The organism is Aureibaculum sp. 2308TA14-22, assembly GCF_040538665.1.
Lineage (GTDB): Bacteria > Bacteroidota > Bacteroidia > Flavobacteriales > Flavobacteriaceae > Aureibaculum.
In genome coordinates, this window is sequence record NZ_JBEWXT010000001.1 from 1,293,872 (window position 1) to 1,755,244 (window position 461,373).

General features: G+C 32.4%; 405 protein-coding genes, 5 tRNA genes and 1 other RNA gene (2 of these 411 only partly in view). 193 read left to right on the forward strand and 218 right to left on the reverse strand.

Features of this window, described 5'->3' with window-relative positions:
• From U5A88_RS05680 to U5A88_RS05720, 9 genes are all read right to left on the reverse strand, one after another.
• Nucleotides 1-684: the 5' portion of a M28 family metallopeptidase gene (locus U5A88_RS05680; protein WP_354204559.1), read on the reverse strand. It extends 402 nt beyond the left edge of the window; the window shows 684 of its 1,086 coding nt (coding positions 1-684); it begins with the start codon at nucleotides 682-684; the stop codon falls past the left edge of the window.
• Nucleotides 685-724: 40 nt separating this feature from the next.
• Entirely contained in the window at nucleotides 725-1,522 is a 798-nt protein-coding gene (locus U5A88_RS05685; protein ID WP_354204561.1) for an ABC transporter ATP-binding protein, read from the reverse strand.
• Nucleotides 1,519-2,547, reverse strand: coding sequence for an iron ABC transporter permease (locus tag U5A88_RS05690; protein ID WP_354204563.1), 1,029 nt, complete (start codon nucleotides 2,545-2,547; stop codon nucleotides 1,519-1,521). The genes U5A88_RS05685 and U5A88_RS05690 overlap by 4 nt, the downstream gene beginning before the upstream one ends.
• On the reverse strand, nucleotides 2,544-3,641 hold the full coding sequence (locus U5A88_RS05695; RefSeq protein WP_354204565.1) for an ABC transporter substrate-binding protein: 1,098 nt from the start codon (nucleotides 3,639-3,641) through the stop codon (nucleotides 2,544-2,546). The genes U5A88_RS05690 and U5A88_RS05695 overlap by 4 nt, the downstream gene beginning before the upstream one ends.
• Nucleotides 3,642-3,709: 68 nt before the next feature.
• Nucleotides 3,710-5,095 carry a c-type cytochrome domain-containing protein gene (locus U5A88_RS05700; RefSeq protein WP_354204567.1) on the reverse strand — a complete coding sequence of 462 codons (1,386 nt, stop codon included), beginning with the start codon at nucleotides 5,093-5,095 and terminating at the stop codon, nucleotides 3,710-3,712.
• A complete protein-coding gene (locus U5A88_RS05705) occupies nucleotides 5,095-5,973 on the reverse strand; it encodes a sugar phosphate isomerase/epimerase family protein (protein ID WP_354204568.1) in 879 nt (292 codons plus the stop codon). The genes U5A88_RS05700 and U5A88_RS05705 overlap by 1 nt, the downstream gene beginning before the upstream one ends.
• A gap of 4 nt (nucleotides 5,974-5,977) precedes the next feature.
• Nucleotides 5,978-7,486 carry a DUF1501 domain-containing protein gene (locus U5A88_RS05710; RefSeq protein WP_354204570.1) on the reverse strand — a complete coding sequence of 503 codons (1,509 nt, stop codon included), beginning with the start codon at nucleotides 7,484-7,486 and terminating at the stop codon, nucleotides 5,978-5,980.
• Nucleotide 7,487: 1 nt separating this feature from the next.
• Nucleotides 7,488-10,223, reverse strand: a complete 2,736-nt coding sequence (locus tag U5A88_RS05715) for a PSD1 and planctomycete cytochrome C domain-containing protein (RefSeq protein ID WP_354204572.1) — start codon at nucleotides 10,221-10,223, stop codon at nucleotides 7,488-7,490.
• Between the two features lie 61 nt (nucleotides 10,224-10,284).
• Nucleotides 10,285-11,061: an O-methyltransferase gene (locus U5A88_RS05720; protein WP_354204574.1), complete on the reverse strand. Its 777-nt coding sequence runs from the start codon at nucleotides 11,059-11,061 to the stop codon at nucleotides 10,285-10,287.
• Nucleotides 11,062-11,136: 75 nt separating this feature from the next.
• On the opposite strand from U5A88_RS05720, the gene U5A88_RS05725 reads away from it, so the two are divergent.
• The 29 genes from U5A88_RS05725 (at nucleotide 11,137) to U5A88_RS05865 (ending at nucleotide 46,059) form a co-directional block, all read left to right on the forward strand.
• The gene (locus tag U5A88_RS05725; RefSeq protein WP_354204576.1) at nucleotides 11,137-11,928 is read left to right on the forward strand and encodes a polysaccharide biosynthesis/export family protein; all 792 of its coding nucleotides are present in this window, start codon (nucleotides 11,137-11,139) and stop codon (nucleotides 11,926-11,928) included.
• Nucleotides 11,929-11,934: 6 nt separating this feature from the next.
• Nucleotides 11,935-14,379: a GumC family protein gene (locus U5A88_RS05730; RefSeq protein ID WP_354204578.1), complete on the forward strand. Its 2,445-nt coding sequence runs from the start codon at nucleotides 11,935-11,937 to the stop codon at nucleotides 14,377-14,379.
• Between the two features lie 162 nt (nucleotides 14,380-14,541).
• Complete coding sequence (locus tag U5A88_RS05735) at nucleotides 14,542-15,843, forward strand: nucleotide sugar dehydrogenase (RefSeq protein WP_354204580.1); 1,302 nt, start codon at nucleotides 14,542-14,544, stop codon at nucleotides 15,841-15,843.
• Nucleotides 15,844-15,852: 9 nt separating this feature from the next.
• Nucleotides 15,853-16,893 (forward strand): NAD-dependent epimerase/dehydratase family protein, encoded by a 1,041-nt coding sequence (locus tag U5A88_RS05740; RefSeq protein ID WP_354204582.1) that lies wholly within the window; start codon nucleotides 15,853-15,855, stop codon nucleotides 16,891-16,893.
• Nucleotides 16,894-17,185: 292 nt separating this feature from the next.
• Nucleotides 17,186-18,238: a glycosyltransferase family protein gene (locus U5A88_RS05745; protein WP_354204584.1), complete on the forward strand. Its 1,053-nt coding sequence runs from the start codon at nucleotides 17,186-17,188 to the stop codon at nucleotides 18,236-18,238.
• Nucleotides 18,239-19,984: a nucleotide sugar dehydrogenase gene (locus tag U5A88_RS05750; RefSeq protein ID WP_354204586.1), complete on the forward strand. Its 1,746-nt coding sequence runs from the start codon at nucleotides 18,239-18,241 to the stop codon at nucleotides 19,982-19,984.
• 6 nt (nucleotides 19,985-19,990) lie between these two features.
• The gene (locus U5A88_RS05755; protein ID WP_354204588.1) at nucleotides 19,991-20,689 is read left to right on the forward strand and encodes an acylneuraminate cytidylyltransferase family protein; all 699 of its coding nucleotides are present in this window, start codon (nucleotides 19,991-19,993) and stop codon (nucleotides 20,687-20,689) included.
• Complete coding sequence (locus tag U5A88_RS05760) at nucleotides 20,682-21,644, forward strand: 2-hydroxyacid dehydrogenase (protein ID WP_354204590.1); 963 nt, start codon at nucleotides 20,682-20,684, stop codon at nucleotides 21,642-21,644. Before U5A88_RS05755 ends, U5A88_RS05760 begins: the two co-directional genes overlap by 8 nt.
• A gap of 20 nt (nucleotides 21,645-21,664) precedes the next feature.
• The gene (locus tag U5A88_RS05765; RefSeq protein ID WP_354204591.1) at nucleotides 21,665-22,612 is read left to right on the forward strand and encodes an N-acetylneuraminate synthase family protein; all 948 of its coding nucleotides are present in this window, start codon (nucleotides 21,665-21,667) and stop codon (nucleotides 22,610-22,612) included.
• Nucleotides 22,613-22,646: 34 nt separating this feature from the next.
• Nucleotides 22,647-24,146 (forward strand): lipopolysaccharide biosynthesis protein, encoded by a 1,500-nt coding sequence (locus U5A88_RS05770; protein WP_354204593.1) that lies wholly within the window; start codon nucleotides 22,647-22,649, stop codon nucleotides 24,144-24,146.
• 8 nt (nucleotides 24,147-24,154) lie between these two features.
• Nucleotides 24,155-24,718, forward strand: coding sequence for an acyltransferase (locus U5A88_RS05775; RefSeq protein ID WP_354204594.1), 564 nt, complete (start codon nucleotides 24,155-24,157; stop codon nucleotides 24,716-24,718).
• Between the two features lie 18 nt (nucleotides 24,719-24,736).
• Nucleotides 24,737-26,173 (forward strand): glycosyltransferase family protein, encoded by a 1,437-nt coding sequence (locus U5A88_RS05780; protein ID WP_354204595.1) that lies wholly within the window; start codon nucleotides 24,737-24,739, stop codon nucleotides 26,171-26,173.
• Entirely contained in the window at nucleotides 26,170-26,703 is a 534-nt protein-coding gene (locus U5A88_RS05785) for an acyltransferase (protein ID WP_354204596.1), read from the forward strand. Before U5A88_RS05780 ends, U5A88_RS05785 begins: the two co-directional genes overlap by 4 nt.
• Nucleotides 26,703-27,527 (forward strand): glycosyltransferase family 2 protein, encoded by an 825-nt coding sequence (locus U5A88_RS05790; protein WP_354204597.1) that lies wholly within the window; start codon nucleotides 26,703-26,705, stop codon nucleotides 27,525-27,527. Before U5A88_RS05785 ends, U5A88_RS05790 begins: the two co-directional genes overlap by 1 nt.
• Nucleotides 27,528-27,534: 7 nt before the next feature.
• The gene (locus U5A88_RS05795; protein WP_354204598.1) at nucleotides 27,535-28,818 is read left to right on the forward strand and encodes a protoporphyrinogen/coproporphyrinogen oxidase; all 1,284 of its coding nucleotides are present in this window, start codon (nucleotides 27,535-27,537) and stop codon (nucleotides 28,816-28,818) included.
• 9 nt (nucleotides 28,819-28,827) lie between these two features.
• Entirely contained in the window at nucleotides 28,828-29,985 is a 1,158-nt protein-coding gene (locus U5A88_RS05800) for a glycosyltransferase family 4 protein (RefSeq protein ID WP_354204599.1), read from the forward strand.
• Nucleotides 29,986-29,988: 3 nt separating this feature from the next.
• The gene (asnB, locus tag U5A88_RS05805; RefSeq protein WP_354204600.1) at nucleotides 29,989-31,860 is read left to right on the forward strand and encodes an asparagine synthase (glutamine-hydrolyzing); all 1,872 of its coding nucleotides are present in this window, start codon (nucleotides 29,989-29,991) and stop codon (nucleotides 31,858-31,860) included.
• A 3-nt stretch (nucleotides 31,861-31,863) separates the two neighbouring features.
• Complete coding sequence (locus U5A88_RS05810; RefSeq protein ID WP_354204601.1) at nucleotides 31,864-33,105, forward strand: O-antigen ligase family protein; 1,242 nt, start codon at nucleotides 31,864-31,866, stop codon at nucleotides 33,103-33,105.
• 86 nt (nucleotides 33,106-33,191) lie between these two features.
• On the forward strand, nucleotides 33,192-34,286 hold the full coding sequence (locus U5A88_RS05815) for a glycosyltransferase family 4 protein (RefSeq protein WP_354204602.1): 1,095 nt from the start codon (nucleotides 33,192-33,194) through the stop codon (nucleotides 34,284-34,286).
• A gap of 202 nt (nucleotides 34,287-34,488) precedes the next feature.
• Nucleotides 34,489-35,703, forward strand: a complete 1,215-nt coding sequence (locus U5A88_RS05820; RefSeq protein WP_354204603.1) for a glycosyltransferase family 4 protein — start codon at nucleotides 34,489-34,491, stop codon at nucleotides 35,701-35,703.
• Nucleotides 35,704-35,722: 19 nt separating this feature from the next.
• The gene (locus U5A88_RS05825; protein WP_354204604.1) at nucleotides 35,723-36,628 is read left to right on the forward strand and encodes an NAD-dependent epimerase/dehydratase family protein; all 906 of its coding nucleotides are present in this window, start codon (nucleotides 35,723-35,725) and stop codon (nucleotides 36,626-36,628) included.
• Nucleotides 36,629-36,672: 44 nt separating this feature from the next.
• Nucleotides 36,673-37,842 carry an acyltransferase family protein gene (locus U5A88_RS05830; RefSeq protein WP_354204605.1) on the forward strand — a complete coding sequence of 390 codons (1,170 nt, stop codon included), beginning with the start codon at nucleotides 36,673-36,675 and terminating at the stop codon, nucleotides 37,840-37,842.
• A 196-nt stretch (nucleotides 37,843-38,038) separates the two neighbouring features.
• Nucleotides 38,039-39,064 (forward strand): glycosyltransferase family 4 protein, encoded by a 1,026-nt coding sequence (locus U5A88_RS05835; RefSeq protein WP_354204606.1) that lies wholly within the window; start codon nucleotides 38,039-38,041, stop codon nucleotides 39,062-39,064.
• A 4-nt stretch (nucleotides 39,065-39,068) separates the two neighbouring features.
• Entirely contained in the window at nucleotides 39,069-40,391 is a 1,323-nt protein-coding gene (locus tag U5A88_RS05840; RefSeq protein WP_354204607.1) for a phenylacetate--CoA ligase family protein, read from the forward strand.
• 167 nt (nucleotides 40,392-40,558) lie between these two features.
• Nucleotides 40,559-41,236: a UDP-N-acetyl glucosamine 2-epimerase gene (locus U5A88_RS05845; RefSeq protein ID WP_354204608.1), complete on the forward strand. Its 678-nt coding sequence runs from the start codon at nucleotides 40,559-40,561 to the stop codon at nucleotides 41,234-41,236.
• Complete coding sequence (locus tag U5A88_RS05850; RefSeq protein WP_354208150.1) at nucleotides 41,229-41,639, forward strand: UDP-N-acetylglucosamine 2-epimerase; 411 nt, start codon at nucleotides 41,229-41,231, stop codon at nucleotides 41,637-41,639. The genes U5A88_RS05845 and U5A88_RS05850 overlap by 8 nt, the downstream gene beginning before the upstream one ends.
• Nucleotides 41,640-41,934: 295 nt before the next feature.
• Nucleotides 41,935-42,906 carry an MraY family glycosyltransferase gene (locus U5A88_RS05855; RefSeq protein ID WP_354204609.1) on the forward strand — a complete coding sequence of 324 codons (972 nt, stop codon included), beginning with the start codon at nucleotides 41,935-41,937 and terminating at the stop codon, nucleotides 42,904-42,906.
• Between the two features lie 33 nt (nucleotides 42,907-42,939).
• The gene (locus U5A88_RS05860) at nucleotides 42,940-44,052 is read left to right on the forward strand and encodes an aminotransferase class I/II-fold pyridoxal phosphate-dependent enzyme (RefSeq protein ID WP_354204610.1); all 1,113 of its coding nucleotides are present in this window, start codon (nucleotides 42,940-42,942) and stop codon (nucleotides 44,050-44,052) included.
• Nucleotides 44,053-44,139: 87 nt separating this feature from the next.
• Nucleotides 44,140-46,059, forward strand: a complete 1,920-nt coding sequence (locus U5A88_RS05865) for a polysaccharide biosynthesis protein (RefSeq protein WP_354204611.1) — start codon at nucleotides 44,140-44,142, stop codon at nucleotides 46,057-46,059.
• 8 nt (nucleotides 46,060-46,067) lie between these two features.
• On the opposite strand, the gene U5A88_RS05870 is transcribed toward U5A88_RS05865, so the two are convergent.
• The 4 genes from U5A88_RS05870 to U5A88_RS05885 form a co-directional block, all read right to left on the reverse strand.
• Nucleotides 46,068-47,237, reverse strand: coding sequence for a lipoprotein N-acyltransferase Lnb domain-containing protein (locus U5A88_RS05870; RefSeq protein WP_354204612.1), 1,170 nt, complete (start codon nucleotides 47,235-47,237; stop codon nucleotides 46,068-46,070).
• An 89-nt stretch (nucleotides 47,238-47,326) separates the two neighbouring features.
• The gene (locus tag U5A88_RS05875) at nucleotides 47,327-48,454 is read right to left on the reverse strand and encodes a putative type IX sorting system protein PorV2 (protein ID WP_354204614.1); all 1,128 of its coding nucleotides are present in this window, start codon (nucleotides 48,452-48,454) and stop codon (nucleotides 47,327-47,329) included.
• A gap of 22 nt (nucleotides 48,455-48,476) precedes the next feature.
• Nucleotides 48,477-49,136 (reverse strand): ABC transporter ATP-binding protein, encoded by a 660-nt coding sequence (locus U5A88_RS05880; protein ID WP_354204615.1) that lies wholly within the window; start codon nucleotides 49,134-49,136, stop codon nucleotides 48,477-48,479.
• A 111-nt stretch (nucleotides 49,137-49,247) separates the two neighbouring features.
• On the reverse strand, nucleotides 49,248-51,653 hold the full coding sequence (locus tag U5A88_RS05885; RefSeq protein ID WP_354204617.1) for a DUF5916 domain-containing protein: 2,406 nt from the start codon (nucleotides 51,651-51,653) through the stop codon (nucleotides 49,248-49,250).
• A gap of 175 nt (nucleotides 51,654-51,828) precedes the next feature.
• On the opposite strand from U5A88_RS05885, the gene sucC reads away from it, so the two are divergent.
• Together sucC and U5A88_RS05895 are read left to right on the forward strand one after the other, a co-directional pair.
• The gene (gene sucC / locus U5A88_RS05890) at nucleotides 51,829-53,022 is read left to right on the forward strand and encodes an ADP-forming succinate--CoA ligase subunit beta (RefSeq protein WP_354204619.1); all 1,194 of its coding nucleotides are present in this window, start codon (nucleotides 51,829-51,831) and stop codon (nucleotides 53,020-53,022) included.
• A 29-nt stretch (nucleotides 53,023-53,051) separates the two neighbouring features.
• Nucleotides 53,052-54,356, forward strand: coding sequence for a serine hydrolase domain-containing protein (locus U5A88_RS05895; protein WP_354204621.1), 1,305 nt, complete (start codon nucleotides 53,052-53,054; stop codon nucleotides 54,354-54,356).
• Nucleotides 54,357-54,362: 6 nt separating this feature from the next.
• On the opposite strand, the gene U5A88_RS05900 is transcribed toward U5A88_RS05895, so the two are convergent.
• The 14 genes from U5A88_RS05900 to U5A88_RS05965 all read right to left on the reverse strand — a co-directional run bounded on the left by U5A88_RS05900 (nucleotide 54,363) and on the right by U5A88_RS05965 (nucleotide 70,627).
• Nucleotides 54,363-57,176, reverse strand: a complete 2,814-nt coding sequence (locus U5A88_RS05900) for a TonB-dependent receptor (RefSeq protein ID WP_354204623.1) — start codon at nucleotides 57,174-57,176, stop codon at nucleotides 54,363-54,365.
• A 27-nt stretch (nucleotides 57,177-57,203) separates the two neighbouring features.
• Nucleotides 57,204-57,578, reverse strand: coding sequence for a hypothetical protein (locus U5A88_RS05905; RefSeq protein WP_354204625.1), 375 nt, complete (start codon nucleotides 57,576-57,578; stop codon nucleotides 57,204-57,206).
• 15 nt (nucleotides 57,579-57,593) lie between these two features.
• On the reverse strand, nucleotides 57,594-58,793 hold the full coding sequence (locus tag U5A88_RS05910; RefSeq protein WP_354204627.1) for an alanine dehydrogenase: 1,200 nt from the start codon (nucleotides 58,791-58,793) through the stop codon (nucleotides 57,594-57,596).
• A gap of 45 nt (nucleotides 58,794-58,838) precedes the next feature.
• A complete protein-coding gene (gene tsaE, locus U5A88_RS05915) occupies nucleotides 58,839-59,249 on the reverse strand; it encodes a tRNA (adenosine(37)-N6)-threonylcarbamoyltransferase complex ATPase subunit type 1 TsaE (protein WP_354204629.1) in 411 nt (136 codons plus the stop codon).
• 2 nt (nucleotides 59,250-59,251) lie between these two features.
• A complete protein-coding gene (locus tag U5A88_RS05920) occupies nucleotides 59,252-59,968 on the reverse strand; it encodes a YebC/PmpR family DNA-binding transcriptional regulator (protein ID WP_354204631.1) in 717 nt (238 codons plus the stop codon).
• A 111-nt stretch (nucleotides 59,969-60,079) separates the two neighbouring features.
• Nucleotides 60,080-60,682: a hypothetical protein gene (locus U5A88_RS05925; protein ID WP_354204633.1), complete on the reverse strand. Its 603-nt coding sequence runs from the start codon at nucleotides 60,680-60,682 to the stop codon at nucleotides 60,080-60,082.
• Nucleotides 60,683-60,691: 9 nt separating this feature from the next.
• Nucleotides 60,692-61,747 carry a hypothetical protein gene (locus tag U5A88_RS05930; RefSeq protein ID WP_354204635.1) on the reverse strand — a complete coding sequence of 352 codons (1,056 nt, stop codon included), beginning with the start codon at nucleotides 61,745-61,747 and terminating at the stop codon, nucleotides 60,692-60,694.
• Between the two features lie 204 nt (nucleotides 61,748-61,951).
• Entirely contained in the window at nucleotides 61,952-62,911 is a 960-nt protein-coding gene (locus U5A88_RS05935) for an alpha/beta hydrolase family esterase (protein WP_354204637.1), read from the reverse strand.
• A 46-nt stretch (nucleotides 62,912-62,957) separates the two neighbouring features.
• Nucleotides 62,958-63,953, reverse strand: a complete 996-nt coding sequence (locus U5A88_RS05940) for an alpha/beta hydrolase family esterase (protein WP_354204639.1) — start codon at nucleotides 63,951-63,953, stop codon at nucleotides 62,958-62,960.
• Nucleotides 63,954-63,968: 15 nt separating this feature from the next.
• Complete coding sequence (locus tag U5A88_RS05945) at nucleotides 63,969-64,931, reverse strand: alpha/beta hydrolase family esterase (protein ID WP_354204641.1); 963 nt, start codon at nucleotides 64,929-64,931, stop codon at nucleotides 63,969-63,971.
• A gap of 45 nt (nucleotides 64,932-64,976) precedes the next feature.
• The gene (locus U5A88_RS05950; protein WP_354204643.1) at nucleotides 64,977-66,224 is read right to left on the reverse strand and encodes an OmpA family protein; all 1,248 of its coding nucleotides are present in this window, start codon (nucleotides 66,222-66,224) and stop codon (nucleotides 64,977-64,979) included.
• 131 nt (nucleotides 66,225-66,355) lie between these two features.
• Entirely contained in the window at nucleotides 66,356-67,099 is a 744-nt protein-coding gene (locus U5A88_RS05955) for a LytR/AlgR family response regulator transcription factor (protein WP_354204645.1), read from the reverse strand.
• Nucleotides 67,100-68,959 carry a tetratricopeptide repeat-containing sensor histidine kinase gene (locus tag U5A88_RS05960; protein WP_354204647.1) on the reverse strand — a complete coding sequence of 620 codons (1,860 nt, stop codon included), beginning with the start codon at nucleotides 68,957-68,959 and terminating at the stop codon, nucleotides 67,100-67,102.
• Nucleotides 68,960-68,998: 39 nt separating this feature from the next.
• Nucleotides 68,999-70,627 (reverse strand): acyl-CoA carboxylase subunit beta, encoded by a 1,629-nt coding sequence (locus U5A88_RS05965; protein ID WP_354204649.1) that lies wholly within the window; start codon nucleotides 70,625-70,627, stop codon nucleotides 68,999-69,001.
• Nucleotides 70,628-70,726: 99 nt separating this feature from the next.
• Here U5A88_RS05965 and U5A88_RS05970 point away from each other — a divergent pair, with 99 nt between their 5' ends.
• From U5A88_RS05970 to U5A88_RS06000, 7 genes are all read left to right on the forward strand, one after another.
• The gene (locus tag U5A88_RS05970; RefSeq protein WP_354204650.1) at nucleotides 70,727-71,263 is read left to right on the forward strand and encodes an NADPH-dependent FMN reductase; all 537 of its coding nucleotides are present in this window, start codon (nucleotides 70,727-70,729) and stop codon (nucleotides 71,261-71,263) included.
• Nucleotide 71,264: 1 nt separating this feature from the next.
• Nucleotides 71,265-71,693, forward strand: a complete 429-nt coding sequence (locus U5A88_RS05975; RefSeq protein ID WP_354204652.1) for a (4Fe-4S)-binding protein — start codon at nucleotides 71,265-71,267, stop codon at nucleotides 71,691-71,693.
• Between the two features lie 4 nt (nucleotides 71,694-71,697).
• Nucleotides 71,698-71,946, forward strand: coding sequence for a glutaredoxin family protein (locus U5A88_RS05980; protein WP_354204654.1), 249 nt, complete (start codon nucleotides 71,698-71,700; stop codon nucleotides 71,944-71,946).
• A gap of 1 nt (nucleotide 71,947) precedes the next feature.
• Nucleotides 71,948-72,817 (forward strand): pirin family protein, encoded by an 870-nt coding sequence (locus U5A88_RS05985; RefSeq protein WP_354204656.1) that lies wholly within the window; start codon nucleotides 71,948-71,950, stop codon nucleotides 72,815-72,817.
• Between the two features lie 47 nt (nucleotides 72,818-72,864).
• The gene (locus U5A88_RS05990; protein ID WP_354204658.1) at nucleotides 72,865-73,047 is read left to right on the forward strand and encodes a CAL67264 family membrane protein; all 183 of its coding nucleotides are present in this window, start codon (nucleotides 72,865-72,867) and stop codon (nucleotides 73,045-73,047) included.
• Between the two features lie 54 nt (nucleotides 73,048-73,101).
• Complete coding sequence (gene ettA / locus U5A88_RS05995; RefSeq protein WP_354204660.1) at nucleotides 73,102-74,793, forward strand: energy-dependent translational throttle protein EttA; 1,692 nt, start codon at nucleotides 73,102-73,104, stop codon at nucleotides 74,791-74,793.
• A 64-nt stretch (nucleotides 74,794-74,857) separates the two neighbouring features.
• On the forward strand, nucleotides 74,858-75,586 hold the full coding sequence (locus tag U5A88_RS06000; protein ID WP_354204662.1) for an SGNH/GDSL hydrolase family protein: 729 nt from the start codon (nucleotides 74,858-74,860) through the stop codon (nucleotides 75,584-75,586).
• A gap of 14 nt (nucleotides 75,587-75,600) precedes the next feature.
• Here the strand turns inward: U5A88_RS06000 and U5A88_RS06005 are convergent, their stop codons facing one another.
• From U5A88_RS06005 to U5A88_RS06025, 5 genes are read right to left on the reverse strand one after another with little or no spacing between them, the layout of a single operon-like run.
• A complete protein-coding gene (locus U5A88_RS06005) occupies nucleotides 75,601-75,948 on the reverse strand; it encodes a VOC family protein (protein ID WP_354204664.1) in 348 nt (115 codons plus the stop codon).
• 36 nt (nucleotides 75,949-75,984) lie between these two features.
• Nucleotides 75,985-76,476 (reverse strand): YdcF family protein, encoded by a 492-nt coding sequence (locus U5A88_RS06010; RefSeq protein ID WP_354204666.1) that lies wholly within the window; start codon nucleotides 76,474-76,476, stop codon nucleotides 75,985-75,987.
• An 11-nt stretch (nucleotides 76,477-76,487) separates the two neighbouring features.
• Complete coding sequence (locus U5A88_RS06015) at nucleotides 76,488-77,510, reverse strand: glycosyl hydrolase family 18 protein (protein WP_354204668.1); 1,023 nt, start codon at nucleotides 77,508-77,510, stop codon at nucleotides 76,488-76,490.
• A gap of 14 nt (nucleotides 77,511-77,524) precedes the next feature.
• Nucleotides 77,525-78,283 carry an MBL fold metallo-hydrolase gene (locus tag U5A88_RS06020; protein WP_354204670.1) on the reverse strand — a complete coding sequence of 253 codons (759 nt, stop codon included), beginning with the start codon at nucleotides 78,281-78,283 and terminating at the stop codon, nucleotides 77,525-77,527.
• Nucleotides 78,284-78,292: 9 nt separating this feature from the next.
• Complete coding sequence (locus tag U5A88_RS06025) at nucleotides 78,293-78,814, reverse strand: DUF7935 family protein (protein WP_354204672.1); 522 nt, start codon at nucleotides 78,812-78,814, stop codon at nucleotides 78,293-78,295.
• A 209-nt stretch (nucleotides 78,815-79,023) separates the two neighbouring features.
• Between U5A88_RS06025 and U5A88_RS06030 the strand changes: the two genes are divergently transcribed.
• Both U5A88_RS06030 and U5A88_RS06035 read left to right on the forward strand, forming a co-directional pair.
• Nucleotides 79,024-80,628, forward strand: coding sequence for a hypothetical protein (locus U5A88_RS06030; RefSeq protein ID WP_354204674.1), 1,605 nt, complete (start codon nucleotides 79,024-79,026; stop codon nucleotides 80,626-80,628).
• A gap of 28 nt (nucleotides 80,629-80,656) precedes the next feature.
• Nucleotides 80,657-81,481 (forward strand): T9SS type A sorting domain-containing protein, encoded by an 825-nt coding sequence (locus U5A88_RS06035; protein WP_354204675.1) that lies wholly within the window; start codon nucleotides 80,657-80,659, stop codon nucleotides 81,479-81,481.
• Nucleotides 81,482-81,579: 98 nt separating this feature from the next.
• Here the strand turns inward: U5A88_RS06035 and U5A88_RS06040 are convergent, their stop codons facing one another.
• From U5A88_RS06040 to U5A88_RS06065, 6 genes are all read right to left on the reverse strand, one after another.
• Nucleotides 81,580-83,166, reverse strand: a complete 1,587-nt coding sequence (locus U5A88_RS06040; protein WP_354204677.1) for a peptide chain release factor 3 — start codon at nucleotides 83,164-83,166, stop codon at nucleotides 81,580-81,582.
• A gap of 110 nt (nucleotides 83,167-83,276) precedes the next feature.
• Complete coding sequence (locus tag U5A88_RS06045; protein ID WP_354204679.1) at nucleotides 83,277-83,495, reverse strand: hypothetical protein; 219 nt, start codon at nucleotides 83,493-83,495, stop codon at nucleotides 83,277-83,279.
• 8 nt (nucleotides 83,496-83,503) lie between these two features.
• Nucleotides 83,504-83,917: a hypothetical protein gene (locus U5A88_RS06050; RefSeq protein ID WP_354204680.1), complete on the reverse strand. Its 414-nt coding sequence runs from the start codon at nucleotides 83,915-83,917 to the stop codon at nucleotides 83,504-83,506.
• 2 nt (nucleotides 83,918-83,919) lie between these two features.
• Entirely contained in the window at nucleotides 83,920-84,462 is a 543-nt protein-coding gene (locus tag U5A88_RS06055; protein WP_354204682.1) for an RNA polymerase sigma factor, read from the reverse strand.
• Between the two features lie 334 nt (nucleotides 84,463-84,796).
• Nucleotides 84,797-85,264, reverse strand: coding sequence for a hypothetical protein (locus tag U5A88_RS06060; protein WP_354204684.1), 468 nt, complete (start codon nucleotides 85,262-85,264; stop codon nucleotides 84,797-84,799).
• A gap of 95 nt (nucleotides 85,265-85,359) precedes the next feature.
• Nucleotides 85,360-86,070, reverse strand: a complete 711-nt coding sequence (locus U5A88_RS06065; protein WP_354204685.1) for a peptidylprolyl isomerase — start codon at nucleotides 86,068-86,070, stop codon at nucleotides 85,360-85,362.
• A 62-nt stretch (nucleotides 86,071-86,132) separates the two neighbouring features.
• On the opposite strand from U5A88_RS06065, the gene U5A88_RS06070 reads away from it, so the two are divergent.
• Genes U5A88_RS06070 through U5A88_RS06085 form a run of 4 tightly spaced genes read left to right on the forward strand, consistent with a single transcriptional unit; the run spans nucleotide 86,133 to nucleotide 88,778 of the window.
• The gene (locus tag U5A88_RS06070) at nucleotides 86,133-86,600 is read left to right on the forward strand and encodes a TlpA family protein disulfide reductase (RefSeq protein ID WP_354204686.1); all 468 of its coding nucleotides are present in this window, start codon (nucleotides 86,133-86,135) and stop codon (nucleotides 86,598-86,600) included.
• The gene (locus tag U5A88_RS06075) at nucleotides 86,597-87,817 is read left to right on the forward strand and encodes a hypothetical protein (RefSeq protein ID WP_354204687.1); all 1,221 of its coding nucleotides are present in this window, start codon (nucleotides 86,597-86,599) and stop codon (nucleotides 87,815-87,817) included. The genes U5A88_RS06070 and U5A88_RS06075 overlap by 4 nt, the downstream gene beginning before the upstream one ends.
• 17 nt (nucleotides 87,818-87,834) lie before the next feature.
• Nucleotides 87,835-88,362: an isopentenyl-diphosphate Delta-isomerase gene (idi, locus tag U5A88_RS06080; protein ID WP_354204688.1), complete on the forward strand. Its 528-nt coding sequence runs from the start codon at nucleotides 87,835-87,837 to the stop codon at nucleotides 88,360-88,362.
• Nucleotides 88,359-88,778, forward strand: a complete 420-nt coding sequence (locus tag U5A88_RS06085; protein ID WP_354204689.1) for a 6-pyruvoyl trahydropterin synthase family protein — start codon at nucleotides 88,359-88,361, stop codon at nucleotides 88,776-88,778. Before idi ends, U5A88_RS06085 begins: the two co-directional genes overlap by 4 nt.
• Here the strand turns inward: U5A88_RS06085 and U5A88_RS06090 are convergent.
• A complete protein-coding gene (locus U5A88_RS06090) occupies nucleotides 88,763-90,022 on the reverse strand; it encodes a cystathionine gamma-synthase family protein (protein ID WP_354204690.1) in 1,260 nt (419 codons plus the stop codon). The two genes, U5A88_RS06085 and U5A88_RS06090, sit on opposite strands and share 16 nt — an antisense overlap.
• Before the next feature lie 157 nt (nucleotides 90,023-90,179).
• Between U5A88_RS06090 and U5A88_RS06095 the strand changes: the two genes are divergently transcribed.
• The gene (locus U5A88_RS06095) at nucleotides 90,180-90,638 is read left to right on the forward strand and encodes an Lrp/AsnC family transcriptional regulator (RefSeq protein ID WP_354204692.1); all 459 of its coding nucleotides are present in this window, start codon (nucleotides 90,180-90,182) and stop codon (nucleotides 90,636-90,638) included.
• Here the strand turns inward: U5A88_RS06095 and U5A88_RS06100 are convergent.
• The 9 genes from U5A88_RS06100 to ppgK all read right to left on the reverse strand — a co-directional run bounded on the left by U5A88_RS06100 (nucleotide 90,635) and on the right by ppgK (nucleotide 98,865).
• A complete protein-coding gene (locus U5A88_RS06100) occupies nucleotides 90,635-91,261 on the reverse strand; it encodes a sugar O-acetyltransferase (protein WP_354204694.1) in 627 nt (208 codons plus the stop codon). The two genes, U5A88_RS06095 and U5A88_RS06100, sit on opposite strands and share 4 nt — an antisense overlap.
• Nucleotides 91,262-91,290: 29 nt before the next feature.
• The gene (locus U5A88_RS06105; RefSeq protein ID WP_354204696.1) at nucleotides 91,291-92,133 is read right to left on the reverse strand and encodes a hypothetical protein; all 843 of its coding nucleotides are present in this window, start codon (nucleotides 92,131-92,133) and stop codon (nucleotides 91,291-91,293) included.
• A gap of 71 nt (nucleotides 92,134-92,204) precedes the next feature.
• On the reverse strand, nucleotides 92,205-93,395 hold the full coding sequence (locus U5A88_RS06110; protein ID WP_354204697.1) for a Gfo/Idh/MocA family protein: 1,191 nt from the start codon (nucleotides 93,393-93,395) through the stop codon (nucleotides 92,205-92,207).
• Between the two features lie 3 nt (nucleotides 93,396-93,398).
• Entirely contained in the window at nucleotides 93,399-94,727 is a 1,329-nt protein-coding gene (locus U5A88_RS06115) for a Gfo/Idh/MocA family oxidoreductase (protein WP_354204699.1), read from the reverse strand.
• A 77-nt stretch (nucleotides 94,728-94,804) separates the two neighbouring features.
• On the reverse strand, nucleotides 94,805-96,175 hold the full coding sequence (locus tag U5A88_RS06120) for a 3-keto-disaccharide hydrolase (RefSeq protein ID WP_354204701.1): 1,371 nt from the start codon (nucleotides 96,173-96,175) through the stop codon (nucleotides 94,805-94,807).
• 98 nt (nucleotides 96,176-96,273) lie between these two features.
• Complete coding sequence (locus tag U5A88_RS06125; RefSeq protein ID WP_354204703.1) at nucleotides 96,274-96,465, reverse strand: cold-shock protein; 192 nt, start codon at nucleotides 96,463-96,465, stop codon at nucleotides 96,274-96,276.
• A gap of 109 nt (nucleotides 96,466-96,574) precedes the next feature.
• Nucleotides 96,575-96,907, reverse strand: a complete 333-nt coding sequence (locus U5A88_RS06130) for a hypothetical protein (protein WP_354204705.1) — start codon at nucleotides 96,905-96,907, stop codon at nucleotides 96,575-96,577.
• Between the two features lie 3 nt (nucleotides 96,908-96,910).
• Nucleotides 96,911-98,113, reverse strand: a complete 1,203-nt coding sequence (locus U5A88_RS06135; RefSeq protein WP_354204706.1) for a C40 family peptidase — start codon at nucleotides 98,111-98,113, stop codon at nucleotides 96,911-96,913.
• Nucleotides 98,114-98,124: 11 nt separating this feature from the next.
• Nucleotides 98,125-98,865, reverse strand: a complete 741-nt coding sequence (gene ppgK, locus U5A88_RS06140; protein WP_354204708.1) for a polyphosphate--glucose phosphotransferase — start codon at nucleotides 98,863-98,865, stop codon at nucleotides 98,125-98,127.
• A 92-nt stretch (nucleotides 98,866-98,957) separates the two neighbouring features.
• On the opposite strand from ppgK, the gene U5A88_RS06145 reads away from it, so the two are divergent.
• A complete protein-coding gene (locus U5A88_RS06145; RefSeq protein ID WP_354204710.1) occupies nucleotides 98,958-99,527 on the forward strand; it encodes a non-canonical purine NTP diphosphatase in 570 nt (189 codons plus the stop codon).
• Between the two features lie 25 nt (nucleotides 99,528-99,552).
• On the opposite strand, the gene U5A88_RS06150 is transcribed toward U5A88_RS06145, so the two are convergent.
• Both U5A88_RS06150 and U5A88_RS06155 read right to left on the reverse strand, forming a co-directional pair.
• Complete coding sequence (locus tag U5A88_RS06150; protein ID WP_354204712.1) at nucleotides 99,553-100,104, reverse strand: hypothetical protein; 552 nt, start codon at nucleotides 100,102-100,104, stop codon at nucleotides 99,553-99,555.
• A 43-nt stretch (nucleotides 100,105-100,147) separates the two neighbouring features.
• Nucleotides 100,148-102,223 carry a S9 family peptidase gene (locus tag U5A88_RS06155; RefSeq protein WP_354204714.1) on the reverse strand — a complete coding sequence of 692 codons (2,076 nt, stop codon included), beginning with the start codon at nucleotides 102,221-102,223 and terminating at the stop codon, nucleotides 100,148-100,150.
• 138 nt (nucleotides 102,224-102,361) lie between these two features.
• On the opposite strand from U5A88_RS06155, the gene U5A88_RS06160 reads away from it, so the two are divergent.
• The 4 genes from U5A88_RS06160 (at nucleotide 102,362) to U5A88_RS06175 (ending at nucleotide 107,116) form a co-directional block, all read left to right on the forward strand.
• Nucleotides 102,362-104,260 (forward strand): CocE/NonD family hydrolase, encoded by a 1,899-nt coding sequence (locus U5A88_RS06160; protein ID WP_354204716.1) that lies wholly within the window; start codon nucleotides 102,362-102,364, stop codon nucleotides 104,258-104,260.
• A gap of 19 nt (nucleotides 104,261-104,279) precedes the next feature.
• Nucleotides 104,280-105,548 carry an MFS transporter gene (locus U5A88_RS06165; RefSeq protein WP_354204718.1) on the forward strand — a complete coding sequence of 423 codons (1,269 nt, stop codon included), beginning with the start codon at nucleotides 104,280-104,282 and terminating at the stop codon, nucleotides 105,546-105,548.
• A 55-nt stretch (nucleotides 105,549-105,603) separates the two neighbouring features.
• Complete coding sequence (lpxD, locus tag U5A88_RS06170) at nucleotides 105,604-106,593, forward strand: UDP-3-O-(3-hydroxymyristoyl)glucosamine N-acyltransferase (protein WP_354204720.1); 990 nt, start codon at nucleotides 105,604-105,606, stop codon at nucleotides 106,591-106,593.
• Nucleotides 106,594-106,678: 85 nt separating this feature from the next.
• Nucleotides 106,679-107,116, forward strand: coding sequence for a cold-shock protein (locus U5A88_RS06175; protein WP_354204722.1), 438 nt, complete (start codon nucleotides 106,679-106,681; stop codon nucleotides 107,114-107,116).
• Nucleotides 107,117-107,199: 83 nt separating this feature from the next.
• Here the strand turns inward: U5A88_RS06175 and U5A88_RS06180 are convergent, their stop codons facing one another.
• Nucleotides 107,200-108,033 carry an OmpA/MotB family protein gene (locus tag U5A88_RS06180; RefSeq protein ID WP_354204724.1) on the reverse strand — a complete coding sequence of 278 codons (834 nt, stop codon included), beginning with the start codon at nucleotides 108,031-108,033 and terminating at the stop codon, nucleotides 107,200-107,202.
• Between the two features lie 268 nt (nucleotides 108,034-108,301).
• On the opposite strand from U5A88_RS06180, the gene U5A88_RS06185 reads away from it, so the two are divergent.
• A complete protein-coding gene (locus U5A88_RS06185; RefSeq protein ID WP_354204725.1) occupies nucleotides 108,302-109,219 on the forward strand; it encodes an EamA family transporter in 918 nt (305 codons plus the stop codon).
• An 18-nt stretch (nucleotides 109,220-109,237) separates the two neighbouring features.
• On the opposite strand, the gene U5A88_RS06190 is transcribed toward U5A88_RS06185, so the two are convergent.
• Together U5A88_RS06190 and U5A88_RS06195 are read right to left on the reverse strand one after the other, a co-directional pair.
• Entirely contained in the window at nucleotides 109,238-109,456 is a 219-nt protein-coding gene (locus U5A88_RS06190; protein WP_354204727.1) for an RNA-binding S4 domain-containing protein, read from the reverse strand.
• Nucleotides 109,457-109,477: 21 nt separating this feature from the next.
• Nucleotides 109,478-110,401, reverse strand: a complete 924-nt coding sequence (locus U5A88_RS06195) for a M23 family metallopeptidase (protein WP_354204729.1) — start codon at nucleotides 110,399-110,401, stop codon at nucleotides 109,478-109,480.
• 280 nt (nucleotides 110,402-110,681) lie between these two features.
• Here U5A88_RS06195 and U5A88_RS06200 point away from each other — a divergent pair, with 280 nt between their 5' ends.
• The gene (locus U5A88_RS06200) at nucleotides 110,682-111,224 is read left to right on the forward strand and encodes a DUF4251 domain-containing protein (RefSeq protein ID WP_354204731.1); all 543 of its coding nucleotides are present in this window, start codon (nucleotides 110,682-110,684) and stop codon (nucleotides 111,222-111,224) included.
• Between the two features lie 60 nt (nucleotides 111,225-111,284).
• Nucleotides 111,285-114,290 (forward strand): hypothetical protein, encoded by a 3,006-nt coding sequence (locus U5A88_RS06205; RefSeq protein WP_354204733.1) that lies wholly within the window; start codon nucleotides 111,285-111,287, stop codon nucleotides 114,288-114,290.
• 24 nt (nucleotides 114,291-114,314) lie between these two features.
• On the opposite strand, the gene U5A88_RS06210 is transcribed toward U5A88_RS06205, so the two are convergent.
• The gene (locus tag U5A88_RS06210) at nucleotides 114,315-116,507 is read right to left on the reverse strand and encodes an amino acid permease (protein WP_354204735.1); all 2,193 of its coding nucleotides are present in this window, start codon (nucleotides 116,505-116,507) and stop codon (nucleotides 114,315-114,317) included.
• Between the two features lie 180 nt (nucleotides 116,508-116,687).
• Here U5A88_RS06210 and U5A88_RS06215 point away from each other — a divergent pair, with 180 nt between their 5' ends.
• On the forward strand, nucleotides 116,688-117,965 hold the full coding sequence (locus U5A88_RS06215) for an aminotransferase class V-fold PLP-dependent enzyme (RefSeq protein WP_354204736.1): 1,278 nt from the start codon (nucleotides 116,688-116,690) through the stop codon (nucleotides 117,963-117,965).
• Between the two features lie 2 nt (nucleotides 117,966-117,967).
• Here the strand turns inward: U5A88_RS06215 and U5A88_RS06220 are convergent, their stop codons facing one another.
• Nucleotides 117,968-118,786 (reverse strand): DUF1853 family protein, encoded by an 819-nt coding sequence (locus tag U5A88_RS06220; protein ID WP_354204738.1) that lies wholly within the window; start codon nucleotides 118,784-118,786, stop codon nucleotides 117,968-117,970.
• Between the two features lie 135 nt (nucleotides 118,787-118,921).
• Nucleotides 118,922-121,216: a type IA DNA topoisomerase gene (locus tag U5A88_RS06225; RefSeq protein ID WP_354204740.1), complete on the reverse strand. Its 2,295-nt coding sequence runs from the start codon at nucleotides 121,214-121,216 to the stop codon at nucleotides 118,922-118,924.
• A 124-nt stretch (nucleotides 121,217-121,340) separates the two neighbouring features.
• Here U5A88_RS06225 and U5A88_RS06230 point away from each other — a divergent pair, with 124 nt between their 5' ends.
• The 7 genes from U5A88_RS06230 (at nucleotide 121,341) to U5A88_RS06260 (ending at nucleotide 130,793) form a co-directional block, all read left to right on the forward strand.
• A complete protein-coding gene (locus U5A88_RS06230; protein ID WP_354204742.1) occupies nucleotides 121,341-122,390 on the forward strand; it encodes a helix-turn-helix domain-containing protein in 1,050 nt (349 codons plus the stop codon).
• A gap of 102 nt (nucleotides 122,391-122,492) precedes the next feature.
• Nucleotides 122,493-123,608, forward strand: coding sequence for a nuclear transport factor 2 family protein (locus U5A88_RS06235; protein ID WP_354204744.1), 1,116 nt, complete (start codon nucleotides 122,493-122,495; stop codon nucleotides 123,606-123,608).
• Nucleotides 123,609-123,625: 17 nt separating this feature from the next.
• On the forward strand, nucleotides 123,626-125,794 hold the full coding sequence (locus U5A88_RS06240) for a DUF5916 domain-containing protein (protein WP_354204745.1): 2,169 nt from the start codon (nucleotides 123,626-123,628) through the stop codon (nucleotides 125,792-125,794).
• Nucleotides 125,795-125,917: 123 nt separating this feature from the next.
• Entirely contained in the window at nucleotides 125,918-126,814 is an 897-nt protein-coding gene (locus U5A88_RS06245; RefSeq protein ID WP_354204747.1) for a hypothetical protein, read from the forward strand.
• A gap of 165 nt (nucleotides 126,815-126,979) precedes the next feature.
• Complete coding sequence (locus tag U5A88_RS06250) at nucleotides 126,980-128,086, forward strand: MBL fold metallo-hydrolase (RefSeq protein ID WP_354204749.1); 1,107 nt, start codon at nucleotides 126,980-126,982, stop codon at nucleotides 128,084-128,086.
• Between the two features lie 240 nt (nucleotides 128,087-128,326).
• Entirely contained in the window at nucleotides 128,327-130,354 is a 2,028-nt protein-coding gene (locus U5A88_RS06255) for a M13 family metallopeptidase (RefSeq protein ID WP_354204751.1), read from the forward strand.
• Nucleotides 130,355-130,382: 28 nt separating this feature from the next.
• The gene (locus U5A88_RS06260) at nucleotides 130,383-130,793 is read left to right on the forward strand and encodes a nuclear transport factor 2 family protein (protein ID WP_354204752.1); all 411 of its coding nucleotides are present in this window, start codon (nucleotides 130,383-130,385) and stop codon (nucleotides 130,791-130,793) included.
• Nucleotides 130,794-130,874: 81 nt separating this feature from the next.
• On the opposite strand, the gene U5A88_RS06265 is transcribed toward U5A88_RS06260, so the two are convergent.
• Complete coding sequence (locus U5A88_RS06265; protein ID WP_354204754.1) at nucleotides 130,875-131,594, reverse strand: arylesterase; 720 nt, start codon at nucleotides 131,592-131,594, stop codon at nucleotides 130,875-130,877.
• A 48-nt stretch (nucleotides 131,595-131,642) separates the two neighbouring features.
• Between U5A88_RS06265 and U5A88_RS06270 the strand changes: the two genes are divergently transcribed.
• The 3 genes from U5A88_RS06270 to U5A88_RS06280 all read left to right on the forward strand — a co-directional run bounded on the left by U5A88_RS06270 (nucleotide 131,643) and on the right by U5A88_RS06280 (nucleotide 135,221).
• The gene (locus tag U5A88_RS06270) at nucleotides 131,643-132,335 is read left to right on the forward strand and encodes an ABC transporter ATP-binding protein (protein WP_354204756.1); all 693 of its coding nucleotides are present in this window, start codon (nucleotides 131,643-131,645) and stop codon (nucleotides 132,333-132,335) included.
• A gap of 44 nt (nucleotides 132,336-132,379) precedes the next feature.
• Nucleotides 132,380-134,875 (forward strand): ABC transporter permease, encoded by a 2,496-nt coding sequence (locus tag U5A88_RS06275; protein WP_354208151.1) that lies wholly within the window; start codon nucleotides 132,380-132,382, stop codon nucleotides 134,873-134,875.
• A 154-nt stretch (nucleotides 134,876-135,029) separates the two neighbouring features.
• On the forward strand, nucleotides 135,030-135,221 hold the full coding sequence (locus U5A88_RS06280; RefSeq protein ID WP_354204758.1) for a cold-shock protein: 192 nt from the start codon (nucleotides 135,030-135,032) through the stop codon (nucleotides 135,219-135,221).
• A 155-nt stretch (nucleotides 135,222-135,376) separates the two neighbouring features.
• Here the strand turns inward: U5A88_RS06280 and U5A88_RS06285 are convergent, their stop codons facing one another.
• The 6 genes from U5A88_RS06285 to U5A88_RS06310 all read right to left on the reverse strand — a co-directional run bounded on the left by U5A88_RS06285 (nucleotide 135,377) and on the right by U5A88_RS06310 (nucleotide 139,292).
• Complete coding sequence (locus U5A88_RS06285; RefSeq protein ID WP_354204760.1) at nucleotides 135,377-136,105, reverse strand: head GIN domain-containing protein; 729 nt, start codon at nucleotides 136,103-136,105, stop codon at nucleotides 135,377-135,379.
• A 64-nt stretch (nucleotides 136,106-136,169) separates the two neighbouring features.
• Nucleotides 136,170-136,337, reverse strand: coding sequence for a hypothetical protein (locus U5A88_RS06290; RefSeq protein ID WP_354204762.1), 168 nt, complete (start codon nucleotides 136,335-136,337; stop codon nucleotides 136,170-136,172).
• Nucleotides 136,334-136,987, reverse strand: coding sequence for a hypothetical protein (locus tag U5A88_RS06295; protein WP_354204764.1), 654 nt, complete (start codon nucleotides 136,985-136,987; stop codon nucleotides 136,334-136,336). Before U5A88_RS06295 ends, U5A88_RS06290 begins: the two co-directional genes overlap by 4 nt.
• Nucleotides 136,988-137,135: 148 nt before the next feature.
• The gene (locus U5A88_RS06300; RefSeq protein WP_354204766.1) at nucleotides 137,136-138,221 is read right to left on the reverse strand and encodes a DUF4097 family beta strand repeat-containing protein; all 1,086 of its coding nucleotides are present in this window, start codon (nucleotides 138,219-138,221) and stop codon (nucleotides 137,136-137,138) included.
• A complete protein-coding gene (locus tag U5A88_RS06305) occupies nucleotides 138,205-138,753 on the reverse strand; it encodes a hypothetical protein (RefSeq protein WP_354204768.1) in 549 nt (182 codons plus the stop codon). Before U5A88_RS06305 ends, U5A88_RS06300 begins: the two co-directional genes overlap by 17 nt.
• Entirely contained in the window at nucleotides 138,753-139,292 is a 540-nt protein-coding gene (locus tag U5A88_RS06310) for an RNA polymerase sigma factor (RefSeq protein WP_354204769.1), read from the reverse strand. Before U5A88_RS06310 ends, U5A88_RS06305 begins: the two co-directional genes overlap by 1 nt.
• 234 nt (nucleotides 139,293-139,526) lie before the next feature.
• On the opposite strand from U5A88_RS06310, the gene U5A88_RS06315 reads away from it, so the two are divergent.
• The 3 genes from U5A88_RS06315 (at nucleotide 139,527) to U5A88_RS06325 (ending at nucleotide 141,392) form a co-directional block, all read left to right on the forward strand.
• Entirely contained in the window at nucleotides 139,527-139,955 is a 429-nt protein-coding gene (locus tag U5A88_RS06315) for a nuclear transport factor 2 family protein (protein ID WP_354204771.1), read from the forward strand.
• A gap of 323 nt (nucleotides 139,956-140,278) precedes the next feature.
• Nucleotides 140,279-140,635: a hypothetical protein gene (locus U5A88_RS06320; protein WP_354204773.1), complete on the forward strand. Its 357-nt coding sequence runs from the start codon at nucleotides 140,279-140,281 to the stop codon at nucleotides 140,633-140,635.
• A gap of 115 nt (nucleotides 140,636-140,750) precedes the next feature.
• On the forward strand, nucleotides 140,751-141,392 hold the full coding sequence (locus U5A88_RS06325) for a 7-cyano-7-deazaguanine synthase (protein ID WP_354204774.1): 642 nt from the start codon (nucleotides 140,751-140,753) through the stop codon (nucleotides 141,390-141,392).
• Between the two features lie 47 nt (nucleotides 141,393-141,439).
• Here the strand turns inward: U5A88_RS06325 and U5A88_RS06330 are convergent, their stop codons facing one another.
• Nucleotides 141,440-142,267: a hypothetical protein gene (locus U5A88_RS06330; protein ID WP_354204776.1), complete on the reverse strand. Its 828-nt coding sequence runs from the start codon at nucleotides 142,265-142,267 to the stop codon at nucleotides 141,440-141,442.
• Nucleotides 142,264-142,599, reverse strand: a complete 336-nt coding sequence (locus U5A88_RS06335; RefSeq protein ID WP_354204777.1) for a hypothetical protein — start codon at nucleotides 142,597-142,599, stop codon at nucleotides 142,264-142,266. Before U5A88_RS06335 ends, U5A88_RS06330 begins: the two co-directional genes overlap by 4 nt.
• A 198-nt stretch (nucleotides 142,600-142,797) precedes the next feature.
• Here U5A88_RS06335 and U5A88_RS06340 point away from each other — a divergent pair, with 198 nt between their 5' ends.
• The 6 genes from U5A88_RS06340 to U5A88_RS06365 all read left to right on the forward strand — a co-directional run bounded on the left by U5A88_RS06340 (nucleotide 142,798) and on the right by U5A88_RS06365 (nucleotide 149,134).
• Nucleotides 142,798-143,643 (forward strand): DNA adenine methylase, encoded by an 846-nt coding sequence (locus U5A88_RS06340; protein ID WP_354204779.1) that lies wholly within the window; start codon nucleotides 142,798-142,800, stop codon nucleotides 143,641-143,643.
• A 6-nt stretch (nucleotides 143,644-143,649) separates the two neighbouring features.
• Nucleotides 143,650-144,819: a metallophosphoesterase family protein gene (locus U5A88_RS06345; protein ID WP_354204781.1), complete on the forward strand. Its 1,170-nt coding sequence runs from the start codon at nucleotides 143,650-143,652 to the stop codon at nucleotides 144,817-144,819.
• A gap of 2 nt (nucleotides 144,820-144,821) precedes the next feature.
• On the forward strand, nucleotides 144,822-146,597 hold the full coding sequence (locus U5A88_RS06350) for an ORC-CDC6 family AAA ATPase (protein WP_354204783.1): 1,776 nt from the start codon (nucleotides 144,822-144,824) through the stop codon (nucleotides 146,595-146,597).
• A gap of 8 nt (nucleotides 146,598-146,605) precedes the next feature.
• Entirely contained in the window at nucleotides 146,606-147,520 is a 915-nt protein-coding gene (locus U5A88_RS06355; protein ID WP_354204785.1) for a hypothetical protein, read from the forward strand.
• Between the two features lie 41 nt (nucleotides 147,521-147,561).
• Nucleotides 147,562-147,795 carry a hypothetical protein gene (locus U5A88_RS06360; protein WP_354204787.1) on the forward strand — a complete coding sequence of 78 codons (234 nt, stop codon included), beginning with the start codon at nucleotides 147,562-147,564 and terminating at the stop codon, nucleotides 147,793-147,795.
• 337 nt (nucleotides 147,796-148,132) lie between these two features.
• Nucleotides 148,133-149,134, forward strand: a complete 1,002-nt coding sequence (locus U5A88_RS06365) for a DUF4097 family beta strand repeat-containing protein (protein WP_354204789.1) — start codon at nucleotides 148,133-148,135, stop codon at nucleotides 149,132-149,134.
• A 4-nt stretch (nucleotides 149,135-149,138) separates the two neighbouring features.
• On the opposite strand, the gene U5A88_RS06370 is transcribed toward U5A88_RS06365, so the two are convergent.
• Together U5A88_RS06370 and U5A88_RS06375 are read right to left on the reverse strand one after the other, a co-directional pair.
• Nucleotides 149,139-150,254, reverse strand: coding sequence for an ABC transporter permease (locus tag U5A88_RS06370; RefSeq protein ID WP_354204791.1), 1,116 nt, complete (start codon nucleotides 150,252-150,254; stop codon nucleotides 149,139-149,141).
• Between the two features lie 31 nt (nucleotides 150,255-150,285).
• Nucleotides 150,286-151,206, reverse strand: coding sequence for an ABC transporter ATP-binding protein (locus U5A88_RS06375; protein WP_354204793.1), 921 nt, complete (start codon nucleotides 151,204-151,206; stop codon nucleotides 150,286-150,288).
• Nucleotides 151,207-151,618: 412 nt separating this feature from the next.
• On the opposite strand from U5A88_RS06375, the gene U5A88_RS06380 reads away from it, so the two are divergent.
• Both U5A88_RS06380 and U5A88_RS06385 read left to right on the forward strand, forming a co-directional pair.
• Nucleotides 151,619-152,734, forward strand: coding sequence for a hypothetical protein (locus U5A88_RS06380; protein WP_354204795.1), 1,116 nt, complete (start codon nucleotides 151,619-151,621; stop codon nucleotides 152,732-152,734).
• The gene (locus U5A88_RS06385) at nucleotides 152,725-153,807 is read left to right on the forward strand and encodes an Ig-like domain-containing protein (protein WP_354204796.1); all 1,083 of its coding nucleotides are present in this window, start codon (nucleotides 152,725-152,727) and stop codon (nucleotides 153,805-153,807) included. The genes U5A88_RS06380 and U5A88_RS06385 overlap by 10 nt, the downstream gene beginning before the upstream one ends.
• Nucleotides 153,808-153,985: 178 nt before the next feature.
• Here the strand turns inward: U5A88_RS06385 and U5A88_RS06390 are convergent, their stop codons facing one another.
• The 4 genes from U5A88_RS06390 to U5A88_RS06405 form a co-directional block, all read right to left on the reverse strand.
• Nucleotides 153,986-154,810 (reverse strand): 3'(2'),5'-bisphosphate nucleotidase CysQ family protein, encoded by an 825-nt coding sequence (locus U5A88_RS06390; protein WP_354204798.1) that lies wholly within the window; start codon nucleotides 154,808-154,810, stop codon nucleotides 153,986-153,988.
• A 4-nt stretch (nucleotides 154,811-154,814) separates the two neighbouring features.
• Entirely contained in the window at nucleotides 154,815-155,762 is a 948-nt protein-coding gene (locus U5A88_RS06395) for a phosphotransferase (RefSeq protein WP_354204799.1), read from the reverse strand.
• A 300-nt stretch (nucleotides 155,763-156,062) separates the two neighbouring features.
• Nucleotides 156,063-156,752: a LytR/AlgR family response regulator transcription factor gene (locus U5A88_RS06400; protein ID WP_354204801.1), complete on the reverse strand. Its 690-nt coding sequence runs from the start codon at nucleotides 156,750-156,752 to the stop codon at nucleotides 156,063-156,065.
• Nucleotides 156,749-157,720 carry a sensor histidine kinase gene (locus U5A88_RS06405; RefSeq protein ID WP_354204803.1) on the reverse strand — a complete coding sequence of 324 codons (972 nt, stop codon included), beginning with the start codon at nucleotides 157,718-157,720 and terminating at the stop codon, nucleotides 156,749-156,751. Before U5A88_RS06405 ends, U5A88_RS06400 begins: the two co-directional genes overlap by 4 nt.
• A 204-nt stretch (nucleotides 157,721-157,924) precedes the next feature.
• Here U5A88_RS06405 and U5A88_RS06410 point away from each other — a divergent pair, with 204 nt between their 5' ends.
• Together U5A88_RS06410 and U5A88_RS06415 are read left to right on the forward strand one after the other, a co-directional pair.
• Entirely contained in the window at nucleotides 157,925-158,485 is a 561-nt protein-coding gene (locus U5A88_RS06410) for a thioredoxin family protein (RefSeq protein WP_354204805.1), read from the forward strand.
• Nucleotides 158,486-158,781: 296 nt separating this feature from the next.
• Nucleotides 158,782-160,503, forward strand: a complete 1,722-nt coding sequence (locus tag U5A88_RS06415; RefSeq protein ID WP_354204807.1) for an amidohydrolase — start codon at nucleotides 158,782-158,784, stop codon at nucleotides 160,501-160,503.
• A gap of 252 nt (nucleotides 160,504-160,755) precedes the next feature.
• Here the strand turns inward: U5A88_RS06415 and U5A88_RS06420 are convergent, their stop codons facing one another.
• Nucleotides 160,756-160,932, reverse strand: coding sequence for a hypothetical protein (locus U5A88_RS06420; RefSeq protein ID WP_354204809.1), 177 nt, complete (start codon nucleotides 160,930-160,932; stop codon nucleotides 160,756-160,758).
• Nucleotides 160,933-161,310: 378 nt separating this feature from the next.
• On the opposite strand from U5A88_RS06420, the gene U5A88_RS06425 reads away from it, so the two are divergent.
• The 6 genes from U5A88_RS06425 to U5A88_RS06450 all read left to right on the forward strand — a co-directional run bounded on the left by U5A88_RS06425 (nucleotide 161,311) and on the right by U5A88_RS06450 (nucleotide 168,499).
• Nucleotides 161,311-162,564, forward strand: coding sequence for an AAA family ATPase (locus tag U5A88_RS06425; protein ID WP_354204810.1), 1,254 nt, complete (start codon nucleotides 161,311-161,313; stop codon nucleotides 162,562-162,564).
• Between the two features lie 7 nt (nucleotides 162,565-162,571).
• On the forward strand, nucleotides 162,572-163,201 hold the full coding sequence (locus U5A88_RS06430) for a DUF4276 family protein (protein ID WP_354204811.1): 630 nt from the start codon (nucleotides 162,572-162,574) through the stop codon (nucleotides 163,199-163,201).
• A gap of 1,307 nt (nucleotides 163,202-164,508) precedes the next feature.
• Nucleotides 164,509-165,378, forward strand: a complete 870-nt coding sequence (locus U5A88_RS06435; RefSeq protein ID WP_354204813.1) for a DUF4238 domain-containing protein — start codon at nucleotides 164,509-164,511, stop codon at nucleotides 165,376-165,378.
• A gap of 243 nt (nucleotides 165,379-165,621) precedes the next feature.
• Nucleotides 165,622-165,975: a hypothetical protein gene (locus U5A88_RS06440; RefSeq protein WP_354204815.1), complete on the forward strand. Its 354-nt coding sequence runs from the start codon at nucleotides 165,622-165,624 to the stop codon at nucleotides 165,973-165,975.
• 37 nt (nucleotides 165,976-166,012) lie between these two features.
• Nucleotides 166,013-168,049 carry a DUF3883 domain-containing protein gene (locus U5A88_RS06445; protein WP_354204817.1) on the forward strand — a complete coding sequence of 679 codons (2,037 nt, stop codon included), beginning with the start codon at nucleotides 166,013-166,015 and terminating at the stop codon, nucleotides 168,047-168,049.
• An 18-nt stretch (nucleotides 168,050-168,067) separates the two neighbouring features.
• The gene (locus tag U5A88_RS06450; RefSeq protein ID WP_354204819.1) at nucleotides 168,068-168,499 is read left to right on the forward strand and encodes a hypothetical protein; all 432 of its coding nucleotides are present in this window, start codon (nucleotides 168,068-168,070) and stop codon (nucleotides 168,497-168,499) included.
• 974 nt (nucleotides 168,500-169,473) lie between these two features.
• Here the strand turns inward: U5A88_RS06450 and U5A88_RS06455 are convergent.
• Complete coding sequence (locus U5A88_RS06455) at nucleotides 169,474-169,656, reverse strand: CPXCG motif-containing cysteine-rich protein (RefSeq protein WP_354204821.1); 183 nt, start codon at nucleotides 169,654-169,656, stop codon at nucleotides 169,474-169,476.
• A gap of 214 nt (nucleotides 169,657-169,870) precedes the next feature.
• Between U5A88_RS06455 and U5A88_RS06460 the strand changes: the two genes are divergently transcribed.
• A complete protein-coding gene (locus tag U5A88_RS06460) occupies nucleotides 169,871-170,935 on the forward strand; it encodes a DUF3179 domain-containing protein (RefSeq protein ID WP_354204823.1) in 1,065 nt (354 codons plus the stop codon).
• A 73-nt stretch (nucleotides 170,936-171,008) separates the two neighbouring features.
• Here U5A88_RS06460 and U5A88_RS06465 read toward each other — a convergent pair whose 3' ends face one another.
• The 8 genes from U5A88_RS06465 to U5A88_RS06500 all read right to left on the reverse strand — a co-directional run bounded on the left by U5A88_RS06465 (nucleotide 171,009) and on the right by U5A88_RS06500 (nucleotide 179,232).
• Entirely contained in the window at nucleotides 171,009-171,389 is a 381-nt protein-coding gene (locus U5A88_RS06465) for a hypothetical protein (RefSeq protein ID WP_354204825.1), read from the reverse strand.
• 13 nt (nucleotides 171,390-171,402) lie between these two features.
• Nucleotides 171,403-173,511: an elongation factor G gene (locus tag U5A88_RS06470; protein ID WP_354204826.1), complete on the reverse strand. Its 2,109-nt coding sequence runs from the start codon at nucleotides 173,509-173,511 to the stop codon at nucleotides 171,403-171,405.
• 215 nt (nucleotides 173,512-173,726) lie between these two features.
• The gene (locus tag U5A88_RS06475) at nucleotides 173,727-174,050 is read right to left on the reverse strand and encodes a Dabb family protein (RefSeq protein ID WP_354204828.1); all 324 of its coding nucleotides are present in this window, start codon (nucleotides 174,048-174,050) and stop codon (nucleotides 173,727-173,729) included.
• A gap of 9 nt (nucleotides 174,051-174,059) precedes the next feature.
• Nucleotides 174,060-174,602: a PepSY-associated TM helix domain-containing protein gene (locus U5A88_RS06480; RefSeq protein WP_354204830.1), complete on the reverse strand. Its 543-nt coding sequence runs from the start codon at nucleotides 174,600-174,602 to the stop codon at nucleotides 174,060-174,062.
• A gap of 15 nt (nucleotides 174,603-174,617) precedes the next feature.
• Entirely contained in the window at nucleotides 174,618-175,520 is a 903-nt protein-coding gene (locus tag U5A88_RS06485) for a metallophosphoesterase (protein ID WP_354204832.1), read from the reverse strand.
• A 1-nt stretch (nucleotide 175,521) separates the two neighbouring features.
• On the reverse strand, nucleotides 175,522-177,492 hold the full coding sequence (locus tag U5A88_RS06490; protein WP_354204834.1) for an alpha-ketoacid dehydrogenase subunit alpha/beta: 1,971 nt from the start codon (nucleotides 177,490-177,492) through the stop codon (nucleotides 175,522-175,524).
• 86 nt (nucleotides 177,493-177,578) lie between these two features.
• Entirely contained in the window at nucleotides 177,579-178,064 is a 486-nt protein-coding gene (locus tag U5A88_RS06495; protein WP_354204836.1) for an Lrp/AsnC family transcriptional regulator, read from the reverse strand.
• 67 nt (nucleotides 178,065-178,131) lie between these two features.
• Nucleotides 178,132-179,232 (reverse strand): M14 family zinc carboxypeptidase, encoded by a 1,101-nt coding sequence (locus U5A88_RS06500; protein WP_354204838.1) that lies wholly within the window; start codon nucleotides 179,230-179,232, stop codon nucleotides 178,132-178,134.
• Nucleotides 179,233-179,474: 242 nt separating this feature from the next.
• Between U5A88_RS06500 and U5A88_RS06505 the strand changes: the two genes are divergently transcribed.
• A complete protein-coding gene (locus U5A88_RS06505) occupies nucleotides 179,475-179,831 on the forward strand; it encodes a helix-turn-helix domain-containing protein (protein ID WP_354208153.1) in 357 nt (118 codons plus the stop codon).
• A gap of 60 nt (nucleotides 179,832-179,891) precedes the next feature.
• Here the strand turns inward: U5A88_RS06505 and U5A88_RS06510 are convergent, their stop codons facing one another.
• From U5A88_RS06510 to U5A88_RS06530, 5 genes are all read right to left on the reverse strand, one after another.
• A complete protein-coding gene (locus tag U5A88_RS06510) occupies nucleotides 179,892-182,351 on the reverse strand; it encodes a M1 family metallopeptidase (RefSeq protein WP_354204840.1) in 2,460 nt (819 codons plus the stop codon).
• 128 nt (nucleotides 182,352-182,479) lie between these two features.
• Nucleotides 182,480-183,025 carry a DUF4252 domain-containing protein gene (locus tag U5A88_RS06515; RefSeq protein ID WP_354204842.1) on the reverse strand — a complete coding sequence of 182 codons (546 nt, stop codon included), beginning with the start codon at nucleotides 183,023-183,025 and terminating at the stop codon, nucleotides 182,480-182,482.
• 19 nt (nucleotides 183,026-183,044) lie between these two features.
• Nucleotides 183,045-183,620: a DUF4252 domain-containing protein gene (locus tag U5A88_RS06520; protein WP_354204843.1), complete on the reverse strand. Its 576-nt coding sequence runs from the start codon at nucleotides 183,618-183,620 to the stop codon at nucleotides 183,045-183,047.
• Nucleotides 183,621-183,634: 14 nt separating this feature from the next.
• Nucleotides 183,635-184,072, reverse strand: a complete 438-nt coding sequence (locus U5A88_RS06525; protein WP_354204845.1) for a hypothetical protein — start codon at nucleotides 184,070-184,072, stop codon at nucleotides 183,635-183,637.
• Nucleotides 184,059-184,568 carry an RNA polymerase sigma factor gene (locus U5A88_RS06530; protein WP_354204846.1) on the reverse strand — a complete coding sequence of 170 codons (510 nt, stop codon included), beginning with the start codon at nucleotides 184,566-184,568 and terminating at the stop codon, nucleotides 184,059-184,061. The genes U5A88_RS06525 and U5A88_RS06530 overlap by 14 nt, the downstream gene beginning before the upstream one ends.
• 134 nt (nucleotides 184,569-184,702) lie before the next feature.
• Between U5A88_RS06530 and U5A88_RS06535 the strand changes: the two genes are divergently transcribed.
• From U5A88_RS06535 to U5A88_RS06575, 9 genes are all read left to right on the forward strand, one after another.
• Entirely contained in the window at nucleotides 184,703-186,181 is a 1,479-nt protein-coding gene (locus U5A88_RS06535; protein WP_354204848.1) for a S41 family peptidase, read from the forward strand.
• 60 nt (nucleotides 186,182-186,241) lie between these two features.
• On the forward strand, nucleotides 186,242-186,610 hold the full coding sequence (locus U5A88_RS06540; protein ID WP_354204850.1) for an RNA-binding S4 domain-containing protein: 369 nt from the start codon (nucleotides 186,242-186,244) through the stop codon (nucleotides 186,608-186,610).
• 136 nt (nucleotides 186,611-186,746) lie between these two features.
• A tRNA-Ser gene (locus U5A88_RS06545) sits at nucleotides 186,747-186,833 on the forward strand.
• Between the two features lie 210 nt (nucleotides 186,834-187,043).
• Nucleotides 187,044-187,118, forward strand: a tRNA-Pro gene (locus U5A88_RS06550).
• Nucleotides 187,119-187,334: 216 nt separating this feature from the next.
• Complete coding sequence (locus tag U5A88_RS06555) at nucleotides 187,335-188,603, forward strand: site-specific integrase (RefSeq protein ID WP_354204852.1); 1,269 nt, start codon at nucleotides 187,335-187,337, stop codon at nucleotides 188,601-188,603.
• Nucleotides 188,604-189,237: 634 nt separating this feature from the next.
• The gene (locus U5A88_RS06560) at nucleotides 189,238-190,170 is read left to right on the forward strand and encodes a hypothetical protein (protein ID WP_354204854.1); all 933 of its coding nucleotides are present in this window, start codon (nucleotides 189,238-189,240) and stop codon (nucleotides 190,168-190,170) included.
• A gap of 23 nt (nucleotides 190,171-190,193) precedes the next feature.
• Nucleotides 190,194-191,738, forward strand: a complete 1,545-nt coding sequence (locus U5A88_RS06565; protein ID WP_354204855.1) for a hypothetical protein — start codon at nucleotides 190,194-190,196, stop codon at nucleotides 191,736-191,738.
• Nucleotides 191,739-192,806: 1,068 nt separating this feature from the next.
• Nucleotides 192,807-193,148, forward strand: a complete 342-nt coding sequence (locus U5A88_RS06570) for a hypothetical protein (RefSeq protein WP_354204857.1) — start codon at nucleotides 192,807-192,809, stop codon at nucleotides 193,146-193,148.
• 58 nt (nucleotides 193,149-193,206) lie between these two features.
• Nucleotides 193,207-195,435 (forward strand): T9SS type A sorting domain-containing protein, encoded by a 2,229-nt coding sequence (locus U5A88_RS06575; RefSeq protein WP_354204859.1) that lies wholly within the window; start codon nucleotides 193,207-193,209, stop codon nucleotides 195,433-195,435.
• 454 nt (nucleotides 195,436-195,889) lie between these two features.
• On the opposite strand, the gene U5A88_RS06580 is transcribed toward U5A88_RS06575, so the two are convergent.
• The 19 genes from U5A88_RS06580 to U5A88_RS06670 all read right to left on the reverse strand — a co-directional run bounded on the left by U5A88_RS06580 (nucleotide 195,890) and on the right by U5A88_RS06670 (nucleotide 214,777).
• Nucleotides 195,890-197,194 (reverse strand): TRAP transporter large permease, encoded by a 1,305-nt coding sequence (locus U5A88_RS06580; RefSeq protein WP_354204861.1) that lies wholly within the window; start codon nucleotides 197,192-197,194, stop codon nucleotides 195,890-195,892.
• Nucleotides 197,195-197,196: 2 nt separating this feature from the next.
• Nucleotides 197,197-197,688: a TRAP transporter small permease gene (locus U5A88_RS06585; RefSeq protein WP_354204863.1), complete on the reverse strand. Its 492-nt coding sequence runs from the start codon at nucleotides 197,686-197,688 to the stop codon at nucleotides 197,197-197,199.
• Between the two features lie 5 nt (nucleotides 197,689-197,693).
• Nucleotides 197,694-198,665, reverse strand: a complete 972-nt coding sequence (locus U5A88_RS06590; protein ID WP_354204864.1) for a TRAP transporter substrate-binding protein — start codon at nucleotides 198,663-198,665, stop codon at nucleotides 197,694-197,696.
• Between the two features lie 66 nt (nucleotides 198,666-198,731).
• Nucleotides 198,732-199,400, reverse strand: coding sequence for a bifunctional 4-hydroxy-2-oxoglutarate aldolase/2-dehydro-3-deoxy-phosphogluconate aldolase (locus tag U5A88_RS06595; RefSeq protein WP_354204866.1), 669 nt, complete (start codon nucleotides 199,398-199,400; stop codon nucleotides 198,732-198,734).
• Between the two features lie 14 nt (nucleotides 199,401-199,414).
• Entirely contained in the window at nucleotides 199,415-200,461 is a 1,047-nt protein-coding gene (locus U5A88_RS06600) for a sugar kinase (RefSeq protein WP_354204868.1), read from the reverse strand.
• A gap of 19 nt (nucleotides 200,462-200,480) precedes the next feature.
• Nucleotides 200,481-201,878, reverse strand: coding sequence for a glucuronate isomerase (uxaC, locus tag U5A88_RS06605; protein WP_354204870.1), 1,398 nt, complete (start codon nucleotides 201,876-201,878; stop codon nucleotides 200,481-200,483).
• 9 nt (nucleotides 201,879-201,887) lie between these two features.
• Entirely contained in the window at nucleotides 201,888-203,060 is a 1,173-nt protein-coding gene (locus U5A88_RS06610) for a DUF4861 family protein (protein ID WP_354204871.1), read from the reverse strand.
• A gap of 2 nt (nucleotides 203,061-203,062) precedes the next feature.
• The gene (locus tag U5A88_RS06615) at nucleotides 203,063-203,857 is read right to left on the reverse strand and encodes a gluconate 5-dehydrogenase (RefSeq protein ID WP_354204872.1); all 795 of its coding nucleotides are present in this window, start codon (nucleotides 203,855-203,857) and stop codon (nucleotides 203,063-203,065) included.
• Between the two features lie 3 nt (nucleotides 203,858-203,860).
• Entirely contained in the window at nucleotides 203,861-204,703 is an 843-nt protein-coding gene (gene kduI / locus U5A88_RS06620) for a 5-dehydro-4-deoxy-D-glucuronate isomerase (RefSeq protein WP_354204874.1), read from the reverse strand.
• Between the two features lie 20 nt (nucleotides 204,704-204,723).
• Nucleotides 204,724-205,899: a mannonate dehydratase gene (uxuA, locus tag U5A88_RS06625; protein ID WP_354204876.1), complete on the reverse strand. Its 1,176-nt coding sequence runs from the start codon at nucleotides 205,897-205,899 to the stop codon at nucleotides 204,724-204,726.
• 8 nt (nucleotides 205,900-205,907) lie between these two features.
• On the reverse strand, nucleotides 205,908-206,876 hold the full coding sequence (locus tag U5A88_RS06630) for a Gfo/Idh/MocA family protein (RefSeq protein ID WP_354204878.1): 969 nt from the start codon (nucleotides 206,874-206,876) through the stop codon (nucleotides 205,908-205,910).
• Between the two features lie 17 nt (nucleotides 206,877-206,893).
• Entirely contained in the window at nucleotides 206,894-207,736 is an 843-nt protein-coding gene (locus tag U5A88_RS06635) for an SDR family oxidoreductase (protein WP_354204880.1), read from the reverse strand.
• 179 nt (nucleotides 207,737-207,915) lie between these two features.
• On the reverse strand, nucleotides 207,916-208,095 hold the full coding sequence (locus U5A88_RS06640; RefSeq protein WP_354204882.1) for a hypothetical protein: 180 nt from the start codon (nucleotides 208,093-208,095) through the stop codon (nucleotides 207,916-207,918).
• On the reverse strand, nucleotides 208,088-208,276 hold the full coding sequence (locus tag U5A88_RS06645; protein ID WP_354204883.1) for a hypothetical protein: 189 nt from the start codon (nucleotides 208,274-208,276) through the stop codon (nucleotides 208,088-208,090). Before U5A88_RS06645 ends, U5A88_RS06640 begins: the two co-directional genes overlap by 8 nt.
• A gap of 13 nt (nucleotides 208,277-208,289) precedes the next feature.
• Nucleotides 208,290-209,615: a xylose isomerase gene (gene xylA, locus U5A88_RS06650; protein ID WP_354204885.1), complete on the reverse strand. Its 1,326-nt coding sequence runs from the start codon at nucleotides 209,613-209,615 to the stop codon at nucleotides 208,290-208,292.
• Between the two features lie 19 nt (nucleotides 209,616-209,634).
• Nucleotides 209,635-211,119, reverse strand: coding sequence for a xylulokinase (locus U5A88_RS06655; RefSeq protein ID WP_354204887.1), 1,485 nt, complete (start codon nucleotides 211,117-211,119; stop codon nucleotides 209,635-209,637).
• A 396-nt stretch (nucleotides 211,120-211,515) separates the two neighbouring features.
• Nucleotides 211,516-212,634, reverse strand: coding sequence for a ThuA domain-containing protein (locus U5A88_RS06660; protein WP_354204889.1), 1,119 nt, complete (start codon nucleotides 212,632-212,634; stop codon nucleotides 211,516-211,518).
• 23 nt (nucleotides 212,635-212,657) lie between these two features.
• On the reverse strand, nucleotides 212,658-213,503 hold the full coding sequence (locus U5A88_RS06665; protein ID WP_354204890.1) for a sugar phosphate isomerase/epimerase family protein: 846 nt from the start codon (nucleotides 213,501-213,503) through the stop codon (nucleotides 212,658-212,660).
• 32 nt (nucleotides 213,504-213,535) lie between these two features.
• Entirely contained in the window at nucleotides 213,536-214,777 is a 1,242-nt protein-coding gene (locus U5A88_RS06670; RefSeq protein ID WP_354204892.1) for an MFS transporter, read from the reverse strand.
• A 191-nt stretch (nucleotides 214,778-214,968) separates the two neighbouring features.
• Here U5A88_RS06670 and U5A88_RS06675 point away from each other — a divergent pair, with 191 nt between their 5' ends.
• The 6 genes from U5A88_RS06675 to U5A88_RS06700 all read left to right on the forward strand — a co-directional run bounded on the left by U5A88_RS06675 (nucleotide 214,969) and on the right by U5A88_RS06700 (nucleotide 223,580).
• Nucleotides 214,969-216,015 (forward strand): sugar phosphate isomerase/epimerase family protein, encoded by a 1,047-nt coding sequence (locus U5A88_RS06675; RefSeq protein ID WP_354204893.1) that lies wholly within the window; start codon nucleotides 214,969-214,971, stop codon nucleotides 216,013-216,015.
• A gap of 25 nt (nucleotides 216,016-216,040) precedes the next feature.
• Nucleotides 216,041-217,201: a Gfo/Idh/MocA family protein gene (locus U5A88_RS06680; protein WP_354204895.1), complete on the forward strand. Its 1,161-nt coding sequence runs from the start codon at nucleotides 216,041-216,043 to the stop codon at nucleotides 217,199-217,201.
• A gap of 14 nt (nucleotides 217,202-217,215) precedes the next feature.
• The gene (locus tag U5A88_RS06685) at nucleotides 217,216-218,319 is read left to right on the forward strand and encodes a zinc-dependent alcohol dehydrogenase (RefSeq protein WP_354204896.1); all 1,104 of its coding nucleotides are present in this window, start codon (nucleotides 217,216-217,218) and stop codon (nucleotides 218,317-218,319) included.
• Between the two features lie 81 nt (nucleotides 218,320-218,400).
• Nucleotides 218,401-219,414 carry an NAD-dependent epimerase/dehydratase family protein gene (locus tag U5A88_RS06690; RefSeq protein WP_354204898.1) on the forward strand — a complete coding sequence of 338 codons (1,014 nt, stop codon included), beginning with the start codon at nucleotides 218,401-218,403 and terminating at the stop codon, nucleotides 219,412-219,414.
• A gap of 1 nt (nucleotide 219,415) precedes the next feature.
• Nucleotides 219,416-220,387, forward strand: a complete 972-nt coding sequence (locus U5A88_RS06695; RefSeq protein ID WP_354204900.1) for a Gfo/Idh/MocA family protein — start codon at nucleotides 219,416-219,418, stop codon at nucleotides 220,385-220,387.
• Nucleotides 220,388-220,406: 19 nt separating this feature from the next.
• Nucleotides 220,407-223,580 carry a PVC-type heme-binding CxxCH protein gene (locus U5A88_RS06700; RefSeq protein ID WP_354204902.1) on the forward strand — a complete coding sequence of 1,058 codons (3,174 nt, stop codon included), beginning with the start codon at nucleotides 220,407-220,409 and terminating at the stop codon, nucleotides 223,578-223,580.
• Between the two features lie 83 nt (nucleotides 223,581-223,663).
• On the opposite strand, the gene U5A88_RS06705 is transcribed toward U5A88_RS06700, so the two are convergent.
• Nucleotides 223,664-223,737 (reverse strand) — tRNA-Arg (locus U5A88_RS06705).
• 138 nt (nucleotides 223,738-223,875) lie between these two features.
• Here U5A88_RS06705 and U5A88_RS06710 point away from each other — a divergent pair.
• From U5A88_RS06710 to rmuC, 3 genes are all read left to right on the forward strand, one after another.
• On the forward strand, nucleotides 223,876-224,157 hold the full coding sequence (locus U5A88_RS06710; protein WP_354204904.1) for a 4a-hydroxytetrahydrobiopterin dehydratase: 282 nt from the start codon (nucleotides 223,876-223,878) through the stop codon (nucleotides 224,155-224,157).
• A 41-nt stretch (nucleotides 224,158-224,198) separates the two neighbouring features.
• A complete protein-coding gene (locus U5A88_RS06715; RefSeq protein WP_354204906.1) occupies nucleotides 224,199-225,134 on the forward strand; it encodes a sterol desaturase family protein in 936 nt (311 codons plus the stop codon).
• A 118-nt stretch (nucleotides 225,135-225,252) separates the two neighbouring features.
• The gene (gene rmuC / locus U5A88_RS06720) at nucleotides 225,253-226,581 is read left to right on the forward strand and encodes a DNA recombination protein RmuC (protein ID WP_354204908.1); all 1,329 of its coding nucleotides are present in this window, start codon (nucleotides 225,253-225,255) and stop codon (nucleotides 226,579-226,581) included.
• Nucleotides 226,582-226,603: 22 nt separating this feature from the next.
• Here the strand turns inward: rmuC and U5A88_RS06725 are convergent, their stop codons facing one another.
• From U5A88_RS06725 to glyA, 3 genes are all read right to left on the reverse strand, one after another.
• Nucleotides 226,604-227,797: a succinylglutamate desuccinylase/aspartoacylase domain-containing protein gene (locus U5A88_RS06725; RefSeq protein WP_354204910.1), complete on the reverse strand. Its 1,194-nt coding sequence runs from the start codon at nucleotides 227,795-227,797 to the stop codon at nucleotides 226,604-226,606.
• On the reverse strand, nucleotides 227,781-229,661 hold the full coding sequence (locus tag U5A88_RS06730; RefSeq protein ID WP_354204912.1) for a CBS domain-containing protein: 1,881 nt from the start codon (nucleotides 229,659-229,661) through the stop codon (nucleotides 227,781-227,783). Before U5A88_RS06730 ends, U5A88_RS06725 begins: the two co-directional genes overlap by 17 nt.
• A gap of 109 nt (nucleotides 229,662-229,770) precedes the next feature.
• Nucleotides 229,771-231,042, reverse strand: coding sequence for a serine hydroxymethyltransferase (glyA, locus tag U5A88_RS06735; protein WP_354204914.1), 1,272 nt, complete (start codon nucleotides 231,040-231,042; stop codon nucleotides 229,771-229,773).
• Between the two features lie 105 nt (nucleotides 231,043-231,147).
• Here glyA and fahA point away from each other — a divergent pair, with 105 nt between their 5' ends.
• Both fahA and U5A88_RS06745 read left to right on the forward strand, forming a co-directional pair.
• The gene (fahA, locus tag U5A88_RS06740) at nucleotides 231,148-232,425 is read left to right on the forward strand and encodes a fumarylacetoacetase (RefSeq protein WP_354204915.1); all 1,278 of its coding nucleotides are present in this window, start codon (nucleotides 231,148-231,150) and stop codon (nucleotides 232,423-232,425) included.
• A 91-nt stretch (nucleotides 232,426-232,516) separates the two neighbouring features.
• On the forward strand, nucleotides 232,517-233,701 hold the full coding sequence (locus U5A88_RS06745) for a hypothetical protein (protein WP_354204917.1): 1,185 nt from the start codon (nucleotides 232,517-232,519) through the stop codon (nucleotides 233,699-233,701).
• 17 nt (nucleotides 233,702-233,718) lie between these two features.
• Here the strand turns inward: U5A88_RS06745 and U5A88_RS06750 are convergent, their stop codons facing one another.
• From U5A88_RS06750 to U5A88_RS06905, 32 genes are all read right to left on the reverse strand, one after another.
• The gene (locus tag U5A88_RS06750) at nucleotides 233,719-234,348 is read right to left on the reverse strand and encodes an LbetaH domain-containing protein (protein WP_354204918.1); all 630 of its coding nucleotides are present in this window, start codon (nucleotides 234,346-234,348) and stop codon (nucleotides 233,719-233,721) included.
• Between the two features lie 99 nt (nucleotides 234,349-234,447).
• The gene (locus U5A88_RS06755; RefSeq protein ID WP_354204920.1) at nucleotides 234,448-235,839 is read right to left on the reverse strand and encodes a sugar transferase; all 1,392 of its coding nucleotides are present in this window, start codon (nucleotides 235,837-235,839) and stop codon (nucleotides 234,448-234,450) included.
• A 397-nt stretch (nucleotides 235,840-236,236) separates the two neighbouring features.
• A complete protein-coding gene (locus U5A88_RS06760; protein WP_354204922.1) occupies nucleotides 236,237-237,166 on the reverse strand; it encodes a polysaccharide deacetylase family protein in 930 nt (309 codons plus the stop codon).
• 11 nt (nucleotides 237,167-237,177) lie between these two features.
• Nucleotides 237,178-237,975 (reverse strand): polysaccharide deacetylase family protein, encoded by a 798-nt coding sequence (locus U5A88_RS06765; RefSeq protein ID WP_354204924.1) that lies wholly within the window; start codon nucleotides 237,973-237,975, stop codon nucleotides 237,178-237,180.
• Nucleotides 237,975-239,018: a glycosyltransferase family 4 protein gene (locus U5A88_RS06770; RefSeq protein ID WP_354204925.1), complete on the reverse strand. Its 1,044-nt coding sequence runs from the start codon at nucleotides 239,016-239,018 to the stop codon at nucleotides 237,975-237,977. Before U5A88_RS06770 ends, U5A88_RS06765 begins: the two co-directional genes overlap by 1 nt.
• 5 nt (nucleotides 239,019-239,023) lie before the next feature.
• Nucleotides 239,024-239,728: a hypothetical protein gene (locus tag U5A88_RS06775; RefSeq protein ID WP_354204927.1), complete on the reverse strand. Its 705-nt coding sequence runs from the start codon at nucleotides 239,726-239,728 to the stop codon at nucleotides 239,024-239,026.
• The gene (locus U5A88_RS06780; protein ID WP_354204928.1) at nucleotides 239,712-240,359 is read right to left on the reverse strand and encodes a hypothetical protein; all 648 of its coding nucleotides are present in this window, start codon (nucleotides 240,357-240,359) and stop codon (nucleotides 239,712-239,714) included. Before U5A88_RS06780 ends, U5A88_RS06775 begins: the two co-directional genes overlap by 17 nt.
• Nucleotides 240,360-240,366: 7 nt before the next feature.
• Complete coding sequence (locus U5A88_RS06785) at nucleotides 240,367-241,482, reverse strand: glycosyltransferase family 4 protein (RefSeq protein ID WP_354204930.1); 1,116 nt, start codon at nucleotides 241,480-241,482, stop codon at nucleotides 240,367-240,369.
• Nucleotides 241,469-242,482 carry a DUF354 domain-containing protein gene (locus U5A88_RS06790; RefSeq protein WP_354204932.1) on the reverse strand — a complete coding sequence of 338 codons (1,014 nt, stop codon included), beginning with the start codon at nucleotides 242,480-242,482 and terminating at the stop codon, nucleotides 241,469-241,471. The genes U5A88_RS06785 and U5A88_RS06790 overlap by 14 nt, the downstream gene beginning before the upstream one ends.
• Nucleotides 242,483-242,540: 58 nt before the next feature.
• Nucleotides 242,541-243,533 (reverse strand): peptidoglycan bridge formation glycyltransferase FemA/FemB family protein, encoded by a 993-nt coding sequence (locus U5A88_RS06795; protein ID WP_354204934.1) that lies wholly within the window; start codon nucleotides 243,531-243,533, stop codon nucleotides 242,541-242,543.
• Between the two features lie 56 nt (nucleotides 243,534-243,589).
• Nucleotides 243,590-244,648, reverse strand: coding sequence for a glycosyltransferase family A protein (locus tag U5A88_RS06800; RefSeq protein ID WP_354204936.1), 1,059 nt, complete (start codon nucleotides 244,646-244,648; stop codon nucleotides 243,590-243,592).
• Nucleotides 244,649-244,731: 83 nt separating this feature from the next.
• Nucleotides 244,732-245,838 carry a glycosyltransferase gene (locus U5A88_RS06805; protein WP_354204938.1) on the reverse strand — a complete coding sequence of 369 codons (1,107 nt, stop codon included), beginning with the start codon at nucleotides 245,836-245,838 and terminating at the stop codon, nucleotides 244,732-244,734.
• Between the two features lie 141 nt (nucleotides 245,839-245,979).
• Nucleotides 245,980-247,092 (reverse strand): ATP-grasp domain-containing protein, encoded by a 1,113-nt coding sequence (locus tag U5A88_RS06810; RefSeq protein ID WP_354204940.1) that lies wholly within the window; start codon nucleotides 247,090-247,092, stop codon nucleotides 245,980-245,982.
• 4 nt (nucleotides 247,093-247,096) lie between these two features.
• Nucleotides 247,097-248,005 carry a hypothetical protein gene (locus tag U5A88_RS06815; RefSeq protein WP_354204942.1) on the reverse strand — a complete coding sequence of 303 codons (909 nt, stop codon included), beginning with the start codon at nucleotides 248,003-248,005 and terminating at the stop codon, nucleotides 247,097-247,099.
• Nucleotides 248,005-249,297 (reverse strand): MBOAT family O-acyltransferase, encoded by a 1,293-nt coding sequence (locus tag U5A88_RS06820; protein ID WP_354204944.1) that lies wholly within the window; start codon nucleotides 249,295-249,297, stop codon nucleotides 248,005-248,007. The genes U5A88_RS06815 and U5A88_RS06820 overlap by 1 nt, the downstream gene beginning before the upstream one ends.
• 215 nt (nucleotides 249,298-249,512) lie before the next feature.
• The gene (locus U5A88_RS06825) at nucleotides 249,513-250,727 is read right to left on the reverse strand and encodes a glycosyltransferase family 4 protein (protein WP_354204946.1); all 1,215 of its coding nucleotides are present in this window, start codon (nucleotides 250,725-250,727) and stop codon (nucleotides 249,513-249,515) included.
• A gap of 21 nt (nucleotides 250,728-250,748) precedes the next feature.
• Nucleotides 250,749-251,843: a GDP-L-fucose synthase family protein gene (locus tag U5A88_RS06830; protein ID WP_354204948.1), complete on the reverse strand. Its 1,095-nt coding sequence runs from the start codon at nucleotides 251,841-251,843 to the stop codon at nucleotides 250,749-250,751.
• A gap of 15 nt (nucleotides 251,844-251,858) precedes the next feature.
• A complete protein-coding gene (gmd, locus tag U5A88_RS06835; RefSeq protein ID WP_354204950.1) occupies nucleotides 251,859-252,977 on the reverse strand; it encodes a GDP-mannose 4,6-dehydratase in 1,119 nt (372 codons plus the stop codon).
• A 78-nt stretch (nucleotides 252,978-253,055) separates the two neighbouring features.
• The gene (rffA, locus tag U5A88_RS06840; protein ID WP_354204952.1) at nucleotides 253,056-254,189 is read right to left on the reverse strand and encodes a dTDP-4-amino-4,6-dideoxygalactose transaminase; all 1,134 of its coding nucleotides are present in this window, start codon (nucleotides 254,187-254,189) and stop codon (nucleotides 253,056-253,058) included.
• Nucleotides 254,190-254,264: 75 nt separating this feature from the next.
• Entirely contained in the window at nucleotides 254,265-255,533 is a 1,269-nt protein-coding gene (locus tag U5A88_RS06845; RefSeq protein WP_354204953.1) for a glycosyltransferase, read from the reverse strand.
• Between the two features lie 6 nt (nucleotides 255,534-255,539).
• The gene (locus U5A88_RS06850) at nucleotides 255,540-256,904 is read right to left on the reverse strand and encodes a lipopolysaccharide biosynthesis protein (RefSeq protein WP_354204955.1); all 1,365 of its coding nucleotides are present in this window, start codon (nucleotides 256,902-256,904) and stop codon (nucleotides 255,540-255,542) included.
• Nucleotides 256,904-257,926, reverse strand: coding sequence for an O-antigen ligase family protein (locus tag U5A88_RS06855; protein ID WP_354204957.1), 1,023 nt, complete (start codon nucleotides 257,924-257,926; stop codon nucleotides 256,904-256,906). Before U5A88_RS06855 ends, U5A88_RS06850 begins: the two co-directional genes overlap by 1 nt.
• Nucleotides 257,927-258,209: 283 nt before the next feature.
• Nucleotides 258,210-258,746 carry a dTDP-4-dehydrorhamnose 3,5-epimerase gene (gene rfbC, locus U5A88_RS06860; protein WP_354204958.1) on the reverse strand — a complete coding sequence of 179 codons (537 nt, stop codon included), beginning with the start codon at nucleotides 258,744-258,746 and terminating at the stop codon, nucleotides 258,210-258,212.
• 3 nt (nucleotides 258,747-258,749) lie between these two features.
• Nucleotides 258,750-260,000: a UDP-glucose dehydrogenase family protein gene (locus U5A88_RS06865; protein ID WP_354204960.1), complete on the reverse strand. Its 1,251-nt coding sequence runs from the start codon at nucleotides 259,998-260,000 to the stop codon at nucleotides 258,750-258,752.
• Nucleotides 259,997-261,085, reverse strand: a complete 1,089-nt coding sequence (locus U5A88_RS06870) for an NAD-dependent epimerase/dehydratase family protein (RefSeq protein WP_354204962.1) — start codon at nucleotides 261,083-261,085, stop codon at nucleotides 259,997-259,999. Before U5A88_RS06870 ends, U5A88_RS06865 begins: the two co-directional genes overlap by 4 nt.
• 88 nt (nucleotides 261,086-261,173) lie before the next feature.
• Complete coding sequence (gene rfbF, locus U5A88_RS06875; protein WP_354204964.1) at nucleotides 261,174-261,956, reverse strand: glucose-1-phosphate cytidylyltransferase; 783 nt, start codon at nucleotides 261,954-261,956, stop codon at nucleotides 261,174-261,176.
• A gap of 24 nt (nucleotides 261,957-261,980) precedes the next feature.
• On the reverse strand, nucleotides 261,981-263,300 hold the full coding sequence (locus U5A88_RS06880; RefSeq protein ID WP_354204965.1) for a protoporphyrinogen/coproporphyrinogen oxidase: 1,320 nt from the start codon (nucleotides 263,298-263,300) through the stop codon (nucleotides 261,981-261,983).
• A gap of 4 nt (nucleotides 263,301-263,304) precedes the next feature.
• Nucleotides 263,305-264,201: an NAD-dependent epimerase/dehydratase family protein gene (locus U5A88_RS06885; RefSeq protein ID WP_354204967.1), complete on the reverse strand. Its 897-nt coding sequence runs from the start codon at nucleotides 264,199-264,201 to the stop codon at nucleotides 263,305-263,307.
• Between the two features lie 282 nt (nucleotides 264,202-264,483).
• A complete protein-coding gene (locus tag U5A88_RS06890; RefSeq protein ID WP_354204969.1) occupies nucleotides 264,484-265,575 on the reverse strand; it encodes an acyltransferase family protein in 1,092 nt (363 codons plus the stop codon).
• A gap of 32 nt (nucleotides 265,576-265,607) precedes the next feature.
• On the reverse strand, nucleotides 265,608-266,582 hold the full coding sequence (locus tag U5A88_RS06895) for a Gfo/Idh/MocA family protein (RefSeq protein WP_354204971.1): 975 nt from the start codon (nucleotides 266,580-266,582) through the stop codon (nucleotides 265,608-265,610).
• 35 nt (nucleotides 266,583-266,617) lie between these two features.
• The gene (locus U5A88_RS06900; RefSeq protein WP_354204973.1) at nucleotides 266,618-267,133 is read right to left on the reverse strand and encodes a UpxY family transcription antiterminator; all 516 of its coding nucleotides are present in this window, start codon (nucleotides 267,131-267,133) and stop codon (nucleotides 266,618-266,620) included.
• Between the two features lie 148 nt (nucleotides 267,134-267,281).
• The gene (locus tag U5A88_RS06905; RefSeq protein WP_354204975.1) at nucleotides 267,282-272,558 is read right to left on the reverse strand and encodes a T9SS type A sorting domain-containing protein; all 5,277 of its coding nucleotides are present in this window, start codon (nucleotides 272,556-272,558) and stop codon (nucleotides 267,282-267,284) included.
• 387 nt (nucleotides 272,559-272,945) lie between these two features.
• Between U5A88_RS06905 and U5A88_RS06910 the strand changes: the two genes are divergently transcribed.
• A complete protein-coding gene (locus U5A88_RS06910; RefSeq protein WP_354204977.1) occupies nucleotides 272,946-273,665 on the forward strand; it encodes a DUF4369 domain-containing protein in 720 nt (239 codons plus the stop codon).
• Here the strand turns inward: U5A88_RS06910 and pepE are convergent.
• Complete coding sequence (gene pepE / locus U5A88_RS06915) at nucleotides 273,662-274,363, reverse strand: dipeptidase PepE (protein WP_354204978.1); 702 nt, start codon at nucleotides 274,361-274,363, stop codon at nucleotides 273,662-273,664. The two genes, U5A88_RS06910 and pepE, sit on opposite strands and share 4 nt — an antisense overlap.
• Before the next feature lie 102 nt (nucleotides 274,364-274,465).
• Here pepE and U5A88_RS06920 point away from each other — a divergent pair, with 102 nt between their 5' ends.
• Genes U5A88_RS06920 through U5A88_RS06940 form a run of 5 tightly spaced genes read left to right on the forward strand, consistent with a single transcriptional unit; the run spans nucleotide 274,466 to nucleotide 278,751 of the window.
• On the forward strand, nucleotides 274,466-275,245 hold the full coding sequence (locus tag U5A88_RS06920) for a carboxypeptidase-like regulatory domain-containing protein (protein WP_354204980.1): 780 nt from the start codon (nucleotides 274,466-274,468) through the stop codon (nucleotides 275,243-275,245).
• Nucleotides 275,235-276,056 (forward strand): carboxypeptidase-like regulatory domain-containing protein, encoded by an 822-nt coding sequence (locus U5A88_RS06925; RefSeq protein WP_354204982.1) that lies wholly within the window; start codon nucleotides 275,235-275,237, stop codon nucleotides 276,054-276,056. The genes U5A88_RS06920 and U5A88_RS06925 overlap by 11 nt, the downstream gene beginning before the upstream one ends.
• 9 nt (nucleotides 276,057-276,065) lie before the next feature.
• Nucleotides 276,066-276,818, forward strand: a complete 753-nt coding sequence (locus U5A88_RS06930) for a peptidase associated/transthyretin-like domain-containing protein (RefSeq protein WP_354204983.1) — start codon at nucleotides 276,066-276,068, stop codon at nucleotides 276,816-276,818.
• Between the two features lie 57 nt (nucleotides 276,819-276,875).
• Nucleotides 276,876-277,373, forward strand: coding sequence for a DUF6702 family protein (locus tag U5A88_RS06935; protein WP_354204984.1), 498 nt, complete (start codon nucleotides 276,876-276,878; stop codon nucleotides 277,371-277,373).
• A gap of 55 nt (nucleotides 277,374-277,428) precedes the next feature.
• Nucleotides 277,429-278,751: a hypothetical protein gene (locus tag U5A88_RS06940; RefSeq protein WP_354204986.1), complete on the forward strand. Its 1,323-nt coding sequence runs from the start codon at nucleotides 277,429-277,431 to the stop codon at nucleotides 278,749-278,751.
• Between the two features lie 381 nt (nucleotides 278,752-279,132).
• Here the strand turns inward: U5A88_RS06940 and U5A88_RS06945 are convergent, their stop codons facing one another.
• From U5A88_RS06945 to U5A88_RS06955, 3 genes are all read right to left on the reverse strand, one after another.
• Nucleotides 279,133-280,758, reverse strand: coding sequence for a phosphoethanolamine transferase (locus U5A88_RS06945; protein WP_354204987.1), 1,626 nt, complete (start codon nucleotides 280,756-280,758; stop codon nucleotides 279,133-279,135).
• Nucleotides 280,759-280,843: 85 nt separating this feature from the next.
• Nucleotides 280,844-281,812, reverse strand: coding sequence for a phosphoribosylaminoimidazolesuccinocarboxamide synthase (locus tag U5A88_RS06950; protein WP_354204988.1), 969 nt, complete (start codon nucleotides 281,810-281,812; stop codon nucleotides 280,844-280,846).
• A gap of 59 nt (nucleotides 281,813-281,871) precedes the next feature.
• Nucleotides 281,872-282,819, reverse strand: coding sequence for a PhoH family protein (locus U5A88_RS06955; protein WP_354204989.1), 948 nt, complete (start codon nucleotides 282,817-282,819; stop codon nucleotides 281,872-281,874).
• A 136-nt stretch (nucleotides 282,820-282,955) separates the two neighbouring features.
• Between U5A88_RS06955 and U5A88_RS06960 the strand changes: the two genes are divergently transcribed.
• The 6 genes from U5A88_RS06960 (at nucleotide 282,956) to U5A88_RS06985 (ending at nucleotide 287,883) form a co-directional block, all read left to right on the forward strand.
• Nucleotides 282,956-283,774 carry an SAM hydrolase/SAM-dependent halogenase family protein gene (locus U5A88_RS06960; RefSeq protein WP_354204990.1) on the forward strand — a complete coding sequence of 273 codons (819 nt, stop codon included), beginning with the start codon at nucleotides 282,956-282,958 and terminating at the stop codon, nucleotides 283,772-283,774.
• A gap of 1 nt (nucleotide 283,775) precedes the next feature.
• Nucleotides 283,776-284,072: a putative quinol monooxygenase gene (locus tag U5A88_RS06965; RefSeq protein WP_354204991.1), complete on the forward strand. Its 297-nt coding sequence runs from the start codon at nucleotides 283,776-283,778 to the stop codon at nucleotides 284,070-284,072.
• 3 nt (nucleotides 284,073-284,075) lie between these two features.
• Nucleotides 284,076-284,789, forward strand: coding sequence for a gliding motility-associated ABC transporter permease subunit GldF (gene gldF, locus U5A88_RS06970; protein WP_354204992.1), 714 nt, complete (start codon nucleotides 284,076-284,078; stop codon nucleotides 284,787-284,789).
• On the forward strand, nucleotides 284,786-286,426 hold the full coding sequence (gene gldG, locus U5A88_RS06975; protein ID WP_354204994.1) for a gliding motility-associated ABC transporter substrate-binding protein GldG: 1,641 nt from the start codon (nucleotides 284,786-284,788) through the stop codon (nucleotides 286,424-286,426). The genes gldF and gldG overlap by 4 nt, the downstream gene beginning before the upstream one ends.
• Nucleotides 286,427-286,506: 80 nt before the next feature.
• Entirely contained in the window at nucleotides 286,507-287,349 is an 843-nt protein-coding gene (locus U5A88_RS06980) for a DUF2911 domain-containing protein (protein ID WP_354204995.1), read from the forward strand.
• Between the two features lie 36 nt (nucleotides 287,350-287,385).
• Nucleotides 287,386-287,883, forward strand: coding sequence for a DUF2911 domain-containing protein (locus U5A88_RS06985; RefSeq protein WP_354204996.1), 498 nt, complete (start codon nucleotides 287,386-287,388; stop codon nucleotides 287,881-287,883).
• Nucleotides 287,884-287,962: 79 nt separating this feature from the next.
• Here U5A88_RS06985 and U5A88_RS06990 read toward each other — a convergent pair whose 3' ends face one another.
• Nucleotides 287,963-288,793, reverse strand: a complete 831-nt coding sequence (locus tag U5A88_RS06990; protein WP_354204997.1) for an alpha/beta hydrolase — start codon at nucleotides 288,791-288,793, stop codon at nucleotides 287,963-287,965.
• Between the two features lie 135 nt (nucleotides 288,794-288,928).
• On the opposite strand from U5A88_RS06990, the gene U5A88_RS06995 reads away from it, so the two are divergent.
• The 5 genes from U5A88_RS06995 to U5A88_RS07015 all read left to right on the forward strand — a co-directional run bounded on the left by U5A88_RS06995 (nucleotide 288,929) and on the right by U5A88_RS07015 (nucleotide 294,355).
• Nucleotides 288,929-289,642, forward strand: a complete 714-nt coding sequence (locus U5A88_RS06995) for an alpha/beta hydrolase-fold protein (RefSeq protein ID WP_354204998.1) — start codon at nucleotides 288,929-288,931, stop codon at nucleotides 289,640-289,642.
• A 167-nt stretch (nucleotides 289,643-289,809) separates the two neighbouring features.
• Nucleotides 289,810-291,078 carry an ATP-grasp domain-containing protein gene (locus U5A88_RS07000; RefSeq protein ID WP_354205000.1) on the forward strand — a complete coding sequence of 423 codons (1,269 nt, stop codon included), beginning with the start codon at nucleotides 289,810-289,812 and terminating at the stop codon, nucleotides 291,076-291,078.
• Between the two features lie 85 nt (nucleotides 291,079-291,163).
• Nucleotides 291,164-292,261: a carboxylate-amine ligase gene (locus U5A88_RS07005; protein WP_354205001.1), complete on the forward strand. Its 1,098-nt coding sequence runs from the start codon at nucleotides 291,164-291,166 to the stop codon at nucleotides 292,259-292,261.
• Nucleotides 292,262-292,331: 70 nt separating this feature from the next.
• A complete protein-coding gene (locus U5A88_RS07010) occupies nucleotides 292,332-293,162 on the forward strand; it encodes a type 1 glutamine amidotransferase (protein ID WP_354205003.1) in 831 nt (276 codons plus the stop codon).
• A complete protein-coding gene (locus U5A88_RS07015) occupies nucleotides 293,159-294,355 on the forward strand; it encodes a hypothetical protein (protein WP_354205005.1) in 1,197 nt (398 codons plus the stop codon). Before U5A88_RS07010 ends, U5A88_RS07015 begins: the two co-directional genes overlap by 4 nt.
• 194 nt (nucleotides 294,356-294,549) lie before the next feature.
• On the opposite strand, the gene U5A88_RS07020 is transcribed toward U5A88_RS07015, so the two are convergent.
• A complete protein-coding gene (locus U5A88_RS07020; protein ID WP_354205007.1) occupies nucleotides 294,550-294,894 on the reverse strand; it encodes a single-stranded DNA-binding protein in 345 nt (114 codons plus the stop codon).
• Between the two features lie 416 nt (nucleotides 294,895-295,310).
• Between U5A88_RS07020 and U5A88_RS07025 the strand changes: the two genes are divergently transcribed.
• The 8 genes from U5A88_RS07025 (at nucleotide 295,311) to U5A88_RS07060 (ending at nucleotide 302,301) form a co-directional block, all read left to right on the forward strand.
• Complete coding sequence (locus U5A88_RS07025) at nucleotides 295,311-295,820, forward strand: hypothetical protein (RefSeq protein ID WP_354205008.1); 510 nt, start codon at nucleotides 295,311-295,313, stop codon at nucleotides 295,818-295,820.
• A gap of 307 nt (nucleotides 295,821-296,127) precedes the next feature.
• Nucleotides 296,128-296,862, forward strand: a complete 735-nt coding sequence (locus U5A88_RS07030) for a DUF6090 family protein (protein ID WP_354205009.1) — start codon at nucleotides 296,128-296,130, stop codon at nucleotides 296,860-296,862.
• Nucleotides 296,863-297,012: 150 nt separating this feature from the next.
• A complete protein-coding gene (locus tag U5A88_RS07035) occupies nucleotides 297,013-297,477 on the forward strand; it encodes a hypothetical protein (protein ID WP_354205011.1) in 465 nt (154 codons plus the stop codon).
• A gap of 109 nt (nucleotides 297,478-297,586) precedes the next feature.
• Nucleotides 297,587-297,994: a GNAT family N-acetyltransferase gene (locus U5A88_RS07040; RefSeq protein ID WP_354205013.1), complete on the forward strand. Its 408-nt coding sequence runs from the start codon at nucleotides 297,587-297,589 to the stop codon at nucleotides 297,992-297,994.
• Between the two features lie 9 nt (nucleotides 297,995-298,003).
• Nucleotides 298,004-298,306 (forward strand): antibiotic biosynthesis monooxygenase, encoded by a 303-nt coding sequence (locus U5A88_RS07045; RefSeq protein ID WP_354205015.1) that lies wholly within the window; start codon nucleotides 298,004-298,006, stop codon nucleotides 298,304-298,306.
• Between the two features lie 44 nt (nucleotides 298,307-298,350).
• A complete protein-coding gene (locus U5A88_RS07050) occupies nucleotides 298,351-298,899 on the forward strand; it encodes a hypothetical protein (protein ID WP_354205016.1) in 549 nt (182 codons plus the stop codon).
• Nucleotides 298,900-299,012: 113 nt separating this feature from the next.
• On the forward strand, nucleotides 299,013-301,106 hold the full coding sequence (gene pta, locus U5A88_RS07055; RefSeq protein ID WP_354205018.1) for a phosphate acetyltransferase: 2,094 nt from the start codon (nucleotides 299,013-299,015) through the stop codon (nucleotides 301,104-301,106).
• A 10-nt stretch (nucleotides 301,107-301,116) separates the two neighbouring features.
• The gene (locus U5A88_RS07060; RefSeq protein ID WP_354205020.1) at nucleotides 301,117-302,301 is read left to right on the forward strand and encodes an acetate/propionate family kinase; all 1,185 of its coding nucleotides are present in this window, start codon (nucleotides 301,117-301,119) and stop codon (nucleotides 302,299-302,301) included.
• 95 nt (nucleotides 302,302-302,396) lie between these two features.
• Here U5A88_RS07060 and cls read toward each other — a convergent pair whose 3' ends face one another.
• Both cls and U5A88_RS07070 read right to left on the reverse strand, forming a co-directional pair.
• Complete coding sequence (gene cls, locus U5A88_RS07065) at nucleotides 302,397-303,818, reverse strand: cardiolipin synthase (RefSeq protein ID WP_354205021.1); 1,422 nt, start codon at nucleotides 303,816-303,818, stop codon at nucleotides 302,397-302,399.
• 42 nt (nucleotides 303,819-303,860) lie between these two features.
• Nucleotides 303,861-305,933 (reverse strand): HD family phosphohydrolase, encoded by a 2,073-nt coding sequence (locus U5A88_RS07070; protein WP_354205023.1) that lies wholly within the window; start codon nucleotides 305,931-305,933, stop codon nucleotides 303,861-303,863.
• 198 nt (nucleotides 305,934-306,131) lie between these two features.
• On the opposite strand from U5A88_RS07070, the gene U5A88_RS07075 reads away from it, so the two are divergent.
• Nucleotides 306,132-307,307 (forward strand): acetyl-CoA C-acyltransferase, encoded by a 1,176-nt coding sequence (locus U5A88_RS07075; protein ID WP_354205024.1) that lies wholly within the window; start codon nucleotides 306,132-306,134, stop codon nucleotides 307,305-307,307.
• 11 nt (nucleotides 307,308-307,318) lie between these two features.
• The gene (locus U5A88_RS07080) at nucleotides 307,319-308,089 is read left to right on the forward strand and encodes a C40 family peptidase (protein WP_354205026.1); all 771 of its coding nucleotides are present in this window, start codon (nucleotides 307,319-307,321) and stop codon (nucleotides 308,087-308,089) included.
• A gap of 73 nt (nucleotides 308,090-308,162) precedes the next feature.
• Here the strand turns inward: U5A88_RS07080 and U5A88_RS07085 are convergent, their stop codons facing one another.
• Together U5A88_RS07085 and gyrA are read right to left on the reverse strand one after the other, a co-directional pair.
• The gene (locus U5A88_RS07085) at nucleotides 308,163-309,434 is read right to left on the reverse strand and encodes a tetratricopeptide repeat protein (protein ID WP_354205028.1); all 1,272 of its coding nucleotides are present in this window, start codon (nucleotides 309,432-309,434) and stop codon (nucleotides 308,163-308,165) included.
• A gap of 33 nt (nucleotides 309,435-309,467) precedes the next feature.
• Entirely contained in the window at nucleotides 309,468-311,984 is a 2,517-nt protein-coding gene (gyrA, locus tag U5A88_RS07090; RefSeq protein ID WP_354205030.1) for a DNA gyrase subunit A, read from the reverse strand.
• 221 nt (nucleotides 311,985-312,205) lie between these two features.
• Here gyrA and U5A88_RS07095 point away from each other — a divergent pair, with 221 nt between their 5' ends.
• The 3 genes from U5A88_RS07095 to U5A88_RS07105 all read left to right on the forward strand — a co-directional run bounded on the left by U5A88_RS07095 (nucleotide 312,206) and on the right by U5A88_RS07105 (nucleotide 315,823).
• Nucleotides 312,206-314,767, forward strand: a complete 2,562-nt coding sequence (locus U5A88_RS07095) for an ATP-dependent Clp protease ATP-binding subunit (protein WP_354205031.1) — start codon at nucleotides 312,206-312,208, stop codon at nucleotides 314,765-314,767.
• A gap of 146 nt (nucleotides 314,768-314,913) precedes the next feature.
• Nucleotides 314,914-315,390: a YybH family protein gene (locus U5A88_RS07100; protein WP_354205033.1), complete on the forward strand. Its 477-nt coding sequence runs from the start codon at nucleotides 314,914-314,916 to the stop codon at nucleotides 315,388-315,390.
• Between the two features lie 43 nt (nucleotides 315,391-315,433).
• Nucleotides 315,434-315,823, forward strand: a complete 390-nt coding sequence (locus U5A88_RS07105) for a PLDc N-terminal domain-containing protein (protein ID WP_354205035.1) — start codon at nucleotides 315,434-315,436, stop codon at nucleotides 315,821-315,823.
• An 11-nt stretch (nucleotides 315,824-315,834) separates the two neighbouring features.
• Here U5A88_RS07105 and hutH read toward each other — a convergent pair whose 3' ends face one another.
• Nucleotides 315,835-317,346 (reverse strand): histidine ammonia-lyase, encoded by a 1,512-nt coding sequence (gene hutH / locus U5A88_RS07110; protein ID WP_354205037.1) that lies wholly within the window; start codon nucleotides 317,344-317,346, stop codon nucleotides 315,835-315,837.
• 148 nt (nucleotides 317,347-317,494) lie between these two features.
• Between hutH and U5A88_RS07115 the strand changes: the two genes are divergently transcribed.
• Nucleotides 317,495-318,514: a TlpA family protein disulfide reductase gene (locus U5A88_RS07115; protein WP_354205039.1), complete on the forward strand. Its 1,020-nt coding sequence runs from the start codon at nucleotides 317,495-317,497 to the stop codon at nucleotides 318,512-318,514.
• A gap of 167 nt (nucleotides 318,515-318,681) precedes the next feature.
• Here the strand turns inward: U5A88_RS07115 and U5A88_RS07120 are convergent, their stop codons facing one another.
• Nucleotides 318,682-320,298, reverse strand: coding sequence for an alanine/glycine:cation symporter family protein (locus U5A88_RS07120; RefSeq protein WP_354205041.1), 1,617 nt, complete (start codon nucleotides 320,296-320,298; stop codon nucleotides 318,682-318,684).
• A 120-nt stretch (nucleotides 320,299-320,418) separates the two neighbouring features.
• Complete coding sequence (locus U5A88_RS07125) at nucleotides 320,419-321,369, reverse strand: hypothetical protein (protein WP_354205043.1); 951 nt, start codon at nucleotides 321,367-321,369, stop codon at nucleotides 320,419-320,421.
• A gap of 214 nt (nucleotides 321,370-321,583) precedes the next feature.
• On the opposite strand from U5A88_RS07125, the gene U5A88_RS07130 reads away from it, so the two are divergent.
• The 5 genes from U5A88_RS07130 (at nucleotide 321,584) to fdhD (ending at nucleotide 329,097) form a co-directional block, all read left to right on the forward strand.
• Nucleotides 321,584-322,666, forward strand: coding sequence for an AI-2E family transporter (locus tag U5A88_RS07130; protein WP_354205045.1), 1,083 nt, complete (start codon nucleotides 321,584-321,586; stop codon nucleotides 322,664-322,666).
• Between the two features lie 37 nt (nucleotides 322,667-322,703).
• The gene (locus U5A88_RS07135) at nucleotides 322,704-323,882 is read left to right on the forward strand and encodes a THUMP-like domain-containing protein (RefSeq protein WP_354205047.1); all 1,179 of its coding nucleotides are present in this window, start codon (nucleotides 322,704-322,706) and stop codon (nucleotides 323,880-323,882) included.
• A 61-nt stretch (nucleotides 323,883-323,943) separates the two neighbouring features.
• Nucleotides 323,944-325,581 carry an NADH-ubiquinone oxidoreductase-F iron-sulfur binding region domain-containing protein gene (locus U5A88_RS07140; protein ID WP_354205049.1) on the forward strand — a complete coding sequence of 546 codons (1,638 nt, stop codon included), beginning with the start codon at nucleotides 323,944-323,946 and terminating at the stop codon, nucleotides 325,579-325,581.
• Nucleotides 325,582-325,601: 20 nt separating this feature from the next.
• Entirely contained in the window at nucleotides 325,602-328,313 is a 2,712-nt protein-coding gene (gene fdhF / locus U5A88_RS07145) for a formate dehydrogenase subunit alpha (protein WP_354205051.1), read from the forward strand.
• Nucleotides 328,314-328,323: 10 nt separating this feature from the next.
• Nucleotides 328,324-329,097 carry a formate dehydrogenase accessory sulfurtransferase FdhD gene (gene fdhD, locus U5A88_RS07150; RefSeq protein WP_354205052.1) on the forward strand — a complete coding sequence of 258 codons (774 nt, stop codon included), beginning with the start codon at nucleotides 328,324-328,326 and terminating at the stop codon, nucleotides 329,095-329,097.
• Nucleotides 329,098-329,111: 14 nt separating this feature from the next.
• Here fdhD and U5A88_RS07155 read toward each other — a convergent pair whose 3' ends face one another.
• On the reverse strand, nucleotides 329,112-330,065 hold the full coding sequence (locus tag U5A88_RS07155) for an acetyl-CoA carboxylase carboxyltransferase subunit alpha (protein ID WP_354205053.1): 954 nt from the start codon (nucleotides 330,063-330,065) through the stop codon (nucleotides 329,112-329,114).
• Nucleotides 330,066-330,205: 140 nt separating this feature from the next.
• Here U5A88_RS07155 and U5A88_RS07160 point away from each other — a divergent pair, with 140 nt between their 5' ends.
• Nucleotides 330,206-330,703: a phosphoribosyltransferase domain-containing protein gene (locus tag U5A88_RS07160; protein WP_354205055.1), complete on the forward strand. Its 498-nt coding sequence runs from the start codon at nucleotides 330,206-330,208 to the stop codon at nucleotides 330,701-330,703.
• 3 nt (nucleotides 330,704-330,706) lie between these two features.
• Here the strand turns inward: U5A88_RS07160 and U5A88_RS07165 are convergent, their stop codons facing one another.
• Nucleotides 330,707-331,225 (reverse strand): shikimate kinase, encoded by a 519-nt coding sequence (locus U5A88_RS07165; RefSeq protein WP_354205057.1) that lies wholly within the window; start codon nucleotides 331,223-331,225, stop codon nucleotides 330,707-330,709.
• 109 nt (nucleotides 331,226-331,334) lie between these two features.
• On the opposite strand from U5A88_RS07165, the gene U5A88_RS07170 reads away from it, so the two are divergent.
• The 3 genes from U5A88_RS07170 (at nucleotide 331,335) to U5A88_RS07180 (ending at nucleotide 332,472) form a co-directional block, all read left to right on the forward strand.
• Nucleotides 331,335-331,407 (forward strand) — tRNA-Lys (locus tag U5A88_RS07170).
• Nucleotides 331,408-331,457: 50 nt separating this feature from the next.
• Nucleotides 331,458-331,541: transfer RNA gene (locus U5A88_RS07175), tRNA-Leu, on the forward strand.
• Nucleotides 331,542-331,635: 94 nt separating this feature from the next.
• Nucleotides 331,636-332,472 (forward strand): carboxypeptidase-like regulatory domain-containing protein, encoded by an 837-nt coding sequence (locus U5A88_RS07180; RefSeq protein WP_354205058.1) that lies wholly within the window; start codon nucleotides 331,636-331,638, stop codon nucleotides 332,470-332,472.
• 51 nt (nucleotides 332,473-332,523) lie between these two features.
• Here the strand turns inward: U5A88_RS07180 and U5A88_RS07185 are convergent, their stop codons facing one another.
• The 11 genes from U5A88_RS07185 to U5A88_RS07235 form a co-directional block, all read right to left on the reverse strand.
• Entirely contained in the window at nucleotides 332,524-333,351 is an 828-nt protein-coding gene (locus U5A88_RS07185; RefSeq protein WP_354205061.1) for a prohibitin family protein, read from the reverse strand.
• Nucleotides 333,352-333,414: 63 nt separating this feature from the next.
• Nucleotides 333,415-334,305, reverse strand: coding sequence for a cation diffusion facilitator family transporter (locus tag U5A88_RS07190; protein ID WP_354205063.1), 891 nt, complete (start codon nucleotides 334,303-334,305; stop codon nucleotides 333,415-333,417).
• Nucleotides 334,306-334,391: 86 nt separating this feature from the next.
• On the reverse strand, nucleotides 334,392-336,419 hold the full coding sequence (locus tag U5A88_RS07195; protein ID WP_354205065.1) for a VWA domain-containing protein: 2,028 nt from the start codon (nucleotides 336,417-336,419) through the stop codon (nucleotides 334,392-334,394).
• Nucleotides 336,420-336,440: 21 nt separating this feature from the next.
• Entirely contained in the window at nucleotides 336,441-337,187 is a 747-nt protein-coding gene (gene fabG, locus U5A88_RS07200; protein WP_354205067.1) for a 3-oxoacyl-[acyl-carrier-protein] reductase, read from the reverse strand.
• Nucleotides 337,188-337,305: 118 nt separating this feature from the next.
• On the reverse strand, nucleotides 337,306-338,178 hold the full coding sequence (gene sucD, locus U5A88_RS07205) for a succinate--CoA ligase subunit alpha (protein ID WP_354205069.1): 873 nt from the start codon (nucleotides 338,176-338,178) through the stop codon (nucleotides 337,306-337,308).
• 91 nt (nucleotides 338,179-338,269) lie between these two features.
• Nucleotides 338,270-339,205, reverse strand: a complete 936-nt coding sequence (locus U5A88_RS07210; RefSeq protein WP_354205071.1) for a UDP-3-O-(3-hydroxymyristoyl)glucosamine N-acyltransferase — start codon at nucleotides 339,203-339,205, stop codon at nucleotides 338,270-338,272.
• Between the two features lie 5 nt (nucleotides 339,206-339,210).
• The gene (efp, locus tag U5A88_RS07215; RefSeq protein ID WP_354205073.1) at nucleotides 339,211-339,780 is read right to left on the reverse strand and encodes an elongation factor P; all 570 of its coding nucleotides are present in this window, start codon (nucleotides 339,778-339,780) and stop codon (nucleotides 339,211-339,213) included.
• Between the two features lie 8 nt (nucleotides 339,781-339,788).
• Nucleotides 339,789-340,574: an acyl-ACP--UDP-N-acetylglucosamine O-acyltransferase gene (gene lpxA / locus U5A88_RS07220; RefSeq protein WP_354205075.1), complete on the reverse strand. Its 786-nt coding sequence runs from the start codon at nucleotides 340,572-340,574 to the stop codon at nucleotides 339,789-339,791.
• A 2-nt stretch (nucleotides 340,575-340,576) separates the two neighbouring features.
• Nucleotides 340,577-341,971 carry a bifunctional UDP-3-O-[3-hydroxymyristoyl] N-acetylglucosamine deacetylase/3-hydroxyacyl-ACP dehydratase gene (locus U5A88_RS07225; protein WP_354205077.1) on the reverse strand — a complete coding sequence of 465 codons (1,395 nt, stop codon included), beginning with the start codon at nucleotides 341,969-341,971 and terminating at the stop codon, nucleotides 340,577-340,579.
• The gene (gene lpxD, locus U5A88_RS07230; protein WP_354205079.1) at nucleotides 341,961-343,004 is read right to left on the reverse strand and encodes a UDP-3-O-(3-hydroxymyristoyl)glucosamine N-acyltransferase; all 1,044 of its coding nucleotides are present in this window, start codon (nucleotides 343,002-343,004) and stop codon (nucleotides 341,961-341,963) included. The genes U5A88_RS07225 and lpxD (U5A88_RS07230) overlap by 11 nt, the downstream gene beginning before the upstream one ends.
• A gap of 69 nt (nucleotides 343,005-343,073) precedes the next feature.
• Nucleotides 343,074-344,285 (reverse strand): HD domain-containing protein, encoded by a 1,212-nt coding sequence (locus U5A88_RS07235; protein ID WP_354205081.1) that lies wholly within the window; start codon nucleotides 344,283-344,285, stop codon nucleotides 343,074-343,076.
• Between the two features lie 64 nt (nucleotides 344,286-344,349).
• Here U5A88_RS07235 and porX point away from each other — a divergent pair, with 64 nt between their 5' ends.
• From porX to U5A88_RS07285, 10 genes are all read left to right on the forward strand, one after another.
• Nucleotides 344,350-345,894, forward strand: a complete 1,545-nt coding sequence (gene porX / locus U5A88_RS07240; RefSeq protein ID WP_354205083.1) for a T9SS response regulator signal transducer PorX — start codon at nucleotides 344,350-344,352, stop codon at nucleotides 345,892-345,894.
• 229 nt (nucleotides 345,895-346,123) lie between these two features.
• Nucleotides 346,124-347,191 carry a 3-phosphoserine/phosphohydroxythreonine transaminase gene (serC, locus tag U5A88_RS07245; protein ID WP_354205085.1) on the forward strand — a complete coding sequence of 356 codons (1,068 nt, stop codon included), beginning with the start codon at nucleotides 346,124-346,126 and terminating at the stop codon, nucleotides 347,189-347,191.
• Nucleotides 347,192-347,202: 11 nt separating this feature from the next.
• On the forward strand, nucleotides 347,203-348,153 hold the full coding sequence (locus U5A88_RS07250; protein WP_354205087.1) for a D-2-hydroxyacid dehydrogenase: 951 nt from the start codon (nucleotides 347,203-347,205) through the stop codon (nucleotides 348,151-348,153).
• Between the two features lie 27 nt (nucleotides 348,154-348,180).
• On the forward strand, nucleotides 348,181-348,831 hold the full coding sequence (locus U5A88_RS07255; RefSeq protein WP_354205089.1) for a YggS family pyridoxal phosphate-dependent enzyme: 651 nt from the start codon (nucleotides 348,181-348,183) through the stop codon (nucleotides 348,829-348,831).
• A 100-nt stretch (nucleotides 348,832-348,931) separates the two neighbouring features.
• On the forward strand, nucleotides 348,932-349,675 hold the full coding sequence (locus U5A88_RS07260) for a DUF6090 family protein (protein ID WP_354205091.1): 744 nt from the start codon (nucleotides 348,932-348,934) through the stop codon (nucleotides 349,673-349,675).
• Nucleotides 349,676-349,841: 166 nt separating this feature from the next.
• Nucleotides 349,842-350,915, forward strand: coding sequence for a hypothetical protein (locus U5A88_RS07265; protein ID WP_354205093.1), 1,074 nt, complete (start codon nucleotides 349,842-349,844; stop codon nucleotides 350,913-350,915).
• A gap of 508 nt (nucleotides 350,916-351,423) precedes the next feature.
• Entirely contained in the window at nucleotides 351,424-352,245 is an 822-nt protein-coding gene (locus U5A88_RS07270; protein ID WP_354205095.1) for a hypothetical protein, read from the forward strand.
• Nucleotides 352,246-352,397: 152 nt separating this feature from the next.
• Nucleotides 352,398-352,925: a hypothetical protein gene (locus U5A88_RS07275; protein ID WP_354205097.1), complete on the forward strand. Its 528-nt coding sequence runs from the start codon at nucleotides 352,398-352,400 to the stop codon at nucleotides 352,923-352,925.
• Between the two features lie 63 nt (nucleotides 352,926-352,988).
• Nucleotides 352,989-353,552 (forward strand): PepSY-associated TM helix domain-containing protein, encoded by a 564-nt coding sequence (locus tag U5A88_RS07280; protein WP_354205099.1) that lies wholly within the window; start codon nucleotides 352,989-352,991, stop codon nucleotides 353,550-353,552.
• A 281-nt stretch (nucleotides 353,553-353,833) separates the two neighbouring features.
• Nucleotides 353,834-354,883 (forward strand): T9SS type A sorting domain-containing protein, encoded by a 1,050-nt coding sequence (locus U5A88_RS07285; protein ID WP_354205100.1) that lies wholly within the window; start codon nucleotides 353,834-353,836, stop codon nucleotides 354,881-354,883.
• Nucleotides 354,884-354,892: 9 nt separating this feature from the next.
• Here U5A88_RS07285 and holA read toward each other — a convergent pair whose 3' ends face one another.
• Nucleotides 354,893-355,897 (reverse strand): DNA polymerase III subunit delta, encoded by a 1,005-nt coding sequence (holA, locus tag U5A88_RS07290; RefSeq protein WP_354205102.1) that lies wholly within the window; start codon nucleotides 355,895-355,897, stop codon nucleotides 354,893-354,895.
• Between the two features lie 29 nt (nucleotides 355,898-355,926).
• Here holA and U5A88_RS07295 point away from each other — a divergent pair, with 29 nt between their 5' ends.
• Nucleotides 355,927-356,373, forward strand: a complete 447-nt coding sequence (locus tag U5A88_RS07295) for a type I restriction enzyme HsdR N-terminal domain-containing protein (RefSeq protein ID WP_354205104.1) — start codon at nucleotides 355,927-355,929, stop codon at nucleotides 356,371-356,373.
• A gap of 87 nt (nucleotides 356,374-356,460) precedes the next feature.
• Entirely contained in the window at nucleotides 356,461-357,462 is a 1,002-nt protein-coding gene (locus U5A88_RS07300; RefSeq protein ID WP_354205106.1) for a glycosyltransferase family 2 protein, read from the forward strand.
• Nucleotides 357,463-357,585: 123 nt separating this feature from the next.
• Here U5A88_RS07300 and U5A88_RS07305 read toward each other — a convergent pair whose 3' ends face one another.
• The 10 genes from U5A88_RS07305 to U5A88_RS07350 all read right to left on the reverse strand — a co-directional run bounded on the left by U5A88_RS07305 (nucleotide 357,586) and on the right by U5A88_RS07350 (nucleotide 366,783).
• Nucleotides 357,586-358,917, reverse strand: coding sequence for a DUF58 domain-containing protein (locus U5A88_RS07305; RefSeq protein ID WP_354208155.1), 1,332 nt, complete (start codon nucleotides 358,915-358,917; stop codon nucleotides 357,586-357,588).
• Nucleotides 358,918-358,987: 70 nt separating this feature from the next.
• Nucleotides 358,988-359,386 (reverse strand): RDD family protein, encoded by a 399-nt coding sequence (locus U5A88_RS07310; protein WP_354205108.1) that lies wholly within the window; start codon nucleotides 359,384-359,386, stop codon nucleotides 358,988-358,990.
• Between the two features lie 80 nt (nucleotides 359,387-359,466).
• Nucleotides 359,467-359,931, reverse strand: coding sequence for a hypothetical protein (locus U5A88_RS07315; RefSeq protein ID WP_354205110.1), 465 nt, complete (start codon nucleotides 359,929-359,931; stop codon nucleotides 359,467-359,469).
• 62 nt (nucleotides 359,932-359,993) lie between these two features.
• Complete coding sequence (hisH, locus tag U5A88_RS07320; RefSeq protein WP_354208157.1) at nucleotides 359,994-360,578, reverse strand: imidazole glycerol phosphate synthase subunit HisH; 585 nt, start codon at nucleotides 360,576-360,578, stop codon at nucleotides 359,994-359,996.
• Between the two features lie 194 nt (nucleotides 360,579-360,772).
• Complete coding sequence (gene hisB / locus U5A88_RS07325; RefSeq protein ID WP_354205112.1) at nucleotides 360,773-361,969, reverse strand: bifunctional histidinol-phosphatase/imidazoleglycerol-phosphate dehydratase HisB; 1,197 nt, start codon at nucleotides 361,967-361,969, stop codon at nucleotides 360,773-360,775.
• A 1-nt stretch (nucleotide 361,970) separates the two neighbouring features.
• Entirely contained in the window at nucleotides 361,971-363,014 is a 1,044-nt protein-coding gene (gene hisC / locus U5A88_RS07330) for a histidinol-phosphate transaminase (RefSeq protein ID WP_354205113.1), read from the reverse strand.
• Complete coding sequence (gene hisD / locus U5A88_RS07335) at nucleotides 363,007-364,296, reverse strand: histidinol dehydrogenase (RefSeq protein ID WP_354205115.1); 1,290 nt, start codon at nucleotides 364,294-364,296, stop codon at nucleotides 363,007-363,009. Before hisD ends, hisC begins: the two co-directional genes overlap by 8 nt.
• Nucleotides 364,289-364,720: a GNAT family N-acetyltransferase gene (locus tag U5A88_RS07340; protein ID WP_354205117.1), complete on the reverse strand. Its 432-nt coding sequence runs from the start codon at nucleotides 364,718-364,720 to the stop codon at nucleotides 364,289-364,291. The genes hisD and U5A88_RS07340 overlap by 8 nt, the downstream gene beginning before the upstream one ends.
• Nucleotides 364,721-364,722: 2 nt before the next feature.
• Nucleotides 364,723-365,580: an ATP phosphoribosyltransferase gene (gene hisG / locus U5A88_RS07345; RefSeq protein WP_354205119.1), complete on the reverse strand. Its 858-nt coding sequence runs from the start codon at nucleotides 365,578-365,580 to the stop codon at nucleotides 364,723-364,725.
• Between the two features lie 294 nt (nucleotides 365,581-365,874).
• Nucleotides 365,875-366,783: a patatin-like phospholipase family protein gene (locus U5A88_RS07350; RefSeq protein WP_354205121.1), complete on the reverse strand. Its 909-nt coding sequence runs from the start codon at nucleotides 366,781-366,783 to the stop codon at nucleotides 365,875-365,877.
• A gap of 68 nt (nucleotides 366,784-366,851) precedes the next feature.
• Between U5A88_RS07350 and U5A88_RS07355 the strand changes: the two genes are divergently transcribed.
• The 4 genes from U5A88_RS07355 (at nucleotide 366,852) to lysA (ending at nucleotide 371,061) form a co-directional block, all read left to right on the forward strand.
• On the forward strand, nucleotides 366,852-367,895 hold the full coding sequence (locus tag U5A88_RS07355; protein WP_354205123.1) for a WD40/YVTN/BNR-like repeat-containing protein: 1,044 nt from the start codon (nucleotides 366,852-366,854) through the stop codon (nucleotides 367,893-367,895).
• 75 nt (nucleotides 367,896-367,970) lie between these two features.
• Nucleotides 367,971-368,528 carry a hypothetical protein gene (locus U5A88_RS07360; RefSeq protein WP_354205125.1) on the forward strand — a complete coding sequence of 186 codons (558 nt, stop codon included), beginning with the start codon at nucleotides 367,971-367,973 and terminating at the stop codon, nucleotides 368,526-368,528.
• Between the two features lie 6 nt (nucleotides 368,529-368,534).
• Nucleotides 368,535-369,773 carry a peptidase T gene (gene pepT, locus U5A88_RS07365; protein WP_354205127.1) on the forward strand — a complete coding sequence of 413 codons (1,239 nt, stop codon included), beginning with the start codon at nucleotides 368,535-368,537 and terminating at the stop codon, nucleotides 369,771-369,773.
• Between the two features lie 79 nt (nucleotides 369,774-369,852).
• On the forward strand, nucleotides 369,853-371,061 hold the full coding sequence (lysA, locus tag U5A88_RS07370; RefSeq protein WP_354205128.1) for a diaminopimelate decarboxylase: 1,209 nt from the start codon (nucleotides 369,853-369,855) through the stop codon (nucleotides 371,059-371,061).
• 28 nt (nucleotides 371,062-371,089) lie between these two features.
• On the opposite strand, the gene U5A88_RS07375 is transcribed toward lysA, so the two are convergent.
• Entirely contained in the window at nucleotides 371,090-371,461 is a 372-nt protein-coding gene (locus U5A88_RS07375; RefSeq protein ID WP_354205130.1) for a VOC family protein, read from the reverse strand.
• 177 nt (nucleotides 371,462-371,638) lie between these two features.
• Between U5A88_RS07375 and U5A88_RS07380 the strand changes: the two genes are divergently transcribed.
• Nucleotides 371,639-374,284: a DUF7133 domain-containing protein gene (locus tag U5A88_RS07380; protein ID WP_354205132.1), complete on the forward strand. Its 2,646-nt coding sequence runs from the start codon at nucleotides 371,639-371,641 to the stop codon at nucleotides 374,282-374,284.
• An 86-nt stretch (nucleotides 374,285-374,370) separates the two neighbouring features.
• Here U5A88_RS07380 and U5A88_RS07385 read toward each other — a convergent pair whose 3' ends face one another.
• Entirely contained in the window at nucleotides 374,371-376,008 is a 1,638-nt protein-coding gene (locus tag U5A88_RS07385; protein WP_354205134.1) for an aminopeptidase P N-terminal domain-containing protein, read from the reverse strand.
• Between the two features lie 344 nt (nucleotides 376,009-376,352).
• On the opposite strand from U5A88_RS07385, the gene thrA reads away from it, so the two are divergent.
• The 3 genes from thrA to U5A88_RS07400 all read left to right on the forward strand — a co-directional run bounded on the left by thrA (nucleotide 376,353) and on the right by U5A88_RS07400 (nucleotide 381,723).
• On the forward strand, nucleotides 376,353-378,797 hold the full coding sequence (gene thrA / locus U5A88_RS07390) for a bifunctional aspartate kinase/homoserine dehydrogenase I (RefSeq protein ID WP_354205136.1): 2,445 nt from the start codon (nucleotides 376,353-376,355) through the stop codon (nucleotides 378,795-378,797).
• Between the two features lies 1 nt (nucleotide 378,798).
• Nucleotides 378,799-379,722: a homoserine kinase gene (locus tag U5A88_RS07395; protein WP_354205138.1), complete on the forward strand. Its 924-nt coding sequence runs from the start codon at nucleotides 378,799-378,801 to the stop codon at nucleotides 379,720-379,722.
• Nucleotides 379,723-379,806: 84 nt separating this feature from the next.
• On the forward strand, nucleotides 379,807-381,723 hold the full coding sequence (locus tag U5A88_RS07400; protein ID WP_354205140.1) for a S9 family peptidase: 1,917 nt from the start codon (nucleotides 379,807-379,809) through the stop codon (nucleotides 381,721-381,723).
• Nucleotides 381,724-381,774: 51 nt separating this feature from the next.
• Here U5A88_RS07400 and U5A88_RS07405 read toward each other — a convergent pair whose 3' ends face one another.
• From U5A88_RS07405 to U5A88_RS07435, 7 genes are all read right to left on the reverse strand, one after another.
• Nucleotides 381,775-382,530: a LytR/AlgR family response regulator transcription factor gene (locus U5A88_RS07405; RefSeq protein WP_354205141.1), complete on the reverse strand. Its 756-nt coding sequence runs from the start codon at nucleotides 382,528-382,530 to the stop codon at nucleotides 381,775-381,777.
• Between the two features lie 52 nt (nucleotides 382,531-382,582).
• Nucleotides 382,583-382,918: a 2TM domain-containing protein gene (locus tag U5A88_RS07410; protein ID WP_354205143.1), complete on the reverse strand. Its 336-nt coding sequence runs from the start codon at nucleotides 382,916-382,918 to the stop codon at nucleotides 382,583-382,585.
• A gap of 10 nt (nucleotides 382,919-382,928) precedes the next feature.
• Entirely contained in the window at nucleotides 382,929-383,261 is a 333-nt protein-coding gene (locus tag U5A88_RS07415) for a 2TM domain-containing protein (protein WP_354205145.1), read from the reverse strand.
• 49 nt (nucleotides 383,262-383,310) lie between these two features.
• Nucleotides 383,311-383,625, reverse strand: coding sequence for a 2TM domain-containing protein (locus tag U5A88_RS07420; protein ID WP_354205147.1), 315 nt, complete (start codon nucleotides 383,623-383,625; stop codon nucleotides 383,311-383,313).
• A 95-nt stretch (nucleotides 383,626-383,720) separates the two neighbouring features.
• The gene (locus U5A88_RS07425; protein ID WP_354205148.1) at nucleotides 383,721-385,049 is read right to left on the reverse strand and encodes a 2TM domain-containing protein; all 1,329 of its coding nucleotides are present in this window, start codon (nucleotides 385,047-385,049) and stop codon (nucleotides 383,721-383,723) included.
• Nucleotide 385,050: 1 nt separating this feature from the next.
• On the reverse strand, nucleotides 385,051-385,476 hold the full coding sequence (locus tag U5A88_RS07430; protein WP_354205150.1) for a DUF2141 domain-containing protein: 426 nt from the start codon (nucleotides 385,474-385,476) through the stop codon (nucleotides 385,051-385,053).
• 3 nt (nucleotides 385,477-385,479) lie between these two features.
• Entirely contained in the window at nucleotides 385,480-386,478 is a 999-nt protein-coding gene (locus tag U5A88_RS07435) for a DUF2141 domain-containing protein (protein ID WP_354205152.1), read from the reverse strand.
• A gap of 126 nt (nucleotides 386,479-386,604) precedes the next feature.
• Between U5A88_RS07435 and U5A88_RS07440 the strand changes: the two genes are divergently transcribed.
• The 3 genes from U5A88_RS07440 (at nucleotide 386,605) to U5A88_RS07450 (ending at nucleotide 389,546) form a co-directional block, all read left to right on the forward strand.
• The gene (locus U5A88_RS07440; RefSeq protein ID WP_354205154.1) at nucleotides 386,605-387,102 is read left to right on the forward strand and encodes a GNAT family N-acetyltransferase; all 498 of its coding nucleotides are present in this window, start codon (nucleotides 386,605-386,607) and stop codon (nucleotides 387,100-387,102) included.
• Between the two features lie 49 nt (nucleotides 387,103-387,151).
• Complete coding sequence (locus U5A88_RS07445; RefSeq protein ID WP_354205156.1) at nucleotides 387,152-388,471, forward strand: sulfatase-like hydrolase/transferase; 1,320 nt, start codon at nucleotides 387,152-387,154, stop codon at nucleotides 388,469-388,471.
• 154 nt (nucleotides 388,472-388,625) lie between these two features.
• Nucleotides 388,626-389,546, forward strand: a complete 921-nt coding sequence (locus U5A88_RS07450; protein ID WP_354205157.1) for a toll/interleukin-1 receptor domain-containing protein — start codon at nucleotides 388,626-388,628, stop codon at nucleotides 389,544-389,546.
• Between the two features lie 131 nt (nucleotides 389,547-389,677).
• Here the strand turns inward: U5A88_RS07450 and U5A88_RS07455 are convergent, their stop codons facing one another.
• The 5 genes from U5A88_RS07455 to U5A88_RS07475 all read right to left on the reverse strand — a co-directional run bounded on the left by U5A88_RS07455 (nucleotide 389,678) and on the right by U5A88_RS07475 (nucleotide 397,150).
• A complete protein-coding gene (locus tag U5A88_RS07455) occupies nucleotides 389,678-391,840 on the reverse strand; it encodes a TonB-dependent receptor (protein WP_354205159.1) in 2,163 nt (720 codons plus the stop codon).
• 244 nt (nucleotides 391,841-392,084) lie between these two features.
• Nucleotides 392,085-394,607 carry a M14 metallopeptidase family protein gene (locus U5A88_RS07460; RefSeq protein WP_354205161.1) on the reverse strand — a complete coding sequence of 841 codons (2,523 nt, stop codon included), beginning with the start codon at nucleotides 394,605-394,607 and terminating at the stop codon, nucleotides 392,085-392,087.
• Between the two features lie 46 nt (nucleotides 394,608-394,653).
• Nucleotides 394,654-394,791, reverse strand: a complete 138-nt coding sequence (locus tag U5A88_RS07465) for a hypothetical protein (protein WP_354205163.1) — start codon at nucleotides 394,789-394,791, stop codon at nucleotides 394,654-394,656.
• A 121-nt stretch (nucleotides 394,792-394,912) separates the two neighbouring features.
• Nucleotides 394,913-395,293, reverse strand: a complete 381-nt coding sequence (locus U5A88_RS07470) for a PUR family DNA/RNA-binding protein (RefSeq protein WP_354205165.1) — start codon at nucleotides 395,291-395,293, stop codon at nucleotides 394,913-394,915.
• A 99-nt stretch (nucleotides 395,294-395,392) separates the two neighbouring features.
• Nucleotides 395,393-397,150: an ABC transporter ATP-binding protein gene (locus tag U5A88_RS07475; protein WP_354205167.1), complete on the reverse strand. Its 1,758-nt coding sequence runs from the start codon at nucleotides 397,148-397,150 to the stop codon at nucleotides 395,393-395,395.
• Nucleotides 397,151-397,289: 139 nt separating this feature from the next.
• Here U5A88_RS07475 and nusB point away from each other — a divergent pair, with 139 nt between their 5' ends.
• From nusB to U5A88_RS07510, 7 genes are all read left to right on the forward strand, one after another.
• Nucleotides 397,290-398,231: a transcription antitermination factor NusB gene (gene nusB / locus U5A88_RS07480; RefSeq protein ID WP_354205168.1), complete on the forward strand. Its 942-nt coding sequence runs from the start codon at nucleotides 397,290-397,292 to the stop codon at nucleotides 398,229-398,231.
• Between the two features lie 89 nt (nucleotides 398,232-398,320).
• Nucleotides 398,321-398,782: a DUF1573 domain-containing protein gene (locus U5A88_RS07485; RefSeq protein ID WP_354205170.1), complete on the forward strand. Its 462-nt coding sequence runs from the start codon at nucleotides 398,321-398,323 to the stop codon at nucleotides 398,780-398,782.
• A 14-nt stretch (nucleotides 398,783-398,796) separates the two neighbouring features.
• The gene (gene yajC / locus U5A88_RS07490) at nucleotides 398,797-399,111 is read left to right on the forward strand and encodes a preprotein translocase subunit YajC (RefSeq protein ID WP_354205172.1); all 315 of its coding nucleotides are present in this window, start codon (nucleotides 398,797-398,799) and stop codon (nucleotides 399,109-399,111) included.
• A 73-nt stretch (nucleotides 399,112-399,184) separates the two neighbouring features.
• Nucleotides 399,185-400,150, forward strand: coding sequence for a YbbR-like domain-containing protein (locus U5A88_RS07495; RefSeq protein WP_354205174.1), 966 nt, complete (start codon nucleotides 399,185-399,187; stop codon nucleotides 400,148-400,150).
• Complete coding sequence (gene coaE, locus U5A88_RS07500; protein WP_354205176.1) at nucleotides 400,147-400,749, forward strand: dephospho-CoA kinase; 603 nt, start codon at nucleotides 400,147-400,149, stop codon at nucleotides 400,747-400,749. The genes U5A88_RS07495 and coaE overlap by 4 nt, the downstream gene beginning before the upstream one ends.
• A gap of 82 nt (nucleotides 400,750-400,831) precedes the next feature.
• Nucleotides 400,832-402,403: a sensor histidine kinase gene (locus tag U5A88_RS07505; protein WP_354205177.1), complete on the forward strand. Its 1,572-nt coding sequence runs from the start codon at nucleotides 400,832-400,834 to the stop codon at nucleotides 402,401-402,403.
• 10 nt (nucleotides 402,404-402,413) lie between these two features.
• Nucleotides 402,414-403,118 carry a response regulator transcription factor gene (locus U5A88_RS07510; protein WP_354205178.1) on the forward strand — a complete coding sequence of 235 codons (705 nt, stop codon included), beginning with the start codon at nucleotides 402,414-402,416 and terminating at the stop codon, nucleotides 403,116-403,118.
• A gap of 71 nt (nucleotides 403,119-403,189) precedes the next feature.
• On the opposite strand, the gene U5A88_RS07515 is transcribed toward U5A88_RS07510, so the two are convergent.
• The 4 genes from U5A88_RS07515 to U5A88_RS07530 all read right to left on the reverse strand — a co-directional run bounded on the left by U5A88_RS07515 (nucleotide 403,190) and on the right by U5A88_RS07530 (nucleotide 408,836).
• A complete protein-coding gene (locus U5A88_RS07515; protein WP_354205180.1) occupies nucleotides 403,190-403,507 on the reverse strand; it encodes a hypothetical protein in 318 nt (105 codons plus the stop codon).
• A gap of 21 nt (nucleotides 403,508-403,528) precedes the next feature.
• Nucleotides 403,529-404,491 carry a PorP/SprF family type IX secretion system membrane protein gene (locus U5A88_RS07520; protein ID WP_354205182.1) on the reverse strand — a complete coding sequence of 321 codons (963 nt, stop codon included), beginning with the start codon at nucleotides 404,489-404,491 and terminating at the stop codon, nucleotides 403,529-403,531.
• Nucleotides 404,492-404,512: 21 nt separating this feature from the next.
• Nucleotides 404,513-407,800, reverse strand: coding sequence for a T9SS type B sorting domain-containing protein (locus tag U5A88_RS07525; RefSeq protein WP_354205184.1), 3,288 nt, complete (start codon nucleotides 407,798-407,800; stop codon nucleotides 404,513-404,515).
• A gap of 226 nt (nucleotides 407,801-408,026) precedes the next feature.
• The gene (locus U5A88_RS07530) at nucleotides 408,027-408,836 is read right to left on the reverse strand and encodes a CDP-alcohol phosphatidyltransferase family protein (protein WP_354208159.1); all 810 of its coding nucleotides are present in this window, start codon (nucleotides 408,834-408,836) and stop codon (nucleotides 408,027-408,029) included.
• Between the two features lie 130 nt (nucleotides 408,837-408,966).
• On the opposite strand from U5A88_RS07530, the gene U5A88_RS07535 reads away from it, so the two are divergent.
• From U5A88_RS07535 to U5A88_RS07550, 4 genes are all read left to right on the forward strand, one after another.
• Nucleotides 408,967-410,823: a DNA topoisomerase IV subunit B gene (locus tag U5A88_RS07535; protein ID WP_354205186.1), complete on the forward strand. Its 1,857-nt coding sequence runs from the start codon at nucleotides 408,967-408,969 to the stop codon at nucleotides 410,821-410,823.
• The gene (locus tag U5A88_RS07540; RefSeq protein WP_354205188.1) at nucleotides 410,823-413,498 is read left to right on the forward strand and encodes a DNA gyrase/topoisomerase IV subunit A; all 2,676 of its coding nucleotides are present in this window, start codon (nucleotides 410,823-410,825) and stop codon (nucleotides 413,496-413,498) included. Before U5A88_RS07535 ends, U5A88_RS07540 begins: the two co-directional genes overlap by 1 nt.
• A gap of 133 nt (nucleotides 413,499-413,631) precedes the next feature.
• On the forward strand, nucleotides 413,632-414,030 hold the full coding sequence (locus tag U5A88_RS07545; RefSeq protein ID WP_354205190.1) for a hypothetical protein: 399 nt from the start codon (nucleotides 413,632-413,634) through the stop codon (nucleotides 414,028-414,030).
• 63 nt (nucleotides 414,031-414,093) lie between these two features.
• A complete protein-coding gene (locus U5A88_RS07550) occupies nucleotides 414,094-414,498 on the forward strand; it encodes a hypothetical protein (protein ID WP_354205191.1) in 405 nt (134 codons plus the stop codon).
• A gap of 2 nt (nucleotides 414,499-414,500) precedes the next feature.
• Here U5A88_RS07550 and U5A88_RS07555 read toward each other — a convergent pair whose 3' ends face one another.
• Nucleotides 414,501-415,058, reverse strand: a complete 558-nt coding sequence (locus U5A88_RS07555; protein ID WP_354205193.1) for a thioredoxin family protein — start codon at nucleotides 415,056-415,058, stop codon at nucleotides 414,501-414,503.
• Between the two features lie 209 nt (nucleotides 415,059-415,267).
• Between U5A88_RS07555 and U5A88_RS07560 the strand changes: the two genes are divergently transcribed.
• From U5A88_RS07560 to U5A88_RS07570, 3 genes are all read left to right on the forward strand, one after another.
• On the forward strand, nucleotides 415,268-415,606 hold the full coding sequence (locus tag U5A88_RS07560; RefSeq protein ID WP_354205195.1) for a tRNA-binding protein: 339 nt from the start codon (nucleotides 415,268-415,270) through the stop codon (nucleotides 415,604-415,606).
• Nucleotides 415,607-415,659: 53 nt separating this feature from the next.
• Nucleotides 415,660-418,587, forward strand: a complete 2,928-nt coding sequence (locus tag U5A88_RS07565) for an FAD-binding and (Fe-S)-binding domain-containing protein (RefSeq protein ID WP_354205197.1) — start codon at nucleotides 415,660-415,662, stop codon at nucleotides 418,585-418,587.
• 177 nt (nucleotides 418,588-418,764) lie between these two features.
• The gene (locus tag U5A88_RS07570) at nucleotides 418,765-419,016 is read left to right on the forward strand and encodes a hypothetical protein (protein WP_354205198.1); all 252 of its coding nucleotides are present in this window, start codon (nucleotides 418,765-418,767) and stop codon (nucleotides 419,014-419,016) included.
• Here the strand turns inward: U5A88_RS07570 and U5A88_RS07575 are convergent.
• The 9 genes from U5A88_RS07575 to U5A88_RS07615 form a co-directional block, all read right to left on the reverse strand.
• Nucleotides 419,013-419,336, reverse strand: a complete 324-nt coding sequence (locus U5A88_RS07575) for a DUF6122 family protein (RefSeq protein WP_354205200.1) — start codon at nucleotides 419,334-419,336, stop codon at nucleotides 419,013-419,015. The genes U5A88_RS07570 and U5A88_RS07575 overlap by 4 nt on opposite strands.
• Nucleotides 419,327-419,941, reverse strand: a complete 615-nt coding sequence (locus tag U5A88_RS07580) for a WbqC family protein (protein ID WP_354205203.1) — start codon at nucleotides 419,939-419,941, stop codon at nucleotides 419,327-419,329. The genes U5A88_RS07575 and U5A88_RS07580 overlap by 10 nt, the downstream gene beginning before the upstream one ends.
• A 124-nt stretch (nucleotides 419,942-420,065) precedes the next feature.
• The gene (lepB, locus tag U5A88_RS07585; RefSeq protein ID WP_354205205.1) at nucleotides 420,066-421,631 is read right to left on the reverse strand and encodes a signal peptidase I; all 1,566 of its coding nucleotides are present in this window, start codon (nucleotides 421,629-421,631) and stop codon (nucleotides 420,066-420,068) included.
• A gap of 34 nt (nucleotides 421,632-421,665) precedes the next feature.
• Nucleotides 421,666-422,367 carry a 4-hydroxy-tetrahydrodipicolinate reductase gene (gene dapB / locus U5A88_RS07590; RefSeq protein ID WP_354205207.1) on the reverse strand — a complete coding sequence of 234 codons (702 nt, stop codon included), beginning with the start codon at nucleotides 422,365-422,367 and terminating at the stop codon, nucleotides 421,666-421,668.
• A gap of 9 nt (nucleotides 422,368-422,376) precedes the next feature.
• Nucleotides 422,377-422,958, reverse strand: coding sequence for a DUF5683 domain-containing protein (locus U5A88_RS07595; protein ID WP_354205209.1), 582 nt, complete (start codon nucleotides 422,956-422,958; stop codon nucleotides 422,377-422,379).
• On the reverse strand, nucleotides 422,959-423,852 hold the full coding sequence (locus U5A88_RS07600; RefSeq protein ID WP_354205211.1) for a ParB/RepB/Spo0J family partition protein: 894 nt from the start codon (nucleotides 423,850-423,852) through the stop codon (nucleotides 422,959-422,961).
• Complete coding sequence (locus U5A88_RS07605; RefSeq protein WP_354205213.1) at nucleotides 423,845-424,615, reverse strand: ParA family protein; 771 nt, start codon at nucleotides 424,613-424,615, stop codon at nucleotides 423,845-423,847. The genes U5A88_RS07600 and U5A88_RS07605 overlap by 8 nt, the downstream gene beginning before the upstream one ends.
• Before the next feature lie 139 nt (nucleotides 424,616-424,754).
• Complete coding sequence (locus tag U5A88_RS07610; RefSeq protein WP_354205215.1) at nucleotides 424,755-427,568, reverse strand: M16 family metallopeptidase; 2,814 nt, start codon at nucleotides 427,566-427,568, stop codon at nucleotides 424,755-424,757.
• A 29-nt stretch (nucleotides 427,569-427,597) separates the two neighbouring features.
• Nucleotides 427,598-428,485, reverse strand: coding sequence for an SDR family oxidoreductase (locus U5A88_RS07615; protein WP_354205217.1), 888 nt, complete (start codon nucleotides 428,483-428,485; stop codon nucleotides 427,598-427,600).
• A gap of 184 nt (nucleotides 428,486-428,669) precedes the next feature.
• On the opposite strand from U5A88_RS07615, the gene rpmH reads away from it, so the two are divergent.
• The 8 genes from rpmH (at nucleotide 428,670) to U5A88_RS07655 (ending at nucleotide 439,510) form a co-directional block, all read left to right on the forward strand.
• Nucleotides 428,670-428,831: a 50S ribosomal protein L34 gene (gene rpmH / locus U5A88_RS07620; RefSeq protein WP_321976354.1), complete on the forward strand. Its 162-nt coding sequence runs from the start codon at nucleotides 428,670-428,672 to the stop codon at nucleotides 428,829-428,831.
• A gap of 145 nt (nucleotides 428,832-428,976) precedes the next feature.
• Entirely contained in the window at nucleotides 428,977-431,826 is a 2,850-nt protein-coding gene (gene carB, locus U5A88_RS07625) for a carbamoyl-phosphate synthase large subunit (protein ID WP_354205219.1), read from the forward strand.
• A 79-nt stretch (nucleotides 431,827-431,905) separates the two neighbouring features.
• A complete protein-coding gene (locus U5A88_RS07630; RefSeq protein ID WP_354205221.1) occupies nucleotides 431,906-433,666 on the forward strand; it encodes an arylsulfatase in 1,761 nt (586 codons plus the stop codon).
• A gap of 70 nt (nucleotides 433,667-433,736) precedes the next feature.
• On the forward strand, nucleotides 433,737-435,410 hold the full coding sequence (locus U5A88_RS07635) for an AAA family ATPase (protein WP_354205223.1): 1,674 nt from the start codon (nucleotides 433,737-433,739) through the stop codon (nucleotides 435,408-435,410).
• Nucleotides 435,411-435,664: 254 nt separating this feature from the next.
• The gene (locus tag U5A88_RS07640; protein WP_354205225.1) at nucleotides 435,665-436,252 is read left to right on the forward strand and encodes a DapH/DapD/GlmU-related protein; all 588 of its coding nucleotides are present in this window, start codon (nucleotides 435,665-435,667) and stop codon (nucleotides 436,250-436,252) included.
• A 45-nt stretch (nucleotides 436,253-436,297) separates the two neighbouring features.
• Nucleotides 436,298-436,618 (forward strand): hypothetical protein, encoded by a 321-nt coding sequence (locus U5A88_RS07645; protein ID WP_354205227.1) that lies wholly within the window; start codon nucleotides 436,298-436,300, stop codon nucleotides 436,616-436,618.
• Nucleotides 436,619-436,707: 89 nt separating this feature from the next.
• Nucleotides 436,708-438,276, forward strand: a complete 1,569-nt coding sequence (locus tag U5A88_RS07650; RefSeq protein ID WP_354205229.1) for an OstA-like protein — start codon at nucleotides 436,708-436,710, stop codon at nucleotides 438,274-438,276.
• Nucleotides 438,277-438,322: 46 nt separating this feature from the next.
• Entirely contained in the window at nucleotides 438,323-439,510 is a 1,188-nt protein-coding gene (locus tag U5A88_RS07655; RefSeq protein ID WP_354205230.1) for an aspartate aminotransferase family protein, read from the forward strand.
• On the opposite strand, the gene U5A88_RS07660 is transcribed toward U5A88_RS07655, so the two are convergent.
• Nucleotides 439,507-440,841, reverse strand: a complete 1,335-nt coding sequence (locus U5A88_RS07660) for a cation:proton antiporter domain-containing protein (protein ID WP_354205232.1) — start codon at nucleotides 440,839-440,841, stop codon at nucleotides 439,507-439,509. The two genes, U5A88_RS07655 and U5A88_RS07660, sit on opposite strands and share 4 nt — an antisense overlap.
• Nucleotides 440,842-441,077: 236 nt before the next feature.
• Between U5A88_RS07660 and U5A88_RS07665 the strand changes: the two genes are divergently transcribed.
• A complete protein-coding gene (locus U5A88_RS07665; RefSeq protein ID WP_354205234.1) occupies nucleotides 441,078-441,431 on the forward strand; it encodes a hypothetical protein in 354 nt (117 codons plus the stop codon).
• Between the two features lie 61 nt (nucleotides 441,432-441,492).
• Here the strand turns inward: U5A88_RS07665 and U5A88_RS07670 are convergent, their stop codons facing one another.
• From U5A88_RS07670 to U5A88_RS07710, 9 genes are all read right to left on the reverse strand, one after another.
• Nucleotides 441,493-442,074: a TlpA family protein disulfide reductase gene (locus tag U5A88_RS07670; protein WP_354205236.1), complete on the reverse strand. Its 582-nt coding sequence runs from the start codon at nucleotides 442,072-442,074 to the stop codon at nucleotides 441,493-441,495.
• 108 nt (nucleotides 442,075-442,182) lie between these two features.
• A complete protein-coding gene (locus U5A88_RS07675) occupies nucleotides 442,183-443,079 on the reverse strand; it encodes an anti-sigma factor (RefSeq protein WP_354205238.1) in 897 nt (298 codons plus the stop codon).
• Between the two features lie 130 nt (nucleotides 443,080-443,209).
• Nucleotides 443,210-443,884: a Crp/Fnr family transcriptional regulator gene (locus U5A88_RS07680; protein WP_354205240.1), complete on the reverse strand. Its 675-nt coding sequence runs from the start codon at nucleotides 443,882-443,884 to the stop codon at nucleotides 443,210-443,212.
• Between the two features lie 63 nt (nucleotides 443,885-443,947).
• An RNA gene (gene rnpB / locus U5A88_RS07685) (RNase P RNA component class A) lies at nucleotides 443,948-444,265 on the reverse strand.
• A 387-nt stretch (nucleotides 444,266-444,652) separates the two neighbouring features.
• Nucleotides 444,653-445,783, reverse strand: coding sequence for a molecular chaperone DnaJ (dnaJ, locus tag U5A88_RS07690; protein ID WP_354205242.1), 1,131 nt, complete (start codon nucleotides 445,781-445,783; stop codon nucleotides 444,653-444,655).
• A gap of 9 nt (nucleotides 445,784-445,792) precedes the next feature.
• Nucleotides 445,793-446,341, reverse strand: a complete 549-nt coding sequence (locus tag U5A88_RS07695; RefSeq protein WP_354205244.1) for a nucleotide exchange factor GrpE — start codon at nucleotides 446,339-446,341, stop codon at nucleotides 445,793-445,795.
• Nucleotides 446,342-446,603: 262 nt separating this feature from the next.
• The gene (gene murA / locus U5A88_RS07700) at nucleotides 446,604-447,914 is read right to left on the reverse strand and encodes a UDP-N-acetylglucosamine 1-carboxyvinyltransferase (RefSeq protein WP_354205246.1); all 1,311 of its coding nucleotides are present in this window, start codon (nucleotides 447,912-447,914) and stop codon (nucleotides 446,604-446,606) included.
• Between the two features lie 112 nt (nucleotides 447,915-448,026).
• Complete coding sequence (locus tag U5A88_RS07705) at nucleotides 448,027-448,659, reverse strand: DUF4290 domain-containing protein (protein ID WP_354205248.1); 633 nt, start codon at nucleotides 448,657-448,659, stop codon at nucleotides 448,027-448,029.
• 87 nt (nucleotides 448,660-448,746) lie between these two features.
• Nucleotides 448,747-451,098, reverse strand: coding sequence for an ATP-dependent helicase (locus tag U5A88_RS07710; protein ID WP_354205250.1), 2,352 nt, complete (start codon nucleotides 451,096-451,098; stop codon nucleotides 448,747-448,749).
• 160 nt (nucleotides 451,099-451,258) lie between these two features.
• Between U5A88_RS07710 and U5A88_RS07715 the strand changes: the two genes are divergently transcribed.
• Together U5A88_RS07715 and U5A88_RS07720 are read left to right on the forward strand one after the other, a co-directional pair.
• Nucleotides 451,259-454,618: a TonB-dependent receptor gene (locus U5A88_RS07715; RefSeq protein ID WP_354205252.1), complete on the forward strand. Its 3,360-nt coding sequence runs from the start codon at nucleotides 451,259-451,261 to the stop codon at nucleotides 454,616-454,618.
• A gap of 39 nt (nucleotides 454,619-454,657) precedes the next feature.
• A complete protein-coding gene (locus U5A88_RS07720; protein ID WP_354205253.1) occupies nucleotides 454,658-458,248 on the forward strand; it encodes a carboxypeptidase-like regulatory domain-containing protein in 3,591 nt (1,196 codons plus the stop codon).
• Nucleotides 458,249-458,270: 22 nt separating this feature from the next.
• Here the strand turns inward: U5A88_RS07720 and U5A88_RS07725 are convergent, their stop codons facing one another.
• Both U5A88_RS07725 and U5A88_RS07730 read right to left on the reverse strand, forming a co-directional pair.
• Entirely contained in the window at nucleotides 458,271-459,758 is a 1,488-nt protein-coding gene (locus U5A88_RS07725) for an alpha-L-fucosidase (protein ID WP_354205255.1), read from the reverse strand.
• Nucleotides 459,759-459,783: 25 nt separating this feature from the next.
• Nucleotides 459,784-461,373 carry the 3' portion of a GH92 family glycosyl hydrolase gene (locus U5A88_RS07730; RefSeq protein ID WP_354205257.1) on the reverse strand. The gene runs 735 nt beyond the window's last position, so 1,590 of the gene's 2,325 nt are visible here — the last part of the coding sequence; its start codon lies beyond the right edge, outside the window — the gene reads right to left on this strand; it ends in the stop codon at nucleotides 459,784-459,786.

A 461,373-nucleotide genomic window follows, 5' to 3' on the forward strand; every position in this document is an offset into this window, starting at 1 on the left:
GTTCTCTAGAGGAAATATAGGATTTTCAGTGTAATATTTAGAGCCGTAAAGCCCAATTTCCTCTCCAGTAACATGTAAAAATACAATAGAACGCTTGGGTCCGTTGCCTTCTTTTACCGCTTTTTGAAAAGTTTTTGCAATTTCTAATATAGCTGTGTTTCCGGATGCATCGTCATCGGCACCATTGTAAATCTTTCCTCTTTTTATGCCTACGTGATCGTAATGAGCGGACAGCACAATATATTCATCTGGTTTTTCAGAGCCTTTAATATAAGCAACTACATTTTCAGAATCATTTTTAGCACTTCCTTTAAAATAAGAAGCAGGAATGGACTGTAAATAATTACCGTCGGTATTGGCTGCCGGTATACCAAGTTCTTTGTAGTAATTTGCAATGTAGGCTGCAGCTTTTTTTTGGCCTTCTTCGCCGGTAAACCTTCCTTCAAACTCATCAGATGCCAGAGTGTACAATACTTTCTTTAAATCTTCTTGGGTGATGGTTTCGGCATAATTCTTTGCGAAATCACTTATTAAATTGATTTCAGAGGGTTTTTTAACTTTGTTTTTTACAGGATCAATACTTGTGATTCTTTCGGTGGTTGTGGATTCGGAATTTGAACTCGTTTGTGAAGCTCCGCAAGAAAGTATTAGCGAAAAAACAATGGTAATAAAACTAATCTTCATACAACAGTTTGTTAAAAAATTAAAAATCAAATGTAATTAATTAATCAGTATTAATTACGAATTGTTTAGATTTCACATCAAATGTTACTAAATCAGAGGTGAATAAAGAGGAAACGCTTCCGTTAGCAATCAAATTTTCAGTTTTACCAGAAATGATACCGTTATCGTTCATCAACCATAATTCGTCTGCTAATAGTAAACCCAACTGAATTTCATGTGAAGAGATTAAAATGGTCTTTTGATGTTGTTTGCTAAGTGTTTTTAATAATTTATAAATCTCAACCTTGTTCTGAATATCTAAATGAGCTGTGGGTTCATCTAAAATTATAATGTCTGTATTCTGAGCCAATGTTCTTGCAATCATTACTTTTTGCAATTGCCCATCACTTAATTCATTATATTTTTTATGGGCAATTTCCTCAATATGTGTCTGTGTAATAGCAATATCTATATGATTTTTATCAATATCAGTTAAACTACCAATCCAATTGGTATAAGGCTGTCTGCCCAGAGCAATGAGTTCATAAACTGTTAAGTTGCTTTCTGGAATTTTTTCCGTCAGCACTAAACTCATTTTTTTTGCTAGATCAATATTTTCAATAGCTTCTAACTCTCGTTCTTCAATAAAGATATCTCCTTCTAATTTAGGCTGCACCTTAGTTAACGTTCTTAGTAATGTTGACTTTCCAACACCATTTTTACCAAGTAAACAAGTAAATTGACCCCTCGCTAAGCAGATATTAATTTTGTCAGCTACAGAATGTAGCTGCTTTTTGTTTTGATAACCAATTTTTAAGTTAATCGTTTTAATGATATTATGTGAATTTTTATCTATCAATAGGTGTTTCTTTTTCTGATGAGCAACCAAATTACGACAGGAGCTCCAAATAATGAAGTTATGGCGTTAATAGGTAGTAAATATTCGCTGTTGGGCAATTGAGCAATAGTATCACTTATCAACATTACAATCGCACCTAAAATTGCTACTGCTGGTAAAATAATTTTATGGTCAGATGTTTTTATAATCAATTTTGCCAAATGTGGAACTGCTAACCCAACAAAAGCAATAGGCCCAGAAAAAGCTGTAATTACACCAGTTAACAATCCTGTTACTATCATGGTTACATTACGAGTTTTCTTCAGGTTTACACCCAAACTCACAGCATAATTTTCACCTAATAATAAGCTGTTTAAGGGCTTAATGATGCTTGTTACAATGATCAAGCTCAACATGGTTACTGTAAAAAGAATAAGTATCTCATTCCAAGCTAAACTTCCTAAACTTCCAAAAGTCCAAAATACATATCGTTGCAAACTTTCGGCACTACTAAAATAAGCTAAAATACTAATGATAGCAGCTGTAAAGCTCCCGAACATCAATCCAATAATAAGGATTGACATTGTGTTTTTAATATTTTTGGCAACCAACATTACAATAGCTAAGACTAAAAATGCACCTAAACTTGCGGCAAAAGCAATACTTAAATTTGAAATAGACAATGTTGCCGAAGCACCTACAAATGCTGATGTACCCAGTATTAGCAATGCAACGCCTAAGCTGGCTCCAGAACTTACACCTAAAACGAAAGGGCCTGCAAGCGGATTTCTAAACAAAGTTTGCATTAATAAACCACAAATAGACAGACCTGAACCTACTAATATAGCCGTGATGGCTTTGGGTAATCGAAAATCAAGCACAATATTTTGCCAAGATTCTTTAATAGTTTCATTGCCAAAAAGTGCCTTTATGATATCTTTTACTGGGATATCAACTGAACCTAAACTTAGATTTACCAAAAAGGCTAACAATAGCAAACCAAAAAACAGTAAAAACTTTAGCGAATATGTATTGTTGATCTTCAATTTAATTGTTGCAAGTAAAATGGTTTATAGTCGGTAAGTAATTCAGGATGTGTAACTTTTATGATGTCTTTTAATACAATGTGTGGCTGTATTGGAGCAAGTTCGTAGTACAAAGCACCACCAGTTTCTCCTTTTTTTTGTGTGAAAGAAAAAATATTTTTGGTTGCAAAAGCATCAAATTTAGAGTAGTGTTCATTAGCATTTTCTAATTGTTCTAAACTATTATAATGTCCTGGTGCAATCCAAAAATCGGCATGCTGACCCTTGTCATAAACAGATTCAAAACTCAATGACAAACTACCTTTACCTTTGGTATCTGACCATAAATAATCGGTATTGGCATCTTTTAAAAATTTTGCCACAAAACTTTCCCCAGCAGGTAGGTTCCATACATCTTTAAATAATACCCCAGATAAAACTGTAGGTTTTGAGGCAGCGTTTTTAGCTATCAAAACTGCGTCGTTATATTCCTTTTCAATAGTATCAAAAATACGAACTGCTGCTGCTTCCTTATCAAAAAATAGGGCAAAAAATTTAATCCATTCCGCCCTTCCCAAAGGGGTTTCTTCTAACCAATCACCATTTAAAACCACTGGAATCCCAGCTTTTTCAATAGTATTAAACATTTTGTTGTTGTTACGCATTGAAAAGCCTACTAATAGTTCAGGTGCTATATCCAATAAAATTTCTGTATTGATGCTTTCTTCGTTCCCTAATTCTCTAATTAGTTTTTTATCAATTCTTGATCGAGTTTTAAATGAGGAAATATATTTTAAATGAGGAAACCCAACCAAAGTATGCTCAGCTTCCAATAATTCTAGCATAGGAATATGTGTAGTAGATGTAACCACCAATTTTTCAATAGGTATTCTGATAATTTTTTTATTTTTTAGACTGTCGGGAATACTTTGATCTTTAGGAAAAACTATATATTCCAATGCCTGTTCAGCATTGGGGTAAGGTGATTTAATTATTAGTTTTTTATAACTACTAAATATTTGTATATCAAAGCCTTTAGCGTATTTTATTGAAGTGTTAGTATTATTGGAGTTAATAGATTTTTTTCCTTGGTTGCACCCAATAAAAAAAAACATTATGAAGAGAATTAATAATGATTTAAAAAGTTTCATTTGTAGTTTTTCTAATGACAAATGTATTCATTTTAATACACAATTGTGTCATTGGCAATGGTTGGAAGTTTATAATTTCCATAATCAATTGTAACCTTACCATTGTTCAAACTTTTTACAGCATCCGATTCAACATTAGTATTAAAGAGATACACTTTTTCTAAACTTTTAAAATCTGCTAAATCATTTAAATAATTACTATTGAATTCTGTATGAGTTAGATTAATTGATTTTAAATGCTCTAAGCTGGATAATTTGTTGAGCGTTGCTCCCGTAATTTTTGTATTGTCCAATTTTAAAACGGTTAAATGTTTTAGAGTAGTCAATTTCTCAATAATGGCATCTGTTATTTGAGTGTTCCCCAAATCCAATACGGCAATTTGATTACTGATTTTTGATATAGTTTCAAAATCTTTATCAGTAAAATCAGGTTTATTGATGCAAGTTACACTTAGAAAGCTAGTGATTTTGCTAAGTTTTTCAATATGTACGCCTATATTTTCAATTTCAATAATATCCTCACTGGAAACTGCAGGAACCTCAATATCAGGATAGGTATTATTTAAAATTTTTGGGAAAAATGATAAAAATAGATTTTTGTCCAATTGCAGTTCCTTTATTGTTTTTTCTGTCGGATTTCCAATTTGTATCCACTTCTCTATTAGTTTTATTTCATCTTTAGTAAGTTGTGTTTTATCTTTTGGCGGCATTCTGTCATCATCATCTTCGGGTAAAACCAATCGTCTGTGTAATTCGCTCTTTTCAGTATTGTTAGAAACAATAACCTCCCCGTTTTCGCCACCCAATAGAATAGCATCAAAGGTATTAAGAGCTAAGTCTCCTTTAGATTTTTTGGGATTATGACAACTTACACACTTATTATTGATTATGGGATGAATAACGTCTTCATAAAGTTCTTTTTCTTGCCAGTTTTCTTCAGTTAATGCTATTTTTTTCTCTTCAAAAATTTCAAATCCTAATGCTTTTTTGATTGTGTTAGGCAATGGTTCAACCAAATAATCTTCACCATGCGTTATACTGCCTCCTAAATGCCCTGTATAGGAAATCAAAAAAAGCATTACTACGACGGTCGGCTTTAGTGGCAGTTTTTTAAAATTTGATTTATTTTTTAAACGAAAATAAACCACAAAACAAAAAATAGCGGTGATAATTCCAAACCATAAATGCCATTTAATTGAATCGTAGCTATAGCCTTCTGATTGATAACCTAAGTATCCAGTTAGGCAAGCTAATGCAGCGGTAATTCCTCCCAAAAGAAAAATTAGAGGAATTACATTTTTAAATTCTGCTTTTTTTCTGTCCAAATAATAGAGTAGAAGTCCAAGTATTATAAAACCTATGGGCAAATGCACTATAACGGGATGCAACCTACCAAGCAATTGTGTTAAAACTTCCATTATTCTGTTTGCATTCTTTTTTTTATGGCGTTCATAATATATACATTGACTTTCCATTGATTGGCAACGGGAACTCTAGTATATGGTAAGGTTTGCATATAATCTGCGGGTCCAAATTCTGTGGTAATAGTAAAGGATTTGTTACTATTTTTCCAACGCTTTTTTATCACTTTCTCCCAGATGTCTAGATGCCTGTCAACTGCTTTTTTCCATTCAGGAGCTTCAGGATCATTTACCTGCGGCCCTTCGGCATAGCCCACTCTGGCATGTATATGATTGGTTTTATCAATAACCTTTTCCAATTCTTTATCTTGATTTTGTAATAAAGACTCGTGTACCACCATCCAATGGCTAATATCCAATGTTAGTTTTAACTCGGGGATTTTTTCTAAATAGTTATTGGTATCGGGTAAATTATAACTAAACCGTCCCCGATGTGTTTCATGATAAATTGGGATATTATGTTTTTTACTTATGCTATTAGAAGCATCAATAATAGCTTTATTTTGCTCAAAGGTAAAAAAATCATTACCAGTATGGCAATTAATAGCAACTGGATTCCAAGCAATAATTTTTTCTAAATTTGATGTAAACTTAGCTAAACCTTCTTTAAAAGGTAACGACCTATTAGTGCCATTTAAAAATATAACTGCTAAATTGTGTTTTTCTAAAGCAGTCTTCAATTCATCTTGATTTTTTTTATCATTAGGAAACCAAACTTCAATACCATCATAACCAGATGATTTTGCCCTTTCGCAAAAAGCATCCCAGGATAAGGTATTGCCCCAATTGGTTTGGAAAAACAAGAGCTTTTCTTGAGCAACTAACTGCAATGAAAAAATGAATAGTACAACTGAGAGTAATTTTTTTATTTGCATACTTTTAAGCTAGTATTTCATTAATAATGTTTCCTTCAACATCTGTTAGTCTGAATGGTCTCCCTTGAAAATCAAATGTAAATTCTTCATGGTTAAAGCCCAATAAATGTAAAATTGTAGCGTGTACATCATGTACAGAAACTTTTCCGTTGACAGCATTAAAGCCTATCTCGTCAGTTTCACCATGTACAGCTCCATTTTTAATACCACCACCGGCCATCCACATGGTAAAGGCATCTCCGTGATGATCCCTGCCCTTAAATCCCATTTCTTTACCTTCTCTGTTTTCTTGCATAGGTGTTCTACCAAATTCACCACCCCAAACAATTAAAGTTTCGTCTAAAAGTCCCCGCTGTTTTAAATCGAGAATTAATGCGGTCATGGGTCTGTCAATATCCTTACATTTATTTCTGAGTCCTAAGTCCACTGCGGTTTGATGATTTGTACCATGACTGTCCCATCCCCAATCAAATAACTGAACAAAACGTACGCCGTCTTCCACTAACTTTCTGGCTAATAGACAATTGTTTGCAAATGATTCTTTACCCGGCTGTACACCATACATTTCCTTAATGTTTTCAGGTTCGTTTTCAATATTCATAACTTCGGGTACAGCAATTTGCATTCTGTAAGCCATTTCATATTGATTGATTCTAGCCAGTATTTCAGGATCACCATATTTTGAATATTCTTCTTTGTTTATGGTGTTAATAGCATCAATAGTTTCTTTTTTAAGATTTCTGGAAATTCCTTTAGGGTCTTCAATATACAACACCGGATCTCCTTTTGATCTACATTGAACACCTTGATATACCGAAGGTAAAAAACCGCTTCCCCAAACACTTTTTCCAGCACTGGGTTGTTTTCCGCCAGAGGTTAATACAACAAATCCTGGTAAATTTTGGTTCTCAGAACCCAAGCCATAAGTTACCCAAGAACCCAAACTTGGTCTTCCTAATCGTGGTCCACCCGTATGCATAAACAATTGAGCGGGTCCGTGATTGAACTGATCGGTATGGACGGCTTTTAAAAAGGCAACATCATCCACAACATTTTTAAAATGGGGTAAAAAATCAGAGACCCAGTTGCCCGATTCACCTTCTAGCTTGAAATTTGCTTGTGGCCCCAATAATTTTGGTTTCCCTCTAATAAAGGCAAATTTTTTGCCTTGAAGTAAGGAGTCTGGACATAATTGATTATGTAATTTAGCCAAGGTAGGTTTGTAATCGAACATTTCCAATTGTGACGGAGAACCTGCCATATGTAAATAAATAATAGACTTTACTTTTGGAGCGAAAGGAGGCGGTAAAGTAGCCAACGGATTTAAGTCTCTTTCAGAAAATGCGGTTGTTGTTGTATTTGTTTTTTTTGCAAATGGATCACATCCCATAAAAATAGAACTCAATGCCAAACCACCGATACCCGTAGCACATTGTTTTATAAAATGCCTACGAGTCTTCGCTTGTACATTGCGTTCAAGCTTTTCTTTTATTAATCGTTCTAGCTTATCCATTTTATGCTTTAGTTAAAAATTCATCTAAATTCATAATAGCATTGGCAACCAATGTTAAGGCCGCTAAATTGGCTGACGGTTTTTCTTCTAAATGCAAAAATGATTTTATGGAATTTTCATCTTTATTAAATTCAGAAAATGCAGTTTGATATAGTTGTATTAAGGTTTCTAGTTTTTCTTCAGTAATTTCAGAATAGGTAGCTTTTTTATAACCAAAAGCAATGTTTTCTTCAATAGTATTATCGGTTTGTTGCATTTTTTTTGCGAAATAATAAGCAGCTTCTAGATAAACAGGATCATTTAAGGTGACCAAAGCTTGTAAGGGCGTATTGGTTACCGTTCTTCTGATTGTACAAACCTCTCTACTTCCTGCATCAAAAGTCAAAAAAGAAGGGTAGGGGCTAGTGCGTTTTATATAGGTGTAAACTCCTCTACGGTACTTGTCTTCTCCGTCACTTTCTCGCCATGTTTGACCACTATATACGGTCTGCCAAACACCATCTGGCTGTGGTGGCATTACACTTGGTCCATACATTTTGTTACTCAACAGACCAGATACAAACAATGCTTGATCGCGAATTTGCTCTGCACTTAAACGTTGTCTTGGTCCGCGAGCATAAAATTCATTTTCTGGATCTAATTGGTATTGCTCACTAGTTGTTTCAGAACTTTGTCTGTAGGTACCAGACATCACAATTTCTTTAATTAAAGATTTTATGCTCCAATTGTGTTCATTCATAAAACGTAATGCCAACCAATCCAATAATTTTGGATGCGATGGAGGTTCAGATTGCGAACCAATATCCTCAACCGTAGAGACCAATCCTCTACCAAAAAGTTGATGCCAAACCCTATTTACTAAAGTTCTGGCGGTTAACGGATTTTTTTTATCAACAATCCATTTAGATAATCCCAATCTGTTATTTTCCCAAGTATTGTTCCAAGCATTTAACGAAGCGGGTACGCCAGTTTCGACCGTATCTCCTTTTAAGAGCCAGTTCCCCCTTTCAAAAACCTGCGTAGTTCGTTTCATGTAATCAGGGTTTTCAATAGTAATTGGCAGGATTTCGGTATTAGTATTGAGCAATTCCAAAAAATCTGCTTCAATAGCTTTATATCCAATCTTGTTTTCGCCTGGAATGTCCGGAATAAAAGCTAACCATCGTATAAAACTTGTGTTGACTTGTTTGGCAATACCATTATTAGTGGCTTCAAAATACAGACTTACTTTTCCATCTACTTTTTTAAATGGAATTTTTCTAATACTATTACCATTGGTTTTGTTAATTTTAAATTCAGATAATATTTCTCCATTTTTATTGTCTTTTCGTATCCGCATTGTAGTTCCGTCAATACCCGACCAATAGTTTAAATACGTAAAACTCGCATTTTGCGTGTAGATGTTTTCCATTTTACAAGAACCGCCGTCCCACAAGGCAAGCCATTTGGTATCTGCCAGTTCGCCATTGTTAAAATCTTTTGCTAAATGAGCTTGATAGATGGGTTGATTGTACAATAAGAAATTATTATAAAGCTCAGCAAGCTCTTCATTTCCATTAGTTTTAACCCAATTGATAATTTTTTCTATCTTTTGTTGTTGTTCGTCATTGTAAAACTTTAATGTGGGTTCTTCCCCAGGCGTATCGGCATCCATAGTATTGTCAAAAAATGCCATTAGCTGATAGTATTCTTTGTGCTTAAAGGGATCGTAAGGATGGCTATGGCATTGTACACAGCCCATGGTAGTACTTTGCCAAACTTCAAAAGTAGTATTTACACGGTCAATAACGGATGCTACCCTAAATTCTTCATCTTCAGTCCCACCCTCGTCATTATTCATTGTGTTTCTATGAAAAGCTGTTGCTATTAGTTGATCTGTAGATGGTTCTGGCAATAAATCGCCTGCTAATTGTTCAATGGTAAATTGATTATAAGGCATATCATTATTAAAGGCTTTTATAACCCAATCTCTATATTTATGCATGGTCCTGCCGTTGTCTTTTTCATAACCTTTAGAGTCGGCAAAACGAGCCATATCCAACCACCAACTAGCCCATTTTTCACCAAAAGCAGGTTTGGCAAGTAAACTATCTACAATGGTTTCATAAGAAATAGTGCCTTTTATAAATTGTTCAACATGATTATCTGAAGGAGGCAAACCAATAAGGTCTAAAGCCACTCTACGAGCGATGGTATTTTTCTCGGCAAAACCATTAGGTTGTAGATTTTCACTTTTTAGTTTGTTAAGAATAAAATTGTCAATGCTATTAATAGCAAATGAGTTGTTGTTGGATGAAAGTCCGGCGTTGTGCACTATATTAGGGACTTCTACTTTTTCAGGCAATGAATAAGCCCAATGTTCTCCCCAATTAGCTCCTTCATTTATCCATTGGGTAAGCAATTCAATTTCTTTGTCCGTCAGTTTAGGTTTTTTATAAGGCATCCTTAATTCAGGATTATCCTCATGTAATCTTTTAATCAGCTCACTACCAGAAGCATTGCCTTTGATAATAGCTGGCCTACCAGATTCCGTATTAGCAAATGCTTCTTCTTCAAATAAAAGACTAAAACCTGCATTTTTTTTAACGCCGCCATGACAAGTAATACAGTTTTTGTTTAAAATAGGTTTTATATCTCTACTAAAATCTACTGTTTTGGTGGATTTTGAACAACTTATAAAAAAGATAACTAAAAAAGTTAATCCAACTTTTAATAATGAAGAAAGTTTCTTTAACATAAAAAATTGTATTGCATACCTACTGTGAAGCTATAAAACTACAATTTTTTTAGAAATGATGTTAAATCCTGATGATAAAATGCTCTTTTTCCTGTTCTTCTCTAAAAAAAACGATTCCCCAATAAAATGTATCTATGCTAACGGTAACTTTAGGGTGATTTTTTATGAATTGCCATGCTTCTTGCATCCCTTTGCTCCAATAAATATCATCAAATATAAAAATAGAACCATTACTTATATGGTTTAAGCATTGCTCAAAATAATCAATCGTAGCCTGTTTTTGATGATTGCCATCAAAATAGATTAAATCAAAAGTTTGATTTTTTAAAACTTCAGATAAAGTTTCATTAAAATTACCAACAATTACATGAATATTGTTTAACTCAAATTTTTCAAAACTATCTTTAGCAATCTTGGCCGTATTTGGGCATCCCTCTAAAGTAGTAATCGTATTTTTTAGATTACCAAGACGCATTGCGGCAGTTGATATGCCCAAAGAGGTTCCAATTTCTAAACTATTTTTTACATTAAAATAGGAAACTATTCTTCCCAATAATTTTGCTCTCTTGTTGGTGATTCCAGCATTTTTGGCAATAGCAGCAACTTTTCGTTTCTTTGGTTGTAACGATTTTGAACCCGCACCAAAATCTTCTACTGAAATAATACTATTATTTTTAAACAATGAAAGCCTGTAATTTTCTAATTTTTGATACCAATTATTATTATTTTTATCATAAAAACACTCCGTTACAAGCCTATACACAAAAGGGGAGTGTACACCATGCTGATTTGTTGATTCTTTTAAAAATTTTAAATAAGATTTAATTTGGAATAGCATGTTTATATTTTAAAGTGCAAAATTAAGGATAATAGAGATTTTAAAATTATATTTGCCGACAAGTTAAAAATTATAATGTTGCGTAAAGTTTTAATAATAATAAGTTTAGGTTTACTTATAAGTTCTTGTATCCCTAAAAAAGAATTGACCTATTTTCAAGGCAACCCTTCTTCTAACAAAGAAATCTATAAAATACTAAATGAGCCTTACAAACTTCAGGTTAACGATATTCTGGATATAAAAATTAAAGCACATGATGAAACTTTGGTATCCTTGTTTAATCAATCGGAAAACCAAAATAATGGAAATAACAATCAAATTAGTTCTGAACAGTTTTATATTAATGGATATACCATTAATCGTCATGGTAATATTAGAATACCCTATGTTGGAGAATTAAATGTGTTAGGATATACGGAAAAAGAGGTGCGCGAAAAAATTGAAGTAGAATTGGGTAAGTTCTTTCAGAAGATGGATGATATATTTATTACAGTTAAATTGGCGGGAATTCGATTTACAGTCATAGGTGAAGTTGGTAATCCAGGTACATTGGCATTATTTCAAAATCAAGTAAACATAGTTGAGGCTATTGCAAATGCGGGCGATATACTTATAACTGGGAATAGAAAAAATGTACGTATTATAAGAAAACATATTGACGGAACTAAAAAACTGACCATTGATTTAACCAACGTTTCTGCTTTTAATTCGGATGCTTTTTATATCCAATCCAATGATATTATTTATGTAGAACCGCTAAAGCAAAAATCATGGGGAACTGGTACCACTGGTGCCCAAACCTTTGCCACTTTAGTTTCAGTATTATCTTTAATCACTACTACCATCTTATTAGTTAGAAATTTGTAATTGAGAATGAAACAACTTGACAAGTTTGATATTAACGAGTTAAAAAGCTTTGATATTAAGGAGTATATCTTCAAAGTACTTTCGCATTGGAAGCTGTTTTTAACTATATTGTTTTTAGGATTATTGGTTGCTTTTTATGTTAATATGAGAAAGCAACGTATTTACAGCTTAGATAGTATTATAACTGTCAAAGAAGAACAAAATCCGTTGTTTACTTCAAGTACCAGCTTAACATTTAATTGGGGCGGCCCAAGTGATAAAGTAGAGAATATTATAACCATTTTGCAATCACGAACCCACAATGAAAAAGTGGTTAAAAAACTGGAATACTATATCAATTATTTAAAAGATGGTAGGTTCAGAAAAGAAGATGTTTATGGAAAAGTACCATTTTCAATTTCAATAGATTCGCTGAGCTATCAAATCTTAAATACCCCGATAAAATTAGAGTTTTTAGAAAATAAAGAAGTAATTGTTTCAGCTGATTTTGAAGATGAAGATTTAACATTGATAAATTACCATAACAACACTAAAGAGATTTATAATACGGATAAAACCTCTTTTTCTAAAACCTTTGAAACAAATGATTTAATAAAAACTCCTTTTTCTGAATTTAAAATAATACCTAAAAGATTAACTTCTGATTTATCCAACTCAACATATTACATTCTATTTTCTGATTTTAATGCCACGGTAAAGAGTTATCAAAGCTTAAAGGTTGATAGTAAAAAGGAAGGTACTTCGATCATAGAATTGGCATTGACTGGAGCTAATAAAAAGAAAATTGAAGACTATATAAATGCCTCGGTAGATGTTTTAAAAGAAGATCAGAAAAGGCAAAAAATTGAATATGCTACCAAAACCAAAAAATATATTGATACCGTTTTTAATGATGCAGCTCTAAATCTAAAGAAAATTGAAGAAGACCTTGGGAACTTCAAACAAAAAAGTGGTGTTTATGATTTGAGTTCTCAAGGACAAACACTCTTAGAAGGAGTTACCGAACTGGATAAGCAACAACAAGAGGTCAACGAAAGATTAGAGTATTATGAGAGCTTAGAAAACTATATTACTACTAACGAAAACATAGGGCAAGACATTCCCGCACCATTAAATGTAGGTATTGAGGATGGAAATATTGCCAAAAACATTGTGGAGTTGGTAGAATTGTCTAAGCAAAAGAAGAGTTTGGAGCAAACGGTTACTCCCGATTATCCTCCTTTAAAAAATATTAATGATAATATTGATATTACCAGAAAAGTAGTATTAGAAAATCTCTCCAACTTAAAAAGTCAAACAATTATCAATTTAAATAATATTAAAAGAAGGATTGGTACTTATAGTTCTAGATTAAATACATTACCCAAAAAAGAACAGGGCTTAATTAAATTTCAGCGAAATTACAATTTAACAGCTGCTAATTACGAATATTTAAAACAAAAACAATACGAAGCTGGTACAGCCATTGCAGCAAATGTTTCAGATGTTAAAGTGTTAGATAAGGCAAAAGATGTGGGACAAGGACCAATTAGCCCAAATACAATGTTTAATTATTTGATTGGAGCTATTTTAGGTTTAGGTTTACCGTTTATTTATATTTTAATTAAAGAAGCCCTTAATAATAGAATAATTACTGTTGAAGAGATTGAAAAAGCATATAAAATTCCTGTATTAGGCGTTGTTGGTAGTGGAAAAATAAAAAGTTATTTAGCGGTTTTTGATAAACCAAAATCCTCTTTAGCTGAGTCTTTTAGAGCATTGCGATCAAACGTTCAGTTCTTGTTTAAAAAAGGAAGTAAATCTAAGACTATAGTAGTTACCTCTTCCATAAGCGGAGAAGGTAAGACATTATGTTCTATTAATATGGCTTCTGTTTTTGCAATGAGCGATAAAAAAACCATTTTAATCGGATTGGACTTAAGAAAACCTAAACTGCATGACGATTTTAATGTAAGCAACGAAATAGGTGTTGTTAATTATTTGATTGGTCAAAAAGAACTTGGCCAAGTTATACAAACTACTCGAATACCCAATTTAGATATTATTACTTCAGGACCTATTCCCCCAAACCCATCGGAGCTGTTGATAAGTGATCAAACAGAGGATATGATGTTGTATTTAAAAGAAAACTATGATTATATAATTATTGATACCCCTCCAGTTGGCTTAGTTGCCGATGCAATAGAGCTATTTAAGTATTCTGATGCTATCATGTATATTATCAGACAGGATTATACTCAACGGGGCATGCCTAAAATGATAGATGAAAAATACAAGAATGGAGAAGTTAAAAATATTAGTTATGTACTTAACGATTTTAAAATAAAAGACAGATATGGCTATGGCTATGGCTATGGTTATGGTTATGGTTATGGGGGTTACGGAAAGTATAATAATGGATATCACACAAATGAAAAGCTTCCTTGGCTGAAAAGGTTGTTTAAAAAGTAATTTTTAACAATCATAAACGTTAGGTTTCTAAAATAAATTATAAATTGAAATACAGGAGTACTATTTTAAAAGATTACCATGTCAGCTTAAAATAATAATTTTTAACTATTCATGCATATTGTCTTATCCTCCTTGTAATGAAAACTGAGAATAAAAAAATATATGAGAGAAACAAAAATAGCAATTATAGGTTTAGGTTATGTGGGTTTGCCGTTAGCCGTTGAGTTTGCTAAGAAATATCAGGTAGTAGGTTTTGATATCAACAACAAAAGAATAAAAGAGCTAAGAGAGAATAATGATTTTACATTAGAAACCTCTTCAGAAGAATTGGAAGACGTAAATGTTTCTTCATTAGGAGATTTGAAAAGTTCGGATACAGGACTTTGGCTGACGGACAAATTATCGGATATTGAATTAGCCAATTTTTATGTAGTTACTGTTCCCACTCCTGTAGATAAAAGTAATAGACCAGATTTGACACCATTATATAAAGCAAGTGAAACTGTTGGTAATGTCCTGTCTAAAGGTGATGTAGTAGTTTACGAATCTACAGTATTCCCTGGTGCCACTGAAGACGAATGTATTCCTATTTTAGAAAAAGTGTCAGGTTTAACCTATAATGAAGACTTTTATGCAGGTTATTCTCCCGAAAGAATAAACCCAGGAGATAAATTGCACACGGTAACCAAAATCTTAAAGGTTACTTCAGGTTCAACACCAGAAATTGCCGAATATATTGATGAAGTGTACCAATCGGTTATTGTGGCAGGAACTCACTTGGCACCTTCTATAAAGGTAGCTGAGGCTGCTAAGGTTATTGAAAACTCGCAGCGTGATATCAATATTGCATTTGTTAATGAATTGTCAAAAATATTCCGGTTGATGGGTATAGACACTTTAGAGGTTTTAGAAGCAGCTGGAACAAAATGGAATTTTTTACCGTTTAGACCAGGATTAGTAGGTGGGCATTGTATAGGTGTTGATCCTTATTATTTAGCTCAAAAAGCGATGGAATTGGGCTACAATCCTGAAATTATATTGGCTGGTAGAAGGTTAAATGACAGTATGGGACCCTTTGTAGCTCAAGAGTCCGTTAAAATGATGATAAAAGAAGGAATACCGATTAAAGGCTCAAACGTTTTGGTATTGGGTATTACGTTTAAAGAAGATTGCCCAGATATTAGAAATTCTAGAGCTATAGACATTGTTAGAGAATTGGAATCTTTTGAAGTTAATATAGATGTTTATGACGCTTGGGCAACTGCTGAAGAAGTAAAACACGAATATGGAATCGATTTAATTTGTAATGAAAGTGATATTAAGAAAAAATATGACGGTGTGGTTATTGCTGTTTCTCATAAAGAATTTAAAACTTTAAATATTAAAGAGTTATGTGCTGATAATCATATTATTTTTGATGTAAAAGCAACATTACCAAAAGAAAAATCACATAGTAGATTGTAAATAAAATTTATGGAAAAGGTACTAGTAACAGGAGCGGCGGGATTCATTGGTTACCACTTATCAAAATTACTAACTAAAAATAATTATCAAGTTATTGGTATTGATAATATTAACGATTATTACGATCAAAATTTAAAATACGCTAGGTTAGCCGATTTAGGAATAGAAAAGTCCAAAATTTCAGACAACAACCCTGTTGAGGGTGATATTACTTTTATAAAATTAGATTTACAAGACAAACAAAACTTATTACAACTTTTTAAAGAAGAACAGTTTGACTATGTTGTAAACTTAGCTGCACAAGCGGGTGTACGGTATTCTATAGAAAATCCGCAAACATATATTGATAATAATATCACAGGCTTTTTAAATATTTTAGAAGGATGTAGAAATTATCCGGTCAAGCATTTAGTATATGCTTCGTCTAGTTCAGTGTATGGATTGAGCGAGGAAATTCCTTTTTCCGTTGATAGTCATACTGATCACCCCATAGCCATTTATGCTGCAAGTAAAAAAGCGAATGAAATGATGGCTCATTCTTATTCACATTTATTTGGTATTCCTAGTACCGGATTACGTTTTTTTACTGTTTATGGACCTATGGGAAGACCCGATATGGCGTTATATCTATTTACCAAAGCGATTGTAAATGATGAGGAATTTGATGTTTACAACTATGGTGATATGAGCAGAGACTTTACTTATGTTGCAGATATTGTAGAGAGTATAAAGAGGTTAATCCCTTTGGCACCACAAAAAAATAACCCTAATTTTGATCCTAAAAAACCAATACCATCTTCAAGCACGGCACCGTATCAACTCTTTAATATTGGAAATAATAGCCCTGTTCAGTTGATGGACTTTGTTAGAGGAATTGAAAAATCATTGAATAAAAAAGGTAAGATTAATTTAAAACCCATTCAACCTGGTGATGTACCCGCTACATATGCAGATGTGCAGAGCCTGTTTGATTATATTGATTTTAAACCGGCTACACCAATACAAGTAGGAATTGATGCTTTTGTGACAAAGTATTTGGAAATGAATTAGGATTAAATAGTTTAATATTGTTAATATATTGTTAATTACGTATTTGTAATTGCCCAATATTCTTTCATAATTTCAACTTTAATCATTTATCTTTATTTTTTGATAACTTTACTAACATTTTCATTTTAAAGTTGGTATTGCTTTGATTTTCAGTAAATTATAATTATCTCAGTTCTTAACTATTAATGTGTATTGATAGTAACTGGTCTAATTTTTGTTCTTTTTTTTGGGACTTACAGTAGCGGACCGTAAAATAGATGTTATAATTACTGATAGGGATATAAATTAACTAATGAAAACAGTATCATTTTTTATTTGCAGTAATGGCTTTGGACATTTTAAGCGATGTGCTCGAATTGCCTCTCATTTAGTCAGCCAGAATGATAAGGTAAAAATAAATTTTATTTGTCCGTCTAAACCATTGATAATTTTGGCGAAATGGAATGTTGTAACCTTTATTTTAAACCATCCAAGAATATGCATAATAGAAGGTGCTAGAAATATTGAACTATTAAAAGATGGTAAGTTTTATATAGAAAAGAACTATTTTAAAAATATAAATAATGAGATTACTAATTTATCTAATGTTATTATTTCAGACAATTTAAGTTCTATTTTGGAAATTAAGAATAATGCCATTTTAATGGGATCTTTCCTATGGTCAGAAATTTTAAAACACCAGTTTCCTAAAGACAGAAATATAGAGAAATTTCATGATAGCGAATTGGAAGTATTGAAGCGATATAATCCTGTTATGATAGGACTTAATGATATGGCGATGCCTTATGTAAAAAAATATACTGATTTTATAGGAACCTCGTGGATAGTTGATAAAAAACTAATGACGCCTAAAAGAGCTTCCGTAAAGAACATTTTGATAATGGGAGGGGGAACCGGCATAATTGATGACACCTTATTAAAAATGATTAATAAATTGCGTAAAAGTACCAATTATAGCATATTTGTTTCCAATCAATTATATAGAAATTTGGATGCAAAAAATGATAATTGTATACTTTTCGACTTTGATGAACATAGTTTTTTAACAATTGATTTGATGATTTGCAGACCAGGAATAGGATCTTTGACAGATGCTATAACATACGGAATTCCTGTTTTTGGAATTGGAGAGCCATCTAATTTTGAAATGGAATTTAATTTAAAGAAAATAGAAGAATTAAATTTCGGAATGGATATTTCCAATTTTAATAATGGTATAGATGAGCTTATTGAAAGTATTATTTTAAATGGTACTTATGCTTCATTTTGTAAATCGCTAGGACAAACAAATAAAAATGGAATACAAGAAATAATAGATTTCTTAACTTTAAAATACAATTTATAAATGAATTATGATGTAAGCCAATATTTGATTTATGAAAATCAAACAATTAAAGATGTTTTGAAAATTTTTCAAAATACAGCAGACAGTGGTTTGCCAGCTGGAATTGCAATTTTATCGGACAAAAGTAATAAAGTCATAGGTTGCGTTACTGAAGGTGACGTAAGGAGAGGTTTAATTCAAGGTAAAAACCTAAATGATAAAATAGATGAAATTGCGGTAAAAAACCCAATTTGCTTTAATGAAAATTATTCGTATAAAGATATTATAGAAAAAATACCACAAGAATTAAGTTTACGGGGAAGAAAAAGTAAAAAGTATTTAGATAAAATCATTGTAACTAATAATGACAATGAACTGGTCAAGATTATTGGATACCATGAGTTATGGGAACAGAAAGTGGCCACACATAGACATGTGGTCGTTTTAGGATTAGGATATGTGGGCTTAACCTTAGCCTTGGTATTGGCAGAAGAAGGCTTTTTTATAACGGGTGTGGATACGGATACTAACAAAATTAAAAAACTCAACAAAAAAGACTCTTATGTTATTGAAAAAGGACTTCCAGAAATTTTAAAGGAACAATTGGGCAAAAATTTCCATCCTTCCGTTACTATTCCAGAAGAGGGTGATGTATATGTTATCTCCGTGGGTACTCCTGTAGTGGTTGTGGGCTCAGATAAAAATCCAACACCAATTTTAGATTTTATAGAAACTATTTCAAAAGAAGTTGGTAAAAAATTAAAGCCAGGAAATCTTGTCATTTTAAGATCAACAGTTCCTACGGGAACTTCAAGAAATGTTGTGGGACCCCTTTTAGAAAAACATTCTGGTTTAATTTGCGGTAAAGATTTTCATTTGGCTTTTGCACCTGAAAGAACTGCAGAAGGTAAAGCACTTAAAGAATTAAGAGAATTGCCACAAATTATTGGAGGTGTTAATGAAGAATCAGTAGAGTCAACTGCCGCATTGTTTAGAGAATTAACCCCGACAATAATAAGGGTAAGTTCATTGGAAACGGCAGAAATGGCAAAATTGATTAACAATAGCTTCCGTGATCTAGTTTTTGCCTATTCAAACTACGTAACCCAAATTGCCTCACATTTTAATATTGATATTGTTGAGATTATTAAGGCGGCAAATCAAGGATATCCTAGAGATACCGTACCTTTACCAAGCCCTGGGGTTGGCGGACCTTGCTTAACCAAAGATCCATATATTTTTTCAACAGTAGCTGAAAAGGTATTAAACGGAAACACATCATTATTCAATGAAGGTCGCTATATCAATGAAAACATGCACGAACATATTGCCATTAGAGTAATTAATGAATTGAAAAATCTTAAGAAAGATATAAAAAAGTGTAAAATTTTGGTATGTGGATTGGCGTTTAAGGGAAAACCCGAAACAGGCGATGTTAGAAATTCTTCGGCAGTAGAAATCTATAATTTATTGAGTAAATTGAGCACTAATATTTCAGGACATGACCCGGTTGCCTTAACCGATGAAATTAAAGAGGTTGGCGTAAACCCAATAGATTTTGAAAAAGGTATAAATGATGCCGATGTTGTTTTGTTTTTAAATAATAACGATTTTTACGAAAAGCTGAATATTTTTAACGTTGTAAGAAAAATGAACAAGAATCCGATTATTGTGGATGGTTGGAGTCTTTATCGGGCAGACGAAATTATTAGTGTTAAACCAAGTGTTTATATGAGTTTAAGCCAGATTAAAAGTTCAATAATATAGTAGTTTATGAAAATACTAGGTATAATACCGGCAAGAGGTGGCTCTAAAGGAGTTAAAAAAAAGAATATAAAACATTTAGGTAATAAACCACTATTGGTATATACCATTGAGGTTGCTGAGGCATCAGCATTGACGGATGTTATTGTCTCAACGGACGATGAGGAAATTGCAAAAGTGGCAAAAGAGTATGGAGGAAAAGTACCTTTTTTAAGACCTGAGGAGTTAGCAACGGATAATGCCAAGGCTATTCCCGTTATTCAACATGCATTGGTCGAAGCTGAAAAATTATACGGTAAAGAATATGATGCGGTAATGATGTTGCAACCTACAACGCCATTTAAAATCGTTGAAGATATTAACAATGCCATAGCGATTATGCAAAATTCAAATTGTGATAGCGTTATCAGTGTTGTAGATGTAGAAGGCCATCATCCAGCACGTATGAAGTTTATCGAAGATGACCGATTAATAGATCCACCGTATTGTGAAGCCTATGAAAATCAGCCAAGGCAAGAATTAGAACCTATGTATATTAGAAACGGAGCTGTTTATCTAACACGTAAAGAAATTTTAATGAATGATTCGTTTAAAGGAGAAGATTCGCGTGCGTTGATAATGCCCAATATCCGATCCGTAAATATTGATACCGAATTAGAATTTAAATATGCTGAATGGATTTTAAAAGAAAAGTTGATTAATGCTTAATATATTACATTTAGAAAAAGATTGTTATTCTCAAAGAACTTTGCAAAAAATTGAAGAGGTGGGACTTGTAAACTATTTGAATACAGAATCTCAAGTAGAATTTATAAATCATCTTGAAAATAACAAATACGATGTAATTTTTGCAAAACTGGGTTTGGCTATAAATAAGCAGGTAATAGATTTGTTACCAAGTTTAAAATGTATAGTTACACCAACTACGGGGCTCAATCATATAGATTTAAAAACGGCAGAAAAAAATAATATAGCCGTTATCAGCTTAAAAGGAGAAGTTGAGATTTTAAAAGAGGTAAGAAGTACCGCAGAGCATACATGGATGTTATTGTTGAGCTTAATACGAAATCTACCAAGTGCCTTAGAAGACGTAAAACAAGGTGGATGGCAACGAAAGCCATTTTTGGCAGATGAACTTGACGGAAAAACAATAGGAATTATAGGGTTTGGCAGATTAGGAAAAATTATAGCTTCTTATGCCTTGCCCTTCAACATGAAAGTATTGGCCACCGATACCGATAAAATGGCTTTTAATGACAAACCAGTACATATAAAAGAAGTGGGGTTAAAACAATTGCTTATAGAAAGTGATATTGTTAGCTTACATATTCCATCAAACGAAACCAACAAAAATTTTCTTGATAGTGATAAATTCGAGTTAATGAAACAGGGTACGGTATTGATAAATACCGCTAGAGGTGAAGTAATAGATGAAAAAGCGTTGCTCTCGTCTTTAAAAAACAACAAGATAAAAGCCGCAGCTGTTGATGTATTAGACGACGATAGTATTTGGGAAGAAAAATCGCCCAAAAACCATGCTTTGATCCAATATGCCCAGCAAAATTCTAATTTAATAATAACGCCACACATGGGCGGTTACGGACAAGTTTCTATAGAAAAAACTAGAGATTTTATTACAGATAAATTTATAAATAATATTTAATTGATTTAAAAAATATTTAAATGAAACCAATATTAATTGCAGAATGTTGTCAAAACCATAATGGCGACCAAGAAATATTAAAAACAATGATTCATAAGGCTGCTGAAAATGGAGCGGATTATGTAAAAATTCAAGCGATTCGTTCAAAGGATTTAGCCTATAGAGAAAGATTTGAAGAGGGAAGTGTTGATAAAGACGGAACTATTACAACCATTAAAAGAGCCTATCAACCAGAATTAGAACGTTTGGCTAAACTAGACCTTACTTTAGAACAAGAATTATGGTTTGTTGAGGAGTGTAAAAAAGCGGGAGTTAAGCCCATGACCACCGTTTTTACACGTACAGCCATAGATGAAGTTAAAAATATGGGTTATGAAGCTATAAAAATTGCGAGTTACGATTGTGCTTCTTATCCGTTACTCGAAGATGTTAAAAAATTATGGAATAAGATTTTTGTTTCCACAGGATCTACTTATGACGATGAGATTCAAAAAGCTGCACAAATATTAAAAGGTACTGATTTTGAATTTTTACATTGCGTAACCATTTATCCAACACCATTAGAAGAATTACATTTAAACAGAATAAAATTTTTACAACAATTTACACCAAAAATTGGGTATAGTGATCATTCAAAGCCCGCTACTACAGATTTATGGGCATGTAAAGTAGCATTGGCATTAGGTGCAACCAATATTGAAAGACATTACACTGTTTTAGGCGTTACTGAAACAAAAGATGGTCCAGTTTCTATTACGCCACAAATGTTAAAAGAATTAAGGACTTTTGCAGATTACGACAATGAAAAACAATGGGATTTAATAAAAAGTGGGTTTCCAGAATGGGAAATGACCTTGGGTAATTCCCAAAGGCAATTATCGCATACCGAAATATTAAACAGAGATTATTACAGAGGGCGTTTTGCCAATAAAATTGATGGAAAAACCATTTATAATTGGGAAGATTAAATTCAGTTCAATGAATTGATGTAACGAAGTTAAAATGAAAAAAGCCTTAAAAGACCTAACCAAAGATACTTTTACGTATGGTTTTGCCAGTTTCCTAGGGCAGATTATAGGCTTTTTATTGTTACCTATTTATACAACACATCTTTCAACCAAAGACTATGGAATAATGGCTATGCTTACCTTTATTAGTCTTTTTTTTGCTCCTTTAGCCAATATGGGGGTAACCAATGCTATTTTTAGACGTTTTAATTTGCATAAAGATGAGTTTTTACAAATTAAATCACTGTCTGTTGGTAGTATTTTTGTAGTATTTACTTCCTTAGCATGGTTTATAGCCGGTTTCATGTTTTCGAAAGAACTTACATTGCTTTTGGTTGACGAAATTAAATATGAACCACTTGTTAAACTCTGCTTAGTGACCTCATTTTTTGTAAGTGTAGGGCAAATATTTACGGTGGTTTTGAGGGCACAACGTAGGGTAATGCAAATTTCCATTGTTAAAGTAATTCAATTATTGATAACCGTTGGGTGTACTATTTATTTTGTAGTAGTGTTGTTAAAAGGAGTAGAAGGTATTATATTAGGTACTCTAATAGGTAGTGTATTTGCTTTTTTAATTCAATACATATTATGTTTTAAATGGTTTAAGTTTAGTACAGATTTTATGGAACTCAAAGCTTTATTAAAATATGGATTACCGTTTTTACCGCATAGACTGATGGCATTTGGCTCAGGCTTTTTAAGTCAATTCTTTATTAAGGAATTTATTGGTTTGTCAGAAACAGGATTGTACAATATAGCATTGCGGTTTGCCCTGCCCTTAGCTTTTATCATTGGTTCCATACAATCTGCATGGGTACCCATAAAGTTTCAAGTACATAGAGAGGAAGGCGAAAACAGTGCTTTGATATTTAGGCAATTAATTTCGTTTTACTTTATAATACTATTATTACTATTTGCTGGGAGTATAACTTTTGGTCCTGAATTATTAAGGGTTATGACCGCCTCTGAATATCATGCTGCGGTTTATTTAGTACCTTTTGTGTTGTTAATACCTGTGAGTCAAGGTATTTATTTTATGTTGGGTACAGGTTTTGAATTTACAGAAAACACAAAGCCAATGCCTCTTGTTAGTGGCTCTGGCTTATTGGTATTGTCAGTACTGGGTTATTTTCTGATTGATGTAGTAGGTATTTACGGGGTTGTTTTCGGATTAATAGCATCTTGGTTAACTATGGCAATTTTAATTCGGTACTTCTCAAATCAACGCTTTTATGTACCTATCAATTTTAAACTTATTTTAAAAATAGTAATTCTGTTTTTACTACTAGTTGGTGTTATATTTTCAATTCAATCACTATCATTGATACCTAGATTATCAATTGAAAGTTTAACAATATTAGCAATATTAGCAATATTTGTTTATTTTATTGTTTTTAATGAAGACCTAAGAACATTAAATATTCAAAAGTACCCCTTATTTAACAAACTAAATAAGTTCATACTACCCATTAGAAATCTGGTAAAAAAATAAATTATATCATGAAGTTGAATTTTTTAGAAACTTTATATTGTAAATATAAATTTGGGTTAGTACCAAAATTTAGAATAAATAGATATTTTAATCTTAAAAATATTTATACCCATCTGGCATATAAAAGTTGTGGTAAAGTGGGTAAACGTTTAAAAGTAAATGGCTTAGTTCAAGGTCTGGGTAAAAATGTAATTTTAAAAGATTATGTAAATATTAACCCAGGAGCTAGATTTTTAGGAAAAGGAAAAATTGAAATTGGGAACTATTTCCATACTGGTCAAAAGCTTACTATTATAAGCACTAATCACAACTATGATAATGCTGAAGCTATCCCTTATGATAAAGTTAAAATTCATAAACCAGTAATTATAAAAGATTTTGTTTGGTTAGGTGATAGTGTCATAATAATTCCAGGAATTACAATTGGAAAAGGTGTAATAGCGGCCGCGGGAGCAGTTATAACCAAGGATGTTCCCGACTTTGCTATCATCGGTGGTAATCCTGCAAAAGTAATTAAGTATAGAGATATTGATGCATTTAAAGATTTAGAAAGTAAAAATAAATTTTTATAATACTATCTGTTTAGAACTATGAGAATTGATTTACAAAATTGGATTGACCATTGCATAAACACTTTAATAGCCAATTTTAAAGATAATGATGATGCAACAATGCTCATTAAGTGTTTTGTAACCCAGTATGAACTCAATGCCCTAAGAATAATTGAAAATAAAGCTAAATTTAACGAGAATTATAATTTACATTATTACAAGCAAAAGATTAAAAATAGTGTTATAAAAAAAGAGGTGAAAGAAGTAGCGTTTTCTGGATTTGATGATAAATTGGACATATTGTTTTGGCCATTTCAAAAATCACATTTCGATGTTCAGATAAAAATTTATAATCAATTACAAAATATCAAATTGTCAACAGCCATAGTTTCTCATAACCATCCAGTTAATAGTTTAATAAATTCTCAGATTGTAAATGGTGGTATAGTTATAAATAACTTAGACCATGTTTGGGTCGATTATAAAAAAATAGCATGTTATAAAGAATTAATCAGCTCTATAAATAACCTTCCTAATTTTGCATATAACAATAAATCAATTCGTTTTAAAACGCTTTTTTTGAGAAGTTTAAACGCTTGGTATTGGCTTTATGTACAGACCACAGCCATTTTTAACAAAATGGTAAGCACCTATAAACCAAGGGTAATATTTGTAGGAAACAGTATTTCATTAGTGGGTAATTTAATAGGTCATTTAGCCCAAAAAAAACAAATAAAAGCATGCTGTATTATGCACGGCAGAATGAACGATTATGTGCAATTTGGCTGTTTTGATTATTTTTATGTGTTTGGTAAAAATGATAAAAACAATATGATCAACAATGGCATTTCAGAAGAAAAAATTATAATATCTGGATCGCCTAAAATTGATGAGTTTTTAAAAACAAACAAAAATTCACCAAAAAAATCATCTAAATATGTTTTAATTGCCTTGTCAGGCTCTGGTCATTCAATAACTGAAAAGCACCATATAGCAATCTTAGAAATGATTTATCAAGTGGCCGCACAATTGGACGCTATAAATTTTAAATTCAAATTACATAGAAAAGATAAAATTGAATATTATAAAAAACTAGACACGTTAAAGAATACTTCAATTTATAAGTACGGAGATGCTTCGGTTTCTTCAAATATTTATGATTGGATAAAAGATGCCAATATGCTAATTACCGGAGCTTCAACTACGGCGTTAGATGCAATGTTATTAAATTGTGCCGTAATAACCATTGATTTATTTGAACACTTAAAAAATGTTGATTTTATAGAACAAAACGTATCTTTGCATTCCACCAACATTGAGCAATTATTAGTTAATATTAATATTGTTTTGGAACAGGGCGAGATACTTAAAAATCATATAGAAACCATAAACGGTTTTATAAAAGGATATTATGCTCAACCCGAAGTGGGAAGCTTAACGCTAATAGAAAACCATATTAAGTCTATTTTAAAGTGAAAAAAAAATCATTCTTTTCAAAAATATTATGGATTATCTATAACCAGTTTAAATATGGATATGGTGAAAAATTTAGGGTGTATTTAAAAATATTCTTTTGGAAAAGGTTTCTAAAAAATGTGGGTGCCAATTTATTTATACATCCAAGTGTCCTTATTAGAAGGGCAGAGGGTATTTCTATTGGAGATAATGTGAACATAAATCATGGTTCGGAATTGTATGGCGGCGGCGGATTAACTATTGGTAACGGAAGTATGATTGCCTATAATGTAATGGTTTTTACAGATTCTAGACAGTTTAAAAGCAATCAAAATTTAAAATCTTTAAAAGGAAGGGTAGCGAAACCAGTAATTATTGGCAGCGATGTTTGGATAGGTGCTGGCTCAATAATAGTACCGGGAGTTGTAATTTCTGACCATGCCATAGTAGCAGCTGGATCAGTTGTTACCAAGAACGTTAATGAGTGGGACATTGTAGCTGGCAACCCAGCAATTAAAGTTGGAAGTAGAATAGAAAATAAAATTGATTAATGAATCAAAATCAACCTTTGGTTAGTGTTATCATAACAGTTTACAATGGCATGCCCTATATTATTGATGCCATTGAACATCTACAAAATCAAACCTATACCAATATAGAAATTATAGTTGTTGATGATGGTTCGTCAGATGAAACCAAAAAAGCAGTAGAGCAAATTTCAAAAACGGATAATAAGGTTAGATTAATCAAATCTTCTCGCATTGGTCGAGGCAAGGCTCTAAATAAAGCAATTGAAGTTTCAAAAGGCGAGTTTTTAGCGATTAATGATGCTGACGATTTTTCGCATAAAACCAGAATTCAAAAGCAAGTTGATTTTTTAGAGGCAAATCATGACTATGTATTGGTTGGTAGTAAATCTAATTTAAGAAATTTGCAGACTGGAGAAGTTACGAATCACTCAATTGAAAGACCAAGTTCTAATGTTGAAATAAGAAAATATTTTTTAAAAGGTCAACCAATTCAACATGTTTGCGTTTTAATGCGTGCCGAAGCTATCGAAAAAATTGGGGGTTATAGTGAAAAAATAAATTTTCTCTATGATAGAGATTTGTTTATTAGATTAGCATCTAATGGAGGAAAGCTACATAATTTGGATGAAATTCTTGTTGATGTAGGCCATCATCCAACTAGATTCTTTTATAATACTTTTACAGGAAAAGAAAGGATTAAGTTAGATTTTCATTATAGATTTGAAGCCGCAAAAATGCTTAACGAGCCATTTAAAACAAGGTTTAAACTTTGGTCGTTGTTACGTTGGAGTTTATTACCAGAAGGAATTAGAAAAACGATTAAAAAAATATTAAAGAGAAAATAAAATTATTATGAGTAGGAATATTGTTATAGGAGCAGGGCCAGCAGGAATAGGCGTTGGGTTAAGTTTAGGAAAAGATTGTAAAATTTTAGAACGTGCAAATACTGTTGGTGGTTTTTCAAGAAGTATTGAAATAAAAGGTGCTATTTTTGATTTTGGGGGGCACTCTTTCCACACCCCACATCCCGAAGTACGCGATTTGGTGTATAATTCGTTGGAAATGTACCAACAAACCAGAAATGCCAAATGTTTTTCTAAAGGACAGGTTATACCTTACCCTTTTCAGAAGAATTTTAGAGCATTGAACGACCAATCCATTGTAAAAGATTGCTTAGAAGGTCTAGATAACTTACCTACTTCTGTAAATAAAAAAGATTTTGACAATTTTGAGGATTTTATTTTTAAAAGTTTTGGTCCTGGCATTTCTAAACACTTTATGTTGCCCTACAATAAAAAATTATGGGGTAGAGACCTTACGCGTATGGCTGCTGATTGGACCAGCGAACGTGTTGCTGCACCGGAAGGGATCAAGGAAAAATTTGACTTAACGGGTGGTAAAAGAAAACCCTTACAAGCAGATACCAAAGTAGGATATCCCGCTAAAGGTGGTTTTGGAGAGATTTATAAAGCCATTGGTAAAAAATTAGATAACGTTGAATACAATACGAGCGTTACAAAAGTAGATAGTAACGCAAAAAAGGTTTATGCTAGTGATGGTAAAAGCCATTCGTATGAAAATCTAATAAGTTCTATAGCCATTTTAGATTTTTTAAAGATGATGGACAATGTACCACAACGCATCTGGGATTTAACAGAGCGTTTAGACTATTTGTCAATGGTATTGGGCTTGGTGGTAATCAATCACCCAGTTGATACTGACATTCAGCGTTTTTATTCTGCTGAAAGAGAAATTATATCGCATAAAACCGCGATAAACCATAATTCATCCGATTATTTACGTTCCTTACCACATCATGGTATTATGATGGAAATTTCTGAAGGACCAGAAAAAACCTTGCACCGTTCAGATACAAAACAATGGATAGTTGATAGTTTACTTACCCTTGGTGCCATTAAACACCCACACGAAATTGAAGAAATTCAAATTCAGAATGTAAAGTACTCATATCCCGTACCCACCAAAGATAGAAATGAAATTATGAAAGAAATTAAAGATTGGCTGCAAGAAAACGATATTTATACGGTAGGTAGATTTGGAGAATGGGCTTATATAAATTCTGATAAAGCTATTTTTAGAGGTCTAGAGTTAGGCAAGTATGTAGCGAGTTTATAATTAATTTTAATGGAAAATAAAAAAAAAGTTTGGATTGTTACTAATAATTTTGGTTCTGTAAAAGCAGGACCAGCTATACGTTTTTTAAGGTATGCACCTTATTTTTTAGAAAATGATTGTGATATTCGTTTCGTAACCGTTGATCGAGGTGAGGCAAATACTGAAAATGTTGAGGTAGATTTTATAATCGCAAATTCTCGAAAATCTTTTTTTAAGAAAACATATAACAAAGCGGCTAGAGAAAAACCAGATTCCATTGTATTTTTAAGTACTAACATATTCTCTACCTTGAATAATTATAGAATGAGGTTATTAGGTATTAAGGTTATTTATGTAAATACAATGAAACTTTCTTATACACACCGTGAAAATGGGGAAAAAAGAGATTTTGCCAGAATAGCTTCTTTAAAAATATTGAGCTATTTTTTATACAATTCGTTCTCTTATGTAGTTAACAGCACGTCGGCATTAGCAGAAAATTTAAATGTAAATAAAAGCAAACTAAGAAAAATTTATAATGGTGTTGATACTGAAAAATATAAGCCTATACCTAATAATGAAAAAAACAAATTAAAAGATACATTAGGCTTGCCACAGAATACTCAGATTTTTTTATTTGTTGGTCTGTTTGTACAACGTAAAGGAATACTCGATTTAGTGGAAGGGTGGATTCAATATAAAAAGCAGTTTGATACAAATACAACATTATTGTTGGTAGGTAATGAAATGGAAAATGCACCAGAAAATGATTCTAATTTTGTAGAGAATTGGAATTCCCTAAAAAATAAGGCTGAAGCACATGAAAATAATTATGATATAATCAGAAAGCCATTTGCCAAAAATGTAGATGAATTTTATAAAGTTGCCGACACTTTCGTTTTCTTATCTTATTTAGAGGGTATGCCAAATGTATTACTAGAATCTATGTCGACTGGTTTAGCGGTTTTAACCTCACAATTTAATGGGTTTTCTGATGATTATGGTGATAGTGAAAAAGAGTTAATCATTCTAAATGACAGGAAACCTGAAACACTTATAAATTACTTTAATAAATTGTATAACAATAAGGAGTATAAGGAGAATCTTAGTACAAATGCAAGAGAACATGCCCTAAACTATTTTGCCTTAAATAAAAGTATAACTGCCTATTTAAAATTATTTTCTTAAAATATGTGCGGAATTGCTGGAATTATAGATTTTAAGGAAAATGTTGAACTAACAACATTAGAAGAAATGACTAATGATATTAGTCATAGAGGATCTGACGGTAAAGGAAGTATTATAAGAAAGATAAAACATAGCTCTATTGGTTTTGGTCATAGAAGACTATCAATTATAGATTTATCACCATTAGGACATCAACCAATGTCCTTTGAGAATTACGAGATAGTATTCAATGGTGAAATATATAATTATTCAGAAATTAAAGAAGAACTCAAAATACTAGGTCATTCTTTTGCTTCAAATTCTGACACGGAGGTAATTTTACATGCTTATGCACAGTGGAGTGATAAATGCGTAGATAAATTTATTGGAATGTTTGCTTTTGCAATTTTAGATAAAACGGCAAACGAAGTTTTTTTAGCCAGAGATAGGGCAGGTGTAAAACCTTTATTTTACTATAAGAATGAAGATTTATTTTTATTTGGTTCTGAATTAAAGAGTTTTCATTGTCATAATAAATTTAAAAAAGAGATCAATTCAAGTGCGTTAGTACCATATATGAAATATGGATATATAACAACACCGAATACAATTTTTAAGAACACCTTTAAGTTGCCACCTGGTCATTTTCTTAAAATAAACCTTGAATCTAAAAAAATTAAAATTAAAGAATATTGGAGTGTTTTGGATTGTTATAGAAAACCTAAACTAGATATTTCTTATGATGATGCCAAGACAAAATTACATAATTTATTAAAATCTGCTTTTAAATATAGATTGGTATCAGATGTACCTGTTGGAATTTTTCTGAGTGGTGGAATTGACAGCTCTGCTGTTGCATCAATACTACAGAGTGAATTAGATGAGAAAATCAACACATTCACTATTGGATTTGAAAATGAGAGTTATAATGAAGCTCCTGTTGCCAAAGAGATAGCAAGTATTTTGGGGACAAATCATACAGAAATAATATGTAGATCAGATGATGCTAAAGATTATATAGAAAGAATACCTTTTTACTATGACGAGCCATTTGCTGATTCATCAGCAATACCAACGTTATTAATAAGTAAGAAATCTGCAGTTGAAGTAAAAGTTGTGTTATCTGCTGATGCTGGAGATGAAATATTTGCTGGATATTATAAATATGTTGCTGGTCTTAAGTATTTAGAAAAAATTGAAATAATACCTAAATTCTTAAGATTTTTAATTTCTAAGGGTTTAACATTATTCAAGTTAAAAAGTAGAAGGATGATTTTACTAAAAAACCTATTAATTTTAGATAAAAAAAAATGGGCATCATTTATTCTACAGGGTATGAGCAGTATATTTTCTGATGATGAAATAAAGAATATCCTTATCACAACAAATACTAGTTTTGACAATTTTAAAAATACTGAATATTATAACGATTGGTTATCTACTATGCAGGCAATTGACTACCAAACATACTTAGTTGATGATATTTTGGTTAAAGTAGATAGAGCCACCATGCATAGCTCTATAGAGGGTAGAGAACCGTTTTTGGATCATAGAATCATTGAATATGTAGCACAATTGCCTTCAGAATATAAATATGATGGAAGAGTTTCAAAAAAAATACTAAAAGACATTGTATATGAGTATGTTCCGAAAGAATTGATAGACCTACCGAAGTCAGGATTTTCAATTCCAATATATGATTGGTTAAGAACTGATTTAGCGTATTTAATACCGAAATATATTAATGAGAACGAAATATTGAAACAAGGTTTGTTTAATTTAGATGAATTAAACAAAAGATTAAAATCATTCCGTCAAGGAGATAATATTTCTTCAGAGTACATCTGGCGTATTCTTGTTTTTCAAATGTGGTACAATAAATGGATGAAGATTTAAACTATGCATAAATATATTTTTTATTTATTAGTTTTTATTATAACGTCAGATATAAATGGTTTCTTGAGTAAAACTTTCGAGACGGTAGGATTTTTATCAATTTTTATTCTTTTGCTTGCAAGTTATTTATTTGTAATTGTAATTGGCAATAGATTGAGAATTTCTTCAATGGCTAGATTTATGATATTCTTTATTTTTTTTTGGCTGATATATGGAGCTTTAATTTATTATACCAAGGGTATAGATTATGGAGACCCTATCTTTAGGATAAGATCTTATTTGCCATCGATTTTAATATTGTACGTGTTACATGCACTTTTTTTAAATTACTTATATAATAATAGACTTGATAGTATTATTAAATTAATAACAATTTCCTTAATATTTAATGCTTTAGCTATTGTTTTTACTAATGATAGCTCATTTTTAATTCTTACGGGGGATAGAGCTTCAGGTTTTATTGCCAGCGTAAATCAGGCCGGTTATATCGCTGTTACTGGGCAAATATTTACTTTATTTTGTTATCTAAATTACCCAAATATTAGAAATAGATACAAAATTTTATTGATTTTATGTTATTTTTTGACTCTTAGAGCTGGCTTTATGACTTTTTCTAAAGGAGCCATAGTAAATAGTGTTATAGTATTTATAATATTTTTATTTTTTATTAATAGAAACCATTTTAAAACTTTAAAAGAAGCTATAAAATGGAAGTCAAATAAAATTATTTTCAGAATAATATTATTACTAGCTATTATAATTGGTCCTATTTACTGGAGTTCTTTACTTCTTGAATTAACTAAAGACCAGATTGCTCGTTTAAATCAAGTTGGTATTTTATTTCTTGGACAAATAGATAGCGAAACGACAACAGGTAGAATTGAATTAGTGGACATTGCAATCGATTTTATTCAATCAGATTCTTTTTTAGGCAGAGGCCTTGATACTTTTCACAGACTAGGTTCTGGAGAGCTACCTGGACCACATAATGAGTTTCTATTAATTTTAGGTGAAATAGGAATTATTGGATTATTATTATACATCAGTTTTTATGTGGTAGTATTATTTAATATTTTTCGACTGGATTCTGGTCGATCAAAATTTTTAATACTGTCGCTGACCGTTGTGTTAATTCTTGATAATATGGTATCCCATAACGTGTTTTTTAATAAGTTCGCAATCTTAATTATTGCTTTTATTTGTGCCTTTGTTCAATATAAGAAAATACCAAAAGTTACTGTATAAGATATTATATTGGGCTTATATTTATAAAGCTAAAAGTTTTTAACATTCAGAAATAATCTTAAAAAGTATAATAAAATATCATAATTTTGCTTGATAGTAAAAAAATTAAAAACATTTCATTTGTAGTTGGTCAACTTGGCCCAGGTGGTTTAGAACGTCAACTTTTCTTATTGTTAAATGAACTAAAAAAAGACAATATAAATATTAACTGTATTGTTTGGAATTTTGATAGAGATGACTTTTATACAAAAGAATTTGAACAATTATTAGGTAATCATTTAATTGAACTAAAACCTACAGATTCATTTTTTAAAAAAATGTTTCAGCTTCGTAAATATGTAAAATCAATTAAACCCGATATAATAATTTCATTTTCAACATTTACTAATTTTACAACTTGGGTTAGTACTTTATTTAGAAAGCCCATTGCAATTGGTTCTGTTAGAACGTCTGGGAAAAGGTTGATTAAAGAAATTTCAATTACATCTCTGCCTAATTTGTTATTTCCTTACAGATTATTGGTCAATAGCAATATAGCAATTTCCGAACTACAAAAATATCTATTTTTTAAATATTTTAAAAAAATAACATTCATAAGAAATCACCTGAACTTAAATACTTACAAAGTAAATTGTAAATCAAAAGATTTCTTTTCTGCTTCAGTTGGAAATTTTACAGAATCCAAACGTGTAGATAGATTTGTAAAATTATTTTATGAATTAAAATTAAAAGATGTTACTCATGTGCACAAGCATATAGGTGATGGAAATTTGCGTTCTAAAATTGAAAAGGAAAAAGATGAGAAAGAACTAAAGAATCTGCAATTTTTAGGATATAAAGCAAATATAATTGATGTAATTTCCTCCGCAAGTGTTTTTATCCATCTTTCTGAATATGAAGGCACACCTAATGCTGTAATTGAAGCGTTGGCCATGGGAATCCCAGTTATAACAACTAATTGTGGAGATGTAAAAGATCTGGTAATTCAAGGTAAATCTGGGTATGTTGTAGAAAATTTTAACACAATCGAAATCACTAATATATATTTAGAACTTGTAAGCAATAGAGAAAAGCTGGAAAAAATGTCGGAATTTGCAGCTAATTCTGTAGAAAAATTGGATTTAAAATATTTAAAAGAAAATTTTTATAAAAGTCTTGAAAAACTAAATATAAATTTATAATCACAATTTTATGCGGTATTCAAGAGAATAATTAAAGCTCAGATTGTATTAAGTATTCATCGTTTATTGAAAAAAAAATTGATATTATAAAAAATGAGACGAAAGCTACTTTTTATTAAATTTATACAGTCAAAAATTAGAAATAAATTATGAATTTAATTTTTTACTTTAAACATTTTTTGCATCACATTCATTAAACTTTATGGTAAAAACAATTTGGGTAATTAATCAGTTTGCGGGGAAACAAGATTCTGGTTGGGGTGAGCGACATTACTATTTTGCTCGATATTGGGTTAAAAAAGGTTATGACGTTAATATAATTTCAGGGTCCTTTAATCATTTATTCAAAGTCCAACCACAAGTATCTAATAAAACTTTTACCACCGAAACTATTGAAAAAAATATTACTTTTTGCTGGGTTAAGATAGCCAAATATAATCCAGAAAGTGTATTTAAACTTTGGAGCATGATGGTATTTGCCTTCAAAATTTTATTTTTATCAAAAAAAGTCTTAAACAAACCTGATGTAGTTTTAATATCATCAATGCCAATATTTTCAGTTTTACCAGCTTATCTTTTAGCTAAAAAATATAAGGCAAAATTTCTTTTTGAAGTTCGCGATTTATGGCCGCAAACACCAATACATCTTAAAGGTTATAAAAAATGGCATCCCATTATATTATTGATGGCCTCCTTTGAAAAATTAGGATATAGAAAAGCAGAATATATCATTTCGGTATTACCAAACTCATCAAATTATATTAATAAAATATCAAAAAAACCAGAAAAATGGGTATATATACCCAACGGTATTGATAAAAATATGGTAGGCAATGAAAGTGTTGATGTTGAGATTAAAAATCAAATACCGCCAGATAAGTTTGTTATTGGTTATGCAGGTACAATTGGATTGGCAAATGCGATGGACGATTTTATACAGGCTTCAATTTTATTAAAGAATAATGATAAAATTCATTTTGTTATGGTAGGTGATGGGTATAAGAAAGAAGATTATATAAAAAAAACGCTTGGAAATAATAACATTACTTACATTCCAAAAATAGACAAAGCTAAAGTTCAAGATTTACTTAAATTATTTAATGTCTGTTATGTAGGGCGATTTGATTCGCCTTTATATAAACATGGGGTTTCTTATAATAAATATTTTGATTATATGTTGGCTAAAAAACCTATTTTAGAATCTTCATCGTTTATTAAAGATCCAGTGGAACTTTCTGGATGTGGACTTATTGTAAAACCTGAAAGTGCAGAAGCAATTGTTGATGGTATTAATGAATTATATAACATGGAATACGTAGGAATAGATAAATTAGGAAATGTGGGGTATAATTATGTTATTAAACATCATAATTTTAAATTTCTAAGTGATAAATACACTCAATTATTTGAATCTTAATTACGAATTTTTTTCTTTAATGTTAAATAAACAAAGTAAAATACTATTAACGGGAGCGTCAGGATTTTTAGGAAGTTATATCTATAATTATTTAAACTCAAAATATAATGTTACTACTTTGGGACGCAGTAAAGCTTCATCTATTGTTTGTAATATCAGTGAAGCTAAGGTAAATTTAGCTGATAATTATCAAATGGTCATTCATTGTGCTGGTAAAGCCCATAGTATCCCAAAATCAAAACAAGAAGAAAAAATATTTTATGATGTTAATCATAAAGGAACTATTAACTTATGTGAATCATTAAAACCAAAACTTCCTTCAACTTTTGTCTTTATTAGCACTATAGCAGTTTATGGTTTGGATAAAGGTAGTAATATAAGAGAAGAAGAACCTCTTAATGGTGCGACTCCTTATGCTAAAAGTAAAATAATGGCAGAGAAATTTCTGCAAGGTTGGTGTAAACAAAAAGATATAAATTTGGTTATTTTAAGGTTGCCATTGGTAGCAGGTATCAATCCAAAAGGTAATTTAGAGGCTATGATAAATGGTATTAAAAAAGGATATTATTTTAATATATCGGGTAATGATGCCAAGAAGAGTATTGTGTTAGCTGATGATGTAGCAAAATTAATACCCAATTTATACAATAAGCATGGAGTATATAATTTATCTGGTGATAGAGATTATACATTTAAACAAATTTCAGAAATTATTAGAAAGCAATTAGGTAAGAAAAGGATTATAACGTTATCCCATTTTTTGGTCAAAATTAGCTCTTATGTAGGTAATGTTATTCCCTTCTTTCCTCTTAACGGTGATACAGTTAAAAAAATGACCAGTACTCTAACGGTAAGTGCTAATAAGGCAATTTCTGAATTAAGTTGGAAGCCAAAAGCATTGGAAGATCATTTTAAAATTTCTTAACTATTTTTTTATGATAAAAATATAAACCTTATTAAATTGAGAAAATGCTAAGTTCATTACGAGATTCATTTAAAAGAAACACTTATTCAACAAAGTTCATTCCCGAAATTGATGGCATGCGTTTTTTTGCAATAATGACCGTGGTTATTTTTCATTTAAATACTGCATATTCTAGAGAGATGGGGTTAGACCTAAAGGCAGTAAATACTATGCTTGGTGATGCAAGTTTTTTTGGATTAGGTTGGTGGATTAAGCGTTTTGATATAGGTGTAAAAGTGTTTTTTGCTATTAGCGGATTTATTTTGGCTGTACCATTTATAAAATATTATGTTGCTGATGGAAATAAAATAAATATAAAAAATTATTTTATACGAAGGTTATTGCGATTAGAACCACCATTTATAATTTCTATGATCTTATTTTTTTTTGTACACTTATTGGTTTTAAAGGCAGATGTAAACGAACTATTAAAAAGTTTTGGAGTAGGAATTCTATATCTGCATACAACGGTTTTTGGAGTTTATAATCCAATAAATCCTGTTTCTTGGAGTCTGGAGACCGAGGCTCAATTTTATATCTTAGTACCTTTATTAATGACCTTTATATTTATATCGAAAAAGAAGATATGGATATATGTGCTATTTTTAATTTTATTTATGTTTTCCGTTTTATCCAAAAATTATATTATGACACGCGGTAATGGTCATTTTAATTTAGGAATTTTAGCATTTTTAGTAAACTTTATGGTAGGAATATTTACGGCCTTTCTTTATGTGATGAATAAAAACATTTTTCAGGTCAAAAACTATATTTGGGATGTAATATATTTGCTGTCAATTTTTATTATGTTCAGTTTTTATAAACCACAAGACGAAATTTTTAATATAATACTTATGAATTTTGGTTTGTTTATATTTATTATTTCTGTTTTTAAATCAAAAGTCATCAATTGGTTTTTTACACGTCCCATAATATATACTATTGGAGGTATGTGCTATTCAATATATTTATTGCATTATGCGTTTTATCATTTGAGTGTGAAATTCACTTCTAAAATTATGATTTTTAATGAGTATCCATCAAATTTTGTAGTTCAAATTTTAATAAATGTTCCTATAGTATTGCTGGTATCGTCCATATTTTTTCTTTTATTTGAAAAACCATTTATGAATAATAACTGGATCAAAAAGATGAACTTTAAAAAATTACGTTAATTTTAGAAATAGTCGGTAACAACTAGAAATTACTAAGGAAAATTTTCAATAACGTTAGCACAAGGATATATAATAGTACTTTTTTTGTTAAAAATAGTTTAGAATTACTTTATAATAGGTTAGAATAGTTTAAAATAGAGATTGAAATTGGATACAAGAATGTAATTAATTTATTACCATAATATACTTTATTAAAATGATTAATAAACCACTAAATATTTTATACATAGGGAATAACTTAACCAGTAAAACAAAATATAACTCTAGCTTAACTACACTTTCGAATTTGTTGAAATCTGATGGGCATAAAGTTTATTTATCTTCAAATAAATCAAACAAAATTTTTAGATTACTAGATATGTGCTTTTCACTAATCAAGTTACATAAAAAAGTAGATTTTGTTCTCATTGATACTTTTAGTACTTCAAATTTTTATTACGCTTTGGTAACTTCACAAGTGGCAAGAATTTATGGAATAAAATATGTTCCAATCTTACGTGGTGGTAATTTACCTTATAGATTAGATAATTCAAAAAAAATGTCCAAGCTCATTTTTAATTATTCTTTTACGAATATAGCTCCATCTAACTATTTGAAACATGAATTTGAAAAAAGAGGTTTAAAGGCAAAGTTTATTCCTAATATTTTGGAAATTGACAGCTACAATTTTAAACAGCGAGAGGTAATTAAACCGAACCTTTTATATGTTAGAGCCTTCGCAGAATTGTACAATCCTACCATGGCAATTTATGTTTTTGATAAAATAAAAAAAGACTTTCCAGATGCCAAACTTTGCATGGTTGGTCCTGATAAAGATAATTCTTTAATTAAATCAAAACTATTGGCAAAAGAACTTGATTTACAAAATGATGTTGAGTTTACAGGTGTCTTAGTCAAAGAAAAATGGCATAAAAAGTCTGAAGATTTTGATTTATTCATTAATACAACTAATTTTGACAACACACCTGTTAGTGTTATGGAAGCCATGGCTTTGGGCTTGCCAATTGTATCAACTAATGCAGGAGGGTTACCATATTTAATTGAAGATGGGGTAGATGGAATGTTGGTTGAAAAAAATGATGTTAACGAAATGTATAAATCTATATTAAGTTTGATGAAAGACTCAGTTAAAGTAAAAAAGATGACAATGAAAGCACGTAATAAGGTTGAACAATTTGATTGGGTATATGTAAAAGAAAAATGGAATAGTGTTCTAAATTAATTCTATGAATTATAGTAAATTTTTGCAAAATATTATTTTGCCTTTTGGAGATGTAATTAACAAATCATCTTTTATAAAAAGCCTTAAATATTGGAGACAAGTTGACAATTATTCTGCTGAAGAGTTGTCAAATTTACAAAAGGAAAATTTAAAGAAAATACTCGTTAACGCAATAGAAAATGTTCCATTTTATAAAAACATAGATCTTGTTGGGCATAATCCAGAGAATTGGTTAAAACAATTTCCTATTTTAACAAAGAAAATTTTAAATAATAATACTAAGAGCTTAATAAACAAAAAGTCCAAAGGTTTAATAGAGTATAGAAGTAGTGGTTCGTCTGGAGTTCAAAGTACTATTTATATGAATAAAGAAGAACAAGCGATAACGCGTTCAATATTAATTCGTTGGTGGGAATGGGCAGGTTACAATATTGGAGATCATTTGATTCAGACTGGAATTACTCCAAAGAGAGGTTTTTTAAAAAGCATTAAAGATATTGTTTTTAATACATTGTATATCAATGCTTTCTCATTATCTGATAATGATGTTATTAAGGTTCTAGAAAAAATAAATAATTCAAAATATAGCTTCACAATTGCGGGCTATGCATCTTCTTTAAACGTTTTTGCCGAAGTTGCCATAAAATACAATTATAAAATAGAGTTAAAAATAGCAATTAGTTTCGGAGATAAATTATTTTCACATTATAGAAAAAATGTTCAAGAAGCTTTTAAATGTAAAGTATTCGACACCTATGGATGTAGCGAAGGACTCTTAATTGCAAGTGAGAAAGATTTGAAATATAAGTATATATTTAGTCCTCATGTTTACTTAGAAATCTTAGATGATAATAATGAACCAGTTCCTGATGGAATTATGGGTAATGTGGTTTGTACAAGATTAGACGGCTTTTCAATGCCTTTAATTCGATATAGAATTGGAGATTTAGCTATAAAATTACCAAAAGAAAAGTATCCACCGCAAAGAGATTTGAACTATCCTTTATTGCAGCAGGTTGTGGGAAGAGAAACAGATACAGTAAAAACTATAAATGGCAAAACGCTAATAGTACATTCTTTTACCGGAATTTTTGAATATATCTCCGAAATCAGACAGTTTAAAGTATATCAGTATAATAAAGAGGGAATTGTAATTCACTTTATTAAATCTAAAGGTTTTTCAAATAAGGTTTTAAAAAATATTACTTTAGAACTGCAAAAAATCATTGAGGATAGTTCATTTACAATTGATTATAAAGAGGTGGATTATATTAAACCTTCAAAATCAGGAAAACCTCAAATGATTGAATCTCGATTGAAAGAATAAAAGAGCCGTTGAATCATATTCAGAATATTATAGCATACCAATGTTGTTTAAGTGATTACCTAATTAAGATGATTAATTATTTAACGTATAAAAGTTCGGTTGTTTATATTGAGATAACATAATTATTTTATTTAAATTGTAATAAGGTCAATTAAAATGAACATTGAATGAAATTAGACATTATAGCTGGTGCAAGACCCAATTTTATGAAAATTGCACCCATAATTGAGCAACTAGAAAAAGTAAAAAGCAGGATACAATATAGGCTAATCCATACAGGACAACATTATGATAAAAAAATGTCGGGCAGCTTTTTTGAAGAATTAGGAATACCTGATCCGGATGTGAATTTGGAAATAGGTTCGGGTACGCAGACTGAACAAACGGCCCGAATAATGGAACGCTACGAAGCCTTATTGCTAAAGGATATGACTGATTTCAGTTTAGTAGTAGGAGATGTTACTTCTACGATGGCTTGTGCTATAGCGGCAAAGAAATTAGGAGTTAAAATAATACATGTAGAAGGTGGTATCCGTTCAAATGATATAACTATGCCCGAAGAAATTAATAGAATGGTTACCGATTCTATAACCGATATTTTCTATACTACTTCTGAAGTAGCCAATAAGAATTTACGTCAATTGGGACATGACGAAAGCAAAATAAGGTATGTAGGTAATACAATGATAGATACTTTATTGAAAAGCATGCCTCGTTTTAAACAACCTGAAGTTTTTTCAGAGTTAGACTTAAAAGAAAAAGGTTATTTTGTAATGACTTTACACCGACCGGCAAAATGTAGATCAAGAGCAGAAGTTAAAATCTCTAATTGGCGAAATTGTTAAAGGAGCAAAAGGAATGCCGCTTGTTTTTCCCGTACATCCACGAACAGCGAAAATATTACAGCAAATCGGGATTCAACCAGACAATTTACATATGATTGGTCCATTAGGGTATTTGGAATTCAATTATTTGGTAAAACATGCTTTTGCGGTGGTTACAGACTCCGGCGGAATAACAGAGGAAACTACGGTTATGAAAGTACCTTGTATGACTTTACGTGATAATACTGAACGCCCAGAAACGATTACAATTGGCACAAACGAATTAGTCGGTACGGACCCTAAAAATGTTGCTCCCTATATGGAAAAATTGCATAATGGGGATTGGAAATCTGGTAAAATTCCCCATCTATGGGATGGTAAAACGGCAAAGCGCATTGTTGAAGATTTATTAAAAGAGCTTTAGTTTATATATTTTATTTAAACTATTTTTGAAAATCCTTAATTTTTAAAAATATTAAGGTTTTTTTAATATGTATGTCCGTTTTATGCCATAAAGTACTCGTCACCCAGAATATGTTTCAGGATCACATTCAACAAATCGTTATAAGTCAAATAGTAATGAGATGCTGAAATCGAATATTCATGAATTCTGTTGAAAAAGAATTGAAAACCTTATGAATAAAAGAGTTCAGCATGACGTTCTGATTAATTATGACAAATTACGGACAATCATTTTTTTAATTTAGTAAAATAGTATAATGATAGTTTATTTAATCATTTTTATTAGTCTCTTTTTTCTTGCCTTTATATACCTAAAAGTAGGAGATTACTTTAATATTATTGATAAACCCAATCAAAGAAGTTCACATAAAGAAGCCACTATCAGAGGGGGTGGTATTATTTTTTATCTTGCTATTGTTTTATTTTACATAGGCTCTAATTTTCAATACATTCCTTTTTTCTTAGCGGTAACACTAATTGCTTTTGTAAGTTTTATTGATGATTTAATCATGCTAAGCCCTAAAGTAAGGTTGATAGCCCATTTTTCTACAGCTTTTTTATTGATATGGCAGCTCGGATTATTAACAAGCCCTATATGGTTATTGATTTTGGTCTCCGTAATTATAGTTGGTTTTTTTAACCTTTATAACTTTATGGATGGAATAAATGGAATGACCGGTATATATTCAATAATAGTTTTAAGCGGGTTTTTATTTGTAAATCTAATGGAAAAAATATTAGATAATAATTTAATGATTTTTGTTTTATTGGCCCTATTAGTATTCGGATTTTTTAACTTCAGGAAAAAAGCTGCATGGTTTGCCGGTGATATTGGCAGTATGTCTTTAGCCACGTTAATATTTTTTCTTGGAGCAAAATTTATTATTACTTTAAATGCTCCAATCTTTATATTAATTATTGTAGTATATGGTATTGATGCTTGTTTAACCATATTTTTGCGTATATATAGAAAGGAAAATATTTCAGAAGCACATAGGCATCATTTGTATCAAAAATTAGTAGATAAAAAAAAATGGAGCCATATAAAAGTGGCACTTGTATACGCCTTAATTCAACTACTAATTAATATAATGATATATTATACTTATAACCATTCATTTAATTTACAAGTTGTATTGGTTATATGCACAATACTCGTTATGATTGTTTTATATTACCTTATTAATATGTCTTTTAAAAATTTTGATAAACAAGCTAATTCAATCTGACAGTTAGATAAAAATGATAACTTTGAACTATATATGAATTATAGAATTCCATTATCGCCATCACATTTTTCAGGTGCTGAAATAAAATATATTGATAATGCTTTTGCCGAAAATATGGTTTCGTCTTCTTCAGGGGCTAATATCAATCAATTTGAATCACAAATTTGCGAGTATATCAATGTAAAGGCATGTACCGCATTATCGTCCGGAACGGCAGCTATTCATTTAGGATTGATACTATTAGGGGTAAAAGAAAATGATGAAGTTATATGTTCAACATTTACCTTTTCTGCCACGGTAAACCCGATAAGATATTTAAAAGCGACACCTGTTTTTGTAGATTCTGAAAACGACACCTGGAATATGTGCCCTCAATTGTTAGAGGAAGCTATTTTAGATAGAATAAAACTAGGTAAAAAACCTAAAGTAATACTATTAGTCCATTTATACGGAATGCCTTCCAAAATGGATGAGATAATAATGATATCCAAAAAATACAATATTCCTATATTAGAAGATGCCGCTGAAGCCATTGGATCTAGCTATAAAGGCAAAAAGATGGGCGGTTTTGGTGAGATTGGAATTTTTTCATTTAATGGGAATAAAATCATAACTGCTTCTGGAGGCGGTGCTTTAGTATCCGAGAGTTCTAAGTATTGCAAAAAAGCTCTCTTTTTGGCAACTCAGGCTCGTGATAATGCCCCACATTATCAACATTCAGAAATCGGCTACAATTACCGTATTACAAATATTTCTGCTGGAATTGGTCTTGGACAGTTGCAAGTTGTTCATAATCGTATAAAAGCGAGAAGAGACAACTTTAATTTCTATAAAAAAGAATTAGCAGATATTAACAAAGTTTTCTTTCTAGATGAACCTAAAGGTTTTTTTTCAAACAGATGGTTAACTACACTTTTGACGGATAGTTTTAAATTTAGAGAACAATTAAGAATTAAATTAGGTGCTAATAGGATAGAGTCTAGACCATTGTGGAAACCCATGCACTTACAGCCTATTTTTAAAGATTTTCCTAATTATTTAAATGGTAATTCTTTAACATTTTTTGAAAAAGGTTTGTGTTTACCTAGTGGTTCTAATTTAACTAAAGAAAATAAACAAGAAATAGTACGTTTGATTAAAGAATAATCGAATAGTAATTATTTAACTAAGATTTACGACCTTTGTAAAAAGGAAAAGTAACTCACAGGTATTCATCTGATTCAATTTTTTAAAATGCTAAAATCATTTTTTTTAAAAGGTGCTAATGCTACTGTCTCTAGATGGGTAGTACTAATGATTGACGTATCAATTGTTTTACAAACTTTTTTTCTTGCCTATCTTATCCGCTTTAACTTTGTACTAAGTTTTCAGAAATACGGATTTTTGTCACAAATACTACTTGTTGCTATTCTTGCGATGTTGAGTTTTCTATTTGTTGGTTCTCACAAAGGTACGGTAAGATATACTGGTATAAAGGATGCGGTTAATGTATTTTACGGGACATTGATTTTGTTTGTAATTATGGCCTTCATTGTTCTCATTCATAGAGAGTTTGACATGTTTGATCGATTTGCAGCACCGTTATCAGTAATTATTACACATTTCCTTCTAAATATAATTGTATTAATTGCTGGGCGATTTATTTTTAAACAACTAATCCAAAGGATAATAACCGAATATAAACCGCCAAAAAAGACATTGATCTATGGAGCAGGAGACTCGGGAATGCTTACCTATGCAGCCATTAGTAACAACTTAAACAATAGTGCTAATATTGTAGGTTTTATTGATGACGATAAAAAGAAAAAAGGTAAAAAATACAATAGGGTTAAAGTTTACCCTTCGGATGAAGTTACGAAAGAGTTTATCTTAGAAAATAATATCAAAGAAATAATTGTTTCTATACATAATATTAAACCCTTTGAGTTATTTGAAATAGTTGATCGACTGATACCTTTACCAGCCAAGGTAAAAGTAGTACCACCAGTTGAACAATGGATTGATGGTGATTTAAACGTTGGGCAACTTACAGAAGTTAAAATTGAAGACTTGCTCAATAGAACACCAATAAAAATAAACAACCCTATACTTCAAAAAGAGTTGGATAATAAAGTGATTTTAATTACGGGTGCAGCAGGTTCAATTGGTAGTGAAATTGCTCATCAAGTTGGTAATTATAATTATAAACATCTTATTTTATTAGATCAGGCTGAATCTGATCTTTATAATGTTCAGCAGAGTTTTTACAGAAAGAAATTTAAAAACTTCTCGGTTGAAGTAGCCGATATTAGTAACCAGAATAGAATGGAAAGCATTTTCAATAAATATGATATTGAGATGGTTTTTCATGCAGCTGCGTACAAACACGTTCCGCTAATGGAGAACAATCCATATGAAGCGGTTAGAGTCAATGTGTTTGGAGCACGAACCATTATGGATTTAGCTTTGGAACATAACGTAGAAAAATTTGTTATGGTTTCTACGGACAAAGCGGTTAACCCAACCAATGTAATGGGAGCAACAAAGCGTGTTGCTGAAGTGTATGCCAATTGCCTCAATTTTGAAGGTAAAACTAAATTTATTACCACACGATTTGGAAATGTTTTAGGGTCTAATGGTTCAGTAATTCCTTTATTCAAAAAACAAATTGCTGAAGGTGGACCAATTCAAGTCACACACAAAGAAATTACACGGTATTTTATGACCATAAGTGAAGCCTGTAGTTTGGTGTTAGAAGCGGGAGTAATGGGTAAAGGCGGTGAAATATATGTTTTTGATATGGGCGAATCCGTTAAGATATATGATTTGGCCAAAAAAATGATTCACCTTTCGGGATTAAAATACCCAGAAGATATTGATATTAAAATTATTGGTTTGCGGCCAGGAGAAAAATTGTACGAAGAATTATTAAGCAACGAAGAGAACACCATACCAACTTACAATGAAAAAATTATGATTGCTAAGGTAGACCCTGTGGATTATAAAGTGGTCAAAGACAAAATTGTTGCACTCTCCCAATTGGATAATATGGATAATTTTGAAATTGTATCGAGAATGAAAGAGATCGTAAAAGAATATATATCTAACAATTCGGAATACGAACAATTGGATGGAGAAAAGTCTTCAGTAGATGATGAAAAAGTTCGGGGTTAAGATAAATTCTATGATTCAGTATATCTGAACAAAAACCAATATCTAATGCCTAGCACTATTAATAGTGGAAGTATTCCAATAGCAAATACCTGAATTTTTAATATCCATAATAGTACTGTTAAAACCAAGAGCATCAATAGCAATAAAACATACTTTTTCACCCAATTTGATAATTTATTTTTTAACAACACAAAAGCAACAAACAAATTTGGCATAAAGGCCCATAGTGCATTATAGTTGTCTTTTGTTGCCGAATGATCAGTGGCAAACCATAATAGAAAAACGACCGTGCCTATTAACCCAGTTAACAAGAACAGAAAAAAATCTAACCATTTGCTGCGTTTTTTCCTTTTAAGGTCTCTATATGTAATCCAGAAAACGAATAAGGCGAATATTGAAAATAGGGTAGTAGGAGTAAAAATTTGAAACTCAATAATGCCTTTATCTCTTGTATTATATAAAATTTTTGTTTCCTTTACAAGAGGTTGGTCGTTAATTGTACTTTCGGCATAAGTATTAAAAATATTATCGGGTAAAAAAAGATAATCTTTGGGGGTTGCTTTTTTGTCGATTACAGAACCTAAGGCCAAATCAATTCCAAAAGTACCCCAAGGATGTTTTTTATTGGCATATTTATGAATTAAACTACGAAGTGTCTCATCCTTACCTTCAATGAAAGAAGTTGAAAATTCAACTTTTTCCTTTAGTACATTTTTTGCTACATCCTTTAATCTCGTTGCACAATTATCATAAAAAAAATCGTATAAATAAGATTTGTTTTCTGGTTTGGCATTGTTCTGCAAAAAGTTGAAAAATGCTTGTTTTTCAGATAATGATAAATTTAAAATTTGTTCTCTTATTCCTCTATTTTCTTCCTTGTAACTTTTATAAAAATATGAGAAAGGATAAGCCCCTAAATCGTACAATAATTTTCCTTGTGCAAATTTTCCATAGAAATTGGGAGTGTTAAAATCAAACATTCCATAATTATATGCTAGATCCATATTCAGCACTTTATCTTTTACCCTAAATGCACTGTGACCAAAAGCATCATATAAATTATGACCAGGGTCAACGGTAATTACACTTATTTCAGCTTGGTCAGATAAAGTTATCTGCTGGGCAAATCCATTAACTACTAAAAACAGACAGGAAATATAAAATAGACTTCTTTTCAATGTTCTATATTTTTAATTTTTGGTACTGTCATTCCCGCGTAAACTGGAATCTTATAAATATTACCGGAGAATTTCAATCGAAACATTTTTTATTCTAAAGTTACAGGTCTAAACGCACTAATATCAACTTTTATAGAAAATACATTGGAAAACAAAGAGCCACTTGCACCTCCAATATTGGTCAAGGCATAATCAACGGATATACCTTTGTAGTTAAAACCAACACCAAAATTAGGTTCCAAGGTCAACGATTTATTGTTGTCAAAGTCGGTTTCGTTCTGGAAATTATTGACACCACCCCTTAAATAAACCAAATTGATATAATCCAGTTGAAACCCAAAAGAGGGACTTAGACTTACAACCGAGCTCGAAACAACATCATTGGTCTTTGCAAAACGCATATTTAAGTCAAGTGCGGTCAGCAGGTTAAAATCTCTGGCAACCTTAAATTTTCTAGCCACGCCCAACTGTGCTTTAGGCTTAGTAAGTTCAATTTTTTCGGGAGTAACCGTAGGGATTATTTCATCATCATTATCAGGATTGCCATCATTTAAAATACTCTGATTTAAGTTATTATAAATTTCTAAAATGTTATTCAATTCATCATCATCAAAAGACCATGCATTAAAGGTGGTAGTGATATCGCGTAGCATTAATCCGAATTGCCAATTGTTGCGTTTAAATTGTAATCCAGCATCTAAACCAAAACCAATGGAAGTAGCAAAACCACCAATTTTACGTCTTACAATCTTAGCATTTACGCCTACATTTAAATCTTTTGTAATCAGCTTTTTTGCATAAGCCACATTAACTGCCCAATCAGCGGCTGAAAATAGGCTTACCCTATCATAATTAATTTGCCCGTCTTGAATAAGTTGAGTGGTATTCAAAATATCATCAACACCAAAACGCATAATAGCAATGGCAACTGTACTTTCATTGTTAATAGGCTTGGCAAAGCCTACATAATCGTAATTAGCAATACCCTGAAAATATTCGGCATGCATCAAAGATCCTTGGTAATCTTTTAAGCCTACCAAACCTGCTGGATTCCAATAAATGGCATTGACATCATTACTAAAAGCCGTTACCGCTTTACCCATACCAAATGCCGCAGCATCAACACCAATGTTTAAAAATTCATTAGAGAAGTTTCTGATGGTTTGCCCATAAGTTGTCTGAGCTAAGAATAATATGAGCACTAATATTTTTTTCAATTAATCTATTTACTTTGATTCTTTAAACTATTTTACCATCCAACATTTCCAATTTTCTATCGGCCATATCGGCCAATTCTGTATTATGGGTCACAATGACAAAGGTTTGATTAAATTCGTCACGTAAGCTAAAAAATAATTCATGCAAATTCTTAGCGGAAGCCGTGTCTAAATTACCACTAGGCTCGTCTGCAAAAATAACCTTTGGATTGTTAATTAAAGCTCTGGCAACGGCTACACGTTGTTGTTCTCCACCAGAAAGTTCATTAGGCTTATGGTCAACTCTGTCAGATAAGCCCAAAAAATCTAATACTTTTTTAGCTTCAGTTTCAACCTTTTTTTTTGGTTTATTAGCAATAAATGCCGGAATACAAACATTTTCTAAAGCAGTGAACTCAGGCAATAATTGATGAAATTGAAAAATGAAACCAATATGCTCATTTCTAAATTTTGATAAGTTTTTATCTTTTAAGTTTAAAACATTTTGTTGGTTTAAACTCAATAAAGCATCGTTGGTATTAGTCGGTTTGTCTAAAGTTCCTAATATTTGTAACAACGTGGTTTTTCCTGCACCAGAAGGACCAACAATAGCTACTATTTCTCCTTGCTTTATCGTTAGATCTACCCCTTTTAACACTTCTAAATCACCATAAAATTTATGAATATTCTTCGCTACAATCATAATTAAAAAAATCTTAGTGTAAAACTACATAATTAATTGGAAAAATGTAGTTTGAAGGAGTTTATCTAACAAAATAAGAATTGCAAATAGCCAAAGCAGAACATATAGTGGTTATAGCCATGTCTTAATTTTATTGTAATCTAAGAAATAAATAAATTTTAAAGAGAAATTATTGACAATAGGTTCTTCAAATAAATTTTCTAAATTTCTATTGAAGTTTAAATACGAAAGATCATCAGAATTAAAAATTGAATTTCTGTACAAAGCAACTAGTTGACTTCCGGGAGCAAATTCCCACGCGTAGCTTAAGTCTAAATTCCAAATATTATAATTTATATCATGGTTGCCGATATAAGTACTGCTATCTAAAGTTCCCTCAGTATTCAGTTCATAAAAATTATTGTCATAGGTTACTGGCGACCAATAATGCCTAAATGCAAGGGATAGTGAAGATTTTACGCTAAAACTATATTTTCCAGAAAGGGCATTGGTCACGGTTTTTACATCTCTATTTCCAAAAATAATATCACCATTATTTTGCCTTGCTACCCATCCGTTTGCATTTTTTAATTTTGAATATTCAAAATTATAAATTATTTGAAATTTATTGCTAAAACGAAAGCGAGGCTCAAAATTTATGGCAACAAAGTCTTCGCTAGTGCCGTATCTACTTCCATAAGTGCCTCTAAGGTCATAGGCAAAGTTCTTTCTATAATCCGTAGAAACCCAAGCACCTAATTCTAGAATACCATTTTGTTTAAAATAACGCCCTGCTACCCTAGGTTCAAAATAGTCAAATTGTTTGCCAATATTAGTTTCTATACCTCCACCAAAGGCCAATCTAGATTTCGTGATAAAAAAGGCGTCAAATTCAAACTCATTACCTGTATAAACATTAGGGTTGTTCAGATAATCGATACTAGACTCAAAACTAATCCTATAATCATTAAAATGTTTGGTAGGCTTAAAAATTTGATACGATATTTCTCCAAAATAGGTCGAAATATTATTTCTTCTTTGAAACCCTAAATCATTAACTTCATAAGTATCATTATTTCTGTAGTGACCTGCACCATATTGTACATTACCAAAAATTTTAGAAACTTCAACAAAACCTGAAAAGCCGTCAGTTATTTCACCATTTTCTTTGACGTTACTCATCTTAAAATTACCTTTGATATTGTATTTATTACTTTTATTAGTAATATCATAAAGCAATCCAGTAACATTGGCATCCCTAAAACTACCACTTCTGGTAACATTTGTATTGATTAGAGTTACAGAAGAATTTTTATTGAATTGTTGATCAAAAACCAAAACGTTATAATTGGCCAAAGGTTCCGTAACTACTTTTCTAGTTTTATTTGTCATTGAGTTTTTTACAGTAGCTGATGTTTTTTCTGTAATGGCATTAAAAATACCAATACCCAAGCCTTTCTTTGTACGACCCGATAATTTAATTGCATTGAGCATATTTACCTTTTCGGGATTGTTGATTATTTCTTCATCGGTACCAAGCTGATCGTCAACAGCATTATAACCAACTGCACGATTACCTATTCTTCGAGAATAGAACAATCTTCCTTTATCGAATAATTCTGTTCCTTCAGTAAAAAAATCGCGTTGTTCATCAAAGCGTTGCTCAAAAGGACCTAAATTAAGTTCCAAATCATCAAATCCAGTTTGACCAAAATCTGGTATTAATGTAACATCAAGTGTAAAACTTTCGTTTATTCCATACTTTAAATCTAGTCCAATGCTCTTATCAAACTCGGTATTACCATCATAATTTGTAATTGCTGCAGATGCATATGGAGAAAAGCTTAGTCGTGTTGGTGCTTCAATATTTTTTAAACCTGTCAATAGTCCTGAGTATTGTGTAATCTCTCCTTTACTTTTATCGATATAATTCCAAACATACTGTTCGTTTATATAATGAATTCTTCTGTGGAAATTAATTCCCCAAGTTTCAACATTTGTAGAAAAGCGTAATGCGGAGTAGGGAATTTTTATTTCAACCACCCAACTGTTTTTATTAAACTTTACTTTACTAAACCACACAGCATTCCATGTAAAGTCTTCATTACCATTGGAAACTTTGGCATCTCCTTGAGCTCCCGTACTTTGAACCGCAAACTCAGTATCGTTTTGCCCATCATTATTAGGGTTTATAGAAATGAGAAAGAAATCGGTATTGCCGAATTCATCTCTGTTTCCAAACTCCATAGGTACTTTGTCAGGAGTGTCATCATAAAGTGTTGCTCCAAAATAAATGGCCTCATCATCATATGCAACCCTTACCGTAGTTTTTTTGTTGTTTCGTTCAGCATCTCCATCACCAGGCTGAAACATCACAAAATCTTTTGCTATATCTGTATTTTGCCAAAAAGGTTCATCTAAAACCCCATTGATAACTGGCGGTTTATCAATTTTTAACGCTTTAATTTGTTTTTTAGCCAGTTGCGAAAAGGAAAGCGTAGATAAAAAAATAAGTAAAATGAATGGGTTAAATTTCATTTAGATGGGTTAAGTTATTTTAGTTTCATGCGAAAGTATTTATTTGCAAAGAATAAATCCTTAAAAAAATGTTAAAGAAATATGTATTTAGGCAAAATGGTAATTTATTTTAAAAGTTAATTGTATTAACAAATGGTTTGTTATTTTTGTAAAACTTATTTTCAAAATATACAGAATGAATTTACACGAATATCAAGGAAAAGAAATATTAAATAGTTTTGGAGTTAGAATACAAAGAGGTAGAGTTGCTCATAACCATAAAGAAGCTGTTGAAGTTGCAAAACAGTTAGCCACTGAAACCGGAACAGGTTGGTGGGTAATTAAAGCTCAGATACATGCTGGAGGTAGAGGTAAAGGAGGTGGTGTTAAATTGGCCAAAAATCTGTCAGAAGTTGAGTCAATATCACAAGATATAATTGGCATGATGTTAAAGACGCCACAAACTCCACCAGAAGGTAAAAAAGTAAATCAGGTACTAATTGCCGAAGATGTCTATTACCCTGGAGATAACGAGCCAGAAGAGTATTATATGTCGGTACTGTTAAACCGTGAAAGTGGTAGAAATATGATTATGTACTCTACGGAGGGCGGTATGGATATTGAAACTGTAGCGGAAGAAACTCCTCACTTAATATTTACTGAAGAAGTTGACCCCGCAGTTGGTTTATTGCCCTTTCAAGCTAGAAAAGTTGCGTTTAACTTAGGTTTGTCTGGTGTTGCTTTGAAAGAAATGGTAAAATTTGTTACCTCTTTATACACGGCATACATAAAATCAGATTCCTCGATGTTTGAAATTAATCCAGTATTAAAAACGTCTGATGATAAAATTATGGCTGTCGATGCTAAGGTATCTTTGGATGACAATGCATTATTCAGGCATAAAGATTATGCAGAAATGCGTGATTTGCGTGAAGAGAACCCAATTGAAGTTGAAGCCAGAGCCGCAGGATTAAACTATGTTGACCTTGACGGAAACGTTGGCTGTATGGTAAATGGTGCAGGATTGGCAATGGGTACTATGGATTTAATAAAACAAGCAGGTGGAGAACCGGCTAACTTTTTAGATGTCGGTGGAACAGCTGATGCTAAGCGAGTGGAAACAGCTTTTAGAATTATTTTAAAAGATTCTAACGTGAAAGCGATTTTGGTAAATATTTTTGGAGGTATTGTACGTTGCGATAGGGTAGCACAAGGTGTTGTAGATGCCTATACCAATATGGGCGATGCCATTAATGTACCCATTATTGTCCGTTTACAGGGTACAAATGCCAAAGAGGCTAAAGAACTTATTGATAATAGCGGTATGGAAATTATTTCTGCTACCGAATTTAAAGAAGCTGCTGATAAAGTACAAGAAGTTTTAGCTTAAGGGAAAAATAATAAAATTTCTTAAACAATATGAAACCGATACTACATTCAAAAATTATAACTTTTTGTATGTATTTATCGGTTTTTTGTAGTTATGCCCAAGATAAACTCACGTATGCTAATCCATCTGATGTTGGTTTAGATTCAACTTTTATTTACCACAAAGTTGACTCAATTATAACATTGGGAATCCAAAACCATGCTTTCCCAGGTGCCCAAGTCTTAGTCGCTAAGGAAAGTAAAATTATTTTTCACCAAGCTTATGGTTTTCATACCTATGATTCTATCCAAAAAGTAGGATTGGACGATATTTATGATTTGGCATCAGTTACCAAAATTACGGCAGCATTACCTGCTTTGATGAAGTTAGTTGATGAAGGCAAATTGGACTTAGACGAGCCATTTAGTAACTATTGGAAACGCTGGAGGCATGTTAAAGACAAAAAAGAACTGACTTTACGCGAAATTTTGGCTCATCAGGCTGGACTCAAACCTTACATTGTTTTTCTTAATGAAGTCATTAAGAAAAATGGTAAAATTAAAAAGCGATTTGTAAAACAAAAGCCAACTAAACATTTTAGTAATCAAGCATATAAGGGATTATATATTAAAAATAAGTTTAATAGAAAAATGTACCGAATGGCAAATCGGTCAAAAGTTACAAAAGAAAAAAAATATAGGTATTCGGGGTTGACTTTTCTTATTTATCCTGAATTGATTCAACAAATTTCGGGGCAATCTTTTGAAAATTACTTAACGGATAATTTTTACAAACCTTTGGGAGCTAATACTATGGGTTTTACTCCAAAGAAGAAGAATTACAAAAATAAGATTGTTCCCACAGAGTATGATTCCATCTTTAGAAAAGAGTTAACGCATGGTTGGGTTCATGACGAAAATGCTTCGTTATTGGGTGGGGTTTCGGGTAATGCAGGCTTGTTTGCAACAGCAACCGATTTAGCCAAAATGATGCAAATGTATATGAATTATGGTGTTTATAATGGTAAGCGATATTTTTCCGAAGCTACGGTTAAAGAATTTATAAAAATCCAATATCCGAATAATGACAATAGAAGGGGATTGGGATTTGACAAACCGTCTATTGGAAATGATACATTGAGTTTAAAAGATGCTTATCCTTCTCCTGAAGTAAGTGCTGAAAGCTTTGGACATTCGGGTTTTACAGGAACTTTTGTATGGGCAGACCCCAAAGAGAAATTAGTATATATTTTCTTATCAAATAGAGTACACCCTACAAGAAATAATAGAGGTATCTACACTTTTAATATTAGAAGTGCCATACAACAAGTCTTTTATCAAGCAAAGAAAGAATAACCAAGGTTAAAAACTATAATTTAGTTTTAGCAATGCTCTTCTTCTCAATACAGGAAAAACTATAAAGCTCTGATCTGGATTCGCATTAATATATTCTTTAGTTGCCCCATTTGCACTAGCACCAAAACTATTTGCTCCGTAAAAGTTTGCCAATCCTTTGGAATTAAAGAGGTTTGATATCAAAAGATTTACTGATAGCTGCTTATTTATCTGATAACCGGTTCCAGCATTAAATACGCTATATGCTGGTAGTTGGAATCCATTAGCAACATTCCCTTCACGTTCACCCATAAATTTCCATTTTAAAAAAGCTGATAGTTTATTTTTTTGAAATTCACTGCTTAAATTAAACATCAGTTTTGGATTAAATGAAAGTGTGTTACCCGAATAATCAATAATAAGATCATCTGAAGTATCAACAGAGCCAGAAGCATCATAAATTTTCCAATCGGTAGCTTTGGCGTCTTGAATGACTCCATTAAACCTAAAAGTGAAATTTTGTATGGGTGTATAAACACTTTCCCACTCTAGTCCCAGAGTATTTGAAGTATTAAACTGAATAGGAGTATAGAAAATACTATTGTCATCTGAATCAAATTCAAAATTGCTAGTACCTATATTTTTAAGTTGACTCCAAAAAACTGTGCTGGTAAACGAGAAGTTGTTAATGCTAAATTTAGCACCAATTTCCATTTGACTTATTTTTTGAACTTCACCTTTTTTATTTATAGGCACATTAGAAAAATTATTAAAATAATAATTCAATTCAGGAGCCTTATTACCTTGTGAAAATCTTGCAAATAATGAAGCATTGCCATCAATTTTATAATTGATTCCAGCGGAAAATGAGAGGTAATTATAGTTATAATTAAAGTTGTCTTTTTCTCCCGTAGGGGCTAAAACTCCACTATCATAAACCGTATTATTATTTCCATCAATACCACCATCTTGAGAAAACGGTGCAAAACGATCTTTACTGCCTTTGTGTTTAATGGTTTCGTAACGTAAACCCAAATCTAAATTGATTTTGTCTGAAATTTTCCAAAGGTCATTTACAAAAGCAGCTACTTGACTTATGTTGGCCCTTGCATTTACAAAGAACAATCCGCCATAATTACTAATTCCGCTGTTATCTGACAAATCAATTATAGGCTGGTTAGGATTTTCAAGAGTAACGTGTAGCATTCTTGGATTTGGTTCATAAGTTACATACCCAAAACTTCCTTGCGTAAATTGAGAGGTATTAGAAAAGCCCAATGCAAAACCAGTCGTAATGTCATGGTTTTCTAACTTTTTTCTTACTATAAATTGGTTCATCCATTCGTCAGCTTCATTTTCTTTGTACCATGCTGATGTGCCCATAATTGCATCATTTGGTAATGTGCCATCTCCTAAATACTCAATAGCTTGACCAGCTAGGATACCACTGTTGTTAATGCGAGCAACTTCTGAACCTGATTTAGCATCCTTAAAAACTACTTGGCCAATTGGGAAATCGGCTCCACTAATAAAATATGCCAAAGGATTATTTAAAGAGACAAAAGCATTACTTATTGAGGTTTGCCAATTTGCATCTTTGCTCGAAAATTTCAGGTTATTTCTTACAGACCAATTATTACCTAAATCTTGTGAAATATCAACTCCAAAAGCAAAATCTTTAGCATGTACTCCTTTAGAAGGATTAAAACTGTTTCTTTTATCTTGACTCAAATTTCTTCCATCGGGAATAGTAGCATTATAACTTGGCATCAGTAAAGATGTAGAACTAAAATTTTGTCCAAATGCAGGAGTAGGATCGTTCCAATTTCCTGCTGCTACACCAGTATATCTATTGGTGAAATCATCTAAAATTTTTGCATAAAATTTAAAATAGCCCCTGTCGTTCTGTTTCATCACATTAAATTTAAACTGCCCACCTTTACTGAAAGTAAAATCGGTATTTCTTGCCCCATCGTCAACTCTATAATGCCCACCAGCGTTTAAAAACCAATTGTTGCCCAATGGACTACCAATATTGGCATCAATTTTATACAAATAATTGTTTTCACCTTGAAAGCCACTTGCTACCTGAACATCACCGCCAAACTCATTTCTAACGCTTCTTGAGATAAAATTATAAATACCTCCTGGGGCATTCATTGCTGTAATAGCAGCACTTCCTCCTCTAATAGCTTCTACTTTATTTGTTGTTAAATCCGAACGGTGAAAAAGATCTGGACTGTAATAAGAATGTTGCACAAGACTAACGGGCAACCCGTCCTCTTGTAATGAAACATAATACCAACCCATATCATCTTCTGCAGAAGCCGAAATACCGCGAGTATAAACTCTGGTAAACACTTCACCTGCAGATGCATCTACAAATGTTCCAGTAACGTTTTGAAGTAAATCTGCAGTACCTTGTGGATAAACTTGTTGTAGCATTTTAGAATTTAATGTACTTACAGAAGTACTAGACTCAAGCTGAATTCTTGGGTCAAACGAACCTGTTACAACAACGTTTTGTAAGTTGAGCAAATCGTCTTCTAAAATAAAATTTAGTGTAATATCATTATCTGAAACTTTAATAGCCTCTTTGATTGTCTTATAACCTATAAAAGATAAAGTCAATGTATAACTGCCAGAAGAAATATTTTGAAACTTAAATTGACCATTAGCATCTGTTACTGTACCAATAAAAGATGGGCTTAGAACAATATTTACGTTTTCTAGAGGATTACCTTCAGTATTCTTTACTTCTCCCGTAATAGTATTTTGAGCATTTATAGTCTGATAATACAAACCCGTTATAAGCAAGATGAAAAATAGTTTAATTTTCATTTTATTGATTTTTATAATTGAATTTTTTTACTTGGAAAAACTTAATCGTTGAATGGTTACAATGGTATCACAATTTTCAACATAAATAGTTGCTTCCTTTTCTTTAATAAAACCATCAATCCAATAATAGCGACAAGGTTCTTGGCGGACTTTACTTTTTGAAAAATCAATATCGCCTTTAAGCAATAGTTCTGCAACTTCGGTAGAATCTATATTTTCATCTTTAATCAGTTGAATGACCTCAGCATCATAAACTCTATGTTTACTCCTTAAAATTTCTAACATTCTTGCATTGGGTAGGTAATTACAAGAGGCATCTTTACCGTTTAAAAAAAATAGTAGTAATAAAATCCCTAATGCAAATCCAAAACCAAAAAAGACAAAGCGACGTTTAATATCCATTAAATGGTTTTAAAATTAAAAAATAAGTAAGTTAATGTCGTTATAAGGTAAGCTAAACCAGTCGGCAACAGCTCTGTTGGTTAGAATGCCATGATAAAAATACATACCTCTTTGTAAACTCTTATCAAATCTTGCTGCATTTTCTATTCCACCTTCATCTCCAATTTCTAACAAATATGGAGTAAAGATATTACTGATGGATAAAGAGGCAGTTCTTGAATACCGTGAAGGAATATTAGGTACGGCGTAATGAATTACGCCATGTTTTACAAAAGTAGGTTTGTTATGCGTAGTAATTTCAGAAGTTTCAAAACAGCCACCGCTATCTATACTTACGTCAACAATAACGGCTCCATTTTTCATGGTCTGTACCATATCATCACTTACTAAAACTGGGGTTCTTGTTCTACCTCTAACTGCACCAATAGCTACATCACATCGCATTAAGGCTTTTTGTAACGTCTTGGGCTGAATTGTTGATGTATAAATCGGTTTCCCTAAATTATGTTGTAACCTTCTTAATTTAGTGACTGAACTATCAAATACTTTTACTTGGGCTCCTAAGCCAATTGCTGAGCGAGCGGCAAATTCGCCAACAGTACCCGCACCTAAAATAACAACATCAGGCGGTGCTACACCACCAATATTCCCCAATAGTAATCCATTACCAACGCTACTGTTATTCATAAGCTCTGCGGCGATCAAAATAGAAGATGTTCCGGCAATTTCGCTTAATGATTTTACAACGGGAAATACACCATGCTCATCAGAAATGAAATCAAATGCAATGGCGGTTATTCTCTTTTTGGCTAAAGCCTCAAAATATTTTTTATGTTGTGTTTTTAATTGTAATGCAGAAAACAGTACACTTTGAGGATTTATATATTCAATTTCTTTAAGTGATGGTGGTTCAACTTTTAAAATAAGGTTACAGCCAAAAACCTCTTCAGCATCATAAGAAATTTTTGCTCCTGCCTCAGAGTATTCTGTATCTGTATAATTTGCACCTTCACCAGCAGTGGACTCAATTATTATTCTATGCCCTTGATTTGTTAACGCGGCAACTGCATCAGGTGTTAAACAAATACGTTTTTCTTGTAAATGTGTTTCTTTGGGAAGACCAATAAACAATTCACCTTTTTGCTTTTTAATTTCAAGCATTTCAGGTTTTGGTAGTAATTGTTCTTTGCTAAATGGCGAAAATTGTTTACTCATTTTTTTGGTTATTTGCCCTCCGAAGCTTAAGCTTAGACTGGTTGGTTATGGGTCAATTACTATTTTTCTACTTCCATCTTCATTCATTGACAATTGAATTTTTACAGCATTGAAAGGTAGTAAATTTTTAATATTCTCAGGCCATTCTACCAAGCACCAATTATTGCTGTCAAAATATTCCTCTACACCCATATCTAAAGCTTCTTCCTCTTCTGTAATCCTATAAAAATCAAAATGATATATAGTTTCACCTTCTAGAGATTTATATTCATTAACTAAGGAGAATGTAGGAGAACTTACCACATCATTAACTTCTAGCTGTCTCACAATCTCCTTAATCAAGGTAGTTTTGCCCACTCCCATATCTCCATAAAAAAGGAGAACTTTATTAGTATGCGTTTTTATAATAGCAGTAGCTATTTCTGACAATTCAGCTAAGAAATAATTTTTATTCATCACTATTCTTCCATAGAATGATACACGTTTTGTACATCATCATCTTCCTCTAAACGTTCTAATAATTTTTCGACATCGGCTTTTTCTTCCTCACTTAATTTTTTGGTAGTAGTTGGTATACGCTCAAAGTCAGATGATAAAATTTCAATATTGTGTTCATCTAAGTATGCCTGAATAGCACCAAATTGTTCAAAAGGAGCGTAGATCATCAGTCCGTCATCGTCTTCAAATATTTCTTCCACTTCAAAATCGATAAGTTCCAATTCCAATTCTTCCAAATCCATTTTTAAATCTTCCGTTGAAATTCTAAAATTACAGGTATGGTCGAACATAAAAACCACAGAACCCGATGTGCCCAAATTACCATCGTATTTGGTAAATGCAGCACGGACATTGGCTACCGTTCTGTTATTATTATCGGTTGCAGTTTCTACTAAAACCGCAATACCATGTGGGGCATAACCTTCGAACAACACTTCTTTATAATCTGCCGTGTTTTTATCAGATGCTTTTTTTATAGCACGCTCCACGTTGTCTTTTGGCATATTAGCGGCCTTGGCATTCTGAATGACCACGCGTAAACGCGAATTCGATTCAGGGTTTGGACCACCTTCTTTTACTGCCATTACAATATCCTTACCAATACGCGTAAAGGTTTTGGCCATGGCTGACCAACGTTTCATTTTCCGTGCTTTTCTAAATTCAAATGCTCTTCCCATGTTTTTGTAAAAAGTTTAATCTTCGATTTGTTTAATTGTAAATATGTTTGTGGTTTTTTCTGTCATTCCCGCGAAGGCGAGAATCTGTTCGAGCCTTCTTCAAGGTTAATATTACTCACACTCACGGTTATAGAAGTTTACTACCTCCTCAATATCTCTTCTTTTAAATTCTTTGTTCTCGATTTTCTTTACCAATTCAGGACAGTCCTTAAAATATTCTGATGCTCCTTTTTTAAAGTTTTTTTTAAATAAACTGCCTTGACCACCTAAACGTGTAACAAATTCGTCACCTGCTCTACTAACGTAATAATGACTAATGGAAGGATTTACTGCTGGCGATATACCGTTGGACCCAATCACAAAGACCTTATTGTATTCGTTATAATCCAAATATAAATTAGCCTTACCATCCTCCATTAATTTCAGCAAACGGGGTAAAGTGTTCTTTTTGGTTTTTTTAAAATAGTAATGTGAATAGACTGTTGTTGAAAATGATTCTTTTTCATAAATTTCAATAGATTCAACATCATCAGGGGTATAAACTTTATATTTCGACTTTTTATCTTTTCTAAATTTTATTCTAGCTCCTGACGTAATAATTTTAGCTAAACCCGTTATCTTACTACCATCCTTAAAGTGTAAAATTGCTTTTTCTTTTTGTGCCGTCATTGGCAAAACGAACAGAAATGCTGTAATTATTAATAGTTTTTTCATTTAAAAAAATTATTCTTGATGAATGAATGAGTGCTTATTGCCCTTTCTTAATGACTCTTTAGCCCGTTTATGCTGATCTTCAAACTTTTCTAAATCTGTTCCCTTACAAATGCCGTACGAGTAATGATATTTTAAAAGTTTCAAGTCTAAATCTCCAAATTTTATTTTTTGACCATTACAATTTGAAAAAACACTTTCGCAAGGAACTTTGGAAGTATTATAAAATTGTCCCAATGATCGAATAAAGGCTTTCATTAAATATATTTTATTAATTTTTACATTTTTGAACTTAGCCACATTAATTTCTAATTTTGTATCAAAAATTTTACTATCATTCCAAAAGGCTGAGTAATGAATATAGGTGTTTTTATTAAGATTTGGAGAATATCTGTACCTATGATCTTTATCAATTTGATAAACCAAATAATTCGATTCTTCTAGTCTTGAGACGATCGAAATGCTGAGGGAATCAATTTCTTTAGTTAATTTTTTAGATAGTTTTTTTATTACCTCTTTATATTCTTTATCTACAGATTTTGTAAAATATAGTTTTATTGGTTTTTTCCAATAAATCATATAATCCTTTCGTTTATTTTTTTTAGATTGATGTTTGCGATAAACAATATCTTTGTAAATTTCCAATAATGTAGAATCTATTTCTTCATAGGGCACAGAAACGCCTTTTGGCTTATATCCTTTGACTAAAACTAGGGTGTCGTTTTTATTAAATTTAAAAGTTAATGAATCTGCTTTGGTTAAAGGTCTTTTAAAATGCTCCTTAAATGATTTTAAAGTCATGTAAGTTCTAGACTCACTTTTAAAGTTACTTGATTTAGACATCTTACTTTTAAATTTTTCAAAATCTTCTACTAATATTAAGGTGTCTTGACCATTAATTTTTAATTTATCATAGTCCTTTTTAGTTATATGTCTTTTATAAACACTTTCATACAATCTCAATGGGACATAGGCAGACCCGTCGGCATTATTTTTAATATGTCTTTGAGAAAAGCAATTAGGAATTGTTGTTAATAGAGTGATAGTAAAGTAAATGTATTTTTTCATATAGTAATTTTTATAGTCTCCTTATGTCAAAAAAGAAATTTAACCTGACAAACTTCATACCTGCAACACCCCCAAATTAAACTGTTTTTCAACTGTAGGTTACTCATTTGCATTTGAAAAACTACAAATGTATAAATTTACCATGAGCCGTAAAAGCAAAAAAGCATCTGGTTTACAGATGCTCATAGACTCAATTAATTAGCATTACTTTTTCTTATCTTTAAAAAAATCCCATAATTCATAAGCCATTTCAATATCAGTATTTTGATTGCCAACAATGGATTTAAAAAATTTACGATATTTTTCCTTTTTGCTAGGTTCTGTATGACCTCCATTAATTATCCTGCATAAAGTTACTTCTGTATTGTTGGTACCTTTTTTATAGAGTAGTTTGGTTGCAGTACTTTTATCTTTTTTATCAATATCATCCATGCTATTTTCGATTGGGTTTTCAAAAATCCCGTTTCTTTTCACCCAATAGGCTATACTTTCTTCTGTCGATTTTACGAGACCCCTGCTAGAAGCCATTTGCCCACCTTCATAGGGTAGGATTGGATCAGCCGTACCGTTCATAAATAAAGCTGAAATAGGTATATTTGAATCCTTGCACTTTGAATTTTCTGGCATAGATGCTATTATTGCAGCAAAAGCGGTTATTTTTTCCGGTATTTCCATTGCCAACCGCATTGCCATTTGTCCACCATTGGATACTCCAGCTACAAATACTTTATCTTCATTATGATTGTATTCTGTTTTAATTTTATCCAACAGTTGGCTAATGAACAGGACATCATTGGATTCTGGGTTTCCTTCAACGTCATTTCTACAATCATTCCAGCCTCTTTTGTTATTAGTGCCTAAGTTTCCATTAGGCACGACTACTATAAAATTATGTTGTTTTGCCAAATCAAGCCAGACTTTTTGAGGTGATTTTATACGTCTTTTCCCAATAACTTGATTATAACTTCCACGATTGCCGTGTAACAAAATAACAAGTGGCTTGTTAGGTTGTTTATTCGGCATATACATATGATATTCTCGTTTAGTTCCGTCAACGACTATCTTTTGATTTAAAATCAGGTTTTCGTTATTGGTTTGTGAAAGTGCTTTTTCACTGCAAAAAGCAATAAAAAGAACTAATAGGATAAGAGAATATTTTTTCATAGAATTGTAATTATTTTAAAGTCTATAACCTATCATTATTTCCTTATCATTTTGAATGGCTCAAGAAAAAATCAAGAATTAACTGACTTGCATTAATTTCCCTACTTACTTTACCAACGATAATAGGTGGTAGATATTCAGCTCCACCTGGCCATGTATGTCCACCACCAACTACCTTTACCAAGACAACTTCAGTTCGCTGTTCACAGTTATTATACCTAGTGATTTCTATACTAGTTCCATCTCTAGGAAGATTATCTATTGACGGTTCAATTTCGGCTGGATTGGTGCATTGATTGAAAGCATTGAATTTTTCTATAGTTTCATCAGTCGATAATATTTCACCTCTATTTTCTGTAATACCAGGAACTTGAATATAGCCTCCATCATAAGGAACTAATGGATCTGCTGTGCCGTTAATTATCATAATAGAAATGGGAGTATCAGGAACAATTGACTCAAGAGCTTTAGTTATTTGTGCGGTGACAGGGGCTGCAGCTGCAATTTTATTTGAAAGCTCTAAGGCCAATCGAACGGACATTAAACCTCCGTTTGAAATACCTGTAACGTATACTTTATTAGCATTTACACCATAATTCTGAATCATCTCATCAATTATGACAGAAATAAATCCAACATCATCATACATTCTATCTCCATTAAAAATTTCTGGACGCCCGTCATTCCAACGTTTGTCAATTCCTTCAGGCATTACGAGAATTACTCCTCTTGAATCGGCGGCAATTGTTAACGTACCGTCTGACACATCTCTTTCAAATCTTTTTCCACTGCCACTACCTCCATGAAGAGCTAATACCATCGGAGTAGGATTATCTTTATTAAAATTAGTAGGCAGGTAAACGTGAAAGGTACGTTCAATATCTTCGTGTTGAATGGTTTTAGTGTTGTAGGCTCCTAAATTATCTGAAGGAGGATTCTCGTTATCTGGTGAACACCCAATAGCAATTAAAGTTACAAATGCAATAAATAAAATCAGCATTGAACGACAACTTAATGAACTTAAAAGTTTTTTCGTATTCATAATATTTTTTTTAACTTATTTTGTCTTAAAGAAATTCCAAACTTCAATTGCCATCTCAATATCGCTATTTTGATTGCCTAAGGTGCTCAAAAAGTCATCGGAATATCTCTCTGCAATGCTGGGTTCCGCATGTCCTCCATTATCTACCTTATAAAAGGTAACTTCAGTATTATTTGTACCATTGCCATAAACATATTTTGTAACAGTGCAATTATCTGTTGTATTTGTATTGGCAAACTCTGTTTTTATTGGGGTTGTATCAGTTTCATTTCTATTGACCCAATAATCGATAGTTTCCTGAGCAGAAAAAACGTTGCCTCGCCTGCCTTCCATCGAACCACCTTCATAGGGAAGTATATCGTCTTCTGTACCATTCATGAATAGAGCAGAAACAGGCATCCTTGAATTTGTACATTGAGAATCTTTAGGATTTGCAGCAACTATTGCTGCAAAAGCTTTGAGTTTATTTGGTATTTCTTGAGCTAAACGCATTGCCATATGACCTCCATTTGAGGTTCCAACCACAAAAACTTTGGAGGAATTCGCTTGATATTTATTGATTACAAAATCCATTAATTTTTCAGTAAAAAGAACATCATCTGAATTGGGGTTTCCCGTGGCATCATTTCTACAATCATTCCATCCTCTATCTATACCATTAGGAACAACAAGAACGATATTCTCTTGCTGAGCAATGTTAATCCATGTTTTATAAGGAGCTTTTATTTCTCGATTCGCTGTTAATCCTATCCCTAAAAGTAAATTATAATTACTTCTATTGGCATGAAAAAGAAATACAATCGGGGCATTAGTAGGGTTATTTGGAACATACAAATGATAGTCTCTATTTGTTCCAGAAATAGTTATACTTTGATTTTCTAGTAAACCTTTTTCAAAGTCTGATTCGTCAACTTCATCATCACTTTTGCTGCATCCAATTAATAAGATTAATATAGTGAACAATGAAATTAGCTTCATGTTCTTTGATTTAGAATTTATTTTTAAGCGTGTTTTCATAATGTCCTATTTTTGTATTATAAATTCAACCCTTCTATTATTGGCCTTTTCTTCAGAGGTACTATTTTTATTCAAAGGTTCTGATTCTCCTTTGCCTAATGTTGTCAGTCTAGTTCCGTCAATGCCTTTATTTATTAACGCTTGTTTTACAGCTTTCGCTCTTTTTTTTGATAATATTAAATTTAATTCTGTTTCACCATCAGTATCGGTATGACCGATAATTTCAAATTTCCAGTCCGGTTTTTCTTCCAAAATGGTAACAATTTTATTTATTATTCCTATGGATTGTGGTTTAATTATTGATTTACCAGAATCAAATAAAATACCGTTAGTTACATACTTGCCGTCAGTGACAATTCGATTATACATTTGTCCACCTCCATGTGCAATTCGAATGTTTTTTATTGGAGCATTTAGTTTTTGTTTTCCACTGGCATGACCTCTAAAACTTATTGAAAATTCAGTGGGTTCTATATTTAATTTTGGCAGATTAGCAATACGTTTATCATCATAATACAATTTAAATTTTCCTTTGTTATATGACATTGCAATATGATGCCATGTATTCATTTTACCAAGTGGAACTTCTTCTAAAGAAAAATTTGTATTTCCAGCATATCCTTTGGTTTTTTTACCGTTACTTAACATTAAACGTATTTTGTTAGAAGATTTCGGATTCAAATAAATGAAAATCTCTGTCCAAAAATTGCTCGCTGTTGACTTTTCTACGTAAACGTCAAATTCTATAGTGAATTCATCTGAAAGATAATTCTTACCTTCAAATAAAGGCGTAATTGTATTATCATATTTAGCAGTTGGAATAATTACTTTTTCACCATTAAATTGTGCAATTTCAGCACCACCTTTTATCAAATCCCATCGAGAAGGAAATTCGCCTACTTCCTCAGATTTTAAATCATCATAAAAAATTACCTTTTCACCTGGTATAAATTTATAGTTACGCCATATTTCTACTTCTTGGTTATTAGAATTCGTATTGTTTTCAATTGAATATTTATCTGATTCTTCTTTTGAATGTTCTTTATGCTGTTTTTTGTTTTTGTTTTTATTGCCGAGTAGCGTATCCATTTTTTTGGAAGTTTCATTATAAACTTTTTTCTCCGTCTTACGAAGTATTGCCTTTTCAGCGGCTCTTTCTGTTCTTTTTTGGAGCTTTTTTAAGAGTTGTGCTTCAGCGGACTCTATACCCACAATAAATACTAAAAATAGCGTAATTGTTAGTGTTTTTTTCATTATCTAGTTTTTTAGTTACTCCTTTAATAGAGCAATTATCATACTAAAATTACACTATAATGGCATACACTATGGAGTTAAAGAGAATTTAAATGGAAGTAATTAGAATTGGAAGGACTTTAATTAGAATTTTAGTTTAATTTATTTAAAAAATCGAGTAAAATAGGCTTTCTACTTTGAGATACAGGTAGTTTTTCATCATTTGATAAGACTAAAACATCACTTTTTTTATCATACGTTTGTAAGAAACTTAAATTAACAAGATAACTTTGATGAGCTCTAAAAAAATTTAATCCTCTTAACTTTTCATCATAATATTTCAAGGTTTTGGAGATAACAATTTGACTATTGTTATCTAAATAAAATGTAGAGTAATTATTATCCGATTTTATATAAACAATGGTATCGGTATCCACTACATGAATCTCATCAAGATTCTTTAACACTAATTTTTTATTATTTGTGTTATTAAAATTATGAAAGAAGGCGTTAATTTTTTCATTATAAACTTCGTTGTCATAGGCAATGGTCACTTTTTTTACTGCTTCCAACACATCATTGGTGGTAAATGGTTTTAATATAAAATCCAAGGCACTGAATTTAAAAGCCTCAACAGCATATTTACTAAATGAAGTTATGAATATTACCTTGAAATCAGGGTTAGGGAATTCCTTTAAAATATCAAAACTAAGCCCATCTTCTAAATTTACATCTAAAAAGATAAAATCAGGCTTATTTGCCTTTAAAAGCTCAACACCGGTATTAATTGTAGAAGCGGAACCGGAAAAGATGATATCTGGCGAATTATCAGCAACAATTTCTTTAAGCATATTTACTGTGCCCTTATCGTCTTCTATAATTATATAGGATTTCATCTATTTGGTTAATTTTTTAGGGAATTCTATAACAATTTGTGTGCCTTTGTCACTTTGCTTCGTAAATATATTGATTTTGTAATTATAAACCTGTTTTAAATTTTGAATGCGTTGTTGTATAATTTCGGTACTCATAGAACGATGTAATTCATTATTACCTTTGTTAGTGGACAGTCCTTTACCGTTATCAGAAATTATAACTTGTACTTTGGTTGTTAGATCTTTATATAAAATACATACAACTCCTTTTTCAATCGAATTGATACCGTGAATTAAAGCATTTTCCACATAAGGTTGTACAAACATGGGTGGAATTTTACAATCGCCTATAAGGTCGTCAGATTCTACCGCAATTTGTACATCATCCGGAAGATTAAGTCGTTGTAATTTCACATATTCTTCAATGGCGGCAATGTCTTCATCGACAGAAATAAAATCTTGATCCGAGCTTTCCAATATAGTACGCATGAGTTTACTATAACTCACCAAGTACGACGAAGATTCTTCCTTTTTATTCTGATGGATAAAAGATTGAATACTATTTAACGAATGAAATAAAAAATGAGGGTTCAACTGTGTTTGAAGTAATTTATGTTTCATCGCTTCTTGTTGCAATGATTGTTTTGTTTTTTGATTTTGAAACCATAAATAGGCTAGCAGTATCGACAGTAAACCCAAAATACCAAATCCTATGAATAAATTCCGTTGGCTTTCTAATTTTGCTTGTTGCAGTTCATTTTCAACATTTAAAACATCTATTAGTCGTTGTTTTTTCTCAGATTCATAACTTTCAATAATTTCTGTAACTTTTTCCTGTTGTTTCGCCGCGGTTAATGAATCCTTGTGTTGTATTAATTGATCTGAATAGTTTAACGCAAGCTGATTGTTTCCTAATTTTGCATAAATATTTTTTAAATTATTTAAAACAGCCGTTTTTAAATCGCCAGTTGAGTTTTGTATTGCTTCTTTTAGATATATACTTGCTTTAGAATAATCTCCTTCTTTTAAATAAGCTTGGCCAATGTTATTCAATGTTTCACCATATACTGGGATATTTCCAACCTCTTTTTTAATTTTTAAGGCTAGTAAACCATAATCTATAGCTTTTTTAGTATTTTTTAAAGAATCTGAATTGCTATAGATTTTACATAAATTTGTGTAGATACTCGCTAAACCTCTATTAAAGTTATTTTTTTTTGCCAATTCTTCAGCTAAGTATGCTAATTCTAAACCTTCTAAATACTTATTCTGATCAATATACAAACTAGATAAATTGATTTGATATTGAATCTTTAGTATTTCATTCTGATCAGCATTTTTGATTGCCTTATTTAAATAGTTCACGGCTTTATCAAAATTTTTGTTTTTGGCATTTAAAACACCAATATTTCCATAAATCTGTGCTAAACGAATTTTGTTTTTTTGCTCTTCAAAGATTTCAGATGCTTTTAAGTAGTTGGTAATGGCTTCATCGAATCGTTTTTGAAATTGAAAGGAGTTTGCTAAGTTTATATAATTTAAACCTAATGTGGTACTATCAATTGGGCGTTCAAAATTGATATTCAAAATGCTATCACCATTTTTAAAATCACCTTTTAGTGTTAAAAAGGTTCCCTTATGCAGTAAGGATTTTGTGAGCAATTTATCATCATAATCAGTTGCAATATTTATAGCTTCATCTGCATAGAACAATGCACTATCTAAATTTGATCTTGCAAAAATTGCTGATATTTTTAATGTATTATTAATTCTATTAACCGCTGAAGTATCTTGCTCAATGACCAGCTTTAATTCATCAATAGATTGAGAATTTACCGTACTATAGAAAACCAATAATATAAAGAATAACAGTTGTCTCATAGATGGTAAATATACTATAAGATAGTAAACAGTAACTAATTATACCTGAATCACCCCCAAATTAAATTTTTTCTCAATAGGAGCGTGGTTGGCAGCTTCAATACCTATACTAATCCATGTTCTGGTATCAAGTGGGTCTATGACTGCATCTGTCCAAATTCGTGATGCCGCATAATAGGGCGACACCTGATTATCGTACCTGTCTTTTATCTTATTAAAAAGTTCATCTTCTTTTTCTTTGGTAATTTTTTCACCTTTTTTCTCTAACGAAGCTTTTTCAATTTGTAGTAATACCTTAGCTGCGGAGTTACCACTCATTACAGCCAATTCAGCACTTGGCCAGGCAACAATCAATCTAGGGTCATACGCTTTTCCGCACATGGCGTAATTGCCAGCTCCATAACTGTTACCGATGATTACGGTAAATTTTGGAACAACTGAATTGCTAACGGCATTTACCATTTTTGCCCCATCTTTTATAATACCACCGTGTTCCGATTTACTACCCACCATAAACCCGGTAACATCTTGTAAAAAGACCAATGGAATCTTCTTTTGATTGCAATTGGCAATAAAACGTGTGGCTTTATCCGCAGAATCGGAATAAATAACACCGCCAAATTGCATTTCGCCTTTTTTAGTCTTAACCACTTTACGCTGATTGGCAACAATACCTACAGCCCAACCATCAACACGGGCGTAAGCCGTAATTAGGGTCTTTCCATAGCCCGCTTTATACTCGTCGAACTCAGAATTATCAACCAAACGTTTTATGATCTCGTACATATCGTACTGATCTGAACGCGATTTTGGAACTAGTCCATAAATTTCTTCGGGGTTTTCTTTCGGTTTGATAGATTTAATACGGTTAAATCCGGCTTTATCAAAATCGCCAATTTTATCGACTATATTTTTTATTGTATTTAAAGCGTCCTTATCATCTTTAGCTTTATAATCAGTTACTCCCGAAATTTCGCAATGTGTAGTTGCACCTCCAAGCGTTTCATTATCTATACTTTCACCAATAGCTGCTTTTACCAAATAGCTTCCCGCTAAGAAAATACTCCCTGTTTTATCCACAATCAAGGCTTCATCACTCATAATGGGCAAATAGGCACCACCAGCAACACAACTGCCCATAACGGCAGCAATCTGAGTAATACCCATACTGCTCATAATTGCATTATTTCTAAAAATACGTCCAAAATGTTCTTTATCAGGAAAAATTTCATCTTGCATTGGTAGATATACCCCGGCAGAATCTACCAAATAAATAATAGGAAGCCTGTTTTCAATAGCAATTTCTTGAGCTCTTAAATTCTTTTTTCCCGTAATAGGAAACCAAGCTCCAGCTTTCACAGTAGCATCATTAGCCACTACAACACATTGTTTTCCTTTTACGTAACCAATTTTAACAACTACACCACCAGATGGGCAACCACCATGCTCAGCATACATGTCTTCTCCCGCAAATGCGGCAATTTCTATACGATCAGATTTATCATCTAATAAATAATCAATACGCTCTCTTGCTGTTAGTTTGCCTTTAGCATGAAGTTTTTCAATACGCTTTTTGCCACCGCCATTATAAACATTTCGTAATTTATTTCTAAGAGCCGCAACTTGCAATTTGTTGTGATCTTCGTTTTTATTAAAGTTTATGTCCATAAAATTGATTTCGGTAATGATGGCTAAAATACAAAAATAAACGATTTTTAATTTTGTATCTTTGAGAAAATGAAATCATTTTAAAAGCGAATTTAATAAATGGCAAAAAAGAAAATAATTGCTTTTGCAGGAAGTAGTAGCAAGAATTCCATAAATAAAAAATTGGTTGCTTTGGCAGCAGCACACTTTAAAGATATAGAAGTTAATTTGTTAGATTTAAATGATTTTGAAGTGCCTATTTATGGTATTGACGAAGAAAATGAAAACGGGTATCCTGAAGATGCAATAAAATTTAATGAATTGATAACCAATTCAGATGGGATTTTGCTTTCATTAGCAGAGCATAACGGGGCCTATACTGTCGCTTTTAAGAATATATTTGATTGGGTATCAAGAATTGATAAACTAGTTTGGAAAAATAAACCAATGTTATTAATGTCAACCTCTCCGGGTAGTAGAGGTGGAGCAACGGTTATGGAAATAGCTTTGGATAAGTTCCCAAGAATGGGAGCTAATATTATTGCAAATTTTTCATTACCATCATTTAATTCAAATTACAGTGAAACTGGAATTTTGGACAACCAACTAAATACCGAATTTTTAAAATCCATTGAAAAATTTAATAAAGCATTATAAAATGGAATCAAAAAAAGAAATTGTAAAAGAGTACAGTAATAATGACCTTACCGTGGTCTGGAAACCAAATACTTGCATTCATGCCAAGAATTGCTGGAAAGGGCTATTACAAGTATTCAATCCTCAAAACAGACCATGGGTAAACATGGACGGTGCTTCATCAGATAGAATTGAAAAGCAAGTTAATGCCTGCCCTTCTGGAGCACTATCAATTAAAAAATCATTAAAAAATAAAAATATGGAAGATAACAATGTTAAGATAAATGTAGCAGAAAATGGTCCTCTGTTGGTTAATGGTACATGCGAAATTGCTAAGGCTGATGGCTCTGTAGAAATAAAAGAAAAAGTAACAGCTTTTTGTAGATGTGGTGCTTCTGCCAACAAGCCTTATTGTGATGGGCAACATAAAAAAATTAATTTTATAGGATAAAATTATGGAGATAATAATATATGGTAAAAAAGGAGATGCACATACAGTAGCTTTTAAAAATTTTTTAAGAATGGCAGAAATAGATTTTACCTATAAAAACTTGGCTGAAGATGAAGATGCAAAGGCTCATACTAAAAAATTGTATGATGGTGCTGTTAAGTACCCAACCTTAATTGTGGATGGAGAAGTACATTTAACACCAACTTCAGATACTTTTAATAAGGTGATGAAAGAATTAAAACTCAGGGGATAGCATGAAAAAAAATAGTGTTAAAAATATTGGCAAAAGCGATTTTGTAAATATGGGGCCTGTTAGATTACGCCAGCCTATACCAACGGAGCAAATACCTATGATTGATCCATATATTCTATTGCATCATTATGGTCCCTATCATATTGACGAAGAAAATAATCCGTTTGATCTTGGGCCACATCCACATCGTGGATTTGAACCCATAACTTTTTTAATCCAAGGCGAGCAATTGCACAGAGATTCTTTAGGTAATGAAAGTCTTGTTAAGGCAGGTGATGTACAATGGACTACTGCCGGAATGGGTATAATACATGCTGAAGGCCCTACCAAGGAATTTGTTCAAAAAGGAGGAACTCTTGAGGGGATACAACTGTGGTTAAATTTACCTGCGGATAAGAAAATGATTCCAGCTAATTATCAACACATTAAAAGTGATGACTTCGAAATAATAACTAATGATGAAAAAAGTATTCAAATTAAAGTTATTGCTGGTCAATTGGATGGTGTAAAAGGAAAAATAAAAACCCAGACTGCCATAAATATTTACATGATAGATTTACATGAAGGTTCTTCTACAATGATTAAAACAGATAAAGAACATCAGACTGTACTTTATCTATTGGATGGAAATGTTTCAGTTAATGGTGATGTTGAACTTATTGAAAAAGAAAATCAACTTATTGAATTTAATCAAGATGGAGAAGGGTTTTTTCTAAAAGCAAATACAGAAAGTAAGTTATTATTTTTATCAGGTGTGCCTTTTAATGAACCCGTTGCAAGCTGGGGGCCTTATGTTATGAATACACAAACTGAAATTTTAGAAGCTATGCGTGACTATCAAAAAGGTAAAATGGGGTTTTTGCCCAATTGATAAAATAATTACGATATTTGCTTTACTAACTAAAACTTCAAAAAATTATGTCAATGAATAAAAATACCGTTTTGGGCTATGCCACATTAATAATGATTATTGTTGGAATAGTTTTAATAGCATTGGGAGCTTTTAGGTATGATGATGTTGCTGGATGGGGCTTTGCTGCTGTAGGTATTGGGTTTTTTTCTATTGCATGGGTATTTAATGCACTTAAGGGTAGAGTGTAAATTACTATTATCACTTTATTTATTTCAAATTCCAAAAAATTATTTAATTTAAAAATGAGCGACGATAAAAAAGTCATCTTTTCGATGAACAAGGTTTCTAAAACCTATCAAAACACTAACAAACAAGTACTAAAAGATATTTACCTAAGCTTCTTTTATGGAGCAAAAATTGGTATTCTTGGTCTAAACGGTTCGGGTAAATCTACCTTGCTAAAAATTATTGCAGGTGTTGAAAAAAACTATCAAGGTGATGTAGTTTTTGCTCCTGGCTATAAAGTAGGTTATTTAGAACAGGAACCAAAATTGGATGAAAGCAAAACCGTAATTGATATTGTTAAAGAAGGTGTAGCAGAGACAGTTGCTATTCTTGACGAATATAATAAAATCAACGATATGTTTGGTTTAGAAGAAGTATATTCAGATGCTGACAAGATGGAAAAGCTTATGGCTCAACAGGCCGAGCTTCAGGATAAAATCGATGCTTCAAACGCTTGGGAGTTAGACACCAAATTGGAAATTGCAATGGATGCTTTGAGAACTCCTGAAGGTGATACACCTATAAAGAATTTGTCCGGTGGAGAAAGACGTCGTGTTGCACTTTGTAGATTGCTTTTGCAAGAACCCGAAGTTTTATTGTTAGATGAACCAACCAATCATTTAGATGCAGAATCTGTACATTGGCTAGAACATCATTTGGCACAATATAAAGGAACAGTAATAGCCGTTACACATGATAGATACTTTTTAGATAATATAGCGGGATGGATTTTAGAATTGGATAGAGGAGAGGGCATACCTTGGAAAGGGAATTATTCTTCATGGTTAGATCAGAAATCCAAGCGATTAGCACAAGAAAGCAAAACAGCTTCCAAACGTCAAAAAACTTTAGAACGTGAATTAGAATGGGTACGTCAAGGTGCAAAAGGTCGACAGACCAAACAAAAAGCTAGGTTAAAGAACTATGATAAGCTATTAAGTCAAGACCAAAAACAATTGGATGAAAAATTAGAGATTTATATCCCCAACGGTCCACGTTTAGGTACAAATGTTATTGAAGCAAATGGTGTTAGCAAAGCTTTTGGTGATAAATTATTATATGAAAACCTGAATTTTAATTTGCCACAAGCAGGTATTGTTGGTATTATTGGCCCTAATGGTGCAGGTAAAACGACCATATTCAAAATGATAATGGGCGAGGAACAACCGGACAAAGGCGAGTTTATTGTTGGAGATACTGCAAAAATAGCTTACGTAGATCAAAGTCATTCAAATATCGACCCTGAAAAGACCATTTGGCAAAATTTTTCTGATGAGCAGGAACTGATTTTAATGGGAGGAAAACAGGTAAATTCTCGTGCCTATTTAAGTCGCTTTAACTTTTCTGGAAGTGAGCAGAATAAAAAAGTAAATACACTTTCAGGTGGAGAACGTAATCGCCTACATTTGGCAATGACATTGAAAGAAGAAGGTAATGTTTTACTTTTAGATGAACCTACTAATGATTTAGATGTTAATACTTTACGTGCTTTGGAAGAGGGTTTAGAAAACTTTGCTGGCTGTGCCGTGGTTATCAGCCACGACCGTTGGTTTTTAGATAGAATTTGTACACATATTTTAGCTTTTGAAGGTAATAGCGAGGTTTATTTCTTTGAAGGTGGGTTTACAGATTATGAAGAAAATAAAAAGAAACGTTTGGGTGGTGATTTAATGCCAAAGCGTATAAAGTATAAAAAGTTGATTCGCTGATTTTTTATGTAATAAAAAAATAAAACCAAAATCTATACCTTTACGTATATAATACAAAAACAATATGCGTTTAATTATATTACTATTTTGTTTATCTACGCTAACTAATTGTGATGCTAATAATATTATCACTGATATAAATTCAAATTCTACTAACATTAACAACGATACTACAAGTATAACATCAGACTCCATAAAACATTATTTAGCATTAGGTGATAGCTATACCATTGCACAGAGTGTTGCATCAAATAGGAGTTTTCCAGCACAATTAAGAGATTGTCTTATAGAAACGCCAAAAATAGATTTAGAATTAGAAATAATTGCAGCCACTGGTTGGACTACAGGAGATTTAATTGCTGCGATAGAAAAAGGACCTAAAAGAGCTACGTATAACCTTGTTACATTATTAATTGGCGTTAATAATCAATATCAAGGGAAACCATTTACTGTTTATAAAAGAGAGTTTACCGATTTATTAGAACAATCTATAAAGTTAGCAAACAATAACAAGAATAATGTTGTTGTAGTTTCTATTCCAGATTATGCATACACACCATTTGGGCAAAATAGTAATCCAAAAAAAATATCTAAAGAAATTGATAAGTACAATACCTATGCCGAGGCCACTGCAAACACATTTGGTGTAACCTTTGTAAACATTACTGATATTACCCGAGAAGGTTTAAAAGATCCGGAATTGGTAGCTAATGATAATCTACATCCGTCAGGCAAGGCCTATAAAAAGTTTGCCGAGAAAATTTGTCCTACAGCTAGTTCAATTCTTAAGTAATTATTAAAAATAAATTACTTATCTGACCATACTGCTAATTCGTTTCCTGAAGGGTCTAAAAATTGAAACCTTTTGCCGCCTGGAAAAGAAAAAGTATCTACCGAAATCTTTCCGCCACAATCAATTACCTTATTTTTTATTAGGTCAAGATTTTGATGATACAATACTACTAACACTCCATTTACAATTTTATCATTTGTTATTTCGAATCCACCTTCAAGACCACTTTCAGAAAATGCGGTGTAAGATTCACCATAATCTGTAAATGACCAGCCAAAGGCTTTACTGTAAAAGGTTTTTATTTTTTCAAGGTCAATAGCCCTAAATTCAACATAATTAATGTGATTATCTTTGTTTTCCATTTTAGGAATTGTAAAAGTTTAAAAATGATATACATATCAGTAATATAAACCATTTTTTAGAATTGCTTGTATAGCATTTTTCTCATGCAGAACAAGTGCATCAAATTCGTCTGAACTAAAATTGCTTATCACTCCCACATAAGTGATTTCATATCCTTCTAAAATTTCATTAAAAATCAATTTCACTCTATCTAAATGATAATCGGATGTAATTATCTTTAAATTGGCATGTTCAAATTTTGATATAATCGGTTTTATTTTTACCGCATCATCAACGGTATTCGATGATAAAGCAAAATCCAAAAAATGATTTTCAGGTATTCCGTTTTTAATCAAGTACTTTTTAGCGAAAGCGGCATGTGGCTTTTCCGCAATATTAAAATGTGCTCCCCATCCGCCCGTACAAAGCACTAAATTCCCTTTGCGATAGTTGCCAACGCACCAGTTCAATCTGGTTTTAGAGATTTCACTTAAAATCCCTTTGGGAGAATTTGGAGAACCTAAAATAATAAAAACATCTTGCTGCATACGATTAAGAACTAATGATTACCGCATAGTTTCGAAGTTTTTACACCCAATTCTGTAAATTTATTGTGAATTGTACTTAATAAAGAATACTGATCAAACGAATCTTGACCAATCTCCCAAATCATAATTCCAGCTACATCTTTTGCCGCCATTTCTACTTTTGCCTCTATAGTTGGCCGACCGTTATAATACCTTAGACCATTCTGGTCAAGATCTGCTAAGTTGGAATCATTTTTAACTAATTGCCCATAAGTAAAACTAGTAACTGGACTTGTGGAAAAATCATAACCATAAAAAGGTACACCTAGTGTTAGCTTATCAGATGGAATATCTACCGTATTTTTCCAAAAATTAATACCAGATTTGGCGAATTGATATGAACTATGAGGACCAACGACTTCTGGCATCCAAGGACCTGTAGCATCATAAGCCATAATATTAATAAAGTCAAACGCGGCCAAAGCAGCATCTGTAGCATTTGAATATCTAGTAGTAGCTGGTAATGCTGCGGTAAGAATTTTATTATGGGCATCAAGAGCTGTATTTAGTTCTAATACAAAACCACTATAACCGCTGGTTACCAAATCCCATTCTAAATCAACATCCACACCGTCTAAATCATTTTGCAAAACAAAATCAACAATTTTAGCAATAAAATCAGGTCTATTACCTGGAATATCGATTAAATCACTCCAAATTTGCTTAAGTTCAGGACTAATAGCACCACCAGCTATTGAAATACAAATTACAATATCGGGGTTATCAGCACGTGCATCATCTATTACAGTGCTGAAATCATCAATTATTAAATTTCCATCCGCATCAGGATTGGCAAAAGCTAAATTTAAATGTGTGAGTTTACAATATTCTATTTTAGTGATTAAATCAAAACGGTAATAGGGTAAATACCCAACTACTTTGGCTTCACCGCCTAATAATACCGGTGGAGTTACAGAGTCATCATCAGAACAATTTATGAGAAGTAATACAATTACAAGAAGAATAGTAAACCTGGAAGTTAATCGCCTGTTCATATATAGTTGTGAATCTAATTTGAATACCAATCCTTTAGCCTAACCTCAATTTCAGTATTTTTATCATTGACTAACTTCTTAAAAGCCTTTGTGTCACTCATATTAGGTTTTCCTCTATAATGGTATGGATATACAATCTTGGGCTTAAACTCTAGAACAGCATCAGCCGCCTGATTAATGTCCATTGTATAAGGTAAATTCATACATACAAAAGCAATATCAATATCCTTTAATGTCCTCATTTCTTTTATATCCTCGGTATCTCCGCTGATATAAATTGCTTTGCCGCCAAGGTTTAAAAAATAACCATTTCCACGACCCTTAGGATGCCTTGAAGTTTCGTCTTCTGGTAAATTGTACATGGGCAAGGCATTGATAAAAATATCGCCTTGAACAGACATTTCACCATTTCTTATAATTTCTAATTGGTTACCGTAATCATCCTTTAGCATTTCTGCCACCGCAGAAGGAACAATAAATTTTGCCTTTTTGGTATCTAAACCTTTTAACGTTTCTAAATTGGTATGATCGCCATGAATGTCGGTAATTAAAATCAGGTCCGGAGCAGCTATTCCCTTAAATAGTGCTGCCCCGCCGTAAGGATCTACATAAATGGTAGTATTATTCCATTGTAACACTAAAGTGCCATGTATTATGGGCTGAATTATAATATCACCTTTATTAGATTTAATAGTATCTGCTGGTGTATTCTGACCAAATGCTATACTATAGTTTAGCAGCAAATAGGTAATCAATAGAATATTCTTTTTCATATTTTATTATCAAATGATTTTTTTAACTTCCATTTTTACATACTCAAGAGCTACTTGAGTTGGTGTTTCTTCATTTAAAAGTTTTTGCAAAACAGCTTCTCTCATGGCATTGGCAGTTTTTACTTCACCCTCTAACATGGTTTCTTTTAATATATTTAACGTACTGTTTTTTGCAGTGCTGATAGTCTTCCAGCAATCACTGCTGATATAAATTTGTTGAGCCAAATTATGTTCATATTCTTGTTCAACATTGGCTATTAATTTTTTAAAATATTTTGTTTTATCCTCACTAGACGGTACAACCCTTACCAATAAATTATTTGGAGAAATTCGTTCTAAAAAAAGAGCCATTCGTTCATAAGCCTGTAAACGTAAAGGCAGTGCTGTTTTTTGATTTTCTTTTAAAAGATTATAATTCCTTCTATTAGATTCATTTTTACTCAGTTGCTTAAAGAAAAAAATGGCTACCAATCCAGTAATAATTGCAGGAAGTGTATAGCTTAATAATTCAATAATTTTTGTTGTATCCATTCGTTAGATTAAAATTGAGTTCCAAATTTATGTATTTTTTTGAGTTTTTAAGCTAAAAAATTACAATTAAAAGGTGCATAAAAGTTGAATTTATTTAAAAAAATAAAAAAAATCGACATATAGGGGTAGGAATTTTTTATAGTTAGTTGTTTAATTAATAATAGGAGTAAAAAAAGCGATTTTTTCGCTAGTCTAATTAAACGCTAAACATGATGAAAAAAAATTACGTAACACAATTGGTTGTGATGGTTTTATTACTATCTCAACTTACGGCATTTTCAAAGGAAAATCCAAAACCAACTTCAAAAAAAATACCGATTAAATCAAATTCTTTTACGAGTTCAACCGATCCAGGATGGTCTTATAGCTGTGATGACGGTATTGAAGTAGAATTATTTAGCTTAGGCTTAAAAAACAATGTGCCAGCAACTTTGAGTATTGGTGATATTACCAATATGGATAGGGTAGTTGTAGAAATAGTATATAAAGGGAATAACCCTGGAAATACTATTGAAATTAAGGATGATTCAGGAAATACGTATGCCGCAACCAGAGTAGTGCCCACTGGTGGTAGCTCTAATGTATGGTATTACAGAACTGAATTACCAGCTACAACTGAAATTAGCTACTCAAATACCAAAGAAGCAAAACATGCACAGTCAATGTTAGCTTATGTATTCAGAAAAAAGAACAACGGAACTGCCACTTCCGGAGTTTTTACTGCTTTAAGTGGATTCAATAATATTGAAACGACTACAATTCCCATTCAAACAGATTCGGGACCAAGAACGGTAACGGTAGAATTACCCATTTCTGAATTAACACCAGACGGAAGATATATTCATATTGAAGTTTCAGCCGCTGATGGAAGTTTTGCAGAGTTAACAGAAACCATAGATAGTTTTCCTTCAGGTGAGTGTTGTATTAAAATTTTTGAACTTACTATGACTGAAGTTGCAGGTACAGTAGATGAAATAGAAATAAAAATTGATACTCGTAAAAATAAGAATGGTCAAACTGTATATGGCCAATCGTGGGTTATGGGAGGTGCAGTTAAAACAAATGTAAGATGTAGTTGTGTAGAGAATGATACCGAATTACCTACAGCGAACAATTTTGTAGATTATATACTTATTGAGGATATGTCTCAACTACCTGAGGTTACTTTCTCTGATAATTGTTCAGAGGTTACAATTGAGTACAAACAATATAAAAGTAGAGAATCTTGCGATATCGATCTAACAAATTCCAATATTAAGTTTAACGGAGTGCAGTCAAATAATGAATTTACCTATAACAAAGGTTATTACGTTCAGGTGTTAGATGGTTCTGCCAAGATTTTTGGAAAATTAAGGAATGATACAGATACTAATTCTGGATTTGACACTGATTTATACTTTGAAAAAGTAATGGGCTATGCCTTATGGATACAAGCAGGTGGTGAAGTTGACAATGCTGCGGATATTGACCGCCATAAATTTGCAAATGTAGATTTTACAAAGCCTAACCGTTTCAGTGGTTTCGGAGCAAATAAAAATGACAATGTCGAATTGGTAAACAGTAACCCTCATTATTTAGATATTGGTCCAAGAGATAGATACGGTTATCCGAATGTTTCTTTCTTATTATCTAATACGGGTACAGTTAATGGACAAACAATTCCAAGCGGGCAACATATAGAAATGAATGCTGCTTTTACTAAATGTGTTAGAGCTAGAGATGGTGCAGATTTATGGGTAAGAGAGTGGACAGTAACCGATGCTGCAGGTAATGTAGCGGTATTTGTTCAACGCGTAGAAATTGAAATTTATTAAGTCAATGTTAAATCAAAAATTTAGAAAGATGAAAAAATTAAATTTACTTTATATATTATTTTGTGTTGGCTTTATAGCAAATGCACAGTTACAGCACGAAGATTTTAATGCAGCTGGTATTCCAGAAGGATGGTCAGTTACAAATGCAGAAAACGGACATTCTTGGATGTTCGGTTATAAAAACGATTTAAAAGGAAGTGGAATTCATAATCCAGCTTCATTTCAATCAGGCGGTGTGGTTTTTAACGACTACAATGCTGGTGATTTTAACCATAATGTGGTTGGCTTAACAAGCCCTTCAATCAATTTGGTCGAAAAGAATATTATCGAGGCAAACATTGAAATTACTTATAACCTAAGATCTTTTGCTAACGACGGAAGCTTTAAAATAAATGTTTGGGATGGAGAGGTATGGCAAAATATTTTAACAACATCTGATGATTCAGGTGCTAAAGACAGTGGAGAACATACCACAAACATGTTTGATGTAACAGAATATATCAATAGCGATTTTAAAGTGCAATTTGTATATGATGATGAAAATTCACGTACATGGGGTCTAGGAATAGATGATTATAAGTTATCGGGTATAGAAGCATCAAAAATTGACGGCCTTGAAAGCATTGGTTTTAAATATTACCCAAATCCTGTAATTGGTGGTGAGTTGACATTGTTGTCTAGTAAAGATATTTCATCTATCAATGTTTATAATAGCATAGGACAACGAATAATGTTCAAAGAATCGTTAAACTTAGAATCTAAACTGAACATGAAACATTTGGCTTCTGGGGCTTATGTTGTAAAAGTAAACATAGGTGAGAACACAGGTGTGTTTAAAGTTATAAAACCATAAAGATTAGTGATTGTTGGTTAATTGAAAGAGGCTCTGTAATGGGGCCTTTTTTGTTTTTATCGCTTTGAATCACAATATCGCTGCCACTTCGAGCATTATTAAAATTCACTCGTAAAGTGCAGTTTCACGCTCGGGTATTTACTTTGCGTCATTTGAATAGTAAAAGCGGAATCAGCTAAAAACACCAATTGACCTTGTTTGTCTTTGGCCAAGTAACGTTGTTTGACACGCTTAAAATCAGCAAACTCATTGTTTTTAGAATCAGCAGGTTCTACCCAACAGGCTTTATGAACGTTTAGATTTTCATAAGTACATTTGGCTCCATATTCATGCTCTAATCTATATTGGATAACTTCATATTGTAACGCACCAACCGTTCCAATCACTTTTCTACCGTTCATTTCTAAGGTAAATAATTGGGCAACTCCTTCATCCATCAACTGATCCAAACCTTTATGCAACTGTTTGGATTTCATTGGGTCAGCATTGTTCACATAACGAAAATGTTCAGGTGAAAAGCTGGGTATTCCCTTAAAGTTTAACGCTTCACCTTCAGTTAGTGTATCGCCTATTTTAAAATTTCCAGTATCATGTAAACCAACAATATCACCTGGAAAAGATTCTTCAACGATTTCCTTTTTCTCGGCAAAAAACGCGTTGGGGCTTGAAAATTTTAGCTTTTTATTGTGCCGAACGTGCAAATATGGGGCATTTCGTTTAAAAATGCCAGATACAATTTTTACAAACGCTAAACGATCTCTATGTTTCGGATCCATATTGGCATGGATTTTAAATACAAATCCCGTCAATTCCTTTTCTTTAGAATCCACCAAACGCTCTTCAGCTTTTTTTGGTTGTGGAGAAGGGGCTATTTCAATAAAGCAATCCAACAATTCTTTTACTCCAAAATTATTTAAGGCCGAACCGAAAAAAACAGGTTGTTGCTTTCCGTTTCTATAGGCTTCCAAATCAAAATCAGGATACACCTCAATGGCCAATTCCAATTCTTCTCGTAATTGATTAGCGGCTTTTTCACCAATCATTTCATCCAATTCAGGGTTATTAACATCACTAAATTCAACACCTTCAGAAACTACTTGTTTTTTATCTCCAGAAAATAAATTCAGTTTTTTACCCCAAATATTATAAATTCCTTTAAAATCATAGCCCATTCCAATTGGGAAGCTTAAAGGCGTTACTGTTAAACCTAATTTTTGCTCTACTTCATCCAACAAATCAAAAGCATCTTTACCCTCACGGTCTAATTTATTGATAAAAACAATAATTGGAATATTTCGCATTCGGCAGACTTCCACTAGTTTTTCCGTTTGCTCTTCAACTCCTTTGGCAACATCAATCACCACAATAACACTATCTACAGCAGTTAAGGTTCTAAAAGTGTCTTCAGCAAAATCTTTATGCCCAGGTGTATCTAAAATATTGATTTTTTTATCCTTGTAGATAAAAGCTAGCACTGATGTAGCTACAGAAATACCACGTTGGCGTTCAATTTCCATAAAGTCAGATGTAGCCCCTTTTTTGATTTTGTTATTTTTTACGGCTCCTGCCTCTTGGATAGCACCACCAAACAACAATAATTTTTCTGTTAACGTAGTTTTACCAGCATCAGGGTGCGATATAATACCAAACGTTCTTCGGCGTTGTATTTCTTCTAAAAAGGACATGTTTATTTTTTATGGACGGCAAAGATAATGAACTTATCTTGACTTTTTCCTTTTCTCGAAAAATGACGTTAACCTAACCCTTTTCCCTGCTTTTTTGTGAAAGAGTAGTTTTAATCAGGTAAAGTTTTAATATAAAAACCATTCGTTTGTACCAAACCGATTACATCTTGCTCCGAAAGGTTTTTTGTAGATTCAATCCTAAGTACATTGTCAATATCTTCAAGGTCAATAGACCAGTTAATAATATCCTTATTGCCATTAAATACTGGTTTTAAAGATTTTACCTTCTTTTTTGATTTAATATCTGTCTTAAATATAAGTAGTTCCATAATTAATATTATTCTGATTCTGATGTATCGTCTTTGGTAGGATCAGCTTGTTTCTCTACAAATTGTTTATAATATTGGTCACCTTCCTCTTTCCAAAATTTATCATAGTATTTCCATTTAGAGAAATCGGTCTTTGAATCGTTTTTACAATCATCGCTCGAACTTTTTGACGATTTTCCACTACTGCCACCCGTACCACAACCTCCAAGAAGTATTTTAAACAATATAAATAAACCAGCAGCTTGCCAAAATGTAATTGTGGGCAAACCAAAAATTAATGGCATCAACCAGTTCCATAACCACATGACTACAAAGCCAAATAAAATGGCCAGTCCGGTTATGGCGATAGCACCAAAAATGATAATTCCAACAATTTCTATGGGTGATCTTTCTCTAAACTTATGAGTGAAAAAATTTTTCATGATTATTTAATTTTTTGATTATTAATTTCTAATTCTATTTTTTTATATAATATTCCAATTGCTCTATGTCTTCTGGACATTAGTGTTCCTATGGGAATCCCTGTTTCTTTTGAAATCTCTTTGTAAGTATATCCTTCAAAGTCTACCGCAATAATAATATCTCTATAGGCTGGTTTTAAGTGTTCAATGCATTTTTTCAACACCGAAATCATTAGATCTGGTGTATGGTCTTCTTCAGATGGATTTAATACTTCTGCTAATTCCAATAAATTGTTATCAATATCCGTTGAAGGTGATGATTTACCCGATCGCATTACATCAATAATTTTATTTTTGATGGATCGATACACAAAACCAGCTACATTATTTATAGGTGCATACCTATCGGCTCCTGTAAATAACTTTAAGGCGACATCTTGAATAATATCTTCTGCATCTCTATTGGCGGTATCACTTATTCGAGTGCTCACATACCTTTTGAGCGATTGGTATTCTCTTCCAAAAAAATCCTTAAGTTTTTTATTGTTATCTGATTCCAAGTTCATTTAAAACCTTTTATAAAGGGTCTTTGATTAAAAAGACGATACTTTTTTAATCTATTGCATTTTTTTCAATATTTTTTTAGGAAGTTAGTGAAGATTATGCTATTAATATAATAGCATTTCTTTTGGGGTGGGAGTGCGTAACACGGAGCAACAAAAGTTAGTTTTCTTGCTGAATGTGCTCCAACGGTCTAGTGTATGATTTCATTGTGTGTTTCAGCAACTAAATTAGTAAATACAAACCGAATATAAAATCCGCGAGGATTTTCGTAAGTAGGCTATAACCTGCAATTTATTTTATACAGTGTTGTGTGTTCGTTTTTTATTCAGTTTATTTTCAATCACAATCATTTCTTTCATTCATTATTGCTCTTTCGTTTAGGTACTTTTGAATAAATTGCTTTGATTTTCCTTCACGATTATAAGATGTACTCCCAATTAGAAAATGATATTTTTTTAAATTTCTTTCTATATAAATAGTATCAGAACATTTATTTTTAATTACTCGGTCATTTTCTTTTAAAAAATCATATAGAAAAGCAGGTTCATAATCATAATTCCGGCTATTTTCGATTCTATATCTATTATTCATGTTTGTAAGTAATAAGTATGTGTTCCCTTTTTCTTCAAAAATGTCTACAACCCTTTCGTCAAAAGTTGTACTCAAGAAAATATACTCGAAATTTCCTTTTTTCACAATAGTATAAATTGCAAATCCAATTAAAAATATGAATATAAAAATTACTGGCAGATATTCTTTCAAAGTATATTTCTTTCCGTCATGTTTTTCAATTAATTGTCTCAATTTCTTCTACAATTTTAAATTTAGATGCTCAAATTGCACATAACATTTGTACAACACTATTATGATTATTACCCTTAGATCTACTAGTTATTTTTTTACTTAATCACCTCAATCTCCATATATACATCTTCCAAGGGCCATTCGTCACGTCCGGTTTTAACTTTGGCAATTTTATTTAGTACATCAAAGCCACTAACTACCTCACCAAAAACGGTATGTTCACCGTTTATATGATGTGCACCGTTCTTGTTCTGAATAAAATAAAATTCAAACGGATTCGATTTTTTACTGATGTTATTTTCCCATTCTCGTGCTGCAGCTAAGGCTCCGAATTTGTGTTTATGATGTTTTCTAAATTCTGGCGGTATAGTATAATTTTCGTACTTATTTTTTTGGTTTAAGGTTTTATACCCTTCAGAATTTCCGCCTTGTACAATAAAATCGGGTACGACCCTATGAAAACAGGTAGTATTAAAGTATCCTGCATTGACTAAAAACAGAAAACTGGCTCGGTGCAATGGCGTATCTTCATATAACTTTACGGTCATAGTCCCCAAACGGGTCTTAATGCGTACTTTGTTTTCTTCGTGCAATTTTCCATAAGCAATTAAAAAATCTATGGCATTTTTATGGTTAATGGAATCCCAAGCTTTTGGTTCAACTGTTTTAACTTCTTTGGGTGCAGTTTTTTCTGTTTTCTCAACAGGTTTGGGTTTTACGGTTTCTTGTTGTGCTTCTTTTTTACAACTAAAAATAAAACTGGCTAAACCGAATAGAAAAAGTATATTTAAAAATGTTCTTTTCATCACTACAAATATAAAAGTATTAAACCAAAAGGTTGTAAATTTGAAGTGTATAAAAAATCTATATGTCGTTAAAGCATTTTATTTTTTCTTTACTGCTATTAATAGTTATAAGTTGTGGCAAAACTACTAAATCAGAAAATACAGCAACCTATACTGATTTGGAAGGAAATGCTGTTGCTATTTCTTATTTTAAAGGAAAAAGGGTGTTATTAAATTTTTGGGCTACGTGGTGTTTGCCATGTTTGGAAGAAATGCCTTCTATGGAAAAAGCCCAACAAGTATTAGCATCGGAGAATTATGTGTTTTTATTTGCAACAACTGATAAGCTCAATAAAATTAATAGTTTTAAAGAAAAGCACAACTATCCTTTTCAATTTTTACGCTATCAAGAGTCGTTAGATAAATTAAATATCCATGCTTTACCAGTTACTTTTGTTTATAACACAGAGGGTAAATTGGTTAAGCGAATTGATGGTGCTACGGAATGGGATGCTGAAGAAATGCTAAATCTGTTAAGAGCTATACAATGAAAAAGTTAGTAGTTTTTTGTACAGTTTTAATTGGAGTATTGGCTTCTTGTAAAAAGAATAAGGCTGATATTACGATAAATGATATACCAGTTCCTGTAGCAAAAAGCAGTATGCAACCGTTTTTATTTGCTAATGGTGATGAATTATTACTCTCTTGGACGGAAAAAATAAATGATTCTTTAGCATCAATTCATTATGCAGAATATTTGAACGAAAAATGGTCTGCACCCATAAAAGTGGCTGAAGAATATAATTTGTTTGTCAATTGGGCTGATTTTCCTGCAATTGCAAAAAACAATGAGAATATATTGATCCATTATTTACAAAAATCTGCACCAACTACCTATGCTTATGATGTCCATTTATTGGTGTCTAGTACTAACGGTAACACCTTTAATACTGACTTTTTATTACATAATGACAATACCAAAACTGAGCATGGTTTTGTTACCATGCTGCCCTATAAAGACAACTTTTTTGTTACTTGGCTAGATGGTAGAAACATGACTGGAAACGAGCATGGTGAAGAGCATGGCAGTAATGGAGCTATGAATATTAGAGCGGCTACGGTTTTATCCACCGGAGATGTAATTGATGATGTACTACTAGATGCTAAAACTTGCGAATGCTGCCAAACCAGTGCAGCGATTACGGCCAAAGGCCCAATAGTTGTGTATAGAGATAGAACGGAGAACGAAGTGAGAGATATTTCCATTTCAAGATTCATTGATGGTAGTTGGACAATTCCAAAATCTATTCATAATGATAATTGGGTAATTAAAGGTTGTCCGGTTAACGGACCCAAAGCTACTGCATTTAATGCTACATTGGCTGTGGCTTGGTTCACCGCTGCTGATAATGTTCCGAAAGTAAATCTTATTTTTTCTGATGACAGTGGCAGCACTTTTAACAAACCGATCCAAATTGATGATGGTAAACCCATTGGTAGAGTAGATGTGGCCTTGTTAGATGAAGATAATGCATTGGTAAGCTGGATGGAATCGACCAAGAAAAACGCAGAAATTAAAATTTTAAAAGTAAATAAAGATGGAACAACATCTAAACCAATAGTAATAACTGAAATTTCAGCATCAAGGGCTAGTGGATTCCCTCAATTGGAATTGGTGAATGGTACAATTTATGTGGCTTGGAATGCTATAGAAGATGATACTACAACTATTAAAATGAAAAGTGTTGATACAACAATTTTTAATTAGTAAATTGCAACTTAATTATGGCAGAAGAACAAGTAATTTTAGTGAACAAAAACGATGAGCAAATTGGTACGATGGCCAAGATGGAAGCTCATGAAAAGGCCTTGTTGCATAGAGCATTTTCAGTATTTGTATTTAATGATAATGACGAGTTATTATTGCAACAACGTGCGGTCAGCAAGTATCATTCCCCTTTGCTTTGGACAAATACCTGTTGCAGCCACCAACGTGTTGGTGAAACTAATATTAAAGCCGGTAAAAGACGTTTGTTTGAGGAAATGGGTTTTGAAACCGAATTAAAAAATGTTTTCTCTTTTATTTATAAAGCTCCTTTTGATAATGGATTAACAGAACATGAATTAGACCATGTAATGGTCGGTAATTATAATCAAGAACCTAATATTAATACAGAGGAAGTACAAGCCTATAAATGGATGACTTTGAAAGCTGTAAAAAATGATATCGCCAATAATCCAAAAATTTACACCGAGTGGTTTAAGATAATTTTCGATAAATTTTATTCGCATATAAAAGAAGCAAAAGCATGAGAGTAACCGTGAATAGAAAAGCACATTTTAATGCGGCACACCGTTTGTTTAGAACAGATTGGTCCGATGAAAAAAATTTAGCGGTGTTTGGTAAATGTAGCAATCCAAAATTTCATGGACATAATTATGATTTGACGGTTTCGGTTACTGGTGAGGTTGATCCAAAAACAGGATTTGTGATGGATATGAAGATATTAAAAAACCTTATTAGAACTGAAATTGAAGAGGCTTTTGACCATAAAAATCTAAATGAAGAGGTTATTGAATTTAACGATGTTGATGGACTGAACCCAACCGCTGAAAATATTGTTATTGTTATTTGGAACAAATTACGCCCGCATATCTACGCAAAACACGATCTATCTGTTACGTTGTACGAAACCCCAAGGAATTTTGTGAGCTATAGCGGTAGTTGAAATTTTAATGCCTGCTTTATGTCTTTAATTAGGTCTTCTGAATTTTCTACACCAATAGAAAGTCGAATCAATTTGTCCGTAATTCCCATTCTTTCTCTGTGTTCTGGGTCAACGCCAGCATGAGTCATTGTTATTGGGTGTTCCGCTAGACTTTCTGTGCCGCCTAAACTAACGGCAAGCTTTATGAGTTTTAAGTTATTTAAAAACTGAAAAGCTTCTTTTTCTCCCCCTTTTATATCAAAAGAAATCATAGCTCCAGGAGCTTCACATTGTTTGGCATAAGTTACATAAGCTTCAGAACCTTTTTCTAATAATCCTAAATAGTTTACATTCTCTATGCTCGGGTGTTGATTTAAATAGTCAGCTATTCGTTGAGCATTTTTAGTTTGTTGATCCATTCTTACTTTTAAGGTCTCTAAACTTCGTAGTAATAACCAAGCCGTATTGGGGCTTAGCATATTTCCTAAAAAGGTACGTAGCGTTTTTACACGGATCATTAATTCAGTACTGCCCAAAACGGCACCTGCAATTAAATCACTATGTCCGCCAATATATTTTGTGGCAGAATATATCACCAAATCTGCACCAAATTTTAAAGGATGCTGCCATAATGGCCCCATATAGGTATTGTCTACAGCTAAAAGTACTTCTTTATCACTCGTACTAAAATGTTTGGCAATACCGCTATAAGTTTCAATATCCACTATTTCATTCGTAGGATTGGCAGGAGTTTCTAAATAGATTAATGCCAATTTATCTGCTTTTCCCGAAGCATTTATTAATTCAATAATATCCTGTTTAGATTCATCAGGATGAACTCCTAAAGTGTGAACACCTATCTTTGGTAAAAAGGTCTCAATAAAATGATCGGTACCTCCATATAAGGGATTGCTATGCACAAGCAAATCCCCCGGTTTTAAAAACTCTAATAACACAGTACTTATGGCGGACATACCACTTTCAAACACAGCACAATCGTCGGCTTTGTCCCATAAACACAATCTGTTTTCTAAAATTTCTAAATTTGGATTGTTAATACGGCTATAGATTAGCCCCAATTCTTCTTTAGGTGATTTATCTCGTAAACCATAGGCAACTTCAAAATAGGCTTTTCCCTCTTCAGCTGTTTTAAAAACAAAAGTTGAAGTTTGGAATATTGGGCATTTAACGGCTCCTTCTGATAGTTCTGGTTTATAACCATAACTCATCATTAAACTTTCGGGGTGCATATTTGATGTATCCATAATCATTGAATATATACCTCAAAGTTAACTCAATAAGATATAATATCTAATAGAAATATAAATAATAGAAAAATATTCTATACATTTGAATTTTAACATTAATTAATTCTAAACTACAGTGATTTAAGTTAATAATTTAGAATAAAACACTACAAAAATGCTGGACAAAATTGATAAATCGATACTAAAATTATTACAAAACAACGCCAAATTTACCATTAAGGAAATAGGGCAGCGGTTAAATTTAAGTGCTACACCAATTTTTGAACGTATTAAACGATTGGAAAAAACAAATTATATACACTCATATAGAGCTACAATCAATCGAAAAAAGATAGGATTATCATTGATGGTATTCTGCGATATTTCTTTAAATCAGCACGAAGCGTCCTATATTTCTAAATTTGAAGAAGACATAAAACAATTTACTGAAGTTATAGAATGCTATCATATTGGTGGTAATTTTGATTATTTAATAAAGGTAGTAGCTAAGGATATGGACGATTATCAATACTTTATAGCTAATAAATTAGCTTCGCTTGATAATATTAGAAAAGTACAAAGTTCATTTGTTATGAATGAAATTAAATCTACCGCCAGTTTACCAATAACTTAATTGTCAATTTCTTTAATAATTTTAGCAGGGTTACCACCCACTACAACATTATCAGGTACATCTTTGGTAACCACGGCTCCGGCAGCAATTACCGCACCATTGCCTATATTTACCCCAGGACAAATAATAGCCCCACCACCAATCCAAACATCATTGCCAATAGTTATGGGTTTGGCAAATTCCAGCCAGGTTGCCCTGGTTTTGGCGTCTAGTGGATGGTTTACCGTATAGAGCTGTACATTAGGACCGAACATAACGCGGTCACCAATAGTTACTTCAGCGGCATCTAAAATACAACAGTTGTAATTCATAAAAACCTGATTGCCCAATTTTATATTATAGCCGTAATCACAATAAAATGGAGGCTCTATAAATAAACCTTTACCTGTTTGTCCAAAAAGATCTCGAAATAAATTGTTTATTAACTTAGTATCGTTATTTGAAATTTGATTGATTTTCCGAAATACTAAACGTGTGTGGTGTCTCTCTTTGATAAGCTCTTTGTCGTTGGGATTGTAGAGTTCTCCCGATAACATTTTTTCTTTTTGAGTTTTCAATTGTAAGTATTTTCTAAAAATTATTTCGATATAAAAATAGCCATATTGTTGAAACAATATGGCCATTTATTAAATCTACGGGGTATACTACTTATTTAATTGCAATCTTCGTCTTCTCCTTCACTATTCCAGCAGTGCCAATCGTTATCACCAAAATGATAAGATGCCATTACGCGACCATTATTATTAGTTCGGTTCCATTCAATATCAACATCTACAAAAGTATCTTCGTCATCATTATATACATGAACATCATAAAAAGTATCAAAATCTCCAGTTTGTAAACCGTAAATAATATAGCTACCATTAAATTCGTCATCTTTACGTTCATCATTCAAGTCTCTTATGTAAGTATATTTAATATTCCCTATTTCATCGTTTTCTACTTTCCAATCTATACGCAACATGTTTTCTGGAAAAGCCGCACTGTTGTTTAATAACCAATAACCGCTTTTACCATCTGTATTAGAGACTCCAGAGAACCACATAAATTCATCAAAAGCACCTATACCACTTTTGGCAACATACATTTCCCAATGGACTTCGTTACCAGTTAATTCTCCAGTTAAACGAGCTGTATATTGACTTGTAAATCCATCAACCGTATATGTCCATTGCCATTTTGAATTACCTAGGTAAACCGCCTTATGATTAAAAGCTGTTTTGAATGAAGCTACTGGAACCGCTAATGTTGTAAATAGAGCAGTATTCCAGACTCCTACAACAGCAGCAGAATAAAACCAATTTCCAATATCTGCTTGTTTGGCATTATAGTCTGCAAGAGATTTTGTTTTAGTATTATTAAAATCTTCAAAATCCATTACCATTGAACCTTCAGGGGGCAAATTTGGTGCATCTGTATTTTCACTAGTATCATCGCATGATGTATAAACGAGAAGTGTTGCGAAAAAAATTAAAACTGAGAACCTTACTTTCATTATATTATAATTTAGTTATATCTATTGTAATATAATAACGAATGAAGTATAAATATATTTTGAATTATTATTTATAAACCAATCTCAGTGTGCCAATCAACAATTTTTTCATTATGCATCGCATCTAACCCCATTTGTACGCAAATAGCTGCTTTTGCACCAGTTTCAATGTTAGAAATAGGTTTTGTATTGTTAATAACACTATTTCTAAAATCAATTAATGCCTGTTTGCTCGGATTGGCATGTTCTACTTCTATAGGATAACCTTTGCCTTCAATAAAACTGGCTGTAGCTCCTGATACTCCATCAACATCGCCCATTTTCTTTTTAATTTTACCTTCTGGATAATACCAAGCGTTCGCAGCACCAAGTATTATAGTTCCTTTATCACCCATCACTTTTATTTGATAACCATCTTTAGCATTGCTAGTTAAGCTAGTAAATGATGCTTTTACGCCTTTTGGATAAGTGTAAATTAAATGCACATTATCATAAGTTTCTCTACCATCCTTCCAATAATCTATACCACCAACACCCATAACTTTATTGGGTGTTGCATCTAATATCCAATTTACAAAATCTATTTGATGAGAGCATAATTCGGCGACTAATCCCCCAGAAAATTCCCTATACATTCTCCAGTTAACGGCTTTTTCTAATTCAGGGCTTGGTACAGGTCTTCGCCAATTACCATTTCTGTTCCATTTACATTCTACGGTGGCAATTTTACCTACTTGTCCATTTTTTATTAAATCTACAACATGGGTATATAACTTAGAGCTATGGTATTGATGTCCAGTCTGAAATATATTTTTTGAGTTTTTGACCTTTTGCACTAAATCATTAATACTGTCAAAACCTTTAGCTAATGTTTTCTCGCAATAGACATGTTTACCCGCATCTATAGCGTCAATTGCAATTTTTGAGTGCGTACTAAAAGTAGTGGCAATTACTACGGCATCAATAGTCTTATCATCTAGTAAAGCCCTATAATCTTTATATCCCTTGGCTTTTCCTTCGGTCTTTTTCAACCCATTTTCTAGTCTAAAAGATAAAACATCGCAACAAGCCGATACATTTAGATTTTCTATTTGATTGATAAGCGGCGTAAGCCCCAGACCTCTATCGCCTGTACCAATAACACCAATATTTATGGTGCTATTGACATTTTTATTATGCAATATGTTCGCAGCAATAGATGTTGAAGAAGCAATTGCGACCGTAGCCAAGCCACTTTTAATTACAAACTCTCTTCTTTTCATTAATCATAATTTTGGTTCCCAACCCTTTTGGTAATTACGTTTCCAGCTTTTCATAGCCTCAGCATCATTTTTGATTTTGCCTGTTACTGTATCAACATTTATGGTGCGTTTTACATCTTGAGCAATGTTGCCATAGTGGCAAAGCATTGTTGAAATTGCGGCATCGGAAATCGGAGCATTTTGTTTTTCATTTTTTCTAATCGCATCAAAAAAGTTGGCTATGTGGGTTTTGTCTAAGTCGCCTTCACCCATAGTATTGGTTGTAGCACTTGTGCTTCTCTCATTGTGCAACTTGATTAGTTTACCGTCCAATCCGTATAATTCATAAGAGTTTCTGCTTAACGTAATAACGCCTTTACTACCATAAATTGTAGCTCCTCTACCTGGTTGTTTAGGCTGAATTAATCCACGACTATGTCCAGTCCATGTAATAAATTTATCATTTTTAAACTTGTAAGTAACTTGTTGATTGTCAGGAAATTCAAAATCATCATCGTAAGTAAATTTTCCACCAAATGAAGTTACACTTTCTGGCAAGTCAACACCTAATGCCCAACGGCAAATATCAATTTCATGGGTACCATTATTGTGTACTTCTCCAGTTCCCCAATTCTTGAACCAATGCCAGTTGTAGGGATGGATATTATCCCTGTAATTTTCTCTTGGTGCGGGTCCTTGCCAAAGTTCCCAATCCAATGTTTTTGGTACGGGAACTTCTTTACCAACACCAATTGACCCTCTATTATTTGAGTAATAGGCTTCACCTTTAAATACATTACCAATTATACCTTCATTAATTTCTTTGACCGCCAACATAGAAGTTTGAGCTGACCGTTGTTGGTTACCCATTTGCACTACTTTATTGTATTTTTTTTGAGCGACAACTAACAATTCATTTTCATGTGGATTATGACTACATGGCTTTTCAACATATACGTGTTTGCCAGCTTGCATAGCCATAATAGACATTGGGGCATGCCAATGTTCAGGAGTGGCAATAAAAACGGCATCAACATCCTTGTCTTCTAAAATTTTTCTAAAATCCTTTTCAACTTTCGGGATGTACCCTATATTCTCTTGACACCATTTATTGTGTTCTTCAATAATAATATCATCAACATCACAATTGTATAAAATCTTAGCATTTTCGTATTTGTGTATTGCTTTGCAATGTGCTTTTGCCCTACTTCTTACACCAATTACAGCGACATTGATACGTTCGTTAGAACCTATAATATCTGCATAGCTCATTTTTGGAAGTAACATACCACCCATAGCAAGTGCTGCACCACCAGTCGCAGTTTTTTTAATAAAATTTCTTCTTGATGTCATTTGGGTATTTTTATAAGTTATTACTATTATTTATTCTTAGTTCTTACTGCAACTGCCACTACCGACTGAGTACTTCTCTACAAGGGTTTAATTTTTATATTTTTAAAAGAAACGCGGTCACCATGATCTTGTAATAAGATATGTCCAGTTTCGGCTTCACCAAAGTTTTTCCAATCTACATATTTACTTTCAGAAACTAACTTTCTGTAAGCATCGCTTTTACGTTCATATTCTAACACTTTAGTACCATTGAGCCAATGCTCAACATGATTATTTTTAGAAATAATTCTGGCATTATTCCATTCGCCAATGAGGTTTACGTGCTTATTAGGATCGGCTTGTATTAAATCGTATAACGAAGCTACTGTACGGCTACCTTCATGATTTCCTAACTTGGCATCAGGATGTTTAGCATCGTCTAAAATTTGATATTCTAGTCCAATTGAAGAACCAGCACCTTTATTTAATTCAGTATCTACGTAGTATTTGATTCCACTATTAGCACCCTCCGTAAGTTTGAAATCGAGCTGCAATTCAAAATCACTATATTTTTCGGTGGTAACTATGTCACCGCCTGCTTCTGATTCTCCACCTCCAGAGGCCAAAACAGTAAGTTCTCCATTTTCTATAACCCATCCTTTTTCAGGAAAAGTTTTGAGCTTGGCACCACGCCAGCCGTTGGTAGTTTTACCATCCCATAAAAGTTTCCATCCATCTTTTGCTTGGTTTCCAATTAAGTTATTTTCAGTAATGATAGGCTTTAAAGGTGATTTTTTACTGTATTTTGCAAGACTATCTGTTAAGATTTTTATATTTTTCCACTGTATTTCTGTTCCTTCTTTATGGTCTTTTCCAATACTATGAACTTGAAGCCCTATAAATCCGCTATCGGTTGCGTCATCAATTAAATAGGCAGCTGGAACATTGTTTATCCATGTTTTTAACGTGTCTCCAATAGCTTCAATACGATAATGATTCCACTCATTTTGCTTAAAGGCTTGTTGTGCTTTAGGATTATCGGATAAAGGATTTAACCATCCGCGACGACCTTCATCATAAATACCAGCACTCCAGGCTCTTTTCGAAGGATCAATTTCAATTTGATAACCGTGTACCCGACCATTTTTATAATATGGAAAACTATTGCTGCGAATCTGAATACCAGAATTCATTGTAGAATCAACTTTATATTCCAATTCCAAAATAAAATCACCATACATTTTATTAGTAGTCATAAAAGAGTTAGGTGTATTGTGTACTGTAGTACCAACAATAATCCGATCTCTGATAGAATATTTTGCTTCTCCGCCTTTTTGAGTCCAACCCTCAAAAGTCTTACCGTCAAATAACGAAACCCATGGCGTATTATCCTTTTCGTTTTTGGTACAGTTGGTTTGAAATAGTCCGATTACAATGACAAATAGTAGGTGGTAAGGCTTTAGCTTCATAAATAGTAAGTTTTTGTAAAGCCCTAAAGTTAGGGAATAAAAAAAAGCCTATCAAATTTTGATAGGCTTTTGTAAGTAAAAAAATTAAAAGGTATATATTAAATCACTTTTACATTTACTGCGTTTAGTCCTTTTCTACCTTCTGTTAATTCGAATTCAACTTCATCACCTTCACGTATTTCGTCGATTAATCCAGAAATGTGTACAAAATGTTCTTTGTTAGAGCCTTCTTCAGTTATAAAACCGAATCCTTTAGATTCATTGAAGAATTTTACTGTTCCTTTACTCATGTTTAAAAATTATAAATTAATATTAACTGCAAATATACTGTTTTTTATTGAATTATAAGGTTTTAACTTTTTATTTTACTTTTGGCAATACTATTCTTTGGACGATTTATTATAAACCCTCTATTTTTTTATTCGCTTCTTTATAAGTGGGGCATTTTTCGGTAAGTTCTTTGTGCAACATTTCTACCAAATAGCCTTGAGCATCTTGTCTTGTAGCGTTGGGATTTTCCTTTAAATATATTTCAATTTCCTTATTAGCCAACTTAGTATAATTGACGAAATGATCTTGAAGACAATCGGCAATTTCAGATTTTAATTCGATTTTGTCAGTAGTTTCAATGGCATTGATACATTCACAAGATTGGCTAAGATATTCTTCTTTAGTTATTGTTTTACAACCGATAAGTATCAATAAAACTACCAGGCAAATATAATTTTTCACTATTTAATCTTTAAAAATACGTGTTTTAGTTAAATCAATAATCTTTGAATCGTTTTGATTAAGCACTCTTTTAGTTCTTAAATACCTGTTGTAATTGTATTCATCAAAATCTGGTGAATTTTTATCAAAAGTACTGATATGAACACGACCTGCCGAGTGAATAAACTCATTATTACCTATCCACATTCCTACATGAATTACCCTTTCTTGGGTAGTTTCCGTAGCGGGCTTACCAAAGTATAACAAGTCTCCGGGCTGCATATTGTCAAAACTTTTATCATCATCCACCAATTCACCTGTATGTATTTGTTGTGAGGCATCACGGGGCAATACCAATCCGTTTAAAAAGAAAATGGTTTTGGTAAATCCGCTACAATCGACACCTTTTGGTGATGTTCCGCCCCATAAATAGGGGAGTCCCATTAAAGATTTGGAAGTTTCAACTAATGATTCTTGCGTTGGATTTAAACTCGCTAACCAATCATTATAATTCATTGCCTTACTTTTTTCAAGAAAAGCAATTCTACCATCTGGAAATTTCACTTGATAATACGCTTTTATTTCATCAACTACCTCCAAAACATTACCTGCAACTAAATCTGAAGCAATTTGTCCTTCTTCATTGATTTTTGACAACGCTTGGCCATAAGTATCTAAAAAGATTATTTTGTCGGCCAATTTCCAAGTAGCAAATTCATCAGCGTTCATTAATTGAATTCCTCCACTATCAACCCACGCTAAATAATTGTCAGGTGTTTGAACCAAATACCAATTGTCTTCTTTGGTATATACATTTAAAGGTGTGCCTAATGTAGCCTGTGTTGAAAGCTCCGCAGAATGTTTAGGCTTGCTACGCAAGTTGGCTACTGAAATTTTTACAACAGCTTTTGTTTTCCCCTCTAATTGCTTGTCAGGATACATTTGTATACTATCAACAAATACAATGTCCTCTTTTTTTAAATTTTCCTTCAATGTTTCAACCGCATCAGGAAGGTTTGAAACACCTTTTAAAATAATCTTATCATTATTTTTAGCAGAACTTACATCAAATAGTGCTACACGTTTATCTGGTGCGAATTCATCTTTTACAATTGCAATTTCCTTTTCTAAGGGATTATCCGCCACTTGTTGTTCTTCATTTGTACATGAAGAAATGACAAACAAAATAAGCATAGACAATGCAAAAATAGAATTGAAAAATCTCATAAACACTAATTTTATAATTTTCTAGAAGCTGCAATGGCCGCACCAACAATACCTGCCTCATTTTCAAATTCTGAAGGCACTACGGGAACGTTAACGGTTATTTGATCTTTGAATTTTGCTATTTTTTTGCTTGCACCACCGCCTAAAATAATGAGTTCTGGCGAGGCTAAAAATTCAACGAATTTTAAAAATTCATTAAAACGTTTGCCCCACTTTTTGTAGGATAAATCCTCACGTTTACGGGCAGAATCCGCGGCATAATGCTCAAAATACTTATATTTTTTGTAGGGTACGGTACCTAATTCTACATTTGGCACAAGCGTACCGTTATAAAACATGCCCGAGCCTAAACCTGTACCAATGGTAATCATAATGACCGTTCCTTTTTTGCCTTTTCCGGCACCAAAAGTCATGGCGGCCAGCCCAGCGGCATCGGCATCATTTACAATATGGAACTCCAACCCCGTTTTTTTAGAGAACAGTTCATCTGCTTGTAGCCCTTTCCAACTTTGGTCGATATTACTGGCAGATAAAACCTTACCGCGAATTACAATTGACGGAAAACCACAGCCTACTGCACCTTTCCAATTAAAATGGGTAACCATTTGGGCAATTACATCGGCTACATCGTCAGGTTTAGCACCTTTTGGAGTGGGAATACGGTGTTTTTCAGAAACAAGCTCCCCGTTTTCAATATTTACGATGGCTCCTTTAATTCCCGTACCACCTACATCAATACCTAATATTTCCATTATTGTTGTTTTGGTTTTTAAAAGGTTATAAAATTGCTAATAATTGTTGGAATACACAAACCTTGCATCAATTGGTTTTATTAAATTTGAACATGGAAATCGTTTTTGCCACACATAACCTCAATAAATTAAAAGAAGTACAACAGTTAATGCCCCGTAACATAAAGTTGTTAAGTCTTGCGAATATTAACTGTAACGAAGAAATTTTAGAGACTGCTGACACTTTGTTGGGTAATGCACAAATCAAAGCCAACCATGTAACGCAAACCTATGGCTATGATTGCTTTGCCGACGATACCGGATTGGAAGTTAATGCCTTAGGCGGCGAACCTGGAGTATATTCCGCACGATATGCAGGCCCGGATAATAATGCCATTGCGAATATGACCAAGTTGTTAGAAAACTTAAAAGGTAAAAAAGACAGAACCGCTCAGTTTAAAACGGTTATCGTACTAAATTTAAACGGAAAGCAACAAGTTTTTGAAGGTATTTGTAAAGGTGAAATTCTAACAACCCAACAGGGTAATGCGGGATTTGGCTATGACCCCATTTTTAAACCTGAGGGATTTGACAAATCGTTTGCCGAAATGACCTTGGAAGAAAAAGGTGCAATTAGCCATAGGGGTAAGGCGATAACCCAATTAGTAAGGTTTTTGGAGTAACATTATAAGTCAACTTTTGTTGGAACTAGTACTTTATTTTCGTTTTTGCTTTCATTTCTGGAATAGTATTTTCAATTAATAGTTTTCTGTGAGCGTCTGAATCCGCAACAAATTGATATTTAAATTGTTTATTACGATATAAGAATTCCACGAAGTTATCTCCCCCATAACTTCGGTTGGGGTCTCCATCAGATATTAGGTTAATTGACTTTCCCTTATAGTCATAAACATTAAATTTTAGATTTTTAATTTCAGAAAGGTCATATCTTCTTGCATTATTTATAGTTATTTCGTCCTTGCTAAAAGTTATAAATCCTTTTATGATTCGATTATTCCCGTTGTAATCAACTAGACCATAAACATAGCCAATTCCAACGCATATAAAAAGTCCGAAAATTACATAATTGACCAATTGTAAATCCTCAAGATTTATGTCCGTATAATTTTTAAAAATCAAACTAATAATTAGGAAAATACCTAGTCCACCCATCCCAATCCAGTAGAATTTTTCAGAAATAGCAATGTCAAACTTATTTGTTTTTTCGTCTAAAACTAAGTCAAATGCTACTTTCTTCATATTGAGGCCTACTAATATAACGAATTGGGTATATTTTTAATATTTACTTATATATCACCAAATGCTCAATAAAAAACTCCATCATTCTATCCGTATTTACGCGGGTATGGCCCTTGTCTGGGCCAATTTGCACTTCATGGCTTTTTCCCGCTTTTTGTAGAGCCTGGATCAATTGTAATGAATTTGAAGGGTGCACATTGTTGTCGCTTGTCCCAAAAAAGATCATCAATTCGCCTTTTAGGTTAGGGGCATAGGTCATTAAACTGGCAGCATCGTAACCTGCTTTGTTGTCTTCAAGTGTATTCATAAAACGTTCGGTGTAAATATTGTCATAATTACGCCAGTCCGTTACCGCTGAGTTGGCTACCGCCGCGTGATAAACATCAGGGAAACGTAATAAACTTGCAGCTGCCGTAGTACCTCCATATGAAGTACCAAAAACGCCAACATTGTTCTTGTCAAAATAAGGTCTGTCGTATAATGACTTTATGCCTTCGGCAAAATCATCTTGTTCTACAATGGTCAGGTTACCATATAATTGATCTAGCAATCTTTTACCGCGACCTCGTACATTTCTACCATCTATATTGGCAACTAAAAATCCGTATTCAGTCAAAGGATCTGGTGTTCTAAACGTTTCACGGAATGCATTGGTAGCTGGGCCACCGTAATTACTCAACAGTAATGGGTATTTTTTGTTAGGATCAAAGTTTGATGGAAAGTGTAGCATGCCATGTAATTGGGTTTTGCCGTCGGCAGAAGTAAAGGTAAATACTTCTACTTTTTTAAGTCCCAGTTCCTCAAATTTGGTCATATCGCTTTCGTACAATTTCTTAATCACTTTCCCTCTTGAATTTAACAAATTGGTAACAGGTGGACTATTATGTGTTTGAGCAACATCAACAATATATTTACCATTGGGCGAAATACTAACTTTGTGATTATAAGCAGGGTCGGTCAATCGCACATCGCCTTTTCCATTTAATTTTACCTTGTGTAATTGTATTTTCATATGATTATCGCCGCTTCTTGCCATATAATACAAGATCCCTTTCTTTTCATTTACATCAACAATATTTGCAACTTCAAAATTATGGTTAGTCAAGGTTTTTAAAAGTTTTCCGCTAAAATCATAGAGATAATAGTTGTTAAATCCGCTACGTTCAGACGCCCAAATAAATCGCTTTCCATCTTCTAAAATTTTCATTTCAGGAGAATTTTTCGTAAAACTAGGCAACCATTGTTCACGTACTATGGTACGGCTTTTACCCGTAATAGGATCTGCCGCTCTTAGTTCCATTGTGTTTTGCTTTCTATTGGTACTGTGGTAAATAAGCTCCTTACCATTGGGCGACCAAAAGATATTATATAAATACGTGCCTAAATCACCATCGTTATAGGGTTTTCCTTCACGGGTATCAAGTGTAATCATTTTTTTGGTGGCTAAATCGTATAACATCAAATCAACTGGTAAATTTTTCGCACCTACTTTAGGATAGGCTTCTATTTCGACAGAATCTTGAATTTTAGTTTGATTATACAACACATAATACTTTTTAGCTTCTTTTTCATCAAATCTATAAAACGCTATTTTTTTACTATCAGGAGACCACCACATAGCAGTGTTTTGGCCTAGTTCCTCACCATAAACCCAAGTGGCAATTCCATATTTAATCTGATTTTCATCATTACCTTCTGTAGTTATGGCTAAGACATTATTTCCATCAGCATCACTTAAATACATATTTCTGTCTTTGGTAAATGCCTTTAATTTTCCATCAGGAGAATCTGCCGAAGCATATTGTCTACCGCGTTGTGGTCTGTTTGCTCGCATTGCTCGATAGTCTGGGTAAACGGCATCACCAATTTCATTTTTTTCATAGATCAGTACATCATATAAAAATCGTTTACCATCTCTATTATACTCAAAAGAGTTACTGTTTGGGTGCCATTTTGCTTGTATAGCACCACTTTTTACTGAACCTCTAATTTGAGGTGCAATTTCAGTATACCGCTCATAGCCAGGCATTTTTTTGAGTTTATCTTGAGCAAAAGAAAAGCTAATGCTTAAGACTAGTACAACCGATAATAGATTTTTGAAAGATGCTGATGAATTCATAAAAGAAAAGATTATTCGAATTAAACTTAATGAATGTAAAAATAACCAAATTTTTATTGCAGTTCCGTAAAATAAATACAAAAATCATTTCCATATATTTTTAGTATTTTTACCATTACTAACCTAAAAACCAACCAAATGATGAAAAAACGAGTTCACTATTTATTTTTTTTAACTTTCTGCATACTGGGAAGTATTTCTTTACAAGCACAAGAAAAAGAAGACACTACACTTAAAGAATTACAAGAAATCGCCTTAATCGATCAAAAGGTAATGATGCCCATGCGTGATGGTATTCGTTTGGCAACAGATATTTATCGTCCAAAGGGGGATGGAAAATACCCCATCATTTTTTCTAGAACTCCGTATAACTTTAACTCATGGGGTGATGGAAAAGAGAGAACAGGTACTGCACGAAGAGCTTTACAAGCTGTAAAAAAGGGTTATGCCTATGTAGTTCAAAATGAAAGAGGAAGGTACTTTTCTGAAGGTGAATGGGATATTTTAGGTGTACCCTTAACCGATGGTTATGATGCTTTTAGTTGGATGAAAGATCAAGAATGGTCAAATGGTAAAATAGGCACCTTGGGCTGTTCTTCAACCGCAGAATGGCAAATGGCAGTTGCGGCGTTAGATCACCCTTCGCATGCTGCTATGGTACCACAAGGTTATGGGGCTGGTGTTGGTAAAGTTGGACCATTTAATGAACAAGGAAACTGGTACAGAGGCGGAGCGGAACAAATGCTATTTTTCTCTTGGTTATATGGTGTAGAACATGATAAGTTTAAACCTAGAATTCCGGCAGGAGCTACGCAAGAGGATTTAATTCGGATTTCTCGTTTTTACGATTTGGCACCAGAAAACCCTAGAGTTGATATGGCTGAAGCCTTAAAACATTTACCTATTCAAGATATTCTTAAAAATATAAATGGCAAAAAAGAGATTTATGATAAAATGATTAGGAGAACACCTAATCATCCAGATTGGGCCAAGGGCGGTATCTATCAAGCCGATGATAAATTTGGTGTACCCAGTTTTTGGTTTGCCTCTTGGTATGATGTTTCAATTGGACCAAACGTAGCATTATTTAACCATGTAAGAGAACACGGAAAGGATGCTGAAGTTAGAGATAATCAATATTTGGTAATAGCACCGACTTTACATTGTGGCTACACTAGAGCTAAAGAAAATACAATCGTTGGTGAACGTTCTGTAGGCGATGCTCGATTAAACTACGAAGAGCAAATTTATGCTTGGTTTGATTTATGGTTAAAAGGAGAAAAAAATGATTTCAAAGAAAAAACACCTCGCGTACAATATTATACTATGGGAAGCAACAAATGGCAGTCTTCTGAATCATTTCCTCCAAAAGGAGCCAAGATGTTTACTTATTACCTAAATAGTGGCGGTAAGGCGAATACATTGAATGGTGATGGAGTTTTGTCCACAAGAAGACCAAAGTCTAAAGACAACCCTGATGCTTTTACTTACGACCCAATGAATCCTGTTACTTCATATGGTGGCAATGTATGTTGTACTGGTAATGCTATTAAAGGCGGTGCTTTTGACCAACGTGAAATGGAAAAAAGAGATGATATTTTAGTCTATACTTCGGAGCCACTAAAAAAAGGAATAGAGGTTAGTGGGTTTATTGAATCAACGCTATATGTATCTTCTGATGCTAAGGATACTGATTTCACCATTAAAATTATTGATGTTTACCCAGATGGTACAGCTTATAATTTGGATGAAACCATTCAACGAGCTAGGTATAGAGAAGGTTATGACAAAGAGGTCTTTATGGAAGATGGAAAAGTATATAAAGTGAAATTAAGCCCCATGACTACAAGTAATTATTTTGAAAAAGGACACAGAATCAGAATTGAAGTTTCTAGTAGTAATTTTCCACGTTTTGCACGAAATTTAAATACTGGAGGAAAAAATTATGACGAAAGCGAAGGTGTTGTTGCACATAATAAAATTCATCATTCAAGACAATATCCATCACATATTAAAATACCAATAGTCTTAAAATAGTATTTGCTGTAATCAATTTATGCAAAAAAACGATCCTTACGCGGCATTACGATTTAAAGAATTTAATATTTTCCTCGTAATGCGGTTTGCAATGGTTTTTGCATGGTCCATGCAATTTGTGGTTATAGAATGGCAAGTATATAGTATAACAAAAGATCCGTTATCACTTGGAATTATTGGGTTAATGGAGGTAATACCCGCAGTATCGTTAGCCTTATTTGCAGGACATGTTGTAGATCAAAAGGAGAAAAAAGGATTACTGATTAAATGTTTATTGGCATTTTCCGTAATCAGTTTTGGATTATTTTTATTGACTTGGCCAGAAATGATTGCAGATTGGTCACAGCATAAAATTTTGTATTCCATTTACATTCTTGTGTTTTTAGGAGGAATAATCCGTGCATTTCTTGGCCCAACTGTCTTTTCATTATTTGCTTTAATTGTTCCTAAAAAAGTATATCCCAATGCAGCTACATGGAGCAGTTCCGTGTGGCAAATGGGCGTTGTGTTGGGTCCTGCATTGGCTGGATTTGCCATCAATTGGATTGGCGTACATTGGTCATTATGTTTGGTTTTTGCATTTTCGCTAATGGCATTGATTAGTTTGTCGTTCATTTCCAAGAAACCAATATTGAATCCCAAAATAGGAGAGAACGTATTTAAAAGTTTAAAGGAAGGCGTAAAGTTTGTCTATAAAACCAAGGTGATTTTAGGGGCAATAACCTTAGACATGATTGCTGTATTGTTTGGAGGTGCTGTAGCATTATTGCCTATTTACGCCCAAGATATTTTAAATGTGGGCTCTGAAGGGTTTGGAATTCTAAGGGCTTCGCCCGCAGTTGGTGCATTGCTGATTATGTTTACTTCGGCTTATTTTCCGTTGAATAAAAATGCAGGAATGAAATTATTAGCTGCCATTTTTGGATTTGGGGTATGTATTATCATTTTTGGTTTGTCTTCTTGGTTTTGGATTTCGGTGATAGCCCTATTTTTTAGTGGTGTTACCGATGGTATCTCTATGATTATTAGACAGACCATATTACAATTAAAAACACCCGACGAAATGCGGGGCAGAGTAGCCTCGGTAAATTCTATGTTCGTAGGATCTTCTAATGAGTTGGGGGCTTTTGAAAGTGGATTGACGGCAAAGCTTATGGGAACGGTTACCGCCGTCGTTTTTGGAGGCGGAATGACTTTGCTAACTGTTATTATGACCGGAGCATTCTTCCCTAAATTAAGAAAACTGGATTTACGAAAAGATATTGAAGCACATGAAAAAGATGATTAGACATTTTTCATAATTAAAACTTATATTTATACACAAACCAAAAAATATTAATACTATGCAATCATATTCGATTCAAGAAATAAATGAAATACTGAACGGAGAACTTGTTGGTAACACAACAGCTAAAATTAGCGGCCCAGAACAATTGGATAAAGCGGAATCCAATCATATTAGTTTTATCGGAAGTACAAAATACATTAAACATTGGTACACTTCTAAAGCTTCTGCTGCGGTAGTTAACGAAAAATTTACAGTAGAACCTGGAGAAAATCGTGCATTGATTAAAGTTAAAAATGCAGATTTGGCTATGGCAAAAATTTTGGAAGTTTTTAATCCCCCACCTCCCGTTTTTGATAATGAAATTCATCCTACTGCCGTAATACATGATAGTGCAACAGTAGGTAAAGGGTGCAAGATAGGAGCTGGGTGTTATGTTGGTAAGGATGTTGAATTGGCAGAAGGTGTAGTTTTATACCCTAATGTTACCGTAATGGACGAAACCAAAATCGGGCAAAACACCGTGGTATGGTCGGGTACAGTTATTAGAGAGCGTACAGAAATAGGTGCATATTGTATTTTTCATACCAACGTAAGCATTGGGGCGGACGGATTTGGATATAGACCAAGTGAAGATGGTAGAGGATTGGTCAAAATTCCACAAATTGGTAATGTGATTATAGGGAATGGTGTAGAAATTGGTGCTAATAGTTGTGTAGATAGAGGTAAATTTAGCTCAACCATAATTGGTGATGGATGTAAAATAGATAACTTAGTTCAAATAGCCCACAATTGCGTAATGGGTAGATCTTGCATTATGGCGGGTCATAGTGGTCTTGCGGGTTCTGTTACACTAGGTGATGGTGTAATTATTGGCGGAAGTGCTTCTATTAAAGATCATACTACTATCCAATCTGGAGCCACTGTTGGTGCTGGTTCTGGAGTAATGAATGATGTTGCTGCAGGCAAGACGGTATTGGGCTATCCTGCGACCGATTCAAGAGAAATGCTTAAGCAATGGGTAGCCTTAAGAAGATTGGGCAAATAGTAGGTCAACAATAAAGTGCCGTAAAATCACTATCTTTGTAAAATAACAGCTATAAATTAGCATTAAAATACGTTTAAAATAAATAATGGCAAGAGCACAAGAAACCTTTGGTAAAAAAGAAAGAGAAAAAAAGAGATTAAAGAAACGCGAGGAAAAGAAAAAGCGTAAAGAAGCACGTAAGGCCGGTGAAAAGAATGATACATTTATATATGTAGATGAGTTTGGACAACTTACTGATACGCCACCAGATCCGTCAAAAAAGATAAAAGTGGATGCTGAAGATATTGTTGTTGGTGTGCCAAAAAAAGAAGAGCAAGAAGAGGAAGATCCGATAAGAAATGGAAAAGTTAACTTCTATGATGATAAAAAAGGTTTTGGTTTTATAGTAGACACTGAGAATAATGAAAAATACTTTGTTCACGTAAGTGGACTGCTTGATGATATTCAAGAAAATGATAAAGTAATTTTTGAATTAGAAAAAGGACAGAAAGGTTTAAATGCTGTTCGTGTAAAAAAACAGTAATTTTACATTACCACTATAAAAAAATGCCTGATGATTATTTCATCAGGCATTTTTTATGCTTTTATTATTATATAATTGGCTAATTATTTTTCAGCCATTAAAGCAAAGAATTTATCGATATTTGGCATAATAACAATACGAGTTCTTCTGTTTTTTGCTCTATTTTCTCTTGAATCATTTTTAGCTAAAGGTTGGTGACTACTTCTACCTGAAGCAATTAATCTTGCTGGATCAACATCAAATTTATCTTGCATTCTTCTTACAATTGATGTAGCACGCAATACACTTAAGTCCCAATTATCTTTAATTGCACCTGTATTAATAGTTCTAGAATCTGTGTGACCTTCAACCATTAAGTCTAAGCTAGGCTCAGATTTTAACAAATCAGCAATTTTTTGCAAAACTCCATCAGCTTTGTTGCTCATTCTGTAGCTTGCAGTTCTAAATAATAAATTGTCAGCGATAGTAATCATCACTACAGTCTCATTGATATTAATATCAACTTCACCGTTAGCATCTTCACTCAATTCGCTGCCTGCCATAGTTTTCTTCAAATTGTAAGCAACAGCCAAGTTCATTGAATCTTTCAATGTTTTTGCACCTTTAACTGCTTCTGAATCCATTTTGGCGATAGTCGCTCTCATTGATTTTTTAGCATCATTAGAGATAACACTTCCGTCAGACGTGGTTAATTTTGCATCATTATCTGCTTTTAGAGCATTAATTTTTGCATTGTAAGCGTCAACTTTTGCCTCAATTGCAGCAAACTTTGCTTCTAATTCTTCTTTAGCAACTGCCGTTTTATGCAATTCACCTTTAATTTGGTCTCTGTCCTGTTCAAGTGCAACATATTTCTTTTTAGATACACATGCAGACAATAAAACCATTGTCAATACTAATACTGATAATTTTCTCATAATTTAGTGTTTTTAGTTTAATTTAGAGTTTAAAATGTGTTTTTTGTAGGTGCAAATTTATAATATTCAATGAATTAAACAATTATATTTTTTAACATTTATCAAAAACATATTAAAATTCAATATTCTGATATACAATATGTTATTACTTATAAAGTTGATAACAGGCCATTTCTCTTATTTTTTTGTCTTTTTTAAATCTTTTAATCCTTACAAATTGAGGATTGGTTGCAAATAATACATAATTTTACCTTGAATTATTTAATCCATGACCAAACCAAATAAAACCATTCTTATTGTATTGGCATTTTTTTCTATTTATGTCATTTGGGGCTCAACATATCTTTTAAATAAAATTGCTGTAACCGAACTTCCTCCTTTTAAATTGGCAGCTATTCGATTTTTAAGTGCCAGTTTGCTTATATTTTTAATAGCCAAGCTAATGGGGATAAGTCTTACTATTAGTAGAAAGCAGTTTTTAAATACTGCCATTGCCGGTTTTTTATTTTTAACATTTGGCAATGGAGTAGTGGTGTGGGCCTTAAAATATGTTGATAGTGGTTTTGCAGCTTTAGAAATTTCTGCACAGCCACTTGTAGTATTATTACTAATGCTAATAATACAAAAGAAAAAAATTCAACCCATGTCAATCGTTGGTATTGTGTTGGGTATGATTGGAATGTACTTACTGGTAAGTCAAAAACAAATCATCAGTAATGAAAATACAATTATAGGGTTAATAATGATTTTTTCCTGTATGATAAGTTGGGGCTATGGAAGTATATTTGTTGGTAAAGCAGATTTGCCTACCAATTTTTTTGTAAACACAGGTTACCAGATGTTTACGGGCGGAATTATGCTATTGATTATGAGCTTGTTTTTTGGAGAACAATGGTCAAATCCATTAGAGTGGAGCGGTAAGGTTCAACTTTCAATGCTGATATTAATTACTTTTGGAAGTATTATCGCTTTTACTTCATTTAATTATCTATTAAAACATGTCTCACCAGAAAAAGTGGCGACCTCTACCTATGTAAATCCAATAATTGCGTTAGCATTAGGCTGGTATTTTTTAGAAGAGCAAATTACCGTACAATCTATTATCGCGGCTGTTATACTTTTAACCGGAGTTTATTTTATTAATACTGCTAAAAAGTTAAAGGTTTATTCCAGATTTAGGAAATAAATATGGCCATTAGTATTATTATACAATACTTATGGTAGTGCCACTGGTTTGGACAATATCTCCTTTTATAAGTTTGTTTCTGACTCTAGTTTCTATAAGGCCATTGACCATAACCTCTTCATTCAGAATCATAATTTTTGCATGTCCACCAGTTTGGGCAATCCCTAATACTTGGAGTAATTTATTTAAAGTAATATAAGGCTGATCAATTCTTAATTTGAAAGTTTTTTCTTTCATAATAACGTAGTGAAACAATTTTTACAATCCAATAATTAGTCTTTTACCAATTCTTAATGTAGTGGTTCTTTTAATACCATTTGCCCTACATAAGGCAAAAATTGATACGCCATATTTTTTTGCAATTCTAGAAAGAGAATCCCCTCTCCTTATTTTATGAGTCTTTGTTTTAACTGCTTTTAGTGATGTGGCAGCTTTAAACGTAGTAGCTACATTTATTTTACTTTTTCTTTTGGAATTGTGTAGGTGGGGGCTAGTCCATTTATTGGTAACCCAAAACTCGTTGCTTCTTATCTTATTTTTTTTGCTAAAATCAAACAAATATTCCGGGTTTATATAGTTCCCTTTATATATAGTTTCTAAATGCAAATGACTTCCTCTAGCATTACCGGTGATACCACCAAGTCCAAGAACCTCTCCTTTATTTATCACATCGTTTACTTTTACTAATTGCTTGGATAAATGTGCATAAAGTAACTCTAAACCATTGGAATGCCTGACTATGACCGTTCTTCCATAACCTCGATTGTAACCAACATAGCGTACCTTTCCGTCTAATATTGCTCTTAATGTATCTCCTGTGACCAAATCGATGTCAATACCTTTATGCGGCCTTCTGTTTCTCCATCCATAACGAGATGTTACCACTTTATCAAATAAAACGGGGGATGTAAATGTACTATCGCTAAACAGTAACTGAAAGGGGACATTTTTAATAGGTATAGGGTAGGGATTAATACGCTTAGTATTCCAATTTTCAGAAATAAAAGAGTTTACACTTGAATAATCTACTATTAATTTTAGTTCAGTTTCAGTTAAAAAATCAAGATGTGTATCTATCTTTTCTTTTAAACTTGGAATGTGTATGGGGTCTATAGCTCTGTCTTGACCATAAACATTTGCTAAAGAAACAAAAATGAGGAGTAAAGGAAGTAATTTCTTCATAAAATGAATTCTTTTAAAAACAATTGGTCATAAATTGTTTTCAAGTAACAAAAATAACCTTTTTAATTAAAAATCATGAACTTATTTTGTTATGTGGAATGCTAACTTTTTTTAACTATCACAATCTAAATGTTTTACATTAACATTTTAACGTATGTTTAACTGGTTATTTGTAAAATTTTATTTAAGTTAATGCCATAAATTTACTATTTAATAATAAAATCTTTGCACGAAGTTTGGCGTATTTATTGATATAAATGAATCATAAATTTATCAAAAAATGAAATCAATTTATCTTTACTTATTCATAGCGATTCTATTACTAAGTGGTTGTGCCACTACCAAAAATATAGATGCAACCCAAATTAAAGCTGTAGTTGAAGCTCAAAATTTCAGTATAGAGTCAAACATGGCACAACCCATGGTAACTGTGGGAATGTCTCAATTACAAAATTCGGGGTTATTGGGGCCTGAAAATTCCGCAAGCAACATAAGCCTCATTGGCAATAGTAATTTTCTAAAAATTAATGGCGACTCTATCACGTCGCACTTGCCTTACTTTGGTGAGCGTCGCTCTAGTGCCGGATATGGTGGAGATAATGCCATTGAGTTTGAAGGAGAACTTAGTGAATATAGTGCGGTTTGGGATGATAATAAACAACGTTACACTATTACATTTAGTACTAAGAGCAATAGCGAACAGTTTGATGTACGAATGTTGCTGTATCCTAGTTTAAAAAGTTATGTAACGTTAACCAGCCCAACGAGAACTAGTATAACCTATATTGGAAAAGTGAATCAGATTAAAAATGAAGATATTTAGTTAAAAAAATTAGTTATAATTTTTATTAACTTTGAAATCTAACCAATCATCTAATCACCAATGAAGTTTCGATTACATTTCTCTGCTATTTTTATATCGTTTTTTTTCTCAACTATTTTAATTGCCCAAGACTTTAAAGCTTTACAGTATAGAACCGTTGGACCAGAAAGAGGCGGACGTGTAACTACAGTAACTGGAACAGCTATGTTACCTGGCACATTTTACTTAGGAGCATCTGGTGGCGGGGTATGGAAAACCGATGATTATGGAACTACATGGAACAATATTTCCGATGGATTTTTTGACACACCATCAATCGGTGCGATTCAAGTAGCTGTTAACGACCCAAACATTGTATATGCAGGTACTGGTTCTGACGGATTGCGAAGCAACGTTATTTCTGGTAAAGGAGTTTATAAATCTATTGATGCAGGAAAAAACTGGGAGCATATTGGTCTTAGAAAAGCTGGGCAAATAGGAGCAGTTGAGATAGACCCAACTAATAACCAAATTGTTTGGGTTGCGGCCATTGGCAATGCTTTTGGTTCTAATTCTGAACGTGGAATCTATAAAACTTTGGATGGCGGACAACACTGGAAAAAAGTATTATTTATTTCAGATAAAGTAGGTTTTGCAGATTTAGAATTATTACCAGGAAATCCGAATATAGTCTATGCCGCTGCTTGGAAAGCAGAACGGAAACCTTGGACTATTATCTCTGGTGGAAATAAAGAAGAAGGTGGAATTTACAAATCTATTAACGGTGGTAAAGATTGGATAAAACTAGAAAATGGATTACCTAAAAACATTATAGGTAAAATTGACTTGGCGGTAAGCCCCGTTAATTCAAGTATTTTGTATGCGGTTATTGAAGCTCCGGGTAAGGAGGGTGGTCTATACAAATCTGTCAACCAAGGAAAATCATTCAAACAAGTTTCTGATAATATTGGTTTGGTAAATAGACCTTTTTACTATACCAACATTGAATTGGATCCAACAAATCCTGATATTGTGTATTCTAATGCCAATCCACTTTTAAAATCAGTTGATGGCGGTAAATCATGGAAACGAATGAGCGTTCCCCATGGCGATAATCACGATATTTGGTTAAACCCTAACAATCCTGACTTATTAATCCAATGTAATGATGGTGGTGCAAATGTTTCTCATAATGGCGGTAAAACATGGTCAACACAATTCAACCAACCAACTGCGGAACTCTATCAAGTAGAAGTGGACGACCAATATCCATATTGGCTTTATGCAGGCATGCAAGACAATTCATCAACCATTGGTGTCCCAAGTTTTCCTCCAAGTGCCATCCAAAACCCCGGTACAGGATGGATTATCAATTCTGGAGGATGCGAAACCGGCCCTGGTGTACCAAAACCTGGCAACCATAATATTGTATATGCCAATTGCAAAGGAAGATTTAGTGTATTTGATAAACGCACGGGTACAGAGAAAAGTTATTATGTGGGTGCGGCAAATATTTATGGACATAACCCCAAAGACTTGAAGTACAGGTTTCAACGTGTAGCTCCAATTCATGTCTCTCCGCACAATCCAGATGTGGTTTATCATGGTTCGCAATTTTTGCATAAAACAGTTACTGATGGATTGAAATGGGAAACCATTTCACCTGATTTAACAGCCTTTGAAGCTGATAAACAAGTCATTTCTGGAAGCCCGATTACCCGTGATATTACTGGTGAGGAATATTACAGCACATTATATTCCATTAGAGAATCGAAATTGAAAGAAGGCCTAATTTGGACAGGTTCAAATGACGGTATAATCTCTGTTACACAGGATGGAGGTAAAACTTGGAAAAATGTAACTCCTAAAAAAATGCCGAAAGGCGGTAGGGTAGAATCGGTTGAACCCTCTCAATTTAATCCCGCTAAAGCATATATTGCCGTAGATAGACATTTATTAGGTGATTCAAAACCATATCTTTATAAGACAGATAACTACGGCCAAAGTTGGGAGTTAATTTCAACGGAAGCTAATGGGATTCCTTCAGATTTTACCACACGCGTTTTGCGAGAAGATCCAGTTCGTGAAGGCTTATTGTATGCTGGTACGGAATTCGGAATGTTCGTTTCATTTAATGATGGCAAATCTTGGCAAAAATTCCAGCAAAATCTGCCAGTTACTCCTATAACTGACTTAAAGATTTTTAGAGGTGATTTAGTGTTAAGTACAATGGGACGTGGTTTTTGGATATTAGACAATATTACTGCATTAAGACAGCAGGCCATTAACAATTTAAAAGATACACCAGTTTTATTTAAACCAGATAATACGATTCGTTATCGTTATCCAAAGGTAAGCAGTAGAGCTTTTCCGCATTATCCACGGACAAGTGTAATTATTGACTATTATATTCCAAAAGGAACTAAAGGAGGCACACAACTAGAAATTTTAAATGATAAGAATGAGTCTGTTGTTATAATAGTAAGTGATAAATCACAATTAAAATCAACAGTTACAGAGGTAGAAGATATGAATTTAAGCCAGACTTTTAGGTATGTTGATACAAAATTAGAAGATAAGGAAGGGTTAAATCGATTTCGATGGAATTTACGCCAAAAAGGAGCATGGTCAGCTAATGAGAATAGAAGTTATAAAAACGGACCTATGGTTGCTCCAGGCACGTATACCGCTAAATTAACCGTAAATGGTAAAACCTATGAGCAATCGTTTGAAATTGTTATGGATCCAAGAGTGATAAAACAGGGCATGACCAAAGCCGATATTGAGCAACAAATTGCAATGCAACAAAAAGTAATCAATTTATTATCAGAGTCTAATAAACTTCAATCTGAACTAGAAAGTGAAGTTAAAAAAGCAAAAGGAAATCGTTTAGAGAAACTCAAATCTACATTGAAACAATTAAAAAACGACAAAGGTGCTTACCCACAACAAATGCTGGTCTCTCAAATATCATATTTGTATTATATGATAAGTGGTGCTGACCAATTACCGGGACAAGAGGCAGAAAATCGTTATGCAGAATTGGTTAAACGAGTCGATACACTTAAAGCTGAAGTTGAAAATTAGTATAGAATAGCTTATTGAAATTTATCAAGCCAAAATACTTTCATGACCAGAGTCCTTAACGAAAAGACATGAACTATTGGTTTTAGCTGATATTTCTTTCACAAATTCAAACTTTAGGTTTTCATCCATTCCAAAAATATTCAAATCTGCTGGAGGAACTTTATTTACTATTGTTTTAAAATCGCCAATATGAACTTCGGTCAACGTATGTGGTAATCTTGCCAAATTTATGAGATTGGCTAAAAATTCCTTGGCATTGACTTCCTCGTTTGGGTCATCTATCACGGTAATTAACCGAATTCTAGCACCCCAATTCATTTTTAATTTATAAGCAACTAATAAAGAAAGGTCTAAGTTGCCAATGTCCCAACCCAAATTCCAATTGCCTTTTCTATCACTTACCCAAACATTGATGGAGTTACGTTGTCCCAATAACGCCGTTGGATGCGATAAATACAACAATACTCCAATTTCAAGTCGAATACACTCTTTAATTACAGGCCTTAGTTCGGTTTCATAATCGTCATGGTCCTGCATATTCAAAAAAACGATATTTGGTTTAAAGAAAGCACCTTGCAGGGCTTGGCTCCCGTAATTGATGCCATTGGCAATCTCTGCAGTATGAATAACAGAATAGGATGAAAACACATCTTTTTCTCTAAAAGAAGCGGAAATGCCGTCTAACTCCTTGGCCAATGTACTGGTTTCAGAATAGGGCTCAACACCCAATAATTTAATAGAACCCTTTGGTTTGGCAATATTACGTAAGAATTGAAAAGTACCTTTTAATCCGTTAACATCTCTAACGGGTACCATTAAATTAGCTTTCCACGCACGTTGTTGCATTTTTTTCATGCCCCAGGTATGTTTTGCTGCCCATTCTGCAAAGGATACAAAGAGGCCTGAACGCACATCTTCAAATTGGGCTTCTAAATTTTGTCGAGACAAATACCAATACACTCCTAAAACGATTACAATTGATAATAAACTAACCGCTGGATTTATAATAAACATAGCAAAGACGGACGAAACAAGTCCAAACCACGGCACCCATTTGCTAATTTTAAATATAGGTCTATAGCTTATTAATCCTAATCTTTGTTCAATAATTACTACAATATTAATCATGGCATAGGTAATCAAAAAGAATAGCGTTACTAAAGGTGCTACCGCGTTTAGGTTTCTTAACAGTAAGGTTAGGAATATCAATGCCCCGGTAACCAGCATGGCATTTCTAGGTTGGCCATTTGCACTTTGACCCGACAGGAATCCCGAAAACGGAATTACCTTATGCTCTCCCATAGCGAATAATATACGCGAAGAACCTACAATTGAGGCTAAAGCCGATGAAAATGTTGCACCTAATATGCCTGCAATGATAAAAGGACCAGAAAATGCCTTTTCTACCATAATATAATAATTGCTGACCAATTCTGCTTCGGTAGCACTTCTGGCAATCCAAAAAGCAAGTACCATATAAATTACAAAACTGACTCCTATGGCCCATAGAGTACCGGTTGGAATACTGCTTTTAGGATCTTTTAATTCACCACTCATATTCGCACCTGCCATAATACCTGTGGCCGCGGGAAAAAAAACGGCAAAAACTACCCAAAAACTACTACCACTAAAATCATTTTCCGGCGATCCTTTAAAAGAACCCCAGCTTAAGGCATCACTAACTGGGTTTGTCATAGAACCTTCATAGGCAGCTATCACTATGGAAACCAAAGAGAGCACAATAATACCCATAATAATAAATTGTGTTTTGATGGCCAGGTTGGCACTGATATAAGCAATGGAGAATAGCACTCCAAATACGATTACATCAACCAAAAACGCATTATGTTCGGGAAAAATACCTAACCAACCTTCCCTAAAACCAAATATGTACATGGTTACGGCCAATCCTTGCGAGACATATCTAGGGATTCCCAAACTGCCACCTACCTCAAGCCCCAATGCCTGTGAGACCAGTGCATAAGCACCGCCAGCACCGATACGAATATTTGTAGTAATGGCCGACATTGAAAGAGCTGTACATAGAGTAATTAAAAAAGAAATAATAATAATTAACCATGCTCCTAAAAGCCCTGCATTACCAACTACCCAACCTAGGCGTAAATACATAATTACACCCAAAATGGTAAGTAAAGTAGGGGTAAAGACACCTCCAAACGTGCCAAATTTCTTCATTTTTGTGGTTGGGTTTTCCATGGATAAAGGTCAGTTGAATTTGTGTATTAAATTACAAATTATCTGATAATAATGTTTTTATTTTTTTAAAATTTTATTAATTAAAAAATAATCAAAACATAATGTTCGTGAGATTTTCTTTTATTATTTGCTTCATGACATTAGAATATTAGTTAAATTTAAAAATTAAATTGAAAAACGATGACGGATTATTCTAAACGTAGAGAATTTATAAAATCAATGGCAACCGTAATGGCAGGCTTTACAGTTGTACCCACATTTGCAACAACTACTGTTGAAGATGAAAAAGCGGGTAAAAGTAACTTAAAAAATAGTGATACAAATTCAGAAGTCTATTGGGAAAAGGTAAAGCAAGAATTCATTTTTGCAGATAAGCTAAGGTATTTTAATAATGCTTCCTTAGGTTCTTCACCAATTACAGTTCAAAGAGCCACTAGAGATTTTAGAGAAACATTAGATAGTTTTCCATCAAAATATATGTGGGGTGGATGGGAAGATGAAAAAGAAAAAACAAGGCAGTCAGTAGCCGATTTTTTTTCAGTATCTAATGAGGAAATTGCCCTAACCCACAATACTACTGAGGGTATGAATATGATTGCCAGAAGTATGGATTTACAAAAAGGCGATGAAATTATTATCGTAAACCATGACCATACTAGTGGTACTGTACCATGGGAGGTATGGCAAGAAGCGAAAGGTATTAAATTGATTAGACCTGAAGTACCCATTTTACCTAAAAATAAGAAAGAACTTGTTGATATTTATAGAAAAGCCATTACTCCCAAAACCAAGGTAATATCGATGTGCCATATTGTAAATACTAATGGTATGATACTACCTGTAAGAGAAGTTTCGAAAATGGCACATAAAAAAGGGATATTGGTGGCAGTTGATGGAGCCCAAGCTGCGGGAATGTTTAATATTGATTTGCATGATTTAGCATGTGATTTTTATACAGCCAGTGCTCATAAATGGTTGTTTTCTCCCAAGGGTGTAGGCGTATTTTATGCTAAAAAAGAGAGTCAACATCATCTTAAACCTTTAATAGTTTGTAAAGGACATAATGATAAATCAATCAGACGTTTAGAAAATTACAATACCCGTAACTTACCTGAAGTTTTAGGCTTAGGAGCGAGTATTCATTTTTTAAATACTATAGGTATAGAGAAAATTCATAATCGGACTTATGAATTAAAGAAATACTTTCGTGAAAAAGTGGAAGCCAATCCGAACTTAAGATTGAAAACACCAGCCAATGATGACCTTTCCGCTGCAATTCAGGTAATAGAAGTTATGGGCAAGCCTGTTTCACGAGTAAAAACACGACTTTTTGAAAAATATGGTATTGATTCGAGACCTATGAGTAAATTTGGTTTAAATGCTGTAAGGCTATCATTTGCTATTTATATTACTAAAAAAGATATAGATTATTTGGTCAATGCTTTAGAAAGTATGTAGACCTAGTGCCACCAAACCACAAAAAACTTCTGCATGTTTCCATTTGGGAATTTCACCCAACACAATGGAGAAGTTTTACTATTTATAATAGGGGTCATTTTTTTAGAAAATACTTCAAAATTTAACCAATTAACTTGAGTTTGTATCTCTAAAAGCCAATTCACTTTTGATGGGATATAAAACTTACAATTCTCAAATTGCCCTATTTTAGAGTAATGAATATAAAACCCGTTTATACAATCGCTGTTTAATAATTTAAATTGAGGGACTTCTGCCTTATAGGGAATAAATAATTGTGCCTTAAAACAGACCTTTTGTGTAATATATTCTACATTTAGTCCCAAATCATCCAATAATGGCTTTGAATATTCAGAATAGAGAAGTGGAAGTTGTTTTTCTTTGAGCTTAGTTAATTTTTTAAGTAAAGTATCGTTGCGGTTAGGCCCAATCCAATGTTCAATTTCTGTTGTGCCAACACGCTCGTCAAACAGATAAAATTTATAAATTATTTCTAGGTGGATTGGAACTCCATCACATTTTAAAATACAATCAAGTTCACCAATTGTTCTTTTATCGTGTTGTACTTGTGTATTTTCTAGTAGAATTTTTATAGTTGAATGTTGTTTAAGTTCAGAACTCACAAAACGTTCTACGCGTTTCCCTAGTCGTAAGTTTTCTGGAAGTTGTTCATTAAATGCTATATCATTTTGTTGTATAAGTTCAAATTGTCGTAACCCAAGTACTGAATTATTTTCCCATAGTAATGGAGTGTTTTTATAGCCTTGATATTGGCTTTGGATTTCTTTTGATTTGGGATTCAAAATTAATATTTGTTGTGAAAAAAAGTTAATGTTTTTTCACGCAAAGACCGCAGAGAAAAAAACGCTAAGCTCGCTAAGAAAAAGTTATTCTTTTGCGGCCTCTGCGTTAACCTTTGCGAACTTTGCGTGAGACGTTTATTTACCGCTCAATATCGCATACACCAATTCCTTAGTCAATGGTTTATCACCCGCTTTTGTTCTAATGTCTTTAAAAGAAAACAAAAACTTACAACCAGACTTGTAATCACTGCAACCGTAGGCTTCTTTACCTTTGAGGATTGTTCCTTTTTTACATTTTGGACAAATCAGTTTGCTACTTTTAGACGGTTGTACGGTTATCTTTTCTTCAAGTACCAAGTTAAATTGTTCATCAAATCGAACAAGTCCTTCTACTGAACCGTTATCGGTTTTAAAACCTTTTAAATTTACAGTCGATTCTTTTTGCAGCAAACGAATAAATTGCTTTTCCGAAATTTTTTTGCCCATAAAGGTAAAGGGCAATATAAAATCACATCCGTTTTTATAATTACTGCATCCATAAGCATTTTTACCTTTTAAAAGTTTACCCTGTTTACATTTTGGACACGTTTCTGCGGTAATTCCTGATACTTTTTTTACCTTTTTTTCTTTCGCTATATTTTGTAACACTGTGTTTTGCGAAATATTGGCACGTTTGGTTTCACTACGGACTTCATAGACCAGTTGATCTACCATCCGCTTCATGTTTTTAATAAACGTACCGGCATGGAATTCACCCTTTTCAATATCTTTGAGCTGCTTTTCCCATTTACCGGTTAGTTCAGCGGATTTTAACAATTTATTTTGGATGGTTTCAATCAATTTAATTCCCGTAATGGTAGGAAGCAATTGTTTTTTGTTTCGCTTAATGTACTGTCTTCTAAACAATGTTTCAATAATATTTGCCCTCGTGGACGGACGACCAATACCGTTATCTTTCATTAAATCTCGTAATTCTTCGTCATCAACTTGCTTGCCAGCGGTTTCCATGGCACGTAGGAGGGAAGCTTCCGTAAACTGATTGGGTGCTTTGGTTTGTTTTTCCAAAAAAGAAGGTTCGTGCGGTCCTTTTTCTCCTTTTACAAAATTGGGCAACATGCCTTTTTCTTTGGGTGTTTTATCATCATTTTTATCCTCAAAAACAACTCGCCATCCTTTTTTTAGGATTTCTTTTCCAGTTGTTTTAAAATTGACATCTGCTACTTTACCGATTACCGTTGTATTGGATACTTGGCAATCCTCATAAAAAACGGCTATAAAACGTTTGGTAATGATATCATAGACCTGTTGTTGGTTGTACTGTAAATTTATTTCCACGCCAGTGGGAATAATAGCATGATGATCTGTAACCTTTTTATCGTTAAAGACCTTACTCGATTTTTTTATCTTTTTACCTAATAATGGCTGTGTTAATTCAGCATACTTAGTCAGATTTTTAAGAATGCCTGCCACTTTTGGATATACATCGTTTGGTAAAAAAGTAGTATCCACACGAGGATAGGTAACTACCTTTTGTTCATAGAGTTTTTGAACAATTTTTAAGGTTTCATCCGCAGAAAAGCCAAACTTTTTATTGCAATACACCTGTAATCCTGTTAAATCAAACAGTTTTGGTGCATAATCCTTGCCTTTCTTTTTGGTTACCGATACAATTTCAAAATCATCTTCTTTAACTTTATCAGCTAAGACTTGCCCATCTTCCATTTTCAGAAAGCGACCTTCTTCATAACTAAACAAGATTTCTCTATACATAGTTTGTAGTTCCCAATAGGGTTGGGGCTTAAAGTTTTCAATTTCTTTAAATCGGTTAACTACCATCGCAAGTGTAGGCGTTTGTACTCGACCAACGGACAGCACTTGTTTATACCCTCCATGTTTTACCGTATATAATCTGGTAGCATTCATACCAAGTAGCCAATCACCTATAGCACGCGAAAATCCCGCATAATATAAATTGTCGTAATCTTCTGCTGGTTTTAGGTTTTGGAAGCCTTCTTTTATGGCTTCTGTAGTTAAAGATGAAATCCAAAGTCGCTGAACCTTGCCTTTGTAATTCGCTTGATCTAAAACCCAACGTTGTATCAATTCTCCTTCTTGGCCAGCATCACCACAGTTGATAACCACTTCTGCTTTATCAAATAAACCCTTTACAATATTGAACTGTTTTTGAATGCCAGAATCATCCACCACTTTGGTCTTGAATTTTTTGGGCAACATGGGGAGATTGTTCAAATCCCAACTTTTCCAGTGCGGTTTGTAATCATTAGGTTCCATTAAAGTGCACAGATGCCCAAAAGTATAGGTAACCGCATAGCCGTTACCCTCGTAATAGCCATCATGTCGGGTTTTTGCACCCAAAACGGTGGCAATTTCACGGGCAACGCTAGGTTTTTCGGCTATACATACTTTCATTTGCTAAATGAGTTTGAGGGATGCAAAATAGTGATAAAAAATAGTTGGGCAAGGATATTTTTATAGAAACAACAACTAAATAGTACCCATAATTATTCCTATATTTGATTTTTAATCGTTACCTATGACCTTTAACAATCCAATACTGTTTTTTCTCTGTTCTATTGGTGTTTTTAATGGATTTTTAGCTAGTTTTTACTTTTTGTTTTTTTCGAAACAAAAACGTGTTCAAAATTTCTTTTTTGGGTTTTTACTACTGATGCTAAGCATAAGGATTGGTAAGTCTGTTTATGTCATTTTTACTGAACCGGGCGATCGTAATTTGTCTATTTTACAAGTTGGTCTTTCTGCTTGTTTTTTAATAGGGGTGAGCTTATTTTACTTTATAAAATCCTCTGTAGAAAACACCAAAAAAATTCCCAATACTTGGAAGATACATATTGCAGTATTGGCATTAATCATTGTTCTTGTAGGATTCATAAAACCGTATCCAACGCATAGAGCCATATGGGTGCAATATGTAGTTCATTTCATTTATGCTACTTGGGGTGTTTACATCCTATTATCCGCCTTTGTTTTAAAAGATGTTTTTCTAAAACTATTTAATAAGAGTATAACTTGCACAACTTCTGAATTATGGCTCATCGCTGTTTTTATTGGTAATGTGTTGATTTATTCAGCATATATTATAGGTTATTTTTACCTTTATTTAGTCGGAACTATTACCTTTTCGGTCGTTTTTTATGGTTTACTTGTCTTTTTATTATTTAAAAATAATCGTGAAAATGTATTTCAAGATATTCCAGAAAAGTATGCTGCAAAGAAAATAGAAGATACGGAAGCAGAGTCTTTGGCAAAAGCATTACATCAGGTAATGTTGAAAAAGCAATTTCATAAAAACACAAATATTAAATTAAAAGATATTGCTACTGAATTGGATATTTCTTCTCATAAATTATCCCAATTATTGAATGACAATTTAGGCAAGAGCTTCGCATTATTTATTAATGAATATAGAATAGAGGAAGCCAAACAACTGTTGTTAGAAAACAAACATTATACCCTTGAAGCTATTGGGTTTGAAGCAGGGTTCTCTTCAAAATCCACGTTTTACGCCACCTTTAAGAAGATTATGGGTCAAACCCCTGCTGAATTTAAAAAGCAATTTTCGTAGTCTTATTTATCCGATTTTATAATTCTGGACACCTCATTTATAATTTCTCACTATATTTTTCTGATGATTATAGAGATTTGACCAAATCTTTAAAAATGTACAATGAAAAATTACTTAATACTACTTACCGCGTTAATTGCATTTCAATTAACTAATTCCCAATCAGAATCGGCAGCTGTTGAAAAACCACTTCAAAATTATATGGAAGGTAGCTCTTATAACAAACCAGCACTATTAGAAAGTGCCTTTACGGAAGATGCCACTTTATATTTGACGGGTAGAGATGGTGTTTTTAAACGTTATACCCCTAAAGAATATATTGGGTTTTTTAAGAATGCAAAAAAGGGAAAATTTAATGGTCGCGACGCAAAAATTTTGGCTGTTGAAGTTACCAAAGATATCGCGACGGCTAAGGTAGAAATTGCAGGTCCAGAAAGAAAATGGGTTTATATAGACTCGTTTTTATTAAAGAAATTTGATGGCGGTTGGAAAATTATTAGTAAAACGGCAACTAGAGTTGATGACCCTAAACAGAATTCCGTTTTATTTATAGTCTCAAATGCTCATTTTTATGGAGATACAAAACTAACAACCGGTAATAGTTTTTCAGAAATTGTAAATGCTTATGATGTTTTTAAAAATGCTGGTTATACTGTTGACTTTTTGAGTCCTAAAGGCGGGGCCGTTCCGTTAGCATATATTAATACTTCCGACGATATTAGTAAAAAGTATTTATACGATACTCATTTTATGAATAAGTTGAAAAACACAAAATTGCCTTCAGAAATTGATCCTTCTAAATATAAAGCAGTTCAATACATAGGTGGTGGTGCAGCTATGTTTGGAATTCCAGAAAATAAAGAAATTCAAAAAATAGCAATGGACGTTTACGAGAAACATAATGGTATCATTTCTTCCGTTTGTCATGGCACAGCAGGTATTGTCAATTTAAAAACCAAAGACGGAAAATATTTGGTTGATGGTAAAAGGGTAAGTGGTTACCCAGATGATTATGAAAATAAATCGGAACCGTATTTTAAAACATTTCCTTTTTTAATCCAAAAAACAATTGAAGAGCGGGGAGGAAGTTTTAGATTTTCAGAAAGAGGAAAGTTTACTTTAGAAGTTGATGGGCGTTTAGTTACAGGGCAGAATTTTCAATCTTCAAAACCAGTCTCTTTGAAAATTTTAGAGTTGATAAACTCAAATAAGGAATAATAGAAATCCTGCAAAAAATGAATCGGTTTAAGCTATTAATATTATGCACTCTTTGTTGCTATACGAGTTACTTATTTTCTCAAACAAAAACGATTAAGTACATAGACACTAAAGTTTCAATAGACGGAAAATTAGAAGAGCCTGTTTGGCAACAAGTATCAGAATATACAGACTTCTATAATTATGCCCCAAATGATGAAGGTCTTGCAGAACAACAAACAGAAGTAAAGTTATTTCATAATGGCGAAAATCTTTTTGTGAGTTTAGTATACCATGATACTGAAGAAAAATCTCAAGTTGGTTCTTTAAAAAGAGATGTCCCTATAGGTTTAAGCGATGGCTTTGCAATGATTTTAGATACGCAAAACCAAGAACAAAATGCATATTATTTTTCCGTCAATGCTCATGGAACGATAATAGATGGTTTGATTGAAAGAGTTAACGGAGGATATGATTTATCAACTAGTTGGAATGCCGTTTGGAATGCTAAAACCAGCATTAGAGGTAATAATAAAATATATGAAGTTGCCATACCACTTAAGTTTTTAAACTTTAATAAAGAAAATGCTGTTTTTGGTGTTCAATTTTATGTGCGAGATATTAAAAAAAATTCTTGGACTATTCTTAAAAATGTAAAGCGTAATTATAGATTGTTCGACTTACGTTTTACAGAAAAATTTAAAGTAGAAAACTTACCAGAAAAGTCAAGTTCAAAATTTACAGTAACACCTTCAATAACGGCTAATTACCAAAATGATGTTTCCAATGAAATTGAAGACACCAATTTTAAGCCTAGTTTAGATTTGCAATATAATGTAACCTCTTCTTTAAAACTTGACGCAACTATTAATCCCGATTTCTCTCAGATTGATGTAGATCAACAAGTCACCAATCTTACTCGATTTGAAGTCAATTTTCCAGAACAGCGTAACTTTTTCTTAGAGAACTCCGATTTATTTTCAAACTTGGGCGTGGAAGGTATAAATCCATTTTATTCAAGACGAGTAGGAGCCAATAACCCTATTCAGTTTGGATTAAAACTATCGGGTAATGTTTCCCCAAAAACAAGAATTGGGGTCTTAGATGTACAAACGGATTCAGAAAATGACAATCCCTCTCAAAATTTTGGGGTAATAGTGGCAGAACATCAACTCACCAAAAATTTTACCACCACTGGTTTTCTTATTAACCGACAAGAAACTGAGGGTTTTGAATTTATAGATGATTATAATCGCGTAGCAGGAATTAATGTAAACTACAAATCAGATAATAATAAATGGTTGGGTTTGGCTAATGTTGGTAAAAGTTTTAATGATGGCATTTCAAAAGATAATAGTTTCTATAATGCCGGCTTATGGTTTAACAAACGTGGCCTAAGTGCCAATGCCGCTGTAAAAAATGTAGGTAAAAACTATATTACAGATGTTGGCTTTACACCTAGGTTGTATAACTATGATGCTATCAATGATATAGTGGTTAGAGAAGGTTATACCGAAGTAAGTACGGGATTAGAATATGAAAAGTTCTATGAGAATTCTGAGACCATAAACAACATACGTGTACTCAATTTTAGCAACAATACCTATTATGATGAAAGTGGCCAATTAAATCAATCAAAATTCTTTTTAAATTCAGCCATATTTTTTAAAGACCTATCTGCAGTTTACTATGTTATTAATTACGATTATGTAGATTTAAAATATGGTTTTGATCCACTAAGAAATGGAAATTCCTTAACGCCGGGCGAATATCGCTTCGGTATTCTAAAAGTGGGCTATAACTCCGCTAACAATCAAAAATTAAGATATCGAGCAAATGTACAAAGAGGAAATTATTATGGCGGAAAAAGAACTGTAGCGGGAGCTTACTTAAACTATCAGTTATTGCCATTTGCCAATTTGGAATTGTCTTATGATATTAACAACATTGATTTGGATGCCTTAGGCAAAGAAACCTTCCATTTAACTCGTTTTACAGGCGAAGTGTTTTTTAACAACCGACTCAATTGGACAACTTATTTGCAATACAATACCCAACGCGATAACTTTAATATTAACAGCCGTTTGCAATGGGAGTACAAACCGCTATCTTATATTTATTTGGTAGTTTCTGACAATTATAACCAAGATATTCACCGTCAAAACTGGGGTATCGCTTTTAAAATGAACTATCGATTTGATTTTTAAATTTTAAAAAAAACCTTTCGAACATAATCACATGTTTTAATCCAAGAAATATATTTTCTGTAAACTTTTGAGAGTCAGATTAATAAATTTATTTATCTTTGATTGTCATTATAAGTCACTCCTATGGAAGCTAATATTATAGTCTCAGGTGTTCCCCGTATTCCAGATGAAAAAGAAAATACTGAAAGAATCAATCAGGCGTTTAGAGCATTTCTTCAAAAATACCCAAATTCAATAATTGAAGGACCTACATTAGAAGCAGTAGGAAAGTCTTCTCAGACTATTTTCTTTGCCGTAACTGCAGCTCATGTTGATATAACTAGAGCTATGCAAACCTATTTTGAAGGACAGCTTGTAAGTAATGGATTCTACCCTACCAGTAATAAGGAAGATCTGGGAGCACAGGTTGATGATTTGTATGGAAAAATTGCGAATTCAGGTTCTAAGGTTACTTATGTTAAAGACACTTCAGCAATCTCAGCAGCAGAGGCTAATATCGACGAAGAGAATACTTTGGTGCACAACGATTTAGTTTCAAAATATGGAAAAGGCGGCGATTTTATCGCAAATGTAGCTTTTGGCGGTGCTAGCTTACCTTCAAACGATATTCTTGAAACCATGGCCAATAATGAAGCATATATTAAGAGTATATTATCTTTCTTTAGTTCGGCAGGTCTTGGAAAGGTAAAGGCAAAGTTGCTTAAAAAATTGAAGAATACACCCCCCGTTTTTAAGCAAAAAGTAATTGACTACCTTGAGCCAAGATGGGGTAATAAGAACCCCGTTATTATTCGTATTTCAAAATTTGCATATGGTATATTAACTTTTGGTTTGTTGGTTTTAGCCTTTATTATTTATACTGCAGTAAAGGGAAAAACACCGGGGTTATTCATGTGGATATTTATGTCATTAGTTGCAGGCATTTGTATTCTCATGGGCGGGACTAGCATATATGACGAACTTACACGTTCAAAAAGACGTAAATGGTTTAACCAGCAATTGGAAAATTTTAAAAATTGATTTAAAAACCTTTTTCTACTGAGGTTGGTACTTTTCGACAACAATAATGAAAACGTTTATCGTCAAATTATTACTTTTGTATTGTAATATTTTCGCTACTCTTGTAATATACCGCATACTTAAGCAAACTTTATTTTGAAACGATTCTTAAAAATTTTAAAACGAATGCTATTATCAATAATTACTCTTATTATTATACTTATTGTAGCCTATTTATTATTTGTAAATTTCTATCCCACTTTTGGTGGAGATGTTTCGAAAGAACTACAAGCCGAGTATGCTACTTCTCCACAATACGACAAGGACCAATTTGTAAACACAAACCGTGTAAATATGGACTTGAGTTTTTTAGAAACGGTATCATTGGCCAGAAAATTTTTCTTTACCAAAGTTAAAAATGGTCGCCCTAAGCAAGATATTTCAGTTACCAAAATAGATTCTTCAAACATTGCCAATTATGGCAGTCCAACACGTTTTGTATGGTTTGGACATTCGTCATTTTTAATTCAGATGAATCATAAAAACATTTTGATAGACCCTATGTTTAGCGATGTTCCAGCACCACATTCGCTATTAGGAGCTAAGCGTTTTAATGCCGAATTACCCATTGAGCTTCAAAAGCTCCCAAAAATAGATGCGGTACTGCTCTCACACGATCACTATGACCATTTAGATTATGAATCTATACAACTGTTAAAAGATAAAGTGGGTATGTTTTATACTCCATTAGGTGTAGGCGTTCACTTAGAAGCTTGGGGTGTTTCAAAAGAAAAAATAATTGAATTGGACTGGTGGCAAGAAATAATGTTTGACGATTTAAAATTTGTATGTACACCTGCAAGACATTTTTCAGGTAGAAAATTCACCAACAGACAAAGTACACTGTGGAGTTCTTGGGTGATACAGTCTGATACCGAAAACATATTCTTTAGTGGTGATAGTGGTTATGACACGCATTTTAAAGAAATTGGAACCAAATATGGCCCTTTTGATTTTGCCATGCTAGAATGTGGGCAGTACAACGAAATGTGGCCAGATATTCATATGTATCCAGAAGAAACTGCCCAAGTGGGAATTGATGTACAGGCTAAAATAATAATGCCTATTCATTGGGGTGCCTTTAAACTAGCCATGCATTCTTGGACAGACCCTGTAGAACGCGTTACTAAAAAAGCGAATGAGCTAAATATACCGCTAATTACCCCTAAAATCGGTGAAGCTTTTTTATTGAATGATGAAAATGTGGAGTACCAAGACTGGTGGCAACTGTAGTAAGAGCATACAACTATTGATGAAAATTTCGCAACAGCATGGAAAGCGTATCAAGAGAAGTAACTATTTATTCTTAAGTAGACTCATTATTTTTAAAATAGCATTAATAATAAATAATATATCTTTGAGAAAACTAAACGCAAGCTACCATGACACGAGCATGCTAAAACTATTATTGCCTAACGGAATGATTAATAGCGAACTGCATGTGTCCATTAAAAAACAATAAATATAAAACACATGAAACAGCTATGCTACTTCTCATTGATTCTATTTGTATTCCTTTCTTGTAAAAACGATACGAACAGTGATAAACAAAAGGCACAAAAAATTGAACCTATAGTTTTTAACGATATTGACAGCACTATAAGACCTGGAGATGATTTCTTTAATCACGTCAATAAAAATTGGATGGAAAAAGCTGTAATTGCTGATGACCAAGTTGGAGTGGGAGCGTACCGTTTTTTAAATATTCCACAACAAGAATTGCTTAAAAATATTTTAGAAGAAGTATCGCAACAAGAACATCCCAAAGGTAGTATTGAACAACTGGTTGGTGACTTTTATGCCTCTGGTATGGACACCATTAGCATAAACGAACGTGGTAGCAAACCCATACAACCAATTTTAGATAGAATAGACGCCATTGATAATGTAGCATCCCTTACTGAATTTGTAGCTACGCAAATAAAGTCTGGAGATTATTCAATGTTTAGTCCCTATATTTCTCCGGATCAGGAGAATAGTGCTCTAAATATTTTACATTTCTCTCAAACGGGATTGGGGTTACCAGATCGTGATTATTATTTTAAAGATGATGTTTCCGTTAAACGGATTCAAGATGCCTATAAAACGTATTTAACCGCATTGTTTGAATTGGTAGGTGATGCAAATGCCAAAATGCAAGCTGATGTGGTTTATGAAATTGAAAAACAACTAGCACAATCACACAAAACGCGAATAGAACGAAGAGTAATCAAAGAGAATTACCATAAAATGGCGGTTTCCGAATTAAATAAGAAACAGCCAAATATCGGTTGGACTGCGATGCTAAAAAATTTAGGTACTGATGTAGATTCTGTAGATGTGAGACAGCCAGTCTATTACGAGAGACTAAACACCATGTTGACCGCTGTTCCTTTAGAACAATGGAAGTTGTATCTAAAAGCAAATTCAATCGGAAGTCATGACAATATTCTCAGTAAACCTTTTCAAGATGCAGCTTTTGAATATTCTAAAGTAATATCTGGTCAGTCTGTGCAACAATCACGTTCAAAACGAATGGTACGCCGCGTAGACCAGCAAATAGGCTTTGCTCTAGGACAATTATATGTAAAACGATATTTTAATGAAGATGCTAAAAAACGTGCTTTAGATTTGGTTAATAATTTTCAAAAAACATTAGAAAAACGTATTGATAATTTAGATTGGATGAGCGATAGCACAAAGGTAAAAGCAAAAGACAAACTTTATGCCATTAGCAAAAAAATTGGCTATCCTGATGTATGGAGAACCTATGATGCTTCTATAGCAAGAGATCAGTTTTTTGAAAATGTAGTTTCCTTAAGACAAGATAGTTATCTATACAGACTGAAACAATTAAATAAAGCACCAAACAGAGATGAATGGCATACCACACCCTCTACGGTGACGGCATATTACAACCCGTCATTAAATGAAATAGTTTTTCCAGCTGGTATTTTACAACCCCCTTATTTTGATTTGTACGCTGATGATGCTCTAAACTATGGAGGTATTGGTATGGTAATAGGTCATGAGTTTACACATGCTTTTGATGATCAAGGAGCACAATATGATAAAAATGGCAACGTGACTAATTGGTGGACAGAAGCTGATTACACGAAATTTAAAGCGAAAACACAGCAAATTGTTGATCAGTACAGTGCCTTTACCGTATTAGATAGCGTACATTTAAAGGGTGCATTAACGGTTGGTGAAAACACCGCTGACAATGGTGGTATCGCAATTGCCTATGATGCTTTTCAGTTAACAGAACAAGCCAAAGACACTACTAAAATTGGTGGCCATACACCAGATCAACGTTTCTTTTTGTCAATTGCCAATATTTGGCGTGTTAAAACCCGCGATGAATATTTACGGAACTATGTAGCTACTGATTCACATTCACCACCAATTTGGCGTGTAAATGGACCGTTAATGAATTTTACACCGTTTTATGAAGCTTTTGATGTTAAACCTGGTGAAGCCAATTATAAACCAGAAGAGGAGCGTATAAAAATTTGGTAAAAAGAAAGTTAAATTTAAAACTTATAAAATGAAAAAAGCAATTCTAGTTATCCTTGTCTTGTCAGGTATTCAAAACATAACGGCACAATCTGAAGATGCATTAATACGAGAAACCTTAACTAAATATATTGATGGTTCCACTGGAGGCCAACCCAAGTTGTTAAAAGAAGCTTTTCATCCTGATTTAAACTTGTATTATGTAAAAAATGATACTGTACGTACTTGGTCTGGCAATGCGTATATAGCCGATACCAAAGAAGGTAAGCCAACAGGAGAAACGGGTAAAATTCTTTCTATAGACTATACTAACGACGCCGCTATGGCTAAAGTTGAAATAGCATACCCCGGTAAGACACCCTATATCGACTATTTTATGCTATTGAAGACCAATGATAAGTGGACTATTGTTCATAAAATGTTTACCAAAAAAACCAAATAGCGTTCAAAAATGATTAAATAATAATTTTAAAATGTCATGCATTTCTGCGTGGAGGCTGAGCTAAATTTATTGGACACTTTTTTAATTAATTACCTTTTTCAGTAACTCCCAAACCGTATTCGCCACAATTTGATGACCCTCAGCGGTAGGGTGAATACCATCTTCTAAATTTAATTCAGATATACCACCCACATCTTTTAAAATAAATGGGATAAAGGGTAATTCATTATTCATAGCCAAATCTGAAAAAATAGTACGAAACTCAGCAGTATATTCCGGCCCCATATTCGGCGGAAGTTCCATTCCCGCCAAAATAATAGTAGCATCGGGTGCTTTTTTACGAACAGTATTTATAATATCCTGAAGGTTAGCCTTGGTTTCCTTTAAGGGAATGCCACGTAACCCGTCATTAGCACCTAACTCTAATACAAAAACATCAATATCTTGTTTTAATACCCATTCTATACGACTTTTACCACCCGCACTGGTTTCTCCACTTACGCCAGAATTAATAACCGTATAATTAAGCCCTAAAGAATCTATTGTAGATTGAATGATGCCGGGAAAAGCATCATTAACATCATCTAGTCCATAACCAGCGGTAAGGCTATCACCAAAAAACAGAATGGTCTTAGTATCCGTTACTGTAGCCTCATCGGTTTTAGTATTGGTGACTTCTTCCTGTTTAGTATCCTCTTTTTTTTCACCATCTCCGCGACAAGAGATAAGCAGTATTACAATAATAAAATAACAAAACTTTAAGAAAATTGGACTTAAGTAGCTATAAAAATTTGAAATCATTTGCTTATTTTGCGACTTATGCATTATGCTAGAATTTAATTAAAAAACATGTCAAAGATATTAAAGATAAACGAGCTTGAAAAAACATATACTAGCGGTTCTAAGAAAATAACTGTTTTACAGAATATCTCTTTTGAAATAGAAAAAGGAGACACTTTTTCAATTGTTGGCCCCTCGGGAAGTGGAAAAACTACATTGTTGGGCTTGTGTGCTGGTTTAGACCGTCCGGATGGAGGAACTGTAGAATTATGTGGTCAAAATATAACTGATTTAAATGAAGATGAACGGGCACAATTACGTAATAAAGAGGTAGGATTTATTTTTCAAAATTTTCAACTGTTACCCACTTTAACTGCCTTAGAGAATGTTATTGTTCCGTTAGAATTGCAAGGCATTAAGAATGCAGTAAAAATTGGAATGGAATTATTGGACAAAGTAGGGCTTTCTGATCGGTTTCATCATTACCCTTCGCAATTATCAGGTGGTGAACAACAGCGTGTAGCCTTGGCTAGGGCTTTTTCAAATAGGCCTTCTATCTTATTTGCAGATGAACCTACGGGTAACCTAGATGATGAAACGGGTGAAAAGGTGATACAGTTATTGTTTGAATTAAATAAGGATGCAGGTACAACCTTGGTGATTATCTCTCACGATTTGGAGCTGGCTAATAGAACGCAACAAATTTTAAGATTAAAAGGTGGAAAAGTTGTATCTAACGAAAGGGTAGTCGCAGTTAAATGAATAAATCTTCAACTTCAAAAGTAGGGTGGTCTTGGCTATTTAAAATGGCATGGAGAGATGGTAAGGCAAGTAGTTCAAGGCTGTTGCTTTTTATGGCTTCCATTGTTTTAGGTATCGCTGCGGTAGTTTCAATTCAACTATTTAGTCAAAATTTAAAAGATAATATAAAGTCGCAGTCTAAGACTATTATGGGTGCGGATTTTATTATTGATAGTAGACAAAAACCAAACGCCAAAGTACAATCTATTATTGACTCTTTCGACCCAGTTGCCTCTGAAGTGAATTTTTCTTCAATGGCTGCATTCCCCAAAAATGGTGAAAGTAAATTAGTGAAAGTACGAGGTATTGATGGAGAGTTTCCTCTTTACGGTGTTATTGAAACAGAGCCACTTGGTGCTGCTGCTACCTATCAGGTATCTGGAGGAGCATTGGTCGACGCTACCTTAATGTTACAATTTGATTTAACACCTGGTGATTCAATTAAATTAGGTAAACTGAGTTTACCTATTGTGGGTGCCTTAAATTCTATTCCTGGAGGCACGGCCATTTCATCTTCTGTAGCACCAACAATACTCATTCCATATCGGTTTATTGAAGCCACTGAATTGTTACAATTTGGAAGTCGTAAAGAATACCAATATTTTTTTATTGCTCCTCCCAATATGGATTTAGAACAACTAAATAAAAAACTCGATCCGATTTTAGATGCTGAAAATGCCGATTTAGATACACACACAGACACTAGCCAACGCATAGGACGTAGTTCAGATAACGTGAGTAAATTTTTGAATTTGGCAGCCTTTATTGCGTTGTTGCTCGGTTGTATTGGTATTGCCAGTTCTGTTCATATTTATATCAAAGAGAAATTGAGCAGTGTTGCCGTATTGAAATGTTTGGGAGCCTCGAGAAAACAGACTTTTTTAATCTTTTTACTACAAATTACTGGTATTGGGTTTTTAGGCGGACTATTGGGGACAGCTATTGGCATAGTGCTTCAACAGGCATTCCCATTGATTTTACAAGAGTTTTTGCCTTTTAAAGTAGAAATTTCAATAACGCCTCAGCCACTTATTATGGGCGTTTTACTTGGCATATTAATGTCCGTTTTATTCGCTTTATTACCATTACTTGGTACATGGTATGTTTCTCCGTTAGAAGTATTACGTGTAAGTCAAAAAAACGATAGTAAGCCTATAAAAGCAAGGGCAATTACCTTTGTGGGTATCATCCTATTTATCTATTTGTTTTCTTTTTGGTTGTTGAAAGACCCCGTCTTTGCTCTGGCATTTGTGTTAGGTATTGCCGTCACTTTTTCAATTTTGGCAGGTATTTCCGTTCTGTTTATGAAGGCCATAAAAAAGTATTTTCCTAAAACTTGGGGATTTACAGCTCGTCAAAGTCTGTTGAATCTTTATCGCCCTAATAATCAAACCATGGTATTAATTTTGGCTATTGGTTTAGGTACATTCTTAATCAGTACCTTATATTTTACCAAAGATATTTTATTGGCAAAAACCGCGTTGGAAAAAAGTGAAGAGAATCCTAATATTATTTTGTTAGATGTTCAACCCAACCAGAGAGAGGCGGTTGCTAATAATGTAATGCAAAAAGAGTTGAAGGTACTTGACAATATCTCACTTATTACCATGCGAATGCATAGTATTAAAGGAAAATTGGCCAATGATATCAGGAAAGATAGTACTTCAAAAGTTAGTGAATGGGTATTGAATCATGAGTTTAGAACTACCTATCGAGATTCTCTGATTGCATCAGAAGAACTCTTAAGAGGTGAGTGGGTACCTGAATTAAAGTCGGGTGACCCTATAGTGATTTCGCTCTCTGAAGACCTAGCTCAAAGGGCACAAGTAGATGTTGGCGATCAAATTGTTTTTAATGTACAGGGCGTTTTGATGGAAACCACGGTGGGGAGCATTCGGAAAGTAGATTGGGCACGTATGCAAATGAATTTTACTGTAGTTTTCCCAAAAGGGGTATTGGAAAATGCTCCACAATTCCATGTCTTAACCACACATGTACCTGATGATGCCAGTGCAGCGTTGTTACAACGCGATTTGGTGAAAAAATTTCCAACAATTTCAGTGGTAGATTTGCGACAATTGTACTCAGTAGTGGAAAACATTCTGGATAAAATTTCTTGGGTAATCAATTTTATGGCCTTCTTTAGCATCCTTACTGGTATTATTGTGCTTATTGGTTCTGTACGAACCAGTAAACAACAACGCATTAAAGAGAGTGTACTATTGAGGACCATGGGAGCCAAGAGCAAACAGATTTTACAAATAACGGCATTTGAATATTTATATTTAGGCATACTCGGCAGCCTGATCGGAATTTTATTATCTTTACTTGGCAGTCAAATCTTAGCCACGTTGTTATTTAAGGAGCCTTTTGTGCCTTCGGCTATTCCATTTTTAGTGTTTTTACCTGGTATTACTGGGTTGGTTTTATTGATTGGCTTAAGCAATATTAGAAGTGTTCTAAATAGTCCGCCATTGGAGGTGTTACGGAAGGAAAGCTAGTCTATTTTCAACATAAGAAAAAATGTATGCTTGTGAGCAGAATTATCGTCCTTTATGTACGATATATGAAAAGAAGTCAATTAATATATTGTAAGTCAAAAATATAGCACCATCTTTGTAGCTCAACATATTATTATAATTTAATTACATTACAATGAGTAAAGGTACAGTAAAGTTTTTCAATGAGTCTAAAGGATTTGGATTTATAACAGAAGAAGGAGTAGAAAAAGATCATTTTGTCCATGTTTCTGGATTAATAGACGAAATTAACGAAGGCGACAACGTTGAGTTTGAATTACAAGAAGGCAACAAAGGATTAAATGCGGTTAACGTAAAGGTCATCTAAAAAATAAACTTCAAGTTATCTAAAAGCCCATCTATGTAGATGGGCTTTTTTTTTGCTCAAATTTTGAAAGTTATTTTTGTCATTGAATTGGATAAAGTTGAGTATTTAGTTTTGGATACTAAATTCGCTAAATGAGTTTTAGTTTAAATTTGTAATTAATCAGTTTTTATAATTCTTGAATCTGAAATTAGACGTTGACGTGTAATTGAGGCATTACCTTTGTAATATAAGTCGCAATCTGCCACAGCATCCACGTCTATAGTCCCAGTTACCGTTAAATATGCATCACAATCTGCTGCCATTTTTATTTTTAAATTTGTTACCTCCAAATCATAATTTAGAAGTTTAGAATCTGCTGATAGATTGGCATCCAAATTCTTGACTGTACCAAATAAATCTATTCTGGTATCTGCGGCCCCTCTAAGGTCCATATCTTCAACATTTACTTCACCTGAAAAGTCACTATCTGCTGATAGCTTTATACTTACATCTTCAGCAACCAAAGGATTTTCCAATGTAATCTTAGAATCTGCGGAAGCAGAAAAACTGGTTATAGATTTTGTAGTAATATAAACATTCAAGGTTTCTTTTCCCTTTATGTTAATATTATTTTTAAGCTTAATAATTAATGTATTATCGCTCTTTTTAGCAATAATATGTTGGTGCAATTTATCGTTGGCTTCAATTTCAATACGCTCTTCGGTATCAGAAAAAGTGACATAAGCATTAAAATCATGTGAAATTTCAATTTCAGAATAATCCGATAAACTAATGCTTTTAGTGGTGACCTCATCATCTACCGTAATTCCTATGGTTTCCACGGTGCATGATGTTAATATGAGGCTTAAAAGAGCTAGTATTAAAAATGATCTATTTGTTTTCATGGTAATAGTGTTTATAAGTGAAGTTTTTGATTTTAAAAAATTTGTTTTAGTAATGAACAATTGCCTATTTATTCATGTCATGTTTTAGTTCTAAGATTGGAACCCATTGAAAATTTATAGGATACCATTTGTCAATATTTTTATCAATTTTAATTGAGACTTGATTGTTATAAGAAAATACATATTGTGTATTCAGAATTTTGCTTCTTTCTTCTAGACTCTTTTTTCTCATGATTTTCGTTTTTTATATCTATTTCTACCCATATTAAAAACTCCAATTTTAACTCCTATACCAGCTGAAAATCCATTAATTCTAGATAATGAATATTCAGGTTTAAAATTCACTCTACTAGAAAAGCGATACTTAACTCCTGCTTCAAGTTGAATATACCTATTGATATTATAAAGTATATTTGCACCAGGCTCTACAACAAAAACAGGATCCCAATCATCATCATTTATAGTACTATCGTCATCTATATCACCTTCTAATAATCCGACGGCCCCACCACCAATAAGCAAAGGAAACGAGATATTCACCTTTGATTTGCTAAACACTATAGGCTCTAAGTGTAAGCCTCCATAGGCACCAACCAAATCCCTATCATTAATAGAAAGTCCTTGTTTATTGGTGTCAGAATAAAATCCAGTACCTACAAAACCAATTTCGAATTGTTGATTAGCTACATAAGCCACTTTAAAACTAGATAAATAGGTATCTGCTTTTTTTAGTTGGCCATAATGAAAGCCTAATCCCATATAGACACCATGCACAGTATTGTTACGATCGTTAAACTCTATATAATCATCAGACTCTTGTGCGTTTATACTATATGAAGCACTAAAAAGTAGTAGAAGAAAAGTAATTTTAATTTGTTTCATGATATTTTATGTTAATTAAGTTATTATAAAGACAAGCTAAAAAATGATAGGTTGCATTAAATTATTTTATTTTAAAAAAATAGTTGGGCAGTTACTCATTAGAAAATAGGAAAGTCTTACACAGTATGACGCTATTTCTATGCTGAGGCTAAAATTCTTTTAAAAGAATGGCACCTTTTTTTCCGGTAAAAGAAAATGTTCCGTTACGCAATTTTCCATAAGATGCATTAATCTTCCGAATCTTTTTACCTTTATCAATAACATTAGATTTAATATTAGAAAATGACTTTGGTAACCGTAGTAAACCTTCTTCTAAAGTAGCATCAAAATTAAAAGAGAGATTGGTTATATTCATGGTGACATCAGATGATTCTTGATGAATGGTCACTAAAGCATCTGCTTTATTTATTTTAGAAACCTTGAGGTCCGCAATTTTCAAGAATAAATCAATGTTACTATCAACAGTATCTAGCTGTACGTTAGAAAATTTAATAGTACCATGTATATTTTCAACATTTTCAATGGTAATTTCATCTTTACTAGAAATGAGTTCTAATGCATTTACTTTATTAAGTTCTATAGTTGCACCACTAGTTGTCAATGACAAATCTTGAGAATTCTCAATATCAATAGCACCATTTTTTAAGCTTATATTTCCATAAGCAATCGATTTTGTTCTCAGTTTTCCGAACTTCATATCAATATTGGCATTTGCAATAGATTGGTTTACCCATAAATCACCATGTTCTGTGTTGGCCTTTAATTTGCCTGTCCAGTTATCAATAATAATATCTCCAAATTTATTGGTAATATCAATTTCTGCTTTGCTCGGTAAATAAATGGTATAATTAATTTCAATATTACTTTTATCAAAGTCAAAAGGGTTTACTTTATTAAAATACCTTGAAAAGAGACTGGTGTTCTTTTTATTAATTTCAGAAACAACACTTACAAAATTATCAGCAGTTCTAAATTTAGGAACAATACGATTAATAAGATCTTGTGTATTTTCTTTTTTCTTGCTACTCGCCTTTATATCTATAGAGATAGCTATATTATTTTCTTCCCAGCCGGTAATAGTTACGTTACCGTATTTATTCTCTATGTGCAATTCACCAGCGTTAGTCATTTCAAAAGTTTTCTCAACTTCCTTGGTGATAGTTTCCTGAGAAAACAGCTGATAACTTGCTATCAGTAGTATAAGCAGCAGCTTATTTTTATAATGTATACCCATAATCGTCATTTATTTTTTCAGCGTTATTAATTTGCTCTAATAAGTTTTCTATAATTTCAATTCTCTTTTTATAATTAATTACAATGGCCTCTAATATGCGTTCTGAGTCCAAGTTTTTTTGAAGTTCTAACTTTAATACGTCATACTCTTGGTCTAACTCATCCATAAACAGTAAAAACTCATGCTTATCTTCTTCTGATAATTTCGAATTAGTATTAATAAGCTTTACCTGATGTGCCACTAATGCCTTATAATGCATATCTATATCGTTAAGCTCTTGCGAGGTAACGCTATTTTGTTGATTGTCAATTTTATCATTTGAAAAAAAGTTAATCACTGAAAACAATCCAATAGCAATCACAATGCTAGCCGCCACTTTTAGTATTCGTGAATTCCACAACTTTATAGTTTTGGGCTTTTTATCTAAATCGTCAAGCCTAGACTCAATAGTTGCCCAAAGTTTTGCTTTGTCTGCTTTATGCTCATCAAAGAAGTGCTTATTTTCTTTTATGTGTTTTTCGAAATTATCCATTATATTGTTTTTACAATTTCAATTAATTTTTTCTTAGCTCTATGGTATTGCGATTTTGAGGTTGATACTGAAATCTCTAATATTTCCGAAATTTCTATGTGGTCATATCCTTCAATCAAATAGAGGTTAATTATTTGTTGGTAACCCGGAGGTAACAACCGTATTCCTTTACTAATTTTTTTTATATCGGTTACAGGTGCATCTTCATTGGTTTCTTCTGTTATGCGATACATTTCATTTTCAATAGGCAATACTGGTATTCTTTTTAGCTTTAAATGATTAATACTTTTATTAACCACAATTCTTTTTAACCACGAACCAAAAGTACTTTCATATCTAAAAGACGATAGGTTCTTAAAGGCATCAACAAAACTATCTTGAACAACATCTTCAGCATCTTCTTTTATACGTACCATACGTAATCCCACATTGTACATAGCATCTACATATAGTTGGTATAACTTATATTGCGAGTTTCTATCTCCAATCTTGCTTTTTTCAACAAGTTCTTTATGGGTATATAAGATGTTGGTCTTCAATTAATTTTATTAGCTGTAATTCTATTTAAAATAGTTTTTATTTTTAAGCTACTACTATAGACAGCCTAAAATGGTAAGGGTTGCATTTAAATGACTAAAAAATAAAAGTATTGTTACAAAATGCTGGTTATTTAGATAACTAATTTATTATCAAATACTTTTCTATATTTGCTTCACTTCCTTTATCAGATTTAGGATATAACAATTTCTATTACTAATTTAAATACCTATAACATGAAAATCAACAAAATTTTAATGCTAGCGTTTCTCTTTTTTGTTACGCAACTAACTACTGCTCAAACAGAGTTACAAGAAATTACTTCAACCTTAATGGATTATATAGAAGGTACTGCCAACGGTGAACCTGACCGGGTAAAAAAGGCATTTCACCCTGACCTGAATCTTTATACGGTTGCTGGTGATAGTCTAAGGGTTTGGCATGGGCAAAATTATACAGGTGGTATAAAAAAAGGAAGAATAAGCAACCGTATTGGAAGAATAGTAGCTATTGATTATGAAAACAATGCCGCTAGTGCTAAGATTGAAATACTAATGCCTGATGCAAAAAGAAGATATACAGACTATTTGTTATTGCTAAAATACCAAGGTAGTTGGAAGATTATACATAAGTCATATACTTTTGTGAAGTATCCTGACGAATAACGTTTGAGTATTTAAACTAAAATATAGTTCAAAAGTTTGCAATAATAGCTTAAGCATATAATTCACTTTACATAAAAACCTATTTGAGATTTCTACAATCTTAAATAGGTTTTTTTAATGCTACAGTTTAAAAACTTACAATTTCAGTCTAAACCAACCTTAAATGTATTCTTTTCTCTTCTCAAAATCAATTTTCAATTGAAAATAAGGGAAAAATCCTCAAGAAAGTTCAGGAAAAACACCCTTAAAAAAAGGGGGAAAATCCTGTTGATTATTTGAAATTTTATTAGAAAACTTAATCATCAACTTAAAAATGTAACCTTATGCCTGAAGAAAAAGAAGAAAGTCAGATAATCCCTTGTAATGGAACAAAAACAAAAGATTGGTATTCTTGGATTAATCGTATGCCACCAAAACCAGATGATTTTCACGTAGTTGGCGAGGTCTTGGTTTCAAACCCAGGAGTCGAACCTATGCTCGTTCCCAAAGAGCCTCAAGGTACAAATCCTCAAACTTTATTACTTGATCTTTTTTTACATCAAAAACCTGGTGTCTGGCCTAGAATTATGGTTTGGAAACCAGTGAGATACGACAAGATGAGTAACGTGAATTATTCTAATGTAGAAGTTTTTTGTGATAATTCTATTCTTGCCAAAATGGAAGTTGAAGAAGTTCACTAAGTAAACGAAAGCTTATGAAATTATAAATGGAATACCTAAATAAAGGAAACTCTTTTATGTGAAGTATTTCCTAGTCAGAAATACTTAAAGAAGAAATTATACTAAATATTAAAAAATGGGAAAAGAATTTATATTAATGTCTGGGGGGTTGGATAGTACAACATTGGCATATCATTTAAAAAATGAAAAAAAAATTAATATCGAAGGGCTTTTTATGGATTATGGACAGCCAACTTCTTCGGAAGAATTAAAAACTGTAAGAGATATTGGAAATGATTTGCAAATAAATATAAGAAGGGTTGATTTAAGTACCATATGGAGTAATTTTGAGAACGAAGGTTTAGATCCATATGCTGCTGCATGCACTGAGACAGCAAATATTTTTGCTCCTATTTTGTTGGCTGCAACATTTGCATATGCCGCAGGTAGCACAAAACTTTATTCTGCATTTCATGCTACAGATGTCCAACTTTTTTCATCAACAGTTCCTGTATTAAAGTCTCAAGAAAAGATAATGGAAGAGGTTTCTAAAAAGAAAGGAGTTAATTTTCAATATGCTTTACCATTCATTAATTATTCTAAGGCTCAAGTAATTGAGATCGGACATTCGTTAAAAGTTCCTTTTGAAAAAACATTAACTTGCCTAAATAATGATAAAACAAGCGAAGGGCATTGCGGTGAATGTAATCCTTGTAAAACAAGGAGGAAAGCTTTTAAAGAGGCTAATATATTTGATAAAACTAATTATGCAAAATAATCTTAGTGATTAGCTAAGTTAAAAGATATTTATAATTTGATTGATAATTATTTAATAATATCCAATGCAATCACTAAACCATGCCATAATTTATTCTGGTAAACCCATTTCGAAGAGTCATTTCCAATAGCATTATCCCATCCAATGGCATAGCCCAAATTAAAATTATTAACTCCAACCATTATAAATGTGCCATAAGTAAAAGTTGCAGCTTTTCTATCAACTGATATACCAGGTGCACTTGATGCCGCTTTCAAATCAGTAGCACCTAAATTAAGTAAAAGCCCTCCGTTAATCGAATATTGATTTGTGTTCTTGCCCATAGTCTTTTCAGAAGGGTTAAACACATTTAAACTCAATTTAGCTACTGGTGCTAAACCGATATTAACACCGGTCTCTACTTGATTTGGAATCATGCTTCCGTTATCAACCCTTTTTCGAAATTTAAGTGGGATACTCAAAGTTTGCAAGGCTACTTGAAATTGAGAATATTTAAAACTTTCTTGATATTCAGAAAAATCCGTAATGGAACTTTCAGAAGTATAAATTGCATTATTCAGAGCAATTTTCTTAGCTTCCGATTTAACAACTTTAACAGTCTTTATTAATACTGAATTTTCACTTTTTAAAATATCTTTATTTTTGATTATCAGGTAATCCGTTTTATCACCTATTTTTGTTTTTATAGTTTTTAACACTTTATAAACGCGATACTCATCTTGGGGTCTAGGTTTAGTAATATCTATTGGTCCAGAATCTTGATTATCTACATATTGAAATACATAATTATCTTTTAATACTTTTTTTGTTGGAGAGCAACTGATAAAAAGTGAAGCTACAAATAACAATATTGTTTTTAGAAAAAATTTATTCATTTGATATTGGTGTTTAGTAAGAATTCATTGTTTAGAGTATCAAATTTTAACCTTTGTTTTGAAAGGATAGAGAGTAAAGCAGAAGTCCGTTCTGGACTTAATCTACTAGCCTTATATTCCGCTTCATTGCTTAATGAAATGATTATATATGCATTTGCTTGTGGATTAAAACGCATTTTGTATGCGACTACATCTTGAATATCAGAAAGGCCTTGGATATTACTAGGTTTGATTTGTTCAAAATGTATTTTTTCCTCACAACTTGTAGCTAGAAAAAGAATAACAATAAATAGAATAAAAGAAATTAATTTTTGAGGATTGCTGTTTTTCATAATAGAGTAAGGGGTTAATTAATTGTTCTACAAGTTATTACGATAATTTAGTGTAAGTCAACAGGGTTTTTCCCCTTTTTTGACGGGATTTTGCCTTAGATAATTTGGGTGTTTTTCCCTATTGACTTTTAGCTTTAAAAAGACTACATTTGTAAATTGTCGTTATAGGATTGTCGCTCTTTAACCCTTATTCTTTAAATGTCACAACCAAATCTCCAGTTAAAAGAAGAAAAAGTAGTATGTAAGCCTTTTTTAAGATGGACTGGGTCTAAGTCTTGGTTCGTTAAAAGTCTTTTGAAAGAATATTTACCAAAAAATTTCAATAATTACCACGAATGTTTCCTTGGAGGAGCTTCTGTTTTCTTTTCTCTACAACCTCAAAAAAAAGCTTATTTGTACGATACAAATACTGAATTGATAGAAACTTATATTCAACTAAGGGACAATTTAGATTTAGTAATTAAATCTTTGAAAAGATTAAAAAATACTGAAGAAGAATATTATAGAATTAGAAAAACTAATTCATTAACTCCTCATACACGTGCAGCTAAGTTTATTTATTTGAATAGATGTTCTTTTAATGGGATTTATAGAGTAAATAGGAGAGGTGAATATAATGTACCCTATGGTAAACGAAAAAATGTTGATATTGTTACTGAGGAAAATTTAAAATTAGTTAGCGAATCCTTGAAGGGAATTGAAATAATTAATCATGACTTTTCTTTGGTTTTAGAAAACTTGAAACCAAAGGATTTGGTTTTTCTTGACCCACCGTATACAGTTGCACATGAGCATAATGGTTTCATTGAATATAATCAAAACTTATTCTCTTTGGATGATCAAAAACGATTGGCAGAATTAACCAAAGAAATAGATAAAAAAGGAGCTTATTTTATATTAACTAATGCAGCTCATAAAACCATTCGAAATATTTATCATGGAGTAGGTAAAATTAGAAAAGTTGAAAGATATAGTAAAGTAGGCGGTAGAGCAAAAACTAGAGGAATGTTCAATGAATTTATAATTACTAATATTTTTAATTAATTTCGATTGGAAAATTTAAGTATAACAGTAATTAGTGATTTGCATTGTCATCCTACGGAAGACGGAATTGATGATACTTATCTAAAAACAGACTTACTAAGAACACCATCCGCAGAACATCCTGTTGAAAGTGTTGTTCAGCTCATAAAAGAAAATAATATCACTAGTGATTTGACTTTATGCCCTGGAGATTTTACGAATAAATCGAATAAGCAAGGTTTTATATCTGGTTGGGAATTTTCACTTGAAATACACAAGGCATTAAATGGAAAAGAAATAATAGCAACCTTAGGTAATCATGACATTGATTCTTTTGGGGTTATTTCAGATTATTGTTTTGAAGTTGCTAGAGGTATAAAGAAAGGCTTTCCTATTAAAGATGAAAATCTTCTTGATACTTTCTGGTCGAAGGGTAGTGTTTTTATTGAAGGTGAGAATTATAGAGTATTAGCGATAAATAGTTCTCATTTTCACTACACCAAGAGTACCTCTGAATATGGTAAGGTTGGTGATGAGACTTTGGAATATATTGAATCATATCTTTCAAAAATAGAAGATTCAAAAATTACAATTGCACTATCACATCATCATCCTGTAGATCATTCAAGGCTAAAACTGGGAGAAAAGGATAAAATAGTTAATGGTAACGAATTATTGGAAATAATAGGAAAGTATAAATTTGATTTATTTATTCATGGTCATAAACATGACCCTTTACTGAGATACCATACATGTTATAGTAATAATCATAAAATACCCATATTATCAGCTGGAAGTTTTTCCGCAACATCTAATATTACTTTTTCTGGACAAAGAAATACTTTCCATAAAATAGATATAATTAAAGATAATGGTATTGTAAAGGGAACAATTCAAACGTGGACATTTCTACCTAGAAGTGGATGGAAAGTAAGGTATGACGATGAAGGTTTTCATTCACATACCGGGTTCGGTTTTAGTGGGAAGGTTGAAGAGTTAGCTCTTAAAATTATTAATGAAGTTGGTTCTAGTCATTTAATGAAATGGATAGATATTATTCAAAAATTTCCTGAGGTTAAATATTTAATACCAACGGAAGCTATCGAATTTTCAAAAATAATTAATGAGAAGGGATTGAGATTGGATGAAAAGATTTGGCAAAATCCTGAAGTTATTAGTAATACAAATTTAATCTAAAGATGTCAGATATATTCTATAGCACATACAATGCAAGACATTTAGCACCTAGTGAAGTTGCTGAAACTTTTATTTGGTCGGAAAATTTTGAAAAACTAATACAGAATAATCATTCCATAGTATTAGGTGCTAGGGGCTGTGGGAAAACGACTTTGATGAAGATGTTGACTCTTCCAGCTTTGCATAATTGGAAGATAGATAGTCGTGCAGAATACGTAAAAAACAATATTCCTTTTTACGCTATTTATGTTTCAACTGATATTTATTGGAATGTGAAAAATTTAACTTATGGATCTCAATTAGAAAAATATGGTAAATTTTCAGAAAAGTTATCTCATTTTGCGGTTAGTAGTAATGTATTCACTTCATTATGTGATACGTTTATGAATATTATTTCTTTTGATTTATTAAATAAAGATGAAAATAAAGAAATAGAATTAAGCTTAGAGTTAATCAGGACTTGGAAGTTACACAATGTAATCCCAAAGTTAAAATTTGTAAAAGAAGCCTTAAATGAAAGAATAGATGAAGTTAACCAATTCATTCAAGAGGTAATATTTAATTATTCAGTAGATGATAAAATAGATTATCCAGAATATTATAATCTATCATTTGAAAGTTCTTTAGAGTCGATAATTCCAAAATTTCAACGCATTTATAATATCCCTAAAAATAAAAAATGGGCATTGTGCTTTGACGAGCTTGAATTTGCACCTTTATGGCTTCAAATGAGACTTTTCGCCTCTTTAAGAAGTCGAACTCAGTACATTTTATATAAATTAAGTGCAAGCCCAATATTACCTTCTGAACTTAAAAAAAATATTCTAACTCAATATGGGCCAACTGCAGGTAACGATGTCCGAATGATAAAAATGTGGAAATCCAAAGATGCGGAACAATTTTCAAAAAAAATAATAAGGTCATTATTATCAGATGACAGTGATTTAGCTCAGTTTTTTGGGTCTAACGAGATTTATAATAAAACTTCAAACACTTATGTAAAAGGAAGTAAATTTTACAATGAGATTATGGAGCTTACCAAAAAAGATCAATCATTTACGGATTTCTTAATTGATAAAGGCATTGATTTAGACAATATAGAATTTGATGATGAAGCTAAAAGAGATCAATTATTTAGAAAAATTAAACCAATTGTTTTTTTTAGAAATACTTTCATCAAAAGCAATAAAGATTCCATAATTTTAAATCGAAGTAGAAAAAGTGTTCCAGAACTTTATTTCGGAATTGAGGTACTTTCAAAAGTTTGTGAAGGCAATCCAAGATGGCTTAAAGGTATAATAACACAAATGTTGTCCCGAACTCAATATGAAAGGCCATCTAAAGCAATACAGTATGATGAATTATTTGAAGCTTCAGAAAGATTTAAGAATGTCATTTCTAATATCCCGGTAGGAGAAAATAAATTGACAATTTTTGATCTGATTGATAGAATAGGCAAATATTTTAATAATCAGATTCTTGGAAGTAAATTTTATATGGATCCTAAGGGAACAATTGAAGTAGATGATGAAATAACAAAAATATACCCAAAAATAATTGAGTTAATTGAGAAAGCTGTATCGCAAGGAGCATTGATATTGTTGGACACAAACGACGATTCTTTTGATTTTAAAATTGAAGGGCAAAGATTCAAACTATCATATTTATTTTCTATTCTTTATTCGTTACCTATAAGGAAATATAACAAAGTAAATCTTAATGAATGTATGAGTGGAATAGAGGGAGATAATTATAAACAATATTTATTATTCAAATAGTATCAGAGATGAATATTAAATACGGCAAACAGATTAATATAAATGAACTTACAAATAAGACTATTTCATTATACTTATTTGCTAGAAACCATGAAAGAAGAGTTTATACGGCTTATGAAAGGGTAAATAATTTAAATAAAATTTCGAAAGCAATTGGTTTTTGTTATAATGATTCTTTAAAGAAAAAAGGAAAGTATAAAGAAAGTATAGAGTATATTGAAATTTCTAACCATCAAGAAATCACAAATATCTTAGACATCGAACTATCTAAAATTGAGAGAAAGTCGACAATGCTCATAGTGGATTATTCCTGCATGACAAAGTCTTGGTATTATACTATTATCTTATACTTAAAGAAAAAAAGGTTAATCTGTGAAAATGTAATTGTAACTTTTATTTATACCCCTTCAAAATATAGTAAGCCTTTAGAGCCAAAACCAAATAAAGAAATAGCTCCATTACCAGGGAAATATATTGTACCTACTGATAAACCTAAGGCATTAATAGTTTGTCTTGGGTATGAACAGAGAAAAGCTGAAGGCATTATAGAGCATTTAGACCCCAAGGATTACTATATACTTTATACAAAACCAGCTCTAGACGATAGATTCGTATCTAAGATAGAAAAAAATAACTCGATAATTCTGAAAAAAAGTAAGAAAGTAATAACTTTCCCAATGGACAATTTGTTACTCTTAGAAAGAGAGTTAACATCTCTTTATTATCTTTTAAAAGACGAGTATAGTATAATTATTGCTCCATTAGGCCCTAAACCATTTACATTTATATCTATGTTAATGGCAATAAGGTATAAAGATATTGATATTTGGAGAGTAGGATCAGGTTCGGATATTAACGAGTACAGAAGAGAACCTTTGAGTAAAGATATGTTTATTATTAGTGAAGTAGTTTTCGAAAAATAAGATAAAACATGGTAGGGGAAAATTCTAGAATTTCATAAATTATGAATAAAAGGTATGAATACGATTCATCAATTTCTAAACTATTAGAAAGTGCAGAAATAGCCAAAGATGCTTTGTTAAAACATTTGCAGACTAAGGATAAGAAGGAAATTATTAATGAGGTGTTAAATATGGATAAAAATTCCTTAAAAAAATTAAATCAATGGGCCTTAGAGGGTGAAATATATGAGGTATGTGCTGCTTTAAAAGAAATTTTAAATAAAAAAGACGCATAAAAAGTTTAATATCTATGCAAAATTGACCTAATAGAATTTAAGTAAAAAATCTTCCTCCGTTGTGCTTCGGGGGACAAGTAGGAGAGAAGAGCATAATATTTTGTTTTTTTACCTTTAAAACCCTTTACAGACCAATACACCCCGTTTACAGATATAATTTAGTATTGCCATAGAAATGTGTACATTTAGTTTACACTATACTGTCCAAAAATTTTACACATTATACATTGCTAATATTTAAAAAAAGCGTAAGTTTTTGATTTTAAATGTATTGTATTTATGGCACATAATTAGATGCTACTAGATCAAATCAATAAAAACTCTAACAATTAGTATTATGAAAACTCAAATTAAACTAAAAGCATTTACAATGATTGCCATGCTAGTCATTTTACTTTCGTGCCAAGGCTTTGCACAAGATAACAAAGTACCTACCCTAACAAAAACTTTTGACCTCAATGAACCTGGTACATTGAATTCTAAATCATCCGGTGGTGGAATAGTAGTTAAAACCCACAATGAAAGTAGCGTAGTAGTTAAGGCATTCGTTCGAAAGAACGGAAAGGTTTTATCTTCAACTGACCCATTAGTAGATGATATCCTCGAAAAGTTTGACTTAGAAATTGAAAAAAATGGCTCCGTAATTAATGCGAATGCGGTTCGTAAATCAAATTTCAGTCGATTGAGAAATGTGGGTATTTACTTTACCATTATTGTCCCACGTGAAATGTCTTGTAATGTAACATCAAGTGGTGGTGGATTAAACATTGAGGGAGTGGAAGGAACACATAATTTTGTAAGTAGCGGTGGCTCTGTATTTTTAGAAAACACTTCAGGAACTACCAAGGCAAAGTCATCTGGTGGTAAGGTCGGAGCGAAAAATCACGATGGTGATATTCGCTTAACTTCTAGTGGCGGTAGTGTTACTTTAGATGAAGCTAATGGTAGTATTTACGCACGCAGTTCTGGCGGCGGCGTACGCCTTAAGAATATTCAAGGCGATGTGGATGCTAGTAGTAGTGGAGGCGGAGTTACTGTTTTGGGAGAATGTAATTCTGTGAAAGCAAAATCGAGTGGGGGATCGGTGCGTGTTAACATTAGCAATTTGAGTAAAGAATTGCACCTACAATCTAGTGGAGGTGGAGTTGATGCAATACTACAAAACGGTGATGAACTTGGACTTGACCTAGACTTGAGTTCGAGCTACGTTACTATTGAGTTAAAGAATTTCTCTGGCCAATCTAAAAAAAATCGTGTAAAAGGAACTATGAATGATGGCGGAATTCCTGTTTATATGAGAGCATCTGGTGGAAATGTTAAGGTGCGATACGAAAACTAGTAAATTACTCTATTGCAATGATATTCTTCTTAAATAATACTGTTGAAATCAACGTCATTCCCAAACCAATGGCTAATAGAATAGCCATTTTAGGAAGAATATCTAGCATAGGTAATTGTCTCCAAAAAATATCAAAGAATCCTTCAATTCCCCAATAGTTTACACTAATTACGGCAATTTTTTGCATAAATGCTGGCATCATGCTAATCGGAATCATACTTCCTCCAATTGCTGACATTAAAATGATAATAATGGTACTCATTCCTTGCAATTGTTGACGTGTTTTTACCGTAGATACTAAGAAAACTCCGAAACTGGACACTGCAAACGAGATACATAAAATCAATGCTATCAATGAGAATACATCCATAAAAATAGGTAACCCAAATGCCAACCAAGCAAAAACAAACATGGCAGTTAATTGTAAAATAGAAACCACCATGGCTGTTCCCATTTTTGCTAATAAAATGTGCAGTGGTTTTACTGGTGCAATTAACAAACGTTTTAAAGTTCCTGCTTCTTTTTCATCTAATAATCCGCCGCCAATGGCGGCAATACTGAACAGCAACATCATAATTGCTGTTCCTCCTACAGCTTGGACCAAACCAGGATGTGCTTTGGTAGAATTTTCTTTAATTATCGAAGTAGTTTTTAACTTCACAGTGTTCTGTACATCTCCTTTTCCTAAATGATGTTTGAACCCTTCTTTTAATACGGTATAAACAATTTGCATTTGTAAATCTCTAGCAGCGTCATATTTTAATTCTATAGGCAAATCTGTATCGGCCGTAACGGCGTCTGAAAACCCTTTTTCAAAAATTAAAACGGCTACATTTTTTCCCTTTCTAACAAGGTCTACCGCTTTCTCTTCTTCTGAAGCAATCAAACGAATGGTTTGCATGGCATTCAAATTTGCAATCAAATCTTTAGAAGCTGTTGTAGCATCTTTATCTACAACCAATACTCCTAATGGCTTAGGAGCACTTTTCTTTTTTCCAACACCACCAAAGGCAAAGGCAAACAGCGTAATCATAATAATTGGTAATAAAAAGGTAACGAGGATTCCTTTTTTGTCTGAGAAATATAATTTTAGGTCTTTTTTTAAAATAGAAATTATCATGGTTGTTGAATTTGGTTGTTTTTGTTGTTTATTAATCTCTTAGTTGTTTTCCTGTTAAGCTTAAAAAGATTGCTTCTAAGTTTACTTTGTTTAGTTGTATGTCTTTGATGGGTAATTGTAATTCATTACACGCGGTAATTACTTTTGAAAGTTCTTTTACTGTACTTTCAACCAATAATTTGTTGTTGGTTTGTGTCATTTTATTAGAAAGTAATTTTTTCAGTTGATTTACATTGCTTTCAGAAAGAAACTCAAACTCAAGTTGAATGCTTTCTTTTGTCTGCACCAATTCTTTCAATTCAGATTGTGTTCCCTGTGCGATAATTCTCCCGGAGTCCATAATTGCTATACGGTCACACAAACGCTCTACTTCTTCCATATAATGTGTGGTATAAACAATGGTCATCCCTTGTTTGTTCAAGGTTTCGATAACTTCAAAAATGTGATTTCTACTTTGAGGATCAATTCCTACAGTGGGTTCGTCCATAAACAAAACCTTCGGCTTGTGTAATAATGCTGCTGCAATATTTATTCTACGTTTCATGCCCCCAGAATACGTTTTAATTAAATCATTCTTTCGATCTGACAATCCAATTAAGGCTAAGGTATTGTGTATTCTTTCTTTTAATGTTTTGGAAGAAATTCCATATATCTCTCCCCAGAAGAGTAAATTCTGATACGCAGAAAGGTCTTCGTATAACGAGATTTCCTGGGGAACAACACCAATCAAATGTTTACATTCTTTTCTATTTTGCCTAGTATTTTTACCATCAATTTGAATAGTTCCAGCATCACTTTTTAAAATGGTACTCATCATATTCAGTGTGGTAGATTTTCCAGCTCCATTGGGACCTAAGAGTCCAAAAATTTCTCCTTTTTTAATAGTAAAACTGACATCACTTACTGCTTGTATGTTTTGAAACGATTTGGAAAGATTTTGTACTTGAATCATAATTGGTTTTTCATTTATTCTTCAAATGTCATGAAAGCATTGCCATTTATAAAAATGATTGTACTGAATTGTATTTTTTTAAGGATGAATTGTGTGTTACATGAAAATTATCGAGTTTTATCATCATTCATTTCAAAAATGTGAAAAGAATTATTCCATTAAATAAAAGTTAATTCGTTGTTAAATATTTGAAATCTATTGATTTAAGTAATACTTTTAAAAAAAATAACTAATCATGAAATGAGCATAAACAAATTTCATCATTGTATACCAACCAACATGATTAAATTTTTTATGCGAAATCAAAGATTCACGAACACAAAATAAATGATTTAAAAATTCGTGAGTAATTCCTGAATGTGCAGAAATTTTTAGTTTCTTCATTTTCAGCAAACTATAAAATTTTAAACAGATGAAAAAAATATTGTATCGTTTAATGCTCTGTGGTGTTGCCGTATTGACACTTTCAGCAATTAAAAAAACAGACAACTCCCTTACCGCAAATTTTATTGAAGGTGATACGCAAATCGCTTCAATTAATGCCTTAAGTTTTGGACCAGAAGGCATATTGTTTATTGGCGATTCTAAAAACGCTGCTATTTATGCTATTGATACCAAAGATGTTACAGCTAAGGAAAAGGCAGATGAAATAAATATGGGTGATTTTGATACTAAAATTGCTGCTTCATTAGGAACAACCGTTGATAATATCAAAATTACGGATATGGCTGTAAATCCTATTTCTAGAGCAATTTATTTTTCAGTTAATATAACTGACGGAACACCGGTTGTATTAAAATTAGATGGAGAAACTTTCGAAAATGTCTCACTAAAGAAAGCAAGTTATTCAAAAATTGAACTGAATGACGCCGTTGGAGTTGACGATAAAGACAATAGGGGTAGGGCATTACGGCATTGGGCTATTTCTGATATGATGTACCACAAAGGTAAAGTGATGATTTCTGGGTTATCTAACAAAGAATTTCGCTCTACGTTTAGAAGTATTCCATTTCCATTTACAGAAACTCAAGATTTTGCCTCCTTAGAAATTTGGCATGCCGCTCATGGTCGATTTGAAACCTATGCACCCATAAAAGCATTTAATGTTATTAATATAGAAGGTGAAGATCATTTGATAGCTGGTTATACTTGTACACCATTGGTATTGTTTCCCATAAAGGATTTAACAGGAAAAAAGCATATAAAAGGAAGAACAGTTGCTGAGCTTGGTGGCGGAAATTCTCCTTTAGATATGATTGTATTTGAAAAGGATGGAAAACCAAAGTTTTTTATGTCTAATTCCAGTCGGCCAATAATGCGTATAGATTATGACGATATTGTTAACTTTAAAGAATCGCTTACTGAAGAAGTTAAAGAATTTGCAGCAACAGATGGTGTAACCTATGATAATTTACCCTTTGTCTATGTAAAGCAAATGGACAATTTAGATAATGAAAATGTGGTTTTTCTTCATATTGATGGTCAAGGCGATTTGGTATTAAGAAGCAGATCAAAAAAATGGATGTAAACCGTTTTAACTATAATAAAAAGACCAAGTATAGCTTGGTCTTTTTTTGTTTTCTACTGGTTTTTGCTTGTGAACAACAACCAGAAATAACTAACCTTAACGTGAATTATAACGATGATAAGGCTATTGGAGTTTCCTTTGTCGCTGACAACAACCAAAAAAAATTTTCAATTCATTTAAAAGACAATGTAACACCAGTTTTAGGTAACTTTTCTTCAGAAAATAATACGCAAACATTCACACCAATTGTTCCGTTTTCAAATGGCGAAACGTATACCATTTTACGTGAAGAACATATACTTTCAAGTTTTACCATAAAACCTAAAAATAGGTCTACCTCGCCAGAAGTAGTAGCCATTTATCCAACAACAGGCGTAGTACCTGAAAACTTATTAAAAATGTATGTTGATTTTTCCAAACCCATGCAAGAAGTTGGAAACGTACTAGATTTTATAACCGTTTTTAATAAAACCACAAACAAAAAAGTGGATGTGTTTTTAGAATTAGAAACGGAATTATGGAATGCCAATCACACTCTGTTAACTTTATGGCTAGATCCGGGGCGAATTAAAAAAGAGTTGATTCCAAATAAAGAAAAAGGACTGCCCATTATGAATGGACATGTTTATGAAATTTCAGTCAATAAAAACTTTAGAGATGCTGACGGAAACGAGTTGAAACAAAGCTATACTAAAACGGTTACGGTTACGAACCGAGATGAAAACAAACCAAAAGTTGATGATTTTGAGATTCAAATCCCTACAACTAAAACTTCTCCTTTAATTATTCAATTTAACGAACCATTGGATGCTATGTTGCTGACAGAAGTGTTTACTATTTATAATAATAAGGATGAAAAGATAGAGGGCAACTATCAACTCCAAAACGAAGAAACTTCTGTAGCATTTACACCAACAAGAAACTGGAAATCCGATACATATAAGATTGAAATACAATCGAGGTTAGAAGATTTAGCAGGTAATAACCTCAATCGGCTGTTTGATGAGGACTTGTTAAATAAAGATAAATTAGAAGATTCACCTTTTAAGGAAATTTATTTTGTTATAAAATAGCGAATACAAAAAAATTGTATTCAGCCACTGGCTAAACCAACAATTCAAAATGTCCTATACTATTCTGCATGGAGCCTGACCCGAGTTTATCGAGGAGTTATTTTACTTTACTCACTGTTCTAATAATAATAAGATGATATGAGTACAATAGCCACAGCTCAGCAGCTAGTCCCAACAATTAGTACTTGAAATTTGAATAAAACACACCTCTATGATTCATAAAAGAATTCTTTTTTTTATTTAAATCCAATCTGCCGCCGTTAAAATCGGTAGCAGGAAGTCCCAATTCATTAAATAGACAAGCCGTAGCGGCATAGTCCCAGATACTTCCACCACCGTTTTCTTTTTTAGGCAGTTTTAACATACAAGCGGGTCCGTTTTCTAATACATAAATGGCATTTAAAACAGAGCCTGCTCCAGCAATTTCTTTGATACCATTCAGCTTTAATGCTGCTGCTTTTTTATGCAATATCTTTTCAATTTCGGCTGCACGTGGTGTGTCACTTAATTTTTTGTCGGAAACATAGGTTAGATGCGTGTTTATTGTGTTGATTACAAATGGTTTATTGTTTTTAAAGACACCTTTTCCTTTAATAGCATGATACACCGTATTTGTACTGGGATTATACACAACGCCAATGTATGGTGTACCGTCTTTTGCTATTAACGCAATGGACACAGAAAAACCGGGATGTTTGTTTATAAAAGCTAGGGTACCATCGATAGGGTCAATGCACCAAAAAAAATCTTTTTCAAACCGACCACCATCATCTTCGGTCTCTTCCGATAGCAGTGCGATATTAAACTGTTTACATGTAGGTAAAAGATGAGCAAGAATTTCTTTTTCGCATTTTAGATCTACTTCAGTGACCACTTGCGAGGCATAATTCGTCGTTGAATCTTTTAGTTGAACCGCAACATCATCATTCAGATGCTTAAGAATGATTTTACCTGCCGAAAGTGCTGCTTTTATGGCGATGGTACTCAGATGTGAAAAATCCATGGTGCTATACATTTTTTATTACTGCTGCAGTTATACGTTCACTATAACTATTAATTTTCCAATGGCCGGGACTCCATCCTTTTAAGAAGCGGTGAAAATCCGCCCAGGCAACGTGATATAAAGATCGCCATTCTTTTTCAAGAGCAGCATTGCTCGCTTTCATTTCGTTTTGCAAATGCATAAAATAAGTATCTAAAAGTTGCTCTTCCAATCGCTCACAGTCATTTTCATGTAAACAACTACCTATAAAATAGGCAACATCTTTCATTCCGCAAGCGCCACCTACATATTGAAAATCTACGCCAGCAACGGGTCCTTCTTCAGAAAAACAGAAGTTTGCCAGTTTGGCATCTCCATGCACCAATGTCTTATAGGTACAGCTATTCAGTTTTTTATCAATTCTAGAGGCGGCGTTTTTCAATTTTTTATCTTCCAATGCGGCCAATTCATCGGGTCTTGTTTCCAGATGCCAATAGGTTCCTGATTGCCATAATCCTTCAGGTACTTTGCCAAGGTAACTTGCGTGAAATTGTGCCAACCATTTTAAACATTGGGTAATTTCTTCCCAGTTCACTGAGGCTTTACGAATGGCGTAGCCAGCAGCATCTAAATCCTCTAAGACCATCAAAACTTCGCCATTCAGCGTTTCAATGGCTAAACATGTTGGTAATCGAGCGGCACTATGCTTACTATAGGAGGTATACCAATTGGTTTCAACTTGATATGACTTTAATTTTCTTTGATGTCCTACATTCGTATTCCATCCTCGGGGATGCTGGTTAGAGCGTGGTAATTGAACATGTTTTACGATTACACTAGCCATAGGAGCATGCTCTAGGCCAATTCTCATAATTTTTCCATAGCCACTCCATAATTCCTGAATTACTTCTTTTTCAACTAATGAAGAAGCACCGGTGCATTGCAGAATGATCGATTTAAAATGGGGATGCATAAGACCTCAAATATAATAAAGTATTAACATTATAGTGAACTCAATGAGCCGTTAATTACTTTAACGTATTTCATAAATAAGTAAGGTCAAGTAGGCCATTTTTTTTGAGAAAGCTCATTCGGTTTGGAATTTCTGCATGGAACGTGTCCCGAGTTTATCTAGGGATTATTTTGCTTTGCTCACAGTTATAATGTTGTTTTAGTGATTCATGAGTTCCAATTTTAAGTAAGGAGAAAAAACATAAAGGTTTCAAAAAATAGTAGAAGTAAATAGAGTAATCATCTATAATCTACTCCTTTTCTATGCTTTTATTTTTTGCAATAGACTGTTTTTATACTTCCGGCCAATTGGTATTTTTTGATTGCCTATTGACACAATATTACCGCTAATCTTTACTATTTCTGCACAATTTATAATAAAGGACTTATGAACTTGTATAAAGTCCGACAACGGTAATTTTTGCTTCCATTTTTTTAATGAGTCAATGTAGGTGTGTTTGCCATTCTTGGTGACAATACTTACATAATTTCGATCAGATTCAATATAAATAATATCATTTACAAAAAGGCGATGTAGTGTTTTATCAATTTTTAAAATAATAACATCTTCATTGGTTTTCACAGCAGATTCAACTGCTTTAGATGACATTTCAACTTTGTTTATCGCTTTTAAAAAACGTTCAAAAGAGAATGGTTTCACAAGATAATCTTGTATTGTCCAATGTTCAAAGCTCTCAGCTGCATAATTGGAATAAGCAGTTGTCATTATAATTGCTGGCGGATTTGGAAGTGTTGCAATAAACGCCATTCCATTAATATCGGGCAGGTTTATGTCTAGAAAAAGTAAGTCTATTTGATCTGTACTTAAAGCTAAATTTGCTTCTAAAGCAGTTTGATATACTGCCACTAATTCTAACTGTTTTAATTTAGAAATATAACTTTTTAGGATGCGTTGTGCCGGAAGTTCATCCTCTATTATAATGCACTTCATTGCAGCTTAATTTTTAAGTTAGCTATAAAATATTCGTTTTCTATAAAAACTAAACTATGCTTCTTTGGATAAAGTAAAGACAATCTTTTTTTAAGATTCTGAAGGCCTATTACAGTATTATTTTCCTTTGATTTTGGTGTTGCAATTGCATTTTTGCAATGACAGTATAATTCACCTTCATTCATTTTTATATGAATGTCAATTGTAGTTTTTGCCGCACTGTGTTTAAAAGCATTTTCAATGATACCTATTAATAATAAGGGTGCAATCTCATAGTTTAGACTGTCTATTTCTTTGGTGTAATTTATTATTTTAACTCCCTCAGTCCGTATTTTCTGAAAATCGATATAATTGTCCAAATATTCAATCTCTTTTTGCAAGGAAACAAATTGAGAATTGCTACCGTGCAGAACATGTTTTAAATTGTCCGATAGCTTTAAAATCATCTTAGGGGTTTCATCTAGCTTTTCCAAAGAATACGCATAAATAGTATTTAAGTTGTTGAATAAAACATGTGGATTTATCTGCGACTTTAAAAATTGCAGTTCCATAGCCGTGTTTTCGAGTTTAATTTGTTCAAATTCTTCTTGTTTATCAATAAACCTGAAAAGCACCCAAACAAAGGAAAAGAAAACGATAGGTACTAAAGTCTGCCAAAGATAATCAGACAAACACTTCATTATAGAACAGCCACATTGTGCAAAATAATTACAATAGACCTGTGTTGCCAAAACAGCAATTAAGCCAATAATAATAGCATATAAAAAATACCATTTTTTTTTGATAAAATACGGAAGCAATAATTGATTGTTGATATAAACAATAGCAATAAGAATAAAAAAGTATTGAAGAAAGGGATTCTCTTTCCAATAATAATTTGAAAAAACAAACAAGGATATAAACACGAACAATGCCCAAAAGAGCAAGTGGATCAAAATTTTGGAAGCCTTGTTACGTATAAAGTCCATAAGATAAATTGACTGCTAATGTAGCATTTACAACTTGAATTATCAATTTTTAGGTACAAACGGGATGTTAAGCTGTACTAACGACATAAATGCACAATGTAAGCCCATTGCTGTTGTTCGCATTATTTACATTGTACATGCTACACCAAAATTGTTCTACTGCTTAGAGTACGATATGTTTGACACAACATTAAAACAAAACATATGTTAAAATTAGTCACCACAATTGTCTTTTCAATAATTTTTTCAATTGCAATCCATACACAATCAATCAATCAGAAATCAACGGACCATAATGGTCGCGAAATATTATTAGGTAAGATTGATAAAAGCGGACTCACGGAAAACTCATTCAATACTTGGTTTACCCCAAACTATGATGCCTATAAAGTTGATACCAAAACCCTAAAATTGATTAAAAAAGAGTTAAACAACTATACAATTACTGCTTTTATGGGTACTTGGTGTGGCGATAGTAAGCGTGAGGTGCCTAAGTTTTATAAAATACTTGAAGCGGCAGATTACCCTATGGAACAACTGACTTTCATTGCTGTAGGTAATTCTAAAACCAACTACAAAAAAAGCCCAACAGGTGAAGAAAAAGGATTAAACATTGTACGTGTACCTACTTTTATATTTTATAAAAACGGTAAAGAAGTAAACCGAATTATAGAAGATCCTGTTGTTTCTTTTGAAAAGGATATCGAGGCAATAATTACAGGTAAAACGTACGTTCCTAATTATGCAGAGATGAAAGTTAAGTAATCAATTTGTTATTATAATCAGTATGCCTAAAGCATCAACTTTCTTGATTGTTCGTTCAGCCACTGGCTAAACCAAACAATGCAAAATTAATGTTCTTCATAGAGCCTCATTTTACCTAGACACATTATTTAAATTTTTCTTCTACAGAACATCTTTTACTAGATTTTGAGATTAGATTGTGCACAACTAAATGTGTATCGCGTCATAATTAGTTTTTACATATAAATTGATATATTGGTAATTATTTATTCTTAATGAAGAAATAGTTCATTAAAACTCTTTTTAGACTTAGTATGATGAAAAAAATAATTCGTTGCACCGCTTTAATTTTATTATTTTCTTGTGGAAATCAACAAGAAAAAATTGCCGATTTGGTAATTACAAACGCTAATGTATATACATTAAATTGGGATAATCCATCACTTGACGGAACTCCAGCAACCAATGCACCGTTTAAAAATGGAATATGGAATTTCGATGCCGAAGCCATAGCAATTAAAAATAAGTTGATTCTGTTTGTTGGCTCTAATGATGATATTAATAAATATATAGGTAAGAATACTCAAGTTATAGATGCGAACAATGCCGTCGTCATTCCTGGATTAATTGAATCTCACGGACATCTTCAAGAATTGGGCGAAAAAAAGGAAAGTATAAACTTAGAAAACTTAAACAAAAAAGAAATCATTGATTTAATAGAAGAACGTGCAAAAGAAGTTCCAACAGGAGAATGGATAATTGCTTCAGGTTGGGATGAGGCGATTTTTGCAAATGACTATCCAGATATGACGGAGTTAACAAGAAAAGTTTCAAACCATCCGGTTGTTTTAATAGGGTTGAGAGGATTCGGAGCAATGGGGAATAAAATGGCTTTTGAAAAAGCTGGAATCACACAGCATACAAAAGCTACCGATGGTGGAGAAATATTAAAAGATAAAGAAGGAAACTTGAGCTATATTCTTTTGAATAGTGCTAAAAATTTATTGCTCGATAAAATTCCAAAAAGTTCTTTAGAAAAAAGAACACGGATTATGAAATATGGGTTTAATGAGTTGTTAAAGCTTGGTTTTACAACCACACATAATCTTGGCGTTGTAAAAGAACACATAGAGGTATATGAAGATATGCTTCAGAAAAAAGAGTTACCCATGCGTGTTCATGCTTTTATAGCAGCAAGAAAATTCAATCTTCCGTTAGTAAATGAATGGATTGCAAAAGGACCAACTACGAATGATACTTCCTTTTTACAAGTCAGAGCGTTTAAAGCCTATTATGATGGTTCATTAGGTTCTCGCGGAGCAAAATTTTTAGAAGATTATGCCGATAAAGAAGGGCATACAGGAGTAGGAGGAGAAGCCTACGGATTTCATGAAGAGATGATTCGAAAAGCATTAGATGCTGGTTTTCAATTGGCCATTCATGCCATTGGAGATAAAGCGAATAGAGATGTATTAGATTTATATGAAAATTACTTTAAAGAAAATCCGGCTTCTAAAGCGTTACGTCACAGAATTGAACATGCACAAATTGTCCATCCAGATGATTTTTCAAGATTTGCATCATTAAATATTATCGCCTCAATGGAACCAGCTCATGCAGTTGAAGATGTTCCTTGGGCAATTGATAGAATTGGTGAAGATAGAATGAAAGGTGCGTATGCATGGAGAACCTTAAGAAAACAAAATGCCACAGTAATTTTTAATTCAGACTTTACAGGATCTGATCCTAGTTTTTTCTACGGAATGCATAGTGCAATGACCAAGAAAAAAAGAAAAGGAGAAACAGCATGGTATCCAGAACAAGCATTTACTGCAGAAGAATCTTTACGAGCATATACCATTTGGGCAGCGTATGCATCAAAACAAGAAAGTTTAACAGGTACAATTGAAAAAGGGAAATGGGCTGATTTAACTTTTATGAATGTAGATGTGCTCAATGCAACGCCTACAGCAATTTTAAATGGAACTATTTTAAAAACAATGGTAAATGGAGCGTTTTTATATGAAAAAGAGAAGTAAATTAGACGCATCAACTTTCTTGATTGTTGCTTCAGCCATTGGTTAAACCAAACAATACAAAATGTCCTATACTATTCTGCATGGAGCCAGTCCCGAGTGTATCGAGGGGTTACTTTGCTTTGGAAAAGCAATACTATTTACACTTTTTTTAAAGTTTTAACTACAAGGTTTTTCTTACGAATGCAATGAAATACTTATTAGCAGACCGACGTAGGAGGGAAGCTAATGTGTGTGGAATGAGATGGAAAAGAATCAATATTTATTTTCTTTACTCTTAGTAATTGCATTCATAAATTTTGTTATAGGGAAAACCCCAAGCACTTTCTTTAAAAAATTACCAAAGGCATTTAACCTTCTGATAGGAATTTGCGTCAAATAAACCACCAGAGCCACCAAAGAAATCGATATGATCAACAAGTCTGTATTCATTTACTTATTATTTAATGTAATTTTAATTATTAATATCACTCAACTATCAAGCTAATTTTATTTTCTAGATTAGAAAAGGACATCGCCAGATTTCAATTAAAAAAGCAAGTTAATTAATAGGTTCCTAAATAAATAGGACAGAAAAAAAACTTAACTGAAGCAAAGAAATAATATAAAAAATTAAAAAGTAGTTGGAATAGGTAATGCAAACTTTTCATGCTCTACGGAGGAAAGAAGAATAATGAGTGGAATATGAATGTTAATTAAATATTAATTCTAAATAAAAAAACGTAATTATGTGTTTTTTTATGTCTATTATATAATAAAATACATATATTTACGCTATAAAGTAATTAATTAACCTATTTTTAATACACAATGATAAAATTAGATAGTTACAACTTAATGGGTTACAAGAATATTTTAGAAGCAAAATTGTCTTTTAATGATATCAATGTTATCATAGGGCCTAATAACTCTGGAAAATCTAATTTCATTCAATCCATTTCCTTTATTAATTTTATAATTAATTCTGCATCAACCGATGATTTAGAGAGATTTTTTAGGGATGGTTTTTATGGAGCTTATTTTAAAGAAATTATACCAATGTCCGATTTATTTCTTGAAGATTCAAATGAATTTGACATATCATTTTCTTTAAAGTTTAGTAATACGGATACTAATCGTGTTTTTAATTATAATTTAGAAATTCAAGCAGAGGAAGATTTATTTGATGTTTCTTATAAAATTAATAATGAATCTTTAGATGCTAAAGAGATTAATAAACCAGGTAAAGCTGAATCTGTTTTTAAGAGAGAGGGGCAAAAAGTAACTTTTGGAGCAAAATTATCTAAAACGTCTTTGTTAGAGGATGTTCCTGATTTTTTTAGCGTTGTTAGAGTATTGAAATTAGTGCTAAAAGCTGAAAGCGATAGCGATTCTGCATATCTAGATGCAATTAATAGCTTGAATTCTATTGTAAAAACTCCTATTTTTTATTTTTCAAATTTAGAACTTTTAAAATCTGATAGTGCGGATAGACTTAATCATTATAATGGAAGAGTTGTTGCTTTCGAGTTAGAGGAAGAAATTATTAATCTAGAAAGTACGAATAATTGGGGTATTTTTAAAGAGGCTCTAAATAACATATTGAATATTGATGAAGTTGTTGTTAGGGAGTATCGATATGCTAACGAAGATAATAAGAGCAAGAGAAGACGACGTAAATTTTTAAATTTTAATCATTTTGGGACTAGAAAAGCGATTAGAAATTTTTCTGATGGAACGGTATTAATTATTGCACTTATAACTAAAGTCTTATCGAGCGATAATGACCTTTTTTTTATTGAAGAACCAGAAAATTCTACTCATCCAAAGGCACTGATTGATTTATTCTCCTTTATTAAAAGTTTTTCAACACACAAACAGTTTGTTTTAACTTCTCATTCAATTGCAATCCTGAATAAGACAAAAACTGAAAATATAATAGTTAGTAGTGTCGATGAAAGGGGTAAAAGTACCTTATATAATATTTCTAACAGAAAAGAGTTAAGAAAACGATTAAAACAAGGTCAAATTAATTTCAGTGATGAATTGTTCTTTGGTAATATAGATGAAGATGAATTTGAATAAATAGATTATGAGTAGTTTAAAAAATCCAAAATCTATGCTTTTTCTTTATGAAGGAGAAACAGAAAAAGAATTCTATACTCTATTCTTGAATAAATATATTGAGCGTAGAAAAATTAGGACCAATTTCGGTAATCTCAACGGTGTTTATGACATAAACAATAAAGTAGAAAGTAAAATTAAAGCATACTTAGCCAATTCCTCATTTACTGATTGCAGTGAAATAAATGTTTTTATAGCTTATGATAGAGAAGGTGATAGAAACACGGAAACTCTTCTCAATGTAGACCAACTCAGGAAGAATTTTAGTTCAGGAAAAAGAAAATCAAGAATAAGTTCAATTAATGAAATTGTTGCTACTCAAGATCTTGAAAGCTGGTTTTTTCATGATATTGAGAATATTTACAAGTTTTTAAGAGTTCCTAAAGGGCGTAGGAATTTAAAAGCCTATCCTAATTGTGAAGCAGTTAATAATAAAATCCTGTCAACACTTTTTCATAAATACGGCAAACATTATCAAAAAGGGAAAAGAGTTAGAAACTTTGTTTCTTCACTTGATTTAGATAAAATTTATGCTAACGTAGTTGAACTTCAAGATACTGTCAACATTATGCGTTCATTGTATGTGTCGGCCTCATAGAATTTTGGCTAAAACAATAGGTGAGTGGTACGTACATATTATGAGCTACAGTTCTTAATTTCAAATTTTAATATACTATTTATCATATAGTTACGGCGTATTTTAATATTTACAACGCTTCTTATAATATAGTAAAACGAACCGTAATTGTTTCCAAAATTATATGCAGCCTTGATTTTTTGTTTTATGTATTTATCTAAAAAGGTCTACTAGACCTTTTCTTAACGCTAAATAGTGTTTCAAGACAAAAGAAAGTGAAGAATTGGCTGAAGTCTTGGAAAGAAAAGACCAATTTAAAGTCTAAAGTCAGCAAGTGTATAGATTTTTTGTTTTAAAAATTATACTCTTGCGACAACCTCACGTGAAGCTTATGAAAACTTTTTTTACGAATGCATTATTAAATAAACGAATTATAATACAACCTAAAAGGTTAGCTTTTTTTTGGTGGCTGCAAGCGATGGAAATTTGTGTATAAAATAAATTGTGATAACAATTTGATTTTATAAAGCAATCTAGTGGTTGTAGGCGGCAACTGCGAAGCACATCACGAGGACTTATTTATAAAATAAGTTATAACCCGAGTAATTTTACATAATGGACAAATGCCAATTTTTCATTGGCATTGGCTACGCCGAATCTTGATTTATTTACAAATCTTCGATTTCATGAACTCCAAAACAAATATAAAAGTCGTGAGTAAATTATGGGACATTTGTGTAACGGAATGTTAATCGCTGAGAAATGCTTTTGCATTCATGAGCTCAACAAAAAAATATTAAACTCGCGAATAATCGTGTATTTGAAATTTTAATGACCCAAGTACAAAGGTTAATTTTAAAAACAGAACTTGCTGGGATATTTTAAATTTCATAAAATTAAATGGTCTGGTAGACCATTTTGTTTTTGAGACAGTTGATGCGGCTGGGGATTATAGGATCTAATTTAGAACCAATTATAATTCTGTTTAGAGAACCGTAATTTACTTTAACATAATTATGGTTGATATAAAACACTACGTGTTTTTATATCTTTAATTATGTCAAATAGCCTGAAATACGGCTATGCGTAAATTACTGTTATTTGTCCTATAATGTTCTGCATTATGTTATTTTGCTTTGGTAAAAAGCAAAACTATCTACATGTTTATTAAAAGTTTTCTTGACAAAAGTTCATTTTAGAAAGATAATGAACACTCTTTTTGCGGTAGGGCAGAGAAGAGGAGCAAAATGTGTGTGGAATGGTTAGTATTACCATCAATCGCTCATTAATATTTGTTGTAAATTTGTGTCTCATTAATTTTGAGTGAAATGAATAACACTTCTTGGAGACATCATTATTTACCTGTGTTTTACTTAAAAGGATTTACAAAAGAATCTAATAAGTTCAAAATTTATAATGTTCAAGAAAAACGATTTATTAAGAATGGTAAAGAATTTTCTCCGCAGTCGTATTTTTTTGAAGAAAATGCAAATACAATATATTTTAAAGGGCAGAAAAGTGATTTCTTAGAAACGGAACACTATGCTTATTTTGATAATAACATTTCAGACCTAATCGATAAGATTAATTCTTCAGACAATACTAGTCGATTTAATGTGGATGAGGATGATATGCCGGCTTTAAATCATTTTGTAAGTCTAATGTATTGGCGTTTGCCTCATCGAGAAGATGAATTAAAGTTGCTTATTAATAATAATGATTTAAATAGTTTAGGCTTAGCAATAAAAAATTCAAGTGGTAGTAGAGATAAAAAAAGAGAAGAAGAATTCAAAAATAGCGAACCTTTTATAAAAAGTTATAAATATTATAATTCTATAATGGATTCAATTAGAGGTTTAAATTGTAGAACTCCATATACAATTTTGGAAAACACAAACATGTTTCCGTATCTCTGTTCTGACAATCCAGTAATATTCGAAAAAGAATCTAGTCTAAAAGTTTATGAAGATGATTATATATTTCCTTTGTCTGGTACTCGACTATTTATAAGGTCAAACAAAAGAGACAATTTCCCTATATTTTTGAGACTCATGGTTGACACTTTAGTTTTTAAACAAGCAGTTAAATACGTTAGCTGTACAGATGAAAAGTATATTGAAATGTTGGACAATAATTTTGAGAAGTATAATGTATCTATAGAGGAATTCAAAAATTACATTTTTAATAAGCTTAGATAAAATGTAAAGTTAATAAGAACACAGTTTAGAGCAAAACAATGCACTTCTTTTCTGTGAGTTGTTTATAAAAATTATCCTAGAATGAATTTTTACTGCAAATTTCAATATAGTCGCAAAAGCTATAATCTATCAATGAAGTTTTATGTAGATTTGGGAATAAAATAAAATCTAGAAATAAACATTGAAAATCCTTGTAAACTCTTTTAAACTAATTAATTTTATAGGGTCAATAATATTTCAAAAATGAATAAAATTTTAGCAAAATCTCTATTGAGTAAAATAGAAAGATTAGAAGCCTTTGAAGAAAGAGCGTCCATTACTTTCGAAAATATTTCTATAAAAGTTCAAGATTGGGGTGGAATTATAATTTTTTTTGAAATCCACCCAAAAACTGGATCTTCCATTCCTATTGAAAATGGAAGAATAAACATTGAATGTATTCTTTATGGTCAAGAAAATTCAATTCTTGAAACAGACTATAAAAGTTTGTATCCAGAAGATTTCTTCGGTTTTGAATTAATTAGGTTTACTTTTAATGATAAGAACATAGCCGATGAAATTAAGAAAATAAGAATTTATCCCAAAATTAGTTCGTGATATTAGAAAATAATAATATTTACTAAAAAAACAATAGATGTTTTTAAATGAAGTACGTCAAGATTTATTGGATGAAGCAATTTCATCTCCTAATCTTTTATCCGACTTAGCGGGATTGGAAAGTTATATTTCAGAAAGCTATAACAACAGGTCTTTTATTGAATTATTGCAAAATGCAGATGATTCAAAGTCAACTAAATTTAAAATTATTAAAAAAGATGAATTTCTTTTTGTGGCTAATAATGGAAGAATATTTGATAAACAAGACTTAGAAAGTTTATGTCGAAGTGCTTCTTCAAATAAGGTTAGAGGAGAAACAATAGGCTATAGAGGTATAGGTTTTAAGTCTGTTGTTGGTTTTACTAAAGAAGTGCATATCTTAAGCGGGGAATTGGCAGTTACTTATTCCAAAGAATTGACTGAAAAAGAAATACCTAAAGCCCAACGCGTTCCGTTAATTAGGATTCCTCATAATTTAAAAATTCAAGGATTAGAGGATGTTCAACCTATTATAAATGAACTTAAATCAGCCGAATATTCAACGATTTTTATTTTTACTGGAGTTACAGCACGTGAAATTGAATTAGAGTTTGAGGCATTTGATGCATCATCATTATTGTTTTTAAAAAATATTAATGAAACAGAATTTCAAATTTCGAATAAAAATCTAACTGTCAAAAAATCTAAACATTATATATCTGAAACAGAAGATAGGTTGACGTTTGAAATCAATGGTGAAACGAATAATTGGATTTTGTCCTCAGACAAGGATATAACGTTAGGGTATTTATTGGAAAATAATAAAGTAAAAAAAATACATGAGGCTGATTCACATATTTACTCGTTTCTTCCAACCGAAGATATCTCTGGGTTAGGCGTTTTAATAAATGGTGATTTTAGTACAGACCCTTCAAGAAAACATGTAATTTTTGATGATAGAACAATCAGGTCAATTAAATCAACCAGTAAGTTCATTTTAAATGTAATTGAGCAAAATATATTAAATTCAAACAACGATTTAGTTAATTCTCTCACACCATACATTGACCCGAGAATGGTACAATTTAAAAAGCCATCAGTCGAGAAGTATTTGATGGAGGAGCTTAAAAAACATAGTTCTTATTTTTTTAAAACAATGTTACTTTGCCCAAACTGGTTGAATACAAAGGATTATAACGTCTTGACCAAACATAATAATAATCAACCCATAAGTAGCAAATTATACGAGGCAGAAGGTTTTATTCGTTTTGTAAAACATCTAGGAGCAAATGAAGATACTTTTGATAATTTAACCGAAACCATAAATGCGTCAAAGTTATCTGCTTTAGGTTGTTCTCAATTTTCTATTCAAATAATCAAAGGGTTAATAACTAGAAATAATCAAGATGAATCACTTGTAAAGAGTCTAAAAATATTTTTGAGTAATAAAGAAAGGGTTTCACTCAATGAGATTAAAAATAATGAATTGGTAGTTGATGAATCATTTATAACTTTATTAATTGAAAACGGGCTGACCGAATTTGATATAAAGCAAGTTTTCAAATCACATGTATCTTCTAATTATTCAAATAATATCTTTGCTAATTCAAAAAGTAATGAAAATACTTTAAATGATGTTAATCAATCAAGTTCAGAAACTAATTGGTTAAATAAATTTCAGAAAAATTCATATTCGCCAACAAAATCTAACGTTCAACGTTGGAGAAGTGCTGAAGAACAAACTCTGGAAGTTCTAAATAAAAATGGTTTTAAGCTTGAAGATGTAAGTAAGCAAAATATCGGTTATGATTTAGAAGGACTTGACCCGAATGGAAATGAAATTCAAATTGAAATTAAATCAATTACATTGCCTGGTCAAAAATTCAAACTGACCAATAATGAAATCGCAGTCGCACAGGAAAAACAAGAAAGTTATTATATTGGTGTAGTTAGGCAATTAGATTCATTTATAGAAATCGGGTTAATTTCAAATCCAGTTGAGAATCTGATATTAGATAGACAATGTGTTCAATGGGTATGGGAATGCTCTAATTATCAATATAATCCAATTAGATTTGAAATATTAAAGGAATAATGATGTATCTTAATAACTATGAATTCAATTAATGAAAAAGTATTCAAATTCATAAAATCAGAGCTTTTAAATTCTCAACTTGAATTTTTACCAAATGAAAGTGGGAGGGAAGGGGTTGATTTTGTAATCAAAGCTAATACTGAAAATTTTCATGAAGTTTATTTGCAACCCATCAATTTAGACACAGAAAGAAAGGTAAAGATTCCAAAACAAAGATTAGGAGAGCCAAAAGACAAGCTGTGGGTGGCATTGGTACTTATTATGGATAGTGAACCTTTTAATTTTTATTTAATCCCTTCAAAAACAGTAACAACTCCAGATAATTATATTTTTTTAGAGAATGAGGTAAGTGGTTTTCCACATCTGTCAAATTGGGAAATTAAAGTATTTACTAAGGCTATTCCTGAATTGAGTAAGTTTTCTTTAGATAATATGATAGCTAGACTATGATATTATGTTATAATCCCTTCAAAAACAGTAACAACTCCAGATAATTATATTTTTTTAGAGAATGAGGTAAGTGGTTTTCCACATCTGTCAAATTGGGAAATTAAAGTATTTACTAAGGCTATTCCTGAATTGAGTAAGTTTTCTTTAGATAATATGATAGCTAGACTATGATATTATGTTAAATAGAAGTAGAGCCCTTTTTTGATGGCCTCAGATAATTTTGGTAAAACAATAGGTGAAAATAAGCGTTAAATGTTTTAAATCGATACTTCGTAACATCTATAAACACTGCGAATAACAAGGTTATTACAATTTGACTTAGAAGTCCAGACCATCTTTAAAATATAGCGTTTTGAACCGTAATTGTTTCCAAAAGTATGTGAAGCCTTGAATTTTTGTTTCTTTTGTTTCAAGACAAAAGAAAATGAAAAAAACGGCTGAAGCCATGGAAAGAAAAGGTTAATTGAAAGTCTAAAGTTAGCAAGTGTATAGATTTTTTTGTTTAAAAAAATTATACTCTTGCGAAAATCCCACGAGAAGCTCGTGAAAACTTTTTTAGACAAAATATTCTTAATTACATGAATTTTAATACTACCAAAAAGGTGAGCTTTTTTTGGCGGTTGCAAGCGGTTGGAAATTGTGTATAAAATAAATTGTGATAACAATTTGATTTTATTAAACAATAGAGCGTTTGCAGACGGCAATTTTACATAATGACAAATTATGGGACAAATATCTAACGGAATGTCAATAGATGAGAATTGAGTATTTGAAATTTTTATGACCCAAGGTACCGAATACTGTATTTATACAATAAACATAATGGGATATTTTACATAATATAATTATAAGATCTAATGTAAGAACCTGAAATATGGCTATAACGGAATTACCATATATTTGTCTTATAATTTATATTATGTTAAATAGAATATATTAGCCTATACACCAATGTACTAATGTTTATAATAAATTTATTGTGCTATAGGGTTTATCATTACTTCCACTATTTGATTATAAGTACAATCAATAATCATTTCTAGTGGATTTTTACATTCTATACAATCTTCTATAAATTGCTGTTTGTCTTTATCAGTTTCAACTAATGTTGAAACTTCATTTCTGCAGTATGGACAGTTAAATTCATATTCAAGCATAGCGAAAATCAATTTTTGATAAGGTCTTAGCTTAAAACGACATAGCGGAAAAAATAGTATAATTGTTTATAGTGTTAATATCAATTCAAACAATTTAACCATACTATCAACTACTTTGCTAATGGTAAAAAATTAAGAAGTAAGGAAATTACTATTTATCCGACTCTTTAATCTAATGACCATTTAACGTTTTGATCAACTAACTAAATAGATTATGAAAAAATTGCATCTTCTACTCTTTGCTTTTATAATTATTATTTCGTGTAGCAAGTCTAATGATGATTTTGAAAATCTTGGTAATGGTGGTTCAATTGAACTTCAAGAAGAATGGCTAATTGCACGTCGTGAAATTAAAGATGGCGGACCTGGTAGAGATGGAATTCCATCTATAGATGATCCAAAATTCATTAATGATTCCAGCGATGATTTTGAAGGCCTTTCAGATGATGATTTGGTGATAGGAATGTACTTTGAAGGTGAAGCTAGGGCCTACCCTCATTACATATTAGATTGGCATGAATTGGTTAATTATAAAATGGGAGTAACTCCAATTACCATTTCCTACTGCCCGTTAACTGGAACCGCATTTGCTTGGGGTAGAGAATCTGAATTTGGCACCTCTGGCCTCTTGTACAATAATAATTTAATCATGTATGATAGAGAAACCGGAAGCTTATGGTCGCAATTAAAATTGCAGTGCGTAAATGGAGATTTAGTTGGCCAACGACCAACTAATTATAACATAGTTGAAACAGATTGGAAAACCTGGAAAACCCTTTATCCAAACACATTGGTATTAAGTGAAGACACTGGATTTTCACGAACTTATGGTGAATACCCTTATAGTGAAGATTATAAAACAAATCATAATTTGTTTTACTTTCGCCCTGCCCCTTATGATAAAAGGTTACCTAGCAAGCAACGAGTATACGCAATTATTGATGTTGATAAAGAAATTTCTAAAGTATACAAATACCAAGATTTTACTGGCGGCAAAGCGATAATAGATACTTTTAACGACAAAAAATACTTACTAGTAGGAAATGAAGACATTATCAATTCATTTGTTTTAAGTGAAGCTAATGAACTACTTACTTTTCAATATGAATTAAGTACATCAGGAGGTTTTTTTAAAGATAATACAGGTACAATAAGAAATGTTTTTGGGGAAACACTTTCTGGAAATATTGGAGATTATTTAACACCTGCTGTTTCTGTTGTTAGTTATTGGTTTGCCATTGGAGCTTTTTATCCAGAAGCTGAAATATATGTTCCATAAAAAACGCCTTGATTTTTACACCAAGACGTTTAATAAAATAAGCTGAGAAAGTTTGTTATTAAATCAAAAGACTTTAAAGCCATTCTAAAAAATAATCCATCATTTCTTCTTTTAAATCATAATGTAATTTTATATACGTACGCATGTCCTCTCGTAAGGTATGTTGTTCAAATTGTAACCTACCATCAATATCTTCATTATAATCAGCGGCTTGTATATTTTTAATTTTGGCTTTACATCTGTGCTGTAATTTAGAAATAACATCCCTTTCTATCATTATTCTGTTCTGAAAGCTTTCTAACGGCACTAATGCTTTGTCACTAAACTCTCTACTTGCAATTTCTTCAAGTTTTTCTTCAAAAGTATCCATTTCGTTGGCATGAAACTTTAACTCTCTTCTCCAAGTTTCTAAATTGAATTTTAAATCGCTTAAATACAATACTTTAGTCTGCATAATAAATTATATTTTATAAATTTTGTTTAATTAATTCTTGCTGTACATTACTAGGCACTGGCTGATAGGCAGAAAATTTGGAGCTAAACGTTGCTCTCCCTTGTGTTAATGAACGTAAATTGGTAGAATATCCGAACAGTTCTGCCGCTGGTGTAATACATTTCAATATTTGATAGTGTCCGTTACTCTCTACCCCTTGTATAATGGAACGTCGTGATTGTAAATCGGTCATTACATTACCCACCATTTCTTCCGGCACCCTAACCGTTAATTCGTTTGCAGGCTCTAACAATTTAGGATTCGCATTTAAAAACGCTTCTTTAAAGGCATGTGCTCCGGCAATCTTAAATGAAATATCATTAGAATCTACAGAGTGCATTTTACCATCATAAACCATAACACGTACATCTCTCACAAACGAATTGGTCAAAGGACCTGTTTCCATGACTTCCAAAACCCCTTTCATTACTGAAGGTAAATAACGCGTGTCAATTACACCACCAACTATACAATTATAGAATATGAGTTTCCCACCCCAAGGTAAATCGACTTCTTCTTTGCCCCTAATATTGAACCCTTCAGGGTCTGGCATACCTTCTTCCCACGGCTCTATTTTCATGTGTACTTGTGCAAATTGACCTGCACCACCTGATTGTTTTTTGTGTTTGTAATTTGCTGTTGATGAACGTTGTATGGTTTCTCTATAGGTAATTTTAGGTTTTTCAAATTTTACGTTAATACCATATTCGTTTTCCAGTAACCAGTTGACAATGGCCAAATGTAATTCCCCTTGACAACCAATAATTAGTTGTTTAGATTCCTTAGCGTAGTTGATAGTAACCGTAGGATCTTGTGTGTGGATTTTCTTTAAGGCCTCGCTTAATTTTTCTTCGTCCTTTTTATTTACGGCAACTATAGATTTTCTAATTCTTGGCTCAGGGTATTGAATGGGTTTAATAGTTGTCGATTTACCAGCTTCATGTAAGGTATCATTAGTTTCGGTATATTTTAATTTTAATGTGGCTCCTATATCACCAACCGTTAATTTAGAAACAGATTCTCGTTTTTTGCCATCCATTATAAATAGCTGATTGATGGTTTCCGTTTCTCCGTTACGAGAGTTGACCAACTTATCGTTTACCTTAATTTCTCCTGATTTAACTTTAAAGTAGGTAATCTGCCCTAAATTGGGTTCGTTTAATGTTTTAAATACAAACAAGCTTGTAGGAGCTTCTTTTGTACGAACTATATCATTGCCTTCTAAGGTTTGCTCAGGTTTTAGATCCGCTGCTGCAGGAGCTACATTATCAATAAAGCCCATTAAGCGTCCAGTACCCATATCGTTTAGAGCAGATACACAAAATACCGGGAACAATTCGTGATTTAGCATACCTGCTTTTATACCTTTACGCATTTCATCTTCGTTTAAGGTGCCTTTTTCAAAAAACAATTCTAATAACTCCTCATCGTTTTCTGCTGCTTTTTCAACCAATTCGTTATGTAATTTATTGGCCAATTCTTTTTGGTCATCGGGTATGGCCAATTTTTCTGGCTTCCCTCCCGTTGGCGGAAATTTATACACCTTCATTTTAAGAACATCTAAAATACATTGTGCTCCATCAATTTTTAAAGGATATTGAATTTTGACAACATTTTTACCAACTAAGGATGAAATACTCTTAAAACTTTCTTCAAAATTAGCATTTAAATGATCTATCTGATTGATAACAAATATGGTTGGTTTACTGTATTTATTTACATAATTCCAGATGATTTCTGTTCCTATTTCAACACCATGTTGTGCGTTTAATACTGTTACAATGGTATCTGCAACTCTAATTGACGAAATAATTTCACCAATAAAATCATCTAGGCCCGGGGTGTCAATAATGTTTATCTTATAGTTTCGCCATTCTGTATGCAAGGGCGTAGCAAAAATGGAATTACCTCGCTCCTGCTCTACTTCATGAAAATCGGAAACGGTATTTTTAGTTTCTACTGCTCCTCTCCTATTTATAAGTCCCGCTTCAAAAAGCATGGTTTCTGAAAGTGTGGTCTTACCACTGTCATGAGCCCCAACAAAGACTACATTTTTAATGTGTTTGTCATCGTATATCTGCATAATTATAGATTTAGTAAGTATTTTAGAAGTATAAAGCTACGCACAAAAAGATACCAAAAACATGATATTTATTAGCTTTTTAAAAAACTGAACAGAAAACCCTATAGTCAATTAAGTAGTTAAAAATCAGTTACTAAATGTAGTAATTTTAGGGGACAAACTGAAATTTTTAACTTTTTTAGAAAAAGTTATCGCCAAATTAATACTATTTTTCGCTAATCTATAATAGCATTAGCATCATAAACTACTACTTTTTCCCATAAATCAGCACATTCTTTAATAAATCGTTTGTGATTAGCCTCTTCCTGATACTTATCATGATTCGCTTTATCATCAAAGGTCAGTAGTAAACTATAGGTATAAGAACTATCGATAACCGCTCTATCGGTATTGGCGGGTATGCCAATATGCTTTGTTTTAATATAAACAGATTGGTTTATAAAATTGAATAATGATTTTTCAAATACATCTCGTTCTACAATATTCTCAGGGTTTTTGAGCCAAAAAAATACCGAGTGTGCAAATTTACCTTGCTTCATTTTTTTGTTTTATGATAATAAAAATAAGAAAATTAACGGAAATAAAATTCCAGCTAAGGCCAATTTCCAACCGCGTTTCCAGAACGTATTTTTACCAGCTGAGATAAACATTCCAGTAAATGCAATAACAAGCATGGCTACTCCAAATATATCAGAATACCAAATCCAGAATTTGTTGGTAGATTTATGCAAATACATTGTATGACCTAAAAATGGAACTTTTCGCTTAAATTCTAGAGTCCCTTTCCCAGTTTTTGCATCGGCATCTAAAATGACATTATCTTTAAAATAAACCCTTAATTCTCCATCTCTAACTCTATGTCCATCATAATCAACTTCTAAATCTTTGGTAGATTCAATTAAAAACTCTTTGGTTATTTTTTTACTATCTTCAGGTAAAGTTAAAGTCACCTCTTCACTTTCATAAGTATAATCCATAGGGTACCAGTCTTGACGATGGTTTAAAATGATTCCAGAAAAAGAAAAAGCAATAATTAATCCCACATAAAAGTAAGCAATATCTCTGTGTAAAAATCTATTTGTTATTTTCATAGTTAATATTTATTTCTAAAGTTTTAATTTAAGTATTTTACTATTTTCTCTTCCAAAGCCCACTATTTCTAATTGATCTTTTGACAAATTTATAACAGCATACGCTGTTTCTTCAGTATCGACCATTCCCTTCATCGTTATAAAATGTACTCCGTTTTTAATTCCATAATTACCTTCATGATTATGTCCGTTAATATAGGCTTTAACTACACTATACTTTTCAATTATTGCAAGTACTTCATTGGCATTCCATAAATTATGTACATTTTCTGGAAATATTGGAAAATGACTATAGAGTATTACTTTTTCATTATTTGCTGTTGCTGTTTTTAAAACAGATGCTAACCATTCCATTTGAGTCTTACCCACTGCCCCATTCCATTTAGGGGAAGTTATATTATTTTCAGAATAATAGGTCTCAGCTATTTTATATTCTTCAGAATCTTTAGGATACGCATGAAAACTAATATCATTGCCATTCAATACAATAAATCGCCAACCTTTTACGCTGAAATCGTAATATTCAGATGGCAACCCCATTTTTTTAACCACTGCTGATTTCTTATCGTCAATAACAGAAAAATCATGATTACCCAACACGTGATATTTCGGCATTTTTAGCTTATCATAAATTGGCCCTACAACATCAAAACTTTCCCAATCTCTATCAATGAAATCACCTAAATGTATCGTAAATGCAAGATCTAATGTGTTTAAATGATGTACGCATTTTTTAAGCTTAGCATCTGAAATGCTATAGTTTCTAACGCCAGCATTTTCAGCATTGCAATATTGACAGTCTGCAATAACTCCAAATGAAAAACTTTCGCCTATCTTATCGGTTTTTGATTTTTTCATAGCACATGAGGATAGTATTATAAAAAGAAGAAGTATTGATATAATTTTAATAGTATTCATTTTAATAGTTTAAAAGCTCATTAATAGCCTCTTCCAGTCTATTTTTACCTAAATATTGAGCTTCCAATTGTGGTTCAAAAGGAATTGGGGTTTCTAAACTTGCCACTCGCCTTACAGAAGCATCTAAATGTTCAAAACAATTTTCATGAATTAAAGATGAAATGTCACTTGCTACCCCACCAAATAAGGAATCTTCTTGAACTATTATGGCTTTTCCTGTTTTCTTGACAGAATTAAAAATAGTATCGGTATCTAAAGGTTGCAACGTGCGTAAATCGATAACATCGGCGGAAAGGGAAGCATCTTTTAAATAGTCTAACACCCAGTGTAACGCATACCCAAAGGAAATAATGGTAATATCTTTTCCTTCGTTAAGCAAAGCGGCTTTACCAAATGGCAGATTAAAGTAATCCGTTGGCACATCTTGGCGAATGCTTCTGTACAAGGCTTTATGCTCAAAAAACAAAACCGGATTAGGATCTTCAATAGCTGTAGCCAATAAACCTTTGGCATCATAAGGAAATGCAGGATAAACTACTTTCAGCCCTGGTGTTTTAGTAAACCAAGCCTCATTGGTTTGACTATGAAAAGGACCGGCCCCTACTCCTGCTCCACAGGGCATTCTAATAACCACATCAGCATTTTGATTCCATCTATAATTCGATTTTGCCAATAAATTTACAATGGGATTAAACCCTGAACTCACAAAATCAGCAAATTGCATTTCCACTATCGATTTGAAACCGTTAATTGACAATCCGTAAGCTGCAGATACAATGGCCGATTCGCATATAGGTGTATTTCTTACTCTTTCTTTCCCAAACTCTTCCACAAAACCCTCAGTAATTTTAAAAACACCGCCGTATTCAGCAATGTCTTGACCCATGATTACGGAATTATCATGCCGCTGCATGCTTTGTTTTAACCCTTGGGAAATGGCATCAACAAAACGAATATTTTCATTTTCAGAATTATTTTTAATTTCTTGATAATTAAATGATTGAAATACATCATTTAATTCATTTTCTAAATTAGGAACAATGACTTCTTCATTAAATGCTAGCTCTAAATTCTCATTTATTTCATGAACAATTTCTTTTTTAAATTCTACCTCCATTTCTTCAGTCAAAATTTCTTTATTTTTTAGAAACTCTTGATAATTTTCCAAAGGATCTTTAGCTCCCCAAGTATCTAACAACTCTTGCGGAACATATTTGGTACCACTAGCCTCTTCGTGTCCTCGCATTCTAAAAGTTATGAATTCAATAAATATGGGTCTAGGGTTTTTACGCACACTTTTGGCAATACCGAGTACTTTTTGATAAACATCCAGTATATTATTACCATCAACAACATGGCTTTCCATTCCGTATCCCTTGGCCCTATCAGCAAGTTGCTCACAATTAAATTGTTCACAACTGGGCGTAGAAAGACCATAACCGTTATTTTCAATACAAAAAAGTACTGGTAAGCTCCATACTGAAGCAACATTTAGTGCTTCGTGTATATCGCCTTCACTTGTCCCTCCCTCACCAGTAAATACAGAACAAACTTTATTATTTTCTTTAAGCAAATTCCCTAGAGCTATACCATCTGCAACTCCAAATTGAGGACCTAAATGCGATATCATTCCTATAATATTATATTCTTGAGTTCCAAAATGAAAACTTCGATCTCTTCCATTGGTAAAACCATTGGCTTTCCCCTGCCATTGTGAAAACAACCGATTCAAAGGAACACCCCTGGTTGTAAAAACGCCTAAGTTTCTGTGCATCGGCAAAATATATTCATCATTTTCTAAGGCAGAAGTAACACCAACAGCAATAGCTTCTTGACCAATACCGCTAAACCATTTGGATATTTTACCTTGACGCAATAAAATGAGCATTTTCTCTTCTATTAATCGAGGCAAAAGCAAAGCTTTGTATAATTCTAGTAGCTTTTTATTGGAAAGATTTTTTTTAAAAAACATGTTTAGGAGATGGTGAATTTACATTAATAAAAAAAAACGCTCTCAAATGTATTGAAAGCGTTTTATAAATTAAAATTACGAGTCAATTAAATTTTGTAAGCATCAAAAATTGCATGCATTAATCTCTTTTTATCATTAATTACCTCTTCTAAAGATATTGATGTTTCGGTCCTTAGCACTCCTTTTATTGCGTCAATTCTAAAAATAACATCTTTGGCATGCTTGGTGTCTATTGCTCTTATTTTACAAAAAACAGCAAATTTACCTGTTGTTAAATGTGCAACTGTTACTTCAGGAATATTATGCAATTCATCTATAACAGATTGTGTGTAAGAAGATTTCTCGATAAACAGACCAATGTAAGCAATAAAAGTGTAATTCATCTTATCATAATCTACGGTCAAAGTAGATCCTTTAATAACTCCTTCTTCCTCCATTTTTTTCACCCTTACGTGTATAGTACCTGCAGAAACTAATAACTTTTTTGCTATATCCGTAAATGGAGTTCTGGCATTTTCTATAAGAACATCAAGTATTTGATGATCAATTTCGTCTAATTTGAATTTTGACATGTTACTGTATTTTCAATTAAATCACTAAATTCTTAAATTTTCTCTAAAAAAACTAATAAAAAGCGAATTAATTATCAAAAAGTTTAGTTAATGACTCTTTTGTTTTGAATACTTCACCCTTTTTATTAACAATGGTATTCGCGTTATAATCAGATAAATCTTCTGTTAGAATAATAGTAGGTTTAAAAATAATTTTATTTTTTTCGAGTATTTCTTTGAACAATACGCCAACGTCTATTATTTTATTTTCGTCCTGCAACACAACATTTTTGTAAATTATATCTAAATACCTTTTTTCATTATTAGGTATTTCAAAGTAAGATTCATAATTGGAATACTCTTTTTGATTCGCGATACAATGAACCCCACTAACTAAACTAATAAAATTGAATTTTCGGACTTCTTCTCTGTCGTAATCATCTTGATAATGACCAGCTTCAATAAGAATAGTATTGTGTCCCGCTTTTTGAAAATTATCGCCTGTAGCGGTTGGATAAAACTCATCAGTATATCTACCTATTTGATCGGGAATTAATTGTTTTAGTACTGAGTACATAGCACTAATTACCGACATGGTGATCTTTCTCCCTTCAGTTACTTGTCGCGATTCTTCTTCTGATGGAGCTAAAAAAGAAATAGTAGCAGGCTTGTCTCCTATGTTAAAAATCGTTCGCTGATCATGCAGATTAAAACAAAATTCAGGGTTAACTTCTTTTAAAACTTCATGCAATATGTTGCTTTCTGGAGCAATCCTATCTACCGCATCACGGTTTAAATCAATATCCTGAGCATTTACACGAGTATAAGCTTCTGCACCATCAGGATTTAACATAGGTAAAAACACAATTGTACATTTTTCCAAAATAGTTTTTGCAGTAAAGTCATCTTCATTTAACCATTTAAAAAAATCGAACAATGCTTTAGTTCCTGTACTCTCATTACCATGCATTTGTGACCAAAGTAAAATTTTAGTTTGGCCATTTCCTGCAGTAATTTTATAAATAGGAATTCCCTTATAGGAATGACCAATAATTTCTTTGGAAAATTTAAGTGATAAATTTTTTATAATTGGTTCAATAGTAGCAAATGTAATATACCTACCAAACAGCTTTTTTTCTTTATGGAAATTAGCCCAAGAAACTAATTTTTTTATTTCCTCATTATTCATTTTACAAATGTAAATAAAGAAATGTTTACAAATGTAAAATGTATTGATTGAATTTTAGAATTGTTTTTAAGTTAATTTTTACAAATGTAAAATGAAAAATATATATTACTTAAATTACTTGTAAATCAATATTTTAAATGTATTTATATTATTTTTTAATTTAATTGTATAAGTAATAAATGGTTATAATATGTTTGGTTTAATATTCAAATTGTTTACATTTGTTACTCAATAATTGCATGTTGATTAACAACTTAGATTTTTCAAAACGTTTACAATTGGTAATGGACTATTATCAGCTTTCTGCCGCAGCTTTTGCAGACAGAATCGAAGTGCAGCGTTCTAGTATTTCCCATCTTTTATCTGGCAGAAATAAGCCCAGTTTGGATTTTGTACTAAAAGTATTGGATAATTTTAAAGAAGTCGAACTCTACTGGTTGTTAAATGGTAAAGGAGAGTTTCCAGCAAAAGATACTTTAAGCTCCTTTCCTACCAAAACGAATACTGTTGGTTTGAAAAATAACAATCAGCAAAAAGAAATAGACAAGATTATTATTTTTTATAAAGACGGTACTTTTAGTGATTACAAACCCAATTAATAGTAATCAAAAAAGCCTCAACTATTAATAGTTGAGGCTTTTTGAATTGTAAATTTTCAATTATTTTATATCGGCTATTCCTTTTTTAACAATAGCTACCAATTCTTCCTTATTTGATGAATTTAATTGTTCTTTTCCAGCCTGTACCTGTTGTAACATCTGTTTTATAATTGCATCTGCTCCATATTGTTTGTACTGATTGGCTTTTGCAACAAAATCATCAACCATAATCTTGGTAGCTTTTAAGTTATCGCTAGTAGCAATCCATTGAAATGCCTGGCCATATAGGGTCTGTACCTTTGGATCTTGATTAAAAAACAACCCAGCTATAATTTTATCGGCAATAAAAGGCATTTCTTGGCTCAATCTTTCATTTACATATACTTCTAGCAAACCATTTAGCATTCCTTTCTTATCAAGCGGATTAGTAATAGCAACCGTCTTGTCAATAGCGGTTCTCTTATCAATTTTATAAAGTGCCGCTATAGCATTGGACTTAACGGAATAGGATTTGCTTTCCGTTGCACTTTTAAAAAGATTAGAATACTTAGTATCACTTAAACCAGCCAAAATCTTAATTGCTTTTGCTCTTACCAATGTTTTTTCATCAGAAGTGGCCAATTTCTCAATACTTTTTAAAACATTATTATCTTTACTGACATCAATTTTGTCTAAAGCTAGTATTCGTAAACCATAGAATTTATCGTTCAATGCTTTCTTTAAGGTTTTGTAGGCTTCTTTATTATCTTGATCTGCCGCCAATATTTCAATGGCGTTCCTCCTATCCAAATAATTCGCTTTTTTATTGTTGTATTGATAAATATAATTATCAATAGATTTTTCGTCTTTTATTTCTGCCAATAGTATGTTGTCGGCATCAATAGTTATCAATTGAGGTTTAGTAGCGTATTTAATGGTAAACTTTTCTTCTTTGTCTTTTATATTGATTTTGTAGCGTTGGGCTTTATCGTTTTCATAGACATCAATATCCAATGGGAATTCAAACGTTTTGTCGGTTGTTTGTTTTATTAAAACGGTAACCGATTTTCCTTCTTCGTTGTAAATATAACTTACGTTCAGTTTAGGGTGTCCCGCACCGAAAAACCACTGGTTAAAGAAGGGGTTCAAATCCTTACCGCTAACTTCTTCCATCGCTAACCGGAACTGATGTGCTTCTCCGGTTTGATATTTATTAGAAGTTAAATATTCGTTCAGCCCAGCAAAGAAAGCCTTGTCTCCCAAATAATTTCTCAACATGTGCAAAACCTCACCACCTTTATTGTAAGAAACGGCATCAAACATGTCTTCTCTGTTTCCATAATGGAAGCGGACCAATTTTTTTGATTCGTTACCGCCCATGAAATAGCCTTGCAAATTATCATAGCGATGTGCATCAGCGTATTCTTTACCATATTTGTATTCCTGCCACAGGTATTCGCTATAATTGGCAAAAGATTCGTTCATACTTAAGTTGCTCCAACTTTCTGCCGTAACCAAATTGCCAAACCAATGGTGAATCATTTCATGGGCTATAGTATTTTCCCAAATGTTCTCATCAATTAATTGTCCCGATGTCTGATTTGCGTTTTCCGCATGGATAACGGCCGTAGTATTTTCCATAGCCCCACTTACATAATCCCTGCAGATAATTTGTGCATATTTTTGCCATGGGTATTCAATGCCCAACAGTTCTGAAAAAAAGGTCATCATTTCGGGCGTATTTCCAAAAATTTCCTTGGCATAAGGTTCAAAGTCTTTTTCAACATAGTAATCGACATCAATATCTTTCCATTTATCTTTTACTATGGCAAAGTCGCCCACTCCCATAAAAAACAAATAAGGGGCATGAGGTTTGTCAAAATTCCAATAATCCGTTCTGGTCCCGTCACTATTTTCGGTTTGACTTTCCATCAGCCCGTTAGATAACGTCACATATTTATTGGGAACCGTCATGTAAATTTCTTGTGTAGTTTTTTGGTTTGGACTATCAATAGTTGGAAACCAACAGCTACTTGCCTCGGTTTCACCTTGCGTCCAAATTTGAGTAGGCTTATCAGGATCAGTCTCTAGTGGATCTATAAAATACAAACCTTTTGCACTGGTAATAGCGGCACTACCCTCTTGTGTTACTTCTTCAGGTCTTGCTGTATAGGTTATGTGCAATGTATATTCTTCATCTTTAACAAATATATTGTCCAGCTTAATAGTTAACTTGTTGCCGTCATAATCGTATTTCAGGCCTTTTCCATCTCTTGTAACTTTGTGAATTAACATTCCCTTAGCGTCTAGTGTTACAGTTTGCACAGGATAAAAATGTGGCTTTAGAGTGATCCAAGCTTCTCCAGCCATCTGACTTTTTGAATAATCAAAAGATACTTTAAGTTTTGTATGTACTAAAGCATTAATTTTTTCCCTTTCGGCTCTGTAGATAGGCTCAACTTTTGTAGTGTCTTGTTGTTGAGCTAGAGAAAAATTGAAGATTGAAATTATAATTAAAATACTTAATAACAGTTTTTTCATTGTAGATATTTTTGTTTTAAGCGACAAATATAAACTTTTATAGAAATTAAATGAATTGACATTTTGCAAAATAAAAAATCCTGAGTACAAAACGTACTCAGGATTTTAAAAAGTAATTTGAATTACCGCTATTTTATATTCTTTGCTAAATCTTTTAGGCCTTTAAAGCTATCACCATCAATATCTCCAATTTCATTTACCATTTTTAGAATTTTACCAGGCTCCATTTTGTCACCTAATACTCTAACAAGTGCAAAACCTTGTGATTTATCATTGGCATATACTATAAGCTCATCGATAGAATTATCATCTTCATCACCTTCATATTTTATAACAATATTTCTACCCTTATCTTTAACTCGAAGTAATTCAATATATTTATTATCCTTTATAATAGTTTTAACCTTGTTACTCTCCAAAGCATATTCTGCTTCATTCTTTTTATCTTTTACAAAGGCCAATATATTCAACTTTTTTATTGACTCCAGTGTTTCTTGAGCTTCAGGTGAAGCATTATCTTTTAAACTTACCAAACTGGCTGGCACATCTAAAGAAACAAAGTTTTTATCATCTTGGTTGTCTATGTAATACTTTTGCAAAGATGGGCTACTAGCACATGAGGCAAACAAAAGTATTACAATAAAAATTGATAGTATTTTAGTTATAGTTTTCATACCGCTTAGTTTTAAACAATTAGTTCTTCTTTTTCACATCTTTAAGATGCTTACCACCTTGAATATTCATTTGATCTGTCAATTCAGATATTTTGTTCAAATCAATATCTCCAGTTATCGAAACTATTACAGCTTCAGGTTTACGATCTTCATCTTTCATATGTGCACTAATACCATCAATAAACATAAAAAGTTCTTTTACATGGTCTTCATCTTTACCTTCTCTAATGTAAATTTTTACATTACCTTCTTTATCCTTAACACTCATTAATTCAGATAAGTTAGATGATTTTAAATAACTCTTAACTTTAGCTTTCATTTGAGCTGCAATAGAAGCATTTTCAGTAGCTAATACCCTAAGGTTATCAAGACCGCTAATAAGGCTAACATATTCTTTAGCGTCATCTGTTCCACTTGCTACACCTTTCATCAGTTCAAACATTTTTTTATTAACCTTTACTACAGATACATCATCCATATCGGCAAAATTGTCAAATGCTGATTGTGCAAATGTGAATAATGGTGTTAGTACTAATGCTAATGCGATAATTAAATTTTTTGTCTTCATTTTGTTGTTGTATATAATTGTTTTCATGATTTCTATATTATTTACTTGTTTTTAAATACTTTGTTTTGTGTTTTTTGAAACTCTTGTAACCCCGCAATAGCAACGCTTTCTCCTTTATTTAGGTTCTGAGAAATTAATTGGAATGCTTTCTGAGTTTCTTGATAAGCTAATTCAGCTTCTCTTTTCTCCTGATCATTAAAATCACCAGGCCTATTAATGGAATAAATACTAACTAATAAGACTGCTGCAGCGGCTACTGATGCCCATTTCCAATACGGTTTCTTAGTTTTTAAAGGAATGGTCTTTGTAAAACGCTCTGCACTACTCTCATTAAAATAGCTGAACATTGCTTTATACTCTAGCAACTGGACAGGTATATTATCTTGTTGAAAATAATCCTTTAATGCTTGTTCTTCTTGCAATGAAGTTTCCGCATTTTCATATTTTTCAATCAGTTTTTCTATGTTAGCTAATTCCATAGTTGTGTTGTTTTATTAATTGTTGTCTTATTGTTTTTCTTGCTCTAGACAATGCTACTCGCACTGCTGTTGGTTGTAAGTCAAGAATCTTGCCAATTTCCTCAAATTCAAAATTCTCAATATCTCTTAACTGAATAATCATTTTTTGTTTTTCAGGTAACTTTTCAATCAGTTCATGTACTTTAGAAACACTATCTCTAATTTCAACGCTACGCTGTAAAGAAACAGATTCATCTTTATAATTACTGTGTACTAATTTTAAGTTGTTTGATCGTTTAGCTTTCAACTGATCTAAACAATAATTTTTGGTCATGGTCATTGCAAAAGCCTCCACGCTACTATAATTACCTAATTTATTCTTATTCTTCCACAATTTTAAAAATAGCTCTTGTGTAGCATCTTCTGCTTCGTCTATAGATACTAACAATCTCTTAGCTAGTCTAAAAACTTTATCTTTTAAAGGTAAAACTGTATTTAAAAATTCAGTTTGTTGCATTTTGGTTTGGTTATTGATAGTTATTTTAATGCTATACAAACTTAAGACGAACTACTTGTAGTTTTGTTACACAGTACTAATCTTTTGTAATTATTTTCATTAAATTGCGACAAAAATTTTAAAAAAACACTAGTATGAAGAAAATTGTATTAACTGTGGTGTCACTGCTCACCCTACTATTTATAAGTTGTGATAAAAATGCTGATGATCCTAAAGAGCCAACAGTTGAATTAAATAATAAAATCAACGATTTTGTTTGGAGAGGAATGAACAAACACTATTATTGGCAAGAGGATATGGCCAACTTGGCGGATACTAAAAATGACAATACCAATGAATATAACACTTACCTAAATGGGTATAACGATCCGGAGGGCTTATTTGAGTCACTTTTATTTGGAAAAGGTACTACTGACCGTTTTTCTTGGTTTATTGATGATTACAGAGCATCTGATGAAGCCCGTAGAGGAATAAATGATGCTTTTGGATTTGAGTTTGGGTTGTCCAGAGTGAGTAATACAAGTAATGATGTAATAGGTTTTGTGACCTATGTAGTACCAAATACACCTGCATCTGAAGCGGGGTTAAAGCGAGGTGATGTATTTAATGTTTTTAATGGTGTTACTTTAAATTTAGACAATTATTCAGTTGTCAATAAATATTATAGTGACAATAACATCTCTATGAAGTTTGCTACCATTAACAGTGATGGATCAATAGTTCCGAATGGTAATGAAGCTAGTTTAACCATTAGACAGGTTGTAGAGAACCCTGTACACTATTCTAGTATAATAAATGCAGGAGGAAAAAAAGTAGGTTATTTGGTATATAATGGTTTTAAATATACCTTCCATAACGAATTAAATGATGTTTTTGGAACTTTTAAGTCAGAAGGTATTCAAGAATTGGTCCTGGATTTAAGATATAATGGCGGAGGTGCTGTGTTGACATCGGCATATTTATCAAGTATGATATACGGTGGTGCTTCCGAAAATGAAATTTTCGCCAAATTAATCTATAATGATAAAAATAGTAATGAAAATTCTGCATATCCGTTTTTTGATAATGGAAGAATTTATGATATTGACGGTAATGCAACAGGAGATATAGCCTTAAATAGATTATCGACATTGAGTAGACTCTATGTAATTATCTCGGATGACACTGCATCTGCTAGTGAAATGGTTATAAATGGTTTAAGAGCTTATATGGGAGAATCGAATGTTATTTTAGTGGGTACAACTACCTATGGTAAAAATGTAGGGTCGTTCACCGTTTATGATTCTCCAGATTTTACCAGTAGCAATATAAATACAGCTCATACCAATGCTATTCAGCCTATTACCTTTAAAATATTTAATAAGTTAGATCAAAGCGAGTATACTTTAGGATTTGATCCAAATATAGAGGAAGTTGAATATGTTTCTGATATGAAACCTTTTGGCGATGTAAATGAACCTTTATTAAAAAGAGCTTTAGATAATATTTCAGGAGCTGTTAGTAGAACAAAAAGCATAAAAGAGCCAAAATTGAAAAGTGAAAAGGTATTTAGTTCTTTTGATAAAAGACAATTTTCAAGAGAAATGTATATTCTCCCTGAAGAACTAAATTAATAGATAACTTCATAAAAAGCTCATTTTAAGTTATAAATGAGCTTTTTTTATTTATAAATAATGCGAATAGATAAATTTTTATGGACTACACGTTATTATAAAACGCGAAGTAAAGCAACTGAGGCTTGTAAGAAAGGACACATAAAAATAAATAATACTAACTGTAAGCCATCTAAAGAAGTTTTTATAGGTGAAAAAATAGTTGTCCGTAAAAATCAAATAAATTATGAGTTAGAAGTGTTAGACTTACCACCTAACCGTGTTGGTGCTAAACTGGTTGATCTTTACCGCAGGGACATTACACCCAAAGAAGCTTTTGAGAATATGGAAGTATTGAAGTATTCAAAAGATTATTACCGAAAAAAAGGAACGGGACGCCCTACTAAAAAAGATAGACGAGATATTGAGGGCTATACAAGTGACAATTAGACTCTTATTTCATTCATTTACATAATTTTTACATTGATTTAAAAATTTGATAATTTCTATTAAAATATTAGGTTTTAAATTATCAAATTTTATTACATTTGCACCCGCACTTTAGATAGTGTAGTTCATTAATTTTGGAGAGGTGCCGGAGTGGTCGATCGGGGCTCCCTGCTAAGGAGTTGTACTCGCAAGGGTACCGGGGGTTCGAATCCCTTCCTCTCCGCAATCAAATAAATCTATGGAAAAGAGATTTAAACGGAACAACGTTGTCAAGCTCGCTTGTAAAACGTTGAGGCGTTTAAAGCTTAAAGAGCCAAAGGCTCTTTTCTAGATTTAATTTGCAAAATGTGGTAAAAGGGATCAACATAGTTAATCCAAATAACCATCAATTGAATATCAATTAATTATTTATATTGATATTAGATAACCATTTCGGGGTGTAGCGTAGCCCGGTTATCGCGCCGCGTTTGGGACGCGGAGGTCGCAGGTTCGAATCCTGCCACCCCGACGAACCCTTTTTAAGGGAAATCAAAACACTGTTAATCGTATGATTATCAGTGTTTTTTGTTTTTAATGATGTCAATTGATTTCATTTAAAACCAACTAATAGGTGTGCAATTCGGTGTGCAGTTCTATCCTGATTTTTCTCTATCTTTAAAGAACTTTAGAAGCGATTTGACTTTCGTCTTTACAAACAAATAATGTTTAACTAAAGACTTATAACATGCAGAAAAACAGCACTTTCGGAGTAATTTTCTTTACAAGAAAATCACGTAGTAACCCTAAAGAATTATCTATTTACGCACGTATTACCGTTGACGGAATACGTGCAGAAATCAGTCTGAAAAGGTGTATAGAGGTGTGCAATTGGGACAATTCTAAGTCCCGAGCAAGGGGAACAGCATCAAATTCTCGAAACCTGAACAAGTATTTAGACCAAGTTTATGGTCAATTGTTGGACTGTCACAGACAGCTTTTAGAGGAGTTCAAAATCATCTCTGCTAAATCTATCAAAGCTCGATATTTGGGTGAAGACGACCAGCTTAAAACACTTAACGAGCTTATAAAGTATCATAACACCAATATGGTTTCGGTCTTAAAGTCTGGTACGATGAAAAATTATTATACTACCGAAAGATATTTGAACAAATTTCTAGTCCAAAAATTAAAATCGGATGATATTTATTTAAAGCAACTGAATTATCGATTTATCATTGACTTTGAGCAGTTCCTTAGAAATTATAATCCCACAGCAAAAAGGAAAACATTGACCAATAATGGTGTAATGAAACATTTGGAACGGTTTAAAAAAATGATAAACTTGGCTATTAAATTGGAATGGTTGGTAAAAAATCCATTTAGTCGATTTCAAATGAAGTTTGATAAGTATGACAGGCAATATCTTTCTCAAAGAGAACTAGAGCTTATTGAGAATACTTATTTTAAGAGTGAACGATTAGAAAGGATAAAAGATATATTTATTTTTTCTTGTTATACAGGCTTGTCTTATATCGATGTAAAGCAATTATCGGTTCATCAGATTGTCAAAGGTATTGATACTAACTATTGGATTTATACAAAGCGTGAAAAAACAAATGAAACTGTTAAAATACCTATTTTACCAAAAGCCTTGGTTATTGTTGAGAAGTACAAAGTTATTTCTAAAGAGGTTGGTTCTGAATTATTGCTTCCACTCTACTCCAATCAGAAAACGAATAGTTATTTAAAAGAAATAGCAAAAGCCTGTGGTATTCGTAAAAACATTTCTTTTCATATCGCTCGGCACACCTTTGCGACTACGTTACTTTTATCTAATGGTGTTCCTATTGAAACCGTATCCAAATTATTAGGGCATACTAAATTATCGACTACACAAATTTATGCCAGAGTATTGGAACATAAAATTAGTGAGGACATTCAAAATTTAATGATACGTTTTGAAAATAAAAAAAGAAACACAATTGAATCGAAACGTTCTCTAAGTATTAGTTAAATTTAGATTTTTATATTTTTCTTTTCAAAAGCAACTGTTTTTTTTGAAAGTTAGAAAATAATTTCATATAATCTAGTTTTAAAAATCACTTCAATTCTTAAGGCATTGCGATAAGTGCAAGATGTGTTTTTGTTGCCACAAAAACCACTTGTCTGCTCCCGATGGTCGCAGAGTTAAAAAAGTATTTTAAGGCAAAAATATAAACGTTTTTAAACTTGTGGATTTAGAGGCTGGCATTTGCGGATGAGAATCCACCAGTTTAAAAATGAACCAAATCCTCCCGAGAGGATGCGGTAGTTTTCTCCGCTACAAAAGAATAAATTTTACAAACTCTTACATTTTACAGCAAAAAATAACCTATTTATTGGGTGTTCGGAACGTTTTACAGCAAAAATGTTAAAACAGGATCCTTCAAACATAACTAAAACCCTGTTAAACAAATAATTAGAGAAAAGTAACATCGCGTAGGGTGTTACCCTCTTGCTCTTCCCCTTTCCCGTTTGCAAAAGCAAACCGAAAACTATTTGATTTTAAAATATCTTCTGTACACAAATAAAAATTCCATTAAATTTGTAAGTATTATAAAATATGTGTAGATGTGAAACATATACAATTGTTGTACCTAATTTGAAAAATGAAACAGGATAATCTAATCCATATCGCAATCGATATTTTATATGGTAAGGCTGAAATTCATTTTTCAATGTTTGAAAAATTGATGGATATTCTTCTCTGTTTATTCGCAGACAGAATAGAAAAAGAAAAGACTCAATTTGACAAAGAGCGTTTATTTTATATAAACCTTTTGACTCAAAAATTCCTTGTTCATGGTTTTTCAATCAAAAAATTAATTGACGGAATAACACTTGACTCGCCGAGTAAAAATTTGAGCATCAAAATGCTAGACCCTTTTTCGATTCATTGCTTAGTTAGAACGGTAGTAGAAAATTATTTAGTTCAAAACTATTTATCCAACTCGGGTTTGGAAGATGATTTGTTACAGCTACGATTTGAAATTTGGATGAGATATGGATTAATTCAGAGAAATATAGAACCTGAAAATGACGAAGAAAAAAGAGTTCTTGAATTAGATAAGAAAAGTATAGAAAATTTTACAAAATCTATAAAAACAAGAAAAGCATATTTAGAGCTTTCAGAAAACAAAAAAGCATCATTCTTTAAGACTATAGAAAAAGAATGGAAAATCATTTTTGATAAAGAAAAATTTTATCCTGTGAGCTGGAAAAGACTTATGAAAGAGGCTGGAATTAATGATGGAATTAATGACAATATTTACAATTTTCTATCTTGGCACTCTCATTCTCAAAGTATTTCTTTACTGCAATTAAAAAATATGTGGGATAATGACTCTGACAAAGAAACAGTTCTAATTTCCATTAAAAAATTAAATATGTTTGTTGGTTTTATAATTTCGGACATAATAAAATCGGACAAAGACTTTAGGAACTCTTATGAAAGTTTAAGTGATGAATATAAAGAGTTAATCAATTTTTATAATCTATCATACAGAGGAGCTGAATATATGATTAAACAATTAAAAAATTAAGTGTCTTAACTTACGGGCAAAATATGAATAACCTATCAGACAAAGAAAAAGCCTTGAAAAAGTTATCCTTAGAAATAGATAAGGATATTCAAAAACTAATAATCGGAACTCAGAAATGTGGACTTCGTGAGTTACTATATTTTCTGTATTATTTACATTGGTTAAGATTACTTCACTTATTTCCTCGTGCACAAAATGAAGACAAGACCAAACTAAAATTAATAACAAACTCAACCGAAGAATCATTTAGATATCTAATTTCACTTATTTCAAAATTCGGTCAACCAAATTTTTTAACCAAGAAAAATGGGGAAGTTGAATTACTTAATGATGAATTAGTCCAAGCTCTGCTTAATTATGCAAAGCTTATTAATTCAAAATTCGAAACATTCTCTCTCATAAAACTTTTTGATGTACAAGTTTCTGGGGAACGAAATCAACACCTTAGAATCGATATGTCGAAGTTAGAAACTGACCCTAAAATAAAAAGTATATTCAATTATTTCCTTCGAACGGAAATTGATAATGGCATTAAAAAAAGTACGAACACTCATCATAATATTTTAATTGAAAATTTTAAAAAAGAATACCAGCCATTAAATGATTTATTTGAAATAGAATTGGGAGTGACTGTCAATGAATTCTGTGATTTGATAGATAAACTGTTGCTATTGGTTACAAATAGACTAAAATTATTAGAAGATGAATTACCAAAATTGGAGAATGGAAATGTTAATATTCAACATCCATTAACTTTTGTAAAATTCTCGAACTGTTATTTGTTTGAAAAAAAATCCTTTTTTAAAAATTTTGATAAAAAATTCCACAAGGTAATAGATAGGTTACTTTTTGAACCAAGTGAATTTGATGAAAAAGAACTTAGATTCCATTCAGTAACAAGAAAACCTCTAATATCATTGAATGAAATGATAATAATTTCACCTGAGTTACTTTTAGACGGTTTATTTACCAATATTCATTATAGTTTAATTGAATCCAAAAATATCAAGCAGGAATATATTAAGAAAAAATCAGATGCTTTTATTGATGAAATTTTAGAAGTCGCAAAGGAATTTGGATTTGAGGAAGTTGTCAGAGAGCTAGATCTTTATGAAGGAAAAAACCAAATAGGCGACCTAGATTTAATATTGAAAGGTGCTAATGGAGATTATCTCATTATAGAGGCAAAAAATCACGCATTACCTTTGGAGGTTTATTTTAATGACTTTGATGCCACGTTACGACATTTAGAATATTTAAAGGAAAAATGGGAAAGTAAAGTGATTAAGAGAATTAAACATTTAGAACTAAAATATTCTAACTATTCAATTACTAAAAATCATTTGTATATAGTAGTTTCTTTATTTCCAGAGGTAATATCACACTTCTCTGACTTAATGATTCTAAGCATAGCCGAATTTAAAATGTGGCTAGATAGAACGGATTATCCAACTGATTTCAATTCATTCTATAGCGATTATAGCAAAAAACGTTCTAAATTCTCCAAAGAAGAAGTGGACTCTTTAACAAAGGAAAATTTATTTTTTGGAGAATTCCGAAAGGAATAATGCCCAGCTAGTAAGTTATGTATTGTTAACTGATAGGTTCAAGCCTGCTTTCTAAAATTCTTTTAGATTTTCTATTCGTGTTGTTTTTACTAAATTTATTGCTCAAACCACTCTACTCATAATATAATTACTTTAACAATGGTCAGTGAAACCAAAAACAATTATACAAATAAGCAAATATCATTAATTTCAATAGGAATTTTTGGTTTTATTGCATGGCATTTTATTAACTATCTAATACGTTATTTCGTTGGAGAAAACTTTTGCTTTGACTATCCGACTTGGCAAGTTTTTACAAATGTTGGGTTATGTCTTTCGGCAATTTGGTTAAGTATTAGATTATCTCAAGGAAAACTAAACCTTTTAAAGTCAGTATTATCATTAGTTTCTATAGGCTTTATTATGTGGATTGTTATTAGTGGTCTACTTAATTTCTAAAATATGCCAAGCGATTCATTTCAATAAATTTCAGGAAAAATCAAAAATAGATTCGATTAATTTATAGACGCCTAAGCAATATGAATTGTGACAATTGTTTCTAATGTTTTCAGGGCTTCGCAAAGAATTTGACACAATCTTGACAAACTCTTAAATCCCTAACATTTTTAAAAACCCTTTAAACATAGAGCTTTGCGAAGCAAATTGCACCCGTAGCGTTGCTTTAGCACGCTACCCTCTTGCTTCTCTTTCCTGTTTGCAAAAGCAAACCGAAAATGAAAACAGCTAACTACTTTATAAAGTTATTTTTTTTGGAACAAATTTAAAAGGGGAAAAACACCCTGTTATCTTTGGGGATTTTCCCCTTTTTTATGTTAATTTATTTGTCAAAATAAATAAAATTAAGTAAATTTACAACTATCATCGAGCTAAACTCTTATAACCAATGAAAACCTTAAATCCCTATTTCCTAAAGTTTTTTATTACACGTTTAGAAATTGAGAAAGCATTTAATATTAGATATAGAAGCTTTCGCCATACAGGTTTTTTTTGTTAACAAACAAATTGGATAAATTTAAATATTAAAGGAGTTTCTCTAACTATTTTTCACAAAACAATAAAATCTCAATTATGAAAACAAAATTTATTTTTTTAATAGCAATGTTCATTATATATACAAATTGTACTTCTAATGATGATAATTCTATTGATCAATTTTATTGGAATCAGACAGCGTGTTCAGATCCGTGGGGAACTGGAAACAGTAATTCAGAAAACGAAACCAAATTAGCATTAATAGATTTTTTAGAAACAAAAGAAGTTTCTATAATCAAAACTCGATTCGAGAATTACTTTAAAGATGGAGAATTACCTTGTCTCGCTTGTCATTGTAAAACCGGAATACGAATTTTTATAACTGTAGATAAAAAATATACTGCCAAAATGATAGAACTAGCTTTTACCAAACTATGATTCATCTTCTACAATAACCATTAAAGAAAAATTCTAACCTTCATTTAAAAATAATATTATGAAAAAAGTAACTCTACTCATCACAGCATTTTTAAGTTTCTTAATCTCGAACGGACAAATAGAAACTAGATATTTCCCAAATGGTAACTCACATGAACAGTTTGGAATTAATAAAAGTGAATTTAAAGCAAATAATGTAAAGTCATTCTCTCCGTTTAATATTGAGCGAATGGTGGAAGAAGATAATAAAAGAAAAGATGTGGCTGCACCATTTCGTTTCGGAAAGGCGTTTGATACTAACATTTCCTTAGATGATGGTGAGTGGATTGATTTTGGAGGAGGAAAACTTTGGTCAATGGAGTTTTATTCTAAAAAGGCTTATTCACTTAATTTCGTTTTTAATGATTTTTATCTTTCGGAAAATGCAGAACTCTACATTGCGAATGATGATGGCACTATGCTTTATGGTCCTGTAACAAACAAAAATAACCCGAAAAATGGTTTTTTCTTAACAGATCTAATTGGTGGAGACAAAGCAACAGTTTATCTTTTTGAACCTAATGATTCCAAAAAAGAATCAAAACTAACAATAACAAGGGTTGTTCATGCCTACAAAAAAGTATTACCAACAACTAGTGCTACTGGTTTTGATACATCCTTAGAATGTAACAACGACATTAATTGCTATCCAAGTTGGGATACTCATTCTGACGCGGTTGGTCTTATACTATTATCTAATGGTAACGAATGGTGCAGTGGCTCCCTGCTAATGTCAACAGATCAAAGTTTTCGCCCATATTTCTTAACTGCGTTTCATTGTATTGACACATCAAATAATGGAGTTATATCATCATCCGAAGAATCAAATGCCGAGAACTGGCTTTTTAAATTCCAATATAAAATGACATCCTGTAATGGTAATTCCGCAAATTATGGCTATACTTATAACGGAGCTGAACTTAGGGCTGCGTGGCAAAATACTGATTTTGCCTTGATGGAAATGGATCAATCTCCGGTTGGAAATAATCAGATTTCTTGGGCAGGATGGGATAAAAGAAGTAACACTCCGACATCTGGAACAAATATTCATCATCCAAATGGTGATGTAATGAAAATTTCTTTTGATAATGATAATTTAACATCTAATAGTTCAGTACTGTCATGGGCTGGAGGAACATCATCTGCCATAAATACGCATTGGGTAGCTGATATTGATAATGGAGCAGTTCAAGGCGGTTCTTCGGGTTCACCCATTTTCAATCAAAATAATAGAGTAGTAGGTCAATTACATGGTGGTTTTCCTGGTTGCGAACCCGTCATGCGTTACGGTAAATTTAATTTAGCATGGACTGGAGGTGGTACAAATTCAACTAGACTTAGTAATTGGCTCGACCCTTGTAATACAGGCTCATCAACGACTAATACTACTAGATCGCCTTCTCTTTCTGGAAATGATTTTTTATGTTCATCAAATACTTATACTGTATTCGATTTACCTAGCGGATCAACAATAAATTGGACTAGTAGCTCAAATATCACACGTAACTCATCTCAAGGTGCTAACCCGTGTACTTTTTCCGCCATCGGAAATGGCAATGGTTGGATAAAGGCAACAATTACAAATCCGAGTATGTGTGGCGGAACAACAGTAATTGAGAAAATTGTTTCGGTAGGTAAGCCAGACATTAATGACTATACCCTTGTTTGGTCAGGACCGAGCTGTATAAATTATAATTGGACAAATATTAGTTTTGGAGTTCAAAAAAACAGTAGCAATGGTTGCTCACTACAAAATTTGCCTGAAAACATAACAGAAGTGGATTGGCAAATTATTCCATCACAACCCATAAATACCACGATGAATGCTGGTATTTATAGTTGTGTAACGAATAGTGTTATTGATGCTGGAGTTAGAGTTGCTTTTTCCTCGCAAAACAACCCTTATGTAACTACGTTTCGTTTTAGGGTCAAAGGAAATTGTGGCTGGAGCGACTGGAGTATTGGCCATTATTATTTGGCCCAGAGTTGTAACTATTACAGTTATTCGGTATATCCAAATCCAACTTCCGAGACCTTAAATTTAGAAAAGAAACAAAATAAAGAAAACACCAAGGAAGAAGAGACTATCGATTCTTACGAACTTTACGATCTATACTCAAACCTAATTTCTAAAGGTAGTATAAGTAACAAAATGAATATTGACGTATCTAATTATAAAAAAGGCATTTATGTCTTAAAAATTATTTTAAAAGATAAACCAGAAATACATCAAGTTATAATTGAATAAAAATCAAATAAATTTTATACTACTTCAATGTAAATTGTATATTTGTAACTCTAAAGATGAATAATATTTGTTTTTAAATAGTTCTTTTTGACTTTAGTGTGCAATTAGGTGTACATATATGGTTAAGAGTGTTTTAAAAATTTGATATACAGGGTTTTATGATTTTTTAGATAAGTCTGCCACCCCGACAAGCAAAAGCAGAAAGTTCTCTGAGAAAATTTATTTTTTTAAGAGAACTTTTTTGTTTTAAATTAAATTAAAGCATTGCTTTAATTTGGAACAAATCTTAATCAGGAAGAACGAAGTTACTCCTGCCACCTCGACAGTTAGGGTATTAAAATAAAATATTTACTGCCTAAATCAAAAGAAGTCAGTAAAATTAATTTTACTGACTTCTTTTTTTATTTGAAAATATCTCACTTAGTGTCCCATTTTTTCAGCTAATAAATACCTATTATAGGTTAAATAACCTTGGTAAAAACATTGATATTTCTGGAACAAAACTAATTAGCATTAAAACAATTATCATTATTAACAGAAATGGTAGTAAAGGCTTTATAACCTGAGTTACCGAAACTTTAGCCACTCCACTGCCCACAAAGAGTAAAGTACCCACTGGCGGTGTGCAAATTCCAATACATAAGTTTAGTACGATTACAATCCCAAAATGCACTGGATCCATACCCAATGTTGTTACCACTGGTAAAAAAATTGGAGTAAAAATTAAAACCGCTGGCGTCATATCCATAAAGGTTCCAATAATTAATAAAATAATATTAATAGCCAAAAAGATGGCAATTTTATTATTTAACGATTCTAATAGAAAAGCACTAATCATTTCAGGGATGCCTTCAAAAGAAAACAACCAAGACATGGCCATAGAGGTACAAATTAAAAACATAACTACTGCGGTCGTTTTTCCACTCGTTAATAGTATCTCTGGAAAATCTTTCATCTTCATATCTCCATAAACTAATGCTAAAATTGCTGCATATAAAACCGCAATTACAGACGCCTCCGTTGCGGTAAAAATCCCCGCCACGATACCTCCAACTACAATAACAAGTAGTAATAAACTAAAAAAGGCTTTTCTAAAAAATGTCCATACTTCCAAAAAAGTGGCTCGTTTTCCCCTTTTAAAGTTCTTACTAATAGCGATAAAAGCAACATAGCCCATAATTGCTAAACCCAATAAAATACCTGGCAAATACCCTGCAATAAATAAGGCTGCTACAGAAGCCGTTCCTCCACTTGCTAAGGCATATACAATTAATATATTACTTGGTGGAATTAACAGTCCGGTTGTTGAAGCCGTAATATTTACAGAGGCACTTAGCGTTCTTGGGTAGCCTTCCTCTTCCATTCTATCGGTCATTATAGATCCTATTGCAGAAGCCGCTGCAAGAGCAGAACCTGAAATAGCCCCAAAAAGCATAGATGCCAAAACGTTTACATAGGCCAATCCACCAGGAAGACTTGCCACTAAAGATTTTGCAAAATTGATAAGCCTGTTAGCAATACCTCCACGCTTCATAATTTCACCAGCCAGTATAAAAAACGGTATGGCCAATAACGCAAAACTGTCTATACCTGTAGTCATTCGCTGGGCAATGGTGGTTAAACCCGGTAATTTATCAATATTCAATAATAAACTTAGTGTGGTTGAAATACCTATACTATAGGCTACCGGGACTTTAAGCATTAAAAGAATAAAAAAGCTAACAAACAAAACAATAATACTTATAACTTCTATGCTCATAATTAATTTTTGATTTTGTTTGAATAAATAGTTGAAATATGATAGATGGAAAAGCACATAATTAATAATCCACTTAAAGGCATTATCGCATAAACATAACCCAATGGAATTCTTAGTGTTCCAGAAAGTTGTTCTAAATGTAAGGTAGTATAAACCAAATTTAATCCACCAATAACCATAACAATCAGTGCAAAAAGAAATATAAACACTTCGATGAGGATTGACGCTTTTCTTTTATTAGTTGTCGATAATTTTTCATATAAAAAGTCCATGGACAGATGCTCCCTTTTAGCATTTAGATAAGCCGCTCCTAAAATGGTCAACCATATTAAAGAAAATCGTGCAAATTCTTCCGTCCAAGTAAAAGATGTTCCTATAATATATCTTGAAAATACCTGAAACAAAACATCTAACACTAAAAGTGCAAAAATGATGATCATAGACCATTCCAACAATTTATTTACTTTATTAAAAATAGTTTTAGCTGTACCCATGGAAATTAATTTTTAATTTGATTTACTATCTTTTCCATCTCTGGATTTTCCTTAACAAATTCTTCTAAAACTGATTTTGATTCTTCAGCAAATAGTGATTTATCCGGAATGATAATTTCTACACCAGCTTCTTTTGCAATTTTCATAGATTCTTCAACGGAGTCGTTCCAAAATTTCTTTTGAGCTTGAGCAGATTCATCCGCTGCTTCCTGAACCCAAACTTTCTCTTTATCTGATAATTTTTCCCAATATTTTGTTCCAATTAAAAGTACATCTGGTACAGCAGAATGTTGGTCTAAAGTATAATATTTACTTATTTCGTAATGATTAGAAGTAACAAAAGATGGCGGATTATTTTCAGCACCATCCACAACACCCTGTTGAATAGCAGTATAGAGTTCTCCGTATGCCAATGGCGTGGCTGAACCACCCATAGCGTTTACCATATTAATTGCCATTTGATTATTCATTACTCTAATTTTAAGTCCTTTTAAATCGTCAGGAGTTCTAATGGCTTTATTACTTGTATAAAAACTTCTGCTTCCCGCATCATAATAACAGAGGCCCCGAAGCCAAAACTTAGATCCCTTTTCTAATATAGATTTACCAATTGGTCCTTCTAAAACCTCAAATTGATGTTCTTTATCTCTAAATAAATAAGGAATACCTAAAATATGGTATTCAGGTACAAAATTAGATAAGGTTGCCGCACTTACTTTGGTAGCGGCAACACTGCCTATCTGAAGTAATTCTAATACTTCTCTTTCTGAACCCAATTGAGCATCAGGAAAAATCTTAACTTTTAAGGTTCCATTAGACTTGACTTCCAATGCCTTCTGAAATTCTAATATCCCTAAATGTACTGGATGCGATTGTGGTAAACTATGAGCTAAATAAAGCATTTTTGTACCATCGTCTTTTTTACATGAACTTAAACTTATAAAAAATATAGCTAAAAAAAATAATTTATATCTCATTATTACGCTCTATTAAATTGACTTAAACACTTTTATAAGGAACAAAATCCTATTTTTTAATTAGTATTATTTTCTAACATTTTTAATAATCTTCAATGCTTTTTTTACTTTATTTTCTAATCCTTTAAAGTCATTATTTGTTAATATGTCTTTTGAGATTAATTTTGATCCCATACCCACACAGGTAACACCAGCATCAAACCATCCCTTGAGGTTTTCTTCTGTGGGTGAAACACCTCCAGTTGGCATAATATTGGTCCAAGGTTGAGGGCCTTTAATCCCTTTGACAAAGTTTGGTCCATAGATGTCTCCCGGGAATAGCTTAACAATTTCACAACCTAACTCTTCTGCTCTTGCTATCTCTGTTAAGGTACCACAACCGGGTGACCATAATACTTTTCTTCGGTTACAAACAATTGCGATGTCTTCTCTCAATACGGGGGTTACTATAAAATTAGCTCCTAATTGCATATACAATGAAGCAGCCGCAGCATCGGTTACTGAGCCTATGCCCATTATCATTCCTGGTAATTCTTCTATCGCATATTTGGTCAGCTCACCAAATACTTCATGTGCGAAATCACCTCTTGATGTAAACTCCATTAATCTTGCACCGCCATCATAACAAGCCTTTAATACTTTTTTGCTAAGTTCGATATCGTTGTGAAAGAACAAAGGAATCATCCCAGTTTCTTTCATTGCTTGTGCAACTTCTATTCTTGTAAATTGTGCCATGTTTTAAATCTTAATTATCGTGCAACTCTGCCTGATGCATCACCGCCCATTAATTTTTCTACCTCAGTTACAGTGACTAAATTGGCATCTCCTTTTATAGTATGCTTTAAAGCAGATGCCGCAACTGCAAAGTCCAATGCATTCTGATCATCTTCAGGGTATTTTAACAATCCATAGATCAATCCACCCATAAATGAATCACCTCCGCCAACTCTATCAACAATGTCGGTGATTTGATACTGACGGGTCTCGTACATTTTTTTTCCATCGTAGAGTACACCTGCCCATGTATTATGAGATGCTGATATAGAACCTCTAAGTGTGGTAATTACTTTTTTGGCTTTAGGAAACTTTTTCATCATTTGTTTACAGACAGAGAGAAAGGCTTCGGCTTTTACCTCATGTCCGTGTTTATGAACATCAAGCCCTTCAGGATGAATACCAAAGTGTTTCTCTGCATCTTCTTCATTACCTAAAACAATGTCACAATATGCCGTCAACTCTGTCATTATCTTTTCTCTTGCCCTATCATCACAGTAAGTCCATAATTTAGCTCTATAATTTAAATCTGTAGAAATGGTAATTCCTTTTGCATTTGCTACTTTTACAGCTTCCAAACATACGTCAGCAGCTCCTTGTGAGATGGCTGGAGTAATACCGGTCCAATGAAACCATTCTACATCTTCAAAAACAGCATCCCAATCTATCATTCCCGATTTTATCTCTGCAATTGCGGAATGGGCTCTGTCATATACTACTTTACTACCTCTACTTACTGCTCCAGTTTCTAAAAAATAGATTCCTAAACGATCTCCACCCCAAACTATTTTATCTACTCCTACACCACGTTTACGCATTTCCATCATGGCACATTGTCCAATATCATTTTTAGGCAAACGTGTTACAAAATCCACATCCACGCCATAATTGGCCAACGAAACGGCCACATTGGATTCGCCACCGCCATAAACCACATCAAAACTGTTGGCTTGCGAAAACCTTAAAAAACCGGGAGGAGCCAACCGAAGCATAATCTCTCCAAAAGTTACTACTTTACTCATTATTAGTTATTTTGTTAATTTAAATTTTGAAATACCTCTTGGCATTATAATAACAGATATCTTGAATCATTTTTCCGATAAACAGAATATCATTTGGCACTAAACCTTTTTTAATATCTTCGGCCATTAAATTACATAAAATTCTTCTGAAATACTCATGCCTTGGAAAAGATAAAAAACTACGGCTGTCCGTTAACATACCAACAAACCGACTTAAAAGACCCATGTTTGATAGTGTATTTAGTTGCTTTTCCATACCCTCTTTTTGATCTAAAAACCACCATCCGGATCCATATTGCATTTTTCCCGGTATCCCGGCTTCACTATAATTGCCCATCATTGTCGCAAATACTTCATTTTGTGACGGATTTAAATTATAAACAATGGTTTTACTCAAATACCCTTGAAAATCCAACCTATTGAATAATTTTGACATAGACTCTGCCTGACTAAAATCTCCAATGGAATCGCAACCAACATCCGCTCCAACCTCTTTTAGTAAACGACTGTTATTATTGCGTAATGCCCCTAAGTGAAATTGTTGTACCCAACCTTTGCTATGGTACATTTTGCACAATTTAAATAAAATACATGAAGCATACAGGTTTGCCTCATGCTTCGTAGTTGTGTCACCATTGATGCGTTTTTTTAATATACTATCCGCTTCTTTTTCGGTAAAATCATAGGCAAAAACTTGTGCCAGTCCATAATCTGATAAACGACAACCATTATCATTAAAATATTCTATCCTACTTTCAATTGCATCCAATAAATTATCCAGATTGTCTATAGAAAACCCAACACCCCTTTCTAGTTTTTTTAGATAGTTATAAAAAGAATCATTTTCAATTAATAGCAATGCATCTGGTCTAAAAGTAGGCAATACTTTAGTAAAAATGTTCTTATTGGCAATGGTTTTATGATATTCTAAATTATCTAAAGGGTCATCAGTAGTACAAATGACTTCAACATTCATCTCTTCCAACAACTTTGCCGGGGTTTTTTTAGCTAAAACAGCATTCGATTTCTCATAAATAGCTGTAGCTGTGCTCGGTTGCAAAATTTCATCAATATCAAAGTACCTTTTCAGTTCCAGTTGTGTCCAATGGAACAAAGGGTTCCTCAATGTATGAGGTGCCGTTACTGCCCATTTGTCAAATTTATCTGCTTTTGAAGAATCTCCGGTAATGAATTTTTCTTCAATACCATTTGCTCTCATAGCACGCCATTTGTAATGATCGCCACTTAACCAAGCATCTGTAATATTCCCGATAGGTAAATCTTCGGCTATCTGTTTTGGTGACAGGTGGTTGTGATAGTCTATTATGGGCATGTCCTTTGCATAACCATGGTACAATGTTTCTGCCTCTTTTGAGTAGAGCAGGAAATTATCTTTTATGAAATGGGTTGTATTCATTTATAAAGTCTAATTAAAAGTCACAACTAACGGATTATTAATTTTTAAAGCAAATGCTTCTAAATAGGTTTCCCAAGATTCCTGCGAAGTAAATTCTTTTGCTTTTTTCCATCCAAAACCGGAATAATATATAGCTTTTCCATTATTAACCTTAACCTTAGCAAATAAGTTACTCCAGTCTTTTTTAGGCGAATCAAATAATTCGCTCGATATCATGTTTTTATTAGGAACGATAATAGCTGTCCCAAGCTCTGAATCGTCATGAGGTTGCCAATACGAAACCCAACCTGACTCTTTATTCTGAGTTGACTTTCCATCTTTTTCATGTAATGTTAAACCTACATAAATAGCATCTGTACCGGAGATATCAATTTCAAATTTTGATAGATTACTTCCATAATCCAAAGAAATGTGTTTGGTCTCAGAAATAGTGTTGCCATCAGCATCCCAATCTGCATATTCTAAAACGAAACTGGTTCTAATAGGTCCAGTAGTAATTGTTTTCCAATTGGTAAAATTTCTTGAAATATAAAACGCAGTATCTATTTTCACAGCAATTCCACCAACACCACGTGAAACACCTACATGAAAATTATCTAAACCTTCACCATTGTCCTTGTGGTAACTGCCATCAGTTTCGAGCTCTTTTTTATACCATTTGTTAATTATAGGATAATCAACACGTTTTAACCATGCATCAATTCCACTGGAGAGTGTACCTCCCTTTACTTTATCTTCAACCATTTTTTGAGCCGTTGGACCAAAAGTTCTAAAGGCAACTTTGTTATTTTCCCAAGCATAATCATCAGTTCTTTCTGGAACAAATCTGGAATAGCAATACTCTATAATTTCAGGCTTTTCAGAGGCATCAACTGTAACCAATTCATAATGATTTGTTGAATTTGCTTCTATTTCTGGTTGAAATAATAGCACATCTGCTTTACCGTCTTGATTATTATCGACAAATTGAGATATTAAAATTTCATTGGTTTTCAAATCCTTAACTGAAAAACCCTCAAAATTTTCATTAAGTTTTAAATCTGTTTTCTTGATTTCAACTGTTTCAAATGAACGTGCTAAATCTAAAGTATTTTTAACCGTAACAACATGGGCATTCTCTTTCTTGCACCCTAATAGACTCAAAAAAACAAATACCGTTGAAAATAAAATTACTTTTTTCATAATTACTTCTCGTTTGATGGTTTACCAATGGTTGCTAAAATTCCTCCATCAACATACACAACATGTCCGTTAACAAAATCACTTGCTTTTGATGATAAAAATATGGCTACACCTGCTAAATCCTTTGGATCTCCCCATTTAGCCGCTGGCGTTCTGTTGACTATAAAATCATTAAACGGATGCCCTTCAACCCTAATAGGAGCAGTTTGCGATGTTGCAAAATACCCAGGGCCTATACCATTAACTTGAATGTTATGCTTCGCCCATTCTGTAGCCATATTTTGAGTTAACATTTTTAGACCACCTTTTGCAGCTGCATAAGCACCAACACTATTACGGCCTAACTCACTCATCATGGAGCAAATATTAATCACTTTGCCGGCCTTACGTGCAATCATTCCAGGAACAACATGTTTTGATACGATAAATGGACTTACCAAATCTACATCAATAACTTGCTTAAAATCATCAACTTCCATATCAATAAGCGGTGTACGTTTAATAATACCTGCATTATTGATTAAAATATCTATTTGACCAACTTGAACTTCTATTTTTGAGATAGCAGCAATCACTTCTTCCTCATTTGTTACATTAAATTTAAAACCAACGGCATTTATGCCTTCACTTTTGTATTCAGCAACCGCCTTATCAATCTTTTCTTGAGAAGAATTACCGTTTACAACAATAGTTGCTCCAGCTAGCCCTAAACCTCTTGCCATAGCCATTCCCAGACCATGAGTACTACCTGTTACTAAGGCGTTTTTTCCTTTTATATCGAATAATGACATACTCATAGCTTATCTTAATTCGTTTATTTTAGCAACGTCCATGTCACCATAATCTAAATTCTCACCTGCCATTCCCCAAATAAAAGAATAACTTGCTGTTCCTGAACCTGAATGAATTGACCATGGTGGAGAAATAACAGCTTGATTATTTTGCATCCAGATATGGCGAGTTTCTTGAGGTTGCCCCATAAAATGACATACTGCTTGATCTTCTGGTACTTCAAAATAGAAATAAACTTCCATTCTACGATCGTGAACATGAGCTGGCATCGTGTTCCAACTACTACCGGATTTTAAAGTAGTCATCCCCATTTGTAATTGACATACATCAACAACGCTATTTACAATATACTTTCTTAACGTTCTAGCATTTGCTGTTTCTGGAGATCCTAACTCTATAACTTCAACATCATCTGTTCCTATTTTTTTAGTGGGATATGCTTTGTGTGCAGGCGTAGAGTTTAAATAAAACTTAGCTGGATTTTTTTCAGATGCACTTGAAAAAACTACTTTTTTATTTCCTTGACCAACATACATTGCTTCTCTATGATTTAAAACATAATCTTCACCATCAACAGATACAGTACCAGTTTCTCCTATATTTATTATACCTAGTTCTCTTCTTTCTAAAAAATAAGGTGCTTTCAAAGGATCTATAGTTTCTAATTCAACTGATTTAGCAAGTGGCATAACTCCACCTGTAATAAACCTGTCATAATGTGAATAGACGAGATTGATTTTATCGGCTTCAAATAAATTTTCAATTAAAAACTCTTCTCTTAATTGATTTGTATCATATTGTTTTACTCCTTTCGGACTTGATGCGTAACGTGTTTCATAATTTGTACTCATGATTAACTAATGCTTTTAATTTATATATTTTGCTTTAAACCGTATTCTAAACCACGTAATTCTGCTAAACCACGTAATCTTCCAATTCCTGAATAACCAGGATTTGTTTTCTTATTTAAATCATCCAACATCTGGTGCCCATGATCTGGCCTTACTGGAATCTTGGAATCTTTATATCCTTTTGCTATACGTCCTTTTTCTTCTTCAAGAATGGCTTTTACAACATTATACATGTCTACATCGCCATCTAAATGATTGGCTTCATAGAAATTACCATGCTCATCGCGTTTTGTACTTCTTAAATGAAGGAAATGTGCTCTATCAGCAAAACGCTTAAAAATTTGAACTAAGTTATTATCATCTCTAACGCCTAAAGATCCTGTACAAAATGTAATACCATTAGCTCTTTCAGGAACATTATCGAATAAATAAGCATAATCAGCCTCGGTACTTACCACTCTAGGCAAGCCTAATATTGGGTAAGGTGGGTCGTCTGGGTGAATACACATTAACACATCGTTTTGAGATGCTACAGGTATAATTTCTTTTAAGAAAGACACTAAGTTTTCTCGTAATACTGATGCATCAATATGCTTGTAAGTATCTAAAATAGTTTGAAATTGCTCTAAAGTATAACCTTCTTCTGCTCCAGGTAATCCTGCAATAATATTATTAACAAGTTGTTGTTTTTGCGATTCATCAAGACCTTCAAAATAAACTTTGGCAGCTGCTTTTTGAGTATCATTATAACTATCTTCAGCTCCCGGGCGTTTTAATAAAAACAACTCGAAAGCAGCAAAAGCAATTACATCAAAACGCAAAGCTCTAGAACCATCTTCTACCTCAAAATTTAAATCGGTACGTGTCCAATCCAATACTGGCATGAAATTATAACATACTATGTTTACCCCACATTTAGCTAAATTGACTATACTTTTCTTGTAATGCTCAATATAAGTTTTAAATTCACCCGAACGTGTTTTTATATTTTCATGTACTGGAATACTTTCTACAACACTCCAAGTTAACCCAGACCGTTCGATGGTATCCTTCCGTTTCTTTATTTCTGCAATAGTCCAAATTTCACCATTAGGGATATGGTGCAATGCTGACACCACCCCTGTTGCACCCGCTTGTTTTATATCTGATAAAGATACGGGATCATTTGGCCCGTACCATCTCCATGTTTGTTCCATTTATTGTATTATACTTTTGTAAATTCTTCCATTATATTAATTACCAATTCACCATCTTCTACAGGGCAAGGATTGTCTCTTTTTCCTAAAAAATAATTAACCGTTTCTTGTATCATTGGTTCTTGAATGTTTATTGGGTTTTTAAATTCCAAATTTCTAGATTCTTTTTTAGTATTTAGTTTTAGTTTTTCTTTGTAAAACGAAAACTCAATAGTACCATGTTCTCCATAAATCGTACAGCGGTCTTCTTTTAAATGTTCTGGAATAGCAAAAGACCAAATACCTCTGAACTGAACACCATTTTTAAAATCGATAATACCGTTTACAGTATCAGCTACCACATTTATTTTTGATTGATTTACAGCAATTCCTTTTGCTGCATTATACTTACCAAAAAAATGATACATCAAATCTATTTGATGCGGAGCAATATCATGAAAATAACCACCTCCTGATACTTTTTCATCAAGCCGCCATGTAACTTTAGAAGTAAAGTCGAAAGGTTGTAAAAACTTTAAATCTACAAATTTTATGGCTCCAATCCTATTTTCTTCAACCAGGTCTTTAACTTTTAAATACATAGATAAAAACCTTCTATAATGAGCTATTACTAACTTTTGACTACTCTCCTGTACTGCATTCTTAAGTTCTGAAGCTTCTTTATTCGAAATCACCATAGGTTTTTCCAAATATACATCTTTCCCTGATTTCAGTGCTTTTAAAGCATAATCAAAATGAGTGGATGGAGGAGTAGCTATGTAAACCGCATTTATGTCGGGATTTTCTAAAAGGTTATCAACATTATCATACCAGAATGGAACATTATGCCTTTTAGCAAAATCTTCCGCTAAGTCTGCATTTCTTCGCATCACTGCCAATAATTCAGAATTATCACACTTTTGAAACGCAGGACCGCTTTTTACTTCAGCGACATCACCACATCCAATAATTCCCCAAACTATTGCATCATTTGCCACTTAACATTTTTTATTGATTAAACACCACTATAAGCACTAAAACCACCATCAATTGGTATAACCACTCCCGTTACAAACGAAGCACCTTCACCACATAACCAAAGGGTTGTTCCTACTAAATGTTCTGGTTCACCAAATTTGCCCATTGGTGTCTGTTCTATAATTTGATTTCCACGCGGTGTTAAACTCCCATCACTATTGGTTAATAATGCTCTATTTTGTTCGGTTAAGAAAAATCCGGGAGCTAAAGCGTTTACACGTATATTAACTTTTGAAAAATGAACTGCCAACCATTGCGTAAAGTTAGAAACTGCTGCTTTGGCACCACTATAAGCTGGAATTTTAGTAAGCGGCGTAAAAGCATTCATTGAAGACACATTTAAAATGCTACAACCATCTCGACCAACCATGTCCTCAGCAAAAATTTGTGTAGGCAATAGGGTTCCAATAAAATTCAAATTAAATACGAATTGAATTCCTGTAGGGTCTAAATCAAAAAATGTCTTGTAACCTTCTGTTTTATTGAGCAAATCTTCAGCTTGTAAAAACGGGTTACTGGTTGTTCCTAAAGGATGATTACCTCCTGCTCCATTTATTAGAATATCGCATTTGCCGAGAGCTTTATTGACCTCTTCTTTTGCTAAGATTAGTGAGTCCTTTTCCAAAACATTTGCTTCAACTCCAATGGCTTTACCCCCATCAACATTAATTTCATCAGCCACTTCACTCGCCGCTTCTTTTCTTAAATCCAATACTGCTATTTTATGACCCTCTTTGGCTAGAGCCTTGGCTAAAGTACTACACAAAACACCTCCTGCACCTGTTAAAACCACTACTTTACTCATATTTGACCTATTCATTTGATAAGGATTTTCTTTTCACTACAAAAATACAAAATCAATGAATCATTAGCTTCCTGTACTGTCATGGTTTTATGGTTATGTATAATTCAGTAGATTCCTCTAAATTTAATTCCAATATTATTCCTAGCAAAGAGCATCGTGAAAAATCTTGAATACTCTTCTAGAGTTTATAAGGATTAATAAATTTTTCTTTGATGATTATCATTGGATGGAATTTTCGAACCATATAAACTGTGGATGGAAGTCCACTTTTCATTAGAAAGCCAAAGCATAGATTTTTTGTATGGATTCTCGGTAAAGCCTTCTATAGAATTACAACCCGTTTCTTTATTGAAGCCAAAGAATCCTTCATTCAAAAATCGATTTTACCTCATCATGAATTTTTAAAAAATTTGCATCCAAATCATCATTGCTAATTTCTTTAACTTCAGGTAAACTTTTCGTGATTTTGGGAGTTTTAAATTGTACCCTTTTATCTTTACCATCAACAAATACAACGAACTCCCCTTGTTTTATTCCATAATGGGCATCCACCATTGTAACTTGAAGATTAAATGTATTGATTAATTATATTTTCAAACAGTTCTTGTTTACCACTTTTTAAAGTTAGTTCACCATTCTCTTGGGCAATTTTGTACAAGTCTTGAAGATTTAATTTACCTTGTTCAAAGTCTTTTCCTTTGCCCGTATCAAAAGAACTATACCTTTCTTTTCTCATTTTTTCATAAGGTGAAGAAGAGATAATCTTATCGGCTATTAGCAAAGCCCTAGCAAACGTATCCGCTCCACCAATATGAGCGTGGAACACATCTTCTAAATCCGTTGAATTTCTTCTAATTTTTGCATCAAAATTGATTCCACCACCTTGCAGGCCTCCTGCTTTTAAAAACACTAACATGGCTTCTGTGGTTTCTTGAATATTATTGGGAAACTGATCCGTATCCCATCCATTTTGGTAATCACCTCTATTGGCATCCATGCTACCTAACATTCCTGCTTTTGCGGCCACTTCTATTTCATGCTGAAACGTATGTTGAGCCAACGTAGCATGGTTTACTTCTATATTAATTTTAAAATCGTTGTCCAGTCCATATTCTTTTAAAAACCCAATTGCCGTTGCAGTATCAAAATCGTACTGATGTTTCATAGGTTCCATGGGTTTTGGTTCTATAAAGAAGTTTCCCTTAAAACCATTGCTTCTAGCATAATCTCTCGCTATGGTTAAAAATTGACCCATATGATCTAATTCACGCCCCATATCTGTATTTAACAAAGACATATACCCTTCTCTACCTCCCCAAAAAACATAATTTTCACCATCCAATTTGATAGTGGCATCTAATGCCAATTTTATCTGACCTCCTGCCCTTGCCAATACGTTAAATTCGGGATTAGTAGCCGCACCGTTCATATATCTTGGGTTTGAAAAACAATTTGCAGTACCCCAAAGTAGCTTAACACCAGATTCTCTCTGTTTGGTTTTTATATAATCGGTAATCTGCTCCAAACGTTTTTCAGATTCAACAAAAGTAGATGCCTCTTGAACCAAATCATAATCATGAAAACAGAAATAATCAAATCCCATTTTTGTAATAAATTCAAATGCGGCGTCAGCTTTATCTTTGGCAGCCTGTATGGGGTCAGGTGATTTATCCCATTCAAAACTTTGAGTCCCTGGTCCAAAAGGATCCGAGCCCTGACCGCAGAATGTATGCCAGTAGGCTATCGCAAATTTAAAATGCTCACGCATGGTTTTGCCAGCTACAATCTGTTCAGGATTATAATATTTAAAAGCCAAAGGATTATCGGATTCCTTACCTTCAAACTTTATCTCACCAATACCTTCGTAGTATTCTTTATTACCGATTAATACCATAATTGTATTTTTATAAAATTTATTTATTCAAAATTAATTCCAGTTCTTTTTTCCAATTGTTGTAAGCTATTTGATATGCTTCTTTGTCTTCAAAAGGCATAATGGTTTTTACATGGTCATTATCTATAATAATTCTTCCAAATTTATGATAATCACCTTTATGTAATCCTGCTGCTCTAGCAGCACCAATTGCACCAGTAGTATTATATATTTCAATATCTTGGTCAATTAATGTTGCTACGGTATTTGCAAAAATTTCAGAGCGGAATAAGTTGTCATTACCAACTCGCATTACGCTTATTTCTATCCCATCTGATTTTAGTATTTCCATACCATAAACAAATGAAAAAGCAATACCTTCAAGAGCCGCTCTACAAAGATGCCCTTTATCGTGGTTGTTTAAATTTACGTTTAACAACCTTGTCCCCAGGTTTTTATTATTCAGCATTCTTTCTGCTCCATTACCAAAAGGCAAGATAAAAACACCATCTGAACCAACAGTAACTTCTGAAGCTATTTTATTCATTTCCTCATAAGAATTTACATCTAAATTATTTAGTAACCATCTGTATTGAATCCCTGCTCCGTTGATACATAGTAATTTACCAATCTTCGGATCTGTTCCCTTAGTATAATTTACGTGAGCAAAATTGTTTACTCTTGAACTTTCCTTTACTGATAAACTATTTGTAACGGCGTATACTACTCCAGAAGTACCTCCTGTAGCAGCAACTTCTCCAGGATTAAAAACATTCAATGATAAAGCATTATTCGGTTGATCTCCAGCTCTATAATAGATTGGAGTCCCTGCTGCCAAACCGCTTTCTTTTGCTCCTTTTTCATCAAGAATAGATTGTAATCCGAAAGTATTAACTATGGTTGGTATTTTATCTTTCTCAATACCGTAGGTATCCAATAAAAAATCGGCCACTTTATCATTTCTAAAGTCCCAAAAAACTCCTTCAGATAAACCTGAAATCGTTGTGTTTATTTTGTTCGAAAATCTATAGGCAATGTAATCTCCAGGCAACATAAATTTATCAACTTTGTTGTAAAGTTCAGGTTCGTTGTCTTTTACCCATTTAAGTTTTGAAGCTGTAAAATTAGCTGGTGAATTTAATAAATGAGAAGTGCATTTTACTTCCCCAATTTCCGTAAAAGCTGTATTACCTATTTCAACAGCTCTACTATCGCACCAAATGATTGATTTTCTTAGTAGCTCACCATTAGCATCAACTAAAACGAGTCCGTGCATTTGATAGGAAATACCTATCCCCTTTATTTGAGTTTCGGAAATATTATAGTTCTTTTTAAGTTCTTTTATAGCATTGCAGACATGCTTCCACCAAATATCAGGGTCTTGCTCTGCCCAACCATTTTCTACGGCCAAAATATCCATTTCGGTCTCTGGTTCTTGAACAACACCCAGACTTTTACCTGTTTCTATTTCTACCAATGCAGCCTTTATGGATGAACTGCCAATATCTAATCCTAAATAATACAAGTTATTTTTTTTAAATTTATTATTATCTCTTTCAAATATAAACTTTTCTAAGGTATTTAATTCAGGTTTACCACCTCTTTTTCCAATTCCGCAAACTATGTAAATATTACTTTTATAAAGTATAACTTGAGTCCTATATCTACCTCTATTTAAATGTTGAAGCTTTCGCCATGTTTATATTTGCATAGTCAATTAATACTGTTAATTTTGTTTTACCTCGAATAGCATCAAAAGGGTTGAACATGTTTTGTAGATGTAACTCCACTTAAAACCGTTCCCACTGCATTTTAAGTCGAATCATACAATAACACAATAGATTTGGATTTCACATCCTGCCACCTCGACAAAAGAAAAGTTTTTCGTTTTTAGTGAGGTAGTAGTAATAAACACATATATCTACTCCAGATCAGCAACCTTTAATTGCTTCTCTGTCCAGTATTCATTTTTTCGAAATTCATATTTAGTTGGCTTATAATCACCAACTATTGTTACATCAGCCTTTCCAGGGACATCTAAACTCATAGCCCAAAACATTCCATTTACGAACAACCTTCGGGTTCCTTCTATTAAAAGATCTGTTGATGCACCTAAGGTGGAAGTAAACACTTTACCTTTTTTACCATCAGCTAATTGGTACGTTTTTGTCCATGCCACAGGCATCATTGGGTCATTTAATTTTAGTCCTTTGTCATTTGCAGTAGCAATTTCGTCATCAGTAGGTTTCATTCCAAAGAAAATATCACCTTCATCAAATTCTCCTTTGCGATTAATTACTTGTCCTAAAATAATTGGATTTACATCAGTTAGCATGGGCAATCTAACCCCGTAAACATCTGTTGAGCCCCAAACATCACCATCATTAATACCGTTTGTGATTACATGGTCTTCTGCACCATCAGCAATAATTCCCTTTGTACTCTGATGTTTGTGTTTTCCATGATGGTTTATCCATTTTTCTCCTAAAATAAATCGTCCAAAACCGTCTTTCCATTCTGTTTTATCTCCACTATAGTAATTTCCGTAATGTGAATAATTAGAAATAGAATCTTGGTTAAATTTAAAAGCATGGGTTGATGTTCGCATACCAACTACTGGTTTTCCAGATTTCAAATAATCGTCTATATGTTTCATTTGACCATCAGGTAATGCTCTAAATCGAGTGAAAATTACCATTAGATCTGCCAAAGCTAAGGCTTCTAAACCAGGAATGTTCTTACCATAATTTGCATTGACAATACCAGGACTATTCGGATCCTGAGCAAATAAAACAGTGCATTTGAATCCGTGATTTTTAGACATAATTTTAGCTAGCATAGGCAGTGCTTCTTCTGACCTGTACTCTTCATCACCTGAAACAAAAACTATGTGTTTGGCAGCACTATCTTTACCATCAAATGTTAGCCATTCCTTAGTAGCAGGAGTATCAATCTTTTCAGAAGTATCCTTTTCTTTATCTCGTTTTGTACCACAAGCAATAATAAGCAAACAAACAAAACAGTAAAACAATTTTTTCATGGTGTGATGAGATATTTTATTAATTAGAGATTATTTTTTAATCCTTCCTTTATGAAAGCTAGTCCATTTTTATAAATTTCTTCGGATGGAGAATAATCTCTCCAAACATTAATGGCATTGGCAAACTCAGGAATAATTGTACTAAAGGCTTCAATGGTTAACCATCCGTCATAATTAATTTGGTTTAAAGTAGAGAAAACCTCACTCCAATTAACTTGTCCACCACCTGGTGTCCCTCGGTCATTTTCACTTATATGAACATGCTTTAGATACGGTGCAATTTCTTTTAATGCACTTGCCTGACTTTTTTCTTCAATGTTTGAATGGTGCGTATCATACATAGCACCAAGGTTTGGATGACCCACCTCTTGAACCATTATACTCAAATCGGCCATTGTATTATACAAATAACATTCAAATCGATTTAAAGCTTCAGGGGCAAGTACTATATTGGCTTGTTGGGCATATTCTGCCGCTTTTCTGAGCATTTCAATACTCCATTGTCTTTCAGCTGTAGTAGGTGGTTGTCGCGTAAAATAGGCAAAACTAGAATGAAACGGACCGCATACAACCTCTACATTTGCAACTTGAGCCACGTCTATTGACCATTTTAATTTATCCAAACCTGCTGCTCTGATTTTAGCATCTGGACTAGCTATATTTTCATCAGGTGCTAAAGAAGCCACAGCAGTAACTCCCATATCTATTGAAGAAAAATGAGATCCAAGCTTAGTATAATGGTTAATATCGCCTTCACCTAAAAACAATTCAATACCGTCGTATCCAGTTTCTTTTAAATTATCAACTATCGTATAATGCTCCTCTGTGACATGATTAGTCCAAAGTAGCATATTCATGCCTATTTTCATTTTTGATGATTTAAATTATAAATGGTTATTGACTAAGCCGTGACTTCTTCTGGTTTGTTTCTATTTTTAACCCAAAAGTAAAGTATAGTAAATAGAACAATCAATACACCAGGAAAGAGAATCATTGTTTTTAATGTTTCTTGCCCTGCGGCTAGTTCAAGCTCATTACCTGTCAATCCTAAAGCTGTGGCTCTTTCCCTAGCATTATCAATCCATCCTCCAAATATGGGTTGCATATTAGCGGTCATAAACATACCAATTGCACCAATAACGGACATTCCTAAAGCACCACTCCTTGGTATTTTTTCAGCAACAAAACCAATCATGTTTGGCCAAAAATAACAAATACCCAAACCAAACACTATTGCTGCTACATAAGTCATATTACCAGTAGTCGAACTCAATAAAAAGATACCAATAGCAGTAACAATAGCAGAACCTAATAGAACACCAGTCTGATCGAACTTGTGTACAATATCTCCCCCAAAATAACGCCCAATTGCCATAACTCCAAAAGTAAGAGCCATTATAATCATTGGTGCTGCTCCACTACCCTCTAATACTAATCTAACCCATTGATTAGGTACAAATTCAGATATTGCTGTCATAGCCATACAAACCGCTATAAATATAAAAATTGGCGTTGCCATGCCTTTTAAATTCCCAGCTAATGTTTTCGCTTCCTGTAATCTTGGTTTAGGGAATTTTTGACCAAAAAACAAATAGGCATAAATAATTGTTGGGATTAAAATAATCGCCATTTGTGCCTGCCAACCTAATTCCAATTCTGTCATTCCATAACTGAGTAAACTTGCTAAAACTATTCCACCTGGAAACCACATATGGAATCTATTCATAAGGGTGTTCATTTTTTTTCCAGTAGCACTATCTGCAATCATGGGATTACATGCAGCTTCGGTACAACCATTACCTAAACCGATAAGAAATGTCGCAATGATTAGCCCCATATAGCCTCCTGCAAAAATAGTTAACAGAATACCAAGCGTATGTGCTATGAAAGCAAATTGCATAATTTTTTTTGGTCCTACCGTATGGTAAATTAAACCGCCCACAATCATAGCCAATGGAAAACCATAAAACCACATAGAATTAATAGTTCCTAATTGTCCTGCTGATAAGCCGAATGCTTCTTGTAGTTGGGGCAAAATACCTGCTCTAAAGCTAAAAGAAAAGGCGGTAGTAATAAGTGCAAAACAACTCGCATAAAAAAGTCGATTTGTATTAATTTGGGATTCCAGATTTGTAGTTGACATAGATTGATTTTTTGGGTTTTAACAATTCATAAGAAGTGCTGTTGTTTTTTAATATTTGTGTATAATAGTAATCAAAATTATAAAAATAATCCAATTTTTAGTGATTTATAAAAAATATTTATAATTTACAGCTTTAAATTTACATTAATATTTCGTTTGAATTTCCAAATTAGTTTATAAAAAATAAAATTATGCAAGAAAATAATTTTCCCAAGCTACACAACGCCTCATGGCCAGGTGTAGTAGGTAAAGGGCCAGATTCTGAACCGCCTATTTCCATCGACACAATGATTGATTTAACCGCCAACGCAGAAGTTGATGGTGTAAAATTTGACGGTTTTGATCTTTTTTTAGCAGATCCTCATTTAGATATCGACTCCTCAGATGATGGAATAAAAAAAATGGCTGACATGGCAAGGTCAAAAAATCTAGAAATAGGAAGTTTAGTAGCACCTATTTGGGCCGGAACTGGTGGTGGGTCAGCTATGGGCTCTAAAGAAGAACGTAATATGTTCGTTACACAAGTAAAAAAAGCAAGTAAAATTGGAAAAAAATTAAGGGATTTAGGTATTCGCCCTCACGGAATTATTAGAATAGATTCTTCGGTTGACCCAGAAACTTGGGCAAAAAATCCTGTTGAAAACACCAAACTTATTGCCCATACTTTTAGAGAGGCTTGTGATGTTGCAGCAGACTATGGAGAATCATTAGCTGCTGAAGGAGAAATTTGTTGGGGTGGCATGCATGGATGGAAAACAATGGTAAATACTTTAGAAGCTGTGGATAGGCCAAATATTGGATTTCAAGCAGATATGGCTCACACCCTACTTTATTTACTTGGATATAATAAACCTGATGAAAGAATATTACCAGAAAATTTTGATTGGAATGATAGAGCAACCTTAACAGAAGGCTTAAAAACAGTTACAAAGGCACTACGCCCTTGGACTATAGATTTTCATGTTGCTCAGAATGATGGTACCGTCTTTGGTGCGGGTTCTCATGATAAAACAGGAAGGCATTGCCAAGCAAACGACCCTAATGGTAAATTGGATATTCCAGTTGATGCTGGACACTGGCTCAGAGACGAAAATGGAATTTTAACAAAGAAGTTTAAGCATATTTGTTGGGATGGTTGTATGTTTCCTAATGATGTAATGATGCAACCTCAAACGTGGAATGATGTACTTGGAGCTATGATCAAAGTACGCCAACAGCATGGTTGGTACGAAGCTTAAAATAATTAAAACATTTATTTAAAATATGTCAACTAAAAAAGAACTAAGAATAGGATTGGTAGGTTATGGTTTTATGGGGAGAACTCATTCTAATGCCTATAAAAGAGTTGGGGATTTTTTCCCAGATTTAAAATTTCGTCCTGTATTAAAAGTCGTTTGTGCAAGAAATGAAGAAAGAGTTCGTGCTTTTGCAGACCAATGGGGCTATGAATCAATTGAAACAGACTGGCGGAAATTGGTTGCAAGAGATGATATTGATGCTATTGATATTTGTACACCAAATAATATGCATGCTGAGATAGCCATTGCGGCTGCAGAAGCGGGTAAAATGGTTCTCTGTGAAAAGCCTTTGGCAAGAACTGTTGCCGAAGCTCAACCAATGGTAGATGCCATTGAAAAAGCCGGAGTGCCTAATACCGTATATTTTAATTATCGAAGACTTCCGTCCGTAACACTTGCAAAACAGTTAATTGATGCTGGTAAGTTGGGTAAAATATTTCACTATAGAGCTAATTTTTTACAAGACTGGACTATAAGTCCTGAATTACCTCAAGGTGGTGAAGGCTTATGGCGTTTAGATAATGCAGCTGCAGGTTCTGGTGTTACTGGAGATCTATTGGCTCATTGTATTGATACAGCTATGTGGTTAAACGGAGGCATAAAAGATGTATCTGCCATGACCGAAACGTTTATCAAAGAAAGAGTACATACGATTACTGGAGAAAAGCAAAAAGTAGACATTGATGATGCCTGCCTATTTCATTGTCACTTTGATAATGGTTCTTTGGGATTGTTTGAATCAACGCGATATGCACGTGGACATAAGGCCCTTTATACTTTTGAAATTAACGGAGAACATGCATCCATTAAATGGAATTTACATGATCTAACAAGATTAGAGTATTTTGACCATCGCGACGAATCTATGGAAAGAGGTTGGCGTTCCATACATGTAACAGATGGAGACCATCCCTATATGGACAAATGGTGGGTTCCAGGATTATCCATTGGTTACGAACATAGTTTTGTACATCAAATCGCAGATTTTTTGCAAAGTTTGGAAGAAGGTAAGCCCTGTTCTCCAACCTTCAAAGAAGCTCAAGAAACTCAAAAGGTATGTGAAGCGGTTTTGGAATCTGCTAAATCTAAACAGTGGAAAGATACTGGTGTAGATTGGAATTTTTAAAATAAAATACAGAAATGATTAAAGGATTCTGCCTTCATGCCAAGGAAAAAATAAAACCAACGGCCGATTTGGTAACGACGAATACTTCCATAGTAGAAATGGACCCACCCATTCTTAAGGAGGGAGAAATCAGAGCCAAAACGCTGTTTACGGGTATTTGTGGCTCAGATAATAGTGCTGCACTCGGTAAGTCCAATTTTGATTGGGTGGAACGACCGCGAGTTATTGGACATGAATTTAGTGCTGAGATTATTGAACTAGGACCTGGTAATCATGGAGATATTAAAGTTGGAGACATCTTTGCACCATTGGCCATGTTAGGCTGTCAAGAAGCGGACTGCCCAGCCTGTAGTGTCTCTAAGTGGAACTTATGTCCTTCTAAGGAAATCATTGGGTTTCATAAAAACGGAGGTTTCGGACAAGAAGTTGTTTTAGAATCTGATAGAGTAGTTATTTTAAGTGAAGGTTTAAGTTCTAAACAAGGAGCATTAGTAGAACCTTTATCCGTTGTTGTGAATGCTTTAAATAGTGCAGCGAACATTAAACCGGGAGATGATGTAATTGTTACGGGTTGCGGTATTATTGGATTAATGTCCGCTGAATTGGCAAGAGCATCTGGTGCTAGGGTTGCTATTACAGGCATAGCCCATGATCGAAATCAGCGATTAAAAAAGGCAAGAGAGCAAGATTTTATTACTATAGAAGTGTCACCAGATAATACACTAACTTCACAATTAAAAAATGGAATAAATGATAAAAATGGAATACGTTTTGGAACAACTTCGGGTCAAGTTGATTTGGTGATTGAATGCTCTGGAGTGCCACCTGTACTTTCGGAAGCGTTTGGCATAGTAAAACCCGAAGGAGATATTTGTGTTATCGCTACCTATCCAGAAGAAGTATCAATTAATGCAACCCATTTAACACGAACCTCTTTAAGTATGAGAGGTTCTATGGGGTCTTGTCGTGAACATTATGTGATAGCCATGAAACTAATGTTGACAGGAATCTTTCCCGCGGAAGCTTATATCAATCATTATGATTTTTCTGATATTACAAAAGCTTTTGAAGATTCAATCAAAACAAACAATATCAAAGCGGTGGTAAAAATGAATTAATATAACTCATCCTAGAAGAAATAAAAAACAATTATAAATAAGCTAAAAGTATGGCTTAAAACCTAAGGTTAATAACATTAAATGCATACAATCTTTATAACAGGCGGTACCGGATGTATTGGTGCAGTTACAATTTACAAATTATTACAATCTAAAGAAGTAGATAAAATTGTTGTTACTTCAAGATCGAACAATTCAGAAACATTGAAACTGTGGTTGGGAGATACTTTAGATTCAAAGTTAGAATTTATAAACTTAGATATTGCAGACTATGATGCTATTCCGTCTATTCTAGCAAAGGTAAATCCAACCCACATTATCCATTTAGGGGCTTATCAAAGTCCAGATTGTTCTAAATACCATATCCAAGGTATGGAAATTAATACAGGTGGTACAATGGCACTTTTTGATACGGCCGAAAAGCTACCTAATCTTAAACGTTTTGTCTTTGCTAGTTCTGCAGCTGTTTACGGAATGCGTGCTATGTATCCTGAGCCTGGTATAACCGAAGACGCTCAACTTTCACCACCTAATCATTATGGAATCTGGAAATTGGCTGGTGAACATCTGGCTAGGTTGTTTTATGATACAACGAAGGTTCCTACAGTTTGTTTGCGAATAAATACAACTTACGGTCTAGGTAGAGATAAAGGAAAAACATCTGCACCTACCAATGCACTAAAGGCAATTGCTCTAGGTGCTTTTACAGAAAAGAGAATTCCTTTTGAAATGCCATATAACGGACGGGAAAATTATCACTTTGTTGAAGATGTAGGTGCACACTTTGCTACCTGTACCTTATCTCCATATAATGGTTTTGGTGCATTTAACATAAAAGGGGAAACCATAGCTATCAACGATTTTTTAAATATAGTAAAAGAGCAAGCAAGGGTTTTAAGCATGGACGAATTTGTAGAATTGACCATAGCAGAAAATGCAGAACCTAATTTATTCGTATCCGACTTGAGTCACGATAAAATTAATACTACATTTAAAAACTTACCTTTAACTAGTATTTCAGAAGGGGTTAAAAAATCATTACTAGCATTTATGAATTTAGCGGAAAAAGGAAAATTGAACTATTCAAAACCATAATATGAAACCCATAAATATTGCTTTTATTGGAGCTGGAGATATTGCTAATTTACATGCAGAGGCCATTCAAAACCTAGAAGGTGCTGAACTTGTTGGACTTTGGAACAGAACGCTAGAAAAAGGCAAAAAAAAAGCTGAAAAGTTTAATTGTAAAGTATATGCTACGGTCGATGAATTACTAAATGATCCTTTAATAGATGCGGTTTTTATATTGACTAATATGGAAACTCATTGTGAATACACCATAAAAGCTGCTAAAGCAGGTAAGCACATACTTGTTGAAAAACCAGCTGCCTCAAGCATTGATGAACTTTTAGCTATGCAAAATGCAATCGAGGAAGCAGGAGTAAAATGTATGCCAGTACATAATTACATTTATGAGGACGGAATAAAACGTACACAAGAAATGATACAAAATGGCAAACTAGGTAAAATTACTCAGTTTTATATGATGTACAACATTCACCATGCTGATGAAATCAGAACAAGATACCCTGGCGTAATTGGTCAAATATTAACGCATCATAGTTATACTATGCTATACTTGGCTGGTCAACCGAAAACCGTTTCTTGTTTTAAACATACGGTAAATACCGAAATTGCACCTCAAGAAAATTTGGCCATGGCCAACATACAAATGCAAAATGGCTCATTAAGTCATTTGTGTGCTAGTTTTGCTAATGATGACCATGCAGGTGATCCATGGACTTGCATGATCAAAGTCATAGGTACTGACGGAAGTACTCGCTATAGTTATAGAGATTGGGTCATTAATGATAGAAACGGAGCTCACTCTCAGACCTATCAAGCTTATCCAGAATCAATAAAAAATACAGCTACTCATTTTATAAATGAAGTGATTCGTAATGACAAAGCACCATTATCTTCTATCGAAGATGCCATTACATGTCAGAAAATAATAGAAGCTTGTGAGTTATCTGTAAAAGAAGGTAAACACATCAACATTAATTGAACAACTTTAAACTAATATTATGTATAACAAAATAAAAAAATCATTTTCTACCCTCCTATTCATAATAAGTATATCGATCATCTACAGTTGTTCAGAATCGAAAAAAGAAAACCTTACTCCTATTAAAAAAGATAGCCATATTGTACTTATAGGTAACAATTTAGCTTCAAGAATGATTAATTATGGGCATTTTGAAACTGAAATGCAAATGAGATACCCTGATAGCCTACTGTATATAAGAAATATGGCAGATGGTGGTAATACACCAGGCTTTAGACCTCATTCTTCTAGAAATTCGCCATGGGCTTTTCCAGGAGCAGAAGTTTTTCAGTCTGAACTGGCAAACAAGTCTGGTAGTACTGGACATTTTGAAACTCCAGATCAGTGGTTAACAAGACTTAAGGCTGATATAATTCTTGCATTTTTTGGATACAATGAATCTTTTCAAGGTCCAGATGGATTGGATAATTACAAAGCCGAACTTCAGGCATTTATAACCCACACTAAAAAGCAAAATTATAATGGAGAAAATCCTCCTGAATTGGTATTGATTTCTCCTATTGCTTTTGAAGATTTATCTGAAAAGATGGATTTACCTAATGGAGAAAAAGAGAATGTTAACTTAGCTCTTTACACTAAAGCTATGCAAGAAGTAGCTAAAGCAAATAATTTATTATTTGTAGATGCATTTGCCGCTACTGAAAAATGGTACACTAATGAAAGTGAAGATTTAACCGCAGATGGTTTTCAACTTAACAATAAAGGATATAAGGTTTTCTCCAACTTCTTAGCTAATGAAGTATTTGGCTCCGTAAAGCTGAGAAATGAAACGAATAGAAAGTTGGTGCATGATGCGGTTATGGAAAAAAACTGGATTTGGCATAATGATTATAAAATACCAAATGGCGTTCATGCCTATGGTAGACGCTATGACCCATTTGGTCCAGACAATTATCCTTTTGAAGTAGAGAAATTGAGAGAAATGACGGATATCCGTGATCAAGCCATTTGGAAAGCTATTAAAGGAGAAAAAATGGATTTAGCTGCGGCTGATGCCAACACAAAAAAATTACCTGAAGTAGAAACCAATTATAAGCCCAGTAATAAAAATGGCGATCCCCAATATCTTTATGGTGAAGATGCTGAAGCCACATTAACAACGGCCAACGGTTATAAAGTAGAATTATTTGCTTCGGAGAAAGAATTTGGTAATTTGGCCAATCCCGTTCAAATGTCCTTTGATAATAAGGGTAGATTATGGGTTGGCGTAATGCCCAGTTATCCACATTACAAACCAGGAGATAGTAAGCCAGATGATAAACTTATTATTTTAGAAGATACCGATAATGATGGTAAAGCTGACAAAGAAACTGTCTTTGCTGATGGATTACATTTAACTATTGGGTTTGAATTTGCACCTGAAGGTGTTTATGTTTCCCAAGGAACTAATTTGGTGTTGTTAAAAGATACAGACGGTGATGACAAAGCAGATGAAACTGAAGTTATTTTAAGTGGTTTTGATGATCACGACACTCATCATGCCATTAGTGCATTTGCTGCTGATCCTTCGGGGGCAATTTATATGGGAGAAGGTGTATTTCTGCATACCAATGTAGAAACGGCTTATGGCCCAGTAAGAGGAACTAATGGCGGATTTTACAGATATAGCCCGCAAAGGCATCATTTAGAGCGTACCGCTCAACTATCAATTCCTAATCCATGGGGAATAGCTTTTGATGAGTGGGGACAAAATTTCTTTGCTCATACATCTGGTCCAGATATGACATGGATGATGCCTGGAACAATTAAAAATAGATATGGAAGAGCCAATCCTAGACCTGCAAATTTGATTGAAGATGCTCATAGGGTAAGACCTACTTCAGGACTGGAATTTGTTTCAAGTAGTCACTTTCCAGATGAAGTTCAAGGAGATATTTTAATCAACAATACCATCGGTTTCTTAGGAACTAAACAACATTCCATGAAAGATCAAGTTGATTCAGCCGGGTATGTTAGCAAACATAGATTAGATTTGGTTAAATCAACAGATAAGAATTTCCGTCCCGTTGATATGGAGTTTGCTCCAGACGGGTCTTTATATTTTATCGATTGGCATAATGTACTTATTGGACATATGCAGCATAATGCACGTGATCCTTTAAGAGACCACTCACATGGTAGAGTCTATAGAATTACTTATCCATCAAGACCTCTTTTAAAGCCAGCAAAGGTTTCAGGAGCAACAATTGATGAGTTGTTGGATAATTTAAAACTTCCAGAATTTAGAACACGCTATCGCACAAGAAGAGAGTTAAGAGCTAGAGATACCGATGAAGTTTTATCAAAAATAAAAACTTGGGTCAGTAACTTGGATAAAGCAAATCCAAGATATGAACATCATGTTTTAGAGGCATTATGGGTAAGCTGGGGTTTAAATAAAATTGATGCTGAGTTATTGAATCAAATGTTAAATGCAAATGATTTTAGAGCTAGAGCGGCAGCGGTTAAAGTTTTACGCTATGGAGGGCACCAGATAAATAACCAAGCTGAATTATTGATTAAAGCCGTTCAAGATAAGCATCCTCGTGTAAGATTAGAAGCGTTAGTTGCAGCTTCATGGCTTGAACCTTCTGTTGGAAATCCGATTCTGGATGAAGCAGGAAAAATGCCTATGGATAGTTGGATGAAAGCTCCATATAAGGCCGCTATAGCACATTTAAATGGTCATAATATGGGTGAAGACCCTGATAAATTAAAGATAAAGACTACTCTAAAAGGGGCTGAAAAAGCTTTATATGTTCAAGGAGCTGAAATATATAATAGAGAAGGATTTTGTGTTACCTGTCATCAAACAGATGGTAAAGGGTTGGAAGCATCTGGCTTCCCTCCCATTGCTGGAACCAAATGGATTTTGGGTAGCGAAGAACGATTGATTAAGCTAACATTAAAAGGAATGATGGGTCCTATTGAAGTGTTAGGGAAAAGCTACCCTGGTCAAGTGCCAATGACACCATTTGAGGGCATGTTAAATGATGAAGAATTGGCTGCTGTGTTAACCTATGTAAGAAATTCTTTTGGTAATAGTGCTTCAGCTATTTCACCTGAAAAAGTTAAAGAAGTAAGAGCGAGCGTAAAAGATAAAAAAGGTTTTTACAGTCCTGAAGAATTGTTAAAAGAGCATCCAGATAATTAATTTTTAATACAAAAATTTATGCTGTAAACATTTTGTGGAATTCTATAAACTAAAAAGACCTTACTTCTGTAAGGTCTTTTTAGTGATGGCACTAGGATTCGAACCTAGGACCGCCTGCTTAGAAGGCAGGTGCTCTATCCAGCTGAGCTATGCCACCATTTGCTAAAATAGCGGTGCAAATATAAAACTTACGATTAAAATAACAATGATTTATTATATTATTTGTAATTTAAATTTCAATATCTAAAATTGAAGTATATTGCCTTTTAAAATCGCACTAGTATAAAATTTAATTATGAAAAAACTTTTACAACCAGAAATAGAAAATAATTTAGAAAAACTACCCAATTGGAAATATAGAGACAATGGCATTGAAACCATTTTAGAGTTTGAAAATTTCAGAGATTGTTTTACAATAATGACTCGTATTGCCTTTGAGATTGAGGCACAGAACCATCACCCTGAATGGTTAAATATTTATAACACATTGTCTATTAGGTTATCTACCCACGATGCCAACGGTGTTACAAATAAAGATTTCAAATTAGCAGAAACTATTGAAAATCTGATTGCTTAAACTTAGTTTAATTAAGTATATTTACCGAAATTTTTTAAACATTGGATTTAACCAACCCTTTGGTCTATGGTGGACCTGCATTTATAGCATTTATTTTATTGGAACTAGTATATAGTAAAACTCATGATAACGACGAGTTGTACGAGTGGAAAGACCTGTTTGCAAGTGGTGCTATGGGCATTGGTTCAGCTATAATAGCTCCTTTGGTAAAAATTGTCTTTGCCATTGTATTGTTCAGTTTTGTGTATGAGCTATTTAATCCAATGATTGATGGTGTCCGCACTAATATTATGGGTTACGAATCTTTCGGCTGGGCATGGTACATTTGGTTAATTTGTCAGTTACTAGATGATTTTTCTTATTATTGGTTTCACCGAGCTAATCACGAAATTAGGTTTTTGTGGGCAGCACATGTAGTACATCATTCTTCAGATAATTTTAATTTAGGGACTGCTGTACGTAATGGTTGGTTCACCGTTTTATACAAACCTTTCTTTTATATGTGGATTCCTGCAATCGGCTTTCATTACGAAATGCTAATAGTCTGTATGGGTATTGAAGCGTTATGGCAATTCCAGTTACATACCAAATATATTCCTAAACTCGGATTTTTAGAAAAATTCTTAAACCTACACACACAACACCAAGTACATCATTCCAAAAATATTGAATATATGGATAAAAATCATGGAGGGTATTTGAATATATTCGATAAAATGTTCGGTACCTGGAAAGAATTGGATGAGACTATTGATATTGAATATGGTGTAACAAAGCCACCACAATCTTACAATCCGTTAGTTATACTTACCCATGAATATGGTGATATATGGAGAGATGTAAAAAAAGCTAAAACCTTTAAAGAAGGTTTTATGTTCATTTTTGGCCCACCTGGATGGAGCCCTGATGGTAGTTCTCTTACTGTAAAGCAACAACAAAAGCTGTTAAAACAATCAACTGCTGTTGCTGATAAATAAAATTACTTCCACTTTCTACGGTGATTTTTTGGTAACAACTCATGTATAAGAAATACTGATCGTACACAAAATATTTCTATAATTTTTGTAATATTATCGCTTACTATTCAATCTATTAATGGAACAGTATTTTATATTCATTATCATCTTTATTATTTCTTTGCTCATAGGTGCTTTTATTGGTAAATTATTGACCAAAGTAGCTTCTGAAAAGGAAAAATCTGCCCTTAAAGAACGAAATAACATTCTCAACACTATTAAGGATAATGCTGAAAAAACCATTTCCGAACTTCAATTAGAGTATAAACAAATTCAATCTGAAAAAGAAGATATTGTAAGAATTAACATTCAGCAAGATGCTGCAATTAATAATTTAAACGAAAAGCTATCAGAGCAAAAAAAAGAACTAGAAAACATTCAAGAAAAATTCACCAAAGAATTTGAAAATTTGGCCAATAAAATATTAGAAGAAAAATCAACCAAATTTACTGAACAAAACAAAGAAAATTTAAAGACTATTTTAAATCCATTAAACGAAAAAATAAAGTTATTTGAAGATAAAGTAGACAAAACCCACAAAGAAAGTATTGACTACCATGCCGCTTTACGTCAACAGATTATTGGCTTAAAAGAGTTGAATGAACAAATGAGCAAAGAAGCCGTAAACCTGACCAAAGCATTAAAAGGTGATAGTAAAACCCAAGGAAATTGGGGTGAACTGATTTTAGAACGCGTGTTAGAAAAATCTGGTTTAGAGAAAGATAGGGAATATTTCTTAGAAAAAAGCTTTAGTACTGATGAAGCAAACAAAACTCGGCTAAGGCCAGATGTTATTATCAATCTTCCTGATAATAAGAAAATGATTATTGACTCAAAAGTTTCACTAACAGATTATGAGCGTTATGCAAATGCTGAAGATGAATCAGAAAAAGCACGATTTTTAAAAGATCATATTAATTCACTTAACAGGCATGTATCACAACTTTCTGAAAAGAAATATGAAGATATTTATGAAATTGAATCACCAGATTTTGTTTTACTATTTGTTCCCATAGATCCTGCTTTTGCTATTGCAATAAATACTGATAACCAACTGTATAATAAGGCTTTTGAAAAAAACATAGTAATAGTAACCCCCTCTACGCTATTGGCAACATTAAGAACCATTGATAGCATGTGGCAGAACGAAAAACAACAACGAAACGCCATTGAAATTGCCCGTCAAGCAGGAGCATTATACGATAAATTTGAAGGATTGGTAAATGATTTGACTAAAGTTGGAAAAAAAATGGATGAAGCCAAAAATGAATATAAAGGAGCAATGAACAAACTTGTAGAAGGAAGAGGTAACTTAATTACAAGTGTAGAAAAAATCAAAAAATTGGGAGCAAAAGCAAAAAAATCATTGCCCGAAAATATTATTGAAAGAGCATATGATGAAAAATAAAAACTTGATTTAATCTTCTTTTTTATGAAAACCGACTAACTTCCCTATCACGTTTAATAAAATACCACTTATCTTCTTTTTTAACCTTTTTTCTATATCCAAATAAATGAAAAATTTCATCAGCTAGAAACCTTGCTGTTTTTGGATTAACTATCAAAACATATCTATTGGTTTTGTCTTGTTTAATGCCAGGTAAAATCCGTAATAGTTGATATAGTTTTAATTTTCTGACACTTTTGGATAGGTTTAACCAAAATTTTGATATGGGCTTAATAATAAAAAAACCATCATTACCTTGCTTTTGATATAAAGGCATAAACACTTTCCCATTTAAGGTTGATTTTATTTTTTGTGAATTACTATATGCCAACAATTGATTTTTAGTAATTTTTTGAAAGTTTTCAAAACCATCTACCATATTAAAATTTTCGCCCTTATCAATACCGTACTTGAATTTTATTTCGTAAAAATCTTGGTCACCCTTGTTTTTACTGAGTAAGTGCTGATAATGCTTATAATTTTTAATCTGATTTTTCTTTACACATTTTGAAATTACCAACGATAGCCAAATAAAAGCTTCGCAATTGGTAATTGATAACCTATCTTCATGCTGACCAGCTTCAAAACCCAATGATATATGACCATATTCATTTATATAGGTAAGTAAAGGTCCCTCTAGATATTCCTCAATTCCTAAAATGATGGGTATTGAAAAGTTTGAAGTAAACTTTCTGTTATTCAAAGAATCACTTATAGTAATAAACGGTTCTGTAGCTGCAGAAGTAGTATGTAAATCAATAAAATAAAATGGTCCTTTGTTTTGTGATAATATATTCTTAATAGTATTGTAAATCTCAATTTGCTCGTTTACATCTGAGTTAAATCCATTTACGGAAGTATTGATATATTCAATTTGACTTTCGGTCCATACCCTATTTAAATCAACTGTATCATAACGAATTCCTTTTTTTAGAGCATTAATGTTACCAGATATGGCATAAAAATTTCCTTCAAAGGAAATTGAATTGTCTTTTATCTTTCGTATTACATTATTTAATGCTATTATACCAGCTTTTTCATTACCATGGATACCAGCAATAATTACAACAGTTGGAGTTTCCTTTTTTCCATTTATATGAGCTAAAACTCTTTTAACCGAAACTTCTTTTTCAAAATCTTCAACCATTATTTTATTTTCACTAATCAACATATTCATCAATCCTTTTTAAATCATTTTTTGTAAAAATACCTACTAATGTATGGTTATCGACAACAGGTAAGCACCCAATATTATTTTTAATCATAATTGCTTTAGCTTCAGAAATTGAAATTTCAGGATGTACGGTAATAACATCTTTAATCATAAAGTCCTTAGCCACAATTAAATTTTCATTGGTTCTTTTTTCATAGTTCAATAAATTAGTTTTGGTAATTAATCCAGTTATTTTATTAGATTTATTTATAACAGGTAAATGACGTATTTTTTTCCATTCCATAACTTTGGCGACTAATTCCACCAAATCATTTTCATTGACTACAAAAAGTTCTGTGGTCATAGCTTTATAAATTTTATCATATCTATGGCTAAAATCTAAAACCTTTGTATTGGGCATTTTCCATTGGTGTACAGGTTTATTGGTGCGTTGGTTTTTATACATTTTATAGGTTAATAACATTGTACTTTCATCTTTAGAAACCCTTTTTCTAAGTTTTCTATAACTCCGCACTTGCCATTTACTACCAGTAATATTATTTGTAACTCGCTTTTCTATAATATTCAAATAGGTATCTATTTCTACAGGGTCAATATTAGATTTTAACAAACCGTTTCTAGCCATTGGAATTAATACATCTAAAGCCAATTTTTTTGCGGATATACCTTCATTAAACCAATTAAAATATGTATCCATACCCGTTCTAGCAGCATTAATAAAATTACCCCGAGCATCTTTGAAATGCATTTTCTTCCAAATGTTCTTATACCTATCTGGCATGCCTTGCATTACGCCTACCCATAATAAAGTATTTGCAATTTCGTCTTTTACACTTGGTCCGGATGGAATATATCTATTCTCAATACGTAAATGTGCTACGTTTTTATGTACACCATAGCACAACCTGTTCCATTTATATAAAGTGCCATTATGCAGATTTAATGCCTTTAGTTTGGGCATAACACCATTATCCAACAATTCAAGTGAATTCTTTTTAAAATTAGAAGTTACTAACGGAGCGTATCTAGAAATATCATCTGTAAATAATTCAATAATAGAGTTATAAACCCAATCATTTCCAAAAGAAACTCTGGGTTTTTGCTCTCTTAAAAGGTGTGAAGTTGTACGTAAGTCAACACTTTGCTTAAAAAGTGCTATTCTGGTTTCAGCCCATAATTCTCTATTTAACAAAAGAGGAGAGTTAGTCATCACTGACAATATTGGGCCAGCTATAGCTTGAGCCCAATTATATTTATCTACTATTTCATCCAAGTCTACTTGTAAATGCACTTGAAAACTTGTGTTACAAGCTTCAAAAAGAATAGAATCATGCTTTATAATTAATTCATCAACTCCACGTATTCGTAATTTAAAATCATCTCCCCTAATGTTTTTCATAACGGTATTTAGCGTTTGATAACGTTGTAGAGGTGTCATATTTTCAAATACTAAATCCTTTTTCTTTAAAGTAGGCAAAATACCGGTTAACAGTATCTTATTGTTATTTACTTCTTCAGCCGCTTTATGTGCTTTTTCTAATAGGGCTGTCAACTGATTTTCAATGTTGGAAAAACAGTTATTGGTAAGTTCTTCTGGATCTAAGTTTATTTCAAGGTTAAATAGGGCCAGTTCAGTTGTAAAATGTTTATCGTTAATTTTTTTTAAAATTTCTAATGCATTTTTTGAGGGGCGAAAATTTTTTTTGGTTATACAGAGTTCTTGCTCTGCACCAACACGTTGAATTCCCTTTTCAAAAAGGTCATCATTTATCATTTTCTCAAGTGCTTTTACATCATTGAGTAAATGATAGACAAACTTTTTTCGCTGTTTTTGAGACGTTATGGCTTTAACAGATTGAGAACCCATATTATTAGTTTTAGGTAATATCTGCTAAATAAATAAAATATTTAGAAAATTAAAATGATTTTTATCATGAATTCTATTGAATCACAATACTTATAAACTGGTATAACCCTTATACAAATAAAGGCCTATGACTCATCATTTCATTTACTTTTTTGGCAACAGATTCCAATACTTCTTCATTTTGATGATTATTTATCACTTCATCAATAAAATCAACAATAGTTGCCATATCGCTTTCTTTAAGTCCACGTGTAGTAACAGCAGCAGCACCAATTCTAATTCCTGAGGTTACAAAAGGTGATTGTGTATCAAAAGGTACCATGTTCTTGTTTACCGTAATATCGGCTTTTACCAAAGCATTTTCTGCTTCTTTTCCAGTAATATTTTTATTGCGAAGATCAATTAACATCATGTGATTATCTGTTCCGCCAGAAATCAAATGGTATTCTTTGCCTACAAATGCTTTTGCCAAAGCAGCAGCATTTTTCTTTACTTGCAATTGATAGTGCAAAAATTCATCGGTAAGAGCTTCTCCAAAAGCTATGGCTTTAGCAGCAATTATGTGTTCTAATGGCCCACCTTGGTTTCCAGGAAAAACAGCTGAATTTAAAAATGAAGACATCATTTTTGGCTTACCGCTTTTAAAAGTCTTGCCCCACGGGTTTTCAAAATCTTTGCCCATCATAATCATCCCTCCTCTTGGCCCACGTAATGTTTTATGAGTTGTGGTAGTAACCACGTGGCAATGCGGCATAGGGTCATTTAAAATTCCTTTTGCTATTAAACCCGCTGGATGCGAAATATCAGCAACCAAAAATGCTTCAACGCTATCCGCTATTTCTCTAAACTTTTTAAAATCAATATCTCTTGAATAGGCTGAAGCACCCGCAATTATTAATTTGGGATTTTCTTTATTAGCTGTTTCTTGAATTTTATCATAATTTAAAACTCCTGTTTCTTTTTCAACACCATAAAAAGAAGTTTTGTATAAAGTTCCAGAAAAGTTTACAGGCGAACCATGAGTTAAATGACCTCCATGAGATAAGTCGAAACCCAATATCTTATCTCCCGGCTTTAACAATGCAAAAAATACGGCCGAATTTGCTTGAGAACCAGAGTGTGGTTGCACATTTACATATTCAGCACCAAAAAGTGCTTTAGCTCTATCTATTGCAATTTGTTCAACAATGTCAACAACTTCACATCCACCATAATAGCGTTTACCTGGATAGCCTTCTGCATATTTATTGGTTAAAACAGAACCTGCTGCTTCCATAACCTGTTCACTTACAAAGTTTTCCGAAGCAATTAATTCCAACCCATTAAGTTGTCTTTGTTTTTCTTCTTGTATTAAATCAAAAATCTGTTGATCACGTTGCATTGTAAAAATATTAAGTTTGTTAAAGTGATGCCAAAAATACTAATTTCATTTTGCAAAAACATATAATCTTATATATTTGAATAAAAATAAATCAACAATCAAAATATGAAAATTAAAGCTAACGATCCGAATAGAAAATCATGGTTAACTGTAAAAGAAAACTCCGATTTTCCCATACAAAATATACCCTTTGGTGTCTTTTTAACTAGGGATGATATCATCACAATTGGTACGAGAATTGGTGATTATGCTATTGATTTAGGAGCTTTACATCAATTGGGCTATTTTGATGGTATTCCATTAACTGATGATATATTTTTACAAGACACCTTGAATGATTTTATTGCAGATGGTCGAATTACCTGGCGTTTGGTAAGAAACAGAATAGCCGAAATATTTGATGCGAACAATTCTATTTTAAAAGATAATGCTGAGCATAGTGAGCGAATAATTTTTACCATGGATGAAATTGAAATGAAATTACCAGTGACTATTGGTGATTATACCGATTTCTATGCTAGTAAAGAGCATGCTACAAATGTTGGAAGTATTTTTAGAGATCCTGAAAATGCATTGATGCCAAATTGGTTACATATTCCTATTGGATATCATGGCAGAAGTTCGTCAATTGTTACTTCTGGCACACCAATAAAAAGACCCATTGGGCAGACAAAACCAAAAGACGCTGAAAAACCACTATTTGGCCCTTCCAAACGCTTGGATTTTGAATTGGAAATGGCATTTATAACTACTGACGTAAACAAATTAGGCGAAACCATTAAATTGGAAGAAGCCGAAGATTATATTTTTGGAATGGTACTTTTTAATGATTGGAGTGCTAGAGACATTCAAGGATGGGAATATGCTCCTCTTGGTCCGTTTTTAGGAAAAAGCTTTGCTTCTACAATTTCACCTTGGATTGTAACTATGGATGCTTTAGAACCATTTAGAACAGAAAGCCCTAAACAAGACCCTGCACCACTACCCTATTTACAACAGTCTGGAAAAAGGAGTTATGATATTAATTTGCAGGCTTTTATTCAACCAGAAAATGAACAAGAAACATTGGTTTCTGAATCTAATTTCAAATACATGTATTGGACAATGGCTCAACAACTAACGCATCATACAAGTAATGGCTGTAATGTTAGAGCTGGTGACATGATGGGGTCTGGTACTATTTCTGGACCAACTAAAGAAAGTTATGGTTCCATGCTTGAATTGACTTGGGCTGGTAAAAACCCTATCCAATTAAATGATGGATCCGAACGTAAATTTATAAATGATAATGATACTGTTATTTTAAAAGGTTATTGTAAAAATAATTCTGTAAGAATTGGTTTTGGAGATTGTAGAGGGAAACTATTACCATCTATCAACTAAATAGAAATAGCAGTACTATTTTGATAAAACCATATTTATAATAGGTATTAATAAAATAGTTAACTTTGTAGTAAACCAACTAACGTTTACTATGAAGAATTCATTTTTAAAATTATTATTTACTTTATTTTTTGGAGTGTTATTACTTTCCTGTGGTGGTACACAAAAAACTACGAATCATTTACAATCAGGTAATTATACAGGAGCATTTAATACAGCTGTTGCTCAGTTAAGTAAAGATAAAACTAAAAAATCCAATCAGAAACAGATACCTTTGTTAAAGGAAGCTTATACTAAAGCAGCTGCATCTGACTTGGCACAAATCAAATCACTACAAAAAAATAAAACCCCAGAAAATCTTAAAAAAGTTTATGGAAACTATTTAAACCTTGATATTCGTCAAGATGAAGTTAGGGTTTTACAACCTTTATATTACGAAGGCTCTGAAGTAGAATTTATTTTTGATGATTATACCAAAGACATAGCCTCTGCAAAGAAAAATTATTCTGAAAGTTTATATAGCTCTGCTCAAAAGTTGTTAAAAGGCACTACGCTAGATGCTCGTCAAGCATTTAAGTATTTAAATGATCTACAATACGTTAATCCAAGTTATAAAACTAATCTAAACGATTTGATTGAAAAATCTAAAAACAAAGGGAGTAGTTTTGTTTTGGTTAATTTAAAAAATAACATCCGAGAAATTTCTAAGGATAGTGTAAGTCATTTAAATAAAATAAATGCTTCAAATTTTGATAATCAGTGGATAATTTATCACGATAAAAAGGATAGAAAGACAAGTTACGATTATCAAGTTGATATTTCTTTGGACAAATTAACTTTTGAGCCCGAAAAAACTTTAGAAGAAAAGGTACCTCAAGAAAGAAAAGTACAAGATGGTTGGCAATATAAATTAGACGGAAATGGCAATGTAATGAAAGATGAAAAAGGCAATGACATTAAGACTCCAAAGTACAAAGCCGTTCGTGCTGAAGTTATGCTGTACCAACAGAACAAAGCCTCTAAAATAGATGGAAGAATTACGATTAAAGATTTAAAAAAGAAAACCGATATTGTAAGTAAACCAGAATTTGGAGAAGCCAAATTTCAGCATACTTACGGCAAATACAGAGGTGATCAAAGAGCTATAGAACAAAAATATTATGAGGCATTAAAATCGAAAGCAGTTGCCTACCCAAAAGATTACGAGTTTATAAAATATTCAATAAGTAATTTTAAACAGAAGGTAGATGCTTTGTTGAGCCAGCAAAAAATATAGTCATTTCTATAAATTGTTTAAAGATTCAAACTTAATCTAAGTTTTTCTATTGCTTCAATCTTAGGCATATATTGATCTTTATCTCTTTCGGTATTATACCAAGCTGGTAAAGAAGTCTTTTTAATAATGACTGGTGATCCTGTAAGTAGTAAATTTGATTCTGAGAAAGATTTATTTACTAAAGAATTTGTGGCAACAGAAATACTATCACCCAATTTTAAATCTGACCCCATAATAAATGACCCTGAAGATAAATATAGAGCATTACCAATCACTTTACCACTACCGCCAATGCAAGTAGAGGTATGTAAAACGCAATAATTTCCTGCTCTTGTATTTCCATTAATTACAATTGTACCATAGTGAGGAATTAACAATCCATATCCAAATGAATTGTACCCAATAGAAAAACCCAGTTTTACTCCTAGCTTATTGAACATATACTTATGATAAAAAATCTTTAAGCCTATTTTTTTATTTACATTATTGTAGTATGCAACGTATCTCATCGATTTTAAATACAATGAAATATAATCTGGTCTAATAATATTACGTAATCTTTCTTTAAAACTACCAATAGGCGATTTACCAGATATTATTCTATCCGCTGAAATATAAAATTTTAATTCTTTTTTAGATAAAATCATTTTCAGTGTTTATGCATTCGTTGAAGAATTTAGTTTTTACAACAAAACCATCTAAAATTAATTAAATGGCTTTATTATTTACAATATTCTTTTTTTAAATTAAGCACTCCGTTTGTGCTTAAAAACAATATTATAAATTGCTTTAAAGAAGTATTTAATATCTGTTGTATAAGGATTTCTTATTTTTTCTTCCAGATATTCTTTTTCGGCCTGCAAAACACTATCAACAGCACCTTTTCTATCTAAAGCTACATAAGGTGGTACACAGCCTGGCTTCTGAGTTAATCTTAATTTTTGCAAATCTTCAGGTATATCTTGAAAATAGCGTTGAGAAACTGGTCTAGCTCCAACAAGTTTTAACTCCCCTTTAAAAACATTAATTAACTGAGGTAACTCATCAATCCAATAGCGTCTTAACACTTTTCCCCAAGGTACTAATCTAAAATCGTCGGCAGGTTTACCTGTTTCAGCATATCCGTTTTGTTTTAATACATAATCTTGAAGATATTCGGAATATGGATGCATTGTTCTTAACTTATACACACCAATAATTTTACCGTTTTTACCTACACGCTTCATTTTAAATAAAGGTCCATAGCTAGGATTCATATCATAAACAGGTTCCTTTACTTTTTTAGCAGCAAAATAGTGAATACCTTCTATAACCTTTACATCTACAATGTCGAATCCGCACGAAACTAATCTTCCTAATGCCTCAGCTTTAGATAGCAATCTGTTTTTACCTTTGGTAGTAAAGAAATACAATTTCTTAAAAACCGGCATTTTAGGCATAACTCTTTTAAACAAAAATTCAAACCCAAAATATATACGACTTAAAAAAGGTATTTTGTTTATTGGATGCTTCTCAGCTCTTGCATTAAAAGTTTCAAAATTTCCTAATAAAATTCCATTAATAGGCAATTTAGCATTTACTTCTTCAAACTGTTTATTTATCAATCTGAAATTATTTACTTTATTTAAAAGTACAATATTTTCAACGCCATTAAAGTCGCTGAATGCAGATAAGACTTTATTTTTTGATATTACTAAATTTCTAATGGAAGATAAATTAATAAATTCTTTATAGAAATCATAAGCTCCTTCACCAATTTCTTCAACAATATATTCTTTATTATTAGAATTTAATGCCTTTTGAAGTACTTCAATTTCAGAATACTTGTTAAAAGCTTCTAAAAATTCTGACTTCCATTCTGAAAACACTTTAACAGAGACGCCTTCTTTCTTACAAACATCTTTTTCACTAACATCTCCAATAAAGCTATCAACAACAATTCTAATTTTTTCAAGTGAAGAAAAATCTGAAGATTTTTTGTTTCCAGCTAACTTATTGGTTAATAAACGGAGTTTAGAAGCATCTTCTTTAGAATCGGATTGAAAAGTTTGACTCAGAATTATATCATTCTTTAAACTGATATAATCATCAAGGAATTTTTCGGATTCAAGTGTTTTGGTTGAGTAATTTTTAATCATAGCAAATTTGTTTTTTTAAAACTTTAATCTTTAAAATAATGAATAGGAAAAAACCTAACTGATATAGCAAAAGATATACCATATATTAATTTAGTTAAAGAAAAATAGTTGAAAGAAAAACTCTCTATGAAAAGATTTAAATAATTATTAAAAACATCTTTTTTATTAAAATTTGATGCTTTTGGATAACCATTAACTATATACTTATAAGTTGTAAGTATCATTTTATAGGGGTTTCTTTTTATAGCTGATGCAAATATATGTAAATTATTTCAAATACACTAGGGTTTTGTTAAATAATGTTAAAATTTAGTTGTAAAAGTACTAATATTCTAATTCCATTGTGTGAGAGTAAAATAATTATAAGATTGTGTTTTAAATAAAAGTAAAGAAAAATTTATTTTAAAAGCCCTGTTTGCTTACAATAGTTTTTTATGGTAGAAAACTTGAATTTATGCTCATCAAAATATTTTATTTCACGTTCATAAATAGGTATTCCCTTTGGACCTAAATTCTTCATTTTTAGCTTAGATCTAAGCGTGTCTTGCAAAAACGCCGAAACCACATTTTTTGATCTTTTATTAATTTGGCGTTCCTCATCCATTTCGTCAATAAACTCGTTTGGGTGCGTTATAAATACGATAGGTTTTCCATTTTTTGAGGTTTCATAAGCCAGTACCTTTCTTTGAAAAGCTGTAAAATTTGGAAAAATTCTCATAGTTGTGCTCAAATAGGGTATTAAAGAGGCACTTAAAGGTATTTCAATTATTGACCCTTCCCCTTTTTTAAATAATGTATTTTTACTTGTTCTATAGGGTAACCTTGGAGCAGTTAACCAATTTAATTTTTTTAAACCTCCAAAGGACATAAACATATCAAAACGTTGAGATGCAACAGAACTATCTATTTTATAACCTGTTTTTTCTAATGCAAGTGCGGTGTCATTGCTTACACGAAGAGCCGGAGCTCTGAATGATATAATTTCCTCTCCAATAATATTTTCTAGAATATCTTTAGATTCTTTTAAATGATTTATTTGCTTTTCTAACGACATCACGTCAAATCCATGTTCTTTTGTGTGTAATAGTCCATGACTACCTACCTCATGACCGTAAGGAATTACCATTTTTACAACTTCTGGGTATAATTTTGCCATATAGCCCGTAAAGAAAAAAGTAGATTTAACATTGTACTTAGCGTATAAATCTAAAAGTAATGGCATACCTTCTTTTAATACCTTGTACCCGCTTTCATCACGTAAGGTATTATGCCATAGCGATGTAGTTTCTACGTCATTAGATAATAAACAATATTTTTCGTTTTTCATTTAATAAATATTTATGAGGTTCTTTTATAGTCACTTACTTTAATATTTTTTGAACCTCTGACCTTAATCAATATTGCTTTTATTATATTTTTAAAATTTTGCCAAGATAATATCCAAATCCATAACAGTCCAAAATTAGACCAGTTATGTGGATGTGTGTTAATCATCAATTTGTCTGGAAGCGTGTCGTTTTTTACCAATTTTATAATATCATCAGTAGTTTTTAACGGAAAATTGTACTTTGTAGTTACTTTATCCCTAACACTAACTTTTGTATTGTTCCATCTTCTACCTGCATCGGTTATATAAAAAACTTCATCAAAATCAATATCAAAATAGGGTTCGCCGATGATATCAAAATCTCTGTAATTATATTTTTTCCAAATGTCACGATTGTCGATACTGTTTGCAGGACTTCCGTGCATACATATAGTTGAAACTGGATAAAACTTCCTAAAATAATCCAAATTCTTTTTATAGCTTTCATAGGCTTTTTCATAATTACCTCTTGCCATACCTAAATCCTCATAATGATATGCAAGTTCATGCCCCATATCAACAATTGCTTTCATTACTTTAGGTTGGTTACTCTCAGGTACTATTCTGAAAAAATAAGTTCCAACTGCACCTACGTCAATTTCATCTTTACCTTGGTCTAAAGAATGTGGGGATCTTCTATCTACATCATGCCGTAAAACCACAACTTTTTTATTGGGGCTTTTTATAAAGTCTTCAAATGTTTGAAAGGTATAGCCTTGATCTTTTAAAGCTTGTACCAATTCTTTATATTTTTTAAATGTAAAATCCATTATTGATTAATTTGTTTGTGTATAGAGCTAAAAAATAAATCGTTCAGTTCAGAAACTTTGGTTTTTATTAAATTTTGGCTTATTTCTGGTCTTATTTTATTAAATGTTTCAAGAAAATTTTCTGGGTCAGAATAAAATATTCCACCATGATCATTATCTAAATAATGCTTTAAACTACCATAATCTGAAGTTAAAACAGGTGTACCGCAAGCTCTGGCTTCAAGCACGGATAATGGCATACCAATCGAACTATTTTTTTTGACCACAGGGAATATATACAAATCACTTAATTGATATATTTCTTGAATCTTATCTATATATTTATCAACGATAATTATATTTTCAGACAATAATTCGTCCTTTAAAGATTGTTTACCTTGTGCGTCCGTTGGTGTTGAACTGCTGCCAACAATTACTACTTGTAGCCCAGCCTTTTGCAAAGGAACCAGTGATTTTAAATTTCTACCTTCGTTCAAATGCCCCATGTGGGATACAATAAAAGCATCTTCGGGCAAACTATACTTTTTACGTAACTTTAACTTATCTTCTTCATTTTTTAGAGGTTTAAAAATAGTAAGATCGGTTAACAATGGAATTAACTCATTTTTGATATTTAATGTATTCCAATATTCATGTAAGGCTGGTGAAGGTGTAAACGCTTTATCTGGCTTTAAAAATTTAACAGCTACTTTTTGCCAGGTTTTTAATGGTTTTGGCTGTAATGCAACAAATGCTATATTCGATTTTTTAGAAAAACTTGAAAACATTCTTAACCTTAGATAACTAGCAAAAGTACTTGATTGAAATGGCAAATAGACTATTGCTTCTGGTCTAAAATTCTTTATAATTGTTTTGATTTCTTTTGAGTAGAACAGCACATTAGTATATACTATATGAATGTTCTCTTTTTTAAAACCATGTCTACAAATTACTTGCAATTCAAAATTCTTATCTAAATTTAAAAAAAGGTTATAGACTGTTTTTTTTATTCCTTCGTCATACGGAGGATTTAGGTATTCAGATATAAACAGGACTCTCTTCAAATCTATTATTTATTTTTTAAAGGTCTTTCGCCATTTAAAATCATAGCTTCTTCTATACTTATACTCAATTTCTCGGGATAGTAAGTATCGACCTCATTTTCATGATCTAACATTACGATCGGGTTTTTTTGATACTTGGATCTAACGATACAATTCTCTGGACTATCACAAATGAAAATATCTAGGGGAACGCCCTTCAAATCGGCATATTTTTTCTCTTTTACATAGAATATGATTGCTTTAACCATATTTTTAAATCCAGGTTTTCTAATCAATGAAACGTCTATATCAGAGTGTTCACTTAAAGTACCTTTACAAATACCACCTAAAGATACACTATATAGCAACCAACCTTTACTGGATTCTTGCTCTAATCTTTCCTGTATATCGTATAATTGATTAAAAAGATCTTTTTTAGTGGTTTTAAACCATTTTATTCTGTGAACTATCAGAACAAATAAATTATTATTTACAAACCAATTTAATGTATGGGCAATCATAAACCCAAAAATTAAACTTTTTACAATAGTAATATTAAATCCGTAGAATAATATTAAGAATAGAATTGCCCAAAAAACAACGGTAAAAAGTATTTTATATAATTTTTCGCTTTTATCGGCATGAAAGATACCCTGCATTAACCAATTGCTGGGAAACTGTAAAAAACTAAAGTTTTTACTGTATAAAATATTTTCAATTATTTTTTTCATCAAGCAAGTAGTTTATTACTTTATCTTTAACAAGTTTATATTCTGTATTGTTTTTGATCAATTTAATATTTAAATCGTTACTTAACAACTCAAAAACTTTAATTTTATCTCCTAAGTGTTCGTCATGTAAAGTATCCAGTTTACGGACTCTAACAATTTCCTCATCTACTTTTAAAATAACTATTTTAGAATTTTTAGGTATCAATTCTAAAAACTTCTTACCTATCCACGTTTTATGTAAATCCATCCTTTTAGTATCAACCATTAAGTCTGCCAAGGTGTCTATAACAAAACGGTCCAATAGAAGTGTTTGATCGGAATTTAGTTTTCTTTTATGTAAATACCATTTTATGTTGAAATCAATTAACTGAAGCATTGGAAATGTATAAGAAACGAACTTTGATTTATACAAGTTTCTTTTGCAATATTCTACACCGTTAATAGTAGTGTATTTCGTCAACCCAATCAAACGACAGTACGCCATTAAAGGTTTGGACAAAATTTTTGGGGAACGTATCCAAACTTTCGTAATCTTATCCGATTTTTTTAAAAGTTCTTTTTCTAAATCCAATAAAAAAGTGGTTTTACCACTACCATCGGATCCCGCAATGTAAAATACATTATCGAACATGTTCTTATTATTTACTATATACGGTCAACGTTTTTTCGCCCATTAAATTGTAGCTAAATAGGGTTGATGCATTCTTAACCTGATACTCTTTTTTTGACAATAACTTGTTGACAGCCTTTAAAAAACTTTCAACGGTATTGTCAATTATTTCTCCACCCTCAACAGATTTTATAACTTCTTTAACATCACCTACATCCGTTGATATTACTGGAACACCACAACATAAAGATTCTTTAACTACCGTTGGGCTTCCTTCAAAAAACGAAGCGAGAATCATCGCATCGGCACAGTTTATAAGGTCTGGTATTAAGCTATTGTCTAACTCGCCTAAAAAAAGAATTTGTTGCTTATGTGTTTCTGCAAGTTTAACTAAATCTTGATATAACGAACCTGAGCCCACAATAACCAGTTTAATGTTACTTTTATTGATCTGTTTAAAACTGTTTATTATAAATTCTACATTCTTTTCATACTCAAGCCTACCGATAAATAGTATAATTTTTTCGTTTTGCGGTAAATTGAATTTTGTTCTTGCTTCCGCTTTATCCTTAGTAAAAAACCTATTGGTATCCACAGAGATGGGTATTAATTCTATCTTGTGTTTTATCCAAGGATATTTTTTTACATATCTATCCAAGTTTTTTTGATCAACAGCAATTAGTCTATCAGCTAATTTAAATGCGAAATATTGTAAAAAAGCATAGAACGAGCCCATTACTTTCCCTTTCTTTTTTATTACGGCAATATCTTGCCCACCGTGTAATGTGCAAATAATTTTATTTCGTTTTCTAAGGGCTAAGGGAATGACCATTTCCGGTCTTTGAACATGAACAATATCTCCCTTTTTAATCTTTTTTAGCGTTTTTGTTGTAAATAATTTCAAGAAAAATTTAAAATTACCCAAAGAAGATTTTTTAGCTATCGAGTAAAATTCAGAAAAAATTTTACTTTGAGCATCAGTGCCTTTCAAACTTCCACAACCAATTAAAACTGTTTTACGATCGTTTTCAATGAAATACTTGGATAAATTAAGAATATAACTCATAACACCACCAGAAGAATCCCTGGTTATGTCTTCGTTCTCTATAAAAACAATATATGATTGTAATTTATTCAAAGTCATTGATATGTTTTAATATAACAGAAGTGGTATCGTCCCATTTGCTTTCGATAAGATTTATACTTTTTCCCCTAGCTTTTTTCTTGGTATCCATTGTTATCGAATCGATATACTCTTTAATATCGGTAAGGTCAATAGATTCGTAAAGTAACCCAGATTCAACTAGGGCTTGATTAACTACCATTTCCCTTCCTCCGGTATAAATTGTAGGCACCCCGAGTAATGCTGTTTCTCTTGAAACCGTATCTCCTGAGGAGATGGCGAATTGGGCATAATACAATAATGAATAAATATCGGAAACGGGTTCTTCTAAAATTATACAATCATCCTTGTAGATATCGGTTAATGATTTATCTTCAATTGATAAAACAATTTTTAAGCCTTTCGATTTAATTTGATTAATTAATTCTATAAGTATGGAGTTTTTTTCTTTATAGTTTAAACTAATATGTGCAATCTCCCTTATAAAAACATATTGCTCGGGTTTAATGGAATACTCTTTAAGTACATTTTCAGAAACATTCAAGTATTTTGGATTTAGATAGGCCAGTTCTTTAAAACCATGGTATTTATGTGTTTTAGAATTTGAAAATTCAATAAAATCCGGAAAAATGTGTCTTGTCGAAAACCAGTTGGCATGATAGAACGGTATTTTATACTCAAAATCATCGTCAAATGCCAGATAAGGTACGCCACAGAGTTTTGCAGCAATAGCAGAAGTTGCTCCAAAACAAACAACTAGATCAATTTTGTTCTTTTTTAAAAATGATTTTATTTCTAAATCTCTTTTTAATTGAAACATTATTTTTTTTAGAAAGCCTTTTTTATGATTACCAATTTTCGTGATTTTAAATCCGTCAAGTTCAAATCTTAGAATTTTTTCTAATTTCCCCCTCGATCTAAAAATAATATCGATATCATGACCAGCATCTTTACGCTCTAGAATTGCATTTTTGAAAAAATTTATATCAACCGGATGGTTTATATCAAATAATATGTTCATTAGATCAGGTTTAAATTTATAAATAGAATAGGAAATTAAATATCGTTTTAATTGTTGATTATTTAATTTTTGCTAAAACTTTTACGCCTATAGATCCAATTTTAAATAAGAAAGGGTTTATAATTTTCATAAATCTACCATGCTCAACTTGTTCTCCACCAAAACGAGACTTAAACTCTCTTACACCATAATCTTCATCTGGACTCCCAGCACCCATAAAATCAAAAAGGGCAATGTTATTTTGCACCGCATATTCCATAGCCGCCCATGTTGCCATAGAACTAGGGTACAAATGTTTATATTCTTGGTCTAGGCCACATACGTACATTTCATAAATAATTTTATTTTTAAGTATAGGGCAAATTATACCTCCAATTACTGTATTGCCTTTATAAACCAGAAGACATTTCCCTACATTTTTTCTGAAAAATTCTATAAAAAACTCTTCTGGGAACAATGGTTTTTTCACTTTGTTCTTATATAAATCTGATAGTATTGCATAAAAATATTTAATCTCCTTTTCAGATTTGGCCTCTGCCCAATGAGCTCCATTTTTAATGGATTTTTTTATTTGACGTAATTTTGATGAACTCATCACTTTTTTCATAGAAGCCAACTCCTTTGTGTTTAAATGAAAATTTAACCATGGCACATAATTAAAACCTAATTTGCCAAAATGGTTTTTAAAGGCTGAATAATCAAAATTATTTCTAGATTCTATGTATATTAATTTTTTACGATAATAGTTAAAAACACCTTTTAATAATGCCGTTGATGTGGATTCAGAATTATTAGTAAAAACTGGCCCTGCATAAATAATACCTCTTCTTGAGAAATATCCCTTAACACCTAATTCTTTTTGTATAGTTACTACCACTAAAGCTGTATATTGATCGTTTTCTTCTAAAGCAAAGACATCAGCACTAAATTCTTCAATAGAATTATAAAAATTATAAAAACTTTCTGTGTGAAATGGATTCGAATATTGACTATTTTCTAATAAATTAGTCCATTTATCTCTCCGCACTCCTTCGTTTATTAGCAGTTTCATTATTTTAAAAAAATTACAATGAGTTCAATAGTAGGCTTATAAAATAATTATCATTATTAGAGGTCAAGTTTTCTGTGAAACATTGATCCTAAGTTAAAAACATGTACTAAATATGTTGGCAACAATGTGAAAAACGCAACTATTTTACTTTTTGGGCTTTCTAACTTTTTAAAAACCTCAAAAATTGAAGTACCAGATCTAAATGTTGTTAACCATAGGTATCCAAACTTGCCTAAATATTCCTTCATTGGTAAATACTTACCTACTCTAGAAAATTGATAGTTAATTTGAAATAAGGTATAAAAATTTTTCATTCTCATTTCCTCCTTGGAATGATATTTCTGTTTTGTGATCTGATCGCCGGCGTCTTGAAAATAGGTTCTGAAAACTTCATTTACAAAAACTGTTTTGTAATTGAATCCAATTTGATCCCAAATATATTGATCAGGAAAATACCTAACACCGAAATTAGTGGGATAAGGATATTTTTTTAAAACATCAACTCTAATACAGCCCCATTTTTCACCGCCAATACGTTGTTTGTAAAAAATCTCTTCAATAGTAGAGACGCCTTCTTTAAATGGAAATTCGTCACCAACAACTTCACCATTTTCATATTTACATAACCCAGTAATGCCAGATATATCTTCAGCTTTATATTTAGCCCAAACTTCGGTCATTCTTTCAATAAGGTTTGGCTCAAAAGTATCATCAGAGTCAGCGGGAAATAACAATTCACCTTTGGCTATATGTACTACTCTATTTAATGCAAGGTATTTTCCTGAATCTTTCTGATAAATAACTTTCATAGGAAAAGTAGCCTTTGACTGATACTCTTCTAATAGTTCTTCTATTCCGTCGTTTGAACCATTATCAATTACAATCCATTCGAAATTTTGATTGGTTTGGGCCAATAGACTTTCCCAAACCCTATGAATTAAACGTTTTCTGTTGTAAATCGGAGTGAAAATCGTGAAAAAAGTTTGCTCCATCTCATCTTTATTTTTGGTTGATAAATTTTCTTTTCTTGAACTTAGAATCGAAGTGTGTGTTTTATTAATGGACTTTTCTTTATTCAATTCTTCTTTTTCTAATTGTAATTCTTTCTTTTTCATACTATGCAAATTTGTTAAATGTTAAATTTAATATTATTTTAAAAACGAAATAATAGCTGTTAAATTGTAGCTTTCTTATTTTACTAGACTATGCATTTTTTATAAAGATCATAAAATTCATTTATCATTCTATCAATTGTAAAGTGAGTTTTAATTCTTTCATTACCCATAATGCCCATTTGTATTGCAGTTTTCGGTTTTTTTAATAAGTATTCTATTTTCTCTGCCATATCATCAGCTTTTTTAGGTTTAACCAAAAAGCCTGTTTCATTGTTAAGAATTAGTTCTGGCGTACCACCTCCATTGGTTGCTACAACAGGTTTTTTAAAGGCCATATATTCCATTATTGAGTTTGAAATACCTTCACCATGGCAATCCATATTGGTTGATAACACACCAATATTAAATATATTCACAATTGATTCTACATCATGTTGTCTGCCAACAAACTTAAAGTGATCGCAATACTTTTTATCAATGCTATTTTTTATTGTATTCAAATTTGGACCGTCTCCAATGGCTAAAAATGTTACATCTTTTCTGTTTCTCAACACTAATTGTCCAGCTTCTACAAAAGTTTTATAGTCTTTTCTCGGATTAAAACCTCCAGACATTCCTACGACATATTTGGTTGTTACATTAAATTTTTTTCTAACCTCATTTTCAGACAACTTAACGGTTGCTCTACTAAAGTCAAAACCATTATAAATACACTTTCTTTTACTTATAGGTACCCTAAATGAATCTAAACCTGCCTTGCAATTTGCTAAAATAACATCACTAAATGGGTATGATAAATAGTTATACATAAACCTTTTTGAAAAAATTTTAAGTAATTTTCTAGGAGGAGCAGTTGATATCATAGAATTTAAAAAGGGAATTTTTTTAAATTTACATATAGGAGCAAACTGAAGTGCAGAAATATCATCCCAACAATGTACTAAGTTGGGTTTAAATTCTTTTAATACTTTATTAAACTTAGAGAGTATTTTAATATCTTTTTTTATATTTCTTTTAAATGAATGAACTTTAATATTAAAATCATAAATTTCCTTATAATGTATATCTTCAGATAAAATAATAATTTCAATTTCAATATTCTTTTTTATCACTAATTCCTTTATTAAGGAAATCAATCTTCTTTCCTTACCACCAGCACCTAATGATTCGATTATATATAATATTTTCATTTAGTTTTATTTTTTCTCATATTATCAATACTTAAGAATTAGTTCTTTTAATAATTCTTCTTAATTTTAGATGTAATACTTTAAAAATTGTTCAATCAAAACATCAATAAAAAAATGATTCAATAATCTTCAATAAATTTATTACGTTATTTTAAAGTTTGATTGATATATAAAATAACCTGACCTATCTGCACTTTGCTTTAATTCATCATTTGGCTTATCCTCAAAATCACATTCTACTACATATTCTTTATTCATTATACATTTTTCTTTTACATGTTTAGATTTTGAAGAATAAAAATATACACCCGCATAACTTTGTATACTATTATCTTGTTTTTTGTTACTTCCAAATGCAATATCGATAACAGCTTTTAAGTAATCGAATCCAGTTGAAAGTTGTACAAGATCTGAGCCAATAAAATCGCCACCCATTCTTGCTCCAATCTCAGTTATATAAACTTTGTTGTCTTTTGTTATAATTAGTTCCGAGTGGGAAGCTCCATTTCTTATTTTTAAAGCATTCAACCCATTGAGTACTGTTTTTTCAATTTCATTTCTTAATTCTGTGCTATAAAATTTTGATGGCTGATGGTGTTCTAACTCGACAAAATGTGGAAAACCAGAGGTAACTTTATCTGTAAATGTTATAATTTTATGTTTCCCATTAAAAGAAATTCCTTCCACGCTTATTTCCTCGCCACTAATAAATTCTTCAACAATTACTTTTTTTATAAACGAAACTTTCAAAGCATAATCAATAGCTTTTGATAAATTACTTTTAGTATTTAAAACCGTAATACCTTTACTGCCAGATCTATCTACTGGTTTAATGATTATTGGATAATTTAAGCTTTCAATTTCATGCAGTTGATAATCTGTTCCTACCTCAATAAAATTGGGTATGTTAATATTACCATTTTTAAATGCGGTTCTCATTAAGTATTTATTGGTACTTATTTCTGCACTTTGAATTGAATTGCCTGCTAAGTTTAAGTTGACAGCAACATAGTTAATCGTTGTTACTGCTACATCAGACCCTATGGAGGTTATACCGTCTATTTTTAATTCCCTACAAACTTCTAATATTTTCTCTTTTTCAATAATGGATATAGGATAAAATTCATGGCAAATTTCCTTACAAACAGCACCATCTTCCCAAGCAAAGCAAATTGTATAAAATCCTAATCTTTTTGCTTTTAGCACTAATGGTTTTTGTAAATAACTTGCTCCTATAATTGCCAATTTCTTCATTAGATTAATTTATCAATTCAGTTCTTATCACTTTTGCTATAGATTTTGAAAAAAGATTAGCTCCTTCTTTGTTTAAATGTAATTGGTCTTTAAAGAAAATTTGTTTTTTATAAAACTCAGGATAATCTGAAAAATCATATAATTTAACGTCATTAGTTTTCAGAATACTATCAAGTTTATTAATAATTGTGTTTGACCTATCAAATTTTAAGTATGTTGGTGATATTACACTAACTAATTTAATTTTATTCTCTTTACAAAGTGCTATAATTTTTAATAAATATTTAGTTTTGTTATCACCCATCTTTTCATTTTCTAAATGATATGGTGCAAAATTATTTACGTCAATAATACCTTCCAATGGTTTATAACCTAATTCATTGTCAATACTATCAATCTTATTAATGCTTCTTAAAATATGATATATTGTAGAGTTATATATATAGAGATTGGATATCAGTTCTAATTTAGAGAATTTAGGGTTTAATTCTATTATCTCTTTAAATGCATCATTGTTACTATAATAGGGTAAAAACAGATTTAACTTTGTATAAGACTTTTCATCAATAATAACATTAGGTGATAAGTCAAGAACAACAGCTTTAGGGGGTGTATTTTTTATGATCTCTTTTAAAATTGCATAATTATAGAAAACTCCATTTCCACCTAGCCCTAAATTATAACAACTATTATCTAAAATTTTAGATAATTCATGTGGATTATAATGATGTTGAGCTCTAGAGCTACCTAAAACAACAACTTCAGCATTAACTTTTAAATTTTTATTAATAGTACCATAATCGCTAAAATTAATTTTTTTAAATTCTTTTTCCATTAAAATACCGCAACCGTAATCAATAAAAAATATAATTATAATAAAAGTTAATAGATATTTTAGAAATGATTTTTTCATTAAAATTGAAAATAAATAAATTGACCTCCGTTAAATACGCCAATATATAATATTAGGCACACTAAAAAAGCAAAATATATAGTAACCTTATAATTTATTTTAGAATTTTCTAAAATACTGTTTTGATTACTTTCTACTACCAAATCATTTATAAATAAGATTATTAAACCAATTGTGGCGTAAAAAAATACTTTAATATCATAAAATACTTCTCCACTAAAACTAAAAATACTTTTTATTACATAAAAAGCTTCTGTCACATTATTTGCTCGAAAAAAAACCCAAGCCAAATCAACTAATATAAAAACAACTGTAGTTCTAAAAATCCTACTTAAAAATGATATTTTTTTATCTTTATTAACCTGTAGTTTAAAATAGTTTTCAATAACAATATAGATACCGTGCAATGCTCCCCAAATTATAAAAGTCCAATTTGCACCATGCCATAGTCCACTTACCAGAAAGGTTAAAAACAAGTTTAAGTACCACCGGGACACCCCTACTCTATTACCGCCCATTGGGATATAAAAATAATCTCTAAACCAAGTTGATAATGAAATATGCCATCGCCTCCAAAAATCAGTAATGGATGTAGCAAAATATGGACGCTTGAAGTTTGTCATTAAATCAAACCCCATAATTCTTGCAACACCAATGGCAATACTAGAATACCCAGCAAAATCCCCAAAAATCTGAAACGCAAAGAAAAATGTTGCTACTATAAATGTTAGGCCATCGTGCTGATAAACATTATTATATACAGAATCTACGTAAATTGATAACCTATCTGCAATAACCAGTTTCATAAAGAACCCGAAGATTACCCATTTTAATCCTTTTATAACATTATCAGATGTTAATTTGTGCTTTTCTCTAAATTGTGGTAATAATCTGGTGCTTCTCTCTATTGGACCTGCCACTAATTGTGGAAAAAAGGATACATAAAGGGCATAGATTCCAAAATGTTTTTCTGTCTCTATCTCTCCTCTATAAACATCAATTGTATAACTTAGTGTTTGAAACGTATAAAATGATATACCAACAGGTAATAATAAATTCAAATAAGGAATTTCTATTGAACTACTGAAAACATTTAACACATCATTTAACGACGAGCTTAAAAAATTAAAATATTTATAAAAGAACAACACCCCTAGACTTGCGGTTACGGATGTGGCAAGATATATTTTCTTTTGCCTTTGCGTCTTTGACCTTTGTATCATAATTGCCGCCCCGTAAGAAATAATAGTAGTAAATAATATCAAAAATACATAATCTATATTCCAACTCATATAAAAATAGTAACTGCAAATTAACAATACCAGCCATTTCCACTTATTTGGAGAAAGAAAATATAGCAATAATACAATTGGGAAAAAGTATATAAATTGAATTGAATTGAATAACATATATATAAACTCCGTTATTTATTAATTAAGCTTGTTTTCTTAAATTGGCCCAGTTAACAAAGTCAGTATTCGTTTTTAAAAACAGATTTAAAATTAAATTATCGAGATTCGATCAACTTTCTTAAATCTTCACTATATGATTTATAATTAAACACGGTTTTACCGAACTCATAACCTGTATTACCTACTTTAACTGCCAATTCAGGTTGCCCAATTACAATATTTAGTTTGTTTGTAAAATCATCAACATTATCAGATACCGCAATAAATGCATTTACATTGTCTTCAAAATACTCTGTAATTGCACCTGCATCTGAAGTAATTATTGGGTTAGATGATGCTACGTATTCACAAATTTTAAAAGGAAACCTAGCAGCATCTTGTAAATTGTTGCTAATTGGTATCAACAAAGCAGTTGCCGATTTATATAAACCTATTAAATCTAAATAAGGTAATTTGGTTAAAAGCTCAATTTTTTTCCCATTTTTTTCAATAAAATCATTCAGTTTACCTAGTTGTTCAGAATTACCGTTAATTACTAATTTTAAGCCATAACCATTATTGATTGCTATTGATTTTGAATATGAATTAATAATAAATTCTATAATATCCATATAGGCCGCAGATCCACAAAACAAAAAAAAAGGTTTCCGTGTTCTTTTAAATTCAATTTTTTTGAAATAATCAAAATCAATAATAGGTGGAATCTTAATGACTGGTACATCAGCATTTAATTTCATAATATGATTGTCTAAAAAAACACTGATTACTATCACCTTGTCTAAATATTTAGTTAGATTAAAATCAAAACTATTTTTTGTGTTTTTATAGGTTACAATATCTCGATTGCTAATAGAATCATAAAACTCAACATAGTCATAGATTAGTTCTAGTTTTAAAACCCGAGTGATAAAATAATAGTATTTTAATGTTTTAAGCTTATGTGCTCTTAATAAAATATGATTTGTCCTTTTAAAAACTTTAAAATAGAGTAATGTTAAAACCTCAATAACATTACCTGTTAAGCGTGCTGCTTTTCTGACAAAAATATTTTTCGGCCTATATGTAAACAATGAAGAATAGAAATATTGTATTCCTTGATAACGACCTAAGATTTTTAAACTTTCCCTTCTTGCTATTTTTTTGTCATGAGTACTTCTATTGTTAACTACTGTAACTTCATACCCTGCATGAATTAATGATTTAGCCAATTGTATTTGCCTTTGTACAGCAGCGGACCCAAACGGGAACCCTCCAGAACCCAAGTATAAAATTCTTGTTTTTTCATTGGTTATGGAATCTTTTTTGCTCATCTATTAAAATACATTAGCTATCTAACTTAAATTACGACTAACATAGTTTTTATAAACATCATTCAAACCTGAGTCCAAATCAATTTTAGCTTTCCAGCCCAAGCTATTTAGTTTATTTACATCTAGTAGTTTTCTAAAAGTGCCGTCCGGCATTTTGGAATCCCATATAAATTCCCCTTTAAAACCTATAATTTTTTTAATTTTTTCGGCTAGTCCATTAATGGTTATATCAACACCGCATCCAATATTTATATGCGTATTCTTAATTTCTGAGGAATCTTTTATTAAGTCACTGAAATTAACTTTTTCAATTAGATAGCAACAAGCATCAGCCATATCATCAGCATGCAAAAATTCCCTCATTGGTTTTCCTGAGCCCCATAAGGTTATACTGACATTATTGGAATTGTCTAACTTTATACCATACTTGTTAAATATTTTTAGAATTGAATCCTTGTCGGAATTGCCGCTTACATTCTCAATAGGTAATTTTTCTAAATTCTTTTTTATGGCATTCCATTCATTATTTTCTAAGCATTTACTTAAGTATATTTTTCGTGTTAAAGCGGGCAGCACATGTGATTTTTCTAAATCGTAGTTATCATTTGGACCGTATAAATTTGTAGGCATTACAGAAATAAAATTAGTACCGTACTGAATATTGTACGATTCGCACATTTTTATACCTGCAATTTTGGCAATAGCATAGGGTTCATTGGTATATTCTAAACCAGATGTTAACAAATATTCTTCCTTAAGTGGCTGATCGGCATTTTTAGGATAGATACAAGAGCTGCCTAAAAAAAGTAATTTTTTTACATTGTTCAAATAGGCATTATGAATTACATTATTCTGGATTTGAGTATTTTCATAAATAAATTGTGCTCTGTAAGTGTTGTTAGCCACTATTCCCCCAACTTTTGCAGCTGCAAGGATTACATATTCAGGTTTTTCATTTTTAAAAAAAGCGTTGACCTCACTTTGGTCTGTTAAATCTAATTCTTTAGATGTTCTGCCAATTAAATTTTTAAATCCTCTACTTTCTAAATTTCTCCAAATTGCCGAACCAACCATACCTCTGTGCCCAGCTATATATATTTTTGAACTTTTATTCATTATTGTTAAAAATTTTTATTCAAAATAATTCAAAGTTTGATACCCTCCTTTTTTTAGGTATTGGTCTTTTTGCATTAATTTAATATCACTAATCATCATATCTTTAACAAGAGCCTGTAAGTCATATTCTGGTTTCCAGCCTAATTCTTTAAATGCTTTTGAGGGATCACCTATAAGCAATTCTACCTCTGTAGGTCTAAAATATCTTGAATCCACTGCAACAACTTCTTTGCCTATTTCTATCTGATAATCCGTATTTTCACATGCTTTTATATAGCCTTTCTCATAAACGCCTTCTCCACGAAACTCGAGTTCTATTCCTACTTCGTTAAAAGCTAATTTCACAAAGTCTCTAACCGAAGTTGTTATGCCTGTAGCAATTACCCAATCTTGAGGTTCATCGGCCTGCAATAGCATCCACATCATACGCACGTAGTCTTTGGCATGCCCCCAATCTCTTTTTGCATCTAAATTGCCCAAAAATATTTGGTCTTGAAGACCCAATGCTATTCTAGCTGTAGCTCTGGTAATTTTTCTTGTAACAAAAGTTTCTCCTCTAATTGGAGATTCATGATTAAACAAAATACCGTTACATGCGTACATTCCATAGGCTTCTCTATAATTTACAGTAATCCAATACGCATACATTTTGGCTACGGCATAGGGCGAACGCGGATAGAAGGGTGTCTTTTCTGATTGCGGTACTTCTTGTACCAATCCGTAAAGTTCAGATGTAGATGCCTGATATATTTTGGTTTTTTTCTCCATGCCTAAAATACGTACCGCTTCTAAAACTCTTAAGGTCCCGATACCATCTGCGTTTGCAGTATATTCAGGTGTATCAAAACTCACTTTAACATGAGACATTGCTGCCAAATTATAAATTTCATCAGGTTGTACTTCTTGAATAATTCGTATTAAATTGGTGCTGTCTGTCATGTCGCCATAATGAAGTATAAAATTAGCATTATCTACATGAGGGTCTTGGTATAAATGATCAATTCTATCAGTATTGAAAAGTGATGATCTACGCTTTAACCCATGTACTATATATCCTTTTTTTAGTAAAAACTCACTTAGATAAGCCCCATCTTGTCCCGTAACTCCAGTTATTAATGCTACTTTTTTATTCATTTTCTTTAATTTTATTGTTCTTAAGCTATTTCAAAAAATAACGTGTTTTTTGGTTTTATATTTTTAGAATTATTTTTATTACTTTATATTATTATAGAATTCTATTACTGTTTCTATAACTTTAATGACTTCATCATCTGTTAATTCAAAATAAAAGGGCAATCGCAATAAATGGTCGGTATAATAATCGCTCATTGATAATTCTGGCACGACATTGCTTTTTGAATAGAATTCGCTTTTGTGAAGACTTAAATAATGAAATACGCTTAATATATTTCTTTCCTTTAAAAAAGAGATCAGTTTAGTTCTTTCATTTAATGATTTACAAATAATATAAAACATGTGCCCATTGTTAGTTGAGTGTTCTGGTACAATCGGTAATTTTATTTTTCCTTGTTTTTCTAATTCGGATAATCCGTCATTATAAAGATTCCATATCGAAACTCTATTTCGTTGGATCATATCCATTTTTTCTAACTGAGCATATAAAAAGGCAGCGGTTATTTCAGACGGAAGAAATGATGATCCTGTGTCTACCCAACCGTATTTATTTACTTCTCCTCTAAAAAAAGAGGCTCTGTTTGTTCCCTTTTCCCATAAAACTTCAGCACGATCAGCCATAGACTTATCATTAATAATCAGCATTCCACCTTCACCAGATATTATATTTTTCGTTTCATGAAATGAATATGCTCCTAAGTGACCTATGCCTCCCAAAGGTTTATCTTTATAGAAAGTGTTAATGGCTTGTGCAGCATCTTCAACAACATAAATACCATATTTATTGGCAATTTTCATTAGCTTATCCATTTCAACGGCCATACTTGCATAATGTACGGGTACTATTGCTTTGGTTTTTTCGGTTATTAAATTTTCAACTTTATCAACATCCATATTAGGGTGATTGGATAAAGAATCAGTAAAAATAATCTTAGCTCCTTGTCTTACAAACGCCAATGCTGATGACACAAAAGTGTAAGATGGAACAATTACTTCATCTCCAGGTTGTATATCTAGCAATAATGCACACATTTCAAGTGCATCTGTACAAGAAGTTGTAAGTAGTACTTTATGAAAGTTGTACTTTTCCGTAAAAAATTTATGACATCTCTTTGTAAATACGCCATTACCCGATATATGACCAGAATTTACCGCCTCAACAATATATTCGGTCTCTTTACCAGTTAAAAAAGGTTTATTAAATGGTATCATATAGTATTATCATTTTAAGAATGTTCATTAAATATATATTGTACAACTTAACAGTTGCTAATTAAAATACTAATATTAAGTAGTAAAGATTTTCTCAATATTTTCTACAAAGGTATCTATATGGAGTTCTTCAAGACCTAATTTTCTAGAATTATCTGACATTCTCTGTAACTCTTCTTTACTTATAGACGAAGCATCGATGATTCTATCAGCGAGTTCATTTACGTTTTTTAGCTCTGCTAAAAACCCTGTTTTATTGGGAATTACTAAATCAGGAGCAACTCCCATTTTAAATGACACTACTGGTGTACCACACATAATAGATTGATTAATCATGAAAGGACCTCCATCTTGAATTGAAGGACAAATGTAGAAATCTGCGGTTTGATAGGCTTCTGCCAATTGTCCTTGATTATTAAAATGACCTAAGTACTTATATTCAAATGGCAATTCTTTTTCTATATAGTCAAAATTATTCCCAGCTATTATCAAAAATATATTTTGTCCTTTATTTTTATCTTTAATAATTTTTAAACTCTTTATTAAATAATCTATTCCTTTTCTTTTATGAGCCAAATTATTGGTACCAATAAAGAATACCATCTTATCATTAGGAACACCTAATTTTATTCTTAAATCATTTTTAGAAACTGGTTTAAATAATTTATCTACGGGTAAAAACGCTTTATGAATTGGTTTATTTCGATATAATAAACTTGTTTTAGCAGTTTTATAATCGTTAGTTGTACCTGTAATTAATCTAATATCTGTTCTGTTTATAAATTTTTGTTTAAAATCAAAGTTAATATAAGACTGGTCTTTTGGATTTGTTGATCTCATTCCTGGGCAAGATCCGCAACCGATTAAATATTTTTTACAATCCCAAAAATAATGACAACCTCCCGTTAATGCTGCTGAATCCATTAAATACCAAAAAATAGGTGCTTTGGTAGCTTTGTTTAATTCATGTAAGTTTTCAATATTTAAATATTTTTGGGGAAATAAATATATGATTACATCTGGCTTAAAATCAATATGTTTTAAAACATCTTTGGTATTAAAATACTGTTTTGTTTGGTCATAATCTTGTATTGAATAATCATTATCCAAAAAATCGTTTTTCGATTTAACTCCAAAAATTTTTTTTAGCCTATTCTTTATTTTAAACTTTAGAACATCTGTCTTTGATTGGATACAAACAACATCATCTTCCTTATAACGAGCATATTCTTTTACTATTAACTTTGAATGATGACCCTTTGCTTGTAAACCCTTTAAAAGACTATGAGCTATTACACCAGCTGTAATATATGGATTGTTACTACTTAGTATTAATATATTCATTTATTGCTATTTTCCCCAAATCCCTGTTGCACTATTGTTTATTAATTTTCTATATTGAATAGGTGCTAAAATGAGACCATAGAAGTTACTTAAAATGGAAGCTACTACAAGACCGATCATTCCTATTTTATAGTATTTAACTAGTATAATTGCAACTGCAATAAATACTAGTGCTCCAATAGCACTACTATACATTTGTAATTTTATTTTACCTACACCGTTAATAAACATCACAAATATGCCACCAAAATTAAAGGTTATGAAATATATTAATAGTGCTATCGATAGTTTTAGTGGGACTTCTACTTTTCCTTTAGACAAAATATGATAGAAGGGATCAGCAAAAAATACCATTAATATACCTCCTATAGCTAATCCACCCCAAATCATTAGTAATTTTTTTACAGTGTTTTTAATCCAAACCATATCTTTTTTAACCCATGCTTCTGTATACGCAGCCCAGAAAGGTGCTACAATTATGTTAAATGCCATCATTAAAATTGAAAAATATTTATATCCAATGTTATAAACAGTTACTTCTGCTGGCCCAAGATATTGTGCAATGATAAAATTTGATGATTGATATACAATGAGGCCTATTATTTGAATAAAAAAAAACTTGACACCTAGATTTAATAAGTCCTTGGCGTATTCCATTTTTACGTGACTAAAAGAAGGTGCTATATGTTTATAATCATTATTATAAAAATAGATGGTAGCTACTAAAAGGACAATTACTGGGACTACGCTTATCACCCATCCAAGATAAACTAAAGACCCTTCTGTTGTTTTTGTCAGAATATAAATTAGAATAAGAGCTATTAAATTGCCTATTGGCCCAAAAATATTACCTAATGCGGGGCGTTGGTCAGCAAATAATACTACACTTATTAACTGCATTACAAATTTTAAAAAGAAAAAACCAAAAATAATAAATGTTAAACTTGTTAATTCAGTAAAAAGTTTCTTATCAGTATTCAATATAACTGTCCAATCAATATAGAAATTAGATATAAAAAAAATAACAGCAATAAAACTGGTTATAAGTGCCAAGATTGCATAAGTTGTACTCACATAAATTTTACCTAATTTATAATCTTTTACCGCTAATGCTTCAGCTAACTTATTCTTAAGCCCATTACCTAAACCTACTTCAAAAAATGAAAACCAAGCTAAAAAGGAAGTCAAAGTTAAAAAAATACCATAGTTAGTTTTATCTAAATAATCTAATGTAATTCGTATCATTAGAAAACCAACAATCATACTCAATCCTTTTATAAAAGCAGAAGCAATAATGTTCTTTTTTGCTTTTACAGTACGTTCATGTCCTTTAAAAAATGATTTTATTATATTAAAAGGCTTCCAGTTCATTAAGACAAATTATTGATTGAAAGTATTTGTTTATTATGCCTATGGAGGTAATATTTATTTGTTAGTAGAGCAAAAAGAAGTCCCATTTCAAATACCGAAAAATGGACTAATGTTAGATTAGATAAAGCAAAACCTAAAAACGCTAAAAAGGGTCCCCAATAGGTGGTAATTTTTGCATCTTTATATAATCTTTTAGTTATTAAAAAAATAAATATTAAAAAAGGGATTCCACCAACCAGTCCATACATATAAAAGAGCATTAAATATCCAACATGAATCTGAGATGATCTGCCTGCTAATAAAGTTTCTAATTCATAATTATGCCTAGGTTTAGTACTACCCATACCATACTTTTCATTACCTTTTCCGAAAACAGCATTTTTCCAATATAGTTTGTTAAATATAACAAAGGCTAAAATTCTTGTACTGGAGGACTTCTGACTACCTTTATCATTTATTTCTAATATTCTATTTTCAACAATATCCTTGGCATTTATACCAACGTTATTAAGCGTAATATAAGTCCCAACGGCAATTACGGGGACTAAAATAGAATATTTAAAAACTCTTCTTACCTTATCTTTATGATTTATTATTAATATAAAAAAAACCAACAATGCATTTATCATTAACCATCTTGCCCGAGCAAGCATTGCGAAAATCAAACCAAATATTATCCATATTAATAATGATTTTTTTTTTCGGGCTAGTACTTCTGCAATTATAATAAAAATGGGAATAAAGCCATATCCACTGCTATTTGACCCTAACCAAGAGTATATTGAATCTATTCTATCTTCGGCTCCAATTTCTTTTGAAAACCCTTCTGAAACTAAATCAGGTCTAACAAAAAAATTTTCATTATGTATCTGCTGTATTATTATTACAAAAAAAGCCACAATTAATACAGCTTTACTTATTTTTAATAAGCGATTAAAATATTTTTTAGATAATGATACATTTTCTAAAATAAGCATAAAGTTAAAGGCTCCAATCTCTCTATTTGTTATTAAATAATTCATTTTAAAATCTCTATCCAGTATATAAAATGTTGAATAAAACATATATAAAATGAAAATTAAATAAAACCACAAGTATAATGGAACCTTTACCGAATTTTTTCTATTACCATGAAAAAAGATCAAAACAAGGCCTAAATAAGAAAGTAAAGTAAGCGTTGTATTAAAATCTTTTGAGGTTAATTTATATAAAATATAAGCAGCAAAGGGAGCAACTGTAATTAAAAGCAGTAAAAATCGATTGAATTTATTTGGTAAGGAATAATAACTACTCAAAACTATAAATTTAAAATGGACTACTATAATTTTCCAATTTAACCATCTGTTCATCTTTACCAGATAGTATTGGGTTATCGAAAGGCCAATCGATACCACAACTATCCCATTTTATTCCTGTATCACAATTTGGGTTATATACCGTTGTAGTTCTATTCAAAAAAATTGCATTTTCAGTTAAGGCATAAAACCCGTGAGCAAATCCTTTTGGAATATAAAGCATATTGCCTTTTTCGGCATCTAACTCTAAAGTAAAATTTTGTTTGTATGTCGATGAATTTTTTCTCAAATCAACTACTGCATCAAATATTTTACCAGAAATACAGGTTACACACTTAACATGATCTTCTGGTGGTGTTTGAAAATGCAAACCTCTTAAAACATTCTTCTTAGAAACTGAATAATATTCTTCTTTAAAATCGGTTTCTAAACCTAATTCTAAAAAAGTATCTTTATGAAAGGTTTTTATTAGCTTTCCTCTATCATCTTTAAATATTCTTGGTTGTAATTCAAAACATCCTTGGATTGAAGTTTCTATTTTATTCATAAATTAGTATATATATCTAAAATCAAAAACGTTTTTGTTTGAAATTTGCTCTTTTTGTTCTTTAAATTCTTTCCATGAAGTTAAAATAACCACATTTTCAGATTTATCTAAAACAGAAGATAAATCATTACAATAACTAATATTTATAGTGGGATAATGCTTTGCAAATTCACTATTAGCAATAGGATCATACGCATTAATATTTGTATAACCAGCTTCTATTAATTTTTCAATTATATCTTTACTCGGTGTTAATCTTACATCATCAGATTCGGGTTTAAAAGCCAAACCTAGTATGCCAATACTATCTGTTTTATCTAATTTTGAAGTTATTTTTTTAACCACAAAATCTTTAATATTGCAATTAATTTTTAAATTACCACTCAATACTTGTGTATCAACACCATTTTCAATTGCAATACTATTTAAAGCGGAGGTATCTTTTGGTAAGCAATACCCACCATAGCCGCAACCAGGATAAACATAACTTGCCATTCCCGCTGGACTACCTGTCCACCTTTTGTCCTCATGTAATATTTTAAAAGCTTTAGATACATCAATATCTCCAATACCATCCGCTATCATTGACATTTCATTAGAATAACTTATTAATGTAGACAATAATGTATTTGACAGATATTTAATAAATTCAGCCGAATTGTAAGTAACATAATGAATTGGTGCATTAAAAGGTTTATATATTTTGTCTAAAATTGATTTTGATTTATCATCTTCAACACCTAAAACAATTCTATCAGGTTCTATAAAATCTTCCCAACAATAACCTTCTCTTAAAAATTCTGGGTTTGAAGCAAAACCTACATTTCTTTTATATGTTTGCTGCTTTTCTTTTACATAAGGTATTACTTTTTTAGAAACTGTTGAAGGTGGTACGGTCGATTTGGTAATTATTACCTTGAACTTATTGTCATCAACTTCGATTATTTGGTCTATTGCTGCTAAAATATATTTTAAATCAGCACTACCATCAGGTGCAGAAGGAGTCCCTACACAAATAAATACGGCTTCACTGTTTTTAATCGCTTCTTCAAAAGTAGCATCAAGAAAAAATGATTTTCCTAAAGTTTCTTGTAAAACTTCTTTTAAATGAGGTTCGTGAAACGGAATTTGATGATTATTTAGCATGGCTAAACGTTCTTCATCAATATCAAAACCGTATGTTTTAAATCCTTTTTTTGCAAAACCTAATCCAGTTGTTAAGCCAACAAAACCTAATCCTAAAATAGTAATCATAATAATTTTCCGTCGTTAATTTTTAAAAACTCTAAATATCTACCAATACCTTCATCTACATGAATGGTTGGGTTATAATCTAACTTTGACTTTGCTCTGTCAATAATTGGACATCTTCTATTGGGGTTATCTGTCATATATTCCTTATCTTCAGGTACATCAAAAACAACACTTCCATTATAATTAAAAACCTCTTTTGCATTTTTTGAAAATAGTTTAGCAAACTCTGCCACTGATACTTCAGGTTCTGCAATTCCAATATTAAAAACATCTAATTTACCATGCAATAATACTTTTAAATACCCAGCAATGGCATCAGCTACATAGCAAAATGTTCTAGTTGGTTTTCCATCTGAGAACATTACTAAATTTCTACCTTCAATAACAGCCTTTGCAAAATCAGCTGGTAACCTTTTGTCATTAACATTCATTCCAGGTCCGTAATTATTAAACGGTCTTGCAATGGAAATTGGCATATTATACTTTTGATTGAATATATAGCACATTGTCTCACCAAACCTTTTTGCTTCATCATAGCAAGCTCTTGGCCCCATAGTGGCTACATTACCTCTATAATCTTCATGTGTAGGAATAAATTCAGGAAAAGGATCTCCATAAATTTCACTGCTTGAAAAGAATAAAAGTCCGTCAATATCCTTTTGCTTGTAATAATCTAAAATTCTTCTTAAACCTGTAATATTAGCGTCAATGGTTTCTTCAGGATAGATTCTATAAAAAATTGGTGATGCAATTGAAGCACCATGGATTATAAGATTTGCTTCACTGGCACCTTCAACTTCTGAAATATTATCAGTAATAACGTTGAATTCTTTTAGGATAACTTTTTCATTATTCTTTTCTAATGTCTCTAACCAATCTCTAGTTCCTGTTAAAAAGTTATCTAAACCAACAATTTTATTAATTTGAAGTTCATCTGCATATTTAGCTAAAAAATGCATAAAGTAATATCCTAAAAAACCACCACAACCTGTAATGATTATTGTTGAATTATTGAATTTTGCTTTTTCTTTATCAGATAGTTTGCCTAAAATATAGGCCATATCTTCAGTTAATATTTTATTCATTAATTATTGTTTTTAAAATTCTTTTTTAAATTTATACAACTATCATAACAATTGAAAATGTAAATTTCCTAACAATATTTATATTTTATTACCAATTTTTCCAAGGAGCATTTCCTTTATCCCATTCTGCTTCAAGTACCGTTTTATCTCTTAAAGAGTCCATACTTTGCCAATACCCTCCGTGTTTATAGGCTGATAATTGGTTTTCTTTAGCTAAATTTTCCATTGGATCTCTTTCCCATACAGTAGCGTCTTCATCAATAAAATCGAATATTTCTGGCTGCAAAACAAAAAATCCACCATTAATCCAAGCGGTTTCACTTGTTCCACCCTTAGGCTTTTCCCTAAAGTTTGTAATATGATTATCGTCAGGTTTTAAATTAAATGCTCCATATCTACCAGGTTGTTGTACTGCGGTTAATGTTGCATAATTATTTTGTTCTTTATGAAAAGCTAATAATTTATTAAAATCAACATTACTAACACCGTCACCATAAGTTAAAAAGAAAGGTTCATTGCCAACATACTTCTGAATTCTCTTTATTCTACCACCAGTCATGGTATTTTCCCCAGTATCAATAAGCGTAACTTTCCAAGGTTCTATACTATTATTGATAAGTTGTGTTTCGTTGTTTTTCAAATCGAAAACTACATCTGAAGAGTGCAAATAATAACTTGAAAAGAATTCTTTAATCATGTGCCCTTTATAACCACAACAGATAATAAAATCGTTATGTCCATAAGAAGAATACATTTTTAAAATATGCCATAAAATTGGCTTCCCTCCTATTTCAACTAATGGCTTTGGTCTAATGCCTGTCTCTTCACTAAGTCTGGTACCGAATCCACCAGCTAGAATTACTGTTTTCATAAGCTAATTTTTATAAATTCAATTTTATTTTTCAATTTTTCGAACTACTTTTTTACCTGCATTCATACCACTTCTAAAAGATTGATCTGTCCATATATATGCCCACTCACCATACCTACCACAATACTCTATGTCAATTTTATCTAAATAATCATGAACAATTTTTGTATTCATTTTTGTATCTAGATCAAATATTACGTTGGCATATTCTATATGTCTAGTTTCTGTATATAAAATTTCATCACCTTCCAGAATCAATCCACATTTTCTTAAATCAGAAATTGTTCTGTCAACAAACTCTTCAGGTTTTTGCTCTAATGGTTTGTATTTGTCAGAAAAATAAATTTCTGCTTGGATACTACCACATCCTTTGGGTACATTGTTGGGTGATTGTACATGAGGAAAGTTTAACCTAGTAAAAATAATATCTTCATCATAGAAATAGGTCCATACTGCATCTAAAATATCTGCTCTATCAATACCGATATTAACCAATACACAATTAGAACATGTTAATTCTTGAGAAGCCTTCAAAACATTGTCTGGTACACCTTTTATCATTGGTATTATTACTGGTAATGGCATAGATGAGATTAAATGTTCATAATCAACAATCTTACCATCTTCAAATGTTACATTTTTATAGTCTGGATCAATAGCAATTACTTTACTATTTAAAGAAATATTCGATTTTTGTTTAAATTTTTGTAAAAAACTAACATAACCACCTTCTTCTGGATATCTAAAATCACTAATATAATGTACATCAGGGCTTTGAGGGCTAACTGCTCCATAAATAATTTCTTTCATTTTTGGTTGATACAATCTTGGTCCTAACCATTCTATTGACATTTTATCAGCGTGTACTGTATGAAATTTTATACCATATTTCATAGGAAAGGTTTCTGCAAATGTTTCGCCAAAACTAGCATACAGCCATTCTTTAAAAGTTTTAATTTCACTTTTGTCAACGGCTTTTTTACTAGCTTCCATAAATTCAATAATTATGGTAGTTACCAAATCTGAAGGTAAACCATGGAGGTTCACTTGAGCTGGATGTTTAATCCAATGCCCTTGCCAATAATTGTTTACTCCAGCTTTAATTTCCAAGAACTTTCCGTCAACACCATCAGCTAATAATGCTTTTATCGTATCATCTTTAGAAAACGAAATATGTGGACCAATATCAAATGTCCACCCATCTTTAGTAAATGACGCGGTCTGGCCACCAAAATACGCTTGTTTGTCAAAAATTTTTGAATCTAATCCTTTTTCTCTTAACTGATGTGCTGCACCTAAACCAGCCATTCCACATCCTAGTATAACTATTTCCTTATCTTTCATTTATTTATTTACTGTAATATTTTATAGTTTTTTCTATTGCTTGATCTAGCGTGTAATTTGCTTTCCAATTCGTTTCTTTAACCAAAACATCGTTTAAACCTAACACCATATCTGGGCTACCTTTTGGTCTTTCTCTTACACCAAATTTGATAAAATCTTCCTTATCAAACTTTTTTGCGATACTAGATATTAACTCTTTTAATTTTAGAGTTTTACCTGATGAAATATTTACGGCTCCTATATAATCACTTTCTAAAACTTGAACCAGAGCTAAGGCCACATCTTCTACATATACGTAGTCGTATTTTTGGTTGCCATCAGTTGTTTCAATTATATTATTGTTAATAATACTTGAAATTACATAAGGGACCAAACTTTGTGGCTTTTGACCAGGGCCAAAAGTGAAAAAAATTCTGGCCCATGCGTAGCTTATACCACGTTCTTCTGAAGTCTTTTTTAGATGTTGATAAAGTTTATTTTTGTTTTTGCCATATTCATTGTTGGGCTTTAAATCTGTTTTTTCTTCAGAAATAATTCCATCACTATGGTCATATTCAAAACAAGAACCTGTCACTAATAGGCGTTCACCTCCATATAAGTAGAAAAAATCAGTTAATTTTTTACTCAAATGAAACCATTTTTCATTTTCATTGGAGTTTAATTTTAAACCACTTTCAACTTTCCAAGCCAAATGCAAAAAATATGTTGCTTTTACTTGTTTAAATACTTCTTCAACTTTAGCGGTATCAAAAAGATCAATATAATACCAATTTACGTTTTTATTATCATCTTCTTTTTGAGTTCGGCTAATGGCATGTATTTCATATCTCCTTTCAAGTAAAAAAGGAATACAATGATTTCCAATAAAACCCGATACACCAGTTACTATAATTTTTTTCATTTTATAGATAATTAATATTAAAAATGATACTTAGTTTAACGGCTTCGCCATTCTAAGTCCCATAAATAAGACAAAGTTTATAGCATAGATTGATGAAAAAATTAATTTATGTGATAAATATGCTACTAATACATTCTACACTTGGCAAAAATATATGATTCAATATAGTTAACGTTAAAATTTTATATTAATTATAAACAATTGTTTTTAATAACTTAGTCTCAAATAAGGCATTTAAACCTCTACTTTATAATCTTAAATTATAGCATATGAAATACAAAATTATGAACTTCTAAATAAAATTTTTCTTAAAAATTTTCCCCCCTGTACTTCTATAAATTTATAGGTGTATTTAGAATAAAAAACAACAAGAAATATTGCCAAAGCAAAAACAAGACTATGCATAAAGTCATTTTCAGGTAATCCAAAAATTTTAAAAAAAACTATGGGGACTATTATTACAAGTAATTGATGATTTAAATAAATTGAATAAGAGGTTTTCCCTAAGAATTGCATTGGTTTAGTATCTAAAAATTTACTTAACCTTCCATTTGTTTTGAGCAATAACAGAATAGATAGAGCAAAAAATGTTGGAATCGTTATCAATCCAAGCATTTGTTTAGCAACCCCTACATCTGAAATAGTGTTTAAAAAATAGAATATTATTAATAGAAGTATCGGTATTATATATTCCAATTTATTATGTAATTTAATTTTTTTTAATGAAAATAAATAAACAAAGTATCCTAAATTAAAAGAAATTAATCCTCTCACAAAACCATAAGTGGAAGTCATAAAAAGTTCACCTTTATAAATACAGAAAAGAACTGAAGCCAAAATAACCATAAAAAGAGCTATTTTTTTCTTTGAACCTACAGCATATACTGTAATGAGTCCAAAAACGATATATGCAATAATTTCTGCAGATATTGACCAAGATGGTCCATTTATTCCCAAATTATTCCCTAGCAAATAGTTTGAGTTTGTAAATAAAATAGATTCAAAATAATTCAAGAATATAGTTTTAGTTGATTGTATCCCTTCACCTTCAGCCAATGATGGAACTATAGTGCCTGAGAAGTTTCTTAAAAATCTGTAAAACAGGTATAATGTAGAGGTAAAAAAGAGCAATGGATATAATCTAGCGATCCGTTTTTTCATATATATATAAAATTCAGTGAAAGTACGCATATCGTTATAATTATATGCAATTACAAAACCACTTAATACGAAAAAAAAATCCACAAAGGTATAAGCCTCCCTAACAACAAAATTATTATAGATAAAATCTGGCAAATATTCTTTGCTGTAATGTAACGGAACAATCATTAAACTAAATATTCCGCGTAAACCATCCAGTTTAGTAATTCTCATAGCATTAAAATTGGGTTGGTTGGACTATTTACTTATTTATTACCATTGAAAGGATGATCAGTTTTTTTAATTTTAGCAAATGGGTGATAATCACCGGTCAGTGGTGATAGTTCAGTATTTCTAATTTTTTGTACTATTTCAATTGACTGTCTGGCATCTGAAAGACCAAAACCTTTTCCAGAGAGTATATCCTGATAACTTTTAGTGTGCAATTCGGTAAACCCATCACTAAATTCTATTTCTTTTCCGTCAACAGTAATTGACCTATAAGTTCTTTGTCCTGTCTCTTTAATTTCTTCGGGAATAACACTGTAATCAATAGATAAAAACCATCTCACCCTGGCCTTTTCGAATTCTAAGTATCCTGCAGCTCTGTCGTGAGTGTGGACATGGACTACATTCTTTTTCACTCCTCCGAATATCCAAGAAAGCATATCATAAAAATGAACGCCGATATTTGAGGCAATTCCACCAGACTTTGAACTATCACCTTTCCAGGAAGTGTAATACCAATGACCTCTAGAGGTTAGGTAAGTTAGGTTAACGTCATAGATTTTATCTTTAGGTCCATTATCAACCTTGTTTTTTAATGCAATTATGCTTTCGTGTAGTCTCAATTGTAAAATTGTATGTACTTTTTTACCAGTAGATTGTTCTATATCTTTTAATGCATCAATATTCCAAGGGTTTAATACTAAAGGCTTTTCACATATAGCATGTGCTCCTCTTCTTAACGCCATTCGTATGTGAGCATCATGCAAGTAATTAGGTGTACATATACTTACATAATCTAAGTGTATATTTTTATTTCTTTTCAGCTTTTCTATATGTCTATCAAATCTCTCAAATTCTACAAAAAAATCTGCATCTGGAAAAAAACTATCCATAATACCAACACTGTCAAATTTATCAAGAGCCGCAATAAGATTGTTATTAGTATCTTTAATTGCTTTTAAATGTCTTGGAGCAATATACCCTGCAGCTCCAATTAATGCAAAATTTTTCATAATTATATTGTGTATTTATATACTTAGTAAGTATTTTAATTAATCACTTTTTTTATAGAATTCAATGGAATTTCGGCTCTTAAATATCTATTTAAGGCTTGGATTTTCACGAAAAGATTGTGCTTATTTTTTTCTTTAATTACAATACCTTTAAGCCCTGACAATGTACCGCTAACCACTTCAACATTATCACCAATATCAAATTTATTATACCTTACAGGTTTTACATTAAAATTATTATTTAATAGTAATTTTAAATTTTGGATTTCTTGATCTTTGACAATTGCATTTTTTCCTAAATACTTTAAAATTCTAACCGCACCATAGACTGATAAGGCATTAATTAACTTTGCCTCTTCAATCTTTATAAATACATAGGAAGAAATAAGAGGAGTTTTGACTTTTTTCTTCCTGTCGCTCCATTGTCTTACAGTTGTTACAAGTGGTAAATAAGCTTCGTAACCTGAACGTAGTAATTGTTCATATACTTTTTTTTCAGCTCTAGCACGCGTATAAATTGCGTACCAATGGTTTGGTTTGGAGTCTAACATTAAAATAAATTTCTTTTTCTATAACGTAACAAATATAAATAAATTTTAATTATTGGTCTTTAGTATTTGTAACTAAAAAAAGGAACATCAGAAATCAATGATTTCTGATGTTCCTTTTTTTAGTTGACTTTGTAAAAATATATACAAACTAAATCACTAATACTTTTTTTGTTTGACTGTAATTTTCACTAGACATTTTAAGCAAATAAACACCTTTAGCAAATCTTGATAAGTTTATTTGAGTGAAAACGCCGTTTTTATCTCCTTTAATCTTTTTAGATAACACAAGTTTACCGTTAATTGAAACTACATCTATTTTTACCTCTTCCTTTTGTGAGGGTAAACTAATATTTACAATTCCTGTAGTTGGGTTTGGATATAAATTAAACTCTTCTTTCTTATTTGCAGAACAATCTTCAACTATTACTAAAATTTCTACAGTTTCTAATACACCATTTTTTTGTGCAGATACCGTGTACCTAGTTGTAACTACTGGATTAACTGTAATAGTTGTGCCTGTTTCTCCAGTATCCCAGAGATAATTATCACTACCATATGCTTGTAAAACCAATTCATCATCTTTACAAATAGTGATGTCTTTACCATCATTGATTGTTAATGGAATATCTTCTACAGTTACGGTCACCTCATCTGTACCATTACAACTACCTTCGTTATTACTAACTTCTACCGAATATTCTGTTGTCACATTAGGTTGAACGGAAATAGTAGCAGTTGTTTCACCAGTATTCCATAAATAGGAACTGCCTCCACTTGCTGTTAATGTGGCTACTTCTCCGGGCTCAATACTTATATCTGTTCCAGCATCAGCATTTACCGCATTATTTACATAAACTGTAATCTCGTCTGTAGCATCTATACTACAATGGCTACTAGAGGTAATACTATATGTTGTTGTTTCCGTTGGGCTAACATCAATACTAGAAGTTTCATCTCCTGTACTCCATAAATAATTACCAACACCTTCAGCAATTAGAGTAACTACTTCTCCACTACAAATAGTAATGTCTTCACCTAAGGCTACTGATGGAGCCGCTTCTACTGTAACAAAAACATCATCAGAAACTGAACACCCATTAATTGTTGATCTAACATAGTATTGTGTTTCAGTGGTAGGACTTACAGTAATACTAGGACCGGTTTCACCAGTACTCCAAGTAAAATTACCACTACCAGTGGCTGTTAATACAACGGATTCTCCATAACAAATCGTTTTATTTACCCCAGCGAATACTGACATTTGAGGCCCAACATTCACAACAATTTCATCTGATATTTCCGTTCCACCACATGATGGAGTTAATGATACTGAATATATTGTTGTTTCAAGAGGGTTTACCCTAATGCTTTTAGTTGTTGCACCATTACTCCATAAAAAAGTACCTGTTCCTTGTGCTTCTAATTCAACGAAATCACCATAGCAAATATCTAAATCCTCACCCAAGTCCAAAGCGGTAACTTGTTCAACGGTAACTGTTACTTCTTTTGCTATTGAGCAACTGCCCGAACCTGATGTTACTGTATATGTTGTTGTTTTTGTTGGACTGACAGTAATACTTGCGGTAGTTTCACCTGTACTCCATGAAAAATTACCATTGCCTTGAGCTATTAAAGTAACCTCTGATCCTAAACATATTACCATATCATCACTCACAGATAGTGTTATGTTTTCTGAAACATTTACAATTATATCATCTGAAACGCTAACATTATTACCCCCACAATTGGTTGTGGCCGAAACTGAATAAGTGGTAGTTTCATTAGGACTTACGGTAATACTGGTTGTAGTTTCACCTGTACTCCATAAGAACTCACCAACACCTTCCGCAGTCAATGTAATTTGCTCTCCATAGCAAATAGATAGATCGTCTCCAAGGTTTACTTCGGGGACTTCTTCAACTGTAACAATAACCTCTTCAGTTAAAGCACAATCGCCTGACCCAGAAGTAACGGAATAAGTAGTTGTTTCGGTTGGATTAACTGTAATACTCGCCGATGTTTCACCTGTATTCCATAAAAATTCAGCATTGCCATCGGCCGTTAATATTATTTCAGTTCCGGCACATATTGAGATGTCATCACTTACCGAAAGAGTTACTCCAGGAACTACATTTACAATAATTGTGTCACTTACACTTAAAACTTCCGTACCACAATCGATACTGGAAGTTACGATATATTCAGTTGTTTCGGTTGGGCTTACCGTAATTTCATTTTCCGCTGAGCCAGTACTCCATAAAAAAGCACCATTGCCTTGTGCAGTTAATGTAATTTCATTACCAGAACAAAGTGTTACATCATCACCTAAATCAATAGTTGGTTGTTCAGAAATAGTAACAGTTACTTCATCTTCTATTGTACAATCTCCTAAAGTAGATGACACAGTGTAAGTTGTTGTTGACGTCGGATTTACCGTAATGGTATTCGTAGTTTCACCAGTACTCCATACTACATCACCATTACTATCAGCATTTAAAGTTACTTCTTGGGGTGCACAAAAAGCCAAATCATCACTAACATTTAAAGTTAATTCGGGAGTTACATTAACAACTATGGTATCTGAAACACTTAATACTTCCGCACCGCAACTCACACTAGCAGTTACAATATATTCAGTAGTTTCTAAGGGATTAACATCAATACTTGACGTTGTTTCGCCCGTACTCCATAAAAAATCTCCATTACCTTCTGCACTTAATGATATTTCACTGCCATAACAAATGGTTTTATCATCACCTAAAGTAACTTCAGGTTGTTCCATAATAGTTACAGTGACATCATCACTAGAGGTACATGCGTCTTCTGTCAATGTTACGGTAAAAGTTGTGGTTTCAGAAGGATTAACGGTGATGCTTTTAGTAGTTTCACCAGTACTCCATAAATACTCTCCATCACCAGAAGCAGTTAAAACGACCTCGGTTCCTTGACAAGTTATTACATCTTCACCAGCATCAACCAAAAGTTCTGAATTTATATTTATAACTATGGTATCTGTTACGCTTAAATCTTCTGAGCCACATTCTACCGTGGCCGTAACTGTGTATGTGGTGGTTTCGGATGGACTAACTGTTAAACTAGGTCCAATATAACCAGTATTCCAAACAAACTCCCCATTGCCTTCAGCAGTTAGTGTAACCTCATTGTCTGGACAAGAATCAATATCATCACCTAAAGAAACAGAAGGGGCCGCATTAACAGTTACTATGACCTCATCAGATGCTGAATTATCATCTTTAGTCACTGTCACGGTATAAGTGGTGGTCTCATTCGGACTTACGGTAATGCTTGCTGTAGTTTCGCCAGTATTCCATAAAAAATCCCCGTTTCCAGTAGCGTTTAATTCTATCTCATCACCAACACAAATACTAGAATCCTCTCCTGCATTGGCATAAACGGATCCCGTAGTGCTATCACCAAACTGATATGCACCCATTGAATTTATCTCTCCTCTATATTTACCTTCTATGTCATAATTCACAAAAGGATGTGATTGTCCGCCTTCAGTAATTTGCACTGGTGTCTCAGGAGTTAAGTGAAAATCATTTTGACTAACAAATTTTGGATCAACATTAGTATTACCGTTTCCAGCGGGATACCAATTTTCTACTCCATTATAAAAACCTTTTACATTATAAAAATTATTATTATGAAAAGATATTCCGCTTACATCAACCGCTCCATAATTTCCAGCTCCTGTGGGTAAATTTGAATCCCAACTTGAGACATCTACAAAAATATTATTCCTTAATTCAAAATTTGTAATAGTCACACTATTGCCGTTAACATCGATTAATTCCTGCATGTTATTGAATGTAGAATTTACAATAGTTGTCTCTTCAAGAGTTGATATAGGTGTAGCATAAGTATGACCTGCAAAATACAAACCATAGCCAACATTATTAACTTCTATATTTCTTACAATATTCCCTTTTCCAATCCTAGTGTCTGGGGTTCCGTCTTCCGAATCATTAGGATAGTCGAAAAACATAATTGCTCTTGAAACATTGCTAATTTTCACACGTTCTACAATGTTATAATCAACTCCTCCCCAAAAATATACACCCCCAGAATATCCCCATCCCGTATTACCATATAAATGGTGGTTAGGCCCATTATTATTCCCAATAACACAATCCTTAATAACATTATAATTGCATCCATAATTTCTAAGATATATTCCTTCCTGAAAATTGATTGCCGTACATAATTCTATAAGATTATAATTATTCTCTAAGTTCCAAGACCCTCTAATACCTATGCCATGGGTAGCTTGATTTGTTTTAGTGCTATTAAAGTTTTCAGAATAACCATTACGTATTATATTATTATTACCGTTATAATATGTGGCATAATCTTGTCTCTCGTTATGACCTACACGGTCATTATAAGTCTTAACACCATCAATTAAGGCTCCACCTTCTCCAGCTACCGTAACACCTGACATACTAGAATTTATAGCAACTATGTCAAACAACTTAAAGTTAGTATTTCCTTCATGTCTCCATTGAAACCTATCAGATGGTGGTGAACCATATGTAATATTATTGAATCCAATAAATGAAGCATTTTCAGATTCTGGCGTATCAGTTTCTGAACCAAAATTTAAACCATTTAACCTTCTTAACACTACATGACTGTTCTTTGTATATGAATATAAACCTTTTGCATAATTAGTAATTTGAATATTCTCAAAGAATACATAATGAATGTCATTTAAAGTCATGGCTCTACCACTATCTAAATCATTACCTGTTAAGGTCGGCATTTGCGAAGAATCCCAAGAAACACCATAATCATAATAATTTGAAGTGATATCTCCAATTGTATTTTTATAGCCGACAAATTTAATAGGGGAATTTGCAGTTCCATCATTAGAAAATGTTAAGTTTTTATTTCCATAATTACCCGCTTTAATCCAAACTGTCATTCCTGCACTTGCTTTAGAAAAAGCCTCTGTAAGTGTCCAAGCTGAACTTTCTGAAGTACCATCACCACCGCCAGATGCTGAGGTTGTTACGTATCTATCCTTTGTAGTACTTGGCTCTGGAATATTATTTACAATATATGATAAAGTAAACTCTTTCAAAAAGTTATTATCATCATCTTTTATATTACCGCCCCCTTCATACCTTATTGTATTATTATCCCAGTAAGAAAATGATTCTGATACTTCAATGTAATGATTTGACGTAGAACCTGCATTTATGGTAATTCCAGAAATTGTTCTATAGCTGATAAAGAAACCTTCTGCTGATGAACCTTGGATCGGTTTATCACTATCAAAATAAACTCTATTGGGTTCAAAAGATTCAACTCTAAAATTAAAAATTTTGGGAGGAGTAGATGCAAACAAAGTATTGGTAAAGAATACAATGCCAATAATTAAAAATAGTCTTTTAGTCATAGTTATTTTTACAGATTAATTATTAAAATAATTATCAGTAATATCTCTTTATTCATTTGACATATTTATTCCATTTCATTGAACAAAAATGTTCAAATCACAGGGAGTTTTTAGAACAAAAATTTTTATGAATTCCTTTCTTAGCAGAACTTACTTAACGCAAACTTTTATATAAAATTGCATTATGATTCAAAAAATTAAAAATCCCTTTAAAATCAAATCTTCGCGAACGTAGTTTTGAATTCTAAAGGAATTCTAAAGTTATGTTTGTAAGCCTGTATATTGTTCAAAAACGTCAATTTTTGTTAATAAGTTTTTTGTGTTTTTTGGTTAAAATTTGAATGTAGTGCGTTTAAATAAATTCAATAAGCTATTTTTGGGTTGTACATGAAAAATTGGTTAATATTTATCATTTTAGTCGTTTTACTTTTCTCTTGTGGTAAAAATCTGGAAAAAAAAAGAAATAACGATTTTTATATTTTTGGACAATTAAAAAATGTTCACGATAACACAAAAGTTTATTTAAAGGTTCAGGAATCCAATAGAATTATTACCTTGGACACGGCATATGTGTCCAACAATATGTTTGAATTTAACGGTAATATAAATAAACCAGAAGTTTTTGGTATTTATATAGACAGTATTAAAGGCTCCATAGGTCTATTTATACACAATGATAGTATTTCCATCAATGTAGATGAAAATAAATTAAGCAATTCTACAGTAAAAGGGTCAGAACTAAACGACAAGTATTTAAGTTTTACAAAAAAATCGAACGAAATAATTTCTAAAACCAGCTATCTTTTTCCACTTTTTCAAAAAGCAAGAACCGAAAACGATGTTGATAAAATTAATGAAATCAATAAAAAAATAGAAGCCATACATAATGAGAATAGAGTCTTTACTTTGAATTTTGCAAGAGAAAACCCAAATTCCTACATAGCCGCATTTGCATTACAAACACTATTGAATGATGAATCTGTATCAATAGATTCTATTGCTTCGGTTTATAATAATTTTTCTCATGAAGTAAAAAAAGGTGATTTTGCAATTGAAATTTTACTGTATCTAGAAAGTCAAGAGCAAACAGATGAAGTAGAGAATTAAACTAGTATAAAATTACCTGGCTGAATCTCAATTGTTTTTTTGCCGTTTTGAAACCATCGAGCTGGTAAATTACCTTTTAATATTATTTCATCTCCATCAACTTCTAACCAACTCCCCTCTCTTAAACCAATAACAGAAATATCATTATATGCATGAAATTCTTTAATTCTTGTTTCTCTAGTTTCGCCTTTGTGCTTTGAATTAGGGTCTGGATCTAAATAATGAGCATTAATATTAAAAGTAATACATCCCAGAGTCTTATAACTTGGTGGATACAAAATGGGCATATCATTTGTAGTTTGCATGGTTAAACCAGCAATATTACTTCCAGCACTTGTCCCTAAATAAGGAATGCCTTTGTTGATTGCTATTTTTAATACTTCCATTAATTTTTGTTGATATAATTCAGTTACTAATACAAAAGTATTACCACCACCAACAAAAATACCTTCTGCATTTTCAATTGCCTTTTGTTTATTATTAAATGTATGGATACCAACAACTTTAATATCTATTTTTTTAAAAGCTTTGGAAACCAAGCTGGTATAATCATCGTAGTTAATACCACTGGGTCTTGCGTAAGGTATAAATAATAAAGTATTTACCTCTTTAAAAAAGTTGGTTAACATTGGTGTTAAGTACTCTAAATAATCACTTCCGTAAATTGTTGAAGTACTTGCTAAAAGTAGTTTTTTCATAATTAGTTATTGGTATAGTAAAATTAGACAAACAATATCTTTAACAAAAGTTTATCATCAATTTAATAATTATTTAGCAGTTCATGGATTTAATTTGTGGTAATGCTTAAATCAACCTACCTTATATTACTCTTATTCTATACTTTCAGCTTAGCTGCACAACAAACAAGAACATTAATTTCTGGCACTGTTAAAAGTGAAGAAAAAGACATGAAAAACATTCATGTTATAAATAAAACTACGCTAAAAGGTACAATTACAGGTACAAAAGGTAAGTTTTCTATACAAGTAAAAAGTAAAGATACACTTGTGTTCTTAGGTATTCAATTTGAAAGTAAAAAAGTTGTTATTACCGAAGCTGATATAAATCAAAAAACAATTCAAGTTGAGCTAAATACTAAAACTAATGTACTTAAGGAAATAACCATTAAAAAGCCTGAGAATATGGCTATGGCTTTAGACCTACCAAATGCAGGAAAAGAACCACTTAAAGGTATTGACTTAAAACTAGCATATTACAGTCAAAAAAGTACACCAGTTGTTATTTTAGAAATGCTGATGGGTAAACAGGGCGGAATTGATGATCTTTACAATATAATTTCTGGCAATAGAAAAAAACATAGAAAATTAAAGGCATTGATTGAATCTGATAAACTTTTAGAACAAAATAAAAAAATACTTTTAGCAATAAGAAAGCACTTTAAAGATGATTTTTTTATCTACAATTTAAAAATCCCCAGTAAACAGATTGATAATTTTATCAAGCACTGCCAATCAAAAAATATCATAGAATCTTTTGATAAAGAAAGTTATCTTGAAGTCATGGATGTTTTTGTTAGAGAAAGTAAACCATTTTTAAAAAACTTAAAAGATGAAAAATAAACCTTTCTTTTTTATTATGATTCTTTTAAATACAGTAGCTTTTTCACAGGAAAGTAAGATTACAGTTAACGGTACTATTAAAAGTGAAGGAGCAGATTTAGAAAGCATTCACATAGTAAATAAAAACACCAAAATAGGCACAATTACCAATGCTGAAGGTAATTTTACAATAGAAGTTAAAGAAAAAGACACATTAATAGTTACTGGGGTTCAATTTTATTATGTTGAAGTACCTATTACCAACCAACAGGTTAAGACCAAAAAAATTACAATTGACTTAATTCAAAAAATGAACGAATTAGAAGAAGTTGAAATCAAACATAATTTAACAGGGAATATGGCCATTGACGGTAACTCAGTAAAGGTTGAAAAACATGTAAAAGGCGATGCTCTGAATTTCTCTAAAATAGACCTTGATTTGGTAGGTATTAAAATGGATGATAAATCTAGAAGTCGTACTTCTAGTAACGATCAACTAATGCCCAACATGAATCCTAATCTTTTAGCAATAGCTTCTTTACTGCTAAAACCTATTGGAAAAATAGGAGCTACCAAAAGAAATATTAAAAAGTATGAAAGGCTTCACAATACTAAAGTGCTTGAAGCACCAGAAAAAATTAGAACTGACTTTGGTGATACATTTTTTACCGAAACGTTGAAAATACCTACTCATCATGTTGATGAATTTATTGCCTATTGTATACCCAAAGGAGTTGCCCAATTATATGCTGATGACAAGAAAATTGAAATTACAGATATCTTTTTGTCAGAAAGCAAAATCTATCTAGAAAAAATTAAAAATGAAAATTAATTTTTTTTTTTGGTTTTAATCGCCTTCTCAGCCAACTTATTAGCCCAAGAAAATAGACAATTAATCACTGGTAAAGTTTTTAATGATTCGGTATTGGTAAGCAGCATACATATAATTAATAAAAACACAAAGCAGGGAACAATCAGTAACCATAAAGGGATATTCAAAATCCCCGTCAAAATAAATGACACGTTGCAACTATCCGGCATTCAGTTTAACGCTCAAATGGTAATCATAAGAAAAAATCATATAGAAAATAAAGCTATAAGAATATTCCTTAGTCTAAAAACAAATGAGTTAGAAGAAATTGAAATCAAACAAAATCCTTTATCAGGAAATATAGTTAGTGATTTGAAAAATGTAAAGATTGAATCTAAAATTGCCTATGGCGTATTAGATTTTTCAGATATTGACTTTAAACCTGATATTATAGGTGATGATGGTGATAGTGGTAAACCACCTGATGCTTCTAAACTAACAAACCCTCATATTCCAATTGGCTTAACACTAGCCACAATAAGTTTGGGAAAACCTTTTAAAAAGAAAACACCTCCAGTTCAAGTCTTAATTAGAAAAGAGTTTGGAGATGATTTCTTTATTAAAAACCTCTCAATACCCCTAATTCATATCGATTTTTTCTTAAATCATTGTAAAAACAAAGGGCTTACCAAACTTTATGCAATAAATAAAAAATTAGAATTTACTGATGCTATGATAAAGGAAAGCAAAAGTTATCTCAAGAAAATAAATAATGAGGATTAAAAGTACGGCATATTATTTGAGAATTTAATAGTACATTTATTGCAAATTATATTGTATATGTTTAGATCAAAATTCCTTTTACTACTTTTAATACTACCAATTTTTGCGTTTACGCCCCATAAATTTTATATAAGTTTAATAAAGGTTGAATTTAAGCCTGAACAAGAAGCGGTACAAATTACCATGCGTATATTTATTGACGACCTTCAAAAGGTAATAAATGAAACCAATGATATCAACATTGAACTTGCAGTAAAAAATGAAGTGAAAAATTCTGATGAACTCATTATCAAATATATAGAAGATAATTTTTATATTACAATAAATTCAAAAAACACTTCATACAATTATTTAGGAAAAGAATACGATAATGATATTGTTTACTTATACTTAGAAATAACAAACATAAAAAAAATGAATAGTATTGAAGTAAATGATACTATGCTAATGGACTATTTTCCTACTCAAAAAAATATTATTAAGCTTAAAGCGAATAACTCTAAAAAAACGCTGTTTTTAACAAAAAATAAAAACAAAGAAAGTTATACTTTTTAATCTTTATCATAAATAATTATATTTGTGTAATTCTAAATTGCAGAAAAAATTGCTTATGAAGAAAATTTACTTTCTACTATTACTTATCGTGTTACCAATTAATTTTGCTCTTTCCCAAAATGATACATTAGATATCCAGAAGTCTAATTCCAATATAGATTCTAAAGAAGTAGAGTTGACTCGCAAAGAGCGTAGAGATAAAAAAAGACTTGAAAAAGCCGAGGCCATTGCATTGTTTAAAGCAAAAAAAAGAGATTCTATTTTAAAAGTAAAAAAAGAAATGGAAATTGCTCAACAACTAGTTTTAAAAGAACAACTTCAAAGAAAAAAAGATTCTTTAATAGCCAGAATTGAAGAAAGGAAAAAATTGAAAGCCCAAAATCAAGATGCCATTTCAGAAGCATTAGAGCAAAATGAAAAGAATATTGAAGAAAGGGTCGTGTTTAAAGAAAATATCAGAACGGATAATAAAATCAGTATTATCCAAAAATTGAAGGAGGAAGAACAACTGTTTGCCAAACAAATTAGGCAAAAACAGATTCAAGATAAAGAAAACCAAAAAGCCGCTTTATATAAACTTAAAGAAATTGATAAAGCCATTAAAGATCAAATTACATTTAAAACACGATTAGATCAAGAAAATAAATCGCTAATTACGAAAAGAAGTCAAGAAAGTGAACAAGAGCTTTTAAAACGTATTGCTTTCAAAGAAAAAACAAGAACGGATAACAAAACCACTATTGAAAAAAAGTTAAAGGAAGAAGAACAATTGCATGTCGAACAAATTATGTTAAAACAAATTAAAGATGAAGAAAACCAAAAAGCCGTTTTAAAAAAATTAGAAGAAATAGACAAAACACTTAAAGAGCAGATTATCTTAAAAAAACAATTAGATCGAGAAAATAAAGATTTAATTGCGATGAATAATACCGAAAAAGAGCGAGAACTTATTGATCGCATTGTATCTAAAGAAATTATAAAAGCGGAAAATATTGAAGCCATATCACAAAAATTTTTAGAATTAGAACAAATTGTTGCAGCAAATAGTGATGCAAAACAACAATTAAAAAACGAAAATCAAGAAACTGTTTTAAATAAGTTAAAGGAAATTGAGCAAAAAATTATAGCTTCATACAATGAAAGAACCCAAACACGTAATGAGCAACAGTTAACTGTTGTTCAAAATCTAAAAAATATAGAGGACGAGAAAAAGGAAGATTTATTACATAAAAAATTAGAAACTACTTTAAGACAAAAGGAATTAAAAGAATTAATAAACAATAGAATTAGAAAATCTATTGCTGAAAGAAATAAAAGAAGGAAAAAAGTAGAAGCTGAAGAAAAGTTCAAAGGAAAAGTTAAAAAAGTTGAAAATTGATTTAGTTCTAATCTTTCTAAAGAAAAAGAATTTAAAGTCTGCCCCAAATTATTTTTACGAGGTTACTTTTGACAAACCAGGAGGACTTGTATTACCTTTAATTGTTTAGCTTACCTATGAAGATGGGAATAAAAAAAGAAAGCAGTCTCCTGCCGAAATTTGGAGTAAAAAAGACGATGAGGTAAAAAGAATTTTTGCCAGTTCAAAACAAATCACTAATATTGTAGTAAATTCAGACCTCGAAACAGCAGATATAGAACTAACCAACAATAGTTGGCCTAAAAAAAATGAAAATAACCAATTTGAACAATTCAAGGGCAAATTGAAAAATTAGTGTTTTTAAATTTAGAGTTTTTTGTTAAATGCCCTAGTCAACTATGATTAGGGCATTTTAATTTTTTTATCATAATCTTTCCCGTCAATTAATATTCTTAATCTATTTTGGTTAAAATCTTTATGAAACAAGCTTCTGGTTTTATCAAAGACAGGGCTTTTTATATGATTTAAATCTAAAATGGTATGAAACGTATCGTCTGAGACATAAGGTGTATTTATTCTATTTTTAATCAAAGAGTGTTTAACCGAATCTAAAGTCTTATAGGTAGGTGAAAGCCAAACTAGCATAGGTATTTCAACGTTAACTTTGGGTAAATGGTTAACAAAATGATGTCCAAACATATCATCCTCATCATAAATATTTTCTCCATGATCAGAGACATAAATAGCTGAAGCTACAATCCTATTCTTCTCTACTGTATTGTTTTTAATTAAACTAAAAATGCTATCTAATACATAATCATTATAAACTATTGAATTATCATATTCCGCAATCAATTGGCTTTTATAATCTGTACCTTCAAAAACGGAAAATGGTTTGGGATATCTTTTATCATAACTTAAATGGTTACCCATCATATGCAATACAATCATTTTTTTATCAACCTTTTCATTTAATGCATCAATAAAAGGGGCTAATAACTTCTCATCATAAGAAATGTTTTTATTTCCTTCGTAGGTTGAATTATTGATTAAGTTTACAAATGTTGTATGATCAGTTTTACTTCCAGTTGCACTTATTAAGTTTTCAGCCCATCCAAAAGGTGTTTGGTTAGATATCCAATACGTTTCAAAACCTAATGAATGGAAAACATCAATTATATCTTTACTTTCATAATATTGTAATTTATTATTTAAATTGGACTCAGTAATTAAAGACATAACACCAGCTATAGTGTTAGAATAAGCAGACACCACATCGTCAAATACATATAAATCATCTCGCAGTTCTAACTTAGGATTGGTTTTTCTAGGATAACCGTATAGAGACATATGGTTCTTAGAGGCAGATTCACCAATAATTAGTACGAAAAGTTGCTGATCAGAAGTGTGAGTTTGAGAAGCATCAATTTCCTTTAATTTATTATTTTTTACTGCTTTACTATATTTACGAAAATCAGACATAAACACATAAGAATTTCTTATAACCAATGGAGTAGTTTCTGCAATAAATGCTGACAAACTCATATATAAAAATGAACTAATGCCTAATATAACATTCATAGACAATAAAAGCTTAAATATACCATTGTTAATTCTAGGTTTCTCTTTTAGTGCCAAAATAAAAAGGGCGGCATAAGGAATTAACAATAAGAGTAAAAAAGACGACTGTACACTTAAAAATTCAGTAGTTTCATTAAAGTTTGAATTGGCAATCATAAACAAACTCGCTAAAGAAACTGGACCTTTTAGCATAAGCCAATGTCCAATTTCAATGATTCCTACTATAAAATAAAACACTATCATTAAAGTGTGAAAAATTTTCTTTTTAAAGAAAAAGTAAGGAAGGTAGAAAATGGGTATCCATAATATTCTAATGAGTAATTCTAATTTATTAGATGCATCAAAATTAATTATATAGCCTAATAATACAGGCACAGCTACCAATAACAAAAGATATTTTTTAAAAATCTCTTTTAGCTGAATTATTGATTTCTTTAATTCAATCATACTTTTTTACCTCTATTTATTTATAAAATATTGTATCTTTTTATTTTATGGTTATACTCTCTTAAAACAAAAGAAATACGTATATTTATTTATATATACTATTTTTTATTAAATAATTTTTGATATTACGCTCTATCCTATCTAAAATATTGCTAGTATCGGATTTTACAAATGTTTCACCTGTAATATTTTCATAAAGTTCTACATACCTATCTGAGATTTCTAATACTTTTTCATCTGTCATTTCGGGTACGACCTGACCTTCTAGCCCTTGAAATTCATTAGCAATTAACCATTGTCTTACAAACTCTTTTGACAACTGTTTTTGAGCTTCGCCCTTAAGTTGTCTTTCCTTATAACCTTCTGCATAAAAATAGCGTGATGAGTCTGGTGTATGTATTTCATCTATCAGCACAATTTTACCATCTTTGGTTTTACCAAATTCATATTTTGTATCCACTAAGATTAATCCTCGTTCTGCCGCAATTTTAGTACCTTGTTCAAATAGTGCTTTGGTATATTCTTCTAAAATGTTATAATCCTCTTCACTTACAATACCTCTTGAAATAATATCACTTTTAGAAATATCTTCGTCATGCTCTCCTTCTTCTGCTTTAGTGGCAGGTGTTATAATAGCTTCAGGAAATTTATCATTTTCTTTCATCCCGTCAGGCATTGAAACACCACAGAGCATTCTTTTGCCTAATTTATACTCCCTTGCTGCATGACCGGATAAATATCCTCTAATTACCATTTCTATCTTAAACGGTGTACATAAATGACCAATGGCAACATTAGGATCTGGTGTGGCCAATAGCCAATTAGGGACTATATCTGCGGTAGCATCCATCATTTTAGTAGCTATTTGATTTAATATTTGTCCTTTAAATGGTATTTGTTTGGGCAACACCACATCAAATGCAGAAAGTCTATCGGTAGCTATCATTACTAAAAGTTTATCGTCTATATTATAAACTTCACGCACTTTACCCCGATAAACCGATTTTTGATTTGGAAAATTAAAATTTGTATAGTTAATAGTGTTATTAGACATTTGGCACTAAATTTTAGGATTTAATTCTGTATTCTCTGATTATGATAAATCAGTATTCTTTATTCCGTTTCTATACCTTTATACGCAGTTATAATATCCTTGACCAACCGATGTCTTATAACATCTTTATCATCAAGGTATATCATACTTATACCTTTAATATCTTTTAAGGCCAATAGCGATTCCTTTAAGCCAGATACTTGTCGTTTTGGCAAATCAATCTGCCCAGGATCTCCAGTAATTATAAATTTGGCATTTTTACCCATTCTGGTCAAAAACATTTTCATTTGAGCGTGTGTCGTATTTTGAGCCTCATCTAATATTACAAAAGCATTGTCTAGTGTTCTGCCACGCATAAAGGCCAAAGGTGCAATCTGAATGATACCACTCAATATGTAGGTTTCTAATTTTTCGTAAGGAATCATATCTCTTAAGGCATCGTAAAGTGGTTGCATGTACGGATCTAATTTTTCCTTTAAATCACCTGGCAAAAAACCCAAATTCTCACCAGATTCTACAGCAGGTCTGGTTAAAATGATACGCTTTACCTCTCTGTTTTTTAAGGCACTAACTGCAAGTGCAACTGCGGTATAGGTTTTTCCAGTTCCAGCAGGGCCAACAGCAAAAAGCATATCGTTTTTTTGCATATCTGTAACCATTTTACGCTGATTCTCCGTTTGAGCTTTAATCAACTTACCTCCAACGCCATGTACCAAAACATCGTCGTTTTTTTTACTATTTTTTTGCGAAGTGCCGTTAGAAGTCAATAACTGTTCAATACTGTTTTCGTCTAGTTTATTGTATTTATTAAAGTAATTGATAAGCATTTCAAGACGTTTTTCAAATTCGTCAAGTATTTCTTTTTCACCATAAATTTTAATTTTATTCCCTCGGGCAACGATTTTAATTTTTGGAAAGTACTTCTTTAGTTGCTCAATATTTGTGTTATGAGTTCCAAAAAAATCTTTGGGACTAATTTCTGTTAATTCAATAATTCTTTCGTTCAAATTATAACTATTTTTTAATTATTAAAACTGCTTAAAAATATTATGGTAATCAACTAGATATTGATTAGTTTTGCAATACAAATTTAATAATTAAAAAGCTTATTAATTACGCTCTTATTGAATAAGTAATCAACAAATGTCTTTAATAACATTAACTACTGATTTTGGAACAAAAGACCATTTTATTGGTGCTATAAAAGGTGCTATATACAGTGAGCTTAACAATGCCAAAGTTGTTGATATATCACACCAAATTACCCCATTTAATATTACCGAAACCGCATATATTTTAAAAAATGCATATAAAAATTTTCCAAAAGGTAGCATACATATAATAGATGTTGATTCTGAGCTGAGTGTTGAAAACAAACATATTGCCATTGCCTTGGACGGCCATTACTTTATTTGTGCCGATAACGGTATTATCTCGATGATAGCATCCGAAATAAAACCCGATAAAATCATAGAGATAACCATACACAGCACCTTGACCAGTTACTCTGCGTTTGTGAAGGTGGCTTGCCATATTGCCAGGGGCGGTACGCTGGACGTAGTTGGCAGGGCTACCGATGAGTACAAACAATTAAATGAAGTACATCCATATATTAATAAAGAGCAAAATCAAATTGTTGGTACTATTATTTATATAGATAATTACGGAAATGTAATTTGTAATATCACTAAAAAATTATTTAATGACGTTGGCAAGGGCCGACCTTATGAGGTTAGTGCAAGGCATTATACTTTTAATAAGATAGTTAATAAGTACAATGAGATCGTAAACTTTGATTTACCGCAGGAGAAGAGGCAATATGATGGCGAAAAATTAGCATTATTCAATGCTTCCGATTACCTAGAAATTGCAATCTATAAAAGTAATTTAAAATCCGTTGGTGGTGCTTCTACCCTATTAGGCTTGGGTTACAGAGACTCAATAACCCTTAGATTTTTATAAAATGTTAATAAGAATAGTAAAAATGAGTTTTGAGCCTGAAAAAATTCAAGATTTCTTAAGTACTTTTAACGCCCATAAAGTAAAAATTAAAAATTTTAAAGGGTGTACCCATTTAGAACTGTTCCAAGATAAAGATAATGCTAATGTTTTTTTTACGTATAGCCATTGGAAAGATGAACAAAGCCTAGAGAATTATAGAGATTCTGATTTATTTAAAAATGTCTGGGCTAAAACCAAAACATTATTTAATGATAGACCAGAAGCGTGGAGTGTTAACAGGCTTGAAACTATTGAATAATTTATGATATCCATTTTTAAAAAAGAACTCAACTCATTTTTTGCCTCGCCCATAGGGTATTTGGTAATTGCTGTGTTTTTAGTCATTAATGGTCTATTTTTATGGGTTTTTAATGGTGATTTTAATATACTTAACGCTGGTTTTGCAGATTTAAACAGTTTCTTTTTTATAGCCCCATGGTTTTTCTTGTTTTTGATACCCGCTATTACCATGCGGACATTTTCCGATGAATTCAGACTAGGTACTATAGAAATTTTAAAAACCAAACCCATCAGTAAATGGCAAATTGTATTGGGCAAGTTTTTTGGGGCGTTAGTATTGATTATCTTAGCACTGTTACCAACTCTTATTTATGTTTTTAGCATCTTAAAATTAGGTAATCCGCCCAATAATTTAGATATTGGAAGTACTTTAGGTTCTTATATTGGTTTGTTGTTCATAGCCGGAGCATATACGTCAATCGGTATTTTTACTTCTACATTTTCCAACAATCAAATTGTGGCTTTTATTATTGCTATCGTAATTTCCTTTTTTATTTTTTATGGTTTTGAAGCCTTAGCTGACATGAACATTTCTGAGTCTCTGAGAAGTTTTGGCATGTTCGATCATTTTAAAAGTATCAGTCGCGGTGTAATTGACACCAGAGATATTGTTTATTTTCTGTCTGTTACCATTTTCTTTTTGTTTCTAACCCGTTTAAAATTAGATGCAGAATGAAAAATAATATCCCAAAAATAATTGTATTGATTATTGGTTTATTTCTAATCAATTTTTTAGCAAATAAATTTTACAAACGACTAGATCTAACTCAAGACAAACGCTATACCTTGTCTGAAACAACCGTCGATATAGTTGATAACTTGGAAGAAAATGCCATTATAAAAGTATATTTAGAAGGCGATTTCCCCTCAGAATTTAAACGCTTGCAAAATGAGACCAGACAACATTTAGAAGAATTGTACACTGTTAACGATGGCATAAAATACAGATTTATAGATCCACTGGATACTGCTGAGGAATTAGTTAAACAGGGTTTACAACCCAGCCGGTTATCGGTTCAAGAAGATGGTAAACTTTCAGAAGCTGTTATTTTTCCTTGGGCTGCTATAACCTACAAGGGTAAAACTGAAAATATAAATTTACTAGCTGAAGTTACAGCTGATAGTCAAGAAGAACAGCTTCAAAGCTCTATTGAAAATTTAGAATTTGCCTTTACAGATGCTATTTATAAAGTTTCATCTGAGGAAAATCAAACTATTGCAATCTTAAAAGGAAATGGTGAGTTAGACGACATATATCTTACCAGCTTTTTAAATCAATTGAACCAATATTACAAGTTGGCTCCTTTTACACTAGATTCGGTAGCTAAGCAACCTCAAAAAACGTTAGAGCAACTCACAAATTACGATTTAACCATTATTGCAAAACCTCAAGAGAAATTTACCGAAGAAGAAAAATTCACGTTAGATCAATACATTACAAACGGTGGTAAAACCTTGTGGTTAATAGACAATGTTACTGCTGAACTGGATAGTTTAATGGGTACGGGTCAAAGTTTAGCATTTAATAAAGATTTAAACTTAACCGATTTATTATTTAGCTATGGTGTTAGAATCAATTACGATTTGATTAGAGATGCCTACAGCTCAACAATAAAATTGGCTGATGGTAATGTAGGCAGTAATACCCAGTTCAATGATTATATTTGGCATTATTATCCATTTGTAACATCAAAAAACGACCATCCTATTACAAAAGGCGTTGATCCCGTTAATTTAAAATTTGCCAATACTATTGATACGTTAAAAAACCCTGTAGATAAAACCATTCTTTTGCAAAGCTCTGAATTTTCAAAATCGATTGGCACACCCGTTATTGTATCGTTGGAAGATATTGCCAAAAAACCCGAGAAAAAAGATTACAATAGGGGTTTTCAAACCTTGGGTGTACTTTTGGAGGGTAAATTCACATCCGCCTATGCCGATCGAGTAAAACCTTTTGAAACACCTATTTTCAAAGAGCAAAGCAATTCCAATAAAATGGTCGTTATTGCCGATGGTGATATTATTGCCAATGAAGTTGTAAAAGGGCAACCTATTGAATTAGGGGTTGATAAATATACAGGTGTACGCTACGGTAATTCAGAATTTTTAATGAATACCATTAATTATTTATTAGATGATTCTGGCTTATTGGAACTGAGAAATAAGCAAATCCAACTTCAATTTTTAGACAAGGAAAAGGCCTATGAAGAACGGGCTTTTTGGCAACTGACAAATGTAATTCTACCTTTAATAATCTTATTGCTTTTTGGTGTAGTTTTTACTTTAATTAGGAAAAGAAAGTTTAGTTAAAATTTTGTTAAAGAAATTTACCAATGATAGGATTTAGTATCTTTAACAACTATTAACTTAAATAAATCTAAATAACAATTATGAACTACAAAAAACTTTTAATCGTATTTTTATGTTTAGGTACGATGAGCCTAACTGCTCAAATTAAAACACCAGCACCAAGTCCTTATTCTAAATTGATGCAAACTGTTGGTTTAACAGATGTTGAAGTAGAATATTCAAGACCTGCAATGAGGGGCAGAACTATTTTTGGAGATCTAGTTCCCTTTAATAAAATATGGAGAACTGGTGCTAACGCTCGAACCAAAATTACATTTGGAAATGATGTTACCATTGATGGCAATACACTAAAAAAAGGAACATATGCCATTTTTACCAAGCCAACTGCTGATGCTTGGGAAGTATATTTTTATACAGATTATGCTGGTGGTGGAGCTCCTCAGACTTTGGATGAAAGCAAAGTAGCTTTAAAAACCACAGTAAAAACACAATCCATTCCTATGGATATTCAATCATTTACAATCACCATTGATGATTTAACCGATAATTCAGGTGTATTGGGTATTATGTGGGAAAAAACCTATGTTGGTGTTAAATTTAATGTGCCTACAGATGCTATTGCCGCTAAAAGTATTGAAAACGTAATGAGCGGGCCAAGTGCCAATGATTACCATAGTGCGGCAAGTTATTACAGAAATTCAGGTAAAGATTTAAAGCAAGCCTTAGTGTGGTCAACCAAAGCAACAGAAATGAATAAAAGTGCTTTTTGGATGATGCGAGAAAAATCATTAATTCATGCAGCATTGGGTGATAAAAAAGGTGCTATAGAAGCTGCAAAAAAATCATTGGAAGTTGCTGAAAAAGCTGGAAATGCTGCTTATATTAAAATGAACAAAGAATCCATTGCAGAATGGTCTAAATAAATTATAAAATTTAACTATTAAATAAATTTATAAAAAATGAAAAATTTAAAACTCTTATTGGTTTTCGCTTTAGTAACAAGCTTAAGCTTTGCTCAAAAAAGTCCTAGACAACAAACTAGTGGCACTATTGATGGTGTTACTATTGCTATAGATTACAGTGCACCTAGTGTAAAAGGTAGAACTATCTGGGGCGGTCTAGAAAAATATGGTAAAGTTTGGAGAGCTGGTGCTGACAAAAACACAACAATTTCTTTTGACACCGATGTTACAATTGACGGTGAAGAATTACCTGCCGGTAAGTATGGTTTCTTTATTATCCCAAAAAAAGATGATGACTGGACCATAATTTTTAGCACGAAAAATGATGCTTGGGGAGCCTCTGGTTACTCAGAAAGTGACGATGCTTTGCGTATAGATATTACTCCAGAATTTGGTGATGAAAACCAAGAACAACTATTTTATGGTGTAATGGATAGCGAAATAATTTTTGCTTGGGAAAAAGCAAAATTGTCAATTCCGGTTGAAGCCATGTAAATAAAACCAGTGGATATTATAAACTCAAAACTTAATTAAGTTTTGGGTTTTTTTATATCTAAAATATATCACTTGAACACTATGAAGGTATTTTTACCTTTACTTTGAATGCCCATTTTATAAACTCAGGAAAAACTTTGCCCCAAGTCGGCAAGTCATGTTTTCCATTTTCAACTTCTAAGTAAGTTATATCGTAAGGAATTGAATACCCTTTTAAACTTAATTCTTTTACAACATCTTTAGTATCATCAATGGCATCTATAATTCCATTGCTATTTCTGTCTGCGGTTTCATCTAAAGTACCCACTTGCAACCAAAACTTTAAATGTGGACTGTAATTTCCGTTTTTTATGACATTTAAAATAATTCTGCTCCTATCCGCCATATCATTTTTTACGTACGCTTTTTTACGCCACCAAAACGAACCGCTAAAAACACCAACTTTACTAAAATATTGAGGATTGTTATAAACGATATCAAACGCGGATATCCCGCCTAAAGACATACCTACATAAACCCAATCGATACCATGGTGGGAAACCTTAAATTCTCCCTTTAAAAAAGGTATAAATTCTTCGATGATAAATTTTGAATAGTTATTGGCTTTTTTTCCTCTTCCTTTAAAATCGCCAGAAGACGCCGTTCCATATTCATGCAATCTATTTTCATTGGTTTCTATACCAACATAAACAAATGGTCTTATTTTTCTATTCAAATAGGAATCAGAAATAGTTTTCTCCAAATCCATCGCTTTAAAGTCTTGCCCATCATTCATCAACAGTACCGGAAAACGTTCTTCAGTACTTCTATAATTACCAGGGGCCATCAAGCGGAATTTTACTTTTCTACCTAGGTATTTTGAAAAAAGGCTTCCATTTAAACTTATAAAATCTATACTAAAACTCATCATTCGATTTAAAGTGTGCAATATTAACGATTTAATAAAAAATATATGATGTAGATTGATAAAATAAATTAATTTTGCCGCCAATTATTATTATTTAACATTTTTATTTATATTTAACAAACAAAGACTAAACAACCTATGGCTCAAGTACAACATTCACAATATTTTTCTAATACATTAAATAGAAATATTAATCTTGAAGTTACAGGACACTGGGGGCATCCTATTTTAATGTTTCCATCCTCTGGAGGAAAATATACACAGAATAGTGATTTTGGGTTAAACGAATCCGTTATGAAGTATGTTGATGAAGGAAGAATTAAACTTTATAATGTTGAAACCATTGACATGATGAGCTTTTATGCTGATGATTTGCCTGAAGATGTAATAATTCACAATTACGAATTGTACATGCAGTTTCTTAAAAATGAATTAATCCCTTACATTCAAGACGAGTGTAATACGCATAGGCTTGCTGTGGCAGGTTGTAGTTTTGGGGGGTTTCATGCCGCAAATACTGCATTTCGGTTTCCAGATGTAGTTTCGCATTTATTTTCATTGTCGGGTGTATTCAATATCAGAAATTTTACACCACATATAGATGATATGCGTGTTTACTTCAACTGCCCAAATGAATTTATGGCCAATGAAGAGGATACCTGGAAGTACAACCATATGCACATTGTATTAAGTACATCAGATTGGGATAGTTGTAAACCTAAAAACGAAAATATGGCAGGTATTTTAGAATCAAAAGGGATACCCTATTGGTACGACGAAAAAAAGTGGATAGAACATGATTGGCCATTATGGAAAATGGTTTTTCCAGAATATGTAGAGAAATATTTTTGATTGAGAATCTAACATGAAAAAAATTAATCTCATTAAATAAAGTAACAGCTCTTTGATTGGGCTTAGTATGTGTTTTAAGAAATAAAATTATAGTAAATAAAATTAGAATTAACAATAATAAGATTCCCGCTTTTGCGGGAACGACATAAAAAAACAAATAAAATATTATGGCAAAAAAAGTAGGAATATTGTTCGGTATGGAAGACACCTTTCCATGGGCATTTATAGATCGTGTTAACGAATTAGGCAAAGGTAAAGTAGTTGCTGAAGCTGTACAAATCGATAAAGTACAACAAGGTATAGATTATGGTTACGATGTGATAATCGATAGGATTTCTCAAGAAGTTCCATTTTACCGTGCCTATCTAAAAAATGCAGCTTTAATGGGTACAGCGGTAATCAATAATCCGTTTTGGTGGAGTGCTGATGAAAAATTCTTTAACAATTGTTTGTCAATGCAAATAGGTGTACCAGTTCCAAAAACGATATTATTACCTTCAAATGCAAGACCAGATGACACAACGGACAAATCATTCAGAAATTTAAAAGCACCATTAGACTGGGATTATATTTTTGATTACATCGGTTTTCCTGCTTATATGAAACCCCATGCGGGCGGTGGTTGGAAAAGTGTTTATCGTGTTGATAATCCAGAAGATTTATTTGAAAAACACGGAGAAACTGAGCAATTGGTAATGATGTTACAAGAAGAAATTGTTTTTGACGATTATTATCGTGTGTATTGTTTAGGGCAAAAATATGTGCATATTATGCCGTACGAGCCTAGAAACGAACCACATTTAAGATATGTAACGGAGCCTAAAACTACAGGTGAAGAACATGAAAAGTTAATGAAAACAATCCATAATTACACAATCAAATTAAATAAAGCATTAGGGTATGATTTTAATACCGTTGAATTCGCTATTAGAAACGGTGTGCCTTATGCTATAGATTTCTGTAATCCCGCACCAGATGCTGATATAAATTCAGTGGGTCAAACTAATTTTGATTGGATAGTTGAACATTCCGCCAAATTAGCAGTCGAAAAAGCACTTGCACATAAAGCAAAACAAAACAATACCTCTTGGGGAACTTTTTTAAAAAATGCCATTGCTCCAACAGCACCGAAAAAAGCTAAGAAATCAAATTTAAAAACGGTAACCCAAGCAAAAAAAGATTCTAAAGCCGCTCTGGTAAAAAAGACAGCAGCAAAAAAAGCAACTGTCAAAAAAGCTGCTAAAGCTACACCTGTAAAAAAAGTTGTAGCTAAAAAACCAGCACCAAAAGCTAAGGTTGTAACAGCGAAAAAAGCAGTAGTTAAAACTAAAACAACAGCTAAACCTAAGACTACGGTTAAAAAAGTAGCAGCCAAGCCTAAAACAACTGTAAAAAAAACAACGGCTAAACCTAAAACAACATCAAAGAAAAAATAATGAATTGGGTATAATCTGCATGTACTTGTACATTCAAATTATACCTATTAAAACATAAAGCGAATATTAATCTACAACATTAGATATGCATAAATTCACACTAGGAATAGAAGAAGAATTTCAAATTCTAGAAGGCGATACCTTAAAACTACGTTCTCAAATGTCTAAAATATTAGAGGGTGGAAAAGTTTTGTTAAAGGAGCGTATTAAAGAAGAAATGCACCAATCTGTTGTAGAAATGGGCACAAATGTTTGTGAAAACATTCAAGAAGCTAGAGATGAAGTTTCTTATTTACGTCAACAAATCATTGATTTGGCGGCAAAAGAAGGTCTAAAAGTTGCCGCTTCAGGAACACATCCTTTTTCGCATTGGAGCGAACAGTTAATAACTGACAATCCACGTTATGATGAATTGATTGCCGAAATGAAAGATGTGGCACGTTCCAATCTTATTTTTGGTATGCATGTTCACGTTGCCATTCCTAATCGAGATGATGGTCTGCATATTATGAATGTGGCCCGTTATTTTTTACCACATTTATATGCACTTTCAACCAATTCGCCATTTTGGGAAAGTAGAGACACTGGGTTTAAATCATTCCGTTCAAAAATATTTGACAAATTTCCAAGAACTGGAATTCCTCCTTATTTTTCCAGTGTTGCAGAGTATGACAAATTTGTTGAAATATTAGTAAAAACCAAATGCATTGACAATGGCAAAAAAATTTGGTGGGATATTCGTTTGCATCCCTTCTATCCTACTGTAGAATTTAGGATTTGTGATATGGTAATGACGGTTGATGAAGTTGTTTGTATAGCAGCTATAATGCAATGTATAATAGCAAAATTGAGCAAATTACATTCAAAAAATCAAAGTTTTAGGTCGTACAGGCGTATTTTAATAAATGAAAATAAATGGCGTGCTGCACGGTGGGGCGTAGAAGCTAAATTGATTGATTTTGGTAAAGAAGAAGAGGTTCCGTTTGGTATATTAATGCAAGAACTGCTTGAATTTATAGATGATGTAGTTGATGAATTGGGATGTAGAAATGAAGTTAATTTTGTACATCAAATGATAGAACAAGGCTCTGGTGCAGATAGACAACTTAAAGTTTATGAAGAAACAGGAGATTTAAAGGAGGTCGTTAACTACGTTGTTGAACAAACAAGAAAAGGTCTATAAATTTGAGATAATTAAACACTACAAAACTCACTTTACACGTTATAGTAAAAACTTACAATACTAAATATTGATGAAATATAAAATTGCCATTTTAGATATGAATGCCGGTGAACCCAATGAAGGTATGCGGTGTATTAAAATGTTAGCTGGTCAGTTTTTGGCTCAAGAAGGTGTTAAAGGTAAATTTAAGGTTTTTAATGTGAGAGTTAAAGGCAAAATTCCCAATATAAATAAATACGATATTTTTATTTCTTCTGGAGGACCTGGTTCTCCGCACATTGCTGGAGAAAAGTGGGAAAAAGACTATTTTCAATTTCTTGACAGTCTTTTAAGCCATAATTTATTTCATCATCAAAAAAAACATGTTTTTTTAATTTGCCATTCGTTTCAGTTGGCATGTTTACACTGGGATATTGCTAGAGTTACCAAACGCAGAAGCACCTCATTTGGTATTTTACCAATATTTAAAACAGAAGGAGGATATTCAGAACCTTTATTTGAAGGTTTAGATGACCCTTTTTATGCAGTTGATTCTAGAGATTATCAAGTTATTTTTCCAGATGAAGTTAAATTGAATAGTTTAGAAGGTAAAATTTTATGTAGAGAGAAAATTAGGCCTCATGTACCTTTACGAAGGGCCGTTATGGCAATTCGCTTTACCAAAGAAATTTTTGGCACACAATTTCATCCAGAAGCAGATGCTGAAGGTATGACACGCTATTTTAAAAAAGAAGAAAAACGAGAGCTAGTCATTAAAAAATATGGTAAGCAAAAATACCTTAAAATGATTGATCGCCTTGATGATGATGATAAAATTTTAAGAACACATAGTATTATTATTCCAAGGTTTTTAGAAATGGCAGCTGAGAAAATTAAACAATCCAAACTTGCAACTGTATGATTCCAAAAGTACGTAATGCCTTTAATGATAATTATAAAGAAGATTATTATACAAATCTGAAGCAAGACGTTGCCGATACGTTGGGAGAAGCATGTGCTTTTCGAATTTCTGAAACACCTGTTTTTCTAAGCAAGGAAATAAAAAAGAAAGTTTTTGATGCCTGCAATTCTATTTTAGATCAAGTTTGGAAGTTAGATATGGACAGCATTAGACATCGTTTTATGCCCAAGCACCTACAATCTCCCAGTCCTCTTGGTAAACCACATTTTTTAGCTATAGATTTTGGACTTTGTACTGACCCGGATGGTGACATATCTCCACAGCTTATTGAGCTTCAGGCCTTTCCTTCGTTAATGTATTATCAATCCTATTTAGGTAAAGCTTTCCTTAGAAATTATCCAAATTTGTCAATAGAAGACTTCCATTATTACTTTAATGGCTTTGATGAGGATAGTTATTTAAAAATGGTAAATAGTGTAGTCTTAGGTGATGAAAATCCAGAAAATGTTATCCTAATGGAACTATTTCCTGAAAAGCAAAAAACCAGAATAGATTTTTGGGCTACTAAAAAGGTGTTGGGTATAGAAGTAGTATGCATAACGCAGGTTATTAAAGAAGGAAAAAAACTATTTTATATAAAAAATGGTCAAAAAATTGCCATACATCGTATTTATAATCGTGTTATTTTTGACGATATGCAACGTTTAAAAGATTTAGAGACAAACTTTAATCTTTTTGATGATGTAGATGTTGATTGGGTAACACATCCTGATTGGTTTTATATGATATCTAAATGTATTATGCCAATGTTAAGTCATAAATACATACCAAAGTCTTATTATCTAGATGAAGTACCTAAGGATATAGACTATAACAACTATGTATTAAAACCATTATTTTCATTTGCGGGCCAAGGCATTGAGTTAAACCCTACTGCTGAAAAAATAAGTGCTATAGAAGACAAACAGAATTATTTATTACAACGTAAAGTAAATTATGCCCCTTTAATTGAAACACCTACTGGTAAAAACTCGCAAGTAGAACTACGCGTTTTATTTGTTTGGGACAAGAACTTGAACAAACTAATACCTGCTATCAATTTAACCCGAATGGGTAAAGGCGGATTAATAAATGTATCTCACAATTCTGATGAAACTTGGATTGGTTCTTCTATAAGCTTTTTTGAAAAGTAAAAACCGCCTCAGAATTTGAGGCGGTTATTGTATTTTATCAAGTTAAAAGTAATAAGGGCGTCTAAAAATCTTCTAAAACGTCATTCTGAACTTGTTTCAGAATCTCAATATTATTAATTCCAATTTTTATTAGAATCTGAAACAAGTTCAGATTGACGGAAGTTTTATTTTTTTGATGCCCTCTATCCTACCAATTAAGCACTTTTATTTTTACCTAACATTAGTAGTTCATTAACAACCACTTCGGTTATATAGCGTTTGTTACCGTCTTTATCTTCATAACTTCTTGAAGTTAATTTGCCTTCTATGGCTACTTCGTTACCTTTTACCAAGTATTTTTCAATAATTTCGGCGGTTTTGTTCCATGCCACTACATTGTGCCATTGTGTGTCCGATACCTTTTCGCCTTTTGCGTTCTTATAGCTCTCATTGGTAGCTATGGAGAATTTAGCTAATTTTTTACCTGAATCCAGTGTAATGATTTCTGGGTTGTTTCCTAAGTTTCCGATCAACTGTACTTTGTTTCTAAGTGCGTTCATAATATTTATTTTAATAGTTAAACAGTTAAGTCATGTTCTAAGCTCGTCCTAGAACTTTTTGACACTGCAAACATACAGCCCTTACCAAAAAACATTCGGTTGTTAAATAGTTACTTTCGTTTGTAGTCGAATGTAGTCGTTTGTAATTATTACACATTTCTGATTTTCAGCATTTTATACTTATTTTACCCTTGCAAAAAAAATATTAATTTTTTAGTATATTGCGGTTATACAGTTGTTGTCAGCAATAACCTCAACCTCAACAAATTTTTGAAACACAAAATTTGTCTCGGCATCGGATACGTTAAGCCACCTTTTTGCAAAAGCCTAAAGCTTCACTAATTGCTGACAACGCCCGTGAATAACAAAAAAATAACCTTTTGCAACATCTACGATGTTGTCTTAGATTAACTAACATGGAAAAATTTATTGATGAAATAATATCTCATGGTATTGAAAATGATTTATTGACAATGCAAAGTCGATATAATTTTGAAATTGAATCAGAATATAAGTCATATATAAAAGCATGGATTTTCCTTAAACGGAAAAACATCATAACTAAAGTCAAAACAGGGCAATACCAGCTTTCAGAAACAGCACTAGATATAAATAATGCTGGTGGATGGAAAAAATACAATATAAAGCAAGAAAGATTAAAATTAAGAAATGAGAGAAAAGAAGAATACGACTTCCAAGTATCTCGTTTCCAAGCTAAATCTAAATATTTTCCATATATCATATCTGCTTTAAGTTTTATTATTGCTTGTTTTGCATATTTTAAACCCATAAATAAATCAAACATCCAACAATTATCAAAAGATGAAATAATACATATAATAGACAGTATTTCAACTTCCAACCAAACCAAAATGGTCGATTCTTTGCATAATTCCAAAAATCTCGTTGACACAATAAAAAAATAAATTTCATAATATATAATTAAAAATATCTTACAACTGAACTCCTTTAACTACGCTCAAGGATTTCAATTGGCTCATGATTGCTACGTTCAACATGCCAATTAAAACCTTATCTTTACAGCAGCAGTAAAAAAAATACTGCAGACAACATCGAATATATTTCATTGCTTTTTCGCAATGAGGTTATTTCTTTGTTCGTCGTTTACCGCTCTCGAAACCATCAAGTCAAAAAAGACTTGTAATTTCTACGCTCAAAAACAACGAAACATATTCACGGGCGTTGTGCTTCATTATAACCAACCACTAACCAATGATTAAATTCTTTAGAAAAATTAGACAAAATTTACTCTCTGAAAATAAATTCAGTAAGTATCTAATTTATGCAATTGGAGAAATTGTACTTGTTGTAATCGGAATATTAATTGCTCTCTCAATAAATAATTGGAATGAACGGCAAAAAGATTCAGTTATAGAATTGCAATTGTTGAAAAGTCTTGAAAAGGATTTAGAAACGAATATTAGTAGAATAAAGTCTGCCATTTACACCGATTCTGTAGTGTTATCCCAAAATAGAGTTCTACTATCATTATTAGAAGACGAAAAATCGATTCTTACTGATTCAATTCAAAAATATTTTGGAAGGATTAATAGATACGGAGCATTTTTTCCCCAGAAAATGACTTATGAAACACTGAAATCAAAAGGACTCGAAATTATTAAAAATGATTCAATAAGGAATAAAATTGCATTGTTGTTTGATGATACCTACAGTGCTAATGACTATAAGAACGAATTGAACAAAGAGATCTATGTAAATACTAATACTCTTCTGAATAAGCGACTTAAAACTACTAACATAGAGTCCTTTAGTAGTAAGGTTCCGAATAATTTTGAATCTTTAAAATCGGATAAAGAATTTATAAACAACCTATCACATATTTCTGCTGAAAAATATAATTTTTTAGGGATGTCTAAATACCATCTGCAACAAACTGAAATGGTAAGGTCGAACATTATAGATGAGATTAAAAAACTCGAAGAATAACGAAAGCACAACAACGTGTATAATTAATTGCTTGGTTCAGGTCTACTCGGAATTTCCTATCGGAAATTCCTCTGGCTCGTGAATGTTTGCTAAATTAGTTGCTGAAACACGCAACTAACCATACACATAACCGTTGTGCGTAATTTGCCCATGAAACCAAATCAATACCTTTTTGAGAAATTTAGTAGTCTGTTAAAAGACGAATTCCATGGAGTGGTAAAGGAATATGATGACGGAAATCATATTTCTGTTGGAGAAACAGGATTATGGATTTCTTTAGACAAAAAGGAGCTAACTATTGGACTTGGACTGAATCACATACACTATGACTTTGATTATGATTCGATGGAGGATGCTATTGACACATTTTTTCTATTACTAACTAAAAGGAAAAAAATCACGGATTACTCTAAAGGCTCAAGAAATTTTAAAACTAAAGTGGAAATTGAATTAGACAATAAAGAAACCGTTGACCTTGGAACTACAGCAACCTTTCCTTTGCAGTTTTGGAAAAGAACTGAATCCAAAATATCTTATCAAGACGAATTATTGAAAACTGAAAAGGTTACTAAAGAATGGAAAGAATTAATCAACTACGCACAACAAAGTGTATAATTAATTGCTTTGGCAAGTGCTTATTTGGAAAATTCCTTCGGAATTTTCTCGCGTTCGTTTTTGTTTACTAAATTAGTTACTGAAACCTGCAACAAATTATAAACAGACAATGAAAATTAAAATTTCAGAAACTAGGGATATTGACAAGGAACAAATAATTAAATTATATAAAGCAAACAAATGGAGTTCAGCCAATACCCCAATTAAATTATATAATGCTTTAGTAAATTCTCATTCATTGGTTTCTGCTTGGAGTGGTAAAAATTTGGTTGGCATAGGAAATGCAATCTCTGACGGGTACTTAGTAGTATACTATCCGCATTTATTAGTTCATCCAAAATACCAAGGCAAAGGAATTGGGCAAATGATTATGGCTAAAATGCAGGAAAAGTATAAGGAATTTCACATGCAGATACTAACTGCCGACAATAAGGCTATTGATTTTTATCAAAAAGTTGGTTTTGTAGAAGCAGGCGAAACAGCATCAATGTGGATTTATAAAGGAGATGAACATTAAACTAAAGATATGATAGCAAGAATATGGCATGGTAAAACCAAAGCCAAACATTTTGAAGAATATACAGACTTTATGAAATCAGTAGCTATTCCCGATTATAAAAAGACGAAAGGTTTTGTAAAATTGACATTTCTAAGACGGATTGAAGGAGATATTGCCCATTTCAACCTGATAACTTTCTGGGAAAATCTTGACGTAATTAAAAATTTTGCTGGAAATGATTATGAAATCGCTAAATACTATCAGAGAGATAAAGACTATTTACTTGAATTTGAAGATAAAGTTACTCACTACGAGGTGTTTGCTGACTGAAGTTACTGGGTATAGCGAGCTAAATTAATTTTTATTACTCAAAAATGATAGATCAAAAAATAACATTAAAATATGCTTTTGCAACAGTTGGTGCTGTACTCTTTACGTGGCTATTGCATGAATTTACGCATTGGTTTACTAGCGAATTACTTGGGTACGAAGCTATAATGCGGCTAAATTCGGTGTCGCCAGTAGCTGGACAACAACAAAATAAATGGCACCAAATCTATATTTCAGCCTCTGGACCAATAATAACACTATTACAAGCATTGTTTATTTTTATAGTCTTAAAAACAAAGGGTTGGAACAAATTCATCTATCCACTTTTATTTGTTCCCTTGTATATGAGAATACTAGCTGGTGTAATGAATGTTATTAAACCCAATGACGAAGGTAGAATTAGTGAATTTCTGGGTACTGGTCTTTACACCCTTTCAATACTTGTCAGCCTATTTTTGTTTTTACTCGTTTATAAAACTGCCATGAAATACAATTTGAGTTGGAAATTTAATACTTCTACAACCATTCTAATTATGATTGTTAGTTCCTTATTAATTCTATCTGATCAATTTTTTAAAATTAGAATTTTATAAGTAAAAACGCTCATCAAAAGCCTAAATAAAATCCGACTATTTTAATTGAATCCATTGCATTTATGCGTGGTTAATTTCGTAAATTTGCAATTTAAAATTTTTAACAAAATTTAATGAACAAAGCCGTATATATTGCCACGACCGAAGCTAAAAGTGGCAAATCAATTATCTCTATTGGATTAATGCAAATGCTGTTGGGTAAGACTGCCAAAGTAGGTTATTTTAGACCTATAATTGACGATTATGACGATGGTAAAAAAGATAATCATATAAATACCATTCTTAGTTATTTTAATTTAAATATGGATTATGAAGATGCCTATGCGTTTACACGAAGTGAGGTTATCCGTAAAAAAAACAAAAACAAAGAAGATAAAGTTATTGCTAAAATTATAGAGAAGTACAAAGCTATTGAAGCTCGTTTTGACTTTATATTGGTAGAAGGCACTGACTTTTCCGGTGAAGGTGCAATTATTGAATGGGATACAAATATGTTAATTGCAAAAAACTTAGGTATTCCTACCATTTTAATTGCAAGTGGTGAAGGTAAAACCATGGACGAATTAATAAGTAATCTTTACATGGCCTATGATTCTTTTAAAGAACATGGTGTTGAAGTATTAATGGTTACAGCCAATAAAGTACAGCCGGAAAATGTGGCATTGGTAAAAGCAGAATTGTCTAAAAGCTTACCAAATGATGTTATTGCGGGAGTAATTCCTAAAAATAAAACCTTATCAAGCCCTACAGTAAAAGAAATTGTAGAAGAGCTTAACGGAAAAATTCTATTTGGTGAAGTGTATATTAATAACCAAGCTAGATCTTTTGGTGTTGGTGCAATGCAATTGAGGAATTACCTTACACATCTAAAAGAAAACAGTTTAGTAATTACGCCAGGCGATAGAGCCGATATTATTTTAGGTGCACTACAAGCTAATATATCAGCTAATTATCCCACCATTTCGGGTATAGTTTTAACTGGAGGATTACTACCAGAGGAGTCAATTATAAAATTGATTGAAGGACTTTCAGAAGTTATCCCTATTATTTCAGTTGAAGGAGGTACTTATGGTATTACTAACAAAATTGGTTCCATACAGCCTAAAATGTATGCGGAAAACGTAATAAAAATAACAGGTTCTATTCAAGAGTTTGAAAAACATATTTCAGTTGATGCATTGGCAGAACGGTTAATCACCTTTAAAGCCAACGGTATTACGCCACGTATGTTTCAATATAACATGCTAAAAAGAGCTATTTCAAATAAAAAACATATTGTATTGCCCGAGGGTACTGATGAACGGGTATTGCTTGCAACAAAACAATTAATAGATACTAATGCAGTTGAACTAACCTTATTAGGTGATAGAAATCAAATCGAAAATAAACTAGCTCAGCTTGATATTGCTTTTGATTTCAGTAAAATTACAATTATAAATCCTACTGAATCAGTTCATTTTGAAGATTATGCCAACACACTTTATGAATTGAGAAAGCATAAAAATGTTAATCTGGCTATGGCCAGAGATTTGATGGCTGATGTTTCCTATTTTGGAACCATGATGGTGCACAAAGGTCATGCCGACGGAATGGTTTCTGGTGCAGTACATACTACACAACATACCATTAGACCAGCATTACAATTCATTAAAACAAAACCTGGTGTTTCGGTAGTTTCATCAGTCTTTTTTATGCTACTGGAAGACAGAGTTACAGTTTATGGAGATTGTGCCATAAACCCCAACCCTACTGCCGAACAGTTGGCAGCTATTGCCATTTCTTCTGCTGAGACGAGTATAGCATTTGGTATTGAGCCTAAAATTGCCATGTTATCCTATTCTTCTGGAAGTTCTGGTGTAGGAGAAGATGTTGATCGGGTAAGAAAAGCAACAGAATTAGTTAAAGAAATAAATCCTGACCTTAAAATTGAAGGGCCCATACAATACGATGCCGCTGTAGATATAAATGTTGCTAAAAGCAAATTGCCAAATTCTGAAGTGGCCGGACAGGCAAGTGTATTTATATTCCCTGATTTAAACACAGGAAACAACACTTATAAAGCCGTACAAAGAGAAACTAAGGCGTTGGCCATTGGTCCAGTTTTACAAGGGTTAAATAAACCGGTTAATGATTTAAGTAGAGGTTGTACAGTTGATGATATTTATAATACGGTAATTATAACGGCAATTCAAGCACAGGATTTTTAATAAAAAGAAAATGAGAATATTAATTATTAATGCGGGCAGTTCTTCCATTAAATTTCAACTGATTGCAATGCCTTCTGAAAAAGTGCTTTGCCAAGGCGTTGTAGAACGTATTGGAGAAAAAGATGCTATTTTCAAATATAAAACCGATACTTCCGACCTCCATGAAGTAGATGAGATCAATTCACATAAAGTAGGCTTGCACAAAATTTCCGATTACCTTTTGGATCCAAAAATCGGGATTATAAAAGATACCAAGGAAATTGACGCTATTGGGCATAGGGTTGTACATGGCGGCAATACTTTTTCGGACACCACGCTAATTACCGAAGAAGTAAAAAATAAAATAAAGGCCTTGAACCCACTAGCACCATTGCACAATCCACATAACCTGGAGGGCATTGTGCTCACGGAACAAATTTTTCCCGATGCCAAACAAATTGCGGTATTTGATACGGCTTTCCATCAGACCATTCCAATCAAGGCAAAAAAATACGCTATACCAAACCAGTACTATGATGAGCATAATATTCAGTTGTACGGTTTTCATGGCACAAGCCATAAGTATGTAACGGAAAAGGCACTTAACTATCTTAAAAAAGGGAATTCAAAAATAATTACCGTCCATTTAGGTAATGGGTGCAGTATTACCGCCGTAAAAGATGGAAAGAGTATAGATCATAGTCTTGGGTTTGCCCCTTCAAATGGTTTAATAATGGGTTCAAGAAGTGGTGATATTGACCATTCCATTATATTTTATTTGGTGAACAATTTAGGGTATAGCCTTAACGAGGTAAACAAAATGTTGACCAAAAAAAGTGGAATGCTCGGTCTAACAGGTTTTAACGATTTAAGAGAAATTGAAGTCCACGCCCAAAATGGAAATAGGGAATGTATTTTGGCATTAGAAATGAACGCTTACCACATACAAAAATATATAGGTGCTTACGCAGCAGCTATGAACGGATTAGATGCTATTGTTTTTACTGCCGGAATTGGTGAAAATTCAAGTACTCTAAGGGCAATGATTTGTAGTCATATGGACTATTTAGGGATACATTTAGATGATGCTAAAAATGATGTTAGGTCTAAAAAATTGAAAGAAATTAATACTGAAGCATCAAAAGTGAAAATTCTAGTAATTCCTACCAATGAAGAAGTTGAAATTGCAAAACAAGCTTTTCAGCTCTGTAACTAAAGTTACCCAGTTTTATTCTTTTCAGCGTAATTTTGAAGTGTTGATTTTAATTTATAAAGGGTAAGTTTTAATTTTCTGAGCAGAACTTACCCTTTTTATAATAAAGGGCTAAATAGCCTTGCAATACCCTCAAAAATTTTATTGTAAAACGGTCTAGAGCTATGCTCTTCTAATGTTAATAAACTACTTTTTTCACAGTCTTTTAAAAAATTATCGGCAATAGCAGTGGCAACGTTTTTATCATAAATAAGTGCATTGGTCTCAAAATTCTGTTCAAAGCTTCTATGGTCAAAATTACCAGAGCCTACAGAGGCTATTTCCTTGTCTGAAATAATAATCTTACTATGTAAAAAGTTACTGCTTTGGTAAATTTCTATACCAACTTTAAGCAATTCGAAAAAATATGACTGCATACTATATTTTGCAAGTTTAGAATCAGACTTTTCAGGTATCAATAATTTAATTTCAATCCCAGCTAAAGCTGCTATTTTAATGGCTTCCAATAAAGGTCTAGATGGCATAAAATATGGGTTGGCAATATAGATACAATCATCTGCTATATTTATCAGTTTTAAATACTGATGTAAAATGGTAGGGTAATTTGAATCTGGGCCACTTGCAACAATCTGAACTATTGAGTCCCCTCTTTTAGCTATTTTAGGATGGTATTTTTCTTCTAACAATGATTCATCATGAGAGGCAAAATAATAATCTTTAATAAAAATATTGTGCAAACTTTCAACAGCTGGTCCTTCAATGCACAAATGCTCATCGTCCCAAATACCTAAATCTGATTGAGAACTGACATATTTATCACTTATGTTTACACCGCCTGTAAAACCAACTTCACCATCTATAATTAAAATTTTTCTGTGGTTTCTAAAATTCAAGGTAAATAAAATACTTCCAAATTTAAATGGCAATATTGGATAAACTTTTACACCTAATGCTTTAAACCTTTTTATTGATTTTCTTTTCAATTCAAAACTTCCTATAAAATCGTAAATCAATCGAACTTCTACACCCTCCTTTATTTTTTGTTTAAATATTTGGTACAATTTTTCTAATATGTCACCGTCCTCAAAAATATAAAATTGGATATGTATAAATTTTTTAGCGTTTTCCAATTTACTAAACATGGTTGAGTATGTACTTGCTCCATTGCTTAATACCGTAATTTTATTACCATCTATTGGCGGAAAATTTGAACTGTTTTCAAGTAAAGATGCTAATCTTACTTTCTTTGAAGAAGTGAATAAAACCTTATTTTCTGAAGAATTATGTTTTAGATGTTTATGATCATATAACCTTCTCTCTAAAGTATGTTTTAATGTAAAAATTTTAAATTCCCTTCTGTTAATACCAAACAACAAATAAAGTAGAACTCCTGCATAGGGTATAAAAATAATCACCAATATCCACCCTAAAGACCTAGAAGGGTTAGAGCCGTAAAGGATTATGCTGCCAATTGCTATAAAAGCTGAAATAACATAAATGATAATAAAAGCAGTAAGCATTTTTTAAATAATTGTAAATAAAGTAATAATTTCAAACAATTTCTACTCTGGATACTCAATCCGTAAATGGTAAATGTTGTTCAGTTTCTTCTTAATTACTTTTTTAATAATTTGAATTTCTTTAAAAGTAATATCGGCATTCATAAACTGACCGTTTGCCATTTGGCTAGCTACAATTTTTTCGATTAGTTCATCAATTAATTGAGCTGTGGGCTCCTTTAAGCTTTTTGATGCAGCTTCTGCAGCATCGCACATCATTAAAATAGCAGTTTCTTTTGAAAACGGAATAGGACCACGATATGAAAAATCTTCGATATTCAAATCTTGTGGATTGTTCTTTTCTTGTTGTTTATAAAAGTAATACACTAAAGAGGTACCATGGTGAGTACGTATAAAATCGATTATCCTATCGGGCAGTCTATATTTTTTGGCCAATTCAATACCATCAATTACATGGTTAATGATTATTTCTGCACTATCCTTTGGGTTTAGTTCATTATGCGGATTAACCGTAGTGGTTTGGTTTTCAGTAAAATATTTTGGGTTCAACATTTTACCAATATCATGATACAATGCTCCTGTACGCACCAACATAGCATTTGCACCAATTTCATTTGCAGAGGCTTCTGCCAAGTTTGCTACTTGCATTGAGTGCTGAAAAGTACCAGGAGTTTTCTCAGCCAACTCTCTTAATAATTTAGAGTTTGTATTTGACATTTCCAACAACGACACATCAGATACCAATCCAAACGTTTTTTCATATACCAAAATAAAGAACAGTGATAAAAAGGATAATACCCCATTTAATGCAAAAAGGATAAAATATTCTCCATTAATTTTAAGCATATTACCTTCTTGAATAATTGAAAAAGCGAAATAAGCAATCATATATACCAATGTAATTTGGCTAATGGATATAAATAAATTTGCCCTTCTGTGTAGCTCAGAAACAGTTAAAATGGTAATGATACCGGCAATAATCTGTAAAAAGATAAATTCAAAGCTATTGGGTACTATAAAACCAAGCAGTAAAACAGTCAAAACATGTGTAAACAAACCTAAACGTGCATCAAAGAAGGCTTTAATTACAATGGGTAAAATAGGTAAAGGGACAACATATAGGTAATCTACCCTATACTTCACAACCAAGGTTACAATTAAAACCATCAAAAAAACATTGAAAAATATAAAGGTAACTTTCGTGTTGTTCTCAAAAATAAAAGGTCTGTATTTTTGTAAGAATAACAATAGCATTAACAAGGCTAGAGCCACAAGGAGAACATAACCAAAAACAATCCAATTATAGTTTGATTGATTCCACACTTGCGATAGGTATTCCTTTTCTAATGAATTGAGGATGCGTAATTTTTTACCTTCAACTACATCGCCTTTGGATATAATTCTTTCATTTTCAGCAACTAAACCTTCAGTATAAGATAATTTGTTTAAATTGTCCTGTAACACTTTATCGGTCAATTTCTCATCATAAAAAATATTAGGTTCTAAAAATTGTAGAAAAAATGGCGTAAGATAAGTTTGCAAAGGTTTGTATCGTGATTGTTCAAAAGCGTTATTGATTAAATTGTTCTTTTCTTTTGAGGTTAAAAAATTATCAAACACTACATCTGAAATAATATTTCCTTTTCTTAAAGCAATGAGTTCTTTATCCTCTGCTCTGTTTACATCATTTTCGTTGATATAACCATTTTGATAAATAGCATCAACTATACTATTAGAAAACCTAATAACACGTGTAATACTGTAATTAGCAAGAATGGAATCTTGTGAATTTTCAGAAATAGATTTTTCTAGTTCACTTTTAATTTTTTTGGCAATATCCTCTTTATAAGAAAAGTAAAGCTTTTTATTTGAAGTAATAGTTTCTTTTTCTTCTTCTATTTTCTGCTCAGACTTCTGAATAGCAAAATCAAATGGAGCATATAAATTATCATATTGCCAAGGTTTGCCATTATGGAATTCATATTTAAAATGCCCCCCTTTAGGAAATAAATAAACAATTGCAAAAGTGGTTATAATAAAAAGGACTATTTTATAAGCTAGGGCATGGTTTTGATATATGGTATTTAGAAAATTTTTTAAATTGAATTTTTTCATTAGTCCAGTTTCTACTACTATCTATGCATTTAGTGAGTACTATAAACTATTATACAAAGTACCCTATTTATTTAATAATAACTGTAAAAATAACTAAATTCGCAGAATAGAACCCGTATTGATGAATTTAGTATAAAAAAATTATTATTTTCTGATATTAAGTGGTTAAAAACAAATTTGTAAAACCTATTATAAAATATGCAAGAAGTTGTAATTGTTTCAGCAGTAAGAACTCCAATTGGAAGTTTTTTAGGAAGTTTATCAAGTATTTCAGCTACTAAATTAGGAGCTATTGCCATTAAAGGTGCTTTAACTAAGATAAATTTAAAAGCAGATATGGTAGATGAAGTACTAATGGGTTCTGTTTTGCAAGCCAATTTAGGGCAAGCACCAGCGAAACAAGCTGCATTATTTGCAGGGATACCCAATAATGTTCCTTGCACAACTGTAAATAAAGTTTGTGCATCTGGTATGAAAACCATAATGCAAGCTGCCCAAGCTATACAATTAGGAGATGCTGAAATTGTTGTTGCCGGCGGTATGGAAAATATGTCAATGGTCCCTCATTACTTGCAAGGCAGAAGAGGAAAAAAAATGGGATTAATTGGTATGGAAGACGGATTATTAAAAGACGGGCTTACCAATGTTTATGATGGAAAACATATGGGCACTTGTGGTGATTTATGTGCTGTAGAGCATGAGTTTTCTAGAGAAGATCAAGATAATTTTGCCATAACTTCATACAAAAGAGCTGCAAAAGCATGGGAAGAAGGTAAATTTAAAGATGAAATAGTTCCTGTAGAAGTACCTCAACGCAAAGGAGACCCTCTAATTATTGATGAAGATGAAGAATATAAGAATGTAATAATGGAAAAAATTCCTAATCTAAGACCTGTTTTTAGTAAAGAAGGTACAGTTACCGCTGCTAATGCTTCTACACTAAATGATGGTGCTGCTGCCCTAGTACTAATGAGTAAAGAAAAAGCTGCTGAATTAAATTTAACACCATTAGCAACCATTAAAGGCTATGCCGACGCTTCCTTAGAACCTGAATTGTTTACCGTTGCTCCCGCTAAAGCGTTACCTAAGGCAATTGCAAAAGCAAACACATCGCTAGATGATATCGATTATTTCGAATTTAATGAAGCTTTTTCGGTAGTAGGTTTGGCAAATACAAAATTATTGGGCTTAAATTCTGCTAAAGTTAATGTAAATGGTGGAGCCGTTTCGCTGGGTCATCCTTTGGGATGTTCAGGAGCTAGAATTGTAGTTACACTGATAAATGTACTAAAACAAAATAATGGTAAATTAGGTGCCGCGGCTATCTGTAACGGCGGTGGTGGTGCGAGTGCCATAGTAATTGAAAACAACTAAGGATTTCTTAAATGAAATACGGTATTTGTAACTTAAGTACTATTCCACTTCGTTCGGTTTCAGATCACACTAGTGAAATGATATCCCAATTACTGTTTGGCGATCATTACAAAGTCTTGCAAGAAAATAAGGAATGGATTAAAATTAGACTGGAATTTGATCATTGTGAAGGTTGGATCGAAAGCAAACAGTATACCGAAGTTTCTAAAGATTACTTTGACGATTTAAATAGTTCTGAAATTATAGTGTCTAATGAGTTGATAGATTTTATTGAAGACGAACAACATCAACTATCTTCGGTACTTTTGGGTTCAAGATTGCCTTTTTATGTAGAAAAATCTTTTAATTTACTTGATGAATCTTATAGGTTTGAAGGGAATGTCACTTCAAAAAAGCAATCCCAAAAATCAATTGTAAATTCAGCTTTTTTATACTTGAATACCCCATTTTTATGGGGCGGTAGAACACCTTTTGGCATTGACAGTTCAGGCTTTACACAAATGGTTTATCGATTAAATGGCTATTCGTTGTTGAGAAAAGCATCCGAACAAGCCACACAAGGCGAAGTATTGAGTTTTATTGAAGAATCAGAACCTGGTGATTTGGCTTTTTTTGACGACAGCGAAGGTGAAATTATACATGTTGGTATTATATTGGCCAATCACCATATTATCCATTGCAGTGGCAAAGTACGCATTGACCAATTAGACCATAGTGGAATTTATAACCAAGACCTAAAAAAGCATACCTACAAGTTAAGGGTAATTAAGAAGATATTTTAATTTACAATTAATTATAAAAAAAGCCTTCTGCAAATCAGAAGGCTTTTTTTATTTAATACTATATAGTTTCTAACTATTTAGATGCGTCCCAAAGGGCTTTCATTTCTTTGTACTTATCATCCATCTCTAAATTTTCGTACATGCTCATTAAAGTTCTAACTACATCTATATTATCTTTCTTAAGACCATGGGCTTTTTCAAAATAAGGTAAAGCTTGCTTGTACAACTCTACTTGTTTTGCTTTAATTTCATCATACTTTTTAAAGTTGCTCAAATTAGCATTCATTTCTTCAACCAACTCTTTGTCTTTTACCAACACTAAAGCTCCCATATTCAAATAAGCATCAGCATAATTAGGGTCTAACTCAATTGCTTTTTCATAATTAGCTTTCGCTTCTTCCAATCTCCCTTGTTCTTGGTTAATAACACCAACATTAAAATGTAAGCTAGGGTTATTAGGATCTTTGGTAATAGCTTCTTTCATAAGAGCAACAAATTCATCCTTATTCTCCAATTTTAATTGAATATTAGCTTCAGTAAAGATTAAATCAGTATCATCAGGATTAACTGCTCTAGCCTCTTGTACCGCAGCAATAGCATTTTCCGTCTCGCCTTTTTCAACTAAAATCAGAGCAATATTTTTGATAATATCCGCTCTTTTTGATGGTGAGGTTTCTGACTTTGCATCTTTATACTTACCAGTCTTAACCATTAAATCCATTTGCGATTTGGATGCAAAATTTTCCTTCTCATTAGACTCAGTGTTAATTGCAGAATAAGTAGTGGCAATATTAGTGTATCCTAACTCTTTCAACTTGTTAAAATGTTTTAAAGAAGTATCAAAATCTTTATCTAAATAAGCTGCAGTTGCAGCATACTCTAAAAATACAGTATCTTTTTTACTTAAGTTATAGGTATCTAATAATGTTTTTTTAGCAGAAGCATAATCTTTGTCTTGATATTCCTTAATACCTTTATTGGAAACTTCTGCAATTAATGCGTTGAGCATGGGTTGTGCTTCTTCAGTATATTTTTGCTTACCTATTTCTTTTTCGAAACTTATAAGGTTTTGAAATGCTTTTGCCGCAGTGTCAAAAGCACTAGTAGCTTTACCCGGATCTTTTTTTCCTAACTGATAATACGTTTGAGCTTTTAAAAAATAAAATTTAGCTTTTAACTTTTCATCAGCATTAGCAATTAATCCTTCAGCTTGATCTACTGAAGCCTTAGCCGTTGCAAAATCTTCCTTCTTAAATGCCTTTTCGGCAGCTTTTAATTCATCTTTTTGTGCGAATATTGACAGACTGATTGTAACTGCCAACATCGATAGTACTAGTTTCTTCATTTTTGTTTAAAATTTAGTGTTCATTTTTGTTTGTTATTCTTCTTGATCACTTGTCTGATCGGTTTGGTTATTTTCAATATCCGTGCCAAGTTCTTGTTCTTCGTCCTCATCCTCGTCTTTTACAACTTTAGCAACAGCGGCAATAGAATCATCACCTTTAATATTTATCAATTTTACACCTTGAGTAGCCCTACCCATAACACGTAAATCAGATACTGCCATTCTGATTGTAATTCCTGATTTATTGATAATCATTAAATCATCTTCATCAGTTACATTCTTAATGGCCACTAAGTTACCTGTTTTTTCCGTAACATTTATGGTTTTGACGCCTTTTCCACCTCTATTAGTAATTCTGTAATCCTCTAGGCTTGAACGTTTACCATATCCTTTTTCAGAAACTACAAGTACATCGCTCTCCATATCATTTAGTGAAATCATACCAATTACTTCGTCTTTATCATCCTTTAATCTGATTCCTCTTACACCAGAAGCGTTTCTACCCATAGGTCTGGTTTTACTTTCTTCAAATCGGATAGCTTTACCTGATTTTACAGCAATCATAATCTGACTGTTACCATCAGTTAATTTAGCCTCTAGCAATTCATCGCCATCTTTAATAGTTATGGCATTAATACCATTTGATCGTGGTCTTGAATATTGTTCCAAAGAAGTCTTTTTGGTTTGACCATTTTTGGTGACCATGATAATATAATTATTATTTACATAGTCCTCATCTTTAAGATCTTGTGTGCAAATAAATGCCTTTACGTTATCGTCAGGTTCTATATTCACTAAGTTTTGAATGGCCCTACCTTTAGATGATTTGCTACCTTCTGGAATTTCATAAACCCGCATCCAAAATACTTTTCCTTTCTGTGTAAAGAACAGCATATACTGATGGTTTGTAGCCACAAACAGATGTTCTAAGAAATCTTCATTTCTGGTAGATACACCTTTTTGACCACGCCCACCTCTATTCTGAACTTTATATTCATCCAAGTTGGTACGTTTGACATAACCTGCATTAGAAATGGTTACAACTACCTGAGAATCTGGAATCATATCTTCAATACTCACATCACCACCAGCATATTCGATTACAGAACGACGCTCGTCACCATATTTATCTCTAATCTGAATTAACTCTTCTTTGATTATGGACATTCTTCTGGATTCATTAGCTAAAATATCTTTCAAATCCTCAATCAATTTCATTATTTCTTCATACTCACCTCTCAACTTATCTTGTTCTAATCCAGTAAGCTGACGCAATCTCATTTCAACAATTGCTTTAGCTTGAATTTCAGAAAGTTCAAAACGTTTAATTAAATTCGCCCTAGCTTCGTCCGCATTTTTAGAAGCTCTTATTATTTTAATAACTTCATCAATATTATCAGAGGCTATTATCAATCCTTCTAGAATATGAGCTCTAGCTTCAGCTTTATCTAACTCATATTTTGTTCTTCTCGTAACTACATCGTGCCTATGGTTTACAAAATGCTTGATTAAATCTTTAAGATTCAACATTTCTGGACGCCCGTTAACCAAGGCAATATTGTTGATACTGAATGAAGTTTGTAAAGCTGTATATTTAAATAGTTTGTTCAGTACAATATTTGGTATGGCGTCTCTTTTTAAAACATACACTAAGCGTCTTCCTTTTCTACTCGTTTCGTCACGGACAGAAGCAATACCTTCAATTTTTTTATCATTGACCAAGTCGGCCGTTTTTTTCAATAAATCAGCACCATTAACTTGATATGGTAATTCTGTTGCGATGATACACTCTCTACCATTAACTTCTTCAAAGATTGTTTTTGCACGCATTACAATTCGACCCCTGCCTGTGTGAAAAGCATCTTTTACCCCATCATAACCATAAATTGTTCCACCAGTAGGGAAATCAGGTGCTTTTATATATTGCATCAATCCATCAATATCAATTTCATTATCATCAATATAAGCAACGGTACCATCAATTACTTCGGTCAAATTATGAGGTGCCATATTTGTAGCCATACCTACTGCAATACCAGAAGCTCCATTTACCAATAAACTTGGAATACGTGTTGGTAAAACCGTAGGCTCTTGTAAGGTGTCATCAAAATTTAAGCGGTGGTCAACTGTATCCTTATCAATATCAGACAACATTTCTTCTGATAACTTTTGCATTCTAACCTCCGTATAACGCATTGCAGCAGGGCTATCACCATCGGCAGAACCAAAGTTACCTTGCCCGTCAACCATTTGATAACGCATACTCCAATCTTGTGCCATACGTACCATAGCATCATATACCGAAGTATCACCATGTGGATGGTATTTACCCAATACCTCTCCTACTACTCTGGCCGATTTTTTATGAGCTCCCGTTGCTTTAATTCCTAATTCGTGCATACCGAACAATACTCTTCTGTGTACTGGTTTTAAACCATCACGTACATCTGGTAATGCTCTAGATACAATCACCGACATTGAATAATCAATGTAGGATGATTTCATTTCATCTTCAATATTAATAGGAATTAATTTTTCACCTTCTTCCATAAAACTTATCTATTTTTTGTTTTAAAATTAAGAGAGCAATATACAACAAATCTGCTTTTTTAAAGTTATATAAAAATGCATTCTTTATCATTTTTTATTAACAATTAGCACCAGTAAACATACTGTTTTTCATAAATTTACTGAATGGCCAAAAGTTCGGTATAACTTTTGCAATTATTATTAAAAAAAATCGAGTAATTTTACCATATAAATTTTAGAAAATGGACGATAATTTTTCACCTAAAGTTAAAGATGTAATAGCGTATAGCAAAGAAGAAGCGTTACGACTAGGGCATGATTTTATTGGTACCGAACATTTAATGCTAGGGCTATTACGCAAAGCTAATGGTGATGCTATAGATATATTAAATGCCTTGGATATTGATTTGGCAATGCTTCGTAAAAAAATCGAGGGGCTTAGTCCTGCCAATGCTGACAATCCGACAGGCAATGACAAAAAAAGCTTACACTTAACAAAACAAGCAGAAAAAGCATTAAAAACTACTTTTTTAGAAGCCAAGTTATTTAAAAGCAATGCAGTTAGTACTGCTCATTTGTTATTGTGCGTGCTGAGGAACGAAAATGATCCGACCACTAAGTTGTTAAATAAATTTGATATTGACTATAATGAGGTGAAAACATTGTTTACACAATTATTTACCGATGATGTAGATATTACCGAAACCCCAACAGCCGAAAGTGATAAAGGCGATGATTTTGATGAACCAAAACAAAATCCATTTGGAGGGAGTTCTGGTGCTAAACCAAGTAAATCCAATGCAAAATCTAAAACACCTGTTTTGGACAATTTTGGTCGCGATTTAACTGCACTGGCTGAGGAGGGCAAATTAGACCCTGTTGTTGGTCGTAAAAAAGAAATAGAGCGTATTTCACAAATATTAAGCCGTAGAAAAAAGAACAATCCCATTTTAATTGGTGAGCCAGGTGTTGGTAAATCGGCCATAGCAGAAGGATTAGCTTTGCGGATTATTCAACGTAAAGTGTCACGTATTCTTTTCAACAAACGTATCGTTTCCTTGGATTTGGCAAGTTTAGTTGCTGGAACAAAATACCGTGGTCAGTTTGAAGAGCGTATGAAGGCTCTAATGAACGAATTAGAGAAGAATGACGACATTATTTTATTTATTGATGAAATACATACTATAGTAGGTGCCGGAGGTGCTACAGGCTCTCTAGATGCTTCTAACATGTTTAAACCTGCCTTGGCAAGAGGTGAAATTCAATGTATTGGAGCAACGACACTAGATGAATTTAGACAAAACATTGAAAAAGATGGTGCTTTAGAACGTCGTTTTCAAAAAGTAATGGTCGAACCCACTTCGGTTGAAGAGACCATTCAAATTCTAAATAACATTAAAGATAAATACGAAAACCATCATAATGTCGATTTTACAGATGAAGCTATTGAAGCTTGTGTAAAATTAACCAATAGATATATGACAGATAGATTCTTACCAGACAAGGCTATTGATGCGTTGGACGAAGCCGGATCTAGAATTCATATCACCAACATTGTCGTACCCAAACAAGTACTTGAACTAGAAAAACAACTAGAAGATGTTAGAGAGCTGAAAAACAATGTGGTAAAGAGTCAAAAATATGAAGAAGCTGCTCGTTTACGTGATGATGAAAAACGTATAGAAAAAGAATTGGAAATTGCCCAAAAAGAATGGGAAGACCAATCTAAATTACATAAAGAAACTGTAACTGAAGATAATGTTGCTGAAGTGGTTTCTATGATGACTGGCATTCCTGTAAACAGAATTGCAGAAGCAGAAAGTTCAAGATTGGCAGATTTACCAAATATGATTAAAGGTAAAGTCATTGGTCAAGATGAGGCAGTAAGTAAAGTAGTGAAAGCCATTCAGCGTAACAGAGTGGGATTAAAAGACCCAAACAAACCTATTGGTTCCTTTATCTTTTTAGGGCAAACGGGTGTTGGTAAAACACAATTGGCAAAAGTATTGGCAAGAGAGCTATTCGATTCTCCCGATGCATTAGTCCGTATAGATATGAGCGAGTACATGGAAAAGTTTGCCATTTCAAGATTAATTGGTGCACCTCCAGGCTATGTGGGTTATGAAGAAGGTGGACAGTTGACCGAAAAAATAAGACGCAAGCCTTATGCTGTAGTACTGTTGGACGAGATTGAGAAAGCACATCCTGATGTGTTTAATATGCTCTTACAGATTTTGGACGACGGTTATATTACGGACAGTTTAGGGCGTAAAATCGATTTTAGGCATACCATTATCATTATGACTTCTAATATCGGAGCTAGACAATTAAAAGATTTCGGTTCTGGCGTTGGATTTGGTACAGCTTCTAGAAAAGAACAGGCAGATGCCAATGCAAAAAGTGTCATTGAAAATGCGTTAAAGAAAAGTTTTGCTCCTGAATTTTTAAATAGAATTGACGATGTTATTGTGTTTAATCCACTTGAAAAAGAGGACATACATGCCATTATTGATATTGAATTAGAGAAATTATTAGAACGCATCGATGGTCTCGGTTATCACTTGAAGTTAAGCGAAAAAGCGAAAGATTATATTGCCGATAAAGGTTTTGACAAACAATATGGTGCCAGACCTTTAAAACGTGCCATACAAAAGTATATTGAAGATGCCTTGGCGGAAGAAATTGTCAATTCTAAACTCAAAGAAAATGACACCATTTTTATGGATTTGGATGAAAAGAAACAAGAGTTGACTATAAAAATTAAAAAGGCAAAAAAGTCGGTTGAAGAGAAAAAAGAAGAGTAAATCAGTTGGCACTTGTCAGTCTTCAGTTGTCAGAAATAAATTATTAAAAAAGTTGTCATATTGGCAACTTTTTTTGTGCAACAATTTGTTAAAGAAATTTGTATTAAATTTACTTGAATGAATAATGGTAACTTAAAAAGTAAATCATGAAAGTTTCATTAAGATTAATAACAATTACATTATTTGCAATACTGCTATCATGTAAAGGAAAAATAACAAAGGATAGTAACTATTTTAAAACAGAAAAAGAACTCATCAAATCTACTTTAATCGATATGTGGGATGCTATTGAAAAAGGAGATATTGACAGATATGCAAGTTATGTCCATCCTAATTTTACTCAATTTGGAGAAAATGACAGTGTTTTACGCAAAGGGAAAGAGGCCGAAGTAAAAGGTATTGAAGATTGGATAAAGAGCTCCACTCCTATTCATACAGGAATGCATGAACCAGAAGTAACCATAAATGGCAATACCGCTTGGATAACCTATTATTGGTCTGATTCAGGCTCTACCTATGGTGTTCCATTTGCAACTAAGGGAAAATCAACTCGTATTTTTGTAAAAGAAAATGACAAATGGTTGTGTATTCATGGGCATTATACGTTATTATCAAAACCGTAATGTCCCTTATTTTTTGTATCTTTAGTACTCGGTATTTCAAAAGATGAAAAATTCAGCAAAAATTCTACTAGGTGTATTAACATTTTTACCCCTTCTTCTAATCATAACTTATATTGTTTATATATTTATTGGGTTCATACCAACCGCTATACAAACTGAAAACAGTGACGGAGAAGTTCCTATTGCATTATTTGAATCACTTTCGGTAATGATAATCCTTATTGTTTTGGCAATTTTTATAAAATTGATTGTAATGGTCTATTATATTATTCATGCCAGCAATAATCCAAAAAATGAAAGTAATACCAAAATCATGTGGATTGTTTTACTAGTTTTAGTGGGGACTATTGCATCAATTGTATACTATTTTGTTGAAATTCTACCTTCTAGAAAAGAGGGAAATTCGTTAGGTTATACACCGAAGAATCAATAACAGCGTATTATTTAGCCAAACAACTCCTCATTATCAATGCTTAAATTCTGAATAAAAGCAATGCTTTTGACAATGAAATCGTGCAACACAGCATCTTCTTTTATAAAATGTATATCTTTTCTATACATACTTAAAAAAGATTCTAAAAATTCAGAGGTCTTTAAAGGTTTTCTAAACTCCATAGCTTGAGAAGCATTCAACAACTCTATTGCTAAAATAGTTTCTAAATTATCAACAATTTTTTTCGTTTTAGTAGCAGAATTTGCTCCCATACTTACATGGTCTTCTTGCCCATTACTAGAAACAATAGAGTCAACAGAAGCTGGGGTTGCTAGTTGTTTGTTTTGACTAACTATACTAGCAGCAGTATATTGAGGAATCATCAATCCTGAATTTAATCCAGGATTAGAAACTAAAAAAGCGGGCAAACCTCGCAAACCCGATACGAGCTGAAAAGTGCGGCGTTCTGATATATTTCCTAATTCAGACAAAGCAATACCAAGAAAGTCTAATCCCAAGGCTAACGGCTGTCCATGAAAATTACCACCTGAAATAATTTCATCAGAATCCACAAAAATATTGGGATTATCGGTTACCGAATTGATTTCTATTTCTATGGTTTTTTTTACAAAATTTAAGGTGTCTTTACTTGCACCATGTACTTGCGGCATACACCGAAAAGAATAGGGATCTTGTACATGTTTTTTCTTTCGATTTACAATCTCGCTATCCTGTAAAAACTCCTTTATTTTTTTTGCCGTTTGCAATTGTCCATTATGCGGTCTAATCAAATGAATTAAGGTATTAAAAGGCTCTATTCTACCATCAAAAGCATCTAAGGAAATGGCACCAATAACATCGGCTAAATAAGATAATTTAAAGCTTTTTAATAAAATTGAAACACCATATGCACTCATAAATTGAGTACCATTCAATAATGCCAACCCTTCTTTAGATTGTAATTCAATTTTATCCCAGTTAAACTTTTGTAAGATTTCTTCTCCGGTAAATCTTTTTCCTTGGTGCATAACCTCGCCTTTTCCAATAAGAGGTAAAGCTAAATGTGCCAATGGCGATAAATCGCCAGAGGCTCCCAACGATCCTTGTGTGTAAATTATGGGTAAAATGTCATTATTATAAAAGTCAATCAATCTATTTACCGTAACTAACTGAATTCCAGAATGTCCATAACTTAACGATTGAATTTTTAACAATAACATCATCTTCACAATGTCTTCAGGCACTTTTTCTCCAGTTCCACAGGCATGAGACATTACTAGATTCTCCTGAAGTGTTGTTAAGTTTTTTTTAGAAATCTTAACATTATGAAGTGCCCCAAAACCAGTATTAATACCATAAATTGGATTTTTGTTTTTGGCCAATTTAGTATCTAAATAAGCTCTACATTTATCAATTTTTTCAGCTGATTCATCAGATAGTATTAGCTTTTTAGATGAGCTAACAATATCTTTAATAGTAGATAAACTCAAGTATGTACTGCTTATGGTATGGATCTCTGTCATTTTAAAAATTAAAACCCAAATGTAAAGAAATATTTTATACAACCTTTTACTATTCTAGTTTTAAACTATACATACGCTATTAACTAAATTTTAAGCATTTACTGCATAAAAAATAGTACTTTTGCGACCGAATTAAAATTTATAATAAATGCAAAAGATAGCCTTAACACTTATAGTCTTGGTTTTACTGATTTCATGTAAAAAAGAGGAAGCACCTAAAGATTATGCTGAACTTTCAGGTAAAATTACCAACCCACAAGATTCTGTAATAAAAATAAGTAGCAGAAGTTTTAATAAAAATATTAAAGTTAATGAAGATGGTACCTATTCTGATACTTTAAAAGTAAGTGATGAATTTTACATGTTACTACATGGCAATGCCAGAACAATTGTTAACATTGAGAATGGACACGATTTAGATTTTAATTTTGATGCCGATGATTTATTAAACACTGCTGAATTTTCAGGTGTTGGGTCTGGAACCAATAATTATATGACTGCAAAAATGAAGTTAGAGGAAGAGTATAAGTTAGGTAACCCTGGAGGCTTTTTTGAATTAGAGAAATCAGATTTTGAAAAAAAAGTAAGTGATGTAACTGTTAAAACTGAAGCTCTTTTAAAAAATGCTCAAGATTTAGATTCGACTTTTATTGCTAAAGAAATTGAAGGCAATAATCGATTTATTGAGTTTTTGAATACAAATTATGATGCTCAGCACGCCATTTTAGCACCAATTGCAACGGGCAAACCCTCACCAACTTTCAATTATCCTGATACGAAAGGGAAACTAATATCACTAGAAGACTTTAAAGGTAAATATGTTTATGTTGATGTTTGGGCTACTTGGTGTGGGCCTTGTATTCAAGAAATTCCTTCCTTAAAAAAATTGCACAAAGAATATGAAGATAAAAACTTAGCAATAGTAAGTATGTCAATCGATAAAATGAAAGATAAGGAAAAGTGGGAAAAGATGGTGGCCGATAAAAACTTAACAGGAAATCAAATTATGGTTGATAAAGAATGGGAATCTGATTTTGTTAGAGGCTATGGTATTACTGCTATCCCAAGGTTTATATTAATTGGCCCTGATGGAAATATTATAAATAACAACGCCCCAAGACCATCGGACCCCGCATTGAGAAAATTATTTTCTGAATTGAAAATATAATTACTTTAAAACTAATTATTTAAGAACCTCAAAGCTTTTATGTTTTGAGGTTTTTTTATTAAACAATTAAAGTTTAAACCTCTGTAATTATTTGGTAACTAGATATTAAAGTAATGCAAAAAAGAACATCATACTTTTAAAACTATGTACTTCTAGTCCTTATTGGTTTATTTTAATTTTGTTCTAATAACTTCTAAATATCTATTTAATTCTTCTTTCACTTTTGGGAATAACAATAACAAACCTATCATATTAGGAAACACTAATGCCAAAATCATTGCATCAGAGAACTTAATTACTGCATCTAAAGTTACAGCTGCACCCAAAATCGTAAAAATCAAAAAGATTATTTTATAACTTAAATCTATTAATTTACTTCTTCCAAAAAGATATTTCCAAGATTGTAGCCCATAATAAGACCATGACAGTATAGTAGAAAAAGCGAATAAGGTTACAGCAAAAACTAATAAGTAAGACGAGCCAGGTATTGCATTATCAAATGCCAAAGAAGTTAAATTTACTCCACCCACTCTACTACCATCTGCCATTAATGCTTGTCCATTAACAACATTACCATAATCAAAAGCCCCATCTACATTGAACATAATAATTACAATAGCAGTCATAGTACAAATTACTACCGTATCAATAAATGGTTCTAATAAGCCTACTAAACCTTCTGATGCCGCAAATTTGGTATTTACAGCTGAATGTGCAATTGCTGCAGAACCAGCACCAGCTTCATTAGAAAATGCGGCTCTACGAAAACCTTGAATCATCACACCAATAAAACCACCAGTAATAGTAGCTTTTGGTGTAAAAGCTTCGCTAAATATTAAACTAAATGCATCATCAACATAACTGATATTTGACACTATAATAAACAAGGCAGCTGCCACATACAAGACTGCCATAAAAGGCACTATTTTCTCAGTTACTTTTGCAATTCGTTTAATACCACCAATAATAACTATACCTACAAAAACAGCAAAAACAAGACCAATTAAACTTCCTGATGCAGAACCTTCTATACCAAATCGTTCAATAATTTGTGCCGCAGCTTGATTTGTTTGAAAAGCATTACCTCCTCCAAAAGAAGCACCAACACACAGTATTGCAAAAGTTACGGCTAATAACTTACCTAAATGTTTAAAACCTCTTTCTTTCAGCCCTCTTGATAAATAATACATTGGACCTCCATATACATTACCTTCCTCATCAATGTCTCGATACTTAACACCTAATGTACATTCAACAAATTTTGAAGACATACCTAACAAACCTGCTACAATCATCCAAAAAGTTGCCCCAGGTCCACCAATAGATATGGCAACAGCTACCATTGCAATATTACCTAAACCAACTGTTCCAGATACAGCAGTTGCTAATGCTTGAAAATGATTTACTTCACCATGATGACCTTCATCCTTTATTGTGTCTAACAAATCACCATCTACTTCATGAACATTTGTATTTAACGAGTTATCCAATTTTTCCAGATTATCATACTTACCTCTTACAACTTGAATAGCAGTAGAAAAATGTCTAATATTTACAAATCCAAAGTAAATAGTGAAAAATAAAGCCCCACAAAGTAATAATATCAAAACTATTGGAATACCAAATCCTGCAATGGTAACTTCAGTAAATATTAAATTTTCCCACCAAATAGCAAATGGCATAAATGCATCATTGACACGCTCATCTAATCCTTTAGATTGTGAGTTTACTAAAAACGGAAATAATGAAAAAACTATAATTAAGTGCTTGTGCTTTAAATTCATGATAAAAGTTTAGGATTTGATTGCAAACATGCAAACAAGCAATTTTAAAGTGTAAGAAAGTCAGAAATAAAATAAAAATGTCAGTAAAAGCATTACTGACAAGAGATTAAAGAGAAGAGTTTATATTATTATGTTTTCTGGTGGTAATGCTAAACGAATTCTTCGTTCACGTTTTTCAGACATCTCAAAAAGTGCAGCTCTCATTGGAATTAAGTGATTGTCTTTAGTCCAATTCTCTTTGCCAAAAATACCATCCATTAAAGCTATTAATAATCTCTTTATTTCATTATGATCATTAATATCATAGGTTTTTGAAACGTCAAAATTTTTAGGTTTAATTTCTAACCAATCATCTCCATTATCCTTTTTTCGTCTAGCAAATTTTAAAAATAACTCATATAACGCGGGTGTTAAAATAACTTTCCGCTCGTTACTGCCAGATAATCCTCTTAAAAGCACAAATAGCTCTAATTTATCTTTACTATTTTTAATCTTTCCAAACTTAATATGAAAATATTGTGATTCAGGTATTACGTTCTCAGCCAATTCTTTTACCCAACTTAATGCCAACGCAAAAAATAGCATAATTAACGATGTTTTAAAAATAGCTGAAAATAAGGTAACATTTACTTCAGCATCAGTGAGCTTAAACAATTGAGCAACCAATGTAATTAAGATAGTAACTAAAGAAAGCCATGCTAATATTTTCAATCTTCTTTTAGCAAAAGATTCCCAGAGAACTAAGCCTAAAAACCCTAAAGTCAGAAAGGCATAATACACATCTAACTCACTAATTAAGCTAAATGTTTTACCAGAAATCATTTTACTTATGGTTGGCAATAACGAAAAAAGAAAAGGTAAACCAATAATGTAAATCCAATATTTTGATTTTATAATATGGTCAACTGGTTTAGGTAAATATCTAAACCATGGTAAAGCTAATAAAATGAAAAGGCTATTAAATAACGATAGAATACTTCTCCATCCGCTTAGAAAAAAATTATTTACATTATTGAATTGTGCATAATAAACTTCAATACCACCAGAAATACTCCAACACAAAACTGACAATGCTAACCAAACTTGGCCAAAATCATTTTGACGTTTACCTATGTGCCACCAAATAGCTAATAATGCTATAAAAGCAAATAGACATACACTAAATTGCCACCAGCCATAAAAAGATAATATTTCGTTAGTTATACTCAGAAAATTTGTTTAGAATTCAAATATAACTAAAAAGGTTTATTAAAATATTTTAAGAAATTAAGTTATATTTACTGACATGAATTCAAAAACAATTAGTAACGGTATTTTAAGAGCTATTGCCATTCTATTAGGTGTCGCACTTCTACTCTATTTTTTATATACGATACAATCTGTTATCGTATATATTATTATTGCAGCAGTATTATCATTAATGGCTCGTCCAGTTATACTGTTTCTACGTAGAAAGCTTAAATTTCCAAATACGCTTGCCGTAGTAGTAACTATGGTTATGTTTTTAGGATTGACTTTTGGATTAATCTCAATGTTTATTCCATTGATTAACCAACAAGGAGAAAACCTCTCTTTATTGGATTTAAACCAACTAGAAATGAATTTAGAGCAGCTGTTGGCTCAGGTAAATGCGTATTTTTCTGAGATTGGAATCAATATTTTTGAGCAATTAAAAAGTGCCGATATTTTTAAAAACTTTAAAGCTGTACCCTACTTACTAAATACTGTGGTTAGTGCTGTGGGCAACTTAAGCATTGGTCTGTTTTCAGTATTGTTTATTGCATTTTTTCTAATGAAAGATAGTCGCCTTTTAAATAGAGGTTTATTAACCTTGGTACCTAACAATAATGAGTCGCGATTTCAAAAATCTTTTGAAAAGATAAAAGATTTATTATCGCGTTACTTTTTAGGGTTGATATTGCAAATTCTTATTCTTTTTGTTCTCTACACCATAATCTTATTGATTTTTGGCATTCAAAACGCAATAGTTATTGCTTTTCTTTGTGCATTGTTAAACCTAATACCCTACATAGGACCATTAATTGCCGGTGTATTAATGGCTGTTTTGACAATGACCAGTGATGTGACTTTAGATTTTAGAACAGAAATTTTACCCACTACTATATATGTTATGATAGGTTATTTGATTGCTCAATTAGTAGACAACTTTTTTAGCCAACCCAAAATTTTTTCAGAAGCTACTAAAGCTCATCCATTGGAAATATTTTTGGTGATTATTATTGGAGGATTGTTATTTGGAGTTGTAGGGATGATTGTTGCCGTGCCCGGATATACTGCTATAAAAGTAATTTTAAAGGAATTTTTGTCCGATAATAAAATTGTAAAATCATTAACAAAAGATATTTAAGCTTTGCTATTCTGGAAACCATCAGGCATTTTTTCAATTGAACATACATCTATTAAATACCGAAGCACAAACTTTTATCAATCAAAATTTAAATGCCAATATAGCCAAACTCATCTTTAGAGGCAGCCCTTTTAGTGAAGTTACTATTCAAGAATTAGTAGGGCAAATTGAAGCTAAAAAAAAAGCCAAACAAAAACTTCCTACTTGGTTTTCATCGAAAAACATATATTATCCTAATAAAATAAATATTGAGCAAACATCGTCGGAAATTACTGCAAACTATAAAGCCAATCTAATAAAAGGACAACAAATTATTGATATTACCGGAGGCTTTGGTATTGATTCATTTGCATTTGCAAAAAGATTTGAGACAGTAACGCATTGTGAAATCAATAAAGAGCTATCAGATATCGCCAATCACAATTTTAAAACATTGTGTGTTAAAAATGGAAAGACCATCAATGCAGATGGAATTATTCATTTAAAAGAAAAAAATCAACAATACGATTGGATCTATATCGACCCATCCCGCAGAAACGATGCTAAGGGCAAAGTATTTTTATTAGAAGATTGTACTCCCAATGTACCTAAACACCTAGAAACTTCTTTTCAATATAGCGACAATATAATGGTTAAAGTCTCGCCTATGTTGGACATATCCTCAGCAGTATCGGAATTGGATTACGTCAAAGAAATCCATGTCATTGCCATACAAAACGAAGTTAAAGAATTGTTGTTTTTACTAAAAAAAGGATATAACAAAACGATTCATACAAAGACGATAAACTTTACGAAAAACAAAAGACAAACATTTAGTTCCGATCGGGTAAAAAAAAATGAACCAGCTAACCTATCTAAACCCTTACATTATATCTACGAACCTAATTCTGCAATTTTAAAAGCTGGATTATTTAATGAAGTATCACATCAGTTAAAAATACCTAAATTAAATATTAACAGCCACTTATATACATCAAATGAGTTGATTGAATTTCCTGGTAGAGTATTTAAAATAGTCAATCAACTTCCATACAATCTCAAAGACCTTAAAAAGGCTCTACCTAATCAAAAAGCCAATATTACAACTAGAAACTTTCCGGAAACCGTAGCACAAATTCGTAAAAAAACTAAAATTAAAGAAGGCGGAAGCCATTATTTATTCTTTACAAAAGATACTAATGAGCGTTTGATTGTGTTAATAACTTGTAAAGTTTAATTAACGCACTTAAAAGTGAGGGAATATTTTGTATTTTAGTGCAGTTAACTTATGAGTAAATATGGCAAATAAAAATATCAGATCACTATCCTATCGAAAAGAATTTGACGACAATCTTTTTGAAAACATATCCACGTTGGCAAAAAAACCAGCGAATCAAGAAGAGTTCCATCAATTAGCAGAACGCTTTATGGTGGATGATTCCGTAGTGTTAGGCACCACTTCTTTTTATGATTTTTTACGACCAGAAAACCAGTACAAAACTGTTCACGTTTGTAACGGAACTGCATGTATGGTGGCTGGAACACAAGACAATTTAAACCAAAAACTAAATACTATTGTTGGTGAGGATAAAGTAGGACATGTGCCCTGTATTGGGCATTGCCATAAAAACAACGCTTTTTTATATGACGATAAGACATATTCTGCAAATGATTTTGAAATGTTGCAGGAAATAATCGCTAATAAGCAATCATTAGAAAACAAATATCATGTTGATTGTAATACCACCCCAATTTTAACTTCTAAAATTGAGGATATTACAGCGTTTTATAATCTAATTGAGGATTTTAAAAACCATCCTGATAAAGTAATAGATGAATTAAAAACATCAAATCTGCGTGGGCGTGGCGGTGCAGGGTTTCCGTTTTATTTTAAATTGGATGCCGTAATTAAAGAACCCTTCGACTCCGCTCAGGGTGACACACAAAAGTATATTGTCTGTAATGCTGATGAAGGTGACCCTGGAGCATATTCAGATATGTATTTAATGGAGCATCAACCTCATAAAGTACTCTTTGGAATGATGATAGCGGGTGTAACCGTTGGTGCAGATACTGGAGTGCTATATATCCGCGGTGAGTATCCTGACTCAATCAGAAAAGTAAATAAAACAATTGAAGAATTGCAAAATCTAGGTCTATTAAATGAATTTAGGTTTAAAATTATACGCGGACAAGGCTCATATGTATGCGGAGAAGAAACAGCTTTGCTAAATTCCATTGAGGGTTTACGTCCAGAAGTACGTGTGCGACCGCCCTATCCCGCTCAATACGGATTATATGGAAAGCCAACGGTACTTAGTAATGTCGAAACTTTTGCCAACATCCATTGGATATTAGAAAATGGTGGTGCAGCTTATGCAAAATTGGGTAATGGAAAATCGACAGGAACTAAACTGGTTTCATTGGACGGGTTTTTTAATCGACCTGGAATGTACGAAATCGAAATGAGCACACCTTTAAAAACTGTTTTTGAGGAATATGGACAAGGTTTTAAATCAGATGTCAAGGCAGTCCAAATTGGTGGGCCTTTGGGCGGAATCGTTCCGACTAAAAAAATAGCAGGTTTAACCCTAGATTTTGAATCATTTGCTTCGCAAGGTTTCTTATTGGGACATGCCAGTGTGGTTTCCATCCCCAATGACTTTCCAATGGTGAAATTCTTAGAACATTTGTTGGAATTTACGGCAGATGAATCTTGTGGTAAGTGCTATCCGTGCAGAATTGGCTCTCATCGTGGTTATGAAATGTTGAAAAAAGCTCAAAACGAAGATTATAAAATTGACAGACAATTATTCGATGATTTAATTGAAACCTTAGAAATTGGTTCTTTATGTGCATTGGGCGGAGGCGTACCCTTGCCTATTAAAAATGCCTTACAGTATTTTCAAGAGGAATTGAAAGAATATTTTGGATAGGTAATTAGAATACATACATTATGAAAGCATATATAAACAATATAGCACATACCATAAAGCATGGAGAAACAATTCTTGATTTTGTGAGAAGAATTGAAGAAAAAGATGCTATTCCCACCATGTGTCAAGATGATCGATTGGATAATTTCGGCTCATGCCGAGTATGTTCCGTAGAAGTGGCCCGAGAAAAAAATGGTATTACTAAAACTATGGCTTCATGCCATACCCCTGCTTCAGAAGGACTTTACATTTATCACAATACCGATAAAATGAAACGCCTGCGTAAAAATATAGTTGAATTGGTGTTGACCGATTATCCAGCAGACAAAATTTTCCCCGCAGACGACAAAAAACCTACAGAATTCCAAAAAACCATTGCTCAAATTGGCATTCCTAATATTCGTTACCCAAAAGGTGATAATCACCTGGATATCAAACCAGACAAAGCTCATCCCTATATAAAATCTGATTTATCGCAATGTATCAATTGCTATCGTTGTGTGCGTGCTTGTGAAGAAATTCAAGGTGAAATGATATTGAATATGTCGGGACGTGGCTTTGCTACAAATATCATCAAAGGATTTGATACTACTTTTGACGAGTCGGCCTGTGTTTCGTGTGGTGCCTGCGTACAAACTTGCCCTACCGAAGCCTTAACAGATAAATTTGAAACCAAAACACTTATTGCCGATAAAACTGTCCGAACTACCTGTACCTATTGTGGTGTGGGATGCCAATTAGATGTTTCTGTAATTGATGGAAAAATAAGAGGTATTCAAGCACCCGAAACCGCTGAAGTAAATGAAGGGCATACTTGCTTAAAAGGTCGTTTTGCATTTCAATTTTACGATCATCCAGACCGCTTGCGTGAGCCGATGATTAAGAAAAATGGAAAATTTGAAGTAGTAAGTTGGGATGAAGCCTATGATTTTATTGCCAACAAACTCATTGAAATAAAGAATAAATACGGTGTAGATGCTATTGGTGGAATATCCTCATCAAGAGCTACTAATGAAGAAAATTACCTAATGCAGAAAATGATTCGTGTAGCATTGGGTACTAACAACATTGATGGTTGTGCTAGAGTTTGTCATGCCCCAACAGCTTACGGTATGCAACAAGCATTCGGTACAGGTGCGGCTACCAATTCTGTTGAAGATCTTAAAGAAACCGATGCCGTTTTCTTATTCGGAGCAAATCCCATAAAAGGACATCCCGTAACAGGAGCCAAAATTAAACAAGCTTTCATGAAAGGCGTCGTTTCAATCGTGGTTGATCCGGTAAAAACCAAATTAGCAGAGTTAGCTACTCATTTTCTACAAATTAGACCAGGAACCAACGTTGCTATACTGAATATGATAGCCCATTATATTGTTTCCGAAAATTTGGTAAAACAAGATTTTATAGATACTTATACCGAAAAGTACAACGACTTTAAAAAACATGTAAGTGGTTTGGATATGGATGAACTATCTGAACTTACCGGTGTTGACAAACAATCGGTAAAAAGGGCTGCTATAGCCTATGCTACTGCAGAAAGGGCTATGGAGTTCCACGGTTTGGGCGTAACAGAACATTTTCAAGGAAGTAAAACCGTAATGCTGCTTTCAAATATTGCAATGATGACAGGTAATGTAGGAAGAAAAGGTGTCGGACTGAACCCTTTACGCGGACAGAACAACGTGCAAGGAGCAGCGGATATGGGCGTACAGCCCCATCAAGGAGCAGGATATTTGGACGTAAATGACCCAAAAATTCAACAATATTATGCAGAAAAATACGGTATTGCCAAAATGCCAGAAAAAGAAGGCCTAAAAATTCCGGATATGCTTGACGCCGCTATAGATGGTAAGATAAAGGCGTTATATATCATGGGTGAAGACACTATTATGACCGATCCAAATACAAACCATAGCATTAAAGCTTTTGAAAATTTAGACTTAATTGTGGTACAGGAATTGTTTATGACTGCTACTTCTGAAATGGCTGATGTAGTGTTACCAGCTTCGTCATATTTTGAAAAGAACGGAACATTTACCAACGGCGAACGCCGTGTGCAAAGGGTAAATAAAGTTATTGAACCGATAGGCAACACGAAACCGGATGGCCAAATTATCATTGATATGATGCATAAGTTGGGATATGACCAGCCTACCGGACTTACCTATGATGCTGCCAAGGTTATTGAAGAAATTGCCGACGTAATCCCTTTTATGAAAGGGTTGACCTGGGAAGGACTGGGTAAAAACGGTTTGCAATGGCCCATAAAAGAAGATGGCACCGATACCAAGATGCTACATATAGATGGAGCATTTAAAAAGGGAAAAGGAAAATTCCATTATTTTGATTTTGAAGAATCTCCAGAAATTGTTGAACATGGAGCTAATTATCCTTTTATTCTTACTACTGGACGAGAATTAGAGCATTACAATTCTGGTACAATGACTAGGAGAACTGATAATCAAGATATTTTATCGAAAGATTATTTAGAGGTAAACCCAAAAGATGCTAAAATAAAAGGCATCACTAATGAAGATATTGTACGTATATTTTCAGACCGAGGTAGCGTAAACATTCCAGTTAAGATATCAAAAAATGTAAAAAAAGGAATTTTACGGACTACTTTTCATCAACCAGAAGTGTTTATAAATATTATAACAGGAAGTGTTGGTGATAAAGAAACTATGACTCCCGAATACAAAGTAGTAGCAGTTGATTTTGAAAAAGTTTAAGAAGTAGAGAATGTCCACTTTTAATTATGAAGCCTTTAAATTCAAAGGCGATACTTCAAAAAAAATAATGGATACGCTAGTTGTTGAGGCAGCTTTGCAAATCAATATCAACGACGAAGCTTATACTGTTGTAATGCGTACTCCCGATAACGATATGGAACTTATAAGAGGTTTGTTATACGCTGAAGATATTTATAAAAACGATGAGCCAATTGATTTTAAAGTAGTTGAAATTCAAGACAACGGGTTTAGTATCATAAATCTAATCATCCCTAAAGAAAAGTTAGGAAAAGGCTATCTGAACAAACGCACATTACTTTCGGTTTCATCATGCGGCATATGTGGCAAGCAGAAAATTGACGATGTAAAAGTTACGGGAGCCAAATTTTCAGACACTTCTGCAATAACGCCGCTACAATTGGCAAAATTATTTTGCATGATGCAGGAAAATCAAGCTCTTTTTAAAAAAACAGGAGGTTCTCACGCAGCAGCAGCTTTTAATAAAAAGTTGAAATTGTTATCGGTTCGTGAAGATATAGGTAGGCACAATGCGGTTGATAAGGTTATTGGAACACTACTTAATAACAGCACACTTAAACAGGCATCTATTTTATTAGTAAGTGGTAGGGTTTCTTACGAGATTATTTCCAAAGCATTCATTGCCGGTATCTCAACCGTAGTTTCAGTATCTGCTTGCTCATCTTTAGCAGTTGATTTTGCCAAAGAGTTTGGAATTAAATTAATCGGTTTTTGTCGTGATGAAAATGCTACGTATTACACTTAAGTTAAGCTATTGAATTATCCGTTAAAAACACCCATAGCCTCGTATTTTGCCATGCGTTCCTTAATCAATTTTTTTATAGTGAGCTTGCTCAACTCATTATAGGTTTTAACAATCTGTTTTTCAACAATGGCAAACGTTTCATTTCTGTTACTGTGGGCTCCACCAAATGGTTCTTTGATAATACCGTCAATTAAGCCTTGCTTTTTCATGTCTTTGGCAGTCAATTTCAAAGCTTCAGCGGCTTCCTCTTTATGATCCCAACTACGCCAAAGAATTGACGAACATGATTCGGGTGAAATTACTGTGTACCAAGTATTTTCCATCATATATACCCTATCTCCTACTCCAATTCCTACAGCTCCACCAGAAGCACCCTCACCGATTATTATCGAAATAATAGGCGTTTCTAAAGTGGTCATTTCAAAAATATTTCTAGCAATGGCTTCTCCTTGTCCACGCTCTTCTGCTTCTAAGCCAGGATAAGCACCTGGGGTATCAATTAGCGTGACTACAGGAATACCAAATTTTTCAGCCATTTTCATTAAACGCAAAGCTTTGCGATAACCTTCAGGGTTTGCCATTCCAAAATTTCTATATTGGCGTGTTTTGGTATTGTAGCCTTTCTGTTGACCTATAAACATGTAGGATTGATCTCCAATCTTACCTAGTCCACCAATCATAGCTTTGTCATCTTTCACATTCCTATCTCCATGCAATTCCATAAAAGTTCCTTTGGTTAGAGCTTTAATAAAATCTAAAGTATAAGGCCTTGACGGATGTCTAGATAATTGAACACGTTGCCAAGCGGTAAGGTTTTTATAAATATCGGTACGGGCTTTTTCCAGCTTCTTTTCAATCTGCTCACAAGTTTCGGTAACATCAACATCACTCTCTTCCCCAATTATCCTACATTTTAACAATTGCTCTTCTAATTCTTGTATAGGTTTTTCAAAATCTAAATATTCCATAAATTTTTAAAGGTTGGTAATACAAATATATAGAAACTATTTTATCATTAATAAAACTATTAAAAATACTTCAAATAATATTTTATGAAAAATGAAAAGAAACTAATGCTTATCTTTGATGCTTTAAAACCATAAATAAAATGGAGCGTTCAATTATACTTAATAATTCTGAAATACAACATAAAATTAGAAGAATGGCATTTCAGATTTATGAGACCAATGCCAATCAAAAAGAAGTAGTTATTGCCGGAATTGCCCATAACGGATTTGTTTTAGCAAAAAAATTAAAATCTATTCTTGATGATATTTCACCCATCAAAGTTATAGTTTGTGAAGTTATAATTGATAAAAAGAAACCATTAAACCCAATAGAAACCTCTTTAAAAGAAAGTGAATATAAAAACAAATCGTTAATCTTGGTAGATGACGTTCTAAATTCTGGTACCACGTTAATGTACGCAGTCAAGCATTTTTTAGAAGTGCCTTTAAAACAATTTAAAACAGCGGTTTTGGTAAATAGAAATCATAAAAAATATCCTGTAAAAGCTGATTTTAAAGGCTTATCCCTTTCGACTTCAATACAAGAACACATTGCTTTAGAAATAGAAGGAAATAAGATGATTGCTTATTTAGATTAATTTTTATTCTACCAATAGCAAAATTTCTTCAACTATTTCTTTTTTCTTTTTTCCGTCGGTTAAAATAGTATGTGTAGCCTGTTGGTAAAAAGGGCTTCGCTCAAATAAATGTTTAGCAATAAACTCTTTTAAATCATTATTGGAAATGTTAGCTACTAACGGTCTTTTTTGTTTATTTTTAGTTTTAGATAGTTTTTTATACGAATTTTGTAATGAAGATTTTAAATAAAAAGAAATTCCAAACTCATTAACAATGTTCATATTGTTTCCGTAACAAGGTGTGCCTCCGCCCAAAGCTAAAACAAATTCATCTTCATTTTTAAGTAATTCTTTTAAAAATTGCGTCTCTTTTTTTCTGAAATAAATCTCTCCTTTTGTTTTAAATAACTCTGGAATGGTCAATTGTTCCCTTTCAGAAATATAATCGTCTAAATCAATAAAAGGCAATTGTAACTTTTTGCCTATTCTTTTTCCGACACTGCTCTTTCCACTTGCCATGTATCCTAATAAAACGATCTTCATAAAAGGTATTTATCTTATATTATGTAGTTTACAAATATCGGTGAAAATTTTTTAAAAAATACCTTGGTAAATAAATATTAGATATTATATTTGCAACCGCATTTTGAACGACCTGGTAGCTCAGTTGGTAGAGCATCTCCCTTTTAAGGAGAGGGTCCTGGGTTCGAGCCCCAGCCAGGTCACAATATTTAGAAAAGTTAAGCTATTTTAGCTTAACTTTTTTTTAGTTTATGCACATGTGGCGGAATTGGTAGACGCGTTAGCTTGAGGGGCTAATATCCACTAGGATGTGCAGGTTCAAGTCCTGTCATGTGCACTTTCTTCTTATAAAAAGCAAATTAATTGCTTTTGGTATCTTTTTTGTAAACAATTAACAAAATATTTTATTTTATTATTAGTATTATTGCCTTATGCAAAAATTAATACCCATTTTACTGCTAATTTTAATGTCTGCCAGTGTTGTCAACGGTCAAAATGAAAATGAAATTGTCCCTCGCGATTCTGTCAAAATATTAAAAGGTAAAATTATAGATGTAAATGACAAAACTGCTTTACAAAGTGCTCATATTGTAAATTTAAATACTGCTGAAGGAACTATAACCAATACAAATGGCAACTTTGAAATTCCTGCTCAAGCCAATGATACTTTACATATTTCTTACATTGGTTACCAATCCATTAAATTGAAAATTACCAATGACTTACTAAGAGGTAATGAGCTTGAAATTGCTATACATGAAAAAACATTGGACATTGATGAAGTTACCGTAAAGGCTCATAATTTAATAGGTGTATTAGAAATTGATGCAAAAAATGTACCTATGGATAAATATTCGAGGATCCATATTGAAGGTTTGCCTCAAACCTATGAAATAGGCAGACCAAAAGGTAAAGATTATGCTGGAGTTGGAGCCGCACTATTTAATCCAATTGATTTTTGGTATAATAAATTCGGTAAAAAACCAAAAGAACTTAAGAAGCTAAAAAAGCTAAAAGAACAAGATAATTCTCGTGATATGATGGAGGAAAAATTCAGTAGAGAAATTCTTATGGATTATATGGATATGAGCAGAAAAGAATTGGATGACCTTTTAAAAGAATGTAATTATTCAAACAGTTTTGTAAGAAAAGCAAGTGATCTACAAATTATAGAAGCCGTTTTAGAATGTTATGAAAACTACCGTGCTATAAAAAAAGGCAAAGTAACCAAGGACAAGATAAGGGTCAACAATCAAGAAAAGAACTAATTAAAAAGGGAGGTCAATGACCTCCCTTTTATTTTTTATGTTAATGATTATTTAGTTGTTACCCAAAATTAATGGTAATCCATCTTTACTACTTCCTACAATAACCACTTTTGAATTTGGTGATTTAGACAACTCTAATGTAGCCTCAATCCCTTTATCTTGGAGTATTTTATCAGTTAAGGATGCACTTAGTATTTTATTAGCATCTGCTTTACCTTGTGCTTCTATACGCTGCTTTTGAGCTTCTTTGTCAGCAGTAACCAATCTAAACTCATATTCTAAAGATTCTTGTTCTTGTTTTAATTTTCTCTCAATAGCCTCTTTAATAGTAGGTGGTAATGTTACGTCTCTAATTAACACTTGATTTAATTGAATGTATTGATTATCCACTATTTTTTTTGTTTCTTCATAAATTTCTACCTGAATTGCGTCTCTTTTACTCGAATACAACTGTTCTGGTGTATAACGTCCAACCACACTTCTTGCTGCAGAACGAATAGCTGGCAACAATATACGTTCAATGTATTGTTCGCTTTTTTCTTGATGTAATTTTCCTAAAGATTCATATTTAGGTTGAAACCAAGTTGAAGCATCTAATTTTATATCAAGTCCATTTGATGATAATACATCCATTTTTTCAAAGACTTCTTGTTGTCTTACTTCATAGACATAAACTTTATTCCAAGGTGCTACAATGTGAAACCCCTCACCCATAGGTGGTTGATCTGTTACAACTCCCTGTCCAAAACGTTTCCATAATACACCTGCTTGGCCCGCTTCTATAGTTACAAAGGCTTTTGAAAATAATATTATTGCAATAATTACCAAAAATATAATTGGCAAAATTGCTTTAGGTAAATTTAATTGATTACTGCTCATGATATTGTTATTAGTTAATAGTTGTTTGTTATTGATGAGTCAAATTTACGATTAAAAAATCATTTAATATTCATCTTTATAACCACAATCTTCATCAAGAGGTTCAAATTCTATAGTTATATGTTCTATTTCAAAATTATTGTGCATCAATTTTCTAATTTTTCGTTTTAAGCCATATGTTTCTTTTAAAGGTATGGAACCATTGTTTAAACTTACATGTAGTGAAGCTAAGTTATATTCGCCATCTAAACTCCAGACATGACAATCATGAATTTCATCAATTTCGGGCATTGTTTTAAGTTGTTTACGAATTTCATCAATCGATATTTTTCTAGGTGTACCTTGTAAAATAATACGTAGTGTTTCCTTGATGTTTTTAAAAACATTAAACAAAATAAAAACGGCAATTAAAAGTGAAAGAATGGGATCCAATATTGGCACATCCCAAAATTGCATAACTATACTGGCAATAAGTACGGCAGCCCAACCCAATACATCTTCCAGCAAATGCAGTGATACTACACGTTCGTTCATTGAAGTGCCTTGTTTTAACTTAAAAACTGCTGCTCCGTTTACTATTATTCCTAAAATAGCCAACCACATCATTCCTTTAGCATCCGCCTGTTGAGGGTCAAGCAACCCCGGAATGGCTTCTTTGATTATAAAAACTGAACCTACAACTAAAATGATGGAATTAATAATTGCTCCTAATAAAGAAAATCGTCTATAACCATAAGAAAATTTTTTTGTAGCTCCTTTGTTAGACAATTTTTGAAAATACCAGGAGAGACCAAGACTGAGACTATCACCCAAATCATGAAGTGCATCGGACATAATAGCTAAACTATTGGTATAAATACCACCAATAAATTCAATAATTGTAAATATTAAATTTAAGAAAAAAGCCACTTTAATATTGCCCGTGTCGTGGTGATGTCCGTGGTCGTGTGCCATGAATTTATAACTTTATTACTCTGACGGAATTAAATCAATTAAGATGCATTCTAATAAATAAAAGTAGGAATAACTATTACAAATATTCAAATCTTACCATAATATTTTCGAATAAACCATTCTAAAGTCAAAAATAATAGTGTTAGAGCCAATAACCATTTCCAATCAATTAAAGATTGAGTATGCTCTTCGCTTTTTTGGACAATTTTATACCTTTCGTCTTCAAGCAAACTATCAATCAATGTATCTATTCTGTCAATGTGTGTAAAAAGTCCATTTGAGGATTCAGCCAATAATTTTAAATCTTTAGTATTAGCCGTTGATAATTGCTGCTCTATATCATAAGATAAAACCGAAAAACTACCATATTTTGAATTACTTTTATCTTCAGTTTGTACCGAAAAATTGTAATCTCCAGATTTTAGATTGTTTAAAATAACCTCGTAATGATTGTTATTTAAGGTAAAAGGAATTTTTAGGTTTTCTTTAGTATCCTTATTGGTTAATGATAAAACCAAGCTCGCACTATTATCAAAAACATAAGTAGCATCAAAAAACTGAGCCTTAATAAGAACATTCTGATTAGCATAAGTAAAAGGTTGATAATCTACCTCTAAACGGTTATACTTTTTGTTTGAGGATAGATACTGAATCAATTTATTGAAGAAATTATCGAATTGTTCAAACGAATTTTGAGATACATAATTTTGCATTCTCCATTTCCAACTGTTACTACCAAGTAATATTGCTCCTCTTCTATCATTCAATGAAAACGTTGCCAATAGTGGGTTTTCAGTTTTAAAATTTAAAACACTTTGATAAAGAATTGTTTGATGTGGCACTTTAAATTTTAGCTCTCCAAAATATACTTCTAGTGGAGTAAAGTCAGAAAAATTAATATCCTCGGTAATAAATTCGTTATAATCAGAATTAAATATGGGAACATAATTCTCTATTTTAGATAGAGAATTTTTAGTAAAAAAAGGTTGAGCTTTATTAAGAAAATTCCAATCTGTATCAGAGCCAGTTATAAAAAATACATTTGCCTTAGCTATTTCTATATCTTCAACTATATTATTAAATTTATTATTCGGTTGATATAGCATAACTAATTGATAATCTTTATATTGATATTTTTTATTAAGATTATTTTCAATAATAACTTCGTGTTGTTTATTTGTAGCTATTGAGCGACGTACCATACCAATATCAGGATGATTAACCTCACTTAACACCAAAATTTTTGCCTGTTCATCAATAACTTCAATGCTAAAATTCTTTTGATTATTAATCGTATTCTTTTCATTTGATAACGGAGCAATGGTACATGTAAAATTTTGCACACCAACTGCTTTAGCTTTTAAATTAAACTGAACTTTTTGTGATGCTTGTACATTAGAAAAAGTCAGTAACTTTTTGAATATTATATTTCCATTTTGCTTTATCGTAAAAGTATTGCTAACATTTTGAGTGCCCTTAAACTGTACAAAAACCTCAACTGGAAAGTTATTATTTAAATTGGCATAAGAATTTACATTTATTTGATTTATTCTTAAATCATCATATTGTAAAGTATCACCTAATACTACTGCATAAATTGGGTTTTTTGCCTTATAATAAGCATAATTAGCCCCTTTTGTTTGATTACCGTCAGTAATTAAAATGGTGGGTGCAATATTATCCTTATGCATCAGATTCAGTTTCTGAAGCGGATTTGTAATATTGGTTTCTGAAATGTTGTAAGCAAAAGTGTCTTGAGTGTACAAATTATCTGCAAAGGCATAACTATTAACATCAAATTTATCGTTAAGGGCGGTATTAGTTTTTATCTGATTTACATATGCATTGACTTTATCATCTGCTTTTGCATAGGCTACAGAAGTTGAATTATCAACCAACACATTTAACTGTGGTTTTACATCCTCAGTAATAGTTGATTTTATTTTAGGATTTATCAATAAAACTAGTAAAGAAAATATAGAAAAAAAACGTAAAAACGTCAATAATATATTGACTTTAGTGCGGCTCTTATTTTTATAATAATACTGAAAAAAAGCCATCATTAAGGCTATGATGGCGGCTAGTATTATCAATAAAATAATATTTGAAGTCATGCAAAAATTAGTCAGTATATATTAAGTTAACATACCACCATCAACATTTAAGGTTTGCCCAGTGATGTATGCAGACATATCCGAAGCTAAAAACACACAAGCATTGGCTATATCTTCTGGTGTTCCACCGCGTTTTAGAGGAATTCCATCACGCCAGCTTTGCACGGTTTCTTCAGGCAAGGCACCAGTCATTTCTGTTTCAATAAAACCAGGAGCTATTGCGTTACAACGTATATTTCTAGAACCCAATTCTAAAGCTACCGATTTGGTAAATCCTAAAATTCCCGCTTTGGAAGCCGCATAATTGGATTGGCCGGCATTTCCTTTTACACCCACAACAGAACTCATATTAATTATGGAACCTGAACGTTGCTTCATCATAGGTTTGATAACGGCTTTAGTTAAATTAAAAACCGACTTTAAATTTACTTCAATTACCTTGTCAAAATCCTCTTCAGAAATACGCAGCAACAAATTATCTTTTGTAATACCTGCATTATTTATCAAAATATCAATATTGCCAAATTCTGCGATAACATCTGAAGCTAGTTGCTGAGCAGCATCAAAGTTTGCAGCATTAGATTGAAAACCTTTAGCTTTTATGCCATAAGCTTGTAATTCCTTTTCTAGAGTTTCAGCAGCCTCAACCGAAGCGTTGAATGTAAAAGCAATATTAGAACCTTGCTTTGCAAAAACTTCCGCAATACCTTTTCCAATTCCTCTTGACGCTCCTGTAATTAACGTGGTTTTATTTTCGAGTAGTTTCATGTGTGGATTTTGTTATAAAAACCAAAGATACTAAAATAGTTGTCTATTTTAAAAGTAAAAAGTCTGTTTGAAAGATTCAAACAGACTTTTTTATGAATTGAACTAGTTTATTTTTTTACTATCCTAAAACTTCAGCAACTTTTAAACCAATTTCAGCGGGAGAATCCACAACATGAATACCATTTTCAGCCAAGATTTTCATTTTTGCTTGTGCAGTATCGTCGGCTCCACCTACAATTGCTCCTGCATGCCCCATCGTTCTTCCTTTAGGTGCTGTTTGCCCTGCTATAAATCCTACAACCGGCTTTCTATTACCATCAGCTTTTATCCATTTAGCGGCATCTGCTTCTAATTGACCTCCAATTTCACCAATCATGACGATACATTCAGTTTCATCATCATTCATCAATAATTCAACTGCTTCTTTTGTTGTTGTGCCAATTATTGGATCACCACCTATACCAATTGCGGTAGTGATACCCAGGCCCTGTTTTACTACTTGATCCGCAGCTTCGTAAGTTAGCGTACCAGATTTGGATATAATACCTACTTTTCCTTTTTTAAATACAAAACCAGGCATAATACCAACTTTTGCCTCACCCGGCGTAATAACACCCGGACAGTTAGGTCCAATCAATCTGCAATCCCTATCATCAATATAGGCCTTAACCTTAACCATATCAGCAACGGGAATTCCTTCTGTTATACAGATAATCACTTTTATTCCTGCATCAGCAGCTTCCATTATAGCATCGGCAGCAAATGCTGGTGGTACAAAAATAATACTGGTATCTGCATTGGCTTTTTCAACAGCTTCTGCAACGGTATTATATACAGGTTTGTCTAAATGATTTTGTCCACCTTTGCCGGGCGTAACACCACCAACCACATTGGTACCATATTCAATCATTTGTGTAGCATGGAAAGTACCTTCGCTACCTGTAAAACCTTGGACAATTATTTTTGAATTTTTATTTACTAAAACACTCATATCTGTTATTAGTTATTTATTAATAGGTTAATTTTTTATAATCTAATACGCAAAAGTAATTCTTACTGCTAACTTTAAAAAATTATTAAGATTAAATATTGTTTACTTTATTGATTATCTCTGGGAGCACCTTTATTCCCGCCAGTTCTCGATATTTTTTTCTAGCTTCGTCACACGGCGACCCAAAATAAGATTTGCCGCCTTCCAAATCACCAGCTACGCCAGATTGAGCATAAACTACCGCTTTTCTACCAATAGTTACCCCGCTGATTACACCAACCTGACCCCATAAAGTTACTTCATCTTCCAAAACGGTGCAGCCCGCAATACCAACATGTGATGCTATTAAACATTTTTTACCAATTATCGTATCATGTGCTATTTGCACTTGATTGTCAATTTTTGTTCCTTCTTTTATGTGTGTGTTGCCTGTTACTCCTCTATCAATGGTGCAAGAAGCTCCAATATCCACATTATCTTCAATAACTATGCTTCCGCAGGATACTAATTTATCAAAACCTCTCTCTCTATTTTTATAATAAAAAGCATCTGAACCTAAAACTGTACCCGCATGGATTGTTACATTGTCTCCAATTGTGCAACCATCATAAATAGTAACGTTTGGGTGAATAAGGCAATTCTTACCAATTTTTACATTATTGCCTAAAAACACATTGGGTTGGATTATTGTTCCCTCGCCAACTTCAGCAGTTTCAGAAATAACCCTATCCGCTTTTTTAAAAGGATTAAAATGTGTTGCTAGTTTACTAAAATCCCTGAACGGATCATCAGAAATCAATAGGGTTTTTCCTTCAGGGCAAGCTACTTTTTTATTGATTAAAACGACAGATGCCTCAGAATTTAATGCTTTGTCGTAATACTTTGGATGATCTACAAACACAATATCCCCTTCTCCAACCACATGGATTTCATTCATTCCAAATACAGGAAAATCTTCATCGCCAACGAACTCACTGTTAATGAGTTGAGCAATTTCTTTTAATGTGTAAGTTTTAGGAAATTTCATGTAATTTAATCGGTTACTCTTTCCTGATATGTCCCTTTATCAGTTTCAATCTTTATTTTATCTCCTTCATTAATAAACAATGGGACATTAACACTTGCTCCAGTCTCTACCGTTGCAGGTTTTGTAGCATTGGTTGCGGTATTTCCTTTAACGCCAGGTTCTGTTTGAGTTACCTCCAGCACTACACTTGCTGGCATTTCAACCGAAAGAGGCAATTCATCTGCTGCTCTGACCACAATAGTTACGGTCTCTCCTTCTTTCATTAAATCTGGACTGTCTAAAATATCTTTTTGAAGAGCAATTTGAGAATAATCGTCATTATTCATAAAATGGTAGGTTGAATCTCCTTCCTTATATAAATATTGATATTTACGGGTCTCAACTCGAACTTCTTCAATTTTATGTCCTGCAGAAAAAGTATTATCCAACACTTTACCGCTAGTTAAACTTTTTAATTTTGTACGTACAAAAGCAGGGCCTTTACCAGGTTTTACATGTTGAAATTCTACAATTTTATAAGTATCGTTATTATAAACGATACACAATCCTTTTTTTATATCTGATGTAGTTGCCATAAAATCTGTTAATTATTACTGAAGTATCCTTTCATTATTCCTCTTTGGGAATCTCTTATAAACTGGAGAATTTCATCTCTTTCGGGTGTTGCTTCCATTTCTGCCTCAAGAATCTGAGCAGCTTGCGAATTATTGTAATTTTTTTGATATAAAATTCTATATATATTCTGAATTTCTCTGATTTTTTCTGAACTAAAACCTCTTCTACGCAAACCTACCGAATTAATACCCACATAAGAAAGTGGCTCTCTTGCCGCTTTTACAAAAGGTGGAACATCTTTACGAACCAAAGAACCTCCCGTTACAAAAGCATGCTGACCAACAGAAACAAACTGGTGAACCGCAACCAATCCTGCTAATATAACATTGTCACCAACGGTTACATGGCCTGCTAACGTAGAATTATTTGAAAATATACAATTGTCACCAATAAAACAATCATGGGCAACATGACAATATGCCATAATCAGGCAGTTATTCCCAATTACGGTTTTCATCCTATCCGAAGTACCTTTATTAATCGTAGCACATTCTCTTATAGTGGTATTATCTCCAATAACTACAGTGGTATCTTCCCCTTGATACTTTAAATCTTGTGGAATGGCAGAAATTACAGCTCCAGGAAAAATATTACAATTTTTCCCTATTCTGGCACCTTCCATTATGGTTACATTTGAACCAATCCAAGTTCCAGAACCAATAGTTACATTATTATGAATTGTTGTAAAAGGTTCTACAACTACGTTCTTGGCAATTTTAGCTCCTGGATGTATATATGCAAGTGGTTGGTTCATAATTATTCTGTTCTTTTTACTATTTGTGCCATTAGCTGTGCCTCAACAACTAACTTATTATTTGCATATCCATAGGCTTGCATATGGCAAATACCTCTTCTAATAGGTTCGATCAATTCTGCTTTAAAAATAAGTGCATCTCCAGGTAATACTTTTCTTTTAAATTTAACATTATCCATTTTCATGAAATAGGTCAAATAATTTTCAGGGTCAGGTACTGTACTCAATACTAATATGCCCCCAGTTTGAGCCATAGCTTCAACTTGTAATACTCCGGGCATTACCGGTGCACCAGGAAAATGTCCTACAAAAAACTCTTCGTTCATGGTCACGTTCTTTACACCAACTACCGTCTTATCAGTCAATTCTAAAATCTTATCAATCAACAAGAATGGAGGCCTGTGCGGTAGAATATTCATTATCTGGTGAATATCCATCAAAGGTGGCTGGTTCAGATCAAATTGAGGAACATTATTTCGCTTTTCAATTTTTATCATTTTTGCCAATTTCTTAGCAAATTGAGTATTTACACCATGTCCAGGTTTATTTGCAATAACTTTCCCCTTAATTTTAACTCCTACCAAAGCCAAATCTCCAATAACATCCAAAAGCTTATGTCTGGCAGCTTCATTAGGATAATGCAATGTTAAATTATCTAGTATTCCATTAGGTTTAACGGCAATTTTTTCTTTATTGAATGCCTTTCTTAATTTTTCCATGGTAGCAGGAGAAATTTCATTATCAACATACACAATGGCATTGTTTAAATCTCCTCCTTTAATTAAATTGTTATCCAATAACATTTCAATTTCATGTAAAAAACTAAAGGTTCTAGCTGAGGCAATCTCTTCTTTAAAATCGGATATTTGTTTTAAAGTTGCATTCTGCGTGCCTAAAACTTTAGTGCCAAAATCGACCATGGTTGTAACTTCATAATGGTCAGATGGCATCAGAATTATTTCGCTTCCAGTATTTTCATCTTTGTAAGAAACTATGTCTTTAACTACATACTCTTCAACTTCAGCTTCTTGTTCTTGCAAGCCAGCTTCTTCTAAGGCCTCAATAAAAAATCGAGAAGAACCATCCATTATTGGAGGTTCAGGAGCATCTAATTCAATTAAAATATTATCTATTCCTAACCCAACAACAGCAGCCAGCACATGTTCACTGGTTTGAATTTTCACTCCATTTTTTTCTATATTGGTGCCACGTTGCGTATCAACTACGTAATCAGCTTTAGCCTCAATAACCGGATTTCCTTCTAAATCTACTCTTGTAAAGGCAAATCCATAATTTTCAGGTGCCGGCTTAAAAGTTAAATTAACTTGATTACCAGTGTGAAGGCCTACGCCAGAGAGCGAAATCTCTTTTTTAATTGTTTTTTGTTTAGTGCTCATTAACTTCGTTTTGTGCATTTAACATTTTTTCTAAAACATCAATTTTATCTACTAATTTTGATAGATTTTTAAAATGTACGTATGATTTATTATAATCTGCATAAGGTAATGCGGGACTTCCCTGAACTACTTCATTGTCTTTTAAATTTCTGCCAATACCAGATTGGGCCTGAATACTGACGTTATCACCTATTTTAAGGTGACCAACGATACCGACTTGTCCGCCAATTTTGCAGTTTTTACCAATTTTGGTAGAACCTGCTATTCCTGTTTGTGCTGCAATTATCGTGTTCTCACCAATTTCAACATTATGGGCGATTTGAATTTGATTGTCAATTTTAACTCCTTTTCTAATAATTGTCGAGCCCAAAGTTGCTCTATCTATAGTACTCCCAGAGCCTATGTCCACATTATCTTCCAAAATTACATTTCCTGTTTGTGGTATTTTACTAAAAACCCCATTTTTGTCAGGTGCAAAACCAAATCCATCACAACCCACGATAGCTCCGGGGTGAATTACACAGTTTTTACCAACAACGGATTCTGAATTAACCTTTGAACCCGCAAAAAGCATACTCCCCTCACCTATAGTAACATTGTCACCAATATATACATTCGGAAAAATCTTTACATTGTTATCTAATACTACATTAGTACCTATATAAGCAAATGCACCTACGTAAACGTCTTTACCGAGCTTAGCAGAATCATGAATAAAACTGGGAGTTTCTATTCCTGTTTTATTTAATTTTACTTGATTGTAAAATTCTAATAATTTAGAAAAAGCTTTGTATGAATCCTCAACTTTAATTAAAGTTGCACTTATATTTTTATCAGGAACAAAATTTTTATTTACAATAGCTACAGAAGCATTAGTTGAATATAAAAACGAAGTGTATTTAGGGTTAGCTAAAAAAGTTAACGACCCTTTTTCTCCCTCCTCTATTTTTGAAAGCTTGTAAACTTCAACTAAAGGATTACCCTCTATCTCCCCTTGAAGTATTTCTGAGATTTGCTGTGCTGTAAATTTCATTGTTGCAAAAATATAAAAAAAGATTCACGATTTATGAAATATAATTTACGATTTTTCCTTAACGCAAAACTATAATTTAGGGTAGTACGCAAAATGTTTGATTACCGGTTCGGTTAAAGCCAATAAGTTCATATGATCCGACGCCTTGGTTAAATCTTTTATTTGTCCATTTTTATACAAAATACTTATGGAATTATGATGCAAATCATACGCCTGATTTTTTATAATTCCTATATCAATAAAATAATTGAGATTATCATTGGTTGGATTACTATTCAATACCGCTTTATCTTTAATTGTTTTAAGTTGTTCTTCAGTAAATTCTTCGTCTTGAATAATAATCTTTGGTAATTTTCTATCTAAAATAGAAGTACATAAAGATGACAAAATGGCGTCACTATTATCTTTCCATTGTTTTAATGCCATTATAATATCATAGTCATCAATGTTTGAAAAAGTACTAAGCTGATTTTTGTCGAACTTAAAGCCTTCTTCAGCTGCTAAAAAATACTTTAATGATTTACTACATTCTATATCTTTACCATTTCGCATTAAGTACTTGGCTCTTTTTAAAATTTTAACCAGTATATAATCAGCAACTAAACTTGTTTTGTGCAAATAAACCATCCAATACATTAAGCGTCTAGCAACAATGAACTTTTCTACCGAGTAAATACCCTTTTCTTCAACAACTAAATTATCATCCACAACAGTAAGCATGGAAATTATGCGTTCCGAGTTAATATTACCTTCAGTTACCCCAGTATAGAAACTATCACGTTTTAGGTAGTCCAGCCTGTCTATATCTAACTGACTGGATATTAATTGATTTAAAAATTTTCTATGATAATTTCCTTTAAATATTTTTATAGCCAAACTTAGTTTCCCACTGAACGCTATGTTGAGTTCTTCCATAAAAATTATGGAAATCTCTTCATGCTTAATATTGGTAACCAAACTATGTTCCAGTGTATGTGAAAACGGTCCATGACCAATATCATGCAATAAGATAGCTATTAAAAGAGCTTCTTCTTCCTCTTTTGAAATCTCGATTGACTTATTTTTTAACACAGCAATAGTTTTTTGCATTAAATGCATGGCTCCCATTGCATGTTCAAAACGGGTATGATGTGCCCCTGGATAGACAAAAGAAGACAAACCCATTTGAGATATCCTTCTTAACCGCTGGAAATAAGGGTGTTCAATAATATCAAAAATTAATTCGCTCGGAATGTTTATAAATCCGTAAATTGGGTCGTTAAAAATTTTAAATTTGTTCAATAGAATATTTTTAAAATCACAACACAAAAATAGACGTTTAATTTTTAATTATTACATAAAAGGAATGAATGCAATTAAAATACTTTGGGTGGACGATGAAATTGAATTATTAAAACCCCACTTGTTATTTTTGGAAAAGAAAAATTATGATGTCAGCACCTGTAACAATGGTGCCGAAGCCATTGAGTATGTTGATGATGGTAATTTTGATGTTGTTTTTTTAGATGAGAATATGCCAGGATTGTCAGGTATAGAGACACTATCAAAAATCAAAGCTAAATTACCCAACCTTCCTATTGTAATGATTACAAAAAGTGAAGAGGAGTATATAATGGAAGAAGCTATTGGTTCAAAAATTGCCGATTATTTGATAAAGCCTGTAAATCCGAATCAGATTTTATTGAGCTTAAAGAAAAATTTGGATCACTCGAGATTGGTTTCTGAAAAAACCACTTCCACTTATCAGCAAGAATTTAGAAAAATATCTCTAGATCTTGCCATGGTAAATACTTTTGAAGAGTGGATAGAACTTTATAAAAAATTAGTGCACTGGGAAATTGAATTAGAATCAATTGACGACCCAGGTATGATGGAAATCTTAGAAAGTCAAAAGGAAGAAGCCAATTCTCAATTTTTCAAATTTATTCAGAAAAATTATCAAGGATGGTTTGACGGTGAAGAGAAACCTCTGCTTTCGCAAGATTTGTTTAAACAAATTATTGCTCCTCAAATTAAAAAAGAAAAAACATTGCTTATAGTAATTGATAATTTACGTTTAGATCAATTACGCGTATTAGAGCCTATTATCAATAACTATTATAAAAAAGAGGAAGAAATTTCCTTTTTTAGCATCTTACCTACAGCAACCCAATATGCTAGAAATGCCATTTTTTCGGGGTTAACGCCTTTAGAAATGTCTAAACAACATCCTGACTATTGGAAAAATGATACCGACGAAGGTGGTAAAAACTTGTATGAAAATGATTTTTTAGAGGCACAGTTAAAGCTTTTGAATTTAGATATAAAACATGAGTACTTTAAGATAACAAGTTTACCTAAAGGACGTGATTTAGCAGCAAACTTTAAATCTGTTAAGGACAATGATTTAACCGTAATTGTTTATAATTTTGTAGATATGCTTTCGCACTCACGTACTGAAATGGAAATGATAAAAGAATTAGCCAGTGATGATAAAGCCTATCGTTCATTGACCTTAAGTTGGTTTAAAAACTCACCGTTGTTAGAAATGATTCAAAAAGCCCAAGAATACGGACTCAAATTAATAATTACAACGGACCATGGTACCATCAATACCAAAAAACCATCAAAAATTATAGGTGAAAAAAGCATTAGTGCCAATTTGCGTTATAAAACGGGCAGAAGTTTAACATACGAGGATAAAGAAGTTTATGCAGTTAAAAACCCAGAGGACATCCAGTTGCCATCCATTCACATGAGCAGTTCTTTTGTTTTTGCTAAGGAAGATTACTTTTTTGCATATCCAAATAACTATAACCACTACGTAAAATATTATAAAAATACGTATCAACACGGTGGCATTTCCTTAGAAGAAATGATCATACCATGTATTATAATGGAACCTAAATAAAAAGCCTCCACTAGCCCCTCCTTTGGAGGGGAACTTTCTGTTCGTAAAATTGACGAAATTATTTAATTAGTTTAGTCAAATAATATATTCCTTTTGACTTATTACTCAGCACTCAACGCTCCGAACAGGAAAACTATTAACAAATTCTTCTTTTTTGTTATCAAATTTTGAAGATTTCTTAACGGTTTTTTAGTATAAAATGCTCAAATTTGTGCTTTAATTTTTAAATATGAAGAAGCATAATTTTAGTGCAGGACCTTGTATTTTGCCACAAGAAGTGTTAAAAAAGGCATCAGAAGCTGTATTAAATTTTAATAATGATAATTTATCATTAATTGAAATATCACACAGAAGTCCAGCTTTTGTTGCGGTTATGGAAAAAGCCAGAAGCCTGGTTTTGGAGTTGTTAGATCTTGAAAATAAAGGGTATTCCGTATTGTTTTTACAAGGTGGTGCCAGTTTGGAATTTTTAATGACACCATACAATCTAATGAAAAACGAAGGTGGAAAAGCAGCGTATTTAGATACAGGAGCATGGAGTGCTAAGGCAATTAAAGAAGCTAAACTGTCTGGAAGTGTTGATGTAGTAGCCACTTCTAAGGACAAAAACTACAATTATATCCCGAAAGATTATAGCATCCCTAATGATGCGGACTACTTTCATTGTACAAGCAACAATACTATTTATGGCACACAGTTAAAATCTTTCCCCAAAACCGATAGCTTATTGGTTTGTGATATGAGCTCTGACATTTTTTCACGTCAGTTAGATTTTTCACAGTTTGACCTTATCTATGCAGGTGCTCAAAAAAATATGGGCCCAGCAGGTACAACCTTAGTTATTGTTAAAGAAGCTATCTTAGGAAAAACAGGTAGAAACATTCCTTCAATGTTAGATTATCAAGTGCACATTGCCAAAGACAGTATGTTTAACACTCCTTCAGTTTTTGCAGTTTATGTATCTATGTTAACCTTACAATGGTTAAAAGATTTAGGCGGTGTTGCGGCAATTGAAAAAATAAATAACGCTAAGGCAGCATTATTATATAATGAGATAGATAACAACCCACTTTTTGAAGGAGTTGCCAAAAAGGAAGATAGATCTGCTATGAACGCTACTTTTGTCTTAATGGATGAAAATTTAAAAGAAAAGTTTGATGTAATGTGGAAAAATGCAGGAATTAGTGGTATCAATGGTCATAGATCGGTTGGTGGTTACAGAGCAAGCATGTATAATGCTATGCCTTTAGAAAGTGTGCAGGTACTAGTAAATGTAATGAAAGAATTAAACAAATAAAAAATAATAAAATGATAGTATTAGCTAACGACGGAATTGCAAAAAGTGGTATAACCGCTTTAGAAAATGCAGGCTATACGGTAGATTTAACTACTGTGGCTCAAGATCAGTTAATTGACTATATAAACACAAAAAAAATTACGGTATTATTAGTAAGAAGTGCTACTACCGTTCGTAAAAATCTTATTGATGCTTGTCCCACTTTAAAAATTATTGGTCGTGGCGGTGTTGGTATGGATAATATTGATGTAGAATATGCCAGAGAAAAAGGACTAAAAGTTATCAATACACCAGCTGCATCTTCACATTCGGTTGCCGAATTAGTTTTTGCACACCTTTTCGGGATGGTTCGTTTTCTGCACGACTCCAATAGAAATATGCCGTTAGAAGGCGATTCTAAATTTAAAGATTTAAAAAAAGCATATGCCAAAGGTGTAGAACTTAAAGGTAAAACTTTAGGCGTTCTAGGTTTTGGACGTATTGGCCAAGCTACAGCGAAAATTGCCCTAGGCGTTGGAATGAAAATAGTTGCCTTTGATCCTTTTATGGATTCAGCTAACTTAACATTAGATTTTTACGATGGACAAACGCTTAACTTTAATATTAATACCATTTCTAAAGAAGAAGTTTTAAAACAATCAGATTTTATTACATTACATGTACCTGCTCAAAAAGAATATGTTATTTCTACAAAAGAATTTGAGCTAATGAAAGACAAAGCCTGTATAGTTAATGCTGCTCGTGGTGGTGTTATAGATGAAGTAGCCTTAGTTGCAGCTATAGATAGTGGTAAAATTGCTCATGCGGCTCTAGATGTTTTTGAAAAAGAACCTACACCCGAGGTACAATTATTAATGAATCCAAATATTTCTTTAACACCACATATTGGTGCTGCTACAAGTGAAGCTCAAGAGCGAATTGGAAGTGAATTGGCTGAACAAATTGTCGGGATTCTAGGATAGAGGTCTTTCATAATTGAAAATACATTTATGAGCATTTCTGAAAATCTAAAAAAAATAAAAGATAGTTTACCTGAACATGTGGAATTGGTAGCCGTTTCTAAAACCAAACCAAACTCAGATATTTTAGAGACATACAATGCTGGTCAACGTATTTTTGGTGAAAACCGTATTCAAGAAATGGTTGATAAATATGAAAATCTTCCCAAAGATATAGAATGGCATATGATTGGTCATTTACAACGGAACAAGGTAAAATATATGGCTCATTTTGTTAGCCTAATTCATGGGGTTGATAGTTTTAAGACCTTAAAAGAAATCAATAAACAAGCAAAAAAGCACAATAGAATTATCAATTGTTTGTTACAGGCTAAAATAGCAGAAGAAGATTCAAAATTTGGACTTTCTTTTACAGAAATTAAAGAAATTCTGACCGCTGAAGAATTAAAAGAGTTGACCAATGTCACTGTTGTCGGCTTAATGGGCATGGCAACCTTTACAGATGATACCAAACAAATTAAGAGTGAATTTTCCAATTTGAATACTTTTTTTCATAAACAGAAAACAATTCATCCAGAATTAAAAACGTTGTCTATTGGTATGAGTGGTGATTACCCAATTGCCATTGATTGTGGCAGTACTATGGTACGAATTGGAAGTGCTATTTTTGGGAGCAGATAACTTTCTTTTTACAATTATTTTTTATATTGCAACTATAACGGATATAACCGCAATGCGGTTATACAGTTGTTGTGCTTCATTTATGACAAACCGCTAACCAATGATAAAATTCTTTAGAAAAATTAGACAAAAAATGCTTTCTGAAAATAAATTCAGTAAGTACCTGATTTACGCAATAGGAGAAATCATTCTCGTAGTAATTGGAATTTTGATTGCGTTAGGAGTTAACAATTGGAATGAAAACAGAAAATTGGATAAAATTAGGCAAAGTTATTACAATAAACTTATTGAAGACTTTCAAGCGGATAAGGTTTATGCTGAGAATCAAATCCGAGAAATGAACTCTTCCATAGCAGAATTTGAGAATTACGTATCGTACTATAACAAACCCGATTTAAACCTAATGGAGGCTTTTGAGGCGATGAAAAAAAATGACTGGGGAGTCATAGTATTAGAATTTAAAACAAGCACCATTAAATCTTTATTGAGCACTGAAGATTTAAACTTAATAGACCCTACTCTACGTGACAATCTTGAATTGTACAATTCAAGCAAAAATCTAACACTAAAGAACTTTAATAATTTAAGTAATAGTGCCAGAAATATTTTAGAGAATGTAACCATGCAAGGAGGTATTGCTGAATTACTGTTAAGGCTAGAAAATCAACAACAATTAAAGCAGGATTTAGAAATAGCAAATAGAGTTCCTGATATATTTATTATGACAGAAGCTTATTTTGCTTTTAAGATTAGTGGATATAACGGTACAATTGAGAGATTAAATAATTTGATTTTGAATGCAGACCATAATATAGAATTCATTCAAAAAAAACTAAACAAATAACGAAAGCACAACAACGTGTATAATTAATTGCTTTGGTCGTTGCTTATTTGGAAAATTCCTTCGGAATTTTCTCGCGTTCGTTTTTGTTTACTAAATTAGTTGCTGAAACACGCAACTAACCATACACAAAACCGTTGTAGAGCATTTGACCAAAACCTGAAAATATATGAATCATTTCTACTTTTACTCAAAGCAAATCTTAAAAGTCTTTGAAAAACACAAAGAAATTCTAAATCTAATTTCTTCAATAGATGATTTGAGAAAAAGTTACACAATAAATCCACAAGAAATAGTAAACATTCCTACAGACCAAAACTCTCAATATAGAGGAATGGCTAACCTAAAGAGCAAAATCAATTCTAAAAATCAAGAAGTATTAAAAGTTGTAAGATCTAAAAGACCGAACAAAGTTTATGAGTTAATAAATTCATTCATTACGGATTTAAACCTCTTTGACAATTCATACAATGACGAAAACTCTTTAATAAAACTTCTTAAGGAATTTCCTGAAAATCATACTGATGCTTACTCTGAAAAACAAGCTCAACAAATTTTTGATGTAATCGAAACAAGTTCTTCAGTAAATCAAGCAATTCTTAACGCAGAAGAAAGAGCAAATTATATTATTGAAGAATTTGAGAAGTCTAAAAAAAGTTCACCTGACGATTATACAACTTTGACAATAGGAACAGACCAAGATGTGCCTTTAATTGAAGACTTTGTTTTAATTTTTGAGAAGTTACAAGGACTCTACAATTTTATATGCTATCTACATAAAATAGATAGTGAAAGTAAGCCCATTTTAATAAATCAAGTTAGTACTGGTTCTTGGTTTTCAGAACTATTAGGAATTAAGCAGGTAATTGTTAGTACCGAAAATCTATTAAAAGGAATCGGAGGCTTTATTAGAGATTACATAACAGGGAAAATTAGCCGGGAAAAATTTGAGAATAATTGTAAAAAGGCAGAAGCATTCATAAACCTAATGGCATTAGCCAAGAAGAATGGAATTGATAATGCGGAATTAGGAATATTTAAAGAATTAAATCCTTTCGTAGAAAACCTTAAATCCGACACGACAGTATTAGAAGTCAATGAGGAAGAAATTCTTAAAATCAAGAAAACTGAAAAACTCACATTAGCTGACAGAAAAAGCAAAAGAGAGAAGTTAATTGAGAATATTCAGTTGAGTATTGAAGAAGGAAAAAAACCAAACAAAAAGGAGGATAATAAAAAATAAAAACGCTCTACAACAATGGCTATAAGTAATTGCTGGTTCTCGCCTACTTACGAAAATCCTCACGGATTTTCTATTAGGTTTTTATTTGCTAAATTACGTGCTTAAATACGCCACTAATCATACACAAAACCTTTGGAATTCATTCAGCTAACGCTGACTAAAGTTGCTACGTGCTATCGCACTCCCGCCCCTTTAGGAATGAATTCCAATGACCTGCTAAACCAAATTGCATCCAATGGTATTTTACTATCTACAGCGGTAGCTACCCATCGAGGGAAAACGAATTCCAACAATGAGCTAAATGCAATTTGGATCTGCTTTTTAAGCTTTCAAGACAAAAAAAATAACAATATACGCCGCAAAAAAAATGCGGCTAATTGGCATACAATAATTTGAGACCCAGCCATAAACATTTGTCCTTTTCTTAAATTATTGTTATTTAATTTTTTTATCTTTTCGCTCGCAAAGCAGAACTGCGTTTAGCAGGTCATTGTACCTAATTTAAAAAATGAATAAAATTCCATTCATACTTTTCCTTCTTATAACTGCAGTTGGGTATTCTCAACATGACCAAGAATTTGAACCAACTTTCTATTCAGAAATTGCCGAGCGAGTAGCACCTAGAAATTATTACAGCGTGAAATTTGGAAATCCAGCCGAAGTAATTGTTAATGACACAATCTTTTTGGCGAATTCTGAAGCTTGGATTGAAGAAAATATCTACAGTTTTAAATCTGGAAGAGAAATGTTAGTAAAGAAATATCGAGATAATGAACTAATTGCTGACGAAATAATTGAATTAGATTCTAACAACAGAATTCTAAACTATGAAGGAAATTTAAAATATGAAGGTGGAAAATGGTATATAACTAAAGTCAAATATAAATATCAAGAAAACAAAAAGATAAAGGAAAAAATAAATGATTCTGGAGAGACTTATTTGAGATATACTGTAAAATACGACAGCCTGAAAAACCCGATTGAAATTGAGCATACAATTGTTGGACCAAACCATGCTAAACTTCAAACTGTAAATTATGATTATCCAAATAGTAAGTTCATTCTAATGGACTTTAATTACCAAGGTCGATTAGAAAAAGAAATAAAAGGGAATATAAACTCGGACTATGTTCTTGAAAAAAATGAAAATGGAGACATTACCAAACTGTATTGGATTTTGACTGACAAAACAGAACCTTTTATTCACGAAATAGATTATGAATATGATAAAAAAGGGAACTGGATTAAATTAATCAAAAACGTTGTAAGTCCTGATGGCACGAAAAAACCATATTATAGAACTTATAGGGAAATTAAATATAAAAACTAGGTACATCAATGGCTATAATTCATTGCGGCGGAATTTCCTAAACGTAAATTCTTATCTTGCACTGATGGCTTGGTATTCATTCTTCTATCTGTAACCAAAACCAACTATTCTTTCTGAAGAGAATTTGCTATCTTTATAAAAATTTAACCAACATGAAAAAAATAGCATTTGTATCCGTATTATTTCTATGTACGTGTTTTACTTACAGTCAAAATGAGAATTCACAATATTTAGAGAAGGTGAAAACGTTAGACAGTACTTTAGAAACCTTATACTCGGTAATATCAGGAGAAAAGGGCGAAGAACGTAATTGGGAGCTTTTTAACTACTTGTTTAAACCAGAAGCCAAGTTAATACCAACAGGCAAAAAAAAGGACGGAACAGTTGGAGCACGTTTTATGTCCGCTCAAGATTATATTGACAGCTCAGGAAAATGGTTGGTTGAAAACGGTTTTTTTGAAAAAGAAATACATAGAAAAACAGATACTTTTGGTAATATAACACAAGTTTTTAGCACTTACGAATCTTTCAGAAGTGAAAAAGATAGTGAGCCGTTTATGCGTGGTATCAACAGCATTCAGCTACTAAACGATGGTAAACGTTGGTGGGTTATTAACATTTATTGGATGCAAGAAAGTAAAGAAAGCCCTATACCCAGCCAGTACCTACCTAAAAAATAGCAAATTCTATCGTCAACTTATCCAATTTTTATATATTCACGCTTCATTTTTTTAAGACTTAAAATGAATAAGAAGCGACAGAAGCAAGCTAAAATTTTACGAATTTTCAGAAAAGTGCATCGTACCACCGGTGCATTTTTATTTGTGTTTTTCTTTATTATTTCTATAACTGGGTTTTTATTGGGTTGGAAAAAAAACAGCAACGAACTATTACTCCCCAACACCTACCAAGGCACATCAAATAATTTAGAAGATTGGAAACCCTTAACTGAATTACACAACATTGCCAATGGTATTTTACGCGATTCAATTGACGCAAATTTATCGTTAAAGCTCGATAGGATTGATATTAGAAAAGAAAAAGGTATCGTAAAATTTATTTATGGACACCATCCCAATGAAGTTCAGCTTGATGGTAAATCGGGTAACTTATTAAGTATTGGCAAAAGGCATTCGGACACTGTTGAAAATATTCATGATGGCTCAATTTTAGACGCCTATTTCAACACATCAAATGGTCAAATAAAACTCATTTACACTACATTAATGAGCTTGGCTTTATTGACTTTTTCCATTACAGGTTTTTGGCTCTGGTACGGCCCAAAAAGAATGCGTAGTAATAGGTAAAATTCATTTCTTTTAATTGTTAATAACCCATAAGACACTTCTTTATAACTTTGTGAATAACTGCTATTTGCTTTAAAATTTTAATAAAATAAATATATTTTTTATTTTATTGATTATCAATATATTAAATATAACTACTTCACTTTTAATATCTCAAGTTTTGTATTTTATTACTTACAATATACTAAATTTCAGTTTTTAGAGTTATTAACAAAAACAAATCCTCAATATTGTATGTAGCATAAATTACTTCTGATAACCCTTTTAGTTTTATTTTAAAAATGAAGAAGTTTAATTTATGTATTTTAAGTTGTCTTTTTGCTTTTCAACTTATCAATTCTCAAGTAGCTACTAATAATTCTCAAATCATTTCAGCACTATTAGCACCTGATAGTGAAAATGTCCATACAAATTGTAGCCAACATGGTTACGGCGGGCATTACAATGAAATAGTAGATGAAGAATTGAACAAAACAGTAAGTCAATTTCAAATACATAAAACTACTGATATTGAAGCCTGTAAAAATTTTGGCACCCGATTTAACGAATTTAAAACCATAGCCGATGCCCCAAAAAATATTTTGGGAACAGAAGGTGAGACGATAACGTATTCATGGAAATTTAAGTTCAATAATAATTTTGAAGTGCTAAATAGCAATATGGACATTCATCAACTTAAGGCTGTAGGAGGTTCTGAAGCTGATGTGCCACTTTTTACGTTGACAACAACGCGAAAAGGGAGGTTTGAAAGTTTAGAATTACGCTATGCTGAAGAAAATGAGCAAACTATATTGGAAACCATTGACATTACCAATTTAAAAGAACAATGGATTGAGGTTTCAGAAACCATTACCTATAATGAAATTGGGGCTTATGCCATAACCATTAAGACTGTAAATGATGATACGATTTTATTGGATTATAGTGATGACGCTACTAGAACGTGGAAAACAGATGCAGAATTTATTCGTCCAAAATGGGGAATCTATAAGGCGTCTGCTAATGTTGACACAGTTGAAGAGAAAAGCATCTTGTTTTCTGATTTTAAAATAGAAGAAAGTTCCAATTTATCCGCCTTTCAATCTTCATTGGATAGTGCTGCTATTTCTGTATTTCCTAATCCTGCTTCATCTAAAGTTACCATGACAGGTGCAAATTTAGAAAACTACGATGCAATTGTATTACATGACAGTTTTGGAAGAGAAGTACCTTTAAAGAATCCAATAGTAAAAAATTCATTCAATATTTCCAATTTAAAAAACGGGATTTACTTTGTAGTATTTAAAAAGGACAATGAAGTTAGTGTGGTAAAAAAGTTGCTGAAATTTTAATCAATCAGTCTAGTGCATCACTTTAAACAATAACTCTTTAAGTATATCTTCATTTGGCATATTCTTAGCTCCAACCCCTTTACTTTTTAAATCAGCATCTCGTAAATAGGAAATAACCTGAGAAACTTTACGCATCGGGTAATTTCTCGCCGCGGTAACATAATCACTTACAAAATAAGGATTAACCCGTAACGCTTTAGAAACGCTCATTTTAGATTTATCAGACAACCCATGATAGATTAACAATTGTGTGAAAAAACTGTTCAGCAAAGAAATAGTAACTACTAACGGATTGCTTTTCGGGTTTTGCCCAAAATAATTAATAATCTGATTGGCTTTTACCAACTGCTTTTCACCTACTGCTTTACGCAATTCAAAGTTATTAAAATCTTTACTGATACCTATATTCTCTTCAATATGTATGGGTCTGATGGTACTTTCTTTTGGCAGAATTACCATTAATTTTTCCAATTCGTTGGCAATTTTAGAAAGATCGGTACCTAAAAACTCCACCAACATTAAAGCCGCTTTTGGCTCAACCTGGTATCCTTTACCCGATAATACCCTACGAATCCACTCACCTACTTGGTTTTCATATAACTTCTTACTTTCAAACAACAATCCATTTTTACCGATAACCTTGCTCAGTTTTTTACGTTTATCCAAGGTTTTGTATTTATAACAAATTACAAGAACTGTTGAAGGTTGTGGATTTTCAACGTAAGGAACTAAATTTTCAATAGTTCTAGATAAGTCTTGAGCTTCTTTAACAATTACAACCTGTCTTTCCGCCATCATCGGATAACGTTTGGCGTTTGAAACAATATCATCAATACTAACATCTCTACCATACAGCACTACTTGGTTGAACCCCTTTTCTTCTTCGGTCAATACTTTTTGTTCAATATAATCCGCTATCTTATCTATATAATATGGTTCGCTACCCATTAAAAAATAAATGGGTTTTATATTTCCGTTTTTTATGTCAGAAACTATTTGGTTGATGCGTTCCATTTCTAAGAAAAAAGATTCATTTTTGTAGTATGATTGTATTGAATTTGCCCAAAGCCGAACTCAGCATCAAAAGTAAAGAAAATAAGCAGTTTATTTTTGATATTATCAGAAAAAAATATATGGTGCTTACGCCCGAAGAATGGGTACGGCAGCATGTTATCCATTATTTGATCCATGAAAAGAACTATCCAAAATCCATTATAGCAGTTGAAAAACAGTTAACCTTCAATACCTTAAAAAAACGTTTTGATGTTTTGGTATTCAATACCAAAGGATTGCCAGAACTCATTGTAGAGTGTAAAGCTCCCAATGTAAAAATTACACAGGATACTTTTGACCAGATTGCACGATACAATTTAAAATTAAATGCTGATTATTTGATGGTAACCAACGGATTGCAGCATTATTTTTGTAAAATGGATGCGGTAAATGAAGGATATATTTTTTTGGAAGAGTTACCGAATTATACTCGGTAATCATTAGTCAATTCCCAAGTAACCAATCAACAGGTTCCTCGTGCCTTAAGATGACCATTTTAATTATAAATACCTAAATTTGCGAACTTGAAAATAGCCGTAGTCATATTAAATTGGAATGGTAAACAACTCTTAGAGCAGTTTTTACCGGCAATGCTTGAATATAGTATTGATGAAGCCGATATTTATGTGGCAGATAATAACTCACCAGATGATTCGGTTGAATTCGTTAAAGCAAATTTTCCTAAGGTAAAAATTATCCAGAATAAAGTCAATGGTGGTTATGCTAAAGGATATAACGATGCTTTGCAACATATTGATGCCGATATTTTTGCACTGGTAAATTCGGATATTGAAGTAACCAAAGATTGGTTAAAACCTATTATTTCTGAATTTAAAAGATCGCAAGAAACGGTTGCTGTTCAACCTAAAATATTGGATTTTAAAGACCAATCCAAGTTTGAATATGCCGGAGCAGGAGGTGGTTATATCGATTTTTTTGGTTATCCGTATTGCAGAGGTCGAATATTTTCCGATTTGGAAACAGACAACGGCCAATACAACGACACAAAGGAAATTTTCTGGGCCTCAGGGGCATGTTTTTTTATACGAAAAGAAGTTTACCATCAACTGAATGGTTTTGATGAAGATTATTTTGCTCACCAGGAAGAAATTGACCTTTGTTGGCGGATACAAAACGAAGGTTATCGTATAAAATATGTCGGTACATCAAATGTTTATCATGTTGGCGGTGCAACGTTAGACCAAGCCAATCCACGTAAAACTTATCTAAATTTCAGGAACAGTTTGTTTTCTATTCTAAAAAATGTTCCTAAACGGTATTTGATTTTAGTTATCTTGTTAAGATTAAAATTAGATGCGTGGGCTGGACTTAAATTTTTGGTGGAACTAAAACCAAAACATACTTGGGCAATTGTAAAAGCTCACTTTAGTTTTTATTGGAACCTTAGGAAATTTCTAAAGAAACGAAGAAAGATTACTCATAAAAAAGCCAATTATTATCATTGTTTTAGTGTAGTATGGCAATATTATATTTTGAGGAGGAAGACTTTTGGTGAGATAAAATAGACCCCTCCGCCCGTAGTATTTATATCTAAATCTTAAAAAGGCCAACTGGGCACCTCCCCTTGAAAAAAGGGGAGGAACTTTTTAACAAATAATATCATAATTGCATGAAATGAATTATAAAAATCAAATAAGCCCTTTTGCTTTAAATTCCAAGTATTTATTGATAACGTTTACTGTTAAATTTTGAGGTTTGGTAAGAATAGCATGCACACCCCTATTTTCCAGCTCCTTAACAATCAAACGCTTTTCGTAAGCAAACTTTTCGGCAATGGTCTTATGATATATGCTTTGCAAATCTTCTACATTCTCTTTTATTAAATCATCCAATTCGGTATTCTCAAAAAATACGGTTACCAATAAATGTTGACGAGAAATGGCTTTTAAAAAAGGCAATTGACGCTTTAATGCTGAAATATGCTCAAAATTTGTGTAGAGAATGAGCAAGCTGCGTTGGGTTACTTTTCGCTTGATGGTAGCATACAAATACCCAAAATCGGAATCGGTAAATTGGGTGTCAATATTGTACAGGGCTTCGTTTATTGTGTTGATATGTGTACGTTTGTTACTAGCCGCAACAATCTTTTCCACTTTTTTGGAAAAGGTCAACATTCCCGCTTTATCGTTTTTTAATAAAGCAATATTTGAAAAGGCTAAAGTAGAATTGATAGCATAATCCAATAATTTTAATTCCTCAAAAGGCATTTTCATTACACGTCCTGTATCAATTATGGAATAAATAGGTTGCGATTTTTCATCTTGATATTGATTGACCATCAATTGCCCACGTTTGGCAGTTGCTTTCCAATTAATAGTTCTTACATCGTCACCAGTAACATAATTTTTAATTTGTTCAAATTCCATGGTATGACCAATTCTACGTATTTTTTTGAGTCCAAATTCTGTAAGGCGATTGCTCAACGCCAAAAATTCATATTTACGCATTTGAATGTATGAAGGATACACTGACACCATTTGCTCAGCATCAAAACGGTAACGTCTGGCAACAATTTGTAAAGATGAAGAAACAAATAAATTTAGATTACCAAAATGGTATTCACCACGTTCTACGGGACGCACTTGATAGTCAAAATTATGGGCTTGACCCGATTCCATTTCTGTGTTATATTCAAAATCTCGTTTTTGGAATTGTTTTGGTAACTCGTCAATTACTTTTAAGAATATTTTTATAGGATACTTGTTCTCAACAGTAATGGGAACAGGATTTTCATCCGAATTTGAAAATTTTTCGGGTAAAATACGTCTGGCTTTTAATCCGTTTTTAAAACGAAACAAAATATAAGTATCAAATAAAAACAATACCGCTAATGCCAATAATAGTAACCACGCCACTTGATATAATAATTCCACCCAATACGACACCAAAAACGTAGCTGCTATAACGCTTATATAAACAAAAAAGCGTTGGTGAATATAGAGGTTTTTAAAAAGGTTAATCATAGAGAGCCCTTGGTCTGATAAATTTTAGCTAAAATAAGAGATATTTAGAAATAATTTTAGACTATCGTTATTTTTCATCTTCAATTACAATAGAATTGCCCACAAAATCATGAATAGCCTGTCTTTTCTCATTTCCAGATATTGTAAGAAAGGAAAACCAACCTAAGGTAGCTTTAAAAATGAAGCGAAATAGTGCTCTAATAAAATTAATTTTATTTTCTGGATTTTGTGCGTTTCGCACCGATAGATTCATTTTTGAATGTCCAATGGTACCTCCATATATAGTTGTAAATATAGGGTCGTATAAAATAAAAAATAAGACAAAAACAATAATTCGAACATAGTTCGGTACATTATCAAATAGAGCTAATGTTTCAGATGCTAGAAAAATCATTCCAATTAATATAATACTATCAATCACTGCTGCTTTAACTCTATTCGGTAAAAGTGCATATTCTATTTTCATAATTATAGGTTAGAGATTTTATGTTGATTGAGAAATTCTTGATTATGATATTTCACAGAAGTCGTTAATATCATAATTCCTTATTCCTTTATTTGTATTGCAGCTTTTGCAGGGATGCTGATAATAGCTTCCTCCAATCTAAAAACCATCCATAAATTAATTTTATTATTTTCCATTTCATTAAGATCAAACGAATACTCAAATTTTGTACTGTCCAAATTCTTTAAAAGAACTTTACCTCTATCCCTATTTTCTAGCATTTCATAAACATTGTATTTAAAATCAAAATTTCCATATTTATGGGCATGAAATGTTATTTTCCCTTTTTCTCCATGATTATAAGTCTCCTTGTCAAAAGTTGGAACCATAACGGTATTAATGAGGTAACGTTCGTGTATTCTTTCGAGTTTTTCTTTTAATTCCTGATTTTCTAATTGTAATTCAACTAAATTATCCATAAGTTCATTTCTTTCGTTATCCGATTCTTTGACATTTGTACAAGAAAAGGCTAACAGAACTAAGAATATTATTGATATAAATTTCATATTATTTTATTTAACATTAAAGTTAGCGTATAAATTCAATTGCTCCAAACTACTTGCAATCATCATTTTAAATCCAAAAAATTCCTCAACAGAACCTCCCCAGCACTACTACTCTTTTCAGGATGAAATTGTACGCCGTAAAAATTATCTTTTTGCAAAGCGGATGAATAGTCAAGTTGGTAATTAGTTACTGCAATAGTTTCATTGCAAATAGGAGCATAATAACTATGCACTAAGTACATATATTCTTCTTCCTTTATTCCTTTAAATAATTTCGATTTTAGATGGGTAAGTGTATTCCAACCTATTTGTGGGACTTTTACCTTGTTGCTAAATTTAACAACATCAACATCAAAAATACCCAAGCCTTTGGTGTTACCTTCTTCACTAAAATTACACATGAGTTGCATCCCTAAACAAATACCTAGTAAGGGTTGGTTTAATTGGGGGATAACCTTATCTAAACCCGTTGCTCGTAATTTTTCCATAGCACTACTCGCCTCTCCTACACCAGGGAAAATAACCTTGTCGGCATTTTTTATAATTTGTGCGTCATGACTTAGTATAGATTCAAAACCCAATCGTTGAATGGCAAATTTGATGCTTTGTATGTTTCCCGCTCCGTAGTCGATGATGACGATGGACAAGCCCCCTCCAGCTCCCCCGAAGGGGGAGGGTTTTGATTCGTTTATTGAATTATCCATTGTTGATATTCCTTAACTTTTACTAATTATTATGATTCTATTTAAACAAATAACCCCTCCGTCCTTTGTCTTTTCTACAAGCTATAAACTTCGCAACAGGACACCTCCCCTTGAAATAAGGAGAGGAACCAAAAAAATTATAGCATTCCTTTAGTTGAAGGCAAAATCATTTTTTCAACATCGCGTTTTACGGCGGCTTTTATGGCTTTGGCAAAAGCCTTGAAAATAGCTTCTATTTTATGGTGTTCGTTTTCACCTTCTACTTTTACATTCAAATTGGCTTTCGCTCCATCTGTAAAGGATTTAAAGAAGTGCGAAAACATTTCAGTAGGCATTTTACCAATCATTTCACGCTTAAAATCAGCTTCCCAGACCAACCAATTCCTTCCACCAAAATCTATACTGACTTGTGCTAAGCAATCGTCCATGGGTAAGGAAAACCCGTAACGCTCTATGCCCAGTTTATTTCCTAGAGCTTTACTGAACACCTCGCCTAAGGCTATAGCCGTATCTTCAATGGTATGGTGTTCGTCAACTTCCAAATCGCCTTTGACGCTAATTTCCAGATCCATTTGTCCATGCCTGGCAATTTGGTCTAACATATGATCGAAAAATGCAATTCCCGTATCAATGTTGCTTTTTCCCGTTCCGTCAAAGTTTAATTTGATATAGATATCCGTTTCGTTGGTTTTTCTTTTAATTTCAGCGGTACGATTTTCTAATTTTAAAAATTCATAAATCCGCTGCCAATCATTAGTTTCTAAGGCTATAAAACTGTCTAAATCATCACGTTTAACAGTAATTTCATCAGTACCTAAATTAGTATTATCGTTAATAAAAATACCTTTAGAACCTAAATTTTTTGCCAATTCAATATCTGTTAACCTGTCACCAATGACAAATGAATTTTCCAAGTCATATCCCTCAGAAAAATACTTGGTTACTAAACTCGTATTGGGTTTACGTGTTGGTGCGTTGTCTTTGGCATAGGTTTTATCAATGACAATTTCACTGAATTCTACACCTTCATTTTTAAAAACAGCTACAATAAAATTATGGACGGGCCAAAACGTTTCTTCTGGAAAACTTTCAGTTCCTAGACCATCTTGATTGGTAATCATAACCAATTCGTAATCTAATTCTTGAGCTATTTTTGGTAGATATGTCAATGCTTTGGGATAAAAAGTCAGTTTTTCATAACTATCAATTTGTTCGTCAGTAGTTTCACGAATTATTGTTCCGTCTCTATCAATAAATAATACTTTAGTAGAAGCCCCCTCTAGCTCCCCCTTAGGGTGAGAACCCCTATTGCTACGCTTATCTTGTACATTCATTTTAAATTTCTTTTAAGGCTTTTATCAATTTTTTATTTTCATTATTTGCTCCGATAGTAAATCGCAGACAATTATCACATAAGGGTTGGTTCGATCTGTTTCTAACCACAATTTCTTTTTCTAACAATTGATTGTATCTTTTGTTAGCATCATCCACTTTTACCAAGATAAAATTTCCGTCTGTAGGATAAATTTCTTCAATGAATTCTACTTCAGGTAATAGTTTAAGTAACTTGTGTTTTTGGCTTAACAACATGTTGACTTCATTTTGAACGATATCTAAATTCATTAAACGCTTTAAAGCCCGTTGTTGTGTCAGTTCGTTGACATTATACGGTGGTTTTATTTTATTCAAAACCGCTATAATTTCAGGTGATGCGTAACAAATCCCTAATCGAATTCCCGCTAAACCGTAAGCTTTTGATAAGGTTTGCGTAACAATTAAATTGGGATAATTTTCCAATTCATTTAACCAACTTTCTTTTGAAGAAAAATCAATATAAGCCTCGTCAATAATTACCAATCCCTTAAATTCATTAAGCAATTCTTTGATTCGCGTTGCATCAAAAGCATTCCCCGTAGGATTGTTTGGCGAACATATAAACAAAAGTTTCGTTTGCTCATCAATAGTTTCTAAAATGGTTTCTACATCAGGCTGAAAATATTCCGTTAACAATACTTCTCTATTTTCAATAGCATTCGTATTAGCAAGGACACTATACATGCCATAAGTTGGTGGCAGGGTAATCACGTTATCAACGTTCGGTTCACAAAAGGCACGGTAAATCAAATCCAACACTTCGTCGCTTCCATTACCTAATAAAATATTTTCTATTGCAACTCCTTTTTGTTCCGCTAAAACCTGTTTTACATTGGTTTGTTGCGGATCAGGATATCGGTTTACGCCATTGTTAATTGGGTTTTCATTAGCATCTAAAAAAACCATATCTTCTTTAAAACCTTTAAATTCATCACGTGCAGATGAGTAGGGTTTTAGGGCTTTTACATTTTTGCGTATTAAGCTATCTAGGTTGAAACTATTCATCTTTTAAACTATTTAACCTTAATGTTACGGCATTTTTATGAGCCTGCAATCCTTCAGCTTCTGCCATAATTTCTATGGCTTTCCCAATTTTTTTTATTCCTGTCTTGCTCACTTTTTGAAACGTCATGTTTTTTAAGAAGCTATCTAGATTTACACCGCTATATTGCTTGGCGTAACCATTGGTGGGCAAGGTATGATTTGTGCCAGATGCATAATCACCTGCACTTTCTGGTGTATAATTACCAATAAACACAGAGCCTGCATTTTGAATACCTTCACTAAAGAAATTCTCATTTTCCGTACATATTATGAAATGCTCAGGACCATATTCATTAATTAATTCTAAAGCAATGCTATCGTTTTCAACATAAATCAATTTAGAATTGGTAATCGCTTTTTTAGCAATTTCCTTTCTTGGTAACTCATTCAGTTGTTCTGTAATTTCCTTTTCTACATTATCAATTAACTCTTTTGAGGTAGAGACCAAAATAACCTGACTGTCTGTACCATGTTCGGCTTGACTCAATAGATCAGAAGCTACAAAACTCGCTTCAGCCGAATCATCTGCAACCACTAACAATTCCGATGGTCCGGCGGGCATATCTATAGCCACACCATATTTTGTTGCCAATTGTTTTGCAACGGTGACAAATTGATTACCAGGGCCAAATATTTTATATACTTGTGGAATCGTTTCTGTTCCGAAGGTCATTCCAGCAATAGCTTGTATTCCACCCACTTTATAAACCTTGGTAACTCCACACAATTGGGCAGTGTATAAAATGGCAGGATGTATATTTCCTTCTTTATTAGGTGGAGAACATAAAATTATCTCTGAACAACCCGCCAGTTTTGCAGGAATAGCTAACATCAGTACTGTTGAAAACAAAGGTGCTGTCCCACCGGGAATATAAATACCTACTTTTTGAATCGGTCTTTTTTCTTGCCAGCAGTAAACTCCACTTATGGTTTCTACTTCAACTTTTGAAGTCCTTTGTGCATTATGGAATTTCTCGATATTTTCTTTTGCCAATTGTATGGCTTGTTTTAAATCAGTATCAATTGAATTTTCTTTTTCCGAAATTTCTGTTTCAGTAACTAACATATTCTCTATAGCTACATCGTCAAAAAGGTTTGTATACTTTTCAATGGCAATGTCTCCTTTTAGTTTTACTTCATTAAAAATTTCCAATACCGTTTCTTCAATATCTTCAAACGTTTGCGTAGGTCTTGTTAAAATTGTTGACCAATCTTTTTTATCAGGATTATATATTTTATTCATATGTCTTTCTAAAGTGATACCCTAATTTTTCACAACCATAGCTTTTCCAAAATTTATTACCTCTATCATTGGGAATATAGCTGTTTAGTTCCGTTGCAACACAACCAATGGATCTTCCATAATCATTGACCCAGTCTAGTAGTAGTGGACCAATACCTTTACCTCGATAATCAGGATGAATAATTACATTATCGGCTTCCAAGTGTTTACCTATATAATATTTGAATAATACCCAAACACCACAAATCCCGATCAATTTATCACCTTCGTAAACACCAGCACATTTGTAATCATGCTCTAGCATTTTTAGTAAGCGTTCTTTTAAAACCTCTAAAGGAATTCTATCATCCAATAATTGCAAGTATGGAATTATAGAGAAAATATCCTCATCTGGAATAAATCTGATTTGAAAGAGCGTTTTCATTTTTACAAAACCATTTTTTCAATTGGGCAAACCAGAATACCTTCTGCCCCATTCAATTTCAACTCGTCAATAACTTCCCAAAACTTATCTTTATTAATTACGGTATGTACAGAACTCCAACCCTCTTCAGCCAATGGCAGCACCGTTGGGCTTTTCATACCAGGTAAAATATTGATAATATTCTTTACTTTATCATTTGGAGCATTCATCAAAACATACTTACTATTTCTAGCTTTCAGTACAGATTGAATTCTAAATTGCAGTTTATCTAAAATGCTTTGTTTTTCAGCTGAAAGTGAAGGTGAAACTGTTAACACCGCTTCACTTTTTAATAAAACCTCAACTTCTTTTAAATTGTTTTTAAATAGTGTACTTCCACTAGATACAATATCCACAATAGCATCGGCCAAGCCAATATTCGGAGCAATTTCAACTGAGCCGTTTATAACATGGAGTTCTGCCTCCACTCCTTTTTCGTCCAAAAACTGATTTACCGTATTTGGATACGAAGTGGCTATTCGCTTTCCTTGCAAATCATCAATAGCATTATAATTAACCGCTTTTGGCACCGCAATGGAAACTTTACATTTTGAAAATCCCAATTTTTCAACAATGGATAAATCACCACCTTTTTCTATCAAAGTATTCTCGCCCAAAATAGCAATATCTACAACACCATCACGTAAATACTGAGGAATATCTCCGTTTCTGAGGTATAAAACTTCTATTGGAAAATTCCGAGCAAATGCTTTTAACTGATCTTTTCCATTATCAATTGAAATCCCGCAATTTTTGAGCAATTCCAACGATTCTTTATTCAACCTGCCAGATTTTTGAATGGCAACTTTTAACTTTGTCATTTTATAACGAATTAGGTTTGACAGTTCAAGTAAATAAAAAAACCCGCTTGAACTGTTCAAACGGGTTTATATGATTTTATAGATTTAAAACACAACAACTCACCTCGCCTGAAAGCCAGTATGAAAATGATGATGTGTATTGAATTTCTTCATTTGTTTATAATAATGTACAAATTTAAAGGATAAATTTTTTATAATACAACTATTTTAAAGTTTTTTTGTTCCTACCTACGCAGGAATGACAATTTTTAGGTTTATGTGTCCGCCCAAGAACTAGTTGATTCTTTATCACATCTACTTATCTTTTAGCTTATTCATTTCCAATGAGTGCTGTTTTTTGGCATATCTAAATCCGTATTGCCACCATTTTGCCATTAGTTTTTTATTAAAAACCAATGAATTTGTAGTCAATACTGTTGGCGTATAGTACAAATTGAGTTTTACATTATCCTGTATGGCTTGTAGTTTTCCAATGGTAACGTTATGCCGTTCCACTTGATCCATCATGAATTCCACCATGTTAGTAATCAATGAAAACGGGTTCTTAGAAGGCATTCTGTTCAATTGGCTCACTTCGGTTTCCAAAATAATAACATCAACTTCGGTAGCACCCCTAAAAATGGCTTCTCTGATAGGAACTAAAGAACCAAAGCCACCATCAGCATACTCGCAATCGTTTTTACGCAATAGGCTCATAAACGGAATGTAATTGCAAGATGCCCAAACCCAATCACAAAAATCATTGTAAGAACATTCATTGATGGATTTGTACTCCACTACATTTGTCGTTAAATTAGAAACCGTAACTATCACATCTTTTTCAGATTCCTTAATACGGTTAAAGTATGATTCAGTTATGTACTTCTTTATTAACTTTCTAAGGTTTTTACTTTCACCAAAAGTTCTACGGCCGTTTATAAAATTCCAAAGCGTGTTTAAGTGATTTACCTTTACAATTTTTTCGCCCTGTACTGTTTTAATCACAAATGGATTATTGCTAAATATTTTTCGTTGATTAATTGTAGTATAAATAGCTTTCAGTTCATATAATTTCCCCAAAGCTAAGTGAGAGACCATTAAACTTCCTGTTGATGTGCCTAAAAACAAATCGTATTTATGTTTTTTTTCATCAATAAGGTATTCAGCAACACCGCCTGCAAATGCTCCTTTGCTCCCACCACCAGAGATTACCAATGCTCTCATAATTTATACTATAATTCTTAGCTATTTGTAATTAAAATTTTACTTTTGATAAAACTAACACATTTTATATGAAGTTGAAAATATTTATTTTTTTATTTATAGCTACTTTCCTAATAATCTCCTGTAAAAAAACAAAAACACCCAGATCCATAGAAAAGGTTTCCATTGAGGAGATAGTTATTGATAGTTCTAGCATTAGGGCTATTTATGCCATGAAAGATTCCAGCTTATTTTACGCAACTTCTGACGGTTATTTAGGATTGGTATTGCCCTCACTTAAAAACCTAAAGGACAAACGTGTTTTTTACGATACCATCGTTCCCCATTTTAGAGCCATAGCTTCAAATTCAGAGCATATTTTTATGTTAAGTGTTGGTAATCCCGCTTTGTTATACAAATACAATGATGGTAATTTAGATATCGTTTATAAAGAAAAGCACGAAAAGGTATTTTATGATGCCATGGCTTTTTTTGACTCAAAAAATGGAATCGCTATGGGTGACCCAACAGATGATTGCTTATCAGTTATTCTGACGAATGATGGCGGTAAATCTTGGAATAAAGTACCATGTGATAATTTACCAAAAATTAATGAAGGAGAGGCCGCTTTTGCAGCAAGTAACAGCAATATTGCTATACACGGTAAAAATACTTGGTTGGTAACCGGTGGAAAATCCGCTCGGGTTTTTCACTCACCAAATATGGGTAAAACTTGGAAAGTCTATGAAACTCCTATTATTCAAGGCGGTCAAATGACAGGAATTTATAGTGTCGATTTCCATGACGCTAAAAACGGAATTATTTTTGGAGGCGATTGGAACGATAAAGACAATAACAAAAGCAATAAAGCCGTTACCAAAGATGGTGGCAAAACATGGCAATTGATTGCTGACGGAAACGAACCTGGTTATAAAAGTTGTGTACAGTATGTCCCAAACACCAATGGTAAAGAATTAGTTGCCGTAGGTACAACTGGTGTTTCGTTTTCTAACGATGGTGGCACTACTTGGAAAAAAGTAAGTGATGATGGTTATTACACCATTAGATTTGTCAATAAGAATTTTGCATGGTTGGCAGGTAACAAGAAAATTGGTAAAATGGTTTTGCCATAGTTTTGAGTTCGGAGTTTTAAAATTTGCTGTACCACAAATAATTAATAACAATAAAGAATAGAAATAACTCAACCCATGAAAAAATTAATAATCATTGTATTAGCAATAGGTTTTATAAGTTGTCAGAATAACTCCCTTAAAAAAGAATTTAATTGTGAAACCGATGCGGATTTTTCAGAATTAAAAGAGTATCGTGATTTTTTAAAGAATTTTAGAGTAAAAGTCCCAAAAAATTGGAAAACCACATTGTATTATGATGAATATTCATCCGAAATTTATTCGGCCGATACCACTAAACAATTGACAGATACTTACGTACTCGAAATGGCTTGGCACCAAGGTGAATTGGACCTGGACAAATCGTTCGAAAAAAAAATAAACGATACCTTAACGTTAAGGGAACGATTGAAAATGACCAAATCAGGCTTTGGTAAACTCAAAAAAAAACCTATGTATTTTAACCTTTCGGAAGGTACACGCTCAGGAATTCAATATAAGTATTTACAAGTTTTTTTAAAAACCAATATTGACGAATATATAACGTTGACATCAAAAGTTTTTGGCGATAAATTGGTAGAAGAACGCCTCTGTGAATCTGTTGAGTTATTTGAATCACTCCAGTTAATTGAATAAAGTACTATGCAACATATAATAGATAGATTCATAAAATACGTTACTATAGATACCCAATCCGATCCTGAAAATAAGGCATTTCCCAGTACAGAAAAGCAATGGAACTTAGCCAAAGTATTAGTAGAAGATTTAAAGGCTATTGGACTACAAGATGTAACGTTAGATGATAACTGCTATATCATGGCAACCCTACCAAGCAATGTTGATCACAAAGTACCAACCATTGGTTTTATTGCTCATATTGATACAAGTCCAGATTATTCAGGTACCAATGTCAATCCACAAATTCATAAAGATTATGATGGTAAAGACATTGTATTAAACCAAGAAAAGAACATTGTGTTGTCTCCAGATTATTTTGAGGATTTGTTACTCTATAAGGGACAAACGCTAATTACCACCGATGGCACTACCCTTCTCGGTGCCGATGACAAGGCTGGCATTACTGAAATTGTAACGGCAATGGAATATCTTGTAAAACATCCTGAAATAAAACATGGCGAAATCAGGATAGGTTTTACACCCGATGAAGAAGTAGGAAAAGGTGCTCATTTGTTCGACGTTGAAAAATTCGGAGCGGAATGGGCCTATACTATGGATGGTAGCCAAATTGGCGAATTGGAATATGAAAATTTTAATGCCGCCTCAGCTAAAGCAATTATTAATGGAAAAATAGTACATCCCGGTTTGGCAAAAGGTAAAATGATAAATTCAATGCTGATTGCTAATGAATTTATTGCTGCTTTACCCAAAGAAGAAATTCCAGAAAAGACAGAAGGCTATGAGGGGTTTTACCATTTACACAGCATAACAGGTGAAGTCGAAAAAACGGGGCTCGATTACATTATCAGAGATCACGATAAAAGCTTGTTCGAAAAAAGGAAATCCAACTTTCAAAAAATTGCCGATGACCTTAACGCCAAACTAGGCAAAAATTTAGTTGAAGTAGAGCTAAAAGACCAATATTACAATATGAAAGAAAAAATTGAACCCGTAATGCATATTATTGATATTGCTGAAGAAGCTATGAAAGCTGTTGGAATCAAACCATTGATAAATGCTATCCGTGGTGGTACTGATGGTTCACAGTTATCATACAAAGGACTACCCTGCCCCAATATTTTTGCCGGCGGGCATAATTTTCATGGACGTTACGAGTATGTTCCAGTTGAATCTATGCAAAAAGCTGTAGAGGTAGTCGTTAAAATTGCTGAAATTACTGCCACAAGAGAACTCAACAAATAATTTAATTGTGTAATTATTTAAACAAAATTTCAATCCTCAAAATTAGTTCCCTATTTTTACCGCTTCTAAATTTTAATCGATGGATAGGAAATTACTGTTATCGCTCGCAAAAAAATACGATACGCCATTATATGTATATGATGCCGACAAGATTGTATCTCAATATGAAAGAATGACCAATGCGTTTTCGGGCGTTAAAGACTTGAAAATAAACTATGCGGTAAAGGCACTATCAAACATTAACATTCTTAAGGTATTTAAACAATTGAGCTCTGGTATTGATACTGTTTCTGTTCAAGAAGTACAATTGGGATTAAAAGCCGGATTTGCTCCAAAAGATATTATTTTTACGCCGAATGGGGTTTCGTTGGAAGAGATTGAACAAGCCAAAGACTTAGGTGTACATATCAATATCGATAATATTTCCATTTTAGAACAATTTGGGCAAAAATACCCTGAAACACCGGTTTGTATTCGTATCAATCCACATGTAATGGCGGGAGGTAATTCTAAAATTTCCGTAGGTCATATCGATTCCAAATTTGGAATTTCGGTACATCAACTACCACATATCCATCGTGTTGTGGAAAATACGGGAATGCGAATTAACGGTATTCACATGCACACCGGTTCAGATATTTATGATGTCGATGCCTTTTTAAGAGCCACAGAAATTCTATTTAATGCTGCCGAAACTTTTAAAGATTTGGATTCCATCGATTTTGGAAGTGGATTTAAAGTACCCTATAAAGAAAACGATATTTCTACCGACATTGAAGAACTGGGTAAAAAACTGAGCAAACGTTTTAACGAATTCTGTAAAAGCTATGGCAAAGACTTAACGCTTATGTTTGAACCTGGCAAGTTTATGGTCAGCGAAGCAGGAAAACTTTTGGTTAACGTTAATGTAGTAAAACAGACCACTTCTACGGTTTTTGCAGGTGTTGACAGTGGTATGAATCATTTGTTGCGACCCATGTTTTATGATGCTTACCATCATATTGAAAATATCTCTAATCCAAAAGGTAAAGAACGTTTTTATACGGTTGTTGGGTATATCTGTGAAACCGACACCTTAGGTGCTAATCGTAGAATAAATGAAATAACTGAAGGCGATATTTTAAGTTTTAGCAATGCCGGTGCCTATTGTTTTTCAATGGCCTCCAATTATAATTCGCGTTACCGACCTGCCGAAGTTTTGGTAAAAAATGGTAAGGATTACTTAATACGTGAACGTGAAACTATTGAGGATTTGGTAAGGGGGCAAAATTTAGATGTGAAATTTTAGACTTAAGACTTTTAAATAACTTCCGAAGTTAAACATGCTGATCGATAAGAATAGTATTACCGTCGGGGTCTGTTAATACAATACTTGCGGGGCCAGTGGTGTTTTCATCGGCTTCTCTATCTAACTTTAGGTTATCCTTTTTTAATTGTTGTTGAATCTGCCTAACATCATCAAAATTATCAAGCAAATTGGCGTTTTCATCCCAACCAGGATTAAAGGTTAAAATATTATCCTCAAACATACCTTGAAACAAACCAATCAGGGCATTACCATTTTTCATGATAAGGTAGTTTCGTTCTATATCTCCAGCAAAAACTGAAAATCCTAGTTTTTCATAAAATTTCTTGGAAACTTTAATATCTTTTACATTTAGACTTATTGAAAATGCTCCTAGTTTCATGGTATAAGCTTTAAGTAGTTAATTATTTTGTTAAAATTGTTTCTTCATCAAACATAAAAATGCATGACATCAAAAACTAAATAGGCTCTAAAATAGTACAAAAACATTATTTATCTAAAAATTAATTAGATTTGTTTTCTTAATTCTATAAAAGACTTACCACCTAAAGATTACACCATGATAAAAAAGATTGGATTTCTAGTATTGATATTAGCACTCATTACTAGCTGTAAAGAAAAAATTGAATGTAACTCAAGTTCAGACGCAGTTATTTATCCAACAGATTCGATAATTAATTCTTTGAATTGGCCTAAAGATTTGATAATAAAGGGCTTTTCTGGCCCAGAGATAAATCCTAGTCCTGCTTGTATGGCGGTTGCACCCAACGGAGATGTATTTGTGGGTGTGGACATGATAGGTTCATTAGGGAAAGATATGGGTAAAGGGTTTGTGAAAAAATTGGTGGATTGCAACCATGATGGAATAATGGATTCTTACACTCAATTTGCACAATTGGATAACCCTCGTGGCATATTGGCAATAGGAGATCAAGTTTATGTTTTACATACTACATTTTCCAAAGAAACCAAGAAAGCCGAAAACATGGACTTGGTGGTTTTTGATGATTTAGATAAAGATGGTATAGCAGACGGACCCGAAAAAGTCTTGATAAAGAATATTAGCAACCCTAAATATTTACGTGAAAGAGGAACTGACCACGCTACAAATGGTATTCAAATGGGTATTGATGGTTGGATTTATATTGCTGTAGGTGATTTCGGCTTTTACAATGCAACAGATGCAAGCGGCAAACAACTAACTATGTTAGGTGGTGGCATTGTACGAGTTAGACCAGATGGTACAGAAATGGAGGTTTATACTCATGGCTTGCGGAATATTTACGATGTGGCCATAGATCCGTTCATGAATATATTTACAAGAGGAAATACGAATGATGGTGGTGGATGGAATATTAGATTTATAGACCAAATTCAATCAGGAGAATATGGTTACCCTGTGCTATTTAAACATTTTACAGAAGAAATAATTCCTGCACTTGTAGATGTTGGCGGTGGCTCTGGTACAGGAGCTCTTTACATGAACGATCATAGATGGCCTACAAAATACAACAATGTACCAATGATGGCAGATTGGGGAAGAAGCCAATTGTATATCCATAGGGTGGAAAAAGATGGTCCAAGTTTTACTCAAAAGGATGAACAATTTATTCAAATGCCACAAATAACAGATGTTGACGTTGATGCATCTGGTATTATGTATTTATCAGCTTGGGATGGTGCTGGTTATTCTGGTAATCCAGATAAAGGATATGTTGTTCGCGTCACACCGAAAGATTTTGCTTATGAGACGTTTATAAATGTAAAAGATGCTTCTGTAAATGAACTCGTAAATAAGTTAAAATCTGGTAGTGCTAAAACAAGATTAAGTGTCCAGTATGAATTATTACAACGTCCGAAGTCAAAAACAGCCTCTAAAGTATTAAAATTAGCAAAAGATAAAGACCAAAAATTAGAAACTCGAACGGCAGCTATTTTTACCTATGCTCAAATTGCTGGCGAAGATGGTATTTCTAGTTTAGCTGAACTTTCAAAAGATAATGATTTAAAAGAATTTGCATTAAGGGCTTTGGCAGATCGTAAATCTTATCTAGAAAAAGTACCTATAAGTGTTTTTGTAGAAGGGTTGCAATCTTCATCACCACGTGTAAAAGCTGCTTCAATCATTGGTTTGGGGAGATTGGGAAATCCTAACGCTGCAGAAGAATTATTAAAAATAAAAGTACCAAACTCTTTTATAGCTCCAAAAATTAATACCGAAGGTCCACATGCCACTCCAAATTCTGAAATAATTTTACCACACTTGGCAGCTAAAGCTTTAGTTGAGATAAATGCTATTGATAAATGTGTTTCTGCCTTACAAACAGAACAAAGAGACATGGCACTATGGGCAATGCGTTATATGCATGACGAAAAGGTAGTTGAAGGCTTAATTAATGCTTATAAAAATTCTGATAGTCAAGAATTTAAACATAAAATATTGAACAATTTAGCTAGGATTTATCATAAAGAGGAACCCTATGATGCCTCTTGGTGGTGGAGCACTCGACCAGACACGCATGGCCCGTACTATAAAACAATGGATTGGGAACAATCTCCAGTTATAAGTTCTTTTTTAGTGGATAAATTTAAAGAGACTGGCAAAACCAAAGATGCTTTTTTTGCTGAACTAAATAGCAAATATAGATTGGGCATTGATGCCTTTGGTGAAGTTAAAAAAGTAGTCCCTAAAGAGGATATAACCGTTGTAGATTTTGAAAAAATAAAGAATAAAAAAGGGCAAGTAGGAGAATCTTCTATTGAAGATGTAATGCTAGCCTTAGGGAAAATAAAAGGAAATGCAGAAAAAGGAAAAGCGTTGTTTGCAAGTCAAGGTTGTATTGCGTGTCATAGTATTACCAAGGACGAAGTTATGAAAGGTCCTTTTATGGGACAAGTAGGATCGATAATGAATCGAGAACAAATAGCAGAATCTATATTAAAACCAAATGCATCCATATCTCAAGGATTTTCAACAGTACAAATAAAAACTAATGACGGTAAAAGCTATGTTGGTTTTGTTACTCAAGAATCTGCAGATGAATTAACCATCAGAGATATTGTTGGAACAGCGACTAACTTAAAGAAAACAGATATAAAAACCAGAAAAGAATTGGACACCTCAATGATGCCCGCTGGTCTAGTTAACTCGTTAAGTTTTGAAGAATTGGCTTCGTTGGTAACATTTCTAAAAGAACAGAAATAAGAATTATTTACTTTTAGGGAACTTTAATAAAAAACAAGGGAGCAATATGCTTCCTTATTTTTTATGTTTAGTACTTAACATTTAACTTACTCATCTAATTTTGGAAGTTCAAAACTATTCAATACACTTGTTTCTTTCATTAATTTTTCAATTTCTTCGGCTTTTCTTGGTGCAGCTTCCGATAAGTTTACAGGACCATTTTCTGTCGCTAAAATATCATCTTCAATTCTAACTGCTATTCCCCACCATTTTTTATCACAAGGACTATTCTCTGGAATGTAAATTCCTGGCTCAACAGTTACTACCATATTGGCTTCAAATTTTCCATAATTTCCAGGGTCGTGCACATCTAATCCAATATGGTGTGTTGAACCATGAGGATAATAATTATGCTTCTCATCAATTGATTTTATTATTCCCAATTTAAACAAGCCCTCATTAATAATTTGTCGTGTAATTTTATGTGAAGCCGCAAATGTTGTATCTACAACAACTTTAGCAATCCCAGCTTCTTGTGCTTTATAGACCAAATCGTAAATAGCTCTTTGCTCAGGAGAGAATTTACCATTGGCAGGAATTGTTCTGGTAACATCAGCTGTGTAGCCATGATACTCAGCACCGAGATCCATCAATACCAAATCGTTACCTACTTTGGTTTTATTATTGTCTATATAATGCAAAATACAACCGTTATGTCCACCACCAACAATGGATGGGTAGCCCTCATACTCTGCACCGTATTTTTTGTACACAAACTCATGCACTCCTTGAATTTCAGTTTCGGACATGTTGGGGTGCATGGCTTTCATAATTTCGCGTTGCCCCATTGCGGAAATTTCAACTGCTTTTTTTAGTAATTTTAACTCTTCGGGCAACTTTACCTCTCTTAATGTACCCATAATTGTTCCCAAAGAATTTACGTCAATATTCGTTTTTGGAGGTGCTTCTAATTTTAAACTTATTTTTTGTCTAAACTCTTTCCTTAGCTCATTGGTTTCAGCTGCTTGGTATCCTTTAAGTAATTCATCTTCCTTTAATTCGGGATAAAAATCCATATACCTACCTAAGTTTTGAGCTACATTGGCACTATTTTCTATTTCAGTAGCTTTAATAAGTTGATAAACCCTCTTTTTGGCTTGATTAGGTAATAAACTTTTATCATAATTAGCCTTTGCTTTGAATTGTTGTACTAAATCAAACAAGTCTGCTTTGTTTTGTCCCGAATTTCTGTAATCATCATGAAAATCGAAAATCAAAACTTTATCAAATTTTTTAAAATCATAAGTAGAAGTACTGAAATCACTACCATTATACACTTTTTTAAATCCTAATCTTTCTTTTGCACCTTCTATCCCAAGTCGTTTCCCGTTCCATTGCTCTGCTCTAGGGTCTCTTTCTTGCACATACAATACTTCGTTAAAAGTAGATTCACCCTCTTTTTGTGGCTCTGAAAAAATTAACAAAACAGCATGTGGCTCTTTATAACCTGTTAAATAATAAAAATTGGGGTCCTGATGATAGATAAAGTCTACATCGTTAGCTCTATTCCTTACGGGGTTGGCAAAAAATACGGCTATACTATTCGGAGGCATTTTCTTTCTAAGAGCCTCTCTTCTATCCTTATGGAACTCTTTGGGTAAATAATCGGTTGGTAATAAGTCATTTTGACTAAAACCGAATTGAACAAAAAATACAATAATTAAACTTCTAATAAGATATTTCATTTTTATAAATTATTTGGTTGCTCACCAAAAGTACAATTATATTACTAGCAATTAAAAACTTAAATATTAATTATTTGAAAAAAATTAATACTGAAACATAAAAAATCAATAAAAAGTACAACAAAATGTTCAACTTAGGTTGTTATTAAAACAATATCCACTACATTTGAACTGTGCAATTAAGAATATTACATATCATTACTACTACAAGCATAAGAAGTGTTATTTTAAATGCATTTACTACTATTACTACCCTTAGGGGTTAATCATTTTATACATCCGTTTACAGTTGGTTTATTTAAAAAATAACCGTAAAACAATATTTTTACGAATAATATAGTATTATGAAAGTTTTAAAGTTTGGAGGAACATCAGTAGGCTCCTCAAAAAATATCAAAAAAATAATCGAAATTATTGCTTCTAATAAAGATGAAAAGCAAATTATTGTAGTTTCTGCTTTTGCAAAAGTTACCAACCTACTATTAGAAGCCGCTCAATTAGCTTCTATAAAAAAAGCGACTTATACTTCTGTAATTGAAGAAATTAGATTAATACACAATCAAATAATTTCGGAATTATTTACCAATAAGGACAAGAACGAATGTTTAAAGTTTGTAAATCAGAAATTAATTGACCTTAAATCCGTATTGAATAGTATTTCATTAATAAGTGAGCTTTCTGCTAAAAGCGAGGCAAATATTGTCAGTTATGGAGAATTATTGTCTTCATTTATAATTACAAAAGCTTTGCAGGTTAACTCAATTGACACAATTAGAAAAGACACAAGGGAATTAATAATAACCAACACCAATTATACTAGTGCATCTGTTATCTTTAGTATCACTAGCAAAAATATTCAGTCTTTTTTCAACTCAAATAATGTTCAAGTAACCATTTTACCGGGGTTTATTGCTTCAGCAGAAAATGGTGATACTACAGTATTGGGCAGAGGTGGATCTGATTATACTGCGGCTATAATAGCGTCTGCATTAGATGCTAATGTTCTTGAAATATGGACAGATGTGAGCGGAATGTTTACAGCAAATCCGTCGTTAGTAAATCAAGCAATACCCATAGCCCAAATTTCATATGAGGAAGCAATGGAATTGTCACATTTTGGAGCAAAAGTTATTTATCCACCAACTATTTATCCTGTATTAAAAAAGGAAATTCCTATTCGTATAAAGAACACGTTAAAGCCTAAAGATGAAGGTACATTGATATCAAAAACAAGCTATGGCAAAAAAAACCCAGTAAAAGGAATTAGCCATATTGATAATGTTACTTTAATTACTTTAGAGGGCTCAGGCATGGTTGGTATTCCAGGGTTTTCCAAACGATTGTTTGAAACCTTGGCAACAGAAAAAATCAATGTTAAATTAATTACTCAGGCTTCTTCTGAACATTCTATTTGTATCGGTATAGACGATAGTAATGCCAATTTAGCTAAAACTGCCATTGACAATACTTTTGAATTTGAGATTTTAAAAGGAAAAATTAAACCTTTAGAAGTTGAAAAAAACCTTTCCATAATTGCCATAGTTGGTGACAATATGAAAAACCATCAGGGAATTAGCGGCAAAATGTTTGGCACTTTAGGAAAAAACAATGTAAACATTAGAGCAATTGCCCAAGGGGCTTCCGAAAAAAACATCTCAGCTGTTATTGCCGCTAAAGATGTTAAAAAAGGTATTAATAGTTTGCACGAACGTTTTTTTAAGAATAATAATAAACAACTAAACCTATTTATCACGGGCGTTGGTAATGTCGGAGCTAAATTGATTGAACAAATCGAACAACAACATCAATTTTTATTAGAAAATTTGAATATTAATATTCGTATTGTAGGCTTATCAAATTCCAGACAAATGGTATTTGATGATGAAGGTTTAGATTTAGCTTCATGGGAAGAGCAATTAAATAACGGAGAAAAAGCGTCCTTAAGCAATTTTTTACAAAAAGTTAAAATACTAAACTTAAGAAATAGTGTTTTTGTAGATATTACCGCCAACTCCAACGTTGCTGAAATGTATCCCGAATATCTAAAAAATAGTACGGCCGTCGTTGCTTGTAATAAAATCGCCAGTTCAGCGAATTACAAAAAATATAAGGAGCTTAAAGAATTATCACGGGAATATAATGTACCCTATTTATTTGAAACCAATGTAGGTGCTGGTTTACCGATAATTGACACATTAAACAATCTGATAGCCTCTGGTGATCAAATTCTTAATATACAAGCAGTTCTATCTGGTAGTTTAAACTTTATTTTTAATAATTTTAATGATAATACTGAATTTTACGATGTGGTTAAACAAGCACAACATGAAGGTTATACCGAACCAGATCCAAGAATTGATTTAAGTGGAGTTGATGTTGCCAGAAAAATATTAATTTTAGCCAGGGAAAGTGGCTATGAGCTTAACCTAAATGAAATTGAAAATAATTCATTTTTAACGGATAATAACAATAAAGCAGCTAGTGTTGATGATTTTTACAACACACTTAAAAAGGATGCCAATCACTTTAAAGGCTTATTAAAATCGGCAAAAAAGAACAATTGTCAGCTAAAATATGTAGCAGAACTCTTTAATGAAAAGGCAAGAGTAGGTTTAAAAGAAATTCCTGTTGGACATCCATTTTATAATTTAGAAGGTAAGGACAATATTGTAATGTTTTATACCAAAAGATATCCTGAACAACCTATGATTATTAAAGGTGCTGGTGCTGGTGCTGATGTAACGGCATCTGGTCTTTTTGCGGACATTATTAAAATAGCCAATAACTAATATGAATTCGATAAAAATATTTGCTCCTGCCACTGTGGCCAATGTCTCTTGTGGTTTTGACGCCTTGGGCTTTGCTATCAACGCTGTTGGTGACGAAATGATACTTTCAAAAACAGAAAAAAAAGGGGTCACCATAAGTAAAATTGAAGGTGCATATCTTACTTTTGACAGCCATAAAAATGCCGCTGGTGCTGTTGTTTGGGCTATGCTAGATAATATTCAACCCGATTTTGGAATTGACATTCAACTCTTTAAAAAAGTAAAACCTGGAAGTGGATTGGGCAGTAGTGCATCTAGTTCAGCAGGTGCCGCTTTTGCAATGAACCAATTATTAGGGAATCCGTTCTCAAATCTTGAATTGACACAATTTGCACGATTAGGTGAAAAAGCAGCTTGTGGTTCGCCTATTGCTGATAATGTTGCCGCGGTAATTTATGGAGGGTTCATCCTTGTAAAAAGTTATGAGCCTTTAGAAATTGTAAAATTGCCCGTACCAGATGAGTTGTGGGTAACGGCTATCCATCCGCAAATAGAAATAAAAACCGAAGATGCCCGTAACGTTTTAAGCCCAACGGTAACCGTTTCTAATGCCGTTAAACAAAGTGCAAATTTGGCAGGTTTAATTAGTGGACTCTACACAAATAATTACCAATTAATTAGTCGTTCTTTAGTGGATGTAATTGCCGAACCCTATCGTAAAAAGTTAATTCCCCATTTTGATAAGGTCAAACAAGATGGATTAAAATCTGGTGCCCTGGGAATAGGAATTTCTGGCTCTGGCCCTACGCTATTTGCATTGTGCAAGGGAGAAGAAATAGCCAATAAAGTAGCCAAATCAATGCAGAAGGTTTATCAAAATACTGCTATTGATTTTAATATTTATACTTCGCAAGTTAATTTAAATGGAGTTGAAGTTTTAAGTTAAAATTGTTGGTTTTGTTGTTAAAATACTAAGTAGTAACCTAATTTGTAGTAACTTAGTGCCAATTCAACTAAAATATTCCAAGTCATGAAAAAAATAGTTCTACCCTTGCTTGCAGTTGCTGTCATTTTAATTTCTTGTAAAAAAGAAAAAATTGAAGATAAAAAAAGCATAGCGGACAATCTAAAATCTTATACCATAGAGCAGATTATGGATAATGAATCCATTTTTGGTGGTAGCTTTTCTCCTGATAATTCCAAATTATTGGTCACCAGTAATCGATCAGGTATATTTAACATGTACACCGTTCCAACAGTAGGTGGTGATTATGAAGCATTGACCAAATCCGATAGCTCATCTGTTTTCGGAATATCTTACTTCCCCAACGATGAACGCATACTTTTTAGAATGGATAACAATGGAGATGAAGTGTATCATATTTATTTACGAGATACTATCGGTAATTATAAAGAACTAACGCCTGACAAGGGTGCTAGAGCTTCTTTTTATGGCTGGTCACATGATGGAAATAGTTTTTTCTACGGTTATAACAAACGTGATGCCCGTTTAACTGACATTTACGAAATGGACATTAACACGTTAAAACCTAAACTTATTTATAAAAATGATGATGCCTACGCTTTTGGTGGAATTTCCAATGATAAAAGATATATGGCCCTTAGCAAAGCTATTACGACCAATGATAGTGATTTGTTTATTTATTCTTTTGGTGATAATTCATTAACCAAAGTAAATAAAAAACAATCTGCTAACTCAGCTTCAGATTTTACACCAGATAGTAAATCCCTTTTATATACAACGGATGATGGCAGTGAGTTTGCCTATTTAATGAAATATGCTATTGATGATGGCTCACATGAAAAAGTAATGGAAAAAGATTGGGATATTTGGGGTAGTTTCTTTACACATGACGGTAAATATCAAATTACGTCTGTTAACAATGATGCAAAAACAGATGTTGAAGTTGTTGAAGTAGCCACAGGTAATAAAGTCGATTTTCCAACTTTTGAAGCTGGAGATGTCAGCAATATAAGTTTTTCAAGAGATGGTACTAAAGCCCGTTTTTATGTAGCTGGTTCAAATACGCCATCTAATTTATATGCATATGACATGGCTTCAAAAGAATATACTAAACTTTCTGATGTTTTAAATAAGGATATTAATCCTGATGATATGGTTACTGCAGAAGTGATACGCTATAAATCTTTTGACGATTTGGAAATCCCTGCCATATATTACAAACCCCATCAAGCTTCTGCCGAAAATAAAGTACCCGCTTTGGTATGGGTACATGGTGGACCAGGAGGGCAATCGCGTCAAAATTTCTCTGCACTTATTCAATATTTAGTCAATCATGGGTATGCGGTTTTGGCAGTAAACAATAGAGGAAGCAGCGGTTATGGAAAAACATTTTTTCAAATGGACGATTTAAATCACGGTGAAAAAGATTTACAAGATTGTGTTGAAGGTAAAAACTGGCTAGCACAGCAGCCCGAAATTAATGGTGATAGAATTGGTATTATAGGTGGCTCTTATGGGGGTTTTATGACTATGGCAGCATTAACGTTTAAACCCGAAGAATTCGACGTCGGTGTAAATATTTTTGGTGTTACCAATTGGATTAGAACCGTTAGAAGTATCCCGCCATGGTGGGAATCATTTAAGGAAGCATTGTACAAAGAAATTGGCGACCCATATTCTGCTGATTCTGTACGTTTAAAGAAGATTTCACCGCTATTTCATACCGAAAATGTTACAAAGCCTTTAATGGTCTTGCAAGGTGCAAAAGATCCAAGGGTATTACAAGTGGAGTCTGATGAGATTGTTGCAGGAGTACGAAAAAATGGAGTTCCAGTTGAATATGTATTATTTGAAGATGAAGGTCATGGTTTTGTAAAAAAAGAAAATCAGATTGAAGCTTATGGTAAAATTTTGACTTTTTTAGATACTTATTTAGGTCAAGATGAACCTATAAAAGAGTGAAAACAGAATTGCTTACCGCCTCTTGCTTAGGGGCGGTATTAATCAATATTGTTACGCCAACCAATCTTTAAAATCCCTTACCCGTTCTCTGCTCACAATGATGTCTTGATGTTGATAGGAATTCAATTTAATCTGAAGTCTTGAGTTGGTATATGATATTATATCTTTTATGGCATTGATATTTACGTAGAACTTTCTACTGGTTCTAAAAAACGTTTGTGGTTCTAATTCAGCCTCCAATTGCTCTAGGGTCAAGTCTATAAGGTAATCTCTTCCATCTGTAGTATGGATATAAGTACCTTTGTTTTCGCTGTAAAAACATTCTATATTATCAACAGTAATCATTTTTAAATGTTGGCCAACTTTTATGGTAAATCGTTTTTTATATTCACGCTCCAACGGATTTACCAATAACTTTTTTATATCGTCAAAATCAATGGATACTTTTTGTTTTGTGGGGATTCTTTCTTTAAATTTTAATACCGCTTTTTCTAAGTCCTCAACATCAATCGGTTTTAACAGGTAATCAATACTGTTGAGCTTAAAGGCTTGTAATGCATACTCGTCATAGGCCGTTGTAAAAATTATAGCACTATTAATATCAATAGTTTCAAAAATTTCAAAAGACAATCCATCCGATAATTGTATGTCAAGAAAAATAAGATCAGGATGTGTATTTTCTTGAAACCATAGTAACGATTCTTCAACGGAATGCAACATTGCATTTGCTGTAAAGCCTAATTTTTGTAACATTCTATCCAACCTTCTTGCAGCTGGTTTTTCGTCTTCTATAATAATTATGTTCATTGATAATTTTATAATGTTTTAATGAAATATAGGTTGATTACTTTGATAAGTATTATTTTAATCTTTTCATTTGATTCTCATCTTCTTCCATAATTTTTTTGATTTTTCGTTCTTCCCAATCTTTACCTAAAATCAAAGGATAACCAAAAACATTAAAGGCATGAAAAACAACACCTATACCCCAAAAAATCCATACGGCAAAAGTGCCAAAACCCCAAAAGGCTTCGCTCCATGTTTCACCATTATAATAATTTCTAATTACTTTATTTGCAGTTATAAATGTATTGACAATCAAATAAATAGCTAAATGCCAATAGAATCCTTTTAGCTCATCAACCCGCTTCTTAGCTTGTCTGTATTTAGTGCTTTTCTTATATTTTTCTTCCATAATAGTTTAATCAAATTTGATCTTTTTCTATGATTTCTTTAATTTTCTTTTCTTCCCATTTTTTAAAAACTGACAATTTAAACCGACTGATATATAAAAACTGAATTAGAATTCCTACACCCCATAAAATGGGAACTAAGGCAATATTTATTTTCAACCAGTGCAAAAATCCATACTCAATATCTGGTGTTTTTTCTATAATAAATTCAATAATTTGATTTTTAAAAATTAACCAAGCAATTAAAAAAATAATATAAACCGCTAAATGTTGGTAGAACTCTTTTAATTCTCTCACATGCTTTAAAGCACTTTCGTATTTGCTCATGCTATTTCGTATTTTCATTTTCGTTGTTTAAAATCTAAAATCTCAGGTCTTATATCTGAAATGAAATCTACTCCCAATGCTGCGTCTTTTTATAGCCTTTATCTTCTTGATTCATATATTCTTTTACTTTACGCTCTTCCCAATCTTTACCAAAAAAAGGATTCCAATTAAATGCTTTTAAAGCATGGAAGAACACGCCAATCCCCCATCCAAATGCTGCCCATAAAAACCAAGGGTGATTCCATCCATCAAGGTAATAATTCAATCCGGCTAAAAAGCCTATAAATATTATATAGGATAATAAATTGTTATAAAATTTCTTAATTACTTCTACACGTTCTTTTGCCTTTATGTATTTGTTTTCTTTGTCGAAATTTTCCATGATGTTGTTTTTTAAATTCATTTTTTCGCACTCGTACCTTTAACCTTGTACCTCTTACTTTTTTTGCTTCGGTCTTCTGTCTCCCGACTTCCAACTTACTCTTTATCCATAAACTCCCTTATCTTACGCTCTTCCCAATCTTTTCCTAATAACGGGTTATAACCGTAGGCCTCCATACCGTGCATGACCAGTCCGAACCCCCAACCTAAGACTGGAAAAATTACCCAAGGAAAACTTGTCGTTTTATAATTTAAAAAAGCCAAGAAAGGAATTACTATAATATATGAAATAACATTGGCGTAAAACCCCTTCATCTTTTCTACCTTTTCTTTGGCTTTTAAATATCTTTTATCTTCTATATAATTTTCTTGTGTTTGCATAACTGAAATTTGTTTTGTTAGCATGGGTAATTTTACTATAAACGACCCAGCCGATTTATTAATAGATACTCTTCGATCAGTAACCAAACCATAGCGTTGTTGAATGTTAGAAAGCCCAACACCACTACTCTTTTTTAGTACTTCTTTGGTTTGTAAATTGTTTTCCACAACTAAATGTCCATTTAGTTCGTAGATTTTTATAGTAAGCGGATTTTTACTATTTACCACATTGTGCTTTACGGCATTTTCTAATAACAATTGTAATGCTAATGGCACTACTTTAGCCTCAGGATTACTTGCCTTTTCTGGAATACTGAAAATTATACTATCCTCAAAACGCATTTTTAATAAACTAACATAGGTTTTGGCAAATTGAAGCTCCTCATCAACGTTTATTAATTCTTTGTTTTTTTGCTCCAATACATAACGATATACTTTTGACAACGCAGTAGTAAAATCTTGTGCCGCATCAGGATTCTCATCTATTAAGCTGGTAAGCACATTTAAACTATTAAACAAAAAATGTGGATCTAACTGATTTTTTAATGCATCAAATTGTGCAGATGCCGTACCTGCAATAATTTTTTGTTCGGTAACCTTTTCTTTTTGAGATTTTTGATAAAAATAAACTGCATGAAAAAAAATACTTGCAACAACAGTAATAATAATTGAAGTAAAATAAAACGTGCCATTGTTTAACTCTTCTGTGTAGAATTCGTTAAATCCCTCACCCTCAATAGCCATTTCCTGAAACATCCTGAGAAAAACAATTGCCACCATGGTCAACAGCATACCACCAATACTACCTATCAACATTCTGTATTTTCCGTACTTTTTCCATTCAATTTTATTTAAATAGTCAAAGAAATAGGAATTTACAAAAGTCAATACGATAGAATACATTTGGTAATATCCAAAAGCAATCAATAAATTCTTATCAAAGTTGATTGTATGACCAGAAAGTACTCGGTAAACCATAAAAACAGCCATTATAAGAACACCAATAATAAAACCAACTCCAATTGTTTTTTTGATTTCAGACATTTTAATCTTTATAATTAATAGTGATTGTTATTTCCTTTTTTTCTAAAATGAATTTGGCATCTTTAAATTTTGGCGGACCAAAACTTCCAGTAGCATTATTACTGCAAGCATTAGGTTCTTTAGGTATACCAACCCAATTGGTATCTAACTTACCATTGTCATTTTCATCATGAAAAGAAGAAACGGCATAAATTCCTTTTGGTAAATCTGCAAATTGTACTTGAGCCTTACCACTTTTAATCGCTATTATTTCTCCTTTAAATGGTGCTTTAAGAAAATTGTCTTTGTGATTGTAAACGGCTACAAATAATTTACCCTTATCTGAAGCTAAGCCTTCAAAAGTTACCGTCAACTTATGGGTTGATTGCGACCATGAAACTAGCGAACTCATTACAAAAAACACAAAACTTAATTTTCTTAAAGACATTACTTAGAATTTAATAGTTAAATCTAAGGATTTATTTTCAACTGTAAATTTAGCAACATCAAACGTAGGTGGTCCCATTAAAACAGGATTATTTGACATACTCCAGTCTTCCGCTGGCATTCCGTTCGCATCAAAGTCAAATTTATCATTATTATTACTATCATGATAACAAATAATGGCATATTCACCTGGCTTTACGTCTTCAAATTTAATTTTAGATTTTCCTTGGTTAATATTGGTTGCTTTGGCATCTAATGGCTTTTGCATAAAGGTAGTCTTGTCATATAAGGCAAACCGAACCATTCCTTTATCACTGGTTACATTGGGTACGTTTACAGTAATAGTTATTGCTTTTTCTTCTTCCGTAGTTTCATCAGTAATATCACAACCTTTTAATACTTCTATGACCCACTCTTTACCCCAATTTGGATGAAATTTAGATTCAGGTTTAAAATTATCGTACAATGCAATAGTGGCTTGCAGTCTTTTACAATGTGGGGTTAAATCTTGTCCAAAATAACGAGCACCACCCATTTCAAACTCTACGAGACCACTATGGGCTCTCGGATTGTTTGTATTTAAGCGAATGGCTTTTTGATATAAATCTGTAGTAGCTGGTGTTAAACTTGCTCCGTATGTCATTGGATCCATAACAATTTTAGCTACATTAATAAATGCTTTTAACACATAAATTTCTGAATTATCTGGTGAAATATCATCTGCTTTCTCTGCATATGCTTCGGCAGCTTTTAGTTCTGCTGCTACTTTAGTTTTGTCTTTCATTTCAAAAGTAGTTCTGGCTTTAAGTAATGCCAAGTTGTAATAGGGCAACCAATTATCGGTTTCTACTTGGGCAATACGTTCAAAAGCATTAGCAGCTTCTTCATTTTTATTTTCTTCCATTAATTGAAAGGCTTGTTGCATGCCTTGTTCAAATTTTGTTTGTGAATAGGTTACTTGGCTTACCAAGAAAATTACGAGTGCTGTTACAATTCTGATCATGATTTTTGTTTTTAGTTTATTAATTACGGTTCAAAAGTCCATAAAAAGTTAGGTGCATAAAAAAAGTGTTGACCGAATTGTATTTTTTTAAGGATGAATTGTTAATTTGGCATCATTACTATAAAAATGGAAATAAGAATTGCAACTGTTACTGATTTACCCGCTATTGTAAAAATTCACAATCAAGCTATAAGAGCAAGAAATAAAACAGGTAATCTTGATGAGTTTACAGTAGGTCAACGCAAAAAATGGTTTGAAACTCATTTGAACCAAAAATATACAATACTGGTAGCCTTAGAAAATAATGTGGTAGTTGGTTATGCCTCAATAAGTCCTTATCGCGAAGGCCGAACTGCTTTTCTTAATACTGCAGAATTGAGTTATTATGTAGATTTTGGGCATCATAAAAAAGGAATTGGTACGCAATTGGTTAAAGAAAGTTTCCAATATGCTATTAATAATGGAATAAAAGTGCTGGTTTGTATTTTGCTCTCTGTAAATAAAGTAAGTATAAAATTATTAGAAAAAAACGGGTTTTCTCTTTGGGGGACAATGCCAAATGCTGCCGAAATAGATAGTCAAAAAATGGATCACCTGTATTTTGGTCGGGAAATTAATCAATAGATTGCACCTAATAAACATAAATTACTGGAACGAATTAAAATCATTTTTTATGAATAAATGGATATTAATAATAACTACCTTAAGTGGTATTCTACTTTCTTGTACTAAGACAAACGAGATAAAGAAACCCAATATTATTCTTATTATGGCAGATGATATGGGTCACGAATCGTTGAGTATTTATGGAAATGTGTCTTACAGCACCCCTGTGCTGGACAAATTAGCAGCAGACGGAATTCGATTTGACAATTGTGTCTCACAACCGTTGTGTACACCGTCACGAGTTAAAATAATGACCGGACTTTACAATTATCGTAATTATGATTATTTCGGGCATTTGGCAACAGACCAATATACTTTTGGTAATTTAATGCAAGATGTAGGTTATTCGACTTTAGTTGCTGGTAAATGGCAACTCAACGGATTGGCCTATAAAGACAAAATTTCTGATTGGAATGATAACACCAAACCTAATAAACTAGGTTTTGAAGAATACTGTCTCTGGCAATTGACAAAAAAGGGAAATGAAGGAGGTAGGTATGCAAATCCTTTAATAGAACAAAACGGGAAAGTACTCGCTACCGATGAGGAAGATTATGGTCCTGAACTATTTTCTAATTATATATTAGATTTTATAGAACGTAAAAAGGGTGAGCCTTTCTTTATCTATTATCCTATGGTATTGGTACACGATCCGTTTGTGCCCACTCCAGATTCTGAAGATTGGAATTTCGAAGAAAAACGTTACCAAAACGACACCACCTATTTTAAGGATATGGTAATCTATGCTGATAAAATAGTTGGAAAAATAGTAGATAAACTTAAAGAACTGGACATAGACGATGATACCATTGTCATTTTTACAGGTGATAATGGCAACCATCCAACTATTTATACCAAGACAGCAACTACTATTATACGTGGTGCTAAGGGTAATACCATAGATGCTGGCACACATGTTCCGCTCATTGTATCTTGGCCTAAAACAATTAAAAAAGGATTTATCTCAAAAGAGCTCATAGAATTCAGTGACTTTTTTGCCACATTCTCAGATATTGCAGCAAAAGAAGTAGCAACTGACGGCAAGAGCTTCTATCCATTATTAACTGGAAAAGAATACCAAGGAAGAAAAACCGCTTTTGTACATTACGACCCTAAATGGGGTAAAAACGTAAACCGATATAGAAATCAGTTTGTGAGAACTTTAGATTATAAATTATACCCAGATGGGAAATTTTTCAACATAAACAATGATAAATTAGAAAAAATACCTTTACCTACTGATTCGCTGATGGTAAATGAAAAATCAATAAAAACAACCTTAGAAAGTGAGTTAAAAAAGCACCCCGAGTGGGATAAAAATGAATAATCATAAAAACTATATAAACTTGATTTTCTCAACAAAAAACGCGACCTTCGTTTAACATTGGATATAAAACAACTTGTGCTGTCCCGATTGCTATCGGGATTGTTTCAGTATTAAAACGATTTGATATCAAGTCGTTAGCTTTAATTTAGATTAAATGAATCTTTCACTACAACAATTATATACTCGATTTACGGAGCACATGGATACCATGAAAGCAGGGTTCACTATGACGACCAATAATGATATGGGTCTCAAATTTTTTGATAATGAAGGAAACGAAACCAAGTATGTCCCATTTAAAGGTTCAGCGATAGTAAAAGTGATGGATTCATGTAAGCATTATGCAATTTTTATAGACTCGTTTGGAGAAGAAATAATTAATAAACTACCAATTATCATTGAAGGCCTCGAAAAAGATGGAATGCGTAACGTTAATATGGTATTTGAAAATCTAGAAGAAGGAGATTATGCTACCAAAAACGAAGATTTACTTTTCACAGGTAAATTTTATATAGAAACGAACAAATTAACATTGACTAAGGAGAAAGCTTTTGATTTGATTAACAAAATGGGCATACGATATAAGGGTAGAAAAATAAAGTTTATAATTCGTGATAACAATGACTGGAAAAAATTGAAAAAACCAGAAAGAATTAAAATATTTCTTTGTCATGACTCAAGGGATAAAAAATATGTCGAACAAGTCTATATGGGATTGATTAGAAAAACATTTGACCCTTGGTTAGATAAAGTTGCATTACAAATCGGAGATTCTCTTATTGACAAAATTGGTGAGGGATTGAATCAAGCGGATTTTGCCATAATATTTGTGAGCAAATATTTTCTCTCCAATGAAAAATGGGTGAAATTTGAACTACAATCATTAATGACGAAGCAAGTAACAGAAAACAAGAAAGTTATTTTGCCCCTATGGTTAGACATTAAGGCGGACGATTTAAAAAATAATTTATGGTTAAGAGATAAAGTTGCTGTTAATTCCAATGATGGACTGGAGAGCGTAATTGATAAAATCGTTCGTTCGACAAAACTTTATAAAGAAAAAAACAAAGACTAACAACATATAAATTTAATGCTTGTATTTGTCCTTTACTAAGTTTGTGGATTTTTAGTCAGCGGATTTTCCTAGTGGAAAAATCAGCCACTTGTTTTCACCCAATAACTTTATACCAACCGATAAACGAGCACCTACAAATTATCCAACTGATTTTTCGTTTTATCATCACTAATAGTCCAAAAGAAACCTACAAAAAAGAAACGATCGGCACTAGGTATAATGGCTTGCCGTTGAAACATTCCGTTAACATCGGGTGTATTGGCATAATTATAACCATAGGTATTTTTAATGCCCAAAATATTAGAAACAGAAACAAAAAGTATTTTTTGTTGCGAAATTAAATAACTCCAATTCATACTAAAATTATTATAGGTTTTGGTTTTACCATCCATAAAATTAGTGGAATTTGGATTGTTATAGGGTCTTCCGCTGGCAAAAGTATAGGTTGCCCCTACTTGGCTACGCCAATCGTTTATCCAATATTTAGTTACCAACGAAGCATTATGTTTGTTAGCAAAACTAGGGGTAACGGATTCCTGAAAATCTCTATACTTACGCTTTGTGTCCAAATACGAATAGGAAAGCCAATATTGTAGGTTTTTTATGTTTTTACTATCCTTCCAAAACAAATCAATGCCTTTGGCATAACCAAAACCCTTATTGCTAAAATTAGCAGAAGGTTGGTCAAATTCAGTATCATATTGTAATAAATTGTCATAGTCTTTGTAATACAATTCCGCTCTAAATAATTGTCTGTTCTTTTTATACTGATAATTTAGGATATAGTGCGTAGCCTTTTGAAATTCAAGGTTTTGTTCAATTTTTAATTCATTGTTTTGTGGCGTTTGATAAAAATCGCCATAGGCCAATGACAATTGAGATCTTTTACTAAGTTTATAGGCCAAAGAAACTCTTGGCGAAAAAGCAGTTTCTTTCAATAGTGCATTGTATTCGCCACGAACGCCAAATTTACCTGCAAAATTATTCGAGAAAAACACATCCGCCTCAGCAAAAGCTGAACTCATGTTTTGTGTAAAACCAGAACTGAAATTTTCAGTTTGATTTGCTATTCCCGTTTCTTTAAAGTCAATTGAGGTCAATTCCACACCATACGATAATTTAAAGGCATTGCTAAACGAATGTTTTAATTTGGCTTTTATATGTACTGCATTTTCAATGTTATTTACATCGGTGCTTTCAAAACCCACATCCCTATTGCTGTTACTGTAACTTAATCCCGTTGTTAATTTTAGGTCGTCCCCTAAAAATCCGTCATAAGACAAATTTGTGTACCAATTGCGGTCTTTTAGTTTAAATCGGATCCTATCTTCATAATTAATATCTTCTTGCTCTACATCAAATTTAGAAAAATCGTAAGCCGTATAAAGCTTGAACAAACCATTTTTAGTAGTATGTCTGTACACGGCTTCCCCAGAAATAGATTCGGGCAGTTTGTTCCATGTATCTCTGTCGGGAACTAATTTATTGTATGGAGCCAAATTGATGTAACTAGCGTTAATAGTTAACGCATCCTTTTTCCACTTTTTAGTATGCCCTACTCCTACACCTAATGACATTAATGAAATATTTGTTTCATTTTGTTTTGGGCTGTCAATGGTATTTAACAATAAAACACTAGACAAAGCATTGCCATATTCAGCAGAATATCCTCCTGTGCTAAAGGTAATTCCATCAAAAAGAAAAGGTGAATACCTACCACGTGTTGGTGTATTATTTGTTGTGGATATATACGGTTTAAAAACTTGTAACCCGTCAATATATACTCCAGTTTCATCAGCAGTACCACCACGCACAAACAACCTACCGTCTTCACCAACCATTTGCGTACCAGGCAAGGTTTGTAATGCCCCGATAAAATCGCCGGCAACACCCGCTGTAGTAACCACATCCAAAGGACTCATTACGGAAACGGCAGTTGTACCGCCAGCCTTAAATGAACCTGCGGTAAGCACCACGGCATCTAAAGTGTTTAAGGCTTCTTTAAGTACAATACGCAATGCGTTGAGCTTGCTTACTTCACTTAGCTGTCTGTACGTTTGGTAATTCAGATTGGAAACCACAAGTGTTTGTTCGCCAGCTTCATTTGTGATAAAAGAAAACTTTCCGTCAATATTGGTCGTAGCACCATCATAGGTATTTTCCAGATATACGTTGGCACCAACAATGGACACTCCTTTTTTGTCAACCACTGTGCCTGAAATCGTAGTTTGAGCATTGGCTTGAGTAAAAATTACTAAAAATAATAGTACTGAAATTGTTTTTATGAATTGCATCGTGTTGATTTTATGATGCAAATATGTTTCAACCAAATGCCAACGAAAAAAAACAATATCCGAATTGTAATTTTTTAGGGATGAGTTGTGGAGTTATGATTTCAAATTTATCTCTTACAGCTAAAAAGTTAGTACCCACTACCCTTAAGCAACGGAAATAGTTTGTACAAGGTATAAAAAAAAGGACAATTTGTTCAAATTGTCCTTTAACTTATCTAATTCAAAATTTATAAAACCAAAAAAATTACATCAACTTCCCAAAAAACACTGCATTCATCAACAGTTTATTGGTACCATACCAAAAGGCTCTAAAGTTCGTATTGTCTGTAAAAGCAATAACCTCACCTCTACCCATGCTTGCAGTTTTAAATGGCAAGGTTTTTTTGATAGCTTTTAGGTTTTCCTTAGAAATATAACCGCTCAACAATGCTTTAGTAGTGTATTGTATAGGGTTTTTGTAATTGCTGGTACTGTCAGGTTTTACAAACAACGTGGTATTTCTGAACAGGGCAATTTTATCATCGTTATAGCCATATCCTATGGGATGCGTCAAGTCAATATCGGCCTCAAAGATTGCCCCTCCAATAACCTGTGCTCCTCTAAAATCAGCTCGCTCTGCAAAAGAAACGTTTTTTGTTTCTGCTTTAGTTCTTTTAAAATTCAAATCAATAAACTTTTTATTGTCCAACCAACGCAGGGCATTTCTGTAACCTATTAGCACACCGCCGTTTTTAACAAAAGTCTTTAAATTATCGGTAGCATTATTTAATGTATTACCAGAAGTATTGGACACTATTATAGTGGTATATTTACTTAAATCGGTTCTGCTTACATCTTTAGTGTCTAGTTTTGTAATCGGTATTTGATAACGGGTATCTAACAAGTGCCATATTTCCCCCGCATCATAAGATGAAATACCCTCACCTACCAATACCGCTATGTTGGGTTGTTCCAAAATTCTAAAATAAGAACTTCCCAAATCAATTCCAGAGGCAATTCCCGTGGTTACGCCATTAAAATCAACACCAGTGTCTTTGGCTAATTGCTGTAACAAATTGTAAATTTCATCGCTAGACTTAGCTTGGTTGGCAACTGGTATTAAAATTGTACCGTAATCGTAATTTTTACCACCAATACCAAAAGTTTTTGTAGCTACTTTAGCCCGTAATCCTTTATTTAAAATACTGTACAAAGCTTTTGGTGTGTAATACTCGTCCCATTCAAAAATATAAGCATAATCACTTTTGGTGTTTACTTTGCCTTCAGGAAAATCGAGCGTAGAAACGACTTCTCCTACTGATGAAAGGCTATTGATGTAGCCATAATCCAAATCAAACGCCATAGGCAGAGTCCAAGCAGAAACATCATAAAACAGACTATCTTGAAAGCTGGTTCGGGTCTCAAACATAGCTTTTATCATTCTGTAATTGGGCTGATTGGCAGGAATTATATAGCTACTGTTAGCTGAAAATTTAGTGCCATTTGCATTTACATTACCATCTAGTTTATGGAATTTGATATGTTGACGTTCTAACATTTTGGCAAACTGATACGTTTTACCTTTATCATGGGCATCACCAAAAACAATAGCTTTATTTCTATCTCTATTTACTTCGCGTTGGGCGTTTTTATAAAAATTATGTTGATAGGTCAATAATTCTTCTCGCATACTTTTTCCCGCTTCTAAGGTTGATAGTGCTGCAGTAAACTGGTTGCGAATGGTAAATGGAAAGGTCAATAGCCCATTGTCCGTATCTTGGGCGTGGCCTCTTGAACTCGCTTGTTCGAAAAGAATACCAATACCGCCGTTAATATCTGGAAAAGTAGAGCCTTTTCCGTAGTAAAAATCGTCGTAACGTTCTTCGGTAAAATATAACGAACCGATTTTGTCCAATGCCTTAGCATGATATTCACCTATTTTAGCGGTTAATTGTTGATTCAATTTCGGTGTTAGTGGATGTGTTCTTGATGGAATTCCAGGCTGAAAAAAGAACGTAGAATTCGTTCCCATTTCGTGGTGATCCGTTAAAATATTAGGCTTCCACTTATGGAATGTTTTGATACGTGCTTGCGATTCTGGCAATTGTGTTACCAACCAGTCCCTGTTCATATCGAACCAATAATGGTTTGTTCTTCCTCCTGGCCAAACCTCGTCGTATTCTCTGTCGTTACTATCAGAGGTTATGTTTTTATTTTTATGAATATTAGCCCAATTGGCAAAACGGTTCAACCCATCCGGATTGAAAGATGGGTCAAACAAAATAACAGTATTGTTTAGCAATTCATCTATTTCATTGCCTTTGGCTGCTGCCAAATAATAGGCTACCAATAATGCTGCATTGGATCCGCTCGGTTCGTTTCCATGAATGGAAAACCCTTGGTACACCACTACTGGCATGTCATTAACATTAACTCCATTTGCAGAAGCATCTGATAATTTTAGATGCTCTTTTCTTATGGTTTCAATATTTTGATGGTTTTTAGGAGAGGTTATAGTCAACAATAAGATAGGTCTATCTTCATATGTTTTTCCTCTAGTCTCAATGGTAATTCTGTCAGAAGCATCTGCCAATGTCTGCATATAATACACCAACTTATCATGCGAGACGTGCCATTCGCCCACCTGATGTCCAATTACACTTTCTGGTGTTGGTATGTCTTTATTATAATTAACGTTTTGTGGTAAGTAATAATTAATATCTATTTTTTCTTGGGCATAACTAACCAAAAAAGTAAAAAGAAACAGAAGTGTAATAATTTTTTTCATGTTGGGATTGATTTAAAAAGATAAGTTGAAATTTTACAAGAAATAATTAGAATACTTTAAATACATATCCTAAAAGCCAATATAAAATTATAAAAACAAAAAAAGTGCCTATACAGCCACACTTACCTCCTCCAATTTTTTTAGCACCAAACCAGGCTATTATAGCTCGTAATAATTTTTCCATTATATAATTTATTTAGCGTAAATATAACTGTAATTTAATAAATTAAAAAATCTCAATTTTTTGCACAAAAAAAGACTATCGTTTGAGATAGTCTTTAATTTAATTTGAGTTAGTAATATTATTAAATATCGTCAAAATCTACATCTGTAAAACTAGTTGTAGATTTGTTTTCTGTTTCGCTTACAACTTCTTCTTCGCTAGGTTTTTGATAATCTTTCTGATGACGCTCAGAAATTACTTCTTCGCCTTTTTCATTAATAATAAAGTCTGTTGCTTTTACCAACATTTCATTAAATTCAGAAAAATCTTCTTTGTACAAGTAAATTTTGTGTTTTTTATAATGAAAAGAACCATCATCATGTGTAAACTTTTTGCTTTCCGTAACAGTTAAATAGTAATCTCCAGCTTTTGTAGATCGTACGTCAAAAAAATAGGTTCTTCTACCAGCTCTTAATACCTGAGAAAAGATTTCTTCTTGTTCTGTATATTCTTTACCACTCATAATAATCTTAACTTTATAATTGTAATTTACATGACAAATCTATAAAAATAAATGATTTGCACAACACTTTAATCTATTTCTTTTAATTTTTAGATAGAACTAATGATTACTTTGCTCCATAAGTTGTTGGTTATAAATATTTTGATAAAAGCCCTCTTTATTTAATAATTCATCGTGTGTTCCTTTCTGGATTATCCTTCCTTCATCCAAAACGATTATTAAATCGGCATTTTTTGCTGAAGATACCCTATGCCCTATGATAATAGTGGTTTTATCTTTACTTACCCGATTTAAATTGTTTAATATAATCTCTTCTGTTTCGGTATCTACAGCAGAAAGGCAATCATCAAAAATCAGTATTTCTGGCTCTTTTATAATAGCTCTGGCAATAGATATTCTTTGCTTTTGCCCACCTGACAGCGTAACGCCCCTTTCACCTACGAAAGTGTCGTAAGATTTAGAAAAATCTTCAATGTTATTATGAATGTGTGCATTCTTTGCAGCACTTACAATAACCTCCTTTACAGCTTCTTCATTACCAAATTTAATATTATTTTCTATGGTATCAGAAAACAAAAAGGCCTCTTGTGGTACAAATCCGATATTGTTTCTCAGACTGGTCAAATTTATTTGATCAATTGGTTTGCCATCAATCAATATCTCACCTTCGTCAACATCGTACAATCTGGCAATAAGTTCAGCTATAGTAGATTTACCCGAGCCCGTTTTGCCCAAAATAGCTAACATCTTCCCTTTTTCTAACGTAAAACTCACATTTTTTAATGCTGTGGTATTGGTGTCATCATAAGTAAAGGTTACATTTTTAAATTCAATTTTACCCTCTATAATAGTAGGTTCTTCAACTAAATTTTGTATTTCTGGTTCAACCTTTAAAAACTCATTAATTCTTTTTTGAGAAGCTTCCGCCTCTTGAACTATGGAAGTTACCCAACCTACAACAGCCACTGGCCAAGTCAACATATTAACGTAGATAATAAACTCGGCAATTACCCCAAAGGTAATATGCCCGTTAATGTATCGCATACCACCAATATACACTACTGTAATATTGCTAATACCAATTAATAGAATCATAAGTGGAAAAAACAAAGCTTGTAATTGATAAACCGCAATGTTTTTTTCTTTACTTTCATCAGCAACTTCATTAAAATCTTTAAATGTTGGTTTTTCAATACCATAAGCTTTGATTACGTTCATCCCAGAAAAGAACTCTTGGGTAATGGATGTCAATTTAGATAAGGTCTCCTGCTTTATTCTGCTTCTTTTATTTATTTCTCTACTCAAAAAGTAAATAGAAACAGATAAAATAGGTAATGGTATCAACGTGTATAAAGTTAAGGTCACATCCTTTTGAGCCATGTATGATATCACAATAACAAATAAGGTAACCATATTAATGGAATACATAATCGCTGGGCCAAAATACATTCTTACCTTACTGACATCTTCACTAATTCTATTCATTAAATCACCAGTTCTATTTTTTTTATAGAAATTGAGCGATAGCTTTTGGTACTGTTCAAAAATTTCGTTTTTGAGGTCAAATTCTATATAGCGGGACATATTAATAATTGCCTGCCTCATAATAAACGTAAACACACCGGCTAGTAAAACAGCACCCAACATTAAGAGTATGTTCTGTAATAATTGATCTTTTACAGCTTGTAAATTGGTAGTTTCATTATTAATGTATTTTTCAACACCATCTAGGGAATCACCAATGAGAATGGGTACAGTCAACGATAGAATTCTTGCAATAATGGTACAAATAGTACCTATAATTAATCGGTATTTGTATTTTACAAAAAACTTGTTTAAGTATCGTAACGCCTTCACTAGCTAATTTTGAATTGATAAAACTTTGACACCAAAGCGTAATACGCTACATTTGCCAAAATTATTTATATCGCCGAATATACAAGTTTAAAATGATAGTACAAATTCTAAGTTCTTTGACTTATAAAATGCATTTGGTATGTTAAACAGGAGACACCTAAGAATTAAGGTAATGCAATCTGTTTATGCCTTACTACAATCTAAAAGTGATGATATTGTTAAAGAAGAGAAGTTCTTAAATTACAGTATTAATAAAATTTACGATCTGTACGTTTTACAATTAAGTTTACTTATTGAAGTAAGAAATTTAGCTGAAAAACATCAAGAAATTGCCAAAAAGAAATATTTAGCCACTTCAGAAGATAAAAATCCGAACAGAAAATTTATAGATCATCCTTTTTTATTGGGTTTAAAAAATAATGCTACTTTACAAGATTATATTAAAACTCAAAAATTAAATAATTGGGAAAACGATAGTGAATATGTCAGGCTAATTTGGGATGCTATCAAGGAGAGTGATATCTATGCCGATTTTATTAAAAGTTCCGAAAACACATCACCTAAAGGAGATTTAAATTTTATAAGCGAGCTTTATAAAAATATTATTGCACCTAACGATAAATTATTTGACTATTACGAGAGCCAACTCATAACTTGGGTTGATGATATTCCTTTTGTAAATACTTGGATTGTTAAAAATTTAAAGCGGATAAATGCTCAGACCCGTTTTAATAAAATGCAATTGTTCAAAAACAAAGAGGATGAAGAATTTGGAATAGCATTGTTTAAAAAAACAGTATTGCACCACCATGAGTTTATGGATGATATTGATGCGAAAACGCCTAATTGGGATACGGACAGAATTGCAGAAATGGATTTTATTCTAATGAAAATGGCATTGGTAGAGTTAATGTATTTTCCTTCAATACCTACAAGGGTTAGTATTAACGAATATATTGAAATTGCCAAGGATTATTCGACTACAAAAAGTAGCTTTTTTATAAACGGTGTTTTAGATAAACTATTAAAGGAATATACGGCTGAAGATAAAATCAAAAAAATAGGAAGAGGATTACTATAAAATTCTTAATTTTACCCACATTCAGGGGCTTAGTCAAAAATATGAAGTAGATTATACCGTTAACTATAAAAAGATTAAAAACAAATATTATGAGATTAGAAGTAAAATTTTTAGCGTTTTTATTAGTATTTGCTTTATTTTCATGTAAAGAAAATACTACTTCAAAAATTAAAAAAGAGAATTTAGAGATAGCCAAGAAACGTGATTATAAAATGACTGAGGGTGCTTCAGCACTTACATTTTCTAAAACCGAATATGACTTTGGCACTATAAACGAAGGTGATATAGTTGAAACCACTTTCGATTTTAAAAATACTGGTAAATCAGCTTTGATAATTTCAAATGCAGCCAGTACTTGTGGATGTACAATTCCAGATTACCCAAAAGAGCCCATACCTGTTGGTGGAACAGGGTCTATTACGGTAAAGTTTAACTCATCAGGTAAACCAAATAAACAAAATAAAGTAGTTACATTAACAACAAACACGGCTAAAGGAAAAGAAACAGTTGTAATTAAAGCAAATGTAACACCGAAACAAAAAGCAAGTTAAAACACAAATCATATATGTATTCAATAATTGTATTACAAGCCGGAGGTGGCGGAATGGGAAATTTTATATTAATCCCTGCTATGTTATTGGTTATTTATCTTTTTATGATAAGACCACAAATGAGAAGGCAAAAAAATGAAAGAAAATTCCAGGCGGAAATAAAAAAAGGATCAAAAGTGATAACTACGAGTGGTATTCATGGTAAAATTGTAGATTTAACCGATGATGCCTGTGTAATTGAGACTGGAGCTGGCAAAATTAAATTTGAACGTACCGCAATATCAATGGAACTGAGCAAAAAATACTTAACTCCAGCTACAAAAAAATAATTTTATATTGTAATCTTTAAAAGTGAGTTTTATTTTGGTAAAACTCACTTTTTTTATTTACATTTAAATGAGAATGATAAAGAAAGATAAGACATCTGGAAAACTAAAAACCACAAAAAAAACCAAAATGATTTTTGGCTTTTTACTATTGTCTTTTCTTTTTTGGATATTGATTAAACTATCAAAAGAATATATTGATGTCGTACCTGTTCATGTAGAGTACTTAAATCTTCCTGAAGGAAAAATGTTGCAAAAAGAACCTCCAACAACAGTTCAACTGACTTTAAAAACTCATGGTTTTGACCTTATAAAGTATCATATTTTTAAAAGAAATGTAAAAGTAGATCTTAAAACGATAAAACCTAAAAATGCAACTATTTATTATCAAACTGCTCAAGACCTGCTACCAGAAATTATAAGTCAATTACTTGCTGGTGTTGAAGTTTTTTCAATTAAGCCCGATACCCTATTTTATAATATTGGAGAAGGCGTTTCAAAAAACGTAAAAATAACAACGAATTTAGAAATAGAATATCAGTCTGGCTATAATTTATTTGGCGATTTAAAAATAGAACCAAACGAAGTTACTATATCTGGCCCAGAGATTTTAATAGATTCTATTCTAGAAGTAGAAACCCAAAAAAAAATAGTAGAAAATGTAAATACTGATTTTGAAGTTACTGTTCCATTAATACAACTGGATAAAAAATCAAAAGTAACTTATTCTGTAGATAAGATTAAAGTCAGTGGTGTTGTAGATAAATTTACCGAAGCAAGGTTTACGATACCAGTTGTTGTGGATAATTTACCTAAAAACTATAACATTGATATTTTTCCTGATAATGTTGAAATTGTTTTTCAGGTAGGTATATCTGATTACAATAAAATCAATAAAAACGATTTTAAAATAAGTTGTGATTACGAGCGGTCAAAAAAAGATGGACTTAACTATCTTATCCCAAAAGTGGTTTTAAAACCATCATATATTTCTGATATCAGAATTATGCCCAATCAAATAGATTATCTAATAAAACAATGATAAAGGTAGGCTTAACAGGTGGAATAGGTAGTGGAAAAACTACAGTAGCAGAATTTTTTAAAGAATTAGGTGTTCCTGTATATGTAGCTGATGTTGAGGCAAGAAAATTAATGGATACTTCTAAAAGCATTAAAAAAAAATTAATTAAAGCTTTTGGTGCCGTGGCCTATATAAATGGCGAGCTAAATAGGCAATACCTGGCCCATTTAGTATTCAATGACAAAAAAAAGTTGAAAATTATTAATAGTATTATTCACCCTAAGGTAGCCAAACATTTTTCAAAATGGGTGCAAAAACAAGATACACCCTACTGCATTCAAGAAAATGCAATTATTTACGAAAACAACAAAGCGGATGAATTTGATTATATAATTTCGGTCTCGGCACCTTTAAAGGTTAGAATTGATAGGGTCATAGAAAGGGACTCTACTACTAAAGAACAAGTTTTAGCCAGAATCAATAATCAATGGGACGATGCAAAAAAAAATAAATTAGCTGATTTTGTAATAGAAAATGTCGAGTTATCTGAAACTAAAAAACAAGTAAAAGAAATACATCAAAAATTACTAAAAATAGCTTCTGATTATCATACTTCTTAAAAAACTGTTAAATAATTATACTTTTAGTTAATCTTAGTTAAATCAATACTAAATCTTAAATAGATAAGTTAATTTTGTTAGAATGAGTAAACGCGTATTTGTACTCCTAATTATACTAATGAGTATTGCTTTAATAGGTATCATAGCTGTACAAATTTATTGGATAAATAATTCTATTGATATTCGTGAAAAGCAATTTACTAACGATGTAAAGTTTGCGTTGGCAAAGGTTTCTGAAAACATTCAGGAAAGGGAAATTAACGATTATTATAGAGATTTTAAATCTGTTATTGATAGTGCATCTAGATTAGATGGAGAATTAAGAAAAAAGGATTTTTATTATCAAAAAATAGATACAGTAAATAAAGAGATATTTTCATTTAGACAGAGTATTCTAGAAAATAATTTTAAATCTAATATCCCTTTATTCGATAACGATTCTTTGACATTTCAGACAATTTTTGGTGAAGAAAAACAGGAAGTAACCAATTTTGATGAATTTTTTCAGAGTGACCTTAATGAGTTGACTGACAAAGAGCAAATTTATGAAGTTGGTAGAATGAGTAAGTTAGAAGCTGTAAATTATGAAAATAATTTTAAAAAAATTGCAGCTCGTAAGCCTATTTATGATAGAATTGGCACTAATGAAATATCGTTAAACCTTGAGAATGAATTACGGGACAGAGGGGTTGATATAAAATTTGAATTTGGTGTTTTTGGTGATGGACTAGCAACTAAAGTAAAATCATCAAAATTTAAGAATATAAAAGGTAAAAGTTATAGCGTTCCGTTATTTATAGAAAACAATGGAAATAGTAATTATGAATTACGCGTAACTTTTCCATCAAAAAATGAATATATATTAGGCTCTATTACCAATATTTTGGTACTGGCTGCTGTATTTATTTTAGTAATAATGTTGGCGTTTGGAAGTGCTATTTACCAATTGATAAAACAAAAACAGATATCGGCAATAAAAACCGATTTTATAAATAATATGACGCACGAGTTTAAAACACCTATAGCCACAATAAATTTGGCATTGGATGCTATTAAAAACCCGAAAATAATTGGAGATAGTGAAAAAGTACTCCGTTATACCGAAATGATTCGTGAGGAGAACAAAAGAATGCATGGACAGGTAGAAAATGTATTGCGAATTTCCAGATTAGAAAAAAATCAATTGGATATTACGCAAGGAGTTAATGATTTACACGACATAATAGAAGATTCTATTACACACGTAGAATTGATTATCAAGGATAAAGGTGGTTATATTAACCTACACTTAGAAGCTTTACAAAGTGAAGTGATGGTTAATAAGTTTCATTTTACCAATGTAATTACCAATATTTTAGACAATGCAATAAAATATACGAATGAACCACCAAAAATTGATATTTATACCGAAAATGCAGGTAATAATATCGTTTTGCATGTTAAAGATCAAGGAATTGGAATGAACAAAAATGTTCAAAAGCATGTATTTGATAAATTTTATAGAGAGCAAAAAATTAATATTCACGACGTAAAAGGGCATGGTTTAGGTTTGTCTTACGTAAAAAAAATAGTTGAACACCATCATGGTAATGTTTATGTAGAAAGTGAAAAAGGAAAAGGAAGCACGTTTACAATAAAATTACCATTAATTTAATTTTAAAATTATGGCAAATAAAAAAATATTATTAGTTGAAGATGATCCTAATTTTGGTACTGTTTTAAAAGATTATCTTATGTTAAACGACTATTCGGTTAGTCATGCAAAAGATGGTCTAGAAGGATTGATTATGTTTAAAAATGATGAATTTGATCTTTGCATTTTAGATGTAATGATGCCCCGAAAAGATGGTTTTTCCTTAGCTAAGGATATTAGAACCACCAATACGGATGTGCCAATTGTTTTTTTAACGGCCAAAACCATGAAAGAAGATGTTTTAAAAGGTTATGAATCTGGAGCAGATGATTATCTAAATAAGCCATTTGATTCTGAAGTTTTATTGCATAAAATAAAGGCAATTTTGCAACGTAAGGAAATAGATAATAGTGCCGATGATGAAAAACACGAATTTCAAATCGGTAAATTTTTCTTGAACTCTAAATTAAGGCATTTATCATTTGACGGCGGAGACCCTCGTAAACTATCACCAAAAGAGAATAAATTGTTAAAAATGTTGGCTATACACTTAAATGATTTAATGCCGAGGGAATTAGCCTTAACAAAAATTTGGAGAGACGACAACTACTTTACTTCAAGAAGTATGGATGTTTACATTGCCAAGCTCCGTAAGTATTTAAAACCCGACCCTAATGTAGAAATTATTAATATACATGGCGAAGGTTTTAGATTAATTGTTGGTGAAGAAAATTAAAAAAGATTAATTACTCAAACAAAAGAGGGGAACATGTACATGCTCCCCTCTTTTTCTAATATGAGTTTTGTTTATCTACCCTCTTTAGTTTCAATACCCATTACTTTACCTTTTTGATTTACAAGCAATATATAAGGGTTTCTTTTACGTTCTATCTTAAATCTGTAAATCCTGTCCGATTTGCTATTACGAGACCCTAATTTATAACTTATATCCTTAGATATTTTGTATCCTGAATAATTTTTAAGGGTTTCTTTTACACTATCTGGCACTTCTGCCATCTGCACTTTATAAACTTGTTCTTCTTGTTTTGAGGATTGAGCATTGCTATTTTGCAAACCTATATAACCGAAACAAATCAAAACAGCAATAATTCTTATATTTTTCATTATTCTTAACTTTAAATTTTATTATTTTCTAGAGCTCCAACTTGTATTATACCTACCGCCATCAAAATCATAACCCAATACTAATAACGGTGTTCCGTATGATCCTAATTGAACAGATTCATTGATATTAAATTGATAGCCCAAACCTAGATACATTTTGTCTTTCTTCATTCCCAATAAAGGAGAAACAGATAATGGTTTAAAACTTTGATCATTTAAAAATCGAGTATTAATACCAGCCCAATAATAACCATCATCAGTTAATTTTCTAGCTTTAAAGTTAATATCTGAAACTGAACGTCCATCACCTTCAAAGTATTTAAAAAATAAAGAGGGCTCATACTCATATTCATCATTATCGCTTAAAAACGTATAACCAGTATATAAATAGTAGTTTCTTAATTTAACAGGCTCTGTATTATCAAATATTTTAGTTGTTTTATTCAAGATATTAGATGCATTAATACCTACAAAATAATTTTTAACTCTATACAAACCTCCAACTTCAAAATTATGATTAGCTGTGGATTGACTTGCCCCAACATTTGGATCGTTGTGGCCCGTGCCTGTACCATCATCAAATTTATCAGTATCAATTTTAAAATGATTGAATTTATAAGACAATCCAAATGATAAATATTCATCATCCGCTTCAGATAATGTCAAATGATATGCATAAGATAACTGAGCACCCATTTGTTTTGTATTACCATTTCTATCGTTATACAAAATAACACCAATACCAGTGGTTTCATTTATTCTGGTATCATATGATAATTGCTGAGTTATTGGTGCATTTTTTACACCTAACCACTGAGCTACACCGCTTAAACGCAATTTATGCACATCATCAATACCTGCATAGGCAGGAGAGATAACAAAGGTATTCTCTACCAAATATTGCGAATAAGGTGATAGTTTTAACTCTTGTGAATTTGCCATAAAAGTAAAGGCAAATAAAATAATAAAAATATATTTTTTCATTGGGTTGACTAGTTTTTAATATTATCTATACAAAGTAACATTGCCTTTAAATTCTCTTTCATCGCTTGGTGCATTTAGTTTAATGATGTACCAATAATCGCCAGATGGTAATAGTTTACCCTTGTAACTTCCGTTCCATGACTTTTGACTTCCTTCATAACTGGCAATCAATCGTTGGTATCTATCAAATATTTTAACTGTAATATTTGGATATATCTCTATATTTCTTGGATACCAAGTATCGTTTATACCATCACCGTCAGGTGTAAAGAAATTGGGTATTTCAATATCTTTTACTTCTATTATTTCAGAAACAATACAACCTTTATTATCTTTTACATAAAAAGTATAGAAGCCTGCACCGCTTACCGTAAAAATATTATTAGCTCCAAAATCCTCATCTTTAACTTCAGGAGAAACAAACTCTTGATCGTTTTTTAACATTGCATATTGATATTCTGGTTCACCATTAGAAGCATTAACAATATATTCAATTAGAGAATTTGCTGTGTTTTGAATATCAAGACTTACAGGAGTGTATGCTTCAACGTTTACAACTACTGGTTCATCGGTACAACCTGTACTTGTATTTCTAACTCTTACCGTATGCTCTCCGTTTGGCACATCTTCAAATATATTTGAAGATTGGTACGAACCGCCATTTAAACTATATTCTACTTCATTTAGATATTGAGCTGCAACGTTTGCTATAATTTGATTTTCCGACCCTTCACATTTAAATCCTGCATCAGCGGTAAATTCTAAGAATGTTAACTGATCTATGGTTACAGATTCTGAAGTATCACAAGTATTAACGCCTTTCTCTTTACGAATAATTACTTGATAATCTCCACTTGTAAGTCCAGTAAAACTAGACGATGATTGGAAATTTGCACCTCCATCTATACTATAGGTCAATGTGTTACCTGCTGTATTCTGACTCACATTAACATTAATTGAGCCATCAGTACCTCCAAAACAAAGTACATCTTCTTTTTCCACTACATACTCAATTTCTTCATCAAAATCAATATTGGCAACTGTAGTTGTAGTACAACCATTGGCATCTCTTACAGTAATTGTATGATTTCCTTCTGTTGTAACTTCAAAAATATTTGAGTCTTGATAACTTGCACCGTTATTTATACTGTATTGATAAGGTGCTGTACCTCCAGTACCTGCTGCCTCTATCCTTCCACTTAGGGCGTTGCCGTTACATGGCATTATATTATCTAAAACACTATTTGTAGCTTGTAATAATGTAGGCTCGCCAATTGTAAATTGTTGTTCATCAAAACAGCCATCAGTATTAGTAACTCTTACCGTATAAGTACCAATGTCTAAGCCTTCAAAATCATGAGACTTATCAGCCGTGGGTCCTACGGTTGAAATTACTGTACTACCTTGAGATAATCTATAGGTAAAGGTGGCGGCATCATCAACCACAGTAATATTGACTTTACCATCTTCACTGTCTTTACACAACGCATCTGATGGTGTAAATGTTACATCTAGTCCTAAAACTGTAATTACTCTAGTAGTAACTGTACAACCTGTTTTGGTTTGTGTAACTGTATATACACCAGGCCCTGTAACCGTAATGGTTTTACCAGTACCCAAATTGTTATTATCTTCATCTACCCATTCGTATAAGTTGTATCCGTCGTGTCCAGAAATTGTTAAATTGTTATTACAAAATTGTTCAGTACTATCAAATTGACATGAGCTAGTATCTACAAATAAATCCATTGAACCAACATTTGGCAAACCACAACCATTAATCCCTATTAGACCTGGTTGATCTGAAACATTTTCTCCTGAAGTTACCCCACCATAAGACGAACTAATAGTATTCTCTAGTAAGTTGGTACAAGCATCGGTATAATCAAAACAATTGTCAGATGCAGTAACTTGATATCTTATATTATAAGAATCAATATTTTTTAATACAAGTGAATCATCAATTGTAAAAGTTATTTGTCTTGTCGCTGCATTAAATGTATAAGTAATTAAACCAGGTGCTAAAGGAATTCCCGATTCATCTAAAAATTCAAATGTGGTATCATCTAATGATACATTTATTGGTAGTGTATTTGTAACAACTGTATTTGTTGCATCATCCGTACCTATATTTTTAAAATTAATATTATACCAAACCGTAGCACCAAGTGGTACAGGCGAATTAAACGTTATAGGATTGTTACTGGTATCTTCTACACTGGTTAAAACCTGTAAAACAGGCTCAATAATATTAATTGAAAATGTATTTAAAAAAGTAAAAATATGATCTCCTCCCGTAGTATTGGTAACACGGACCGTTGCTCCTGTTTCACCATTTCCTATAAGTGCATTACCTCCATTTAAAGGTGTAAAGTCTAATATTTTTTGATCCCATCCTAAAGTATTAGTACTATTTAAATTTCTATTAGTAACTATAGCACCATCGTGCGTAATATTACTGCTGAAAAAATTATCTACATCATTAGCCGCATCATACAACGGGGTAAAAGTGGCATTTGCATCTGCTCTAAATTGCATTTGGTCTCCATATAGACCTAAATCACCTTCCAATGCAGCAACTCCAACTTTTCCTTCAACAGGCCCAGAGGGTGGTGTCGTAAATCCAGAATAGCTGAAATCAACGATTTCATTAGGAGCATTTCTAACTGCAGACATTCCATCAAAAGTGCTAATATACTTCCTTGGTTCGGACGGATCTTCGTAAACTATTACCAAAGACCACCCAGCTGCATTATTTGTTCCTTCATTTGTACTTAAATCTGCTACATAATAATCCCCGTTAGGATCTGTTATTGAAGTTACGATACTTGTAACATCCTTATAGTAAATTAAATCCAATTCTTCCCTTTTTGTTACATCAACTATATCAGCAGTTATGGTCTGGTAAGCACCTCCAGGTATTTTAAACTTTACCACATTTGGTGCAGGTGTAGAAGGAGCTCCCACGGCTCCCCAATACAAACCAGCATAAACCACTCTATTACATGATCCTGTAGTAAAATTTGCACTACTGGAATTAAATGTTGATGCATCATTGTCAATATCAACAAAAACCATATCAATATCATTGTTACGGTCTGTGCCATTATAAGGTTGGTTACTGGTTTCTCCTAATATTGAGTTACCGATTATGGTCAACTCACCATTTATACCAGTGCTTTCATATCTTTTTTCAAAAGGAACTGTAGTTTGTGCATTTGATACTAATGGAAAGATTAATAATGCTATTAGAATTAAAAGTGTTATGTAAATAAAATTACACTTTTGAGCAGTTTGGGTAGATTTCATGTCATAAAAGTATTTAGCGAATTACTAGTTAAACGAATGTATGTTTCTTTTAGTATGCAAATAGTTATTAAGACCTAAAATTTTCTACTATCGAGTATATTGTAGCGAATGATTTTTGGACAAAAATTCTAAAAAAGAATTATTTTTAGGAGATATATTTATGTGCTTAATGTCGTGGTATTTAAACCAGAGTTAAAATAATTTATACAGAGAAAATCTAGAAAAATTATTTTTTAAAAAGTGAAATTTTTACTAAAGATAAAATAACATAAGTAATTATTATTAAAGGAATTGAAACAATATTAAAAATTAAAACTAACGTAATGGAAAGTACCAAAAATAATAGTTCTATAAAGTTATTTTTTAACGAGAAGTTCTTAAATTTTAGGGAAAAAAGAGGGATTTCAGTATTCATTAAAAAGCTAAAAACCAATACCACACTTACAAGAAAATAAATATTTGAAATTAAATTGATAATAAAATCATTAGCACTGTAAGCTAAGATAACAGGAAGACTAAGCACAAACAATGCCATTGCAGGCGTAGGCAAACCTATAAATGAAGAAGTCTGGCGTTCATCCAAATTAAATTTTGCCAAACGATATGCGGCAAATACAGTTAATAACAAACCAACAAATGGCAATAGTTGAATAGGCTGGAATTTAAAGCCTGTCCATATCATCGTTTCAGTATTCTCAACTGTGGTATATTTCTCAAAGAAAGATGCCTCAAAAGATTTTTGATTCACCGAACGCATTAACAATTGGAACATTACAATGCCAGGTACCACCCCACTAGTAACGACATCTGCTAAAGAATCTAACTGCAAACCCAATTCACTTTGCACATTGAGTAATCGTGCTACCAAACCATCAAAAAAATCAAAGAATATCCCGATTAACGCAAAAATCGCCGCAGTTACTAAATCATTATTTGCCGCGAACATAACTGCAATTACACCTGATAACAAATTTAATAAGGTAATTATATTGGGAATATTCTTTTTAATAATATTTGGTTTTAGTCCGTAACAAATTTAGAGAAATATAAACAAACTCATTTTAAATTTTAATAAGATAACTCTGTTAATAAAATATAGGGATACTATTTTGTATTTTATTATGATTTCTTACATTAGCAAACATACAAAAATCCCAAGCAATTTAATGTCAGAGCAAGCCAAATATACTGAAGATAATATTAAATCATTAGACTGGAAAGAGCATATCCGTATGCGTCCGGGTATGTATATTGGTAAATTAGGTGATGGTTCTTCTGCAGATGACGGTATTTACATTCTTATCAAAGAGGTAATTGACAATTCTATTGATGAGTATGTGATGGGTGCTGGTAAAACCATTGAAATTTCTGTCAGAGATAAAACAGTAACGGTTAGAGATTATGGTCGTGGTATTCCACTAGGGAAAGTAGTTGATGTAGTTTCGAAGATGAATACGGGTGGTAAGTACGATTCTAGAGCTTTTAAAAAGTCAGTGGGACTGAACGGTGTGGGTACAAAAGCCGTAAATGCCTTGTCTTCACATTTTAAAGTGCAATCTGTACGGGATAATAAAACGAAAATTGCTGAATTTGAACAGGGTAATTTAGTTGTTGATGAAAAAGCACAAACTTCGTCGTTGCGGAAAGGCACAAAAGTGAGTTTTACTCCCGACGAAACCATTTTTAACAAATACAAATACAGAAACGAGTATATAATAAAAATGATTAAAAATTATGTGTATCTCAATCCGGGATTGACTATAATTTTTAACGGCGAAAAATATTTTTCTGAAAATGGATTAAAGGATCTGCTAGAAGAAAATATTGCCGAAGATGATATGGCGTATCCTATCATTCATCTGATGGGTGAAGATATTGAAATTGCCTTAACACATAGTAAATCACAGTATAGCGAAGAATTTCATTCTTTTGTTAACGGACAACATACCACACAGGGCGGAACACACCAAAATGCGTTTAGAGAAGCACTTGTTAAAACAGTTCGCGATTTTTTTGGTAAAAATTACGAGGCATCAGATGTTAGAAAATCTGTAGTCTCTGCGATTAGCGTTAAAGTAATGGAACCCGTTTTTGAAAGCCAGACCAAAACAAAGTTAGGCTCAACAGAAATGGGTGGTAAACTGCCCACCGTGCGGACATTTATCCTTGATTTTGTAAAGCGAAACCTGGACAATTACTTACATAAAAATCCCGATGCGGCGGAACAATTGCAAAAGAAAATCCTACAAGCCGAGCGGGAACGGAAAGACTTATCAGGCATTAGAAAACTCGCAAGAGCAAGAGCCAAAAAAGCAAGTCTGCACAATAAAAAATTACGCGATTGCCGTGTACATTTGGGCGATATGAAAAAAGACAATCGCTTAGACAGTACTCTATTTATTACCGAGGGTGATTCTGCTAGTGGTTCCATAACAAAATCTCGAGATGTCAATACCCAAGCGGTGTTTAGTTTACGTGGTAAACCCCTGAATTCTTTTGGTATGAGCAAAAAAATCGTTTATGAAAATGAGGAATTCAATCTGCTACAAGCTGCACTCAATATTGAAGATGGCATTGAAAACCTGCGTTATAACAATATTGTAATTGCCACAGATGCCGATGTGGATGGAATGCACATTCGCTTACTATTGATTACATTTTTCTTGCAGTTCTTTCCCGAATTGATAAAAGAAGGCCATTTGTACATTTTGGAAACGCCACTTTTTAGGGTTAGAGACAAAAAAGAGACGTTTTATTGTTATTCCGAAATCGAAAAACAGGAAGCCATCGAAAAACTCCGCGGAAAGCCAGAAATCACACGATTTAAAGGACTTGGAGAAATATCACCAGATGAGTTTGCTAATTTTATCGGCGACACCATTCGCTTAGATCCTGTAATGCTTGATAAAGAAATGTCCATAGAACAGTTATTGACTTTTTATATGGGTAAAAACACACCTGACCGACAAAAATTTATCATTAATAACCTAAAAGTTGAACTAGACCTAGTAGAGGAAGTATAATGCAAGAAGAAGAAAACCAACCTATAGATAACCCAGAAAACCACTCGGAAGAAACCATTACAAAGGTAACCGGTATGTACAAAGACTGGTTTTTAGACTATGCCTCGTATGTAATTTTAGAACGTGCTGTACCAGCTATTGATGATGGATTAAAACCCGTGCAACGCCGTATCATGCAGTCTATGAAAGATTTAGACGATGGCCGTTACAACAAAGTGGCTAATCTGGTTGGGCACACTATGCAGTACCATCCGCACGGTGATGCCAGTATTGCAGATGCCATGGTGCAACTCGGTCAAAAAGAGTTGTTAATAGATATGCAGGGTAACTGGGGAAACATCCTTACGGGAGATAGGGCCGCGGCATCAAGATACATTGAAGCCAGATTATCAAAGTTTGCCCTAGAAGTAGTTTTTAACCCAAAAACAACCGATTGGCAAGCTTCTTATGACGGCAGAAGAAAAGAACCGATAGATTTACCCGTTAAGTTCCCGTTATTATTAGCACAAGGTGCTGAGGGAATAGCAGTGGGCTTATCCACAAAAATACTACCACATAACTTTAATGAGCTTATTGATGCCTCTATAAAACATTTAAAAGGTAGAAGTTTTAAACTTATTCCCAATTTTTTAACGGGTGGTATTGCCGATGTTACCAATTACAATGATGGTAAACGCGGTGGAAAAGTTAGAGTTCGTGCTAAAATAGCTCAATTAGATAAGAACACACTCATAATTAGCGAAGTACCCTACAATACTACAACTTCTTCTTTAATAGACTCTGTACTCAAAGCCAATGATAAAGGCAAGATAAAAATTAAGCGGATTGAAGATAACACCGCCGCAGAAGTAGAAATTTTGGTGCATTTACCAAACGGTGTTTCGCCAGATAAAACCATCGATGCATTGTATGCATTTACCAATTGTGAAGTCTCCATTTCACCATTGTGCTGTGTCATTGAAGAGAACAAACCCATTTTTATTGGAGTTAGTGAAATGTTACGTAAGTCAACAGATCATACAGTGGCTTTATTGAAGCAAGAGTTAGAAATACAACTCAAAGAACTTGAAGAACAATGGCATTTTGCTTCGTTAGAGCGAATATTTATCGAGAACCGTATTTATCGCGATATTGAAGAAGAAGAAACTTGGGAAGGTGTAATTTCTGCCATAGATAAAGGCTTAAAACCATATACCAAGCATCTTAAAAGAGCAGTAATCGAAGAAGATATTGTCCGACTAACCGAAATCCGTATTAAAAAGATCTCGAAATTTGATATTGACAAGGCCAAACAACATATTGAGAGTTTGGAAGAAAAAATTGCCGAAGTAAAACATCATTTGGCCAATTTGATTGATTTTGCAATTGATTACTTTAAAAACCTAAAAACAAAATACGGCAAAGACAAAGACCGAAAGACAGAAATTAGAATTTTTGAGGACATTGTAGCGACTAAAGTGGCTATGAAAAACGCCAAACTCTATGTAAACCGTAAAGAAGGGTTTTTCGGTACATCATTACGTAGAGAAGAGTTTGTGGCAGATTGTTCTGACATAGATAATATTATCGTTTTCTTGGCGGATGGACGCATGATGGTTTCAAAAATTGATTCGAAGGCTTTTGTGGGTAAAAACATTATTCATATTGCAGTCTTTAAGAAAAAGGACAAACGTACCGTGTATAATATGATTTACAAAGATGGTAAGTCTGGTCCTACTTATATGAAACGTTTTTCAGTAACCAGTGTAACTCGCGATAAAGAATATGACCTAACCGCAGGTAACAAAGGCTCTAACGTACTCTATTTCTCGGCAAACCCCAATGGTGAAGCAGAAGTGGTTACCGTTCATTTAAGAGCCGTTGGAAGCATTAAAAAGCTGAAATGGGACATTGATTTTGCCGATTTAGCCATTAAAGGACGTGGCAGCAAAGGAAATACAGTTACCAAACACTCTGTTAAAAAGGTAGAACTTAAGGAAAGAGGCATTTCTACCTTAAAACCACGTAAAATATGGTTTGATGACACCGTACAAAGACTGAATGTTGAAAGTAGAGGCGATTTATTAGGTGAATTCACCGCAGAAGACCGGTTATTAATTATTACCCAATCCGGTAATGTAAAAACCATTAGACCTGAACTTTCTACTCATTTTGATGATGATATGATTGTGTTGGAAAAATGGATACCCAACAAGCCTATTTCTGCCATTCATTTTGATGGCGAAAAAGAAAAGTATTATGTCAAACGATTTATGATTGACAACCCCAATAAAGAAGAGTTATTTATTTCGGAGCATCCTAAATCTCAATTGGAAATTGTAGCGACTGATTTTAGACCGATGGCGGAGGTGGTGTTCTCCAAACGAGCTTTAGCAAATGACACTGTAAACTTTGAAGAGTTTATTGCTGTAAAAGGCATTAAAGCTATTGGAAATCAACTCACTACTGAAAAAATAAAACAAGTAAATTTATTAGACCCACTACCCTACGAGGAGCCCGAAGTAAATCAAGTTGAGGTAGTTGAGGAAGAGGAAATAGACTCTGAAACAGAAGCTGATGAGCCAGTAAAAGACACTCAAAAACCGTCTGCTAAAGAAACAAAAGATGTCAAAAAGAATGATGCTCAAGATGATGATAACAATACTGAAGAAGACGGTCAAATAACATTGTTTTAGAACTTCAATTCTTTAAGTGGGTTAGGGTAAGCTTTTGCAACCTCTTACGCTTCATCATATAAATTCGGAAAAGGATTAGGGCTTGCCTATATTCTATTCGGTATTTATTAAATTAGTTACTTAACCAGACAATATGACGTTAAAAGAAAGATTAGAATTTTGCAATATATGTGAAAATCGAAAAATTGATATGAAAGTTGGGCTTTTATGTAATTTGACAGATAAAAAACCAGAATTCGAGAATAAATGTGAATTTTTCATAAAAGATGAAAAAGAAGCCGAAAGAAAATTAAAACTTAAGCTTGACGGAACTGGAACTTCGAGAAGTCAAAATGGCTCATTGGTTCCTTCAAAAAATATTAACTACGGAACTTTCTTAACTATAGCTGGAATTCTCGTATTATTACTGTTATCTCCTTTATTTGGAGCAATAATTCTAACAGGAGGGGTTTCGTTTTTAATTAGAGGTTATTCACAGAAAAAAATCTTAGCGGAAAATAAATCTTTTAACGAAAAGTTGAATGAAAAATAATATAACGCACGCAGGAACTTAACATACCCAAACGCATTGCCCGAAATGCTAAGTAAATACAACATGAAATTTTACAAACCTCTATTTTCCATAATTGTAATTGTTGTACAACTGATTCTATCTCTGAAAGCTCATTTTCGATTACTTGAACGGATAAAAAATAACCCAGAATTATTTGAATTGATTAGCTATAGAGTAACTTACGACACCTTGTTTTTATTCGTTTTAATAATCGGATTTTATGAAATGTTAACGAAACCAGGTTGGTTTAAAACAGCAATTAGAATTTTCTTAGTATGCATTGTTTTAGGAACACAATTTTCAGGCCTTATCCCTATCGAAGACTTTTATTTTGGTGTTTATAATACCGCATGGTTTTCGGCGGTTATTGCCTTTGTAGCGTCACTATATAAAATTGCAAAAAATGTTGATGAAAAACGAAATGAAAATAGCACAAACAACAGCTAAACTTAACCCTTCCACTTAATATTACACCCAATACTCGGCTTTTGAAGAGCATTGTTTTCTTTACCCAACAATAAACAATCCAAAGCATTGCGTAAATCCTTACCAGTAATTGCTACTCCATTGCCAGGTCTAGAATCGTCTAATTGTCCACGATATACTAATTTTAAATCCTTATCAAAAACATAAATATCTGGTGTACAAGCAGCATCATACGCTTTAGCCACCTCTTGGGTCTCATCATACAAATACGGAAAAGGATAACCTACGTCGTTTGCCAACTTTTTCATTAAATACGGAGCATCTTGCGGGTAATTTTCTACATCATTAGAAGAGATAGCAACAAAAGAGATTCCTTTTGAACCATAATCATTAGCAATTTTAACCAACTCATCGTTTACATGAATTACAAACGGACAATGGTTACAGATAAAGAAAATAACCGTTCCTTTTTCGTCTTTTAAATCAGTCAAAGACATCATGTCGTCACTTACGGTGTTTATCAATTCAAAATCTGGGGCTTTTGTCCCTAAGGGAATCATATTTGAGGGTGTTCTCGCCATTATTTGAGTATTTATATCGAAAGAATCTATATTTGGTCTGATAAATCAATTCTTTTTCCTTGTATTTTCGTTAAAAATACTCGCTTTAGCTATGGCTAGAACTGCGTTTTTTGCCTCAATTCAAAAAAAATATTTTAATTTAATTTAAACCAAATATAGATTCTTTCGATATTATATTTGTAGTTTTATAGTTTAAAATTACTAAAAATATGGCAGACACTATTTCTTTTGAAGATTTTACCAAAGTCGATATCCGTACAGGTACAATAATCGAGGTAAACGAGTTTCCGAAGGCTAAAAAACCAGCCTATCAGCTGACGATAGATTTCGGCAAATTAGGTATTAAAAAATCTAGTGCTCAGATTACGAAATTGTATTCAAAAGAAGATTTACTGAACAAACAAATTACCGCTGTCGTTAATTTCAAACCCAAACAAATAGCCAATTTTGTTAGTGAATGCTTAGTATTAGGCATTGAAAACGACAAGGGCGAGGTTACACTTTTAAAATCTGCAACAAAAACAATTAACGGAACAACTGTGAATTAAAATTCCAATCCCGATAGTTATCGGGATAAATTCCAACTATTTACAAAACCTAAATGCCAGTAACAACCAATACACATCTACAAAAATTAGCAGAAAAACTGGCTGGCGAACTCTTTTATGACGATTTACATAAAAGTATTTATGCCACGGACGCTTCCGTGTATCGGAAAATTCCGTTAGCTGTTGCATTTCCTAAGCATATCGACGACCTAAAAATCCTTATAGATTTTGCCCAAACCAATCAGATTACGTTAATACCGAGGGCGGCAGGTACATCACTGGCCGGACAATGTGTGGGTGATGGTATTGTGGTAGATATTTCAAAACATTTTACCGAGATTCTCGCATTTGACGAAAATGCTAAAACCATTACGGTACAACCTGGCATTGTAAGAGACGAGCTCAATCTTTACCTGAAACCTTACGGATTGTTTTTTGGTCCCAACACCTCAACTAGTAATCGCTGCATGATTGGCGGTATGGTAGGCAACAACTCTTCTGGAACTACTTCTATTCAATACGGTGTTACACGTGATAAAATTATTAAATTAAATACTTTACTTTCAGATGGTTCAGAAGTATTATTTAAATCATTAAGTAAAAAAGAATTTAAACAAAAAAGTGTTGGACATAAATTAGAAAACAGTATTTATGCTACCCTTTTACATGAGTTATCCAACAAAGAAAATCAACAAGAAATTGTAAACGAATTTCCGAAACCTTCTATTCATAGAAGAAATACAGGCTATGCAATTGACGAGTTATTAAATACTGATGCTTTTACGGATGCTGAAGAAAACATCAATATCGCTAAACTACTCTGCGGAAGCGAAGGTACATTGGCATTTACAACTGCTATTACCTTACAATTAGACGACTTACCTCCACCAAAAAGCCTAGTGGTTGCAGTACATTTTAAGAGTATTCAAGAAAGCTTAGAAGCTACGGTTATAGCCATGAAGCACAATTTATATACCTGTGAATTGATGGACAAAACCATACTTGATTGTACCAAAAATAATCGCGAGCAACTAAAAAACAGGTATTTTGTTGAAGGCGACCCAGAAGCGATATTGTTACTAGAAATCAAAGCTGATTCTGACGAAGAAACCAACAGGTTAGCCGACATTTTAATTGCCGACTTGCAGCAACACAAGTTCGGTTATGCCTATCCTAAATTAGTTAATGAAGACAGCTTAAAAGCCGCTGAACTCCGCAAAGCTGGACTGGGATTATTAGGAAACATAGTAGGCGATAATAAAGCCGTGGCTTGTATAGAAGATACTGCAGTCGATTTAAACGACTTACCCGCTTATATCAAGGAATTTACCGCAATGATGGACAGTTATGGGCAAAAAGCGGTGTATTACGCCCATGCTGGAGCTGGGGAATTGCACCTCCGCCCCATTCTGAACCTTAAAAAATCAGATGATGTGGTGCTGTTTAAAACGATAACCACTGAAACTGCCAAACTCGTAAAGAAATATAAAGGTTCTTTTAGTGGCGAACACGGTGATGGTATTGTGCGTGGCGAATTTATTCCACTCATGATTGGTGATAAAAATTACGAATTGCTCAAACGTATTAAACATGCTTTTGATCCCAATAACATTTTTAATAAAGGAAAGATTGTGGATGCTTTTCCGATGGATGAATCGTTACGGTACAAAATTGACCGAAAAGAGCCTGAAATTGGAACCCTAATGGATTTTTCAGATTCTGAAGGCATTTTAAAAGCAGCAGAAAAATGTAATGGCTCAGGCGATTGCCGCAAAACCACTAACATGGGCGGAATGATGTGTCCGAGTTACAGAGCCACCTTAGATGAAAAAGATACCACAAGAGCAAGAGCCAATGCCTTACGGGAATTTTTAACGAACGGAACAGATAAAACCAACAAGTTTGACAATGCAGAACTCAAAAAAGTTTTTGACTTATGTTTGAGCTGTAAAGCCTGTGCCAGTGAATGTCCTAGTAATGTGGATGTCGCCAGTTTTAAAGCGGAATTTTTATACCAATATCAGAAGGTTAATAAACCTTCGTTTAGCACTAAAATGTTTGCCAATAATGTAAAATACAACAAGCTAGGCAGTATTTTTCCGACATTGACCAATGCTATTTTAAATACTTCGATATCTAAAAATATTATGGGCATTGCCAAGGAACGGAGCATACCCAAATTAGCAAAACAAACCTTAAAAAAGTGGATTAAACAAAATGAGTCCGAATTAAAACCAGCACAACCCGCAAAAGGAACACTAACCCTTTTTTGTGATGAATTTACCAATTTTTTTGATGTTCAGGTTGGTGTTGATGCCATACAATTACTGTCCAAATTAGGCTACAATATCAATTTTATTAATCATGTAGAAAGTGGTAGAAGCCATATTTCTAAAGGTTTTTTAGATGAAGCCAAAGCATTAGTCGATAAAAATGTTGCTGTTTTTAAGGATAATATTGATAAAGACAATCCACTTATTGGGCTAGAACCTTCCGCTATTTTATCATTTAGAGATGAATACTTACGCCTAGCAGATGATAAAGAAGCGGCCAAATCTCTAGCAACGCATGTGTTTACTATTGAGGAATTTTTGAATCAAGAAATTGCAAAAGGAAATATTACTTCTGCACAATTTACTGGTCAATCCAAAGAAATAAAAATTCATGGGCATTGTCATCAGAAGGCATTATCTAGTATTTCAAACACGTTTGCCATGTTAAATTTACCCGAAAATTACAACGTAACCATTATAAATTCCGGTTGTTGTGGAATGGCAGGATCCTTCGGTTATGAAAAAGAGCATTATAAATTGAGCATGCAAGTTGGCGAGCAATCACTCTTTTCAAAAATTAGAAAATTCGATCCTCAAACCGAAATTTCTGCTGCTGGTACCAGTTGTCGACATCAAATTTATGATGGAACGGAAAAGGTGGCGTTGCATCCGGTGCAGCTGCTTTTGAAGGCTTTGAAACAGGTTTAATTTTGTTTTTTTGTGAGTTATCAATTATATTAATCCTGATTATTCGTTTTATTTCATAGATGGTTCGTCACCCTGAACTTGTTTATTCATTAATTACTTATTAATTTTGATAGAATTCATGAATCTTCGATTTCAGGGTCGCATTTATTAAAAACTTGTATGTAAAATAGAAATGTGATGCTGAAACGAGTTCAGCATGACGTTACCCGAGATTATTACGAATTACGAATATTCAATATTACTATTTCAAATAATATAAAAATGAACAAAAACAAAATTTTATCTACAGTAGCAATTTTATTAATTATATTGGGCATAGCTATGATATATATCGGAGGATTTTATGCACCAAAAGTAATGCTGCCACCAATTATTACAGGTATAGGATTCTTTTTGATTGGGTGGGCGTTGAATACGTTAAAAGATTAACACAGCCAGAGACAGTCCAAAGCATCCGTTATTAAGTGAAATAACAATCCTACGCCAATAATTCTAGTCTTTTTAATAAATAAGAAACTCAAATAAACAATTGCTGCATAGTAAGTGTGTAATGGATGAAAATTAATACTACATCTTTCTGGATCGAAAATGGGAGTTGCTAATAGATGGTCTAAATCTATTAGCATAGTTAAAACCATTATCAACCATGCTTTTTTCCAAATCTTAGGGAATAATAAATAAGCGAGTACTCCTGGAAATAGAAAGTGCAATCCGTAATGGATGATGCTTCTAACAATTTCTAAATCCATTCTATTTTCTGATTTTCGATATAATTGATAGCATTTGGACCTTCCATAAACAACAAATCCAGTACACTTAGATTGGGAATAAAACCGTGTTTGTCCGAAAAAACTTGAGTGTATTTAGATAAATTATATTGTTTTTTTGATTTTGCATCCACTAAAAAGCGAAAATCGGCATTTTTAGGATATCCTTTTTGGAAATCGGCTGTCTTATCAATCGTAATTTCCTGAGGTAGGTTTTCAATTATAAATTCTTGGGTATCCAAATTCAAATCCAACAAATACTTGTATTTTTTTTGCAGTAAGTCAATCAAATCATCTTCGTAAAATTCGTAAAATGGTGATGATTTATAAGCAGAAGCCATTGACTTTAGATGTTGCTGTTGCCAATTGGTGCTATTATCGAGCAATACATCCTTTGTTTTTTGCTTACTGTTGGCTTGTTGTACAGGTACATTAAGCAATTGCCTGCCATTTGCTCCGTAAATATAACATCGAGTTCTGTAGGTTTGTTTTTGAAAATTATCATGAACCTCGAATTTCGCTTTATCTTGATTTGACAGAGCTACAAAATGTATGATTGGTGAAAAATATGTGGGGTATAATAACAAAAAGTTTAGTTTTAGTGATTAATAGTTAGTAATGACGTTCCAATTGTCTAATAACACACCCCTAACCCCTCTCAAGAGGGGAACAACAACCTCCATAAACTGGAGACTGCGAACTGAATACTGTCTACTCTTTTTTCTTTCTTTTTCTAAAAAAGTCAAATGCAAACCAAAGCACTACTAAACCAATAAACCATTTGAAATATGAAACAGGTTTTCCGTTACCACCAACGGTTGTAAAGAAACGTTCCCAACGTGGACTCCAGCCTTCCCAGCTCATCCAAATTAACACGGGCTTACCGACCACATGGTCAAAGGGTACATATCCCCAAGCACGTGCATCTAACGAATTTTGACGGTTATCTCCCATCATCCAATAATAATCTTGTTTAAACGTGTAGTTATCTGTATCTTTTCCGTTGATAAGGATTTCATCACCGTTTATTATCAAATTATTACGTTCATACTCTCTAATCAATCTTTTATAAAAAGGGATGCTTTCTTTTGTCAATTTAACAGTTTCTCCTTTTTTAGGAATATAAATAGGTCCAAAATTGTCTGTATTCCATCCCAAAGAAGGTACTTGTGGAAAAACACCTCCATCTCTACCTTTGGGTTGTATTGTTTTTGTAACACTTTTCACGGCAGGATTTTTAGCGATTAAAGCAGCCTCCTCATCCGTCAAGGTTAAAAAATAATTGCCATCTTGCATTCTACCACCTTCCCTAACATTGTATCTACCACTTAAAGCTGCTGGACTTATAGCCTGACCACCAGTATTAACTGAAAAATTATACTGTATTTTGGCTCTATCATTGTAGGTAGTTCGCTCTCCGTTGATGTAAATATAACCATCACGAATCTCTAAGGAATCCCCAGCTACGGCAACACAACGTTTTACCAAATTTGTCTTTTTATCAATAGGTTTATAGTAATTTCTATCAGGATTGAATTTGTTCATATCCAACAAGGTATCCGCAGGTTGGTTGAAGACTACAATATCGTTGCGTTTTATTTTTTGAAAACCTGGCAATCGCATATAAGGTAACTGCAATTTGTTTTTCCACGAAGTTTCTTTTTTCTCAATACGATCATCAAAAAGGTAAGATTTACTATTAGTGAATGGGATAGTATCATGTACCATGGGCAATGCCACGGTTGTCATAGGCACCCTAGCTCCATAATGGAATTTACTTACAAAAAGGAAATCACCTATTAACAATGTCTTTTCTAATGAAGAAGACGGAATGGTATAAGGCTGCATAACATACGTATGTACCAGAGTTGCCGCAATTATTGCAAAAACAATAGAACTAATCCATTCTCCTGCAGTTGTTCTTGGTGTTAAACTTCTATCCTCAATATACTCAACATCTGTAGCATAATTAATATAGTAAATATAAAACCCAAGTGTTAAAATGACTAAGATAGTATCTAACCTTGAGTTTCGACCAAAACTTCTGATGGTCTCAACCCAAACCACGGGGAACATCAATAAATTAACGATAGGAATAAACAATAGAATTACCCACCACCAAGGGCGATTGATAATTTTCATTAAAACTACAGCATTATAAATAGGAATTGCTGCTTCCCAAGCCCTTCGACCCGCTTTTACATATAATTTCCAAGTTCCTAAAAAGTGGATTACTTGTATAACTAGAAAAAATATAAACCATTCTGTAAAAGTCATATTTACTGTTTTTTATTTTGAATTATTACTATTATCAAATACCTAACACGTCCTTCATTGTAAAAACGCCTTTTTTATCCTTAAGCCATTCGGCAGCAATTACTGCACCAAGAGCAAATCCGTCCCTATTTTTAGCAGTATGGGTAATTTCAATTTCATCAACGCCAGATGTATAAGAAACAACATGTGTACCTGGCACATTCTCTATACGTTTAGATGTTATTGGTATAGCTTTCTCATCGTCCGTTACATCTAAACTCCATTTTTCTTTTGAAGTTTGCTCAATAACAGCCTCAGCCAAAGTAATGGCTGTACCGCTAGGAGCGTCCAATTTTTGTATATGATGCGTTTCTTCTAAACTTACATTATATACATCAAAATTCTTCATTAGCTTAGCCAGTTGCTGGTTCAATTCAAAAAACAAATTGACCCCTAAACTGTAATTGGATGCATAAATAAATGCTCCATTTTTCATTTTACAATTCTCAATAGCTTTATCAAAATTATCCAACCAACCTGTTGTACCTGAAATAACTGGAACCCTTTTATTAAAGCATAAATTTATATTGTTAAAAGCCTCGTTTGGCACACTGAAATCTATAGCAACATCCGCTTCTGACAAATCAAAATCGGCAGTATCCACATCAATTTTAGCCACAATAGTATGACCTCTTTCTATTGCAATCCTTTCAATGGTTTTACCCATTTTACCATATCCGAATAAAGCGATGTTCATTTGGCTAAATTAAAAATTAAAACTGATTGTTGCACCGAATACCGCTTGATTTGTTGCGGGTATCGTAAAAATTGTGGGATTAAACGAAATATTGGTATTTAAAGCTTTATCTGGTAAATGTGCATCAACATTGGCTTCAATAATATTTAAAATATATAACCCAATGGTTATAAATAATGACAAATCTCTATTCTTTTTATAAAAATTCTGAGCACGTTCCAAACTGGCTTCCGTTAGCTGCGGTTTTTCTCCAGTTCCATCAAATTCATGAGGTCTATTGGCAAGTTCAAGTTTAAATGCCTCTCTATATTTATTGTATTTGTTGTTGTTATCTATATAAAAATAAGTGCCTGTACCCACTGCAGCCCAAACTATAGGTGCTTTCCAGTACTTTTTATTATAGACTTGACCTAAACCAGGAAAAACTGCAGAATAAAATGCCGCTTTTGAAGGGGCCAGTATATTTATTTCATCTGCTACAAAAGAGGTGTCTATTTTACTGACTTTTAATTTAGAGGGAATTGTGTCTTGTGCAAAAACCGTCGCAAAAGAACTTATAAAAAAAATAGTATAGACACACCATTTGAACATCTATTGCAATAGCTTTTTAATGCGATTAAAATCTTCTTGAGAATTGAAAGGAATTTCAATTTTTCCTTTATTTTCTCCTGAAAGTTTTATTTTTACGGTATTCCCCACAAAATCACTAATCTCTTTAGTACTTTGCTTAATGTAGTCTGGAACAGTATTAGTGATAGTAATTTTCTCATTGGTTTTACCATCACGTACATTTTTCACCAATTGTTCAGTTTGTCTTACAGAAAGGTTGTTTTTGATAATTTTTTCATAAATATCTAGTTGCTTAACAAAATTATCGACACCAATTAAGGCTCTACCATGCCCCATAGACAAAAATCCGTCACGCATACCTGTTTGAATAATGGGATCTAACTTTAACAATCGTAAATAGTTAGTAACCGTTGACCTATCTTTACCCACACGCTTACTCAATTCTTCTTGTGTTAGATTAATTTCGTCAATTAAGCGTTGGTATGACAAAGCTACTTCAATAGGATCAAGATCTTTTCGCTGAATATTTTCAACCAATGCCATCTCAAGCATCTCTTGATCATTAGCTAGCCTTATGTAAGCAGGTATGGTTTTTAAACCAATCAATTTTGAAGCTCTAAAACGCCGTTCACCAGATACTAATTGAAACTTATTTCCATCCAATTTTCTGACAGTAATTGGCTGTATTACGCCTAATTCTTTTATAGAACTAGCTAACTCTCTTAAGTCTTCTTCATTAAAATAGGTTCTTGGTTGAAAAGGATTCACTTCAATTGAAACCAAATCAATTTCGACAATACTACCAACTAATTTATCAGCATTTTTATCTCTTACAGAACGAATATCTTCAACAGGGTCTTTTAGCAATGCGGAAAGCCCTCTACCCAATGCTTGTTTTTTAACAGCTTTAGCCATTCTTGTTCTTTTTTAAAATTTCGTGTGCTAAGTTAATATAATTTACCGCACCTTTACTGGTAGCATCATACGCAATAATGCTTTCGCCATAACTCGGTGCTTCGCCCAAGCGGATATTTCGCTGAATAATGGTTTTAAAAACCATATTCTGAAAATGTTTTTTTACTTCGGCAACTACTTGATTTGATAATCTGAGCCGCGAATCGTACATAGTGAGCAACAATCCTTCAATGTCTAACTCAGGATTATGGACTTTCTGAACACTTTTTATTGTGTTTAATAGCTTTCCTAGACCTTCTAGGGCATAATACTCACATTGAATAGGAATAATAACAGAATCGGCTGATGTTAAGGCATTTAAGGTAATCAATCCTAAAGAAGGGGCACAATCAATTAGAATAAAATCGTATTGATCCTTAACTTCTTCAATAGCTTGTTTGAGCATGTACTCACGCTCATCCTTATCTACCAATTCTAATTCTATAGCCACTAAATCAATATGCGATGGTACAACATCTACATTGGGTGAATTAGTTGTGACTATTGCGTCTTTACTATTTACAGAGTGCTCCAGCAACTGATAAGTACCCGCGGTAACAGCCTCTACATCAATACCCAAACCAGAAGTTGCATTGGCTTGTGGGTCGGCATCAATCAATAAAACCTTTTTCTCTAAAACTCCAAGAGCAGCAGCTAAATTAACTGTTGTGGTAGTTTTACCAACACCACCTTTTTGATTTGCAACGGCTATTATTTTCCCCATTAATTGCATTAAATTTTAGGCTATAAAAATACAACTATTTATGAGTTATTGAAATGAAGTTGTAAACAAAACATGAACAAAAAACTGCCTTAGGATTGTTTCCAATCACTAAGGCAGCCTATTAGAATGTTAATAAGTTTTATTCGTGGTTTTCAGGATAAAGAACGGCCAAGATATAACCTTCGGTCAGGTATTTATTGGCAACCGCTTGAATATTTTTGACCGTTATATTATCAATTTCTTTGGTTTTACCCATTATTTTTGATCTGTCCGCTTTATTGTAATCGGCATTTTTTAACGCTCTTATCCAGTAGTTGTTTTTCTTTAAATTTTCTTTGTATTCCAATAACTGGGCTTGTTTCACTTTTTCAACGTCTTCTTCTGTTGGTCCGTTTTCAATAATTTCCTGAACCTCAGCCAAAGCAGCCTCTTTTAATTTTTCAACATTTTCAGGACCACACGGGAAAGAGATTGTAAAATTATAAGAACCATAAGGCAATTTATTAAGTCCACCTCTAGCTCCTACTCCATAAACGCCAGCTTCTTCTTCACGGAGCTTTTCAATCAATTTAATAGTTAAAATTTCACCAAGACTTTGAAGCATGTGATCGTCTTTAGCATTATATTTAGTCTCACCAGTGTATCGAATCATTACGCTACTTTTAGGCTCAGTACCTTTTTTTATAATTTTTTCATGCGAACCTGACAAAGATCTAAATCCTAAATCTTTAATATCCTCTTTTTTGTCAGTACTAGGAAGGCTTGCCAAATATTGTTTTGAAAATTCTCTTAATTTAGCCTCATCAAAATTCCCTACAAAATAGAAATTGAAATCTCCAGCATTTGCAAAACGCTCTTTATACTTCTCATGAGCTAAGTTATAGTCAGCATTATCAAACTCTTCTGGAGTTGGAAACCCTAAATATCTTTCATTGTCCTTATTCATAAACTTTCCTAACTCTATTTGAAAGTAAATATTGGGGTTAGACATTACACTTCCTAAAAAAGCTTTTTGCTTGTTCGCAAAAGACGCAAATGCTTTTTCATCTTTATTTAATGCAGTAAAATTCAGATGAATCAATTGAAATAAGGTTTCTAAATCTTTTGGGGTAGACCTACCTGACAAGCCCTCGCTAGCCGACCCAATAAAAGAACGTACAGAAGCAATTTTACCAGTTAGCAATTTTCCTAAGTCGGTTTTGTTAAAACCATTTACACCAGCTTCGTTTAGCCCTCCATTTGCTCTTGCCGTCTTTTTATAGGTATCTAAATCATACTCGTTTGTACCACCATAACTAAAGGCCTCAAATAAAACTTCATCATCTTTAAAATCAGTTTTTTTATAAACTACTGTTGCTCCATTAACCAAGGTTAATGTAGTTGTACCCAAGTTTTCATCTTTAACCTCTTTAATAATAGCACCTATTTTAGGCATCTTTGTCATTAAAGACTCACCTAAATCAGAATCTTCATAAGGTTTAATATCTGCTTTTTCAACTTCCGCTAATAAATTGGTTACTTGCTGTTCTGTAATTTTAGGAGTACCCTCTTTATCTGAACCCGTCAACACCACTACTCTATTATCCTCATGCAAATAATTGGAAATTAATCCATTAATTTCATCCAATTGTATAGTTGGCAATGCTTTTTTATAAAAATTATATTCCCATTCAATTCCCGGGATTGGTTCTTTCTCTAAAAAATTACGTACATACTCACCTACATATCTACCAGATTCATTTTTATCCTTATTCTGAAATGCTTTGTCCATTCTAGCTAAAATAGCTGTCTTAGCACGTTCAAATTCTCCTTTTTGAAAACCATAACGCTTAACACGTTCATTTTCTTCTAATAGCGTTTTTAAAGCAGTTAATTGTCCTGTTGGACTGGACATTGCCATCGATTGATACGCATTTTTACTTCTAGCCCAAGTACCTCCGTAATAGGATGACCCAAATACAAAAGGTGGATTTTCGCCATTTGTCAATTCTTGTAATCGATTATTTATCATTTGAGAAAACAGTCCTTTTACTATTGATTTTCTATAATCTTCTAAAGTAGTTTCAACTTTTGGTTGGCCTTTGTCCTTATACAATAATTGCACTTGATTAAAAGTAGCTTCTTTGTCAGTTTCTACGGCAATAAATGTTTCTTCGTGATTTGGTACTTTGAAAACTTTACGCTCACGCGGATTGGTTTTGACTTTGGCTTTGCTGAAGTGTTCTTTAATTTTAGCTTCTAATCTATCTAAATCAACATCACCTACAGCAATTACTGCCATTAAATCTGGTCTGTACCAATCATCTCTAAACCTTTTAATAGCTTCAGGTTTAAAATTCTCAAGAATATCTTTTTTTCCTATTGGCAATCTTTCGGCGTATTTAGAATTGTACATCATTTTAGGTAAATAATTTGCCAACATACGTTTATCAGCTCCTAAACCTATTCGATATTCCTCTAGCACTACGCCTCTTTCTTTTTCAATTTCGTCATCAGTAAGTAGTGTGTTAAATGCCCAATCTTCCAAAATTTGAAATCCTTTATCTAATTTATCTTCATCATCACTTGGTATTGGTAAGATATACACGGTTTCATCAAAACTGGTATAAGCATTTAAGTGTGCCCCAAATTTTACGCCGATACTTTGCAGATAATCCACCAACTCATTCTTTTTAAAATTCTTAGTACCATTAAAATTCATGTGCTCCATAAAGTGAGCTAAACCTTGCTGGTCATCATCTTCTAATATTGAACCCGCATTAATTACCAGTCTTAATACAACCTTGTCTGCAGGTTTGCCATTATTACGAATGTAATATGTTAGTCCATTTTCAAACTTACCCGTTCTGATATTAGGGTCAGTTGGGATTTTAGAATTTAAGTCAATTGTTTGTTGTGCAAAAGCAGTAGCACTAACAACTAGTACTGCTAGTGCGAAAATTAGTTTTCTCATTGTTGTTTTTAATTTTAACGTTTTATTATTTAGCTTTTATTCTTTTTAGATCGTATCATCATTTCTAGCATATCCCACATTTCTTGAGGTATTTGTTCTAACATATTAAACTGACCAGCACCTTGCAACCACTCACCTCCATCTATTGTAATAACTTCACCATTAACATACGATGAAAAATCTGACATTAAATACGCTGCCAAATTTGCTAACTCTTGATGCTCGCCCACCCTACGTAATGGGACTTTCTTTTTCATATCAAATTTATCCTTTAAATCTCCAGGTAATAACCTGTCCCAAGCTCCTTTAGTAGGAAAAGGTCCTGGAGCAATGGCATTAAATCTAATATTATATTTTGCCCATTCCACAGCCAAAGAGCGTGTCATCGCCAACACTCCTGCTTTTGCAGTAGCAGACGGAACTACATAGGCGGAACCTGTCCATGCATAAGTAGTTACAATATTTAATACTGTAGCATTATCTTGTTTTTCAGAAATCCAATGTTTACCAAAAGCTAACGTGCAATTTTTTGTACCTCTTAATACAATGTCAATAATAGTATCAAATGCATTTGCCGATAACCGTTCGGTTGGGCTGATAAAATTACCAGCAGCATTATTTAACAACCCATCTACTCTTCCATATTCTTTTATAGAAGCCTGAAGCATTGCCTCTACCTCTTCATAATTACGAACATCACATTGTACCGGTAAAACTTTTCCACCTGTCTTTTCTTCAAGTTCAGCTTTTACCGTTTTTAATTTATCAATGTTTCTAGAGGTAATTACTACATTGGCTCCCAACTCTAAAAAATAAGTCGTCATTGCTTTTCCAAGTCCGCTGCCGCCACCAGTAATTACAATTGTATTATCTTTTAGGCTACCCTCTTTTAACATGGGTTTTTGATATGTATTCATTTAGTTTATTTTCCAGTAAAAATATTGAAAAATACTAAAAATGACCAGAATAAACCGCTTTATTTTTTTATTCAAAAAACTGTTGTAAAAAACAAAAGGATTTGTATATTTGCCACCGATTTTAGCAGGGGTTTATTTGAATCCTTATTTAACTGATAAGAAGATTTTTTAAAGATATAGAATAATGAGTAAAAGAACGTATCAACCGTCAAAGAGAAAAAGAAAGAACAAACACGGCTTTAGAGAAAGAATGGCAAGTGTTAACGGAAGAAAGGTTTTAGCTCGCAGAAGAGCTAAAGGCAGAAAGAGACTTTCAGTTTCATCAGACCCTAGCCCGAAAAAATAATGATAATTTATTCAATTATATATAAAGGTGTTACTTTTTTAGTAACACCTTTTTTTATATCTTCTTAATAAGTTTTTAAAATTATAGACACAAAAAAAATAGAAAATTCAAATATTTGTAATCCATAAAAATAGACAGACAGAAAATGCCAAAAAATCCAGCAATCAAATCCGTTTTAATTATAGGTTCAGGTCCAATTATAATAGGTCAAGCTTGTGAGTTTGATTATTCAGGAAGTCAATCCTTAAGATCTTTAAGTGAAGAAGGAATAGAAACTATCCTTATCAACTCGAATCCTGCTACAATCATGACGGATCCCTCAATGGCAGATCATGTTTACCTATTACCATTAACCACAAAATCTCTGGTTAAAATATTAAAAGAGCATCCTCAAGTAGATGCCGTTTTGCCAACAATGGGAGGCCAAACTGCACTTAACCTGTGTATTGAGGCTGATAATAAAGGTATTTGGAAAGATTTTGATGTTGAACTCATAGGTGTTGATATAGATGCCATAAACGTAACTGAAGACAGAGAGCAGTTTCGTAATTTAATGGGTGAAATCGGTGTTGAAATGGCTCCTCAAGCTACGGCAACATCATTTTTAAAAGGTAAAGAAATAGCTCAAGAATTTGGTTTTCCGTTGGTAATACGATCATCTTACACACTAGGCGGTGCGGGAGCATCAATTGTTTACAAGGCAGAAGATTTTGATGAATTACTAAGAAGAGGCCTTGAAGCGTCCCCTATCCACGAAGTGATGATTGATAAAGCAATGATGGGATGGAAAGAATACGAACTAGAATTATTACGCGATAACAATGACAATGTTGTTATTATTTGTGCTATAGAGAATATGGATCCAATGGGTATTCATACAGGAGATTCCATTACAGTTGCACCTGCAATGACCTTGTCGGATAAAACCTATCAAAAAATGCGTGATATGGCTATACACATGATGCGTTCTATAGGTGATTTTGAAGGTGGATGTAACGTACAATTTGCGGTAAGCCCTGATGAAAAAGAAGATATTATAGCTATTGAAATCAACCCTCGTGTTTCACGTTCTTCCGCATTGGCAAGTAAAGCAACAGGTTACCCAATTGCAAAAATTGCAACGAAATTGGCTATTGGTTTTACGTTGGATGAACTGGACAATCAGATTACAAAATCTACTTCTGCTTTATTTGAACCTACGTTAGATTATGTTATTGTAAAAATACCACGTTGGAACTTTGATAAATTTGAAGGTTCTGATCGTACCTTAGGCTTACAAATGAAGGCGGTTGGTGAAGTAATGGGTATTGGTAGGTCTTTTCAAGAAGCTTTACATAAAGCAACGCAATCTCTTGAAATTAAGCGAAATGGGATTGGTGCAGATGGCAAAGGTGAAAAAGATTATGAGAAAATTATTGACAAATTAAGAAACCCTAGTTGGGATCGTGTTTTTATTATTTATGATGCCATTCAGATGGGAATGCCGTTGAGTAGAATCCATGAAATTACTAAAATTGACATGTGGTATCTACGTCAATATGAAGAATTGCACTTTTTGGAAAAAGAAATATCAACTCATAGCTTAGAGACCTTACCAAGAGATTTATTGTTAGAGGCTAAACAAAAGGGCTATGGTGATAGACAAATTGCACATATGTTAGATTGTTATGAGAGTGAAGTCTATAAAAAGCGTCAAGAGCTTAACATTAACCGCGTTTATAAATTGGTTGACACCTGTGCTGCAGAATTTAAGGCTCAAACACCTTACTACTACTCTACTTTTGAGAATAATAGTATAGTAAACGGTGTGGCTTCTGCTGAAAACGAATCTGTGGTTACAGATAAAAAGAAAATTATTGTATTAGGCTCAGGCCCTAATCGAATTGGACAAGGAATTGAGTTTGATTATTGTTGTGTTCACGGCGTATTAGCGGCTAAAGAAGCAGGTTATGAAACCATAATGATTAACTGTAATCCTGAGACGGTTTCTACGGATTTTGACACCGCTGACAAACTGTATTTTGAACCCGTTTTCTGGGAACATATTTATGATATCATTCAACACGAAAAACCAGAAGGTGTTATTGTACAATTAGGCGGACAAACTGCATTAAAACTATCTGAAAAGCTAGAAAAATATGGTGTGAAAATTATAGGGACTTCATTTGAAGCGTTGGATTTAGCTGAGGATAGAGGTCGTTTCTCTACACTACTAAAAGAATTGGATATTCCTTATCCACGATTTGGAACAGCAACAACTGCGGATGAGGCTTTAGCCGTAGCTGATGAATTAGACTTTCCGATTTTAGTCCGACCTTCTTATGTATTGGGTGGACAAGGGATGAAAATCGTCATCAACAAAGAAGAGTTGGAAAACCATGTGGTGGATTTACTTCGTAAGATACCAAATAATGTACTGTTATTAGATCATTATTTAGATGGTGCTATAGAAGCGGAGTCCGATTCTATTTGTGATGGCGAAGATGTTTATACCATTGGCATTATGGAACATATTGAGCCATGTGGTGTCCATTCCGGAGATTCAAATGCTACATTGCCCGCTTTTAATTTGGGTGAATTTGTAATGCAGCAAATAAAAGACCACACTGTTAAAATTGCAAAAGCACTAAAAACGGTAGGGCTTATCAATATTCAATTTGCCATAAAAGACGATATTGTTTATATTATAGAAGCCAACCCAAGAGCTTCAAGAACGGTTCCTTTTATTGCCAAAGCCTATGGCGAACCGTATGTAAATTATGCTACCAAAGTAATGTTAGGCGATAAAAAATTAAAAGATTTTGACTTTAATCCAAAACTAAACGGCTTTGCCATTAAGCAACCTGTGTTTTCATTTAATAAGTTTCCTAATGTAGATAAAAAACTAGGGCCTGAAATGAAATCAACCGGAGAGAGTATTTTATTTATTGACAGCCTAAAAGATGACCAGTTTTACGAATTGTATTCTAGAAGGAAGATGTATTTGAGTAAGTAGAGATAATGAAGAATCAGATATCGATTTAAAGATTTAAGTTATTACTTCGTATATTGTTACAATTATTAAAAGCATTATAATGAAGCTTCCAAAAATCGCCATTGCTCTAATTTATTTGCTAGTATTTACTCAATTTGGAATTGCTCAAAATACAAAACACCCAAATGTAATACTAATTATAACAGACGATCAAGGCTATGGAGATTTGGGTATTACAGGCAATCCACATGTAAAAACACCCGTACTAGATAATCTCGCTAAAGAAAGTTTAAGGTTTACTAATTTTTATGTTTCACCTGTGTGTGCTCCCACTCGAGCCAGTCTAATGACAGGACGATACTCGTTACGCACTGGTATCAGAGATACGTATAACGGCGGTGCAATTATGGCTTCCAATGAAGTAACCATTGCAGAAATGCTAAAACAAGCCAATTACACAACCGGAATTTTTGGAAAATGGCATTTAGGTGATAATTACCCAAGCAGACCAAGCGATCAGGGTTTTGATGAATCGCTTATTCACCTTTCGGGAGGAATAGGACAAGTGGGTGATTTTACCACTTACTTTAAGGGAGACAGAAGTTATTTTGACCCTGTGCTTTGGCATAATAACAAGCAAGAAGCTTATACTGGTTATTGTTCAGATATTTTTACGGATAATGCCATTGCGTTTATTGAAAAAAATAAAGAAACACCTTTTTTTTGTTACTTATCTTTTAATGCTCCGCATACGCCTTTGCAAGTTCCAGACAACTATTATCAACAATATGTATCTGTTGACCCCGCTTCAGGTTTTGAAAACGATGACAGGCCTTTTGTAAAAATGAGCGAAAAAAACAAGGAAGACGCTCGAAAAGTATATGCTATGGTTACAAATATTGATGATAACTTGGGTAAGCTCTTTAAAAAATTGGACGATTTAAATATTGCCGATAATACAATTGTCATTTTTATGACTGATAACGGACCACAACAAGTAAGATATGTAGCTGGAATGCGTGGACGTAAGGGCAGTGTATTTCAAGGTGGCGTTAGAGTCCCATTTTACATGAAATACCCTTCATCCTTTAAAGGAAATAAGGATATTGAAAGTACTTCTGCTCATATAGATATTTTACCTACACTTTCAGAATTATGCAATGTTGGCTTGCCCAAAGAAAAAACTATTGATGGTAAAAGTCTTGTCCCGCTTATTGAAAATAAGCCTATTAATTGGCATAACAGGTCATTATTTTTTTACTGGACAAGACGTTATCCAGAACGGTATAACAATATGGCGTTATTGAAAGGAAATCATAAACTCGTTGGGCATACAGATTATAATGCCAATATTGAAAATTTTGAGCTATTCAATCTTAAAAAAGATCCGTACGAGCAAAAAAATATCATGCTTGAAAACATCAGCACTGGAAATAAACTTAAAAAAGAACTTGACAGCACCTATAAAGAACTCATAAACTCTAAAAATCTCGTTAATCAACCTCGGATTATTGTTGGCAGCAAACATGAAAATCCTATTTTTTTGAACAGAAACGATGCGGGTGGACAACGTGGTATTTGGAATCAAGAAGAAATTTATGGAAAATGGAAAGTTAACATTAAAGAAGGTACTTATAATATCCGGTTCAAATTTATTAAACCAATTAAAGCCAACGGAAAAATGTATTTGGAAACAAATACAATGGTGAATCAAATGGTGAATAATAGCCTAGACAATACAGATGTTATTGAAATGAATAACATTCATTTTCCTGAAATGGATTGTGATATAAGATCATTTTATGCCGAAGGTGGAAAAAACATATTCCCGTTTTGGGTAGAGCTAGAAAAGATTGATTGATTCCTCTAGGCTATCTAACAATTAGTAACAAGCAGCACATAGTTAAAAGACTTTTTCTATCTTCGCATTTATGCAACAAGAAAAAGCCCTGTCCATATTAAAATCAGGTAAGAATGTGTTCTTAACAGGTTCAGCTGGTACAGGCAAAACCTATGTGCTTAATGAATACATCAATTATTTACGAGCCAGAAAAGTACCCGTTGCCGTAACCGCTTCTACGGGTATTGCTGCTACGCACATGAATGGCATGACCATACATTCTTGGGCGGGTATTGGAGTTAAAGAGCATCTGACCCAAGGAAATTTGGTAACGATGAAAACCAAAAAGTACCTTAAAAAAAATCTGGAAAAGGCAAAAATCCTGATTATTGATGAAATTTCAATGCTGCATAAAAACCAATTGAATTTGGTTGACAAAGTGTTGCGTTATTTTAAAGGAAATCATGAACCTTTTGGCGGAATTCAAGTCGTACTGAGTGGCGATTTTTTCCAGCTCCCTCCTATTGGTAATTACAGCGAAAAAAGCAGGGATAAATTCTCTTTTATGTCAGAGGCTTGGGTAAATGCCAATTTTACCATATGCTATTTAACAGAACAATTCCGGCAAAGCGATTCAAGCTTGAATGATATTCTAAACGAAATTAGAACAGGCAATGTATCAGAATATAGTATGCAATTATTAAATGATGCAACACAAAACAAACTGGAGAACAAAGAAGTTCCTACTAAATTATATACCCATAATGCAGATGTTGACAAGATTAATAATGAACATTTAGTGACGTTAGAAGGCAGAACTAGAACCTTTAAAGCCTCATCAAAAGGCAACAAAAAGTTAATAGACACCTTGAAAAATGCCGTTTTGGCCAATGAAAATTTACAGTTAAAAGTTGGAGCAAAAGTAATGTTTGTAAAAAACAACAACGAAAAAGGCTTTGTAAATGGTACACTAGGCAAAGTAATAGGTTTTAACGAAGAAGGCTCTCCTAAAGTTAAGACATCAAACGATAGAATTATTACCGTGGAAAGAGAAGATTGGTCTATTCAAGACGATCATAATAAATTACTGGCAAGTTTTAGTCAATTTCCATTACGACTGGCCTGGGCAATCACTGTTCATAAATGCCAAGGAATGACATTGGATGAAGCCGAAGTAGACCTTTCCAAAACTTTTGAACGCGGACAAGGCTATGTGGCATTATCACGATTGAAAAAAATTGAAAACCTACATTTAAAAGGGTTGAATGAAATGGCCTTAAAAGTAGATGCGTTGGCTCATAAAGCGGATATCCGATTTCAAGAGCTTTCTAACGATGCCGACGAAAAATATACTATTGGCGAACTAAATAAAATGGCTCCACCATTTATTAGAAGCTGTGGAGGAATAACTGATGTTAAGGGTATTGAAAAGAACAAGAAAAAAATTAAAGAAAAAAAGACAAAGAAGCAATCCACCTATGAGTTGACACTGTCTTATTTAAAACAAAAAAAATCTATTGAAGCTATTGCTGAAGAAAGAGGAATGACAGCGGGTACCATATCAGGTCATATTATTAAAATTCGCCAAGATTATCCAAAAGAAGACTTGAGTTTTTACAAACCAAAAAATGCACTTTTCAATAAAGTTAAAAAAGTATATGACTTACAACCTAAAGATAAGCCCATTAGCTCAAAAACTATTTTTAGTGCTCTAAATGGTAGTGTAAGTTATCAAGATATTAAATTATGTATTGCGTTTATTTAGAAATTTTATAATTTAATAAATATTGTATATCCTTAATCCGTAATAATGTAGTGTAACGTCATGCTGAACACGTTTCAGCATCTCAATATTATTTGACATACAGCTATTTGTTCGATGCGACCCTGAAATCGAAGATTCATGAATTCTATCAAAATTAATAAGTAATTAATGAATAAACAAGTTCAGGGTGACGACCTGGTTATGTTCATTACGGACAATTAGATTAAATAAATCAACTTAACTAGTAATAAATTATGAATATTTCAGATTTTCTTTCTGACTTGCCTGAGTATTTCAACTCAGAACTATTACCTTGGGAATTAACCAGTAATTTAAAAGAAATTGTCGAAGAAATAATTCCTAAACTTCAAGGAGATTTTAGAATAAGTGATGGAATTGCCATTCACAACTCAGTAATCTTTGAAAACAATGTAACTATTAAAAGGCCATTTATAGCGATGGAAAATTGCCATATTGGGGCAAATACCTATTTTCGAGAAGGAGTTTTCTTAGACAAGTCAGTTAAAATTGGTCCTTCCTCAGAAATTAAGAGTAGTATTATTTGTTCTAATACTTCAATTGCTCACTTAAATTATATTGGAAATAGCATCATTGGGGAACACGTAAATTTTGAAGCAGGTTCCATTGCAGCTAATCACTATAATGAAAGAGAAGATAAAAGGATAGTTGTAAAATTTAATAATCAACAGATTGAAACGGGTGTTACCAAATTTGGAGCCTTGGTTGGTGATAATTCAAAAATTGGAGCCAATGCGGTGTTATCGCCCGGGACTATTTTGAAAAAGAATTCCATTGTAAAAAGACTTCAGTTAATTGAATAAAAAGAGATTCAAGCTTTTATAACCAAAAAAAACTCTTGAATATAGATGAGTAATCGAGTACTAGAAATTACTAGAACCAAACAATATGCCAATAAAGCAAGAGCCATTGGAATCTATATAAATAACAAAAAAGTAGGTACAATTAAAGATGGGGAGACCAAAATTTTTATTCTCGACGCTGAAGAAAATGAGGTTTATGCAAAAATTGATTGGTGCCAGACAGAACCACAAAAAATTAGTACCAAAGAAAACGAAACGACTATACTTAAATTGGGTTCTAACCTATCGGGCTGGAAATTATTGTTAGCGTTTTATTACATAACTGTCAACTCTTCTGAGTTGTTGTATTTGAAAGAAATAAACTAACATGTATTGAAAATTAATATTTTGCCCTTTAACAAGAATTTAAAATTAACAATCACTTTTTTGCTTAGTTTTGCAGTAAAATATATAATTTGAAGTATTTACTAATCATAGTTTTGGTTTTCACAACTTTCGGATTGCACGCCCAGGAGAAGCGTATTCAAATCTTGCATGCAGATAATTCTATTGAGGATGAAGAAAAGTATCCAAACCAAACGGTATTGTTGGGTGATGTAGTTGTTGAGCATGAAGGCATTACCTTACGAAGTAAAAAAGCAATACATTTTAAACTTCAAAACATAATAAGGGCATTTGGAAATGTGGTGCTAAATCAAGGTGATACTATTACCCAAACTAGCGATTATGTTCAGTATAATGGTAAGACTAAAAAAGCAAAATCGTGGGGAAAAGTAGTGTTGACTGACCCAACAATGACCTTAGCCACTGATACCTTAGACTTTGACCGAATAAAGCAATTATTGTATTATAAAAGTGGTGCAACTATTAAAGATACTGCCAATGTGTTGGTAAGTGAAAAAGGAAATTACTATTTACAAACTTCAAAATTTGAAGCCCTTTCGGACGTAGTCTTAACCAATCCTGATTATGTGCTTAATTCTGAACATCTTGAATATTATACTAATAATGGACAAGCATTTTTATTTGGACCATCAACTATTGTTGGAGAAGATAATCATATTTATACCGAAAATGGGTTTTATGACACAAAAAAAGACATATCTCATTTTACAGAAAATTCCGTAATAACCTATAAAAACAGGTCAATTACTGCTGATAGCTTGTATTACGATAGAAACAAAGCCTTTGCATCTGCCACTAACAATATAAAAGTATTAGACACTTTAAATAAGGCCGTAATACGAGGTAATTATGGGGAGTTTTATCAAGAGTTAGATTCTGCTTATGTGATTGACAGAGCTGTCGCCATTACAGAAATTGAAAAGGACTCTATGTATGTGCATGGTGATACATTATTGGTTACTGGCAAACCAGAAAACAGAATCGTTAGAGCATATAATCGTGTTAAATTCTTTAAGAGCAATTTAAGCGGGAAATGCGATTCTATTCACTCCAATCAAAAAACAGGATTGACACAGATGTTTAGAAATCCTATCCTATGGTCGCAAGAAAGCCAGATTACAGGAGATACTATACACTTACTTTCCAATCCTGAAACCGAAAAATTAGACAGTCTAAAAATTCTACGAAACGCATTTGTTATTCAAAAAGATTCCGCGGGTTACAATCAGATAAAAGGCAGGAATATTTTAGGGAAGTTTATCAAGAACGATTTGGAGGATGTTAATGTTATTGGCAATGCGGAAAGTATTTTCTATGTCAGGGATGATGAGGATAATCTTAACGGAATAGATAAAAGTACCTGTAGTCGTATTAATTTCAAACTAATGGATAAAAAAATAAAAGATATCACCTATTTTGTAAATCCGGAAGGAACTATTTTCCCTCCATCCAAATTGCCTAAAAGCGAACGTTTATTTCCAGGCTTTATTTGGCGTGATAAAGAAAGGCCCTATAAAATGGAAGATATTTTTATAAAGGATAAAGCAGCCTCCCCCTTGCCCCCTCCGAAGGAAGGGGAATCCGTCGAGACTAATAATAAACAATCCGTAAACAATTAAATTTAGTCTGTTTATTTATAATAATTCATGTTAATTAATACAATCAGTGTCTGAATCCGACTTTTTAAAATACCAAGCACAAACTTCTCCACATCCATTAGCTATAGAAATATCACATGCAAATGGCTCTTATATTTATGATACCAACGAAAAAGCATATCTAGATTTTATTGCTGGTGTTTCTGCAAACAGTTTAGGGCATAATCATCCTAAAATTAAAAAAGCCATAGTTGAACAGCTCAACACTTATGCTCATGTGATGGTTTATGGTGAATTTATCCAAAAACCATCGGTTGAACTTTGCAAACTATTAGTAGCTCAACTTCCTCAACGAGAAAACTGGTCTGTCTATCTTACCAATTCGGGAACGGAAGCTACTGAAGGAGCTTTGAAGCTTGCCAAAAAAAATACTGGCAGAACAGAAATTATTTCTGCAAAAAATGCCTATCACGGTAATACGCAAGGTGCTATGAGTGTGTGCGGTAATGAAAATCAGAATAGAGCCTTTAGACCTTTGGTGCCTGGAATAAAATTTATCTCATTTAACAATGAAGATGAAATTCAAAAAATAACCAACAACACCGCTGCTGTAATTTTAGAAACCATTCAAGGTGGTGCCGGTTTTATTGTTCCTAAAAATAATTACTTAGCAAAAGTAAAAAAACGTTGTGAAGAAGTTGGAGCCCTTTTAATACTAGATGAAATACAAACGGGAATAGGCAGAACAGGTGCATTTTTTGGTTTTAAAACCTATAGTATTACACCAGATATTATTATTACTGGTAAAGGTTTGGGAGGCGGTATGCCTATTGGTGCTTTTATTGCTCCATCCGAAATTATGTCAACTTTAAAAGAAAATCCGAAATTGGGCCATATAACTACATTTGGGGGGCATCCTGTTATTGCCACATCGGCTTTAGCTACTGTGAAGGAAATTACTTCAACCAATATTATGGCTAACGTTTTAAAAAAAGAAAAAATATTCAGAAAGCATTTACGGCATCCGGCTATTAAAGAGATTAGAGGCAAAGGATTACTATTAGCTTTAATTCTGGAAACTCCAGAGATTGCCTCGGAAATTATTTTAAAATCATTAGAAAAAGGACTATTACTATTCTGGTTGCTTTATGAAGGAAGAGCTATTAGAATTACACCACCATTAAACATTTCTGAAGAAGAAATTGAAAAAGGATGTCAGATTTTACTTGAAGTAATTAACGAGATTAATTCTTAATCTTCTGTCGAAGAAAATTCGCTTTCACCATTTTCAGTAACGTCATTTTTTTTATTAATATTGGCATGGTTATCTAATTTATTGATAACATCTTCTGCTTCATTTCGTTCTAATATTTCTTCGTCAATTTCATCCAAGGTTGTTCCAATTTTTTTCTTATCCTTAATCATAGCCCAAGTCATTAATAAACTAGTGGCAATAATCACAAAAAGTAAAATTCCAGATTCAAAATTTGCAACTTGCCCCTCTTTTGGAATACTGTAAAATAATAAAATGGTAATTAACCCTCTTGGAGCAATAAACAATTGCGGAAAAATATCTTTACCAATAAAAACCCGTAAAATAATAAAACGAATAGCATAAATGGAAGCAATAATTAAAAGGCTAATACCTACAACACTAATACTTACTAAAGAAGACAAAACTATTGTAAGTCCAAATATTACAAAGAAAAAAGTACGAACTACAAAAGCTGTTTCTAGTGTTATGATGTGCAATTCATGATAAATCTGATCAATCTTTTCTTTTTCTAAAAAAATGGCTGTTTTACCGGGAAAAAATAACTTTACATTGGCAATTACCAAACCGAAAATCAATATAATTATTAATGAAGATAAATGGAATTTCTTTCCAATTGCATATAACAACAACAAAACTGCTATTAATAAGAAGAGTTTCGCCTGACTTTTAATTTTTTGGAAAATAAGAATAATTGCATAACTGGCCACAAGAGCGATCACAATAGTTAGTGCCGTTGTAATGGCAAATTCAGAACCTCCTACGGCATGCTCAGGATCTAATCCATCAGCCACAAAATAAAATAGCATAATACCCATAATGTCTGAAAAGGTACTTTCATAAATATGAAATTCTTTTTTCTTTTCACCCAATCCACTCACACTAGGTATTATAATAGCACTTGACAAAATTGATAACGGAATGGCGTACAGCCAAGCAGATGTCATAGACATGCCCTCAATTGTATTGTATAAAATAAGAGCTGCAATCCAAGCTGAGGCTACCAGTCCGAGCAAAGCGATTGCCATAGATTTTAGGATAGGTATTATTTTATCCCTTTTTAACTCTAACTCCAAGGCGGCTTCAAGTACAATCATAATTAACCCTACTGTACCTAATATTTCTAATGAAGGTTTAAAATCTATTTCGTCTCTTACAAAATAATCCATTGCAAATTTTAATAGTACACCAAGTGCTATAAGCATTAAAACAGATGGGATATTTGTTTTTTTAGAAATGCCAGTAAACCAAAAAGATAAAATAATAATGATTGAGGCTTCAATAATTAAGTTATAAGAGGATAGTACTTCCACGAAGAATTAGTTTGGATTAATTTGGTAAAAGTACCATTTAATCTTCTACAAAGGTTTAAAACTCAAAAAAAATAAAAATAAAGAACTATTATTGGCAAAACTACTTGCGTTTCTCTTAAATGTTAAAAATGTTAAGGTATCCTAAATTTTAGTTAAACTGATTTTTAGCAGTAACATTTCATTTTATAAACAGTCTATTAAGCATAACAAAAATTTAGTCTAAAAAAACATTTATTATGAAAAAATTAAAATTAATTACCCTATCATTTGCTTTATTAGTTGGATCTATATCTTTTGCTTCTAATGTTGAACCAGACACAAAATCAGAAATAAGAAGTCAGATTATAAGCTTATTAAATAAAAACAAAACCAAAATTAGTATTGATTCAGATGAATTAGAAGCCAATGTTTCATTCATGTTAAATGAAAAATCTGAGCTAGTCATCATTTCAGTTAGATCAAAAAATGATGAAACTAACAATGCAATAATAGATGGCTATATTAAAAAGCGTTTAAATTATAAAAAAGTGAAAGTAAATAAGTTAAGAGTAGGCAAAGTATATGAAATGCCCTTCAAAATTGTAAAATAACAATTGCTATTCCCAAAAAAGAGGTTGCTAAAAATTAGCAACCTTTTTTTATTTAAATTTATTATTTTTCTTCAATTAAATCATCTAATAATTGCCTAACTTTTTCACTGTTCCAATTTGCAGCAGTATATTCAGATAAGGCAATTTTTCCGTTTTTGTCCAAGATAAAAGTTGTTGGAATAGTTGATACTTCTATTTGCTTTGGTGGTTTTGACAACTGATTGTATGTAGGGAAATCGTAATCGTTCTTAGTATAAAATTTCTCCACTTTACCTTTACTATCGGTTGTTATAAAAAGGAATACCATTTTATTTTTATAATCTCCATACAAACTATTTATCATAGGCATTTCTGCGATACAAGGCGGACACCAAGTTGCCCAATAGTTTATGAAAACTACCTTACCTTTTAAAGACTCCAAATTTATATCATTGGCGGCAACAATACCTTTTAAGCTTAAGTCATAAGTATCTAAAGCTATTCTTTCTTCTGGTTTATCAACTGATGGTGAAAACACCAATGTTTTTACATAAGCAAAACCTTGATTAAACTTTGCTCTGAAACCCAAACTAAAAGGTGTAAAAAGGAAAATTATAAATCCAAAAAATAAGATATTATATAGTGTCTTTTTGTTAAACTGCATAAATTAGAATATTTAACTATTAGTTGTAAATCTATTACAATCTTACAAAAATCAATAAAAAAAAGGTGCAACAAATGTTACACCTTTAACTAACTCAAAATTTATTATCTATCTTGTTACAGTTCCTGAAGGAAACGAAGCGTTATCAAAAGCCAAATCATAAGCAGTTGGAGCGGTATCATTCCCTGCAGTACCTTTTAAAGGTTTTAATAAGAAAGGTGTTGGTGAATTATCTGGTGATGGTTCAACAGAAATTACAACTGTTTTTCCTCTAATATCCAATGGGAATGTAAATCCGCTAGGAGCATTATTAAAAAAGTCTTCACCAGGAATTGGTGGTCCTGCATTTTCAGTTCCACTGAAAGAAGTAGCGTCACCAGCATTTTCGTCAGCTACATCAAAAGCTGTAAACGTTCCAGTAGATAAAGGTCCTTGTCCATCAACAACTACCCAGCCTTCATACTTCCAGCCTGCTTCAAGTGCCGGCAATGTAAACGCTGGAGATGGTGGTGCTCCTGGAGTGCCAAACCAAATTCCACTTTCGTCATTACCATTATTGCCTGTTGCTTCATCAGTTGGAGATCTTAAAAAGAATTTTCCTGCTGGTGTAGCCGTTGTAAAATCTCCGACAGTACCAACAGAAACTGATGCACTGTTACCTGAAAAATCCCCTATAACCAATTTAGTATCAGAAGGAGTGGCAGCAGCTGTTCCAGTTTCTCCAGCTGGTTCAATACTTAAAACAAATTTGGTAGCCGCATCTAATTGCGTAGCATCTACAGAAAAAGTTTGACCAGTGGTTACGTCTGAAAAAGTACCAGTACTTACAGGAGCACCATTTACAATTATCCAACCTTCATAAACATAATCTGAACCTAAGCCTTCCAGACCAGTTATGTTAACTGTTAAATTTTTCTTGGAAGGTACATTGTCATCATCATTGTCACATGATGTAAATAGCAAACTAAAAGTTGCTAATGCTAAAAATAATTTTTTTCTTGTCATAATAGAATTTTTTTGTTAATAATTAATCTAAAGTAATATCTGAACCTTAAGATATTCTCAAGACGCTTTAAAAATAATTATATGACAAATTTATGGTAGGAGTATTTTATAAAATGTTAGCCAGCTAACATTAGGCAACTTTTTTTAAAATTCTTATTTCTTTTCTATGAAAACTTAAGAATTTTTCATTTTTTAATTCATTAAGAATAATATTAAGCGTAGGTCTTGAAGTGCCAATTAACGAAGCAATATCTTTTTGTGTATAGGGGTGATGAATAACTTTATCTCCAGTAGTTTCACAATCATATCCATAATCTTCGCAAAGCTCGTCTAAAAACTCTAATAGCCTAGTTTTAGTATCTTTAAACAGCAATAATTGAATTCTACGCTCTAATTTCTTTACACGAAAACCAATAAACTTATAAATTTTAAGACTAACTGATATGTTATCCCTCATTAATTCGAAGAGCGTATCTTTTGATACTGGACAAATAGAAGTAGTATTATCAATAGACTGTGCAAATTCATTTCTTTTATCATCTCCTAAAATAGCTTTTTCTCCAAAAATTTCTCCTCTGGTTAAAATAGCACTGATAATTTCTTCTCCATCTTCGGTATAATGACCAATTTTAACCTTTCCTTTATCAATTAGATAAATTTTATTGGCTGAGTCTTCCTCAAAATAAATATAATCGCTTTTTTTATATGTACTTAGTTTATGATCTTTAGTATATGCAGGATATTTATGCGGACATAAAATTTTAAAGAGGTTTACATCATCAAAAAACCAAACATTAGTATTCATAATTATAGTATTCTTTCGACGGATTTTTAGTCGCTAAGAAGTAATATTTCTTACAAAGAAAATAAAAAAAGTAGACCATAAGCCGGATTCTGTAATTCAGTTTTGCTGAAACCCTTATCATTTATCTACATTATACATTACTGTATAACTTTAGCTGTTCACCCCTTGGAATTGGACGCGTAACCCTTACCCTTTCGGGACTCCAATATACGTAACATTGCATCTCATAGAGTTTACCTGATTTCACTACAGCCTAACTGTACTTGCTTTCTGTTGCACTTGTCCTCGGTTTGCACCGGACGGATGTTATCCGCTATGATACGCTACGATGTCCGGACTTTCCTCCTCCGAATATTCGAAGGCGATAAGGTAGCCTACTTTGTTGCAAAAGTAGAGTTAAAAATATTGTTTTAAAAAAAATCCCACTCCTTAATTAAAAAGAGTGGGAAAATTGCTATGAAAAAGAAATATTACTGAACTATTGCTCAGCAATACAAATATAATAACGCAATCTGTATTTTTTTATTGCAGAACCTAAACAATTATTTAGAATACTTCTAAACGAATAAACAACTAATTGTTAATCAGAACTTTAAAAATTGTTAAAAAAAGATATTTATAAAAAAACCCACTCTAAATTAGAGTGGGAAAATTGCTATGAAAAAGAAAAAGTGTTGAATTTTATAATTCAACAGCACAAATATATAAATTATATTAATAAAAACCGTTAAATTTTATCAAATAAATAAATTTACGGTTTCTTAACTATCAAGAAAACATATCCTTAACCTTTTCAAAAAATGATTTATCAGAGTTTGTAGGAATCGGAGCAAAATGTTCGTCATCTTTCATTGTTTCAAAAAACGCTTTTTGGTCTTTAGATAGACTTTTGGGTGTCCAAACGTTTACATGAATTAATAAATCGCCTTTACCGTATCCTTCCAAACTTGGTAATCCTTTACCTCGTAAACGTAATATTTTACCAGACTGCGTACCTGCTTCAATTTTAATTCTGACCTTGCCTGTTAAAGTATCAATTTCTTTACTTTCCCCTAAAACAGCTTCAGGAATACTTATATACATATCATAATGCAAATTATTTCCTTCGCGTTTTAACTTGTCATGCGGAATTTCTTGAATAACCACAAGTAAGTCTCCAGAAACGCTATTACCTGGTGCTTCGTTACCTTTTCCTGATACTTTTAATTGTACACCATCAACAACACCTGGTGGAATTTTAATAGAAACACTTTCTTCTTTTTCCACTAAACCTTGTGCATTAGAACCGCTTGGCCTACTATCAATCATTTCACCGGCACCTTGGCAGGTGGGACAAGTAGTAGCAGTCTGCATTCTTCCTAAAATAGTATTGGTAACTCTAGTAACCTGACCCTGGCCATTGCATGTATTACAGGTTTTATAAGTAACTCCTTTGGCTTTAACCAAACGTTTTACTTTTACCTTTTTCTCAACACCATTAACAATTTCTTCTAATGTTAATTTTACACGAATTCTGAGATTACTACCTTTTACTCTAGTTCCGCCTCTACTTCTACCGCCACCGCCAAAACCTGAAAATCCACCACCGCCACCAAAAGCACCTCCAAAAATATCGCCAAATTGGCTAAAGATATCTTCCATATTCATACCGCCACCACCAAAACCACCTTGACCGCCTTCAAAAGCAGAATGCCCAAATTGATCATAACGAGCTTTTTTATCGGGATTACCTAAAATTTCATAAGCTTCAGCAGCTTTTTTAAAGTTTTCCTCAGCAGTTTTATCATCCGGATTTTTATCAGGATGATATTTAATAGCCATCTTACGATATGCTTTTTTTATTTCAGCACTTGATGCACTTTTATCTACACCTAGTATTTTGTAATAATCTTCTTTCATGGTATTTTTTTATTGCCCTATAACAACCTTAGGATAACGAATAATCTTCTCTCCCAATTTGTAACCTTTCTCAGTTACGTCAATAACTTTACCTTTTAATTTTTTTGAAGGAGCGGGTATTTGAGTAATAGCTTCATGTATTTCAGCATCAAATTTATCTCCTTTTTTCACTTTCATTTTTGCCAATCCTTTTTGCTCCAACGTTTTTACCAACTTTTGATAAATTAATAACACTCCTTTGCGTAATTCTTCTGCCTCTTTATCATCTTCAATATGTGTTAAGGCACGTTCAAAATCATCTAAAACCGGCAATAAGGCTGTCATTACTTCTTGATTGGCAGTTTTAAACAATTCTATTCTTTCTCTTGAAGTTCTTTTTTTATAATTTTCAAACTCAGCAAACAAACGTAAATACTTGTCCTTCTCTTGTTGGATCAATTCTTCGGTTGTTGGCTTTTCCTCCTCTTGCTCAATATTTTCATTGGCTTCAGCCTGTTCCTCTTGTAATTGCTCAGTATCTTGTATATCTTCTTGGTTTTTCTTTTCTTCAGTACTCATTTCTATGAATATTTTACATTAAAATTTAGTTTGCAAAAGTACTGCCAATTCCTTTAAAATGCCATAATGTCAGCAGAATTATTTTTGTGAAAGTATCTTAATGGGAAAAGTCTATAATTATCAAGCTTACAAAGGCGACAAAATAGTTATAAGTAAATATGTACTTAGCTCTTGCTATACTTTTGAAAAATTGATAAAACCAAAAATTCCAACCTTAACTCAATAAAATTGGAATTTCATTCAATTAGTATTTTATCTTAAACTATTCTACTCTGATAATTTTAGCTCCAATAGCTTGTAAACGCTCATCGATACGTTCGTAACCTCTATCAATTTGTTCAATATTATGGATGGTCGAAGTACCTTTTGCCGAAAGTGCGGCAATTAACAAGGAAACCCCAGCTCTAATATCTGGAGAAGTCATTGTAGTTGCTTTAAGATCAGATTCAAAGTTATGCCCGATTACAGTAGCACGGTGCGGATCACATAAAATAATTTTTGCACCCATATCTATTAGTTTATCGACAAAGAACAAACGACTTTCGAACATTTTTTGATGGATTAGTAAACTACCGTTTGCTTGTGTAGCCACAGTCAAAATAATACTTAATAAATCTGGTGTAAATCCAGGCCATGGTGCATCAGAAACCGTAAGAATCGATCCATCAATATAATTTTGTACTGTGTAACCATCTTTATGCTCAGGTATATGAATATCTTCGCCTTGACGCTCGACAGTAATTCCTAATTTTCTAAAAACGTTAGGTATTACACCTAAGTCATCCCAACTTACACCTTTTATTGTAAGCTCACTTTTTGTCATAGCAGCAAGACCAATCCAACTACCAATTTCAATCATATCTGGTAGCATTTTATGAGTTGTACCTCCTAAAGATTTTACACCTTCAATATGTAACATATTAGAACCTAAACCTGTAATTTTGGCTCCCATCCTATTCAACATTTTACATAATTGCTGTAAATAAGGTTCACACGCTGCATTATAAATTGTAGTTTTTCCTTCTGCTAATACCGCTGCCATAACTATGTTTGCCGTTCCTGTTACAGAGGCTTCATCCAAAAGCATATAAGCACCTTTCAGTGTTTTAGCTTCAACACCATAAAAATGATCTTCTTTATTAAAACGGAACTTTGCTCCCAGCTTCATAAAACCTTCAAAGTGTGTATCTAAACGTCTTCTCCCTATTTTGTCACCACCGGGTTTAGGTATATAGCCCTTACCAAAACGAGCTAGCAGAGGGCCTACAATCATTATTGAACCACGTAATCCTGCACCATCAACCCTAAATCGTTCAGATTCCAAGTATTTTAAATTAATATCATCCGCTTGAAAAGTGTATGAACCTTGTCCGTTCTTTTGAATTTTTACACCAAAATTTTCTAATAAATTGATCAACTTGTTTACATCAACAATATCTGGAATATTAGAAATTGTAACTTTTTCTGGTGTTAATAATACTGCACATAAAATCTGTAAAGCTTCATTTTTTGCACCTTGAGGTGTAATCTCCCCCTTTAGTTTATGACCGCCTTCTATTTTAAAAGTACCCATTTATTTAGTGGTTAGTGGTTAGTGGTTAGTGGTTAGTGAATTTTAGTTTATTCATTTTTTGCAAGTCGAAAGCAACTATTCTCACTAAAGACCGTCAACTGCCGACATAAAACTACCTTTTTCTACGCCCTTTATTTGAATTGTTTTTATTCTTACTTTTATTTGAAGGTTTTTTTCTTAATAAATTTTTACTTTCAGATAATGTTTCATCTTCAATTGATAAATCTATTTTCCCTCCAGATAATTCCTTTAAGTGTTTAAAAATAATTATATCTTCAACTGTATCCTTATTCCAATTGAGGTAACATTTTTTCATATGATTGGCAATAGTAAAAACAAGTGCTTCTTTCAGTTCACCATCTTCCCAAGTTAACGCCGTATCTATCATAGTCTGAATATTATGACCATAAAACTTGTATTTTGAAGCCGATTTTGGATAATTTAACTTTTCAGGATGGGCAGAAAGTTCTTCTTTTGAAGGTGTGGGATAAGGTGAGTCCGCATCCAATTTAAAATCGGACATTATAAAAAGCTGATCCCATAATTTGTGTTTGAAATCGGGTACATCTCTTAAATGCGGCTGTAAGTTACCCATGACATCTATAATGGCATTTGCCATCTCGTTACGTTTCTCTTTTGGTTCTAATTGAACACAATGATTAACCAATTTTTGAACATGTCTTCCATATTCTGGTATAATTAAATGTTCTCGTTCTGAATTGTATTCTAAATCGTAATCAATCATATTTTTATGTGTGTAGTATCCTTAACGGATATTTTTAAAAAGTATTTTTAGTTTGCAAATAAACAATTTTGAATAAAACATAGTGTTTTACCCTAAAATCTTAAGTTTGGCAAATTGCAATAATAATTTTTTATTTCCAACAGAATCAAAGTTTATTTCTGCTTTTTTATTTGAGCCAACCCCTTCAAGGTTAATTACTTCTCCTTTTCCAAATTTAGTATGTTCAACCACATTACCCACGGTGATATTACTATCAAATAAGTTTTGACTGATATTACTAACTTTTTTTAGGTTTTTTGGAGTACTAATTTGAATTGTATCAGGCGTTGATTTTTGTTTGGATTTTGGCTTTATGGTATTTCGTTGTACTGGTTTTTTAAACCGAACTTTATCTTTAGGAACATCTCCAAAAATATCTTCATTTATAAATTTATTGATATTTGGCGATACTTTTGGTACCATAAAATCGATATACTTATCGTCAATTTCCTCCAAGAATCGGCTAGGCTCGCAATCCACTAATTTACCCCAACGGTAACGCGAATGTGCGTAAGATAAATAGGCTTGTTTTTCAGCTCTAGTCAAGGCTACATAAAATAAACGTCGTTCTTCTTCAAGTTCACTACGTGTATTCATACTCATCGCAGACGGAAATAAGTTTTCCTCTAAACCAACAATGTAAACATATTGGAATTCCAATCCCTTTGCCATGTGAACCGTCATTAAGGAGACACTATCTACATGTTTATCTTTTTCATTATCTAAATCAGTTGCTAAAGCAACATCTTCCAGAAAATAAGCTAACGAAATATCAGTTCTGCGTTCTTCACCATCTTCTGATTCTTCATTTTGTTCATCAATAAAATCTTTAACACCATTTAATAATTCTTGAACATTTTCAACTCTGCTAACTGCTTCTGGTGCGGCGTCTTTTTCTAATTCCTTAATTATTTTGGTTTGTTTTACCACAAAATCAGCAATTTCAAAAGCATTTTTTGTTTGGGCTTCTATCTGAAAACTCTTTATCATGGTTACAAAATTCTGTAACTTTAATTTTGTACCTCCATTTATTTTTATATCAACTTTATCAAGACTTTCCAGTATTTCAAAAATGGATTTCTCATAATGATTCGCAGCTACACTTAATCTTTCAACTGTGGTTTGCCCAACACCCCTAGCGGGATAATTGATTACACGTTTTAAGGCTTCTTCGTCGTTCGGATTTACAATCAAACGTAAATAAGACAATACATCTTTAATTTCTTTACGTTGGTAAAAGGATAGCCCACCATAAATTCGGTATTTGATGTCTTTCTTACGCAAAGCGTCCTCTATAGCACGTGATTGCGAATTTGTTCTGTATAAAACGGCAAAGGATTCATTTTTAAGCTGATGGTTCATCTTGTTCTCAAAAATAGAATTGGCCACAAAACGACCTTCTTCACCCTCTGAAAGAGTCCGCATTATTTTTACTTTTTCACCCTTCACATTGTCCGTCCAAATTTCCTTATCTAGCTTGGTTTTGTTTTTATCGATTACGCTATTGGCAGCCTGTACAATATTGCTTGTAGAACGGTAATTTTGTTCCAATTTAAAAATCTTGACTTCTTCGTAATCACGTTGAAAATTGAGAATATTTTGAATATTTGCACCCCTAAAGGCATAAATACTTTGGGAATCGTCTCCGACTACACAAATATTCTGAAAACGATCTGCCAAGGCTCTGACAATTAAATATTGTGAGTGATTGGTATCTTGATACTCGTCAACCATTATGTATCTGAATCGATCTTGATATTTTGCCAACACATCAGGAAAACGGGTCAAAAGCTCATTAGTTCGCAATAATAAGTCATCAAAATCCATGGCACCTGCCTTAAAACAACGCTCTACATATTGATGATAAATTTCGCCAATCTTAGGGCGATTTGCCATTTTATCAGTCTCTTGCAATTCAGAATTATTGTAATAGGCTTTTACTGTAATCAAGCTATTTTTAAAAGATGAAATACGGCTGAACACCTGTTTGGGTTTATACCTGTCTTTATCCAATTGCATTTCTTTTATGATAGATAATATCAAACGAACAGAATCCTGAGTATCGTAAATCGTAAAATTTCTTGGAAAACCCAATTTATCTGCCTCTGAGCGTAAAATCCTTGCAAAAACGGAATGGAACGTACCCATCCATAGATTTTTTGCTTCGCTATCGCCCACCATTCGGGCAATTCTATTTTTCATTTCTCTGGCTGCCTTGTTGGTAAAGGTCAATGCCAAAATACTAAATGCATCTACACCTTGGTTCATTAAATGAGCAATACGATAGGTAAGCACACGAGTTTTACCAGAGCCCGCACCTGCAATAATTATCATAGCACCGTCTTTATGCAAGACAGCTTCTTTTTGAGCCTCATTTAATTGATTAAGATAATTGGTCACAAATGCAATTTTTTTCTGTGCTTCAAAAATACAATTGTAATTGCGTTATCACAATTTTATTGGGAAAAGATTTATAACTTTTCAAAGCAATTTAGTTTTTATCCGATTTGAATAAAAAAGTTTGTAAATTTGAGTGTCTAAACACCCAAATAGTAAACCAATGATATTAAATAAAAAGATTAGGAGTTTTAATTATTCAATAATTTTTATACTTCTTTTATTTCCATCAATTACACTTCCAATTAACAACATACATTATAGCAACACTTTAGATACTTATGATAATTTAAGCCCTAATAACGAAAAAACAATACCAATTAATGGGGATATTACAGAAATTAAACCTTTTGAAAAGAAGCTAAGTGAGGTAACACCAACAAATTCTAGTGATAAACAAGCAATTGACATTGTAAATAAAACAATTAATAAATATGAATCTACAAATAGTACTGCTCTGTATGGCAGAGCCTTATACAGACAAAGGTCTAAAAACGATGATTCGTTTTCTGAATTTGCTGAAATAATTTATGATGTAAATTTTGATAATGATGGAATTATTGATTGGGATATTTATGAAGGTAGATATGCTCAAAAAAAAGAAACTATAAATAATAAAAATTTTACCTTATTATCAAAAATACTAAGAGTTTATCAACCAAATAGTGATATTCTTATTTTCCCATTAATAAAAGAGTTTGAAGAATATTACACCGTAAACATTTTAAATACAACTAATACTAAAAACGGCGAATTAGTTACCATAAGTTTTACTCCTTTAAATGACTTAAAAACGCCTACAGTCCAAGCAAATGTTGTAATAAATACTAAGTCATTTGATGTTATAAAAGTTGAAGGAACTCTTAATAATGATGAAATCAAAATTATTACTTTAGGAGATAAAGATGCTCATAAAAAAAACTACCTATTAAATTTTGAAATTTCCTACAAACAAGATGATTCATATGGCTTGGTCTTAGATTATATTAATGTAAATCATGAATTTGATTATTATAAAGAAAACACACTTTTAAGCCATCTTTATGCCACTTCAACTCTCCGTTTTTTTGAATATTACAATGAAATTCCCAACACAAAAAAATCTAAATCTAAGTTAAGTAATCTAAATAAACTTGGTATAGTTGGGTATAATAAATCTTTTTGGAATACCAATCCAATGATTAAAAGAACAGAAACTGACAATGAAATAATTGAAAATTTTGAAAAATTAAACGCTTTTAAAGCTGTATTTATTAATTCTAAAGAGCAAATAGCGATTGTTAATTCAGGTATTTCAAATGATCCTTTTATTCAAAAAATTAATTCAACCATAAGTGATCATTATAAGAATAATCTAACTCAGAAAGTTTTTTTACATACCGATAAAAACAACTATTCAAAAGAAAATAAAATTTACTTTAGTGCATATGTTACCTCAGAAAAGGAGGATCTTATTTTTAATAAAAAAGATGTGTTGTATGTAGATTTAATAAAAAGTGGAAAAATCGTAGCTTCAAAAGTGCTGAAAATAACTAACGGAAGAGGGTATGGTGCCTTTACCCTTGACAAAAGTTTTAGACCTGGAAATTATAAAGTTGTTGCTTATACCAATTTTATGAAAAACTTTGGTTTCAATTCTTTTTTTATAAAAGATATCAAATTACTTAATTCATTAGACTCAAAAAATAGTTCAGAAAAAGATAAAGTTACACTTAAGTTCTATCCCGAAGGTGGAAATATCGTTAATGAAATTAACAATAAAGTAGCTTATCAAGCTCAAGATGCCAATGGAAATTTTGCAACTATTCAAGGAAAAATTATAGACTCAGATGGTAACTTTATAGCTACAACAAAATCTAAACATGAAGGTTTAGGTTTCTTTTATTTCAAACCGAAAAGTGGTAAATCATATTCAATTGTTTTAGATGATGGTAGTAAACATGAAATCCCCCATGGTAAACGAACCGGTTATTCTATTATGGTAAACAATATTAATTTAAGAACAATGACCGTTGACATTAGGTCATCAGTTGATTTGAAATCGAACAAAATTTATGTACTGGGCTTAATGGATAACAAAAAATATTATCAAGGTGGTTTTACTTTTGACGGTAAAGATATAATCAGTTTTGAAATACCAAAAAATAAACTTCCAAGTGGCGTAATGCAATTGGTACTATTGAATGAAGCTAAGAAAGTGATTGGAAATAGGTCTGTATATATCAATAATAATGATAACATTAACATAATAGCCGAAATTGACAAAAACTATGTTGATAATGAATTTTTAAAGTTAAAAATTAAGACAGCAGGCCATACACCTTCAGCTTCTGATATTTCTTTAGCTATTACTAAACAAAGGGATGGTAAACCAATTGATGGTAACGATAACTTAATATCACATTTTAAATTATCTTCATTTCTGAAAGATGACAGAATTACTAAATATATAAATAAAACAGATCGTGCGTCTAATTATAAATTAGATTTAATGATGCTTATTGGTGATCCGATTGATTTTAATTGGCTAGAAGGAAACTCAAATTATGACGTAAAGAAATATCAAAATGAAAAAGGAATTGATATTACTGGAACGGCTAAAGATAAAAATGGCAACCCATTTAAAGGTATTAAGGTAAAGCTATTGACTAAAAATAAAGAAAGAATCTGGAATTATGAAGCTAAAACAGATACAAATGGAATGTTTTCCATAAAAGACTTTCATGAAGTAGATTCTACTGAACTAGAGTTTAGAACGTACAATACTAAAAACAAGCAAATTTTTTCTAAAATTAGTCTAATCGAAAAAGAAGAGTTTAACTATTTAGATCAACTAACTTTTGATGAAGAATATAGTTCACCGAATGTAAAAGAAGGTAATATAAGTGATTTTGAAGACGATTTTTACGTTGACGGTGAAATCTTAGAAGGTGTAGAAATAAAAGGAAAAGCAGAAAGAAAGACTTCCAGAAAATCTTTGTATAATACAAATCCAGATGCTGTTATTGAAGGAAAAGATATAAACACAACCAATGATATTTTAACTTCATTGTCTACGGTTCCAGGAATAAGATATTTGGGTGGAGGAATTAGCATTAGAAGCGGTGGTTCCCCTTTATGGACTTTAGATGACATGCCTATTGATGGTCCAAATGATGTTAACGCAAATGATATTGACAGAATAGAGGTAATTAAAAGTATGGCTAAAACTGCTGTCTATGGCCCAGATGGTGTTAACGGTGTAATAGCTATTTATACTAAAATAGGTGTTAATTCGAAATATAGAAATGATATTGAAACATCTATCTTCAATAAATTAGGATACAGTGCAACAGAAGAATTTAATTATAAAAGTAAAAATACAATATTCTGGGGCCCACAAATTTCAACAGATGAAAACGGTTATTTAGAACTACTTCTAAAAAAAACCAGTATTAATACCAAATATATAAATGTAAATATTCAAACCATTAATAAAAATGGGGAGTTAGGATACTATAACAAGGTTTTAAAAACAGAATAAAATCGCTACTTAACTTTGATCATCTAAAAATTAATTTTTATGAAATTAAAAATAATATTCATCAATTTTAGTTTCATAATACTATATGTTTCTATATTATTTCCATCGATTATCCATTCATTTAATTACGAGCTTGAAAACAATATTATAAGAGTTAAGGATACGTTAGATCTCAATAAGATGGAGTTGAGCGAGATTAACGGAAAAATTATAGATACAGAAACAAATGAAACAATACCTTTTTGCCACATAGTTGTTAAAGAAAATAGTTACGCAACCGCTAGTAATGAAATTGGAGAGTTTAGTATAAAAGTTGAAAGTTTTCCAGCAACAATTGTTATTTCTCATTTAAGTTATGCTACTAGAGAAATTAAGGTTGAAAATACAAATTCATTAATTATTGAACTCAAACCTTTACAAAACCAATTAAACGAAGTAATAATAACTAATACTAATAGTAAAAAAGCCATTGATATTGTTAATAGTGCAATCAATAAATATGAATCTTCAAATAGCTCAGCCAACTATGGTAGATCATTGTACAGACAGAAATCAAAAAATGATGATGAGTTTTCTGAATTTGCTGAAATAATTTATGATGTAAAGTTTGATAATGACGGTATTATTGATTGGGATATTTTTGAGGGAAGGTATGCTCTAAAAAAAGAAACTATAAATAATAAAAATTTTACTTTATTATCAAAAATACTAAGAGTGTATCAACCAAATAGTGATGATCTGATTTTCCCATTAATAAGAGGGTTTGCCAAATATTACACTGTTAAAATTATCAATATAATTAATACTAAAAATGGAGAGCTAGTTACCGTAAGCTTTACACCTTTAAATAAAATAAAGACACCTATTATTGAAGCAAATGTTACCATAAATAAGGCATTAAATGATGTAATAAAGGTTGAAGGAAGTTTAAAAAATGACAAGATTAAAATTGTCACTTTAAAAGACAAAGATGCTGTTAAGAAAAATTACAAACTAAACTTTGAGATTTCCTATCGGGAGGATGATTCATTTGGGCTGGTTTTAGATTATATAAATTTAAATCATGAATTTGATTATTATAAAGAAAACAAACTCTTGACCCATCTTTATGCCACCTCAAATCTCAGTTTTTTTGAATACTATGATGAAAATCCCAAAACAAAAACAAAAAAAAGAACCCGATTTAAATATAGATCAAGTGATTGGGATAAGCTTGATGCCGTAGGGTATAATAAATCTTTTTGGGAGAATAATCCAATAGTTAAAAGAACCGAAACTGAAAATGTATTAATAGAAAATTTTGAAGATTTAAGAGCGTTTGAGTCTGTTTTTATGAATTCGGAAGATCAAATTTCAATTACTGGTTCAGATATTTCTAATGATCCTTTTATACTTAAAGTTAATGAGGATGTTACCAAACATTACAGCAGCAGTCTAACACAAAAAGTTTTTTTACATACCGATAAAAACAGCTATACAAAAGAAAACAAAATATACTACAGTGCGTATGTAACCTCAGAAAATGCCGATTCCACTTTTAATGACAAAGACGTATTGCATATAGATATTGTAAATAAAGGAAAAATCGTAGATACTAAAACAATAAAAATTAATAATGGTAGAGGCTCGGGTGTGTTTAACCTAAGTAATAGTATTAACCCAGGAAATTATAAGGTGGTTGCCTATACCAATTTTATGAAAAACTTTGATCCCAATTCTTTTTTTGTAAAAGATATTAAAATATACAATCCCGCTGAAAAAGTACAACATTTAAAAAGTGATAAAATTATATTGGACTTTTATCCGGAAGGTGGAAATTTAATTAATGGAATTAGCAATAAAGTAGCTTATAAGGCAGAAGATTCCTATGGGAACTTTTCAGCTATTGAAGGAAAAATTATTGATTCTGATGGTAATTTCATAGCTACAACAAAATCTAAATATAAAGGTTTAGGCTTTTTCTATTTAAAACCCCAAAACGGTAAATCTTATTCCATTGTTTTAGATGATAATAGTAAATATGATATTCCTAAATCTCTAAACTCTGGATATTCTTTAATGGTAAACAATATTAATCCAAGAACCATATCTGTTGATATTAGAGCCTCAGAAGACTTAAAATCTAATATTATATACATACTGGGCTTTATGGATAACAAAAAATATTACCAAGGTAGTTTTGCCTCTGGTGCTAAAGATTTAATAAATTTTGAAATACCTAAAAGCAAACTTCCAAGTGGTATAATGCAATTAGTCTTATTGGATGCATCAAAGAAGGTCATTGGAAACAGGTCTGTATATATTAATAATGATGACAACATTAATATTTCAGCCGAAATTGATAAAGTGTATGTTGATAATGAATTTATAAAGCTAAAAATAAAGGCAACTAGCAATGAAGCTCTTGCATCTGATATTTCATTATCCATAACTAAACAACAATCAAATGAGAACCTAAATGATTATAATGACGATAACTTAATATCACGGTTTAAACTTTCCTCATTCCCGAACGAATATGGACTTACTAAATTTATTAATAAAACAGATCGGCCCTCTAATTATAAATTGGATTTAATGATGTCAATTAATAATCAAAGTGATTTTAGTTGGTTAGAAGGAAATTTAAATTATCCTGTAAAGATATATCAACACGAAAAAAGAATTGATGTTTCAGGAATAGCCAAAGACAATAAAGGCAACCTTTTAACGGACACAAAAATAAAACTATTAACTAAATCAAAAGAAAGAATATGGAATTATGAAGCTAAAACCGATAAAAATGGCGTATTTGTTATAAATGATTTTGAAGAAGTAGATAGCACAAGCTTAGAATTTAGAACCTATAATCTTAAAAATCAACAAATTTATTCTAAAATTAGTTTAATTGAGAAAGAAAAATTTAACTATTTAGACAAGCTCAACTTTGATGAAAAAGGTAGATCCTCTCTAACCAATAATAATGTTATGATTAATTCTAATTCTGCCTTCAGCAAGGAAGGTGAAATCTTAGAGGATGTAGAGTTAAAGGCAAAAGTAAAGAAAGAAAATCCAAGAAAATCGTACTTGGTTACCAATCCAGATGGAATTATTGAAGGCGAAAGTATAAACAGTGGCAGTAATTTATTTAGAGAATTATCCAATATCCCTGGTGTAAAATACGTAAGTGACCACTATATAGACGGTGGTGAATCAATTAGTATTAGAAATAGCGACGAACCACCGTTATGGATATTAGACGGTATGAAAATTAGTGGCCCAGAAGCTGTGAATGTTAAAGACCTCGAAAGAGTCGAAGTAGTTGTAAGCCTTTCTAAAAGTGCTGTCTTTGGCCCAGAAGGTGTTAACGGCGTAGTTCTTTTTTATTCAAAAGAAGGTGTTGATTCTAAATTTAACAATGACATTAAAACATCAAGCTTTAATAAAGTTATATACAATTCTTCTACACCATTTGAGTATAAAAATGATGATACATTATATTGGAATCCACAAATTGCAACAGATCAAAACGGATTTAAAGAGTTACTCATTAAAAAACCAGATGCTACTATAAAATATATAAATGTAAATATTCAAGCTATCAATAAAAATGGTGAGATTGGGTATTTAAATAAGGTTTTAAAGTTGTGATAAAAAATAACTGACAACAGACCTATTCTGTAACAATTTTATCAATCTTAAACGTCCAAGCATAGTTACTTTTAGGGTTGTTTCGTAGCTTTTCAGGAATTATCACTTTAAATCCTTTATCTAGCTTTTTCCATTTCAACCTTGTTTTTGAACCTAACATCGTAATTTTTGAACCTCTTTTTGGAGAAATAGATTCCACAATAATTTCACTAGGTATTTTGCCTTCTTTTTCATCCGCTAAATAAAAGAAAAATACATTTTCATCTTTATTTTGTGTAAAACAAATATTATTTTCTTTGAATGGTGCTATGGGTTTAGTGTTATAAATTGCTGAACCATTAATTTTTATCCAATCTTCATATTCTTTCAATAAATTATAAGCTCCTTGTTGCCATTTTCCATCAGGGCCCGGTGCAATATTTAACAACAAATTACCCCCTTTTGCAACAATATCCACCAACATATGAATACCTTCTCTTCCACTTTTATAAGTAGCATCAAAGGTATGCGACCACCCACCACCTGAAATAATACAAGATTCCCACGGATAGGGTAATGTCTTCTCTGGCACTCTGTTCTCTGGTGTTAAATAGTTTTGGTTCTTACCGTGTACGGCTCTATCTACCACAATTAAACCTGGTTGCTTTCGCCTTGCTTTCACAACCAATTCATCCATTTTAATATCTTGGCTCACTGCACGGTGCTTTATAAACCCATTACCCGATTTGTTTTCAGCAAATTTAGATTTATAGTGGTTCTTTACTTCTTCATCGGATAGTTTAGCTACCCAACCTCCATCTAACCAAAGTATATCTACTTTTCCGTAATCTGTCAATAATTCTAAAATCTGATTATGGGTAAAATCAACATATTTTTGCCATTTTTCAGGATATTCCAACGGATCATAATTTACATTTCTATCTTGTGGCGGAAAATACGGATCCCAATAATTTTTATGGTTCCAATCTGGTTTGGAAAAGTATGCCCCCACCCAAAAATCCTTTGCTCTAAAAGCGTTAAAAATTTCTTTGGTAATATTAGCTCTCGGATTTGTACTAAAAGCACATTCAGGATCAGTAACTTTATAATCCGTATATTTAGAATCAAACATAGAAAACCCGTCATGGTGTTTGGTGGTAAAAACCATATATTTCATTCCGGCTTTTTTTGCGGTTTCAGCCCACTTTTCAGGATTAAATTGGGTGGGATTAAATGTCTTTTTTAAATCTTCATATTCTTCTTTGTACGCATAGTAATTTTGTGGATTTTCGCCTTTTTTACGCTGCGTCCAGCCATAATCTTCAGGACAAAGCGACCATGATTCTACTATACCCCATTGGCTGTAAGCTCCCCAGTGCATGAGCAATCCAAACTTTTTATCTTGCCATTCATCCAGTTTTTCCAGTACTAAAGGGTCGGTTTCAGGCACATAACGTTCATCCTCATAAATTGCTTGAGAAAAGCTAAAAGTTGTTGCTAATAACAGTAAGGTTAGGAATTTTATATTCATGATATATTACTTAAAGTTCAATATTTTATTTTTTTACACTTTTACTCAATGAAAATGGAGTATTTTCTTCGTTGCTAGCCCATTCTTTATTTGGGTTACCATTCATATCGAACTCTAAGTATCCCCCAGCCTGTATATCTTCAAATTTAATAAAACTATTATTCCAAGGTTTTCCATTTAGCAATGCCGAATCTATATAAACATTATCTTCATTATTGTTTTCTGCATCAATAACAAAAGTGTTTCCATTTTGAAGATGTAAAGTAGCCTTATCAAACAACGGACTCCCAATTATATATTCATCCGTTCCGGGAGCAACAGGGTAAAAACCTAAAGAACTGAAAACATACCAAACTGATGTTTGACCATTATCTTCATCTCCACAGTAACCATCTGGAGTTGCAGTATATAATGTAGTTAATACATTTCTAATTTTTTCTTGTGTTTTATAGGATTCATTGGCATAGTTGTATAAATAAATCATGTGCTGGATAGGTTGATTTCCGTGTGCATAATTACCCATATTTACAATTTGCATTTCACGGATTTCGTGGATGGTAAATCCGTAGTACGAAGCATCAAATTTTGGAGGCATTTCAAAGACTTCATCTAATTTTTCAACAAACTTTTCATTACCACCCATTAATGAAATTAATCCTTCAATATCATGAAAAACCGACCATGTATAATGTAAACTATTACCCTCTGTAAAAGCATCGCCCCATTTTAATGGATTAAAAGGGGATTGAAATTGACCATCTTTGTTTTTACCACGCATCCACTTGGTTTCAGGATCAAATAGGTGTTTATAGTTCATTGATTTTTTGTAATACTTTTCTGCAATTTCAGTTTTACCTAATTTTTCTGCCATCTTAGCAATGGTAAAGTCTGCATAAGCATACTCCAATGTTCTGGCAGCATTCTCGTTTATACCAACATCATAAGGCACATATCCCAACTCATTATAATAATCCACTCCTGCCCTACCAACTGAATTCACAGGTCGTCCTTCATTTACAGTTGCGTTTTTTAACATGGCTTCCATCAATATATCGGTATCCATATCTTTTACACCTTTAAGAAAAGCATCCGCAATAATCGGTGCTGAATTTGAGCCTATCATCACATCACGATGACCGGGACTTGCCCATTCAGGTAGCCAGCCCGATTCTTTGTAGGTATTTTCCAAACCTTTCATTATTTTACTGTTAAGCTCTGGATACATCATATTGAAAAATGGAAAAACTGCTCTAAACGTATCCCAAAAACCATTGTCGGTAAACATATAGCCAGATAAGACTTTACCATTGTACGGACTGTAATGTACTATTTCATTGGCTTCATTAAACTCATAAAATTTTCTTGGAAAAAGCAAAACCCTGTATAAGCAAGAATAAAAAGTTCTAATATTACCTATATTATCATCTTCAATTTGTATTCTGTTCAATTCGTTGTTCCAAGCTAGTTTGGCTTTTTCTTTGGTTTGCTCAAAAGTGTCTTTTCCGATCTCTCGATCGAGATTTAAATGAGCTTGTTTTGGACCAATAAAAGATGATGCCACCTTTACGTTGACCACCTCGCCTTTCTTCGTTTTAAATCCGATGATCGCCCCTAC

Bases quoted from the DNA above. Each gene is read 5' to 3' on its own strand.
- U5A88_RS05695 (WP_354204565.1), bottom strand. From the start codon at position 3,641: ATGTTTTTTTTTATTGGGTGCAACCAAGGAAAAAAATCTATTAACTCC.
- U5A88_RS05700 (WP_354204567.1), bottom strand. From the start codon at position 5,095: ATGGAAGTTTTAACACAATTGCTTGGTAGGTTGCATCCCGTTATAGTG.
- U5A88_RS05705 (WP_354204568.1), bottom strand. From the start codon at position 5,973: ATGCAAATAAAAAAATTACTCTCAGTTGTACTATTCATTTTTTCATTG.
- U5A88_RS05710 (WP_354204570.1), bottom strand. From the start codon at position 7,486: ATGGATAAGCTAGAACGATTAATAAAAGAAAAGCTTGAACGCAATGTA.
- U5A88_RS05715 (WP_354204572.1), bottom strand. From the start codon at position 10,223: ATGTTAAAGAAACTTTCTTCATTATTAAAAGTTGGATTAACTTTTTTA.
- U5A88_RS05720 (WP_354204574.1), bottom strand. From the start codon at position 11,061: ATGCTATTCCAAATTAAATCTTATTTAAAATTTTTAAAAGAATCAACA.
- U5A88_RS05725 (WP_354204576.1), top strand. From the start codon at position 11,137: ATGTTGCGTAAAGTTTTAATAATAATAAGTTTAGGTTTACTTATAAGT.
- U5A88_RS05730 (WP_354204578.1), top strand. From the start codon at position 11,935: ATGAAACAACTTGACAAGTTTGATATTAACGAGTTAAAAAGCTTTGAT.
- U5A88_RS05735 (WP_354204580.1), top strand. From the start codon at position 14,542: ATGAGAGAAACAAAAATAGCAATTATAGGTTTAGGTTATGTGGGTTTG.
- U5A88_RS05740 (WP_354204582.1), top strand. From the start codon at position 15,853: ATGGAAAAGGTACTAGTAACAGGAGCGGCGGGATTCATTGGTTACCAC.
- U5A88_RS05745 (WP_354204584.1), top strand. From the start codon at position 17,186: ATGAAAACAGTATCATTTTTTATTTGCAGTAATGGCTTTGGACATTTT.
- U5A88_RS05750 (WP_354204586.1), top strand. From the start codon at position 18,239: ATGAATTATGATGTAAGCCAATATTTGATTTATGAAAATCAAACAATT.
- U5A88_RS05755 (WP_354204588.1), top strand. From the start codon at position 19,991: ATGAAAATACTAGGTATAATACCGGCAAGAGGTGGCTCTAAAGGAGTT.
- U5A88_RS05760 (WP_354204590.1), top strand. From the start codon at position 20,682: ATGCTTAATATATTACATTTAGAAAAAGATTGTTATTCTCAAAGAACT.
- U5A88_RS05765 (WP_354204591.1), top strand. From the start codon at position 21,665: ATGAAACCAATATTAATTGCAGAATGTTGTCAAAACCATAATGGCGAC.
- U5A88_RS05770 (WP_354204593.1), top strand. From the start codon at position 22,647: ATGAAAAAAGCCTTAAAAGACCTAACCAAAGATACTTTTACGTATGGT.
- U5A88_RS05775 (WP_354204594.1), top strand. From the start codon at position 24,155: ATGAAGTTGAATTTTTTAGAAACTTTATATTGTAAATATAAATTTGGG.
- U5A88_RS05780 (WP_354204595.1), top strand. From the start codon at position 24,737: ATGAGAATTGATTTACAAAATTGGATTGACCATTGCATAAACACTTTA.
- U5A88_RS05790 (WP_354204597.1), top strand. From the start codon at position 26,703: ATGAATCAAAATCAACCTTTGGTTAGTGTTATCATAACAGTTTACAAT.
- U5A88_RS05795 (WP_354204598.1), top strand. From the start codon at position 27,535: ATGAGTAGGAATATTGTTATAGGAGCAGGGCCAGCAGGAATAGGCGTT.
- U5A88_RS05800 (WP_354204599.1), top strand. From the start codon at position 28,828: ATGGAAAATAAAAAAAAAGTTTGGATTGTTACTAATAATTTTGGTTCT.
- asnB (WP_354204600.1), top strand. From the start codon at position 29,989: ATGTGCGGAATTGCTGGAATTATAGATTTTAAGGAAAATGTTGAACTA.
- U5A88_RS05810 (WP_354204601.1), top strand. From the start codon at position 31,864: ATGCATAAATATATTTTTTATTTATTAGTTTTTATTATAACGTCAGAT.
- U5A88_RS05820 (WP_354204603.1), top strand. From the start codon at position 34,489: ATGGTAAAAACAATTTGGGTAATTAATCAGTTTGCGGGGAAACAAGAT.
- U5A88_RS05825 (WP_354204604.1), top strand. From the start codon at position 35,723: ATGTTAAATAAACAAAGTAAAATACTATTAACGGGAGCGTCAGGATTT.
- U5A88_RS05830 (WP_354204605.1), top strand. From the start codon at position 36,673: ATGCTAAGTTCATTACGAGATTCATTTAAAAGAAACACTTATTCAACA.
- U5A88_RS05835 (WP_354204606.1), top strand. From the start codon at position 38,039: ATGATTAATAAACCACTAAATATTTTATACATAGGGAATAACTTAACC.
- U5A88_RS05840 (WP_354204607.1), top strand. From the start codon at position 39,069: ATGAATTATAGTAAATTTTTGCAAAATATTATTTTGCCTTTTGGAGAT.
- U5A88_RS05845 (WP_354204608.1), top strand. From the start codon at position 40,559: ATGAAATTAGACATTATAGCTGGTGCAAGACCCAATTTTATGAAAATT.
- U5A88_RS05855 (WP_354204609.1), top strand. From the start codon at position 41,935: ATGATAGTTTATTTAATCATTTTTATTAGTCTCTTTTTTCTTGCCTTT.
- U5A88_RS05860 (WP_354204610.1), top strand. From the start codon at position 42,940: ATGAATTATAGAATTCCATTATCGCCATCACATTTTTCAGGTGCTGAA.
- U5A88_RS05865 (WP_354204611.1), top strand. From the start codon at position 44,140: ATGCTAAAATCATTTTTTTTAAAAGGTGCTAATGCTACTGTCTCTAGA.
- U5A88_RS05880 (WP_354204615.1), bottom strand. From the start codon at position 49,136: ATGATTGTAGCGAAGAATATTCATAAATTTTATGGTGATTTAGAAGTG.
- U5A88_RS05885 (WP_354204617.1), bottom strand. From the start codon at position 51,653: ATGAAATTTAACCCATTCATTTTACTTATTTTTTTATCTACGCTTTCC.
- sucC (WP_354204619.1), top strand. From the start codon at position 51,829: ATGAATTTACACGAATATCAAGGAAAAGAAATATTAAATAGTTTTGGA.
- U5A88_RS05895 (WP_354204621.1), top strand. From the start codon at position 53,052: ATGAAACCGATACTACATTCAAAAATTATAACTTTTTGTATGTATTTA.
- U5A88_RS05900 (WP_354204623.1), bottom strand. From the start codon at position 57,176: ATGAAAATTAAACTATTTTTCATCTTGCTTATAACGGGTTTGTATTAT.
- U5A88_RS05905 (WP_354204625.1), bottom strand. From the start codon at position 57,578: ATGGATATTAAACGTCGCTTTGTCTTTTTTGGTTTTGGATTTGCATTA.
- U5A88_RS05910 (WP_354204627.1), bottom strand. From the start codon at position 58,793: ATGAGTAAACAATTTTCGCCATTTAGCAAAGAACAATTACTACCAAAA.
- tsaE (WP_354204629.1), bottom strand. From the start codon at position 59,249: ATGAATAAAAATTATTTCTTAGCTGAATTGTCAGAAATAGCTACTGCT.
- U5A88_RS05920 (WP_354204631.1), bottom strand. From the start codon at position 59,968: ATGGGAAGAGCATTTGAATTTAGAAAAGCACGGAAAATGAAACGTTGG.
- U5A88_RS05925 (WP_354204633.1), bottom strand. From the start codon at position 60,682: ATGAAAAAACTATTAATAATTACAGCATTTCTGTTCGTTTTGCCAATG.
- U5A88_RS05930 (WP_354204635.1), bottom strand. From the start codon at position 61,747: ATGAAAAAATACATTTACTTTACTATCACTCTATTAACAACAATTCCT.
- U5A88_RS05935 (WP_354204637.1), bottom strand. From the start codon at position 62,911: ATGAAAAAATATTCTCTTATCCTATTAGTTCTTTTTATTGCTTTTTGC.
- U5A88_RS05940 (WP_354204639.1), bottom strand. From the start codon at position 63,953: ATGAATACGAAAAAACTTTTAAGTTCATTAAGTTGTCGTTCAATGCTG.
- U5A88_RS05945 (WP_354204641.1), bottom strand. From the start codon at position 64,931: ATGAAGCTAATTTCATTGTTCACTATATTAATCTTATTAATTGGATGC.
- U5A88_RS05950 (WP_354204643.1), bottom strand. From the start codon at position 66,224: ATGAAAAAAACACTAACAATTACGCTATTTTTAGTATTTATTGTGGGT.
- U5A88_RS05955 (WP_354204645.1), bottom strand. From the start codon at position 67,099: ATGAAATCCTATATAATTATAGAAGACGATAAGGGCACAGTAAATATG.
- U5A88_RS05960 (WP_354204647.1), bottom strand. From the start codon at position 68,959: ATGAGACAACTGTTATTCTTTATATTATTGGTTTTCTATAGTACGGTA.
- U5A88_RS05965 (WP_354204649.1), bottom strand. From the start codon at position 70,627: ATGGACATAAACTTTAATAAAAACGAAGATCACAACAAATTGCAAGTT.
- U5A88_RS05970 (WP_354204650.1), top strand. From the start codon at position 70,727: ATGGCAAAAAAGAAAATAATTGCTTTTGCAGGAAGTAGTAGCAAGAAT.
- U5A88_RS05975 (WP_354204652.1), top strand. From the start codon at position 71,265: ATGGAATCAAAAAAAGAAATTGTAAAAGAGTACAGTAATAATGACCTT.
- U5A88_RS05980 (WP_354204654.1), top strand. From the start codon at position 71,698: ATGGAGATAATAATATATGGTAAAAAAGGAGATGCACATACAGTAGCT.
- U5A88_RS05985 (WP_354204656.1), top strand. From the start codon at position 71,948: ATGAAAAAAAATAGTGTTAAAAATATTGGCAAAAGCGATTTTGTAAAT.
- U5A88_RS05990 (WP_354204658.1), top strand. From the start codon at position 72,865: ATGTCAATGAATAAAAATACCGTTTTGGGCTATGCCACATTAATAATG.
- ettA (WP_354204660.1), top strand. From the start codon at position 73,102: ATGAGCGACGATAAAAAAGTCATCTTTTCGATGAACAAGGTTTCTAAA.
- U5A88_RS06000 (WP_354204662.1), top strand. From the start codon at position 74,858: ATGCGTTTAATTATATTACTATTTTGTTTATCTACGCTAACTAATTGT.
- U5A88_RS06005 (WP_354204664.1), bottom strand. From the start codon at position 75,948: ATGGAAAACAAAGATAATCACATTAATTATGTTGAATTTAGGGCTATT.
- U5A88_RS06010 (WP_354204666.1), bottom strand. From the start codon at position 76,476: ATGCAGCAAGATGTTTTTATTATTTTAGGTTCTCCAAATTCTCCCAAA.
- U5A88_RS06015 (WP_354204668.1), bottom strand. From the start codon at position 77,510: ATGAACAGGCGATTAACTTCCAGGTTTACTATTCTTCTTGTAATTGTA.
- U5A88_RS06020 (WP_354204670.1), bottom strand. From the start codon at position 78,283: ATGAAAAAGAATATTCTATTGATTACCTATTTGCTGCTAAACTATAGT.
- U5A88_RS06025 (WP_354204672.1), bottom strand. From the start codon at position 78,814: ATGGATACAACAAAAATTATTGAATTATTAAGCTATACACTTCCTGCA.
- U5A88_RS06030 (WP_354204674.1), top strand. From the start codon at position 79,024: ATGATGAAAAAAAATTACGTAACACAATTGGTTGTGATGGTTTTATTA.
- U5A88_RS06035 (WP_354204675.1), top strand. From the start codon at position 80,657: ATGAAAAAATTAAATTTACTTTATATATTATTTTGTGTTGGCTTTATA.
- U5A88_RS06040 (WP_354204677.1), bottom strand. From the start codon at position 83,166: ATGTCCTTTTTAGAAGAAATACAACGCCGAAGAACGTTTGGTATTATA.
- U5A88_RS06045 (WP_354204679.1), bottom strand. From the start codon at position 83,495: ATGGAACTACTTATATTTAAGACAGATATTAAATCAAAAAAGAAGGTA.
- U5A88_RS06050 (WP_354204680.1), bottom strand. From the start codon at position 83,917: ATGAAAAATTTTTTCACTCATAAGTTTAGAGAAAGATCACCCATAGAA.
- U5A88_RS06055 (WP_354204682.1), bottom strand. From the start codon at position 84,462: ATGAACTTGGAATCAGATAACAATAAAAAACTTAAGGATTTTTTTGGA.
- U5A88_RS06065 (WP_354204685.1), bottom strand. From the start codon at position 86,070: ATGAAAAGAACATTTTTAAATATACTTTTTCTATTCGGTTTAGCCAGT.
- U5A88_RS06070 (WP_354204686.1), top strand. From the start codon at position 86,133: ATGTCGTTAAAGCATTTTATTTTTTCTTTACTGCTATTAATAGTTATA.
- U5A88_RS06075 (WP_354204687.1), top strand. From the start codon at position 86,597: ATGAAAAAGTTAGTAGTTTTTTGTACAGTTTTAATTGGAGTATTGGCT.
- idi (WP_354204688.1), top strand. From the start codon at position 87,835: ATGGCAGAAGAACAAGTAATTTTAGTGAACAAAAACGATGAGCAAATT.
- U5A88_RS06085 (WP_354204689.1), top strand. From the start codon at position 88,359: ATGAGAGTAACCGTGAATAGAAAAGCACATTTTAATGCGGCACACCGT.
- U5A88_RS06090 (WP_354204690.1), bottom strand. From the start codon at position 90,022: ATGGATACATCAAATATGCACCCCGAAAGTTTAATGATGAGTTATGGT.
- U5A88_RS06095 (WP_354204692.1), top strand. From the start codon at position 90,180: ATGCTGGACAAAATTGATAAATCGATACTAAAATTATTACAAAACAAC.
- U5A88_RS06100 (WP_354204694.1), bottom strand. From the start codon at position 91,261: ATGGCCATATTGTTTCAACAATATGGCTATTTTTATATCGAAATAATT.
- U5A88_RS06105 (WP_354204696.1), bottom strand. From the start codon at position 92,133: ATGAAAGTAAGGTTCTCAGTTTTAATTTTTTTCGCAACACTTCTCGTT.
- U5A88_RS06110 (WP_354204697.1), bottom strand. From the start codon at position 93,395: ATGAAAAGAAGAGAGTTTGTAATTAAAAGTGGCTTGGCTACGGTCGCA.
- U5A88_RS06115 (WP_354204699.1), bottom strand. From the start codon at position 94,727: ATGACATCAAGAAGAAATTTTATTAAAAAAACTGCGACTGGTGGTGCA.
- U5A88_RS06120 (WP_354204701.1), bottom strand. From the start codon at position 96,175: ATGAAGCTAAAGCCTTACCACCTACTATTTGTCATTGTAATCGGACTA.
- U5A88_RS06125 (WP_354204703.1), bottom strand. From the start codon at position 96,465: ATGAGTAAAGGAACAGTAAAATTCTTCAATGAATCTAAAGGATTCGGT.
- U5A88_RS06135 (WP_354204706.1), bottom strand. From the start codon at position 98,113: ATGAGATTTTTCAATTCTATTTTTGCATTGTCTATGCTTATTTTGTTT.
- ppgK (WP_354204708.1), bottom strand. From the start codon at position 98,865: ATGGAAATATTAGGTATTGATGTAGGTGGTACGGGAATTAAAGGAGCC.
- U5A88_RS06145 (WP_354204710.1), top strand. From the start codon at position 98,958: ATGGAAATCGTTTTTGCCACACATAACCTCAATAAATTAAAAGAAGTA.
- U5A88_RS06150 (WP_354204712.1), bottom strand. From the start codon at position 100,104: ATGAAGAAAGTAGCATTTGACTTAGTTTTAGACGAAAAAACAAATAAG.
- U5A88_RS06155 (WP_354204714.1), bottom strand. From the start codon at position 102,223: ATGAATTCATCAGCATCTTTCAAAAATCTATTATCGGTTGTACTAGTC.
- U5A88_RS06160 (WP_354204716.1), top strand. From the start codon at position 102,362: ATGATGAAAAAACGAGTTCACTATTTATTTTTTTTAACTTTCTGCATA.
- U5A88_RS06165 (WP_354204718.1), top strand. From the start codon at position 104,280: ATGCAAAAAAACGATCCTTACGCGGCATTACGATTTAAAGAATTTAAT.
- lpxD (WP_354204720.1), top strand. From the start codon at position 105,604: ATGCAATCATATTCGATTCAAGAAATAAATGAAATACTGAACGGAGAA.
- U5A88_RS06175 (WP_354204722.1), top strand. From the start codon at position 106,679: ATGGCAAGAGCACAAGAAACCTTTGGTAAAAAAGAAAGAGAAAAAAAG.
- U5A88_RS06180 (WP_354204724.1), bottom strand. From the start codon at position 108,033: ATGAGAAAATTATCAGTATTAGTATTGACAATGGTTTTATTGTCTGCA.
- U5A88_RS06185 (WP_354204725.1), top strand. From the start codon at position 108,302: ATGACCAAACCAAATAAAACCATTCTTATTGTATTGGCATTTTTTTCT.
- U5A88_RS06190 (WP_354204727.1), bottom strand. From the start codon at position 109,456: ATGAAAGAAAAAACTTTCAAATTAAGAATTGATCAGCCTTATATTACT.
- U5A88_RS06195 (WP_354204729.1), bottom strand. From the start codon at position 110,401: ATGAAGAAATTACTTCCTTTACTCCTCATTTTTGTTTCTTTAGCAAAT.
- U5A88_RS06200 (WP_354204731.1), top strand. From the start codon at position 110,682: ATGAAATCAATTTATCTTTACTTATTCATAGCGATTCTATTACTAAGT.
- U5A88_RS06205 (WP_354204733.1), top strand. From the start codon at position 111,285: ATGAAGTTTCGATTACATTTCTCTGCTATTTTTATATCGTTTTTTTTC.
- U5A88_RS06210 (WP_354204735.1), bottom strand. From the start codon at position 116,507: ATGGAAAACCCAACCACAAAAATGAAGAAATTTGGCACGTTTGGAGGT.
- U5A88_RS06215 (WP_354204736.1), top strand. From the start codon at position 116,688: ATGACGGATTATTCTAAACGTAGAGAATTTATAAAATCAATGGCAACC.
- U5A88_RS06225 (WP_354204740.1), bottom strand. From the start codon at position 121,216: ATGAAAGTATGTATAGCCGAAAAACCTAGCGTTGCCCGTGAAATTGCC.
- U5A88_RS06230 (WP_354204742.1), top strand. From the start codon at position 121,341: ATGACCTTTAACAATCCAATACTGTTTTTTCTCTGTTCTATTGGTGTT.
- U5A88_RS06235 (WP_354204744.1), top strand. From the start codon at position 122,493: ATGAAAAATTACTTAATACTACTTACCGCGTTAATTGCATTTCAATTA.
- U5A88_RS06240 (WP_354204745.1), top strand. From the start codon at position 123,626: ATGAATCGGTTTAAGCTATTAATATTATGCACTCTTTGTTGCTATACG.
- U5A88_RS06245 (WP_354204747.1), top strand. From the start codon at position 125,918: ATGGAAGCTAATATTATAGTCTCAGGTGTTCCCCGTATTCCAGATGAA.
- U5A88_RS06250 (WP_354204749.1), top strand. From the start codon at position 126,980: ATGCTATTATCAATAATTACTCTTATTATTATACTTATTGTAGCCTAT.
- U5A88_RS06255 (WP_354204751.1), top strand. From the start codon at position 128,327: ATGAAACAGCTATGCTACTTCTCATTGATTCTATTTGTATTCCTTTCT.
- U5A88_RS06260 (WP_354204752.1), top strand. From the start codon at position 130,383: ATGAAAAAAGCAATTCTAGTTATCCTTGTCTTGTCAGGTATTCAAAAC.
- U5A88_RS06265 (WP_354204754.1), bottom strand. From the start codon at position 131,594: ATGATTTCAAATTTTTATAGCTACTTAAGTCCAATTTTCTTAAAGTTT.
- U5A88_RS06270 (WP_354204756.1), top strand. From the start codon at position 131,643: ATGTCAAAGATATTAAAGATAAACGAGCTTGAAAAAACATATACTAGC.
- U5A88_RS06275 (WP_354208151.1), top strand. From the start codon at position 132,380: ATGGCATGGAGAGATGGTAAGGCAAGTAGTTCAAGGCTGTTGCTTTTT.
- U5A88_RS06280 (WP_354204758.1), top strand. From the start codon at position 135,030: ATGAGTAAAGGTACAGTAAAGTTTTTCAATGAGTCTAAAGGATTTGGA.
- U5A88_RS06285 (WP_354204760.1), bottom strand. From the start codon at position 136,105: ATGAAAACAAATAGATCATTTTTAATACTAGCTCTTTTAAGCCTCATA.
- U5A88_RS06290 (WP_354204762.1), bottom strand. From the start codon at position 136,337: ATGAGAAAAAAGAGTCTAGAAGAAAGAAGCAAAATTCTGAATACACAA.
- U5A88_RS06295 (WP_354204764.1), bottom strand. From the start codon at position 136,987: ATGAAACAAATTAAAATTACTTTTCTTCTACTACTTTTTAGTGCTTCA.
- U5A88_RS06300 (WP_354204766.1), bottom strand. From the start codon at position 138,221: ATGGGTATACATTATAAAAATAAGCTGCTGCTTATACTACTGATAGCA.
- U5A88_RS06305 (WP_354204768.1), bottom strand. From the start codon at position 138,753: ATGGATAATTTCGAAAAACACATAAAAGAAAATAAGCACTTCTTTGAT.
- U5A88_RS06315 (WP_354204771.1), top strand. From the start codon at position 139,527: ATGAAAATCAACAAAATTTTAATGCTAGCGTTTCTCTTTTTTGTTACG.
- U5A88_RS06320 (WP_354204773.1), top strand. From the start codon at position 140,279: ATGCCTGAAGAAAAAGAAGAAAGTCAGATAATCCCTTGTAATGGAACA.
- U5A88_RS06325 (WP_354204774.1), top strand. From the start codon at position 140,751: ATGGGAAAAGAATTTATATTAATGTCTGGGGGGTTGGATAGTACAACA.
- U5A88_RS06330 (WP_354204776.1), bottom strand. From the start codon at position 142,267: ATGAATAAATTTTTTCTAAAAACAATATTGTTATTTGTAGCTTCACTT.
- U5A88_RS06335 (WP_354204777.1), bottom strand. From the start codon at position 142,599: ATGAAAAACAGCAATCCTCAAAAATTAATTTCTTTTATTCTATTTATT.
- U5A88_RS06340 (WP_354204779.1), top strand. From the start codon at position 142,798: ATGTCACAACCAAATCTCCAGTTAAAAGAAGAAAAAGTAGTATGTAAG.
- U5A88_RS06350 (WP_354204783.1), top strand. From the start codon at position 144,822: ATGTCAGATATATTCTATAGCACATACAATGCAAGACATTTAGCACCT.
- U5A88_RS06355 (WP_354204785.1), top strand. From the start codon at position 146,606: ATGAATATTAAATACGGCAAACAGATTAATATAAATGAACTTACAAAT.
- U5A88_RS06360 (WP_354204787.1), top strand. From the start codon at position 147,562: ATGAATAAAAGGTATGAATACGATTCATCAATTTCTAAACTATTAGAA.
- U5A88_RS06365 (WP_354204789.1), top strand. From the start codon at position 148,133: ATGAAAACTCAAATTAAACTAAAAGCATTTACAATGATTGCCATGCTA.
- U5A88_RS06370 (WP_354204791.1), bottom strand. From the start codon at position 150,254: ATGATAATTTCTATTTTAAAAAAAGACCTAAAATTATATTTCTCAGAC.
- U5A88_RS06375 (WP_354204793.1), bottom strand. From the start codon at position 151,206: ATGATTCAAGTACAAAATCTTTCCAAATCGTTTCAAAACATACAAGCA.
- U5A88_RS06380 (WP_354204795.1), top strand. From the start codon at position 151,619: ATGAAAAAAATATTGTATCGTTTAATGCTCTGTGGTGTTGCCGTATTG.
- U5A88_RS06385 (WP_354204796.1), top strand. From the start codon at position 152,725: ATGGATGTAAACCGTTTTAACTATAATAAAAAGACCAAGTATAGCTTG.
- U5A88_RS06390 (WP_354204798.1), bottom strand. From the start codon at position 154,810: ATGGATTTTTCACATCTGAGTACCATCGCCATAAAAGCAGCACTTTCG.
- U5A88_RS06395 (WP_354204799.1), bottom strand. From the start codon at position 155,762: ATGCATCCCCATTTTAAATCGATCATTCTGCAATGCACCGGTGCTTCT.
- U5A88_RS06400 (WP_354204801.1), bottom strand. From the start codon at position 156,752: ATGAAGTGCATTATAATAGAGGATGAACTTCCGGCACAACGCATCCTA.
- U5A88_RS06405 (WP_354204803.1), bottom strand. From the start codon at position 157,720: ATGGACTTTATACGTAACAAGGCTTCCAAAATTTTGATCCACTTGCTC.
- U5A88_RS06410 (WP_354204805.1), top strand. From the start codon at position 157,925: ATGTTAAAATTAGTCACCACAATTGTCTTTTCAATAATTTTTTCAATT.
- U5A88_RS06415 (WP_354204807.1), top strand. From the start codon at position 158,782: ATGAAAAAAATAATTCGTTGCACCGCTTTAATTTTATTATTTTCTTGT.
- U5A88_RS06420 (WP_354204809.1), bottom strand. From the start codon at position 160,932: ATGAATACAGACTTGTTGATCATATCGATTTCTTTGGTGGCTCTGGTG.
- U5A88_RS06425 (WP_354204810.1), top strand. From the start codon at position 161,311: ATGATAAAATTAGATAGTTACAACTTAATGGGTTACAAGAATATTTTA.
- U5A88_RS06430 (WP_354204811.1), top strand. From the start codon at position 162,572: ATGAGTAGTTTAAAAAATCCAAAATCTATGCTTTTTCTTTATGAAGGA.
- U5A88_RS06435 (WP_354204813.1), top strand. From the start codon at position 164,509: ATGAATAACACTTCTTGGAGACATCATTATTTACCTGTGTTTTACTTA.
- U5A88_RS06440 (WP_354204815.1), top strand. From the start codon at position 165,622: ATGAATAAAATTTTAGCAAAATCTCTATTGAGTAAAATAGAAAGATTA.
- U5A88_RS06445 (WP_354204817.1), top strand. From the start codon at position 166,013: ATGTTTTTAAATGAAGTACGTCAAGATTTATTGGATGAAGCAATTTCA.
- U5A88_RS06450 (WP_354204819.1), top strand. From the start codon at position 168,068: ATGAATTCAATTAATGAAAAAGTATTCAAATTCATAAAATCAGAGCTT.
- U5A88_RS06455 (WP_354204821.1), bottom strand. From the start codon at position 169,656: ATGCTTGAATATGAATTTAACTGTCCATACTGCAGAAATGAAGTTTCA.
- U5A88_RS06460 (WP_354204823.1), top strand. From the start codon at position 169,871: ATGAAAAAATTGCATCTTCTACTCTTTGCTTTTATAATTATTATTTCG.
- U5A88_RS06465 (WP_354204825.1), bottom strand. From the start codon at position 171,389: ATGCAGACTAAAGTATTGTATTTAAGCGATTTAAAATTCAATTTAGAA.
- U5A88_RS06470 (WP_354204826.1), bottom strand. From the start codon at position 173,511: ATGCAGATATACGATGACAAACACATTAAAAATGTAGTCTTTGTTGGG.
- U5A88_RS06475 (WP_354204828.1), bottom strand. From the start codon at position 174,050: ATGAAGCAAGGTAAATTTGCACACTCGGTATTTTTTTGGCTCAAAAAC.
- U5A88_RS06480 (WP_354204830.1), bottom strand. From the start codon at position 174,602: ATGAAAATAACAAATAGATTTTTACACAGAGATATTGCTTACTTTTAT.
- U5A88_RS06485 (WP_354204832.1), bottom strand. From the start codon at position 175,520: ATGAATACTATTAAAATTATATCAATACTTCTTCTTTTTATAATACTA.
- U5A88_RS06490 (WP_354204834.1), bottom strand. From the start codon at position 177,492: ATGTTTTTTAAAAAAAATCTTTCCAATAAAAAGCTACTAGAATTATAC.
- U5A88_RS06495 (WP_354204836.1), bottom strand. From the start codon at position 178,064: ATGTCAAAATTCAAATTAGACGAAATTGATCATCAAATACTTGATGTT.
- U5A88_RS06500 (WP_354204838.1), bottom strand. From the start codon at position 179,232: ATGAATAATGAGGAAATAAAAAAATTAGTTTCTTGGGCTAATTTCCAT.
- U5A88_RS06510 (WP_354204840.1), bottom strand. From the start codon at position 182,351: ATGAAAAAACTGTTATTAAGTATTTTAATTATAATTTCAATCTTCAAT.
- U5A88_RS06515 (WP_354204842.1), bottom strand. From the start codon at position 183,025: ATGAAAACTATAACTAAAATACTATCAATTTTTATTGTAATACTTTTG.
- U5A88_RS06520 (WP_354204843.1), bottom strand. From the start codon at position 183,620: ATGAAAACAATTATATACAACAACAAAATGAAGACAAAAAATTTAATT.
- U5A88_RS06525 (WP_354204845.1), bottom strand. From the start codon at position 184,072: ATGGAATTAGCTAACATAGAAAAACTGATTGAAAAATATGAAAATGCG.
- U5A88_RS06530 (WP_354204846.1), bottom strand. From the start codon at position 184,568: ATGCAACAAACTGAATTTTTAAATACAGTTTTACCTTTAAAAGATAAA.
- U5A88_RS06535 (WP_354204848.1), top strand. From the start codon at position 184,703: ATGAAGAAAATTGTATTAACTGTGGTGTCACTGCTCACCCTACTATTT.
- U5A88_RS06540 (WP_354204850.1), top strand. From the start codon at position 186,242: ATGCGAATAGATAAATTTTTATGGACTACACGTTATTATAAAACGCGA.
- U5A88_RS06555 (WP_354204852.1), top strand. From the start codon at position 187,335: ATGCAGAAAAACAGCACTTTCGGAGTAATTTTCTTTACAAGAAAATCA.
- U5A88_RS06560 (WP_354204854.1), top strand. From the start codon at position 189,238: ATGAAACAGGATAATCTAATCCATATCGCAATCGATATTTTATATGGT.
- U5A88_RS06565 (WP_354204855.1), top strand. From the start codon at position 190,194: ATGAATAACCTATCAGACAAAGAAAAAGCCTTGAAAAAGTTATCCTTA.
- U5A88_RS06570 (WP_354204857.1), top strand. From the start codon at position 192,807: ATGAAAACAAAATTTATTTTTTTAATAGCAATGTTCATTATATATACA.
- U5A88_RS06575 (WP_354204859.1), top strand. From the start codon at position 193,207: ATGAAAAAAGTAACTCTACTCATCACAGCATTTTTAAGTTTCTTAATC.
- U5A88_RS06580 (WP_354204861.1), bottom strand. From the start codon at position 197,194: ATGAGCATAGAAGTTATAAGTATTATTGTTTTGTTTGTTAGCTTTTTT.
- U5A88_RS06585 (WP_354204863.1), bottom strand. From the start codon at position 197,688: ATGGGTACAGCTAAAACTATTTTTAATAAAGTAAATAAATTGTTGGAA.
- U5A88_RS06590 (WP_354204864.1), bottom strand. From the start codon at position 198,665: ATGAGATATAAATTATTTTTTTTAGCTATATTTTTTATAAGTTTAAGT.
- U5A88_RS06595 (WP_354204866.1), bottom strand. From the start codon at position 199,400: ATGGCACAATTTACAAGAATAGAAGTTGCACAAGCAATGAAAGAAACT.
- U5A88_RS06600 (WP_354204868.1), bottom strand. From the start codon at position 200,461: ATGAGTAAAGTAGTAACTTTTGGAGAGATTATGCTTCGGTTGGCTCCT.
- uxaC (WP_354204870.1), bottom strand. From the start codon at position 201,878: ATGAATACAACCCATTTCATAAAAGATAATTTCCTGCTCTACTCAAAA.
- U5A88_RS06610 (WP_354204871.1), bottom strand. From the start codon at position 203,060: ATGAAAAAAGTAATTTTATTTTCAACGGTATTTGTTTTTTTGAGTCTA.
- U5A88_RS06615 (WP_354204872.1), bottom strand. From the start codon at position 203,857: ATGAGTATGTCATTATTCGATATAAAAGGAAAAAACGCCTTAGTAACA.
- kduI (WP_354204874.1), bottom strand. From the start codon at position 204,703: ATGAGTACAAATTATGAAACACGTTACGCATCAAGTCCGAAAGGAGTA.
- uxuA (WP_354204876.1), bottom strand. From the start codon at position 205,899: ATGGAACAAACATGGAGATGGTACGGGCCAAATGATCCCGTATCTTTA.
- U5A88_RS06635 (WP_354204880.1), bottom strand. From the start codon at position 207,736: ATGAATAGGTCAAATATGAGTAAAGTAGTGGTTTTAACAGGTGCAGGA.
- U5A88_RS06645 (WP_354204883.1), bottom strand. From the start codon at position 208,276: ATGGTGGATGCCCATTATGGAATAAAACAAGGGGAGTTCGTTGTATTT.
- xylA (WP_354204885.1), bottom strand. From the start codon at position 209,615: ATGGTATTAATCGGTAATAAAGAATACTACGAAGGTATTGGTGAGATA.
- U5A88_RS06660 (WP_354204889.1), bottom strand. From the start codon at position 212,634: ATGAAAAAATTGTTTTACTGTTTTGTTTGTTTGCTTATTATTGCTTGT.
- U5A88_RS06665 (WP_354204890.1), bottom strand. From the start codon at position 213,503: ATGAAAATAGGCATGAATATGCTACTTTGGACTAATCATGTCACAGAG.
- U5A88_RS06670 (WP_354204892.1), bottom strand. From the start codon at position 214,777: ATGTCAACTACAAATCTGGAATCCCAAATTAATACAAATCGACTTTTT.
- U5A88_RS06675 (WP_354204893.1), top strand. From the start codon at position 214,969: ATGCAAGAAAATAATTTTCCCAAGCTACACAACGCCTCATGGCCAGGT.
- U5A88_RS06680 (WP_354204895.1), top strand. From the start codon at position 216,041: ATGTCAACTAAAAAAGAACTAAGAATAGGATTGGTAGGTTATGGTTTT.
- U5A88_RS06685 (WP_354204896.1), top strand. From the start codon at position 217,216: ATGATTAAAGGATTCTGCCTTCATGCCAAGGAAAAAATAAAACCAACG.
- U5A88_RS06690 (WP_354204898.1), top strand. From the start codon at position 218,401: ATGCATACAATCTTTATAACAGGCGGTACCGGATGTATTGGTGCAGTT.
- U5A88_RS06695 (WP_354204900.1), top strand. From the start codon at position 219,416: ATGAAACCCATAAATATTGCTTTTATTGGAGCTGGAGATATTGCTAAT.
- U5A88_RS06700 (WP_354204902.1), top strand. From the start codon at position 220,407: ATGTATAACAAAATAAAAAAATCATTTTCTACCCTCCTATTCATAATA.
- U5A88_RS06710 (WP_354204904.1), top strand. From the start codon at position 223,876: ATGAAAAAACTTTTACAACCAGAAATAGAAAATAATTTAGAAAAACTA.
- rmuC (WP_354204908.1), top strand. From the start codon at position 225,253: ATGGAACAGTATTTTATATTCATTATCATCTTTATTATTTCTTTGCTC.
- U5A88_RS06725 (WP_354204910.1), bottom strand. From the start codon at position 227,797: ATGAATATGTTGATTAGTGAAAATAAAATAATGGTTGAAGATTTTGAA.
- U5A88_RS06730 (WP_354204912.1), bottom strand. From the start codon at position 229,661: ATGGGTTCTCAATCTGTTAAAGCCATAACGTCTCAAAAACAGCGAAAA.
- glyA (WP_354204914.1), bottom strand. From the start codon at position 231,042: ATGCAACGTGATCAACAGATTTTTGATTTAATACAAGAAGAAAAACAA.
- fahA (WP_354204915.1), top strand. From the start codon at position 231,148: ATGAAAATTAAAGCTAACGATCCGAATAGAAAATCATGGTTAACTGTA.
- U5A88_RS06745 (WP_354204917.1), top strand. From the start codon at position 232,517: ATGAAGAATTCATTTTTAAAATTATTATTTACTTTATTTTTTGGAGTG.
- U5A88_RS06750 (WP_354204918.1), bottom strand. From the start codon at position 234,348: ATGATTTTATCTAAAAAAGAATTAAAATTTTATATTTCAGCGGATAGA.
- U5A88_RS06755 (WP_354204920.1), bottom strand. From the start codon at position 235,839: ATGATTAAAAATTACTCAACCAAAACACTTGAATCCGAAAAATTCCTT.
- U5A88_RS06760 (WP_354204922.1), bottom strand. From the start codon at position 237,166: ATGAAAAACGAAAAATATTGTTTATTATCTAATGACGTAGAAACTACA.
- U5A88_RS06765 (WP_354204924.1), bottom strand. From the start codon at position 237,975: ATGGATTTTACATTTAAAAAATATAAAGAATTGGTACAAGCTTTAAAA.
- U5A88_RS06775 (WP_354204927.1), bottom strand. From the start codon at position 239,728: ATGAAAAAAATAATTGAAAATATTTTATACAGTAAAAACTTTAGTTTT.
- U5A88_RS06780 (WP_354204928.1), bottom strand. From the start codon at position 240,359: ATGTTCGATAATGTATTTTACATTGCGGGATCCGATGGTAGTGGTAAA.
- U5A88_RS06785 (WP_354204930.1), bottom strand. From the start codon at position 241,482: ATGACTTTGAATAAATTACAATCATATATTGTTTTTATAGAGAACGAA.
- U5A88_RS06790 (WP_354204932.1), bottom strand. From the start codon at position 242,482: ATGAACATATTATTTGATATAAACCATCCGGTTGATATAAATTTTTTC.
- U5A88_RS06795 (WP_354204934.1), bottom strand. From the start codon at position 243,533: ATGAAACTGCTAATAAACGAAGGAGTGCGGAGAGATAAATGGACTAAT.
- U5A88_RS06800 (WP_354204936.1), bottom strand. From the start codon at position 244,648: ATGAAAAAGAAAGAATTACAATTAGAAAAAGAAGAATTGAATAAAGAA.
- U5A88_RS06805 (WP_354204938.1), bottom strand. From the start codon at position 245,838: ATGAAAATATTATATATAATCGAATCATTAGGTGCTGGTGGTAAGGAA.
- U5A88_RS06810 (WP_354204940.1), bottom strand. From the start codon at position 247,092: ATGAAGAAATTGGCAATTATAGGAGCAAGTTATTTACAAAAACCATTA.
- U5A88_RS06815 (WP_354204942.1), bottom strand. From the start codon at position 248,005: ATGAAAAAATCATTTCTAAAATATCTATTAACTTTTATTATAATTATA.
- U5A88_RS06820 (WP_354204944.1), bottom strand. From the start codon at position 249,297: ATGAGTTGGAATATAGATTATGTATTTTTGATATTATTTACTACTATT.
- U5A88_RS06825 (WP_354204946.1), bottom strand. From the start codon at position 250,727: ATGAGCAAAAAAGATTCCATAACCAATGAAAAAACAAGAATTTTATAC.
- U5A88_RS06830 (WP_354204948.1), bottom strand. From the start codon at position 251,843: ATGAATAAAAGTTCAAAAATATATATAGCTGGGCACAGAGGTATGGTT.
- gmd (WP_354204950.1), bottom strand. From the start codon at position 252,977: ATGAATAAAAAAGTAGCATTAATAACTGGAGTTACGGGACAAGATGGG.
- rffA (WP_354204952.1), bottom strand. From the start codon at position 254,189: ATGATACCATTTAATAAACCTTTTTTAACTGGTAAAGAGACCGAATAT.
- U5A88_RS06845 (WP_354204953.1), bottom strand. From the start codon at position 255,533: ATGAATATATTAATACTAAGTAGTAACAATCCATATATTACAGCTGGT.
- U5A88_RS06850 (WP_354204955.1), bottom strand. From the start codon at position 256,904: ATGAACTGGAAGCCTTTTAATATAATAAAATCATTTTTTAAAGGACAT.
- U5A88_RS06855 (WP_354204957.1), bottom strand. From the start codon at position 257,926: ATGAATTATTTAATAACAAATAGAGAGATTGGAGCCTTTAACTTTATG.
- rfbC (WP_354204958.1), bottom strand. From the start codon at position 258,746: ATGAATAAAATAGAAACTTCAATCCAAGGATGTTTTGAATTACAACCA.
- U5A88_RS06865 (WP_354204960.1), bottom strand. From the start codon at position 260,000: ATGATTACTATTTTAGGATTAGGTTTTGTTGGCTTAACAACTGGATTA.
- U5A88_RS06870 (WP_354204962.1), bottom strand. From the start codon at position 261,085: ATGAATAAAATATTAACTGAAGATATGGCCTATATTTTAGGCAAACTA.
- rfbF (WP_354204964.1), bottom strand. From the start codon at position 261,956: ATGAAAACAGTAATTCTAGCTGGTGGATTCGGTACCAGACTTAGTGAA.
- U5A88_RS06880 (WP_354204965.1), bottom strand. From the start codon at position 263,300: ATGAAAGATAAGGAAATAGTTATACTAGGATGTGGAATGGCTGGTTTA.
- U5A88_RS06885 (WP_354204967.1), bottom strand. From the start codon at position 264,201: ATGAAAAAAATTATAGTAACTGGTGTATCGGGTTTTATTGGAAATCAT.
- U5A88_RS06890 (WP_354204969.1), bottom strand. From the start codon at position 265,575: ATGAGAATTACTAAACTGGATGGTTTACGCGGAATATTTAGTTTAATG.
- U5A88_RS06895 (WP_354204971.1), bottom strand. From the start codon at position 266,582: ATGAAAAATTTTGCATTAATTGGAGCTGCAGGGTATATTGCTCCAAGA.
- U5A88_RS06900 (WP_354204973.1), bottom strand. From the start codon at position 267,133: ATGTTAGACTCCAAACCAAACCATTGGTACGCAATTTATACGCGTGCT.
- U5A88_RS06905 (WP_354204975.1), bottom strand. From the start codon at position 272,558: ATGACTAAAAGACTATTTTTAATTATTGGCATTGTATTCTTTACCAAT.
- U5A88_RS06910 (WP_354204977.1), top strand. From the start codon at position 272,946: ATGAAAAATTGGTTAATATTTATCATTTTAGTCGTTTTACTTTTCTCT.
- pepE (WP_354204978.1), bottom strand. From the start codon at position 274,363: ATGAAAAAACTACTTTTAGCAAGTACTTCAACAATTTACGGAAGTGAT.
- U5A88_RS06920 (WP_354204980.1), top strand. From the start codon at position 274,466: ATGCTTAAATCAACCTACCTTATATTACTCTTATTCTATACTTTCAGC.
- U5A88_RS06925 (WP_354204982.1), top strand. From the start codon at position 275,235: ATGAAAAATAAACCTTTCTTTTTTATTATGATTCTTTTAAATACAGTA.
- U5A88_RS06935 (WP_354204984.1), top strand. From the start codon at position 276,876: ATGTTTAGATCAAAATTCCTTTTACTACTTTTAATACTACCAATTTTT.
- U5A88_RS06940 (WP_354204986.1), top strand. From the start codon at position 277,429: ATGAAGAAAATTTACTTTCTACTATTACTTATCGTGTTACCAATTAAT.
- U5A88_RS06945 (WP_354204987.1), bottom strand. From the start codon at position 280,758: ATGATTGAATTAAAGAAATCAATAATTCAGCTAAAAGAGATTTTTAAA.
- U5A88_RS06950 (WP_354204988.1), bottom strand. From the start codon at position 281,812: ATGTCTAATAACACTATTAACTATACAAATTTTAATTTTCCAAATCAA.
- U5A88_RS06960 (WP_354204990.1), top strand. From the start codon at position 282,956: ATGTCTTTAATAACATTAACTACTGATTTTGGAACAAAAGACCATTTT.
- U5A88_RS06965 (WP_354204991.1), top strand. From the start codon at position 283,776: ATGTTAATAAGAATAGTAAAAATGAGTTTTGAGCCTGAAAAAATTCAA.
- gldF (WP_354204992.1), top strand. From the start codon at position 284,076: ATGATATCCATTTTTAAAAAAGAACTCAACTCATTTTTTGCCTCGCCC.
- gldG (WP_354204994.1), top strand. From the start codon at position 284,786: ATGAAAAATAATATCCCAAAAATAATTGTATTGATTATTGGTTTATTT.
- U5A88_RS06980 (WP_354204995.1), top strand. From the start codon at position 286,507: ATGAACTACAAAAAACTTTTAATCGTATTTTTATGTTTAGGTACGATG.
- U5A88_RS06985 (WP_354204996.1), top strand. From the start codon at position 287,386: ATGAAAAATTTAAAACTCTTATTGGTTTTCGCTTTAGTAACAAGCTTA.
- U5A88_RS06990 (WP_354204997.1), bottom strand. From the start codon at position 288,793: ATGATGAGTTTTAGTATAGATTTTATAAGTTTAAATGGAAGCCTTTTT.
- U5A88_RS06995 (WP_354204998.1), top strand. From the start codon at position 288,929: ATGGCTCAAGTACAACATTCACAATATTTTTCTAATACATTAAATAGA.
- U5A88_RS07000 (WP_354205000.1), top strand. From the start codon at position 289,810: ATGGCAAAAAAAGTAGGAATATTGTTCGGTATGGAAGACACCTTTCCA.
- U5A88_RS07005 (WP_354205001.1), top strand. From the start codon at position 291,164: ATGCATAAATTCACACTAGGAATAGAAGAAGAATTTCAAATTCTAGAA.
- U5A88_RS07010 (WP_354205003.1), top strand. From the start codon at position 292,332: ATGAAATATAAAATTGCCATTTTAGATATGAATGCCGGTGAACCCAAT.
- U5A88_RS07015 (WP_354205005.1), top strand. From the start codon at position 293,159: ATGATTCCAAAAGTACGTAATGCCTTTAATGATAATTATAAAGAAGAT.
- U5A88_RS07020 (WP_354205007.1), bottom strand. From the start codon at position 294,894: ATGAACGCACTTAGAAACAAAGTACAGTTGATCGGAAACTTAGGAAAC.
- U5A88_RS07025 (WP_354205008.1), top strand. From the start codon at position 295,311: ATGGAAAAATTTATTGATGAAATAATATCTCATGGTATTGAAAATGAT.
- U5A88_RS07030 (WP_354205009.1), top strand. From the start codon at position 296,128: ATGATTAAATTCTTTAGAAAAATTAGACAAAATTTACTCTCTGAAAAT.
- U5A88_RS07035 (WP_354205011.1), top strand. From the start codon at position 297,013: ATGAAACCAAATCAATACCTTTTTGAGAAATTTAGTAGTCTGTTAAAA.
- U5A88_RS07040 (WP_354205013.1), top strand. From the start codon at position 297,587: ATGAAAATTAAAATTTCAGAAACTAGGGATATTGACAAGGAACAAATA.
- U5A88_RS07045 (WP_354205015.1), top strand. From the start codon at position 298,004: ATGATAGCAAGAATATGGCATGGTAAAACCAAAGCCAAACATTTTGAA.
- U5A88_RS07050 (WP_354205016.1), top strand. From the start codon at position 298,351: ATGATAGATCAAAAAATAACATTAAAATATGCTTTTGCAACAGTTGGT.
- pta (WP_354205018.1), top strand. From the start codon at position 299,013: ATGAACAAAGCCGTATATATTGCCACGACCGAAGCTAAAAGTGGCAAA.
- U5A88_RS07060 (WP_354205020.1), top strand. From the start codon at position 301,117: ATGAGAATATTAATTATTAATGCGGGCAGTTCTTCCATTAAATTTCAA.
- cls (WP_354205021.1), bottom strand. From the start codon at position 303,818: ATGCTTACTGCTTTTATTATCATTTATGTTATTTCAGCTTTTATAGCA.
- U5A88_RS07070 (WP_354205023.1), bottom strand. From the start codon at position 305,933: ATGAAAAAATTCAATTTAAAAAATTTTCTAAATACCATATATCAAAAC.
- U5A88_RS07075 (WP_354205024.1), top strand. From the start codon at position 306,132: ATGCAAGAAGTTGTAATTGTTTCAGCAGTAAGAACTCCAATTGGAAGT.
- U5A88_RS07080 (WP_354205026.1), top strand. From the start codon at position 307,319: ATGAAATACGGTATTTGTAACTTAAGTACTATTCCACTTCGTTCGGTT.
- U5A88_RS07085 (WP_354205028.1), bottom strand. From the start codon at position 309,434: ATGAAGAAACTAGTACTATCGATGTTGGCAGTTACAATCAGTCTGTCA.
- gyrA (WP_354205030.1), bottom strand. From the start codon at position 311,984: ATGGAAGAAGGTGAAAAATTAATTCCTATTAATATTGAAGATGAAATG.
- U5A88_RS07095 (WP_354205031.1), top strand. From the start codon at position 312,206: ATGGACGATAATTTTTCACCTAAAGTTAAAGATGTAATAGCGTATAGC.
- U5A88_RS07100 (WP_354205033.1), top strand. From the start codon at position 314,914: ATGAAAGTTTCATTAAGATTAATAACAATTACATTATTTGCAATACTG.
- U5A88_RS07105 (WP_354205035.1), top strand. From the start codon at position 315,434: ATGAAAAATTCAGCAAAAATTCTACTAGGTGTATTAACATTTTTACCC.
- hutH (WP_354205037.1), bottom strand. From the start codon at position 317,346: ATGACAGAGATCCATACCATAAGCAGTACATACTTGAGTTTATCTACT.
- U5A88_RS07115 (WP_354205039.1), top strand. From the start codon at position 317,495: ATGCAAAAGATAGCCTTAACACTTATAGTCTTGGTTTTACTGATTTCA.
- U5A88_RS07120 (WP_354205041.1), bottom strand. From the start codon at position 320,298: ATGAATTTAAAGCACAAGCACTTAATTATAGTTTTTTCATTATTTCCG.
- U5A88_RS07130 (WP_354205045.1), top strand. From the start codon at position 321,584: ATGAATTCAAAAACAATTAGTAACGGTATTTTAAGAGCTATTGCCATT.
- U5A88_RS07140 (WP_354205049.1), top strand. From the start codon at position 323,944: ATGGCAAATAAAAATATCAGATCACTATCCTATCGAAAAGAATTTGAC.
- fdhF (WP_354205051.1), top strand. From the start codon at position 325,602: ATGAAAGCATATATAAACAATATAGCACATACCATAAAGCATGGAGAA.
- fdhD (WP_354205052.1), top strand. From the start codon at position 328,324: ATGTCCACTTTTAATTATGAAGCCTTTAAATTCAAAGGCGATACTTCA.
- U5A88_RS07155 (WP_354205053.1), bottom strand. From the start codon at position 330,065: ATGGAATATTTAGATTTTGAAAAACCTATACAAGAATTAGAAGAGCAA.
- U5A88_RS07160 (WP_354205055.1), top strand. From the start codon at position 330,206: ATGGAGCGTTCAATTATACTTAATAATTCTGAAATACAACATAAAATT.
- U5A88_RS07165 (WP_354205057.1), bottom strand. From the start codon at position 331,225: ATGAAGATCGTTTTATTAGGATACATGGCAAGTGGAAAGAGCAGTGTC.
- U5A88_RS07180 (WP_354205058.1), top strand. From the start codon at position 331,636: ATGCAAAAATTAATACCCATTTTACTGCTAATTTTAATGTCTGCCAGT.
- U5A88_RS07185 (WP_354205061.1), bottom strand. From the start codon at position 333,351: ATGAGCAGTAATCAATTAAATTTACCTAAAGCAATTTTGCCAATTATA.
- U5A88_RS07190 (WP_354205063.1), bottom strand. From the start codon at position 334,305: ATGGCACACGACCACGGACATCACCACGACACGGGCAATATTAAAGTG.
- U5A88_RS07195 (WP_354205065.1), bottom strand. From the start codon at position 336,419: ATGACTTCAAATATTATTTTATTGATAATACTAGCCGCCATCATAGCC.
- fabG (WP_354205067.1), bottom strand. From the start codon at position 337,187: ATGAAACTACTCGAAAATAAAACCACGTTAATTACAGGAGCGTCAAGA.
- sucD (WP_354205069.1), bottom strand. From the start codon at position 338,178: ATGAGTGTTTTAGTAAATAAAAATTCAAAAATAATTGTCCAAGGTTTT.
- U5A88_RS07210 (WP_354205071.1), bottom strand. From the start codon at position 339,205: ATGAAATTTCCTAAAACTTACACATTAAAAGAAATTGCTCAACTCATT.
- efp (WP_354205073.1), bottom strand. From the start codon at position 339,780: ATGGCAACTACATCAGATATAAAAAAAGGATTGTGTATCGTTTATAAT.
- lpxA (WP_354205075.1), bottom strand. From the start codon at position 340,574: ATGAACCAACCACTTGCATATATACATCCAGGAGCTAAAATTGCCAAG.
- U5A88_RS07225 (WP_354205077.1), bottom strand. From the start codon at position 341,971: ATGAGCACTAAACAAAAAACAATTAAAAAAGAGATTTCGCTCTCTGGC.
- lpxD (WP_354205079.1), bottom strand. From the start codon at position 343,004: ATGAAATTTACAGCACAGCAAATCTCAGAAATACTTCAAGGGGAGATA.
- porX (WP_354205083.1), top strand. From the start codon at position 344,350: ATGAATGCAATTAAAATACTTTGGGTGGACGATGAAATTGAATTATTA.
- serC (WP_354205085.1), top strand. From the start codon at position 346,124: ATGAAGAAGCATAATTTTAGTGCAGGACCTTGTATTTTGCCACAAGAA.
- U5A88_RS07250 (WP_354205087.1), top strand. From the start codon at position 347,203: ATGATAGTATTAGCTAACGACGGAATTGCAAAAAGTGGTATAACCGCT.
- U5A88_RS07255 (WP_354205089.1), top strand. From the start codon at position 348,181: ATGAGCATTTCTGAAAATCTAAAAAAAATAAAAGATAGTTTACCTGAA.
- U5A88_RS07260 (WP_354205091.1), top strand. From the start codon at position 348,932: ATGATAAAATTCTTTAGAAAAATTAGACAAAAAATGCTTTCTGAAAAT.
- U5A88_RS07265 (WP_354205093.1), top strand. From the start codon at position 349,842: ATGAATCATTTCTACTTTTACTCAAAGCAAATCTTAAAAGTCTTTGAA.
- U5A88_RS07270 (WP_354205095.1), top strand. From the start codon at position 351,424: ATGAATAAAATTCCATTCATACTTTTCCTTCTTATAACTGCAGTTGGG.
- U5A88_RS07275 (WP_354205097.1), top strand. From the start codon at position 352,398: ATGAAAAAAATAGCATTTGTATCCGTATTATTTCTATGTACGTGTTTT.
- U5A88_RS07280 (WP_354205099.1), top strand. From the start codon at position 352,989: ATGAATAAGAAGCGACAGAAGCAAGCTAAAATTTTACGAATTTTCAGA.
- U5A88_RS07285 (WP_354205100.1), top strand. From the start codon at position 353,834: ATGAAGAAGTTTAATTTATGTATTTTAAGTTGTCTTTTTGCTTTTCAA.
- holA (WP_354205102.1), bottom strand. From the start codon at position 355,897: ATGGAACGCATCAACCAAATAGTTTCTGACATAAAAAACGGAAATATA.
- U5A88_RS07295 (WP_354205104.1), top strand. From the start codon at position 355,927: ATGATTGTATTGAATTTGCCCAAAGCCGAACTCAGCATCAAAAGTAAA.
- U5A88_RS07310 (WP_354205108.1), bottom strand. From the start codon at position 359,386: ATGAAAATAGAATATGCACTTTTACCGAATAGAGTTAAAGCAGCAGTG.
- U5A88_RS07315 (WP_354205110.1), bottom strand. From the start codon at position 359,931: ATGAAATTTATATCAATAATATTCTTAGTTCTGTTAGCCTTTTCTTGT.
- hisB (WP_354205112.1), bottom strand. From the start codon at position 361,969: ATGAATGTACAAGATAAGCGTAGCAATAGGGGTTCTCACCCTAAGGGG.
- hisC (WP_354205113.1), bottom strand. From the start codon at position 363,014: ATGAATAGTTTCAACCTAGATAGCTTAATACGCAAAAATGTAAAAGCC.
- hisD (WP_354205115.1), bottom strand. From the start codon at position 364,296: ATGAATAAAATATATAATCCTGATAAAAAAGATTGGTCAACAATTTTA.
- U5A88_RS07340 (WP_354205117.1), bottom strand. From the start codon at position 364,720: ATGAAAACGCTCTTTCAAATCAGATTTATTCCAGATGAGGATATTTTC.
- hisG (WP_354205119.1), bottom strand. From the start codon at position 365,580: ATGACAAAGTTAAAAGTTGCCATTCAAAAATCTGGCAGGTTGAATAAA.
- U5A88_RS07350 (WP_354205121.1), bottom strand. From the start codon at position 366,783: ATGAGAGCATTGGTAATCTCTGGTGGTGGGAGCAAAGGAGCATTTGCA.
- U5A88_RS07355 (WP_354205123.1), top strand. From the start codon at position 366,852: ATGAAGTTGAAAATATTTATTTTTTTATTTATAGCTACTTTCCTAATA.
- U5A88_RS07360 (WP_354205125.1), top strand. From the start codon at position 367,971: ATGAAAAAATTAATAATCATTGTATTAGCAATAGGTTTTATAAGTTGT.
- pepT (WP_354205127.1), top strand. From the start codon at position 368,535: ATGCAACATATAATAGATAGATTCATAAAATACGTTACTATAGATACC.
- lysA (WP_354205128.1), top strand. From the start codon at position 369,853: ATGGATAGGAAATTACTGTTATCGCTCGCAAAAAAATACGATACGCCA.
- U5A88_RS07375 (WP_354205130.1), bottom strand. From the start codon at position 371,461: ATGAAACTAGGAGCATTTTCAATAAGTCTAAATGTAAAAGATATTAAA.
- U5A88_RS07380 (WP_354205132.1), top strand. From the start codon at position 371,639: ATGATAAAAAAGATTGGATTTCTAGTATTGATATTAGCACTCATTACT.
- U5A88_RS07385 (WP_354205134.1), bottom strand. From the start codon at position 376,008: ATGAAATATCTTATTAGAAGTTTAATTATTGTATTTTTTGTTCAATTC.
- thrA (WP_354205136.1), top strand. From the start codon at position 376,353: ATGAAAGTTTTAAAGTTTGGAGGAACATCAGTAGGCTCCTCAAAAAAT.
- U5A88_RS07395 (WP_354205138.1), top strand. From the start codon at position 378,799: ATGAATTCGATAAAAATATTTGCTCCTGCCACTGTGGCCAATGTCTCT.
- U5A88_RS07400 (WP_354205140.1), top strand. From the start codon at position 379,807: ATGAAAAAAATAGTTCTACCCTTGCTTGCAGTTGCTGTCATTTTAATT.
- U5A88_RS07405 (WP_354205141.1), bottom strand. From the start codon at position 382,530: ATGAACATAATTATTATAGAAGACGAAAAACCAGCTGCAAGAAGGTTG.
- U5A88_RS07410 (WP_354205143.1), bottom strand. From the start codon at position 382,918: ATGGAAGAAAAATATAAGAAAAGCACTAAATACAGACAAGCTAAGAAG.
- U5A88_RS07415 (WP_354205145.1), bottom strand. From the start codon at position 383,261: ATGAAAATACGAAATAGCATGAGCAAATACGAAAGTGCTTTAAAGCAT.
- U5A88_RS07420 (WP_354205147.1), bottom strand. From the start codon at position 383,625: ATGGAAAATTTCGACAAAGAAAACAAATACATAAAGGCAAAAGAACGT.
- U5A88_RS07425 (WP_354205148.1), bottom strand. From the start codon at position 385,049: ATGTCTGAAATCAAAAAAACAATTGGAGTTGGTTTTATTATTGGTGTT.
- U5A88_RS07430 (WP_354205150.1), bottom strand. From the start codon at position 385,476: ATGTCTTTAAGAAAATTAAGTTTTGTGTTTTTTGTAATGAGTTCGCTA.
- U5A88_RS07435 (WP_354205152.1), bottom strand. From the start codon at position 386,478: ATGATCAGAATTGTAACAGCACTCGTAATTTTCTTGGTAAGCCAAGTA.
- U5A88_RS07440 (WP_354205154.1), top strand. From the start codon at position 386,605: ATGGAAATAAGAATTGCAACTGTTACTGATTTACCCGCTATTGTAAAA.
- U5A88_RS07445 (WP_354205156.1), top strand. From the start codon at position 387,152: ATGAATAAATGGATATTAATAATAACTACCTTAAGTGGTATTCTACTT.
- U5A88_RS07450 (WP_354205157.1), top strand. From the start codon at position 388,626: ATGAATCTTTCACTACAACAATTATATACTCGATTTACGGAGCACATG.
- U5A88_RS07455 (WP_354205159.1), bottom strand. From the start codon at position 391,840: ATGCAATTCATAAAAACAATTTCAGTACTATTATTTTTAGTAATTTTT.
- U5A88_RS07460 (WP_354205161.1), bottom strand. From the start codon at position 394,607: ATGAAAAAAATTATTACACTTCTGTTTCTTTTTACTTTTTTGGTTAGT.
- U5A88_RS07465 (WP_354205163.1), bottom strand. From the start codon at position 394,791: ATGGAAAAATTATTACGAGCTATAATAGCCTGGTTTGGTGCTAAAAAA.
- U5A88_RS07470 (WP_354205165.1), bottom strand. From the start codon at position 395,293: ATGAGTGGTAAAGAATATACAGAACAAGAAGAAATCTTTTCTCAGGTA.
- nusB (WP_354205168.1), top strand. From the start codon at position 397,290: ATGTTAAACAGGAGACACCTAAGAATTAAGGTAATGCAATCTGTTTAT.
- U5A88_RS07485 (WP_354205170.1), top strand. From the start codon at position 398,321: ATGAGATTAGAAGTAAAATTTTTAGCGTTTTTATTAGTATTTGCTTTA.
- yajC (WP_354205172.1), top strand. From the start codon at position 398,797: ATGTATTCAATAATTGTATTACAAGCCGGAGGTGGCGGAATGGGAAAT.
- U5A88_RS07495 (WP_354205174.1), top strand. From the start codon at position 399,185: ATGATAAAGAAAGATAAGACATCTGGAAAACTAAAAACCACAAAAAAA.
- coaE (WP_354205176.1), top strand. From the start codon at position 400,147: ATGATAAAGGTAGGCTTAACAGGTGGAATAGGTAGTGGAAAAACTACA.
- U5A88_RS07505 (WP_354205177.1), top strand. From the start codon at position 400,832: ATGAGTAAACGCGTATTTGTACTCCTAATTATACTAATGAGTATTGCT.
- U5A88_RS07510 (WP_354205178.1), top strand. From the start codon at position 402,414: ATGGCAAATAAAAAAATATTATTAGTTGAAGATGATCCTAATTTTGGT.
- U5A88_RS07515 (WP_354205180.1), bottom strand. From the start codon at position 403,507: ATGAAAAATATAAGAATTATTGCTGTTTTGATTTGTTTCGGTTATATA.
- U5A88_RS07520 (WP_354205182.1), bottom strand. From the start codon at position 404,491: ATGAAAAAATATATTTTTATTATTTTATTTGCCTTTACTTTTATGGCA.
- U5A88_RS07525 (WP_354205184.1), bottom strand. From the start codon at position 407,800: ATGAAATCTACCCAAACTGCTCAAAAGTGTAATTTTATTTACATAACA.
- U5A88_RS07535 (WP_354205186.1), top strand. From the start codon at position 408,967: ATGTCAGAGCAAGCCAAATATACTGAAGATAATATTAAATCATTAGAC.
- U5A88_RS07540 (WP_354205188.1), top strand. From the start codon at position 410,823: ATGCAAGAAGAAGAAAACCAACCTATAGATAACCCAGAAAACCACTCG.
- U5A88_RS07545 (WP_354205190.1), top strand. From the start codon at position 413,632: ATGACGTTAAAAGAAAGATTAGAATTTTGCAATATATGTGAAAATCGA.
- U5A88_RS07550 (WP_354205191.1), top strand. From the start codon at position 414,094: ATGAAATTTTACAAACCTCTATTTTCCATAATTGTAATTGTTGTACAA.
- U5A88_RS07555 (WP_354205193.1), bottom strand. From the start codon at position 415,058: ATGGCGAGAACACCCTCAAATATGATTCCCTTAGGGACAAAAGCCCCA.
- U5A88_RS07560 (WP_354205195.1), top strand. From the start codon at position 415,268: ATGGCAGACACTATTTCTTTTGAAGATTTTACCAAAGTCGATATCCGT.
- U5A88_RS07565 (WP_354205197.1), top strand. From the start codon at position 415,660: ATGCCAGTAACAACCAATACACATCTACAAAAATTAGCAGAAAAACTG.
- U5A88_RS07570 (WP_354205198.1), top strand. From the start codon at position 418,765: ATGCTGAAACGAGTTCAGCATGACGTTACCCGAGATTATTACGAATTA.
- U5A88_RS07575 (WP_354205200.1), bottom strand. From the start codon at position 419,336: ATGGATTTAGAAATTGTTAGAAGCATCATCCATTACGGATTGCACTTT.
- lepB (WP_354205205.1), bottom strand. From the start codon at position 421,631: ATGACTTTTACAGAATGGTTTATATTTTTTCTAGTTATACAAGTAATC.
- dapB (WP_354205207.1), bottom strand. From the start codon at position 422,367: ATGAACATCGCTTTATTCGGATATGGTAAAATGGGTAAAACCATTGAA.
- U5A88_RS07595 (WP_354205209.1), bottom strand. From the start codon at position 422,958: ATGTTCAAATGGTGTGTCTATACTATTTTTTTTATAAGTTCTTTTGCG.
- U5A88_RS07600 (WP_354205211.1), bottom strand. From the start codon at position 423,852: ATGGCTAAAGCTGTTAAAAAACAAGCATTGGGTAGAGGGCTTTCCGCA.
- U5A88_RS07605 (WP_354205213.1), bottom strand. From the start codon at position 424,615: ATGGGGAAAATAATAGCCGTTGCAAATCAAAAAGGTGGTGTTGGTAAA.
- U5A88_RS07610 (WP_354205215.1), bottom strand. From the start codon at position 427,568: ATGAGAAAACTAATTTTCGCACTAGCAGTACTAGTTGTTAGTGCTACT.
- U5A88_RS07615 (WP_354205217.1), bottom strand. From the start codon at position 428,485: ATGAATACATATCAAAAACCCATGTTAAAAGAGGGTAGCCTAAAAGAT.
- rpmH (WP_321976354.1), top strand. From the start codon at position 428,670: ATGAGTAAAAGAACGTATCAACCGTCAAAGAGAAAAAGAAAGAACAAA.
- carB (WP_354205219.1), top strand. From the start codon at position 428,977: ATGCCAAAAAATCCAGCAATCAAATCCGTTTTAATTATAGGTTCAGGT.
- U5A88_RS07630 (WP_354205221.1), top strand. From the start codon at position 431,906: ATGAAGCTTCCAAAAATCGCCATTGCTCTAATTTATTTGCTAGTATTT.
- U5A88_RS07635 (WP_354205223.1), top strand. From the start codon at position 433,737: ATGCAACAAGAAAAAGCCCTGTCCATATTAAAATCAGGTAAGAATGTG.
- U5A88_RS07640 (WP_354205225.1), top strand. From the start codon at position 435,665: ATGAATATTTCAGATTTTCTTTCTGACTTGCCTGAGTATTTCAACTCA.
- U5A88_RS07645 (WP_354205227.1), top strand. From the start codon at position 436,298: ATGAGTAATCGAGTACTAGAAATTACTAGAACCAAACAATATGCCAAT.
- U5A88_RS07665 (WP_354205234.1), top strand. From the start codon at position 441,078: ATGAAAAAATTAAAATTAATTACCCTATCATTTGCTTTATTAGTTGGA.
- U5A88_RS07670 (WP_354205236.1), bottom strand. From the start codon at position 442,074: ATGCAGTTTAACAAAAAGACACTATATAATATCTTATTTTTTGGATTT.
- U5A88_RS07675 (WP_354205238.1), bottom strand. From the start codon at position 443,079: ATGACAAGAAAAAAATTATTTTTAGCATTAGCAACTTTTAGTTTGCTA.
- U5A88_RS07680 (WP_354205240.1), bottom strand. From the start codon at position 443,884: ATGAATACTAATGTTTGGTTTTTTGATGATGTAAACCTCTTTAAAATT.
- dnaJ (WP_354205242.1), bottom strand. From the start codon at position 445,783: ATGAAAGAAGATTATTACAAAATACTAGGTGTAGATAAAAGTGCATCA.
- U5A88_RS07695 (WP_354205244.1), bottom strand. From the start codon at position 446,341: ATGAGTACTGAAGAAAAGAAAAACCAAGAAGATATACAAGATACTGAG.
- murA (WP_354205246.1), bottom strand. From the start codon at position 447,914: ATGGGTACTTTTAAAATAGAAGGCGGTCATAAACTAAAGGGGGAGATT.
- U5A88_RS07705 (WP_354205248.1), bottom strand. From the start codon at position 448,659: ATGATTGATTACGATTTAGAATACAATTCAGAACGAGAACATTTAATT.
- U5A88_RS07715 (WP_354205252.1), top strand. From the start codon at position 451,259: ATGATATTAAATAAAAAGATTAGGAGTTTTAATTATTCAATAATTTTT.
- U5A88_RS07720 (WP_354205253.1), top strand. From the start codon at position 454,658: ATGAAATTAAAAATAATATTCATCAATTTTAGTTTCATAATACTATAT.
- U5A88_RS07725 (WP_354205255.1), bottom strand. From the start codon at position 459,758: ATGAATATAAAATTCCTAACCTTACTGTTATTAGCAACAACTTTTAGC.